Genomic DNA, 452665 nt, shown 5'->3' with positions numbered 1-452665 from the left:
GGTCAGCTCAAGCGCGGTGACAAGTTGCCCACCGAGTCGGCGATCATGGAGGCCCATGGCGTCAGCCGGACCGTGGTACGCGAAGCCATTTCCCGCTTGCAGGCCGCCGGCCAGGTGGAAACCCGCCACGGCATTGGCACCTTTGTGCTCGACACGCCGAGCCCGAGCGGCTTCAGGATCGATCCGGCGACCGTGGTGACCTTGCGCGATGTGCTGGCGATCCTGGAACTGCGCATCAGCCTGGAAGTGGAGTCGGCCGGGCTGGCCGCGCAGCGGCGCAGCATCGAGCAACTGGCGGCGATGCGGGCGGCGCTGGATGCCCTCAATGAAAGTGCGGCCCACGACAGCGATGCGGTGGCCTCGGATTTCCAGTTCCACCTGCAGATTGCCCTGGCCACGGGCAACCGCTATTTCACCGATATCATGACCCACCTGGGAACCAGCATCATTCCGCGCACCCGCCTGAATTCGGCACGCCTGGCTCACGACGATCAGCAGCACTACATGAGCCGCCTGAGCCGCGAGCATGAAGAAATCTATGAAGCCATTGCCCGCCAGGATTCGGACGCGGCCCGGGCGGCCATGCGTCTGCACCTGACCAACAGCCGCGAACGGCTGCGCCATGCCCATGAAGAGGCAGAGGCGCAGCGCGGGTAATGCGGTTGGGGCGGTCATTGCGTCGCCCTTGGGTTCTTATCGCGAGCAAGCTCGCTCCTACAGGGAGGGGAGGTGACCCTGTAGGAGCGAGCTTGCCCGCGATGCTTTTAGCGGTTTTTGAGAATCGAGCGATCCACCCTCACGGCCAGTTGCCCGGCGCCGGGTTTGGCATTGAAGGTCACATGCCCTTGCTGGTCGACGGTTGCCCGCGCGACGGGAGCGCCGTTGACCAGCAGTTCCAGGGGCGCGCCCTGCAGGGATTGGCCCGAGGCCAGTTCTAGAGTCAGATTGATAGCCATGTCGATGTCCTTATCAGGCATTGCGGTCGATGTAAGTGGTGGCGGTCTTGTCGATCGAGGCAATCAGCTCCGGCGAGCCACCGCGGAACTGGCGGAAAATGTTGCGCCCGCTGGAACCGCCGCTGGTGTCCACCGGCACATTCAGGGTCGGCTGGAAGCGCTCGCTCAGTTCAGCGTAGGCGGACCACGGGCCGATGTACGATTCGTTCAAACCGTTGGTGTAGCTGAAGGCATAACGCACGGCATTGCCGGGCAGCCAGTTGGGCTCGCTGGGTGTCTGGCTCTGCCAGCCATCGGTCTGGATGCTCGGGGCAAGCGTCGGTGCTTCCAGGTAGCCCGCCGGCTTGTTGGGCTTGTAGTCCTTGAGCAGTAGGTAGGTGCTCCAGCCCCACCAGTTGTCGATGGTCTTGGTGTCGTTCAGGTTGTTCACGTCGCTGCGTCGCAGCACCTTGTCGCCCTGCATCACGAACAGCGGTGAAAAGTTGCCGCTCTTCGCCGCGTTCAGGTCCGGCAACAGCTTCAGCGCGGTGAAGTTACCGGGCGTCGGGGCCGTGCCGCTGAGGTAGCTTTCGAAGATTTCGTCCGCCGAGCGTTGCACGGCCAACTTGACCTGCTTGCGGTTGTTGCTGTCGAGGGTGTCGAAATAACGCTTGTCGCCATAGGCATGCCAACGGTCGCCCTGGGCGTTGCTGACGTTGAGGCCGAACTTGCTGTCCTCGTCGTGCATGAAGCGGGTGATCAGCGAACCGAGATCGCTCGGCGTGACCACCGCCGCCAGTTGCTTGCGCGGTACCCGTACATGGCCGGCGGAGAACAGGTCGGTGAGGAAGTGATCGGCGAAGGCGTTCATGGCGTAGGCCAGTTCCAGCTGCTTCTCGTCGGCGTTCTTGTGCGCCACTACCGCCTGCTGCAGGGCCGCGGTGTGCCCGGCGATATAGGCCAGCAGCGCCCACTCGCCGAAATGGTCGGCATTGTTGGCCGCCAGCTTCAGGTAGCGGCCCAGGGGGAACAGCGCCGAGGCGAAGCTGCCGCCGCCGGTGATCTTGTTCCACTCTTCGGACAACGTATCTCCCAGGGCGTCATAGGCCTCGTGAGGTTGCCTGCCGTCCTTGAGCGCCTGGTTGGCGGCGGCGATTTCCTTCTGCATTACCGCGAGAATCTGTTTCGCCTCGTCCTTGGCCGCCGGCAACACGGCGAGGGAGTTGAACGCGGCGGTAAAACGCTGCAAACGATCCACCGGCGTCGCGCCTTCGCAGATCGGCTGGTCGGGGATGCCATAGAAATCGCCACCCAGCGCCACCACTTGGCCGTAGGTCAGGGCCAGGCCATTGGGCAGGTGCAATTCGACCTGCCAGGCTGGAACGCCAGGGGCGTCCTTGACGAAACGCAGCAGGGTGGCATCGCCGATGGCGGTGTGCTCGCCACCCTCGAAACGCAGCTGGGGCAGGGCCTTGAGGTTTTTGCCCGGTGCCGCGGGGAGGAGCCCGGGCTGGTGATACTTGATGGTGTGATGACCGTCGGCGATCAGCACCAGGTGGTCGCCATCACCGGAAATGGCAATGCCGCGTTCGCTGAAAAGGCTGTCCAGATCGGCGACGACCTGGCTTTTGTGCTGCAGCTGTTCCCGCTGCTGAGTGTGTAGACCTGACATTTCTAGCTCCTTGATATGTCGTAGGTATTTCAAGAAATTAACTGTATGTATATACAGTTGTTTGCGAGCATAAAGCAAAATCCTGACTCGTCAAGCAGGTATTTTTTGCCGCGTATTTTGGCGATGGCTGACGAATTGCTGTTGACGATTGTTTTTTAAGTTGTACGATGACTTACAACTTCGGCCAAGGCTGATGTGTTTTTCATCACAATGTGCGTCCCAGGGTGTTCGAATAATGAATCCACAAGAACTGAAGTCCATCCTCTCCTCCGGCCTGCTGTCTTTCCCGGTGACCGATTTCAACGCCCAGGGCGATTTCCATCGCGCGGGCTATATCAAGCGCCTGGAATGGCTGGCCCCATACGGCGCCTCGGCGCTGTTCGCGGCAGGCGGCACCGGTGAGTTTTTCTCCCTGGCGGCCAGCGAATATTCGGAAATCATCAAGACTGCGGTCGACACCTGCGCCAGCAGCGTGCCGATCCTGGCCGGCGTCGGCGGCTCGACCCGCCAAGCCATCGAATACGCCCAGGAGGCCGAGCGCCTGGGTGCCAAGGGCCTGTTGCTGCTGCCGCACTACCTGACCGAAGCCAGTCAGGATGGGGTCGCGGCTCATGTGGAAGCGGTGTGCAAATCGGTGAAAATCGGTGTGGTGGTCTACAACCGCAACGTCTGCCGCCTGACCGCGCCACTGCTGGAGCGCCTGGCCGAGCGCTGCCCGAACCTGATCGGCTACAAGGACGGCCTGGGCGATATCGAGCTGATGGTGTCGATCCGTCGCCGCCTCGGCGATCGCTTCAGCTACCTGGGCGGCCTGCCGACCGCCGAAGTCTACGCCGCGGCCTACAAGGCCCTCGGCGTGCCGGTGTACTCCTCGGCGGTGTTCAACTTCATCCCGAAAACCGCGATGGATTTCTACCACGCCATTGCCCGGGAAGATCACGCCACGGTCGGCAAGATCATCGACGACTTCTTCCTGCCTTACCTGGATATCCGCAACCGCAAGGCCGGTTATGCGGTGAGCATCGTCAAGGCCGGAGCCCGCATCGTCGGCCATGACGCAGGCCCGGTGCGGGCGCCGTTGACCGACCTGTTGCCGGAAGAATATGCAGCGCTGGCGGCGTTGATCGACGCCCAGGGCGCGCAGTAATCCATCCCCGGGGCCGCTGAGCAATCAGCGGCCTTTTGCGTAAGGCTTTTGTGTAAGGAGAGGGCGCGTGGCAGAGGTAAAACGCTTCGATAACTACATTGGTGGCCAATGGCTTGCCGGTGCCGACTACTCGACCAATATCAACCCGTCCGAGTTGTCCGATGTCATTGGCGAATACGCCAAGGCCGACCTGGCTCAGGTGCATGCCGCGATCGATGCGGCGCGCGATGCATTCCCGGCCTGGTCGACTTCCGGTATCCAGGCGCGCAGCGATGCCCTGGACAAGGTCGGCAGCGAGATCCTCGCCCGCCGCGAAGAGCTCGGCACCCTGTTGGCCCGGGAGGAGGGCAAGACCCTGCCCGAAGCCATCGGCGAGGTGACCCGCGCCGGCAACATCTTCAAGTTCTTTGCCGGCGAATGCCTGCGCCTGTCAGGGGATTACCTGCCGTCGGTGCGTCCGGGCGTCAACGTCGAAGTGACCCGCGAAGCCCTGGGCGTGGTCGGCCTGATCACCCCGTGGAACTTCCCGATCGCCATCCCGGCGTGGAAGATCGCCCCGGCCCTGGCCTACGGCAACTGCGTGGTGCTCAAGCCCGCCGAGCTGGTGCCGGGCTGTGCCTGGGCCCTGGCGGAAATCATCTCCCGCGCGGGCTTCCCGGCCGGGGTGTTCAACCTGGTGATGGGCAGCGGCCGGCTGGTCGGCGATGCCCTGGTCAACAGCCCGAAAGTCGACGGCATCAGCTTCACCGGTTCCGTGGGCGTGGGCCGGCAGATCGCCGTCAGCTGCGTCTCGCGCCAGGCCAAGGTGCAACTGGAGATGGGCGGCAAGAACCCGCAGATCATCCTCGACGATGCCGACCTCAAGCAGGCGGTGGAGCTGGCGGTACAGAGTGCCTTCTATTCCACCGGGCAACGTTGCACCGCTTCCAGCCGGCTGATCGTCACCGCGGGCATCCACGACCGGTTCGTCGCGGCGATGGCCGAACGCATGGGTTCGATCAAGGTCGGCCACGCGCTGCGGGCCGGCACCGACATCGGTCCGGTGGTGTCCCAGGCGCAGCTCGAACAGGACTTGAAATACATCGATATCGGCCAGTCCGAAGGGGCGCGGCTGGTCAGCGGCGGCGGCCTGGTGACTTGCGATACCGAGGGGTATTTCCTCGCGCCGACGCTGTTTGCCGACAGCCAGGCTTCGATGCGCATCAGCCGCGAAGAGATCTTCGGCCCGGTGGCCAACGTGGTACGGGTGGCTGATTACGAGGCGGCGCTGGCCATGGCCAACGACACCGAGTTCGGCCTGTCGGCGGGCATCGCCACCACGTCGCTGAAATACGCCAACCACTTCAAGCGCCATTCCCAGGCCGGGATGGTCATGGTCAACCTGCCGACGGCCGGCGTCGATTACCACGTACCTTTTGGTGGTCGCAAAGGTTCATCCTATGGTTCCCGCGAGCAAGGTCGCTACGCGCAGGAGTTCTACACCGTGGTGAAGACTTCCTACATCGGATCCTAAGCCCCGCTGTACCCCCGCCGGCCTTTGCCTGAGGCCCGGCGGGGGCGATGAAACGCATGTTTTACCCGCATAAAAATAACTAGTGGGAGTACATCCATATGCAAGCGACCAAGCCGACTCGCGTCCGCTACCTGATCCTGTTCATGCTGTTCCTGGTGACCACGATCAACTATGCCGACCGCGCCACCATCGCCATCGCGGGCTCCAGCCTGCAAAAAGACCTCGGCATCGACGCCGTCACCCTCGGTTATATCTTCTCCGCATTCGGTTGGGCTTATGTAGCGGGGCAGATCCCCGGCGGCTGGCTGCTCGACCGTTTCGGCTCGAAAAAAATCTATGCCCTGAGCATCTTCACCTGGTCGCTGTTCACCGTGCTGCAGGGTTATGTCGGTGAGTTCGGCGTTTCCACCGCGGTGGTGGCGCTGTTCATGCTGCGCTTCCTGGTGGGGCTGGCCGAGGCACCGTCCTTCCCCGGTAACGCGCGGATTGTCGCGGCCTGGTTCCCCACCGCCGAGCGCGGTACGGCTTCGGCGATCTTCAACTCGGCGCAGTATTTCGCCACGGTGCTGTTCGCCCCGCTGATGGGCTGGATCGTCTATCACTTCGGCTGGCAGCACGTGTTCATCGTGATGGGCGCGATCGGCATCGTCTTCTCGCTGGTCTGGCTCAAGGTGATCTACAGCCCACGCCAGCACCCGCTGATCAACGAGGCCGAGTTCAAACACATCGCCGACAATGGCGGCATGGTCGACATGGACCAGGACGGCAAAGGCAAACGCAGCGACGGCCCGAAATGGGACTACCTGCGCCAGTTGCTGACCAATCGCATGATGCTTGGCGTGTACCTGGGCCAGTACTGCATCAACGGCATCACTTACTTCTTCCTGACCTGGTTCCCGGTGTACCTGGTGCAGGAGCGTGGCATGACCATTCTCAAGGCCGGTTTCATCGCCTCCTTGCCGGCCATCTGCGGCTTTATCGGTGGGGTGCTTGGCGGGGTGATTTCCGACTACCTGCTGCGCAAGGGGCATTCTTTGACCTTCGCCCGCAAGGCGCCGATCATCGCCGGCCTGCTGGTCTCCAGCAGCATCGTGGCCTGCAACTATGTGGACATCGAATGGATGGTGGTGGGTTTCATGGCCCTGGCGTTCTTCGGCAAAGGCGTGGGCGCGCTCGGCTGGGCGGTGGTGTCCGACACTTCGCCGAAGCAGATCGCCGGCTTGAGCGGCGGCCTGTTCAACACCTTCGGCAACCTGGCGTCGATCACCACGCCGATCGTCATCGGCTACATCATCAGCTCCACCGGCTCGTTCAAATGGGCGTTGGTGTTCGTCGGCTGCAACGCGCTGCTGGCAGTGTTCAGCTATCTGGTGATCGTCGGCCCGATCAAGCGCGTGGTGCTCAAGGAACCACCAAGCAACGGCCCCCAGCTGACCCAACTTTCCCAAGCGCATTCCTGAAGGGGCGGCGTCATGCAGTTGATTGAACATTCCGATTCGCCGCGCTACATCCGCCTGCACGAGCGGGACAACGTGGTGGTTGTGGTCAATGACCAGGGCGTACCGGCAGGCACGGCGTTCGCCGACGGCCTGGTGACCCTGGACTTCGTCCCCCAGAGCCATAAGGTGGCGCTGGAGGATATCTCCGAAGGTGGCCCGGTGATCCGCTACGGCCAGACCATCGGTTATGCCTTGCAGCCGATCCTGCGCGGCAGCTGGGTCAGGGAAGAGCAGTTGCGCATGCCCAGCGCGCCGCCGCTGGACAGCCTGCCGCTGTCCACCGAAGTGCCGGCGGCCCAGGCGCCCCTGGAAGGTTTCACCTTCGAGGGTTATCGCAATGCCGACGGCACGGTCGGCACGCGCAACATACTGGGGATCACCACCACCGTGCAATGCGTGACCGGGGTGCTCGATCATGCGGTCAAGCGCATCAAGGACGAACTGCTGCCCAGGTATCCCCATGTCGACGATGTGGTGGCGCTGACCCACAGTTATGGCTGCGGCGTGGCGATCACCGCCACCGATGCCTATATCCCGATCCGCACCGTGCGCAACCTGGCGCGTAACCCGAACCTGGGGGGCGAAGCCCTGGTGATCAGCCTGGGCTGCGAGAAGTTGCAGGCCGGGCAGGTAATGCACGAAGGCGACAGCTCGGTGGACCTCAGCGAGCCCTGGCTGTACCGCCTGCAGGACTCCAGCCACGGTTTTACCGAGATGATCGAGCAGATCATGCAGCTGGCCGAGGTGCGTTTGCAGAAGCTCGATCAGCGGCGCCGGGAAACCGTGCCGGCCTCGGAACTGGTCCTTGGTATGCAATGTGGTGGCAGTGATGCCTTTTCCGGGATTACCGCCAACCCGGCCCTGGGCTATGCCTCGGACCTGTTGCTGCGGGCCGGCGCGACAGTGATGTTTTCCGAAGTCACCGAGGTGCGCGATGCCATCTACCTGCTGACTTCCCGCGCCGAATCCATAGAAGTGGCCCGGGAGCTGGTGCGCGAGATGGACTGGTACGACCGCTACCTGGCCAAGGGCGAGGCCGACCGCAGCGCCAATACCACGCCGGGCAACAAGAAGGGCGGGTTGTCGAACATCGTCGAGAAGTCCCTGGGGTCCATCGTCAAGTCCGGCAGCAGCGCGATCAATGGCGTGCTGGGGCCGGGCGAGCGCTTTACCCGCAAGGGCCTGATCTTCTGCGCGACGCCGGCCAGCGATTTTGTCTGCGGCACCTTGCAGCTGGCGGCGGGGATGAACCTGCATGTGTTCACCACCGGGCGTGGCACGCCTTACGGGCTGGCGATGGCGCCGGTGGTCAAGGTCTCGACCCGCTCCGAACTGGCCCAGCGCTGGCCGGACCTGATCGACATCGATGCCGGGCGCATCGCCACCGGGCGGGCGAGTATCGAAGAGCTGGGCTGGGAGCTGTTCCACTTCTACCTGGACGTGGCCAGTGGCAAGCGGCAGACCTGGGCCGAACGGCACAAGCTGCACAACGACATCACCCTGTTCAATCCGGCGCCGATTACCTGAGCCGTAATGGTTGCTGCAGGAGGCGATATCCAGCGTGGCTGAGTACGCCAGCGCCCCTTCGGGTCGATCGCAGCCTGCGGCAGCGGCTACCCGGATTGCGACCTGCCAATCAACCGAGCCCGACACAAACCCTGTAGCCGCTGCCGCAGGCTGCGATCGACCGCGGAGCGGGCGTGGCTTTTGATGGCCGCGAACGCCTGCGGCCCGATGGATCAGCTTGCGGTTAGGGCAAATCCATCGGGCTTAAGCGCGCGGGCTGGCTTATCATTAGCCGCCTAACGACAGGTTCAAGGTTGACCCGGCATGCTGGCCATTTTTCTCGAAACGCTGAATATCACCGCGCCGGTATTCGCCATGTTGTTTCTCGGTGTGCTGCTCAAGCGCATCGGCTGGATCAACGACGGTTTTATCCACACAGCGTCGGCCCTGGTGTTCAACGTCACCATGCCGGCGCTGCTGTTTCTCGGGATTCTGCATGCCGACCTGCATTCGGCGCTCAAGCCCGGGCTGCTGATCTATTTCGCCGTGGCCACCCTGGCCAGCTTTGCCTTCGCCTGGGGCTGGGCGATCTGGCGCTGCCCGCGGGAAGACCGCGGCATCTACACCCAGGGCGCCTTTCGCGGCAACAACGGGGTCATCGGCCTGGCGCTCGCGGCCAGCATGTATGGCGACTACGGGATTTCCCTCGGGGCGATTCTCGCGGCGCTGGTGATCCTGTTCTACAACACCCTGTCGACCATCGTCCTGGCGGTGTACAGCCCGGTGATCAAGTCCGATCCATGGAGCATCTGCAAAAGCGTGGTCAGTAACCCGTTGATCATCAGCGTCCTGGCGGCAGCACCTTTCGCCGTGTTCCAGATCGGCCTGCCGACCTGGCTGGAGACGTCTGGCCAGTACCTGGCGCAGATGACCCTGCCGCTGGCCTTGATCTGCATTGGCGGCACCTTGTCCCTGGCGGCGCTGCGCGAGAGTGGCGACCTGGCCTTGAGTTCGAGCCTGGTGAAAATGGTCGGCCTGCCGATCCTCGCCACCCTGGGGGCCTGGCTCTGCGGATTCCGCGGGGCGGAACTGGGGATTCTGTTCCTGTATTTCGGCAGCCCGACCGCGGCGGCGAGTTTTGTCATGGCCCGGGCGGCCAATGGCAATCATCAACTGGCGGCGGCAATCATCGTCATCACCACGTTGATGGCGGCGGTGACCACCAATATCGGGATCTTTCTGCTGCAGTGGGGCGGGTGGATCTAGTGCTCTTGTAGGAGCGGCCGGTCGATGCTCGATTGCCCGCAATAGCGGTGTGTCAGGCAGGTCGCTATCGCGGGCAAGCCTCGCTACAGATCACTCGGGCTTCTGGTAAGTGTCGATCACTTCCTGGGCGGCGCGGAACGCGTCGATCGCCGCCGGTACGCCGGCATACACCGCGCAATGCAGCAGCGCCTCGCGAATCTCTTCCACTGTGCAGCCGTTATTCAGGGCGCCGCGGACATGGCCTTTGAGCTCCTGCGGGCACTTGAGCGCGGTCAGGGCGGCGAGGGTGATCAGGCTGCGGGTTTTCAGCGGCAGGCCTTCGCGGTTCCAGACACTGCCCCAGGCGTGTTCGTTGACGAAGTCCTGCAGCGGCTGGCTGAACTCGGTGGCATTGCCCAGGGCGCGATCGACGAAGGCATCGCCCATCACCTGGCGGCGCATCTGTACGCCCTGCTTTTTATTCTCGGTCATTGCGCTTCCCCTTTTTTATGTTGGCGGCGCCAGGCCCGCAGCGAACTGAACAGCAGGAACGCCACCAGCACTGGCAGGACGAAAAACAGCATCAAGTCTTCCAGCTTGCCGGCCAGCGGCATGCCGGTGGTGAAGGACACCACGTGCAGCCCGTAGGCCAGGTACAGGCCGAGAAACAGCAGGCCTTCGGCGCGGGTGACCCGATAACCCGAATAGAACACCGGCAGGCACAGCACCGCGACACCGAGCATTACCGGCAGGTCGAAGTCCACGGCATTGGGCGATACCGACAAGGGCGTCGGCGCCACCAGGGCGGTGAAACCCAGGACCCCCAGCAGATTGAACAGGTTGCTGCCGATGACGTTGCCCACGGCAATGGCGCGTTGGCCACGCAAGGCCGCGATCAGCGAGGTGGCCAGGGCCGGCAGGGTGGTGCCGACGGCGACTATGGTCAGGCCGATGATGCGCTCGGACAGCCCCAGGTCGGTGGCGACTTCCACCGCCGCCTCGACCAGCAGATGGCCGGCGAACACCAGCAGGAGCAGGCCGCCGATCATCCACAGCAGGCTGCTCAGCCAGTGCGCGCGGGGTGCGTCGGAACCTTGCTGGGACTGTGGGCGCGCCGAGTGCCGCGACTGGCGCAGCAACAGTCCCAGGTAGAGGATCAGGGTCGCCAGCAGGATCAGGCCGTCGAGGGGCGTCAGTTCTTCGTTGTAGGCCAGGGTGAACACCAGCAGGCTGGCGAGGATCATCAGCGGGATATCCAGCCGCACCAGCTGGCGCGATACCCGCAGCGGAATGATCAGGGCGGACAGGCCGAGGGTCACCAGGATGTTGAAGATGCCGCTGCCGATCACGCTGCCGACGGCGATATCGGTGTTTTCCGCCAGGGTGGCTTGCAGGCTGACGGCCATCTGCGGGGCGCTGCTGCCGAAGGCGACGATGCTCAGGCCGATGATCAGCGCTCGTACGCGCAGGCGGGCGGCGAGGCGGACCGCGCCGCGTACCAGCAATTCGGCGCCGGCGACCAACAGGACCAGGCCGCTGAACAATTGAAGGACGCTGAGCAGCGGTAAATCGGTTAATCCGAAAATGATCAGGGCTCCGTGGGTCAGTCGCTGATGGCTTGCACGCGCACCTTGGCGGTGCCGCTTCTGATCATACCCAACTGTTGCGCGGCGGCACGCGACAAATCGATCAGGCGGCCACGGGTATGCGGGCCACGGTCGTTGATCCGGACCACGACGCTCTTGTCGTTATTGAGGTTGGTGACTTTGACCCGGGTGCCGAACGGCAGCTCGCGGTGCGCGGCGGTCATGCCGTGCTGGTTGAAGGGCTCGCCGCTGGCGGTGCGTTTGCCATGGTGCTTGGCGCCGTAATAAGAGGCGACGCCGGTCTTGTCGTAACCCCGCGGATCGATGACATGGCTGGCGCAGCCGGCCAGGAGAAAGAGCAGCGAACAGGCAGCCAGTAGCGACTTCATAAAAGGGAGCCCTAAATGCAGAGACAGGAGCGGACTTGCTGGCGATAGCGTTGTGTCTGAGACAACGTATCGCCAGCAAGTTCGCTCCTGCACAGGGCGGTGCACTATCGAATGCCCGCCATCCACGCCGCCATCAGCCTTCGAGTTTGCTTTTCAGCAGTTCGTTGACCTGTTGCGGGTTGGCCTTGCCTTTGGAAGCCTTCATCGCCTGGCCGACGAAGAAGCCGAACATCTTGCCGCGCTTGGCCTCATCGGCGGCCCGATACTGTTCGACCTGCTCGGCGTTGGCCGCCAGCATTTCGTCCAGCACGGCGGAGATGGCGCCGGTGTCGGTGACCTGCTTGAGGCCGCGCTTGTCGATGATTTCGTCGGCGTTGCCTTCGCCATTGGCCATGGCTTCGAACACGGTCTTGGCGATCTTGCCGGAGATGGTGTTGTCCTTGATGCGCAGCAGCATGCCGCCCAGTTGCTCGGCCGAGACCGGTGCCTCGTCGATTTCCAGGCCCTGCTTGTTCAGCAGGCTGCCCAACTCGACCATGACCCAGTTGGCGGCGAGCTTGGCATCACCGGCGATGCTCGCGACTTTCTCGAAGTAGTCCGCCTGTTCGCGGCTGGTGGCCAGCACGCTGGCATCGTAGACCGACAGGCCGAACTGCTCCTGGAAGCGCTCGCGTTTCTGCGGTGGCAGCTCGGGCAGGGTGGCGCGTACCTGGTCGAGGAACGAATCCTCGATGACCACTGGCAGCAGGTCCGGGTCGGGGAAGTAACGGTAGTCGTTGGCTTCTTCCTTGCTGCGCATCGGACGGGTCTCGTCCTTGTTCGGGTCGTACAGGCGGGTCTGCTGGATCACCTTGCCACCGTCCTCGATCAGTTCGATCTGACGCTGGACTTCCGAGTTGATGGCTTTTTCGATGAAGCGGAACGAGTTGACGTTCTTGATCTCGCAGCGAGTGCCGAACTCGGCCTGGCCTTTGGGGCGTACCGAGACGTTGCAGTCGCAACGCAGGGAGCCTTCGGCCATGTTGCCGTCGCAGATCCCCAGGTAACGCACCAGGGCGTGGATCGACTTGACGTAGGCCACGGCTTCCTTGGCGCTGCGCATGTCCGGCTCGGAAACGATTTCCAGCAGCGGGGTGCCGGCGCGGTTCAGGTCGATGCCGCTGGCGCCGTTGAACTCTTCGTGCAGGCTCTTGCCGGCGTCTTCTTCCAGGTGCGCGCGGGTGATGCCGACGCGTTTGACCGTGCCGTCTTCCAGCGGGATGTCCAGGTGGCCCTTGCCGACGATCGGCAGTTCCATCTGGCTGATCTGATAGCCCTTGGGCAGGTCGGGGTAGAAGTAGTTCTTGCGGGCGAACACGTTGTGCTGGCCGATCTCGGCGTCGATGGCCAGGCCGAACATGACCGCCATGCGCACTGCTTCCTGGTTCAGTACTGGCAGTACGCCAGGCATGCCCAGGTCCACCAGGCTGGCCTGGGTGTTGGGCTCGGCACCGAAGGCGGTGGAGCTACCGGAGAAAATCTTCGATTTGGTGGTGAGCTGGGTGTGAATCTCCAGCCCGATCACGACTTCCCATTGCATGTGTTTCTCCTCAGAAGCCGGTTGGTGTGCGGGTGTGCCAGTCAGTGTGCAACTGATACTGGTGGGCAACGTTCAACAGACGGCCTTCCTGGAAATACGGGGCGAGCAGCTGCACGCCGACCGGCAAGCCGTCGACGAAGCCGGCGGGCATGGACAAGCCCGGCAGACCCGCGAGGTTGGCGGTGATGGTGTAAACGTCTTCCAGATACGCAGCGACCGGGTCGCTGCTCTTGTCGCCGATTTTCCAGGCCGGGTTCGGCGTGGTCGGACCAAGGATGATGTCGACTTCATTAAAGGCAGCCATGAAGTCGTTCTTGATCAGGCGACGGATCTTCTGTGCCTTCAGGTAGTAGGCGTCGTAGTAACCGGCCGACAGGGCATAGGCACCGACCATGATCCGGCGCTGCACTTCGCTGCCGAAACCTTCGCCACGGGAGCGCTTGTACAGGTCTTCCAGGTTTGCCGGATTCTCGCAGCGGTAGCCGAAGCGCACGCCGTCGAAACGCGACAGGTTGGAGGAGGCTTCCGCCGGCGCGATCACGTAGTACGCCGGGATGGCGTGCTGCATGTTCGGCAGGCTGATTTCCTTAATCACGGCGCCAAGCTTTTCCAGCTCCTTGACGCTGTTGTGGATCAGCTCGGCGATGCGCGGGTCGAGGCCGGCGCTGAAGTATTCCTTGGGTACGCCGACGCGCAGGCCCTGCAGCGAGCCGTTGAGGCTGGCGCTGAAGTCCGGCACCGGTTCGTCGATGCTGGTGGAGTCCTGCGGGTCGAAGCCGGCCATGCCTTGCAGCAGGATCGCGCAGTCCTCGGCGGTGCGCGCCAGCGGGCCGCCCTGATCGAGGCTGGAGGCGTAGGCGATCATGCCCCAGCGCGAAACGCGACCGTAGGTCGGTTTCAGGCCGGTGAGGTTGGTCAATGCAGCCGGCTGGCGGATCGAGCCGCCGGTGTCGGTGCCGGTGGCGGCAGGCAGCAGGCGCGCAGCAACCGCGGCCGCCGAACCGCCGGACGAGCCGCCCGGAACGCGTTCCAGGTTCCACGGGTTTTTCGCCGCGCCGTAATAGCTGGTCTCGTTGCCCGAGCCCATGGCGAATTCGTCCATGTTGGTCTTGCCCAGGGTCACGGTCCCGGCGGCGGCCAGCTTGGCGACCACGGTGGCGTCGTAGGGCGCCTTGAAATTGTCGAGCATCTTCGAACCGCAGCTGGTGCGGATGCCCTGGGTGCAGAACAGGTCCTTGTGGGCGATCGGCGCGCCGAGCAGGGCGCCGCTCTCACCGTTCGCGCGACGGGCGTCAGCGGCCTTGGCCTGCTGCAGCGCGAGATCGTCGGTGAGGCTGATGAAGCTGTTGAGCTGCGGGTCGAGCTGGGCGATACGCGCCAGCAGGGTCTTGGTCAGCTCTTCGGAGGAAAACTTCTTGTCGGCGAGTCCGCGGGCGATCTCGGCCAGGGTCATGTGATGCATTGCAGGCTCTTTCCCTTTAGTCGATGACTTTCGGAACCAGGTACAGGCCGTTTTCGACCGCTGGTGCGATGGACTGATAGGCCTCGCGATGATTGGACTCGGTCACAACGTCTGCGCGCAGGCGCTGGCTGGCTTCCAGCGGGTGGGCCAGGGGCTCGATACCGTCGGTATCGACTGCCTGCATTGCATCCACCAGCCCGAGAATGCTGTTCAGGTCGGAGGTGATGTGTGGAAGATCGGCTTCATTGAGGCCAAGGCTGGCCAGATGAGCGATTTTTTCCACGTCGGAGCGTTCAAGCGCCATGGGATTCTCCAGTGGAAAACAGAACGGATCTCGTCCGTGTGTTAGATTGTCGGAACACTACCGCATTTCTACGGTCATAAGGCCGCGATTGTGGGGGTTGGTGCACAGAAAAGCGGCCAATTTAACATATTGGCGCCTTGCCCAAAATCCCTGTCGTTGTTAGAGTTTGCCGCACTTTTTTACCCACGCGTTGCCTAGGGTCCCTTTCCCATGTTCAAGAAACTGCGTGGCATGTTTTCCAGCGATCTTTCCATTGACCTGGGCACTGCCAACACCCTTATTTACGTGCGCGAGCGCGGTATTGTCCTGAATGAACCATCGGTTGTGGCCATTCGGACCCACGGTAATCAGAAAAGTGTCGTGGCTGTCGGTACCGAAGCCAAGCGCATGCTCGGTCGTACTCCAGGCAACATTGCTGCCATTCGTCCGATGAAGGACGGCGTGATCGCCGACTTCAGTGTCTGCGAAAAGATGCTGCAATACTTTATCAACAAGGTTCACGAAAACAGTTTTCTGCAGCCCAGCCCTCGTGTGCTGATCTGCGTTCCATGCAAGTCCACCCAGGTCGAGCGTCGTGCCATCCGTGAATCGGCCCTCGGTGCCGGTGCCCGGGAAGTGTTCCTGATCGAAGAGCCGATGGCGGCCGCGATCGGTGCCGGCCTGCCGGTCGAAGAAGCCCGCGGTTCGATGGTCGTGGATATCGGTGGCGGTACCACCGAGATTGCCCTGATCTCCCTGAACGGTGTGGTTTACGCCGAATCCGTACGTGTCGGCGGCGACCGTTTCGACGAAGCGATCATTACCTACGTGCGTCGCAACTACGGCAGCCTGATCGGCGAATCCACCGCCGAGCGCATCAAGCAGGAAATCGGTACTGCCTACCCGGGCGGCGAAGTCCGTGAAGTCGACGTTCGTGGCCGTAACCTGGCCGAAGGCGTGCCACGCGCATTCACCCTGAACTCCAACGAAGTGCTGGAAGCTCTGCAAGAGTCCCTGGCAACCATCGTTCAGGCCGTGAAAAGCGCGCTGGAGCAATCGCCTCCGGAACTGGCTTCGGACATCGCCGAACGCGGTCTGGTGCTGACCGGTGGTGGCGCCCTGCTGCGTGACCTGGACAAGTTGCTGGCCCAGGAAACCGGTCTGCCGGTGATCGTCGCCGAAGACCCGCTGACCTGCGTAGCCCGCGGCGGTGGCCGTGCATTGGAAATGATGGACAAACACACCATGGACCTGCTCTCCAGCGAATAATCGCGCCGGGTGCATCCATGTGTTCCGCTCGCAGGCAGCACTTTGCAGTGCTGCCTGTTGGCGTTTATCTTCTGTCATTCTGCTCCAGGCCGGTTTGAAGCCGTATGAATAAAGAGAACATTTGCCTGGGAGGAGCGGCTTATTAAACCGCTTTTCGCCAAAGGCCCCTCATTGGGCGTACGCCTGTTGGTGCTGGTCGTGCTATCGGTCGCGCTGATGGTGGTCGATGCCCGCTTCACACTGCTCAAGCCAGTGCGTAGCCAAATGTCGCTGGTGCTGATGCAGTCCTACTGGATCACCGACCTGCCACAACGGCTATGGCAGGGTGTGGCCAGCCAGTTTGGCAGCCGCACCGAACTGGTCGCCGAAAACGAAAAACTCAAGACCGAAAACCTGTTGCTCCAGGGCCGCATGCAAAAGCTCGCCGCCTTGACCGAGCAGAACGTTCGCCTGCGCGAGTTGCTCAACTCCTCCGCGCTGGTCAACGAGAAGGTCGAAGTGGCCGAGCTGATCGGCATGGACCCCAACCCTTTCACCCATCGCATCATCATCAACAAGGGTGAGCGCGACGGCGTGGTGCTCGGGCAACCGGTGCTCGATGCCCGCGGCCTGATGGGGCAGGTGGTCGAGCTGATGCCTTATACCTCCCGCGTGCTGCTGCTCACCGACACCACCCACAGCATTCCTGTCCAGGTGAATCGCAACGGTCTGCGGGCGATTGCCAGCGGTACCGGTAATCCGGAACGCCTTGAGCTGCGTCATGTGGCCGACACCGCGGACATCAAGGAAGGCGACCTGCTGGTCAGCTCCGGCCTGGGTCAGCGTTTCCCGGCGGGTTACCCGGTGGCGACGGTCAAGGAAGTGATCCATGACTCCGGCCAGCCGTTTGCCATAGTGCGCGCCGTGCCGACGGCCGCCTTGAACCGCAGCCGTTACCTGTTGCTGGTGTTCAGCGATAACCGTACCGCCGAAGAGCGTGCCAACGATGCCGCCCAGGCTCAGGAAGCGCAGGACCAGCAGGGCGGCACCGCCACGCCGGTGGTTCCGGCGACCGTGCCCAAGCCTGTCGTGCCCGTGACGCCGGCCACCGCGACCGTTCCTGCCGCACCGGCAACTGCACCCGCGACGCCAGCCGCTACGACGCCGGTCAAGCCCGTTGCCCATCCGGCTCCGGTCAAGCCCGCCGCCACCAGACCCGCCGCGCCCAAGCCGCCTGCAGCGGCCCCGGCCTCCACGGGAGGAAGAGAATAATGTCCCGAAACGGCTGGATGGTCTGGCTGACCTTCGCCATCGGCATGCTGCTCAGCGTGTCGCCTTTGCCACAGTTCATGGAAATTCTGCGTCCGCTCTGGCTGGCCTTGCTGCTGGCGTTCTGGGCCCTGGCCCTGCCGCACAAGGTCGGCATGGTCACGGCCTGGTGCCTGGGGCTGGCCGAGGATGTGCTGTACGGCACATTGCTGGGGCAGAACGCACTGATCCTGACCCTGATCACCTTCCTGGTGCTGTCGTTGCAACAGCGCTTGCGCATGTTCCCGATGTGGCAGCAAAGCCTGGTGATCCTGGTGATCTTCGGCCTGGCGCAACTGGTCCAGCTGTGGCTCAGCGCCTTGACCGGCAACCGTCAACCGACCCTTGCACTGGTGCTGCCGGCATTGGTCAGTGCCTTGCTCTGGCCTTGGGTCAGCTTCGGTTTGCGCGGGTTGCGCCGACGTTTCAAAATCAACTGATTCGGTCAGGCATTTGCCCGTACCTCGACAGGGAGATGTCTTGATGAAATCGCTTTACCTCGCCTCAGGCTCGCCGCGTCGACGGGAACTGCTCACGCAGATCGGCGTGCCTTTTACCGCCATCAGCGCGGATATCGATGAAACTCCTCTCCCCGATGAAAACCCTGCGGCCTATGTCGAGCGCCTGGCGCGCGACAAGGCGGCGGCCGGGTATGCGCTGATCGCCGATGGCCAGTCTGCGGCCTGTGTCCTGGGCGCCGACACCGCGGTGGTCCTTGATGGGCGGATCCTGGGCAAACCGCTGGACCAGGCCGATGCGCAGTCGATGCTCATGGCCCTGTCGGATCGCGAACATGAAGTGCTGACCGCCATTGCCGTGCTCGATGGCCAGCGCTGCGAGTCGCGGGTGGTCCGCAGTCTGGTGCGCTTCCGGGCGATCGGCGATGACGAGGCGGCCCGCTACTGGGCCAGCGGCGAGCCCCGCGACAAGGCTGGCGGCTATGGCATCCAGGGGCTTGCGGCGGTATTCGTGGCAGGGCTCAATGGCAGTTATTCCGCTGTCGTCGGCTTGCCGGTATGCGAAACCGCAGAACTACTTGGCCATTTCGGCATACCCTGTTGGCAAAACCTTGCAGTGCGCTAAGCGCCGTACCTACCGATGCGGCCATCCATAGTGAATATGCCTGAACGAGACCCTGCCATGAGTGAAGAGATTCTGATCAACATCACGCCGATGGAGTCGCGCGTGGCGGTGGTCGAAAACGGTGTGCTGCAAGAAGTCCATGTCGAGCGGACCCAGCGTCGCGGGATTGTCGGCAATATCTATAAAGGCAAGGTGGTCCGGGTTCTGCCCGGCATGCAGGCGGCGTTCGTCGATATCGGCCTGGATCGCGCGGCATTCATTCATGCCTCGGAAATCTCCCTGCGCGAAGGGCCGGCGGTGGAAAGCATCGGCGCCCTGGTCCATGAGGGGCAGAGCCTGGTGGTGCAGGTGACCAAGGACCCGATCGGTTCCAAGGGCGCACGCCTGACCACCCAGCTGTCGATCCCTTCGCGCTACCTGGTGTACATGCCGCGCACCGCCCATGTCGGCATCTCTTTGAAGATCGAGGACGAAGCCGAGCGCGAGCGCCTGAAACAGGTGGTCAGCGATTGCGTGGCCCAGGAAGGCATCAAGGAAGCCGGTGGTTTCATCCTGCGTACCGCCGCCGAGGGCGCGGGCGCCGACGAAATCATGATGGACATCCGTTACCTGCGCCGCTTGTGGGATCAGATCGGCGCGCAGATCAAGACCATCGGCGCCCCCAGTGTCATTTACGAAGACCTGGGCCTGGCCCTGCGTACCCTGCGTGACCTGGTCAGCCCGAAGATCGAGAAGATCCGCATCGATTCCCGGGAAACCTTCCAGAAAACCACGCAGTTCGTCGCCGAACTGATGCCGGAAATCGCCGATCGCCTGGAACACTATCCGGGCGAGCGGCCGATCTTCGACTTGTATGGCGTCGAAGACGAAATCCAGAAAGCCCTGGAACGCAAAGTACCGCTCAAGTCCGGCGGTTACCTGGTGGTCGACCCGGCGGAAGCCATGAGCACCATCGACGTCAACACCGGGGCTTTCGTCGGTCACCGCAACCTCGAAGAAACCATCTTCAAGACCAATCTCGAAGCGGCGACCGCCATTGCCCGCCAGCTGCGCCTGCGCAATCTGGGCGGGATCATCATCATCGACTTCATCGACATGGAAGATGAAGAACACCAGCGCCAGGTGCTGCGCACCCTGGAGAAACAGCTGGAGCGCGATCACGCCAAGACCAACATCATCGGCATCACCGAGTTGGGCCTGGTGCAGATGACCCGCAAGCGTACCCGGGAAAGTCTTGAGCAGGTGCTGTGCGAGCCCTGCAGCAGCTGCCAGGGCCGCGGCAAGCTGAAAACCCCGGAAACCATCTGCTACGAAATCTTCCGGGAAATCCTGCGTGAGGCGCGGGCCTATCAGGCCGAAGGTTATCGGGTCCTGGCGAACCAGAAAGTGGTCGACCGGCTGCTCGACGAAGAGTCGGGCAACGTCGCGGAGCTGGAGGCCTTTATCGGCCGGACCATCCGTTTTCAGGTTGAAACCATGTATTCCCAGGAACAATACGACGTGGTGCTGCTCTGAGTCCGCGTACCCTACATTTACCGGATACAGCTGGCCCCGGTTTTCACATGACTCTTGCCACGGGGGCCAACTGACATGGAGCGTCTGATGCGCTTTCTCGCTGCTCTGACCCGCTGGGGGCTGGGGCTTTGTGCGTTACTGCTGGTGCTGACGGCCTTGTACGTCAGCCTGGGTCGGGAGCTGACCCCGCTGGTGGCTGAATATCGGGCCGAGGTTCAGGCCAAGGCTCAGGAAGCCTTGGGCATGCCGGTGCAGATCGGTCGGCTGGAAGGCAGCTGGAGCGGTTTCTCGCCCATCCTGCTGGCCCACGATGTGACAGTCGGCGAGGGCGCCAACGCCTTGCGCCTAGATCAGGTGCGGGTGGCGCCCGACCTGCCCGGCAGTGCCCTGGCGCGCCAACTGCGGGTCAAACACCTTGAATTCAGCGGCCTCAACCTGAGCCTGAAGGAAGGTCAGGATGGGCGCTGGGCGCTCGAAGGCCTGCCGGTGCAGGATAACCAGCCTCTCGACCCCGAGCAGTTGCTCAACCGCATGCAGATGCTCAGTGAGCTGTCGGTGATCGACAGCCAGGTGACCCTGCAACCGCTCGATCATCCCGCGATTGCCTTGACCTACGTCGGCCTCAATCTGCGTGTTGGCCCCAGCCGTCAACGCCTGGATGCGCGCCTGACCCTGCCGGACGGTCAGCCTCTGGCTGTCAGCTTGCGCACGCGAGTCCGCGCCAGCGCCTGGCGCGAAGGGCAGGCCGACGCCTACCTGAGCTTGCCGCAAAGCGACTGGGCGAAATGGCTGCCGCCGCGCGTGACCCAACAGTGGACGTTCTCCGAACTCAAGGCCGGTGGCGAGTTCTGGCTCAGTTGGGGCGATGGCCTGCTGCAGAGCATGGTCGCACGCCTGAACGCGCCGCAGGTCAGCGGGGCCTATGACGGGCGCAAACCGGTCACCGTGAAGAACCTGGCGCTCAATGCCTATTTCCAGCGCAACGAGCAGGGCCTCAGCGTCGCCTTCGACTCGCTGGCCATGAACATCGGCGAGACGCGCTGGGAGTCCCGCCTGCACCTGCAACAGACCGGTACCGTCAACAGTGCCGAAGAACTCTGGCACTTGCAGGCCGACCGCCTCGACCTGACGCCGATCACGCCGGTCCTGGATGCCTGGGCGCCGTTGCCGGAAAAGGTCGCGACCATCATCGACAACCTCAAGGTCACCGGCGCGCTGCGCAACATCCTGTTCGACTTCCGGCCGCAGGTCAGCGGCGATCAGCGCCTGAGTTTTGCCGCCAACCTGGAGCAGGTCGGGTTCAACGCCTATCGCGGCGCGCCGGCGGCCCGTAACGTCAGCGGCAGCATCAGCGGCGACCTTGGGCAGGGCGAGCTGCGCATGGACAGCAAGGACTTTGCCTTGCACCTGGACCCGATCTTCGCCAAGCCCTGGCAGTACCTGCAGGCCAATGCCCGGCTGACCTGGAAGCTCGACCAGCAGGGTTTCACCCTGATCGCGCCGTACCTCAAGGTCCTGGGCGAGGAGGGCAAGATTGCCGGCGACTTCCTGATCCGCCTGCATTTCGATCACACCCAGGAAGACTATATGGACCTGCGGGTCGGGCTGGTCGATGGCGACGGTCGTTATACCGCCAAGTACCTGCCCAAGGTGCTCAGCCCGGCCCTGGACGAATGGCTGCGCACGGCAATCCTCAAGGGCGCGGTGGATGAAGGTTTCTTCCAGTACCAGGGTTCGCTGAACCATGGCGCAGCCGACACCGCGCGCAGCATCAGCCTGTTCTTCAAGGTGCACGATGCCGAGCTGGCCTTCCAGCCGGGCTGGCCGCACATCGGCAAGGTCAGCGGCGATGTGTTCATCGAAGACAGCGGTGTGCGCATCCTGGCCAGCCAGGGGCAGTTGCTCGATACCCAGGTGAAGGATGTCTACGTCAATATTCCCCATGTGCCCGCCGGGCAAAGCACCCACATGTTTATCGACGGCGAGTTCGCCGGCGGCCTGGGCGATGGCTTGAAGATCCTTCAGGAAGCGCCGATCGGCACGGGCCCGACCTTTGCCGGCTGGCAGGGCGATGGCGACCTGCAGGGCAAGTTGAAGCTGGATATCCCGCTGGTCAAGGGCGAAGAACCGAAGGTGCTGGTGGACTTCAAGACCAACAAGGCACGGCTCAAGTTGAGCGAACCGGAGCTGGAATTGAGCCAGCTCAAGGGCGATTTCCGCTTCGACAGCAGCAAGGGGCTGAGCGGCCAGGGCATCAGCGCCCAGGCCTTCGAGCGCCCGGTGACCGCACAGATTTTTGCCGACGGCCGCCCTGGCAAGCTCGATACCCGGGTCGTCGCCAAGGGCCTGGTGTCGGTCAAGAAGCTCACGGAGTGGCTGAAATACAACCAGCCGCTGCCGGTTTCCGGTGACATTCCCTACCAGCTGCAGCTCAACCTCGATGGCGCGGACAGCCAACTGATGGTCAGCTCCAGCCTCAAGGGGGTTGCCGTCGACTTGCCTGCGCCTTTCGGCATGACGGCCAGCCAGGGACGTGACAGCGTATTGCGCATGACCTTGCAGGGCGCCGAGCGGCGTTACTGGTTCGATTACGGCGATCTGGCCAACTTTACTTTCGCCGCGCCGAGCGGAAATTTTGCCGATGGCCGTGGCGAGTTGTTCCTCGGCGAAGGCGATGCCGTGTTGCCGGGGGGCAAGGGCTTGCGGGTGCGCGGTGTGCTATCGGAACTGGATGTGGAGCCGTGGAAGGCGCTGGTCGATCGGTATGCCGGGCAGGACGCAGGCGGTAGCGCCAAGCAACTGCTCAGTGGCGCCGACTTCAGGGTCGGCAAGCTCAGCGGTTTCGGCACCACCCTGGACGAGGCCCGTGTGCAGTTGACGCGCAAGCCGTCCTCCTGGGCCCTGCAGCTCGACAGCCAGCAAGCCAAGGGCAACGTGGCGATTCCTGATGCCAAGGCGGCGCCGATGGCGATCAATCTGCAGTATGTGCGCCTACCGGCCGCCGATCCGACGGCGCAGGCCGACGAAAACGCGCCGGACCCTCTGGCTTCGGTCGACCCGAAGAAAGTCCCGGCGCTGGATCTCTCGATCAAACAGCTGTACCAGGGCAACGACCTGATCGGCGCCTGGTCGCTGAAAGTGCGCCCGACCGCCAAGGGCATGGCTTTCAACAGCCTCGACCTGGGCCTCAAGGGCATGGTCCTGCAAGGCTCCGGCGGCTGGGAAGGCGAACCCGGCGCGGCCACCAGCTGGTACAAGGGCCGCCTGGGCGGCAAGAACCTGGCGGACGTGCTCAAGGGCTGGGGCTTTGCGCCGACCGTGACCAGCGAAGAGTTCCATATGGATGTGGACGGGCGCTGGCCCGGGTCGCCGGCCTGGGTCGGGCTCAAGCGGTTCTCGGGCAGTCTGGATGCGACCCTGCGCAAAGGCCAGTTCGTGGAAGTCGAAGGCGGGGCGCAGGCCTTGCGGGTATTCGGCCTGCTGAACTTCAATTCCATCGGCCGGCGCTTGCGCCTGGACTTCTCCGACCTGTTCGGCAAGGGCCTGAGCTACGACCGGGTCAAGGGTTTGCTGGTGGCCAGCAACGGTGTCTACGTGACCCGTGAGCCCATCACCCTGACCGGGCCGTCGAGCAACCTGGAGCTCAATGGCACCCTGGACCTGGTGGCCGACCAGGTGGATTCGAAGCTGCTGGTGACGCTGCCCGTGACCAACAACCTGCCGATCGCCGCGCTGATTGTCGGTGCGCCGGCGGTCGGCGGGGCGCTGTTCCTGATCGACAAGCTGATCGGCGACCGGGTGTCGCGCTTCGCCAGCGTCCAGTACAGCGTCAAGGGACCCTGGAAGGACCCGAAAATCACCTTCGACAAACCTTTTTGAAAAACCGCGGCCCGGGCCTATGGAGTAGCATGGCCACATATCCAACCTGGAGTGCGCCATGTCCCTTGCGGTGATTCAAATGGTCAGCCAGAGCGACGTTCTGGCCAATCTACAGCAGGCGCGCCAACTGCTGGAGCAGGCCGCTGCCGGCGGTGCGCGCCTGGCCGTGCTGCCGGAGAACTTCGCCGCCATGGGGCGCCGCGATGCGGCGGCCATCGGTCGGGCCGAGGCCCGGGGCGAAGGCCCGATCCTGCCCTGGTTGAAACAGGCCGCCCGCGACCTCAAGTTATGGATAGTCGCCGGTACCTTGCCGCTGCCTCCGGTGGACCAACCGGAGACCAAGGCCCGGGCCTGCTCGCTGCTGATCGACGAGCACGGCGAGCAAGTGGCGCGCTACGACAAGCTGCATCTGTTCGACGTGGACGTGGCCGACAATCGCGGCCGTTACCGGGAGTCGGATGACTATGCTCATGGAGAACAGGTGGTGGTGGCGGATACGCCGGTGGGCCGGGTTGGCCTGACCGTGTGCTACGACCTGCGTTTCCCCGAGCTGTACAGCGAATTGCGAGCCGCCGGGGCGGAGCTGATCAGCGCTCCTTCGGCGTTCACCGCCGTGACCGGCGCGGCGCATTGGGACGTATTGATCCGCGCCCGTGCCATCGAAACCCAGTGCTACCTGCTGGCGGCGGCGCAAGGCGGCATTCATCCGGGACCCCGGGAGACCTTCGGCCATGCGGCCATCGTCGACCCCTGGGGCCGGGTGCTGGCGCAGCAGGATCAAGGCGAGGCCGTGCTGCTGGCCGAGCGCGACAGCAGCGAACAGGCGTCCATCCGGGCGCGCATGCCGGTGGCCAGTCACCGGCGCTTTTTCTCGCAAGGCGCGCAGCGACTTGCTTAAGAACGACGAATTTAAGGCGTAAAGCATATGAGCGGGTTGTTATCTTCAGTCAGTGAACACCTTCTGGCGCCCGGTGGCGTGACCCTGGAAAGCCTGCAGGGCGTGCTCGGCGATCTGGCCGGCCCGGGTATCGATGCCGCCGACCTGTATTTCCAGGGGCAGATTTCCGAGTCCTGGTCGCTGGAAGACGGCATCGTCAAGGAAGGCAGCTTCAATCTGGACCAGGGCGTTGGCGTGCGGGCGCAATCGGGTGAGAAAACCGGTTTTGCCTACAGCAATGCCATCACCCTTGAAGCGCTCGGCCTGGCTGCCCGGGCCGCGCGCTCGATTTCCCGCGCCGGGCAGAACGGTACCGTGCAGGCCTTTACCACCCAGGACGTGGCCCAGCTGTATGCGCCGGACAACCCCCTGGAAGTCATCAGTCGCGCGGAAAAGGTCGAGCTGCTCAAGCGAGTCGACGCCGCGACCCGTGCTCTCGATCCACGTATCCAGCAGGTCAGCGTCAGCATGGCCGGGGTCTGGGAGCGCATCCTCGTGGCCTCCACCGATGGCGGCCTGGCGGCGGATGTGCGGCCTTTGGTGCGCTTCAACGTCAGCGTGATCGTCGAGCAGAACGGCCGCCGCGAGCGTGGCGGTCATGGCGGCGGCGGGCGTACCGACTACCGTTATTTCCTCAGTGAAGACCGCGCCATGGGGTACGCCCGTGAGGCATTGCGCCAGGCCCTGGTCAACCTGGAAGCCATCCCCGCGCCAGCCGGTACCTTGCCGGTGGTACTGGGTTCGGGCTGGTCCGGCGTGCTGTTGCACGAAGCGGTAGGTCACGGCCTGGAAGGCGATTTCAACCGCAAGGGCAGCTCGGCCTACAGCGGCCGCATGGGCGAAATGGTGGCCTCGAAACTCTGCACCATCGTCGACGACGGCACCCTGGCCGGGCGGCGCGGCTCGCTGAGCATCGACGACGAAGGCACCCCGACCGAGTGCACCACCCTGATCGAGAACGGTGTGCTCAAGGGCTACATGCAGGACAAACTCAATGCCCGCCTGATGGGCGTGGCCCGCACCGGCAACGGTCGTCGCGAGTCTTATGCGCACCTGCCGATGCCGCGCATGACCAACACCTACATGCTGGGTGGCGAAAGCGATCCGGCGGAAATCATCGCCTCGGTGAAAAAGGGCATCTATTGCGCCAACCTGGGCGGTGGTCAGGTGGACATCACCAGTGGCAAGTTCGTGTTCTCCACCAGTGAGGCGTATCTGATCGAAGACGGCAAGATCACCGCCCCGGTCAAGGGCGCGACCCTGATCGGCAACGGGCCGGAAGCCATGAGCCGGGTGTCGATGGTCGGTAACGACCTGGCGCTGGACAGTGGTGTGGGGACCTGTGGCAAGGATGGGCAGTCGGTGCCGGTGGGTGTTGGCCAGCCGACCTTGAAGATCGATGCGATCACCGTGGGTGGCACGGGCGCTTAAGAAGTGAAGCGGCGGGTGAGTTGCCGGGCAACCCACCCGAGTCGAGGCTCAGCGCAGGCCGCGTTGAGTCTCGTCCAGCTCGCGGATGTATTTGAAGATTTTACGGCTGGAGGCAGGCGGCTTGTTATGGGCCACCTCATGCTGGGCCTGACGGATCAGGGAGCGCAGCTGCTGACGATCCGCTTCTGGATAGTCGGTGACGAACTTTTCCAGGACCGCGTCATCGCCCGCGATCAAGCGATCGCGCCAGCGCTCCAGGCCATGGAAACGTTCGTTGTACTGGCGAGTCGAGGCGTCGAGTTGGTCCAGCAGCACCAGGATCGCGCTGGTGTCCTGATCGCGCATCAGCTTGCCGATGAATTGCAGGTGGCGTTTGCGCGCGATATGGGCGACATGCTTGGGCGCATCCGCCAGGGCCCGGCGCAGAGCGTCGGTCAACGGCAGTTTGTTCAGCAAGTCGGGCTTGAGTGTTGTAAGGCGCTCGCCGAGGTCAACCAGAGCATGCAGCTCGCGTTTGACCTGGGATTTGCTTTTCTCCCCATCGAGGGAGTCGTCGTAAGAATCAACCATGGTGGCAGTCCGCAAAGAAACGCCGCCATGATAACCAGTCGGGGGCCGCTTGTCCGGCCCGGTCGCTCGAAGGCCTTAACCGAAAGCAGAATTTGAGTGGAGAAAACCATGAGTGCAGCACAAAGCGTCGGCCCGCAGGCTTTGCCGGCACTGCAGGAACAAGTCGAGCAGATCATCGCCGAGGCCAAGCGCCAGGGCGCCAGTGCCTGCGAAGTGGCGGTTTCTCTGGAGCAGGGCCTGTCGACTTCGGTTCGCCAGCGGGAAGTGGAAACCGTCGAGTTCAATCGCGACCAGGGTTTTGGTATCACGTTGTATGTCGGCCAGCGCAAAGGCTCGGCCAGCACCTCGGCCAGTGGTCCCGAGGCGATTCGCGAAACCGTTGCCGCGGCCCTGGCCATCGCCAAGCACACCTCGGAAGACGAAAGCTCGGGGTTGGCTGATGCTGCCCTGATGGCCCGGGACGTGCCGGACTTCGACCTGTTCCATGCCTGGGACATTACCCCGGAGCAGGCCATCGAACAGGCGCTGGCCTGTGAAGCCGCGGCCTTTGCCGCCGACAGCCGGATCAAGAACGCTGACGGCACCACCCTGAGCACCCACCAGGGCTGCCGCGTGTATGGCAACAGCCACGGTTTTATCGGCGGTTATGCGTCGACTCGGCACAGCTTGAGTTGTGTGATGATCGCCGAGGCCGACGGCCAGATGCAGCGTGACTACTGGTATGACGTCAATCGCCAGGGCCATCTGTTGACGGACCCGGTGACCATCGGCCAGCGCGCCGCGCAACGTGCCGCGAGCCGCCTGGGAGCGCGCCCGGTGCCGACCTGCGAAGTGCCGGTGCTGTTTTCCGCGGAACTGGCCGGCGGCCTGTTCGGCAGCTTCCTGGGGGCGATTTCCGGCGGCAACCTGTACCGCAAGTCGTCCTTCCTCGAGGGCGCACTGGGGCAACGGCTATTCCCCGAATGGCTGACCATCGATGAGCGCCCGCACTTGATGCGCGCCCTGGGCAGCTCGGCCTTCGACGGCGATGGCCTGGCCACTTACGCCAAGCCTTTCGTCGAGAACGGCGAACTGGTGTCCTACGTGTTGGGGACTTATTCCGGGCGCAAGCTCGGCCTGCCCAGCACCGCCAACGCTGGTGGCGTGCACAACCTGTTCGTGACTCATGGCGAGGAAGACCAGGCGGCCTTGCTGCGTCGCATGGGCCGAGGCCTGCTGGTCACCGAGTTGATGGGCCACGGCTTGAACATGGTCACCGGCGATTATTCCCGGGGGGCGGCCGGCTTCTGGGTCGAAAATGGCGAAATCCAGTTCGCTGTCCAGGAAGTCACCATTGCCGGCAACATGCGCGACATGTTCAAGCAGATCATCGCCGTCGGTAACGATCTGGAGCTGCGCAGCAACATTCGCACCGGTTCGGTATTGATCGAACGCATGACGGTCGCTGGCAGCTAAGCTGCGACGACATCAACCAAAGCGCGCGTCCTGTCCGGGGCGCGCGCTTTTTTATTGCCCGGGTTTTCTTTGTTTATCAATCGCCCTGTCTGTAGGAGCGAGCTTGCTCGCGATAGCGTTTTGCCTGGCACGCAGCCGATCGCGAGCAAGCTCGCTCCTACAAAGGGGAGGGGGATCGCGGTCTTGTTTTGATTCTCAATATCATATAATAATAAATCTCATTATCGAATGAGCCCAGGTCATGAGTTCTGCCTTGCACGAGCAGCCTTACCTCGAAAGCTGGCGCTGGATGAGCCGCCAGATCCGTTGTGCCCTCGATCCGGACGAGCCGCGCCTGATCGAGCATTACCTGGCCGAAGGGCGCTATCTGGCGTGTTGCACCGCCACCTCGCCCTGGCTGATCGCTGAAACCTCATTCCGCCTGCTGCTCGATACTGCCACCGATACCGCGCTGCCCTGGCATTGGCGCAGCCAGTGCCTGGACCAGGCCTGGCGCCCGTTGCGTGACCTGGAACGCCTGTCTTTCTGCAAGTGCCGGCTCAAGCGCTGGCAAAGCCATGCCTGGCAACTGGCGACTTGCTCGTTGCTGCCATCCATTCCCCTTATCGAACTGGTGCAAGGATTTCCCGATGAGTAATACCCGTATCGAACGCGACAGCATGGGCGAACTGCATGTTCCGGAGCAGGCGCTGTATGGCGCGCAAACCCAGCGCGCGGTGGATAACTTTCCCATCAGCCACCAGCGCATGCCGGCGCAGTTCATCCGTGCGCTGATCCTGGCCAAGGCGGCCGCGGCCAAGGCCAACGTCGAGCTCAAGCAACTGAGCGAATCCCAGGGCAAGGCCATAGTCGACGCTGCCCAGGGCCTGCTGGAAGGCGACTTCATGCAGCATTTCCCGGTGGATATCTTCCAGACCGGGTCCGGCACCAGTTCCAACATGAACGCCAACGAAGTCATTGCCACCCTGGCCAGCCGCTTGCTCGGCGAACCGGTCAACCCCAACGACCATGTGAACTGCGGGCAGAGCAGCAACGACATCATCCCGACCACCATCCACGTCAGCGCCGCGCTGGGCTTGCACGAACAACTGCTGCCGGCGCTGGTGCATCTGGTGCACGTCATCGAGCGCAAGGCGGTCGAGGTCCATCCCTTCATCAAGACCGGCCGCACTCACTTGATGGACGCGATGCCGGTGCGTATGAGCCAGGTGCTGGAAGGCTGGGCGCAGCAGCTCAAGGCCAATATCGGTCATCTTCAGGATCTGCTGCCGGGCCTGCAATCCCTGGCGCAGGGTGGCACGGCCGTGGGCACCGGGATCAACGCTCACCCGCAGTTCGCCGCGGGTTTCAGCCGGCAGCTGAGCAGCCTGACCCAGGTGCAGTTCACCCCAGGCAAGAACCTGTTCGCCCTGATCGGCTCCCAGGACACCGCGGTGGCGGTCTCGGGCCAGCTCAAGGCCATCGCGGTCACCTTGATGAAGATCGCCAACGACCTGCGCTGGATGAACTCCGGGCCGCTGGCCGGCCTCGGCGAAATCGAACTGGAAGGATTGCAGCCGGGATCTTCGATCATGCCCGGCAAGGTCAACCCGGTGATTCCGGAGGCCACGGCGATGGTGGCGGCTCAGGTGATCGGTAACGACATGACCATCACGGTGGCCGGGCAGTCGGGCAACTTCGAGTTGAACGTCATGCTGCCGATCATCGCCCAGAACCTGTTGAGCAGCATCGAGTTGCTGGCCAATTCCAGCCGCCTGTTGGCGGACAAGGCGATTGCCAGCTTCAAGGTCAACGAGCCCAAGCTCAAGGAGGCGCTGTCGCGCAACCCGATCCTGGTCACGGCGCTCAACCCGATCATCGGTTACCAGAAGGCCGCTGAAATCGCCAAGACCGCCTACAAGCAGGGGCGCCCGGTGATCGACGTCGCTCTTGAACACACTGATCTGTCACGCAGCCAGCTGGAGATTCTGCTCGACCCGGAAAAACTCACCGCGGGCGGCGTGTAAATCCCGACATCGCTTTGGAGGTTCACCATGGAGCACTGGAAACGCACGATCGAAAGGGCAAACCGTTTCTTCATGCAGGGCGACCTGGTGGATGCCCGCGAGTATTACTTGCAGGCCCTGGCCCTGGCGCAGGTGTTGTTCGAGCGCTGGAGCGATGCCGACGAAGCGGTGGCGGCCTGTGTCATCTCCCATCACAACCTGGCGGACCTGCACCTGCGCCTGAACCAGCCGGAGGAGAGCGCGGAGTACCTCTGCGCCATCCATCAGCGGTTGTTGCAGACCATGCAGGACAGCCGCCTGGCGCCAGCGCTGCGAGAAGCCGCGCTGCGCCAGAGCAGCAAGACTTACGTCGAGTTGCTCAACTTCATCAGTGAGCACGGTGAATACCCCCGTACGCATCGCCTGCTGGAGAGCAATGTCGCGCAATCGACTGCCGGCACCGCGACCCCGAATGCCCCTCATTACGGAGCACATTGATATGACCTTTACCTTGCCTGCATTGCCCTACGCCTACGACGCTCTGGAACCGCACATCGATGCGCAGACCATGGAGATTCACTACACCAAGCATCACCAGACCTACATCAACAACCTCAACGCGGCCGTGGAAGGCACCGAATGGGCCGATTGGTCAGTGGAGAAACTGGTGGCCGGGGTCCAGCAACTGCCGGAGAAACTGCGCGCAGCGGTGATCAACCAGGGCGGTGGCCATGCCAACCATTCGTTGTTCTGGGCGGTGATGGCGCCGAGCGGCGGAGGCAAGCCGAACGGTGTGCTGGGCCAGGCGATCGACGAGCAGCTGGGCGGTTTCGAGAGTTTCAAGGAGGCCTTCACCAAGGCCGCGCTCACGCGTTTCGGCAGCGGTTGGGCCTGGCTCAGCGTGACCCCGCAAAAGACCCTGGTCGTCGAGAGCAGCGGCAACCAGGACAGCCCGTTGATGAACGGCAATACCCCGATTCTCGGCCTGGACGTGTGGGAGCACGCCTATTACCTGCGTTACCAGAACCGGCGGCCGGAATACATCAATGCGTTCTACAACGTGATCAATTGGCCTGAAGTAGCCCAGCGCTACCAGGCCGCACTGGTTTGAGCCCCCTCCTATAAAAAGACCTAAGGCTGACTATGGGCACTGAAACACTGACGATCGGCAGCGGGCGGATGTTTCGTTACGCATTCGGTTCGCTGTTGCTGTTGGCGGGTACTGCATTGCTGGTTGCCCAGGGCTTGTCCTGGCTGGACCTGGAGCCGCGCTTGCTGCGTGCATTGCAGGGTGGGGCGGTCTGTGCCCTGGGAACCGCGCTGGGGGCAGTGCCAGTGTTGGTCATTCGCAAGATGCCGCTGGCGCTGAGTGACACCCTGTTGGGATTCGGCGCCGGGGTGATGCTGGCGGCTACGGCCTTTTCGTTGATCGTGCCCGGGATCGCCGCGGCGGAAAAAATCGGACTGTCGCCCTGGGCTTCGAGCGGCCTGATCAGCTTCGGCATCATGCTCGGTGCCTTGGGGTTGTTTCTGGTGGACCGCAAAGTCTCGGGGGGCAGCCCGGAGAAACTGGTGGGCACCCTTGAGCATCCGGTTATCCCGCCGCGAATCTGGCTGTTTGTGTTTGCCATCATCGCCCACAACATTCCCGAAGGAATGGCCGTGGGCGTTTCCGCGGGTGGCGGCATGCCGGAGGCTGATAGCCTGGCCATGGGCATTGCCTTGCAGGATGTGCCGGAAGGCCTGGTGATTGCCCTGGTGCTGGCTGGCGCCGGCATGTCCAGGGTCAAGGCGTTCCTGATCGGTGCCGCTTCAGGCCTGGTGGAACCGGTGTTCGCGTTGCTTTGTGCGTGGCTGGTGAGCCTGGCCGAGATGCTGTTGCCGCTCGGGCTGGCGTTGGCGGCGGGGGCGATGCTGCTGGTGGTGACCCACGAAGTGATTCCCGAATCCCGACGCAACGGTCATGAGAAGCTGGCCAGCCTGGGCTTGTGTGTCGGCTTTTGCCTGATGATGGTCATGGATACGGCACTCGCTTGAGTGCCTTTCGGCAGGTTTGCCCTGCCGACCTTACTCGCCTTCGTCGAAGAAGTTGTTGATCAGTGCCACCAGCGCTTCCAGCGCCTCCTGCTCCTGTTCGCCTTCGGTCTTCAGATGAATCCTGGTGCCCTTGCCGGCGGCCAGCATCATCATTGCCATGATGCTCTTGCCGTCGACCATCGACTCCGGCGTTCTCCCTGCGCGGATCTGGCAAGGAAACTGACCGGCCACGCCGACGAACTTTGCAGAGGCACGGGCATGCAGGCCCAGTTTGTTGATGATTTCAATTTCCAGAGCAGGCATCGCGGGGTAGATCCTTTCAGCTAAGGTCGCGGTGGCGAACCTGGACGTTCTTCAGGGACTTCTGCAGGACTTGGCCCAAGCGTTCGGTCAGGTAGACCGAGCGATGGTGGCCGCCCGTGCAGCCAATGGCAATAGTGACGTAGGCGCGGTTGCTGGCGGCGAAACGGGGCAACCATTTCAGCAGGTAGCTAGAGATGTCCTGGAACATTTCCTCGACGTCCGGCTGGGCGGCCAGGTATTCGGCAACCGGCTGGTCGAGCCCGGACTGGGCGCGCAACTCGGGTTTCCAGTACGGGTTGGGCAGGCAGCGCACATCGAACACCAGGTCGGCATCGACCGGCATGCCACGCTTGAATCCGAAAGACTCCACCAGAAAGGCGGTGCCCGGCTCCGGTTGGTTCAACAGGCGCAACTTGATGGTATCGCGCAGTTGATACAGGTTCAGGTTGGTGGTGTTGACCTTGAGATCGGCCAGGTCGGCGATCGGTCCCAGCAGGTGGCTTTCGTCCTGGATCGCCTCGGCCAGCGAGCGATTGTTGCTGCTCAAGGGGTGGCGGCGGCGGGTTTCGGAAAAGCGCTTGAGCAGGGTTTCTTCGTCAGCGTCCAGGTACACCACATCGCACTGAATATGCCGGCTGCGGACTTCTTCGAGCAGTTCGGGGAAGCGCGACAGGTGGCTGGGCAGGTTGCGGGCGTCGATCGACACGGCGACCAGTGGCTGTGTCAGTTCGGTATGGATCAGCGCCCGCTCGGCCAGTTCGGGCAACAGCCCGGCCGGCAGGTTGTCGATGCAGTAATAACCATTGTCCTCGAGTACATCGAGGGCGGTGCTTTTACCTGAGCCGGACCGGCCGCTGACGATGATCAAGCGCATGATTACTGACCGTTCTGTTCGTCCAGGACAACCTTGTACAAGGCTTCGTTGCTGGTGGCGCTGCGCAGCTTGTCGCGCACTTCTTTGCGGTCCAGCATGCTGGCAATCTGCCGGAGCAGTTCCAGGTGCGCATCGGTGGCGGCTTCCGGGACCAGCAGTACGAACAGCAGGTCGACCGGTGCGCCGTCGATGGCGTCGAAATCGATGGGAGCGTCCAGGTGCATCAGGGCACTGATGGGCGACTCACAGCCTTTGAGGCGGCAGTGTGGGATGGCAATGCCGTTGCCAAAACCGGTAGAGCCCAGTTTTTCACGGGCAATCAGGCTTTCGAAGACATCTTGCATCTCCAGATCGGGCACTTCGCGGCTGATCAGGTTGGCAATTTGTTCGAGGGCGCGTTTTTTACTGCCGCCCGGCACGTTCACCAGGGAACGGCCGGGGGTCAGGATGCTTTCAAGTCGGATCATGGGAGGGGAGTGTTAGCGACCCGTGCCTTGGAGAAGGTGGAGTTGCTTTTCCTTATGCTTTTTCAGTTGGCGGTCAAGCTTGTCCGTGAGCAAGTCGATTGCGGCATACATGTCGTCATGTTCTGCATTGGCGACGACTTCCCCACCATGGATGTGCAGCGTGGCCTCGATTTTCTGCTTCAGTTTTTCGACGGCCAGCGTTACCTGCACATTGGTAATCTTGTCAAAGTGCCGCTCAAGTCGGTCGAGTTTTTCGCCGATGTAAGCGCGCAGAGGTTCGGTCACTTCCAGTTGGTGTCCACTGATGTTGACTTGCATACAGCTTCTCCTTCGTTGCCAGTGCATAAAGCGGCAGGTCGATTGACCTGCCACTGGAACGCTGTGGCGAGCCCGGCGGCTACATCAACCGCTTCCGTTCGCTGGAAGGCGCGATCCCCAGGGATTCACGGTACTTGGCGACGGTACGGCGGGCTACCTGAATGCCTTGTGCCTCCAGTAAACCAGCGATCTTGCTGTCACTCAACGGCTTTTTCTGATTTTCCGCGGCGACCAGTTTTTTGATGATCGCGCGGATCGCCGTGGACGAGCATTCACCGCCTTCGGAGGTACTTACGTGGCTGGAGAAAAAGTATTTCAGTTCATAAATGCCCCGTGGGGTATGCATGAATTTTTGCGTGGTCACCCGTGAAATCGTCGACTCGTGCATGCCGACTGCTTCGGCGATGTCATGCAGGACCAGCGGTTTCATCGCCTCATCGCCGTACTCGAGGAAGCCGCGCTGATGCTCGACGATCTGGGTGGCGACTTTCATCAGGGTTTCGTTACGGCTCTGCAGGCTCTTGATAAACCAGCGGGCTTCTTGCAACTGGTTGCGCATGAAGGTGTTGTCGGCGCTGGTGTCGGCGCGCCGCACGAAGCCGGCGTACTGTGGGTTGACGCGCAGGCGCGGCACGGACTCCTGGTTCAGCTCCACCAGCCAGCGTTCGTTGTCCTTGCGCACTATGACGTCGGGGACCACGTATTCGGCTTCGGTGGACTCGATTTGCGAGCCCGGCCGTGGGTTGAGGCTCTGTACCAGTTCGATGACTTGGCGCAGTTCGTCTTCCTTGAGCTTCATGCGCCGCATCAGCTGGCTGTAGTCGCGGCTGCCGAGCAGGTCGATGAAGTCGCTGACCAGGCGCTTGGCTTCAGTCAGCCAAGGGGTCTTGGCAGGCAGTTGGCGCAGTTGCAGCAGCAGGCACTCACCCAGGTTGCGGGCGCCGATGCCGGCGGGCTCGAATTGCTGGATACGGTGCAGGACGGCCTCGATTTCGTCGAGTTCGATGTCCAGTTCCGGATCGAAGGCTTCGAGAATTTCCTCGAGGGTTTCGTCCAGATAGCCCTGATTGTTGATGCAGTCGATCAGGGTCACGGCGATCAGGCGATCGGTATCGGACATGGGCGCCAGGTTCAACTGCCAGAGCAGATGGCTCTGCAGGCTTTCGCCGGCCGAGGTGCGGGTGGTGAAATCCCACTCGTCGTCATCGTTGCTGGGCAGGCTGCTGGCGCTGGTCTGGTAGACGTCTTCCCAGGCGGTGTCGACCGGCAGGTCGTTGGGAATGCGTTCGTTCCATTCGCCGTCCTCGAGGTTGTCCACCGTCGGGGCGGTTTCCTGGTAGGAGGGTTCCTGGATATCGGTATTGGGTTTCTGCTCGGCGTTGTCGGCCAGCGGATCGGTGTTATCGAAGTCGTCGCCTTCTTCCTGGCGCTCGAGCATCGGGTTGGACTCCAGGGCCTCCTGGATTTCCTGTTGCAGGTCCAGGGTCGACAATTGGAGCAGGCGGATGGCCTGTTGCAGCTGCGGTGTCATCGTCAGCTGCTGGCCCATTCTGAGGACTAGCGATGGTTTCATGGCAGGGGCTTAACACCTTATTCGCCGGCGCACATGCGCCATCCACTACAGGGCGCGTGAGCGCCAAACATAAGCAAATTATATGCCTGAAACTGAAGTGTTTGCCTAGAGCGCTGTAACAATAAAAACGGCAGGGTTTTATTGGGGCGGGCGCTCTGGCGACCAGCCAAACACCTCAGGGCTTACAGGCGGAACTCATGGCCCAGGTAAACTTCCTTGACCAGCTCGTTGGCGAGGATGGTTTCGGCGTCGCCTTCGGCGATCAGTTGACCGTCGTTGACGATGTAGGCGGTTTCGCAGATATCCAGGGTTTCACGGACGTTGTGGTCGGTGATGAGCACGCCGATACCCTTGGCCTTCAGGTGATGAATGATCTGCTTGATGTCGCCTACCGAGATCGGGTCCACGCCGGCGAAGGGCTCGTCGAGCAGGATGAACTTGGGGGCGGTGGCCAGGGCGCGAGCGATTTCCACGCGGCGACGTTCACCGCCGGAGAGGCTCATACCCAGGTTGTCGCGAATGTGGTTGATGTGGAACTCCTGCAGCAGGCTTTCCAGCTCCTGGCGACGGCCGGCCTTGTCGAGCTCCTTGCGGGTCTCGAGGATGGCCATGATGTTGTCGGCCACCGAAAGCTTGCGGAAGATCGAGGCTTCCTGCGGCAGGTAGCCGATCCCGGCACGGGCGCGGCCGTGCATCGGCTGGTGGCTGACATCCAGGTCGTCGATCAGGATGCGACCCTGATCGGCCTGGACCAGACCGACGATCATGTAGAAGCAGGTGGTCTTGCCGGCGCCGTTGGGGCCGAGCAGGCCGACGATCTGGCCGCTGTCGATGGACAGGCTGACGTCACGCACGACCTGGCGGCTCTTGTAGCTCTTGGCCAGGTGCTGAGCTTTCAGAGTTGCCATTACTGGGCCTTTTGCTCGTCAGTTTTCTTTTTCGGCTGGATGACCATGTCGATCCGTGGGCGCGACTCGGTGACCTTGCTGCCGGTGGCGCGACCGGCGCTGGCCAGCTTCTTGTTGGTGTCGTAGACGATTTTCTCGCCCTGGGTGATGTTGCCGTCCTTGTCGACGACTTTGGCGCGGTCGATCAGTACGACGCGGTTCTGCGCGGCGTGGTACTGGATGGTCACACCGTAGCCCTGGACCGGCTTGGTGTCGCCCTGGGTTTGAATCTGCTCGAAGTAGGCCAGGTTGCCCACCGAGGTCACCACGTCGATATCACCGGTCTGGGTACGGGTGATGGTCACGGTATTGCCGGTGACCTTCATCGAGCCCTGGGTGATGATCACGTCGCCCCTGTAGGTGGCTACGCCATTCTTGTCGTCCAGTTGAGCGTCGTCGGCCTGGATGCGGATTGGTTGCTGGCTATCGTTCGGCAGAGCCCAGGCGCTCACGCTTCCCAGTGCTGCGCCCAGACCGAGCAAAATAGGGAGGGTTTTAACGAGCCTCATACTGTCCTCTTACGTTCGATAGCAGGTTCATCCTGCCGTCTTTCAAATACGCTTTCATTCCCTTGCCAGTCGTCACGCCGCCGGCGCCGTCGATTCTAACGTCTTGATCGGTCTGCGCATATTGCTTCTGCGGGAATACTGTCATGCGGGTCGTGGTGATCAGCAGGTTGCGATTTTTCTCGTCGGTGCGCGAAACCCGTACCGAATCGATCAACTCGACCTCGGTGCCGTCCGGGTTGACTTCGCCGCGCTCGCTCTGGACATGCCAAGGGAAGGCGGTGCCGCGATACATCTGCAGGTCCGGCTTGGTCAGCAGAGTTACCTCGGTGGCCTTGAGGTGCTCGACCTTGTCGGAAGTCATTTCGTACTGCAGCTTGCCGTCGGGCAGGTACTGCACGCTACGGGCGTTGATGGCGTAGTAGTCGATGGCGCTTTCGTCGACCTGCGCGACCGGCTTGTCGAGGAAGCGTTCCGGGCTGATGTTCCAGTACCCCACCGCCAGGAACAGCACGGTGATGATGCCGAAGATCAGTATGTTGCGAATCTTTTTGCTCAGCATGGGAGGCTCTATAAGTAGGCGGCGTGGGCTGCTTCAAGGCTGCCTTGGGCGCGCAGGATCAACTCGCAGAACTCGCGGGCGGCACCTTCACCGCCACGGGCCTGGGTGACGCCATGGGCGTGTTCACGGACAAAACTGGCGGCATTGGCGACGGCCATGCCCAGGCCGACCCGGCGGATCACTGGCAGGTCGGGCAAGTCGTCGCCCAGGTAGGCGACCTGCTCATAGCTTAGGCCCAGTTGGGCAAGAAGCCCGTCCAGCACCACCAGTTTGTCTTCGCGACCCTGAAACAGATGGGGAATCCCCAGGTTTTTCGCCCGACGCTCGACCACCGGCGTCTTGCGGCCGCTGATGATCGCCGTCTGCACGCCCGTGGCCATCAGCATCTTGATGCCCTGGCCGTCGAGGGTGTTGAAGGTCTTGAATTCGCTGCCGTCTTCGAGGAAGTACAGGCGACCGTCGGTCAGTACGCCGTCGACGTCGAATACCGCCAGCTTGATGTTCTTGCCGCGTTGCAGCAGATCCGTGCTCATTACATGACTCCCGCGCGCAGCAGGTCGGACAGGTTGAAGGCGCCGGTCGGGCGATCGTCCTTGTCCACTACGACCAGTGCGTTGATTCGATTGTCCTCCATGATCTTCAGGGCTTCGGCCGCGAGCATTTCGGCGCGGGCGGTCTTGCCGTGAACGGTCATGACTTCATCGATAGTGGTGTGGTGGATGTCGATGGTGCGATCCAGGGTGCGGCGCAGGTCGCCATCGGTGAAGACCCCCGCCAGACGCCCGTCGGCCTCGACAATGACGGTCATGCCCAGGCCCTTGCGGGTCATTTCCATCAAGGCGTCCTTGAGCAGCGTGCCACGCTGGACCTGCGGCAGTTGCTCGCCGGCATGCATGACGTTCTCGACTTTCAGCAGCAGGCGCCGGCCCAGCGCGCCGCCCGGATGGGAGAAGGCGAAGTCTTCGGCGGTAAAGCCGCGGGCTTCCAGCAGCGCAACGGCCAGGGCGTCGCCCATGACCAGGGCGGCGGTGGTCGAGGAGGTCGGAGCCAGGTTCAGCGGGCAGGCCTCTTGCTCGACCTGGACGTTGAGGTTGACCTCGGCGGCCTTGGCCAGCGCCGAATCAGGGTTGCCGGTGATACTGATCAGCTGGATGCCCAGGCGCTTGATCAGCGGCAACAGGGTCACGATTTCATTGGTCGAGCCGGAGTTGGACAGGGCCAGGATCACGTCGTCCCGGGTAATCATGCCCATGTCGCCATGGCTGGCTTCGGCCGGATGGACAAAAAACGCAGTGGTGCCGGTGCTGGCCAGGGTGGCGGCGATCTTGTTGCCGATGTGCCCGGACTTGCCCATGCCGACCACTACTACGCGGCCTTTGCTGGCCAGAATCATCTCGCAAGCGCGTACGAAATCTGCGTCGATATGTGGCAGCAAGCCTTGTACGGCTTCTATCTCGAGGCGGATGGTGCGTTGTGCCGATTGAATCAGGTCGCTGGATTGGCTCATGTCAGAAATCGTATAGCCTGATGAAAAGGCGGCGATTATAGCGGTAATGATCGATTCCCTCACGCAAGTTCGTCAGCCTTTGTCCTTCTATAGGCAGGAATTGTCCTGTAAAGCCTGTTTTAGGCTGTCGTGATCCTGAATGCGGATGGCTTCGGCCTTGGGGGCTCCGTATCAGCAGTGATATAGTTCGCCGCCAGTTCGGCCTGCCCTGGGTGCATGTACTCCCGGCAGGGAGCCAAGCGTCCGAGTGAGAGGCTGCATCGCAAGGAGTTTAGATGAGTGCCGATAACGCCTACGCGGTCGAGCTGAAGGGACTGTCCTTCAAGCGCGGTGCGCGCAGCATCTTCAATAATGTCGATATCCGTATTCCGCGGGGCAAGGTCACCGGCATCATGGGGCCTTCCGGTTGCGGCAAGACCACGCTCCTGCGGTTGATGGGCGCGCAATTGCGTCCCAGCAGCGGTGAAGTCTGGGTCAATGGCCAGAACCTGCCCAAATTGTCGCGCGGCGATCTGTTCGACGCCCGCAAGCAGATGGGCGTGCTGTTCCAGAGCGGCGCGCTGTTCACCGATCTCGATGTGTTCGAGAACGTCGCCTTTCCGCTGCGCGTTCATACCCAGCTGCCGGATGAAATGATCCGCGATATCGTCCTGCTCAAGTTGCAGGCGGTCGGGTTGCGCGGAGCCATCGACTTGATGCCCGACGAGCTGTCCGGTGGCATGAAGCGTCGCGTGGCCCTGGCCCGGGCCATCGCCCTGGACCCGCAGATCCTCATGTACGACGAGCCGTTCGTAGGCCAGGACCCCATTGCCATGGGTGTGCTGGTACGCCTGATCCGTCTGCTCAACGACGCGCTGGGTATCACCAGCATCGTGGTTTCCCATGACCTGGCGGAAACCGCGAGCATCGCCGACTACATCTATGTGGTGGGCGATGGCCAGGTGCTGGGGCAGGGCACGCCCGACGAGCTGATGGATTCCGATAACCCGCGGATCCGCCAGTTCATGAAAGGCGACCCCGATGGTCCGGTACCCTTTCACTTTCCAGCGCCGGACTACCGCGCAGATCTTCTGGGGAAGCGCTGATGCGCAAAGTATCTTTATTGGAGCGAATTCGTCTATTCGGCCACTCGGGCATCGACGTTCTCGCGGTGCTCGGGCGTTCGAGCCTGATGCTGTTTCATGTGTTGTTCGGCCGCGGCAGTATCGGCGGCGGCTTCGGCCTGCTGGTCAAGCAGCTGCATTCGGTGGGCGTGATGTCCCTGGTGATTATCGTGGTCTCCGGGATATTCATCGGCATGGTACTGGCGCTGCAGGGCTTCAATATCCTGTCCAGCTACGGTTCGGAGCAAGCGGTGGGGCAGATGGTGGCCCTGACCTTGTTGCGTGAGTTGGGGCCGGTGGTCACGGCATTGCTCTTCGCCGGCCGGGCCGGTTCGGCGCTGACCGCGGAAATCGGCAACATGAAAGCCACCGAGCAGCTCTCCAGCCTGGAGATGATCGGTGTCGACCCGCTCAAATACATTATCGCGCCACGGCTGTGGGCCGGTTTCATTTCCCTGCCGTTGCTGGCGATCATTTTCAGCGTGGTGGGCATCTGGGGCGGTTCGTGGGTGGCCGTCGACTGGCTGGGAGTCTATGAAGGTTCCTACTGGTCGAACATGCAAAACAGCGTGACGTTCAGCGATGACGTGCTCAATGGCATCATCAAGAGCATCGTTTTCGCCTTTGTCGTGACCTGGATCGCCGTATTCCAAGGCTATGACTGCGAGCCCACTTCAGAGGGGATCAGTCGTGCCACTACCAAGACCGTTGTGTACGCCTCGTTGGCCGTACTCGGCCTGGACTTTATTCTGACCGCCTTGATGTTTGGAGATTTCTGATGCAAAACCGCACCCTGGAAATCGGTGTCGGCCTTTTCCTGCTGGCTGGCATCCTGGCTTTGCTGTTGCTTGCCTTGCGGGTCAGTGGCTTGTCCCCGACCTCGAGCACCGATACTTATAAACTTTACGCATATTTCGACAATATCGCCGGTTTGACGGTCAGAGCTAAAGTGACCATGGCCGGTGTGACCATCGGCAAGGTCACGGCTATCGATCTGGACCGCGACAGTTTCACCGGTCGGGTCACGCTGCAGTTGGAAAAACGCGTAGATAACCTGCCGACCGACTCCACTGCATCTATCCTGACCGCTGGGTTGCTCGGCGAGAAATACATTGGTATCAGCGTCGGCGGCGAAGACACGTTGCTCAAGGATGGCGGGACCATCCACGACACCCAGTCTTCACTGGTGCTTGAGGACCTGATCGGTAAATTCCTGCTCAATACCGTTAGCAAAGACGCCAAATGAGGATTTTTTCATGATCTCTACCTTGCGACGTAGCCTGTTGGTATTACTGGCGGCGTTGCCGTTGATGGCTCACGCCGTGGCGGCGCCTTCCGCGCATGATCTGGTACAGGACACCACCAACCGTCTGCTGGCCGACCTGGCCGCCAACAAAGAAAAGTACAAGCAGGACCCGCAGGACTTTTATGCGGCGCTGAACAGCATCGTGGGGCCGGTCGTGGATGCCGAAGGCATTTCCAAGAGCATCATGACGGTCAAGTACTCGCGTAAAGCCACGCCGGAACAGATGCGCACCTTTGAAGAGAACTTCAAGAAGGGCCTGTTCCAGTTCTATGGCAACGCCTTGCTGGAGTACAACAACCAGGGCATCGTCGTTGACCCTGCCAGGGACGAGTCGGGTGACCGTACCAGCGTCGGCATGACGGTCAAGGGCAGCAACGGTGCGATCTATCCTGTGTCGTACACGCTGGAGAAGATCAGCGGTGAGTGGAAACTGCGCAACGTAATCATCAACGGCATCAATATCGGCAAGCTGTTCCGCGATCAGTTCGCCGATGCCATGCAGCGCAACGGCAATGACCTGGACAAGACCATCAACAACTGGGCTGGCGAAGTGGCCAAGGCCAAGGAATCGACCGAAAACTCTCCAGAGAAGGTCGTGAAATGAGTGAGTCGGCCGTCCGTCTGGGTGAAGCCGGCGAACTGCTGATCAGCGGTGTGCTGGACTATCGTTCCGGCCCGGGCCTGCGCAAGCAGGGGCAGGCCCTGATCGCCTCCAGCACCGCGGCGGCGCTGGTGCTCGACTGTTCGGCGGTGGAGAAGTCCAGCAGCGTCGGCTTGTCGTTGTTGCTGGCCTTCATGCGCGACGCCGCGGCAGCCGGCAAGGCCGTCAGCATCCGTGCGTTACCTGAAGACATGCGCGAAATCGCCGAGGTTTCCGGTTTGACCGAGCTGCTGGCGCAGCCTTAGTAACCATCGACAAGCAAGCCCCCCGTCAGAGTCCTGCTATGCGGGGTTCGCAGGCGCGGGGCTTTTTTGTATGATGTCCGACCCGCGCGCACAGGGCGCCGATTGAGGTTGAGCATGCAGGCCAACGAAGTGAAGAGCTTCCTTGAAGGAAAGCTGTCCGAGACTCTTTCATCCGTTCAGGTAGAAGTTGAGGGCGAAGGCTGCAACTTTCAGCTGAATGTGATCAGTGACGAACTGGTGGCCTTGAGTCCGGTCAAGCGTCAGCAGAGCATCTATGCCCATTTGAACCCGTGGATCGCCGATGGCAGCATCCATGCGGTCACTATGAAATTTTTCAGCAGCGCGGCTTGGGCCGAGCGCACCTGAGCCCAAGGGCGTCGAGATTCTTATGGATAAATTGATTATTACCGGCGGCGTTCGTCTTGATGGCGAAATCCGCATTTCCGGGGCAAAGAACTCTGCCCTGCCGATTCTGGCTGCAACCCTGCTGTGCGATGGCCCGGTCACGGTCGCCAACCTGCCGCACCTGCACGACATCACCACCATGATCGAGCTGTTCGGTCGCATGGGCATTGAGCCTGTGATTGACGAAAAGCTCAGCGTCGAAATCGACCCACGCACCATCAAGACCCTGGTCGCGCCGTATGAACTGGTCAAGACCATGCGTGCCTCGATCCTGGTGCTGGGCCCGATGGTTGCCCGTTTCGGTGAAGCCGAAGTCGCGCTGCCTGGCGGTTGCGCCATCGGTTCGCGTCCGGTCGACCTGCACATCCGCGGCCTGGAAGCCATGGGCGCGGTGATCGACGTCGAAGGCGGCTACATCAAGGCCAAGGCGCCTGAAGGCGGCCTGCGCGGCGCGCACTTCTTCTTCGATACCGTGAGTGTGACCGGTACCGAGAACATCATGATGGCAGCGGCCCTGGCCAAGGGCCGCAGCGTGCTGCAGAACGCCGCCCGCGAACCGGAAGTGGTCGACCTGGCGAACTTCCTCAACGCCATGGGCGCCAAGGTTTCCGGCGCCGGTACCGACACCATCACCATCGACGGTGTCGAGCGCCTGCACTCGGCGACCTACAAGGTCATGCCGGACCGTATCGAGACCGGCACCTACCTGGTCGCCGCCGCCGTGACTGGCGGTCGCGTGAAGGTCAAGGACACCGATCCGACCATCCTCGAAGCTGTCCTGGAGAAACTCAAGGAATCCGGCGCCGAAGTCACCACCGGCGAGGACTGGATCGAGCTGAACATGCACGGCAAGCGTCCGAAGGCGGTCAACGTGCGTACCGCGCCGTACCCGGCGTTCCCGACCGACATGCAGGCCCAGTTCATCTCCCTCAACGCCATTGCCGAAGGCACTGGCGCGGTGATCGAGACCATCTTCGAAAACCGCTTCATGCACGTTTACGAACTGCACCGCATGGGCGCGAAGATCCAGGTCGAAGGCAACACCGCCATCGTCACCGGCACCGAAATCCTCAAGGGTGCTCCAGTGATGGCCACCGACCTGCGGGCTTCGGCCAGCCTGGTGATCTCGGCCCTGATGGCCGAAGGCGACACCCTGATCGATCGCATCTACCACATCGACCGTGGTTACGAGTGCATCGAAGAGAAGCTGCAGATGCTCGGCGCCAAGATCCGCCGCGTACCGGGCTAGTTTGCGTGATGGGCACAGGGACGTGCCCCAAGGTTTCGTTCCAAGTCGAGCCTGTGTTCAGGCTCGATGCGTGTCTGGCGCCATTTGCGACCGGGCATGAGTATCCTGATAAGGACTTACGTTTCCCATGTTGACCATCGCACTGTCCAAGGGCCGCATCCTTGATGACACCTTGCCGCTTCTGGCTGAAGCCGGCATCGTGCCCACCGAGAATCCGGACAAGAGCCGCAAGCTGATCATCCCCACGACCCAGGCCGACGTGCGCTTGCTGATCGTGCGTGCCACCGACGTGCCGACCTATGTCGAACATGGTGCCGCCGACCTCGGCGTTGCCGGCAAAGATGTGCTGATGGAATACGGCGGCCAGGGCCTGTACGAGCCACTGGACCTGCAGATCGCCCAGTGCAAGCTGATGACCGCCGGTGCCATCGGCGCGGTCGAGCCCAAGGGCCGCCTGCGCGTCGCCACCAAGTTCGTCAACGTTGCCAAGCGCTACTACGCCGAGCAGGGCCGTCAGGTCGACATCATCAAGCTGTACGGCTCGATGGAGCTGGCGCCGCTGATCGGCCTGGCGGACAAGATCATCGACGTGGTCGACACCGGCAACACCCTGCGGGCCAACGGCCTGGAGCCCCAGGAGCTGATTTCCATGATCAGTTCCCGTCTGGTGGTCAACAAGGCGTCCATGAAAATGCAGCACGCCCGCATCCAGGCACTGATCGACACCCTGCGCAAAGCAGTGGAGTCGCGACATCGCGGTTGATTCACTTGCGCGGCGCCAGCCGCGCCCGTCTATCCGTGTCATAGCCAATTTTCTCAGGTGCCCGCGCGAATGGACTGGTAGCTTAGGGTGCCTGAGCATTAGCCATTCAATGAGGCCCTCGCTATGACCGCTCCCACTGCAATTCGCCGACTCAACGCTGCTGACCCGGATTTCGCGCATCATCTGGATCATCTGCTGAGCTGGGAAAGTGTGTCTGACGACTCGGTCAATCAGCGGGTGCTGGACATCATCAAGGCGGTGCGCGAGCGCGGCGACGCGGCGCTGGTGGAGTTCACCCAGCGTTTCGACGGCCTGCAAGTGGCATCCATGGCCGACCTAATCCTGCCGCGCGAGCGCCTGGAACTGGCCCTGACCCGGATCACCGTGGCCCAGCGCGAAGCCCTGGAAAAAGCCGCGGCGCGGGTGCGCAGCTACCACGAAAAACAGAAGCAGGACTCCTGGAGCTACACCGAGGCCGACGGCACGGTGCTGGGCCAGAAGGTCACGCCGCTGGACCGCGCCGGCCTGTATGTGCCGGGTGGCAAGGCGTCTTATCCCTCCTCGGTGTTGATGAATGCCATCCCGGCCAAGGTGGCGGGCGTCACCGAAGTGGTGATGGTGGTGCCGACCCCGCGTGGCGAGGTCAACGAGCTGGTGCTGGCCGCGGCCTGCATCGCCGGCGTCGACCGGGTGTTCACCATCGGTGGCGCCCAGGCCGTTGCCGCCCTGGCCTACGGTACCGAGAGCGTGCCGCAGGTGGACAAGGTGGTCGGCCCGGGCAACATCTATGTGGCCACCGCCAAGCGTCACGTGTTCGGTCAGGTGGGCATCGATATGATCGCCGGCCCTTCGGAGATCCTGGTGGTGTGCGACGGCCAGACCGATCCGGACTGGATCGCCATGGACCTGTTCTCCCAGGCTGAGCATGACGAAGACGCCCAGGCGATCCTGGTCAGCCCGGACGCCGCGTTCCTCGATCAGGTCGCCGCCAGCATCGCCAAGCTGCTGCCGACCATGGAGCGCGCGGAAATCATCAATACCTCGATCAACGGCCGTGGCGCGCTGATCCAGGTGCGCGACATGCAGCAGGCCATCGACGTGGCCAACCGCATCGCTCCGGAGCACCTCGAGCTGTCCGTTGCCGATCCGCAGGCCTGGCTGCCACAGATCCGCCACGCTGGCGCGATCTTCATGGGCCGTCACACTTCCGAGGCCCTGGGCGACTACTGCGCGGGCCCGAACCACGTGTTGCCGACTTCCGGCACGGCGCGGTTCTCCTCGCCGCTGGGGGTGTATGACTTCCAGAAACGTTCGTCGATCATTTTCTGCTCGGAGCAGGGCGCTTCCGAACTGGGCAAGACTGCCTCGGTGCTGGCCCGTGGCGAGTCGCTGAGCGCCCACGCCCGCAGTGCGGAATACCGGATCATCGCTGACCAGGAACAGGGGCAATAAGCATGAGTAAATTCTGGAGTCCGTTCGTCAAGGACTTGGTGCCCTACGTGCCGGGCGAACAGCCGAAGCTGACCAAGCTGGTCAAGCTCAACACCAACGAAAACCCTTACGGCCCGTCGCCCAAGGCGCTGGCCGCGATGCAGGGCGAACTGAACGACAACCTGCGCCTGTACCCGGACCCCAACAGCGACCTGCTCAAGCAGGCGGTGGCCCGCTATTACGGGGTACAGAGCAATCAGGTGTTCCTCGGCAACGGTTCCGACGAAGTGCTGGCGCACATCTTCCACGGCTTGCTGCAGCACGAGCGGCCGCTGCTGTTCCCGGATATCAGCTACAGCTTCTATCCGGTGTATTGCGGCCTGTACGGCATCGACTTCGAGGCGGTGCCGCTGGATGAGCAGTTCCAGATCCGCCCAGCCGATTACGCCAGGCCGAACGGCGGGATCATCTTCCCCAACCCGAACGCGCCGACCGGTTGCCTGCTGGCCCTGGAGGCCGTCGAGCAGATCCTCAAGGCCAGCCCGGATTCGGTCGTGGTGGTGGACGAGGCGTACATCGACTTCGGCGGTGAAACCGCCATCAGCCTGGTGGATCGCTATCCGAACCTGCTGGTGACCCAGACCCTGTCCAAGTCCCGTTCGCTGGCTGGCCTGCGGGTCGGCCTGGCGGTGGGGCACCCGGACCTGATCGAAGCGCTGGAGCGGATCAAGAACAGCTTCAACTCCTACCCGCTGGATCGCCTGGCGATCGTCGGGGCCGCGGCGGCGTTCGACGATCGCGAGTACTTCGCCAAGACCTGCCAGCTGGTGATCGACAGCCGCGAGCAGGTGGTGACGCAGTTGCGCGCCAAGGGCTTTGAAGTGCTGCCGTCGGCCGCCAACTTCATCTTTGCCCGTCATCCACAACACGATGCGGCGGGCCTGGCGGCCAAGCTGCGGGAGCAGGGGGTGATTGTCCGGCACTTCAAGCAGGAGCGGATTGCCCAGTTCCTGCGGATCAGTATCGGCACGCCGGAGCAGAACCAGGCCCTGATCGACGGCCTGGGCGAGCTGTAAGCCCTATCGCGAGCCAGCTCGCTCCAAGAGGAGAGAGCTGGCTCGCGATGCCTTTACTCTTTTTCCTTGACCGGCGCCGGTGGCGGGCGCAGGCCGATTTCAGCGGTGAGCTTGAGCTCCTTGCCGTTGCGCATCACCTGGATGCTGACCTTGTCGCTGGGTTTGATCCGCGCCACTTGGTTCATCGAGCGACGGCCATCGCCGGCCGGTTCACCATCGATGCTGAGAATCACGTCACCCAACTGCATGCCGGCTTTTTGCGCCGGACCGTCGCGGAAAATCCCCGCCACCACGATGCCCGGGCGCCCGGACAAGCCGAACGATTCGGCCAGTTCCTGGGTCAGCGGCTGCACCTCGATACCCAGCCAGCCACGAATCACCTGGCCGTGCTCGATGATCGACTTCATCACCTCCATGGCCAGCTTGATCGGGATGGCGAAGCCAATGCCCTGGGAACCGCCGGACTTGGAGAAGATCGCCGTGTTGATCCCGGTCAGGTTACCGTTGGCATCCACCAGCGCGCCGCCGGAGTTGCCCGGGTTGATCGCCGCGTCGGTCTGGATGAAGTCTTCGTAGTTGTTCAGGCCCAGCTGATTGCGCCCGGTGGCGCTGATGATGCCCATGGTCACGGTCTGGCCGACCCCGAACGGGTTGCCGATGGCCAGGGTCACGTCGCCGATGCGGATGCTGTCGGAGCGTCCGACGGTGATCGAAGGCAGGTTCTTCAGATCGATCTTGAGGACCGCCAGGTCGGTTTCCGGATCGCTGCCGATCACATGGGCCAGGGTTTCACGACCGTCCTTGAGCGCCACCACAATCTGTTCGGCGCCGGCGGTCACGTGGTTGTTGGTCAGCAGATAACCTTCGGGGCTCATGATCACCCCGGAGCCCAGGCTCGATTCCATGCGCTGCTGCTTGGGCAGGTTGTCGCCGAAGAAGCGGCGGAACTGCGGGTCCTCGAACAACGGGTGCGCCGGTTTGTTGATGACCTTGGTGGTGTACAGGTTGACCACCGCCGGCGCGGCGATCGCCACGGCATCGGCATAGGACACCGGGCCTTGTCGAAGCGCCTTGGTTTGTGGGGCTTGCTGCAGGTTGACGTCCAGGCTGGGCAGGCCGACCCATTGCGGGTAGCGCTGAATTATCAGCAACGCGATAAGCACGCCGGCCAACAGTGGCCAGCCAAAAAAACGCAGAGCCTTGAGCATTGAGCAAGTCCTGAGAGGTTGCAGGCCGCCCGGGACGGCCCATAATGTCGCGCATTATACGAGGCCGCGCGCGCCTCTGAACGGGATATTTAGGAGTCTTTTATGGCTGTTGCCCTGAGCACTCTGGTAGAGGAAGCGGACCGCTACCTGGGCAGTTCGCGAATCGCCGATTACTGCCCCAATGGTCTGCAGGTCGAAGGCCGGCCACAGGTGATGCGCATCGTCAGCGGCGTCACGGCCAGCCAGGCGTTGCTCGATGCCGCGGTGGAGGCCAATGCCGATCTGGTGCTGGTGCATCACGGCTATTTCTGGAAAGGCGAGAACCCCTGCATCACCGGCATGAAGCAGCGCCGGCTGAAAACCCTGCTCAAGCACGATATCAGCCTGCTGGCTTATCACCTGCCGCTGGACCTGCACCCGGATGTCGGCAACAACGTGCAGCTGGCGCGGCAGCTGGATATCACCGTGGAAGGTCCGCTGGACCCGGACAACCTGAAGATCGTCGGGCTGGTCGGCTCCCTTGCCGAGCCCATGACCGCGCGGGACTTCGCGCGCAAGGTCCAGGAGGTGATGGGGCGCGAGCCACTGGTGGTCGAAGGCAGCAAGATGATCCGGCGTGTCGGCTGGTGCACCGGCGGCGGCCAGGGCTACATCGACCAGGCGGTGCTGGCCGGCGTCGATCTGTATCTGAGCGGCGAGGCCTCGGAGCAGACCTTCCACAGCGCCCGGGAAAATGACATCAGTTTCATCGCCGCCGGCCATCACGCCACCGAGCGTTACGGCGTGCAGGCGCTGGGGGACTACCTGGCCCGACGCTTCGCCCTCGAACACTTGTTCATCGACTGCCCGAACCCTATATAAAGCCTTGTCCTGTAGCCGCTGCCGCAGGCTGCGGCAAGGCCCGCAGGGCCTTCAAGAGCACGCCTGCTGCGCAGTCGATCGCAGCCTGCGGCAGCGGCTACAGAGAGGCGTAAACACAACAAACAGGCGGGTATATTCATATACCGTTTCGATCTAGCTGGCGTCCTGATTAGAAGAGGTCGCTGTGCTAGCATGCCCCGCTCGAACACGGCCCGCAGGCCGTCCATAAGAAAGCTTTCGTGAGTAGCCATGGTCGACAAACTGACGCATCTGAAACAGCTGGAGGCGGAAAGCATCCACATCATCCGCGAGGTGGCCGCCGAGTTCGACAACCCGGTGATGCTGTACTCCATCGGTAAAGACTCCGCCGTGATGCTGCACCTGGCGCGCAAGGCGTTCTTCCCGGGCAAGCTGCCGTTTCCGGTGATGCACGTCGACACCCAGTGGAAATTCCAGGAGATGTACAAGTTCCGCGATCGCATGGTCGAAGAGCTGGGCCTGGAACTGATCACCCACGTCAACCCGGAAGGCGTTGCGCAGGGCATCAACCCCTTCACCCACGGCAGTGCCAAGCACACCGACATCATGAAAACCGAGGGCCTCAAGCAGGCGCTGGACAAGTACGGTTTCGATGCGGCGTTCGGCGGTGCCCGGCGTGACGAAGAGAAATCCCGCGCCAAGGAGCGCGTGTATTCGTTCCGCGACAGCAAGCATCGCTGGGACCCGAAGAACCAGCGCCCCGAGCTGTGGAACGTCTACAACGGCAAGGTCAACAAGGGCGAGTCGATCCGCGTCTTCCCGCTGTCGAACTGGACCGAGCTGGACATCTGGCAATACATCTATCTGGAAGGCATCCCGATCGTGCCGCTGTACTTCGCCGCCGAGCGCGAAGTGATCGAGAAGAACGGCACCCTGATCATGATCGACGACGAGCGCATTCTCGAGCACCTCTCCGACGAGGAGAAGGCCCGCATCGTCAAGAAGAAGGTGCGTTTCCGTACCCTTGGCTGCTACCCGTTGACGGGCGCGGTGGAGTCCGAGGCCGAAAGCCTGACGGACATCATTCAGGAAATGCTCCTGACGCGAACTTCCGAGCGCCAGGGCCGGGTCATCGATCACGATGGCGCCGGTTCCATGGAAGACAAGAAACGTCAGGGCTACTTTTAAGCTTCGAGTTACAAGCGGCAAGCTGCAAGTTAAAGGCGGTATGCGTAATTTTGCAGCTTGGTGCTTGCAGCTGGTTGTTGCGAGCCGCTATCGAGTGACTCGCAATGGACTTCGAGAAACTGGTTGTTTGGCAGAGAAGCAGATGTTTAGCGGTGGGGATTTATAGAGAGCTTGCAGGATGTGGGGATTTTGGTTTCAAGGATCAAATTACCCGGTCTGCACTTTCGGTGCCTTCCAATATTGCAGAAGGCATGGAACGTCACAGCGCTAAAGAAAAAGTTTACTTTCTTTGGATCGCAAAGGCTTCTTGCGGGGAGCTACGTACCCAGATCCTCATTGGTCGTGACATTGCTTACATAGCCGGTCCACTGGCTGAAAACTGGATTACAGAAACTCGCGAGCTCTCAAAAATGCTCTGCGGCCTGATCAACAAAATTTCTGACTAGCTGTACGCCGACAAGCTTGCCGCTTGAAGCTTACAGCTTGGAGCTTGAATGCAATGAGCCATCAATCCGAATTGATCAGCGAGGACATCCTCGCCTACCTGGCCCAGCACGAACGCAAAGAACTGCTGCGCTTCTTGACCTGCGGCAACGTCGACGACGGCAAGAGCACCCTGATCGGGCGCCTGCTGCACGATTCGAAGATGATCTACGAAGACCATCTGGAAGCCATTACCCGCGACTCGAAAAAAGTCGGCACCACCGGCGACGATATCGACCTGGCGTTGCTGGTCGACGGCCTGCAGGCCGAGCGGGAGCAGGGCATCACCATCGATGTCGCCTACCGCTACTTCTCCACCGCCAAGCGCAAATTCATCATCGCCGACACCCCCGGCCATGAGCAGTACACCCGCAACATGGCCACTGGTGCTTCCACCTGTGACCTGGCGATCATCCTGGTGGATGCCCGTTACGGCGTGCAGACCCAGACCCGTCGCCACAGCTTCATCGCCTCCCTGCTGGGCATCAAGCACATAGTCGTGGCCATCAACAAGATGGACCTCAAGGACTTCGACCAGGGCGTGTTCGAGTCGATCAAGGCCGACTACCTGAAGTTCGCCGAAGGCCTGAAGATGAAGCCCACCAGCCTGCACTTCGTGCCGATGTCGGCCCTCAAGGGCGACAACGTGGTGAACAAGTCCGAGCGTTCGCCGTGGTACACCGGCCAGTCGCTGATGGAGATCCTCGAGACCGTGGAAGTGGCGGGCGACCGCAACTTCAGCGACCTGCGCTTCCCGGTGCAGTACGTGAACCGTCCGAACCTGAACTTCCGTGGTTTCGCCGGGACCCTGGCCAGCGGCATCGTGCACAAGGGCGACGAAGTCGTGGTGCTGCCATCGGGCAAGAGCAGCCGGGTGAAATCCATCGTCACCTTCGAAGGCGAGCTGGAGCATGCTGGCCCGGGCCAGGCCGTGACCCTGACCATGGAAGACGAGATCGACATCTCCCGTGGCGACCTGCTGGTGCATGCCGACAACGTACCGCCGGTGACCGACAGCTTTGAAGCCATGCTGGTCTGGATGGCCGAAGAGCCGATGCTGCCGGGCAAGAAATACGACATCAAGCGCGCCACCAGCTACGTGCCGGGCTCCATCGCCAGCATCGTCAACAGGGTCGACGTGAACACCCTTGAAGAAGGTCCGGCCAGCGCCCTGCAACTGAACGAGATCGGCAAGGTCAAGATCGCCCTCGACGCGCCGATTGCCCTCGACGGTTACGACAGCAACCGCACCACCGGTGCGTTCATCGTCATCGACCGCTTGACCAACGGTACTGTCGGCGCTGGCATGATCGTCGCCCAGCCTGTGGTGCATGGCAGCAGCACGCACCATGGCAAGCTGGCCCATGTCGCCACCGAGGAGCGTGCCCAGCGCTTCGGCCAGCAACCGGCCACCGTGCTGTTCAGCGGCCTGTCCGGCGCCGGCAAGAGCACCCTGGCCTACGCGGTCGAGCGCAAGCTGTTCGACCTGGGCCGCGCGGTGTTCGTCCTCGACGGCCAGAACCTGCGTCACGACCTGAACAAGGGCCTGCCCCAGGATCGCGCCGGGCGTACCGAGAACTGGCGGCGTGCCGCGCACGTGGCGCGCCAGTTCAACGAAGCCGGCCTGCTGACCCTGGCGGCGTTCGTTGCACCGAGTGCGGAAGGTCGTGAACAAGCCAGGGATCTGATCGGCAAGGAACGTCTGCTGACGGTCTACGTCCAGGCTTCGCCGGCGGCCTGCGCCGAGCGTGATCCGCAGGGCTTGTACGCCGCGGGCGGGGATAACATCCCGGGCGAGTCCTTCCCGTACGACGTGCCGCTGGATGCCGATCTGGTGATCGATACCCAGTCCGTGTCGCTGGAAGAGGGCGTCAAGCAAGTGCTGGAACTGCTGCGCAAGCGTGGCGCGATCTAAGCTTTAGCGGCCAATGAAAAGCCCGCCGTCGAGTGATCGACGGCGGGCTTTTTTGTGGCCTTGAAAAGCTATCGCGGGCGTTCCGTTATTTGCCCGGATATTCCCGATGCATCTGTTCCAGCAGCGCATCCTTGTTCTGCCACAGCTGGTTGATCCAGCCCTGGAACTCCAGGCGATACACGCCATCCTGGTCGTAGTTCTTGCCGATGAACTGCGGCGGGATCGGCAACTCCTCGAAATGCACCACCACCTCGTTGACCTTGCCGCACAGCAGGTCCCAATAACCCGGCTGGCCCGCCGGATAATGAATGGTGACGTTGACGATGGATTCCAGCTGCTCGCCCATGGCGTCCAGCACGAAGGCGATGCCGCCGGCCTTGGGCTTGAGCAGGTAGCGGAACGGCGAGGCCTGTTGCGCGTGCTTGGCCTGGGTGAAGCGTGTGCCCTCGACGAAGTTGAAGATGCCCACCGGGTTGTCGCGGAATTTCGCGCAGGTCTTGCGGGTGGTCTCCAGGTCCTTGCCCTTTTTCTCCGGGTGTTTTTCCAGGTAGGCCTTGGAGTAGCGCTTCATGAACGGGAAGCCCAGGGCCCACCAGGCCAGGCCGATCACCGGCACCCAGATCAGCTCCTGCTTGAGGAAGAACTTCAGCGGGCGGATACGCCGGTTGAGCACGTATTGCAGGACCATGATGTCGACCCAGCTCTGGTGGTTGCTGGTGATCAGGTACGAGTGCCGGTAGTCCAGGCTGTCGAGCCCGCTGAGGTGCCAGCGGGTGTGCCCGAGCAGGCTCATCCAGGCCTTGTTGTTGCTGATCCAGGCTTCATGGATGTGGCTCATCAGCCAGTCGGTGAAGCGCTGGGCCACCGGGAAGGGCAGCAGCAACTTGAAGATCGCCACCACGAACAGCGGGGTGCAGCAGACAATGGTGTTGAGCGCCAACAACAGCGAGGCGATCACGCCCCGCAGCGGTGCAGGTAGAAAATCCAATTTACACATCCAGGGGTCGGTTGGCGGCTTGAATCGCAGTCAGGGCGATGGTGTAGACGATGTCGTCGACCTGGGCGCCGCGCGGCAGGTCGTTCACCGGTTTGCGCAGGCCTTGCAGCATCGGCCCGAGGCTGACGCAGTCGGCGCTGCGCTGCACGGCCTTGTGGGTGGTGTTGCCGGTGTTCAGGTCGGGGAACACGAAGACCGTGGCCTTGCCCGCGACCAGGCTGTTGGGCGCCAGTTGCTGGGCCACAGCTTCGTTGGCCGCGGCATCGTATTGCAACGGGCCGTCGATCAGCAGCGAGCTCTGGGCTTCATGGGCCAGCAAGGTGGCTTCGCGGACTTTCTCCACTTCTTCGCCACTGGCCGATTCGCCGCTGGAATAGCTGATCATCGCCACCCGTGGGGTGATGCCGAACGCGGCCGCCGAGTCGGCGCTTTGCAGGGCGATCTCGGCCAGCTCGCTGGCGCTCGGGTGCGGGTTCATCACGCAGTCGCCGTAGACCAGCACCTGCTCGGGGAACAGCATGAAAAATACCGACGACACCAGGGTGCAGCCCGGCGCGGTCTTGATCAACTGCAGGGCCGGGCGGATGGTATTGGCGGTGGAGTGGATCAGGCCGGACACCAGGCCATCGACTTCGTCCAGGGCCAGCATCATGGTGCCGATCACCACCGGGTCTTCCAGTTGCTGTTCGGCCATCGGCGCGTTGAGGCTCTTGCTCTTGCGCAGCGCCACCATCGGTTCGACGTAACGCTCGCGGATCTGGTCCGGGTCGATGACTTCCAGGCCCGGCGGCAGCTCGATGCCCTGGGCCCGGGCGACCGCCTCGACATCCGCCGGCTTGGCCAGCAGCACGCAACGGGCGATGCCGCGCGCCTGGCAGATCGCCGCGGCCTGCACGGTCAGCGGCTCGCTGCCTTCGGGCAGGACGATGCGCTTGTTGGCTTCCTGGGCGCGCTGGATCAACTGGTAGCGGAACACCGCCGGCGACAGGCGCATTTCCCGCGGCGTGCCGCAGCGCTGGTGCAGCCACTTGGCGTCCAGGTGGCTGGCGACGAAGTCGGTGATGATCTCCGCGCGCTCGCGGTCGTCGATGGGGATTTCCTTGTTCAGGCCGTTCAACTGGTTGGCGGTGTCGTAGGAACCGGTGCTCACCGACAGCACCGGCAGGCCGGCATTCAAGGCGCCGCGGCACAGCTCCATGATCCGCGGGTCGGGCAGGGTGTCGCTGGTCAGCAGCAGCCCGGCCAGGGGCACGCCGTTGATCGCCGCCAGGCTCACGGCGAGGATGATGTCGTCGCGATCGCCGGGCGTCACTACCAATACGCCGGGCTTGAGCAGCTCCACGGTGTTACGCATGGTGCGCGCGCAGATGATGATCTTGGTCATGCGCCGGCTTTCGTAATCGCCGGCGTTGAGCACCTGGGCGCCCATCAGGTCGGCGACGTCGCGGGTGCGCGGTGCGTTCAGTTCCGGTTGGAAGGGGATACAGCCGAGCAGGCGGAAGTCGCCGCTGCGCAGCAGGGGCGAGTGCTCTTTCAGGCGGGCGGAAAAGGCTTCCATGCTTTCGTCGGTCCGCACCTTGTTGAGGATCACCCCCAGCACTTTCGGATCGCGCGGGCCACCGAACAGCTGCGCCTGCAACTCCACGCGACCGGACAGCTCGGTGAGCACTTCGTTTTCCGGGGCGGACACCAGGATCACCTCGGCATCCAGGCTTTTCGCCAGGTGCAGGTTGACCCGCGCGGCATAGCTGGCGCTGCGGGTCGGCACCATGCCTTCGACCACCAGCACGTCCTTGCCGACGGCCGCCTGCTGGTACAGGGTGATGATTTCTTCCAGCAGTTCGTCCAGCTGGCCGTCGCCGAGCATCCGTTCGACATGGGCCAGGCCCAGCGGCTGCGGCGGTTTCAGGCCATGGGTGCGGGCCACCAGCTCGGTCGAGCGTTCAGGGCCGGTATCGCCTGGGTGAGGCTGGGCAATGGGTTTGAAGAAGCCGACCTTGAGGCCGGCCCGTTCCAGAGTACGCACCAGCCCGAGGCTGATGGAGGTCAGACCCACACCAAAATCGGTGGGCGCGATAAAAAAAGTTTGCATGCGGATTCTCGACGGGTGCATGGCCACGGTGAGTCGCTTATGTTTACTGCTCTACCGGAAATTCAGGCGCCAAGGTTAGCGCTAACCGAGCCTTGTGCGCACCAACCGCAGGCAAAGGGCTGGCCTATTTTTTCCGCACGCTTGAGCGGATCCAGGATCCAGGCCCGGGATTGCCAGGGCGGCTGGTGGCGCAGGTGCTGGGTATGGCCGCAGGACAGCTCGACGACCCAGTGGCCGTCTTCATCCTGATGAAAGCCGACGATCGTCGAGCCAGGCGTCAGGTTCCGTTTGTCCGGGTTCCGTTCGCTTTCGGGCGATTGCTTCGCTAAACTTGGACGTTCTTCATTCTTATGCAAAAGGTCTCGCCCCATGCTGATCGCCGCCAACAAGGCTGTCTCCATCGACTATACCCTCACCAACGACGCTGGTGAGGTCATCGACAGCTCCGCCGGCGGCGCACCGCTGGTCTACCTGCATGGCGCAGGGAACATTATTCCAGGCCTGGAAAAGGCCCTGGAAGGCAAGAACGTCGGCGACGAGCTGAGCGTTGCCGTTGAGCCGGAAGATGCCTATGGCGAATACGCCGCCGAACTGGTCAGCACCCTGAGCCGCAGCATGTTCGAAGGCGTCGACGAACTGGAAGTGGGCATGCAGTTCCACGCTTCCGCTCCGGACGGCCAGATGCAGATCGTCACCATCCGCGACCTGGACGGCGACGACGTGACTGTCGACGGCAACCACCCGCTGGCCGGCCAGCGCCTGAACTTCAAGGTCAAGGTTGTCGACATCCGTGATGCCAGCCAGGAAGAAATCGCCCATGGTCACGTCCATGGCGAAGGTGGCCATCACCACTGATTTCTGCGCTAAGCTCAAATCTGACTGGAGAGGCGCCCGAGGGCGCCTTTTTAGTCGGCGGCTTTTATCGCCGGGCAACAGGCGGTACTGTCGAGTGGCTGTTTTCTGCAAGAACACGGGAATTTGGAGTTCGTCATGAGTGCTTTTCACGACCTTAAATTGAAAGCCCTGGATGGTCAGGAGCTACCGCTCGCGCCTTTCAAGGGGCACGTCGTGCTGGTGGTCAACGTCGCCTCCAAGTGTGGTCTGACACCACAATACGCGGCGCTGGAGAACCTCTACCAGCAATACAAAGGCCAGGGGTTCAGCGTGCTGGGCCTGCCGTGTAATCAGTTTGCCGGGCAGGAGCCGGGCTCCGAGCAGGAGATCCAGGAATTCTGCAGCCTCAACTACGGGGTGACCTTTCCGTTGAGCAGCAAGCTGGATGTCAACGGTCCGGAGCGCCATCAGTTGTACCGTCTGCTGGCGGGCGAAGGGGCGGAATTCCCGGGCGACATCACCTGGAATTTCGAGAAATTCCTGCTGGGCAAGGACGGCCGCGTCCTGGCGCGTTTCTCCCCACGCACCGCGCCCGACGATTCGACGGTCATCCAGGCCATCGAAAAAGCCTTGAGCTGAATCTGCACGCCGGGCCCCGCTGCCCGGCCGGTTTTACCGCGCGTTCGCGCACCTTCGCTTTCCTCCGCTTTGGCACCTTAATCACCCCGATCAATAGTGCTGGGCGTTGCCGGGAGTACGGAATATTATCGCCATCATAAGGCCGTCGGTGTACCCGCCCGACTTGCCATTTTCCGCGATTAAGACCGTCAGCCCTGGAGTACCGCATGCCCGTTCAAGCCTTGTTCAAACCCTTTCAGCTGGGTGCCCTGGAGCTGTCGACCCGGGTGGTGATGGCGCCGATGACCCGTTCGTTTTCCCCAGGTGGCGTGCCGAACTCGAAAGTCATCGAGTACTACCGTCGTCGCGCCGCGGCCGGGGTCGGCCTGATCATCACCGAAGGCACCACGGTCGGGCACAAGGCCTCCAACGGCTATCCGAACGTTCCGCGTTTTTATGGCGAAGCAGCCCTGGCCGGCTGGAAGAAGGTGGTGGACGCGGTGCACGCCGAAGGCGGCAAGATCGTTCCGCAGCTGTGGCATGTGGGCAATGTGCGCCGCCTGGGCACCGAGCCGGACGCCAGCGTGCCGGGTTACGGCCCGTCGGAGAAACTCAAGGACGGCCAGGTGGTGGTCCACGGCATGACCCAGGACGACATCGGCGAAGTGATCGCTGCTTTCGCCCAGGCCGCCAAGGATGCCCAGGACATCGGTATGGACGGCGTGGAGATCCACGGCGCCCACGGTTACCTGGTCGACCAGTTCTTCTGGGAGGGCAGCAACCAGCGTACCGACGAGTACGGTGGCGACCTGGCCCAGCGTTCGCGGTTTGCCATCGAGCTGATCCAGGCCGTGCGCGCCGCGGTGGGCCCTGGCTTCCCGATCATCTTCCGTTTTTCGCAGTGGAAGCAGCAGGACTACAGCGCCCGCCTGGTCCAAACCCCCGAGGCCTTGGGCGAGTTCCTCAAGCCGCTGGCGGACGCTGGCGTGGACATCTTCCACTGCTCCACCCGGCGTTTCTGGGAGCCGGAGTTCGAGGGTTCCGAGCTGAACCTGGCCGGCTGGACCCGCCAGCTCACCGGCAAGCCGACCATCACCGTGGGCAGCGTCGGCCTCGACGGCGAGTTCCTGCAGTTCATGGTCAACACCGACAAGGTGGCGCAGCCGGCGAGCCTGGAAAAGCTCCTGGAGCGTCTGAACAACGACGAATTCGACCTGGTAGCGGTAGGGCGCGCGTTGCTGGTGGACCCGGACTGGGCGCAGAAGGTGCGGGACGGTCGCGAGCAGGACATCCTGCCGTTCAGCCGTGAGGCGTTGATGACGCTGGTCTGAGCGCGGCCTCTGGAAACGCTATCGCGAGCAAGCTCGCTCCTGCAACGGGCACTGTCTAGGTAGGAGCGAGCTTGCTCGCGATGTTTTCAGGGCAACAATCGCCCCTCAGGCACCACCACTTCTTCCGTGCAAGCGCCGCGCAGCTGGCTTTCAAACTGCTCGATGATCGCCGCCCAGCCCTGGCGGCTGGCATGCTGGCGGGCATTGAGGCGCACCCGGCGCAAGGTTTCGGGATCTTCCAGCAGCCAGCTGGCGGCATCGCAGAACGCGCATTCGTCCCCGGGCATCGCCAGCACACCGTTGTAGCCATGGCGAATATGCTGGGCCGCCGCGGCCTGGTCGTAAGCCACCACGGCCAGCCCCGAGGCCAGGGCCTCCAGCACCACGTTGCCGAAGGTTTCGGTCAGGCTCGGGAACAGGAACAGATCTCCCGACGCATAGTGGCTGGCCAGCGCTTCGCCGCGTTGCGAGCCGCAGAACACGGCGTCCGGCAACTCCTTCTGCAGGACCGCGCGTTGCGGACCATCACCCACCACGATCAATTTCATGGACTGCTGTGGATAAGTGCTCTGTAGCTGGGCGAAGCAGCGTTTGAGCAGGCCCAGGTTTTTCTCCGGCGCCAGGCGGCCAACGTGAATCACCGCGATATCGTCGTTGCCCAGGCCCCAGCCTTGGCGCAGTTCGTTGAGGCGCTTGGCCGGGTGGAACAGCTGGCTGTCGACCCCGCGCGACAGCAGCGCCAGGCGTTCGAAGTTGCGCCGCTCCAGCTCCAGGCGCTGGCTGGCGCTGGGCACCAGGGTCAGCTTGGAGCGGTTGTGGAACCAGCGCAGGTAGTGGGTCAGCAGGCGCGTCAGCAAACCCAGGCCGTACTGGCTGGAGTACTGCTGGAAGTTGGTGTGGAAACCGCTGACCACGGAGATCCCCAGGCGCCGCGCCGCCCGCAGCGCGGACAGGCCCAGCGGGCCCTCGGTGGCGATGTACAGCACATCCGGGCGATGACGTTTCCAGCGCCGCAACAGCTTGTGCATCGACGACTGGCCCCACTGCAGCCCCGGATAACCCGGCAGTGGCCAGCCGCGGCACAGCAGCAGGCCGTCGTCGCTGATCCGGTTCTGATCGCTGCCCTGGCGCGGGCGGATCAGTTCCACCTGGTGTCCACGGGCGCGCAATCCATCGCACAGGCGGCCAAGGGTATTGGCCACGCCATTGATTTCCGGTGGGAAGGTTTCGGTGATCAGAGTGATATGCAGAGCTGTCGTCATGGCCTCAGTGTCAGCCGGGGCCATGTCGTCATTGTGACGTTGCGATGATGGATTTGTGACCCGCTCAGCGTTGCTGGGTCACCAGGCTTTCCGCGCCGCGCTCACGCACCCAGAACAGCGTCGCCCCGGCCACCGCCGCTGGCATCATCAAGATGTTGACCACCGGGATCAGCAGCACCAGATAGACGATCCCGCCAAAGCTCATGCTCTGCCAGCGCTTTTCCCGCAGCCAGGCGAGCATCTCGTTCCAGCCCAGCTTGTGGTTGTCCGCCGGGTAGTCGATGTACTGGATCGCCATCATCCATACGCCGAACAGCAGCCACAGCGGCGCGGCCACCAGGTTCACCACCGGAATGAAGGACAGGATGAACAGGCCGATGGCCCGCGGCAGGAAATAACCCAGCTTGCGCATTTCCCGGGCCAGGGTGCGCGGGATCATGGCCAGCAGTTCGGCCCAGCTGAAGGGCGGGAAATCGTCGGTGCCACGGACCACCACTTCGACTTTCTCCGCGAGAAACCCGTTGAAGGGCGCGGCAATCACGTTGGCCAGCATGGTGAAGGTGAAAAACACCATCAGCAGCACCAGCACCACGAACAGCGGCCAGAGGATGTAGCTGAGAAAGCTCAGCCAGTCCGGCAGGGACGGCATCAGGGTGTCGACCCACAGGCTGAACTGGTGGCCGGCGAAATAGATCAATCCGACGAACAGCACCAGGTTGATGGCCAGGGGCAAAAGGACGAACAGACGCAAGCCGGGGCTGAGCACCAGCTTGAGGCCTTCGCGCAGGTATTGCGGGCCGGAGAGAACGGGGGCGGGCATAAGGAGCTCCGTGCAAGGGGAAAACGCGCCGACCTTACCGGCTTTGCCCCACCGGCGAAAGCGCAGTCGTTAGGTCGACATCAACTGTAACAAAGGCGCCGGTAAATACACCGATACCAGATAGAGACCTCCTATGAGCTGGATTGTTAAACCGTATTTCCTTAATCTTCGCCCCCTCTATACGCTGCACCCATTATTTTTCGGACGGGCGAACCTGAAGCCTTCCCCAAGTGCTTTCGCCGTCCTTTTTTATTCCAGCCGGCAATCCGGCGTTCCGCGCCAGTGATCCGGGCCGGTCGATAGGAGTGAGTCATGTCTGATGTACGTCATTCGCGTGTGATTATTCTCGGTTCCGGCCCTGCCGGTTACAGCGCCGCGGTCTATGCTGCACGCGCCAACCTGAAGCCGCTGCTGATTACCGGCATGCAGGCCGGCGGTCAGCTGACCACCACCACCGAAGTCGACAACTGGCCGGGCGACGTCCACGGCCTGACCGGCCCGGCGCTGATGGAGCGCATGCGTGAACACGCCGAGCGTTTCGAGACCGAAATCGTCTTCGATCACATCAATGCCGTGGACTTCGCCGCCAAGCCATACACCCTGACCGGCGACAGCGCGACCTACACCTGCGACGCCCTGATCATCGCCACTGGCGCCAGCGCCCGTTACCTGGGCCTGCCTTCGGAAGAAGCGTTCATGGGCAAGGGCGTGTCGGCCTGCGCGACCTGCGACGGTTTCTTCTATCGCAACAAGCCAGTGGCGGTGGTCGGTGGTGGCAACACCGCTGTCGAAGAAGCCCTGTACCTGGCCAACATCGCCAGCAAGGTCACCCTGATCCACCGTCGCGATACCTTCCGCGCCGAGAAGATCCTGATCGACAAGCTCAATGCCCGGGTTGCCGAAGGCAAGATCGAGCTCAAGCTGAACGCCAACCTGGACGAAGTGCTGGGCGACAACATGGGTGTCACCGGCGCGCGCCTGAAGAACAACGACGGCAGCTTCGACGAAATCAAGGTCGACGGCGTGTTCATCGCCATCGGCCACACCCCGAACACTTCGCTGTTCGAAGGCCAGCTGGAGCTGAAGGACGGCTACTTGGTCGTGCAGGGCGGCCGTGAAGGCAACGCCACCGCCACCAGCATCGCGGGCATCTTCGCCGCCGGCGACGTGGCCGACCACGTGTACCGCCAGGCCATTACCTCGGCCGGCGCCGGCTGCATGGCCGCCCTGGACACCGAGCGTTACCTTGATGGCCTGCAGAACGCTTGATTCTCAGACCGTTGCAATGAAAAAACCGGCCCAGGCCGGTTTTTTTATGGATCATTGAAACTTGTAGCCGCTGCCGAGCAGCGCGAGGCTGCGAGCGATTTGGGCGGCAATCCGACGAAGCGGGCGCCACTTTTGAGGGCGCAGGAGGTCCTGCGACCAGCGTAGCCCGGACCATCGCAGCCTGCGGCAGCGGCTACAGGGTTTAGACTCAGGCCTTGCGGGTCAGTGGCTGCTGGGTGAACTTCACACCCGCCAGGCCATGGGCGATCAGCGCGCGGATATTGCCGTGGTCGCTGCCTTCAGGGGTGGCCAGTACCGAGCGGTAATGTTCGCCGAACGCCAGCAGTGCTTCTTCGTCGCTCAAGCCTTCCAGCAGGGCCAGGCCCAGGGTCTTGCACGAACCTTCGTTCTGCCCGGCGGCGTTTTCCACGCCACCGTTGTTGAAGGCCTGCGGCTGGTAGTCGTAGCCCGCGGCGATAAAGGCCAGGGTGTCGGCGAAGACATGCTCGCCGCTCTTGAGGCTGGCGCGCAGGGTGTTCAGGTCAGTCATGGGGTTTTCCTTTGGCGAACGCCGCTTGCTGCTCGGCGCTGGCTTCTTTCTGGTAGAGGTTCTTCCACTCGGCGTAGGGCATGCCATACACCACTTCACGGGCGTCATCGAGGCTGACCTCGATCTGGCGCTCTTCGGCCTCGGCCTTGTACCACTTGGACAGGCAGTTGCGGCAGAAGCCGGCGAGGTTCATCAGGTCGATGTTCTGCACGTCCTTGCGGCTGTCCAGGTGCGCGACCAGGCGGCGGAAGGCGGCGGCTTCGAGTTCCAGGCGTTGTTGCTCGGTCATGTTCGGCTCTGTGCGATCAAATGTGGCGCGGATGATATCAGCGGCTGGCCGCGAGGGTGATCGACACCGACTCGGCAAAACGCAGGGCGTGGGGTTTGTCGACTTCGACCTCGGCGTACAGCACCGATTCGTTGGCCATGATCAGATCGAGGATTTCCTGGGTCAGGCGCTCGAGCAGGGCAAAGCGGTTGCCCTCCACGTGGGCGATGATCGCCTTGGTGATGGTGCGGTAGTTCAGCGCATGGTCGATGTCGTTGTCGCGCACGGCTTCTTGCGCGGCATACAGGATGGTCAGGTTGATCAGCACATCCTGCTTGTTGAGGATCTCGTCTTCGTTGATTCCGATGAAGGTCCGCAGGCACAGGTCCTTGACCCGGATGCGAGCCATTCCTGGCTGAAGTTGTGGCATTGCTACTTGCTCCGTCCGATCAATTGCAGGAATTCCTGGCGCGTGGTGCTCGAATCGCGAAAGGCGCCGAGCATCACCGAAGTGTGCATGGTCGAGTTCTGCTTCTCGACTCCGCGCATCATCATGCACATGTGCTGGGCTTCGACGACCACCGCGACGCCGGCGGCCTGGGTTACCCGCTGCACCGCGTCGGCGATTTCCCGCGTGAGGTTTTCCTGGATCTGCAGGCGGCGGGCGAACATGTCGACGATCCGGGCGATCTTCGACAGGCCCAGCACCTTGCCGGTGGGAATATAAGCCACATGGGCCTTGCCGATGAAGGGCAGCAGGTGATGTTCGCACAGGGAATAGAGTTCGATGTCGGCGACTATGACCATTTCATCGTTGTCGGAGGCGAACAGCGCGCCATTGACCACCTCGTCCACCGACTGGCTGTAGCCATGACACAGGTACTGCATGGCCTTGGCCGCGCGTTGCGGGGTGTCGAGCAGGCCTTCGCGCTCGGGGTCTTCGCCGAGACCCTTGAGGATCTCGCGGTAGTGCTGGGGCAGGGAAAGCGTCATGCAACGTCCTCGCGGGAAGCCTTACTTGAGGTGCCGCCCGCCGTTGACGGTCAGGGTCGTGCCGGTGACATAAGGGTTGTCGAGCAGATAACGCAGGCTCTGGTAGACCACCTCGCAACCGGGTTCGATGCCCAGGGCGGACTTGGCCAGGGCCTTGGCGCGGTACGCCGCGTCGTCGTCGGGATTGAACATTAACAGAGCCGGGGCGATGCCGTTGACCTTGATCGTCGGGGCATATTTCGCCGCGAAGGACAGGGTCAGGCTGTCGAGGCCGGCCTTGGTGGCGCAATAGGCGATGTGCTTGCTGCTGCCGCGGCGCGTGACGTCGTCGCCGATGTGCACGATGTCGGCGGGGCTGGAGCGCCGCAGCAGGTCGGCGCAATGCAGGTTGATCAGGTAGGGCGCGAGCATGTGCACGCTGAACATGTCGGCGAAGGCCGCGCTTTCCTGGCCGGGCGTTTCCTCCAGCCATTGCGAGGCGTTGTGCACGATCGCCCGCAGGCTGTCGGTGTGCTCGTGCAATTGGCTGATGAAGGCCTGGATCCCGGCTTCGCTGGAGAAGTCAGCGAACAGGGCAATCGCGCCACGCTCGCGCAAGGCCTGCACGCCCGGGCGCTCGGTGCGATAGCTGATGATCACCCGGTGACCGTCTTCCAGCAGGCGCAATGCGCAATGCAGGCCGACACGCTGGCCGGCGCCGGTGATCAGGATCGGGGCAGGGGAAGTAGTCATGAACGGCTCGCGTCGCAGGTAGAGCAAAACTATACCAGCGCGGGGCGGGGTTCGCCCAAGCCGCTGCAGGAGCGTGCGGGCGGCAATCCGACTTGCCCGCGATGATGGCGCCGCGGTCTGTCTGGCAGACCGCGTTATCGTTCATCGCCGGCGAGCCGATTCCTACCGGTGGCTCTGCGGGGAGGGTGCTGTCGGCAGCGGACGGGCTGGCGTGCTGTTCAGCCACCCGGACAGCAGGCGGGTGGACAGCGGAATGAACCAGTAGACCATCAGCGGCGTCAGGGCCAGGGTGCTGACGAGCACCCGCGGCGCCAGGCTGAGTTCGCCCAGCAACGGGCTGAGGATGAAGTTGAAAATCAGCGACACCGGGAAGAACGCCAGCCAAATGGCCACCGCCTGCTTCCAGCGCGGAGGGCGCTGGCCGGCCGCGCCGAACCAGCCGTCGATGCCGCTGACCCGGTGTTCATGGGGATGGGCGAACAGGTCGCTGCCGCGGGCCAGCCAGGCGGTGCGCGAGGCGGAGTGCTCCCAGACGTGCAGGGTCTGCTCGTCGGCGAAGCGGAAGATGATCTGGAATTCGTCATCGTCGGGCGGCGGAGCGAGCACGCCGGAGCCGAGATAACCGGGGAAGTCGGTGGCCAATTGTTCGCCTTCGCGCAGCCAGGCGATCAGGTCCTGGTAACGGCCATCGGCGACACGCCGGGCGACCATCAGGGTGACGGGTGAGGTAGACATTATGTATCTCCGTAAAACCAATGCGCTGCCTGGGTAAGGCCGTACGCCGGACGCAGCACCGGGGTGTTGGGCTGCGTCTTGAAAGCAAGCAAGGATTATTCCTGATTGTGACAAATACACCAGAGGCAGCGGTCGCTTTGCCCTGTGTTGAAGAACTGTCACCGATGGGGAGTAGAATGGCCGTCACTTTATCCATCGGTGTTTTCTGCCCAGATGCCCGTTATTACTGAACTTTCCCGCCCGACACAGCCCCTCGACCAACCCTCGCAGGACGATCTGTTTCCAATCCGGGAAGTTTCACGGCTCACGGGGATCAACCCGGTGACCCTGCGGGCCTGGGAGCGTCGTTATGGATTGATCCAGCCGACGCGCACCGAGAGTGGGCACCGTTTGTATTCGATGCACGATGTCGAGACGGTCCGCGAGATCCTCGGCTGGATCGATCGAGGTGTCGCGGTCAGCAAGGTCGGCAAGATCCTCGCCAAGACCCGGGCCGCCCGCGAGGCGCCGCAAGCCATGCCGGGCGATAGCGCATCGGGCGATTACCGGCAGTGGCAGGGGCAACTCAAGCGGGCGGTCGGCGGCTTCGACGAGCCGCACCTGGAGCGGCTGTACGGCCAGATCTTCGCCAGCTATTCATTGTCGGTGGTGTTCCAGGACATCCTGATGCCGTTCTGGCGGCAGCTGGCGCAGCACCAGGAACCTTACGGCCACACCAGCGAATGGCTGTTCTTCGATCACTTCCTGCGTTCGCGGGTCTCCCAGCGCCTGCTGTTGCAGCGCGGCCAACCGCTGCGCCCGGTGCTGCTGGCGGCGCTTGCCGGGCAATGCCGGGAGCTGGAATTGCTGGTGGCGGCGCTGATGCTGGGCAGTGCCGAGTTGGAAGTCCGGGTGCTGGCGCTGGGGCAGCCGTTCGACGAGCTGACCCTGGTCTGCGAGAAGATCAAGCCCCAGGCGCTGGTGCTGTTTTCCAATCACGCGCCGGCGCTGGAGCTGCCTCGACGCTTGAACCGCCTGGCGTTGACCCTGGAGTGTCCGCTGATGCTGGCGGGAGATGTCGCCGAGCTGGCCCAGGACAGCCTGAGCGCTTCGCCGGTGGGCTGCCTGGGGAGTGACGGGCGTTTGATGATGCAGCGCCTGCGGCAGTTTCTCAGCGGTACGCTCGATACCTGAGCTGATACCCAGGCAGCCAAAAGCTGCGATTTCAGATATGCAGGTTGGGGTGTGCCAGGCGGTGCTGTTGCAGGATGAACTGGCGCAGGCGCTCGGTTTCATCCGTGTCGCTCTGGTTCAACCGATACGCATAGAAGCCGGCGTCGGTCTGGCGTTCGAGGCGGCCGCGCAGGGCGATGCGCTCGTAACCCGACGGGCTGAACCACTGGGCGAACTGCTTTGGCGCTTTGGCCCGGTTGCGGATTTCCAGCAACACGCTGTTGAACGACACCTCATGCACCCACAGCGCAGTGGGCTGCCCCTTGGCGTTTTCCAAGGCCACCGGCTCCGCCAGCGTCAGGCGCCAGGGGCGGACCCTCGGCCCGTCCTCGAAGATGCTCGGCACGCCCAGGCGCAGATGCAGCGCGTGGAACTCGTCTTCCACCAGGTGCAGGGGAAAGGTCATCTGCTGGTTTTCAAAGTGCGCCTGGATAGTCACTTGCTCATTGGCCGCCAGGCGGGTGAGCAGGTCGCGGATCTGTGAGCCTCCATTCACCAGCAGGCTCGAGTTCGCATCCCGCACGTTGAGTTGCGGGTTGTGCTGCATGGTCTGAATGAAGTCCAGTTCATCCTGGGTGAGGAGAGCGTCACGGCGCATGATGTTGCTCGAAGGAGAAGGTGACAAAATCATTGGTGATTAAGCGTACTGACAACTAATTCGACATCTTGTTAGAGCCGCTCGTCGCCTGGAAAGCGGCGAGTTCCGCGCGGGTTTCGGCCAGCTCCTTTTCCACCTGCGCCAGCCGTTGCTGGGCCTTGACCTGGACCGTCACATCTTTCTGCACCCCGACAAAATAGGTCAACTGGTCGCTTTCGTTGAACACCGGGGTGATCGACAGTTCGTTCCAGAAGTGGCTGCCGTCCTTGCGGTAGTTGCGCAGCACCTGGCGGCAGGGCTGGCCGCTATCCAAGGCCTGGCGAATCAGCGGGATTCCCGGTTGGTCACGGTCGCCCGACTGGAGAAAGCGGCAATCCTGGTAAAGCACCTCGTCGGCGCTGTAGCCGGTGAGCCGTTCGAACGCCGGGTTGACGTAGATGATGATGTTGTCTTCGCCTTCCTGTTCGGCCACGACAATCCCGTCGTTGGAGGCGTTGATCACCAGTTGCAGCAGATGGGCGTTGATCATCGGAGGCTTTCCGCAGTCGATCGGCAGGTGGCGGCAATTCTAAGACATGGCGCGAAGCTGTCCACTGGCCATGATGGGTAAATCGCGCTACAAGGCTGGATTTTTTCGCGCAACTGTTAATATCCCAGTCTTTTACTCAGCTTCAGGATCAGATTGATGAAAGTCGCCATCCTTTCCGGCTCGGTGTACGGCACGGCTGAAGAAGTCGCCCGGCACGCCGCCAAGCTCCTCAATGCCGCAGGTTTCGAGGCCTGGCACAACCCGCGCGCGACCCTGGCGGATGTCCAGGCGTTCGGCCCCGAGGCGTTCCTGGCCGTGACCTCGACCACCGGCATGGGCGAGTTGCCGGACAACCTGCTGCCGCTGTATTTGGCCATTCGCGATCAACTGCCGGCGGCCTGGCGCGGTTTGCCCGGCGCGGTGATCGGCCTGGGCGATTCGAGCTATGGCGACACCTTCTGTGGCGGTGGCGAGCAGATGCGCGAACTGTTCGCCGAGCTGGGCGTGCGTGAAGTGCTGGCAATGCTGCGCCTGGACGCCAGTGAAAGCGTGACCCCGGAAACCGACGCCGAGCCTTGGCTGGCCGAGTTGATCAGCGCTCTGCGCGGCTGACCGGCCGCTCGCGCAAAAGCGCCAGCCAGGCTTGCGCGGCCTTGGACAGATAGGCGCCCTGGCGCCAGATGAAGGCGATGTCCCAACGCAGGTAGTCGGGCGCTTGCAGCGTCAGGCGTACCACGCCGGGCCGCACCAGGCCGCGCGCCACCACGCTGGGCAACAGCACCACGCCTTGCCCGGCGGCCACCAGGGCGGCGAGAAAGTCCGCCTGGCCGCTGCGCCCACCTTCCTTCGGGGTGAACCCCACCTGCTGACAGGCCTGCAACAGCCGGTCGTTGAGCACGAAACTGCGCTGATAAAGCAGGAACGGCGTGTCCGCCAGTTCCTCCAGGCGCACCTGGGCCTTGATCGCCAGTGGATGATCGGCCGGTAGCAAGGCATCCAGCGGTTCGTCGCAGAAAGGCTGGTAGGCGAAGGTTGGATCCTTGGGTGTCAGGCTGCCGCCGATCTCCAGTTCGCCGTTGAGCACCGCCTGCTCGATATTCAGGCTGCCGCCTTCAAGCAGCTGCACGCTGATGTTCGGGTAGCGCCTGCGGTACTCGGCGAACAGGCCGGCGAACAGTGCGTCGCTGCCCAGCAGGGGCAGGCCCAGGCGCAATTCCCCGCGGGCCAACAGGCTCAGGTCGTCCAGCTCGCTGAGCAACTCATTGCGCAGGCGCAGCATGCCTTCGGCGCGTTGCAGCACCACGCTGCCGGCGGCGGTGAGATGAATGTGCGAGCCCTGGCGATCCAGCAATGGCGTGCCCAGGCTCTGTTCCAACTGGGCGATCTGCTTGCTCACCGCCGACTGGCTGATGTGCAGGGTCTTGGCGGCCTGGGTGAAGCCGCCCTGGTGAATCACTTCGACAAAGCTGCGCAGCTGTTTGAAATCCATGTTTTGGGTCCGTGCTCTTAATTCCATTCTGGAATGGCTTCCAGTCTAACAATTCGCTTCGGTGATGGCAGGCACTTGCCTAAAATGCAGGCCTGCGAGGACCGAATTCCATGAACGCTTCCACCTTGAAACACCTGGGTCGCCTGTTATCCGAACTGGCGGTGTTGCTGGCTATTTATCTGTTCGGCTGCCAGCTGGCCGGGTGGCTGGCGTGGCCGATTCCTGGCGGGGTGATCGGCCTGGCCCTGCTGTTGCTGGCGTTCGCCCTGGGCTGGGTCAAGCCGGCAGCGCTGCAAATGGGCGCGGGCCTGCTGATGGCCGAGATGCTGCTGTTCTTCATTCCGGCCCTGATGAGCCTGCTGGACTACGGCGGCCTGCTGCGCCAGGACGGCTGGCGGATCCTGCTGGTGATTGGCGTCAGTACGCTGATGGTGATGCTGGTCACCGCGTTCACGGTGGAGTGGGTGTGCCGCTGGAGAATGCGCCATGACGCTTGAGCCCATGCCGGTGTTCTGGCTGTTGCTGACGCTCGCGGCCTATCTGTTCAGCCGCTGGATCTACCGGCGCACCGGGCGCTACCTGCTGTCGCCGCTGATCCTGGTGCCGGCCCTGTTGCTGGCGATCGCTGTGCCGCTGCACACCGCCTATGCCGAATACGCCGCCAATACCCATTGGCTGATGCTGGTGCTGGGGCCGGTCACCGTGGCTTTCGCAGTGCCGATCTGGCAGCAGCGGCAGCTGTTGGTGCGGCATTGGTCGGCGTTGCTCCTGGGCATGCTGGCGGGCAGCGCGGCGTCTATCGCCAGCTCCTTCGGACTGGCGCGGGTGCTGGCCCTGGACAGCTCGGTGACTATGTCCCTGGTGCCGCGTTCGATCACCACGCCCTTCGCCATGCCGCTGGCCCATGACCTGGGCGGCGTGCCCGAACTGACGGCGGTGTTCGTGATGTTCACCGGGGTGTTCGGCGCCATGCTCGGCGGTGTCCTGCTCAAGTGGCTGCCGCTGCGCAGTGCCCTGGCTCGCGGTGCTTTGTTCGGGGTCGGCGCCCACGGCGCCGGGGTCAGCCGCGCCCATGAAGTCGGTGGCGAAGAGGGCTCGGTGGCTGGGTTGGTGATGGTCCTCACGGGCCTGCTGAACCTGTTCGCCGCCCCTTTATTGGCGTCGTTGCTTTGACGTTTGACCTGTGCCGATTGCAACTAAAATGACCACTGACCCGCTCGGTCAGTAAGCTGGCTGCCAAGGCAACTACCTGAACCCGAGGGGCTGACTAGACTGATCCCCACGTCCAAAAAATAATAAAAAACTGCCGTCACTGAGGTCCTTGCCGTGAGCCTATCCTCCGTTCAATCGACATCGAGTGTGAAAGACCAGGTCAGCGCCGCCGAATGGCAGACCCGCGTCGACCTGGCCGCCTGCTACCGCCTGGTGGCGATGCATGGCTGGGACGATCTGATCTTCACCCACATCTCCGCCAAGGTCCCAGGCACCGAAGATTTCCTGATCAACCCGTTCGGCCTGATGTTCCATGAGATCACCGCCTCCAGCCTGGTGAAGGTCGACCAGGCCGGCAACAAGCTGATGGACAGCCCCTACGAGATCAACCCCGCCGGCTACACCATCCACAGCGCCGTGCACGAAGTGCGGCACGATGTGGCCTGCGTGCTGCACACCCACACCGCGGCCGGGGTCGCGGTGTCTGCGCAGCAGCAGGGAGTGTTGCCCATCAGCCAGCAGTCGCTGTTCGTGCTGTCGAGCCTGGCCTATCACGCCTATGAGGGCGTGGCCCTGAACCACGAGGAAAAGGCCCGGCTGCAGGCCGACCTGGGCGACAGCAATTTCCTGATGCTGCGCAACCACGGCCTGCTGACCTGTGGCGGCACCATCGCCGACACCTTCCTGATGATGTTCACCTTCCAGCGCGCTTGCGAGATCCAGGTGCTGGCGCAGAACGGGGCGGCGCAACTGATCGCCATCGAGCCGCAGATTCTGGCCGGGGCCAAGGCGATGATCGCCGGGGTCACCAAAAGCGCTCAAGGCATGGGCGGCGCGCTGGCATGGCCGGCACTGTTGCGCAAACTCGATAAACAAGACGCGGGTTATAAACTCTGATGCCTATGGCCGAGATTCCTCTGTGTGTGTGGCGCAAGCGCGGACATAGCTTCGCGTTTCGCGGCCATGCCATTCGCTACTGGACCGCGGGGCAGGGCGAGCCACTGCTGCTGATCCATGGTTTTCCCACCGCCGCCTGGGACTGGCACTACCTGTGGCAACCCCTGGCGCAGCGCTATCGAGTGATCGCCTGCGACATGCTGGGGTTTGGCGATTCGGCCAAGCCGCGGGACCACGAGTACAGCCTGCTGGAACAGGCGGACCTGCAGCAGGCCTTGCTCGAGCACCTGGGGGTCGATGGCCCCGTGCATCTGCTGGCCCACGACTATGGCGACAGCGTCGCCCAGGAAATGCTCGCCCGACACTACGAAGAGCGTTGCAACATGGCCAGCTGTGTGTTCCTCAACGGCGGCCTGTTCCCGGAAACCCATCGCCCGGTGCTGACGCAGAAGCTGCTGCTCAGCCCGCTGGGCTGGATGCTCGGCCGCGTCTTCAGCCGTGAGGGCCTGGCCAAGAGTTTCAGCCAGATTTTCGGCCCGCAGACCCGGCCCAGCGAAAGCGTGCTGGATGACTTCTGGAGCCTGGTGGAGGCCAATAACGGCCCGCGGATCCTGCATAAATTGATCGGCTACATTCCCGAGCGCCGGGTGCAGCGCGATCGCTGGGTGAGTGCGATGCAGCGCGGCGAGGTGCCGCTACGGGTGATCGACGGCACGGTGGACCCGATTTCCGGGGCGCACATGGTCGAGCGTTACTGCCAGCTGATCCCTGCACCGGATACCGTGCTGCTGGCCGGGATCGGTCACTACCCGCAGACCGAGGCCCCGGGCCAGGTGCTCAAGCACTATCTGGCCTTCCGTGACAGCCTGGAGTTTCCACCGCGAAAACTGGCCTGCTCCTGAGACACCCGCTGTCCGCAGCTATCGCGATGCTGCGACCTTGGCCTGTGCACGCCAGGCGCCGATGCGCCCCGCGCCGTCGTTACCCCTCGATCATCCCCCTGCCTTATTGCGCACCATTCAGCTTCAGCCGTGTTTATTGTGACCGCCAGCCGCGTGCCTGACACTCGAAGCCATTGTCCGTCTGTTGTCCATCTGGCCTGTGGGAGTTCGGTATGAGTGAGTCTGTGCGCTTCGAGAATAAAGTCGTGATCGTCACCGGTGCCGGCGGCGGTCTGGGGCAGGCTCATGCATTGCTGTTCGCCCGGCACGGGGCGAAGGTCCTGGTCAACGACCTGGGCGGTTCGACCCAGGGCGAGGGCGCCAATGCCTCGGCGGCCGACCGGGTGGTGGCGCAGATTCGCGAAGCCGGCGGCATCGCCGAGGCCAACCACGATTCGGTGACCGACGGCGACAAGATCGTGCAGAACGCCCTGGATGCCTTCGGCCGGGTGGATGTGGTGGTGAACAACGCCGGCATCCTGCGCGACAAGACCTTCCACAAGATGGAAGACGCCGATTGGGACCTGGTGTACCGCGTCCACGTCGAAGGCGCCTACAAGGTGACCCGCGCCGCCTGGCCGCACATGCGCGAGCAGGGTTATGGCCGGGTGATCTTCACCGCGTCCACCTCCGGCATCTACGGCAATTTCGGCCAGTCCAACTACGGCATGGCCAAGCTCGGCCTCTATGGCCTGACCCGCACCCTGGCCATCGAAGGCCGCAAGAACAACATCCTGGTCAACGCCATCGCGCCAACCGGCGGCACGCGGATGACCGAAGGGCTGATCCCGCCGCAGGTGTTCGAGCAACTCAAGCCGGAGCTGGTCAGCCCGCTGGTGGTGTACCTGGGCAGCGAGAACTGCCAAGAGACCTCCGGCCTGTTCGAGGTCGGTGGCGGCTGGATGGGCAAGGTGCGCTGGGAGCGCAGCCTGGGCCTGGGCTTCGATCCGCGCGAAGGCTTCTCCCCGGAAGATGTCGCCGCCCACTGGCAGCAGATCTGCGACTTCGAGGGCGCGGCGCACCCCAAGGACAACATCGAAGCCTTGAGAGAGATGATGCAGAACCTGCAGAAATACGCGATCTGAAGCAGCGCCCGCCAACCCGAACAGCCGCGGCCTGCGCGGCTGTTTGCCTTATGCCTTCATCACTGCCTTCGGCCTGATCCTGGCGCCGTTAGCCCATCGCGTTTCCATTGTCACGGCGAGCAGACACCTTGAGCATCGACCTGGCTTTCTACCGGGCATAAAAAAGGCCGCTGCAAGGCAGCGGCCGAAGGAAGACGTTAGATCAAGGAGCAACAAATCAACGTCAGTGAACACCCGGTGAAGATCTGAATATCATTGCTTCAAACCTTCTGAATCCTCTTGCCCCCAAGGTGGTGTGATCACACCTCTGGGCGACTCTGCGTGGCTGTTTGCCGTGAGAGCGAGGCCAGAATAAGGGCTGGCTGCTCAATGAAAAATAGCGATTGTGGACAAGGACTGTTACAGCCTGGGCAACAGTGGTGCACGCCGCCCGGGCATGCCCCGCAAGGGCGCAATCCATCCACCTGATACCCGTCCATCCAGCCCGTCGATGCATCGCGCAAAGGCCCGGCTGGAGGGGGTATTCATCCTTTCGAGCGACAGCGCGAATACCTCCTTGGTGCGCTTATCGCTCCTGTGCGCCGGCAGTAGGGTGAGGCCTTCTGTCACTCACCGGGGAAGACGCATGACAAAAACAACAATGCGCGCCATCTTCACACCGCGGGCGCTGGCCGTCGCGGTGGCCTTGGGGGGCTGCGCCCAGGCGCAGGCCGTTTCATTCAACATCGGGGAGATCGAGGGGCAGTTCGATTCTTCGCTGTCCATCGGCGCCAGCTGGGGCATGCGCGATGCCGACAAGGACCTGGTGGGTGTGTCCAACGGCGGTCGCGGGCAGTCTTCCACCGGCGACGACGGGCGCCTGAACTTCAAGAAGGGCGAGACCTTTTCGAAGATCTTCAAGGGCATCCATGACCTTGAACTGAAGTACGGCGACACCGGCGTCTTCGTCCGCGGCAAATACTGGTACGACTTCGAACTCAAGGACGAAGACCGCGAGTTCAAGCCCATCAGCGACCACAACCGCAAGGAGGGCGCCAAGTCGTCCGGCGGGCAGATCCTCGATGCCTTCATCTATCACAACTACTCCATCGCCGACCTGCCGGGCACCGTGCGCGCCGGCAAGCAGGTGGTCAGCTGGGGTGAAAGCACCTTCATCGGCAACTCGATCAACAGCATCAACCCGATCGACGTCTCGGCGTTTCGCCGTCCGGGTGCCGAGATCAAGGAAGGCCTGATCCCGGTGAACATGCTGTTCGCTTCCCAGGGCCTGACCGACCAATTGACTGTGGAAGGTTTCTATCAGCTGGAGTGGGACCAGACCGTGGTCGACAACTGCGGCACCTTCTTCGGCAACGACGTGGTGGCGGACGGCTGCACCACTGGCTACACCGTCGGCAGCCCGGCGATCCGTCCGCTGCAACCGATTGCCGCAGCGTTCGGCCAGGGCTTCACCGTGGCCCCCGAAGGCGTGGTGATCGGCCGCGCCGGCGACCGCGATGCCCGCGACTCCGGGCAGTGGGGCACCGCCTTGCGCTGGCTGGGCGACGACACCGAGTACGGCCTGTACTTCATGAACTACCATGCGCGCACCCCGACGGTTGGCACCATCACCGCCGGGAGCAGCACCCTGGCGAGCATTCCGGGGATTGTCAGCACCGCCAACCGCATCGCCCCGGGCACCGGTTCGGCCCTGGCCCAGAGCGTGATGCTCGGTCGCGGCCAGTACTACCTCGAATATCCGGAAGACATCCGCCTGTACGGCGCCAGCTTCTCCACCACGCTGCCCACCGGCACCGCCTGGACCGGCGAGATCAGCTACCGGCCCAACGCCCCGGTGCAGATCAACACCAACGACCTGACCCTGGCCCTGGTCAACCCCATCGCCGGTGGCCTGGCGTCGCCGGTACGGACCTCGGCGGGGGCCGACAACACCGGTTACCGGCGCAAGGAAATCACCCAGGTCCAGAGCACCCTGACCCAGTTCTTCGATCAGGTGCTGGGCGCCGACCGCCTGACCCTGGTGGGCGAGGCGGCGATCGTGCATGTCGGTGGCCTGGAGTCGAAAAGCCAGCTGCGCTACGGCCGCGATTCGGTCTACGGCCAGTACGGTTTCGGCGGCGATACCGACGGTTTCGTCACGGCCACGTCCTGGGGTTATCGCGCCCGGGCGATCCTCGACTACAACAACCTGATCGCCGGGATCAACCTCAAGCCCAACTTGTCCTGGTCCCACGACGTCAACGGCTACGGGCCCAACGGCCTGTTCAACGAGGGCGCCAAGGCGGTGAGCCTCGGGGTCGATGCCGACTACCGCAACACCTACACCGCCAGCCTCAGTTACACCGACTTTTTCGGCGGTGACTACAACACCCTCAAAGACCGCGACTTCCTCGCGTTGAGCTTTGGCGTGAACTTCTGACCCGGCCTCAAGAAGGACAACTTTATGCGCAAGACGATTTTGCAATGCGGTGCCCTGGCCTTGACCCTGTTGGCGGTCAACGTGATGGCGGCGGTCACCCCGCAGGAAGCGGACAAGCTCGGCACTAGCCTGACCCCGCTCGGCGCGGAAAAGGTCGGCAATGCCGACGGCTCGATCCCGGCCTGGACCGGCGGTATCGGCAAGAACGCCGGGGCGGTGGATGCCAAGGGCTTCCTCGCCGACCCGTTCGCCAGCGAGAAGCCGCTGTTCACTATCACCGCGGCCACGGTCGACAAGTACAAGGACAAGCTGTCCGACGGCCAGGTGGCGATGTTCAAGCGCTACCCGCAAACCTACAAGATCCCGGTCTACCCGACCCACCGCACGGTCGGCCTGCCGGCGGACATCTACGAGTCGGCCAAGCGCAGCGCGCTGACCGTCACCTCGATCAACGAAGGCAACGGCCTGGCCAATTTCACCGGCAACCGCTACTACGCCTTCCCGATTCCGAAGACCGGCGTGGAAGTGCTGTGGAACCACGTCACCCGTTATCACGGCGGCAACCTGCGCCGGATCATCACCCAGGCCACGCCGCAGACCAACGGCAGCTACACGCCGATCCGCTTCGAGGAAGAGGTGGCGGTGCCGCAGCAGATCCCCGACCTGGACCCGGAGAAAGGCGCCAACGTGCTGACCTTCTTCAAGCAGGCGGTGACCGCTCCAGCGCGCTTGGCCGGTAACGTGCTGCTGGTGCACGAAACCCTCGACCAGGTGAAGGAACCGCGCCTGGCGTGGATCTACAACGCCGGCCAGCGCCGTGTGCGTCGCGCCCCGCAAGTGGCCTACGACGGGCCGGGCACCGCCGCCGACGGCCTGCGCACCTCGGACAACTTCGACATGTTCTCCGGCGCGCCGGACCGCTACGACTGGAAGCTGGTGGGCAAGAAGGAGATGTACATCCCCTACAACAGCTACAAGCTGGATTCGCCGAGCCTCAAGTACGACGACATCATCAAGGCCGGGCATATCAACCAGGACCTGACCCGCTACGAGCTGCACCGGGTCTGGGAAGTGGTCGGCACGCTCAAGCCGAGCGAGCGGCATATCTACGCCAAGCGCCACATGTACATCGACGAGGACAGCTGGCAGGTGGCGCTGGTGGACCACTACGACGGTCGCGGCCAGCTGTGGCGAGTGGCCGAAGGGCATGCGCAGTTCTATTACAACGCCCAGGTGCCGGCCTACACCCTCGAAGCGCTGTACGACATCATCGCCGGGCGCTACCTCGCCCTGGGGATGAAGAACGAAGAGAAGCACAGCTTCGAGTTCGGTTTCGCTGCCAAGGCCGCCGACTACACCCCGGCCGCCCTGCGCGCAACCGGCGTCCGGTAAGGCCCGGGATACAAACGATGGCAAAAGGCGACCGATCGGTCGCCTTTTTTATGGGCGCGGATCAGCGTGCTGAATACTTCTCAACAAGCACCGGCGACAAGGCTAGGGTGGGGGCACGCAGGCTAAAACTATAAAAAGGCACGCCGCCATGACCGCCATGACCCCCTGTCCTGGATTCCTGCCCCGTTTGTCGTCCCATCACCTGTCCCGCGGCCGTCTGAGTGACCCGCTCCTGGCATCGCCCGCCCGGGTGAAACTGCTTTGTGCGCCGGCCGGCAGCGGCAAGACGGCCCTGCTCGCCGAATGCCTGTTGCAGGCGCCGGCCGGGTGCCGGGTGTGCTGGTTGCCCCAGGCCGGGGCGGCGCAGACACCGCTGCAATTGTGCGGCGAGCTGGCGCGGGCGTTGGGCCTGGCCGCATCGGACGAGGCCGCCGTGCTGGACCATCTGGCGCAGGTGCAGACCCCGACCTGGCTGTTCCTCGATGATTACTGCCGGGTCGCCGCGCCGCCGCTGGACCTGCTGCTCGACCGCCTGCTGGCGATCAGCAACCCGGCGCTGACCTGGTGGCTGGGCGGGCGCCGCCGGCCGCAATGCAACTGGCCGCGGCTGCTGCTCGACGACCAGCTCTACGAATGCACGGGGCCCGAGCTGGCGTTCACCCAGGAGGACATCGAGCGACTGCTGCAACAATTGCCGCAGCCTTTGTCGATCCACACCGCCAGCCGGATTTTCCAGTGCAGTGCCGGCTGGTGCGCCGGGGTGCGCATCGCCCTGCTCGAAGGCAGCGAGCTGACGGCCGTGCCATGCCGGCAGGGGCGGCCCAACACTTTGCTGGAATACCTGGAGCATGAGCTGTTCAGCGTGTTGCCGGCGGAGCTGTCCGAGGTCTGGCATGTGCTGGCGCACCTGCCGCGCTTCAATGCCGCGTTGTGCGAGCACCTGTTCGGCGCCGGGGAGGGCGCCCGGTACCTGCGGACATTGCAGGAACTGGGCTGCTTCATCGAACCCTGGGAGGCTGCGCCGGAGTGGCTGCAAGTGTTCGCGCCCCTGGCCCGGCTGATGCGCGACGAGCCCTGGCCCGCGGGACGCTCCTGGCATCGTCGCGCCTGCCAGTGGTTCGCCGCACAGGAGGACTGGCAGGCGGCGTTCGAGCAGGCGTTGCTGGCGCAGGAATACGAAGTGGCGGTCAGCCTGTTGCAGCACTTCAGTTTCGAGCACCTGTTCGAGCAGCAGAATGTGGTGTTGCTGTTGCGCCTGCATGAGCAGCAGGGCGAGGAACTGCTGCTCGGCAGCCCGCAGTTGGTAGGGCTGTTGACGGCGGCCTTGCTGTTCGCCGGGCGTTTCGACCAGGCGCAACACTGCGTGGCGCAGATGGCGCGTTTTACGCCGCAGCCGACGGCCTCCGGGCAGCGGCAACTGGTGGCGCACTGGCAGGCGCAGCAGGGCTGGCTGCTGCATCTGCAAGGGTTGATGGAACCGGCGCGAATGCATTTTCTCGAGGCGCTGAGCGAACTGCCGGCCCATGCCTGGCCGACTCGCCTATTGTGCCTTTCGGGCCTGACCCAGCAGGCCTTGCTCCGGGGCGAACTGGACGTGGCGCAAATGCTCAACCGCGAGGCGCTGTGCCTGGCCAGGGCCCAGGATTCATTGCTGTTCGAAGCGCTGCTGGAACTGGACCATGCCCAACTGCTGGAGCACCGTGGGGCACCCCACAGGGCGCAGAGCCTGCTGGACGATGTGCAGCAATTGTTGAGTCGCCAGGCTTATCGGGTCGGCCCGCTGCTTGGTCGTATCGCCTTGCGCCAAGGGCGCCTGGCCTTGCGCCAGGGGCAGGCGGAACAGGCCGCCGGGCATTTCCAGATTGGGCTCGAACGCTGTCTGCTCAGCCATGACAAACGCGCGTTGTACGGGTTTCTCGGCCAGGCGTTCCTGGCCGCCAACCAGGGCGACTATGCCCACGCGTTTGTGCGCCTGCGCGATGCCGAGCGGCTGATGCAGCAACGGCAGATCCCGGACACGGTGTACCGCGCCGTGCTGCTGCAGGTCAGCAGCGTGTTCTGGTTGCAACAGGGGCGGCCGGAACTGGCCCGGGAGGCCTTGAGCCGGGTGCTGCGTCACTACCGCGGGCCCCAGGCGCGCCAGGCGCCACCGGCCACCCTGGAACTGATTCCGCGTATCGAGTACCTGCTGGTGCTGGCCGAGGTGTACCTGCAGCGCGCCGAGGCCCCGGTGGCAAGCTTGCAGCGCCTGCTCGAACAGGCCCGGCAACGGGGCATGCTGTGCCTGCAGACCGAGTTGCACCTGGCCCTGGCCGAGGTCGCTTTCCTGTTGGGGGACCGGGTGTTGTCCGCCCGTGCCTTGCAGGAGGGGCTGGAGCTCGGTGCCCGGTGCAACCTGCACCAGGCACTGCATGAATTGCGTCTGCGTCAGCCGCGGATGTTTGACGTCCAGCCGGTGGCCGAACCGGAAGCGCCTGTGCCGCTGCCGGCGGCAGGGGAGAGCCCGCTGAGCCAGCGGGAGCTGGAGGTGCTGCAACTGATCGCTCTGGGCAGCTCCAACCAGCAGATCGCCGAGCAATTGTTCATTTCCCTGCACACGGTGAAGACCCATGCGCGGCGCATTCACAGCAAGCTCGGGGTGGAGCGCCGCACCCAGGCCGTGGCCAAGGCCAAGGCGTTGGGATTGATGTAGTGGTCGGACAGCTATCAGGGCCGCCAACCTGACAACGCGGCCTCCCGCCAAACCGCGCAGCCCGCTTTGACGACGGCAGCGGCTACAGGGTTTGTAGCCGCTGGCGCAGCCTGCGATCGGTCGCGCAGCGGCCGCAACCCCTGGCGACGCGGTGTTTCATCAAATGGCATGGGTCTTTTTACGACGGCTACGCCGCCGATCGCAGCCTTCGGCAGCGGCTACAGGGTTGTGTAGCCGCTGGCGCAGCCTGCGATCGGGCGCGCAGCGGCCGCCAACCTGACGACTTGGTGTATCCGCGTCTAGGGCTGGTAACCCATGCGCCAGCTCACCGCCTGGGACGCGGCCAGCAGGCGTTGCGCCGCCGGGCCGTTTTCGTCGGCGTGGAACAGCGAGGTCGGGCCGACCACCGTCAGCACGGCGGCGACCTTGCCGGTGGCGTCGAACACCGGTGCTGACAAGGCATCCACGCCGGGCATCAGCAGGCCGTGCACATGGTGCAGGCCGCGCTGGCGGATCTGCTCGCACAGGGCGGCATAGGCCTGCTCGTCCGCCAGCGCATGGGGCGCGTGGGCCTTGAGTTCCTGCTCGCGCAAATCGACGGTTTCGCGATTCGGCAGGTAGGCGCCGAACACCAGCCCGGTGGACGAGCTGAGCAACGGCAGCACCGAACCCAGTTGGGTCACCACCGTCACCGCGCGCACGGCCGGTTCGATATGCACCACGGTCGCGCCCTGGTTGCCCCATACCGCGAGGAAGCAGGTTTCGTTCAATTCATCGCGCAGCTCGGCCAGGGGCAGGGCGGCGACCTTCAGTACATCCATGCTGCCCAGCGCCGCCATGCCCACCCGCAAGGCCTCGCGGCCCAGGCCATAGTGGTTGGTGGCGGTGTTCTGTTCGGCGAAACCACTGGCGATCAGCGCCTGCAGGTAACGGTGGACCTTGCTCGCCGGCATCTGCACATGTTCGGCCAGGCGCGACAGCGAGGTCGCCGGCGACAGCTCGGCCAGGGCCTTGAGAATGTCGGTGCCAACCTCGGCCGAGCGGACTTTCTGTTTACCGTTGCTGTCGCTGGTACTGCGCGGCTTTTCCATGGAGGCGGTGTGATCCCGGGACGAATGGGCGTCTTTATAGCTTGACGGTCAATACCAATCAAATTACGTTATCCGTAATTGGATTACGATAAAAATAACGCTGGCGTGCCGAGAGCTCTCCCCATGGAGTCGCAGGCCGCTGCCAACTCCACTTCCAGGAGGCTCCATGAACCTCGATTCCACGGCGTCCGGGCTTGCGTACCAGTCGGGCTTCGGCAACCAGTTTTCCAGCGAGGCCCTGCCAGGCGCCTTGCCCGTCGGTCAGAACTCCCCGCAAAAAGCCCCTTACGGCCTCTACACCGAACTCTTCTCCGGCACGGCCTTCACCATGGCCCGCAGCGAAGCGCGGCGCACCTGGATGTACCGTATCCAGCCATCGGCCAACCACCCGGCCTTCGTCAAGCTGGATCGCCAGCTGGCGGGCGGGCCGCTGGGCGAGATCACCCCCAACCGGCTGCGCTGGAACCCGCTGGAGATCCCCAGCGAGCCGACCGACTTCATCGACGGCCTGGTGAACATGGTCGCCAACTCGGCAGCACAGAAACCCGCCGGGATCAGCATCTACACCTACCGCGCCAACCGCTCCATGGAGCGGGTGTTCTTCAACGCCGACGGCGAGTTGCTGCTGGTGCCCGAACAGGGCCGCCTGCGCATCGCCACCGAGCTTGGGGTGCTGGAAGTCGAACCGCTGGAGATCGCGGTATTGCCTCGCGGCCTGAAGTTCCGCGTCGAACTGCTCGACCCGCAGGCGCGCGGCTATATAGCCGAAAACCACGGCGCGCCCCTGCGCCTGCCTGACCTGGGGCCGATCGGCAGCAACGGCCTGGCCAACCCGCGGGACTTCCTGACCCCGGTCGCCCATTACGAAGACCTCAAGCAGCCGACCACCCTGGTGCAGAAGTTCCTCGGCGAGCTGTGGGGCTGCGAGCTGGATCATTCGCCGCTGAACGTGGTGGCCTGGCACGGCAACAACGTGCCGTACAAATATGACCTGCGCCGTTTCAACACCCTCGGCACTGTCAGCTTCGATCACCCGGACCCGTCGATTTTCACCGTGCTGACCTCGCCCACCAGCGTGCACGGCCTGGCCAACCTGGACTTCGTGATCTTTCCGCCGCGCTGGATGGTGGCCGAGAACACCTTCCGTCCGCCGTGGTTCCATCGCAACCTGATGAACGAATACATGGGCCTGATCCAGGGCGCCTACGATGCCAAGGCCGAAGGCTTCGTGCCCGGCGGTGCTTCGCTGCATAGCTGCATGAGCGCCCACGGCCCGGATGGCGAAAGCTGCACCAAGGCCATCAACGCCGAGCTGCAACCAGCCAAGATCGACAACACCATGGCCTTCATGTTCGAGACCAGCCAGGTGCTGCGTCCGAGCCAGTTCGCCCTGCAGTGCCCGCAATTGCAGAACGACTACGATGCTTGCTGGGCCTCGCTGCCCGCCACCTTCAACCCGAATCGGAAATAACCCATGAATCAGCCAACTATCACCCGCAGCTGGGTTGCCTCCGCCAACGATCATGCCGACTTCCCGTTGCAGAACCTGCCGCTGGGGGTGTTCAGCCACAAGGGTTCGGCGCCACGCAGCGGCGTGGCCATCGGCGAGCACATCTTCGACCTGGAAGCGGCGCTCGACGCCGGGCTGTTCGAGGGCCCGGCCAAGGCCGCGGTGCAAGCCACCCGTGGCGGCCAGTTGAATGCCTTTTTCGAACTGGGCCGTCCGGCCCGCGTGGCCCTGCGCGAGCGCCTGCTGGAATTGCTCGGCGAAGGCAGCAGCCTGCGTGGCAAGGTCGAGGCCCAGGGGGCGAAACTGCTGCCCCTGGCCGCCGATTGCCAGATGCACCTACCGGCAAGGATCAATGACTACACCGACTTTTATGTCGGCATCGAGCATGCGCAGAACGTCGGCAAGCTGTTCCGCCCGGACAACCCGTTGCTGCCGAACTACAAGTACGTGCCGATCGGTTACCACGGCCGCGCTTCCACCATCCGTACCTCCGGTGCCGACGTACGCCGGCCCAAGGGCCAGACCCTGCCCGCCGGCCAGAGCGAGCCGACCTTCGGCCCATGCGCGCGGCTGGACTACGAACTGGAGCTGGGCATCTGGATCGGCCAGGGCAATGAGCTGGGCGAGCCGATCGCCATTGGCGACGCCGCCGAGCACATCGCCGGCTTCTGCCTGCTCAACGACTGGTCGGCGCGGGATATCCAGGCCTGGGAATACCAGCCGCTGGGCCCGTTCCTGTCGAAAAGCTTCATCACCAGCATCTCGCCCTGGGTGGTGACGGCCGAAGCCCTGGAGCCGTTCCGCCGTGCCCAGACGCCACGTCCCGAAGGCGACCCGCAGCCGCTGCCGTACCTGCTGGACAAGCGCGACCAGGCCGCCGGCGGTTTCGACATCGAGCTGGAAGTGCTGCTGCTCACTGACGCGATGCGCGAGCAAGGCCTGCCGGCTCATCGCCTGACCCTGAGCAACACCCAGTATATGTACTGGACCGTGGCGCAGATGGTCGCCCACCACAGCGTCAACGGCTGCCAGTTGCAGGCCGGCGACCTGTTCGGTTCGGGCACCCTGTCGGGCCCGCAAAGCAACCAGTTCGGCAGCCTGTTGGAAATCACCGAAGGCGGTAAGAAACCGATCGAACTGGCGTCCGGCGAAGTGCGTAAATTTCTTGAGGACGGTGATGAAATCATCCTGCGCGGCCGCTGCCGCCGCGAGGGTTTCGCCTCCATCGGTTTCGGCGAATGCCGCGGCAAAATCCTGCCTGCCCGTTAAGAAGAGGTGCGCGTCATGGAGCTCTATACCTACTACCGTTCGACCGCCTCCTACCGGGTGCGTATCGCGCTGGCGCTCAAGGGCCTGGACTACCAGGCGCTGCCGGTCAACCTGCTGGCGGCCGGCGGCGGTGCGAACCGCCAGCCGCAATACCTGCAGATCAACCCGCAAGGCCGCGTGCCGGCCTTGCGCACCGATGACGGCGAGCTGCTGATCCAGTCGCTGGCCATCGTCGAATACCTGGAAGAACGTTATCCACAGGTGCCGCTGCTCTCCAAGGAGCTGGCGGCCCGCGCCCACGAACGGGCGGTGGCGTTGCTGATCGGCTGCGATATCCATCCGCTGCACAACTCCAGCACGCAGAACCTGCTGCGCCAGTGGGGCTACGACGAGGCCCGGGTGCTGGAGTGGATCGGCCACTGGATCAGCAACGGCCTGGCGGCGGTCGAGCAGTTGATCGGCGAGCAGGGGTATTGTTTTGGCGAGCAACCGGGGCTGGCCGACACCTTCCTGATTCCCCAGCTGTACGCGGCCGAGCGCTTCAAGGTGCCATTGGACGCCTACCCGCGGATTCGCCGGGTCGCCGCCCTGGCCGCCGAACACCCAGCCTTCCAGAAAGCCCATCCGGCCAACCAGCCCGATACGCCTGCCTGACCTGTGTAGCCGCTGCCGCAGGCTGCGATAAGGCCGAAGGCCTTCAGCGGTCTGAAGATCCACGCCTCTTCGAGGCGATCGCAGCCTGCGGCAGCGGCTACAGGGGACAGGTCCGCGGGAGCAGTTTGCTCCCGCGCCTGAAGACGTACACAAGACCGATCCTTGCCGCCCAAGAGCAATGACGGTCTGCCGGCTCCCATAACCATAAAAAACAGCAGGTACCTTGCGATGCACAATCAGATTGCCAGCTTCCGGGCGGCCCTCGACGCCCGTCCGGTGTCGCGTTATCAGTGGTTGCTTCTTCTGCTCCTGGCCCTGTTGCTGGTCACCGATGGCTACGACGCCCAGGTGCTGGGTTATGTGGTGCCGGCCCTGGCCCAGGATTGGGGCCTGGAAAAGGCCGCGTTCGGTCCGGTGTTCAGTGCCAACCTGCTGGGCCTGACCCTGGGCTCGCTGGCGGTGACGCCGCTGGCGGACCGCTTTGGCGTGCGGCGGATTCTGCTGGCCTGCGTGCTGATCTACGCCAGCCTCACGGTGATGATGGTGTTCGCCGATTCGCTGAACAGCCTGATGGTCGCGCGTTTTATCTGTGGCATCGGCATGGGCGGGGCGATGCCCAGCGCCATGGCGTTGATGTCGGAATATTCGCCACCCCGCCTGCGCACCCTGATGGTGACCCTGGCCGCCTGCGGTTTCTCTTTCGGCGGCGCGGCCGGCGGTTTTGTCGCCGCGGGTTTCATCGACCGCTTCGGCTGGCAGGCGGTATTCCTCGCTGGCGGCGTCACGCCGTTGCTGCTGTTTCCCTTCCTGGCCTGGTTCCTCCCCGAATCGTTGCCGCGCCTGCTGCGCGATCAGCCGCCTTATGCGCGCCTGCGCAGGGTCACCGCGCGCATGCTGCCGGACTGGCAGCCACCGGCCGCTTCGGCCGCGCAGAACCAAGCCGGGCAGGGCAGCAAGCTCACGGTGATCGAGTTGTTCCGCCACGGTTATGCGCGCCCGACGCTGCTGATCTGGTCGACTTTTTTCGTCAGCCTGATCCTGCTGTATTTCATGATCAGCTGGTTGCCGTCGCTGCTGCTGGAAAGTGGCCTGGGATTGAACGAAGCGAACCTGGTGACCTCGATGTTCCTGTTCGCCGGCACCCTGGGGGCGATCTGCATGGCCTGGTTCGCCGACCGCCTGCAACGCAAGGTACGGCTGCTCTCGGCGGTGCTGGCCGGGGCGGCGCTGTGCACCCTGCTGTTGGGCCTGAACCACGATAATCCGCGCTACCTGGTGGCCTTCGTCTTCGCCGCCGGCTTCTGCATCATCGGCGGCCAACTGACCCTCAACGCCTTCGCCAGCAACTTCTACCCGGCCCATGTCCGCGCCACTGGCACCGGCTGGGCCCTGGGCGTCGGCCGCTTCGGCTCGATCCTCGGCCCGCTGTTCGGCAGCCTGCTGCTGGCGATGCACATCCCGGTGCAGCAGATCTTTTTCTTCTGCGCGATTCCGGCGGTGATTGCGGCGCTGCTGATCATCCAGGTGCGTTCGCCGTCCGAGGCGCCTTCGGCAGGCGCGGGGCCTGCCCCAGAACTGCAGGCGCCGCTCAAACCCTGAACGAGCGCGGGCTCAGCGTGCCAGATGCTTGATCATCGGCACGCAGGCCAGGGTCAGGCCACGGGGCGAATGGTACTGGGCAACCTGCTCGCCGACGAAGCCGCAGTGGCGATAGAAGTCTGCGGCGTTCAGGGTCGAGTCCAGGATCAGGTGCGGCAGGCCGGCCTGCTGTGCCAGCTGTTCGAGGTAGTCCATCATCTGCCGGCCGACCCCGCGGCCCATGTACGTCGGATCGACAAACACCGCATCGACCTGCCCCGACTCCAGGTCGAGCATGCCGCTGGCGGTGATCTGGTCGTCGATGACGGCTACGTATCCGGTCTTCTCCAGGACTTCGATGAAGTAGTCCCCCAGGCTGCCGGCGGTCCAGACCTGCAGGTCGGCGGCGGGGTAATGGCCGCTGCACTGGTGGTTGATGGCTTGGTTGCGAATGACGAAGACGCGTTGCGCGTCGTCGCCATGAGCTTTTCTGATCAGCATGCTGTGCCCATTCCCTAGTGTGAGCCGAGCATCCTGCCAGAGCCCGGGCGGGGCTGTCATGCCGCCGTGGCCTGGATCAGCAGCAACCCCCAGCCGGTCAGCAGCGTGTCGTCCGCCCGCAGCAAGGGTTGGGTGGCCGTGCGCAGTTCGCTCTTCATCAATGCGCGATTGGCGGGTGTCAGGCGATCCAGGTCGTAGGTTTCTGCCAACGAATCCCAGAGCTCCTCGAAGGTGGGCGTCCACTCAAGGTCCAGTTCCTCGAAGTGCAGCGAGGTGAAGCTGTGGCCCAACAGCGCCCGCCATCCACGCTGTGACTGAGTACGGGGATCCACCAGGGGCAGGGGACGGAGCTGGTCGCGTCGGGCGGCGGCGCGAAAGGCCTGCAGGTAGTGCTGGCCCGGCTCGCCCAACAGAAAGGCCCGGCCGACGATGGCCGAGAGTTGCCCGCCCTTGGCCAGGACCCGATGGATTTCCCCCAGCACCTGTTCGATATCGCTCATCAGCATCAGGGCCAGGTGCGAGACCACGGCATCGACGCTGCCGGTGGCCATCGACAGGCACTGGGCCCGCTCATTGAGCAGCACGCTGCGCTCCGCGAGGCGGGTGCGGGCCGCCTGCAGTTCGGTTGCGCTCATGTCCACCCCGGTCAACTGCGCATCGGGATACTCCCTGGCCAGCAGATCCAGCAGGAAACCATCGCCGCAACCCAGGTCCAGCACCCGTGCGCGAGGCTGAGCGGTGGCGAGCGTGGCTGCCAGCATCTCGTAGGATGAACCGCGCCCTGGCAGGCTCAGCCCGGAAAAAGCCGGCGGCGTGGTGCCGGGGCGACGTTGGTGAAAGTCCTGAAGAAAGCGTTCGGCGCTGTTCATGCTGTTCATCCTTGAAGCAAACGGAGGATTGTCGCCGGGCATTGTGGCATGGGAGGCAGAGCGCCCCATCAGTGCACGATGGTATTGGGCGGCAGGTGCCCCAGGCGTTCGGTCAGGCGCAGGCGCTGGATCGGGTCTTCGCTGAGCAGCAGGGCGTGCTCCAGGTCGAAGCGCTCGGCGTTGGGGCAGTCCAGGTGCTGGTAGAGGCTGGCGCGGGCCAGGTAGTCGGAGGCGCTGCCATTGCCCAGTTCCAGGACCCGCTCGGCATCGATCAGCGCATTGAGGTGGTCGTCGTGGCTCAGGTGCAACTGGCGCAGGTTGCGCGACAGGCGCTGGAGCATCTGCTGCGGGCTGGCCGTGGCCAGGTGCTCGGCGGCCAGCTTGATGTTCGGCCCGTACTGGCGCTCCAGCAGCTCACGGCAGTCGTTGGGGTACAGGCGGCGCCCGCCGCAAGGGTCGAGCAGGTGATCGGCACCGGGCACGCGCAATAGAAAGTGCCCGGGGAAGTTGACCCCGACCATGGGGATCTCCAGGCGCCGCGCCAGCTCCAGGGCGATCAGCCCCAGCGCCAGCGGTTGCCCGCGCCGGGTGTGCAGCACCTTGTCCAGCAGCGCCGCCTGCGGGCGCAGCGGCAGGAACTCGTCCTGCTGGAACCCCAGGTCGTTCATGCGCCGCAGCAGCGGCTGGCCCAGTTCGCTGACTGGCAGCAGCGGCAAGCCTGTGCTGACCCGTTGTTGCAGCTCCTTGAAGTCCTGCAGCAACTGCTCGGGCGCCACCTCTTTGTCGTGCTCGGCGGCGATCCACAGCGCCGCCTCGAAAAGGGCGGGCGGAGACTGTTGCAGGCAGGCGAAAAAAGCTTGACGCGGGTTCATCGAAATCTCCGGCGAATGCCTCGTTTTAGCCCCGTCGCGGGCGTTCGTCCAGTGCCGCACACATGCCGTAGCAGGTTATTTCCTAAAGCCCCGGAAAGGCGCCGGGCTTATTCCCGCGCGCTCCAGCAATTTTCATGCACAAGCCTATACTGGCGACTACAAGAAGTGATTCGGGAGCCCGACGATGTTCGCTCTCATGCAAAGCACTCGCCTTGAATCGCTGCACCTGAGCGTCGACCCGGCCACCGGGTTGAAGGCGGTGATTGCCATTCATAGCAGCCGCCTGGGGCCTGCCTTGGGAGGCTGTCGTTACCTTGCCTACCCCGACGACGAAAGTGCCGTGGTCGATGCCGTGCGCCTGGCCCAGGGCATGAGCTACAAGGCCGCCCTGGCCGGCTTGCCCCACGGTGGCGGCAAGGCAGTGATTATCCGTCCGCCACACGTCGAAAGCCGCGCCGCCTTGTTCGAAGCCTTCGGGCGCTGCGTCGAGCAACTCGATGGCCGCTACATCACCGCCATCGACAGCGGCACCTCGGTCGCCGACATGGACTGCATCGCCCAAACCACCCAGCACGTCACCAGCACCACCGCCTCCGGCGATCCGGCGCCGCATGCCGCCATGGGGGTGTTCGCCGGCATCCGCGCCACCGCCATGGCCCGCCTGGGCAGCGACAACCTCGAAGGCTTGCGGGTGGCGATCCAAGGCCTGGGCAATGTCGGCTTCGCCCTCGCCGAACAGCTGCATGCCGCGGGTGCCGAACTGCTGGTCAGCGATATCGATTCCGGCAAGGTGCAACTGGCCATGGAGCAACTGGGCGCCCATCCGATCGCCAACGAAGCCTTGCTCAGCACCCCGTGCGACATCCTCGCGCCCTGCGGGCTGGGCGGCGTGCTCAACAGCCACAGCGTGGCGCAACTGCGCTGCTCGGCGGTCGCCGGCTCGGCCAACAACCAGCTGACCAACCTGCAGGTCGCCGACCAGCTGGAAAACCGCGGCATCCTCTACGCGCCGGACTACGTGATCAACGCCGGCGGGCTGATCTACGTTTCGCTCAAGCATCGCGGTGAAGACCTGGCGACCATCACCGCCCACCTGTCGAAGATCAGACAGCGGCTCACCGAAGTCTTCGCTCACGCCCAGGCTGAAAAGCGCTCCCCGGCGCGGGTGGCCGACGACTTGGCGGAGCGCGTGCTGTACCGCTAGGCGCGAAGGCCTTACCCGGCATTTCGCCCTGTAGGCCCCGCGCCACAAGCACGGGGCGCAACAACTGCACGCTGACCCGGCGTGCCAGGAGCCATGTGATGCCGCACAAGGTTGCACTTCCCTATACCCGCTATTTGTCCCCGGACGGCCAGTTGCTCGGCGACCTGCCGGCCTGGGCCGACGACTTCAATCTGCTGACCCGGCTCTACCGGCAGATGGTCCTGACCCGCCTGTTCGACCAGAAAGCCGTGGCCCTGCAACGCACCGGACGCATCGGCACCTACGCGCCGACCCTCGGCCAGGAAGCCATTGGCGTGGCCATCGGCAGCCTGATGCGGCCCGAAGACGTGCTGGTGCCCTATTACCGCGACACTGCCGTGCAATTGATGCGCGGGGTGCGCATGGAGGAGATCCTGCTGTACTGGGGCGGCGACGAGCGCGGCAGCGATTTCGCCGACCCGGCGGTGGCCGAGGATTTCCCCATCTGCGTGCCGATCGCCACCCAGGCTCTGCATGCCTGCGGCGTGGCCAGCGCATTCAAGATCCGTGGCGAGCACCGGGTGGTGGTGACCACCTGTGGCGACGGCGCCACCAGCAAGGGCGACTTCCTCGAAGCCCTCAACGTGGCGGGCACCTGGCAGTTGCCGGTGGTGTTCGTGGTCAACAACAACCAGTGGGCGATCTCGGTGCCACGGCGCATCCAGTGCGGCGCGCCGACCCTGGCGCAGAAGGCCATCGGCGCCGGCTTCCACGGCGAGCAGGTCGATGGCAACGACATGCTCGCGGTGTACGACCGGGTGCAGGCGGCCCTGGAGCGTGCCCGGCATGGCAAGGGACCGGTGCTGCTGGAATGCCTGAGCTATCGCCTGGGCGACCACACCACCGCCGACGATGCCACGCGCTATCGGGCCGCGGATGAGGTCAAGCAGGCCTGGCTGGAAGAACCGGTCAAGCGCTTGCAACGCTTCATGGTCGGGGAGGGCGTCTGGGACGGAAACCGCGAGCAGGCGCTGATGGTGGAATGCCAGGCGCTGGTGCAGCGTGCTGTGGATAACTTCGAGGCGGCGGGTACCCAGGCCCCCGAGTCGGTACTGGACTACGTCTACGCACAGTGGCCGGCGGCCCTGGCCGAGCAGCGCGAGGTGTTCCTCGAACGGCTGGCGCGGCGTGCGGGAGGTGCGGACCATGAGTAACGGCACATTCAGCCTGCTGGAAGCGGTGAACCTGGCGCTGCACCGGGCCATGGCCGAGGACGAGAACGTGATTGTCCTGGGTGAGGACGTCGGCGTGAACGGCGGGGTGTTCCGCGCCACCCTGGGGCTGCGCGACAGTTTCGGTTTCAAGCGGGTCATCGACTCGCCGCTGGCGGAAACCATGCTCGGCGGGCTGGTCGTGGGCATGGCCGCCCAAGGCCTCAAGCCGGTGGTGGAAATCCAGTTCATGGGCTTTATCTACGCGACCATGGAGCACCTGGTGTCCCATGCCAGTCGCATGCGCAACCGCACCCGCGGACGCATCACCTGCCCGATGGTGTTGCGCACGCCCATGGGCGCGGGCATTCGCGCGCCGGAACATCACAGTGAAAGCACCGAAGCCTTGTTCGCCCATATTCCGGGGCTGCGGGTGCTGGTGCCGTCCTCGCCGGCGCGGGCCTATGGCCTGCTGCTGGCGGCCATCGACGACCCCGACCCGGTGCTGTTCCTCGAGCCGACCCGCCTCTACCGCATGAACCCGCAACCGCTGGTGGACGACGGCAAGCGCTTGCCGCTGGACAGTTGCTTCACCCTGCGCGAAGGCAGCGACATCACCCTGGTCAGCTGGGGCGCGAGCATCGTCGAGACCTTGCAGGCCGCCAGCGCGCTGGCCGAACAGGGCGTGTCGGCGGAGGTAATCGACGTCGCCAGCATCAAGCCGCTGGACCTCGACACCCTGGAAGCCTCGGTGCGCAAGACCGGGCGCTGCGTGATCGTGCACGAGGCGCCACGCACCTGCGGCGTCGGCGCGGAAATCGCCGCCAGCCTCTACGAGCGGGTGTTGCTGGAGTTGCAGGCGCCAATCCTGCGGGTCACCGCGCCGGACATTCCACCGCCGCTGTATCGCCTGGAGTCGCTGTACATCCCCGGCGTCGAAGACATTCTTCACGCCTGCGACAGCACCCTGAACTTCGCCTGAGGAGGCTGCGATGAAATATTTCAAACTGCCCGATCTGGGCGAAGGCCTGCAGGAAGCGGAGATTGTCGAATGGCACGTCAGGGCCGGCGATGCGGTCAAGGCCGATCAGTTGCTGGTGTCGGTGGAAACCGCCAAGGCCCTGGTGGACATTCCCGCGCCTTATGACGGCGTGGTGGCGAAAACCTATGGCGCGCCGGGCGACATCCTGCATGTCGGCGAACCCTTGCTCGGCTACGAAGGCGAGGCGGATGCCGGCACCGTGGTCGGGCGCCTCGAAGGTGGCGGGGCCAGCCAGGAAGACCGGTTTTTTGTCGGCGCCGCGCCCTCGACCCGCGAGCATATGGCGGTCCGCGCCACGCCGGCGGTGCGCCAACTGGCCCGGCAGCTGGGCGTGGACGTGAATGCCTTGAGCGGTTCGGCCAAGGACGGGCTGATCAGCCGCGGCGATGTGGAAAACGCCGCGCAGCAGGCGCGCGAGCGGTTCGGCGGCGACCGGCTGCGCGGGGTACGCCGGAGCATGGCGCTGAACATGGCCCGCTCCCACGCCGAGGTGGTGCCGGTGACGATTTACGGCGATGCCGACCTGCACCGCTGGGGCCAGGCCCGCGATCCGCTGATCCGCCTGGCCAAGGCGCTGGCGGCGGCCTGCGCGGTGGAGCCGGTGCTCAACAGCGCGTTCGATGGCAAGAGCCTGTCGATCAAGCAGCACCAGCACCTCGACCTGGGCATTGCCGTGGACACCCCCGATGGCCTGTTCGTGCCGGTGCTGCGCAATGTCGGCCAGCGCGACGCGGCGGACCTCAAGGCCGGGGTGACGCGCCTGCGCGCCGACGTGCAGGCACGCTCGATTCCGCCCCAGGAGATGATGGGCGCGACCCTGACCCTGTCCAACTTCGGCACCCTGTTTGGCCGTTACGCCAACCCGGTGGTGGTGCCACCGCAAGTGGCGATCCTCGCCGCCGGGGTGATCCGCGACGAACCGGTGGCCCTGAACGGCGCGGTGGTGGTGCATCCGCTGCTGCCGCTGTCCCTGACCTTCGATCATCGGGTGGTCACCGGCGGCGAGGCGGCGCGCTTCTTCAAGGCGCTGGTCGAGGCGCTGGAGCAACCTGAGCTTTAGTTTTCCACAGGCATGAAAAAGGCCCTGGGCGCAAACCCAGGGCCTGTTCAATTCGAGCCTGCTTACTTGGCGGCTTTGCTCGCCTTGGCGGGCTTGGCCGGTGCTGCGGGTTCAGCGGCTTCGGGCGCTGCCAGCGGAGCTTCTGGCTCGGCCGCCGCAACCGGCGCGCTGAGCAGTTCGGACAGGGCGTCCGGCTGGCTCTTGAAGGCCTTGGCGAACACATCGCGGTTCTTCGCCATGTAGATCCCGGCTTCTTCCACCTGCTGCTCGCTCAGGGACGGCACGGCTTTTTGCAACACTTGCGCCAGCAATTCAGCCAGTTCGAGCATTTTGTCATGACGGTCAGCTTCGGCTTTATCCATGAACAAGCGCTCCAGATCTCGGCTGCTGCGGTATACCACTTCGACGGCCATTCACCACCTCACATGCCTTCACGATAATGGGTATTTGCTACTACTGTATTTATATACAGGCGCGAAGAATAAGCGAATCCTTCTGCTTTGAATAGTGGCTTTTTAATCTAGTCGGGTTTCCGGGTTTGTCAGCCTTCCCCTGTAGGAGCGAGCTTGCTCGCGATCCGCGCAGCGGCCATTCAGCACCTTGTCTGAACAGACGCTATCGCCAGCAAGCTTGCTCCTACAGATTGCCGCCGGCCTGAACGTGCCTTGTCTGCATCAGCCACCATCTCACCCCCGACGCTGGCCTTTTTTCTGCATGCAGAACAACCGTCACGTCCAACCCGCATCATCCGGTCGAGTCGACCTAAGGAAAAACCATCGTGAAAATCAATTGGGCCGAGAAACTGCGGCAGAACGTCCATCAGCTGGCCGAGTCCCTGGGCAACCTGTTCGTCGAGACCTTTCACTACCTGGCGCTGTTCGCCATCGGCGCGGTGACGGCCTGGGCGGCGGTGATGGAGTTTCTCGGGATGCTCGAAGAAGGTCATATCAAGATCGATGACATTCTCCTGCTGTTCATCTACCTCGAACTGGGCGCCATGGTCGGCATCTACTTCAAGACCAACCACATGCCGGTGCGCTTCCTGATCTACGTGGCGATCACCGCGCTGACCCGCCTGCTGATCTCCAACGTGTCGCACCACAACCCGCCGGACCTGGGGATCATTTACCTGTGCGGCGGTATCCTGCTGCTGGCGTTCTCGATCCTGGTGGTGCGCTACGCCTCGTCGCAGTTCCCCTCGGTGAAAATCGAACACCCGCAACGCAAAGTCGGTGCGGGTTCCAGCGAGCACCCGGAAGTCGAGAAGGGCGAGCTTTAAATCGCCACGCTCAGGGGCGGCCGGCCCTTGGCGGCCGGCAGCGGCAGCTTGAAGCTGTCGCTGTTGGTCATGGCTTCGAGGATGGCCACGGCGCTATGGCCCTGCTCGATGGCGATGCCGAACTGAATGCTTTGCACCAGGCGCTTGAGCCGCTGCGGATCGTTGCGCTGCTCGGCGCTGATCATGCGCTTGGCTACGACCCGGCCGGCCTTGGACAGGGTCAGCATGATGCTGCCGTCCAGGCCCTGGATGCTCAGGTTGACCCGGTATTCCGGGGCGAAGGCATCGGTAATCAGTTGAAAGGGGTTATCCATGTGCGTCACCGCCTGATTGTATCGTGCAGTCATTGACCGGCCGGGATCGGGATTAGTTCGCATCTCCAGACCACTGGCAGGCCGTTCGCTGAGGTTTATTAACGTCCGTATTCCTCAGGTCTTGCAAAGCAAAGGGCATGCCGGGAAAAGCGCCGACCAATAAACCCGGGGGCGAAAAAAAACGGACCAAAAGGTCCGTTTTTCTTTGGCTACCCGTTTCAGGGCATGAACGAATAAATGATCGCTGACAGTGCGATCAGACCGATCAGCACCACGAACAGATTCGACAGCTGGCCCGAATACTGGCGCAGCGATGGCACCCGCCGGATCGCGTACATCGGCATCAGGAACAGCAGGCAGGCGATCACCGGTCCGCCCAGGGTTTCGATCATGCCGAGGATGCTCGGGTTGAAGGTGGCCACGGCCCAGCAGGTGAGGACCATGAACAGAGCGGTGCAACGCTCCAGCCAGCGCGACGACAGGCTCCGGCCGCGGCTGCGCAGGCTTTTCACGATCAGCCCCTGGAAACCTTCGCTGGCGCCGATGTAGTGGCCGAGGAAGGATTTGGTGATGGCCACCAGCGCGATCAGCGGCGCCGCATAGGCGATCACCGGCGTCTGGAAGTGGTTGGCCAGGTACGACAGGATCGAGATGTTCTGCGCCTTGGCCGCGGCCAGGTCGGCCGGCGACAGGGCCAGCACGCAGCTGAAGCAGAAGAACATCACCGTCAGCACCATCATGCCGTGGGCCACGGCGAGGATGCCGCTGCTCTTGCCTTCGGCCTGGGCGCCGTAGTGGCGCTTCTGGTCGACGGCAAAGGCCGAGATGATCGGCGAATGGTTGAACGAGAACACCATCACCGGGATCGCCAGCCACAGGGTCTTGAGGAATAGCGGCATGGACATGCCGTCATTGGCCGAGGCGAAGAAGGCGCCGTTCCAGTTCGGGATCAGGCTGAGGGCCAGCAGCAACAGCGCGGCGACAAAGGGATAGACCAGCACGCTCATGGCCCGCACGATCACGCCCTGGCCGCAGCGCACGATGGCCATCAGGCCGAGGATCAGCACCAGCGACAGGATCGCCCGTGGCGGCGGGGTCATGTGCAGCTGGTGCTCCATGAAGCTGCCCAGGGTGTTGGTCAACGCCACGCTGTACACCAGCAGGATCGGGAAGATGGCGAAGAAGTAGAGCAGGGTGATCAGCTTGCCGGCGCCGATGCCGAAGTGCTCTTCCACCACCTCGGTGATGTCGCCGGAGCGCCCGGACAGCACGAAGCGGGTCAGCCCGCGGTGGGCGAAGAAGGTCATCGGGAAGGCCAGCAGCGCCAGCACGATCAGCGGCCAGAAGCCGCCGACCCCGGCGTTGATCGGCAGGAACAGGGTGCCGGCGCCGATGGCGGTGCCGTACAGGCCGAGCATCCAGGTGGTGTCGTGCTTGCTCCAGCCCTGGCTGGCGGTCGTGGTGTCGCGGGCAGTTTCTACAGCGGGGTTTTCGGCAGCGGGTGTTCGTACATCGGTCATCGGTATCGCCTCGTTATTATTTTTGCTCGGGCTCACGTGGGGCGGACGGTCAGGCCGTTTGAAAACGTAGCGAGCGAAGGCAAGACAAGGCAAAAACAGGCGAGGAAGCGGAGTGTAGGGACCTACATGAGCATTCCGAGCCTGTTTTTAACGCAGTATTGCCGAGCGCAGTAGTTTTCATACGGCCTGGGGGAATGCTCCTCAGCACTCCACCCAGCTCACGGCCAGGCCGCCCCGTGAAGTTTCTTTGTATTTGTCGTGCATGTCGGCGCCGGTATCGCGCATGGTGCGGATCACCCGGTCCAGGGAAATGAAGTGTTTACCGTCGCCGCGCAGGGCCATCTGGGTGGCGTTGATCGCCTTCACCGCGGCAATTGCGTTGCGCTCGATGCAAGGCACCTGCACTAGGCCGCCGACCGGGTCGCAGGTCAGGCCGAGGTTATGTTCCAGGCCGATTTCGGCGGCGTTTTCCAGTTGCTCCGGCGTCGCCCCGAGCACCTCGGCCAGGCCGGCGGCGGCCATGGCGCAGGCGGAGCCCACCTCGCCCTGGCAGCCGACTTCGGCGCCGGAGATCGAGGCGTTTTTCTTGCAGAGGATGCCCACCGCGGCGGCAGCGAGGAAGAAGTCGACCACGTCGTCGTCCGACGCTTCGGGGTTGAACTTCATGTAGTAATGCAGCACCGCCGGGATGATCCCCGCCGCGCCGTTGGTCGGTGCGGTGACCATGCGCCCGCCGGCGGCGTTTTCCTCGTTCACCGCCAGGGCGAACAGGTTGACCCACTCCATGGCCGACAGGGTCGAGCTGATGACGTTGGGTTTGCCGATTTCCAGCAGGTTGCGATGCAGCTTGGCCGCGCGGCGCGGCACATCCAGGCCGCCGGGCAGGGTGCCTTCGTGGCGCAGGCCCTGCTCGACGCATTCGCGCATCACCGCCCAGATGTGCAGCAGGCCGCTGCGGATTTCGGCATCGCTGCGCCAGGCCCGTTCGTTGGCCATCATCAGTTCCGAGACCCGCAACTGGTGCCGTTGGCACAGGGCCAGGAGTTCCACCGCGCTGTTGAAGTCGTAGGGCAGTTCGACGCCGTTGGCCACCGGGGCGCCTTCGGCCACTTCGGCTTCCTCGACGATAAAACCGCCGCCCACCGAGTAGTAGGTCTGCCGCCATAGCAGGCCGTCCGCAGCGAAGGCCGACAGCGACATGGCATTGGGGTGGTAGGGCAGGCTCTCGTCGAGCAGCAGCAGGTCGCGGTGCCAGTCGAAGGCGATGGTCGAGCGGCCGCCGAGGCTCAGCTCGCCGCTTTCGCGCAGTTGCTGGATGCGCGGGCCGATGCTGCGCGGGTCGATGCTGTCGGGCCATTCGCCCATCAGGCCCATGACGCAGGCGCGGTCGGTGGCATGGCCGACGCCGGTGGCGGACAGCGAGCCGTACAGACGGATTTCCACCCGCTGCACCTGCTCCTGCAACCCTTGCTCGAACAGCCCCTGGGCGAAGGTCGCGGCGGCGCGCATCGGGCCGACGGTGTGGGAACTGGACGGGCCGATACCAACTTTGAAGAGATCGAAAACACTGATAGCCATGCTAAAGCCTTACAAGCAATGGAAGAGAAATCGCTGCCATTTTTTGTAGGCCGAGCGTCAGGTCGGCGATACTGCCTAGCTCGGTCAAGACTGACCAACGAATTTTCCTAAGACAGCCTTTAGCAGGACTAAACGATGAGTCGTCAGTTTCATGCCCAGACCTACGTCTGGCTGCATGTGTTTTCCTGTGCCGCGCGGCACTTGTCGTTCACCCGTTGCGCGGAAGAACTGCACATCACCCCGGGGGCGGTCAGCCAGCAGATCCGCCTGCTGGAAGAGCGGCTCGGCTTTCGCCTGTTTCACCGGCGCGCCCGTGGGGTGGAACTGAGCGCCGAGGGTCAGCGGCTGGCGATCACGGTGAACGAGGCCTATGGCAGCATCGACGCCGAATTGCGCCGGCTGGATGCCGGGATGATCAGCGGCACCTTGCGCCTGCGCTCGATCCCGTCGTTTCTCGGCAAATGGCTGACCCCGCGTTTGCCCCGGCTGCAGCAGCGTTTTCCGGACATTCAGTTGCGGCTGGTGGCCGAGGACAGCAGCGTGGCCTTGCATGAAGGCGATTTCGACCTGGCCATCGACCTCAACGACGGCAGCTATCCGGGGCTGTTATCCACAGCCCTGCTGGATGAACAGATTTTTCCGGTCTGTGCCCCGGGCCTGTTGCGCGGGCGGCCGCCGTTGCACGGCCCGGCGGACCTGGTGCATTTCCCGTTGCTGCATGACATCACCGCCTGGCGCGGCAGCTATGAATACGCGGAGTGGGAGTTCTATCTGAATGCCATCGGCTTCGAGGGTGCGGATGTGCGGCGTGGGCACACCTTCAATCGCAACCACCTGACCATCGAGGCGGCGATCGCCGGGATGGGGGTGGCGATTGCCCGGCGTACTCTGCTTAACGACGAACTGGAGCGCGGCACCCTGATCGTGCCGTTCGGCCTCGCGGTGCCCAATCACAAACGTTATGTGCTGCTGTATGCGCCGGGTGCGCTGAGCCATCCGGGCGTGCGCGCGGTGCACGACTGGCTGGTGGAGGAGGCGGGGATTTTTCGCAGCCAGCACCCTCTGGGAGAGGGGCAGTTATGAGTGAAAAAGGCCAGGGACAGAGGCGACCCAACTCCCGACATTAACAGCGCTTTTGCTCCTTGTCCGGCTTTATTTGCGAATAGATATTTATCTTTTTTAAGGGCTTGAATTGTTCCGCGCTCTGCCCAACTCTGTAACCAAGAGGCCGCAAAAAGTACGCCCTCAGGGGCACGCGGTTCCTCTCGCGAGCTAGCTGAAATAAGGGAAGAACTATGCAAATCCAGGTCAATAGCGATAACCATATTCAAAGCAGCATCCGACTGGAGGAGTGGGTACGTACTACCATTGAGAGCACGCTCGAACGCTACGAGGAGGACCTGACCCGAGTCGAGGTTCACCTGCGGGACGAGAACGGCGACAAGCCCGGTCCCCACGATTTGCGCTGCCAACTGGAGGCGCGGCCAAAAGGCCATCAACCGATTTCCGTGACCCACAAAGCCGAATCCCTGGAACTGGCCATCGAAGGAGCGGCCACCAAGCTGGAGAATTCCCTGGAACACCTGTTCGGCCGGTTGCGCAACAAGCGCGCCGCGGCAGCGCCAAGCGCCCGCGAAGGCCAGGCCGACGCCTTGCTTGAAGAGGAATTCCTGGAAAACGAACAGGCCGCGCTCAATAGCTGACGGCTGATTTCTCCACAGACAGGGCCTGCAATTGCAGGCCCTTTTTTGTGCGCCACGTTTCTGTAGGAGCGAGCGGCCGGCGATCCGGCTTGCCAGCGATGAAGGCGGCGCGGTGTGTCAGGCCGGACGCTATCGCGAGCAAGCTTCGCTCCTACTGCCAGGCGGTGGCTGTGGATCAGAACGCCACGGAGGTCTGTACGTACAGGGTCCGCGGTTCGCCCACGTACTTGCCTTTGTTGTTGTCGTCGAACGAACGGGTGAAGTACTGGTGGTTGAAGATGTTCTTCACCCCGACCGCCACGCTCAGGTCCGACAGTTGCGGGCCGAAGTCGTAGGCGGCGCGGCTGCTGAACAGCATGTAGCCGGGAATCCGCCCGGTGCTGCCGTCGGCGCTTTCGGCGGAGGTGTTGGCATTGTCGGCGAACTGGCTGCTCTGGTAGCTGCTGTCGAAGTTCAGCTTCCACGGGCCTTCGGTATAACCGATGCCGAGGGTGCCCTTGTGCTTGGACGAGAACGGTACGCGGTTGCCCTTGTTCGGCCCGTCTTCCCGAATGGTGGCGTCGACGTAGGCGTAGGTGGCGTACAGATCAAAACCGGCCAGCGCCGGGCTCAGGCCGTCCAGTGCGTAATTGATGCTGGTCTCGATGCCCTGGTGGCGGGTTTCGCCACGGGCGATCACCGAGTCGTTGGTCTGGTTGCTGTCGTACTGGTTGTCGAAGTTGATCAGGAACGCGCCGATTTCCGCTCGCAGGGCGCCGTCGTCATAGCGGGTGCCCAGTTCCCAGGTGCGGGCCTTCTCCGGTTTCACTTCACCGCTGCTCACGCGGTTGGGCATCTGGCTGTACTGCACGCTGCCGAACGAACCCTCGGTGTTGGCGTAGAGGTTCCAGCTGTCGGTCAAGTGGTACATCACGTTCAGCGCCGGCAGTGCGGTGTTGTAGTCGCCCTTGTATTTGACGTTGGTCAGGTTGTTGGTCTGCTGGGACTCGATCATCTCGTAGCGGATGCCCGGGGTGAGGGTCCACTTGCCGATGTCGATGCGGTCGTCGACGAAGAATGCATTGGCCTCGGTGCCGCCGCGGGTATCGCGGTCGTTGCGGCTGCTGGTGCTCGGCAGTTGCTGGTTGGCGCTGATCGGCGTGCGGTAGCGCAACTCGTGGCCGGCCTCGTTGACGTAGCGGTAGCCGATGCCCAGCTCATGGCTGGTCGGCCCCAGGTCGAAGCCCTGGGCGAAGCGGGTTTCGACGCCGCGCACCCAGTATTCGCGTGGCGACAGCGACAGGAAGCTGCCCTGGTCCAGGTAGCCGCTGCGCAGGGTCTTGGTGAAGAAGCTGTTGACGGTGAATTCGCGACGATCTTCCTGGTAGCGATAACCGAAGTTGATCAGCGTGCGGCGGCCCCAGAATTTGTCGTACGGGCGGGTCGACTGATAGGGATCGGCCTTGTAGTCGGCGACGTTCAGGCCGCCGGGCATGTCGGCCTCGCCCTCGTAGTACTGGGCCATGGCGTTGAAGCTGTTGGCGTCGTCGAGTTGGTAATGGCCCTTGAGGATCAGGTCGTCGATTTGCGTGTCGCTGTGTTCGCGCCAGTCGCCGCCACGGGTGCCGGAGTACAGCAGGGCGCCGCCCAGGCCGTTGTCGGCGGTGCCGCCGGCCAGCAGGTTGCCGGTGGTCTTGAAACCGTCGTGGCTGGAGGACGGGCTGGTCTCGGTCTGGAAGCCGCCCTTGACCGTGGGCGCATCGGGGATGGCGCGGGTCACGAAGTTGACGATGCCGCCGACGTTCTGCGGCCCGTAACGCACCGCGCCACCGCCACGCACCACATCCACCGCGTCCATGTTGCCCATGCTGACCGGGGCGAAGGACAGCTGCGGCTGGCCATAGGGCGCGAAGGGCACCGGAATGCCGTCCATCAGGACCGTGGAGCGCGAGGCCAGGCGCGGGTTGAGCCCGCGAATGCCGAAGTTCAGCGCCATGTCGTGGCTGCCGGTGCCGTTGTTTTCCGGGGCGTTGACCCCGGGGATGCGGTTGAGCACATCGCGGGCCTGGGTCGCGCCCTGGCGTTCGAATTCTTCGCGGCGGATCACGTCCCGCGCACCCGGGTGTTCGAAGACGTTGCTCTGCGCCGCGTCGCCCAGCCAGTCGCCGACCACGCTGGAGGCGCCCAGTTCCAGGGCCGCCGGTTCGCCTTCGGCGCTCACCGGTTGCAGGCTGAAGGCATTGTTGCCTTCGGCGCGGGCTTGCAGGCCGGTGCCCTTGAGCAAGGCATTCAGACCTTCTTCGGTGGTGTAGCGGCCTTCCAGGCCCTGGCTCTGCATGCCGCGGGTGACCTGGGAGCCGAAGGAAATCAGCACCCCGGCTTCACGGCCGAACTGGTTCAGGGCGTTTTCCAGCGACGCCGCCGCGATGTGGTAATCGCGCGTCGGGCCGTCGGCGGCGATGGCCAGCGGCAGGGCGGAAAAGCTCAGGCTGGCGCCCAGCAGCAACTGGCGCAGGGTACGGGCAAGGGGCGTAAGGCGAGTGGGGCGCTGGGGCATGGACATCGATCCTGAGAAGGTTGCAGTCAAGGGGGCTTTCCTTCTCTGTCACGCGAGTGCTGGAAAACGGCTCACACAAAATGAAAAAAAATCTGCGCGTCGGAAAAAACCTTGAATCGACGCTGATTTGTAGCCGCTGCCGCAGGCTGCGATCGGCCCCGAAGGGGACGTGCTCTTGAGGTCCTCGAAGGCCCTTCGGGCCTTATCGCAGCCTGCGGCAGCGGCTACAGGTTCAGGCGCGGGCCTCGACCGTGACCCAATAACGGGTGAAGCGCCGGACCTTCACCGGCAGGCTGATTTCCAGCAGGTCGAGGATCCGTTCGCTGTCGTCCAGTGGGTAACTGCCGGAGATCAGCAGGTCGGCGACCCGTGGATCGCAGTTGAGCTGGCCGCGACGGTAGCGGCCCAATTCGTCGAGGAAGTCCGCCAGGCGCATATGGGCGGCCACCAGCATGCCCTCGCTCCAGGCGCCGCTGCTGGCGTCCAGCGGCCGCGGGTTGTCCCAGGCGCTGCGGGTGAAGCTCAATTGTTGCCCCTTGCTTACCTGCAATGGCGCTGCCGAATAATCCGACGGGCTGAGGCTGACGTTGCCCTCGAACACCGCCAGCTGGGTGCGCTGGCTGAACTGGCGCAGGTTCAAGCGTGCGCCTTGCGGGCGCAGCAGGCCGTGGGTGCTCTGTATCAACAGCGGCCGGCTATCGGCCGCGACGGTCAGCAGGATCTCCCCGGCCAACAGCCGGATCAGCCGTTGCTGGCCATCGAAACTCACGTCCACCGCGCTGTCGGTATTGAGCTGCAGCTGGCTGCCATCGCTCAGTTGCAGCGTGCGCCGCTGGCCCACCGGGCTACGGTAGTCGGCCATCAGCGGGGTCAGCGGATTGTGTTCGCGCAAGCCCCAGGCCGCGGCGGAACCGGCGCCGAGGATCAGCAACAGCTTCAGCGCCTGGCGCCGGCTGGAGGATTTCGGCGCGTTGAGCGCGGCATGGGCCAGGGGCGAAGACAGGCCGCGCAGTCGCTGGTTGACCCGCTGGATATGTTCCCAGGCCCGTTGATGTTCGCTGTGGGCGTCGTGCCACTGCTGCCAGGCCAGTTGCTGGCGCGGGCTGAGCGGCCCCGCCTGCATTTCGAGCAGCCAGTGCACGGCCTGTTCGGCGACCTGGGCGCCGATGTCCGGTGGGCGGGGGAGTGCAGCGTTCACAGGGCGAAGTAGCAGCGCAGGGCTGCCTTATGCAGGTGGCGCTTGACCGTGGCGATGGAAATCCCCAGCTCGCGGGCGATCTCGCCGTGTTTCAGGCCATCGACCTGGGCCAGCAGGAACGCGCGTTTCACCAGGCGCGGCAAACCGTCGAGCAACTGGTCCAGCTCCATCAAGGTCTGCAGGATGATCGCCTTGTCCTCCTCGGACGGCGCCAGCAGTTCCGACATCTGCGCCAGCGTGTCGAGGTAGGCCCGTTCCAGGTCCTGGCGCCGGTAGTGGTTGCACAGCACCCGTTTGGCGATGGTGGTGAGGAACGCCCGTGGCTCGACGATCGACGGCGTTTCCCGGGCGCTGAGGACCCGCATGAAAGTGTCCTGGGCCAGGTCGGCGGCGCTGTCGGGGCAGCCGAGCCGACGCCGCAACCAGCCGTTCAGCCAGCTGTGATGGGCGTGATAGAGGACTTCGACGGTAGAGGAGTGAGCCAAGCCGAACGCTCCGGCAGCATGAAAATGCTTAAGAGAACAAGAATTGTTCGCATTGTAGTGGCCTGACATGGCATTGGGCAATCAACCCGGACCGACGGAAGAGCCCTCGGTGGATTGGTGTTTTTTGCACATGAGAATATTTATCATTAATATTGCGCCGACTTGAGCTCGCGTGAGGTATTTGCCAATGCCGGGCTGTCCTGGTTTCAAGGTCGAAACATGAAAAGCAAAGTTGCTGCGATCCCTTTTTCCTATCGTCTGGCCGTGATTTCGCGGGTGCTGGCCGCGGTGTTTGGCGGTTACCTGCTGGCGGCGCTGTCCAGCATTTGCCTGACCCTGCTGCTCCCTGTGTCCCGCGCTGATGCGGTATTCGGCGGCATGATGGCGTCCTTCCTGTTCTACCTGGTGGCGGTGCTCTGGTGCTTTGCCTGCCGCACGGTCTGGCAGGCCTGGTTCGGGCTGCTGCTGCCAGTGCTGGTGTTGGCGGCGATTTCTGCGTTGGCGTATTGGATGAATCTCTCATGAAGGAGGGATTTCGCCAGTCCATGGCCTGGTTGCACACTTGGGTCGGACTGGTATTCGGCTGGCTGCTGCTGGCGATTTTCCTGACCGGCACCCTGGCCTATTTCAAGGATGAAATCAGCCATTGGATGCAGCCCGAAGTGCCGTCGCGCTCGGTCAGCAACGAGACCAGCGTGATCCTCGCCCAGAGCTACTTGCAGCAGCACGCCCAGGGCGCCTCGCGCTGGTTCATCAACCTGCCCGATGCCCGCGAGCCGGTGTTGTCGGTGATGTGGCAATTTCCGGGCAAGCCCGGCGAGCGCGGCGCCTTCACCCAGAAACTGCTGGACCCGGCCACCGGCGCCGAGCTGCAGGTCCGCGATACCCGCGGCGGCGAATTCTTCTACCGCTTCCATTTCCAGTTGCAGATGCCCTATCCCTGGGGCCGCTGGCTGTCCACCGCGGCAGCCATGCTGATGTTCGTCGCCTTGATCAGCGGCATCATCATCCACAAGAAAATCTTCAAGGACTTCTTCACCTTCCGCCCTCGCAAGGGCCAGCGCTCCTGGCTCGACGGGCACAACGCGGTGGGTGTGCTGGTATTGCCGTTCCACCTGATGATCACCTACAGCAGCCTGGTGATCTTCATGTCGATGGTCATGCCGGCGAGCATCCTGGCCACCTACGGCGAAGACAGCCGGGCACTGTTCAATGAGGCGTTTCCCGCCACCAGCAACGCACCGGCCGCGGGCCGGCCGGCGCCGCTGGTGCAGCTCGAACCGCTGTTGCAGCAGGCCCGCGAGCAGTGGCCGGGCGGCCGCGTGGGGCGTATCACAGTGAATAATCCCGGGGATGCCAATGCCTCGGTGAATGTCATGCGCCACGGTGGCGACCAGGTGGTTCGCGATTTTGGCAGTGCGGTTTCGTTCGACGGCGTCAGTGGCAAGCTGCTGCAGGTTGCCCCGCCGCAGTCGCCGATCGTTGCTATCCGAGGCGGTTTCTATGGGCTGCACATGGGCCTCTTCGCCGGGCCGCTGCTGCGCTGGCTGTACTTTATCTGCGGCCTGGCCGCCACCGCGATGATCGGCACCGGGCTGGTGATCTGGCTCGGCAAGCGCCAGCTCAAGCATGCCAAGAGCGGCGTGACGCCCTTCGAGTTGCGGCTGGTGGAAGTGCTGAACATCGCCAGCATGTCCGGCCTGGTGCTGGCCGTCGCCGCCTTCTTCTGGGCCAACCGCCTATTGCCGGTGAGCTTCGCCGGGCGGGCGGACTGGGAAGTGAACAGCTTCTTTATCGTCTGGGGCCTGAGCCTGCTGCACGCCGCGCTACGTCGCGGGCGCAAGGCCTGGGTCGAGCAGTTGGGCGCGGCGGCGTTGCTGCTGGCCAGTGTGCCGCTGCTCGATGCGCTGACGGTGCCCGATGTGCTGGATGGTTTCCTGGTGCACGGCGACTGGGTCCGGGCCGGGTTCGACCTGACCTGTCTGGCGGCGGGGCTGTTCCTGGCCTGGGCGGCCTGGAAGATGTCGCGTCCTGCCGTCTATCCCTCTGCTGCCGTCCGCTCGCGACGGGCCGCCCTTGAAACCGAGGTGAACTGAATGCTCCTGGCGCTGCTGCTGTGTTACCCCGGTTTTGCCGGGTTGTGCCTGTCGATGGACCGTCACCACGCCGAACTCCTGGGCTACAAACCCACGGCCCGGCGCCGCAGTGGCCTGCGCCTCGGCGGCTGGTTGCTGCTGGCCGGCTCGCTGTGGGCGGCGATCGCGGCGGCCGGTTGGGCTTTCGGCCTGGTGCAGTGGTGCGCGGCCTTGATGCTCAGCGCCTTGTCGCTGGTGCTGTTGTTGCCCTATCAGCCGCGCCTGGCGCTGCTGGCGGCCGGGCTGGGGTTGCTGGTCAGTCCGCTGGCCGCGTTGGCGCAATGAGCGCTGCGCAACGTCCGGCCTGAGGTGTCGGCTGCGATTGTTCGTTGACACGTGCCCCTCGCCAATCGTTATCTGGGCGCCCGCCACAGCCGCAAGGCTGTCGGCGGTGGGTTCGAGGTCATCAAGGAAATACCTTTCTCATGGGTTCAGTACATCGTTTTTACACTCGCGGGCTGGGGTTGTTCCTGGCCTTGTCGCTGGCGGCTTGCGCCAGCCATCCCGGCGCCCGGTACGCCGCCAACCTGGATCAGGTCCTGGCCGACCCGGCGCTCCAGGGCGCCACGGTATCGCTGATGGTGCGCGACGCCGAGAGCGGTGCGGCCTTGTATCAGCACAACCCCGACAGCCGCCTGATCCCGGCTTCGAGCCTCAAGCTGCTGACCACCGCCGCCGCGCTGGACGTCCTCGGCCCCGACTACCGTTTCGCCACCGAGGTGCTGGGCGACGGCGCGCAACAGGGCGAACGGCTGCAGGGCAATCTCTACCTGCGCGGCTCCGGCGATCCGAGCATGCAGCTCGCGGACTACCGTGAGCTGGCGGCGGCGGTGGCGCGTACCGGCATTCGTCAGGTCGCGGGTGACCTGGTGCTCGACGACACCGCCTTCGATGACCAGCGGCTCGGTGTCGACTGGGCCAGCGACGATGAAAGCCTGTATTACGCGGCGCAGATTTCCGCGCTCAATATCTCCCCAAACGACGACTTCGACGCCGGCAGCGTACTGGTTGCGGTAACCGCACCGACGGTGCCGGGAGCGCCGCTGGCGGTTCGCGTCAGCCCGGAAAACCGGCTGATGGGCCTGCGTAACCAGGGGCGGGTCGGGGCGGCGGACAGCCTGCAGGTCGGCCGTGAGCATGGCAGCAATCTGCTGCTGGTCAGCGGCGCCTTGCCGCCGGGGCAGTCGCGGCGCAACTGGGTCAGCGTGTGGGAGCCGACCCGCCTGGTGGCGGACGTGTTCCAGCAGGCCCTGGCCGAGCAGGGCGTGACGGTGCAGGGCCAGGTGCGCCTCGGCCAGCCCACGGCACCCGCCGCCCGGGTGCTGGCCAGCCACTCGTCGATGCCGCTGGCGGGCCTGATCACACCCTTGCTCAAGCTGTCGAACAACAACATGTCCGAAGTGCTGCTCAAGGCCATGGGCCGCAAGACCGCCAATGCCGGCACCGCCGCTGCCGGGGTGGCGGCCATCGAGGCTTTCCTGCGACGTCAGGGCCTGAGCCCGCAGGGGCTGGTGCAGGTGGACGGTTCCGGGCTGTCGCGGCGCAACCAGATTTCCAGCCAGAGCCTCAGCGAGCTGTTGCTGGTGGCGCGCAAGCAGCCCTGGTTCGCCACCTGGTACGCGGCGCTGCCGGTGGCCGGCGATGCCCAGCGCATGACCGGCGGCACCCTGCGTTATCGCCTGCAAGGCACCGGGGCTGTGGATAACCTGCACGCCAAGACCGGCTCGATGCAGGGCGTGTCGTCGCTGTCCGGTTACTTGCGCGCGGCCGATGGCCGCCGGTTGGTGCTGGTGATGCTGTCGAACAACTACCGCGCCGACGGCGCGCAGATCAAGGCCCTGGAAGACCGAGTGACGCAGGTGCTGCTGCAATAAGGCTGGGGCCGGGTTTGCCTGACACATCGCCATCGCGAGCAAGCTTCGCTCCTACAGAAGCAGCGTTCATTTTCTGTAGGAGAAGCTTGCTCGCGATAAAGGCGACGCGGTGTAACTGACGGTTGCGCTCAGCCGAGAAACGCCTGGCGATATTCCCCGGGCGTGCCGCCCAGGGCTTGGCGAAAACGGTTGGTGAAGTGGCTGGCGCTGGCGAAGCCGCAGGCCAGGGCAATCTCGCCCAGGGGCAGGCGGGTGCCGCGCAACAGGTCGCGGGCATGCTTCAGGCGTCGCGCCAGCAGGTATTGATGGGGCGGCAGGCCGAAGCTTGCGCGGAACATCCGCGCGAAGTGGTATTCCGACAAGGCGCAGCGCGCGGCCAGTTGCCCCAGGCTGATCGGTTCGGCCAACTGGCTGTCGATGTATTCCACCAGTTGCCGACGCTGATGCGCCGCCAGCCCACCCTTGAGGCGCAGGCCCTGGCGCTGGCCGACCTGGGTCAGCAGGGCGTGGCTGAGCATCTCGTGGGCCAGGCTGCTGGTCAGCAGGCGCTCGCCGGGTTCGTCCCAGTTCATCCGGATCAGTTGCCGAAAGCGCCTGGCCTGCTGCGGGTCGTCGAGGAAGGTGGTTTCCTGCAATTGCAGCTCGCGGGGTTCGCGGTCCAGCAGGGTCACGCAGCCCAGGGCGAATTGCTCAGGGCTGAAATACAGGTGGGCCAGGCGGATCCCGCCGTTGATCACCCAGGCTGACTGGTGCTCGGCGGGCAGGATGCACAGCTTGTCCGGGCCGCCCTTGGTCCCCGGCTGGCCGCGGCGAAAGGTCCCGGTGCCGCCGGCGATGTAGCACGACAAGGTGTGATGGCTCGGCGCTTCGTAGTCCTGGGCGTCGTGATGGTTGCTCCACAAGGCTGCGGCCAGGCCGTCACCGAGCTCGGCGCTGTGCTCCAGGCGAGCATTGGGCGAGCGGTTCAGGGCTTGAAAGACTTGCAGGGTTTCCAGTGCGGGCATGGCGGTCAGGTCTGAAATTGAACGGCATTCTGTAGCCGCTGCCGATAGGCTGCGATAAGGCCGAAGGCCTTCAGCGATCTCAAGAGCACGTCTCCTGCGGAGCCGATCGCAGCCTGTCGGCAGCGGCTACACGATGTTTTGCATCCTACTCCGTGGGCGGTGCGCTGCCAGCCCGGCAACCGACAAAAGCGCAAGTTTATGCAAGCGCCCGGGCACGCGATGGCCTGAGACTGGGTTGCCCTGCACAGGAGTCCCGCGCCATGAACCTCTCGCTTTATCTGCTCACCGTCCTGATCTGGGGCACCACCTGGATCGCCCTCAAGTGGCAGCTGGGGGTGGTGGCGATTCCGGTGTCCATCGTCTATCGCTTCGCCCTGGCGGCCCTGGTGCTGTTCGTCATGTTGCTGCTCAGCCGCAAGCTGCAGGCGATGAACCGCCGCGGACACCTGATCTGCCTGGCCCAGGGGCTGTGCCTGTTCTGTATCAACTTCATGTGTTTCCTGCACGCCAGCCAGTGGATTCCCAGCGGCCTGGTGGCGGTGGTGTTTTCCACGGCGACCCTGTGGAACGCCCTGAATGCCCGGGTGTTCTTTGCCCAGAAGATCGCCCGCAACGTGCTGCTGGGCGGGGCGTTGGGGCTGCTGGGGCTGGGCCTGCTGTTCTGGCCGGAGCTGGCCGGCCATAGCGCCAGCCCGCAAACCCTGCTCGGCCTGGGGCTGGCGCTGTTGGGCACCCTGTGTTTCTCGGCGGGCAACATGCTGTCCAGCCTGCAACAGAAAGCCGGCCTCAGGCCGCTGACCACCAACGCCTGGGGCATGGCCTATGGCGCGGCGATGCTGGCGGGCTATTGCCTGGTCAAGGGCATCCCTTTCGATATGGAGTGGAACGCGCGCTACATCGGCTCCTTGCTGTATCTGGTGATCCCGGGTTCGGTGATCGGCTTCACCGCCTACCTGACCCTGGTCGGCCGCATGGGCCCGGAGCGGGCGGCCTACTGCACCGTGCTGTTCCCGGTGGTGGCGCTGAATGTCTCGGCCTTCGCCGAAGGTTACCAGTGGACCGCCCCGGCGCTGGCCGGGCTGGTCCTGGTGATGCTGGGCAACGTGCTGGTGTTCCGCAAGCCCAGACTTGTGCCTGCACCTGCATCCGGATTTGAATCTGTAGCCGCTGCCGAGCCTGCGAGGCTGCGAACGGCGGCGCAGCCGTCGCAAAACCAGGCGACCTGATTCTGCAGGTCTATCGCTGAAGGTCCTGCGGACCTTTTCGCAGCCTCGCAGGCTCGGCAGCGGCTACAGGGGGGCAGGCGGCCACAGGTGGTGATAGGCAGTGGTATCAGCCTTTCCACACCTGCGGGTTGACCAGGTCCTGCGGGCGTTCGCCGAGCAGGGCGCTGCGCAGGTTGGCCAGGGCGCGGTTGGCCATGGCGTCGCGGGTTTCATGGGTGGCCGAGCCGATGTGCGGCAGGGTCACGGCGTTTTTCAGCTGGAACAGCGGCGACTCGGCCAGCGGCTCCTTCTCGTAGACGTCCAGGCCGGCGCCGCGAATCGTGCCGTTCTGCAGGGCTTCGATCAGCGCCGGCTCATCCACCACCGGGCCGCGGGAGATGTTTACCAGGATCGCGCTTGGCTTCATCAGCGCCAGTTCGCGGTGGCTGATCAGGTGCCGGGTCTTTTCGCTCAACGGCACCACCAGGCAGACGAAATCCGCTTCGGCCAGCAATTGCTCGAGGCTGCGGAACTGCGCGCCCAGCTCCTGTTCCAACGCGGCCTTGCGGCTGTTGCCGCTGTAGATCACCGGCATATTGAAGCCCAGGCGACCGCGTCGGGCGATGGCCGCGCCGATGTTACCCATGCCGACAATCCCCAGGGTCTTGCCATGCACATCGCAACCGAACAGCGGCGCGCCGACGCTGGCCTGCCATTGCCCGGCCTTGGTCCAGGCGTCCAGTTCGGCGACGCGCCGGGCGCTGCTCATCAGCAGGGCGAAGGCCAGGTCGGCGGTGCTTTCGGTGAGCACGTCCGGGGTGTTGGTGAGCATGATCCCGCGTTCGTTGAAGTAGGCCAGGTCATAGTTGTCGTAGCCCACCGAGACGCTGGAGATCACTTCCAGCCGGCTGGCGTTTTCCAGCTGCGCACGGCCCAGCTTGCGACCGACGCCGATCAGGCCGTGGGCGTGGGGCAGGGCTTCGTTGAATTGCGCGCCGATATCGCCCAGCTTGGGGTTGGGCACTATCACCTCGAAGTCCTGGCGCAGGCGCTCGATCATGTCTGGGGTGATGCGGCTGAAGGCAAGTACGGTCTTTTTCATCGCGGGAAAGCTCGTCAGGCAGAGGAGAATGCCAAGCAAGCTAACATTCTCGACGGGCTTTTTGTAGCGGCTGCGGCAGGCCGTGGGGGCGAGAAGGTTCTGGGAATGTAGCCGCTGCCGAAGGCTGCGATCGGCTCCTCAGGAGACGTGCTCTTGAGATCGCCGAAGGCCTTCGGCCTTATCGCAGCCTGCGGCAGCGGCTACAGGGATGGGGGAAGCATGACAAAGCCCCGAAGGGCTTGGCTCATGGGGCCAGGCGCACGCCGCTGAGGCCGCCGCTCAGTTCATAGGCCGTCAGCTCCGCCTGATGGGCGGCGAGAATCTCCGGCAGGGTGTTGCGCAGGTACTCGACCCAGGTCTTGATCTTGGCGTCCAGGTACTGGCGCGACGGGTAGATGGCGTACAGGTTCAGTTCCTGGGAGCGGTACTTGGGCATGACCCGTACCAGGGTGCCGTTACGCAGGCCTTCGATGGCCGCGTACACCGGCAACACGCCCAGGCCCATGCCGCTGGTGATCGCGGTTTTCAGCGCGTCGGCGGAGTTCACCAGGAACGGCGAGCCGTTGAGGGTGACCCCTTCCTGGCCCTCGGGGCCGTCGAACAGCCATTTGTCCAGGGCGATCACCGGGCTCACCAGGCGCAGGCAGGCATGGTTCGACAGGTCGCTGGGGCTGTTCGGGCAGCCATTGGCTTTCACGTAGGCCGGCGAGGCGCAGACGATGCTGTAGGTGATGCCCAGGCGCTGGGAGACGAAACCCGAGTCCGGCAGCTCGCTGGCCAGCACGATGGACACGTCGTAACCCTCGTCCAGCAGGTCCGGCACGCGGTTGGCCAGGGTCAGGTCGAAGGTCACGTCCGGGTGCGACTTGCGGTACCGGGCGATGGCGTCGATCACATAGTGCTGGCCGATGCCGGTCATGGTGTGCACTTTCAACTGCCCGGACGGCCGCGCGTGGGCATCGCTGGCCTCGGCCTCGGCTTCTTCGACGTAGGCCAGGATCTGCTCGCAGCGCAGCAGGTAGCGCTTGCCGGCCTCCGTGAGCGCGATGCGGCGAGTGGTGCGGTTGAGCAAGCGGGTTTGCAGATGGGCCTCCAGATTGGAGACCGCGCGCGAGACATTCGCCGTGGTGGTGTCGAGCTGGACGGCGGCGGCGGTGAAGCTGCCGGCTTCGGCGACACAGCTGAAGGCACGCATGTTTTGCAAAGTGTCCATGGGGTGCTCTCTGGGGAGATGGCAAATTGTGACACGAAGTAACAGATTGTTGGCTATTGCACCAAGGGATTATCGCGCGAACGGTAATAAAGATTCACAGGAATCCCAGCTTATCGCCGTAAAGCCCGCCGCCTAGAATTGCGCCGATCTGTAGGGGCCGGCTGCCGGAGCCCGTGCGATGCGGTGGGTCAGTGACACCGTCTCGCGAGCAAGCTCGCTCCTACAGGGATCCGCCTTCTCCCTATTTCAGGAATTCGCAGCAGTGCCGCGTCGCATCAGCAGAGAGCTGAAGACTCTCAGTGTTTGGGCTTTATCGTTAGCAATCAGCGGCTGCATCGGAACCGGGGGCATTGCCCCACAGGGCAAGGCACTACCGGCCAATACACTGGCCACCGACGAGGCGATCCAGAGCGCCGCGCGTGACGCCCGCTGGCCCGCCGCCCAATGGTGGCAGGCCTATGGCGATGCGCAGCTGAACCACTGGGTGAGCCTGGCCGTGCAGGGCAGCCCGAGCATGGCCATGGCCGCCGCCCGGGTGCGCCAGGCGCGTGCCATGGCCGGCATCGCCGAGTCGGCCGAGTCGCTGCAGATCAAGGGCGACGCCACCCTCAAGCGCCACAACTGGCCCACCGATCAGTTCTATGGCCCGGGCGAACTGGCCAACAGCACCACCTGGGACAACAACGCTGCGCTCGGCTTCAGCTACGCCCTCGACCTCTGGGGCCGGGAAAGCAATGCCAGCGAGCGTGCCGTGGACCTGGCGCACATGAGCGCCGCTGAGGCGCGCCTGGCCCAGCTGGAACTGCAGAACAATGTCGTGCGCGCCTATATCCAGCTGTCGCTGCAATACGCCCAGCGCGACATCGTCCTCGCCACCCTGAAGCAGCAGGAACAGATTCTCGAACTGGCGCAAAAGCGCCTGGCCGGCGGCATCGGCACCCACTTCGAAGTCAGCCAGGCGCAGACTCCGCTGCCGGAAACCCATCGCCAGCTGGACGCCCTGGACGAAGAAATCGCCCTGGGCCGCAACCAGATCGCCGCCCTGGCCGGCAAGGGGCCGGGGGCGGGCGCGCAGTTGCAACGGCCGAGCCTGTCCCTGGCCGCGCCGCTGAAACTGCCGTCGGCCCTGCCCGCCGAACTGCTTGGCCAGCGCCCGGACGTGGTCGCCAGCCGCTGGCAGGTGGCGGCCCAGGCCCGCGGCATCGATGTCGCCCACGCCGGCTTCTACCCCAACGTCGACCTGGTGGGCAGCCTCGGCTACATGGCCACCGGCGGCGGGGCGCTGGAGTTCCTCACCGGCAAGAAGCTCAACTACAACGTCGGCCCGGCCATCAGCCTGCCGATCTTCGACGGCGGCCGCCTGCGCGCCGAGCTGGGCGAGGCCGCGGCCGGTTATGACATCGCCGTGGCCCATTACAACCAGACCCTGGTCAACGCCCTGAAGAACATCTCCGACCAGTTGATCCGCCGCGAGTCCATGGACAAGCAGGCCGAGTTCGCCGCCGAGTCGGTGGCGTCGGCGCAGAAGACCTACGACATCGCCATGGTCGCCTTCCAGCGCGGCCTCACCGACTACCTCAATGTGCTCAATGCCCAGGGCATGCTGTTCCACCAGCAGCAGATCCAGCAGCAGGTCCAGGCCGCGCGCCTGAGCGCCCATGCCGAGCTGGTGACGGCCCTGGGCGGCGGCCTGGAGGCGGGGCGCGATGTGCCCGAGGACAGCCGGACCCAACCGAGCAAGACCCCGGCGGCGCTGGCTGTCTTTGACCATTAAAAGCTGACCATTAAAAGCTGACCATTAAAAGCCGACCACCAAGTGCTGATCACTGAGTAAGATCCGATGACTCCCTTGCCTGCTCCCTTGCGCTGGCTGTACTCCCTTGAATGGCGCCGGGGTTTCTTCGACTGGGCACGCAGCGACGGCGTGACCTGGGTCTATATCTTCAAGGTCCTGGCCGCCGCGTTCCTCACCCTGTGGCTGGCCATGCGCCTGGAGCTGCCGCAACCGCGCACGGCGATGATCACTGTGTTCATCGTCATGCAGCCGCAGAGCGGCCAGGTGTTCGCCAAGAGCTTCTATCGGTTTCTCGGCACCCTGGCCGGGTCGGCGGTGATGGTGGCGTTGATCGCCCTGTTCGCCCAGAACACCGAACTGTTCCTCGGTTCGCTGGCGATCTGGGTCGGCATCTGCTCGGCCGGCGCCGCGCGTTATCGCAACTTCCGCGCCTACGGCTTCGTGCTGGCCGGCTACACCGCGGCAATGGTCGGCTTGCCGGCCCTGGCCCATCCGGACGGGGCCTTTATGGCGGCGGTATGGCGGGTGCTGGAAATCTCCCTGGGGATTCTCTGCTCGACCCTGGTCAGCGCCGCGATCCTGCCGCAGACCGCCAGCGCGGCGATGCGCAACGCCTTGTACCAGCGCTTCGGGGTGTTCGCCCTGTTCGTCACCGACGGTTTGCGCGGCCGCAGCCAGCGCGACGCGTTCGAGAGCGGCAACGTGCGTTTCATCGCCGAGGCGGTGGGCCTGGAAGGCCTGCGCAGCGTCACCGTCTTCGAAGACCCGCACATGCGTCGGCGCAACGGTCGCCTGAGCCGTTTGAACAGCGAGTTCATGGGCATCACCACCCGTTTCAACGCCCTGCACCAGTTGCTCGAACGCTTGCGCAACAGTGCCGCCGAGTATGTGCTGGCGGCGACCAAACCGGGGTTGCAGGACCTCGCCGAACTGCTGGACGGTTTCTCCGGCCGCGCCCTGACCAGCCCCGATGCCGCGCGCCTGGCCGAGCAACTGGCGAGCTACAAGGCCGAGTTGCCGGCGCGGGTGCGCAGCATGCGCGCGCTGTTCCAGGAGCACGAGCCGAGCGATGCCGAGCAGCTGGATTTCCACACCGCCTATGAGCTGCTCTATCGCTTCGTCGACGAGCTGCACAGCTATGCCCAGACCCACGCGTCCCTGGCCGAACACAGCCATGAACGCGAGCGCTGGGACGAGCCCTTCACCCCGCAGACCAACTGGCTGGCCTCGGCCGCCTCGGGCATCCGTGCTTCGTTCATCCTGATCGTGCTCGGCAGCTACTGGGTCGCCACCGCCTGGCCCAGCGGCGCCACCATGACCCTGATCGCGGCGGCCACCGTCGGCCTCTCGGCCGCTACGCCGAACCCGAAACGCATGGCCTTCCAGATGGCCTGCGGCACCTTGATCGGGGCCGTGGTCGGCTTCGTCGAGATGTTCTTCGTGTTCCCCTGGATCGACGGTTTTCCACTGCTGTGCGTGATGCTGGCGCCGGTGATCGTGCTCGGTTCGTTCCTCGCTTCACGCCCGCAGTACGCCGGGGTCGGCCTGGGGCTGCTGATTTTCTTCAGCACCGGTTCGGTGCCGGACAACCTGACCGTCTACAACCCCTACGCCTTCATCAACGACTACATTGCCATGGTCATGGGCATGCTGGTCTGCGCCGCCGCCGGGGCGATCATCCTGCCGCCCAACAGCCGCTGGCTGTGGCGCCGCCTGGAGCAGGACCTGCGCGGCCAGGTGGTGTACGCCATCAGCGGCAAGCTCAAGGGCCTGGCGTCGAGCTTCGAAAGCCGCACCCGCGACCTGCTGCACCAGGCCTATGGCCTGGCGGCGGGGCAGCCACAGGTGCAGCGCGAGCTGCTGCGCTGGATGTTCGTGGTGCTGGAGGTGGGCCACGCCATCATCGAGCTGCGCAAGGAGCAGGCGATCCTCCCGGTGCACCCGGCCTACGCCGAATCCCAGCCGTGGCGCCAGGCGATCCGGGTCATGGGCCGTTCGCTGGTGCGGCTGTTCCTGCAACCGGGCCAGAGCAACCTTGCGCGCGCGCTGGTCGCGGTCGATCACGCGATCGGCCGGGTCCAGGCCAGCGACGAACCCTTCGCCCCGCACTTCGATACTTCGGTCTTGCGCCGGGTGAAGAGCTACCTGCACTTCATCCGCAGCTCATTGCTCGACCCGCAATCGCCGCTGGCCGCCTATGCCGCGCCGCCAGCCGTACAGGCCCCGCCCCAAGGACTTGAACATGCCTCGTGAAATCGCCTTCCACGGCGTGTACATGCCGACCATGACCCTGATGTTCTTCATTGCCGCGGCCCTGGCCTGGGCCCTGGACCGCTTCATCTCGGGTTATGACCTGTACCGTTTTTTCTGGCACCCGGCGCTGCTGCGCCTGAGCCTGTTCTGTTGTCTGTTCGGCGCCATGGCGCTGACTGTCTACCGTTGAGAGTCCTTTGATGAAAAAGTTTTTCAGCCTGCTCGCGACCCTGCTGGTGCTGGCCCTGGCCCTGTGGATCGGCCGCACCCTGTGGGTGCATTACATGAACACGCCGTGGACCCGCGACGGCCGGGTGCGCGCCGACATCATCAACGTCGCCGCCGACGTCACCGGCGAAGTGGTGGACGTGCCGGTGCGCGACAACCAACTGGTGAAAAAGGGCGACCTGCTGATGCAGATCGACCCCGAGCACTACCAGATCGCGGTCAAGCAGGCGCAGTCGCTGGTGGCTTCGAGAAAGGCCACCTGGGAGATGCGCAAGGTCAACGCCCACCGCCGCGCCGACCTGGACAACCTGGTGATCTCCAAGGAGAACCGCGACGACGCCAGCAACATCGCCGACTCGGCCCTGGCCGACTACCAGCAGGCCCAGGCGCAACTGGAGGCCGCCGAGCTCAACCTCAAGCGTACCCAGGTGCGCGCCGCGGTCGATGGCTACGTGACCAACCTCAACGTGCACCGCGGCGATTACGCGCGCATCGGCGAGCCGAAGATGGCGGTGGTCGACATGAACTCGTTCTGGGTCTACGGCTTCTTCGAGGAAACCAAGCTGCCCCATGTGCGTGTCGGCGATAAGGCCGAGATGCAACTGATGAGCGGCGAGGTGCTCAAGGGCCATGTGGAGAGTATTTCCCGCGGCATCTACGACCGCGACAACCCGGAAAGCCGCGAGCTCATCGCCGACGTCAACCCGACCTTCAACTGGGTGCGCCTGGCCCAGCGCGTGCCGGTGCGCATCCATATCGACGAAGTGCCGGAAGGCGTGCTGCTGGCGGCGGGGATTACCTGCACGGTGGTGGTGAAGGAGGGTGGGGAGTAACCCGCTTCATACAGGTCTTTGTGGCGAAGGCAAGGCTGTGGCGAGCAGGCAAGCTCCTCGCCACAGGCCTGGTTAGCGGTAGGTTTTGTTGACGATCGACAGCGCCTGCTCGATGGTTTCGGCGACGGACAGTTCGTCGTCTTTCATCACCGCGACGATTTTCTTGTCCTGCGCGATGTCTACGCCGGGCTTTTTCAGTTGAGCCTGGCGATTCACCACGATGTAGCTCAGGACATGGCCACGCCCCTTGACGAACGGCAGGTCGATGGCCTTGAACATGCTTTGCTTGACGTAGTTGTAACGCTCGGTGGACGACAGGCCCTTGAAGGTGTCCGGGTAGTCCTGATAGATCTCGGCAGAGTAACGGCCGACGTCTTCTTCCCGCGCTTCGGCGTACAGGGCTTGTTTGCTGGTGACCTGGCCGGTGAGTTGGGTGTAGCGCTGGTCACCGTCGGCGATCTGTGCGGCGCTCATCCTGGCTTTCAAGGCATCGGCTGCGCTGGTGTCATCGGCCTTGGCCATGATTCGGGTCCAGGCATAGGCGGCGCTCAGGTTGCCTTGTTCCTCGTACTTTTCGATCAGGTCCTTTTGCGCTTCGGGGTAGCCGTGCCGGGCCGAGCGCTCCAGCCAGCGCAGGGCCAGGGCCGTGTCCTGTTTGGCGCTGGTATTGCCGTAGTTGTAGGCCTGGTACAGGCCGTATTCGGCGCACCAGTCGTTCTGCAGCGCCGAGTAAGCCATGTAGTTGAAGGATTCGGTATTGCGCTGTTCATCGGTTTTGCTTTCATCCTGACCGGCAATCATCGACAGGTAGCAGAACGCGCGAGGGTGTTTCGGCGCGGCCAGCACCATGCAGGTTTTCGCAGCATCGAGCTCCTGGTTTTCGTACAGCAGGAAGCCGACGCCGAACAGAATGTCGCTGTCCATTTGAGCATTGCACTGTTCGTTGCTGGCAACAGTTGGCAATACGTTTTGCAGGGTCAACTTGGGCAGTGTGTCGTTGAGGGACGATTCTTTATCGGCGGTTTTATCGGATGCGGTAGTACAGCCGGCCAGCAACACAACCAATGCCATTGGCAGCACGTTGAACAGTTTCAATGGATATTCCCTGATCTGCGATTGAATGGAGAGGCGCATGGAATGAAGCAGGGACAGGACGGGAGAGGAGGGAGCTTGAGCAGTTCCGTGCTTTCAGTGTCGATGCCAGCGATTCCATGCTGTGTTGAGCGCAAGCGCTCAAGAGGCGCGCATTCTACTGGGATTGCGAGGGGGCACAACCGAAACCGCAGCATCTGTTTGGCCACGGCAAAGGGCTCTTGGGCCTTGCGCACGCGACGCCTCGGCGGCGCTTCAAAAGAAGTAGCGCCAGCCTCTCAAGCTATTGCTTGCGCTTGGCCAGGATGGTTTTGGCCTTGGCCACGGTGTCTTCCACGCTCAGATCATCGTCGATCAGCAAGGCATGTAGCGCCGGGTCCTGCCACAGGTCCACGGCCGGTCCGGTGCTTTGCACAAGGCGGGAAATCAAGGCGTAGGCCATCAGTTGGCCGCGCGTGTGGAACTTCGGGTAGAGGTCCTGCATGTCCACCAACTGGGCCACGAAAGCACGCCGTTGCATAGAGGACATGCCCTCGAACACCTCCGGGTGGCTGTAGTAAAGATCCCCTGAGCTTAGGGCGATGATGTCCTTGCGCAGCGCCTGCTCAATATCCTTTTCGGGGGTGAGTTGGCTGAGCAGCTGGGTGTAGTGCTGCTCGCCCTCGGCCATTTGCCGAGGGCTCATTTTGCGCTTCACTGCCTCGATTGTTTTTGCCTCATTCAGGACCCTGGCCCAGGCATAGGCCACCGGGAAATTGTCCTGTTCGCTGCTCCAACGCACCATGTCCTGTTGCGACTCCTGGTCGCCGTGCCGAGCGGCGCGCTCAAGCCAGCCCATGGCCAATTCCTTGTTCGGTGGGTGGCCCAGCTTGCCAATGCTGTAGATGTCGTACAGGCCTGCTTCCGCGCAGGATTCATTGTGCTTGGCGGCGTAGGCGATATAGTCGAAGGCTTCGCTTTTGTCATAGTCGTTTTGCCTGGCGCCGACAATGCTGCCCAGGATGCACAAGCTCGTGGTGTAGCGGGGGGCGGCCATGATCAGGCAGCTGCGGGCCATTTTTATTTCCTTGCTCGCCAGCAAGGTACGGCCTGCGCCATACAGCACCTCGTCCTCATTGATCAGTCGGATGCCGAGGCCGAGCAGCAATTCGCTGTCCATCTCCGGCGTGCAGTACTGGTTGGCCTCGACCTTGGGCAGGATCTGCTCGAGGCTCAAGTCCGGCAGGGAATTATTGAGCTTTTCGTCCGGTGACGAGGCATTGCAGCCCAGCAGCAGAGTGAAGATAGCCAAGGGCAGCAGGCTACGAGATTTCAATGGAGAGTCCCTGAGGTTCAATCGTAAAAGGGAGGACGCCAAGAGGGCATGAGCAGGGGGCGGGGTGCAGCCGTTCCGTGCTTGAGGTGCCGCTTCCTTGCGATTGGAGTGCGGGCATTCTACGGGCATCGGCGCGGCATACAACGGTGTCATGCGCGTGATGGCCGGCGTTGAATGCGCAGAGCCTGGCGCTTAATCCGAAACGCTTCATCAGCACCTTTTCCAGCAGCCCCAAGGGCTCAAGGTCGCGCATTCTACTGGGATTGCCTGGGTGAACAACCTGACCCTGACCCCGCCCCCTTGTAGGAGTTGGCACCTACAAGACAGCGGCCATGTATAAGGCCCCTGTAGGCGCGGCCGACGGTGTTCCCGCTGTTACAGGGCGGCCTGGCCGAGGATCACGTCGGCTTTCTTCACGGCATCCGCCACTTCCAGTTCTTTATCGCTGAGTAGCTGCACAATCTGCGGGTTCTGCAGCACATCGACGCCGGCCTGCTTCAACTGGGCCTGCCGCGCGATGATCACATAAGCGTACAGCTGGCCACGGGTGCTGAACTCGGGACGGGCGCTCACCGTGGCCACGGCCTGCTCCATGAGGGCATGACGCTCGGCCACCGACAGGCCCTTGAAGGTCTCGGGGTATTCCATATGGATGTTCGCCGAGTACACCGCGATGTTTTCCTCGCGGGCTTCCTTGCGCACCGCGTCCTTGCTGGTGACGTGCTTGCCCAGTTGCTCGAAACCTTGTTCGCCTTCGCTGAGTTGTTGCGGGTTCATCCGTTGTTTCAAGGCGTCGATCTGTGCGCTGTCATCCAGGACCCTGGCCCAGCTGTAGGCCAGCGGCAGATTGTTCTTGTTGCTGTGCAGGCGCACCAGGGTCTGTTGCGCGTCCGCGTCGCCATGGCGCGCGGAACGCTCCAGCCAGCGCAGGCCCAGGTCGCTGTCCGGGGTCTGCCCGCGCATGCCGTAGGTGAAGTTCTGGAACATGCCGAACTCGGCACAGGAGTCATTCTTCAGCGCGGAATAGGCCATGTAGCCGAAGGCTTCGCGGTCGCGCTCGGCGCTGTCCTTGCTGCTGTCCTGTTCCGCGATGCTCGCCAGGTAGCACAGGGCCCGGTCGTGGGTGGGCGCGGCCATGATCAGGCAGCTGCGCGCCTGCTCGGGTTTGTCGTCGTTGTACAGCTGGTAGCCGATGCCATACAGCAGATCGCTGTCCAGCTTGGGGTTGCAGTACTCGTTGGCGACGGCTGGCGGCAACAGCTCCTTGAGGCTGAGCTGGGGCAGGGTGGCGTTCAGCTCCTCGTCTGGCGACGGTGTGCAGCCGATAAGCGCGGTGGCCAGTACCAGCGGCAGCAAGTGTTGAGGTTTCAATGGATATTCCCTGATCGACGATTGAGTGACGGCGAGCATGGAAAGGAGAGGGGGAGTTTCAGCGGTTCGCCAGCGATCCATGCGGCCTGATCGAGGCTGTGGGAGCCTCGAGTGCGCGCATTCTACTGGGATTGGGAGAGGGTACAACCTAGGCGACTAAAAGACGTTTTCTGGAACCCGTGGGAAGCGGCCGGGCGACGTTCCGCGGCCGGTGATCGGCCGTTACAGTTTTGCGCCCAGGCCAAAACGCTTCATCAGCGCCTTCTCCAGCAAACCCTTGGGCAACAGACTGGCCATCAAGGGCAAGGCCCGGCTGCCATTACCGATCCGAACCAGGCGTGGCGGTTTGTCCTGCTGCACGGCCCTGAGCAGCCTGGCGGCAAATTCGCTGGCGGGCGTCGGGTGGTCCTGGGAGGCCCTGGCCCGTGCGCGGATGCCTTCGCGCAACGGCCACCAGGGCGATCGTTCGGTCAACAGCTGTTCGGCTTCGTGCCCGGCATTCTTGGCAAAGCTCGAAGCAATGGCGCCGGGCTGGACCTCCATCACCCGGATGCCGAACGGCGCCAGCTCCATGCGCAGCGCATCGCTCAAGGCATGCACCGCCGCCTTGGAGGCGCAGTAGGCACCGGCAAAAGGCGTCACCAGGACGCCCGACACACTGCCGATATTCACCACCAGCCCGCGGCTGCGGCGCAGCACCGGGAACATGGCCCGGGTCACGCCGACCAGGGCGAACACATTGGTTTCGAACTGCCGCTGTATGGCTTCGACACCGCCATCGAGCAGCGGGCCCATGGCGCCGTAGCCGGCGTTGTTGATCAGCAGGTCGAGGCCGCCATATTGCTGGTTGATGCGTTCGCCCAGGGCAGTGAGCGTCGGGCCGTCGTTGACGTCCAGTTGCACCGCGTCAAAACCCGCGGCTCGCAGCATGGCCACGTCCTCGGCCCTGCGGGCGGTGGGCAGGACGGTGAAACCGGCGGCCTTGAAAGCATCCGCCAGGGCGCGGCCGATGCCGCTGGAACAACCGGTGATCAGCGCAACGGGCATGGCGCGGTCCTTGTACAAAAAGAGGGAAGGGGGGAATCAGTCGGAGAAACTGCCCTGCAAGCGTTCGGCGCGAAACTCCAGGGTTTGCGGGCGGTAGCCGGGGCGCAGCGGCGGCAGGGGCAGGCAGTCTTCCCAGTTGGCGCCGGCCTGCAACTCGCCGGGGCCGCGATAACGCGGGGCGCTGTACTGGTTGTCGGCCAGGTTCACGGTGTCGCCCGGGGCGTAGGCGGCGACGCGCCAGCGCAGTTCGGTCAGCGGCACATCGTTGCCGTTGTTCATCTTCAGCAGCAGCGGGCGATCCGCCGGGCAATGCTCGGGGGCATAGCTGATGCGCAATTCCAGGCGCGCCAGTTGCTGGGCTTCGCGGTTGTCCAGCCAGACCACCCAGACCGCCACCAGGCCCAGGCCGACAGCGGCGGCCATGGACACCGGCAAGGCCTTGGCGGGGTAACGGACCAGCAGGATCAGCCAGGTGATAACCAGCAGAACGCCGATGAACATGAGGAGAACCTCGGGGGAAATAGAGCAGTCATCCTACCTAAGCGTAGGTGGGATTGGCCATGGTTGTGGTGGGCTGCGGCTGCTTCTGTAGGAGCGGCCGGTCGACGCTCGATTGCCCGCGATGGCGGTGGTGATGTTGGACGGAGTACATATCCGTTTCTGCGGTCACGACTGCTGGCGGTTCCGCCCTTACGGCGGGTCACTTTTTTTCAAACGCCGGAATGCCGGCCCAGCAAAAAGTAACCAAAAAACGCTTGCCCCTGCGTACGGCCTTCGCTGCGCTCAGGTTCCCTCGCTCCGGCGTCCATCAGGGGGCATCGACTCCGGTCGGCTTCGCTTCGACCTCCATACGATGTCCTCGACTACGTCGAGGGGCGCTGCGCGCCTGTCCCCTGATGAACACCTCCACTCGGCCTCCCGATGGGGCGGGTGGATCAAGATCAAAAGCCAAAGCTGCGCCATGCGCGACCTACCGGTCGACGCTAACTCCTGTAGCCGCTGCCGAGCCTGCGAGGCTGCGATCGACCCCGAAGGGGGCGCAGGGATTTTGAAACCGCTGGAGGACCTTCGGTCCTATCGCAGCCTCGCAGGCTCGGCAGCGGCTACAGGGATTGAGGTGCTCGTCAGCTCAAGTACTGGCTGCCACGAATACGCCGGCCAAGCACGTCCAGCAGGTCGCAACCGTCACGCAACAAGATGGCGCTGGCATGGGCGATTTGCGTGAGGTCTGTGGCATCGGCGTCGCGAGTGTCCATGTGGCTCAGGCTTTCCATCAGCTGGGTCACTGCGAGGATGCGGTAGGCGGCGCTGGCATGGAGTTCGTCCAAGGGCGCGCGGGTGTCGATGAACAGGGTGGGGGTGGAGGATTCGTTACTGGTGAGGGCGATGCGGTCGGTCATGGAAGGCTCCAAAAGAAAACAGAGTTGAAAAAACTGCGTTCCTGAGAAAACAACCGAGCCGTCAAACCCGATCACGAATGAGTCGTGACAGGCGCGAGGATAGGGAGCGATGAATAGGTGGTCAACTCGATATTTGTAGCGTGACGCTACCATCTGTAGCCGCTGCCGAAGGCTGCGATCGACCGCGAAGCGGGCGCCGGATTTTGAGACCGCAGGAGGACCTCCGGTCTTATCGCAGCCTCGAGGGCTCGGCAGCGGCTACAGGGATTTGGGGAAGCTCTAGCCAGTGAGCTTCAACAGCTCATACATAATCGTGGACCAGACGAAGAGAACACCATCCAGCCTGTTTTGTATGCTCAGAAGGCGTTTGAACCGGGGTGGAAAGTTGTGTACATCTTCCGCCGAAAGTAACCCTCTACGTAACCCGGGAGTGGGGCAGAACATCATTCCTCGTACGTTGGCGAACATCAGAAAATGCTCGAACCATCCACGATATTGAAGCTTTTCAGTCCATCGATAGAAGTATTTACTCCGCTGTAGGGCCTCCAACATTTCCCTCAGATGGCGTCGGCTCAGATAGTAGCTGTACGCGAGACTTACAGCGCATAACAGAATCGGACATGCCAAAAGTCCAAAAGCGAGCCAGGAACTCCAGAATTGTTGTTCTGCCATCTGTCAGTGCTTAGTCAGTTTCAACAGCGCATACATGATCGAACCCCAGACCAGAAGCACAACATCCATCCAGTTTCTGATGGTCAGCAGACGTTGCAGATGGGGAGGGAAGTTGTCTATGTCTTCCGAGGAAAGAAAGCCTCTGCGAACCGCAGGGCCGGGCCAAAGCATCGATCCTCGAACGGCGGCGAGCATTACAAAATGCGTGAACCATCCCTCGTGGAGAAGGCTGTCGGTCCAGCGATAAAAGTGCTGGCTTCGCCGTAGGGCCTCCAGCATCTCTTTAAGGTAGCGGCGGCTCAGGTAGTAGCTGAGCGAGAGGTTTATTACGGCCAGCAGAAATGGACATAACAAAAGGATGAGGGCGAGCCAGGAATGCCAGAACTGTTGTCCTGTCATGGCGATGTCAGTTCGCAAAAATCTTGTGCATGCATAAATGCTTTCCATGGACAGTTGGGAAGGTGCACTGATCAGTGGTCGCAGATGAGTGACTACAGCTTTATCAGCAGGTACACAAACGCCCCCCACACGATAATCACGCCATCGAGCACGTTCTGTGTTTTTAAAAGGCGCTTGTACTGCGGCGGAAAGTTGCGCACATCGTCTGGGGAAATTATTCCCCTGCGTATTCCCGGCCCAGGCCAGAACATCATACCTCTGAGTTTCGCGAACATCAGATAGCGAGGATGCCATCCCAGATGAGGTAGGTAGGTTGTCCAGCCTGCGAAATAGTTACTCCCCTTTAGCGCCCCCAGCATCCCGTCGAGGTAGCGTCGACTCATGTAGTAGCTGAAGAGGAGACTGATGAGGGCAAGCAGAAGCAAGCCTCCAGTCAGAATCAGGATTATCAGGGGAGGGAATTTATAGATCATTGGACGTCCATTTCATAAAGCACTTCTCCAAAGACTTTTCCTGTAGCGCCACCTGCTGTTGAGCCTACCCATGAGCTGGTACCTACGATTAGCGCTGCACAGATAACCCCACCGACTCCGGTAGACGCTCCGATTGCCGCACAGATGGAAGTACTGGCGTACCCGACATAAGCTCCCAGGCTTCCTCCCATTGTTGAACCTGTGAAGTTGCCCGTTTCAGTAAACATAACCTTCCTGCAACTCTCATCCCCCGCCCCCGCCTGACAAACCTCCTGAACCTTCAACACCGACGAAACCCCACCCAGCGCAATCCCTACATACCCACCCATCTGCATGTACTTCGCCGCGCGGCTGACCGATTTTACGTGGACGACATAGCCCGGTATCTGCCCGGGCCCACCGGCCTTGTCCCATTGATGGACCAGGCTGCGGCTGGAGAGGCCGAGGGCGGTTTTCAGCTTGGGGGGTGGTCGCCCAGGGTGGTGTAGCCGCGCAGGCGGGTGGAGTTCAGCAGTTGGGCGTCCAGTTGCCTGAGCAATTGCTGGCGCCGGGCGAAGAACTCGGGGGATTTGAGGTGGCCGTGTTGGCGGTAGTTGTCTTGATGCAGACGTTCCATGTCTTGCAGGGTCTCGCGCAGTTTGTCCAGGTGTTTGCCCATCGTCGCGGTGCCGATGCCCAGCCAGGTCGAGGCCTGGCCGGTAAAGCCGGCGATCTCGGCCTGATGGCGGACCATAAAGTCGGCTTCGTCGGGCGTCAGCGGTTCGAGGGCGATCTTAACCTGTTCGGCGGCCTGCATGAGTTGCGCTTCCTCGTAGGTGCAGGCGTGGTTGGCGGGGTCGCTGAGCACGATCAGGCTGCCGGCTTTCACCGTATCGCCAAGGCCTGGATTGAGGGCCAGGTATTTGGCCAGGACGTCGGATGAGGGGCTGTCGAACAGGCGGCGCTGCAACTCGCTCAACGGCATGCTCCGGGGAACGATGTAGAAGCCGGGAGCGACCGGTGCCGGGGGCTGGACTTGTGGTGGTTTCACCGGAGCGTCAAGGCCTTGAGGCGTGGTCAGTATCGAGGTGTTCTTTGTACGTGCGCCCGGCAGCGGTGGATTCGGGTTGGCAGGGCGCAGCACGCGAGGCATCGGGGTCGGTTCGCCACGGGAGTCGGTGGTGTATTTGTTGCCGGAAGGTTGCTCAGCCATCGCTGTTTTCGCTGTGTGTTCTAGCCTCGCGAAACACTAATGAGCGGTATGGATGGAGTCGTTGAGAGCTATCTGAAACGCCCTGCGGTGTTTTCGAAATGTCGGGTAGGAATTGGTGAAACGACTGTAGCCGCTGCCGCAGGCTGCGATCGACCGCGAAGCGGGCGCAGGGTCATGAGATCGCTGAAGGCCTTCGGCCTTATCGCAGCCTGCGGCAGCGGCTACAGGAGGTCCTCGTTCAGGCGCGCGGACATAAAAAATCCCCCGCCCAACCAGCTGCGGATAGGGGACGCAGTCGGTCGGACGGGGGGCAAGGACTTGCTGGCAACGACTCCCTGCTTTTACTTGCAGCTTGCCGCTTGAAACTTGTCGCTGTGATTACTGGGCGATGGTTTTCACCGAGATACCGCGTTCCACCGGGGTGGAGCGGCCGTAGATGTCTTCGAAACGTTCGATGTCGTCTTCGCCCAGGTAGCTGCCCGATTGCACTTCGATGATCTCCAGCGGGATCTTGCCCGGGTTGCGCAGGCGGTGCACCGAGGCGATCGGGATGTAGGTGGACTGGTTTTCGGTGAGCAGGAACACGTTCTCGTCGCAGGTGACTTCGGCGGTGCCGCTGACCACGATCCAGTGTTCGGCGCGGTGGTGGTGCATCTGCAGGGACAGGCACGCGCCCGGCTTGACCGAGATGTGCTTGACCTGGAAGCGCCCGCCCATGTCCACCGAGTCGTAGGAGCCCCACGGACGGTAGACCTCGCAGTGGTTCTGGGTTTCGCTGCGGCCCTGTTCGTTGAGGGTGTTGACCATCTGTTTGACGCCTTGGACCTTGTCCTTGTGGGCGATCATCATGGCGTCCTTGGTTTCCACGACCACGATGTTTTCCAGGCCGATCACCGACACCAGCTTGCCGTTGCCGTGGATCATGCAGTTGCGGCTGTCCTGGATCACCACGTCGCCCTTGCTGACGTTGCCGTTGGCGTCCTTTTCATGCACGTCCCACAGCGACGACCAGCAGCCCACGTCGCTCCAGCCGGCGCTCAGCGGCACCACGCAGGCGCGCTGGGTCTTTTCCATCACCGCGTAGTCGATGGAGTTGTCCGGGCAGCAGGCGAAGGTGGCCGGGTCGACGTCCACGGTGTCGGCGTCCTGGGCGCTGCGTTCCAGGGTCAGCAGGCAGGTGTCGTAGATGTCCGGGTCGTGCTTTTTCAGCTCTTCGAGGAAGCGGCTGGCGCGGAACAGGAACATGCCGCTGTTCCAGAAGTAGCCACCGGCCTCGACGAACTCGGCGGCACGCTTGACGTCGGGTTTCTCGACGAAGTGCGAGACGCGGCTCACGCCTTCCGGCAGCAGCGCATCGTTGGTCGACTTGATGTAGCCATAACCGGTTTCCGGCTTGGTCGCCGGCACGCCGAACAGCACCATCTCGCCACGCTCGGCGGCCACGGTGGCCAGGGCCAGGGCGCGTTGCAGGGCTTTCTGGTCTTCCAGCACGTGGTCGGCCGGCAGCACCAGCATCAGCTCGTCGCGACCTTCGTTGACCAGCATCATCGCGGTCAGGGCCACGGCCGGCGCGGTGTTGCGGCCGAACGGCTCCATCAGGATGCGCTGGGCTTCGAGTTTGCGCGCCGCCAGCTGCTCGTTGACGATGAAGCGGTGGTCCTTGTTGCAGACCACGATCGGCGTGTCCATGCCTTCGAACACCAGGCGCTCGAGGGTTTGCTGGAACAAGGTGTGTTCGCCGGTCAGGGCGAGGAACTGTTTAGGGAATTGCTTACGCGAAAGCGGCCAAAGACGTGAGCCACTACCACCTGACAAGATCACCGGAATCATGTTGTTACTCCTTCAAAAATCGTTTGGGTTAGAGCTACTGCGTTCTGTCGTTTCACTCTCTTGTTTTTGTTGCTTGCCGGGCGGTGTATGCCGATCCCTGTAGCCGCTGCCGTCAGGCTGCGAACGATCGCGAAGCGGTCGTGACTCAGGCGCTACGGTCTTGCTGAAAGACCGCGTGAGCCGTTTTCACGATTGCTGCGCAACCGATCGCAGGCTCCGCCAGCGGCTACAGAAATGGCCTTCACCTGCCCGATCGATTCATCAGCGGGTCGAGACCGGGCGCTTGACCCAGACTGGCGACAGGCTGCTGCCATTGCCGGTGACGTAGAGCACCGCGGCTTCGCCGCGCTCCAGGGCGACCGGCTTGAGGTCGCTGACTTTTTTCTCGCCCTCGTACAGCGCGAAGCTGACTTTCACCGGGTTGATTTCACGTTCGCCACGGCCCTTGGCGGCCACCGACTGGACCACGTCGGTCTTGCCGTCGGCGGTCTTCAGGGTCAGGGCCTTGTCGCTCAGGTTCTGCACCCGGACCAGGGACTTCTGCTTGTTCTTGAACGGCGGTTCTTCGATCAGTTGCGGCTGGCCGCTGGCGTTGTTGACCAGGGTGTAATAGTGGTCGGCGGCGAGTTTCACCGGCACGCTCTGGCTGCCGACCTTGGCGGTGTAGTCGCCGCCGGGCATGAAGCTGAAGTCACTGCTGGCCAGCGGCGCGACGTCGCTGAGGCTGGTGCTGCCGACGGTGGCGCTGACTTCCTGGTTGCTGGCGTTGTAGATACGCACGAAGGACGAGCCTTTGGGCGCGGTCGGGCCGTACAGCGCGGCGTCGCCACCGGCGAAGGCGGGCAGGGACAGGACGCTCATGCCGGCAGCCAGTGTGATTGCCTTGGCGAGACGACGCGGAGTGATAGTGAAAGTCATGGGTGTCACCTCTCTTTCAGTTTTGCGCCCGATCGGGCGTCTCGGATTTGTTGAGTGCAGCTACGTTCTGTTGGCGGGCGCCGGCTTGTTTGAGCTCTGCGACCCACTGCGGGTCGGCGTCGCCGATTTCGTTATTGACCGGCAGATATCGTTCGGGGAACTCCCAGATCAGCACCTGGGGCGGGCTGTTCTTGAAGGCATCGCTTTTCAGGTAGCTGAGCATCGGCAACACCGGGCCGTGGCCGTCTTCGGCGTAGCTGACCACGTCGCTGTGCAGGGCTTGCTTGAGCGCGCCGACGAAGTTCCAGTTCGGGTTGGCGCTGTAGCTGGTACCCACCAGGGCCACCGGCACTTCGTTGTCGGCGAACAACGCGTCGTCGGCGGCCGGCTGATCGTCGGCGGCACGGGTCACGCGTTTTTGCAGCGGCTCCTTGGCCGGCATCAGGTTCTCGAACAGCGGGTCCAGGGGCAGGAACAGGCGCAGGTCGCCCTTGTGCACCACGGTTTGCTCGGCTTCGGTGACGAAACGTTGCGGCTGGCCCATCAGTGGTGCCTTGTCGGCGATCGCCTTGGCCAACTGGTTGGCGGCGATTTCGGCGCCGGCCGGGGTCCAGTGGGTGTCGGTGCGCAGGAACACTTGCTGGCCGTTCTGCTTGGCCTGTTGCAGCGGGCCCAGCAGGTCGGGGGCGAGGATCTTGTCGGCCGCCACCCGGGCGTGGAAGTCCTGGTAGAGGTTGGCGTGGATGCTGGCCGGCTGGACGTCGCCCAGGTGTTCCGGGTACAGGCGCACCTTGGCCGGCACGATCGCCATCACCAGTTTCACGCCTTTCTCTTTCAGGGCCTGGCGCACGCCTTCGACCAGCGCGTAGTTGCCTTGCAGGTTGAGTTCTTCGTTGACGATCGGGTGGAACTCTTCATCGCTGTACAGCCACTGGTCGCGGCCGAGCACCACGCCCGGACGACCTTCGTTGAACAGCTTGAAGTCCAGGGCCGCCCACAGGTTGGTGCCCAGGCGCTTGATCGGGAACTCGTCGTCGTAGTGGGTTTCCACGGCCTTGGCCCAGCGACCGTTGAGCACGGTGGCGTCGTTGCTGGTGCTGAAGCCGAAGAAGCTGCGCACCGACCACAGGCCCAGGACCATCAGGGTCACTAGGAACAGGGCGATATAGAAGACGCGTAATGAGCGGGTCATGGTCAGATCCCTCAGAACTGGAAGTAAAGGAACGGCGAGAAGCTTTGCGCCGAGAGTTTGAGAATCGAAGCGATGAACAGCAGCAGCACCAGGGCGCGCATCACGTAACGCGGCCAGTCGGCGACCCAGTAGGCCGGCTGGACCTGGGCTTCGACGCCCACGGTGTAGCCCGGCTGGTGGATGCTGCCTGGCTTGTCCCCCGGTACGGCCTTGATCAGGCCCGGCTGGGCGGTGGCCGGACCGTCGGCCTCGGTGTTGATTTCGGGCTTGCTCTTGACCGGCGTCGGGTTGCGATACAGGTCACGCAGGCCGAAGAACGCCAGGGTGGCGTAGGCCACGACCAGGGTCGCCACTTGCAGGCCGGTGAGGCTGGCGCGGTTGAGTTCCGACAGCGACCAGTCGCCGAAGCTGAACATGGCACCGTACATGCGCCCGGCGACATGCAGGTTCTCGGCGCGGAAGATCACCCAGCCCATCACCACCAGCAGGAAGGTCAGCGCCCAGCGGATCGGGTTCAGGCTGCGCGGCGAAGTGTTGATGCCGAGCATCTTCTCGATCGCCAGCCACATGCCGTGCCAGGCGCCCCAGACCACGTAGGTGATGTTCGCGCCGTGCCACAGGCCACCGAGCAGCATGGTCAGGAACAGGTTGCGATAGGTCATCAGCGTGCCTTTGCGGTTGCCGCCCAGGGTGATGTACAGGTAGTCGCGCAGCCAGGTGGACAGGCTGATGTGCCAGCGCCGCCAGAACTCGGTGATCGACTGGCTGATGTAGGGCTGCTTGAAGTTTTCCATGAAGCGAAAACCCATCATCAAGCCCAGGCCGATGGCCATGTCGCTGTAGCCGGAGAAGTCGAAGTACAGCTGCGCGGTGTAGGCCAGGGCGCCCAGCCAGGCGTCGCCCGTGGTCGGGTTCTGCAGGGCGAAGCAATGGTCGGCGACCACCGCCAGGGTGTCGGCGATGAACACTTTCTTGATGAAACCCTGCATGAAGCGCGTGCAGCCTTCGGAGAACTTGTCCAGGGTGTGGGTGCGGTTGTTGAACTGGTCGGCCAGGTCGCGGAAACGCAGCACGGGGCCGGCGATCAGGTGCGGGAAGATCGCCACGAACGCCGCGAAGTCGATCAGGTTGCGGGTGGCCGGGGTGTCGCCGCGGTAGACGTCGATGATGTAGCTGATGGACTCGAAGATGTAGAACGAGATACCGATCGGCAACAGCACGTGGGTCAGGATGAACGGCTCCAGACCGAACGAGGTCATGATCGCGTTGATGCTGTCCACGCCGAAGTTGGCGTACTTGAAGTAGCCGAGGATGCACAGGTCGACCGCCACGCCGAGCAGCAGCCAGCGCTGGGCCGGTTTGGTGCGTACACCGGCGGCGCCGACTTTCAGGCCGATCCAGTAGTTCCACAGGGTGACGCCGGCGAACAGCGCCAGGAAGTCCACCCGCCACCAGGCATAGAACACGTAGCTGGCGATCAGCAGCAGCAGGTTGCGATAGCGTTGCCCGCTCAGGTAGTACAAGCCGAGAAAGATCGGCAAGAACAGGAACAGGAACACATTGGATGAGAAAACCATCCCGATCTCTCCATGTTTGACCAACAGTAAAGGGCCAGAGCCCCCCCAAACCCCCCCGTGAAAAACCGGGGGCGGCGTATTGCATTCACATCATTCCCTGTAGCCGCTGCCGTAGGCTGCGATAAGGCCCGAAGGGCCTTCCCTCGGCCTCAAAAGCACGACCGCTTCGCAGTAGATCGCAGCCTTCGGCAGCGGCTACAGGTGTCGCTTACGAGCCTTTGTTGCCCTTCTCATGCGAGGGGTCGTAGACCTTGGTCAGGTCGCCACCCAGGCGGAAGGTCTTGAACGGTTGCATCTTGTGCTTGCGTTCCAGTACATCCGGGGCACAGGTGTAGAGGCTGCAGAAGGGTTCGAGCCAGGCGAATTTCGAGTCGACCTTGAGGTCGGTCATGTCCTGTTCCTTGCCGTTCTTTTCCTCGAACTCGTCCGGGTCTTTCACCCCGGCCAGCACCCGCTCGCCCAGGCGTTTCAGGGCGCCGTTGTTTTCCTGGCGCAGGTCGACGCCGTTGACCTGGGCGAAGCTGGCGATCATCGCCAGCGGCGGCAGGGCGTAGTTGTGATAGGCCAGGGCGCGTTGCTGGCGCTTGAGTTCGTTGGGCAGGAAGCCGTCGGCGTCGACCTGATTGGCGCCGACCTTGTATTCCTTCACCGCCCAGTCGAACAGGTCGCGGCGGTTGGTCGCCACGGCGGTGGCCATCACCGACCAGGCGGCCCAGTACGAGTGGTTGTTGGTCTGCTCCAGCGGCAGGTTGTCCCAGTCGCTGACCACCTGGTCGGCCATCTTGCTGAACCAGGCCTCGATCTGCTGCGCCTGCTGCTGGTGGGTGTCCAGCGGATGGGAGTCGGAGAACTTCAGGCGCAGGTAGGCCGAAGCCATGCTGCCCAGGGCCCATTTGCGCATGGACTTGCCGGTGTGGTTGAAGTCCTTGGACATCAACGCATCGGCCTGGGCCCAGGCGCTCAGCCAGCTCAGGGTGCAGTCCAGTTGTTCCGGACGGCCGTCGCGCATGAACTGCATCACCCGCTTGCTGGTGCCGCGCTCGATCTTGGTGATGTCGGCGGTGCTGTCGCGAAAGGCCTTTTCCGATTGCACGTTGAGGGTCGCGCGAGCCTTGTCCGACCCTTCGTACTTGCTGCGAAATTGCAGCGAGCCGGTGTAAGGCGCGGGCATGGCGTCGCAGCCTTCGCTGTGGTCGCCGCTCTTGAATTTATCCACCGGCGCGTAATAACCCTGGGGTGGGCGCAGTGGGGCCGCGGCCTGGGTCAGGCCTGCGAACATCGCCAGGCTCAACAGGCTCGGTGCCAGTAACTGTTTCAGCGTTTTGCTTTGCATAGGAACCTCATTGCCCGATTTGCGCGGTGCGTTGACCGGCGTCCGGGAATACGTTGCGTTTGCAAATTTTCGCTTCGACTTTCTGTGCCGCGGCGCCGGCTTCCGGACCCTGGACTTCGACCGCCAGCAGGTTTTGCGAGGCCCAGTCTTCGTCGGTGCGCAGTTCAAAGGCGAAACGCCCGTCGGTGTCGGATGTTTCCGGTTTGTCGATCTTGATGTCCTCGTGGCGCCCGTTCATGTACCAGAGGGTGGCTTGCAGGGTTTTCACCGAGGTGTCGGCGAAGCGGATATCGACCTGGTGGCTGCTGTTGCGCAGGTCCATGTTCTTGCTGTTGACCATCAGCTCGTTCTTGCCGGGCTTGAGGGTGGCGCTGGCGCTCATTTGCGCCGGCTTGCCTTCGCAGCCGTTGTCGAGCAGGGCCATCATCTGCCGGTAGATGGTTTCCTGGTCCAGGCGGTACAGCGGCGAGAATTCCCAGATCAGGATCTTCGGTGGCTTGGTCTGGAACTCCTCGCTGCCCAGGTACTGCAGCATGGAGCCTTCGAAGCCACCGCCGGGGAAGGCGACGTTGAGAATGTCGGCGCCGATCTCTTCCTGCAGGAAGCCGGCGAAGTTGTAGTTCTTGCCGCTGTGGCTGGTGCCCACCAGGGTGATTTCCGGGTTGCCGGAATCGCCGAACAGGTCGCCGTCGCCGGCTTCGCCCTTGGGTTCGGTGGTGAACTGGTCCATGTACTGGATCGCGTAGCTGGTGCCGCAGAGCTGGCCGGCCATGTTGTGCAGGGTGCCGGTCTTGCCCATGCGCCCGGACTTGTGGGTCTCGAACTCACGCTTGGGAATGTCGGCGAAGGCCGGCAACTGCTTGACCTTCTGCGCCACGATCTTCGCCGTGCGCTGGGCGCCGTACGGAGTCCAGTGCTGATCGCCGCGGAAGTAGAAGTCGTGGGCCGGCAGGGTCTCCGGCAGTTGCTCGTTGGTCAGCGGCGACAGGTCCGGCACCACGTAGCCCATCTGGGCGAAACGGCCGAGCATGCCCTGGTAGTTTTTCAGGGCCTTGTCGTAGTCGAAGCTGGCCTTCTCCTGTGGGTTGAGCTTGTTGCGGTTCACCAGGCCACGGGTCGGCTGGTAGACCAGCACCAGCTCCACGCCCTTGCTCTTGAAGGCGTCGTGCAGCTGTTGCAGGCGGCGATAACCTTCCGGCGTGGTGTTGAATTCGGTGCGCAGGTCTTCCTGGGTACGGAACAGCCAGTCGCCCTGGGCTTGCACCAGGGTGGTGAAGTTCTGCTGGTAGCGGGTGGTGTAGTTCTTCGCGTCATGGGCCGCCGGGCACAGGTTGCAGCAGGGCTCGGCGGTGAACTTCGGTGCCTGGGTTTCATCGGCGCGAGCGCTGTTACTGGCGGCGAGAATGCCCGCGGTCAATGCCGAGAGGCTCAAGAGTTTGATCAGGTGTGGGCGCATGACAGTCATCCTCAATCGCGCATTTCGGTCTGGCGTTCGACAGGGTCGATCAGCACGGCTTTCTGCTGGCGCACCAGCAGGTCAAGAATTTCGTCCTGGCGCTCGCCGAGGATCCCCGAGAAGCTGATGCCGCTGCTCTTGGTCGGGGCGAGCATGGACACACGGTACAGCTCGACGCTCAACGGCGAGTCGATGGACATCGGGCCGCTGCCATTGGCGGCCAGCTCGCCGCCGACCACGATCAGCGACACCTGGGCGTCGAACGGGTCGAGCTTGATGTCGCGGTCGGTGTCGGAGAGGTCCTTGATGTGGCCGTAGACGCCGGTCAGGCCGTTGGCCATGGCGACGTTCTCGTACAGGCGGATGTTCACGCTGTTGCGAATGCGGATGCCATGGCGCCGGTTGCTGATCACCTTGTTGCCCCACAGCAGGTTGTCGGCACTCTCGTAGAGGGTGATGCCGTCGGTGTGGTTGCGGTAGATCTCGTTGTCGGCGATCAGGTTGTTCACGCTGTTACGGTCGATCACCAGGCCCGAAAGTTTGTTCTCGTAGCTGCGGTTGTTGAAGATGAAGCTGTCGTTCACTTCCCGGGAAATGATGATCCCGTGCTTCTTCTTGGTCCCGTAGACGGTGTTGTCGGCGATGATCAGCCGGTGCGAACGGTCGTGGGGGTCGATGCCGTAGACGATGTTGTCCTTGTAGGTGTTGCCCTTGACCACGAAGTCGCGGGTCTCGTAGCAGTAGAAGCCGTACCACATGTCCGAGAACTCCGAGCCGATGATCCAGCCGGTGGGTTCGGGGCGCTTGAGCACCTTGGCCATGTTCGGCGTGTACTGGGAAATACTCACGCCGTAGGACTTACTGTTGGCGTAGCCGAAGCTGGCCATCTTGCTGTTGACGATGTAGGTCTCGGTGCCGCCCCAGGCCAGCAGGAACGGACGGAACTCCTTGGGCGAGTTGAAGGTCGCGGGGCCGTTGTCCTTCTCGCGCCAGCCGGTGACCTTGGTGTCGCGCACGAACAGCTGGCCGTCGTTGACCAGGAACGAACCGCCTTCCTGGGACAGGCGCAGTTCCTGGGTCTGCTGGTCGATTTCCAGGATGCCCTTGCGCCCGACCACGATCGGCAGCCGCGCCAGGTACACACCCGGCGAGGTTTCGCTGATGTACTGCTTGGGCAGCTTCTTCGCCAGCTCCTTGAGGTTGACGTAACCGTTGTCGATGAAGATCGCCTGGGGGATGCCGTGCTGGCGCACCACCCATTCGGCCATCTTGTTGTCACCGCCGATAAAGTCCTTCAGCGCGTCTTCCTGCATCATGCGGCGCACGCTGATCTTGCCAGGCTTGCTGCGCACGATCTTCGCCGCCGCCGCTTCGGCGGTGTAGCCGGAGAGGTCGGGCAGGGCCGGCTTGGCCAGGTTCAGCGGCGCGGTGGGCGCGCTGCTGACGGTGTAGGTCTTGGCCTGTTGCAGCTCCTTGGCCACGGTCGGCTGCTTGCCGGGCGTGGCGGCCGGGGCCGGTTCGACGTTGGCGAAGGCGGCGCTGCTGGCCAGCAGCATGGCGCCGGCCAACAGGCTGATCGAGCCTCTGATCGCTGGGCTGTTCATCGGGCTGTTCATCTCAGGCACTCCCTTGGCGGCTCGCATCAGAAGCGCCAGATCACGTCGACAAAGGCGCGGTGCATGTACGAGTCGACGTTCTTGCCATAGGCATCGCCCGGCTTGAACACGCCGCCACGAAAGCGCACCAGCGCCGAAGGCTCGTCGATCGACTGGCTGAGCGCGGCCGGCAGCAGGCCTTGCTTGAAGTACTTGGTGACCACCAGGTCCACTTCCTGGCCAAGGTCTTTCTCGCCATCGCGCAGCGGCAGGGACGAGCTGGAGAGCAGGGCGCCGGTGGCGTCGTCGTAGTTGTTTTCCACGGCGTTGATACCGTTGCTGCCCACCGGCTTGTTGCCGTCCACGCGCCAGAACTTGTGGTAGATCAGGCTGGCGTCGTATTCGTCGGCGAGCATCCAGGAACCGAACAGGGTGGCGGTCTGCATGTTGTTCATTTCGCCGCGGAAGGCTTCGCCGAAACGGTGCACCCGCGAGCGGGTCCCGGTGTAGTTCGAGCGGTTGCTTTCCAGGCCGTTCTGTTCGTAGTCGCCGCTGGCGCGGGCGTAGGCCGCGCCGACCTGCCATTTCGGGTCCAGGCGCAGGCGCACGCCGAGGTCGGTGGCCCAGCCGTTGAGGTTCTCGCCGCTCTTGGCCTGGGCCGGGCGGGTGCCGTCGGCGTTCAGCGCGTTGACCTTGTCGCGGTCGCCGCTCATGCCGGTGATGCTTGCCCAGTAGTTGACGGTGTTGGTGTTGCGCCAGTTGTAGGCGTCGCTGTTGGCTTCCAGGCCGAGCCAGGTCAGGTCGCCGTTCTGGCGCTTGTCCAGGGAGTCGGTGGCTTCGCCCGGAACCGGGTAGTCGAGCTTGCCGTCGTCGTGGCTGTGATGGGCGCGCACGCCAGCCCAATGCCCCGGGGTCCACTGGTAGGCCACATCGCCGTAGACGTGCAGGCGATCCTTGTCTTCCGGCGCCAGCTCCTTGAGGTCGGTGCGGTATTCGCTGAAGCGCTCGGCGATGCCGACGTTGGCGCGCAGCAGGGTGGTGTCGAAGGTCCAGTTCAGGGCTTCGATGTTGGTGTCGCGCCATTGGCCGTCGTCGTTGCGCAGGCGCTGGCGACCGAACTTCAACTGCTCGCCCGGGTAGGGGGTGAGGCCGCTGTAGCCGATCCAGAACTCGCGCATCGCCAGGTAGTTCTTCTTGCTCTTGCGGTCGCTGTTGTTGCTGCTTTCGGTGCTGGCGCCGTCGGACTGCTGCAGGGTGTCGGTCTCGATGATATCGGTGGAGGTCACCGCCTGGCCCATGGCGTAGGCGCTCCAGTTGCCGCTTTCGCCGTACACCCAGGGGCGCAGGTCGAGGCCGACGCCATTGACGTCGCCGCCGCCCAAGGTGCCGAGGTCACGGTCGTCTTCGGACTGGCCGGTGATCTTCACTTCCAGGCCGAAGTTCTTGGTGTCGGTGACGGCCGCCAGCGTCGGGTTGGACCAGAGCAGGGCAAAACCCAGGGCCACACCCAGCTTCGACAGGCTGAACAGTTTTCCCGTAGCCGCTGCCGCAGGCTGCGATTGGCTGCGCAGCAGCCGCAAAACCTGCGCACGCGGTGCCACTGACAGATCTCGGTCGCCCGGTTGGCGAGCGCTACGCGCTCGATCGCAGCCTGCGGCAGCGGCTACAGGATTGGCGTGGCTGGATGGAGTGAACTTCATAGGGATTCCTCACCGTCTTCTTCCTGCAGCGCGTGCAGTTCCAACGTGTTCTGGCTCAAGGCGCCACGTACGGCCTGCTCCTGTTGCAGCAGGCGTTGGGCCTCGGCGCGTTGGCCTGGCGGCAGTTGGGCTTCGAGTTGTTGCGCAAGCTCGTTGGCTTGCGGGGTGTCCTGGGTCTTGGCCAGCTGGCTGAAGACATAGGCGTTGAGCGGGTCGGGCTTGGTGCCCTTGCCCTGGGAGAACAGTTGGGCAATGGCGAAGTCGGCGCTGTTCTGGCCGTTGCGCGCGGCGGTCAGCAGGTGGTCCAGGGCCTTTTGCGGATAGACCTGGCCCAGGTAGCCGCGGCGGTAGATCTGGCCGAGGTAGTAATCGGCGGCGACTTCCTTGCCCTGGGCCTTCTTGAAGTGCTCTTCGGCGACCTTGGCGTCGGCCGGGACCATCTTGCCTTCGTAGTAGAGCTTGCCCAGCAGCAGTTCGGCGCGGGGCTGGTCGGCGGCGCGACCGTTGTCCAGGTACTGCATCATCTTGTCGACATCGCCCAGTTCAGGGAAGTCGTAGAGCAGTTGCGCCAGGGTGACCCAGGAGGCCGGGTAGCCGGGAGCGATCGGCTCCAGCAGCGCCTGCGCGGTTTTCTCGTCGGTCTTGCCCAGGCTGGCGTCGCCCAGCACCCGGGCCACGCTGTCGACCCGTTGCGCGCTGATGACGCCGCGGGCGTGGCCGGCCTGCAGCTGTTTGAGCAGCTCGGCCTGTTGCTCCGGCTGGCCGCGTTTCTGGTACACGGTGGCCAGTTCGACGTAGCAGATATCGGTGACGTTCAGCGCCGCCTTGCAGATGGTTTCCACCTCGGCCAGGTGCTGGTCGTAGGTGCCCTGGGTGCGGTACAGCAGCACCTGGGCCAGGCCGGCTTCCGGGTAGCCGGCGCTGCGCCATTGGCTGATCTGCTGCTGGGCGTTGACCTTGGGGAAGCTCTGCGGATATTGCAGGTAGAGCATCGCCAGCGGGATCAGGGTGTTGCCTTCACCATTGGCGAAGGCCTTTTTCAACAGGCCTTCGGCTTCGTGATGCTCGGCTTCGGTGGAGCCGGGCTTGGCCACCAGCAGGCGACCCAGGCGCGCCTGGGCCCGCGGCGAAGTGTCGGCCGCGGCGCGGTAGGTCGCCTCGGCTTGCTTGATCTTCGCCGGGTCGCGGGTTTCCATCTGGATATCGGCCAGGCCGACCTGGGCGTCGCTGTAACCCAGGTCCGCCAGCTGCCGGTAGTTCTGCTCCGCGAGCACGGTGTCGCCGCGCTTCAGGGCTTCGTTGGCCAGGCGCTGGTCGGGCAGGCCGGCGCAACCGGCCAGGGCCATGGCGGTCACCAGAGGCAACAGCAATGCCGAACCCTGTAGCCGCTGCCGCAGGCTGCGATCGGCCGCGTAGCGGACGGGTTCCGGACGGCGCGCTGTGTTCGCCAGACCGCATTCATCCCCTTCACGAGTGCGTTGCACTCGATCGCAGCCTGCGGCAGCGGCTACAGGGGCCGTTTTCGTCATCGGGAGTGGGGTATGAATAGTCATGGTTAGAGACCGGCAGCCATGGCTTTGTCGATCAGCCAGTTCACGGACGGGCCGCGGTCGCTGCTGACTTCCACCGGGCGGCCGGCGAAGGTGCTGCTCAGCGGGGCGTCGGGCTTGATCTGTACGCGAATGTCCGAGGACAGGTCGCTGCCGTTGAGGCTGGTGCTGCTGACGATGGTGCCGCTGCGTACGTCGTCTTCGCCGGCGATCTGGAAGCTGACCTTGGTGCCCGGACGCACGTCGGCGAACTGGCGGTAGGAGAAGCGCGCTTCGACGTTGGCCTGGCTGTTGCGCGGCACCAGCTGGAAGATCACGTCGCCCTTGCTGGCGTACTGGCCGTCGGCAACCATCTGCTGGGCCACGGTGCAGTCGCAGGGCGAGGTCAGGGTGCCGGTCATCTGCTTGCCGAACAGTTCCTCGACCTTGGCCGGCTGCAGCTGGTCTTCGTTCAGGTGGCCCTTGAGCACGTCGAGCATGCTGGTGCTGAAGGTCGCCAGCGGGGCGCCCTTGGCAGCCACGCCGTCGGCCTGGATCAGGCTCTGCACGGTGCCGTCGCGCGGCATGGTGACGTTCATTCCCGGCGCGCTGACCAGGCCGGCCTGGGCGTGGCTGACGAAGTACATGCCGTACACCGACTTGAGGATGAAGCCGAAGGCCGCCAGGCCGACGACGAAGATCCCGGCGCTGAAGGTCACCGCGCGCAGGCGGCCCAGGGCGCTCATGCCGTGACCGGCGTCCTTGTTCTTGCGCGCCTTGGTGAAGTTGTCGCGCTGCAGGGTGGCGAGCACGTCGCCCATGGTCACGATGTCGCCGGCCAGGTGCGAGGTGATCAGCTGGCGCAGGGTCGAGATGTCCTGGGGCTCGAGGTTCTGGAACTGGCAGCCGACCCGGCCGCTCTGGCGATCCACGGAGCGCACCTGCAACTCCACGTCCATGGCCAGCCCGAGGTTGTCGATGACGAACTGCAGGCGACCCTTGTGCACGTCGCCGACCTTGATCGGCAGCTGCCCGCAGTTGAAGCTCAGGCCGCCGGCCGAGAGGTCGATGACCCGCGCTTCGACCGGGGTCCGGTCGGGGCCGAAGAAGCGCAGCTTGGCCGGGATCTTGACCCGGGCGTGTTGGCGTTGGGCTTCGGATTCATGCACTACGTTGACGTTCACGGCGGTGTTCATAAGGGCGATTTCCTAGTTAATTCAGGCAAGGCGGGTCAGACCATCAGCAGCAGCGCGGCGACGAAAATGCTGCCGGCGGAGAAGGTCATGGTCCGAGACGACCAGGTGTTGAACCAACGTTGAAAGCTGGCTAGGTCACGGGACAGAGCAGTCGGTTGGCGGGTCCAGGACTGTTGGTCGAGGCGGAAGAACACGTAGATCTTCACCAGGGCCCCGACGATCTGGTTGTAATAGAGGATCAAAGGGTAGGCCGGGCCGATCCGGTGCCCCGAACAGGACAGCAGCAGGGTCAGCAGCAGGCGGGTGATACCGATCCACAGCAGGTACACCAGGATGAAGGCGGTGCCGTACTTGAAGCTGGCGATCAGGGCCACGGTCAGGCCGAGCAGGGAGGTCCACATCGACACGCGCTGGTCGAACAGCACCACGCTGGTGAACAGCCCCAGGCGCTTGAGGCCCAGGCCCAGGGCCCGGGAGTTCTGCCGCAGGTTGTTGCCGTACCAGCGGAACATCAGCTTGCGGCTGGCCTTGATGAAACTCTTCTCCGGCGGGTGCTCCACGGTGTTGATCGCCGCATCGGGCACGTAGAAGGTGTCGTAGCCCAGGCGCATCAGGCTGAACCAGCTGGACTTGTCGTCGCCGGTGAGGAACTTGAAGCGGCCCAGGCGCCAGTGTTGCAGCGAGTCGCTTTCCACGTCGGCGATGAAGTCCGGGTTGGTGACCACGCTGGCGCGGAACACGGACATGCGTCCGGTCATGGTCAGCACGCGCTTGGACAGGGCCATGGAGCACATGTTGATGTGACGCTGGGCGAAGCGCAGCTTGTGCCACTCGCTCATGATGTAGCCGCCGCGCACTTCGCAGAACTCGTTGGTGGTCAGGCCGCCGACGTTGCCGAACAGCTGGAACCAGGGCACGGTCTTGCGCACCACGCCTTCGCCGAGCACGGTGTCGCCGTCGATCACCGCTACCACGGCGCGGTCGTCCGGCAGGTGGCGGGAGATGGCGCGGAAACCGAAGGCCAGGCCGTCGCGCTTGCCGGTGCCGGGGATGCGCACGAAGTCGAGCTTGACGTGGGCCGGCGGGTTCATGCGGGCCCAGAGGCTTTTCACCAGCAGCTCGTCGGACATTTCCACGATCGAGCAGACCACGGTGGTAGGGAAGCCGCAGTCGATGGCTTCACGGATCACCGAGCCATAGACCTGGGCGGTGGTCAGGGCGTCGATCCGGAAGCTGGTGACCATCAGGTACACGTGGGACGGATCGGCGGCCTTGCCCAGCTTGCGGACCTTGCGGCGCAGGTGCGGGTAGACCACGTAGAGAAACAGCATGCCGCGCACGAAATGCGTGGCACCCATCGAGTAGCGCCAGATACCCACGGCGCCAATCAGGAAGATGAAGTCCTTCGATTCGGAGTCGAATGTGGACGCGGGCAACGCCAGGGCGAGGCCCATCAGTAAACTCAAGAAAAACAGCCAACCTGCGGCCTGAAGTAGGCCGTGCTTTAGCCTGTGCATAATCTGCATCCGTCTCGATCTCGGGCGAGCCTGTGGGGTGGCCCGATGGGGTTAAGGCAGGCAAAAAAGCCAAAGGGGGCACATTCCTGTAGTCGTTGCCGGAGGCTGCGATAGGTCCGCAGGACCTCCGGCGGTTGCAGGTACGTCGCGACCCTTCGGGTTCGATCGCAGCCTGCGGCAGCGGCTACAGGAACGGGGGACTGCCCCCGATACCGCTGGTTACCAGCAGATACCTTCGGTCCGGCCACTCGCGCTGGTGGCCTTGGACATGAACCCGACCAGGTCGATGACCTGCTTGCCATGCGGCACGTCTTCGGCCAGGGCGCGGAACTTCTCGTCGCGGTTGCCGAGGATGATCACGTCGGAGTTGTCGATCACCGAGTCGAAGTCCGCGTTGAGCAGGGACGAGACGTGGGGGATCTTGGACTCGATGTAGTCCTTGTTGGCGCCGTGGACGCGGGCGTACTCGACGTTGCTGTCGTAGATGCTCAGGTCGAAGCCTTTGCCGATCAGCATTTCCGCCAGCTCCACCAGCGGGCTTTCGCGCAGATCGTCGGTACCGGCCTTGAAGCTCAGGCCGAGCAGGGCGACTTTGCGCTTGTCGTGGCTGGAGACGATGTCGAAGGCGTTCTGCACCTGGGACTCGTTACTGCGCATCAGCGAGTTGAGCAGCGGCGCTTCGACGTCCAGGGAACCGGCGCGGAAGGTCAGGGCGCGCACGTCCTTGGGCAGGCAGGAACCGCCGAAGGCGAAGCCCGGGCGCATGTAGTACTGGGACAGGTTGAGGGTCTTGTCCTGGCAAACCACGTCCATCACTTCACGGCCATCGACGCCGACGGCCTTGGCGATGTTGCCGATCTCGTTGGCGAAGGTGACCTTGGTGGCGTGCCACACGTTGCAGGTGTACTTGATCATCTCGGCGACAGCGATGTCCTTGCGGATGATCGGTGCGTCGAGTTCTTCGTACAGCGATTGCAGGACGTCGCCCGAGGCCTTGTCGAATTCGCCGATCACGGTCATCGGTGGGAAGTCGTAGTCCTTGATCGCGGTGCTTTCACGCAGGAACTCAGGGTTGACCGCGACGCCGAAGTCGACGCCGGCCTTCTTGCCGGAGCAGTCTTCGAGGATCGGGATCACCACGTTGGCGACAGTGCCCGGCAGTACGGTACTGCGCACCACGATGGTGTGGCGGGAGGTCTTGTCACGCAGGACGAAACCGATTTCGCGGCATACCGCCTCGATGTAGTTGAGTTCCAGGTCGCCGTTCTTCTTGCTTGGCGTGCCGACACAGATCATCGACAAGTCGGTGTCGCGAATCGCCTCGGCGAAGTTGGTGGTTCCGCGCAGACGACCGGTTTGAATACCTTGCGCCAGAAGTTCACCCAGACCCGGTTCAACGATCGGCGATTTACCGGCGTTGATCATATCGATCTTGTCCTTGGCAACATCGACGCCAACGACCTCATGGCCCCGTGCAGACAGGCAACCGGCACATACTGCACCGACGTAACCCAAACCAAATATGCTGATGCGCATCGCATTTACCTCTGTGTTATTCACGCCATTAGATGGCCGGAGTTAATGTTTGCCAGCTTTAATTGCGCACTCGGAAGTTCAACGAACAGGCGTTGAGATATCCAGTGCAGGCAGACTAAGTTCCGAGTGTCTAAATAAGTGCACTCAAGTTGTGCGCAACTTGGCCTTGTTGTAGGGGCTGCCCTTAAATGTTGCCGTCCTTCCTGCTGGAAGGCAGCTCCGAGGTTGGCGATAATCCTGATTTATAGGAGCAGGCCCATGATAATCAGGTAGTTACACGCTCCCGGAAGCGTTTTAAGGCGGGCTATGCCATGGCCTTGTAGGGGATAGTAATGGTGCATTATCTCCTGTGTATTGACCCTAAGTTCGAGTTCCTGAGCAGTAGGTCAGGATAATATGACAACTTCGCTACTGTCGTTGGATTCCATGTAAGTCATCTCCTACAAACTCGTTGAGAATCGTTACCGGTGGTATGAGCGGTGGTTCAGGACATAGTTCCAGACCGCTGATCCTGTTTTCTGAAATTTCTTGAAATATTGCAAAAGATGGCACTGCTTTCATATTGATAGCACTTACCATTTCAGCCTTTAGTTATGGGGAGTTAAAGCGCGGGGATATTTTTATGCCACTACCGATAAAAAATTTGTGTGCCACTACTGAAAAAAATGACCTCTGTCGAGTGAAACAAAAGTTATAAATTCAGAAGAAAATATTTTGGCGCCAATTGTTTGGCGTTTTGGTGGGAGTCAAAGAGGAAAGTGACCGCTCGTCGACGCACTCGTTTGCGCGAAACCAGTGCATCGACCGCGTGCGTTATTCCGGTGCGTGATCGCGCAGGAAAACCAGATTATCGGGTTTCGACTGTTCGGCGCTGTAGCGGTAACCCTGGACATCGAACTGCTTGAGGGCCGCCGGGTCGTTGATGCGTTCTTCTATGACGAAGCGGCTCATCATGCCCCGGGCCTTCTTGGCGTAGAAACTGATGATCTTGTACTGGCCGTTCTTCAGGTCCTTGAACTCGGTATTGATGATCCGGGCGTTCAGGGCCGTGCGCTTGACCGCCGAGAAGTATTCGTTGGAAGCCAGGTTGAGCAGCAGGTCGTCGCCCTGTTCGGCCAGGGCTTCGTTGAGCCATTCGCTGATGCGCGTGCCCCAGAAGGCGTACAGGTCCTTGCCGCGGGCGTTGGCCAGCTTGGTGCCCATTTCCAGGCGATAGGGCTGCATCAGGTCCAGCGGGCGCAGCAGGCCGTACAGGCCGGAAAGCATGCGCAGATGCTGCTGGGCGTAGTCGAAATCGGCTTCGCTCAGGGTTTCGGCATTCAGGCCGGTGTACACGTCGCCCTTGAACGCCAGCAACGCCTGCTTGGCATTGGCCGGGGTGAAGGCCGGGGTCCAGCTGCCGAAGCGCGCGGCGTTGAGGCCGCCGATCTTGTCGGAGACGTGCATCAGTTCGCTGATTTGCGCCGGGCTCAGTTCGCGCAATTGCAGGATCAGTTCCTGGGAGTGATCGAGGTACTGCGGCTGGGTGAAGCGTTGAGTGACGGGCGGGGTCTCGAAATCGAGGGTCTTGGCGGGTGAAATCACCATCAGCATGAAGTCGTCTCCTGTAAGCGTCGGGGGATTCTAGGGGCTTGGGCGCTTTGACTCCACCTATGAAGGCAATAGGGGGGGGCCGCCGGTCGTCCGTCGATCGGCGATGGCCTGCTGCAGGGAGGCGCGTGTCCGCTCTCTATAAAGGGAAGGGGAGTGGCCTAGGCAATAGGGCCGGGAGGCCGGTATCGGCTATAGTGCCGCGCGGGTTTTGTTATGGAGACATCCCTTTGCGCAGCGCGTTTTTTCTTTCGATCTGGCTGTTGAGTTTCGGCGCCCTGGCGGCGCCGAACGAGGTGGCGACCCTGGATCGCAGCACCTGGCCGGAACAACTCAGTAACCCAACCCTGTTCGACGTGGCGTCGCGGGCGGAGATCCTCACCTTCGCCCGCGCCCTGCTGGACAGCGAGGCCTGGGATGAAGCTTCGTTGAAGCAGCGCCTGGGCCTGCGGATCATCAACATGGCGTCGATCGATGCCGTCCGCCAGCGGCTCTGGCGGCAATTGCTGAGCAACTACAACTTCGCCCAGCAGAGCTGCGACCAGGACGCTTCCTTCTGTTTCCTGGTGGAAGACATGGACTCCCTGCGCGAGCAGGCCGGCAAGTTCCAGTTGGGCGACGACTCCTATTACGCCCGCTGGGCCGAGCCGAGCCGGACCTTCCATGAACAGTATCTGGACGAGCTGCTGCGCAAGGCCGCGCTGTTTCCCCAGACCGCCAGCGAGATCGAGCGTTTTGGCGACTACGAGCGCAATGGCGACGAGCTCAATGACCGGCTGTTTTTGCTGACCTTCGACAGCGCCGCCAATCTCGCCCCGGACAACACCCCGTGGCTGACCGAATACCTGCGCAAGTCGAACATGAACGGCACCTTCTTCGTGCTTGGCAGCGAGTTGCAGAGCCGCCTGGAGCAGCGTTCGGTGGCCAGCCTGCAGGCCCTGTATTCGCAGCAGTGCGTGGGCGTGCAGGGCTGGGAGTATCGTTCCCACAGCCATTGGCAGGACTGGCAGGACTCGATCGAGCGCAGCGTCGAACTGGCCAAGGGCAAGCTGCCGGAAAACTACGTGCCGCTGTTTCGCCCGCCCTACGGCCAGCGCCGGGCGGATGCGCAGGCCTTCTTTAATGCACAGGGTTTGCAGGTGGCGCTGTGGGACATCGACCCGCAGGACGGCGCCGGCAAGCTCAAGGGCGAGCAGAGCGGCCAGCGGGTGTTGACCCTGATGCTGTTGTGGCGACACGGGGTGATCAATTTCAACGCCCGGCAGGACGCGGTGAAGACGGCATTGCCCTGGTTGCTGACGCAGACGGCGCAGAGCGGAATCGGTTGGGAGGATTGTCAGGACGCGTTTCGCTAGAAACGACGAAAGGTCCGTATTTACGGGGGGAGAGGAGGTTTTTGCCGATTTTGGCCAGGATTTCGAGGCAGGCGGACTTCCGACTTTAACGGTGCTTGGGCAGCGCGCCAAGGGCTATTCGTCACTCTGCAAAATAAACTTAAAAAAAGCGTCAAAGTGCTTTTTCCTGTCACAGGTTTTGGAGTATTACGAAGTCAGACCGCCGAAACCTGCAACACAGGTGGCGTCTCCCAAGACTCCTTTTGTGTGCACTTCACTCGAACCCCTGCGGGTGAATTCGACGGTCAATTCGAGGCGTAGCACCGCCATGGTATTGCGTCGACTGGCCCCCACATAAGGTGACCGAGTATGGATGACCACGGACGTAGCCCTTCCTCCAACCAGCCAATCCTTTATGTACTCGATACCAATGTATTGATTCACGATCCAAACGCCCTGCTGAACTTCGAAGAACACCATGTGGCGATCCCGATGATCGTCCTGGAGGAACTCGACAAGCTCAAGAGCGGCCATCACAGCGTTGCAGCGGAATGCCGCCAGGCCATTCGCCTGATCGACAAGACCCTGGGTGAGGCCTCGCCTGAAGACGTCGAGCTGGGTGTGCCTATCCAGCGTGGCAAGAGCGGCCCCAAAGGCCTGCTGTCGATCCTCATGAGCAAGCGCTCCGAGCCCAACAGCCTGCTGCCGGAAAACCTCAACGACAACATCATCATCAACCAGTTGATCGACCTGCACGCGCGCGACAAGGAGCTGCGCGTGGTGCTGGTGACCAAAGACATCAACATGCGCCTCAAGGCGCGCGCCTGCGGGATCGCCGCCGAGGACTACAGCACCGACCAGCTGGTCGACGACGTGGCCTTGCTGCCCAATGGCTTCCACAACATGACCGGTTCCTTCTGGGACCGCGTGAGCAAGGTGGAAACCCGCCAGGATCACGGCCGCACCTGGCACCAGGTGCAACTCACCGACAACCTGCCGGCGGTGCACATCAACGAGTTCATCATCGACGAACAGGGTTTTGTCGGCTGGATCAAGGAGATTCGCGCCGATGTGCTGCTGATTCTCGACCTGCATCAGGAACCCCTGTTGCACCAGGAAGCCTGGGGCCTGAAACCGCGCGACATCTATCAAGGCCTGGCGCTGTTCGCCCTGCTCGATCCGGACATCCATCTGGTCAACCTGTCCGGGGCTGCCGGTTCAGGCAAGACCATCCTGGCCCTGGCCGCGGCCATCGAGCAGACCATGGTCAGCAAGCGTTATCGGCGCATCATCGCCACCCGCAGCGTGCAGGGGCTGGACCAGGAGATCGGCTTCCTGCCGGGCACCGAAGCGGAAAAGATGGAGCCCTGGCTCGGCGCCATCACCGACAACCTCGAAGCCCTTCACATGGATGACGAAAGCACCCATGGCAGCGTCGACTACATCCTCAGCAAGGTGCCGCTGCAGTTCAAATCCCTCAACTACATTCGTGGCCGCAGCTTCCAGCAGAGCCTGATCCTGATCGACGAATGCCAGAACCTCACCCCGCACCAGATGAAAACCATCATCACCCGTGCCGGCGCCGGTTCCAAAGTGGTGTGCCTGGGCAACCTGGCGCAGATCGATACCCCTTACCTGTCCGCGACCAGCTCCGGGCTGACCTACCTCACTGAACGCTTCAAGGACTTCCCCAACGGGGTGCACATCACCCTGCAAGGGGTTCCACGCTCGATTCTGGCCGAATACGCCGAGTCCCATCTGTAACCCTCGCCAGACGGGCGGCCGCGAGGCCGCCCGTTTTTTTGTGCCTGGATGAAACTTCTGTAGCTGCTGCCGCAGGCTGCGATCGGCTGCGCAGCAGACGTCAGAGGACTTGTTGCGTTTCACCGGTAACCCTGGGGGAAGTCCGGATCACGTCCGCTACGCGGCCGATCGCAGGCTGCGCCAGCGGCTACAAGGATCGCGTAATCAAGCGTGCGGAAATTTGACCCTCGGGTTTACAATCGCCTTTCCTGATCAGGAGTAAGGCTGTGCTGACTCATCTCGATTCCCAAGGTCGCGCCAATATGGTCGACGTCACCGACAAAGCCGTGACGTCCCGCGAAGCCACGGCCGAAGCCCGGGTGCGCATGCTCCCGCAAACCCTGCAAATGATCGTCAGCGGCGGTCACCCCAAGGGTGATGTGTTCGCCGTGGCGCGCATCGCCGGCATCCAGGCGGCGAAAAAGACCAGCGATCTGATTCCCCTGTGCCACCCGCTGATGCTCACCAGCGTCAAGGTCGAGCTCAGCGCCGAAGGCGAGGACAGCGTGCGCATCGTTGCCCGCTGCAAGCTGGCCGGGCAGACCGGGGTGGAAATGGAAGCCCTGACCGCCGCCAGCGTCGCCGCGCTGACCATCTATGACATGTGCAAGGCCGTGGACCGCGGCATGACCATCGAAGGCGTGCGCCTGCTGGAGAAACTGGGCGGCAAGAGCGGTCATTACCAGGCGGATGAACAATGAACCTGACCGTGAAGTTTTTCGCCCGCTATCGCGAGGCGCTGGGCGTGGATTCGCTGCGGGTCGCCGGCGATTTCGCCACGGTCGACGATGTGCGCGCCCTGCTGGCCCAACGCGAGGGCGCCGAGGTGCTCAGCGAGCAGAACCTGATGTGCGCCCGCAACGAAGACCTGTGCCAGCTCGACGAGCCAGTGAGCGACGGCGACGAAGTGGCGTTTTTTCCTACCGTGACCGGGGGCTGACATGGCGATTCGTGTGCAATCGGGCGCCTTCGATCCGGGGGCGGAAGTCAACGCGATGCATGCGGCGAATGTCGGCGTCGGCGCGGTGGTGAGCTTTGTCGGCTACGTGCGTGATTTCAACGATGGCCTGGAGGTGGCGGGGATGTTTCTCGAGCATTACCCGGGCATGACCGAAAAGGCCCTCGGCAAGATCGCCGCCGAGGCCGAACAGCGCTGGCCGCTGCTCAAGCTGGAAGTGCTGCATCGCATCGGCGCGCTGGAGCCGGGCGAGCCGATCGTTTTCGTCGGCGCCGCCAGCGCCCACCGCCAGGCGGCGTTCGACGCCTGTGCCTTTGTCATGGACTACCTGAAAACCCGCGCACCGTTCTGGAAAAAGGAAACCACCGCCGACGGGCCGCGCTGGGTGGAAGGTCGCGACAGCGATCACGCGGCGGCGGATCGTTGGAAAGAATGATTGCCTGATCCCTCTGTATTGACCGCAAGTCCGCCATCGCGGGCAAGCCTCGCTCCTACAGAAGCACCAGGTATCTGTAGGAGCGGCCAGTCGACGCTCGATTGCCCGCGATAGGGCCCTCGACTACGCCCTCCATTTCCCTGTTTTTTCCCATTTCTGCCTCTCGACCAAAGGCCGGCTGACCCGCGTCCGCGCCGTTGACGAAATATACGTAAAAGTCCAGTATGGATTTACAAGTACAAACAAGGCTTCACCGTTTCACTCCTTTCTTCTGTCTTGCCAAACCAACAACAACCCGCGAGAGAACGAACATGAAGAAACTCCCCCTCATCAGTGGCCTGGCCCTGAGCCTGTTGGCGTGCAGCAGCCTGTTCGCCGCCGAGAAAACCCTGCGCATCGGCATCGAGGCGGCTTATCCGCCGTTCGCCTCGAAAACCGACAAGGGCGAGATCGTCGGTTTCGACTACGACATCGGCAATGCCCTGTGCGCGCAGATGCAGGTCAAGTGCCTATGGGTCGAGGGTGAATTCGACGGCCTGATTCCCTCCTTGAAAGTGAAGAAGATCGACATGGCGCTGTCGTCGATGACCATCAACGAAGACCGCAAGAAATCGGTCGACTTCACCCACAAGTACTACTTCACTTCCTCGCGGCTGGTGATGAAGGAAGGCGCCACGGTCGATGACCAGTACGCCAGCCTCAAGGGCAAGAACGTCGGTGTGCAACGGGCGACCACCACCGACCGCTACGCCACCGAGGTGTTCGAGCCCAAGGGCATCAACGTCAAGCGCTACAGCAACAACGAAGAGATCTACATGGACCTGGCGGCCGGGCGCCTCGATGCGATTTTCGCGGACACCATCCCGCTGAATGATTTCCTGTCGATGCCGCGTGGCAAGGGCTATGCGTTTGTCGGGCCAGAGCTGAAGGATCCGAAATACGTGGGTGAGGGCGCGGGGATCGCGGTGCGCAAGGGTAATACCGAGCTGGTCAGCCAGTTGAATAGCGCCATCGATGGCATTCGCGCCAGTGGCGAATATCAGAAGATTTCCGAGAAGTACTTCAAGTCCGACATCTACGGCGACTGATGTCGCGTGGCGTTCGTGAGGACGTCATCGCGGGCAAGCCTCGCTCCTGTGGTTTTGTCGGAGCGAGGCTTGCCCGCGATGCTTTTAGAGGCTGTCAGCCCTTCAATTCCTTCAAGTGCTTGTACACCGTCGCCCGCCCCATGTTCAGCACGTTGGCCACATAGTTGGCGGCGCTTTTGCCCTTGAACGCGCCTTCGGCGTGCAGCGCCAGCACCAGTTCGCGCTTGTGTTCGCGGGTCAGCAGGTTCAGGCCCAGCTGCCGTTCGCGCAGCCAGTTGTGCAGGAAGGTGTTGATGCGCTCCTGCCAGTCATCGCGAAACAGCGAGTCCGGTTGCGGGATCAGTTTGCTCGGCGAGAGGAACAGGTCCAGCGCCGCCTTGGCATTCTCGAACAGCGAAATATTCAGGTTGATGCACAGCACCGCCAGCGGCTGGCCGCTGCCGTCGCGTAGCACGCTACTGAGACTGCGGATCTTCTGGCCGTCCCAGTTGAGCTTTTCGTAGGGGCCGATATTCCGCTCATTGGCGTCCTCGCCGAGCATGTCTTCGAGGGCGGAGTCGTCGCCCACTTCGCGCTTGGAGATGTTGTTGGCGATGTAGTCGATCTTCTGCGTGCGCAGATCGTGGATAACCACCTCGGCATGGGGGAAGAACAGCGTGGCGATGGCATCGGCGATCGCCCGGAAGTTATCCAGGACAGGGTCCTGCGCGGGTGAGGTCATGGGTGGTTCTCCAGGCGGTGTCAGCGCCCCGCGAGGCAGGGCGCTGCGAGTGTGCCGCAATCGTTGGGGCGCGTCACCTGAGCGGGGTCAGCCGAGGCGGGCGGGGGAGAGCATGGCGGCGTCCAGGCCAAAGCGCGCCAGCTGTTCCGGCAAGGCTTCGCCACGCACCAGGGCGGCGCTGGCCTGGCCCATGGCCGGCGAGGTCTGGATGCCGTAGCCGCCTTGCGCGGCGACCCAGAACAGGCCCGGTACCTGGGGGTCGAAGCCGGCCAGCAGGTCGCCGTCGCTGACGAAACTGCGCAGGCCGGCCCAGGTCCGGGTCGGGCGGCGAATGGTCAGGGTGGTGGCCTCTTCGATCTGGTAGATGCCCATGGCGATGTCCAGCTCTTCCGGCTGTACATCGTGGGGCTCCACCGGGTCGGCGTTGGCCGGCGAGCCGAGGAACATGCCGGCGTCGGGCTTCATGTAGAAGGATTCGTCGAGGCTCACCAGCATCGGCCAGTGGTGGATATCGACGCCTTCGGGGCCGGCGAAGATAAAGGCTGCGCGGCGTTTCGGCTGCAGGCCCAGGGGCCGGGCGCCGGCCATGGCGCCGACCTGGTCGGCCCAGGCGCCGGCGGCGTTGATCAGGATGGGCGCGCTGAAGGTCTGGCCGGCGGTCCGTACCTGCCATTGGCCTTGTTCGTCGCGGCTCAGCCCCAGCACTTCACAGTCGGTACGCACCTCGCCCTGGTTGCGCCGGATGCCGCGCAGGTAACCCTGGTGCAGGGCGTCGGTGTCGATGTCGCTGGCGCTTGGGTCGTAGAGGGCGCCGTGGACCTTCTCGCGACGCAGGATCGGCAGGCGCGCGCAGGCTTCGTCGGCGCTCAGCAGCTGCATCTCCGGCACCGTGGCCTTGGCGCTCAGGTACTGGTTGTTCAGCTCGCTGGGGTCGCCAGTGAAGTCCACGGTCATTTCGCCGCGCGGGGTCAGCAACGGGTGCTCGCAGAACCCTTGCGGCGGAGCATCGAAAAAGTCCCGGCTGGCCAGGGTCAGGGCGCGTACCTGGGGCGTGCCATAGGCGGCGGTATAGAGCGCCGCGGAGCGCCCGGTGGAGTGGTAGGCCGGATGCGATTCGCGTTCCAGCACCAGCACCCGGCCATGGCGCGACAGCCAGTAGCCGGTGGAGGCACCGGCAATGCCGCCGCCGATGATGATGAAGTCTGCCTGGGTCATTCGTGCCTCCGGAAAAAGAGTCAATGCAAATCCCTGTAGGAGCGAGCTTGCTCGCGATGAGGTCGCCAACGACACCGCGTAGTGTTCAGTCTTTTATCGCGAGCAAGCTCGCTCCTACAGGTTCGTTCATGCGTTGCGTTGCAGGTGATAGAGCGCATTGGCCAGGGCGATGTCTTCCAGGCCCAGGCCGATGGAGCGGAAGAACACGTGGCGCCCCGGCTCCGGTCGTTGCGCCAGGTCGCTGAGCAGTTCGGGCAGGTCGCCGAGAATCGCCGCCTTGTCCCAGCCATGCCGTTCGCCGGCGATCAGCATCTCGCCGGCCGAGCCGGGGGTGGTCTGACGATAGTCGCAATACACCTGCATGTCCTTCAGTGCAGCGGGCGGCACTTCGTGGGCCCGTGGCGCGTTGGTGCTGATGGAGGTGATCAGCGCCGGCTTGCGCAAGGTGCGCGGGTCGATCACCGGGCCGGCGGAGGAGGTGCAGAGCATGATGACGTCGGCGTCCTCCAGGGCATCATCGAGCTGGCTGGCGACCTGCAGGCGCGGGTCGAGGGCCTTCAGGCGCGCGATGTCCTCGGCGGATTTGCCGGCCAGGCCAGGGGAGTACAGGCGGATGGATTGCCACTCGCGCAGGGCTTGCACGTAATGCAGGTGGGCCTGGGCCACCGGGCCGCTGCCAATGATCGCCAGGTGCCTGGCGTCGGCCGGCGCCAGGGCATCGACGGCCACGGCGGTGGTGGCCGCGGTGCGCGCGGTGGTCAGTTCGCCAGCGTCGCAGAGCAGCAGCGGCTGGCCGCTGTCCATGGACATCAGCAGGGTCCAGGCGGTGACCAGCGGACCTTCGGCGCGGACGATATAGGGCGAGGTCTTGACCCCGTAGACCCGCTCTTCGGCCAGCACGCCCAGGTAGTTGATGAAGTCCCCGGCGCCCTGGGGAAACTCCACCAGCTGTTGCGCCGGTTGCACGGCAAGCCCGGCGGCCAGGTCGTGGAACAGCTTGCGCAAAACCTGCGGCACGTCGACCTGCGCCAGCAACTGGCGGGCTTGAGGCTGGGTCATCACGGACGGCGCGCTGGACATGCGGGTACTCCATAAAAATAAACTAATTTGTCTATTATGGACTTTTAGTTTTGGTGGGCAATATCCAGGCGAAAAAAAACGCAGCCTGTGATCGGGCTGCGTTTTTTGTACGGAAGGTTCCATTGGAACCTCCCTTCGTTCACTCGCGATCAGGCTTTCGGGCGTGCTTGCGCTCCACGGGGCGCAGCAGCTCGGTCGGCGGCATTTCGCAGCTGATCTTGCGACCCAGCAGCGCCTCGATCGACGGCAACTGATAGGAATCGTCCTCGCCGGCGAAGCTGATGGACACGCCGTCGGCGCCCGCCCGGCCTGTACGGCCGATACGGTGCACGTAGTCGTCCGGCACTTCCGGCAGGGTGAAGTTGATCACGTGGCTGATGCCGTCGATGTGGATGCCACGACCGGCGACATCGGTGGCCACCAGTACGCGGATCTTGCCTTCGCGGAAGCCTTCCAGGGTCTTGATGCGCTTGTGCTGCGGCACGTCGCCGGACAGCTGGGCGGCGTTCACGCCGTCGCGTACCAGGCGTTCCTCGATGCGCCGCACTTCATCCTTGCGGTTGGCGAAGACCATGACCCGTTCCCAGCCGTTGTCGTTGACCAGGTTGTACAGCAGCTTGTACTTGTCGGCGCCGGCCACTGCGTAGATGTGCTGTTCGACGTTGGCGTTGGCCACGTTCTCGGCCTCGATTTCGACGATCGCCGGGTCGGTGGTCCACTGCTTGGCCAGGTTCATCACGTCGTCGGTGAAGGTGGCGGAGAACAGCAGGGTCTGGCGTTCGCTTTTCGGCGGGGTCTGGCGAATGATCTGGCGTACCTGGGGGATGAAGCCCATGTCGAGCATGCGGTCGGCTTCGTCCAGCACCATCACTTCGACCATGTCCAGGTGCACGTCGCCGCGCTGGTTGAAGTCCAGCAGGCGGCCCGGGGTGGCGACCAGAATGTCGCAATGGCGGGCTTCGAGGTGCTTGAGCTGTTTGTCGAAGTCCATGCCACCGACAAAGGTCATCACATTGAGGCCGGTGTATTTGGTCAGGCTGGCCGCATCCTTGGCGATCTGTACCACCAGTTCGCGGGTCGGCGCGATGATCAGCGCCCGCGGCTCGCCCATGTAGCGCTCTTTCGGCGGAGGGGTCTGCAGCAGCTGGGTGATGATCGAGATCAGGAACGCGGCGGTCTTGCCGGTACCGGTCTGGGCGCGGCCGATGGCGTCTTTGCCGGCCAGGGTGAACCCCAGTACCTGCGCCTGGATCGGCGTGCAGTAGGGGAACCCCAGGTCGTGGATCGCGTGCATCAGTTCCGGCGCGAGTTTGAAGTCGTGGAAACGGGTCTTGCCTTCCTGCGGTTCGACGACGAAGTCTTCCAGTTTCCAGGTGCTCACCGGTGGTTTCGGCGCGCGTGGGCGGCGCGGCTGTTCGGCCTTGGGCTTGTCGCTGCGCGGCGCGGTCTGGGCCACTGGGGCGGCTGGGGCCACCGGCTCTTGCCTGGCCACGGGGGCGGGCGCGGTCCGTTCCGGCTGATGGCCGTCGGTACGGCTGCTGTGGCTGGAGGAAGAGGGGCTGGAGCCTGGCGCGAGCTGCTCAGCCTCGCTTTTACCGAAGATTTTCTTGAGTGCTTTGAGCACGGTCATCTCATCAATTGGTTAAGGAATGTACGCCGGGCAGTGTAATGCAAGAATCGGGCGCGGCGTAGTGGATTGCTCAACGGGCTACCTAACTTATCGATTCAGCGCAAACGCTCGCCGAGCCAGGCGCCGATATCGCGAATTTCTTCGGGTAACACTTCGTGGCCCATTGGGTATTCCTGCCATGTCACGGTGACACCATGGTGTTTCAGGTACTCGTAGGCGGTGCGGCCCATGGCGTTCTGCACCACTTCGTCGTACTGGCCGTGCAGGCACAGGGTCGGAATCCGCTGCTGGCTGGCCGACAGTTCGAGTTCATCGCTGAAGGTCGGGGCATAGGTGGAGAGGGCAAGCACGCCACCCAGCGGGCCCTGCCATTTAAGGAAGGCGGTGTGCAGGACGACCGCGCCACCCTGGGAAAAACCGGCGAGGAAAATCCGCGAAGGGTCTATTCCGCTGGCGCGCTGTTCTTCGATCAGGTCGGTCAGGCGTTTTGCCGACTCGTCCAGCTGTTCGCGGTTGATCGCGCGCGCCGGGCTCATGGCCAGAATGTCGTACCAGCTGGGCATGGCATAACCGCCATTGATGGTCACGGCGCGGGTCGGTGCCTGGGGCAGGACGAAGCGGGTGGTCAACAGGCTTTCCTGCAGCGCTTCGGCCACCGGCAGGAAGTCGTAGCGATCGGCGCCCAGGCCATGGAGCCAGATCACACAGGCATCGACGGGCTTGCTGGGCTGAAGAATCAAGGGCTCGGTCATGGTTGCTCCAAATATGTGCGCACGCGCCCAAGCGGTGCGTGATCGAGGTGCGCGGTCGGTTGATCAGTTAAGAAGATGTCGCAAGGCTGCAAGTTTTGCTCTTGACCCCGGGCTGAGCCGCTTTAGCCGGCACTCTGGTACGGGCTTTGCTATAGCCGTTGCGTGAAGTGATTGCGTTCACCCTGCCGGTAACACTATCAGGCTACTGGCGGGTGTGGGATAGCAAAGATCCGATGATGGACGTTCGCCAGTGGCCGCTACGGGCTTCGCGAACATGCAAGGGCTACAGCCCGTTCGGTCGCTTGGTGAGTATGGGTTTTCTCTTAAATGGATTTTCTCCTACTAGACTCATAGCTAAAGTCCTACGCCGCTTGACCCCATAAAAAGCCAACACGGGTCAACAGTGCCTCATAAGGGTGCGGCAGGACTCAAGCTCCGACACAACAAGAGCAAAACTGGAGGTTTGAATGAAGATGTTGAAATCCACCCTGGCTGTGGTCACGGCCGCCTCGGTACTGGGCATGAGCGGCTTCGCGCAGGCGGGTGCGACCCTGGATGCGGTGCAGAAAAAAGGCTTTGTGCAGTGCGGTGTGAGCGACGGTCTGCCGGGCTTCTCGGTACCGGACGCCACCGGCAAGATCCTCGGCATCGACGCCGACATCTGCCGCGCCGTGGCCGCCGCGGTATTCGGCGACGCGACCAAAGTGAAATTCAGCCAGTTGAACGCCAAGGAGCGTTTCACCGCGCTGCAATCGGGCGAAATCGACATCCTGTCGCGCAACACCACCATGACCAGTTCCCGCGACGCGGGCATGGGCCTGAAATTCCCGGGCTTCATCACCTACTACGACGGCATCGGTTTCCTGGTGAACAACAAGCTGGGCGTCAAGAGCGCCAAGGAACTGGACGGCGCGACCATCTGCATCCAGGCCGGCACCACCACCGAGCTGAACGTGTCCGACTACTTCCGCGGCAACGGCCTGAAATACACCCCGATCACCTTCGACACCTCCGATGAAAGCGCCAAGTCGCTGGAGTCCGGTCGTTGCGACGTACTGACCTCCGACAAGTCCCAGCTGTTCGCCCAGCGCAGCAAGCTGGCTTCGCCGAAGGACTATGTGGTTCTGCCGGAAACCATTTCCAAGGAACCGCTGGGCCCGGTCGTGCGTAACGGCGACGACGAGTGGCTGGCCATCATCCGCTGGACGGGTTACGCCATGCTCAACGCCGAAGAGGCCGGCATCACCTCGAAGAACGTCGAGGCCGAAGCCAAGTCCACCAAGAACCCGGATGTTGCGCGTCTGCTGGGTGCCGACGGCGAATACGGCAAGGACCTGAAACTGCCGAAGGACTGGGTGGTACAGATCGTCAAGCAAGTCGGCAACTACGGCGAAGTGTTCGAGAAGAACCTCGGCAAGAGCACTCCGCTGGAGATCGATCGCGGCCTGAACGCGCTGTGGAACAACGGCGGCATTCAATACGCACCACCAGTGCGCTGATGGTTCTATCGCCCGGCGGGCCAACCGCCGGGTGATGTTCTTGTTCCATTATTTCCGGGGCACTTCATGCAAAACTCAATCGGCGCACCTAAGCAGAGGCTCAGTCTCAGCGATCCACGAGTGCGTGCGTGGCTATTCCAGATCATTACCGTGGTGGCCGTGATCTCGCTTGGCTGGTACTTGTTCGATAACACGCAAACCAACCTTCAGCACCGGGGTATTACCTCCGGCTTCGACTTTCTCGAGCGCAGCGCCGGCTTCGGCATCGCTCAGCACCTGATCTCCTACACCGAAGCGGACAGCTATGCCCGGGTGTTCGTGATCGGCCTGCTCAACACCCTGCTGGTGACGTTCATCGGTGTGATCCTGGCGACCATCCTCGGTTTCATCATCGGTGTGGCGCGCCTGTCGCAGAACTGGATCATCAGCAAACTGGCGACCGTGTATGTGGAAGTGTTCCGCAACATTCCGCCGCTGCTGCAAATCCTGTTCTGGTATTTCGCGGTGTTCCTGACCATGCCGGGGCCGCGCAACAGCCACAACTTCGGCGACACCTTCTTCGTCAGCAGCCGGGGCCTGAACATGCCGGCGGCCCTGGTGGCCGACGGCTTCTGGCCGTTCGTGATCAGCCTGGTGATAGCCATCGTTGCCATCGTGCTGATGTGCCGCTGGGCCAACAAGCGCTTCGAAGAAACCGGCGTACCGTTCCACAAGTTCTGGACCGGCCTGGCGCTGTTCCTGGTGATTCCGGCACTGTGCATGCTGGTGTTCGGCGCCCCTGTGCACTGGGAAATGCCCGAGCTCAAGGGCTTCAACTTCGTCGGCGGCTGGGTGCTGATCCCGGAACTGCTGGCCCTGACCCTGGCCCTGACCGTCTACACCGCGGCATTCATCGCCGAGATCGTCCGTTCGGGGATCAAGTCGGTGAGCCACGGCCAGACCGAGGCGGCCCGTTCCCTCGGCCTGCGCAACGGCCCGACCCTGCGCAAGGTGATCATTCCGCAGGCGCTGCGGGTGATCATTCCGCCACTGACCAGCCAATACCTGAACCTGGCGAAGAACTCGTCCCTGGCGGCGGGTATCGGTTATCCGGAAATGGTTTCGCTGTTCGCCGGTACCGTGCTCAACCAGACCGGCCAGGCCATCGAAGTCATTGCCATCACCATGAGCGTGTACCTGGCGATCAGCATCAGCATTTCCCTGCTGATGAACTGGTACAACAAGCGCATTGCGCTGATCGAGCGGTGAGGAAACGCGCATGAGCACTCATACTTTCAAACCCGACATGCCACCACCGAGCAGCAGCATCGGGATCGTGGCGTGGATGCGGGCACACATGTTCTCCAGTTGGATCAACACCCTGCTGACCCTGTTTGCCTTCTACCTGATCTACCTGGTGGTGCCGCCGATCCTCAGCTGGGCGATTTTCGACGCCAACTGGGTGGGCACCACCCGTGCCGACTGCACCAAGGAGGGCGCCTGCTGGGTGTTCATCCAGCAGCGCTTCGGCCAGTTCATGTACGGCTATTACCCGGCGGATTTGCGCTGGCGCGTGGACCTGACCGTGTGGCTGGCGGTGATTGGCGTGGCGCCCTTGTTCATCGCCCGGGTTCCGCACAAGGCCATTTATGGCCTGAGCTTCCTGGTGCTGTACCCGATCATTGCCTACTTCCTGCTGCATGGCGGCCTGTTTGGCATGGCCAACGTCGCCACCAGCCAGTGGGGCGGCCTGATGCTGACCCTGGTGATCGCCACCGTCGGCATCGCCGGCGCCTTGCCGCTGGGCATCGTGCTGGCCTTGGGGCGACGCTCGAACATGCCGGCGATTCGTGTGGTCTGCGTGACCTTCATCGAGTTCTGGCGTGGCGTGCCGTTGATCACCGTGCTGTTCATGTCCTCGGTGATGCTGCCGCTGTTCCTGCCCGAAGGCATGAACTTCGACAAGCTGCTGCGGGCGCTGATCGGGGTGATCCTGTTCCAGTCGGCCTACATCGCCGAAGTGGTGCGCGGCGGGTTGCAGGCGATTCCCAAGGGGCAGTACGAAGCGGCCGCGGCCATGGGCCTGGGCTACTGGCGCAGCATGGGCCTGGTGATCCTGCCGCAAGCCCTGAAGCTGGTGATCCCCGGCATCGTCAATACCTTCATCGCCCTGTTCAAGGACACCAGCCTGGTGATCATCATCGGCCTGTTCGACCTGCTCAACAGCGTGAAACAAGCCGCCGCCGACCCGAAATGGCTGGGCATGGCCACCGAAGGCTATGTCTTCGCGGCCCTGGTGTTCTGGATTTTCTGTTTTGGTATGTCCCGCTACTCCATGCATCTGGAGCGTAAGTTGGACACAGGCCACAAGCGTTAGGAGTATCTCCATGAGTGAAGCGATCAAAAAGCCTGTGAGCCCTGAAGGCATTATTCAGATGCAGGGCGTGAACAAGTGGTACGGCCAGTTCCACGTGCTCAAGGACATCAACCTCAACGTCAAGCAGGGCGAGCGCATCGTCCTGTGCGGGCCTTCGGGCTCGGGCAAGTCCACCACCATCCGCTGCCTGAACCGCCTGGAAGAACACCAGCAGGGCCGCATCGTGGTCGATGGCGTGGAGCTGACCAACGACCTCAAGCAGATCGAGGCGATCCGCCGTGAAGTCGGCATGGTGTTCCAGCACTTCAACCTGTTCCCGCACCTGACCATCCTGCAGAACTGCACACTGGCGCCGATGTGGGTACGCAAGATGCCCAAGCGCAAGGCCGAGGAAATCGCCATGCATTACCTGGAGCGCGTACGCATTCCGGAGCAGGCGAACAAGTACCCGGGCCAACTCTCCGGCGGTCAGCAGCAGCGCGTGGCGATTGCCCGGGCGCTGTGCATGAAGCCGAAGATCATGCTGTTCGACGAGCCGACGTCGGCCCTCGACCCGGAAATGGTGAAAGAGGTTCTGGACACCATGATCGGCCTGGCCGAAGACGGCATGACCATGCTCTGCGTGACCCACGAAATGGGCTTCGCGCGCACCGTGGCCAACCGGGTGATCTTTATGGACAAGGGTGAAATCGTCGAACAGGCCGCGCCGAACGACTTCTTCGACAACCCGCAGAACGAGCGGACCAAGCTGTTCCTGAGCCAGATCCTGCACTGATCCAGGTACCGTCTTGAAATGAACCCGGCCTGGCGCCGGGTTTATTTTTGCCTGGGATTTCACGACGTCGCGACGCGTGCCTGGTGCGGATCGTCGTCGGCCGCGGGCGCTTGTTGTTCGCTGAGGGCATGCACGTCGGCCATCAGTTGCGGATGACGATCGAGCAGGCGCATCAACATGAACAGCGGCTGGGGCGGGGCGACCTCGCCGCGTTCGTAGCGGGAGAAGGCGTTGTGCCCGCCGCCGGAGAGCAGCTTTACCGCATCCTTCTGCGAGAGGTGCAGCTTGCGGCGGATGCGTTTCATCTCGCTGGCCATGAACTGCCGGCAATCTTCCAGCAATTGATCGCCGGCGCTGGCGTAGCGTTCGGCGCTGGCGGCGTCGAACTCGATTTCTGCGCAGGCCTGGCATTCCCAGCCGGCCAGGCCATGAACCTGACGCACCATGTGCTTGTAATCGATCAGCTCGCTGCGGTTCTCGAACGGCTGCATGCCGGCCGGGGCACCGCAGCTGACGCATTGTCTTTGTTTCATGGGTGTTTCTCCTTGAAGGAGATCACTGGGGGACCGCCGCCGGGGCGGTAAGTAACTTTGATGTACAGCTCCACGGAATCGATGTGCGTGTAATACACGTCCTGCCAGATTCGATGATCGAGATAGCTGGTCATCGACTTGTAGAGCATTTTCCCCTGCAGCCCGGCAATCACCTGCTGCATGTCCCGGCAGGTCAGGCCGAGGTGCCGGCCGCTGACCAGGGCGGTTCGGGTAAAGGCGGCTGCCCCGAGACGGGCGACATCCGCCTTGATCACCGACAGGTCGTAATGAGGTGTGTGCTTTTCCATAAGACACCTGGAGTCGAGATGAAATTACCCTTAAAGGGTTTTTTTAGCAATCGGATTTCCTTTCCGCTTGCTACATGCATGCATCGGCTTTGTTGTTCACCCACGCGAAGCTGACTAATATGCCAAAAAAATTCATCCGATGATTGGATGAAAAGGCGACGGCATATGACAGACACTTCTCCTTTGATTAAACGTTCCCTGGTCGATCAGGCCCTGGAACAGCTGCGCCAACGCATCAATGACGGTGTATGGAGCATCGGCCAGCGCCTGCCGACCGAACCGGAGCTGGCGGCGGAGCTCGGCATCAGCCGCAATACCGTGCGCGAAGCCATGCGGGTCCTGGCGTTTTCCGGCCTGGTGGAGATTCGCCAGGGCGACGGTAGTTACCTGCGTGCGGTGGTCGATCCGCTGGACACCCTCAAGGCCCTGTCCCAGTGCTCCCTGGAGCAGGCGCGCGAAACCCGGCAGATCATCGAGACCGAAGCCATCGGCCTGGCGGCCCTGCGGCGTACCGACCAGGACTTGCTGGCGTTGCGCGAAGCCCTGGCTCTCAGCGGCGATCACTATCACGGGGATCTGGAGAGCTATATCGCCTGCGACCTGGTGTTTCACGGGCGCCTGGTGGATGCCGCGCATAACCCCACCCTCAGCGAGCTGTACCGCTATTTCTCCAGCGTGGTCGGCGCGCAACTGCGCCAGACCCTGAACATCCATCCTCGGCGCCAGGCGGTGTTCGATCTGCACATCGACCTGCTGGACGCCGTCGAGCAGCGCGACCCGGAGCGGGCCAAGACCATTTCGCGGCAGCTGATCAATGAACCTTGAGACCGAGAGCACCATGTCCAGCCATCAGGCCAATAACCCGCCACCTATCGCTGTCCCTCGACGCGAGGCTGAGCTCGAAGAGTTGTTGATCGATGCCGAAGTCGACGATGCCGAGGTCCAGCAGGGCCATCCGGCCCCAAGTCGCCCGTGGCTGTTGCTGCTGGGGCTGATCCTGGTGGCGCTGAATTTGCGTCCGGCACTGTCGAGCATGGCGCCGCTGCTCAGCGAGGTGTCGCGCAGCCTCGGGCTGTCGGCGGCCCAGGCCGGCCTGCTGACCACCTTACCGGTGCTGTGCCTGGGCCTGTTCGCCCCTCTGGCCCCGGTGCTGGCGCGGCGCTTCGGCGCCGAGCGCGTGGTGCTTGGCATCCTGCTGACGCTGGCGAGCGGGATCATCCTGCGCAGTTCCCTGGGGGATGTCGGGCTGTTCGCCGGCAGCATCCTCGGTGGCGCCAGCATCGGTGTGATCGGGGTGTTGCTGCCGGGTATCGTCAAGCGCGATTTCGCCAAACACGCGGGCACCATGACCGGCGTCTACACCATGGCCCTGTGCCTGGGCGCGGCGATGGCCGCGGGGGCGACCGTGCCCTTGAGCCAACACTTCGATAACAGCTGGGCGCTGGGCCTCGGCTTCTGGGTGCTGCCGGCGCTGGTAGCGGCGCTGTTCTGGCTGCCCCAGGTCGGCAAGCGGCAGGGCGCGCACCATGTGGCCTATCGGGTGCGCGGTTTGCTGCGCGACCCGCTGGCCTGGCAAGTGACGCTGTACATGGGCCTGCAATCCTCGCTGGCCTACATCGTGTTTGGTTGGTTGCCGTCGATCCTTATCGGTCGCGGCCTGAGCCCGACCCAGGCGGGGCTGGTGCTGTCCGGCTCGGTGATCGTCCAGCTCGCCAGTTCGCTGGCCGCGCCCTGGCTGGCAACGCGGGGCAAGGATCAGCGCCTGGCGATCGTAGTCGTAATGCTGCTGACCCTCGGCGGCCTGTTCGGCTGCCTGTATGCCCCGCTCGATGGCCTGTGGGGCTGGGCGATCCTGCTGGGCGTGGGGCAGGGCGGGACCTTTAGCCTGGCGCTGACCCTGATCGTCCTGCGCTCGAGGGACGCCCATGTGGCTGCCAATCTGTCGAGCATGGCCCAGGGCTTTGGCTACACCCTGGCCTCCATGGGGCCGTTCGCGGTCGGCCTGGTGCACGACTGGACTGGCGGCTGGACGGCCCTGGGCTGGATTTTCGCGGTGATCGGCCTGGGGGCCATAATCGCCGGCCTGGGGGCCGGGCGCTCGCTCTACGTGCAGGTCGAAAGCGAAAAAATCTGAGCCAACCCACTGTCGGTATTTGCGCGGCGAATGCCGATAGTGTTTCCCGGGTTTGCAGACTATCGTGCAGGCATCTTTCCCTGAGTCGGAGCCTGTTTCATGAGTGATGCCCACCGCGCCTTGATCACTGAGTTCTATAGCGCCTTCCAGCGCCTGGATGCCGAGGCCATGGCCGCCTGCTACACCGAGGATGTGCTGTTCAGTGATCCGGCGTTCGGCGAACTGCGCGGCCGCGATGTCGCTGACATGTGGCGCATGCTCACCACCCGGGCCAAGGACTTCTCCCTGGTCTTCGACAATGTCCGCGCCGACCAGCGCAGCGGCGAGGCCCATTGGGTGGCGACGTACCTGTTCAGCCAGACCGGCAATACCGTGGTCAACGATATCCAGGCGCGTTTCGTGTTCCGTGACGGCAAGATCTGTGAGCACCACGATCATTTCAATATGTGGCGCTGGGCCCGCCAGGCCCTGGGTACCAAGGGTTTGATCCTCGGCTGGACCCCGTTGCTGAAAAACGCCGTGCGCGCCCAGGCCCGCAAAGGCCTGAACGCCTTCCAGGCCGGCCGCTGAATCTTCGCCTCTGGTAAGATCGCGGCTTGTTATCCACAGGCCGCGATCACCTTGACCCGCCCCAGCCCATCTTCCGTCAGCGACTCCGAGCCTGTACCTGTGGTGAGCAAACCCTGGTTTGTCTACCTGGTGCGTGCTGCCAACGGCGCCCTGTACTGCGGCATCAGCGACGACCCGGTCAAGCGTTTCGCCAAGCACCAGAGCGGCAAGGGCGCACGCTTCTTCCTCTCCAGCCCGGCCGTCGCGCTGGTCTACACCGAAGCTTGTCGCGACAAGAGCGAGGCCCTGCGCCAGGAACGGCTGATCAAGAAACTCCGGAAAAGCGCCAAGGAATGCCTGGTGGCCAGTTGGGATCTGGCTACCTGATCCTGTCAGAGTCGGAGGGGCTCAACCCTGAAGCCAGCGCAGCAGGGCTTTCAGATTGTTCAGAACCGGGTTGTTACTTTGTAGTGCTTGGCTCCAATCGATGGTGATCGCCGCTAGGGCCACTTGAAGAAGAGCCAGGCCGCCGACGATCCAAGAGTAGAAACGATTGAACTTCAGGTTTTCAAATTGCACCTGATCGTTGCTGAGCGACTTTCGTTGCGCGATGCGTTTTTTCAGTAACTCGACTTTCTCAGTCAGGCTTTGCAGTTCATTTTCTGCTTCGGTTCGGAAGGCCCGATAATGGTACTGTTCGGCGAGTCGAGTTATAGCCTCTATTTTTTCCTCGATGCGCCCAATTTCTATACTTGCTTGTAGTAAAGAGCCTAGGCTTTCAGAAGTGTTCTGGGTAATGGTTGAAAGGACAGGATTTACCGCATCTCGACACTGAACGTATTTGTGTTCAATCTCCCTTGTGAGTGAAAGATACAGGTGGGAGCTTAAGTGGTCTGTTAGGTTGTAAGTGTCATCTATGTTGTCGACAAAAAAAGCGTTCATTTTTAATTTGTTGGACCAGAGATCATAGATGTAACAGGCGTCGCTTGTGGTGTCTTTATAGTAACTGCAGCCAACTCCTGATGAGCTGATCAGGGCATAGTGATCTTGCTCGTTGGTAATGTCGTAGGAGTCAATGTAGTGAACATCTATCCCACTCTTGAGTTGGCCCGTGGTGATCTTGATTCGTGCGCCTGTCTTGATGTCCAGGGGAGCGAGTAGTTTCTCGACGATTTGATGGGCGTCATCTACGAGAACACCGATCCCTTCGATCAAATGTTCATGTATATAGTCGATTGAGCGACTAATACGAAAGTTTTTTGAAAAGGGATTTATTGTTCTAAATTGGAAGTACTCTACTCGGTCGAGAATGTCTACTTTACATAGTCTTTTTTTAGAATCGGGCGTGAAGGAGAAATCGAAAGATAAATAATTGACACTGTTAGTCAGTTGGATAAGCGTTATAGTGCAATCCCTGAACGCATCAGGTCTTACCGATATTCGGTCTACATGAAAGCGATAGGTGTCGTTGAATGGGATATAGGTGGAGTATTTAATTGGAAAGTCTGGCGCTTCAGTATGGGGGGTTGAAGTCTCAGGATCATTTTTATCATGCAGGAATTCTTTTTTTTGAATCCATTCGATAAGGGCTGTCAATTCGGTAGGCGTGATGGGGTAGATGACATTTATTGAGCTCCACCGGCCATTTCCATCAAGAATACCAGCGCTTTGGTAAGAGACCGCATCCGAAACTTGAAAAAATAGGTTACCCAAATATGGACTGAAGTGATTTCTGAATGTGCGGGTGAAAAGCCTCGGGAACTTATTAACGCAGAAAAAGAGAAAACGGGTGTAGTACACGAGTATGGGTTTCATGTTCTTAATGGCCAAAGGCTGGATTCCCTATCATGCTCAGGCGGCTGGTCTGGTGAAGTGCGGTGCCCGATCAGTGTCGGTGATGGATGATGATCGGACAGGGTATATAGGCTGCCCTGTCTTTGCACGCTAAGCTGGTTCTTCCTACTTATCCGGTGGACCCCAGCATGTCAGAGTTGATTCTGCATCATTACCCGACCTCGCCTTTCGCGGAAAAAGCCCGCCTGTTGCTAGGCTTCAAGGGATTGTCCTGGCGCTCGGTGAAGATCTCGCCGGTGATGCCCAAACCCGATCTCACCGCCCTCACGGGTGGTTATCGCAAGACTCCGGTGTTGCAGGTCGGTGCCGATATCTATTGCGACACGGCGCTGATCGCCCGGCGGCTGGAGCAGGAAAAGGCCTCGCCGGCACTGTTTCCCGAAGGCCGGGAAATGGTCAGCGCGACCTTCGCGGCCTGGGCCGATTCGGTGGTGTTCCAGCATACGGTGAGCCTGGTATTCCAGCCGGAGTCGGCGGCCGTGCGTTTCGGCCATTTGCCGCCGGAAGCGATCAAGGCCTTCATGACCGACCGCGCCGGGCTGTTCAGCGGCGGCAGTTCCACCCGCGTGCCGCTGGAGTTGGCCAAGCATCAATGGCCGACGCTCATGGCGCGCCTGGAGCAGCAGTTGCAGCGTGAGGAGGGCGACTTCCTGTTCGGTGAGCCGTCGATTGCCGACTTCGCCATGGCCCACCCCCTGTGGTTCCTCAAGGGGACGCCGGTGACTGCGCCGCTGGTGGACGCCTATCCGGCGGTGTCGGCGTGGCTGGCCCGGGTACTGGGGTTCGGTCATGGTGCTTCGAGTGTCATGACTTCCGAAGAGGCACTCGAAGTGGCGCGCAGGGCTACACCGGCAGCCTTGCCGGATGAAGCCTTCATTGACCCGAACGGTTTCCAGGCTGGCCAGCAGGTGCGGATCGCGGCGACCGACTATGGCGTCGATCCGGTGGAGGGGGAGTTGCTGTTTGCCGGGCGCGAGGAGTTGATCCTGCGCCGCGAAGACCCACGCGGCGGATTGGTGCATGTGCACTTCCCGCGTCTCGGGTTCCGTATCGAGGCGCTGTAAGCCTGAGAGTCTATCGTGGGCCAGCTCGCTCTTACAGCCTGTAGGGGCGAGCTGGTCCGTGATGAAGGCTTAGCGCTGCAACGCCGCCATGATCTGGTCCGGGTCGTAGTTGCGGATCAGCGTGCCATTCACATCGAGGATCGGAATCCCTCGTCCACCCAGGGCTTCATAAGCCTTGCGCGCCTCGGCATCCTTCTCGATATCGAACTCGCGAAAGGCAATGCCCTTCTGATCGAGAAAGCGCCGGGTGGCCTTGCAGTAGCCACACCAGTCGGTGGCGTAGAGCACCACCCGGGCATTGGCCCGGACCTGTTCCGAGGCGGCCTGCGAGGGGGAGAACAGGCGCTCGATCTTGCCCCAGTTCTGGTACGCCACGACCACCAGCAGGATCAGCAGGAATTTCTTCAGCACGCCCTGCAGCATCAGTTGCGACGCTTGAGCTGATCGGTCAGTTGGGTCGGCAGGCCCTTGATGATCAGGGTCCCGGCTTCTTCGTCATACTCGATCTTCGAGCCCAGCAGGTGCGCCTCGAAGCTGATGGACAGGCCTTCGGCGCGGCCGGTGAAGCGGCGGAACTGGTTGAGGGTGCGCTTGTCCGCCGGGATTTCCGGCGACAGGCCGTAGTCCTTGTTGCGGATGTGATCGTAGAACGCCTTGGGGCGGTCCTCGTCGATCAGCTCCGAGAGTTCTTCCAGGCCCACGGGTTCGCCGAGCTTGGCCTGGCTGCTGGCGTAGTCCACCAGGGCCTTGGTCTTTTCCCGGGCGGATTCTTCCGGCAGGTCTTCGCTTTCGACGAAGTCGCTGAATGCCTTGAGCAGGGTACGGGTCTCGCCCGGGCCGTCGACGCCTTCCTGGCAGCCGATAAAGTCACGGAAGTACTCCGAGACTTTCTTGCCGTTCTTGCCCTTGATGAACGAGATGTACTGTTTCGACTGTTTGTTGTTCTGCCACTCGGAGACGTTGATCCGCGCGGCCAGGTGCAACTGGCCCAGGTCCAGGTGGCGGGACGGGGTCACGTCCAGCTCGTCGGTCACCGCCACGCCTTCGCTGTGGTGCAGCAGGGCGATGGCCAGGTAGTCGGTCATGCCTTGCTGGTAGTGGGCGAACAGCACGTGGCCGCCGACCGACAGGTTGGATTCTTCCATCAGCTTTTGCAGGTGCTCGACCGCGACGCGGCTGAAGGCGGTGAAGTCCTGGCCGCCATCGAGGTATTCCTTCAGCCAGCCGCTGAAGGGAAAAGCGCCGGACTCCGGGTGGAACAGACCCCAGGCTTTGCCCTGTTTGGCGTTATAGCTTTCGTTGAGATCGGCGAGCATGTTCTCGATGGCCGCGGATTCAGCCAGTTCGGAATCGCGGGCGTGCAGAACTGCGGGTGTGCCGTCGGGTTTTTTGTCGATCAGGTGGACGATGCAATGGCGGATCGGCATGGGCTTCTCGGCTGGTTGGCGGGAGAGGGCGTGACTCCCCGAAAAAGTGCCCAGTGTACCGCACCCGCTGGTTTTGGCGCTGTTTGAAGGGGGTGGAAGGCGGCCTGGGTCAAGCTTATGCATTTTTTTACGGATTTAGAGCAATAAAGCTGACCAAATGGCTAGGTAGAGGCGGATATTTCCCCGTCTCTGTGCTAGTTTTGCCCCGTCTTACGCGATGTCTCGGCGTTAAGCGTGCATTCAGCATTTGTCAGGTCGAACCAAACCCTGATTTCGGTATCTATAACCCCGATCTTTCGTGGTTGTGACCGGGGTGCCAGATCCACAAGATCTGGCTCGATGGCTGACACTGCACTCTGCAATCCAAATGAATTTGATAGGGAAGGAACACCACAATGGCTATTACTAAAGACCAACTGATCGCTGATATCGCTGAAGCTATCGACGCGCCGAAAACCACCGCGCGTAACGCTCTGGACCAACTGGCCCAGATCGTTGCTGATCAATTGGAAAATGGCGGCGAAATCACTCTGCCAGGTATCGGCAAACTGAAAGTGACCGAGCGTCCTGCCCGTACTGGCCGTAACCCATCGACTGGCGCTGCCATCGAAATCGCTGCCAAGAAAGTTATCAAGCTGGTTGTGGCTAAAGGCCTGACCGACTCGATCAACAAGTAAGACTGCAGTAAGACCGTGCCTCGGAACACTTCCAGGCACGGTTTTCAGGCTCTAAGGCCGCAACGATTTACGCAAGGTAAATCGCCGTTTTGCCCCTCGTATCTATCCCTTTTGAACCCAACGCTCCTGGCGCCAGGCCTGTTGCTGTGCCCTGTCCTTGAAGGTCCAGGCGACGAAGCGGCTCTGTTTTTGCCCCTGTGACATCTCCACTACCTGGCTCTCCAGCGCCCCGGCTTTTTTCAGCGCGGCCTGAATCGCCGGCAGGTTCGAGGCTTTCGACACCAGGGTGCTGAACCACAACACCTGTTGCGCCACCTGGGCGCTTTCGCCGATCAACTGGGTCACGAAGCGCGCTTCGCCACCTTCGCACCACAACTCCGCCGCCTGGCCGCCAAAGTTCAGCACCGGCAGCTTGCGCTTGGGATCGGCCTTGCCCAGCGCTCGCCACTTGCGCTGGCTGCCGCGCGTGGCTTCTTCCAGGGAGGCATGGAAGGGCGGATTGCACAGGGTCAGGTCGAAGCGTTCGTCGCTCTCCAGCAGCCCCAGCAGGATCTGCTTGCGGTTGCTCTGCTGGCGCAGGCCGATGGCCTTGTTCAGGCCGTTGGCCTGGACGATCGCCTTGGCGGCGGCGAGGGCCGTGGTGTCGATGTCGGAACCGAGAAATTGCCAGCGGTAATCGCAGTGGCCGATCAGTGGGTAGATGCAGTTGGCGCCGACCCCGATGTCCAGCACCCGCACCGCCGCGCCGCGGGGAATTACGCCTTCGTTACGCTCGGCCAGCAGGTCGGCCAGGCAATGCACATAGTCGGCACGACCGGGGACTGGGGGGCAGAGGAAGTCAGCCGGAATATCCCAATGGGCGATGCCGTAGAACGCCTTGAGCAATGCCCGGTTGAACACCCGCACCGCCGCCGGATTGGCGAAGCCGATGCTCTCCTTGCCGTAGGGATTGATGATCACGAAAGCCCCCAGCTCCGGGGTGCTCTTGATCAACTGTGGAAAGTCATAGCGGCCTTGATGGCGATTGCGCGGGTGCAGGCTGGCCTTTTCCCGTGGTGCGACGGCCTTGGCCGGAGCTGCAGGTTGAGGCTTGGTGCGCGGAGCTTTGGGAGGGCGGGGGGCAGTCATGGGCGAAATCGGTTCGGGTATGGCTCTAGATGGCGCGCATTGTCCCATATCTGCCCAGGCCGCGTGGCCTCTGTAGGTGCGAGGCTTGCCCGCGAAGCGTTATTCCTGGCACGCCGCGTTACCTTTATCGCCAGCAAGCTGCGCTCCTACAGAAGTGCCAAGCCTGTCGGTCGGGCACAAAAAAGGGAGCCCCTTTGCAGGGCTCCCTTTTTTTACCGCTCGAATCGCCGTTACAGGCTGGAGATCCGTGCGTGCTGCTCGGCCAGCTTGCCCAGGGCCTGTTCGGCCTCGGCCAGTTTGGCGCGTTCCTTGTCGATGACTTCGGCCGGGGCCTTGTCGACGAAGGCGGCGTTGGACAGCTTGCCGCCGACCCGCTGGACTTCGCCTTGCAGACGCTGGATTTCCTTGTCCAGGCGCGCCAGTTCGGCACCCTTGTCGATCAGCCCGGCCATCGGCACCAGCACTTCCATCTCGCCGACCAGGGCGGTGGCGGACAGCGGTGCTTCGTCGCCGGCCTTCAGCACGGTGATCGATTCGAGTTTGGCCAGCTTCTTCAGCAGGGTCTCGTTTTCGCTCAGGCGACGCTGGTCTTCGGTGTTGACGTTCTTCAGGAACAACGCCAGTGGCTTGCCCGGGCCGATGTTCATTTCGGCACGGATGTTACGGGTGCCGAGCATCAGGCCCTTGAGCCATTCGATGTCGTCTTCGGCGGCCTGGTCGATGCGTGCTTCATTGGCCACCGGCCAAGGCTGCAGCATGATGGTCTTGCCCTGGATGCCGGCCAGCGGCGCCAGGCGCTGCCAGATTTCTTCGGTGATGAACGGCATGAACGGATGGGCCAGGCGCAGCGCCACTTCCAGTACGCGCACCAGGGTGCGGCGGGTGCCGCGCTGGCGTTCGACCGGCGCGTTTTCGTCCCACAGCACTGGCTTGGACAATTCCAGGTACCAGTCGCAGTACTGGTTCCAGATGAACTCGTACAGCGCCTGGGCTGCCAGGTCGAAGCGGAACTGGTCCAGCTGGCGGGTCACTTCGGCTTCGGTGCGCTGCAGCTGGGAGATGATCCAGCGATCGGCCAGCGACAGCTCGTAGGCTTCGCCGTTCTGACCGCAGTCCTCGCCCTTGTCCAGCACGTAGCGCGCGGCGTTCCAGATCTTGTTGCAGAAGTTGCGATAACCTTCGACGCGGCCCATGTCGAACTTGATGTCGCGGCCGGTGGACGCCAGCGAGCAGAAGGTGAAGCGCAGGGCGTCGGTGCCGTAGCTGGCGATGCCGTCGGCGAACTCCTGGCGGGTCTGCTTCTCGATCTTCTTCGCCAGTTGTGGCTGCATCATGCCGGTGGTGCGTTTCTGCACCAGGGCTTCGAGCTCGATGCCATCGATGATGTCCAGCGGGTCAAGGACGTTGCCCTTGGACTTGGACATCTTCTGGCCCTGGCCGTCGCGTACCAGGCCGTGTACGTACACGGTCTTGAACGGAACCTGCGGCGTGCCGTCTTCGTTCTTCACCAGGTGCATGGTGAGCATGATCATCCGGGCGACCCAGAAGAAAATGATGTCGAAACCGGTCACCAGCACGTCAGTCGGGTGGAAGGTCTTGAGGAACTCGGTCTGCTCCGGCCAGCCCAGGGTGGAGAAGGTCCACAGGCCCGAACTGAACCAGGTGTCGAGGACGTCGTTGTCCTGTTGCAGTGCAACCTCAGGCCCGAGGTTGTGCTTGGCGCGCACCTCGGCTTCGTCGCGGCCTACATAGACCTTGCCCGACTCGTCGTACCAGGCCGGGATGCGGTGACCCCACCACAGCTGGCGGCTGATGCACCAGTCCTGGATATCGCGCATCCAGGAGAAGTACATGTTTTCGTACTGTTTTGGCACGAAGGCGATGCGGCCGTCTTCCACGGCGGCAATGGCCGGCTCGGCCAGCGGCTTGGTGGAGACGTACCACTGGTCGGTCAGCCACGGCTCGATGATGGTGCCGGAGCGGTCGCCTTTCGGTACTTTCAGGGCGTGGTCGTCGACGCTGACCAGCAGGCCGGCGGCGTCGAACGCGGCGACGATTTCCTTGCGCGCCTGGAAACGGTTGAGACCGGCGAACTCGGCCGGGATCTTGCCGTCGATGCTTTCGTTCAGCGTGCCGTCCAGGTTGAACACCTGGGCGGCCGGCAGCACTTCGGCGTTCTTGTCGAAGATGTTCAGCAGCGGCAGGTTGTGGCGCTTGCCGACTTCATAGTCGTTGAAATCGTGGGCCGGGGTGATCTTCACGCAGCCGGTGCCGAATTCAGGGTCGCAGTAGTCATCGCCGATGATCGGGATGCGACGACCTACCAGCGGCAGCTCGACGAACTTGCCGATCAGCGCCTGGTAGCGTTCGTCGTTCGGGTTAACGGCCACGGCGGAGTCGCCGAGCATGGTTTCCGGGCGGGTGGTGGCAACGATCAGGTAGTCCAGGCCTTCAGCGGTCTTGGCGCCGTCGGCCAGCGGGTAGCGCAGGTTCCACAGCGAGCCTTTCTCGTCGTGGTTTTCCACTTCGAGGTCGGAGATCGCGGTGTGCAGCTTGGTGTCCCAGTTGACCAGACGCTTGCCGCGGTAGATCAGGCCATCTTCGTGCAGGCGCACGAAGGCTTCTTTAACCGCTTCGGAGAGGCCGTCGTCCATGGTGAAGCGCTCGCGGCTCCAGTCGACGGACGAGCCCAGGCGGCGGATCTGACGGCTGATGTTGCCGCCGGACTGATCCTTCCACTCCCAGACTTTCTCGAGGAATTTTTCCCGGCCCAGATCGTGACGATTCTGGCCCTGGGCTTCGATCTGACGCTCCACCAGCATCTGGGTGGCGATACCGGCGTGGTCGGTACCTGGCTGCCACAGGGTGTTGCGGCCCTGCATGCGGCGGAAGCGGATCAAGGCGTCCATGATCGCGTTGTTGAAGCCATGGCCCATGTGCAGGCTGCCAGTGACGTTTGGTGGCGGAATCATGATGGTGTACGAGTCGCCCGCGCCTTGCGGGGCGAAGTAATTCTCTGACTCCCAGGTCTGGTACCAGGAAGTTTCAATGGCGTGCGGCTGGTAGGTCTTATCCATGCGCGGCGGGACCCTATTGGCATTTATTCAGGAAAAGCCGGGAAGTATAGCGGGGATGAGCCGATGCGCGTAGAGCAGGCTGACGGCGGGAGGGCGAAAGTTGCCCAATGAACGGGGTTTTTGCTTGCCGCCAGGACGTTACCGCGGGCAAGCCTCGCGCCTACAGACGCTGGGTGGCCTGTAGCTGCGAGGTTTGTCCGCGGAATACGGCAGGGGATCAGGCGTCGTACTGGCTCAGCAAACGATCCATTCGCGCGTCGAGGCGGCGCTTGATCTCGGTTTCGATGTGCGGGGCGAAGTCGTCGATCACGTCTTGCATGATCAGTTGCGCGGCGGCGCGCAGTTCGCTGTCCAGGTGCAGCAGGGCATCCTGGCTCTTGGGTGCTGGCGCGGGTTTCGGTGTCGGTGCCGGTGTAGGGGCTGGCGCGGCAACTACGGGGGCGGGTTGCGGTTCGACCACCGGAGCGGGAGCCGGTTGTGGTTCTGCCGGCGCCTCTTCGTGGGTTTCGACGGCAGGCTTGCCGCCGACCATATCGAACAGCAGCGGAATCTGCACTTCGCCGTCGACGGTCTCGGTCAGCAGCGGAGGTTGCAGGTCGTCATCGCCGAGCAGTTGGCGGATGGACTCGAGGTCATCCAGCAGGTGCGCGGACTTTTGCAGCGGTTTGGGAGTGTCCATCGATGGCTCAGAGTCGCTGTAAACGGTGATCTTGCAGAGGATAGCCCTGTTCGCGGTAGAAACGGAAACTCTCGCGAGCGGCCTGGCGAATAGTCGGGTCTTCCACCACCACTTCGGCGATGCGGGCGAAACGCTGGGCAAATGCCGGGACTTTCAGGTCCAGGTTGATCAACAGGTCATGGTGCTCGCCGGGGTCTTCGCCCAGGCCGAGAACGATCAGGCCATCCGGTTCGCTTTCGGCGGGACCATGGGGCACGAAGGTTTCGCCCTTGAAGCGCCACAGCCGGGCATCGAGCTCATCGCGCTGGGCCGCGTCGCTGCAATGCAGGTAGATGCGGTGCCCCATGCGCCAGGCCTTGTCGGTGAGCTTGCAGGCGAAGTCCAGGCGCGCCGAAGGATCCGCGCTGGGAAGGATATAGAAGTCGACTTTGGTCATTGCGGTTCCTGAACCCGGGAGTGCGCCGCGTGTGGGCGGCGCACCCCGAGGTCATAGGTTTCAGGCTTTGGCACGGTCCAGCAGGTACTGGGTCAGCAGGGGAACCGGACGGCCAGTGGCGCCCTTGTCCTTGCCGCCGCTGGTCCAGGCGGTACCGGCGATATCCAGGTGCGCCCAGTTGTACTGCTTGGTGAAGCGCGACAGGAAGCAGGCAGCGGTAATGGTCCCGGCTTTCGGCCCGCCGATGTTGGCGATGTCGGCGAACGGGCTGTCCAGCTGTTCCTGGTACTCGTCGAACAGCGGCAGCTGCCAGGCACGGTCGTCAGCCTGAACGCCGGCGCTCAGCAACTGGCCGATCAGTTCGTCGTTGTTGCCCAGGAGGCCCGAGGTGTGGGAACCGAGGGCGACCACGCAGGCACCGGTCAGGGTGGCGATATCGATCACCGCCTGTGGCTTGAAGCGCTCGGCGTAGGTCAGGGCATCGCACAGCACCAGGCGGCCTTCGGCGTCGGTGTTGAGGATTTCCACGGTCTGGCCGCTCATGGTGGTGACGATGTCGCCCGGACGCGAAGCGGTGCCGCTCGGCATGTTCTCGGCGCAGGCCAGGATGCACACCAGGTTGATCGGCAGCTTGAGTTCCAGCACGGCGCGCAGGGTGCCGAACACGCTGGCGGCGCCACCCATGTCGTACTTCATTTCATCCATGCCGGCGCCAGGCTTGAGGCTGATGCCGCCGGTGTCGAAGGTGATGCCCTTGCCGACCAGGGTGTACGGCTTCTCGGACTTCTTGCCGCCGTTGTATTGCATGACGATCAGGCGCGGCGGCTGGGCGCTGCCCTGGCCCACGGCATAGAACGAGCCCATGCCCAGGTCCTTGATCTTCTTCTCGTCGAAGACTTCGACTTTCAGGGCCTTGAATTCCTTGCCCAGGGCCTTGGCCTGTTCGCCGAGGAAGGTCGGGTGGCAGATGTTCGGCGGCAGGTTGCCCAGGTTGCGGGTGAATGCCATGCCGTTGGCGATCGCCTTGGCGTGGGCCACGGCGCGCTCGACTTCGGCCTGCGCGGCCTTGATGGTCAGCAGGGTGATTTTCTTCAGGGCGCGCGGTTCGGCTTTCTGGCTCTTGAACTGGTCGAAGCTGTATTCGCCGTCCACCAGGGTTTCCGCCAGCAGGCGGGTCTTGCCATAGCTGTCGCGGCCCTTGACCACCACTTCGTCCAGCGCCAGTGCGGCATCGCTGCCACCCAGGCCCTTGAGGGTATTGAGGATGCCACTGACGATCTTGCGGAACGGGCGGTCGCCCAGTTCGGCGTCCTTGCCGGTACCGACCAGCAGGACACGTTCGGCCTTCAGGTTCGGCAGGGCGTGCAACAGCAGGCTCTGGCCGACCTTGCCGTCCAGGTCGCCGCGCTTGAGTACCGCGCCGATGGCGCCGCCACTGAGCTCGTCGAGTTGTTTGGCAACGCTGCCGAGCTTGCGGCCTTCGCCGACGGCGACCACCAGGGTGGCGGTCTTCAACGTTTCCGGGCTAACGCTTTTTACAACCAGTTCCATGTCCGGGTCCCTGAATTAATGGTCAAAGAGCGCAGGGCCAATGCCGTGCGCCAGGCTTGTCATGTATGCAGCTTTTATAAGGAAGAGGCGTCGGCAGCGGCCAACGACAGGGCCGCCAGTTTGAACCCGGGCGGTCGAGGCTGACAACCCTCCCATGAGCGAACTTCGCCGCTTTAGAGGCCTGCGTGAGCATGCGCAGTGACAGGCGCATGCAATCACAGGATAATGCGCCATCTTTTTCGGCGGCTCGGCTTCACGGGCCGTGTTTGCTTGTTTGGCCGCCTTAGCCTGACAACCCTGGAGTGTCTGGTTTGATCGTCTTCCGTTATCTATCCCGCGAAGTGTTGCTGACCCTGAGCGCCGTGAGCGCTGTACTGCTGGTCATCATCATGAGCGGACGTTTCGTCAAATACCTCGCGCAAGCGGCCTCGGGCGCACTGGACCCGGGTTCGCTGTTCCTGATCATGGGCTTTCGCCTGCCGGGCTTTTTGCAACTGATCCTGCCGCTGGGGTTGTTCCTCGGCATTCTCCTGGCCTACGGCCGGCTGTACCTCGAAAGCGAAATGACTGTGCTGTCGGCCACTGGCATGAGCCAGCAGCGCCTGCTGGGCATGACCATGATCCCGGCCGCGCTGGTGGCCCTGCTGGTGGCGTGGCTGAGCCTGAGCCTGGCGCCGCAGGGGGCCAATCAGTTCCAGTTGCTACTGAACAAGCAGGACGCCATGACCGAGTTCGACACCCTGGTGCCGGGCCGCTTCCAGGCGCTCAACGACGGTACCCGGGTGACCTATACCGAACACTTGTCCGATGACCGGGCCAACCTGGGCGGCGTGTTCATCTCGGAAAAACGCCTGAGCCAGGACAAGAAGGACCAGGGCATCTCGGTGCTGGTGGCAGAGAAGGGGCATCAGGACATTCGTCCGGACGGCAATCGCTACCTGATCCTCGAAAACGGCTATCGCTACGACGGTAACCCGGGCCAGGCCGATTACCGGATCATCAAGTACGACACCTACGGCGTGTTGCTGGCCAAGCCGGACGTCAGTGAAGAAGTTACCGATCGCGACGCCATGCCGACCCGCGATCTGATCGGCAACCCGGACCTGCGCGCCCATGCCGAGCTGCAATGGCGTATTTCCCTGCCGCTTCTGGTGTTTGTCGTGACCTTGATGGCGGTGCCGCTGTCCCGGGTCAACCCGCGCCAGGGCCGCTTCCTCAAACTGTTGCCGGCGATTCTTCTTTATATGGCTTACCTGACCATCCTGATCGCGGCCCGTGGCTCGCTGGAAAAAGGCAAGCTGCCGCAGGCCCTGGGTCTGTGGTGGGTACACGGACTGTTTCTATTGATTGGCCTCGGGTTGCTGTACTGGGAACCCTTGCGTCTGAAACTGGCGAGCCGCCGCAGCATGAAGGAGGTGGCTCGTGGTTAAGCTCGATCGCTACATCGGTAACAGTGTCCTGCTGGCCATCCTGGCGGTACTGGGGATCATTCTCGGCCTGGCGTCGCTGTTCGCCTTCATCGACGAGATGGGCAGCGTCAGTGACAACTACACCGTGATGGATGTGTTGAGTTTCGTGGTCATGACGGCGCCTCGCCGGCTCTACGAAATGCTGCCGATGGCGGCCCTGATCGGCTGCCTGATCGGCCTGGGCAGCCTGGCCAGCAACAGCGAGCTGACCATCATGCGCGCCGCTGGCGTGTCTATCGGTCGGATCGTCTGGGCGGTGATGAAGCCGATGCTGTTCCTGATGCTGGCCGGTGTGCTGATCGGCGAGTACGTCGCTCCCGCCACGGAAAGCCAGGCGCAGGCCAGTCGTGCGCTGGCCCAGGGTTCGGGCGACGCGCAAAGTTCCAAGCGCGGCCTGTGGCACCGCCAGGGTGAGGAGTTCATCCACATCAACGCCGTGCAACCCAACGGCCTGCTGTATGGCGTGACCCGTTATCACTTCGACGATCAGCGGCACATGCTGTCCTCGAGCTTCGCTCGCCAGGCCCGTTTCGAAGAGAACTACTGGCAGCTGAGCGACGTCACCACCACCTATTTCCGCGAAGGCCACACCGAAGTCATCAACACCCCTCAGGAACGCTGGGACGTGGCCTTGAGCCCGCAACTGCTGAGCACTGTGGTGATGGCGCCGGAGTCCCTGTCGATCAGCGGTCTGTGGGGCTATATCCACTACCTGGCCGATCAGGGCCTGAACAACGGTCGCTACTGGCTGGCGTTCTGGGTCAAGGTGCTGCAACCGCTGGTCACCGCGGCCCTGGTATTGATGGCGATCTCGTTCATTTTCGGTCCGTTGCGTTCGGTGACGCTTGGTCAGCGGGTGTTCACCGGCGTGCTGGTGGGGTTCACCTTCCGCATTGCCCAGGACCTGCTCGGGCCGTCGAGCCTGGTATTCGGCTTCTCGCCGCTGTTCGCGGTGCTGGTTCCCGCCGGGATCTGTGCCCTGGCCGGGTTCTGGCTGATGCGCCGGGCCGGCTGACCGGCGCCAATGACGCCACGCGCAAGAGCAACGCCCCTGTCGAAAGACCGGGGCGTTTTGCGTTTATGCACCACTGACAGGCGAACGTGACGCTTGCGTCGTCTATCAGGTACAATTCCCGGCTATTTTTCGGCGGGCTATGCCTGCAGCCTTTTTGAGTGTTGATCCGTGAGTGATTTGAGTCATATCCGCAATTTCTCCATCATCGCCCACATTGACCATGGCAAGTCGACTCTGGCCGATCGCTTCATCCAGATGTGCGGCGGCCTGGCCGAGCGCGAAATGGAAGCCCAGGTTCTGGACTCCATGGACCTTGAGCGTGAACGCGGGATCACCATCAAGGCCCACAGCGTTACCCTCTATTACAAAGCCCGCGACGGCATCACCTACCAGCTGAACTTCATCGACACCCCGGGCCACGTGGACTTCACCTATGAAGTCAGCCGGTCGCTGGCCGCCTGTGAAGGCGCCTTGCTGGTGGTCGACGCTGGCCAGGGCGTGGAAGCGCAGTCGGTCGCCAACTGCTACACCGCCATCGAGCAGGGCCTGGAGGTCATGCCGGTGTTGAACAAGATCGACCTGCCGCAGGCCGATCCGGACCGGGTCAAGGAAGAGATCGAGAAGATCATCGGTATCGATGCCACCGACGCCGTGACCTGCAGCGCCAAGACCGGCCTGGGTGTCGACGAGGTGCTGGAGCGCCTGGTCACCACCATTCCCGCGCCGACCGGCAACATCGAAGATCCGCTGCAAGCGTTGATCATTGACTCCTGGTTCGACAACTACCTGGGCGTCGTGTCCCTGGTTCGCGTGCGCCATGGCCGCGTGAAGAAGGGCGACAAGATCCTGGTGAAATCCACCGGCAAGATCCACCTGGTGGACAGCGTCGGTGTATTCAACCCGAAACACACCGCCACCACCGACCTGAAGGCCGGTGAAGTAGGCTTTATCATCGCCGGTATCAAGGACATTCACGGTGCGCCGGTAGGTGACACCCTGACCCTGAGCTCGACCCCCGACGTCGAAGTGCTGCCTGGCTTCAAGCGCATTCAGCCGCAGGTCTACGCCGGCCTGTTCCCGGTCAGCTCCGACGACTTCGAAGACTTCCGCGAAGCCCTGCAAAAGCTCACGCTGAACGACTCGTCGCTGCAATACACCCCGGAAAGCTCCGACGCACTGGGCTTCGGCTTCCGTTGCGGCTTCCTCGGCATGCTGCACATGGAAATCATCCAGGAGCGCCTGGAGCGCGAATACGACCTGGACCTGATCACCACGGCGCCGACGGTGATTTTCGAGTTGCAACTGAAGAATGGTGAGACGATCTACGTCGATAACCCGTCGAAGTTGCCGGATCTGTCGTCCATCGAAGATATGCGCGAGCCGATCGTGCGGGCCAATATCCTGGTGCCGCAGGAGCACCTGGGTAACGTCATTACCCTGTGCATCGAGAAGCGCGGCGTGCAGCACGACATGCTGTTCCTTGGCAGCCAGGTCCAGGTGACCTACGACCTGCCGATGAACGAAGTGGTCCTGGACTTCTTCGACCGCCTCAAATCCACCAGTCGTGGCTATGCTTCGCTGGATTATCATTTCGATCGCTACCAATCGGCTAATCTGGTCAAGCTGGATGTGCTGATCAACGGTGAGAAGGTCGATGCCCTGGCATTGATCGTGCACCGTGACAACGCGCACTACAAAGGGCGTGCGTTGACCGAAAAGATGAAGGAACTGATTCCTCGGCAGATGTTCGACGTGGCAATCCAGGCCGCCATTGGTGGGCAGATTGTGGCGCGGACAACCGTCAAGGCGCTCAGAAAGAACGTACTGGCCAAATGCTACGGTGGTGACGTTAGCCGTAAGCGCAAGCTGTTGGAAAAGCAGAAGGCCGGTAAGAAACGCATGAAGCAAGTGGGTAACGTGGAGATTCCACAAGAAGCCTTCCTTGCTGTGCTCAGGTTGGATAGTTAGGTCCTATGTCACTAAATTTCCCGCTGTTGCTGGTCATCGCCGTCGCCGTCTGCGGTCTGTTGGCGTTGCTCGATCTGGTCTTTCTGGCGCCGCGTCGGCGTGCCGCCATTACCAACTATCAGGGCAGCGTCAGCCAGCCGGATGGACTGGTCATCGAGAAACTGAACAAGGAGCCGATGCTGGTCGAGTACGGCAAATCGTTCTTTCCGGTGCTGTTCATCGTGCTGGTGCTGCGTTCGTTTCTGGTGGAACCGTTTCAGATTCCTTCGGGATCGATGAAACCGACCCTGGATGTGGGCGACTTCATCCTGGTGAACAAGTTTTCTTACGGGATCCGCCTGCCGGTGATCGACAAGAAAATCATCGAGGTCGGTGATCCGCAGCGCGGCGATGTGATGGTGTTCCGCTACCCGAGCGATCCGAACGTCAACTACATCAAGCGTGTGGTCGGCCTGCCGGGCGACGAAGTGCGCTACACCAGCGACAAGCGCCTGCTGGTCAACGGCCAGTCGGTCGCCGAGCAACTGGTCGGCTCCGAGCCGGGTACCCTGGGCAGCGCGGAGCTCTACAAGGAAAAACTCGGCGCCGCCGAGCACCTGATCCGCAAGGAAATGAGCCGCTACCGGGCCACCCCGGATCGTCAATGGACCGTGCCTGCCGGGCACTACTTCATGATGGGCGACAACCGCGACAACTCGAACGACAGCCGCTACTGGGATGACCCAAGCATTCCCAAGGACCTGCTGGGCATGGTTCCCGACAAGAATATCGTCGGCAAGGCCTTCGCAGTCTGGATGAGCTGGCCCGAACCGAAACTCAGCCACCTGCCGAATTTCTCGCGGGTTGGCCTGATCAAGTAATCAAACACGGCGCTGTTGAACACAGCGCCGAATGCTTTTCTGGATCTTGTAGAACACTGGCCCGCCAGGTTCGGCAGCCTCCCAGGCGTCACCAGAAGCAGCAGTCAACGATATTCAGGATGTGGATTTGAACACAGCGTTAATTGCCACAGGCACCTCGTGCCTTGTCTCCAAGGTGGTGAAATTCAACCACGAACTCAGCGTGGGTAAACCGTGAGCGTTTCTTTGAGCCGTCTCGAGCGTCAGCTCGGTTACACCTTCAAGGACCAGGAACTGATGGTCCTGGCCCTCACTCACCGCAGTTTTGCCGGGCGCAACAACGAACGCCTGGAATTCCTCGGTGATGCCATTCTCAACTTCGTCGCCGGCGAAGCGCTGTTCGAGCGTTTTCCCCAGGCTCGCGAAGGCCAGCTGTCGCGTCTGCGCGCGCGCCTGGTGAAGGGTGAAACCCTGGCCGTACTGGCCCGTGGTTTCGATCTGGGCGAATACCTGCGCCTGGGCTCCGGTGAGTTGAAAAGCGGCGGCTTCCGTCGTGAGTCGATCCTCGCCGATGCCCTGGAAGCGCTGATTGGTGCGATCTACCTGGATGCCGGCATGGAGGTCGCGCGCGAGCGCGTGCTGTCCTGGCTGACGTCCGAGTTCGACAGCCTGACGCTGGTCGACACCAACAAGGACCCCAAGACCCGCCTGCAGGAATTCCTGCAGTCGCGTGCCTGTGAACTGCCCCGCTACGAAGTGGTGGATATCCAGGGTGAGCCCCATTGCCGGACGTTCTTCGTCGAATGTGAAATCACCCTACTGAACGAAAAAAGCCGAGGTCAGGGCGTGAGCCGTCGCATTGCCGAACAGGTAGCGGCCGCCGCAGCACTGATTGCCCTGGGCGTGGAGAATGGCCATGACTGATACAACCGCAACACGCTGTGGCTATGTTGCCATCGTCGGCCGTCCGAACGTGGGCAAGTCCACGCTGCTGAACCATATCCTGGGGCAGAAGCTGGCCATCACCTCGCGTAAGCCGCAGACCACTCGGCACAACATGCTCGGCATCAAGACCGAAGGCGCCATCCAGGCGATCTACGTCGACACCCCGGGCATGCACAAAAGCAACGAGAAGGCCCTGAACCGCTACATGAACAAGACCGCCTCGGCGGCCTTGAAAGACGTCGACGTGGTGATTTTCGTCGTCGACCGCACCAAGTGGACCGATGAAGACCAGTTGGTGCTGGAGCGTGTGCAGTACGTGCAGGGCCCAGTGATCCTGGCGATCAACAAGACTGACCGCATCGAGGACAAGGCCGAGCTGATGCCGCACCTGACCTGGTTGCAGGAGCAATTGCCGAATGCCGAGATCGTCCCGGTATCGGCCCAGCAAGGCCACAACCTGGAAGCCCTGGAAGGCCTGATCGCCAAGCACCTGCCGGAAAACGATCACTTCTTCCCGGAAGACCAGATCACTGACCGCAGCAGCCGTTTCCTCGCCGCCGAACTGGTGCGCGAGAAGATCATGCGCCAGCTGGGTGCCGAGCTGCCGTACCAGATCACCGTGGAAATCGAAGAGTTCAAGCAGCAGGGCAAGACCCTGCACATTCATGCCTTGATCCTCGTCGAACGCGACGGCCAGAAGAAAATCATCATTGGCGACAAGGGTGAGCGCATCAAGCGCATCGGCATGGAAGCGCGCAAGGACATGGAGCTGCTGTTCGACTCCAAGGTCATGCTCAACCTGTGGGTCAAGGTCAAAGGCGGTTGGTCCGACGACGAGCGCGCCCTGCGTTCGCTGGGCTACGGCGACCTGTAATCCTGCCCCGTCGCCGGCGCCTCGTTCCTGCAACGTGTAGGGAGCGAGCCGCTGGCGATAAAGGTTCAACGAACCTTCCCGTGGACCTGTCACTTTCTCAAGCCTTGAGATCCCCCCGACACCTATGTCCAGTAACGCTCCCATCGGCCAGCCCGCTTATGTCCTGCACAGTCGGGCCTATCGCGAGAGCAGTGCATTGGTGGACTTCCTCACGCCCCAGGGGCGGCTGCGCGCGGTGTTGCGCGGCGCGCGGGGCAAGGCCGGGACCCTGGCGCGGCCGTTCGTGCCGCTGGAAGTCGAATTTCGTGGGCGCGGCGAGCTGAAAAACGTCGGGCGCATGGAAAGCGCGGGAACCTCCACCTGGCTCAACGGCGAAGCGCTGTTCAGTGGTCTTTACCTCAATGAGCTGCTGATTCGCCTGCTGCCCGCCGAAGACCCGCATCCGGCGATCTTCGAGCACTATGCGGCAACCTTGCTGGCTTTGGCCGAGGGCAGGGCCCTTGAGCCCTTGCTGCGCGCGTTCGAATGGCGCTTGCTGGACGACCTGGGCTATGGCTTCGCCCTGGACATGGATATCCACGGCGCGCCGATTGAGGCGCAGGGCATGTACCGCCTGCAGGTGGACGCCGGCCTGGAGCAGGTTCACCTGTTGCAACCAGGCCTGTTCAACGGCACCGAGCTGCTGGCCATGGCGCAAGCCGACTGGAGCGCCCCCGGCGCGCTGGCGGCGGCCAAGCGCCTGATGCGCCAGGCACTGGCGGTACACCTGGGCGGTCGGCCCTTGGTCAGTCGCGAATTGTTTCGCAAGCCCTAGTCGTCCCATTGCGCCAATACGCTCGAATCCTGCCTGGCTTGCTCGTGCGACCGAAAGCCGGCAGTTATTTTCGCGGGCGGACACTATATGCTGTGCACCGAATCTCTAACTCCTCAGGAGCGCTTCCGTGACCACCAGCAATCGCATTCTTCTTGGCGTGAATATCGACCACGTAGCCACCCTGCGTCAGGCCCGGGGCACCCGTTACCCTGATCCGGTCAAGGCGGCGCTGGACGCGGAAGAGGCGGGGGCCGATGGCATCACCGTGCACCTGCGCGAGGACCGCCGGCACATCCAGGAGCGCGACGTGCTGCTGCTCAAGGACGTGTTGCAAACCCGCATGAACTTCGAGATGGGCGTCACCGAGGAAATGATGGCGTTCGCCGAGCGCATCCGTCCGGCGCACATCTGCCTGGTTCCGGAAACCCGCCAGGAGCTGACCACCGAAGGCGGCCTGGATGTCGTCGGGCAGGAAGCGCGGATCAAGGCGGCGGTAGAACGGCTGTCGAAGATCGGCGCCGAAGTGTCGCTGTTCATCGACGCCGATGAGCGGCAGATCGCTGCCTCTCGCCGCGTGGGCGCGCCTGCCATCGAGCTGCACACCGGGCGTTATGCCGATGCCGAAACGCCGAGCGAGGTGGCCGAGGAGCTGCGGCGCGTGGCCGACGGCGTGGCTTTCGGCCTGGGCCAGGGCCTGATCGTCAATGCCGGCCACGGCCTGCATTACCACAACGTCGAAGCGGTCGCGGCGATCAAGGGCATCAATGAGTTGAACATCGGCCATGCGCTGGTGGCCCATGCGCTGTTCGTCGGCTTCAAAGGCGCAGTGGCGGAGATGAAGGCGCTGATCCTGGCGGCGGCCAAGGCCTGACTCTGTTGCCGCTGCCGAAGGCTGCGACAAGCTCCGAAGGAGCTTCGGCGTTCTTGGAATCGCCACGACCTCCGGTCGATCGCAGCCTGCGGCAGCGGCTACAGATGGTTTAAAGCGGCGGGGTTTCCTGGGTCGGCTTGGTCTTGTCCACGCCTGGCACGTGCAGGTTGCCCTCGGCCACCTGGTCGCCTTCCAGCTGCGGCTGCGTGACCCAGGTCAGGATGTCGTAGTAGCGACGGATGTTGGCGACAAAATGCACCGGCTCGCCGCCCCGGGCGTAGCCATAGCGGGTCTTGCTGTACCACTGCTTCTGCGAGAGACGCGGTAGCATCTTCTTCACGTCCAGCCACTTGTTCGGGTTCAGCCCTTCCTTTTGCGCCAGCTTGCGGGCGTCGTCCAGGTGGCCGCTGCCGACGTTATAGGCGGCGAGGGCGAACCAGGTGCGGTCCGGCTCTTCGATCTTGTCGTCCAGCTGATCCTTCATGTACGCCAGGTACTTGGCGCCGCCCTGGATGCTTTGCTTGGCGTCCAGGCGGTTGGACACGCCCATGGCCTGGGCGGTGTTCTGGGTCAGCATCATCAGGCCGCGTACGCCGGTCTTGGAGGTAACGCTCGGTTGCCACAAGGATTCCTGGTAGCCGATGGCCGCCAGCAGGCGCCAGTCGACCTTTTCTTCCTTGGCCGAGGCCTTGAAGTGCTTCTCGTATTTGGGCAGGCGCTGCTGCAGGTGCTGGGCAAAGGTGTAGGCGCCGACATAACCCAGGACATCCACATGCCCGTAATAACGGTCCTTCAGGCGTTGCAGGGTGCCGTTCTTCTGCACCTTGTCGAGGAAGTCGTTGATTTCGTTGAGCAGGCTGTTGTCTTCGCCGGCGGCCACGGCCCAGCTCTGGTTGCGGGCATCGCCAAGGTCGAAGGCCACGCGGATATTGGCGAAATACACCTGGTTCATCGCCACTTCGTTGGAATCCACCAGGGTCAGGTCGATCTGCCCCTCGTCGACCATGCGCAGCAGGTCGACCACTTCGACCTCGTCGGACTCTTCGTATTGAATGCCGGGGTATTTCAGCTTGAGTTCGGCCAGTTGCTCGGCGTGGGTGCTGCCCTTGAGCACCATGATCTTCTTGCCGACCAGGTCGCCCGCATCGGTGGGGCGGGACTGGCCGTTGCGGTAGATAATCTGCGGGGTGACTTCCAGATAGGTGTGGGAAAACCGGACTTGCTGCTTGCGTTTCTCGCTGCTGACCAGGCCGGCAGCAGCCAGCACCGGGCCGTTAGGTTTACCCAGCTGGTCGAAGAGGTCGTCGAGGTTGTCCGCGGTTTCGATCTTCAGCGTCACCCCCAGGTCGTCGGCGAAACGTTTCACCAGCTCGTATTCGAAGCCGGTTTCACCGTTGCGATCCTGAAAGTAGGTGGCCGGGCTGTTACGGGTGACCACCCGCAGCACGCCATCCTCCTTTACTCGCTCGAGCGTGCTGGGTTTCTCAACGCAGGCACTGAGCATCAGGAAGAGTCCGGTTGCGATGAGCCATCGGGCACAGCGCGGACGTAAAGCCATAGGGGAAAACATCTGCGCAGTATACGCAAAGGACAACAACCGCCATATCTCGACAGCGAAGGGCTTGTCTGCTAGAGGTTCCAGCCCCCGGCCAGAGCCCTCGGGAATGGGCCTTCGCGGCCCGTGGAGAGGGGTGAAATAACCCTGCTGAATGGTCCTGACGAGCCTTTGTCACAGGGGGCTGCGCGCGGGCCGACGTCTGGCCGCGCTCGGGCGTGCCGTTTCGGGTGCCGTCGCGGGCGGTTTAGGCTAGAATGCACGGCCTCAAAGCACACCCCCTTCCCGAGGCTGTCCCGAAGATGTTGATCCTGCGCGGCGCTCCTGCCCTTTCTGCCTTTCGCCACAGCAAACTCCTTGAGCAACTGAGCCAGAAGGTTCCAGCTGTCAGTGGCCTGTATGCTGAATTCGCTCACTTCGCCGAAGTTACCGGCGTCCTGACCGGCGACGAACAGCAGGTGCTTGCGCGCCTTCTGAAGTACGGCCCAAGCGTACCGGTGCAAGAACCTACCGGTCGTCTGTTCCTGGTGCTGCCGCGTTTCGGCACCATCTCGCCCTGGTCGAGCAAGGCCAGCGATATCGCCCGCAACTGTGGCCTGAGCAAGATCCAGCGCCTGGAGCGCGGCATTGCCTTCTACGTGGCCGGTGAATTCAGCGACGCGCAAGCGCAGTTGATCGCCGATACTCTGCACGACCGCATGACCCAGATCGTGCTGGGCAACCTGGAGCAGGCTGCCGGCCTGTTCAGCCATGCCACGCCGAAGCCGCTGACCGCCATCGATATCCTCGGTGGTGGCCGCGCCGCGCTGGAACAGGCCAACACCGAACTGGGCCTGGCCCTGGCCGAAGACGAAATCGATTACCTGGTCAACGCCTTCCAGGGCCTCAAGCGCAACCCGCATGACATCGAACTGATGATGTTCGCCCAGGCCAACTCCGAGCACTGCCGTCACAAGATCTTCAACGCCAGTTGGGACATCGACGGCCAGAGCCAGGAAAAAAGCCTGTTCGGCATGATCAAGAACACCTATCAGATGCACAACGAAGGTGTGCTGTCGGCTTACAAGGACAACGCCTCGGTGATCGTCGGCAATGTCGCCGGCCGTTTCTTCCCGAACCCTGAAACCCGCCAGTACGGCGCGGTGCAGGAGCCGGTGCACATCCTGATGAAGGTCGAGACTCACAACCACCCGACCGCCATCGCCCCGTTCCCGGGCGCATCCACCGGTTCCGGTGGCGAGATCCGCGATGAAGGTGCAACCGGGCGTGGCGCCAAGCCAAAGGCCGGCCTGACCGGTTTCACCGTATCCAACCTGCAGATCCCGGGCTTCGAACAGCCGTGGGAAGTGCCGTACGGCAAGCCTGAGCGCATTGTCACCGCGCTGGACATCATGATCGAAGGCCCGCTGGGCGGCGCCGCGTTCAACAACGAATTCGGTCGTCCGGCCCTGACCGGCTACTTCCGTACCTTCGAACAGTCGATCGCCACCCCGCACGGTGACGAGGTTCGTGGTTACCACAAGCCGATCATGCTGGCCGGCGGCATGGGCAACATCCGCGAAGAGCATGTCAAGAAAGGCGAGATCGTCGTCGGCTCCAAGCTGATCGTCCTCGGTGGCCCGGCGATGCTCATCGGCCTGGGTGGCGGCGCCGCTTCCTCCATGGCCACCGGCACCAGCTCGGCGGATCTGGACTTCGCTTCCGTTCAGCGTGAAAACCCGGAAATGGAGCGTCGTTGCCAGGAAGTCATCGACCGTTGCTGGCAGCTGGGCGACAAGAACCCGATCAGCTTCATCCACGACGTCGGCGCGGGCGGTCTGTCCAACGCCTTCCCGGAACTGGTCAACGACGGCGACCGCGGTGGCCGTTTCGAACTGCGCAACATTCCAAACGACGAGCCGGGCATGGCCCCGCACGAAATCTGGAGCAACGAATCCCAGGAACGCTACGTTCTGGCCGTCGGCCCGGCCGACTTCGAGCGCTTCCAGGCCATCTGCGAACGGGAGCGTTGCCCGTTTGCCGTCGTCGGTGAAGCCACCGCCGAACCGCATCTGACTGTCACGGACAGCCACTTCGGCAACAGCCCGGTGGACATGCCACTGGAAGTGCTGCTAGGCAAGGCGCCGCGCATGCACCGTTCGGTGGTTCGCGAAGCCGAGCTGGGCGACGATTTCGACCCGTCGAACCTCGACATCGGCGAAAGCATCGAGCGCGTCCTGCATCACCCGGCCGTCGCGAGCAAAAGCTTCCTGATCACCATCGGCGACCGCACCATCACCGGCCTGGTGGCCCGTGACCAAATGGTCGGCCCATGGCAGGTTCCGGTGGCCGACGTGGCCGTCACCGCCACCAGTTTCGACGTCTACACCGGTGAAGCCATGGCCATGGGCGAGCGTACTCCGCTGGCGCTGCTGGACGCCCCGGCGTCGGGCCGCATGGCCATCGGCGAAACCCTGACCAACATCGCCGCGTCGCGCATCAACAAGATCTCCGACATCAAACTGTCGGCGAACTGGATGTCCGCCGCTGGCCACCCGGGCGAAGACGCACGGCTGTACGACACCGTGAAAGCGGTTGGCATGGAGCTGTGCCCTGAGCTGGGCATCACCATTCCGGTGGGCAAGGACTCGATGTCCATGGCCACGCGCTGGAACGACAACGGCGAAGAAAAAACCGTGACCTCGCCGATGTCGCTGATCGTGACCGGTTTCGCGCCTGTGGCGGACATCCGCCAGACCCTGACCCCGCAACTGCGCATGGACAAGGGCACCACCGATCTGGTCCTGATCGACCTCGGGCGTGGCCAGAACCGCATGGGCGCCTCGATCCTCGCCCAGGTGCATGGCAAGCTCGGCAAGCAGGCCCCGGACGTCGATGACGCCGAAGACCTGAAAGCCTTCTTCGCGGTGATCCAGGGCCTCAACGCCGACGGTCACTTGCTGGCTTACCACGACCGTTCCGACGGTGGTCTGCTGACCAGCGTGGTGGAGATGGCCTTCGCCGGTCACTGCGGCCTGAACCTGAACCTCGACGCCCTGGCCGAAACCTCGGCCGAGATCGCCGCCATCCTGTTCAACGAAGAACTGGGTGCGGTGATCCAGGTGCGCCAGGACGCGACCCCGGATGTGCTGGCGCAGTTCAGCGCCGCCGGCCTGGGCGACTGCGTGGCGGTGATCGGCCAGCCGGTCAACAACGGCCATATCAACATCAGCTTCAACGGCGAGAATATCTTCGCCGGCGAGCGTCGCCTGTTGCAGCGCCAGTGGGCTGAAACCAGCTACCAGATCCAGCGCCTGCGGGACAACGCCGACTGCGCCGAGCAGGAATTCGACGTCCTGCTGGAAGAAGACAACCCGGGCCTGAGCGTCAAGCTGAGCTTCGACGTCAACCAGGACATCGCCGCGCCTTACATCAAGAAAGGCGTGCGTCCCCAGGTTGCCGTGCTGCGCGAGCAGGGCGTCAACGGCCAGGTGGAAATGGCCGCGGCGTTCGACCGTGCCGGCTTCAACGCGATCGACGTGCACATGAGCGACATCCTCGCCGGTCGCGTCGACCTGAACGACTTCAAGGGCATGGTCGCCTGCGGCGGCTTCTCCTACGGCGACGTACTCGGCGCCGGCGAGGGCTGGGCCAAGTCGGCACTGTTCAACAGCCGTGCCCGCGACGCCTTCCAGGGCTTCTTCGAGCGTAACGACACCTTCACCCTCGGCGTGTGCAACGGTTGCCAGATGATGTCCAACCTGCACGAGCTGATCCCGGGCAGCGAGTTCTGGCCGCACTTCGTGCGCAACCGCTCCGAGCAGTTCGAGGCCCGTGTGGCGATGGTCCAGGTCCAGGAGTCGAACTCGATCTTCCTGCAGGGCATGGCCGGTTCGCGTATGCCGATCGCCATCGCCCACGGCGAAGGCCATGCGGAATTCGAAAGCGCAGAAGCGCTGCTCGAAGCCGACCTGTCCGGTTGCGTGGCCCTGCGCTTCGTCGACAACCACGGCAAGGTCACCGAAAGCTACCCGGCCAACCCGAACGGCTCGCCGCGCGGGATCACCGGCCTGACCAGCCGCGACGGTCGCGTCACCATCATGATGCCGCACCCTGAGCGGGTATTCCGTGCCGTGCAGAACTCCTGGCGTCCGGAAGAGTGGAACGAAGATGCGGCGTGGATGCGCATGTTCCGTAACGCTCGCGTGTGGGTGAACTAAGGCCCGTGTACAAGCTCAGCTTTTTCGTCCCGCCCAGCCACGTGGATGTGGTCAAGAACGCCGTATTCGCCGCCGGTGGCGGACGGATCGGCGCTTACGACCAGTGTGCGTGGCAGGTGCTGGGCCAGGGCCAGTTTCGCCCGTTGGACGGCAGCCAGCCGTTTCTCGGGCAGACCGGCCTGGTCGAGCAGGTGCAGGAATGGAAAGTCGAGCTGGTGGTGGCCGACGAGTTGATCCGTAGCGTGGTGATGGCCCTCAAGCAGAGCCATCCCTACGAGACACCGGCTTATGAAGTCTGGCGTCTGGAAGACTTCTAAGGCCCCGCCCATGAAAAAGCCCGCTGAACCGGTAACGGTCAGCGGGCTTTTTTGTGCCTGCTCTCCGGCAGGAGAGGGTCAGACCTTGACGCTGACCTCGCTGCGGTTGATCAGGCTATCCAGCGCCTGGCCCAGGCTCGCGGCCTTTTCCCCGATCAGCAGGTGCCAGACACCATCGTCGAGCTGGCTGGAACCCTGGCAGCCGAGGTTCTTCAGCTGGCATTCCGACAGCGCCTTGTTGTCGCCCAGTTGCACCCGCAGGCGGGTCATGGCCACGCAGTCCAGTTGCAGCACATTGTCGCTGCCACCGAAGGCATCCAGCCATTTCACGGCTTCCTGGGGCGCAATGCTCACCGCTGGCGGTGTTTCGAAGGCCGCGGCGGCAGGGCCTGGCTGTTCCAGTGGCTTGCCGCCGCTGGGCATGGCCAGGCGGATTTCATCGGCGATGCTGTCGGCCAGCGGGCCGACCACCACCTGCAGGCTGCCGCCCTTGCCGGGACGCACCACGGCCATGGCGCCCAGGGCCTTGAGGTCGCTGTCCGACGCCTTGCTGCGGTCGGCCAGTTCCAGGCGCAGGCGGGTGGTGCAGGCGCCGACGGTTATCAGGTTGTCCGCACCGCCCAGGGCCTGGATATAGGCACCGGCCCGCTGATTGTTGGTCATGGCGGCTTTTTCGGTGCCCGGGGTGTCTTCGCGGCCCGGGGTTTTCAGGTTGAAGCGTTTGATGCAGAAGTCGAACACCAGGTAGTAGATCACCGCGTACAGCAGGCCTACCGGGAACACCAGCCAGCCGTTGGTGGAGCGACCCCAGCCAAGGGCCATGTCGATGGCGCCGCCGGAAAAGGTGAAGCCCAAGTGGATGTTCAACAGGTTGGTCAGGGCCATGGACAGGCCGGTCAGCAGCGCGTGCACCAGGTACAGCATGGGGGCGAGGAACATGAAGGCGAATTCGATCGGCTCGGTGACCCCGGTGAGGAACGAGGTCAGGGCCATCGACAGGAAAATCCCGCCCATCACCTTGCGCCGCTCCGGCAGCGCATTGCGGTACATGGCCAGGCACGCCGCCGGCAGGCCGAACAGCATCATCGGGAACATGCCGGTCATGAACTGGCCGCCCTTGGGGTCGCCGGCGAAGTAGCGGGTCAGGTCGCCGGTGACCACGGCGCCGGTGGCCGGGTCGGTGAAGCTGCCGAAAATGAACCAGGCCATGTTGTTCAGGATGTGGTGCAGGCCGGTGATGATCAGCAGGCGGTTGAACACGCCGAAAACGAAGGCACCGAGGCTGCCGCTTTCCATCAGCAACTGGCCGAAGCTGTTGATGCCGTGCTGGATCGGCGGCCAGATCAGGCCGAACACCACCCCCAGGCCGACGGCGCTGAAACCGGTGACAATCGGCACGAAGCGCCGCCCGCCGAAGAACGCCAGGTATTCCGGCAGCTTGATGTCCTTGAAGCGGTTGTACAGGGCTCCGGCCAGCAGGCCGCTGATGATCCCGGCGAGCATGCCCATGTTGATGCTGGCATCGAGCACCTTGAGGGTCGCGACCATCACCAGGTAGCCGATGGCCCCGGCCAGGCCGGCGGTGCCGTTGTTGTCCTTGGCGAAGCCCACGGCGATGCCGATGGCGAAGATCAGCGCCAGGTTGGCGAAGATGGTCTGGCCGGCATCGTGGATGATCGCGATGTTCAGCAGGTCGGTGTCGCCCAGGCGCAGCAGCAGGCCGGCGATCGGCAGGATCGCGATCGGCAGCATCAGGGCGCGGCCCAGGCGCTGCAGGCCTTCGATGAATAATTGGTACATGGCGTGTCTCCCGGTGTTCTTGTTATTCAGCTCAGGGGCCAGTGTTGGTGGCAGGCATGACGCACCGCCGAGGCACTGCTCAGGTTTAGCAGGTCATGGCTGAGGCGTCGGCATTGCGCAGCATCCAGTTGGCGGACCCGCTCCTTGATTTCGCCCACTTGTGGCGGGCTCACCGACAGCTCGCTGACCCCCAGGCCGATCAGCACCGGCGTCGCCAGCGGGTCGGAGGCCAGTGCGCCGCACACGCCGACCCAGCGCCCATGCCTGGCCGCGCCGGCGCAGGTCTGGGCGATCAACCGCAGCAGCGCCGGGTGCAGCGCATCGACCCGCGCGGCCAGGCCGGCATGGTCACGGTCCATGGCCAGGGTGTATTGCGACAGATCGTTGGTGCCGATGGAGAGGAAGTCGGCGTATTCGGCCAGTTGCTCGGCGAGCAGGGCGGCGGCCGGGACTTCGATCATCACCCCCAGCTCCGGGCGCTGGCCGATTCCCAGCTCGGCGCACAGGCAATCGATGCGTTCGCGGATATGCAGCAGTTCGTCGAGCTCGCTGACCATCGGCAGCAGGATGCGGCAGCGTTGCAGCGGGCTGACCTGCAGCAGGGCCCGCAGTTGCTGGTCGAGCAGTTCCGGGCGGGCCTGGGCCAGGCGGATGCCGCGCAGGCCCAGCACCGGGTTGGCTTCCACCGGCAGCGGCAGGTAGTCCAGTTGCTTGTCGCCGCCGACGTCTATGGTGCGGATGATCACCGACTTGTCGCCCATGGCGTCGAGCACGGCCTGATAAGCCTGGCGCTGCTCCTGTTCGTCGGGGGCGGTATGCCGGTCGACAAACAGAAACTCGGTACGCAGCAGGCCGACGCCATCGGCACCGTTGGCATGGGCGTTCCGGGCTTCCTGGCTGGAGGCGACATTGGCGGCGACTTCGATCGCCTGGCCGTCGAGGGTCCTGGCCGGCAGTTGGGCCTGTTGCTGTTGTTGCTCGCGCCGCTGCTGGCGGAGCAGATGGCTCTGCCGGACCTGTTCGACGCGCACGCTGTCCGGCGTCAGTTCCAGGCGCCCGTGATCGGCGTTCAGCACCACTTGCTGGCCTTGCGGCACATCGAGAAGCTCCGAGCCCAGGGCCACCAGGCAGGGCAGGCCCTTGCCGCGTGCCAGGATCGCCACGTGGGAGGTGGCGCCGCCGGCCGCCATGCACAGGCCGGCGGCGCCTTGCTCGCTCAGTTGCAGCAGGTCGGACGGGGTCAGTTCGTGGGCCGCGACTATGGCGCCGGCCGGCAACTGGTAATGCCAGGCCTCGCCGAGCAGGGCGCGCAGGACCCGCTGTTGCAGGTCGCGCAGGTCGTTGGCGCGTTCGGCGAGCAGGGCATTGCCCAGTTGCAGCAGGATCTCGCACTGTTCGCCGATGGCGTCGCTCCAGGCGTGGGTGGCGGCGCGTCCCTGGCCGATGCTCTGGCGGGCGGCGTCCAGCAGCGCCGGGTCTTCGAGCAGGGCCAGATGGGCGGCGAAGATCGCTTCTTCCTGGTTGTCCTTGCGTTGCCGGGCGTGGTCCAGGGTGCCGCGAATGTCGCTGCGAACCTTGTCCAGGGCCAGGTCCAGCGCCTGCAGTTGCTCCTGTGGCGGGTGACCGCCGCTGTCTTCCGGCAGGGTCATGGCGGTCAGCTGAAACAGCGGCCCGCAGACCAGCCCGGGGGCGGCGCAAACGCCCTGGATCACCCCGGCTTCGGCGGGGCGCTGGGGCGCGACGGCCTTCACCGCTGGCGCCGCGGTATGGCCGTCTTCGGCCAGCGGGGTGGCGAGGGCGTCCAGCAGCGCCAGCAGGGCGGCCTTGCAGTCCTTGCCCTGGCAACTGACCCGCACCTCGTCCTGCTCGCCGACCCCCAGCCCCATCAGGCTGACCAGGCTGTCGCAGGACGCCGACTTGCCGTTGAAATGCAGGTGCGCCTTGCTGCTGAAACCCTGGGCGGTCTGGCGTATCAGCGCGGCCGGCCGGGCGTGCAGGCCGCCGCGATGATTGACCCGGGTCTGGCCTTCCACCGCGTCGGTCGAGGTGTCGCCCGTTTCCGCCTGGGCCGTATTGGCCGCGCGTGGAACGATGTGCAGCAGCGGTTCGCCGACTTTCACCGATTTCAGGGTGATGGGCAGGGTCTGGAAGTGTTCGCCGTTGGTCAGGATCATCAGGCTGATCAGGCTTTTGCTGTTGCGCGCGACCTGGTCGAGATCGAAGCGCAGCAGGGCCTGGCCGCTGCTCACCCGGGCGCCTTCCTGCACCAGCATGGAGAAACCCTCGCCTTGCAGCTGGACGGTGTCCAGGCCGAGGTGCAGCAGCAATTCCGCGCCATTGTCGGCGCGCAGGGTCACCGCGTGGCCGGTGCGGGCGGCATGCACCACCACGCCGGCGCAGGGGGCGTGCAGGGTGTTGTTCAGCGGGTCGATGGCGATCCCGTCGCCCATGGCGCCGCTGGAAAACACCAGGTCGGGCACCCTTGCGAGGGTGAGCACCGGGCCGCTCAAGGGAGCGCCGAGCGTCAGGTCTTTATTGTTGTTGTGCATGGCGCAGTACTCATCCGTTGAAGGAAAGGCTCAGTGGGTGCGGGTCACTTTGCTCAGGTGCCGTGGCTGGTCCGGGTCCATGCCCCGGGCCTCGGCAAGGCTTGCTGCCATGCCGTAGAAACTCTGGATCGCCAGGATCGGATCGAGGACCGGGTGTTCGGCCCGGCCCAGGGTCAGGTCGCGTTCGACGATGTCGTCCGGTGCCGCCAGCAGCACCCGGGCGCCACGCTGGCGCATGTCGGCGGCAAGGCTGATCAGGCCGGCTTGCTCCGCTCCCCGTGGGGCGAACACCAGCAGCGGGTAGTTATCGCCGATCAGCGCCATCGGGCCGTGGCGAACTTCCGCGCTGCTGAAGGCTTCGGCCTGGATCGCCGAGGTTTCCTTGAGTTTCAGCGCCGCTTCCTGGGCGATGGCGAAACCGGCGCCACGGCCGATCACCATCAACCGTTGGCTATCGCGCAAGGCCTCGACGGCCGGGCTCCAGTCCTGGGTCGCGGCTTCGCGCAGCCCCTGGGGCAGGGCGAGGCCGGCTTCCAGCAACTGCGCGTCCTGTTTCCAGTGGGCGATCAGGCGGGCGCTGGCGCTGAGGGTGGCGATAAAGCTCTTGGTCGCCGCCACGCTGCGTTCGGCGCCGGCGTGCAGCGGCAGGCAGAACTCGCTGGCGGCTTCCAGCGGGGTGTCCTGAGCGTTGACCATGGCCACGCTCAAGGCCCCGCGTTTGCGCAGCAGGCGCATGCTGTTGACCAGGTCGGGGCTCTGCCCGGACTGGGAAAAGGCGAACGCCGCCTGGCCGCTGACCCGCAGCGGCGCCTGTTGCATGGTCACCACCGACATCGGCAGGGACGCGACCGGGAAACCCAGCTGCTGCATGGTCAGGTAGGCGAAATAGCTGGCGGCATGGTCGGAGCTGCCGCGGGCGACGGTCATCACCACTTGCGGCGGCTGGCGGTTCAGGCGCCCGGCGACTTCGATCAGTTGCGGGTCCAGGTGCTGCAATTGGCCTTCGACGGCCGTGGCGGCGGACAGCGCCTCTTCAAGCATTTTTGAAGTCAATGTCTTCTCCTTCGACCATCACGGCGGTCAGTGTGAGTGAGCGGTCCAGGCACACGCAGTCGGCCCAGCTGCCGACCTGCAAGCGCCCGCGTTCGGCCAGGCCGAGATAATCGGCGGGAAACTGTGACAAGCGTTGCGACGCCTCGGCCAGAGGCAGGCCGATCTTCACCAGGTTGCGCAAGGCCTGGTCCATGGTCAGGGTGCTGCCGGCCAGGGTGCCGTCCGGCAGGCGCACGCCGCCCAGGCATTTGGTCACGGTGTGGCTGCCGAGCTTGTATTCGCCGTCCGGCATGCCGGCCGCCGCGGTGGAGTCGGTGACGCAGTACAGGCAGGGGATCGAGCGCAGGGCCACGCGCATGGCGCCGGGGTGCACGTGCAGCAGGTCGGGGATCAGTTCCGCGTACTGGGCGTGGGCCAGGGCGGCGCCGACTATGCCCGGCTCACGGTGATGCAGCGGGCTCATGGCGTTGTACAGGTGGGTGAAGCTGGTGGCCCCGGCGTCGAGCGCGGCCACGCCTTCCTCGTAGCTGCCCAGGGTGTGGCCGATCTGCATGCGGATGCCGCGGGCGCTGAGGGCGCGGATCAGCGCGTCATGGCCGGCGATTTCCGGGGCGATGGTGATCACCCGGATCGGCGCCAGGCGCAGGTAGGCCTCGACTTCGGCCATCAGCGCGGTATGGGCGAAATTGGGCTGGGCACCGAGCTTGCCCGGGTTGATGTACGGGCCTTCCAGGTGCACGCCCAGTACCCGGGCGCTGCCGCTGGGGCGCTGTTCGCAGTATTCGCCGATGGCGCCGAGGACCCGGGTGATCTCCTCGGTCGGCGCGGTCATGGTGGTGGCCAGCAGCGAGGTGGTGCCAAAACGTACGTGGGTGCGGGTGATGGTCTCGAACGCCGGGGCGCCTTCCATGATGTCCTTGCCGCCGCCGCCGTGCACATGCAGGTCAATGAAGCCCGGCAGCAGGTAGGGCAGGTCGTTGTCTGCCGGGTCGCAGGGGCTGCCTTCGATGCCGGTGACCTTGCCGTCCCGGTGGTTCAGGTGGCCGCGAATCCAGCCTTGCGGGGTGAGGATGTTGTGTTCGGACATGGGCAGCTCTCTGGGACGGGTTCTTGGCGACTCGGCGGCCTGGCTCGGCGGCCTGGTTTAGCGACGTAGCTCGGCGACGAAGTCGTAGTAGTCGTTGCGGCAATAGGTGTCGGTGACTTCGATCGGGGTGTTGTCCTCGAGGTAGCCGACGCGGGTCATCAGCAGCATCGCGGTGCCGGGGGCGATGCCCACCAGGGCGGCGAACTCGGCGGAGGCGTTGATCGCCTGGATATGCTGCAGGGCGCGGACCACCGGGCGGCCGATGCCATCGAGGTAGGCGTAGAGCGAGTCGCCGATGGCGTCCGGCTGGGCAATGATCGTGGCCGGCAGGGTGCTCATTTCGATCGCCATCACCGTGTCGTCGGCTTTGCGCAGGCGCTTGAGGCGCGCCACCTTGTCGTTCGGCGACAGGCCGAGGCGGATCAGTTCTTCGTGGGTCGGCGTGGTGATTTCCCGCTCCAGCCATTGGGAGCCGGGCACGAAGCCCTTGAGGCGGAGCATTTCGCTGAAGCCCGACAGCCGCAACAGCGGTTGTTCCAGGCGTGGGGTAATGAAGGTGCCGGAGCCCTGGCTGCGGCGGATCAGGCCTTGTTCGAACAGCACTTCCAGGGCCTTGCGCGCGGTGACGCGGGAGATATTGAGCATCTCGCTCAGGTTACGTTCCGAGGGCAGGGCCTGTTCGGCTTTCCACTGGCCGGCATGGATCGCGGCTTCAAGGTTGCGCGCCAGTTGCAGGTACAGCGGGGTCGGCTGGGTATCGTCAGGGCGCAGGGCCAGGATGTGGTTCATCTGTCGAGATTCCGATGCGTTATTGGTTTGTTGTCGCCCGGTAATGTGGCAAAAACTAATACCACTTAAATACCATGTCAACGCCAGTAGTGTGACGATAACGCACGAAAACAGGCACCTTATGGGCGTTGGTGGAGATGGTTTGGGTAAGTGGTATTAAGGCGGTCTGGCCGTGAATGCGAAAATCGCAGGGGCGGCGGTTTTTCGAGCGGGAATTGGTATTCACCTTTCGAAGCCGGCGCGGCCTGCGATTTTTTTTGTAACTGAGGTGTTTTAGCGGCGTTTCAGCGAGGAATCAGGGGCGGATTTCGATCATCGTGCCGTCCGGGACCAGGCCCCAGACTTCGCGCATGTCGACGTTGCGCATGGCGATGCAGCCGTCGGTCCAGTCCAGGGTATGGAAGTACTGCTCGGGGTAGTCTTCGCTGTCCGGAGTGCCGTGGATCATGATCATGCCGCCGGGCTCCACGCCCTCGCGGCGTGAGCGGGCGGAATCGCTGATGTTCGGGTAGGAGATATGCATGGCCAGGTTGAAGCGGTCGCTGGTCTTGCGCCAGTCCAGCCAGTAGAAGCCTTCCGGAGTGCGCTTGTCGCCTTCCATGAGCTTCGGCCCCTTGGGTCGTTTACCCAGGGAAATGCGGTAGGTCTTGATGGGTTTGCCGTCGTTGATCAGTTGCAACTGATGGGCCGACTTGAGGACCAGGACTTTTTCGATGACCTTGCCGTTCAGGGTATCCGTCGCGGAGGCGTGGGAGACCGCGATAACCGAGCAGCAGAAAAGAGCGAGCAACCAGCGCATGAAACGATATCCCTAAGAGTACACAGGTGCCGCGTACGTTTTGTTGTTTAAGTGAGGGCAGGCTGAGCCAGGGGCGGAATGGACTCGGAACGCACGGGGTAGTCCTCGTTCCGCCGGTCAGCGAAGAAACATTCTAAGGTACGCCCGACTGTGCGAAAAGCCAGCTCGGACCAGGGGATGTCGGCTTCTTCGAAAAGCCGGACTTCCAGGCTCTCTTCGCCAGCGGCGAAATCCAGGTCCGCCAGTTCGGCGCGGAAGAAGACATGCACCTGGCTGATATGCGGGACGTCGATCAGGGTATAGATGCTCAGGTTGCGGACCCGGGCGCAGGCCTCCTCGAACGTCTCGCGAATCGCCGCCTGTTCGACCGTCTCGCCGTTCTCCATGAAACCGGCCGGCAGCGTCCAGTAACCACGACGCGGCTCGATCGCGCGCCGGCACAGCAGCACCTGGGTACCCCAAGTCGGCAGGCAGCCGGCGACTATGTTCGGGTTCTGGTAATGGATGGTCTGGCAGTTGTCGCAGACAAAACGCAGGCGCGAATCGCCTTCGGGAATGCGCTGGGTGACCGGGTGACCGCACTGGCTGCAGAATTTCATGCTGGGTATCCGAAAAGGCTGCGCCTATCTTGGCGTGCACGGGGCTTTGTCGGCAAGTTGTCGTTACGCGACATGGCGTGGATCGGGGCTTGGGCGGTCGGTTTGTTTGGTGCATGATGCAAGGTAGTCGACAGATCGAGAAGACTCATGCTGGACGAGCTACTGCACCGGGTAAGCAACCATACGCCGCGACCGCTGGAGACGGATCGACGTTTCCCCGAGGCCGCCGTGCTGGTGCCCATTACCCGCAGTGACGAGCCTGAGCTGGTGCTGACCCTGCGCGCCAAAGGATTGTCCACCCACGGCGGCGAAGTGGCGTTCCCCGGCGGCCGCCGCGACCCGGAAGACCCCGACCTGGTTTTTACCGCCCTGCGCGAAGCCGAAGAGGAAATCGGCCTGCCCCCGGGGCTGGTGGAAGTGATCGGCCCCCTGAGCCCGCTGATTTCCCTGCACGGGATCAAGGTCACGCCCTATGTCGGGGTGATTCCCGATTACGTCGAATACCTGGCCAATGACGCCGAGATCGCCGCGGTGTTCAGCGTGCCGCTGGAGTTTTTCCGCCAGGACCCGCGCGAGCATACTCACCGCATCGATTATCAGGGCCGCAGCTGGTACGTGCCGAGCTACCGCTTTGGCGAGTACAAGATCTGGGGCCTGACGGCGATCATGATCGTCGAGCTGATCAACCTGCTGTATGACGCCCAGATCAGCCTGCACCAGCCGCCCAAAAGCTTTATCAATATTTGAAGCCATCGCTCGTATGGCCTGAACCCTGCTGTATACGTGAACCTGCCTGGCCTTGAGGACAATAGATATGAAATACCGCCTGGGCGACGCCCGTGTCGAAACCCACCCGCAAAGCTGGGTCGCACCCAATGCCACGCTGGTGGGCAAGGTCAAGCTGGAGGAGGGGGCCAACGTCTGGTTCAACGCGGTGCTGCGTGGCGACAACGAGCTGATCCTGATCGGCAGGAACAGCAACGTGCAGGACGGCACGGTGATGCATACCGACATGGGCTTTCCGCTGACCATCGGCACCGGCGTGACCATTGGCCACAACGCCATGCTGCATGGCTGCACCGTCGGCGACTACAGCCTGATCGGCATCAACGCGGTGATTCTCAACGGCGCGAAGATCGGCAAGAACTGCATCATTGGCGCCAACTCGCTGATCGGCGAAGGCAAGGAGATCCCCGACGGTTCGCTGGTGATGGGCTCGCCGGGCAAGGTGGTCCGTGAACTGACCGAGCAGCAGAAGAAGATGCTCGAAGCCAGCGCCGCGCACTATGTGCATAATTCCCAGCGTTACGCCCGCGATCTGGCCGAGCAAGAACAATGAACGAACCCGAAAAACCTGTCCGTTCGCCCTGCGTGAGCATCTGCGCGCTGGACGATGACGATATCTGCACCGGTTGCCAGCGCACGGTGAGCGAGATCACCCGCTGGAGCCGCATGGACAACGCCGAGCGCCGCGAGGTGCTGGCGCTGTGTCATGAGCGCGCCAAGTCCAGCGGGGTGCTGTGGATGATCGGCACCCAGTCCGGCTAGACGGCTATCTCGGGCCAGCTCCCGTCTGGCCCATCCCACCCGCCTGAAGTACCCTGTGCGCCTTACTGACAGGTACTTTTCGCCCCATGCTCTTCCTGATCGCCTATATCGGCAGTGTCGTGCTGATCAACTACGCTTTTTCTACCGCTCCGCACCTGGACATCATCTGGTCGGCCTGGGGCGGGCTGGTGTTCGTCCTGCGGGACATGGTGCAAACCCGCTTCGGTCATGGCGCGCTCGTCGCCATGCTGGTGGCGCTGGTGCTGTCCTACGTGACCTCCGACCCGGCCATCGCCCTGGCCAGCGCCACGGCGTTCGCGGTCTCCGAGTGCATCGATTGGCTGGTGTTCAGCATCACCAAGCGCCCACTGCACGACCGCCTGTGGATAAGTTCAGCGTTGAGCATTCCCCTGGACACCTTTATCTTTTTCGGCCTGATCGACGCGCTGACCCCGGGCGTGATCCTCACCGCGCTGGGTTCTAAGTTCGCCGGCGTGACCGTGGTCTGGCTGGCCATGGCCTGGCGTTTGCGCAAGGCGGCGTGCGCCGGCTGAGGCCAAAGCGCGCGGTTCATGTAAAATGCCGCGCTTTCTTCCCCATGGGCCGCCCGCCTGGTGCGCGACCCTCGATGATCCGCTCCTTTTTGAGGACCTTCAGATGACCCGTATCGGAACTCCATTGTCGCCAACCGCGACCCGCGTTTTGCTGTGTGGCTGTGGTGAGTTGGGCAAGGAAGTGGTGATCGAGCTGCAACGCCTGGGCGTTGAGGTGATTGCCGTGGATCGCTACGCCAATGCGCCGGCCATGCAGGTCGCCCATCGCAGCCATGTGATCAACATGCTCGACGGCGCCGCGCTGCGCGCAGTGATCGAGGCGGAGAAGCCGCACTTCATCGTGCCGGAGATCGAAGCCATCGCCACCGCCACCCTGGTGGAGCTGGAGTCTGAAGGGTTCACCGTGATCCCGACCGCCCGGGCTGCCCAGTTGACCATGAACCGTGAAGGCATCCGTCGCCTGGCCGCCGAAGAGCTGGACCTGCCGACTTCGCCTTACCACTTCGCCGACACCTTCGAAGACTACCGCAAGGCGGTGGACGACTTGGGCTTCCCTTGCGTGGTCAAGCCGGTGATGAGTTCCTCGGGCAAGGGCCAGAGCCTGCTGCGCAGCGTCGACGACGTGCAGAAGGCCTGGGACTACGCCCAGGAAGGCGGGCGTGCCGGCAAGGGCCGGGTGATCATCGAAGGTTTCATCGATTTCGATTACGAAATCACCCTGCTGACCGTGCGCCATGTCGGCGGCACCACCTTCTGCGCGCCGGTCGGCCACCGTCAGGAGAAGGGCGATTATCAGGAGTCCTGGCAGCCCCAGGCCATGAGCCCGAAAGCCCTGGCCGAGTCCGAGCGCGTGGCCAAGGCCGTGACCGAGGCCCTGGGAGGCCGTGGCCTGTTCGGCGTCGAGCTGTTCGTCAAGGGCGATCAGGTCTGGTTCAGCGAAGTCTCGCCGCGTCCCCATGATACCGGCCTGGTGACCCTGATTTCCCAGGACCTGTCGCAGTTCGCCCTGCATGCGCGGGCGATTCTCGGCCTGCCGATCCCGTTGATCCGTCAGTTCGGCCCGTCGGCTTCGGCGGTGATCCTGGTGGAAGGCCAGTCGACCCAGACCGCTTTCGCCAACCTGGGCGCGGCACTGAGCGAGCCGGATACAGCCCTGCGCCTGTTCGGCAAGCCTGAAGTCAACGGTCAGCGCCGCATGGGCGTGGCCCTGGCGCGCGACGAGTCGATCGAGGCCGCGCGGGCCAAGGCGACCCGCGCTTCCCAGGCGGTCGTTGTAGAACTGTAAAAAGCATCGCGGGCAAGTCGGATCGCCGCCCGCTCGCTCCTACAAGGGTTGCGCTGAACCTGTAGGAGCGAGCTTGCTCGCGAAGCATTCTTTCAGGCGACCTGGTCCAGGTCGTTATTGCGCGTTTCCTTCAGGCACAGCACAGCGATCAGGCTGAGCACCGCTGCCGCCGACACATACCCGCCAACCCAACTCAATCCCCCCATCGCCACCAGCTTCTGGGCGAAGAACGGTGCCGCCGAGGCGCCGACGATGCCGCCCAGGTTATAGGCCGCCGATGCGCCGGTATAACGCACGTGGGTCGGGAACAGCTCGGGCAGCAGGGCGCCCATCGGGGCGAAGGTCACGCCCATCAGGAACAGCTCGATGCACAGGAACAGCGCCACGCCCCAGGTCGAGCCCTGGGTCAGCAGCGGTTCCATGGTGAAGCCGGAGAGAATCGCCAGCAGGCCGCCGATGATCAGCACCGGCTTGCGTCCATAGCGGTCGCTGGCCCAGGCCGACAGCGGCGTGGCCGCGGCCATGAACAGCACCGCGAAGCACAGCAGGCCGAGGAAGGTTTCGCGGCTGTAGCCGAGGGTCGCGACGCCGTAGCTCAGCGAGAACACCGTCGAGATATAAAACAGCGCGTAGCACACCACCATCGCCGCAGCGCCCAGCAGCACCGGCAGCCAGTACTGGCTGAACAGCTCGACCAGCGGCATCTTGACCCGCTCCTGGCGGGCGATGGCGTTGGCGAATACCGGGGTTTCATGCAGCTTCAGGCGCACATACAGGCCGACCAGCACAAGGGCGGCGCTGAGCAGGAACGGGATCCGCCAGCCCCAGGAGCGGAACTGTTCGTCGCTCAGGCTCATGGCCAGGGTCAGGAACAGGCCGTTGGCCGCGAGAAAACCGATCGATGGTCCCAACTGCGGGAACATGCCGAACCAGGCGCGTTTGCCTTTGGGCGCGTTTTCCGTGGCGAGCAGCGCGGCGCCGCCCCATTCGCCGCCCAGCCCCAGGCCCTGGCCGAAGCGCAGCAGGCACAGCAGGATCGGCGCCCAGGCGCCAATGCTGTCATAGCCGGGCAGTACGCCGATCAGCGTGGTGCACACGCCCATCAGCAGCAGCGATGCCACCAGGGTCGACTTGCGGCCGATCCGGTCGCCGAAGTGGCCGAACAGCGCCGAGCCCAGGGGGCGGGCGAGGAAGGCAATGCCGAAGGTCAGGAATGCCGAGAGCATCTGGGCGGTGCCGGACGTCTGCGGGAAGAATACCGGGCCGATCACCAGTGCGGCGGCGGTGGCGTACACGTAGAAGTCGTAGAACTCGATGGCGGTGCCGATAAAGCTGGCGGTGGCCACGCGGCTGGCGGAGTTGGTCGGCTGGGCAGGCACGGAGGCGCTGTAAGTGGTGCTGGTCGTCATGCGGTTATCCCTGACAGTCATGTGCTCCATGGGAGCGAATTATTATGGTCGAACACCCAGGGATGTGGGTTTGGCGCAGGCGCGGCTCGGGGGTGGGAGCGGGCGCCGGACGGAAACGGGCGGAGTAGGGCAGAAGCCGCTGGGTGCGGGTAGCACGCGGGTTCTGCGGGGCTTGGGTAAGCGGATCGATTATAGGAAGGCCCCTAACGATCAAACAAGCGGGACTTGCTGCCCTGTAGCCGCTAGCGCAGCCTGCGTTCGACGGCGCAGCCGGCGCAAAGTCTGCCTGCGCGGTGTGTCAGGCAGAAGGTGGATGCAGGGTTTGCGACCGCTTCGCGGTCGATCGCAGCCTCGCGGGCTCGGCAGCGGCTACAGGGCGGGTGCGGTGAGCGGTTTGGTGTGCCAGATCAGCACGCGACTGACCCGGTTGTCCTCGGTTTCGAGGATTTCCAGGCGGTAGCGGCCGATCTTCAGGCAAACGGCGCTGTCGGGAATGGTCTCCAGCGCTTCGGTGACCAGGCCGTTGAGGGTTTTCGGGCCGTCGCAGGGCAGGTGCCAGCCCAGGCTCTTGTTCAGCTCGCGAATCGAGGCGGCGCCTTCGATCACGAAACGTCCGTCGGCCTGGGGATGGATATGCGGGTTGTCGAGGCTGTGTTCGCTTTCGAATTCGCCGACGATTTCTTCGAGGATGTCTTCCAGGGTGACGATGCCCAGCACTTCGCCGTACTCGTCCACCACCATGCCCAGGCGGCGCTGCTGCTTGTGGAAATTCAGCAGTTGCAGCTGCAGCGGGGTGCTTTCCGGCACGAAGTAAGGTTCGTGGCAGGCCGCCAGCAGCGCCTCCTGGGTCAGGCTGGCATCCGCCAGCAGGTGACGGATCTGGCGGGTGTTGAGGACCGCCTCGACCTGGTTGATATCGCTGTGGAACACCGGCAGGCGGGTGCGCTTGGACAGGCGCAGCTGCTCGATGATGTCGGCGATGGGGTCGTCGAGGTTGATCCCGTCGACCTCGCTGCGCGGCACCAGGATGTCATTGACGGTGATGTTGTCCAGGGCATGGATGCCCGACACCGGGTGCGGACGGCCGTTGGCATGTTCTTCGGCGCCGTCCGGGTCAGCGGCCTGCTCGTCTTCGCTCTGCCTGACGGCGCCGGCCTTGCGGGTAAAGGGGCGCAGCAACAGCTGGCTGATGCTGTCGAGCAGCCAGGCCGCGGGGTAGATGATCTTCAGCGGCACGCCCAGCAGGGTATTGCCCAGGCTGAGGATCGCATCCGGATAACGGGTGGCCAGGGTGCGCGGGAGGTAGTCGGCGAGTACCAGCAACACGCTGGTGGCGAGCAGGCAGGCCAGCCAGGGGCCGTTTTCCGCCCACTGCAGGAGCGCCAGCAAGGTACTGATGATGACCGCCAGCACCCGGCACAGGGTGTTGCAGAGAATCAGGCTGTCGCGCGGGAAGCTCAGGCGCGCCAGCGGTTTGTCGCCGGAGCGCGAAGCGGTGCGCAGGGTCAGCAGGTGTTGCTGGGCGGCTTCGATGGCGGTGAACAGCCCCGACCACAGCACCAGCAAGGCCAGGACCACGAGCATCGGCTCTATGGGCAGGTTGTCCATTATCGCCGCTCGTCAGATATGCAGGATGTATTCACGGACCAGCTTGCTGCCGAAGTACGCCAGCATCAGCAGGCAGAAGCCGGCCAGGGTCCAGCGAATCGCCTTGTGTCCGCGCCAGCCGAGGCGGTTGCGGCCCCACAGCAGCACGCTGAACACCACCCAGGCCAGGCAGGCCAGCAGGGTCTTGTGCACCAGGTGCTGGGCGAACAGGTTCTCGACGAACAGCCAGCCGGAGATCAGCGACAGCGAAAGCAGGGTCCAGCCGGCCCAGAGAAAGCCGAACAGCAGGCTTTCCATGGTCTGCAGCGGCGGAAAGTTCTTGATCAGCCCGGATGGGTGCTTGTGCTTGAGCTGGTGGTCCTGCACCAGCAGCAACAGGGCCTGGAACACGGCGATGGTGAACATGCCGTAGGCGAGGATCGACAGCAGGATATGGGCGAGGATGCCTGGCTCTTCGTCGATCACCGGCACCGTGCCGGTGGGCACGAACTGCGCCAGCAGCACGGTCAGCGCCCCCAGGGGAAACAGCAGGACCAGCAGGTTCTCCACCGGAATGCGCGAGCAGGCCAGCAGGGTCAGGGCAATCACCGCGGCGGCGATCAGGCTGGCGGCGCTGAAGAAGTCCAGGCCCAGGCCCACGGGCGTCATCAGGTGGGTCAGGAGGCTGGCGCTGTGGGCAAGCAGGGCAAGGATGCCGAGCGAGACCAGCAGGCGCTTGTTCGTCTTGGCGGCTTGAGCCAGACGAGTGCCTTGATAGAGGGTCGCAGCGGCATAGAGACAGGCGGCGGCGAGGGTGGTTAGCAAGCTGGGTGACAAGGGGAGCATAAATCCTGTTAGGCAAGCCCGAAAGTCGTTGAGTTTGGCATAGAACCGCCATCACACGAAAGACCGTGCAACCAGACGGCGGCTGTGCGTCGCACGCAGTCTTCGCTATAATCCGCGACCTGCCCACGGAGCACCTCTTTATATAGGGGCCCCGAGCCGCCATTACCTCGGTCTACTTAGGGCCTGAAAGGATCGCGCATGTTTGAAAACCTAACCGACCGTCTCTCGCAGACGCTGCGCCATGTCACCGGCAAGGCCAAGCTGACCGAGGACAACATCAAAGACACCTTGCGCGAAGTGCGCATGGCGTTGCTCGAAGCCGACGTCGCCCTGCCGGTGGTCAAGGATTTCGTCAACTCGGTGAAGGAACGTGCGGTCGGCACTGAAGTGTCGCGCAGCCTGACCCCGGGCCAGGCGTTCGTGAAGATCGTCCAGGCCGAACTCGAAAGCCTGATGGGCGCGGCCAACGAAGATTTGAACCTGAGCGCCGTGCCGCCTGCCGTCGTGCTGATGGCCGGTTTGCAGGGCGCCGGCAAGACCACCACCGCCGGCAAGCTCGCGCGCTTCCTTAAAGAGCGCAAGAAGAAGAGCGTGATGGTGGTTTCGGCCGACGTTTACCGTCCGGCGGCAATCAAGCAGCTCGAAACCCTGGCCAATGACATTGGCGTAACCTTCTTCCCGTCCGACCTGAGCCAGAAGCCGGTCGCGATCGCCGAAGCGGCTATTAAAGAAGCCAAGCTCAAGTTCATCGACGTGGTCATCGTCGACACCGCCGGTCGTCTGCACATCGACGCCGACATGATGGATGAGATCCAGGCGTTGCATGCGGCGGTCAAGCCGGTGGAAACCCTGTTCGTGGTCGACGCCATGACCGGCCAGGACGCCGCCAACACGGCCAAGGCCTTTGGCGACGCACTGCCGCTGACCGGCGTGATCCTGACCAAGGTCGACGGCGATGCCCGTGGCGGTGCCGCGCTGTCGGTACGTGCGATCACCGGCAAGCCGATCAAGTTCATCGGTATGGGCGAGAAGAGCGAAGCGCTCGAACCGTTCCACCCTGAGCGTATCGCTTCGCGCATCCTCGGCATGGGCGACGTGCTCAGCCTGATCGAGCAGGCCGAACAGACCCTCGACAAGGAAAAAGCCGACAAGCTGGCGAAAAAGCTGAAAAAAGGCAAAGGCTTCGACCTCGAAGACTTCCGCGACCAGCTGCAACAGATGAAGAACATGGGCGGCCTCGGTGGCCTGATGGACAAGCTGCCGAATATCGGTGGCGTGAACCTGGCGCAAATGGGCAATGCCCAGGGCGCGGCCGAGAAGCAGTTCAAGCAGATGGAAGCCATCATCAACTCCATGACCCCGGCCGAGCGCCGCGACCCCGAGCTGATCAGCGGTTCGCGCAAGCGTCGGATCGCCATGGGTTCCGGCACCCAGGTGCAGGACATCGGTCGCTTGATCAAGCAGCACAAGCAGATGCAGAAGATGATGAAGAAATTCTCCGCCAAGGGCGGGATGGCGAAAATGATGCGCGGCATGGGCGGAATGTTGCCCGGCGGCGGCATGCCGAAGATCTGAAGAATCCGCGCCGGCAGCCATGCCGGCGTTTCCCGCGGGGACGCGGGACCTCCAGCAAACCCGCGCTTGGCGGGAGCTGACTTGCCGTTGTTGCCAACGGCCCTATAGCAAATCTGGATGGCAGCCGGTAGGCGCCGGAAAAAGTCATTTGCAAAAGTCCGGATATTCCTTAGAATATGCGGCCTTTCGGGCACCCATGCCCGCTGTGCATTTAGATTTGCAGCACCGACTACAGGAACGATGTTCACATGCTAACAATCCGTCTTGCCCTTGGCGGCTCCAAAAAGCGCCCGTTTTACCACTTGACCGTGACCGACAGCCGTAACCCACGCGACGGTTCGCACAAAGAACAAGTTGGCTTCTTCAACCCGATCGCTCGTGGTCAAGAAGTCCGCCTGTCCGTGAACCAAGAGCGCGTAGCCTACTGGCTGAGCGTTGGTGCACAACCGTCTGAGCGCGTTGCTCAGCTGTTGAAGGAATCGGCTAAGGCTGCAGCCTGAACCCTATGAACGCGACGCCTGCTCCTGCTGATGATTTGATCGTTATCGGCAAAATCTACTCTGTTCACGGCGTTCGCGGCGAAGTGAAGGTTTATTCCTTTACTGATCCGATTAAAAACCTGTTGGATTACAAAACCTGGACGCTCAAGCGCGAAGGTAGCGTGAAACAGGTTGAGCTGGTCAGCGGACGGGGGAATGAAAAATTCCTGGTCGCAAAGCTCAAGGGTCTCGATGATCGTGAAGAAGCGCGTCTTCTGGCCGGTTATGAGATCTGCGTGCCGCGCAACCTGTTCCCTGAACTGACCGACGGCGAGTACTACTGGTACCAGCTGCAAGGTCTCAAGGTCATCGACACTCACGGACAACTGTTCGGGAAGATCGATCACCTGCTGGAGACCGGCTCGAACGATGTAATGGTGGTCAAGCCTTGCGCTGGCAGCCTGGATGATCGCGAACGCCTGTTGCCCTATACCGAGCAATGCGTGTTGGCCGTCGACCTGGCAGCGGGCGAGATGAAGGTGGATTGGGACGCGGACTTCTGAACGTGGCTAGCCTGCGCGTAGAAGTGATCAGTTTGTTTCCCGAGATGTTTTCCGCCATCAGCGACTACGGCATAACCAGCCGCGCGGTGAAACAGGGGCTCTTGCAGCTGACCTGTTGGAATCCGCGAGACTACACCACGGATCGACATCACACTGTGGACGATCGCCCATTTGGCGGTGGCCCGGGCATGGTGATGAAGATCAAGCCCCTGGAAGATGCTCTGGTTCAGGCCAGGCAGGCAGCCGGGGAGGGCGCGAAGGTGATTTACCTGTCGCCCCAAGGCCGCAAACTGACTCAGTCGGCGGTACGCGAGTTGGCGAATGAGGATGCATTGATCCTGATTGCCGGTCGTTATGAAGGCATTGACGAGCGTTTTATTGATGCTCATGTCGATGAAGAGTGGTCGATTGGCGACTATGTACTCTCCGGTGGCGAGCTGCCGGCGATGGTCCTGATTGATGCGGTTACGCGACTGCTGCCCGGAGCTTTAGGGCATGCGGATTCCGCGGAGGAAGATTCCTTCACGGATGGTCTGCTGGATTGCCCGCACTACACCCGACCGGAGGTGTATGCGGATCAGCGTGTTCCCGACGTGTTGCTGAGTGGCAACCACGCACACATCCGGCGTTGGCGTTTACAGCAGTCCCTTGGTCGGACCTATGAACGACGCGCCGATCTTCTGGAAAGCCGCTCGCTTTCTGGAGAAGAGAAGAAGCTGCTCGAGGAATACATCCGCGAGCGGGACGATAGTTAACAACGTATCGATGGTAGATCCGACGATTTACCTTAGGAGCACAGCATGACCAACAAAATCATTCTTGCACTCGAAGCAGAGCAGATGACCAAAGAGATCCCAGCCTTTGCCCCGGGCGACACCATTGTCGTTCAGGTGAAAGTGAAGGAAGGCGATCGTTCCCGTCTGCAAGCGTTCGAAGGCGTTGTAATCGCCAAGCGTAACCGCGGCGTGAACAGTGCATTCACCGTTCGTAAAATCTCCAACGGTGTTGGCGTAGAGCGTACTTTCCAGACTTACAGCCCGCAAATCGACAGCATGGCTGTCAAGCGTCGCGGTGACGTACGTAAAGCCAAGCTGTACTACCTGCGCGACCTGTCGGGTAAAGCAGCTCGCATCAAGGAAAAACTGGTTTAAGTCCAGCTTCCGATGCAGAAAAAAGCAGCCTACGGGCTGCTTTTTTGTTGCCCGTCATTTAATCCCCGAAATGTGTTTCAGGCAGTAGAACCATGAGCCCCCGCGAGCAAGAGATCCAACGCCGGACCGAGCTGTCGGTGACCCGCGTGACCAAGGCGGTATTCCCGTCGACCACCAACCACCACAACACCCTGTTCGGCGGCACCGCGCTGGCCTGGATGGACGAAGTGTCGTTCATCGCCGCGACCCGTTTCTGCCGGTTGCCGCTGGTGACCGTGTCCACCGACCGTATCGACTTCAATCACCCGATTGCCGCCGGCTCCATCGTCGAGCTGGTGGGACGGGTGGTAAAGGTCGGCAATACCAGCCTCAAGGTCGAGGTTGAAGTGTTCGTCGAGAGCATGAGCTGCGATGGGCGAGAGAAGGCCATCCATGGCCTGTTCAGCTTTGTCGCCATCGATGATGACAAACGCCCGGTACCGGTGCTGCCGGGGTTTGTCGACTGATGGATTGATCAAAAGCAAGCTCGCGGTTACAGGCGCGAGCTTGCCGGCGATATGTTTCAGCCCGCCGCCGTATCCTTCTGAATCAACGCCACCAGGGTCCAGCCCGCGGAGGGCTTGAGGGCGCTGCCTGGCGTTACCACATGCACCCAGCCGCTGTTGTCGCGAGCGAACAGCAGAGTCGCCCGCTCACCATGCAGCGCCTGGTAATCCTCCCAGCCAAAACCTTCGGTCAGGTTGGTGCTGTACAGCTCCGCACCCTGTCCCAGCAAGCTGGCCAGTTTGCTGTAGGACAGCGCCTCGCTACCCAGCAGGTGCCCGCGATGTTCATGGCTGGCCCGGTGCTTGTCGGTGCGCCGGCTTTCCTGGCTGTTGGCCAGGCCGAACAGGCGCTGATGGCCGAAGTCGTGGCGAAAACGCATGGAGGCCAAGGTGTTCAATTCGCCGGAAGGCGACAGCGCCAGCAGATGGCCAAGCCCCACCAGGTCCAGATGGGCATCGGCATGTTGCGATGCCGGGTTGCCGAAATAGGTCGGCAGGCCGTCCATGCGCGCGGCACGGATGTTTTCCCAACTCGAATCGGTCAGCAGAACGCGGCTGCCCAGTTGTTGCAGGGCCTTGCCGATGGCTCGCGCCGGAGCGTTCGCGCCGACGATCAGGAAGCCGCTTGGCGCCGGTTCCGCGACCTTCAGCAGGCGGGCCAGCGGCCGCGCGGTGGCGCTTTGCAGCACCACGGTGCCGATGATCACGGCAAAGGTCAGCGGCACCAGCAGCAGCGCCCCTTCGTGACCGGCCTGGTCCAGGCGAATGGCGAAGATCGCCGAGACCGCCGCGGCAACGATGCCCCGAGGCGCGATCCAGGCCAGCAGGGCCCGCTCGCGCCAGCTCAGGTTCGAGCCAGCGGTGGACAGCAGTACGTTCAACGGTCGGGCGATGAACTGGATCACCAGCAGCAGAATCAACACCAGCGGCCCCAGGGCGATCAGGGCATGCAGGTCCAGGCGCGCCGCCAGCAGGATGAACAGCCCGGAAATCAGCAGCACGCTGAGGTTTTCCTTGAAGTGCAGGATGTGCCGGACGTCGACGTCCTTCATGTTGGCCATCCACATGCCCATCAGGGTCACGGCCAGCAGGCCGGATTCATGCATCACCTGGTTGGCGCCGATGAAGATGCCCAGCACCGCTGCCAGCGTGGCCAGGTTGTGCAGGTATTCCGGCAGCCACTGGCGGCGCATGATGGTGCCCAGCACCCAGCCGCCGACGATGCCGAACAGGCTGCCGCAGAGGATCACCCCGCCGAAGGTCATCAGGCTGTGCTGCAGGCCCTGGCCCTCGGCGCTGGCGATGATGAAGCTGTAGACCACCACCGCCAGCAGGGCACCGATCGGGTCGATGACGATGCCTTCCCAGCGTAGGATGTTGGCGATCGACGCCTTGGGCCGCACCACCCGCAGCATGGGCACGATCACGGTGGGCCCGGTGACCAGGGTCAGGGTGCCGAACAGCAGCGCCAGCAGCCAGTCGAAGCCCAGCAGCCAGTGCGTGGCCAGGGTGATCACTGCCCAGGTCGAAAGGGCGCCGATGGTCACCAGCCGGTGCACCACCTTGCCGATCTCGCGCCACTCCGACAGGTGCAGGGTCAGGCTGCCTTCAAACAGGATCAAGGCCACCGCCAGCGACACCAGTGGCATCAGCAGCGGGCCGAACAGTTCCTGCGGGTCGAGCCAGCCCAGGACCGGGCCGGCGAGAATGCCGCTCAACAGCAGGAACAGAATGGCCGGCAGTTTCAGGCGCCAGGCCAGCCATTGGCAGCCCACTGCCGCCACGCCTATGCCGCCAAAGGCCAACAGAATCTGTTGTTCGTTCATTGAAGCTCCCTGTTCCTTGAAATAGCGGGCTATGAAAGACTAGCGACCCTCTGCACAGTTCACTATTTATTTGCGCCCGGCCTCAAGGCCGCGCCTTTCGAGTATTTATGCCTGCCATCGACCATCCCCTGATAGACCGTTTCCTCGATGCGCTATGGCTGGAAAAAGGCCTTTCGGACAACACCCGAGAGGCCTATCGCAGCGACCTGGCGTTGTTCAACGGTTGGCTGCAAGAGAAGGGGCTGGAGCTGAAAGAGGCCGGCCGCGAGCTGATTCTCGATCACCTCGCCTGGCGGGTGGAGCAGGCCTACAAGCCACGCTCGACCGCGCGTTTTCTCTCCGGGGTGCGCGGCTTCTATCGTTACCTGCTGCGGGAAAAACTGATCGCCGTGGACCCCACGCTGCAAGTCGACATGCCGCAGCTGGGGCGGCCGTTGCCCAAGTCCCTGTCGGAGGCCGATGTCGAGGCCCTGCTGGCCGCTCCCGACCTCAGCGAGGCTATCGGCCAGCGCGATCGCGCCATGCTTGAAGTCCTGTATGCCTGTGGCCTGCGGGTGACCGAGCTGATCAGCCTGACCCTGGAGCAGGTCAACCTGCGCCAGGGCGTGTTGCGGGTGATGGGCAAGGGCAGCAAGGAGCGCCTGGTGCCGATGGGCGAGGAAGCGATTGTCTGGGTCGAGCGCTACATGCGCGATGCCCGGGGCGAACTGCTCGGCGGGCGGCCCAGCGATGTGCTGTTCCCCAGCCAGCGTGGCGAGCAGATGACCCGGCAGACCTTCTGGCACCGGATCAAGCATCAGGCCAAGGTCGCCGGGATCGGTAAGTCGCTGTCGCCGCACACCTTGCGGCACGCCTTCGCCACCCATCTGCTCAACCACGGTGCCGACCTGCGGGTGGTGCAGATGCTGCTTGGCCATAGCGATCTGTCGACCACCCAGATCTACACCCATGTCGCCCGGGCCCGTTTGCAGGACCTGCATGCCAAGCACCATCCTCGAGGCTGAGTGAGGCATCGGTCACGGCTCCGCGCCGATCGGCAAATGACCGGCTTGGCTCAGCGGGAGCCCGCCAGGCGGGCCTTATGTGGTAGGCTTTGCCGGTTTACAAAGTGGGCCGTTATGACCCGGTGTTCCAGTACGGGCGTTCTGACCGTCCCATTTGTCCGCCTTCAGGAGTTCCCAATGCGCGTGACCCAGATAATTGCCGCCGCAGCCATTGCGTTGGCCAGTACCTTTGTTATGGCCGATGACGCCGCCGAAAAAGCGATTCGTAAAAGCCTCCAGGGCCTGCAGCTCGAAGTCCCGGTAGAAAGCATCAGCGCCAGCCCGCTGCCCGGTGTCTATGAAGTCAAGCTCAAGGGCAGCCGCGTGCTGTACGCCAGCGCCGACGGCCAGTTCGTGATGCAGGGCTACCTGTTCCAGCTCAAGGACGGCAAGCCGGTCAACCTGACCGAAAAGACCGAGCGCCTGGGCGTGGCCAAGCTGATCAACGCCATTCCGGTCGCTGAAACCGTGGTCTACCCGGCCATCGGCGAAACCAAGACCCACATCACCGTCTTCACCGACACCACCTGCCCGTACTGCCACAAGCTGCACGCCGAAGTGCCCGAGCTGAACAAGATGGGCGTGGAAGTGCGTTATGTCGCCTTCCCGCGCCAGGGCCTGGGTTCGCCGGGCGACGAGCAGTTGCAGGCGGTCTGGTGCTCGGCCGACAAGAAAGCGGCCATGGACAAGATGGTCGATGGCAAGGAAATCAAGGCCGCCAAGTGCGCCAACCCGGTTTCCAAGCAATTCGCCCTGGGCCAGTCGATCGGGGTGAACGGCACGCCGGCCATCGTTTTGGCTGACGGCCAAGTGATTCCGGGCTACCAGCCTGCGCCACAAGTCGCCAAACTGGCGCTGGGCGCGAAATAATCCTGCGTCGTCGAGCCTTTGACGATCATGACGCGGCGGTTGTGGCCGACGCGTCATTAATAGAGAGCCGTGTGGTTTGCGGCTGTTTTCCACGGCCGACCTAGTGTCGGCCGTTTCATGGGGAGTTCAGAGTGAATCCGGTCAAAGTGGGCATCTGTGGGCTGGGTACCGTCGGTGGCGGTACCTTCAATGTACTTCAGCGTAACGCCGAGGAAATTGCTCGTCGTGCCGGGCGTGGAATCGAAGTGGCACAAATTGCCATGCGCACGCCAAAGCCTCAGTTCCAAACGACCGGTATTGCGATTACCAACGATGTGTTCGAAGTGGCCACGAACCCTGAGATCGACATCGTCATAGAGCTGATGGGCGGCTATACCGTTGCCCGCGAGCTGGTACTCAAGGCCATCGAGCATGGTAAACATGTGGTCACCGCCAACAAGGCGCTTATCGCCGTACACGGTAACGAAATTTTCGCCAAGGCCCGTGAGAAGGGCGTGATCGTGGCGTTCGAGGCCGCCGTGGCGGGTGGTATTCCGGTCATCAAGGCGATCCGCGAAGGCCTGTCGGCCAACCGTATCAACTGGGTGGCCGGGATCATCAACGGCACTGGCAACTTCATCCTCACCGAAATGCGCGAGAAGGGTCGCACCTTCGAAGACGTGCTGGTCGAGGCCCAGGCCCTGGGTTACGCCGAAGCCGACCCGACCTTCGACGTCGAAGGCATCGACGCCGCGCACAAGCTGACCATCCTGGCGTCCATCGCCTTTGGTATCCCGCTGCAGTTCGACAAGGCCTACACCGAAGGCATCACCAAGCTGACCACCGCCGACGTGAACTACGCCGAGGCCCTGGGCTATCGCATCAAGCACCTGGGCGTGGCCCGCCGCACCGATGCCGGCATCGAGCTGCGCGTGCACCCGACGCTGATCCCGGCCGATCGCCTGATCGCCAACGTCAATGGTGTGTTCAACGCGGTGATGGTCAATGGCGACGCCGTCGGCTCCACCCTGTACTACGGCGCCGGCGCCGGCATGGAGCCGACCGCTTCGTCGGTGATCGCCGACCTGGTGGACGTGGTTCGCGCCATGACCAGCGACCCGGAAAACCGTGTGCCGCACCTGGCCTTCCAGCCGGACTCGCTGTCGGCGCACCCGATCCTGCCGATCGAGGCCTGCGAAAGCGCCTACTATCTGCGGATCCAGGCCAAGGATCATCCGGGCGTACTGGCCCAGGTGGCGAGCATCCTGTCCGAGCGCGGCATCAACATCGAGTCGATCATGCAGAAAGAGGTCGAAGAACACGACGGCCTGGTGCCGATGATCCTGCTGACCCACCGTGTGGTGGAACAGCGCATCAACGATGCGATCACCGCGCTGGAAGCCCTGCAGGGCGTGGTCGGTCCGGTCGTGCGGATCCGTGTCGAACATCTGAATTAATTCAGCGGCAAGCGCCAAGCCGCAAGCTGCAAGTAAAAGCCGATTCGCTTTGACTTGTCGCCTGTCACTTGAAGCTTGCAGCTCCACACCAAAGGTTTGCTTATATGCGTTACATCAGCACCCGCGGCCAGGCACCGGCCCTGAATTTCGAAGACGTCCTGCTGGCCGGTCTGGCGAGCGACGGCGGTCTGTACGTACCGGAAAACCTGCCACGTTTCACCCAGGAGGAAATCGCTTCCTGGGCCGGCCTGCCGTATCACGAGCTGGCGTTCCGGGTGATGCGCCCGTTCGTCACCGGCAGCATTCCGGATGCCGACTTCAAGAAAATCCTTGAGGAAACCTACGGCGCTTTCTCCCACAACGCCATCGCCCCGCTGCGCCAGCTCAACGGCAACGAGTGGGTCCTGGAGCTGTTCCACGGCCCGACCCTGGCGTTCAAGGACTTCGCCCTGCAACTGCTGGGTCGCCTGCTGGACTACGTGCTGGAGAAGCGCGGCGAGCGCGTGGTGATCATCGGCGCCACTTCCGGTGATACCGGTTCGGCCGCCATCGAAGGCTGCAAGCGTTGCGACAATGTCGATATCTTCATCCTGCACCCGCACAACCGTGTGTCCGAAGTGCAGCGCCGGCAGATGACCACCATCTTCGGCGAGAACATTCACAACATCGCCATCGAAGGCAACTTCGACGACTGCCAGGAAATGGTCAAGGCCAGCTTCGCCGACCAGGGCTTCCTCAAGGGCACCCGCCTGGTGGCGGTGAACTCGATCAACTGGGCGCGGATCATGGCCCAGATCGTCTACTACTTCCACGCAGCCCTGCAGCTGGGCGGCCCGGCGCGTTCGGTGGCGTTCTCGGTGCCGACCGGCAACTTCGGCGATATCTTCGCCGGTTACCTGGCGCGCAACATGGGCCTGCCGATCAACCAGCTGATCGTCGCCACCAACCGCAACGACATCCTGCACCGCTTCATGAGCGGCAACCAGTACGTCAAGGAAACCCTGCACGCCACCCTGTCGCCGTCGATGGACATCATGGTCTCGTCGAACTTCGAGCGCCTGCTGTTCGACCTGCACGGTCGCAACGGTGCCGCGCTGGCTCAGCTGATGGACTCCTTCAAGCAGGGTGGCGGTTTCAGCGTCGAGCAGGAGCGCTGGACTGAAGCGCGCAAGCTGTTCGACTCCCTGGCCGTGGACGACGCCCAGACCTGCGAGACCATCGCCGAAGTCTTCGCCCAGACTGGCGAAGTGCTCGACCCGCACACCGCGATCGGCGTGAAGGCTGCCCGTGAGTGCCGTCGCAGCCTGGACATCCCGATGGTGGTGCTGGGTACCGCGCATCCGGTGAAGTTCCCGGAAGCGGTGGAGCAGGCCGGGATCGGCAAGGCCCTGGAATTGCCAGCGCACCTGTCCGATCTGTTCGAGCGCGAAGAACGTTGCACTGTCCTGGCCAACGACCTGAAGGCCGTCCAGGCCTTTGTCAGCCAGCACGGCAATCGCGGCAAACCGCTCTGATCGACTGACATCGATCGTCAACAAGGCCCGTCTCTGACGGGCCTTGTCTTTTTTACACAGGCTGTTTATCGCGGCGTGCCTTCAATGACGGAGCTCAAGGACAGGGCTCAAGGACAGGGCGGCGACGCGTCGAGGATCATTCACAGGATGCTTATGTTGCTGCGCCCGGTTTTGTGCACATTGATGGTTTTGGCGACGCTGGCCCTGGCCCCGTGCCTGATGGCGGCGCAGAACCTGCCCTTCAAGCTGGTGCCGGCCTTCGTCGAACTGGAGCCGCTCACCCTGGCCCCGGTCGAACGGCAATGGCTGGCGGGCCGTGGCACCTTGAAGGTGGGCATTTCGATCGATGACTACCAGCCGATCGACATCACGCGCGACCGCAATCGTTACCAGGGCATCAGCGCCGACTACCTGAGCCTGGTCGGCGAACGCCTGGGCGTGTCCCTGGAAGTCCTGGGGTTCTCTGAGCGTGAACAGGCGGTCGAGGCGTTGCGCACGGGGGCGATCGACATCCTGACCAGCGCCAACGGCTACGAGCGTGGCGCCGCGGGGCTGCATTTTTCCAGTGACTACATGCCCGACCGCGCGGTGGTGGTGGTGCGCCGGGACGAGGCGGAAATTCCCGAAGACCTGGCCGGCAAGAAAGTGGTGCTGCTGGAGGGGTATGCGGACGCGAAGGTCGCCCACGCCGCCTATCCCCACAGCCAGATCATTCTCTCGCCCAATCTGTACAGCGGCCTGGAAGCGCTGAAGCAGGGGGATGTCGATGCCTTTATCGGCAATGAGGTGATCGTCCGTGCCTACAAGGCGCTGCGCCCTTACCTGGGGTTGCAGATCCGCACCGAAAGCCGGCTGCCGCCGATCGGCTTTGCCTTCGCCACGCGCCAGAGCGACCCGTTGTTGAGCCGCCTGATCGAGCGAGCGCTGGAGAGCATCGACGACTCCACGGATCGGGAGATCCTGGCCCGCTGGACCACCGGGCTGGGCGCCAGCACCAGCGACGAGCGGATCAAGTTGAGCAAGTCGGAGCGCGCCTGGCTGCTCGAACATCAGCATGTGGTGGTGGCTTCCCAACAGTACCCACCCTATGTGTTCAAGGACAAGGACGGTCAGTGGACCGGGCTGAACATCGACCTGCTCAACCGCATCTCGAGAATGACCGGCCTGCAGTTCATCCAGGAGGAAAGCTTTTCCACGACCCATACCCTGGACCTGCTGCTCAAGGGCCGGGCCCAGATGAACACCACCTTGTCGGCCAATGACGAGCGCTGCGGCTTCCTCGACTTCACCCACCCCTTTGGCGGTTCGGCCTGGGTGTTCGTGGTCCGCGCCGAGGACATCCAGCTCAACACCTTCAGCCAGTTGGCGGGCAGGGTGCTGGCGCTGCCGGCCAAGCATGCGCTGGAGAGCTACGTCCGGCAGAACTACCCGAAGGTCCGCCTGCGTTCGGTTGCTACCTATCAAGAGGCGCGGGCCCTGGTGGCCAATGGCGAGGCCGACGCGACCATCCAGAATGAAGTCGAAGTGCAGGGTTATCCGGCGAACGGGCTGCGCATCGGCCGCAGCGTCGAAGGCAAGTGGTCGGCCGACGAGTTGTCGGTGCGCCGGGACCAGCCCGAGCTGCTGAGCATTCTGAACAAGGCCCTGGAGGCCTTCCCGGTGGCCGAGCTCAGCGCCATCCGCCAGAAGTGGCTGGGGGTGACGCCGGTGCCGGTGCCCATGTGGCAGCGGGTGCCGGTGTGGATCTACTGGGTCACCTTCACCGCCATCCTGTTCGGCCTGCTGTCCCTGGCCTGGAACACCCGGCTCAAGGGGCAGATCCGCCAGCGCCTGCAAGCCGAGCAACGCCTCAACGACCAGCTGGCGTTCAAGCGCGCCTTGCTCGACGGTATCCCCAACCCGATCTTCGTCCGCAACCTGGCCGGGCGCCTGATCACCTGCAACAAAAGCTATGAAATCCAGACCGGCATGCGTCTGGAACAGATCAAGGGGCTGTGCCTGACCGAGCTGGATGTCTTGCCCGAGGCCACGGCCCGGCAGTTGCACCGCGAGTTCCTGGAGCTGCTGGAGTCGCAGGAGTCGGTGTTCGTCGACCGTCAGATCGAGTCCAGAAGGGGCCCGGTGCATGTCTATCAATGGACAGTGCCGTTCTACAGCGCCCAGGGTGAATTGCAGGGGTTGCTGGGGGGCTGGATCGATATCACCGAGCGCAAGCGCCTGGAGGAAGAGCTGCTGCAAGCGCGTCGCGCGGCGGATCAGGCGAACTACGCCAAGAGCGCCTTTCTCTCGACCATGAGCCACGAAATACGCACGCCGATGAATGCGATCATCGGTTTGCTGGAACTGGAAAAGGAACAGGCGCGCCTGCGCGGCATGCCGTTTTCCGATGCGCTGCGCGTGGCCTACCAATCGGCGCAGGAGCTGGTCGGCCTGATGGGCGACAACCTCGACCTGGCCAAGATCGAGGCCGGGCACATGCAGCTGGCGCCACAGACCGTGGCCCTGCGAGGCTTCTTCGAAGACATACAGCAATTGTTCGAGGTCACCGCGCGCAACAAGGGGCTGCACCTGACGCTGGCCTTCGACAAGGCGGCGGACGGCTTCTACTGGCTCGACCCGCTGCGCCTGCGCCAGGTGCTGCACAACCTGCTGAGCAATGCCCTGAAGTTCACCCAGGCCGGCGAGGTGCGGGTGTCCGTGGAGCGCCAGGCCGATGAACATGGCGCCGACCGTTTGTGCATCAGCGTGGCCGACACCGGGTCGGGCATCAGCCCCGAGAAGCAGGCGAGCCTGTTCGATCCGTTCATTCAGGCCCATCTGCCGACGACGCCGGAGCAGGGCGGCACCGGCCTGGGCCTGAGCATCTGCAAGCAACTGGTGGAGCTGATGGGCGGGCGCATTCTGCTGCAAAGCCAACCCGGCATGGGAACCACCGTGACCCTTGAGCTTTACCCGGAACAGGTGGTCGAGGATTTCAGCCAGTCGCCCCAGGTGACCCGCGAGCGCCCGCAGAGCCGTCGCATGTCGGTGCTGGTGGTGGACGACGTGCGCGCCAATCGCATGGTGCTCAGCCAGCAACTGATGTTCCTCGGGCACAAGGTGGTGGCGCTCGACAGCGCCGAGGCGGCGCTGGCGCGCTGGCAGGGCGAGGCGTTCGACCTGGTGATGACCGACTGCCACATGCCGGGCATGAGCGGTTATCAGCTGAGCGAAGCAATACGGCAGATCGAGGCGCGGGAAGGGCGTGACGCCTGCCCGCTGATCGGTTGCACGGCCAATGCCTTCGAGGATGAGCAGCAACGCTGCGAGCAGGCCGGCATGGATGAACTGCTGGTCAAGCCGGTGACCCTGGACCGGCTGGCGCAGATGCTTGCGCGCTTCTTGCCGCCGCCGTCCTTCGACATCCAGACCTTGCGCAGCATGACCCAGGCCGACGAGCCGATCCTGCAACGCATGCTACGCGAGCTGTGGAGCAACCTGGGGCAGGAGCAGGCGGCCCTGGAATCGGCGGTGCTGGAGCAGGACTGGGCGCGTATCGGCGCCTCCACGCACCGCCTCAAAGGGGTGTGCTGCCTGATCGATGCGCTGCCGCTGGCCCAGGTCTGCATCGACCTGGAGGCCGTTGCCCGGGCTCGCTCGACGGCGGTGCTGGCGGAGCACTGGCTGCGCCTGAAGGAGGCCATCGGCTGCTTGCGCAGCGATATCGAGCCATACCTGGGTAGCGATTAAGACTTGTCTTATGGGGCGGCCTGCCCGCTGCGATTAACGTACCGGTCCGCTGCGGATTCTCGCCGCTCTCGCCGTATCGGAGGTCGTTCCATGCACAGGTTGAAAGTGCTCGTTCTTGAAGACAATTCGTTCCAGTTGATGGCCCTGCACCAGATGCTCAACGCCAATGGCGTGTTCAACGTGTTGAATGCCGAAAGCGTTGCCGCCGCCCGGCAATCCCTGGAGAGCAAGGGGCCGGTGGATATCGCCATCTGCGATCTGTACCTGGAGCAGGCCGATGGCCTGGAGCTGATTCGTTACCTGGCAGAGCAGCAACGGACGAAGGCGCTGATCATTCTCAGCGACGCGCAAGCGGATGTCCGCGAAGGCGCCGCGGCCATGGCCCGGCAGCAGGGCCTGAATGTGCTGGGCTGTCTGCCCAAGCCGGCCTCGGTCACCCTGCTCAATGAACTGCTGGGCCTGTACCAGCAATGTTTCGAGCCTGGGCCGCAAGACTTGTCGCTGGCCCAGGTGCGCGAAACCCTGGCCCTGGATGTGTTCCAGCCGGAGGTGCCGACCGCCGAGGAAGGGCAGGCGGCGGTGCTGCGCCATGGGGTTGCGCACTTCCAGCCGGTGGTCAGCCAGGACGGCGAGGTCCTGGGCGTCGAGGCGCTGGCGCGCTGGCAGCACCCGGAACACGGCTTGATGCTGCCCGCCGAGTTCCTTCCAGTGATTGAGTTCGCCGGCCTGGAGGAGGCCTTCACCTGGCTCATGCTGGAGCAGGCCCTGCAACTGTCGGCCGGGGTGCGCCTGGTCATGGGCCGCTCGCTGGCGATCTCGGTGAATATCCCGGTGGGCATGCTGGAACTGCCGAACTTCGCGCGCCAGCTGGAAACCCTGCTGCGGCGTTTTGAAGTGCCGGCACGCCTGCTGACCCTGGAAATCGTCGAGACCACCGACCTGGAAACCGATATCGCCCATGTGGAGGCCCTGCTGCGCCTGCGCATGATCGGCTGCAAGCTGTCGATTGGCGACTTCGGCACCGGCGGCACCAGCCTGCAGCGCCTGTTGGAATTGCCGTTCACCGAGCTGAAGATCCCGCCGGCCTTCGTCTGCGGCCTGGCTGACGATGAGCGCAAGGCGGCCGTGGTGGCCGGCGCCATGAGCATGGCCCGGCGCATGTCGCTGGGCGTGGTGCTGGCGGGTATCGAGAGCGCCGCCGACTACCAGGCGGCCAAGAAGCTGGGGCAGGCGCGCCTGCAAGGCTGTTTCATCGCCGAGCCCATGAGCGCCGTCGCCGTGCGCCAGTGGATCGCCCGGCGCTTGCATGACGACCTCGACGAATAGGCCGGCTGAGCCGGGCTCAGGCGAGCCCGTGTTCCTGCACGTAGATGTACAGCGCCGCGGCGCTGGACAGGCCGAGCTTGCGCATGGCGCTGACCTTCTGGGTGCTGACGGTCTTTTTGCTGCGGCTGAGCTTCGCGGCGATTTCCCCGACCGTCAGCCCGGCCGCCAGCAGGCGGATGACTTCGAGCTCGCGGGGCGACAGCTGTTCCCCGGACAACAAGCGATCCGGCCCGACCTCGCCCGCCAGGCTGAGAAGTTGCTGGATGGCCTGGGCGACAAACACTTTGTCGCGGCGCACATGGCTGATCGCCGCCGGCAGCTCGTCGGCCAGGCTGGCCTTGCTCAGCAGGCCCGAGACGCCCAGGTCGAGAATCGAACGGAACAGCCCGGCATTGTTGAGCATGGTTACCACCACGATCGGCAGCTGGGGATGATGCCGGCGCAGTTGCTCGATCAGGCGCAGGCCATCGTTCTGCTGTTCGCCCGGCATCATGAAGTCGGTGACCAGTACGTCGCAGGGACAGCTTTGCAGCAGCTCGCCGAGGGCGGTCGGGGAGCTGGCTTCGCCGACGATCTCCAGGTTGTCGTCGCGCTCCAGGACGGCCCGCAGGCCGATGAGGAAAATCGGGTGATCGTCGGCCAGGACGATCCGCAGTTTTTTATTGGACGTTTGATTCAAGACTCGCTCCGCTGAGAAGGCAGCATTTCGGACAGGCCCTGCAACCGGGCAACCGTCATCGCTGCGCCGCCGGGCTTTGCCAACCGCTCGAGGAGAGGCCCCCATGGCCACACCCCCACCTGCCAGAAAGACCTGCGCCAGGCCTGAAAATCCGCTTCGGGAGCAGGTCGCGATGCCGGTCCGGATCGATCCTCGGCGCTATTCCTGCCAACAGGCGGTATTGCGCTACAAGAAAGTCGAGGCGCTGATCGATCAGCCGGCACCGTCGCGTTCGTTTCTGGTTTGAGTGCCGATTCTAGTCTGATCCGGGCTGTTTTTTATCTGTCATGTTTTGCGGGCATGCTGGATCGACTCAGGTCGGCAACCGCCAGCGGTTGCGAACTTTCTTCTCTGGGCGATGGTCACTTGAATGCCAGAAAGCTACCGGCATTCGTGTATTCGAGCCTTAATTCCAGCTATTGAGTGGTGATCGAGATGGAAAGTATCAGCCTATTGTTGGGTGAAGCTTTGAGCCCGTATCAGGTAACTCTGACCCCGCGCGCGCAGGGGGAATGCCTGGTGACCCTGAAGAATGCCTTGGGGGCCATCGTGGTCGAGCGCGAGTTCAGCCAGGCCCAATTGACCGACAAGCGCCAGTTGACCGATGTCGTCGACGGTCTGCATCGCGACGTATTGATCGCCGAAGGTCGCCTGGAACCCTGTGTCATCGCGGCCTTGCGCAATGTGGCCAGGGAGAAGGCGTTCGACAGCGCGCGCTGATTGGAAATTTTCGGGAACCTTCGCTTCAGTCCATCAGTCAGACCCTTGGCAACAGGATCGAGCATTGTGCTCCGGTGCTTGTCGCTTGTTGCACGGGTCTGGTTTCAGACCACGTTTAACCCCGAGTTGTCTCCCCACTGCTCGGGGTTTCTTTTTGCCCGGATTTTTTAGCGCTGCGGCGCGTCGTGGAAAAACGCCAGGGCATCGCTGCGGTATTGCTCGCGCAGCGACGGTTCCAGCCACTGGGCATAAAGCTCCAGCAAGGTGTCCAGGCGCAGTTCGAGCAGCGCGCGGTTGATGCGCTCCACCGCCTGCCGACCCTGCGCTGTGTTCGAGCAGCCGACATTCACCGATTGATACCTGGGCATGTCCTGGATCGGGTAGAAGGCCAGCTCTCTCGGGTCGATCCCTTGCTGTTGCGCCTGGAAGCGAATCTCCGGCTGGTAGCCGATCAGGGCTTTGAGGCGTCCGTGCCTTTGCATCTGCAGCAGGTTGCCGATGGCGCTGTTGCCGTAGTGGGCCATCAGGGCTCCGGGCGGCGCCTGTGCGAGCAGGCTGTCGATCGGCTCGCCATAACTGCGCTCGGCCACCACGCCAACGTTGTGCGGGGCGCTGGCCAGGAGCGCGCGCAAGTCGATCTGGCCATCGTGGATAAACGGCTGCAGGCTGTCACTGTCCTGGCGACGCACCGCCAGGCCGTTGCTGAATACGCGAAAACTGGTGATGGAAAACGCGATCCACTGCGCCCGCTGCAGGTTGAACATCAGTGCCGGATCGCAAACGAAGGGTTGCTCCCGGAGCATCTGCATGCCACGGGCGCGGTTGACGTGCACGACCTGATGGTCGTACTCCGGCAGGCTGGCCATCAGCACAGGCAAGGCCTGATCGATTACCCCACGGCCTTTTTGCGGACCTTCGAAAATCGTCGTTGGCGGCAGGTCGCGCAACACCCAGATCAGCGTGTCCCGGGCCTGGCTGGCCGGTGACCAGGCGCCGAGCGCCAGCAGCATCGACAACAGGCGTATGCCACGAATCATTCGCCTGCTACGGCATGGGGTCATCAGGCTGCTGATCCTTGTCGGTAAAAGGCATCGTTTTTCAAAACTAGATCGCGCCGTTGTCACGCAGGCTTTTGATCTGCTGCTCGTCGTAGCCCAGGGCGCCCAGCACCTGGGCATTGTGCTCGCCGAGCGCGGGGCCGACCCATTCGGACGAGCCCGGAGTGTCCGAGAGTTTCGGCACGATGCCGGGCATCTTGAATGCCTTGCCGTCCGGCAGCTTGGCCTGGAGGAACATTTCCCGGGCGAGAAACTGCGGATCGCTGAACATGTCCTCGGCGCTGAAGATGCGGCTGGCGGGGACTTCTGCCTGGTTCAGCAATTCGAGCACGCGCTCCAGCGCCAGCGAGTTGACCCAGCGATCGATGACCCCGTACAGCTCGTCGCGCCGGCTGTCGCGGCCGTCGTTGCTGGCCAGGGCCGGGTCGTTGGCCAGGTCGTCGCGGCCGATCACTTGCATGAAGCGCTTGAAGATCGCATCGCCGTTGGCGCCGATCTGCACATGCTTGCCATCGGCGCTGGTGTGAATGGAGGAGGGCGTGATGCCGGGCATGATGTTGCCGGTGCGTTCGCGGATGAAGCCGAAGACATCGAACTCCGGGACCATGCTTTCCATCATGGCGAAGATCGCTTCGTACAACGCCACGTCCACCACCTGGCCCTGGCCGCCGTTGACCTCGCGGTGCCGCAGGGCCATCAGCGCGCCGATCACGCCCCACAGGGCGGCAATCGAGTCGCCGATGGAAATGCCGGTGCGCACCGGCGGACGGTCCTCGAAACCGGTGATGTAGCGCAGCCCGCCCATGGACTCGCCGACCGCGCCGAAACCGGGCTGGTCCTTCATCGGCCCGGTCTGGCCGAAGCCGGACAGGCGCACCATCACCAGCTTGGGATTGAGCGCATGCAGGGTGTCCCAGCCCAGGCCGAGTTTTTCCAGGACCCCGGGGCGAAAGTTCTCGATCAGGATGTCGGCCTCGGCCAACAGCTTCTTCAGCACCTCCAGGCCGTCCGGGTGCTTGAGGTTCAGGGTCAGGGACTTTTTGTTGCGCGCCTGGACGAACCACCAAAGGGACGTGCCTTCATACAGCTTGCGCCACTTGCGCAGCGGGTCGCCGCCGTCCGGCGATTCGACCTTGACCACCTCGGCGCCGAATTCGGCGCAGATGCGCGAGGCGAACGGGCCGGCGATCAGGGTGCCGAGTTCGACGACTTTCAGGCCGGCAAGGGGTTTGGCGGTAAGCGGCATGGAAGATCCTTGTAGGACAAAGATTGGACGGTAGAGCGTTTTAACATAGCCCGGCGCTCCCTCGCCAAAGGATGATGGTGCGCGATTCGTGGATTGGCTCGTGCATCGGTTAGACTTGCCGCCTTTCCTCGTATCAAGAAGCCCCGTCCATGGCCCAGCCGTCTACCACCTACAAGTTTGAATTGAACCTGACTGACCTCGATCGCGGGGTGTACGAAAGCGTCAAGCAAACCATCGCCCGCCATCCGTCGGAAACCGAAGAGCGCATGACCGTGCGTCTGCTGGCCTACGCCCTTTGGTACAACGAACACCTGTCGTTCGGTCGTGGCCTGTCGGAAGTGGATGAGCCGGCGCTGTGGGAAAAAAGCCTGGACGACCGCGTGCTGCACTGGATCGAAGTCGGCCAGCCGGACGCCGAGCGCCTGACCTGGTGTTCGCGCCGTACCGAGCGCACCAGCCTGCTGGCCTACGGCAGCCTGCGCGTGTGGCAGACCCGCGTAGTGGACGCGGTGAAGAACCTGAAGAACCTCAATATCGCCGGCGTGCCCCAGGACGTCCTGGAAGTCCTGGCCAAGGACATGCCGCGCGTTATCAAGTGGGACGTGATGATCAGCGAAGGCACGATCTTCGTCACCGACGATCGCGGCCAGCACGAAGTCCAGCTGGAATGGCTGCTGGGCGAACGCTGAGTTCGCCACGCCGCGTTGTTTCGCCGTATCCCCCGTATCGAAGAGAAGCTTCTGTCACCCCATGCGTATCGAACCTCGTGAGTTGCCCGCCACCCTGCCGTTTCTCGGTGATCTGCCGCCGTTGCTGACCCGCCTGTACGCCGCCCGTGGCGTGCAGTCCGAGGCCGAGCTGGACAAGAGCCTGGCGCGGCTGATCCCGTTCCAGCAGCTCAAGGGCATCGAGGCCGCGGTGGACCTGCTGGTGACGGCGTTGGAGCAGCGCGAACGCATCCTGATCGTCGGCGACTTCGACGCCGACGGCGCCACCGCCAGTACCGTGGGCATGCTCGGCCTGCGCCTGCTGGGCGCGGCCCATGTCGATTACCTGGTGCCGAACCGTTTCGAATACGGCTACGGCCTGACCCCGGAAATCGTCGCGGTGGCCCTGGAGCGCAAGCCCCAACTGCTGATCACCGTGGACAACGGCATCTCCAGTGTCGAGGGCGTGGCGGCGGCCAAGGCGGCCGGGCTGAAAGTGCTGGTCACCGACCACCACTTGCCGGGCCACGAGTTGCCGGCGGCCGATGCCATCGTCAACCCGAACCAGCCCGGCTGCGAGTTCCCGAGCAAGGCGCTGGCCGGGGTCGGGGTGATCTTCTATGTGCTGATGGCGCTGCGCGCCCGCCTGCGCAGCCTTGGCTGGTACGAAGCCAAGCCACAGCCGAACATCGGTGAATTGCTGGATCTGGTGGCGCTGGGTAGCGTGGCCGACGTGGTGCCGCTGGACGCCAACAACCGTATCCTGGTGCACCAGGGGCTGGAGCGGATTCGCGCCGGGCGCGCGCGACCGGGGATCAAGGCGATCCTCGAAGTGGCCAAGCGCGAGGCGTCGCGCATCACCTCCACCGACCTGGGCTTCATCCTTGGCCCACGGTTGAATGCCGCCGGTCGCCTGGACGATATGAGCCTGGGCATCGAATGCCTGCTCAGCCATGACATGGCCTTGGCGCGGGAAATGGCCAGCCAGCTGGACGAGTTGAACCAGGACCGCAAATCCATCGAGCAGGGTATGCAGCGCGAAGCCCTGGCCCAGCTCAAGGACTTGCCGGTGGAGTCGATGCCGTTCGGCCTGTGCCTGTTCGAGCCCGACTGGCACCAGGGAGTGATCGGGATTCTCGCTTCGCGGCTGAAGGAGCGTTACCACCGGCCGACCATCGCTTTTGCCGACGCCGGCGAAGGCATGCTCAAGGGTTCGGCGCGTTCGGTGCCGGGCTTTCATATCCGCGATGCCCTGGACGCGGTGGCGGCCAAACATCCGGACCTGATCAGCAAGTTCGGCGGTCACGCTATGGCCGCCGGACTGTCGCTGCCGGAGCAGAATTTCCCGGCCTTCGCCGAGGCCTTCGATACCGAGGTGCGCCGCCAACTGCGCGAGGAAGACCTGACCGGGCGCCTGCTGTCGGACGGCACCCTGGCGGTGGAAGAGTTCCACCTCGAACTGGCCCGCGCCCTGCGCCATGCCGGGCCCTGGGGCCAGCACTTTCCCGAGCCGTTGTTCCATGGCGTGTTCCAGCTGGTGGAGCAGCGCGTGGTCGGCGAGCGCCACCTCAAGGTGGTGCTGCGCAGCGAATGCGGCTCGGTGAAGCTCGATGGCATTGCCTTTGGCATCGACCGCGATATCTGGCCGAACCCGACCATCCGCTGGGTGGAGCTGGCCTACAAGCTGGACCTCAACGAGTTCCGCGGCCAGGAAACGGTGCAGCTGATGATCGCCCATATCGAACCGCGTTAAGACTGCTGACGCTATCGCGAGCAAGCTCGCTCCTACAGGGATTGTGTTGCTTCTGCAGGAGCGAGCGTGCTCGCGAAAAAACGCCAGGCCACCGTTACCTTCCTCGGCAAAATGTGTCGGAACCCTGCTGGTCGCGCCGTTGTCGACTAGGCTCTAAACACTGCTTGATTGGCCTTGTGACGTTTTGTCCTTTTTCTCCCGCGGGGGCGGGCGCTGTTCCTTTCCAGTCACTCGTCGACTTTTCAAACAGAACCCTGGAGCCTGACCACTGATCGAGAGGTGCCCCATGAGTCTGCTGCTTGAGCCCTATACCCTTCGTCAATTGACCTTACTCAACCGCATCGCGGTATCGCCCATGTGCCAGTACTCCAGCGTAGATGGACTGGCCAATGACTGGCACCTGGTGCACCTCGGCAGTCGTGCCGTGGGCGGCGCCGGACTGATTTTCACCGAGGCCACGGCGGTCACCGCCGACGGGCGCATCACCGCCCAGGACCTCGGCCTGTGGAACGACGAACAGATCGCACCCTTGCAACGCATCACCCGGTTCATCACCGCCCAGGGCGCGGTCGCCGGTATCCAGCTGGCCCACGCCGGACGCAAGGCCAGCACCCATCGGCCATGGCTGGGCAAGCATGGCAGCGTCAAGCCCGAGGAGGGCGGCTGGGTCCCGGTTGGCCCTTCGCCGATTGCCTTCGACCCGCAGCACACGCCGCCGACCCAGCTCGACGAAGGGCAGATCGCCGCGATCGTCCAGGCCTTCGTCGATTCGGCCAAACGCGCCCTGGTCGCCGGTTTCAAGGTGGTCGAAGTGCATGCCGCCCATGGCTACCTGCTGCATCAATTCCTCTCGCCCCTGAGCAATCAGCGTCGCGACCAGTACGGTGGCTCCTTCGATAACCGCATTCGCCTGGTCCTGCAGGTGTGTGAGGCGGTGCGGGCGGTCTGGCCGGAAGAATTGCCGCTGTTTGTCCGGGTGTCGGCCACCGACTGGGTGGAGGACGGCTGGAATCCGGACGAAACCGTCGAGCTGGCCTGCCGCCTGAAAGCACTGGGGGTGGACCTGATCGATGTCTCGTCGGGCGGCACCGCGGTCAATGCCGAAATCCCCACCGGCCCGGGCTACCAGACCCGCTTCGCCGAACGGGTGCGCAAGGAGTCGGGGATCGCCACCGGCACCGTGGGCATGATCACCGAGCCGGCCCAGGCCGAGCATATTCTGCGCACCTGTCAGGCCGACATCATCTTCCTCGCCCGGGAGCTGCTGCGCGACCCATACTGGCCGCTGCATGCCGACGACGACCTGAGCGGGCACAAGGCGATCTGGCCGGCGCAGTACCAGCGCGCGACCCATCGCGACCAACCGATTCACGAGTCGGATCTGCGCGAGTGAGCTGCGCGGAGGCACAAAAAAAACCGGCCTGTGAGGGCCGGTTTTTTTATGCCGTGTCGTATCACCGTAACCTGTAGCCGCTGCCGCAGGCTGCGATCGACCGGGAACCGGTCGCAAATCAGGCGACGCGGATCGACTGAAGAGCCTGGGTCCGCTGCGCGGCCCATCGCAGCCTACGGCAGCGGCTACAGATGGTGCTGCCTCAGCTGTACTTGCGCTTGTCCGGCGCCGGCGGGAAGTACTGGTACAGCCAGGTTTCGCTCAGGGTGCGATCGTTGCTGCGGATGAACAGCCGCAGTTCCACCGGGTCGACGCTGTCGTTGGTCGGGTACCAGTCGAAGAGCACGCGATAACCCTGGATCTCGTCCAGCTTCAGCACGTGGAAATCCTTGACCTGACCATTCGACGCGGTAACCACCGGCTCGATGCCGGTGCCCTCCGGCAGCCGCTCCAGCCCGCCGCCGTTGAAGTCCACGGCGAAGCGCCGGGCCCAGACCGGCGGATAATGCTCGCCCGGCGCCCAGCCTTCGACGAAGCCGCCCATGCCCGAACGGGTGGCGTTGACCCGCGCCAGCGGCGTGCCCACCGGTGGCAGGGCGCTCCAGTACAGCTTGTAGCCGTAGTTCAGCGAGTCCCCGGCGGCCAGTGGTGTTTTCGGGGTCCAGAAGGCCACGATATTGTCCAGGGTCTCGCCGGTGGTGGGGATCTCCAGCAGGTCGACCGAGCCTTCGCCCCAGGCGGTGGTCGGCTCGACCCACAGGCTCGGGCGCCGGCTGTACCAGTCCACGGTGTCCTGGTAGTTGGCGAACTCGTGGTCGGTCTGCACCAGGCCGAAACCCTTCGGGTCCTTGTCGGCGAAGGCGTTGAACTGCAGGGTCGCCGGGTTGTTCAGCGGGCGGCAGATCCACTCGCCGTTGCCGCGCCACATGGCCAGGCGGTCCGAGTCGTGGATCTGCGGATGGATGGTGTCGCACATGCGCCGCTCATGGGTGCCGCAGCTGAACATGCTGGTCATCGGCGCGATGCCCAGTTGTTCGATGGCGGTGCGGGCGTTGACGTGCGCATCGACGTCCATCACCACGCGCTCGGCCTGGCAGTCGATGTCGAAGCGGTAGGCGCCGGTGGCGCTGGGCGAATCGAGCAGGGCATAGACCACGAAACGGGTGCTGTCCTTGTCCGGGGTCTCGAACCAGAACTGGGTGAAGTCGGGGAATTCTTCGCGCTTCTTGGCGTAGGTGTCGATCGCCAGGCCACGGGCCGAGAGGCCGTACTGGCCGGTCTTGTCCACCGCGCGGAAATAGCTGGCGCCGAGGAAGGACACCACATCGTGCCTGTCCAGTTCCGGGGCCTTGAACAGCTTGAAGCCGGCAAAACCCAGGTCGCCCTTGAGCTGCGCGGTGTCGACGCTGGTGTTCTGGTAGTTGAACAGCGACGGGCGGAAATGCACTTCCCGCGCCTGCCGGGTCTTGGCGTCGACGCTGTGCATGCGCACCGGCTGCTTGAAGCCCATGCCGACGTGGAAGAACTGCACGTCCAGCTGGCCGTTCAGCTCCTTCCACAGCGAGTGGTTGCCGTCGTACCGGATCGCGTTGAAGTTCTGCGGGGTCATGGTCGCCAGGGTCGGCGGCAGCACCTGCTTGGTGTCCACGTAGGGCTTGCCGGCCAACTGCTTGGCCCGGGCCTTGAGAATCTCGAAATCGAAGGCCTGCGCCTCGCCGTCGGCGGCGCCCGCCCAGGCCCGGGAGGCCAGCAGACCCGTGGCCGACAGGCCGGTGTAGGCGGCCAGCGCCATGGATGCTTTCAGAAGATGCCTGCGATGCATAAGTGAACCTTGTCAGGAGATCCCGAGCCCTTCCTGGCTGTGCTGGATCGGAAATGGAGGTTCGGTCATGCCTTCGGCCAAACACAACGGACTTTTAACAGCGGGCGGATAGAATAATCGGTTCGCCCGAGGCAAAAAATGCCCCGCGTGTATCGATACGTAAAACCACGGACGGCTTCAGGAAAACCAAGATGCTCAATGAACGCCCTTTGACCCCGCAAGACATCCCGCTGTTCAAACTGATTGACCGTGCAGAGCTGATCGAGGCGTTCTACCGCCTGCAGGACGGGCAACTGCTGGGTTATCCCCAGCGCGAGGTGGTGACCGGCTGGCCGCCCGGCGAAGCCGAGCATGACGCGCGTGTCTTGCAGGCGTGTGAACAGCGCGGCGGCTGGCTGTATGGGGTGTTCGACGAACACCGGCTGGTGGCCGCGGCGGTGGTCGATTGCCTGGTGATCCACAACGCCGGCCTGCGGTTGCGGCAGCTGAAGTTCCTGCATGTCAGCCAGGCGTATCGCGGGCGCGGCCTGGGCCAACGGTTGTTCGGCCTGGCCGCCGAGCAGGCACGGCGCATGGGCGGCGAGGGGCTGTATGTCTCGGCCACGCCGTCGCGCAACACCGTGGATTTCTACCGCCGCCTGGGCTGCGAGCTGTTGGCGGCCCCCGATCCAGAGCTGTATCGCCTGGAGCCCGAGGATATTCATCTGTACCTCAGGCTGGCCTGATCTTCAGCGGGTTTTGCGCCAGGTCGGCCAGGCGAGGAGGGTTCCGGCCCGCATTTGGCAAGTCTCATCCGCAGAAATAATCACTCGGCAGGACGCAAGGCATGTGGTGGACCTTCCGTTTCAAGCACCTGGTGGATCGCGGGGTGGGCCTTGAGGCTGGCAAAGTAGCGATCCAGCTGGCGCCATTGTCCGAGGTCGATGGCCAGCCGCCGAGCCCAGGTCAGCAGGGTGAACAGATAGGCGTCCAGTGCTGAAAAACCGTCGCCCAGCACATGTTCCCGGCCAGCGAGGTGTTGATCGATGAACGCCAGCCGCGGGCTCACCCGCTCCCGGGTCTGTTGTTGGCCGGCCTCGGTGCGGGCCAGGAAGTTGGCGCTGACGCCGCCGTGACGTTCCGGGGTGATGAAGTTTTTCTGTACCTCCATGGCCAGGAAGCTCAGCCATTGCAGGGCTTCGTAGCGAGCGAAGCTGCCGACGGCTGGCAGCAGCGCCTGTTCAGGCACGGTATCGGCAATGTACTGCAGGATGACGCTGCACTCGGTCAGTCGCTGGCCGTTCTCCAGTTGCAGCACCGGTACGTAGGATTTGGGATTGATCAGGTTGAAGTCACCACCTGCCCAGCGCTTGTTCATGAGGTCGACCTTTTCCAGGGTAAAGCCGAACCCGCTGACCTGAAGCAGAATATGCGGAGCGAGCGAACTGGCTCCAGGGGCATAAAACAGAATCATCGAAGTGTTTCTCCTTCAGCAATCGCTGGCCGATGTAGCCGCGGTAGACGTCACGATACGATGGCGCTATCAAGGAAAAAACGCGTGCTTGCGCACACCAAGGCTGCGAATATGCACCCATGACCGATTGGCAGGATCTACATCACTTCATCGTCGTTGCTCGGCTGGGTTCCCTGACCGCCGCCGCGAATGCCTTGCGCGTCGATCACGCAACGGTAGGGCGACGGGTGTCCAGTCTTGAAGCGAGCCTGGGACTCAAACTGCTTGAGCGCTTGCCACGTTCGTCGCGTTTGACCGAAGCCGGGGTAGCGTTGGCGGCCATTGCTCAGCCTATGGAGAGGCTGGTCGACGAGGTCGATCGTTATGCCCGAGGGGCCGTGGGGCTGTCCGGTACGGTCAGCGTCAGCACCCTGGCATTGCTGGCCAGCATGTTGCTGGTACCCAGCCTGCCGGCGCTGCGTGCCGCCCATCCGGATCTGAAAATCGTGCTGGATACGACCTCCAGTGTGGCTTCGCTGGAGCGCGGAGAGGCAGACATCGCCATCGGCTACGTACGCCCCGATGAAGCGGGGCGCGTCGTGCGTCGGGTCGGTCAGGTCCAGTTCGGGTTTTATGCCAGTCCTGCCTATGCCTCGGCGCCGCCGGCCGACTGGGGATTCATCGGCTTTGCCGAGTCGCTGGAACATATCCCGCAGCACCGTTGGTTGGTGGATTTCGCTGCCCGGCGCCCGATCGTTCTGCGTAGCAATGACGTCAACACCCAGCAGGCGGCTGCGCGGGCCGCTGTTGGGGTCGCGTTGTTGCCCTGTTTTGCCGCCAGCCCCGACTCCGGGTTGGTCCGGGTAGCGCCACTGCGTGCTGGCGATGCTCGCGAGCTATGGCTTTCGGTGCATGCCGATGTCCGTCGCTCAGCGGCCGTGCGGCGGGTGATGGACCATCTGATCGAGGTATTGGCGCGTGGTCTGGAGTAGGCGGGGCGGGTTTCGAAACGGGCTTATGGGCTGTTATCGAGCGCAATGCCGTAGCGATTGGCCAGGAGAAAGGCCAGTACCGCCAGCGAGTGGGCGAAGAGGGCCGTGAGCACGCGGAGCCACTCATCCCGAGTGAATCCGTTGTGATTCATGGGCCGCTCCCCGCCGATGGTATGAACTGCGGCACGGCATACAGCACCAGCACGCAACCCAGCCACAGGCCCAGCCAGCGATAGTGGGCAGGCATGTCGCAGGCGTGCCAGCCTTTGGCGGCGGCATACACCAGGGTGATCTGGATCAGCACCAGGGACAGGACCCCGGTGGGAACCGCCACCGCCGAGACAAAGGGCGCGGCGACGGCGCGGGTCAATACCAGGCCCAGTTGCAGGGCGGCGAACGGCAGCACCAACCAGACGGCCACTTGCAGCATCAGGCTGACGATTCGGGAGTGATGAGGCATGGGCGCATCCTGGCTGCCGGAAAAGTTTCCGCGCCGCGGGCGGGGAAGCCAGGCGCTTTGTGGCGGCGGATGGTGCCGCAACTTGATCGGCTTGGCCAGACCTCGTTCAATAGCCGCCTTTCAAGGAGATCGGGCAAATGAATTGCGGTTTTTCGGCGTGCGCGCGATGAAGTACAAGAAGACCTTGGCGGTCGTGGGGGGCCTGCTGGGAGCCTGTGTACTGGTGTTCGCCAGTGCGCTCTACACAGTGCTCGAACGCGACCCCTATTCGACGACCAGCCCCTCCGGTCGTTACCTGTTGCAGCATGCCTCGGCCGGGGGGCTGCTGGTGCCTTTCGGCGGCAAGGGCTATCTGCAGATCATCGACCTTGAGGACCCGGATCGGGTCTACCGCACGCCCTTGATCCGGGACTGGACGCTGGACCTGCGGATGTATGAGGACGACAACAGCATCAGCATTTTTGGCCTGGAGTTCATCAAGGCCACCAAGACCTACATCATTCAGTGGCCGGATTGGCAACACCATTGGCTCGACTGGTTCATCAGCAACACGCCCTACGAGTTTTGCCAGGAAACCGACGGCAACTGTTTCTAGCAGGGCGTGCTGCCCGGGGTCAGTGCTTGAACATCACATGGCGCCCGACGGTGTAGTCCTCCAGCCCATACATGGACATGTCCTTGCCGTAGCCGGAGAGTTTCTGCCCGCCGTGGGGCATTTCGCTGACCAGCATGAAGTGGGTGTTGACCCAGGTGCAGCCATATTGCAGGCGCGCCGAGAGGCGATGGGCGCGGCCGACATCGGCGGTCCACACCGAAGAGGCCAGGCCGTAGTCCGAGTCGTTGGCCCAGCCCAGGACCTGGGCCTCGTCGGTGAAGCGGGTGACCGAGACCACCGGTCCGAACACTTCGCGGCGGACGATTTCGTCGTCCTGCTGGGCGTCGGCCAGCACCGTCGGTTCGAAGAAGAAGCCGTTGCCGTCCACCGCCTTGCCGCCGGTGACCAGGCGGATGTGCGGCTGGGCGATGGCGCGCTCGACGAACCCGGCCACGCGGTCGCGGTGCTGGGCGCTGATCAGTGGGCCCAGTTCGGTGTCCGGGTCGCCCTGCAGACCGTACTTGATGCTGGCGACCGCCGCGCCGAGCTTCTCGACGAAGCGTTCGTAGATGCCCTCCTGGGCATAGATGCGGCAGGCGGCGGTGCAGTCCTGGCCGGCGTTGTAGAAGCCGAAGGTGCGGATGCCCTCCACGGCGGCGTCGATGTCGGCGTCGTCGAAGATGATCACCGGTGCCTTGCCGCCCAGTTCCATGTGCAGGCGTTTGACGCTGTCGGCGGTGCTGGAAATGATATGCGAGCCGGTGGCGATGGAGCCGGTGAGCGACACCATGCGCACTTTCGGATGGGTCACCAGCGGCTGGCCCACGGTGGCGCCACGGCCGAAAACCAGGTTCAGCACCCCGGCGGGAAAGATCGCCGTCGCCAGTTCGGCCAGGCGCAGGGCGGTCAGCGGGGTCTGCTCCGAGGGCTTGAGCACCACGGTATTGCCGGCGGCCAGGGCCGGGGCGATTTTCCAGGCGACCATCATCAGCGGGTAGTTCCACGGCGCGATGGAGGCGATCACCCCCACCGGGTCGCGACGGATCATCGAGGTGTGGCCCGGCAGGTATTCGCCGCCGGCCGAACCGCTGAGGCAACGGCTGGCGCCGGCGAAGAAGCGGAACACGTCGGCAATCGCCGGGATCTCGTCGTTCAAGGCCGCGCTCAGCGGCTTGCCGCAGTTGTCCGACTCCAGCCGGGCCAGTTCCTCGCCGTGGGCTTCGATGCTGTCGGCCAGCTTGAGCAACAGCAGCGAGCGTTCTTTCGGCACGGTTTGCGACCAGCTTTCGAAAGCGCTGTCGGCGGCGCGCACCGCGGCATCGACCTGGGCTTCGCTGGCCTCGTTGATTTCCACCAGCACCTTGCCCAGCGCGGGGTTGAATACCGCCTGGGCAGGGCCTTCGCCGGTGACCAGTTGGCCGTTGATCAAGAGTTTGGTTTGCATGGCTGTTCTCCTGAAATATCTGTTGGATGTTCTGCGATCTGTAGCCGTTGCCGCAGGCTGCGATAAGGCCGAAGGCCTTCAGCGAACCGGAGGGCGCCACGACCCTGCGGCAGCGGCTACAGGGTTATTTGCCGCCGCTGCCCGCCACGCTCTCGCCGCCGCGGGTCAGGTAATAGGCGCCGAGGATCGGCAGCATGGTCACCAGCATCACCAGCATGGCGACGACGTTGGTCACCGGTACGTCCCGCGGCCGGCTGAGCTGGTTGAGCAGCCACAGCGGCAGGGTGCGTTCATGGCCGGCGGTGAAGGTGGTGACGATGATTTCGTCGAACGACAGGGCGAACGCCAGCATGCCGCCGGCCAGCAACGCGGAGCCGAGGTTCGGCAGGATGATGTAGCGGAAGGTCTGCCAGCCGTCGGCGCCCAGGTCCATCGAGGCTTCGATCAGGCTGTGGGAGGTGCGGCGCAGGCGGGCGATCACGTTGTTGTAGACAATCACCACGCAGAAGGTCGCGTGGCCGACGATGATGGTGAACATCCCCGGCTCGATCCCCAATGTCTTGAAGGTCGCCAGCAGGGCGATGCCGGTGATGATCCCCGGCAGGGCGATGGGCAGGATCAGCATCAGCGAAATGCCCTGTTTGCCGAAGAAGTCCCGCCGGTACAGCGCCGCCGAGGCCAGGGTGCCGAGGACCATGGCGATCAGGGTGGCGATGGCGGCGATCTGCAACGACAGCTTGATGGCTTCGAGCACGTCGGGGCGGGCGAAGGCCACGCTGAACCACTTCAGGGTGAAGCCCTGGGGCGGAAAGCTGAAGGCCGCGTCTTCGGTGTTGAAGGCGTAGAGGAAGATGATCAGGATCGGGAAATGCAGGAACAGCAGCCCGCCCCACGCGGCAAGGCGCAGGCCCAGCGAGGCTGGTTCTCCATGCTTGGCTGAGTCAGAGCGCATCGAAGGCCCCCAGGCGTTTGACGATGGACAGGTAAATGGCGATCAGCACGATCGGCACCAGGGTGAAGGCCGCGGCCATCGGCATGTTGCCGATCGCCCCTTGCTGGGCGTAGACCATGCTGCCGACGAAGTAGCCGGGCGGGCCCACCAGCTGCGGCACGATGAAGTCGCCCAGGGTCAGGGAGAAGGTGAAGATCGAGCCGGCGGCGATGCCCGGCACCGACAGCGGCAGGATCACCTGCATGAAGGTCTGGCGCGGCTTGGCGCCGAGGTCGGCGGAGGCTTGCAGCAAGGACGGCGGCAGGCGTTCCAGGGAGGCCTGGATCGGCAGGATCATGAACGGCAGCCAGATGTAGACGAACACCATGAAGCGCCCCAGGTGCGAGGTCGACAGGGTGCTGCCGCCGACCCCGGGAATCCCCAGGATGAACTGCAACAGCGGCTCCAGCCCCAGGTGCTGGACGAACCACTGCGCCACGCCGCCCTTGGCCAGCAGCAGGGTCCAGGCGTAAGCCTTGACGATGTAGCTGGCCCACATCGGCAGCATCACCGCGATGTAGAAGAACGCCTTGGTCTTGCCGCTGGTGTAGCGCGCCATGTAGTAGGCGATGGGGAAGGCGACCACGGCGCTGGCGAGCGAGACGGCGATGGCCATGCTCAGGGTGCGCAGGATGATGTCGAAGTTCGACGGCTGGAACAGCGCGGCGAAGTTGGCCAGGGTCAGGTCCGGGGTGACCGCCATGGTGAAGTCGTCGAAGGTGTAGAAGCCCTGCCAGAGCAGGATCAGCAAGGAGCCCAGGTAAATCGCGCCGAACCAGAGCAGCGGCGGCACCAGCAGCAGCGCCAGGTACAGGTTCGGCCGCCGGTACAGCAGGTTGGAAAAGCGCCGCAGCGGCGAGCCGCCGGGGCTTTGGGAAGTGATCGCCAGGGTGCTCATGTCACACCCCGCTCGCCAGGGTATCGGCCAGCGGGATCATCGCTGCGCGGGCCCAGCGCGCGCTGAGGCGTTGCCCGGTCTGGTGCTGGGCGCCGCTGTCCAGCCATTGGTCGTTGGCCCGGCTGATGCTGAGGGTCTGGCCGTTGTCCAGTTGCAGCTCGTAGCGGGTGGCGCTGCCCTGGTACTGGATATCGTGCAGCAGGCCGCTGACTTCGATCTCGTGGCTGGACAGCGGGCCTTCGGCGAAACGCACATGTTCCGGGCGGATCGAGAAGGGTCGCTGGCTGCCGCTCAGGCGTTCGGCCAGCTCGCCGCGAATCACGTTGGAGGTGCCGACGAACTCGGCGACGAAGGTGGTGGCCGGCTTCATGTACAGGTTGCGCGGGCTGTCGACCTGCTCGATGCGGCCCTTGTTGAACACCGCCACGCGGTCGGACATCGACAGGGCTTCGGTCTGGTCGTGGGTGACGAAAATGAAGGTGATGCCGAGCTGGCGTTGGAGTTTCTTCAGTTCGCCCTGCATCTGTTCGCGCAGCTTCAGGTCCAGCGCCCCCAGGGGTTCGTCCAGCAGCAGGACCCGCGGCCGATTGACCAGCGCCCGGGCCAGGGCCACGCGCTGGCGCTGGCCGCCGGACAGCTGCACCGGCTTGCGCTCGCCGTAGCCTTGCAGGGCGACCATGGCCAGGGCTTCTTCTGCGCGCTTGAGACGTTCGGCCTTGGCGACGCCTTTGACTTTCAGGCCGTAGGCCACGTTGTCGCGCACATTCATATGGGGAAACAGCGCGTAATCCTGGAACACGGTGTTGACGTCGCGCTGGTAGGGCGGCAACCCGGTGGCTTCGGCCCCGTGGATGTGGATCGAGCCGGCGCTCGGCTGTTCGAAACCGGCGATCAGGCGCAGGCAGGTGGTCTTGCCCGAACCGGAAGGGCCGAGCATGGAAAAGAACTCGCCGTCCTGGATATCGATGGACACCCGGTCGACGGCCTTCACCTCGCCGAACTGCCGGGAAACGTTGGTGAACTGGACTGCAAGCGTCATGGTGCGGTGCTCCGGGAAAGCGCGCTGTCGAAATAAGCGGGATCAGGTCTGGCGGCGTAGGCCGCTCCTGCTGGAGCCGGCCCGACGCAGGAACCTGTAGCCGCTGCCGCAGGCTGCGATCGCCCCGCAGGGGCGCGGCGATCTTGAGGGGGCAGAAGGTCCTGCGGACCTTGCGCAGCCTGCGGCAGCGACTACAGGGAACTCACCTGCCGCCCATGATTGCGATGTAATCCTGGGTCCAGCGGCTGTACGGCACGAACTTGCCGCCCTCGGCCTGCGGGGTTTTCCAGAAGGCGATCTTGTCGAACTGGTCGAAGCCGTTGGTCTTGCAGCTCTCGGCGCCCAGCAGTTGGCTTTCCTGGCAGGCCGCCGGCACGGCTGGCAGCGAGCCGAACCAGGCGGCGACATCGCCCTGGACCTTCGGCGTGAGCGACCAGTCCATCCACTTGTAGGCACAGTTGGGGTGCTTGGCCTCGCTGTGCAACATGGTGGTGTCGGCCCAGCCGGTGGCCCCTTCCTTGGGAATGGTCGAGGCGATTGGCTGTTTCTCGTTGATCAGGCCGTTGACCTGATACGGCCAGGAGCTGGCGGCGACTACGCCTTCGTTCTTGAAGTCGCTCATCTGTACCGTGGTGTCGTGCCAGTAGCGGTGGATCAGCGGCTGCTGGGCGCGCAGCAGGTCGAGCACCGCCTTGTACTGGGCTTCGGTCAGTTCGTAGGGGTTCTGGATCCCCAGTTCCGGTTTCGCGCTCTTGAGGTACAGCGCGGCATCGGCGATGTAGATCGGCCCGTCATAGGCCTGCACGCGGCCCTTGTTGGGCTTGCCGTCCGGCAGGTTCTGCGCGTCGAACAGCACGCTCCAGCTGGTCGGTGCCTGCTTGAAGACGGTGGTGTTGTACATCAGCACGTTCGGGCCCCACTGGTAGGGCGTGCCGTAGGTCTGCTTGTCGACCACGTACCAGGGTGCGTCCTTGAGGCGCGGGTCGAGGTTTTTCCAGTTGGGAATCAGCGCGGTGTTGATTGGCTGCACGCGCTTGCCGACGATCAGCCGCAGGGAGGCGTCGCCGGACGCGGTGACCAGGTCGTAGCCGCCCTTGGCCATCAGGCTGACCATCTCGTCGGAGGTGCCCGCGGTCTTGACGTTGACCTTGCAACCGGTCTCCTTCTCGAAGCCGGTGACCCAGTCGTAGTTCTTGTCGCTCTCGCCACGTTCGATGTAGCCGGGCCAGGCCACGATATCCAGCTGGCCTTCGCCGGCACCGACGGCCTTGAGCGGTTCGGCGGCCTGGAGGCTGGCGCTGGCCAGCAGGGCGGTGGTGATTGCACTGAGCAGTGCGGTCTTGTGCACGAACATGGGGAAACCCTCTTCTTCAAATTATGGTCGGGGCAGTTGTGAACGTGGTGGAGCGCGCCCTAAGGGCTTGTTATCAGCTTAGTGCCGTTATTCCAGGTCATTGCCGTGGCGGGCCATGATGTGGCGCACCACGCTGTAGTCCTGCAGCGAATCGCTGGACAGGTCCTTGCCGTAGCCGGAGCGTTTCAAGCCGCCGTGGGGCATTTCGCTGGCCAGCATGAAATGGCTGTTGATCCAGGTGCAGCCGTATTGCAGGCGTGCCGCCACCTGCATGGCCTTGTCCAGGTTCTGGGTCCAGACCGACGAGGCCAGGCCGTATTCCGAGTCGTTGGCCCAGTCCACCGCCTGCGCCAGCTCGTCGAAGCGGGTGACGGTGACCACCGGGCCGAATACTTCGCGCTGGACGATTTCATCCTGCTGTCGGCAGCCGGCCAGCAGGGTCGGCTGGTAATAGAAGCCGGCGCCCGAATGCACCGCCGCGCCGGTCACCCGTTCGATATGCGGCTGGCCCAGGGCGCGTTCGACGAAGCTGGCCACGCGGTCGCGCTGGCGAGTGCTGATCAGCGGGCCGATCTCGTTGTCGGCATCGCGCTTGCCGGCGAACCGCAGGCTGCTCACGGCGGCGCCCAGTTCGGCCACCAGACGGTCATGGATCCCACCCTGGGCATAGATCCGGCAGGCCGCGGTGCAGTCCTGCCCGGCGTTGTAATAGCCGTAGCTGCGCACGCCCTCGACCACGGCCTGCAGGTCGGCGTCGTTGCAGACGATCACCGGGGCCTTGCCGCCCAGTTCCAGGTGCGTGCGCTTCAGGGTTTTCGAGGCGGCCTGGAGGATCTTCTGCCCGGTGACGATATCGCCGGTCAGCGACACCATGCGCACTTTGGGGTGGCTGACCAGGTGGCTGCCGACGCCTTCGCCACCGCCGCAGACAATGTTCAGCACGCCGCGCGGCAGCAGTTCGGCCAGGGTCGGCGCCAGGGCCAGGATCGACAGCGGGGTATGCTCCGACGGCTTGAACACCAGGGTATTGCCGGCGGCCAGGGCCGGGGCGATCTTCCAGGCGGCCATCATGATCGGGTAGTTCCACGGCGCAATGGACGCCACCACGCCGATAGGGTCGCGCCGCACCATGCTGGTGTAGCCCGGCAGGTACTCGCCGGCGAGCTGGCCGGTCTGGCAGCGCACGGCGCCGGCAAAAAAACGGAACACGTCGACGGTGGCGCCCAGATCGTCCTGGCGCGCCAGGTGCAGCGGCTTGCCGCAGTTCAGCGATTCCAGGCGGGCCAGGTGGTCGGCCTGCTTTTCCACGGCATCGGCAATCGCCAGGAGGATGTTCGAGCGTTGCTGGGGCGTGGTGCGCGACCAGTCGGTAAAGGCGCGGTGGGCGGCGAGGATCGCGCCTTCCACCTGTTCGCTGCTGGCCTCGGCGATCCGGGTCAGCACTTCGCCGGTGGCCGGGTTGAGGATAGGTTCGACAAGCCCCTGGCCGGCGACCAATTCGCCATCGATCAACAAAGCGGTGGACAACGGAGTCTGCGCGCCAGCCATTTTCCGGGTTCTCTTTTCTGGTATGGCCATGGTGCTCTCCAGTGACGGAGGCCCGGCCCTCTCTGGACGGATGATCAGAGACTAGTGGCGGGGCCGGTGCTCGACAAATACCAAATACTGAATGCAGCGTTCGATTAAATAGATGGCTTGCGCCCGCCGTGGGGTTGTTCACGAGCCACGGTCAGGAACGGGTCGACCAGCGCCGGGCGCGCTGTGCCCCGGCGCCAGGCCAGGCCGACATCGAGGGTCTGGCTGAGGTCGGCGATGGGTCGGGCCTCGATGATGTCGCCCTCCAGCGACCAGGGGCGATAGGTCATGTCCGGCTGGATCGACACCCCAAGCCCGGCCGCTACCAGGCTGCGTACCGCTTCGGTGGAGGCGGTGCGCAAGCTGATGCGCGGTTGCAGGCCGGCGCCGGACCACAGGCGCTGGGCATTGCGGTCCATTTCATCGACGTTGAGCTGGATCAGCGGCTCGCGAGCGACATCCGCCAGGCTGATGCTGTCGTGTTCCAGTAGCGGGTGCTGGGCGGGCAGCCACAGGCGGTGGGGGGAGTGGGTCAGCACTTCGGTCTGCAGGGCGTGGCGGTCCTCGAGATTGGAGAGGATCAACACCCCGATGTCGATCTCGCCGCTGACCAGCAAGTGCTCGATGTAGGGACGCTCATCCTCCATCACGCGGATTTCCACATTGGGGTAGGCGCGCTGGAAACGCGTGAGCAAGTCCGCCAGGTAGTAACCGGCGACCAGGCTGGTCACGCCGACGATCAACTGGCCAGCCACCTGGTCGGTGCTCTGTTGCAGGCTGCGCTTGGCGTTGTCGACGGTGGCCAGGATCAGGTGCGCCTGGCGCAGGAACTGGTGGCCCTGGTGAGTCAGGGTCATACCCTTGGCATGGCGGTTGAACAGGCTGACGCCGATTTCCTGTTCGAGCTGCTGGATCGCCAGGGTCAGGGTCGACTGGGAAATGAACACCGCCTGGGCGGCGGACGAGATCGAGCCGGTCTCGGCCACGGCGATGAAGTGACGGATCTGGCGCAAGGTCATCATGGGCATCACCGGTCAGGCGGTTTTATCGATTTTTTCGAGTGTATATCTTTTTAATCGAAGGGCTGCCCAGGCATGCGAGCGAGCCTGGCGAAGCAACATCTGGAAGCACACTCGAGCCCAGGCGCGGGGCACTTCGATCTAGGCTGATGGCCTTATTGATTCGATCAACTCAAGTTGCTGGAGGTTTGGATGAACACCCGTGGATTGCTCGATCAATTGCTCAAGTCTGGCCAGGACCTGTTGCAGAACAAGGCCGGGGCGCAGCAGAACAAGGTATCCGCTGCCGACAAGGGCGCGCTGGGCGGGTTGCTCGGTGGCGGTTCCGGCGGGCTCGGCAGCCTGTTGTCCGGCGCTGGCGGCGGGGCGTTGGCGGCCGGCGCCATGGGCCTGCTGCTGGGCAATAAAAAAGCCCGCAAATTCGGCGGCAAGGCGCTGACCTATGGCGGCCTGGCGGCGCTGGGCGTGATCGCCTACAAGGCCTACGGCAACTGGCAGGCGCAGCAGGCCGGCGCGCCGCAAAGCGAGCCGCAGACCCTCGACCGCTTGCCTGCGCAACAGGTCGAACAGCACAGCCAGGCGATCCTCAAGGCGCTGGTGGCCGCGGCCAAGGCCGATGGCCATATCGACGAGCGCGAGCGCGCCCTGATCGAAGGTGAGTTCACCCGGCTGGACAACGATCAGGAACTGCAGCACTGGCTGCACGCCGAACTCAACAAACCCTTGGACCCGGCGGATGTGGCGCGTGCTGCCGGCACCCCGGAAATGGCCGCCGAAATGTACGTCGCCAGCGTGATGCTGGTGGACGAGGAAAACTTCATGGAAAAGGCCTATCTGGATGAGCTGGCGCGTCAACTCAAGCTGGAGCCGGGGTTGAAACTCGAACTGGAAAAACAGGTGCGCCAGGCCAATCTATGACGCCAATCGGGCGTGCGCTGGAGAAAGCTTCGCACGCCCTCTTTGATGGCTGAAATACCCTCTGCTTATGCCGGATCATCACTGGCGGCACTCGAGTCATCTGGCGGAAAGTAGCCCTCCAGAGCGGACCCTGCCTTTCGCTCTGAGTGAGACGTGGTGCGCAATACGCTGATAAATGATGGCACGCCCTCGGCTATACTCCCCACCATTTGAATGGCCCCGAGGACTGACTGTGAAGAACTGGACGTTGCGCCAACGCATTTTGGCGAGCTTTGCGGTGATTATCACCATCATGCTGCTGATGGTCATAGCCTCGTACTCCCGTTTGTTGAAGATCGAGGCCGGCGAAGACCGCATGCGCTCCGATGCCATTCCCGGGGTCTATTTCAGTTCGATGGTCCGCGGCGCCTGGGTCGACAGCTACCTGCACACCCAGGAAATCATTGGCTTGAAGGAAGGCCAGGGCATCAGTTCCCAGGATGCGGCGGACTTCAAGAACTTCGAGCAGCGCCTGCAGCAACACCTGAGCAGCTATAAAAACACCATCACCACCCGCCAGGACCAGAGCGAATTCGAGGCGTTCGAGAAACAGCACCAGGAATTCATCAAGATCCAGGCCGCCGTCCTCGACCTGCATGTGCAAAACAAGGAAGACGAGGCGGTGCGCCTGTTCAATGAACAGCTGACCCCGACCTGGGTGGCTGGCCGGATAAAGCTCAACGACATCATCGACGAGAACAAAGGGGTCGCCGATTCGGCCGCCTCGCAGATCGACGATGCGGTGGCCGCGGCCAAAGTCACCATGGGCGTTTCCCTGCTGGTGGCGGTGCTGGCGGCGGGCCTGTGCGGCCTGTTGCTGATGCGCGCGATCATGGCGCCGATGAACCGTATCGTGAAAATCCTCGACGTCATGCGCACGGGCGATCTGACCAGCCGCCTGAACCTGGAGCGCAAGGACGAATTCGGCGCCGTGGAAACCGGCTTCAACGACATGATGACCGAGCTCAACTCCCTGGTGTCCCAGGCGCAGCGCTCCTCGGTCCAGGTCACCACCTCGGTCACCGAGATCGCCGCCACCTCCAAGCAGCAACAGGCGACCGCCACCGAGACCGCGGCGACCACCACCGAAATCGGCGCTACTTCCCGAGAGATCGCCGCGACTTCCCGGGACTTGGTGCGCACCATGACCGAAGTCTCCACCGCCGCCGACCAGGCGTCGGTGCTGGCCGGTTCCGGCCAGCAAGGCCTGGCGCGCATGGAAGAAACCATGCATTCGGTGATGGGCGCGGCCGACCTGGTCAACGCCAAGCTGGCGATCCTCAATGAGAAGGCCGGCAACATCAACCAGGTGGTGGTGACCATCGTCAAGGTCGCCGACCAGACCAACCTGCTGTCGCTCAACGCCGCGATCGAAGCCGAGAAAGCCGGCGAGTACGGGCGCGGCTTTTCCGTGGTGGCCACTGAAGTGCGGCGCCTGGCGGACCAGACCGCGGTCGCCACCTACGATATCGAGCAAATGGTCCGGGAGATCCAGTCGGCGGTATCGGCCGGGGTCATGGGCATGGACAAGTTCTCCGAAGAAGTGCGCCGCGGCATGGCCGAGGTGCAGCAGGTCGGCGAGCAGTTGTCGCAGATCATCCACCAGGTCCAGGCCCTGGCGCCGCGGGTGTTGATGGTCAACGAGGGCATGCAGGCCCAGGCCACCGGTGCCGAGCAGATCAACCACGCCCTGGTGCAACTGGGCGATGCCAGCAGCCAGACCGTCGAGTCGCTGCGCCAGGCCAGTTTCGCCATCGATGAACTGAGCCAGGTGGCGGTGGGGCTGCGCAGCGGCGTCTCGCGTTTCAAAGTCTGATGAACGAGCTCGCAGCGAAAGGCGGCGCGGGGACGGCGACGAAAGACACGCTGTTCCTGGTGTTCCGCATCGGCACCGAACGTTACGCCTTGCAGGCCATCGAGGTGGTCGAGGTATTGCCGCGCCTGCAACTCAAGCCGATTCCCCGGGCGCCGTCCTGGGTGGCCGGAGTCTTCGCCCATCGCGGCGCGGTGGTGCCGGTGCTCGACCTGAGTGCCCTGACCTTTGGCCAGCCGGCGCAGGAGCGCACCAGCACCCGCCTGGTGCTGGTGCATTACCGCCCGCAGGCGGCGCAGCCCGCGCAGTTGCTGGGGCTGATCCTCGAGCAGGCCACTGACACCCTGCGTTGCAACCCGCAGGACTTCAAGGCCTACGGCCTGGATAACCGCAATGCGCCGTACCTGGGCCCGGTCTACGAAGACACCCAGGGCCTGCTGCAATGGGTGCGTGTCGACGATCTGCTGGATGCCGAGGTGCGTGCGCTGCTGTTTCCCTCGCCGCCGCTGGATCCGGCGTTGCTCGGGGAGCCGTCATGAGCAGCGACCAGCGATTTTTCGATTTTCTCAAGGAGCGCATCGGCCTCGATGTGGCTTCGGTGGGCCCGGCGATCATCGAGCGCGCGGTGCGCCAGCGCAGCATCGCCCAGCAGGCGCTCAGCGCCGACCATTACTGGCAGACCCTGCAAGGCTCGCGGGATGAACAGCAGGCCCTGATCGAAGCGGTGATCGTTCCGGAAACCTGGTTTTTCCGTTACCCGGAATCCTTTACGACCCTGGCCAAACTCGCGCGCTCGCGGCTTGCCGAACTCAAGGGCATGCGCGCCTTGCGCATCCTCAGCCTGCCGTGTTCCACCGGCGAGGAGCCGTACTCGATTGCCATGGCCCTGTTCGATGCCGGGCTCGCTCCCCATCAATTCAAGGTCGATGGCTTCGATGTCAGCCCGCTGTCGGTCGAGCGGGCCAGGCTGGCGGTGTACGGCAAGAACTCCTTTCGTGGCCAGCACAGCGATTTTCGCGAACGGCATTTCACCGCCGAAGATGAGCGCTACAGCCTCAGCGAGCGGGTGCGCGAGCAGGTGCGCCTGCAGGTCGGCAACCTGCTGGACCCGACCTTGCTGGCCAATGAGCCGCCCTACGATTTTGTCTTCTGTCGCAACCTGCTGATCTATTTCGATCAGCCGACCCAGCGCCAGGTGTTCGAAGTGCTCAAGCGCCTGACGCATGTCGATGGCGTGCTGTTCATCGGCCCGGCCGAAGGCAGCCTGCTGGGCCGCCTGGGCATGCGCTCGATCGGCATTGCCCAGTCCTTTGCTTTCAGCCGGCATAACGAACCCGAGCCCACGCCGGCACCGGCCTTCGTACCGAGCGCATTGCCAGCGCGCCAGCCGGTGCGCGGTATCGCGCCGCCCGTGCGCAGCCGGCCGTTTTCCAGTGCGGTGGCGAGCCCGCGCCCTGCGCCGACCAGGCCGGCCAGCGATGCCACGACGTTGCTGGCGAGCATCGCGGCCCTGGCCAACGAAGGCAAAAGCGCCGAGGCCCGGGTGGCTTGCGAGCATTACCTGGACACCCACGAGCCGGTGGCGCAGGTGTTCTATTGGCTGGGGCTGCTCAGCGACGTGGCGGGCAGCGCCCTGGAAGCCCAGGGTTTCTATCGCAAGGCCCTGTACCTGGATCCGCAGCACGCCGAAGCGCTGGCGCACCTGGCCGCCTTGCTGGCTTCCCAGGGAGACGTCGCCGGTGCCCGTCGATTGCAGGAGCGCGCGGCCCGCAGCGGCCGTGCAGCAGACAGTGAGCGTAAATCATGAGCGGCTCTGTTTCGTTGAACGTGACCCACGAAGATGCGCAGGCCATCGACGATTGCTGGAACCGTATCGGTATCCACGGCGACAAGAGTTGCCCGTTGCTGGCCGGGCATGTGCATTGCCGCAATTGCTCGGTGTATTCCGCTGCGGCCACCCGCCTGCTCGACCGCTATGCGTTGCAGCAGGAGCGCCATGAGCAAGCGGTCGCGGCCGATACGGATGTCGTCACCCGTTCGTTACTGATGTTCCGCCTGGGCGAGGAATGGCTGGGCATTGCCACCCGTTGCCTGGTGGAAGTGGCGCCGCTGCAGCCGATCCATTCCTTGCCGCACCAGCGCTCGCGGGCCTTGCTGGGCGTGGCGAATGTGCGTGGTGCGCTGGTGGCGTGCCTGTCGTTGGTGGAGTTGCTGGGGCTGGACACCACCAGCACGGTCGTGTCGGGGGCGCGGGTGATTCCGCGGATGTTGATCATCGCCGCCCAGGGCGGCCCGGTGGTGGTGCCGGTGGACGAGGTGGAGGGCATCCATGCCATCGACGAGCGCACCCTGGACGCCGCCGCGGTTTCCGGCCAGCAGGCCAGTGCCAAGTACACCCGTGGCGTCCTGCAATGGAAGGGCCGCAGCCTGCGTTGGCTGGATGAAGAGCAGTTGCTGTCCGCCGTGACCCGGAGCCTGACATGACCCCCGATCAAATGCGCGACGCCTCGCTGCTCGAACTCTTCAGCCTGGAAGCCGAAGCCCAGACCCAGGTACTCAGTGCCGGCCTGCTGGCGCTGGAGCGCAATCCGACCCAGGCCGACCAGCTGGAAGCCTGCATGCGCGCCGCCCACTCGCTCAAGGGCGCGGCGCGGATCGTCGGGGTCGACGCCGGGGTCAGCGTGGCCCATGTGATGGAAGATTGCCTGGTCAGCGCCCAGGAAGGGCGGCTGTACCTGCGTCCCGAACATATCGATGCGTTGCTGCAGGGCACCGATTTCCTGATGCGTATCGCCACGCCGGGCAGCGAGGTCAGTGAGCAGGACATTGCCGCCTACGTGGCGCTCATGGAGCAGTTGGTCGGCTCGCCGGGCGCGGCGCCTGCGGGCGTTGTCCTGCCCCGGATCGAGCCGAACCTGCCGCCCATGGCCGAGCTGCAAATGCAGGCTCCGCAGGTCGAACCGGAACCACGGGTTCCGCCGTTCGAGATGCCGCAGGAGGTATTGCAGGAAACGCTGCAAGAGACAGCCGCGGCGATTACGCACAAGGGCAAGAAGCTCGCCGAGGGGGGCGAACGGGTGTTGCGGGTCACGGCCGAACGCCTGAACAGCCTACTCGACCTGTCGAGCAAATCGCTGGTGGAAACCCAGCGCCTGAAGCCGTACCTGGCGGCCCTGCAGCGCCTCAAGCGCCTGCAGAGCAACGGCCTGCGCGCTTTGGAAAACCTCAATGGGCATCTCAAGGAGCAGGTGCTGGGCCTGGAGGCCCTAGAAGCCCTGGAAGATGCGCGACGCCTGCTGGCGGAGTCCCAGCAGGTGCTGACGGAGAAAACCGCCGAGCTGGATGAATTCGGCTGGCAGGCCAGCCAGCGTGCCCAGGTGCTCTACGACACCGCGCTGGCCTGTCGCATGCGGCCGTTCGCCGATGTGCTGGTGGGCCAGGTGCGGATGGTTCGCGACCTGGGGCGCAGCCTGGGCAAGCAGGTTCGCCTGGAGGTCGAGGGCGAGAAGACCCAGGTCGATCGCGATGTGCTGGAAAAACTCGAGGCGCCGCTGACCCACCTGCTGCGCAACGCGGTCGATCACGGCATCGAAACGCCCGAACAGCGGCTGCTGGCGGGCAAGCCGGCCGAGGGCCTGATTCGCCTGCGCGCTTCCCACCAGGCCGGGCTGCTGGTGCTGGAGCTGAGCGATGACGGCAATGGCGTCGACCTGGAACGGGTGCGCCAGAGCATCGTCGAGCGCCAGTTGTCCCCCGCCGAGACCGCTGCCCAGCTGAGCGAAGAAGAGCTGCTGACCTTCCTGTTCCTGCCGGGTTTCAGCCTGCGGGACAAGGTCACCGAGGTCTCCGGGCGCGGTGTCGGCCTGGACGCGGTGCAACACATGGTGCGCCAGTTGCGCGGCGCGGTGCAGTTGGAGCAGGTGGCGGGGCAGGGCAGTCGTTTCCACCTCGAAGTGCCGCTGACCCTGTCGGTGGTGCGCAGCCTGGTGGTGGAGGTCGGCGAAGAGGCCTATGCCTTCCCGCTGGCGCATATCGAACGCATGTGCGATCTGGAGCCCGACGACATTGTCCAGCTGGAAGGGCGCCAGCATTTCTGGCACGAAGGCCGCCACGTCGGCCTGGTCGCGGCCAGCCAGTTGCTGCAACGCCCGGCGGGGCAGAACAACGAATCCACGCTCAAGGTCGTGGTGATTCGCGAGCGCGACGCGGTCTATGGCGTGGCGGTCGAGCGTTTCATCGGCGAGCGGACCCTGGTGGTGCTGCCGCTGGACGACCGCCTGGGCAAGGTCCAGGACATTTCCGCCGGAGCCTTGCTCGATGACGGCTCCGTGGTGCTGATCGTCGACGTCGAGGACATGCTGCGTTCGGTGGACAAGCTGCTCAATACCGGCCGCCTGGAACGCATCGCCCGGCACAACCGCCATCAGGCCGAGACGGCGCGCAAGCGCATCCTGGTGGTCGACGACTCGCTCACCGTGCGTGAGCTGCAACGCAAGCTTTTACTCAACCGTGGTTATGACGTAGCGGTCGCCGTCGACGGCATGGATGGCTGGAACGCCTTGCGTTCGGAAGACTTCGACCTGCTGATCACTGATATCGATATGCCCCGAATGGATGGGATTGAATTGGTCACACTCCTGCGCCGTGACAATCGCCTGCAGTCGTTGCCGGTGATGGTGGTTTCCTACAAGGATCGCGAAGAGGACCGGCGCCGTGGACTGGATGCCGGGGCCGACTATTATCTAGCCAAAGCCAGTTTCCATGATGACGCCCTGCTGGATGCGGTGGTGGAACTGATTGGAGGAGCGCGGGCATGAAAATCGCGATCGTCAATGACATGCCCATGGCCGTGGAGGCCCTGCGCCGGGCCCTGGCCTTCGAACCCGCGCACGAAGTGGTGTGGGTCGCGACCAATGGCGCCGAGGCGGTCGAGTACTGCGCCCAGCTGACGCCCGACCTGATCCTGATGGACCTGATCATGCCGGTGATGGACGGCGTGGAGGCGACCCGCCGGATCATGGCCGAAACCCCTTGCGCTATCGTGATCGTCACGGTGGACCGCCAGCAGAACGTGCATCGGGTGTTCGAGGCCATGGGGCATGGCGCGCTGGACGTGGTCGATACACCGGCCCTGGGGGCCGGCAATGCGCAGGAAGCGGCGGCGCCTTTACTGCGCAAGATCCTCAATATCGGCTGGCTGATCGGCCAGCAGCGCGGCAACCGCGTGCGTTCGGTACCGGTGCCGATGCGCACCATGGCGCAACGCCAGGGCCTGGTGGCGATCGGTTCGTCCGCCGGTGGGCCGGCGGCGCTGGAAGTGTTGCTCAAGGGGCTGCCCGCCCATTTCCCGGCCGCCATCGTGTTGGTGCAGCATGTCGACCAGGTGTTCGCCGCGGGCATGGCCGAATGGCTCAGCAGCGCCTCCGGGCTCAAGGTGCGCCTGGCCCGCGAAGGCGAGCCACCGCAGAGCGGTACGGTGCTGCTGGCGGGGACCAACCACCATATCCGGCTGTTGAAGAACGGCACCCTGGCCTACACCGCCGAGCCGGTAAACGAGATCTATCGGCCATCGATCGATGTGTTTTTTGAAAGTGTCGCCAATTACTGGAGCGGCGATGCGGTCGGCGTACTGCTGACCGGCATGGGTCGCGACGGCGCCCAGGGCCTGAAACTGATGCGCGACCAGGGTTACCTGACCATCGCCCAGGACCAGAATAGTAGTGCGGTGTATGGCATGCCCAAGGCGGCCGCTGCCATCGACGCTGCCGTAGAGATTCGCCCACTGGACAAGATCGCTCCACGATTGCTGGAGATATTTGCCAAATGACCGACAAACGCAGCTGTCCTGGCCAGGTAGCAACTCAGGTGACAACCCATGAATGATTTACAGCTCGACGATTTTAAAACCGATGAAAATGCTGCGATGGTGCTGCTGGTCGACGACCAGGCAATGATCGGTGAGGCTGTGCGGCGTGGGTTGGCGAATGAAGAAAACATCGACTTCCACTTTTGTGCCGACCCGCACCAGGCCATTGCCCAGGCGATCCGCATCAAGCCGACGGTGATCCTGCAGGACCTGGTGATGCCGGGCCTGGACGGGTTGACGCTGGTGCGCGAGTACCGCAACCACCCGGCGACCCAGAACATTCCGATCATCGTGCTTTCGACCAAGGAAGACCCGCTGATCAAGAGTGCGGCCTTCGCCGCCGGGGCCAACGATTACCTGGTCAAGCTGCCGGACAATATCGAACTGGTGGCCCGCATTCGCTACCACTCGCGTTCCTACATGACCCTGTTGCAGCGGGACGCGGCCTATCGCGCGTTGCGGGTCAGCCAGCAGCAGCTGCTCGATACCAACCTGGTGCTGCAGCGCCTGATGAACTCCGATGGCCTGACCGGCCTGTCCAACCGCCGGCATTTCGACGAGTACCTGGAGCTGGAATGGCGCCGGGCAATGCGCGACCAGACCCAGTTGTCGCTGCTGATGATCGATGTCGATTACTTCAAGTCCTACAACGACAACTTCGGTCATCTGGAAGGCGATGAAGCCCTGCGCAAGGTGGCGACGGCGATCCGCGAAGCCAGCAGCCGACCGTCGGATCTGCCGGCGCGTTATGGCGGGGAGGAGTTTGCCCTGGTGCTGCCGAACACCTCGCCCGGCGGGGCGCGGCTGGTGGCCGAGAAACTGCGCCAGACCGTGGCCGCGCTGAAGATTCCGCATATCGCGCCGACCGAAGGGGCGAGCCTGACCATCAGCATCGGTCTGTCCACCATGACGCCGCAGCCGAGCACCAGTTGCCGGCAATTGATCTCGGCCGCCGACAAAGGCCTGTATCTGGCCAAGCACAATGGTCGCAATCAGGTGGGGATCGAGTGAAAAAAACCGCCACCGCGGGGGCCTAAAGCCGCCAGGCGGGCTGCCGCACCAGCTTGATTACGTTATACTCGCCGGCTTTCAAAAGTTCGCCAACGAGTGCTGCCTGCCATGGAAATCAACCCGATCCTTAACACTATCAAGGACCTGTCCGAGCGCTCCGAAACTATTCGGGGGTATCTTTGACTACGATCAAAAGCATGAGCGTCTGACCGAGGTCAACCGCGAGCTTGAAGATCCGAACGTCTGGAACAAGCCTGAATACGCCCAGGAACTGGGGCGCGAGCGCTCCGCGCTGGCACAGATCGTCGAGACCCTGGACGAATTGTCCGGTGGCCTGGCCGATTGCCGCGATCTGCTGGACATGGCCGTCGAAGAGAACGACGAAGGCGCGGTAGGCGATGTGGTCGCCGAACTGACCCGTCTCGACGAGGCCCTGGCCAAGCTGGAATTCCGTCGCATGTTCAGCGGCGAAATGGACATGAACAACGCCTACCTGGACATCCAGGCCGGCTCCGGCGGCACTGAAGCCCAGGACTGGGCCAACATCCTGCTGCGCATGTACCTGCGCTGGGCCTCCAAGCGTGGCTTCGACGCCACCATCATGGAACTGTCCGAAGGCGAAGTCGCCGGGATCAAGGGCGCCACTGTGCACATCAAGGGCGAGTACGCCTTTGGCTGGCTGCGCACCGAGATCGGCGTGCACCGCCTGGTGCGCAAGAGCCCGTTCGACTCCGGCGCCCGCCGCCACACCTCGTTCTCGGCCGTATTCGTCTCGCCCGAGATCGACGACAAGGTGGAAATCGAGATCAACCCGGCGGACCTGCGCATCGACACCTATCGTTCCTCCGGTGCCGGTGGCCAGCACGTAAACACCACCGACTCGGCCGTGCGTATCACCCACGTACCGACCAACACCGTGGTCAGCTGCCAGAACGAACGTTCCCAGCACGCCAACAAGGACACCGCCATGAAGATGCTGCGGGCCAAGTTGTACGAGCAGGAAATGCAGAAGCGCAACGCCGCTTCCCAGGCGCTGGAAGACACCAAGTCCGACATCGGCTGGGGTCACCAGATCCGCTCCTACGTGCTCGATGCCTCGCGGATCAAGGATCTGCGTACCAACATCGAACGCAGTGACTGCGACAAGGTGCTCGACGGCGATATCGACGAATACCTGGTGGCCAGCCTGAAATCGGGGCTGTAAGCCGCGACACCCATGCCGCGGGCACGGCGCGCTTCTGTAGGAGCGAGGCTGGCCCGCGATCCCTTGCCACAGGCAAGGGGCAACGTACCTGTGATGGAAAATTTAAAGACATGAGCGACCTACAACTCGACCAGGCCCTGCAACAGGAAGAAAACACCCTGATCGCCCTGCGCAAGGAAAAGCTTGCTGCCGAGCGCGCCAAGGGCAATGCCTTCCCGAACGACTTCCGCCGCGACAACTACTGCAACGACCTGCAGAAGCAATACGCGGACAAGACCAAGGAAGAGCTGGCCGAGGCTGCAATCCCGGTCAAGGTTGCCGGTCGCATCATGCTCAACCGTGGCTCGTTCATGGTGATCCAGGACATGACCGGGCGGATCCAGGTCTACGTCAACCGCAAGACCCTGCCGGAAGAAACCCTGGACGCGGTCAAGACCTGGGACCTGGGCGACATCATCGCCGCCGAAGGCACCCTGGCCCGTTCCGGCAAGGGCGACCTGTACGTCGAGATGACCCAGGTACGCCTGCTGACCAAGTCGCTGCGTCCGCTGCCGGACAAGCACCACGGCCTGACCGATACCGAGCAGCGCTATCGCCAGCGCTATGTCGACCTGATCGTCAACGAAGACGTACGCGAAACCTTCCGCGTGCGTTCGCAAGTCATCGCCCATATCCGCAGCTTCCTGATGAAGCGTGACTTCCTGGAAGTGGAAACGCCGATGCTGCAGACCATTCCCGGCGGTGCGGCGGCCAAGCCGTTCGAGACCCACCACAACGCCCTGGACATGGAAATGTTCCTGCGTATCGCCCCGGAGCTGTACCTCAAGCGCCTGGTGGTCGGTGGCTTCGAGAAAGTGTTCGAGATCAACCGCAACTTCCGCAACGAAGGCGTTTCGACCCGGCACAACCCTGAATTCACCATGTTGGAGTTCTACCAGGCCTACGCCGACTACGAAGACAACATGGACCTGACCGAAGAACTGTTCCGCGAACTGGCGCAGCTGGTCCTGGGCAGCACCGACGTGCCGTACGGCGACAAGGTGTTCCACTTCGGCGAGCCGTTCGCCCGCCTGTCGGTGTTCGACTCGATCCTCAAGTACAACCCTGAGCTGACCTTTGAGGACCTGAACGACATCGACAAGGCTCGCGCCATCGCCAAGAAGGCCGGCGCCAAGGTCCTCGGCTTCGAAGGCCTGGGCAAGCTGCAGGTGATGATTTTCGAAGAACTGGTCGAGCACAAGCTGGAGCAGCCGCACTTCATCACCCAGTACCCGTTCGAAGTCTCGCCGCTGGCCCGTCGCAACGACGAGAACCCGAACGTGACCGACCGTTTCGAGCTGTTCATCGGTGGCCGCGAAATCGCCAACGCCTACTCCGAGTTGAACGACGCGGAAGACCAGGCCGAGCGTTTCATGGCCCAGGTGGCCGACAAGGACGCCGGTGACGACGAAGCCATGCACTACGATGCCGACTTCGTTCGTGCCCTGGAGTACGGCATGCCGCCGACCGCCGGTGAAGGTATCGGCATCGACCGCCTGGTGATGCTGCTGACCAACTCCCCGTCGATCCGCGACGTGATCCTGTTCCCGCACATGCGGCCGCAAGCGTAAATATGTTGAATAAAAAGCCGCCGCTAACAGGCGGCTTTTTATTGTCTGTGTGGCACTGACGTACTGCTTTTTTCATTTTTTATGTGAGAGGAATACCTGTCGTGAACCGTGCAATTGCTCAAGAAGGTGCAGCTGGCATCGCCACTGCGGTCGCTGAAAGTGTTCAGTACCAGGGTCGCAAGGCCAGCCGACAGGGCAGTGAGCAACGTCGCCAGGATATTCTCGACGCGGCCATGCGCATCGTCGTGCGCGATGGCGTGCGCGCCGTGCGCCATCGCGCGGTCGCCGCCGAAGCCGGTGTGCCGCTGTCGGCCACTACCTACTACTTCAAGGATATCGATGACCTGCTCACCGATACCTTTGCCCAATACGTCGAGCGCAGCGCCGCCTTCATGGCCAAGCTGTGGGCCAACAACGAGGGCTTGCTGCGGGAGATGGTCGCCTATGGCGACGGCAGCCCGGAGTCCCGCGCGCAACTGGCCGATGACATTGCGCGCCTGACCGCCGATTACGTGCAGCGCCAACTGCACAACCGCCGCGAGCATCTGATGGCCGAGCAGGCGTTTCGCCAGGAGGCGCTGCTCAACCCGCGCCTGGCGCTGCTGGTACGTTCCCACCAGCAGATCCTGCTGCAGGGCACCTGCCAGTTTTTCCAGGTATTGGGTTCCCGCGAGCCGCAACAGGATGCCAAAGTGTTGACGTCTATAATCGGACGGATGGAATATCAGGGCCTGCTCAACGGGGCAGAGCCGCTGGCCGACGAGGACATGCTGGGTATTCTGACCCGGTACATGCACCTGGTATTGGCCTCGGTGTGATCCGCCCGCCCGAACGCAGGCTGCGCTAGCGGCTACGGGGCGACTGCTGATAGGGAGTGTTGAATGAAAGCCTGGCGCGTTGTGATCGCCTTGTCGTTCCTGCTGCTCAGTGGCTGCCTGGTGTCCTTCAAGGAACCCTTGCCGGCCGATCAGGCGGCGCCCGCGGCGTTGCTCGGTAAATGGACCAGCAAGAATGCCTGGGGCGAACCGCTCACCCTGCAACTGAGCCGCATCGGCAACAACCGCTACAAGGCCGTCACTTCCATCAAGGCCAAGCCGCAGCAGCACGATACTTACGAGTTCACCGTTTCCCGCCACGGCAGCCGCTGGTATCTCTCGGCGGCGGTGCCCCAGGCGCTCGGTGGGCACTTCACCATCGCCGGTTTCGAGTTGACCGACGAACACGAGCTGGTGCTCTACCAGCTCGATCTCGAGCAGATCAATCAGGCCCGCGGGCAGAATGCCCTGCGGGGCGAACCGTTCGACACCAAGGACGGCGAGGGCGTGCTGATCGACAGCGCGCTGCCACAGGTTTTCGCCTATCTGGACGATCCCGCCAACTCCGACGTGTTCGTCGAGGCGGCGCGCTTCCAGCGGGCAGGCAAGTAAACGCAGTACAGACGTTTTAACGGGAGTTTTGGGGTGGACGATTACCAGCAGACGATACGCACCTTGTCCGATCGCATTGTGCTGGCACAGACGCCGATCCGCGTACTGGATGCGGTGAAGTGGGATGACAACATCCGCAAAGGTTTCCTCAAGGCCAATGGCAAGGAAATGCCGGCGGTGGACCGCGCCTATTACGAAGGCCGGCCGCTGTCTTTCGACTCCAGCGCGGTGAAGCTGGAGTTCCAGAACATCGAGCGTGACATCACCCGGCAACTGGGCCAGTTCAACCCGGTGGGGCAGATCATGCGGCGCATGTGCAAGGAGTACCGCATGGTGGTGCGGATGCTCGAGGCCCGTGGCACCGAGGACTTCGGGCTGATATCCCAGGAGCTCTACGGCGCGGCCTCCGACGCCTTTCATGCCGGCGACCCGACCCTGGCCGACCTGGGCCTGATGCTCTCGGATTACCTGAACAATATCGACGGCCGTGGCGATCTCAAGGACGAACCCAAGACCCTGAGCGCCAAGGAAGCGGTGAACCTGCTGCAAAGCCGGCTGAACAAGGTGTTCGGCGAGGCCGAGGAAACCATCCGGGTCTTCGAGTCCGATGGCATCGTTGCCGACGCGGCGGCCGGCGCCGACTACATCAAGATCCGCGCCGACGCGTTGTTCAACGATCGCGATGTGCGCGCCCTGGAAGTCCACGAAGGCCTGGTCCACGTGGGCACTACCCTCAACGGCCTGAACCAGCCGATCTGCACCTTCCTGTCCAAGGGCCCGCCCTCGTCGACCGTGACCCAGGAAGGCCTGGCGATCCTGATGGAGATCATTACCTTCGCCTCCTACCCGAGCCGTCTGCGCAAGCTGACCAACCGCACTCGCGCCATTCACATGGTGGAGGAGGGCGCGGACTTCATGCAGGTGTTCGCGTTCTTTCGCGAGCAGGGTTTCGAAATGGCCGAAAGTTATGGCAATGCCAGCCGGGTGTTCCGCGGTTCGGTGCCGACGGGCCTGCCATTCACTAAAGACTTGTCCTATCTCAAGGGCTTCATCATGGTTTACAACTACATTCAGTTGGCCGTGCGCAAGGGCAAGCTCGAGCAGATACCGTTGCTGTTCTGCGGCAAGACCACCCTGGAGGACATGCGGACCCTGCGCCAGTTGGTCGACGAAGGCCTGGTGGTGCCGCCCAAGTATCTGCCGGACCAGTTCCGCGACATGAACGCGCTGTCGGCCTGGATGTGCTTCTCCAACTTCCTCAATCACCTGAGCCTGGACCGGATCGAGGCGGATTACTCGAACATCCTGTAACCCCCTCTGTGTAGGAGCGAGCTTGCTCGCGATGGCGATGTGCCTGACACCACGTATCGCGAGCAAGCTCGCTCCTGCAGGGGGCGTTTTTCACTCTCGGCATAAGGCTTCAAACGGATGCGAGTCCTCAGCATTGTCTGCCTGCTGCTGACCCTGAGCGGTTGCAGCTCGCTGCTGTTCTATCCCGAGCGCGGTTTGCCGTTCACCCCGGACAAGGCCCGGCTCGACTACCGCGACGTCACCCTGACCGCCGCCGACGGTACGCGCTTGCACGGCTGGTGGCTGCCGGCCAAGGCCGGGGTGCCGGTCAAGGGCACGGTGCTGCACCTGCACGGCAATGGCGGCAACCTGTCCGGGCACCTCGGCGGCAGTTGGTGGTTGCCGGAGCAGGGCTATCAGGTGCTGCTGGTGGACTACCGTGGCTACGGGGTGTCGCAAGGCAAACCGAGCCTGCCGGCGATCTACCAGGACGTCGACGCGGCCTTCCAATGGCTGGACCGGGCGCCCGAGGTCCAGGGCAAGCCGCTGATCGTCCTGGGCCAGAGCCTGGGCGGCGCGCTGGCCATCCACTATCTGGTGGAGCAGCATCCGGAACGCCAGCGCCAGCTCAAGGCCATTGTCTTCGACGGGGTACCGGCCAGTTACCGCGAGGTGGGCCGTTTTGCCCTCAGTACGTCCTGGATGACCTGGCCGTTCCAGGTGCCGCTGTCGTGGCTGGTGCCCGATGGCGACAGTGCGATCAAGGCCATGGCGCGCCTGGATGGCGTGCCCAAGCTGATCTACCACAGCATCGACGATTCCCTCGTACCGCTTTCCAACGGCATCCGTCTGTATCAAGCTGCGCCCCCGCCCAGGGTGCTGCAGCTGACCCGAGGCGGTCATGTGCAGACCTTCGCCGACCCGGTCTGGCGCCAGGTGATGTTGCGTTACCTTGAGGATCCGCAGCATTTCAACGGCCTGCGCCGCCTGGGGGAAATCCCCAATTACCCCACACCTTTGAATCCAGTCGTAGAACCTCCAGAGAGTCCGCAATGAGCGAAGAACGTAACGCCATCCCCCTGATCATCACCGGTATCTGCAGCATCCTCGGCACCGTGGCGTGCCTGTGGTACTACGGCTACCTGCATTTCGCCAAGCCGGAGGATGCGTTGCTGCTCAACGATTTCACCATGCTCAAGACCGTGCCCGGCGAGGACTACAAGGTATCCCTGGAGCCGGCGGCCGAAGTGGCGCAATGCATCGATGGCGTGCTGGTGCTGTTCGACACCGAGCAGAAGGGGTTGACGGGCGTGCTGATCAACAACAAGAAGCGCGCCGTGCGCTGCATGGGCCAGGAAACCCCGAAGCTGGAGCAGTGACCGAAAGGCTTGCCAGCGCAAGTCGCGATCCGGTTGCCGGATAAAAAAGCCCCGCCGATCAAGGCGGGGCTTTTTATTGGGTGCGCGGTTTATCGCGCGGGGCCGGGCTTAGTTGGCGCTGATGGCCGAACGTGGCGCGACCGGCTGGTTGTCGTTGGAAATGGTCACTTCCACGCGACGGTTCATGGCGCGTCCGGAAACACTGCCGTTGTCGGCAACCGGGTATTCCTTGCCATAACCCTGGGCGACGACGCGTGCCGGATCGACACCCATCTTGATCAGGGCGACCTGTACCGAAGTGGCGCGGCGCTCGGACAGCGACTGGTTGTAAGCCGCGCTGCCGGTGCTGTCGGTGTAGCCTTCGACAATCACCTTGCGGTCAGGGTTGTCGCGCAGGAACTGCGCCAGCTTGTTGATGTTGACCAGGCCGCTGGATTTCAGGTCGGCCTTGTTGGTGGCGAACAGTACGTCACCGAAGGTCACCAGGGTACCGCGGTCGGTCTGCTTGGCGTTGAGGCTCGATTGCAGTTGCTTGATCTGCGCGTCACGGGCATCCAGAAGCGCCTTGGCGCGCTGGTCGCCGGCGTCCTTGAGCTGAGTTTCCGCGGTGCGCAGGGCGATGGTCTGCTTGGCCACTTCAATCCGCTGGTTGGTCAGGTAGGCCAGTTGGTCGACCTTCTTTTCGTCCTCCTTGTTCAGGTAGGCCTTGTCGGCCTTGTCCAGCCATTCGCTGGCGTCCTTGGTCTCCAGGGCCGCCACCTTGGTGGCCTGCGGATTGGCCTGCAGGGCGGAGTAGTTGGTCCGGGCGTTTTCCAGGTTGGCGTTAGGCGGAGTGGAGCATGCCGCCAGCGCTACGCTCAGGGCCAACAGGGCAGGGATCATCAGTTGTTTACGCATAATGGTTTCGTCCTTTTATCGATTGCGAATACGTGGGAATCGGCGCTCGCGGCTCATTGCACGCTGCGCATGCCTTCCTGACGTAGTTCCTGAACGCCTTTCTGAGAGTCCTTCAATGCCTGTTCGGCCTTGGCTGCCTGAGCCTTGCGCTCGGCGACGCGGGCGTCCCATTCGGCCTGCTCGGCCAGACGCCGGGCTTCGTCGTAGTTCTTGTCGTGCATGGCGAGCTCGGCTTGCTTGAGCTTGTCCTGAGCCGATTTCATTTCCACCGCGGCAAATTCGGTACCGCCTGCGCTGACTGCGCTGTTGACCGCAGATTGCGTCACCGCGTATTGCTCGCTTGGCGGATTACCGGCGCAACCGGCCAGGACCAGGCTGCTACCGAGAGCCAGCGCGGCCAGTTTCAGCCCGCGCAGAGAGGTTGACGAGGATTTGGCAGTGCTGATCTTCATGGTCTTCAACTCCATTGGATAACTCCTGAAAAACATCAAAATCCATCCCGGTTCCGACGCCGTAACGCTGAGTGACAAGGCTGAGGGCGTTGAAAATGAAACGGCCGTTCCAGTGATGGTTATTGGCTGTGACCCGAGGCTTTTTTGAATAGTTCAGAGAAGATGGCTTATTGCCCGGAAATTTCCTGACTGTGTGGACAAGGCTCTAAATAAGGAACTTTTGTCGTGCGCAGGGGTACTCCTGACCCGATCCGGGGTCAGGAATAACGCTCTTATCGGTGAGAAATGCGGGCGTGGATCAGTGTTTCTGCTCGTCTGCCTGAGCCGACAGATCATGCAGATAACGCCGCGACAGGGCGAGAAAACGCGGGGTAGGACCGATGTCTTCGTAGAGTGGATCGCCTTCTTCGTCGGTGGCGACCACATGCTGGCCCTGGACATAAGGGAAGCTGGTTTCGAGTTCCTCCAGGGCGGCCCCGATCAGTTCGCCGAGCAGTTCCTCGGTCCGGCGCTTGGGGTACATCTCGGAAATCGCCGCCAGGCGTGCGGCGGCTTCGACATCCAGATAGATCGTGTAGCCGGTCTGGGTCAGGCGACCCTTGGCGTTTTCTTCCCAGTGTTGCGCGAGCTCACGGATTTTCATGGCAACCTCAATGAACACCTGCTTGTGGCAGGGCTTGGTGAGTGACCGGCCTGTGCCGGCGCTAAGCCGTTGTGCGGCTTACTCTTGAGACTAGCTCCATCGTGCAAGGTTTAAAGGCGCTTCGTCGTGCACCGGCCTTGCCCGCAGCTGTTCGCGTCAAGACCGCCCTTGCTAATAGCCATGTGCTGGCGGCACTCTTGGGGCTTACCAGGAGCCCCAAGTCCGCTGGAGAACAGGTAGATGACCGATATTGATGCGCGCTTGCGCGAAGATGTTCACCTGCTGGGTGAGCTGTTGGGCAACACCATTCGTGAACAGTATGGCGAGGGTTTCCTCGACAAGATCGAACAGATTCGCAAGGGTGCCAAGGCCGACCGGCGCGGTTCGCTGGATGCCGAACTCAGCGCCAGCCTCAACCAGCTCAGCGAGGATGAACTGCTGCCGGTGGCGCGGGCGTTCAACCAGTTCCTCAACCTGGCCAACATCGCCGAGCAGTACCAGTTGATTCACCGTCGCGAGGAGTCGCAGCCGGCACCGTTCGAGTCGCGGGTGCTGCCGGAACTGCTGGCGCGCCTGCGGGCCGAAGGCCATGGCGCCGAGGCGCTGGCCCGGCAGTTGGGACGGCTGGAGATCGAGCTGGTGCTGACCGCCCACCCCACCGAAGTCGCCCGCCGCACGCTGATCCAGAAATACGATGCCATCGCCGCGCAGTTGGCCGCCCAGGACCATCGCGACCTCACTTCGGCCGAGCGCGCGCAGATCCAGACACGCTTGCAGCGGCTGATCGCCGAGGCCTGGCACACCGAAGAAATCCGCCGTACCCGGCCGACCCCGGTGGACGAAGCCAAGTGGGGCTTCGCGGTGATCGAGCATTCGCTGTGGCAGGCCATCCCCAACTATTTACGCAAGGCCGACCAGGCCCTGCATGCGGCCACCGGCATGCATTTGCCGCTGGAGGCGGCGCCGATCCGCTTCGCTTCGTGGATGGGCGGCGACCGTGACGGCAACCCCAATGTCACCGCGGCGGTGACCCGCGAGGTGCTGTTGCTGGCGCGCTGGATGGCCGCCGACCTGTACCTGCGCGATGTCGATCAACTGGCGGCCGACCTGTCCATGCAGCAAGCCAACGCGGCGCTGCGGACCCTGGCCGGCGACAGCGCCGAGCCGTATCGCGCGGTGCTCAAGCAATTGCGCGAGCGCCTGCGGGCCACCCGCAACTGGGCCCAGGCCTCGTTGAGCGGTAGCGTGCCGGCCACTGCCCAGGTGCTGCAGAACAACCGCGAGCTGCTGGACCCGCTGGAACTCTGCTATCAGTCCCTGCATGAGTGCGGCATGGGGGTGATCGCCGACGGTCCGTTGCTCGACTGCCTGCGACGCGCAGTGACCTTCGGCCTGTTCCTGGTACGCCTGGACGTGCGCCAGGACTCCTCGCGGCACACCGCGGCAATGACCGAAATCACCGATTACCTGGGGCTAGGCCGCTACGGCGACTGGAGCGAGCAAGAGCGCATCGATTTCCTGATGCGTGAACTGGGCAGTCGTCGTCCATTGTTGCCTGGTTACTTCAAGCCGTCGGCCGACACCGCCGAAGTGCTGGCGACCTGCCGGGAAATCGCAGCGGCCCCGGCGGCTTCGCTGGGTTCCTATGTGATCTCCATGGCCGGCGCGGCATCCGATGTACTCGCCGTGCAACTGCTGCTCAAGGAAGCAGGCGTGCTGCGACCGATGCGCGTGGTGCCGCTGTTCGAAACCCTGGCCGACCTGGACAACGCCGGCCCGGTGATCGAGCAGTTGCTGCTTCTGCCAGGCTATCGTTCGCGCCTGCAGGGCCCGCAGGAAGTGATGATCGGTTATTCCGACTCGGCCAAGGATGCCGGCACTACCGCTGCCGCCTGGGCGCAGTACCGGGCTCAGGAAAAACTGGTGGATATCTGCCGCGAGCAACAGGTCGAGCTGCTGCTGTTCCATGGCCGCGGTGGCACCGTGGGGCGTGGCGGCGGCCCGGCCCATGCGGCGATCCTGTCACAACCGCCGGGATCGGTGGCGGGGCGCTTCCGTACCACCGAGCAAGGGGAAATGATTCGTTTCAAATTCGGCCTGCCGGACATCGCCGAGCAGAACCTCAATCTCTACCTGGCGGCGGTGCTGGAGGCGACCTTGCTGCCGCCGCCCCTGCCGCAGCCAGCCTGGCGCGACCTGATGGACGAACTGGCCGACGATGGGGTGAAGGCCTATCGCGCGGTAGTGCGGGAGAACCCGCAGTTCGTCGAGTATTTCCGCCAGTCCACGCCGGAGCAGGAACTGGGGCGCCTGCCATTGGGTAGCCGGCCGGCCAAGCGGCGCGCCGGCGGCATCGAAAGCCTGCGGGCCATCCCGTGGATTTTCGGCTGGACCCAGACCCGCCTGATGCTGCCGGCCTGGCTGGGCTGGGAAACCGCCCTGAGCAAGGCCCTGGAGCGCGGGGAGGGCGAGTTGCTGGGGCAGATGCGCGAACAGTGGCCGTTTTTCCGCACGCGCATCGACATGCTGGAGATGGTGCTGGCCAAGGCCGACGCGGATATAGCCCGTTCCTACGACGAACGATTGGTCGAACCGGCGCTGCTGTCATTGGGTGCGCATTTACGCGACTTATTGTCGCAGGCGTGTTCGGTGGTCTTGGGGCTGACCGGTCAGTCGCAGTTACTGGCACATAGCCCCGACACCCTGGAGTTCATTCGCCTGCGCAATACCTACCTGGACCCGCTGCATCTATTGCAAGCCGAACTGCTGGCCCGTTCGCGGCGCCAGGACGGCGCCCAGGACAGCCCGGTGGAACAGGCGCTGCTGGTGTCTGTGGCGGGGATTGCCGCCGGTTTGCGCAATACCGGCTAAGGTAATTGCCGGGGTTTTCAGTGGCTTGGCACGGTACTTCGAGCGCTGGCCCGAGAGGGCTGGCGACCGTCGCCAGGCGACACTTTGTTATGGGGTTGCGACCAGCAATACCCTGTCGCCAGGGCATAAAGGCGGCGGGTTGCTCCGACTTTCGGCTGCTTGTGTGCGCTGTGTCGGCTGTGTATCTTGATCAGCCTTTGGCCGTTTGGGCGGCCACTATCCCATTTCCGAGATTGGCCCCACGAGGCGAATCCGAGCGTTTCTAAATAAAAAATTGAGGAGCACATCGATGCGCGTAATTCTGCTGGGAGCTCCCGGGGCCGGTAAAGGTACTCAGGCAAAGTTCATCACCGAAAAATTCGGCATTCCGCAAATCTCCACCGGCGACATGCTGCGCGCAGCGGTCAAGGCCGGCACCGAGCTGGGCCTGAAGGCCAAGAGCGTGATGGACGCCGGTGGTCTGGTCTCCGATGACCTGATCATCAACCTGGTCAAGGAACGCATCAGCCAGGCCGATTGCGCCAAGGGTTTCCTGTTCGACGGCTTCCCACGCACCATTCCTCAGGCCGAAGCGCTGGTCAAAGCTGGCGTCGAGCTGGACAACGTGGTCGAGATCGCCGTCGACGACGAAGAGATCGTCCAGCGTATCGCCGGTCGCCGTGTGCATGAGGCCTCGGGCCGCGTTTACCACACTGTCTACAATCCGCCGAAAATCGCCGGTAAAGACGACATCACCGGTGAAGACCTGGTCCAGCGTAAAGACGACACCGAAGAAACCGTGCGTCATCGCCTGTCGGTCTACCACTCCCAGACCAAGCCGCTGGTGGAGTTCTACCAGAGCCTGGCCGCCAGCCAGGGCAAGCCGAAGTACAGCCACATCGCGGGCGTCGGTTCGGTCGAGTCGATCACCGGCAAGGTGCTCGAAGCGCTGAGCTGATCAGTCGTACCGGCTTGATCTTCAACGGCCCGCTTGCGGGCCGTTGCTGTTTATAATGCGTCACTTTTTTCAACTCCCTCTGCCTTATGGAAACATCGATGAGCACCTTGCTGGCCCTGGACACCGCGACTGAAGCCTGCTCGGTTGCCTTGCTGCACGACGGCAAGGTGACGAGCCACTACGAGGTGATCCCGCGCCTGCATGCACAGAAGCTGCTGCCGATGATCCAGAAACTGCTGGCCGATGCCGGCACCAGCCTGCAGGCCGTCGATGCCATTGCCTTCGGTCGCGGGCCTGGGGCCTTTACCGGTGTGCGGATCGCCATCGGCGTGGTCCAGGGCCTGGCCTTCGCCCTGGAACGCCCGGTGCTGCCGGTGTCGAACCTGGCGGTGCTGGCGCAGCGCGCATTGCGCGAATACGGCGCGACCCAGGTGGCCGCCGCCATCGATGCGCGAATGGATGAGGTCTACTGGGGCTGCTACCGCGAAGTGGCCGGCGAGATGCGCCTGGCAGGGGCCGAAGCGGTGCTGCCGCCGGAAGCCGCTGCGTTGCCGGCGGACGCCAGCGGCGACTGGTTCGGCGCGGGCACCGGCTGGGGCTACGCCGAGCGTATCGGGGTCAATCTCAGCGGCCAGGACGCGGGCATGCTGCCCCACGCCGAAGATTTGCTGACTCTGGCGCGCTTTGCCTGGGAACGCGGCGAGGCGATCCCGGCGGACGAGGCGCAACCGGTGTACCTGCGGGACAAAGTGGCGACGCCAAAAGCGCGCTGACAGGCCGCTGCAGAGCTGTTCGCCACCACGAGCCCGCGTGGCGAGCGTGTCAATCGTCAGGTTTTCGTGCCAGTTTCCGGTGGCTTTTAAACCTTTTGCATTTTCTGTGTTCTAGTTATCACTCGGCATTTGCGTAGTCGGCGAGGTGCCGCTAAATTGCCATCATCGATATCGAGCATGTGATTATGCGCATAGACGGCATTTCCTCTCAGTCCTACCCCATCAAGCGCAAGCCTCGCAAAGGCAGCGTGCTGCTGGACGACTCCCTCGAGGACGCAGATGCCGTCGAAGTCCAGCCCGAGACTTCAGCCCAGGCGCGCTCCCAGGCTTCCGCCGGGCGCACCAGCAACCTGCCCGCCCGTCCGCAGGACATGATCTTCCACCGCGCCATGAAAAGAAGCGTGGCCAACGCCCTGGCCAGCTACCTGACCACCGCCGGTTTCGTCGATTGGGATATGGAAGTGGTGGGTCTCGACCTGCACATCTGATGTTGCTGCCTTATTACCTCGGTTGTCCTTCCTGGAGCGAAAACGCCTGGCGTGAGTACCTGTACCCGGAAAGCGCGCGGCCGACGGACTTTCTCGGCCTGTATTGCCAGGTCTTCAATGCCGTGGAAGGCAATACCACCTTCTATGCGCGCCCCGCCGAGGCCACGGTGCAGCGCTGGGCGCAGACCATGCCCGAACATTTCCGCTTCACCGCCAAGTTTCCCGGCGATATCAGCCATGGCGGCGACCTGCGCGAACAATTGGGCGCGGCCGAGAGCTTCCTGCAGTTGCTCAGCCCGCTGGGCGAACGTGTTTCGCCGCTGTGGCTGCAATTGCCTGCGAGCTTCACACCGCAGCGCCTGGCGGAACTGGCGGGCTTTATCGACGGCCTGGAGCGGCCGTTGGCGGTGGAAGTCCGGCATCGGGACTTCTTCGCCAAGGGCGATGCCGAGCGCATGCTCAACCGCCTGCTGCTGGATCGTGGCGTGGAGCGCATCTGCCTCGACCCGCGCGCCTTGTTCAGTTGCACCTCCAGCGAGCCGTCGGTGCTCCATGCGCAATCGAAGAAACCCAAGGTACCGCCGCGCCCGGCCGCCTTCACTCAGTTTCCCCAGGTGCGCTTTATCGGTCATCCGGAGCTTGAGGCCAACGACCCGTTCCTGGTGCCCTGGATCGACAAGGTCGCCGGCTGGATCGAGGAAGGGCGAACCCCCTACATCTTCCTGCACACCGCCGATAACCGCCTGGCCGCCGAGCTGGCGCGGCGTTTTCACGCGCGCCTGATGGAGCGCCTGCCTGGATTGCCGGCCTTGCCTGAGCTATACAGAGAGCCCGCCGCGGAGCAACTCGGCTTGCTCTGAGCGGGATCATTTCCCTGCCCAGGAGTCCGCCAATGGATGCGCAAACCCTTCGTGCCCAAACCTTCAAGGCCCTGCATGAGCGTGATCGGGCTTTCGTGATTCCCAACCCCTGGGACGCGGGCTCCGCCAAGATGCTGGCCAGCCTCGGCTTCGAGGCCCTGGCGACCACCAGCGCCGGTTTCGCTTTTTCTCTGGGGCGCCCCGACGCTGAAGGTGCCTTGTCCCTGGAGGACACCCTGGGCAACGTTCGCGCCATAGTCGGCGCCAGCAGCCTGCCGGTGGCGGTGGACCTGGAGAACGGTTTTTCCGACAGCCCCGAAGGCTGTGCCAGGACCCTGCGCCAAGCGGCCGCCTGCGGGGCGGTGGGCGGCTCCATCGAAGACGCCACGGGCCGGGCCGATGATCCGATCTATGACTTCAAGCTGGCGGTCGAGCGTATCGAGGCGTCGGTCGCCGCAGTGCGGCAATTGCCTTTTCCCTTTGTGCTCACGGCACGGGCGGAAAACCTGCTGCATGGCCGGCAGGACCTGCCGGACACCCTTCGCCGCCTGCAAGCCTATGCCGAGGCCGGCGCCGATGTGCTGTATGCGCCTGGATTGCGCTCGGCCGAGGAAATCATCGCCGTGGTCCGCGCGGTGGCGCCCAAACCGGTCAACGTGCTGATGTCGGGTGGCCTGAAATTGACCCTGGCGCAACTGAGCGAGCTGGGGGTGAAGCGGATCAGCGTCGGTTCGGCCCTGGCGCGGGCCGCCTATGGCGCCTTCTATCAGGCGGCGCAGGAAATCCGCGACCACGGCAGCTTCGACTTTGCCGACCAGGCGTTGCCGTTCGGGCAGATCAATCGGTTGTTCAAGGGCTGAGCGGCCGGGTTGCCGCTGGGCGCCATTGCCGGTAGTGCATCTGTCGCTGAAACCGGCTTGAGGTCAGGCGGCGATCCGCAGGTTCTGCAGGATCAGCGGACGCGCCCAGCCGGTATCGAAGTCGAACTGCTTCTGTTGCTCGATGAGCTCTTGCGGCGGGAAGGGCGGGAAGGGTTTGTCCAGCAGGTCCAGTTCGAGTTCGGCGATCGGCAGGTGCAACGGTCGCGGTTGCGGCGCCGGGCCCGGCTCGGGCATGGGTTGGTCGGCATTGAGGACGATGGGGCGCACCCAGCCGCTTTCGAAGTCTTGCTGGTGTTGCTGGGCGGCGATTTCTTCCGGCGGGAACGGCGGAAACGGTTTGTCCAGCAGCTCGGTCTCGAACTCGGCGATCGGTAGGAACAACGGTTCCGGTGGACGGATCTCGGTGTCCTGGACGTCGCAATGACGCTGGGTAACGATTTGCGCCAGCAGGTCGCTGCCGCCATGGGGTTCGGTCGGGCCGTCCACGGCCACCGGAGAATTGTCGTCAGTGACCTTCGCGCCATCGCTGCGTTGCTCGGCCAGCGCCTGGGCAAAAAAATCCTGCCACAGATGGCTGACGCCGCTCAGTGCCTGGGAATTTTTTAGGCCGTAATCGCCGTGGGGCGATATGACGCCAATGGATAGGCTTCGAATGTCTGACATTTCTCTCGGGTCGACGCTCAGCTCTGGCAAAATGCCGGATAGTTCTTTTATCGGCAGCTTTTGCCGATCATTAATTTTTTGAGCGTGTTTTCAGATGAGTGAGCAACCAGCGGCCTGCCGCATCAAAGTCGAGGCCTTGGCCGATGCATTCCAGCCGCAGGCCGCGCACTGGGCCGAGCGACTGGGGCTGCCATTGCAGATCGACGAGGCGGAGTTCGCCCTGCAGGTCGGCGAGCAGGGCTTGCAGCTGCAGCAGCTCGGCGCCGACGCGCCAGGGCCGGTGCGGGTGGACTTTGTCGAGGGTGGCGCGGCGCACCGGCGGCTGTATGGCGGCGGTAGCGGGCAGATGATCGCCAAGGCGGTGGGCATCGCCCAGGGCGTGCGTCCGCGGATCCTGGATGCCACGGCGGGGCTGGGAAAGGATGCGTTCGTCCTGGCCAGCCTCGGCTGCGAGATGAGCCTGATCGAACGCCAGCCCTTGATCGGCGCCTTGCTGGAAGATGGCCTGGCCCGGGCGGGAGAGGATTTCGAGGTGGCGCCGATCGTGGCGCGCATGCACCTGCTCAAGGGCAACTCGATCGAGGTCATGCGCAACTGGGAGGGCGAGCCGCCCCAGGTGATCTACCTGGACCCGATGTTCCCGCATCGGGAAAAGACCGCGCTGGTGAAAAAGGAAATGCGCCTGTTCCGCCCGCTGGTCGGGGACGACCCGGACGCCCCGGCGCTGCTGGAGGCCGCCCTGGCCCTGGCCAGCCATCGGGTGGTGGTCAAGCGCCCGCGCAAGGCGCCGTGCATCGCAGGCCCCAAGCCGAGCCATGCGCTGGATGGCAAATCCAGCCGTTACGATATCTATCCGAAGAAGGCGCTCAAGGCCTGATCTTTATCGGGCCTTTCGGCTGTCTATAGCGAGCAGGGACCGGGCGTCCCGCTCGCTCCGTTGTCACAACCTCAGGCCGACTCCGGCCGATACGCGCGCATGAACAACCCCACCACTTCCCGCACATGCTCCTCGGCGGCTTCGTCGCTCAGCGGCTCGCCGCAGCCGTAGAGCAGGCGAAAGTTCGCCGTGCCCTTGAGCAGGCAGAAGAAATGCTCGGCGGCGTTGCGCGGCTTGTCGATGCGCAGGGCGCCGCTCTGGTCGATTCTGGTCAGCAGCCGCTCCATGCCTTGCACCATGCGTTGTGGCCCGGCCTCGAAGAAGATCTGCGAGAGCTTCGGGTCCTGGCTGCCCAGGGCCATGATCAGGCGATGCAGGTTCAGGGATTCTTCGCTGTTGATCAGCAGGTGAAAGCCCCGGCCAATGTTCAGCAACACGCTTTCGATCGGCATGCCGGCCGGCAGCTCGAAGATCAGCGTCGGCAACTGCTCCTCGCACTTGGCCACTACCGCGGCGGAGAACAGGGTCTCCTTGTCGTTGAAATGGCTGTACACCGTCAGCTTGGAAACACCGGCTTCGGCGGCTACCGCGTCCATGCTGGTGTTGGCGTAGCCATTTCTCAGGAACAGCGTTTTCGCGGCTTCGAGGATGGCCTGGCGTTTTGCCAGGTCCTTGGGGCGGCCGGGGCCGTTTGAGGTGGAAAGATTGTCGGACATTCTTCGCTTTAATACTGGACTGGTGAGTTTGCTATTAATAACATACCCGCCAGTATAATTATTCGAAGCACCCTTAGCGAAAGGTCCCCCACCATGTTCCGCTATGCCTTATCCCTCGCGTTGCCCGTCAGCCTGGCCGTTCTGCTGTCCGCGTGCGGACATGAAGAACCGGCGCAAACCACCGTTCGCCCGGCCATGGTGGTGCAGCCAGAGCCCGCGGCGCAGGCCATGGACAGCTATCCCGGCGAGGTCCGCGCGCGTTACGAACCGGACCTGGCGTTCCGGATTGGGGGCAAGGTCAGCCGACGACTGGTCGATGAGGGGCAACGGGTGAAAGCCGACCAGCCATTGGCCGAGCTCGACCCGCAGGACGTGCGGCTGCAACTGGAGGCCACCCGGGCCCAGGTGGCGGCGGCCGAAGCCAACCTGAACCTGGTGCGCTCCGAGCGCGACCGCTACAAGACCCTGATGGATCGGCAACTGGTCAGCCGGTCCCAGTACGACAACGCCGAGAACCTGTATCGCTCGGGCCTGGCCCGGCTCAAGCAGATCAAGGCCGAGTTCGACGTGGCCAGCAACCAGGCCGGTTACGCCGTGCTGCGCGCGCCCCAGGATGGCGTCGTGGCCCGGCGCACGGTCGAGGTCGGCCAGGTGGTCGCCGCCGGCCAGACCGTCTTTACCCTGGCTACCGACGGCGAGCGGGAAGTGCTGATCAGCCTGCCGGAGCAGGGTTTCGGCCGTTTCCGCATCGGCCAGCCGGTGTCGGTGGAGTTGTGGAGCCAGCCCGACCAGCGTTTCGCCGGGCAGATCCGCGAGCTGTCGCCGGCCGCCGACCCACGCTCCCGTACCTTCGCCGCCCGCATCGCCTTTACTGCCGGCAAGGTCCCGGCCGAGCTGGGGCAGAGCGCCCGAGTGTTTATCCAGGCCGCGGCCAGTGTGCCGTTGTCGGTGCCGCTGTCGGCGGTGACTGCGGAGAACGGTGCCGCCTATGTCTGGCGGGTCGACGCCAACAACACCCTGAAAAAGACCCCGGTGCGCCTTGGCGCCTTCGGCGAAAAGAGCGTGCCGGTTCTCGAAGGCCTCGGGGTCAGCGACTGGGTAGTGGCGGCGGGTGTGCATGTGCTCCATGAGGGGCAGCAGGTGCGCCCGGTGGATCGCTCCAACCGCGTGGTCAATCTGGCGGCCAAGGAGTAATCCCCGATGGGTTTCAATCTTTCCGAATGGGCGTTGCGCAACCGCCAGATCGTGCTGTTCCTGATGCTGTTGCTGGCCATTGTCGGGGCGTTGTCCTACACCAAGCTGGGCCAGAGCGAAGACCCGCCCTTCACCTTCAAGGCCATGGTGATCCGCACCAACTGGCCGGGCGCCACGGCCCAGGAGGTTTCCCGGCAGGTCACCGAACGCATCGAAAAGAAACTGATGGAAACCGGCGAGTACGAGCGCATCGTCTCGTTTTCCCGCCCGGGCGAGTCCCAGGTGACCTTCATGGCGCGCGACTCGATGCACTCGAACCAGATCCCCGAGCTCTGGTATCAGTTGCGCAAGAAGATCAGCGATATCCGCCATACCCTGCCGCCGGGTATCCAGGGCCCGTTCTTCAACGATGAGTTCGGCACCACCTTCGGCAATATCTATGCGCTGACCGGCGACGGTTTCGACTACGCGGTGCTCAAGGATTACGCCGACCGCATCCAGATCCAGCTGCAGCGGGTCAAGGACGTGGGCAAGGTCGACCTGCTGGGCTTGCAGGACGAGAAGGTCTGGATCGAGCTGTCGAACGTCAAGCTGGCGACCCTCGGCCTGCCGCTGGCGGCGGTGCAGCAGGCCCTGGAGGAGCAGAACGCGGTGTCCACCGCCGGCTTCTTCGAGACCAGCAGCGAGCGCCTGCAATTGCGGGTGTCCGGTAATTTCCAGAGCGTCGAGCAGATCAGCAACTTCCCGATCCGGGTGGCCGACCGCACCTTCCGTATCGGCGATGTGGCGGATGTGCGTCGCGGCTTCAACGATCCACCGGCGCCGCGCATGCGTTTCATGGGCCAGGACGCAATCGGCCTGGCCGTGGCGATGAAGGACGGCGGCGACATCCTGGTGCTGGGCAAGGCGCTGGAACTGGAGTTCGCCCGGATCCAGAAAAACCTCCCCGCCGGCATGGAACTGCGCAAGGTCTCCGACCAGCCGGCCGCGGTGAAGACCGGCGTCGGCGAGTTCGTCCAGGTGTTGGTGGAAGCCCTGGCGATCGTGTTGCTGGTGAGCTTCTTTTCCCTTGGCGTGCGCACCGGCATGGTAGTGGCCCTGGCGATTCCGCTGGTGCTGGCGATGACCTTCGCCACCATGTATTACCTGGGGATCGGCCTGCACAAGATCTCCCTCGGCGCGCTGGTGCTGGCGCTGGGCCTGCTGGTGGACGACGCGATCATCGCGGTGGAGATGATGGCGATCAAGATGGAGCAGGGCTACGACCGGCTCAAGGCCGCCAGCTACGCCTGGACCAGCACCGCGTTCCCGATGCTCACCGGTACCCTGATCACTGCCGCGGGTTTCCTGCCGATCGCCACGGCGCAGTCCGGCACCGGCGAATACACCCGTTCGATCTTCCAGGTGGTGACCATCGCCTTGTTGGCCTCTTGGATCGCCGCGGTGGTGTTCGTGCCCTACCTGGGCGAGAAGCTGCTGCCGGACCTGGCCAAGCTGCACGCGGCCAAGCACGGCAGCGCCGACGGCCAGCCCGATCCGTACGGCACGCCGTTCTATCAGCGGGTGCGGCGGATGGTGGAATGGTGCGTGCGCCGGCGCAAGACCGTGATTGCCCTGACCGTGCTGCTGTTCATTGCCTCGGTGATGCTGTTTCGTTTCGTGCCGCAGCAGTTCTTCCCGGCTTCCGGGCGCCTGGAGCTGATGGTCGACCTGAAGCTGGCCGAGGGCGCGTCCCTGAGCAACACCGCCGAGCAGGTCAAGCGCCTGGAGGCGCTGCTCAAGGATCACGCCGGCATCGATAACTATGTGGCTTACGTCGGCACCGGTTCGCCGCGTTTCTACCTGCCCCTGGACCAGCAACTGCCGGCGGCGAGTTTTGCCCAGTTCGTGGTGCTGGCCAAGACCATCGAGGAGCGGGAAAGCCTGCGCAGCTGGCTGATCGAAACCCTCGACGAACAGTTCCCGGCCCTGCGTTCGCGAGTCACCCGCCTGGAGAACGGCCCGCCCGTGGGCTATCCGGTGCAGTTCCGCGTCACCGGCGAGCACATCGAAGAAGTGCGGGCCCTGGCGCGCAAGGTGGCGGCCAAGGTGCGCGAGAACCCCCACGTGGTCAACGTGCACCTGGATTGGGAAGAACCGAGTAAGGTGGTCTACCTCAACATCGATCAGGACCGTGCGCGGGCCCTGGGCGTGAGCACGGCCAACCTGGCGAAATTCCTGCAAAGCTCGCTGACCGGTTCCAGCGTCAGCCAGTACCGCGAAGACAACGAGTTGATCGAGATCCTGCTGCGCGGGACCTTGCATGAACGCACCGAGCTGTCGCTGTTGCCGAGCCTGGCTGTGCCCACCGACAACGGCAAGAGCGTGGCGCTGTCGCAGGTCGCGACCCTGGAGTACGGCTTCGAGGAAGGCATCATCTGGCACCGCAACCGCCTGCCGAACGTCACCGTGCGGGCCGACATCTATGGCAAGGAACAGCCGGCGACCCTGGTGCAGCAGATCCTGCCGACCCTGGAGCCGATCCGCGCCGAACTGCCGGACGGTTACCTGCTGGACGTCGGCGGCACCGTGGAAGACTCGGCGCGCGGGCAGAACTCGGTGAAGGCCGGCGTGCCGCTGTTCATCGTGGTGGTGCTGACCCTGCTGATGCTGCAACTGCGCAGCTTCTCGCGCACGGCGATGGTGTTCCTCACCGCGCCGCTGGGGCTGATCGGCGTGACCCTGTTCCTGATGGTGTTCCGTCAGCCGTTCGGCTTCGTGGCGATGCTCGGAACCATCGCGCTGTCGGGGATGATCATGCGCAACTCGGTGATCCTGGTGGATCAGATCGAGCAGGACATCGCTGCCGGGCTCACGCCGTGGCAGGCGATCATCGAGGCGACGGTCAGGCGTTTCCGGCCGATCGTGCTGACCGCGCTGGCGGCGGTGCTGGCGATGATCCCGCTGTCACGCAGCGTGTTCTTCGGGCCGATGGCGGTGGCGATCATGGGCGGGCTGATTGTCGCGACGGCTCTGACCCTGCTGTTCTTGCCGGCGTTGTACGCGGCGTGGTTCCGGGTCAGGAAAACCTGATGCGCCCTTTGTAGGAGCGAGCTTGCTCGCGATCCGCGCAGCGGCCATTCACGGTGATGACGCAGCGGACGCTATCGCGAGCAATCGAGCGTCGACCGGCTGCTCCTACAGGGGATTGGGTGGCTTCAGAGGGTACCGAAGACTTTTTTCGCCAGGCTGGTGGCCGCTGCCGCCGGGTTCTCGCGAATGGTCGCTTCCTGCTTGCCGATCATCTCGAACAGGCCGTTGAGCGCCTGTTCGGTCACGTAGCTTTCGATATTCGCGTTCTTCGCATCCAGCACGCCGAAGGTGGCGGCCTGGCCGGCGAAGGCGTTGTACTGCTTGGCCAGGCCCACCTGGTCGGTGGCCTGTTTGACGATCGGCAGGAACTTCACGCGGATCTGTTCGCGGCTGGTCTTGCTCAGGTACTGGGTGGCGGAATCCTTGCCACCGCTGAGAATGCCCTTGGCGTCCTCCACGCTCATCTTCTTCACGGCATCCACCAGCAGCGCCTGGGCCTGCGGCACGGCGGCCTCGGCGGCCTTGTTCATGCTGGTCTCGAGTTCCTCGACCTGGGCGCCCATGCCGAACTGCTTCATTTTCTTCGCCACTTTGCCGAGGTTGCCCGGCAGTTCGATGCGCACGTCCGGGTTGTTGCTGAAACCGCCGGCGGTGCCCAGTTGTTTGACCGCGACCTGGGCTCCCTGGGTCAGGGCGTCCTTGAGGCCGCCGGTGGCGTCTTGCTGCGACAGGTCGCCGAGGGACAGCGCCAGGGCACTGGCACAGATCAGCAGGCCGGCGCACAGGCTGGTGAAGCGAAGGGAAGAACGGAGCATGGCAGCTTCCTTGTTCGAGAAAAGGGATTAGCGAACCGCGTCGACGCGGACTTTCAGCGGTTGCGGATCGCTGCCGTCGAGTTTCACCCCGTTGTGCTCGGTGGTGACGAACAGCAGTTTGCCAGCCACTTCGATCCGCGCGCTGACCGAATAACGGTGCCCGGGTTTGACCTGGGCCGGGTCGTAGCTGAGGTGGAAGGGCAGCGGCACCTGGCCTTTGACCGGGCCCTTCTGTTCGGCCAGCAGCACCGCGGGGGCGTCGGCCAGCGACACGTCCTGCAGGCTGACGCTCAGGGTGGCGGCTGGCGGCAGGGCGATGCGTTGCAGGTAGAAGACTTCGCCATCGAGGCTGGCTTTGCTGGCAGGTTGCATGCTGTTACAGGCCCCGAGCAGGGTGGTAAGGGCGAGCAGGGTGAGCTTTTTCATGGTGGATCTCCGTATCGAGGGGCGCCAGAAACCGCCTGGCGCCGATAAGAATCTAGTCGTTTTGCTGCGGTGCGGCGACCTGCTCGGCGGCATCTTCGCTGCGATGCAGGGCCACCTGGCGGATCGACAGGCGAATCTCCGCCGGCAGCACGCGCTTGGCCGCGCCTTCGGCCAGTTCGCCGAGCAGTTCGTGGTAGCTCAGCTTGCCGGCCTCGTCGCGGCGCAGCACGTCCTGCTCCAGCAAGGTCTGGATGAAGTGGCGGAACAGGCTCTTGTCGAAGAACTCCGGGGCATTCAGGCCATGCAGGATCGACAGGCGCTGGGCCATGACCGTGCACAGGTCTTCCAGCTCTTCGGCGCTGATGCTGCGCTGGCCGCTGTTGAGCAGCAGCGAGATGGCCATGTAGAAGCGCTGCAGGGTCTGGGCGATGCTCTTGGACAACAGGGTCAGCAGCACGAAATGCCGCGAACTCGGGGCCGGGCGCAGGTACAGCTCCTTCTCGAAGCGCAGCAGGCCTTGCTCGACGAAGGCCTCCAGCCATTGGTCGATCACCCCGTCCAGCTCGTCCAGGGACCAACGGATGAACAGCTCCGACTGCAGGTAGGGGTACAGCGCCCGGGTGTAGCGCAGGATCTGTTCGCGGCTCATGCGCGACGAGCTCTGGAAGAAGCTCGCCAGCAACGCCGGCAGGGCGAAGATGTGCAGCACGTTGTTGCGGTAGTAGGTCATCAGGACGGCGTTCTGCTCGTCCAGGTAGAGGATCTTGCCCAGGGCATCGCTCTGCTCGGACAGCAGGTCCATGTCCTTCACGTGCTCGATCAAGGCTCGGCCATCGCCTTCCGGCAGGGTGGTGTGGGGCGAGTAGGGAACCTTGCGCAGCAGCGCCAGGTACAGGTCCAGGACCCGGGCCATGGCGCGGTCGTCGAGGGCCAGGCGGCTGGTGGACAGCAGCGCCAGGGCCACCAGGTTGACCGGATTGATCGCCGCCGCCTCGTTCAAATGCTGGGCGACTTTTTCACCCAGGCGGTTGGTGGTTTCGTTGAGCCAGGCCGGCTTGAACTGCGGGCCCAGCTCCTGGGCGCGCCAGCCCGGCTGTTCCTGGTCGAGGAACTCGGCCAGCTTGATCGGCTCGCCGAAGTTCACCGCCACCTGGCCGAAACGCTGCTTGAGGGCGCCGATGACCTTGAAGATGTCGAAGATCGACTCTTTCTTCTTGCTCGCCCCGCGCAGCTCGCCCAGGTAGGTGCGGCCTTCCAGCACGCGCTCGTAGCCGATGTACACCGGCACGAAGACGATCGGCATGCGCGAGGAGCGCAGGAAGCTGCGCAGGGTGATGGCCAGCATCCCGGTTTTCGGTTGCAGCATGCGCCCGGTGCGCGAGCGTCCGCCCTCGACGAAGTACTCCACCGGGAAACCCTTGGTGAACAGGGTGTGCAGGTATTCGTTGAACACCGAGGTGTAGAGCGGGTTGCCCTTGAAGGTGCGGCGCATGAAGAACGCTCCACCCCTGCGCAGCAGGCTGCCGATCACCGGCATGTTCAGGTTGATCCCGGCGGCGATGTGCGGCGGGGTCAGGCCGTTGCGGAACAGCAGGTAGGACAGCAGCAGGTAGTCGATGTGGCTGCGGTGGCAGGGCACGTAGATCACTTCGTGGCCCGGGGCGACTTTCTGCACGCTTTCGATGTGGTTGACCTTGATCCCGTCGTAGATCTTGTTCCAGAACCAGCTCAGCACCACTTCGAGGAAGCGGATCGCGGTGAAGGTGTAGTCCGAGGCGATCTCGTTGCCATAACGCAGGGCCACGGCCTTGGCCTTTTCCGGGGAGATCTTTTCCCGTTCGGCTTCGTCGAGGATCGCCTGCTTGACCAGTGGCTGGTTCAGCAGGCCCTTGACCAGGTTGCGGCGGTGGGAAATGTCCGGGCCGATCACCGCGGCCTTCAGGTTGCGAAAGTGCACCCGCAGGATGCGCTGGGCCATGCGCACGGTGCGCTCGTGGCCCTTGTTGTGCTCGATCAGTTCGCGCAGGTGGATCGGCGCGGAGAATTGCACCCGGGTCTTGCGACCCAGGATCATGATACTCAGCAGCCGGCGCAGACGCCCGGTGACTGCCCAGCTGTCGGCGAACAGCAGTTTCCACGGGCTCGATTCGCTGTCCGGCGACTGGCCCCAGAACACGCTGACCGGAATGATCTGCGCGTCTTCGGCGGCATTCTGGCTCAGGGCGCTGACCAGGCGGGTCAGGGTCGGTGGCGCGCCGCGCTTGTCCTGGCGGCCTAGCCAGTCCGGGGCCGGGGTCAGGTAGAAGAACGCGGCGGGTTCCAGCAGGTTACCCACCGAGACCGGCAGCACCGGGCGCGGCAACCCGGCCTTGGTGCACTCGGTATCGACCACGGCAAGGTCGGTGAGCGAAGGGTTTTGCAGGACGTAGAACACCGGACGACTGCGGTCGAGGTTGAGGGTGAAGGACGACTGGTTGATCGTCTCCGAGCGAACCCAGAGGTACAACAGTCGACGCAAGGTGCCAAACACAAGACGGCGGAACGGGGAACGGGTCATACGGCTTCTGCTTTAGTGGAAAAAACCGAGCAGTTGCTCGGGGCGGCTAGTGTGCCGGATTCACCGAAAATCGGCAAAAAAGCGGCAAACAAGATTGAGTTGAGAGTTTTTCTGCCTGTCATATACTCGCCCGACTGACGCCTGGGCATGCGGGGCCCATCAATAGAAACCCAGGTCCAGGCGAAAGTTCTCACGGCTTCGTTTCAGTAAGCCGACTGATAATAAAAAGACGGAGGATGGATTGATGGCAACTCGCGAGACCGGCAGCGTGAAGTGGTTCAACGACGCCAAGGGCTACGGCTTCATTCAGCGTGAAGGTGGTGCCGATGTATTTGTCCACTACCGTGCTATTCGTGGTGAAGGCCACCGCTCGCTGACCGAAGGGCAGCAAGTTGAATACGCCGTGGTAGAGGGGCAGAAGGGTTTGCAGGCAGAGGATGTAGTCGGCTTGTAAGCGCTGTGCCTTGTAGGAGCGAGGCGTGCTCGCGATAGCGTTAACGCTAGCGCGGGCAAGCCTCGCTCCTACAGTAATCAGAGTCAGGCGGTACGCCAGGTAATCTCTTCTTCCCCGTCGGCGCTGATGCGAATCCAGCGGTCGGCCGATTCCTCACCTTCTTCCTCGACCCAGCTGCCCGGTGCGCAGCGCACTTCGACGTTCAGCGCGGCGAAGGCGGCGCGGGCGCAGGCGATGTCGTCGTCCCACGGCGTCTGGTCGCTTTCCAGGTACAGGCTGTTCCATTTGCCCACGGCTTTCGGCAGCCAGGTCACAGGCACGCTACCCGCCTTGCATTTGTAGGTCTGGCCTTTCTGCACCCAGTCGCTGCACGGGCCCAGAGCCGCGCCGAGCCAGGCGGCGATGGCCTTGTGGTCGACGTCGGCGTCTTTCAGGTAAATCTCGATATCCGGTTGGCGCATGGATGTCCTCACTGCGGGTCTGAAAAATCCATTCGCGGATTTATTTGGCCTCGAGTCGCTGCTCGAGGCCGTGGATTAATGGGTTATTGCAGCACGAAGTAATCGTAGCGCATCGACACGCTGACCTCGAAGGGCTCGGCCTGCTCGATCACGCTGGCGCGGCGTTCGGCACTGGCGCGCCAGCCGTGGGGCGTCATGGCCAGCAGGTTGGCGCGATCCTGCGGATTGCTCAGCGTCAGCTTGAAGTCCAGGGTTTCACTGTGTTGCAGCGCCATGCCCGCGGGCACCAGCGCCAGGTGTTTGTCGTCGGTGTATTCGCGGACCTCGTCGTACAGGCGCTCGCGCAATTCCATCAGGTGGCCGCTGGTCGGTCCGACCTTCATCAGGCCGCCGCCAGGGCTGAGCAGGCGCTTGGCTTCCTGCCAGTCCAGCGGGCTGAAGACACTGGCGAGAAACTGGCAACTGGCGTCGGCCAGGGGCACCCGGGCCATGCTGGCGATCAACCAGGTCAGCTGCGGGGCACGGCGACAGGCGCGCTTGACCGCTTCCCGGGAGATGTCCAGGGCATAGCCGTCCGCCTGGGGCAGGGCTTCGGCGATCTGAGCGGTGTAGTAACCCTCGCCGCAACCGATATCGACCCAGCGCTGCGGGGCGCGCTCGGCGGCCAGTTCGGCCAGGCGCCTGGCCACCGGGGCGTAATGACCGGCATTGAGAAAGTCGCGGCGGGCTTCGACCATGGCCTGGTTGTCGCCCGGGTCGCGGCTGTTCTTGTGCTGCACCGGCAGCAGGTTCAGGTAACCCTGGCGGGCGCGGTCGAAGCGGTGCCCGGCCGGGCACACGACACCGTTGTCGACGGCGCTCAGGGGCGCCGCGCAGATAGGGCAGGCAAGCATCAGGCGAGCAACTTGATCAGGGTCTGGTAGTAGATTTCGGTCAGTACGTCGAGGTCGCTGGCCAGCACGCGCTCGTTGACCTGGTGGATGGTGGCGTTGACCGGGCCCAGCTCGACCACCTGGGTGCCGAGGGTGGCGATGAAGCGCCCGTCGGAGGTGCCGCCGCTGGTAGAGGCCTTGGTCTCGCGGCCGGTGACGTCCTTGATACTGGCTGACACCGCGTCGAGCAGGGCGCCCGGTTCGGTGAGGAACGGCAGGCCCGACAGCGCCCACTCCACATGCCAGTCCAGGCCGTGCTTGTCGAGGATGGTGGCCACGCGCTGCTGCAGGCCTTCGACCGTGGATTCGGTGGAGAAGCGGAAGTTGAACACTGCCACCAGCTCGCCGGGGATCACGTTGGTCGCGCCGGTACCGGAATTCAGGTTGGAAATCTGGAAGCTGGTGGGCGGGAAGAAGGCATTGCCGTCGTCCCAATGCTCCGCGGCCAGTTCGGCCAGGGCCGGGGCCGCCAGGTGGATCGGGTTCTTGGCCAGGTGCGGGTAGGCCACGTGGCCCTGCACGCCGCGCACCGTGAGTTTGGCGCCGAGGGAGCCGCGACGGCCGTTCTTGACCACGTCACCGACCAGGCTGGTGCTCGACGGCTCGCCGACGATGCACCAGTCCAGGCGCTCCCTGCGCGCCGCCAGGCGCTCGACCACCGCCTTGGTGCCGTGGTGGGCCGGGCCTTCTTCGTCGCTGGTGATCAGGAAGGCCACCGAGCCTTTGTGCTCCGGGTAGTCGGCGACAAAACGCTCGGCCGCCACCAGCATCGCCGCGAGGCTGCCTTTCATGTCCGCCGCGCCGCGCCCGCAGAGCATGCCGTGCTCGTCGATCAACGCGTCGAACGGGTCGTTCTGCCAGGCCTGGACCGGGCCGGTGGGCACCACGTCGGTATGGCCGGCGAAACACAGCACCGGGCCTTCGTGCTTGCCATGGCTGGCCCAGAAGTTATCCACATCCTCGATGCGCATCGGCTCCAGCTTGAAGCCGGCATCGCCCAGGCGCTGCATCATCAGCTTCTGGCAGTCGGCGTCGACCGGCGTCACCGACGGGCGGCGGATCAGGTCACAGGCGAGTTGCAGGGTCGGCGAAAGGTCGGCGTGGGCCGTCATGGGGAAACTCCGGTGCAAGGCGTTATGTGTAGGCGCGAGGCTTGCCCGCGATGGAAAACCTGAGGTGTCTCAGGCAAACCGCGTCGTGGCTATCGCGGGCAAGCCTCGCGCCTACGGTAATGGGGCAAGGCGCGCAAAATGGCGGATATCTTAAAGCAAAACGGCGGCCAGAGGCCGCCGTTTAGTGCTTTGCCGCGATTTATGCAGCCGCCACCGGCGCGCTTTCGGCAAGCGGTTTTGGCAGCGACGACAGGAAGGCCATGACCAGTGCCGCCACATACGGCAGCGACTGCACCAGCAGCATGGTCACCCAGAAGCGCATGTCGTTGCTCGGCAGGCCGCCCTGTACCAGGTAGATGCCCAGCGCCGCGCCCCACAACAGCAGCATGATGAACAGCTCTTCCCGGGCTTCCGAGATCGCCACCCAGAAGCCGTGGTTGTCGGCGTTCTTCGGTGTGCGGAAGAACGGAATGCTACTGGTGAAGAAGCCGTACAGCACCGCTTTGGCGATGGTGTGGGACAACGCCAGGCCCGCCACGGCCGCGCAGAACGCGTCCTTGAGGTTGACCCCGACCGCCCGGCGGTAGAGGAAGATGATCTTGCCGACCTTGAACACGAACAGCGCCAGGGGCGGGATCGCGAAGATCAGCAACGGCGGATCGACGCGCTGCGGCACGATGATCATCGCCGCCGACCAGAGCAGGGCGCCGAGGGTGAAGAAGATGTTCATGCCGTCCGCCACCCACGGCAGCCAGCCCGCGAGGAAGTGGTAGCGCTGGCCACGGGTCAGCTCGGTGTCCTTGCCGCGCAGCAGGCTGGCGGTATGGCGCTTGATGATCTGGATCGCCCCATAGGCCCAGCGGAAACGCTGTTTCTTGAAGTCGATGAAGGTATCCGGCATCAGGCCCTTGCCGTAGCTTTCGTGGTAATACGCCGCCGACAGGCCTTTCTCGAACACCCGCAGGCCCAGCTCGGCGTCTTCGCAGATGCACCAGTCGGCCCAGCCCAGTTCTTCCAGGACCGAACGGCGGGTCATGGTCATGGTGCCGTGCTGGATGATCGCGTCACGGTCGTTGCGGGTGACCATGCCGATATGGAAGAAGCCCTTGTATTCCGCGTAGCAGAGCTTCTTGAAGGTGCTTTCGTTCTGGTCGCGGTAATCCTGCGGCGATTGCACCACGGCGATTTTCGGGTCGGCGAAGTGCGGCACCATGTGCTTGAGCCAGTTGCGATCGACGCAGTAGTCCGAGTCGATCACCGCGATCACTTCGGCGTCCTTGGCGGTGTGCGGGATCAGGTAGTTCAGCGCGCCGCCCTTGAAACCGGCCAGCGGTGCGACGTGGAAGAACTTGAAGCGCGGGCCGAGGGTTTCGCAATAGGCCTGCACCGGCTCCCAGACCGCCGGATCCTTGGTGTTGTTGTCGATGATCAGGACTTCGAAGTCCGGGTAATCGAGGTTGGCCAGGGCATTGAGGGTCTGTTTGACCATTTCCGGCGGCTCGTTGTAGCACGGCACATGGATCGAGACTTTCGGCCGGTAGTTGGAGTCGCCTTCGACCGGCAGGAACTCGCGCCGGCGCTTGTGCACCCAGACCGCCTCGGCCAGTTCATGGGCCTCGGTGAGCAACACGATGAACACCCCGAGCGCACCCAGGGCGAGCAGGAAGCCCACCGTCAGGCTGAACCAGGTGCTGTATTGCTGGCTGTAGTCGTAGCCGATCCACACCAGCACCGAGCCGCAGAGGAAGGCGATGAAGGTCAGGAAGGTCCGCCCGCGCTGGCGCAGGGCCGAGCCGTCGATCATCAGCAGGGTCAGGGACAGCAGCGCCAGGACCACCGAGCCGATGGCCAGCACGCGCCATTGCGGGATCGCCACCACCGGGCCTTCGAAGTTGAATTTCTGCTGGCGCGCGGCGTTGAACACGCCCCAGTAGGCGCCTACCGAGCCTTCGTCGCTGGCCTTCCACGGCTGGTCGAAGGCTTCGATCACGAAGTAGTTGTAGCCCTGGCGATTGAGCTTGTTGACCAGGTTACGCAGGTAGATCGCCTGGTCCGCCGGGCTGGCGTCGGCGCCGCCACGCATGCGGCCGTTGCTCGGCCAGCCCACCTCGGACAGCAGCAGCGGTTTTTTCGGGAACATTTGTTTCAGGTCGCGGGCGCGGTCGAGGACGAACTGCCCGGCCTTGTCCATTGGGATGGACTCCCAGTAGGGCAGGACGTGGGCGGCGATCAGGTCGGCGTGCTGGGCCAGTTCCGGGTGTTCTTTCCAGACGTGCCACTGCTCGGAAGTGGTGACCGGCACCTTGACGGCAGCGCGCACGCGATCGAGCAGGACGCTCAACTGGTCGGCGGTGATTTCCTTGCGGAAGATTGCTTCGTTACCGACCACCACGCGCACCACGCTGCGCGAGTTGTTGGCGATGTCGATGGCGCGGGTGATTTCACGCTCGTTGCGCTCCAGGTCCGGGCTGATCCAGATCCCGAGGGTCACGCGCAGGCCGAACTCTTCCGCCAGCTTGGGGATGTTCTCCAGCGTGCCGTCGACCGAGTAGGTCCGAATGTTGTCGGTCAGCTTGCTCATGATCTCCAGGTCGCGACGCATTTCGTCGTCGGTCGGGAACTGGTCTTTCTGCGGGAACTGGCCCAGCTGGAAAGGCGAGTAGGAAAAGCCGGAGATTTGTGCAGGCCAATTGGGGGCGGAAACCGGGCGGTTGACCAGTGCCCAGAAGCCGGTGAACAGGGCGGCGATTGCCAGAACCACCACCAGATTGAGTCCAAATTTACGCGATGACATAGCTATTTCGGGTTCCAAAGGGTGTGGAACGGGGGAACGGTCGGCATGCGCCAAGCGGCGCGCATCCTACACTGGCCTTCGGCTGAGCGTACAGCGCACAGGGGAAAGCCGCAGGTTGGGCAATTCAACTTGATTTAAGTTCTCGGCGACGAAATTTTCAGATTGTTCCCTCATTAAAGCAGCCCCGACTGCCATTCATAGGGCAAAGATGCTCTTGGCGGGCATCGGCCCTATAATGCGCGCCGGTTTTTGGGGTAATGGTCATGAGTACAGAAGATCCGCGGTTTGCTGGCGTCGCCCGGTTGTATGGCATCGAGGGGCTGGAACGCTTGCGCGCCGCCCATGTGGCGATCGTCGGGGTCGGCGGGGTCGGCTCCTGGGCGGCGGAAGCCATAGCCCGTTGCGGCGTGGGCGAGATCTCGCTGTTCGACCTGGACGACGTCTGTGTCAGCAACAGCAATCGGCAGTTGCATGCCCTGGACAGCACGGTTGGCAAAGCCAAGGTCGAGGTCATGGCCGAGCGCCTGCGCGGGATCAATCCGGCCTGCACCGTGCATGCGGTGGCGGACTTCGTCACCCGTGAGACCATGGCCGAATACATCACGCCGAACATCGATTGCGTGATCGACTGCATCGACAGCGTCAACGCCAAGGCGGCACTGATCGCCTGGTGCAAGCGGCGCAAGATCCAGATCATCACCACCGGCGGCGCGGGCGGGCAGATCGACCCGACACTGATCCAGGTCTGCGACCTGAACCGCACCTTCAACGACCCGCTGGCCTCGAAAGTGCGCTCGACCCTGCGTCGCGACTACGGTTTTTCCCGCACCGTGACCCGCCACTACAGCGTGCCTTGCGTGTTTTCCACCGAGCAGCTGCGCTACCCGAAACCGGACGGCAGCATCTGCCTGCAGAAGAGCTTTGTCGGCGATGGCGTGAAGCTCGACTGCGCCGGCGGTTTTGGCGCGGTGATGATGGTCACCGCGACCTTCGGCATGGTTGCGGCGACCAAGGCGGTGGACAAGCTGGTGGCTGGCGTGCGGCGCCCGGCGGACAGAATCAAACCCATCTGACGCAATAGATTCCTGTAGCCGCTGCCGCAGGCTGCGATAAGGCCCGAAGGGGCTTCCGGGGGCCTCAAGAGCACGTCTCCTGCGGAGCCGATCGCAGTCTGCGGCAGCGGCTACACAGGTCCGTGTCTTATCCAGGCTCAGCGGTTGTGTCGACCAGCGTCAGCGCGTGCCAGCCAGCTCGTGCATCCGCTGCAATACCGCGTTCAGCCCATTGCTGCGCGACGGCGACAGCTGGCGCGACAGGCCCAGTTGATTGAACCAGTCCGGCAAGTCCACCCGTTGCAGTTCCTCGGTGGACAAACCGTTGACCCGCGCCAGCAGCAGGGCCACCAGGCCACGGATCAGGCGTGCATCGCTGCTGGCGGCGAACTGCCAGTGACCGTCCTGCAAGGTGCCCACCAGCCAGACCTGGCTTTCACAACCATGCACCCGATTGGCCTCGACCTTGTCGGCGTCGCTCAGCGGCGCCAGGCGTTCGCCCCATTGCATCAGCAAGCGCGCGCGCTGTTCCCAGCCGGGAGCGCCCTGAAAGCTGTCGAGGGCCGCCAGGGCCTCGGCGGGCAGGCTCATCGCAACAGCTCCAGTGCCTGATCGAGGGCCTCGAAGAAGCGTTCCAGGTCCTCGGAGTCGTTATACAGCGCCAGGGATACGCGGATCGCCCCGGCCAGGCCGAAGCTTTTCAGCAGTGGCATGGCGCAGTGATGTCCGGCACGCACGGCGATGCCCTGTTCGGTCAGCAGGTGAGCCAGGTCGGCGTTGTGCACGCCATCGACCACGAAGCTGACCAGCGCCAGCTGCGGCTTGCCCAGCAGGCGCAGGCCTTTGCGGGCCAGCAGGCCGTGCAGCAGGTAGTCGTGCAGCGCGGCTTCATGGGCGCTGACGGCGTCCTGGTCGAGGCCGCTGAGGTAATCCAGGGTCGCGCCCAGACCAATCACGCTGGCGATCGGCGGCGTACCCGCTTCGAAACCCAGCGGGGCGGGGCGGAAGCTGGCGTGCTGGTATTCGGCCTGCTGGACCATCTCGCCACCAAACTGCCAGTGACGCAGGCCTTGCAGCGCCTCGGTGCGTCCGTACAGCACACCGACGCCGTCCGGGCCGTAGAGCTTGTGGCTGGAGAATACATAGAAGTCACAGCCCAGCGCCTGCACATCGTGGCGGCCGTGGACCACGCCCTGGGCGCCGTCGACCACGGTCAGGGCGGCGTGCGCCTTGGCCAGGGCCAGCAACTGCGGCAGGGGCTGCCAGGCACCGAGCACGTTGGACAGCTGGCTGACGGCCAGCAGCCGGGTGCGCGGGCCGATCAGGCGGGCCGCGGCGTCGAGATCGATCAGGCCGTCATCGTCCAGCGGCAGAACCACCAGGTTGAGGCCGCGACGGTGCGCCAGTTGCTGCCAGGGCAGCAGGTTGGCGTGATGCTCCAGGGCGCTGATGACGATTTCGTCGCCCGGGTTGAATTGATGTTCCAGGCCATAGGCCAGGAGGTTCAGCGCGGAGGTCGCGCCGTGGGTAAAGATGATCTGCCCGCTGTCACCGCTGTTCAGCCACTGCGCCACCTTGTGCCGGCTGTTCTCGAACGCCTGGGTGGCGTGAGCGCCAGGCAGGTGCTGCGCGCGATGCACATTGGCCGCGCCATTGGCGTAGTAGTGCGCCAGGGCGTCCAGCAGGGCTTGGGGTTTTTGCGTGGTGGCGGCGTTGTCCAGGTAGGTCTGGTCCTGCCGTTGCAGGGCGGCGATGGCCGGGAAGTCGGCACGCCAGGGAGAAGGAATCATCATGCTATCGGGCCCTGGTGAACATGGGCGGGTATACGCCGGACCTGTAACCGGTAGGAGCGAGGCTGCCCGCCAAGGGGCCCTCGAGGCAGCCCAAAGTTTCGCGGGCAAGCCTCGCTCCTGCAGGTAGAGGGGCGTGACGCTTAGTTGTGAGCGTGCAGCGCTGCGTTCAGTTCGATGGCCGATTTGTGGGTCTTGCACTCCACGGCACCGGTCTCCGAATTGCGACGGAACAGCAGGTCAGGCTGGCCGGCCAGCTCACGGGCCTTGACCACCTTGACCAGCTGGTTGTTCTCGTCCAGCAGCGCCACCTTGGTCCCGGCGGTCACATACAGGCCCGATTCCACGGTGTTGCGGTCGCCCAGCGGGATACCGATACCGGCGTTGGCGCCGATCAGGCAGCCTTCGCCGACCTTGATCACGATATTGCCGCCGCCCGACAGGGTGCCCATGGTCGAGCAACCGCCGCCCAGGTCCGAACCCTTGCCGACGAACACGCCAGCGGACACCCGGCCTTCGATCATGCCCGGGCCTTCGGTGCCAGCGTTGAAGTTGACGAAACCTTCGTGCATCACGGTGGTGCCTTCGCCCACATAGGCGCCCAGGCGGATACGCGCGGCGTCAGCGATACGCACGCCAGCCGGTACCACGTAGTCGGTCATTTTCGGGAACTTGTCCACCGAGAACACTTCCAGCAGCTCGCCACGCAGGCGGGCTTCCAGTTGACGCTCGGCCAGTTCGCCGAGGTCGACCGCGCCCTGGTTGGTCCAGGCCACGTTCGGCAGCAGCGGGAAGATTCCGGCCAGGTTCAGGCCGTGCGGCTTGACCAGGCGGTGGGACAGCAGGTGCAGCTTCAGGTAGGCCTCCGGGGTGGAGGTCAACTGGGTGTCTTCGGCCAGCAGGGTGGCGACCAGCGGCTTGTGGCTCTCGGCCAGGCGGGTCAGCAGCGCGGCCTGGGTGGCGTCGATGCTCTTCAGGGCGTCGGCCAGCTCTGCGGCCTGGGCGGTGGTGAAGGTGATGGCCTGGTTGCCTTCGCTGTAACCCAGCACCGGGGCGATGGCGGCAACGATTTCCGCGGACGGCTTGAGCAGGGGCGCGGCGTAAAACACTTCCAGCCACGCGCCTTGACGGTTTTGAGTGCCGACACCAAAGGCCAGGCTGAACAGGGTAGTGGACATGCTGTTACCTCTTACAAAATTGAGCGGGCAGGCGTTATTTGATTTCTGCCGCGTAGATATCGGGCTTGAAGCCAATCAGGGTTCGGTCGCCGAGATCGAGCACCGGGCGCTTGATCATCGAAGGTTGCGCGAGCATCAGTTCGATCGCTTTCGTCTGGTCGAGATCGGCTTTGCGTTCGTCATCGAGTTTGCGAAAGGTCGTGCCCGCACGGTTCAGCACCACCTGCCAACCGTGCTCGTTGCACCACTGGACCAGGTGTTCGCGGTCGATTCCGGCCGCTTTGTAGTCATGGAAGTCATAGCTGACAGCGTGTTCATCGAGCCAGGTGCGCGCCTTTTTCATGGTGTCGCAGGCTTTGATGCCGAAAAGGTGCAACGTTTTGCTTGAAGCGGTCAAGGAATTGCCCCCTTTTGAGATGCTGGAGTTAAAGGTCACGGATTATGCCACGCCCGCGCCGGTTCGGCGTCGGCGAAGGCCCGGCTTTGTAGCTTTGTGTGACAGCGGCATGGGCCGCTTGCGACTTTTGTGCAGCGGCGAGGCCCCAGCTTAAGCGGCTAATATGGCACTTCGACGGTAACCTGTTGCCTGAAGTCCGCTGCTGATCGATTGGGAAAACCGCTTTATGCAAACCGCCTATACCGTCCTTATCCTGCTGATGCTGGTGAGTTTCTCGCGCTTGGTCGGACGGGTAATTCCGTTGCCGTTGCCGCTGCTGCAGATCGCCGCCGGAGCCTTGCTGGCCTGGCCCACCCTGGGGCTGCACGTGGCCCTGGACCCGGAATTGTTTCTGTTCCTGTTCCTGCCGCCGCTGCTGTTCTCCGATGGCTGGCGCATGCCCAAGCGTGAGCTGTGGCGCCTGCGCGGGCCGATTCTGACCCTGGCCGTGGGCCTGGTGCTGTTCACCGTGGTGGGGGCCGGTTATTTCATTCACTGGTTGCTGCCGACCATTCCCTTGCCGGTGGCCTTCGCCCTGGCGGCGGTGCTGTCGCCGACCGACGCCGTGGCGGTCTCGGCGATTTCCCAGAACCGCCTGCCGACGCCCTTGATGCACATGTTGCAGGGCGAGGCGCTGATGAACGACGCCTCCGGCCTGGTGACCTTCAAGTTCGCCCTGGCGGCGGCCGTGACCGGGGTGTTTTCCCTGGCCAATGCCAGCCTGACCTTTGTCCTGGTGGCCGTCGGCGGCCTGGCGGTCGGCGTGGCCCTGAGCTGGCTGGTGGGGCGCTTGCGGGCCTGGATGATCGCCCGCGGCTGGGACGACCCGGCGACCCATGTGGTGTTCATGCTGTTGCTGCCGTTCGCCGCCTACGTGCTGGCCGAGCGCCTGGGAGCCTCGGGCATCCTCTCGGCGGTGGCGGCGGGGATGATGCAGAGCTGGCTCGATCTGTTGCCCCGGCAGACCAGCACCCGCTTGCTCAACCGCAGTGTCTGGTCGTTGCTGGAGTTCGCCTTCAACGGCCTGATCTTTCTGCTGTTGGGCCTGCAACTGCCGGACATCATCAAGGCCGTGGTCAGCCACGAAACCACCTTGTGGCCGACCCTGTTCTATCGCTGCCTGGATGTGGGCGCGATCTTCCTGGTATTGCTGGTGCTGCGGTTCATCTGGGTGCAAAGCATCTGGCGCCTTTCCGGCCTGTTGCGCCGCTGGCGCGGCAAGGGGGAGCTGACCCTGGTTCCGACCGCGCGCTCCTGCTGGTTGCTGACGGTGGGCGGGGTACGCGGGGCGGTGACCCTGGCGGGCGTCATGTCGGTGCCGCTGTTGCTGGGCGCGGGCGAGGCTTTTCCCGAGCGCGACCTGCTGATCTTCATTGCCGCCGGGGTGATCCTGTTGTCGCTGGTGGCCGCCTGTATCGCCTTGCCGCTATTGCTGCGGGGCATCCAGAAGAGTCCTGACGAGAAGCGGCATGCCGAAGTGCGTGACGCCTGGCGCAAAACCGCCGAGGCGGCGATCCATGCCCTGGAGGCCGAGGAAGTGGCCGATGGAGCCAACTCGCCGGATGCGGCCCAGGCGGCGCTGGCCACCGAGCTCAAGGGGCGGCTGATGTCGGAGTATCGCCATCAACTGGAGGTGTTCAACGATTCCGCCGAAGCCCAGGCGCTGGCGTTTCAGATGGACTTGCTGGAGCGCAAGTTGCGTTTGAAGGCGCTGCGGGCGCAGCGGCTGGAGTTGTATCGGTTGAGCCGTCAGCACCAGATCGGTGACGACGTGCTACGCGAGATATTGGGCGAGCTGGACCTCAGCGAGGCCAATCTGGGGCAGGTGAAATAGCACCTGCCTTCCTGTAGGAGCAGGGGGACGCCCAGTCCTTGCCCGCGATGAACGATAACGCAGTGTTTCAGCTGTACGGCGTTATCTCTATCGCGGACAAGCCTCGCTTCTACAGGGGCGTGAGTTATTTACGGCGCTGAACGAAATCGCGGATCCGCTCGGCGGCCTCCACGCATTCGGCCAATGGCGCCACCAGGGCCATGCGCACCCGACCGGCTCCCGGGTTGCTGCCGTCGACGTCGCGTGACAGGTAGGAGCCCGGCACCACGGTCACATGTTCCTGTTCGTACAGGTCGCGGCAGAACGCCGTGTCGTCGCCCGCCACGTTCGGCCACAGGTAGAAGCTGCCGTCCGGGCGTTGCACGTCGAGTACCGGTGCCAGGATCTCCAGCACCGCATCGAACTTCTCGCGATACAGCGCGCGGTTGGCGCGCACATGCACTTCGTCGTTCCAGGCGGCGATGCTGGCCAGCTGGGTCTGAACCGGCATGGCGCAGCCATGGTAGGTGCGGTACAGCAGGAAGCCCTTGAGGATCTCCGCGTCGCCGGCGACGAAGCCGGAGCGCAGGCCCGGCAGGTTGGAGCGCTTGGACAGGCTGTGGAACACCACGCAACGCTTGAAGTCCTGGCGTCCCAGCTCGGCGCAGGCACTGAGCAGGCCGGGTGGCGGGGTCTGTTCGTCGAAGTACAGCTCGCTGTAGCACTCGTCGGCGGCGATCACGAAATCGTACTGGTCGGCCAGGGCGATGAGTTTCTTCAGGGTTTCGATCGGGATCAGCGCGCCGGTCGGGTTGCCCGGCGAGCACAGGAACAGGATCTGGCAACGCTGCCAGATCTCGGCCGGTACCGCGTCGAAATCCGGATTGAAGCCGTTTTCATCCAGGCACGGCAGGTAGTGCGGCTTGGCGCCGGCGAGGAAGGCCGCGCCTTCGTAGATCTGATAGAAGGGGTTCGGGCTGACCACCAGTGCGTCGTCGCCACGGTTGACCACGGTCTGGGTGAAGGCGAACAGCGCCTCGCGGGTGCCGTTGACCGGCAACACGTTGCGTGCCGGGTCGATCCAGCCATCGGGCACGCCAAAACGCCGTTCGCACCAACTGGCGATGGCTTCGCGCAGGGCTGGAAGACCCAGGGTCGTTGGATATACGGCCATCTGGTCGAGGTTATTGGCCAGGGCCTCGGCGACAAAGCTCGGCGAGCGGTGCTTGGGTTCGCCGATGGACAGCGCGATAGGGCGCTTGGCGGGGTTGGGCTGGACGCCGCCGAGCAGGGCGCGGAGTTTCTCGAACGGGTAGGGCTGCAGCTGGTTCAGAGCGTTGTTCATCGGTGCGGTGTCTCACTCAAAGCGGGTCGTGGCGCGTGGTCAGAAGTTCAGGCGCGTCAAGGCGGTAGGCGGTTCGTGGCTGACGCTCAGTTGTTCGACGATGGCGTCCTGCAGTCGGCTGCACAGCTGGGGATCGGACAGTTGCTGGTTGTGCGCGTCGGTAATGAAGAACACGTCTTCCACGCGCTCGCCCAGGGTCGCGATCTTGGCGTTTTGCAGCGACAGGTCGAACTCCAGGAAGATCTTGCCGATGCGCGCCAGCAGGCCGGGGCGATCGGGAGCGCTCAGTTCGAGCACGGTGACCGGGCGCTGGGCATCGTTGTGGATAGTCACTTGCGGCGGGAAGGCGAAGTGCTTGAGCTGACGCGGTACTCGACGCTGGATGATGGTCGGGTAGTCGTCAGGATTGCGCAGGGCCTCGGTAAGGCCGTCGCGGATCTGTTTGACGCGTTGCGGGTTGTTGCCGATCGAGCCGCCGTCGTTGTCGAGCACGATATAGGTGTCGAGGGTGAACTGGCTGCTCGAGGTGATGATCCGGGCGTCATGGATGTTCAGGTTCAACTGGTCCATTGCGGCCACGGTCACGGCGAAGAAATCGTGCTGGTCCGGGGCGTAGATGAAGATCTGCGTGCCACCCTCGAATTCGCGCTGGGTGGTTTCCTTGATCAGCACCAGCGGGCCGCCGTCGGCCGGCTGCTGAAGGATCGCATCGCTGTGCCAGGCCACATCGCCGGCGGTGTGGCGCAGGAAATAGTCGTCACCCAGTTGCGCCCAGAGCTGCTCGACGTCGTCCGGATCGGTGCCGGCGCGGACCAGGATGTCCAGGGCCGCGCTTTGCGTCTGGCGGATCTGCTCTTCGCGGTCCACCGGGTTTTCCAGGCCGCGGCGCAGGGCGCGCTTGGTCTCGGTGTAGAGCTGGCGCAACAGGCTGGCGCGCCATGAGTTCCAAAGCGTCGGGTTGGTCGCGTTGATGTCGGACACCGTCAGCACGTAGAGATAGTCCAGGCGGGTCTGGTCGACCACGACCTGGGCGAAATCATGGATGACCTGCGGGTCGGACAGGTCCTTGCGCTGGGCGGTGGTCGACATCACCAGATGGTTCTGCACCAGCCAGACGATCAGGCGCGTGTCCCACAGCGGCAACTGGTGGCGGATGCAGAAGGCTTCCGCGTCCACGGCGCCGATATCCGAGTGGTCACCGTGCCGGCCCTTGCCGATGTCATGGTAGAGCCCGGCGAGGTAGATCAGCTCGGGCTTGGGCAGCTTGGCCATGAGCTTGCTGGCCAGCGGGAATTTCTCCGAAACCTGGGTGTACTGCAGTTTGCGCAGGTGCTTGATCAGGTTCAGGGTGTGGGCGTCGACCGTATAGATGTGGAACAGGTCGTGCTGCATCTGCCCGACGATATGGCCGAACTCCGGCAGATAACGCCCGAGAATGCCGTAGCGATTCATCCGCCGCAGGTTGCGGTGGATGCCGATCTCGCACTTGAACAGCTCGATGAACAGGCTGGTATTGCGAATGTCGTGGCGGAAATCGTCGTCGATCAGGTGGCGATTTTCGCGCAGCAGGCGAATGGTGTCGGCGCGTACGCCCTTGATCTCCGGGTGCTGGGCCATGAGCACGAAGATTTCCAGCATGGCGAACGGCGTACGGCGGAACACGTTGGCGTTGATCGCCTCGATGTAGCCGTCGTGCAGCTGGAAGCGCGAGTTGATCGGCTGCGGCGGCGCTTCGTCTTCCGGGGCGAGGATGACTTCCTCGAAATGCTGGATGATCAGGTCGCTGAGCTGGGCGATGCTCATCACCACCCGGTAGTACTGCTGCATGAAGCTTTCGATGGCCTGCTTGGCATCGTTGCCCTCGAACCCCAGCAGCTTGGCGATCGAGCGCTGGTGATCGAACAGCAGGCGGTCTTCGGCACGCCCGGCGAGCATGTGCAGGGCGTAGCGGACTTTCCACAGGAACTCCTGGGACGAAGCCAGCAGCGCGTTTTCGCTTTCCACCAGGAAGCCTTCGCCGGCCAGGGCCCGCAGGTTCAGCGTGCCGTACTGGCGACGGGCGACCCAGAGGATGGTCTGGATGTCTCGCAGGCCGCCGGGCGAGCCTTTGACGTTGGGTTCCAGGTTGTATTCGGTGTCGTTGTACTTGTGGTGCCGGGCTTTCTGTTCGGCGCGCTTGGCCAGGAAGAAGTCCTTGCTCGGCCACATGTGCGCCGTGCTGGTGACGTCGAGCATGCGCTGGCGCAGGCGTTCGGGGCCGCAGATGGTGCGGCTTTCCATCAGGTTGGTAACCACCGTCAGGTCGGCGCGGGCCTCTTCGGCGCATTCCTCCACCGAGCGCACGCTTTGCCCGACTTCCAGGCCGATGTCCCAGAGCAGGGTCAGGAAGCGTTCGATGGAATCGCGGAAAATCTCGTGGTCGGCGCTGTCCAGCAGGATCAGCAGGTCGATGTCCGAGTAAGGGTGCAGCTCGCCGCGACCGTAGCCGCCGACCGCCACCAGGGCGATGTCGGCGTCGTCGCTCCAGTCGAACTGGTCCCAGGCTTTTTGCAGGATGTTATCGACGAACCAGGCGCGGTCCTCGATGAGCCGGCGGATATCCCGTCCGCTGCGAAAGCGCTCGTCGAGCACTTCGCGTGCCTGACGAATGGCTTTCTTGAAGGCAGCGATAGGGCTTGCCTTCAGGGCCAGTTCCGCCTGGAACTGGCCGCGGTCGAACAATTCGGGATCCACCTGCGGCATCGATTGGCTTTCCTTTCTATCTATAGGTCAGGGCGCAGCTGCGTGGATCAGGCCGAGACGCGCGCGATGGTGTCATCGCTGCGCAGGGTGAAGATCTCGTAGCCGGTCTCGGTCACCAGCAGGGTGTGTTCCCACTGCGCGGAGAGCTTGCGGTCCTTGGTGATCGCGGTCCAGCCGTCGCCCAGTACCTTGGTGTCGGCCTTGCCCTGGTTGATCATCGGCTCGATGGTGAAGGTCATGCCGGCTTTCAGTTCCATGCCGGTGCCGGCGCGGCCGTAGTGCAGGATCTGCGGCTCTTCGTGGAACACCTTGCCGATACCGTGGCCGCAGAACTCGCGGACCACCGAGAAACCGTTCTTTTCAGCGTGCTTCTGGATGACTTCGCCAATGTCGCCCAGGCGGCAGCCCGGCTTCACCAGTTCGATGGCCTTGTACATGCATTCCTGGGTGATCTGCGACAGGCGCTCGGCCCAGACCGGCACGGTGCCGACGTGGAACATGCGGCTGGTATCGCCGTGGTAGCCGTCCTTGATGACGGTGACGTCGATGTTCAGGGTGTCGCCATCCTTCAGCGGCTTCTCGTTCGGGATGCCGTGGCACACCACGTGGTTGATCGAGGTGCAGATGGACTTGGGGAAACCCTTGTAATTCAACGGCGCGGGAATCGCATGCTGCACATTGACGATGTAGTCGTGGCAGATGCGGTCCAGCTCTTCGGTGGTCACGCCGGGTTTGACATGCTCGGCAATCATTTCCAGCACTTCGGCGGCCAGTTTGCCGGCGACACGCATTTTTGCGATGTCCTCGGGAGTTTTGAGGGTGACGGTCATACAGGCTCTCTTGACGCTCAGTGGCGCGGATAAACACGGAATGGCTTGAAAACGGTGTATCGAAGGCAGATCCCGTTGTGGGGTCGCCGTGCTTTCAAAAGCCTCAAAGGTGCGATTCTAACAGAGCCCCGGGGCAAATCTGAGGCTCTGTGCGTCGCTTCTTTCTATAACAGTGGAGCATTCTGGCCCGATTCCAAAGGGGGAGCAAAAAAGCGCTCCGGGGGAGATGAGAATCCGGGTTCCGTTTTTACCCTTCTTGTGGTATAAAATGCGCCGCTTTCCGGGGATGCCCCGAAAAGCCTAAACCCACACACGTGTCGACACGATGACCTGGGTGCCCTCAGCACAAGCTGTTGGTTGGTCATTGGGATACGTGGAGGCCTAACCCGACTTATTAAGGAACTATCATGTCCCAAGTCAACATGCGCGATATGCTGAAGGCCGGTGTGCACTTCGGTCACCAAACCCGTTACTGGAATCCGAAAATGGGCAAGTACATTTTCGGCGCGCGTAACAAGATTCACATCATCAACCTTGAAAAAACCCTGCCAATGTTCAACGAAGCTCTGACTTTCGTAGAGCGTCTGGCCCAGGGCAAAAACAAGATTCTGTTCGTCGGCACCAAGCGTTCCGCTGGCAAGATCGTTGCTGAAGAAGCAGCACGTTGCGGTTCGCCGTACGTCGATCACCGCTGGTTGGGCGGCATGCTGACCAACTACAAGACCATCCGTGCTTCCATCAAGCGTCTGCGTGACCTGGAAGTTCAGTCGGAAGACGGCACCTTCGCCAAGCTGACCAAGAAAGAGGCGCTGATGCGCACTCGCGATCTGGAAAAGCTGGATCGTAGCCTGGGTGGTATCAAGGACATGGGCGGTCTGCCTGACGCACTGTTCGTGATCGACGTTGACCACGAGCGCATCGCGATCACCGAAGCCAACAAGCTGGGCATCCCGGTCATCGGCGTTGTCGATACCAACAGCAGCCCGGAAGGCGTTGACTACATCATCCCAGGCAACGATGACGCCATTCGCGCCATCCAGCTGTACATGGGTTCGATGGCTGATGCCGTGATCCGTGGCCGCAACAACGTTGCTGGCGGCACCGAAGTATTCGCTGAAGACGCTCCAGCGCCGGCAGCTGAAGCCTGAGTAACTGACGCTTAGCGTTTACTCAGTACGCAAAAAGGGGGCTAGGCCCCCTTTTTGCCACCTCGAAAATCATTTACCGATGGCGCCCCTGCAGTTCTTGTCATGTGTGGCGGCTATCAAGGGTTTTCGAGAGCGCAGCTCAAGAATTGATCGCCCGTTGAGTCGGGTGGAATGGTTGAAAACCTATCCAAGAGGAATTTGAAAATGGCAGAGATTACTGCAGCGTTGGTTAAAGAACTGCGCGAGCGTACCGGCGAAGGCATGATGGACTGCAAGAAAGCCTTGACCAAGGCTGGCGGCGACATCGAGAAAGCCATTGATGACATGCGTGCTTCGGGCGCCATCAAGGCTGCCAAGAAAGCAGGCAACATCGCTGCTGAAGGCGCCATCGCCATCAAGGACGACGGTAAAGCCGCCGTTCTGCTGGAAGTCAACTCGCAGACCGACTTCCTGGCTCTGCAGGACGACTTCAAGGCATTCGTTGCTGCCAGCGTGGAAAAAGCTTTCGCTGACAAGCTGACCGATGCCGCTCCGCTGATCGAAGCTCAAGAAGCCGATCGTCTGGTCCTGGTTGGCAAGACTGGCGAGAACGTCAACATCCGTCGTCTGGCTCGCGTTGAAGGTGACGTGGTCGGTACTTACCTGCACGGTAACAAGATCGGTGTTGCGGTTGTCCTGAAAGGCGGTTCCGTGGAACTGGCCAAGGACATCGCCATGCACGTGGCTGCAAGCAACCCTGAGTTCCTGCTTCCATCGCAAGTTTCCGCTGAAGCCATCGAGCGCGAAAAAGCCGTGTTCCTGCAGCTGAACGAAGACAAGATGAAAGGCAAGCCAGCCGAAATCGTTGAAAAAATGATCGGTGGTCGTATCAGCAAGTTCTTGGCCGAAGCCAGCCTGGTTGAGCAAGCTTTCGTCAAGGATCCAGAAATCACCGTAGGTGCCCTGGCCAAGAAAGGCGGCGCAGAAATCGTTTCGTTCACCCGCTTCGCGGTAGGTGAAGGCATCGAGAAGAAAGAAGACAACTTCGCTGAAGAAGTTGCCGCACAGCTGGCTGCTGCCAAGCAACAGTAAGACGGTTTTTCAACTGTCGCCCGAAAGAGGCTGCCCGCTCACGCGCGCAGCCTCTTTTCAAATGGGGTAACCAATTTATTGGGTTGCCTTCGGAACCGGTTTACAAAGTCGTGTTCTGATGGCGCTGTGACAGCGTCAAGCTAGAGTGAACGCAGGCTGCAAACAGCTTGCAGAGAATTTTTAAAATACGCCGCAGGAGAGATTCGCAATGGCTCAGCAGGGCAGTGGTTATCAAGCTCGCTATAAACGCATTCTACTCAAGCTTAGCGGCGAGGCCCTGATGGGCTCGGAAGAGTTCGGGATCGACCCTAAGGTGCTCGATCGCATGGCGCTGGAAGTCGGCCAGCTGGTGGGCATCGGTGTTCAGGTCGGCCTGGTCATCGGTGGTGGCAACCTGTTCCGTGGCGCGGCGCTCAGCGCGGCAGGCATGGATCGGGTAACAGGCGACCACATGGGCATGCTGGCCACTGTGATGAACGGCCTGGCCATGCGCGACGCGCTGGAACGTGCGAATATCTCGGCGATCGTCATGTCGGCCATTTCCATGGTGGGTGTGACCGATCACTACGACCGTCGCAAGGCGATGCGCCATCTGAACTCCAAGGAAGTGGTGATCTTCGCTGCCGGTACCGGCAACCCGTTCTTCACGACCGACTCCGCAGCATGCTTGCGGGCGATCGAGATCGATGCCGACGTAGTGCTCAAGGCAACCAAGGTTGACGGTGTGTACACCGCAGACCCATTCAAAGACCCGCATGCCGAGAAGTTCGATCATCTGACCTACGATGAAGTACTGGATCGCAAGCTGGGTGTCATGGATCTGACGGCGATCTGCCTGTGCCGCGACCATAAGATGCCGTTGCGCGTATTCAACATGAACAAGCCCGGCGCCCTGCTGAACATCGTGCATGGCGGCGCTGAAGGAACCCTGATCGAGGAAGGCGAACAATGATCAACGAAATCAAGAAAGACGCTCAAGAGCGCATGAAGAAGTCCCTGGAGTCGCTGGCTCACGCGTTTGGCCAGATCCGCACCGGCAAGGCGCACCCGAGCATCCTGGGTGGCGTGATGGTGCCTTACTATGGCACTGACACCCCATTGAGCGGTGTGGCCAACGTTACTGTGAAAGACTCTCAGACCCTGCAGGTGGTGCCATTCGAGCGCAACATGCTTGGGGCAATCGACAAGGCCATCGGCAGTGCTGGCCTGAACCTCAATCCGACCAATCTTGGCGAGCTGTTGCTGATCAAAATGGCGCCGCTGACTGAAGAAACCCGCAAAGGCTTCACCAAGCAGGCGCGTGCTGCTGCTGAAGATGCCCGGGTCGCTGTGCGCAATATTCGTCGCGATGCCTTGGGTGATCTGAAGAAGCTGTCCAAGGACAAGGAAATCAGTGAAGACGAAGAGCGTCGCGCCGGTGCTGAGATCGACAAGCTGATCAAAGAGTTCGAGGCTCAGATCGCTAAGGCAACTGACGAAAAAGAAAAGGACCTGATGGCCGTATAAGGGTCGGGCTTTAAATGGACAAGACCAAGCAGAGTGCGCCGTCCTCGGTGCCGCGCCATGTCGCGATCATCATGGATGGCAACAATCGCTGGGCGAAAAAACGCTTCATGCCCGGCGTCGCCGGGCACAAGGCGGGTGTGGATGCCGTGCGGGCAGTGATCGAGGTCTGTGCCGAAGCCAAGGTCGAGGTGCTGACCCTGTTTGCCTTCTCCAGTGAAAACTGGCAGCGGCCGGCCGATGAGGTCAGTGCCTTGATGGACCTGTTCTTCAAGGCATTGCGTCGCGAGGCCAAGCGCCTCAACGAAAACAACATCAGCCTGCGCATCATTGGCGATCGTTCGCGTTTCCATCCTGAGTTACAGGCGGCAATGCGCGAGGCAGAGGCGATGACTGCGGGTAGTGACCGCTTCATTTTGCAGATCGCTGCCAACTATGGCGGTCAGTGGGATATCGCCCAGGCCGCTCAGCGCCTGGCGCGGGAAGTTCAGGCGGGGCACCTGCGTCCTGAGGACATTACCCCTGAGTTGTTGCAAACCTGCCTGGCGACTGGCGACCTGCCATTGCCGGACCTGTGCATTCGTACGGGTGGTGAGCACCGCATCAGCAATTTCCTGCTCTGGCAGCTGGCTTATGCCGAGCTGTACTTCTCCGACCTGTTCTGGCCGGACTTCAAACACGATGCCATGCGCGCTGCGCTGGCCGATTACGCTTCTCGCCAGCGCCGCTTCGGTAAAACGAGCGAGCAGGTCGAAGCTGGAGCCCGGGTTTAATGCTCAAACAACGAATCATTACTGCGCTGATCCTGCTGCCGATCGCCTTGTGCGGTTTTTTCCTGCTCGAAGGTTCCGCCTTCGCCCTGTTTATCGGGCTGGTGGTGACCCTCGGGGCTTGGGAATGGGCGCGCCTGGCGGGTTTCGAGGCTCAGTCGACCCGTATTGCCTATGCAGTAGTGGTCGCTGCGCTGTTGTTCCTGATGCAGCTGTTGCCAGGTATCGCGCCTTGGGTGCTGGGTGCTGCGGTGCTCTGGTGGGGGCTGGCGACTTTCCTGGTGCTCACCTATCCGCGTACCCGTGAGCATTGGGCCGGTGCCGCGGCCAAGCTGGTGATCGGTCTGCTGATTCTGCTGCCGGCCTGGCAAGGCCTGGTCTTCATCAAGCAGCAGCCTTTGGGTAACTGGTTGATCATGGCGGTGATGGTGCTGGTCTGGGGTGCTGATATCGGCGCCTACTTCTCCGGCAAGGCGTTCGGCAAGCGCAAGTTGGCGCCGCAGGTCAGCCCGGGCAAGAGCTGGGAGGGAGTGTACGGTGGCCTGTTGCTGAGCCTGGTGATCACTGCGGTGGTCGGTCTGGTTGCGGGCTGGTCCGTCGGGCAGATCATCCTCGGCTTGCTCGGAGCGGCTATCGTGGTGTTCATCTCGGTGGTCGGCGACTTGACCGAAAGCATGTTCAAGCGCCAGGCCGGGATCAAGGACAGCAGTAACTTGCTGCCGGGGCATGGTGGGGTGCTTGATCGTATCGACAGCCTGACCGCGGCCATTCCGGTATTCGCCGTGCTGTTGTGGATGGCTGCATTGTGAGTCGCCCACAGCAGATTACGGTTCTCGGAGCCACCGGCTCTATCGGCCTCAGTACGCTGGATGTCATTGCCCGTCATCCCGAGCGTTATCAGGTCTTCGCCTTGAGCGGTTTCAGTCGTCTGGCTGAGTTGCTGGCGCTGTGCATCCGTCACGCTCCCCGTTTTGCCGTCGTCCCGCATATCGCTGCCGCGCGCAGCTTGCAGGAAGACTTGCGCAATGCCGGTTCGTGCACCCGTGTACTGGTGGGCGAGGAGGGGTTGTGTGAAGTGGCGTCCGACCCTGAAGTCGACGCGGTCATGGCGGCTATCGTCGGTGCAGCGGGCTTGCGTCCGACCCTGGCTGCCGTCGAGGCCGGCAAGAAAATTCTCCTGGCCAATAAAGAAGCACTGGTCATGTCCGGCGCGCTGTTTATGCAGGCGGTGGGCAAGAGTGGTTCGGTATTGCTGCCTATCGACAGTGAACACAACGCCATCTTCCAGTGCATGCCCACGGACTTTTCCCGTGGGTTGAGCAATGTGGGGGTGCGGCGTATTTTGCTGACCGCATCCGGTGGCCCGTTCCGCCAAACTCCGCTGGCCGAACTGGAGCAGGTAACGCCCGAGCAGGCGTGTGCTCACCCTAACTGGTCCATGGGGCGCAAGATTTCCGTCGATTCGGCCAGCATGATGAACAAAGGCCTCGAGTTGATCGAGGCGTGCTGGTTGTTTGATGCCAAGCCTGCCCAGGTCGAGGTGGTGATTCATCCACAAAGCGTGATTCATTCGCTGGTCGACTATGTGGACGGTTCGGTGCTGGCCCAATTGGGCAACCCGGATATGCGCACGCCGATCGCCAATGCCCTGGCTTGGCCGGAGCGGATCGACTCCGGCGTGCCGCCCCTGGATCTGTTCGCCGTGGCACGCCTGGATTTCCAGGCGCCTGATGAAGAGCGGTTCCCTTGCTTGCGTTTGGCGCGCCAGGCCGCGGAAGCTGGCAACAGCGCTCCGGCCATGTTGAATGCGGCCAACGAGGTGGCTGTTGCCGCGTTTCTCGAACGGCGCATCCGCTACCCCGAGATCGCGAGTATCATCGAAGAAGTTTTAAGCCTCGAGCCGGTTGTTGCAGTTGATGAACTGAGCGCCGTGTTCGCGGCGGACGCCAAAGCCCGTGCCCTGGCTGAGCAGTGGCTGGGTCGCAACGGCCGGTAAGGATTGCGACAAGCCTGAGCGTATCGGCACTGGATAGGATTGCGGAGAAAGTAGATGAGCGCGCTCTATATGATTGTCGGCACCCTGATCGCCCTGGGTGTGCTGGTCACCTTCCATGAATTCGGTCACTTCTGGGTGGCGCGTCGTTGCGGCGTCAAGGTTCTGCGTTTCTCCGTGGGCTTCGGCATGCCGCTGCTGTGTTGGCATGACCGGCAGGGTACCGAGTTTGTGATTGCCGCCATTCCGCTGGGCGGCTACGTGAAGATGCTCGACGAGCGCGAAGGTGAAGTGCCTGTCGATCAGCTTGATCAGTCGTTCAATCGCAAGTCGGTGCGCCAGCGTATCGCTATCGTTGCTGCCGGTCCTGTCGCCAACTTCCTGCTGGCGCTGGTGTTCTTCTGGGGGCTGGCGATGCTCGGTACCGAGCAGGTGCGTCCGGTCATCGGCAGTGTCGAGGCTGGAAGCATTGCCGCCAAGGCAGGCCTGAGTTCCGGCCAGGAAATTGTTGCAATCGATGGCGAACCCACCGTGGGGTGGTCGGCGGTCAACCTGCAGCTGGTTCGGCGTCTGGGCGAAAGCGGCACCTTGCAGTTGTTGGTTCGCGAGCAGGGTTCGACTGCCGATTCGCCTCGCGAGCTGCTGCTCGACAACTGGCTCAAGGGGACCGATGAGCCGGATCCTATTCGTTCCCTGGGGATTCGCCCCTGGCGTCCGGAGCTCGCCCCCGTTCTGGCCGAGCTCGACCCGAAAGGCCCGGCCCAGGCGGCTGGCCTGAAAACCGGCGATCGTTTGCTGGCGCTGGATGGTCAGCCGCTGACCGATTGGCAGCAGGTCGTCGACTGGGTGCGTGTACGTCCTGATACCAAAATTGTGCTGCGCGTCGAGCGTGATGGTGCTCAAATCGACGTCCCGGTGACCTTGGCCGCGCGCGGTAAAGAGAAAGTTGCCAGTGGTTATCTGGGGGCTGGGGTGAAGGCAGTCGACTGGCCGCCGGAAATGCTTCGCGAGGTCAGTTATGGTCCGCTGGCTGCGATTGGTGAAGGTGCCCGGCGTACCTGGACCATGAGCGTGCTGACCCTCGACTCACTGAAGAAAATGTTGTTCGGCGAGCTCTCGGTAAAAAACTTGAGTGGACCGATAACCATTGCTAAAGTGGCGGGCGCTTCTGCCCAGTCGGGCGTTGCTGATTTCTTGAATTTCCTTGCTTATCTGAGTATTAGCCTAGGGGTTCTGAACTTGCTGCCCATTCCTGTACTGGATGGGGGGCATCTGTTGTTTTATCTGATCGAGTGGGCGCGTGGTCGTCCCTTGTCGGATCGGGTGCAAGGTTGGGGGATACAGATCGGTATCAGCTTGGTGGTCGGGGTGATGTTGCTTGCCTTGGTCAACGATCTGGGTCGTCTGTAACGCTTCGCTGAATTGCGAATCTGCCGCATTTTGCGGCAGTTTCTTTATTGCCAGTTGGAATAAGAAAGGACTTCATGAAACGTCTGCTGCTAACTGCGGTTCTCTCCGTATTGATGATCGCCGAAGTTCACGCCGAGTCCTTCACTATCTCCGATATCCGCGTCAACGGCCTCCAGCGGGTCTCCGCGGGTAGCGTCTTTGGGGCCTTGCCGCTGAACGTCGGTGAGCAGGCGGACGATCGTCGTCTGGTGGAATCCACTCGTGCGCTGTTCAAAACCGGCTTCTTTCAAGATATCCAGCTGGGCCGCGATGGCAATGTCCTGGTCATCACGGTAGTCGAGCGTCCATCCGTCGCCAGTATCGAAATCGAAGGCAACAAGGCGATTTCCACTGAAGACTTGATGAAAGGCCTCAAGCAATCCGGTCTCGCGGAAGGCGAAATCTTCCAGCGTGCGACCCTTGAGGGTGTGCGTAACGAACTGCAGCGCCAGTATGTCGCCCAGGGCCGTTACTCGGCCACCGTCGATACCGAAGTGGTGCCGCAGCCGCGCAACCGTGTGGCGTTGAAGGTCAATATCAACGAAGGCACCGTCGCTGCCATCCAGCACATCAACGTCGTGGGCAACACCGTATTCCCGGACGAAGACCTGGTCGAACTGTTCGAACTCAAAACCACCAACTGGCTGTCGTTCTTCAAGAACGACGACAAGTATGCGCGTGAAAAACTCTCCGGTGACCTGGAGCGCCTGCGTTCCTACTACCTGGACCGTGGCTATATCAACATGGATATCGCTTCGACCCAGGTTTCGATCACCCCGGACAAGAAGCATGTCTACATCACTGTGAACGTCAACGAAGGCGAGAAGTACAGCGTTCGTGACGTGAAGCTCAGCGGTGACCTGAAAGTGCCTGAAGACCAGGTCAAGTCGCTGCTGCTGGTCGAGAAGGGCCAGGTGTTCTCGCGTAAATTGATGACCACCACTTCCGAGCTGATCACCCGCCGCCTGGGCAACGAGGGTTACACCTTCGCCAACGTCAACGGTGTTCCGCAGCCGCACGACGAAGACCACACGGTCGATATCACGTTCGTGGTCGATCCGGGCAAGCGTGCCTATGTGAACCGCATCAACTTCCGCGGCAACACCAAGTCCGAGGACGAAGTGCTGCGTCGCGAAATGCGTCAGATGGAAGGTGGCTGGGCTTCGACTTACCTGATCGACCAGTCCAAGACCCGTCTGGAGCGTCTGGGCTTCTTCAAGGAAGTCAACGTCGAAACCCCGGCCGTGCCAGGTGTCGACGACCAGGTAGACGTCAACTACGCAGTAGAAGAGCAGGCTTCCGGTTCGATCACCGCCAGCGTCGGTTTCGCCCAGAGCGCCGGTCTGATCCTCGGTGGTTCGATCACCCAGAACAACTTCCTGGGTACCGGTAACAAGGTCAGCATCGGCCTGACTCGCAGCGAATACCAAAGCCGTTACAACTTCGGCTATGTCGACCCCTACTGGACTGCCGATGGTGTGAGCCTGGGTTACAACGCGTTCTATCGCACCACTGACTACGACGACCTCGATGTCGACGTGGCGAGCTATGCGGTAGACAGCCTGGGTGCCGGCGTCAGCGTTGGCTACCCGATCAGCGAGACTTCGCGTCTGACCTTCGGCCTGACCGCGCAACAAGACAAGATCAAGACCGGTCGTTATACCGTCGATGAAATCTTCGACTTCGTGAATCGCGAAGGCGACAACTACCTGAACTTCAAGGCTTCGGCCGGCTGGTCCGAGTCGACCCTGAACAAAGGTGTCCTGGCGACCCGTGGTCATTCCCAAAGCCTGGTGCTGGAAGCCACTACTCCAGGTAGCGACCTGTCGTTCTTCAAGCTCGACTACCGCGGCCAGTTGTTCCAGCCGCTGACCGATACCTACACCATGCGCCTGCACACCGAGCTGGGTTATGGCGACGGTTATGGTTCGACCGACGGCTTGCCGTTCTATGAAAACTACTATGCTGGTGGTTTCAACTCGGTTCGTGGTTTCAAGGACAGCACCTTGGGTCCTCGCAGTACTCCGAGTCGTGGTGCGCTTGAGACCGGTAACTCTGGTACTTCGCGTGATCCCGATCAGGATCCGCTGCCATTCGGTGGCAACGTGCTGATTCAGGGCGGTGTCGAGGTGCTGTTCCCGATGCCGTTCGTCAAGGACCAACGCTCTCTTCGTACCTCCGTCTTCTGGGACGTGGGTAATGTGTTCGACTCCAAATGCGAGCAGGTCAGAAACCCTAGTGGTTTGCGTTCCGATACGCAGTGTAATGACGTCAGCCTGAGCAATCTGGCCAGTTCCGTGGGTGTCGGCGTGACGTGGGTAACCGCTCTGGGGCCGCTGAGTTTTGCTCTTGCAATGCCGGTCAAGAAACCTGACAACGCTGAAACCCAGGTGTTCCAATTCTCCCTCGGTCAGACTTTCTAAGAGTCCGACCCAAGATAACGACAATGGATTTTGTAGGAGTGCATCGTGCGTAAGTTGACTCAATTGGTTCTCCTGGCGACTGTCCTGGTAGCAGGCCCGGCCTTCGCCGACATGAAAATCGCCGTGCTGAACTATCAGATGGCACTGCTGGAATCCGATGCTGCGAAGAAATACGCAGTGGACGCCGAGAAGAAATTCGGTCCGCAGTTGAACAAGCTGAAAACCCTGGAAAGCAGTGCCAAGGGCATCCAGGATCGTCTGGTTGCCGGTGGCGACAAGATGCAGCAAGGCGAGCGTGAGCGTCTGGAACTCGAATTCAAGCAGAAAGCCCGTGACTTCCAGTTCCAGTCCAAGGAACTGAACGAAGCCAAGGCCGTTGCCGATCGTGAAATGCTCAAGCAACTGAAGCCGAAACTCGACAGCGCCGTGGAAGAAGTCATCAAGAAAGGTGGTTTTGACCTGGTGTTCGAGCGTGGCGCAGTGATTGATGTCAAACCTCAGTACGACATCACTCGCCAGGTTATCGAGCGCATGAATCAGCTGAAGTAACCCATGACAGCGACTATAAAGCTCGGCCAGCTGGCCGAGTTCCTCGGAGCCACCCTGCGTGGCTCCGCAGAGAAAGAAATCACTGGGCTAGCCACCTTGCAGGAGGCTGGCCCAGCTCAGTTGAGCTTTTTGGCAAATCCCCAATACCGTAAGTATCTGACTGACAGCCAGGCGGGTGCCGTGCTGCTGAAGGCGGCGGATGCCGAAGGTTATGCCGGTGATGCCCTGGTCGTGGCCGATCCCTACCTGTCGTACGCGCGGATTTCCCACCTGTTCGATCCCAAGCCCAAGGCGCCGGCCGGCATTCATCCGACCGCGGTCATTGCCGAGGATGCTGTGGTCGACGCAACGGCCAGTGTTGGCGCGTTTGCGGTCGTCGAGAGCGGCGCGCAAATCGCCGCGGGCGTCACGATCGGTGCTCATTGTTTTATCGGTGCTCGTTGCCAGATCGGCGAGGGCGGTTGGCTGGCTCCACGCGTGACGCTTTATCACGATGTGCGTATCGGCAAGCGTGTGGTCATTCAGTCTGGTGCGGTACTGGGCGGCGAAGGTTTCGGTTTCGCCAACGAGAAGGGCATCTGGCAGAAGATCGCGCAGATTGGCGGTGTCACCATTGGCGATGATGTCGAGATCGGCGTGAATACCGCTATCGATCGCGGAGCGCTGGCCGATACCGTCATCGGCAATGGCGTGAAGCTGGATAACCAGATTCAGATCGCCCACAACGTCCAGGTCGGTGATCACACCGCCATGGCAGCCTGTGTCGGTATTTCCGGCAGCACCCGGATCGGCAAGCACTGCATGCTCGCCGGCGGTGTCGGGCTGGTTGGCCACATCGATATTTGCGACAACGTTTTCCTGACCGGGATGACCATGGTGACCCACTCGATTACCGAGCCGGGTGCCTACTCTTCCGGTACAGCCATGCAGCCTGCTGCCGAGTGGCGCAAAAGCGCGGCACGCATCCGTCAGCTCGATGATCTCGCGCGACGCCTGCGACAACTGGAAAAGCGCGTTGGGGAAGTGACCCCCGACGGTAAAGCTTCATCAGATGGCTGATACCATTTCCATATCAAGTGTGCACAGCCGTTAGACTGCCTCCTTGATTTGCTAGAGGAGTGTGCGTTAGTCGCACGCTCCCAATCTTTACTACAGGCTTCCCCCCGAAATGATGGACATCAACGAGATTCGCGAATACCTGCCTCACCGTTACCCGTTCCTGTTGGTGGACCGGGTAGTGGACCTGGATGTTGAGGGCAAGTGCATTCGTGCCTACAAGAATGTCAGCATCAACGAACCTTTCTTCAATGGTCACTTCCCTGCGCATCCAATCATGCCGGGCGTGCTGATCATCGAAGCCATGGCTCAGGCTGCGGGCATTCTTGGTTTCAAGATGCTGGACGTGAAGCCGGCCGATGGCACCCTCTATTACTTCGTCGGTTCCGACAAGCTGCGCTTCCGCCAGCCGGTGCTGCCGGGTGACCAGTTGATCCTGGAAGCCAAGTTCATCAGTTGCAAGCGCCAGATCTGGAAATTCGAATGCCAGGCTTCGGTCGACGGCAAGCCAGTCTGCTCCGCTGAAATCATCTGTGCGGAACGCAAACTATGAGTTTGATTGACCCTCGCGCAATCATCGATCCGACGGCCATTCTGGCCGACGACGTTGAGGTTGGCCCGTGGTCGATCGTTGGCGCCGGTGTGGAAATCGGCGAGGGTACGGTGATCGGGCCTCATGTGGTTCTCAAAGGCCCGACCCGGATCGGTAAGCACAATCGTATCTACCAGTTCTCCTCGGTAGGCGAAGACACTCCCGATCTGAAGTACAAAGGCGAGGAAACCCGCCTGGTGATTGGTGACCACAATGTCATTCGTGAAGGCGTGACCATTCATCGCGGCACTGTCCAGGATCGTTCCGAGACTACTCTTGGCGATCATAACCTGGTCATGGCGTACGCCCATATCGGTCACGACAGCGTGATCGGCAACCATTGCATCCTGGTCAACAATACGGCGTTGGCCGGCCATGTGCATGTGGACGACTGGGCGATCCTGTCCGGCTTCACCCTGGTTCACCAGTACTGCCATATCGGTGCCCACAGCTTTTCCGGCATGGGTACGGCGATCGGCAAGGATGTTCCGGCCTTTGTCACAGTGTTCGGCAACCCGGCCGAGGCACGCAGCATGAACTTCGAGGGCATGCGTCGTCGTGGTTTCAGCGAAGACGCGATTCACGCCCTGCGTCGAGCCTATAAAGTGGTGTATCGCCAAGGCTTGACCGTCGATCAGGCGCTCGTCGAGTTGGCTGAAGCTGCTGCACAATTTCCCGAAGTCGCGGTATTTCGTGACTCGATCCAGTCTTCGACCCGCGGCATCACCCGTTAATCATGAGCAAACTGCGTATTGCGCTGGTGGCTGGCGAAGCTTCCGGCGACATTCTTGGCGCCGGTTTGATGCGCGCGCTCAAGGTCCAGCATCCCGCCGTTGAATTTATCGGTGTCGGAGGCCCGCTGATGCAGGCCGAAGGGCTGACCTCTTACTTCCCGATGGAGCGCCTGGCGGTCATGGGGCTAGTGGAAGTCCTGGGGCGCTTGCGCGAACTGCTGGCCCGGCGCAAGAAACTGGTTCAGACCTTGATCGCCGAGAAACCGGACGTGTTTATCGGCATCGATGCCCCCGATTTCAACCTCAACATCGAACTCAAGTTGCGTCAGGCCGGTATCAAGACCGTGCACTACGTCAGTCCTTCGGTCTGGGCCTGGCGGCAAAAGCGCGTGCTGAAGATCCGCGAAGGTTGCGACCTGATGCTGACGCTGTTCCCGTTCGAAGCCAAATTCTATGAAGAGAAGGGCGTGCCGGTGCGGTTCGTCGGGCACTCCCTGGCTGATGCCATTCCATTGGAAGCCGATCGGGCTGCGGCTCGCACTGAGTTGGGCCTGCCAGACGGTCCGCTGGTGGCCCTGATGCCGGGCAGCCGTGGCGGCGAAGTCGGGCGCCTGGGAGCATTGTTCCTCGACGCGGCACAGCGCCTGCGCGCTTTGCGTCCTGGGGTGCGTTTCGTCATGCCCTGCGCGAGCCCCGAGCGACGCACTCAGTTGGAGGAGCTGCTGGCCGGTCGCGACCTGCCGCTGACCCTGCTCAACGGTCAGTCGCATCAGGCGCTGGCGGCTTGCGACGCGGTATTGATCGCTTCCGGCACCGCGACCCTTGAGGCGCTGCTGTACAAGCGCCCGATGGTCGTTGCCTATCGCCTGGCGCCGCTGACCTTCTGGATTCTCAAGCGTATGGTCAAGAGCCCTTATATTTCCCTGCCGAACCTGCTGGCCCAACGCCTGCTGGTTCCCGAGCTGCTGCAGGACGACGCCACTGCAGAGGCCCTGGCCCAGACCCTGTCGCCCTTGATCGAAGACGGCCAGGAGCAGACCCGCGGTTTTGACGAGATCCATCGCACCTTGCGCCGGGATGCCTCCAACCAGGCGGCTGAAGCGGTGTTGAGCCTGATTGGCAAACCGGTATGAGTAACGAAAAGATGCAGATGGGACTGGATTTCTCGCTGGTGGCCGATGCCGAAGACCTGGTGGCCGGTGTCGACGAAGTAGGGCGCGGCCCCTTGTGCGGCGCAGTGGTCACGGCTGCGGTCATCCTCGATCCGAGTCGGCCGATTCTCGGCCTGAACGACTCGAAGAAGCTCACCGAGGCCCGTCGCGAAAAACTCTACGACGAGATTTGCGAGAAAGCCTTGAGCTGGTGCATTGCCCGCGCCGAAGTCGAGGAAATCGACGAGTTGAATATCCTGCATGCCACCATGCTGGCCATGCAGCGCGCGGTAGAAGGACTGAGCGTGACCCCGAAACTGGCGATGATCGACGGTAATCGTTGCCCGAAACTGTCGATGCCTGCCGAAGCCGTGGTCCAGGGTGATAGCAAGGTGCCTGCGATCGCCGCGGCGTCGATTCTGGCCAAGGTCAGCCGGGATCGCGAGATGGCGGCGTTCGAGCTGATCTACCCCGGTTATGGCATCGGCGGACACAAGGGCTATCCGACGCCCGTTCATCTGGAAGCGCTGGCCCGACTGGGGCCGACGCCGATTCACCGGCGCTCGTTCGCGCCGGTACGCCAAGCCTACGAAGCCCGTGAGAACGTGGGCGAGATTCAGTCCTGAGGCTGATGTTTTAGCGAAGGCCCGGTACAATCCGGGCCTTGTTGTTTTCGCGCTTTCTTACAGGATCACTATGCCGGCTTCATTCGTTCATCTACGCCTGCACACTGAATATTCCCTGGTTGACGGTCTGGTGCGGATCAAACCGCTGGTCAAGACGTTGGCCGGCATGGGCATGCCCGCGGTGGCGGTTACCGACCAGAACAACATGTGTTCCCTGGTCAAGTTCTACAAGGCGGCCATGGGCACCGGGATCAAGCCGATCTGTGGCGCCGACTTGTGGCTGTCGAACAAGGATCCCGAGAATCCACTGAGCCGCATCAGCCTGCTGGTGATGAATGCCGTGGGCTATCGCAACCTGACCGAGCTGATTTCCCGCGGCTTCATCGATGGCCAGCGTAATGGCCAGATCATCATTGAGCGCGAGTGGGTGGCCGAGGCCGCCGAAGGCCTGATCATGCTCTCGGCCGCGAAAGAGGGTGAGATCGGTATTGCCCTGCTCGCTGGCGACTTGCAAGAGGCGGAAATCCTGGCGCGCGAGTGGATGGCGGTGTTCCCGGACCGCTTCTATCTGGAAGTCCAGCGTACCAACCGTCCCAACGACGAAGAGCAATTGCACGCTGCGGTGGCCCTGGCGGACAAGATCGGCGCGCCGCTGGTGGCGACCAACGATGTGCGGTTCATCAAGCGCGAAGACTTCGAGGCCCATGAAACCCGGGTCTGCATCGGTGAAGGCCGTGCCCTCGACGACCCGCGCCGTTCGAAGAACTACAGCGACCAACAGTACCTGAAAAGCGCCGAGGAAATGGCCGAACTGTTCAGCGACCTGCCCGAGGCCCTGGAAAACACGGTCGAGATCGCCAAGCGCTGCAATATCGAAGTGAAGCTGGGCAAGCACTTCTTGCCTGACTATCCGATTCCCGATGGCATGACCATCGACGAGTATTTCCGCAAGGTGTCGTTCGACGGGTTGGAGGAGCGCCTCAGCGTGCTGCTGCCCAAGGACACCACCCAAGACTATGAAGCCAAGCGCCAGGTGTATGTCGACCGGCTGAATTTCGAGCTGGATATCATCATCCAGATGGGGTTCCCCGGTTACTTCCTGATCGTTATGGACTTTATCCAGTGGGCCAAGAGCAACGGCGTGCCGGTAGGTCCTGGCCGGGGGTCGGGTGCCGGCTCCCTGGTGGCCTACGTGCAGAAGATCACCGACCTCGACCCGCTGGCCTACGACCTGCTGTTCGAACGTTTCCTCAACCCGGAACGGGTCTCCATGCCCGACTTCGACGTCGACTTCTGCATGGACGGTCGTGACCGGGTTATCGACTACGTGGCCGAGAAGTATGGCCGTAACGCCGTAAGCCAGATCATCACCTTCGGTTCCATGGCCGCGAAGGCGGTGGTGCGTGACGTGGCGCGGGTGCAGGGCAAGTCTTACGGCCTGGCTGACCGTTTGTCGAAGATGATTCCCTTCGAAGTCGGCATGACCCTGGAAAAAGCCTACGAGCAGGAAGAAATCCTGCGTGACTTCATCAAGGTCGATGAAGAAGCGGCGGAAATCTGGGAGATGGCGCGCAAGCTCGAGGGCGTGGTGCGTAACGTCGGCAAGCACGCCGGTGGCGTGGTTATCGCCCCGACCAAGCTGACTGACTTCTCGCCGATCTACTGCGACGAAGCCGGCGACGGCCTGGTAACCCAGTTCGACAAGGACGACGTCGAGGCCGCCGGCCTGGTGAAGTTCGACTTCCTCGGCCTGCGGACCCTGACCATCATCAAGTGGGCGATGGAGACCATCAACCGCGAGCAGGTCAAAAAGAACCTGCCCGACGTCAACATCGACTTCATCCCGCTGGACGACAAGAAGACTTACGAGCTGTTGCAGAAGGCCGAGACCACTGCGGTGTTCCAGCTCGAATCCCGAGGCATGAAAGAGCTGATCAAAAAGCTCAAGCCCGACTGTCTGGAAGACCTGATCGCACTGGTAGCGCTGTTCCGTCCTGGTCCGTTGCAATCGGGCATGGTGGACGACTTCATCAACCGTAAGCACGGTCGCGCCGAACTGGCCTATCCGCATCCGGACTACCAGTACGAGGGCCTGCGGCCGGTACTGGCGCCGACCTACGGCATCATCCTGTATCAGGAACAGGTGATGCAGATTGCCCAGGTGATGGCGGGCTATACCCTTGGCGGGGCCGACATGCTGCGTCGTGCCATGGGTAAGAAAAAACCCGAGGAGATGGCCAAGCAACGCGGCGGCTTCATCGAAGGTTGCGCCAACAACGGTATCGATGCCGACCTGGCGGGCAACATCTTCGACCTGGTGGAAAAGTTCGCCGGCTACGGTTTCAACAAGTCCCACTCGGCCGCCTACGGCCTGGTGTCCTACCAGACTGCATGGCTCAAGACGCATCACCCGGCGCCTTTCATGGCCGCGGTACTGTCCGCGGATATGCACAACACCGACAAGGTGGTGGTGCTGATCGAAGAAGTGCGCAGTATGAAGCTGCGCCTCGATGCTCCGGATGTGAACAGTTCCGACTTCAAGTTCACCGTTAATAACGACGGCCGCATCGTCTATGGCCTGGGAGCGATCAAGGGCGTGGGCGAGGGGCCGGTGGAGGCGATCGTCGAGGCCCGTGCCGAAGGTGGCCCGTTCAAGGACCTGTTCGACTTCTGCAGCCGGGTCGACCTCAAGCGCATCAACAAACGTACCCTCGATGCATTGATCCGTAGTGGTGCCCTGGACCGCCTGGGGCCTTACTTCCACGACGAAATCAAGGCTTATCAGGCCAACATCGACCGCAACCGCGCGGTGCTGTTGTCGGCCCTGGAGGAAGCGGTCAAGGCGGCCGAGCAGACCGCGCGTACCGCCGACAGTGGCCACGCCGACCTGTTCGGCGGGGTCTTCGTCGAAGAAGATGCGGATGTCTACGCCAATCATCGCAAGGCCAAGGAACTGACCCTCAAGGAGCGCCTGAAAGGGGAGAAAGATACCCTCGGCCTGTACCTGACCGGGCACCCGATCGACGAATACGAAGGTGAGATCCGCCGTTTTGCCCGCCAGCGCATCGTCGACCTGAAGCCGGCGCGCGATACCCAGACCGTCGCGGGCATGATCATTGCCCTGCGGGTCATGAAGAACAAAAAGGGCGACAAGATGGGGTTCATTACCCTTGACGATCGTTCGGGGCGGATCGAGGCTTCGCTGTTCGCCGAGGCCTTCCATTCGGCCCAGTCCCTGCTGCAGACCGACGCGATGGTGGTGGTCGAGGGCGAAGTCAGCAACGACGACTTCTCCGGCGGCCTGCGCCTGCGGGTCAAGCGGGTGATGAGCATGGAAGATGCGCGTACCAACCTGGCGGAAAGCCTGCGCCTGAAGGTGCACACCGAAGCCCTCAAGGGCGATCAGCTACGCTGGCTGGGGGAGTTGTGCAAACGCCATCGCGGCGCTTGCCCGATCTCCATGGAATACACCAAGGAGGACGCCAAGGCCTTGCTGCAGTTCGGCGAAGCCTGGCGGATCGATCCGGCGGATGCCTTGATTCAAGCCCTGCGTGACCAGTTCGGGCGAGACAACGTCTTCCTCCAATACCGTTGACGGTCTGGCGCCATAAAAGTGCGCCGATCTCGACCCGAATTTTTAATCTCGACCTGAACGCGCCTCTCCCTTAAGGTAGGGCGCGAATAGACAACCGGCCGGCCCAAGCTCTCTTGGACGTCGACCCAAGACGGACGCCTATGAACCCGAATTTTCTTGATTTCGAACAGCCGATCGCCGACCTGCAAGCCAAGATCGAAGAGTTGCGCTTGGTCGGTAATGACAATTCGCTGAATATCGGCGATGAGATCTCCCGCCTGCAAGACAAGAGCAGCACTCTGACCGAGGACATCTTCGGCAAGCTGACCAGCTGGCAGATCGCACGCCTGGCGCGTCATCCGCGTCGTCCGTACACCCTGGACTACATCGAGCACATCTTCACCGAGTTCGACGAACTGCATGGCGATCGTCACTTCTCCGACGACGCCGCGATCGTCGGCGGCGTTGCCCGCCTGGACGACCTGCCGGTCATGATCATCGGTCACCAGAAAGGCCGTGAAGTGCGCGAGAAGGTCCGCCGCAACTTCGGTATGCCGCGCCCTGAAGGCTATCGCAAGGCCTGCCGCCTGATGGAAATGGCCGAGCGCTTCAAGATGCCGATCCTGACCTTCATCGACACCCCGGGCGCCTACCCGGGCATCGACGCCGAAGAGCGCAACCAGAGCGAGGCCATTGCCTGGAACCTGCGGGTCATGGCGCGCCTGAAAACCCCGATCATCGCCACTGTGATCGGTGAAGGTGGTTCTGGCGGTGCGCTGGCCATTGGTGTCTGCGATCAGCTGAATATGCTGCAGTACTCCACTTACGCGGTAATTTCGCCGGAAGGCTGCGCCTCGATCCTGTGGAAAACCGCCGAGAAAGCACCGGATGCCGCCGAAGCCATGGGCATCACCGCCGAGCGCCTGAAAGGCCTTGGCATTGTCGACAAGGTCATTGGCGAGCCACTGGGTGGCGCGCATCGTGATCCGGTTGCCGCTGCCGCGCTGATCCGCGCCGAGCTGACTTCACAGCTGGCGATGCTCAAGAAGATGGATAACGACACCCTGCTGGCGCGTCGTTACGATCGCCTGATGAGCTACGGTCTCTGATAGATCGACGCTCCTTGTAGGGGCGGGCTTGCTCGCGAAATGGGCGCCTCGGCCATTCAGGTCGAGGCTTTTCAGGCACTGCGAGCACGCTCGGTCTCTACTCAGGATCCGCTCCATTCATGAGCCCATTCGATACAGCCCTCACGCAAAAACTGCTGCAACGCCTCCTGCCCTGGCTGGATCGATCGGCCTGGCGCATCGCATTCTCTGGTGGCCTCGATTCCACCGTCCTGCTGCACCTGCTTGCCCAACTCAAGCAGCGACACAGACTTCCCCCTTTGACCGCCATACACGTGCATCACGGCCTCCAGGCTGCGGCTGACGCCTGGCCGGAGCATTGTCGGGCCCAGTGCGAGGCTTTGGCTGTGCCGTTGCAGGTGGTGGCGGTGCAGGTGCAACCAGGAGCCAGTCTCGAGCGCGCGGCGCGGGAAGCGCGTTATGCCGTGTTCGAAGAAATAACCGGCAGCAATGAGTTGCTGCTGACGGCCCAGCACCGCGACGATCAGGCGGAAACCCTGTTATTCCGTCTGCTGCGCGGAGCCGGAGTCAGGGGGCTGTCGGCCATGCCGGCGTCGCGTGCGTTGGGGCAGGGGCATTTGCTGCGGCCTTTGCTCGACGTCTCCCGCGACGAACTGGAGCGCTACGCTCGGGAACACCAGCTGCACTGGATCGACGACCCCTCCAACCAGGACCGGCAGTTCTCCCGCAATTACCTGCGCCATCAGGTATTCCCATTGCTGACCGCCCGCTGGCCACAAGCTGCCAGCAGCATGGCGCGCAGCGCGGCGCATTTGCGCGAGGCGCGGGAGTTGCTGGATGAGCTGGCCATTATCGATCTGCAAGAGGCGGTCAAGGGCGCCGAGTTCGAGTGGCTGGGATTACCGTCCCTGGCGCTGGCGCCTTTGCTCGGCTTGTCGCAGGCGCGCCAGCGCAATGCCCTGAGTCACTGGCTGAGCCGGTTCACGCCGCTGCCGGACAGCGATCACTGGGCGGGCTGGCAGACGCTGCGCGATGCCGCGGGCGACAGCCGTTCGGTATGGCGGCTGGGGCAGGGCGAGTTGCAGCGGGCGGCAGGGCGCGTCTGGTGGTTGTCGGATAGCTGGCTGCGGCCCGTACTGTCTGCACCGAGTTGGGTCGATACCGCTGCGCCTCTGCCGTTGCCGGGTAATGGTCGGTTGCAACTCATCGGTAGCGCGCCGCAAGGGCCTTTGCAAGTGCGTTACCGTCAGGGGGGCGAGGTGATGCAACTGCCAGGACGCGGCCACCGCGACCTCAAGCGTCTGCTCAATGAGGCAGGTCTGCCGGCCTTCGTCCGTGGCAGATTGCCGCTGCTGTATCGAGGCGAAGAATTGCTCGCGGTGGCGAACCTGCCAGGTCTTGACGCAAATGCCCATGAAGGTTGGCAATTGCATTGGCAGCCGCCTTCGAGCGATCAAGGTTTGAGCTGAAAGTCCCTTTCCGGTAGACTACGCTCCCTTCTTGATACAACTTCTGTGGATTCGCCTGAATTGCAGGAGTTGCCGATTACCAAGCAGTCTTTGCTGGGCGATTCCAAAAAATGTGTAGCGAGCAACGTACCGGTGTTTTCTCTTCCGGTCTGTCCCAACGCGGCGGTTTTTTTGAAAGGTGCACTGTGATTAATGCAGGTGATCGGGGGCTTCGGCCTTCCTTCGCTTTCCCCGGCGGCTCGGACCGCTTTAACGCAGACTTCTAGGGTTTTTCATGACGCGCTACATATTCGTCACGGGCGGTGTTGTTTCTTCATTGGGGAAAGGCATTGCCTCGGCTTCATTGGCGGCCATCCTGGAGGCGCGGGGACTTAAGGTCACCATGCTCAAGCTGGACCCGTACATCAACGTCGACCCGGGCACCATGAGCCCGTTCCAGCACGGTGAAGTGTTCGTCACCCACGACGGCGCCGAGACCGACCTGGACCTGGGCCACTACGAGCGGTTCATCCGCACGACCATGACCCAGAACAACAACTTCACCACCGGTCGTGTCTACGAGCACGTGCTGCGCAAAGAGCGCCGGGGTGACTACCTGGGCGCCACCATCCAGGTGATTCCGCACATCACCGACGAGATCAAGCGTCGCATCATCAAGGGCGCCGGCGATGCCGACGTGGCCCTGGTGGAGATCGGCGGCACCGTGGGTGACATCGAGTCGCAACCGTTCCTCGAGGCCATCCGCCAGCTGCGTGTCGAAGTCGGTTCCAAGCGCGCGATGCTGATGCACCTGACCCTGGTTCCGTACATCGCTACCGCTGGCGAGACCAAGACCAAGCCAACCCAGCACTCGGTGAAAGAGCTGCGTTCCATCGGCCTGCAGCCTGACGTGCTGATCTGCCGCTCCGACCATCCGGTGGATGTGTCCTCGCGTCGCAAGATCGCGCTGTTCACCAACGTTGAAGAGCGCGCGGTGATCTCCCTGGAAGACGTCGACACCATCTACAAGATCCCGGCCGTGCTGCACGCACAGGGTCTGGACGATTTCGTCGTCGAGCGTTTCGGCCTGCAATGCAACGGTGCCGATCTGTCCGAGTGGGAAAAGGTGGTCGACGCCAAGCTCAACCCCGAGCACGAAGTCACCATCGCCATGGTCGGCAAGTACATGGAGTTGCTGGACGCCTACAAGTCGCTGATCGAAGCGATGAGTCACGCCGGCATCACCAACCGTACCAAGGTCAACCTGCGCTATATCGATTCCGAAGACATCGAGAACCAGGGCACCGCGCTGCTTGAAGGCGTCGATGCGATCCTGGTTCCAGGCGGCTTCGGTCTGCGTGGCGTGGAAGGCAAGATCACCGCCGTCCAGTACGCTCGCGAAAACAAGGTGCCGTACCTGGGTATCTGCCTGGGCATGCAAGTGGCCGTGATCGAGTTCGCTCGTAACGTCATGGGCTGGAAAGACGCCAACTCCACCGAGTTCGATCGCGCCAGCGGTCACCCGGTCGTCGGCCTGATCACCGAGTGGGCAGATGCCACCGGCGCCGTCGAAACCCGTACCGAGACCTCCGACCTGGGCGGCACCATGCGTCTCGGCGCTCAGGAGTGCCTGCTCGAAGCTGGCTCCAAGGTGCACGATTGCTACGCCAAGGACGTGATCGTCGAGCGTCACCGTCATCGCTACGAAGTGAACAACAACCTGCTGCCGCAGCTGATCGACGCCGGTCTGAAGATTTCCGGTCGTTCCGGCGATGGCGCGCTGGTTGAAGTGGTCGAGGCGCAGGATCATCCATGGTTCGTCGCCTGCCAGTTCCACCCTGAGTTCACCTCGACCCCACGTGACGGCCATCCGCTATTCAGTGGCTTCGTCAAGGCCGCTTTGGCTCAACACCAGAAGAAGGCGTAACCCCGATGGCACAGAAGATCATCCGCGTCGGCGACATCGAGATTGCCAACGACAAACCCATGGTGCTGTTCGGCGGCATGAACGTGCTGGAAAGCCGTGACATGGCCATGCAGGTCTGCGAAGAGTACGTGAAGGTCACCGAGAAGCTCGGTATCCCTTACGTGTTCAAGGCCAGTTTCGACAAGGCCAACCGGTCTTCTGTGACCTCTTATCGTGGTCCTGGCCTGGAAGAGGGCATGCGCATCTTCCAGGACATCAAGCAAGCCTTCGGCGTGCCGATCATCACCGACGTCCACGAGCCCTACCAGGCCGAGGTCGTCGCCGAGGTCTGCGACATCATTCAGCTGCCGGCCTTCCTGTCGCGCCAGACCGATCTGGTGGTCGCGATGGCCAAGACCGGTGCGGTGATCAACATCAAGAAAGCCCAGTTCCTCGCGCCCCAGGAAATGAAACACATCCTGAGCAAATGCGAGGAAGCGGGTAACGATCAGTTGATCCTCTGCGAGCGTGGTTCGAGCTTCGGCTACAACAACCTGGTGGTCGACATGCTCGGCTTCGGCATCATGAAGCAGTTCGAATACCCGGTGTTCTTCGATGTGACCCACGCGCTGCAAATGCCCGGCGGTCGTTCAGACTCGGCTGGCGGTCGCCGTGCCCAGGTCACCGACCTGGCCAAGGCCGGCATGAGCCAGTCCCTGGCCGGCCTGTTCCTGGAAGCCCACCCGGACCCGGACAACGCCAAATGCGACGGTCCATGCGCCCTGCGCCTGGACAAGCTCGAACCTTTCCTGGCCCAGCTCAAGGCCCTGGACGAACTGGTTAAGAGTTTTCCGACGGTAGAGACCGCGTAAACCCGATTTCTCCGGTAAAGTACCGCACGATTAATCGCTCAGGCCTGCGGGCCTGAGCCTTATCGTCCGCAAGTCTGCCCCCTGTTCCCTGCTTGCCGACGGTAAAGAGATTCCCTTCAGCTGCGTCGTTTTCGTCAACTTTGGAGTGTTTACAACAATGGCAAAAATCGTCGACATCAAAGGTCGTGAAGTTCTCGACTCCCGTGGCAACCCCACCGTCGAAGCGGACGTGCTTCTCGATAACGGCATCATCGGCAGCGCCTGCGCGCCGTCCGGTGCCTCCACCGGCTCGCGTGAAGCGCTGGAGCTGCGTGATGGCGACAAGAGCCGTTACCTGGGCAAGGGCGTACTGAAGGCCGTAGCCAACATCAATGGTCCGATCCGCGACCTGCTGCTGGGTAAAGACCCAAGCGACCAGAAAGCCCTCGATCAGGCGATGATCAAGCTGGACGGTACCGACAACAAGGCAACCCTGGGCGCCAACGCGATCCTCGCCGTTTCCCTGGCCGCGGCCAAGGCAGCAGCACAGGACCAGGACCTGCCGCTGTACGCGCACATCGCCAACCTGAACGGTACTCCGGGTGTCTACTCGATGCCGGTGCCGATGATGAACATCATCAACGGTGGCGAGCACGCCGATAACAACGTCGACATCCAGGAATTCATGGTGCAGCCGGTTGGCGCCAAGTCCTTCTCCGAAGGCCTGCGCATGGGCACCGAGATTTTCCATCACCTCAAAGCTGTGCTGAAGGCCCGTGGCCTGAGCACTGCCGTGGGTGACGAAGGTGGTTTCGCGCCGAACCTGGCTTCCAACGAAGACGCGCTGAAAGTGATCTCCGAAGCCGTGGCCAACGCCGGTTACAAGCTGGGCACCGACGTGACCCTGGCTCTGGACTGCGCGGCCAGCGAGTTTTTCGAAGACGGCAAGTACAACCTGTCCGGCGAAGGCCAGGTGTTCACTGCTGAAGGTTTCGCCGACTACCTCAAGGGCCTGACCGAGCGTTACCCGATCATCTCCATCGAAGACGGTCTGGACGAGTCCGACTGGGCTGGCTGGAAGATCCTCACCGACAAGATCGGCGAGAAGACCCAACTGGTGGGCGACGACCTGTTCGTGACCAACACCAAGATCCTGAAAGAAGGCATCGACAAGAAGATCGCCAACTCGATCCTGATCAAGTTCAACCAGATCGGCACCCTGACCGAAACCCTGGAAGCCATCCAGATGGCCAAGGCTGCCGGTTACACCGCAGTGATTTCGCACCGTTCCGGCGAAACCGAAGATTCGACCATTGCCGACCTGGCCGTGGGCACCTCGGCTGGCCAGATCAAGACCGGTTCGCTGTGCCGTTCCGACCGCGTGTCCAAGTACAACCAATTGCTGCGTATCGAAGAGCAATTGAATGGCAAAGCCAAGTACAACGGCCGCAGCGAGTTTCGCGGTTAAGCGGTAGATGGTGCAAAGACACCGGATTGGGTCAGAAAAATCGCATCAGCGAGATTTTTGCCACTAATCTGATGCCTTAAGAGCACAAGCCTGGTTCTTCCAGGCTTCGTGCTGTCAGTAGGTTCGAAGTTGTTGGCATGGCTGTCTTTTTTCACTGGATACCCGATATTCGATGCGCAGTCCCAATTGGTTGTTCCTCGTCTTGCTCTTGCTGCTGGCTGGCCTGCAGTACCGCCTCTGGGTGGGGAATGGCAGCTTGGCGCAGGTAACCGACCTGACTCAGCAAATTGCCGATCAGCGCGCTGAAAACGAGCGCCTGCTGGAGCGCAATCGTGTACTCGACGCGGAAGTCATGGAATTGAAGAAAGGCATGGAGACCGTGGAAGAGCGGGCTCGTCATGAACTGGGCATGGTCAAGGAGGGTGAAACCCTCTACCAGTTGGCCCAATGATCCAGTCGCTGCCGGCCTTCTGGGCCGTGATTCCTGCCGCGGGCGTCGGTGCCCGTATGGCCGCGGACCGTCCCAAGCAATACTTGCAACTGGGCGGGCGCACTATTCTCGAACACAGCCTCGGCTGTTTCCTCGACCATCCTTGCCTGAAGGGGGTGGTGGTCAGCCTGGCGCTTGACGATCCTTACTGGCCGACCCTGGCCTGTGCCCACGACCCGCGGATCCAGCGGGTCGAAGGTGGCGCGGAGCGTTCCGGATCGGTCCTCAATGCCTTGCTCCATCTGCATGCCCAGGGCGCTGCGGATGAAGACTGGGTGTTGGTTCACGATGCCGCACGGCCGAACCTGTCCCGTGATGACCTGGACAAGCTGCTGAGCGAACTGGCGGATGATCCTGTGGGCGGCCTGCTCGCGGTGCCGGCTCGTGACACCCTGAAGCGGATCGACAAGCACGGACGGGTGCTGGAAACCGTGGACCGCAGCCTGATCTGGCAAGCCTATACGCCGCAGATGTTCCGTCTTGGCGCCTTGCATCGCGCCCTGGCCGACAGCCTGGTGGCGGATGTGGCGATTACCGATGAAGCGTCGGCGATGGAATGGGCCGGCCAGGCGCCACGCCTGATCGAAGGGCGTTCGGACAACCTCAAGGTGACCCGTCCGGAAGACCTGGAGTGGCTGCGCCAGCGTTGGGCCAATCGCCGCTGAGCTTAGCTTTTCGCGGGCCCCTGTAGCCGCTGCCGCAGGCTGCGAACGGCCCGGAACGGGACGCGTTTTTTGTAGTCGTCATGTACTTCAAGCCGATCGCAGCCTGCCGCAGCGGCTACGGATCAATCCTTGTACTCCGGCCGTTTGGCCAACCCCTCCTTGAGATAGTCCACCAGCTTGCGCACCTTGGGCGACAGATGCCGTTGTTGCGGATACAGCGCCCATACCGCGGTATTCGGCGGCTGATGCGCCTCGAGCAGGGAAATCAGGGTGCCCTGATGCAAATGTTCCAGCACGTAATAATCTGGTAGCTGGCAGAGGCCAACCCCCTGTAGCGCTGCATCCAGCACGGCCTGCCCGCTGTTGCAGCGCCAGTTGCCTTGCACCCGCTGGGAGAACTCGCGGCCGTCCTGCTCCAGTTGCCAGATGTCCGAGCTGCCAATCAGGCAGTTGTGCCGACTCAACTCCGACAGGCTGTGGGGGCGGCCGTAGCGTTCCAGGTAGGACGGCGAGGCGCAGAGGTACATGCGGCGTGGCGCCAGGCGGGTCGCCACCAGTCGTGAGTCTTGCAGGCGACCGAGGCGAATGGCCAGGTCCAGGCCCTCATGCACCAGGTCCAGGGGGCGATTGCTCAGTTCGATATCCACTCGCAGTTGCGGGTAAAGCCCCATGAAACTGGTGACCAGCGGCACGATAAAACGCTCGCCGTAGGCCACTGCGCAGGTCATGCGCAGCATGCCCTTGGGCTCGCTGGTCAGGTCGCCGACGGCGCGCAACGCTTCTTCGCGCCCGTCCTGCAGGCGCTGGCAATGCTGCAAGAAAGTCTGCCCGGCCTCGGTCAGGGTCACTCGGCGGGTACTGCGATACAGCAGGCGGGTCTGCAGCCGTTCTTCCAGGCGGACGATCTGCCGGCTGATATGGGAAGACGACACTCCGAGGCGCTCCGCGGCGGCAGTGAACTGGCTGCACTCGGCCACGGCGACGAATTCGTCGATGCCTTCCCAGCGGTTCTCGTTCATGGTGATTATCCCTGTACAGCAATAATGTTTTGCTTTTGTCCGGATTATTCATCGTCAGGCGCTGTTTTACACTCCCTGTCTCGTTTTTATTCGCTGGAGACCCAGGATGATCAAGTCACGCGCTGCCGTTGCCTTCGAGGCCAAGAAACCCCTTGAGATCGTTGAAGTCGATGTCGCCATGCCCAAGGCCGGCGAGGTGTTGTTGCGGGTCGTCGCTTCCGGCGTGTGCCACACCGACGCCTACACCCTGTCCGGGGCCGATCCGGAAGGTATCTTCCCGTCGATCCTCGGTCACGAAGGCGGCGCCGTGGTCGAGGCCATCGGCGAGGGCGTGACCTCGGTGGCCGTGGGCGATCACGTGATCCCGCTGTACACCCCGGAATGCGGCAAGTGCAAATTCTGCCTGTCGGGCAAGACCAACCTGTGCCAGGCGATCCGCGCTACCCAGGGCAAGGGCCTGATGCCGGACGGCACCACCCGTTTCTCCTATAAAGGCCAGCCGATTTTCCACTACATGGGCACCTCGACCTTTTCCGAGTACACCGTGTTGCCGGAAATCTCGGTGGCCAAGATCCCTAAAGAAGCGCCTCTGGAAAAAGTCTGCCTGCTGGGTTGCGGCGTCACCACCGGGATCGGCGCGGTGATCAATACCGCCAAGGTCAAGGCTGGCGACACCGTGGCGATCTTCGGCCTGGGCGGCATCGGCCTGTCGGCGGTGATCGGCGCCGTGAAAGCCAAGGCTGGCCGGATTATCGCCATCGACATCAACCCGGCCAAGTTCGAGATCGCCAAACAGCTGGGCGCCACCGATTGCGTGAACCCGAAAGACTTCGACCGGCCGATCCAGGAGGTCATCGTCGACATGACCGACGGCGGCGTGGACTTCTCCTTCGAGTGCATCGGCAACGTGCAACTGATGCGTGCCGCATTGGAATGCTGCCACAAGGGCTGGGGTGAGTCGGTGATCATCGGCGTGGCCGGTGCCGGCCAGGAAATCTCTACCCGTCCGTTCCAGCTGGTTACCGGACGCGTCTGGCGCGGTTCGGCGTTCGGTGGCGTGCGTGGCCGCTCCGAGTTGCCAAGCTATGTGGAAATGGCCCAGAGCGGCGAAATCCCGTTGGATACCTTCATCACCCACACCATGGGGCTGGAGGACATCAACAAGGCCTTCGACCTGATGCATGAAGGCAAGAGCATCCGTACCGTCATTCATTTCTAAGGAGCAGTGGCAAGCTGCAAGCCGGAAGCTGCAAGAGCGATCACCGCCAACTTGCAGCTTGAAGCTTGAAGCCTGCGGCTGAAATGCCCATGAGTCTGGAAAACCTGTCCTGCCAGAAAAGCTTCGGCGGCTGGCACAAACGCTACAAGCATCATTCCGAGGTGCTGGGCTGCGACATGGTGTTCGCCGTGTACCTGCCGCCGCAGGCGGAGCAGGGCGGCAAGCTGCCGGTGCTGTACTGGTTGTCCGGCCTGACCTGCACCGATGAGAACTTTATGCAAAAGGCCGGTGCCCAGCGTCTGGCCGCCGAGCTGGGGTTGATCATTGTCGCGCCGGATACCAGCCCGCGCGGCCCTGGCGTGCCGGGCGACCCGGATGGCGCCTGGGACTTCGGCCTGGGGGCCGGATTCTATCTGAATGCCACCCAGCAGCCCTGGGCCGAGCATTACCGCATGCATGACTATGTAGTGCAGGAGTTGCCGGCATTGGTCGAGGCGCATTTCCCGGCCTCGGACAAGCGCGGCATCAGCGGGCACTCCATGGGCGGCCACGGTGCTCTGGTCTGCGCGTTGCGCAATCCGGGGCGCTACCAGTCGGTGTCGGCCTTCGCACCGATCAGCAACCCGATGGATTGCCCATGGGGGCAGAAAGCCTTTTCCCGTTACCTGGGCGAAGAGCGCTCCCGTTGGCGCGAATGGGATGCCAGCGTGCTGATCCAGGAAGCCAGCGAAAAGTTGCCGTTGTTGGTGGACCAAGGCGATCGTGACGATTTCCTGGCCAATCAGCTCAAGCCCGAAGTGCTGCAACAGGCGGCGAAAGCTGCGGGTCATCCGCTGACGTTGCGCCTGCAACCCGGCTACGACCACAGCTATTTCTTCATCGCCAGCTTCATCGGCGACCACCTGCAGCATCATGCGCGCGCTCTGAGCGGCTAATGTCCGCCAAAGCAGGTAGAATCACGCCCTGACTCAATCAGGGCGTTTTTTTATGCGTATTGGCCACGGCTACGATGTGCACCGTTTCGCTGAAGGCGATTTCATCACTCTGGGCGGCGTGCGTATTGCACACAGCTTCGGGCTGCTCGCCCACTCCGACGGCGACGTGCTGTTGCATGCTCTGAGCGATGCCTTGCTGGGTGCTGCCGCACTGGGCGACATCGGCAAACATTTCCCGGACACCGATCCGCAGTTCAAGGGCGCCGACAGCCGTGCGCTGTTGCGTCATGTCGTCGCACTGATCCATGCCAAGGGCTGGAAGGTCGGCAACGTCGATAACACCATCGTGGCCCAGGCGCCGAAGATGGCCCCCCATATTGAAACGATGCGCGCGCTGATTGCCGCGGATCTGCAAGTCGAGTTGGATCAAGTGAACGTCAAGGCCACCACCACCGAAAAGCTCGGCTTCGTCGGGCGCGAAGAAGGCATCGCCGTGCATTCCGTTGCCTTGTTGCTGCGCGCATGAACGAACTGCAACTGTTGGGCCCGCGGGCCTATGGCGAAGCCCTGGGTAGCGCGGTACTGAAGGCCACCGCCGAAGACTTCCAGGTCGACGAAGTCCTGGACATTCCCCTGACCGGCGAAGGCGAACACCTGTGGTTATGGGTGGAAAAGCGCGGCTTGAACACCGAAGAAGCGGCACGGCGGATTGCCAAGGCCGCGGGTGTGCCGTTGCGCACTGTCAGCTATGCCGGCTTGAAGGATCGCCAGGCGCTGACCCGGCAGTGGTTCAGTGTGCAGTTGCCCGGCAAGGCGGATCCCGATCTGTCGGCGGCTGAAAACGACACGCTGAAGATCCTCAAGCTGACCCGCCACAAGCGCAAGCTGCAACGCGGCGCCCATGCGGCCAACGGCTTTACCCTGCGCCTGACCGAATTGAAGGCAGACAAGGCGGGAATCGAAGAGCGCCTGCAATCGATCGCCAAACACGGCATCCCCAATTATTTCGGCGGCCAGCGTTTTGGCCATAACGGCGGTAACCTGGTCGATGCCCGCGATTGGGCCGCCCGCAAGGCCTTGCCGGAGCAGCGCAATGTACGTTCGCGGCTGCTTTCCACCGCGCGCAGCTATCTGTTCAACCGGGTGCTGGCGGCGCGCGTGGCCGATGGCAGCTGGCAGCGGGCCCAGGTCGGCGACCTGCTGGCCTTCACCGACAGCCGCAGTTTTTTCCCGGCCGGCGAAGCCGAATGCAGCGATCCGCGCCTGGCCATCCTCGACTTGCACCCGACCGGCCCGCAGTGGGGCGAAGGCGAATCGCCTGCCGCCGGGGCGACCCAACTGCTGGAGCAGCAGGTGGCCGCCGACGAAGCGGATCTGCGCGATTGGTTGATTAAAGCCGGAATGAGCCACGAACGTCGCATCCTGCGGCTGCCCATTGGCGGGTTGACGTGGCATTATCCCGAGCCTGACATTCTGCAACTGGAATTCGTCCTGCCGGCCGGATGCTTCGCCACCGTATTGGTGCGTGAACTCGTCGATCTGGTGCCGGTGGGGCAGACGGACAGCCCATGCGTATTCTGATTTCTAACGACGATGGTGTAACAGCACCCGGTCTCGCCGCGCTTCATGCTGCGCTGGCGGATTACGCCGAGTGCGTGGTGATCGCCCCGGACCAGGACAAAAGCGGCGCCAGCAGCTCGCTGACGCTGGACCGGCCGTTGCACCCGCACACCTTGAGTAACGGTTTCATCAGTATCAATGGCACCCCCACCGATTGCGTGCACCTGGGCCTCAACGGGCTGCTGGAACGCGATCCGGACATGGTCGTGTCCGGAATCAACCTCGGGGCTAACCTGGGTGACGACGTGCTGTATTCCGGCACCGTCGCCGCGGCCCTGGAAGGGCGTTTCCTGAACCTGCCGGCGTTTGCCTTTTCGTTCGTCTCGCGTCAGGTGGATAACCTGCCGACGGCTGCCTATTTCGCCCGCAAACTGGTCGAGGCCCACGGGCAGCTGGATCTGCCACCACGTACCGTGCTGAACGTGAACATTCCCAATCTGCCGATCGATCACATTCGTGGCATTCAGTTGACTCGCCTGGGCCATCGCGCCCGTGCGGCGGCGCCGATGAAGACGGTCGACCCGCGCGGCAAGGCCGGTTATTGGATCGCCGCGGCGGGGGACGCCGAGGACGGCGGCCCGGGTACGGACTTCCACGCCATCATGCAGGGCTATGTGTCGATCACGCCGTTGCAGCTCGATCGCACCTTCAATGATGCTTTCAGAAGTCTTGATGGCTGGCTGGAGGGGCTGCGCTGATGGCTCGCGAGCAGGACGATTTGTTGCGTCGCGGTATCGGGATGACTTCCCAGCGTACTCGCGAACGCCTGATCCAGCGTCTTTACGATGAAGGCCTGTCCAACGCCCAGGTACTGGAAGTCATTCGGCGTACACCGCGGCATCTGTTCGTCGACGAGGCCCTGGCACATCGCGCCTATGAAGACACGGCCCTGCCGATCGGGCACAACCAGACGATCTCGCAGCCTTATATGGTGGCGCGCATGAGCGAGTTGCTGCTGGCGGCTGGCCCGTTGGACAAGGTACTGGAGATCGGCACCGGGTCGGGTTACCAGACGGCGGTATTGTCGCAATTGGTGGAGCGGGTGTTCTCGGTCGAGCGCATCAAGGTGTTGCAGGATCGGGCCAAGGAGCGTCTGGTCGAGCTGAACCTGCGCAACGTGGTATTCCGCTGGGGCGACGGTTGGGAAGGCTGGCCGGCGCTGGCGCCGTACAACGGGATTATCGTGACGGCGGTCGCCACCGACATCCCCCAGGCCCTGCTGGACCAATTGGCGCCCGGTGGCCGGATGGTGATTCCAGTCGGTGCCGGCGAAGTGCAGCAACTGATGCTGGTCATTCGTGAGGAGCAGGGGTTTTCACGGCAGGTTCTCGGCTCGGTTCGCTTCGTTCCCTTGCTCAACGGGCCATTGGCCTGAGCATTTGTTTGGAGCGGGTGAATTCTGTTTGATCGGCTTGGTCTTACAGCTTGATCAATCGGTTAAGTAACCTTGAACCCTGATCGATAGGCTGGTGCCTGCCGATTTCGCTTTGCCGGGAATAAAGCGTGGGCAGCCGGTTATACTTGCGACATTTCATGCCTGAGCCAGGCACTATTTATCTTCAACCACCACAAAGGGAGCGGCGGGTGAGTCTCACAGTCATTGCGCAGCGTATGGGTACAACAAGCTTTCAGCGACTGGTGATTGGCCTTGTCTTGAGTTCTCTGTTGGTCGGCTGTTCGAGCAATAAGTCGAGCAGCGCCCGGGTCGTCGATCGCACCAGCGCGGTACCGCAGCGCCCGACGGTGACCACGGGGCAATACACGGTTCGTCGCGGCGACACCCTGTTCTCCATCGCCTTCCGTTATGGCTGGGACTACAAGGCCCTGGCCGCGCGCAACAATATTGCCGAGCCGTACACTATTCATCCAGGGCAGACCATCCGCTTCGACGGCCGCTCGGGTTCGGCCCCGACAGCCGTGGTTACAAAGTCGGCTTCCAGTGCATCTTCTTCAAGTAAAACCACGGTAATTCGTCGTCCGGCAGGGGCCGCGCCAACGATTGCGAGCCAGCCCGCGCCGGCTCCATTACCGCCTGCAGGCCCCGCGCCAAAGGGCTGGGGCTGGCCTGCGAACGGTATTCTGATTGGAAAATTCTCTTCAAACGGTAGTTTGAATAAAGGCATTGATATCGCCGGGGATTTGGGACAGCCTGTTTTAGCTGCGTCTGATGGGACGGTGGTTTACGCCGGGAGTGGCTTAAGGGGCTACGGCGAACTCGTCATCATCAAACACAGCGATACCTACGTCAGTGCTTACGGCCACAGCCGTAGGCTGTTGGTTCGGGAGGGGCAGCAGGTCAAAGTCGGACAGACAATTGCCGAAATGGGATCAACTGGTACAGACCGGGTGAAACTGCACTTTGAGATTCGCCGACAAGGTAAACCTGTAGATCCGCTGCAATTCCTGCCACGTCGTTGATCCGTTACCAAGCCTGTTCCGTCACGTAGAGGGAACAGGTTCCAGCGTTGCCAAGGATAAAGGCGTCGCTTGAGCCTGAGGTCGAACTCACCAAAGGACTATAACAATGGCTCTCAGTAAAGAAGTGCCGGAGTTTGACATCGACGATGAAGTTCTCCTTATGGAGACGGATATCGCCACTGATTCGATGTCGAATGAGGGATCTGCTGTACCTTCAGTTCGTGCCAAATCCAAACACTCCGCTTCATTGAAACAACACAAGTACATTGATTACACGCGAGCGCTCGACGCGACGCAGCTGTATCTCAATGAAATCGGCTTTTCCCCATTGCTCTCTCCGGAAGAAGAAGTTCATTTTGCGCGTCTGTCGCAAAGTGGCGATCCGGCCGGGCGCAAGCGCATGATTGAAAGCAACCTGCGTCTGGTGGTGAAAATCGCCCGGCGTTATGTCAATCGTGGGCTTTCGCTGCTGGACCTGATCGAAGAGGGCAACCTCGGTCTGATCCGGGCGGTGGAGAAGTTCGATCCGGAGCGCGGTTTCCGCTTCTCGACCTATGCCACCTGGTGGATCCGTCAAACCATCGAACGGGCAATCATGAACCAGACCCGGACTATCCGGCTGCCGATTCATGTGGTCAAAGAGCTCAACGTCTACCTGCGGGCAGCTCGGGAGCTGACACAGAAACTCGACCATGAACCCTCCCCTGAAGAAATCGCCAACCTGCTGGAGAAACCGGTAGGTGAGGTCAAGCGCATGCTGGGCTTGAACGAGCGGGTTTCTTCAGTCGACGTCTCGCTGGGTCCGGATTCGGATAAAACCCTGCTGGACACCCTCACCGACGATCGTCCTACCGATCCGTGCGAGCTGCTGCAGGATGACGACCTGTCGCAAAGCATCGATCAGTGGCTTTCTGAATTGACCGACAAGCAGCGTGAAGTGGTGGTTCGCCGCTTCGGCTTGCGCGGCCACGAGAGCAGCACCCTGGAAGATGTGGGCCTGGAGATCGGGCTTACCCGAGAGCGGGTACGTCAGATCCAGGTCGAAGGTCTCAAGCGTCTGCGTGAGATCCTCGAGAAGAACGGCCTCTCCAGCGAGTCCCTGTTCCAGTAACGGCACGAGCAGTCCTGCCGTGAAAAGCCCCGACACGTTCGGGGCTTTTTATTGGGTAATCGATAGGAGTCAGATGAAATATGCAGGCGCATGTTCAATAGCTGAACGAGCATGTAAGTAAAGGCTGACTCTTTCGTAAGTGTTCGGTTTTTATGCGGTATGAAAGTTGTCTGTTTGATCTGAGGTTTTTAGTTATCTTTTTGATTAACAAGAACTTATTTTAATGATTAGAGCAGTGTTCGACACGTTTTCTACCTGTCAGTGCCATTGCTCTGTCATGGAAACTCTCTAATATCAGCCCTGTGTCGACGGATAGACACAGCCATCAAGGATGATGGTCAGGACATCGCAGGATGCGATTCATCAGGACGATGAAAAGGAACACAGGGACTAGGGAAAAAAGGTGGGCGGGTCATACCGCCCCTTTTTTTTGCCTGCGTAAAAGTGAATCCGGAACAGCAAAAAGGCCCGCAACGGGCCTTTTTGGGGAACGCGAGGTAATCAGCGTTCGAGATCTTTGATCTTGCCTTTGACGCCATCCCACTCTTCGGCATCGGGCAGGGAATCTTTCTTTTCAGTGATGTTGGGCCAGATCTCGGCCAGCTCAACGTTCAACTGAATGAATTCCTGCATCTCTTCTGGAACTTCGTCCTCGGAGAAGATCGCTACAGCGGGGCATTCAGGCTCGCACAGCGCGCAATCAATGCACTCATCCGGGTGAATCACCAGGAAGTTCGGGCCTTCGTAAAAGCAGTCCACCGGACAGACTTCTACGCAGTCGGTGTACTTGCACTTGATGCAGTTGTCGGTGACGACGAAGGTCATTTCTAATTCTCTCCTCAGGCGGCGGCAGCGGAGCCCCTTCAGGACGGGGTCGCCAGGTTCGGGAGCGATAGTCTGCGGACCAGGCTAATAGTCCGCAGCATCCCAAACCGCGCGAGATTCTAACAGCTTGAAAGCATCAGCGTTAGATGCGTGTCTTCAATGTATAGAGCATTTCCAGTGCCTTGCGCGGGGTCATGTCGTCCAGATCGAGCTTGGCCAGGTCATCGAGGACCGGGTGCGGCAGGCTGGCGAACATGTCGCTTTGCTGCGGGACCGAAGGCTTGCCCGCTACCGGAGACGGTGCTTCATGGGGCAGGCTGGTGGTCTCCAGGCGACTCAGGTGCTCGCGGGCACGGACGATCACATCGCTCGGAACCCCCGCCAGCTGGGCCACGGCCAGGCCATAGCTCTGGCTGGCAGGGCCTGGCAGCACATGGTGCAGGAACACGATGCGTTCGTTGTGCTCGGTGGCATTGAGGTGCACATTGGCCACCAGCGGTTCGTTTTCCGGTAGGACGGTGAGCTCGAAGTAGTGGGTGGCGAACAGGGTGTACGCCCGCAGCTGGGCGAGACGTTCTGCCGCAGCCCAGGCCAGGGACAGACCATCGAAGGTACTGGTGCCGCGACCCACTTCGTCCATCAGCACCAGGCTGCGTTCGGTGGCGTTATGCAGGATGTTGGCGGTTTCGCTCATTTCCACCATGAAGGTGGAACGACCGCCGGCCAGGTCATCGCTGGAGCCGATCCGGGTAAAGATCCGGTCTACCAGGGACAGCTCGCAGCTCGCTGCCGGCACGAAGCTGCCGATATGGGCCAGCAGCACGATCAGCGCGGTTTGCCGCATATAAGTGGATTTACCACCCATGTTCGGACCGGTGATTACCAGCATCCGGGTCTGATCGTCCAGGCTCAGGTCGTTGGCCACGAACGGCGTGGTCAGGACCTGCTCGACCACCGGGTGGCGACCCTGGGTGATGCGCATGCATGGCTCGCTGACGAAGCGCGGGCAATTGAGGTCGAGATTCAGCGCTCGCTCGGCCAGGTTGCTCAGCACGTCCAGCTCAGCCAGTGCCCCCGCGGTGTCCTGCAGCGGCGGCAGGTGACCGATCAGGGTCTCCAGCAAGGCTTCGTAGAGCATCTTCTCGCGGGCCAGGGCGCGGCTCTTGGCGGACAGCGCCTTATCCTCGAAGGCCTTGAGCTCCGGGGTGATGAAGCGTTCGGCGCCCTTGAGGGTCTGGCGGCGGATGTAGTCCGCCGGGGCCTGTTCCGCCTGTTTGCTTGGCAATTCGATGAAGTAGCCGTGAATCCGGTTGTAGCCAACTTTCAGATTGGCCAGGCCGGTACGGGCCTTTTCCCGGGCTTCCAGGTCGATGAGGAACTGGCCAGCGTTTTCGCTCAGCGATTGCAGCTCGTCCAGCTCGGCGTCGTAACCGGTCTTCAGCACGCCGCCATCGCGGATCACCGCCGGCGGGTTGTCGATGATGGCTTTCTCCAGCAGCGCGGCCAGTTCCGGGTAAGTGCTGGTGGTCACGGCCAGTTGGCTCAGGTGCTCGGCCTCGAGCTCGGTCATCGCCACTTGCAGTTCCGGCAGCGCTGCCAGGGCGTCGCGCAGGCGCGCCAGGTCGCGGGGGCGGGCGTTGCGCAGGCCGATACGGGCGAGGATCCGCTCGATGTCGCCGATCTCCTTGAGCTGCGGTTGCAGCCTTTCGAAGCGGTAACCGTCCAGCAGGCAGCCAATCGAGGTCTGCCGCGCCTGTAGGACCTTCAAGTCACGCAGCGGGCGGTTCAGCCAGCGGGTCAGCAGGCGGCTGCCCATGGCGGTCTGGCAACGGTCGACCACCGATTGCAGGGTGTTGTCGCGGCCGCCGGCGAGGTTGGTGTCCAGCTCCAGGTTGCGCCGGCTGGCGCCGTCGAGCACCACAGTGTCGTCCAGGCGTTCGTGGCGCAGGCTGCGCAGGTGGGGCAGGGCGGTGCGCTGGGTTTCCTTGGCATAGCTCAGCAGGCAGCCGGCGGCGCCGATGGCCAGGGTCAGGTTCTCGCAGCCGAAACCCTTGAGGTCCTGGGTGGAGAACTGCTGGCACAGGCTCTTGTGGGCCGAGTCGCGTTCGAAGTCCCAGGGCGCGCGACGGCGCACGCCACGGCGTTTTTCCGCCGGCAGGCCTTGTGGCCAGTCGTCCGGGATCAGCAGTTCCACCGGGTTGATGCGTTCCAGCTCGGCCAGCAGGTTTTCCCAGCCCTTGATTTCCAAGACCGTGAAATTGCCGCTGGTGATGTCCAGCACCGCAAGGCCGAACAGGCGCTCGTCGCCCAGCACCGCCGCGATCAAGTTATCTCGGCGCTCATCGAGCAGGGCCTCGTCGCTGACGGTCCCCGGGGTGATGATCCGCACCACCTGGCGCTCCACCGGGCCCTTGCTGGTGGCCGGATCGCCGACCTGTTCACAGATCACCACCGACTCGCCGAGCTTCACCAGCTTGGCCAGGTAACCTTCGGCGGCGTGATAAGGAATCCCGCACATCGGAATCGCCTGGCCAGCCGACTGCCCGCGCGCGGTCAGGGTGATGTCCAGCAACTTGGCGGCCTTCTTCGCGTCTTCATAGAAGATTTCGTAGAAGTCGCCCATGCGATAGAACATCAGCTGGTCGGGGTGCTGGTTCTTGAGGCGCCAGTACTGCTGCATCATCGGCGTGTGGGAGGACAGATCGGTGAGCGCTTTATTCATCGGGTCGTCAGGTTGATTCGTTGAAAGGGTGGGCAAAAGCAGAGGGCATGGGCCCGGCTTTTCGCGATGGGCGCAAGGTTACCATGGGCGGTCCGACCTTCGCAGGGATGAACCCTGCAGGATTTTGGGTGTTTTATGCATGAGTATGCATTTTAGCATTTGCCGTCGGCGAAAATAACCCGCAATATGCGCATTATGCAAAAGCGCAACGTTTCTACCGTCTTAAGAGAGCTGCTCGATCGCGATGGCATTTCCCCCACGGAACTCCATCGGCGTACCGGCGTGCCTCAATCCACCCTTTCGCGGATCCTCAGCGGCAAGATTGTCGATCCTTCGGACAAACACATCTCGCGGATCGCCGAGTACTTCCTGGTGAGCACCGATCAACTGCGCGGGCGCGCGGCTGTCGCCTCTGCCCGGTCGGCCGATCCGCATTCGGAACTCAAGGACATAAGTCTGTGGGACGACGATACCCCCGTCGATGACGACGAGGTGTCGGTCCCCTTTCTTCGCGAGGTTGAATTGGCTGCGGGATCAGGAAGATTCGTCATCGAGGAAAGCGAGCGCTCCAGCCTGCGCTTCGGCAAGCGCAGCCTGCGGCACAATGGCGTGCAGTTCGACCAGGCCAAATGCGTGACGGTCCGCGGCAACAGCATGCTGCCGGTGCTGCGCGATGGCGCCACGGTGGGGGTCAATGCCGGCAAGTGCGGTATCGGCGACATCATCGACGGCGACCTGTATGCCATCAACCACAACGGTCAGCTGCGGGTGAAGCAGCTCTATCGCCTGCCTTCCGGCATTCGCCTGCGTAGCTTCAACCGCGACGAACATCCGGATGAGGACTACAGCTTCCAGGAAATGCAGGAAGAGCAGATCGTCATCCTCGGTCACGTCTTCTGGTGGGGCATGTACGCCCGTTAACCGCAGCCCATAACGCCAAAGCCCGCCATCGAGCGGGCTTTTTTGTGCCTGTGGAAAACCCTTCACGCCTTTATTTATGCGGTGTTCATGCGCAGGCGCATTTGTCGTGCATAAATAAATGCATTTGTGCATTGACTGTATATGCATACATGCATATTATTCGTTCCAAGCCGCCCGACAGCGGCGAGCAACACCGCTCTTTAGTGGCAAAAGCAAAGGCAGCGATGAACCGGCCTCGACGGTTCAGAGGGTTGGCAACTGACCCGGGTGTGCAGCGTAAAGCACCGTGAACAGTTATCCGGCGGGCAGGGACCGCGGTCGGAGGAACAATTTGAATGGATCCGTACCGCGCCAGTAGCGCCGAACGATCAGGTCCCCTTGAAACTGGACCGCATTACTGAAAAGCCCGGGCGACCGGGCTTTTTGGAATGCCTACCTACCGTGGGCCATGCCGGGATATGCACCGTTGATACACAAGCCAATTGAATACCAGGCCAGCGCATTGGCCTTTTCCACTCAGGAGGAGTGACATGACAAACGAGCAACAAGCGTTGCTGGACATGCCCATCTGGCTTGTCATCGTCCTTGCCCTGGTGGGTGGGGTGTCCGGCGAAATGTGGCGCGCCGACAAGGAGGGCGCCCGCGGCTGGTTGCTGCTGCGGCGCCTGGCCCTGCGCTCCGGGGCCTGCGTGATTTGCGGGGTCTCGACCATCATGCTGCTGTACGCCGCCGGCGTATCGATCTGGACCGCCGGCGCCTTCGGTTGCCTGACCGCCATGGCGGGCGCCGATGTGGCCATCGGGCTCTACGAGCGCTGGGCGGCCAAGCGGCTCGGTGTGTGTGAGGTGCCGCCCAAGGATCCCCGTTCGGACGCCTGAACAACTGCCGCAAGCATTCGTTCATTCATTAAGTCGACCCTGCCGCCTTATCCACGTGGATATCTACCCGCCTGACGCAGGACGCGTACTCGTATTGAACGGCACTCAATCAACCCTCCCGGCCGGGAGGTGCCAGATACGGCCCAGCGTCGTACACCCATACGTTTCAAAGAGAGGCAAAACCATGATCCCAATCGACTACAACAGCTACCGCACCCTCGCGCCCTACAACAAGCGGGTGCGTTTCCTGGTGCTGCATTACACGGCGCTGAACTTCGAGGCATCGGTCAAGGCGCTGACCACTGGCGCGGCGAGTGCCCATTACCTGATCCCGGCGGTACAGGATCCGACGTATCAGGCCGCGGGCTTCCAGGAACAACGAATTTTCAACCTGGTGGCCGAAGAAGACCGCGCCTGGCATGCCGGTGTCAGTGACTGGGCCGGTCGCAGCGGCTTGAACGACACCTCCATCGGCATTGAGATCGTCAATGAGGCCACCGATGTCAATGGCGTCTTCACCTTCCCGGACTACGAACGCTCCCAGGTCGAGGCGCTCAAGCAGCTGGCCCTGAATATTCTCCAGCGTTATCCGGACCTGTCGCCGAAAAACGTGGTGGGCCACTCCGATATCGCGGTGGGCCGCAAATCCGATCCGGGCCCCAAGCTGCCCTGGAAAGAGCTCTACAAAGCCGGCATTGGCGCCTGGTACGACGAGCCGACCAAGAAGAAATACGTCCAGCAATTCCGCGCCGCGGGACTGCCCGAGCGTGCCGAAGTGCTCAAGGCTTTCGCCACCTACGGCTATGGCGTGCCGGCCCAGGCAACGGACGACTTCTTCCAGTCGCTGGTACGGGCGTTCCAGATGCACTTCAGGCCGAAGAACTACACCGGGAAACTGGACGTGGAAACCTGCGCGATTCTTTATGCGCTGAACGAGAAGTACGCCTGATTCGATCAAGGCGAACCGCTCGCAGGGCAGGGGGCTCCATCGAAGGTGATGCCGGACCTCAGCGAAGTCTCGTGAGCCATCCGTTGCATCACCCATTCCGTTCCTGACGTCGCTCGCCGACCTGGCGATCAAGAATCCTGCCCAAACCGGCATTCGCTGTTCCCCCCATCTCGCGCGACATCCGCAGCGCTCCTGCGCAACTTCAACCCCTGATATCTGAACAGGAGGCCTCTCTATGCCTGTAGTCATCGACAAGCCGTCGCAGCTGTTTTTCGCCATTGCCGAGACCCTGCGAGGGGCGGGCCTTGGCCTAAAGGTTGGCAGTCACCAGGATTTCGATGGTCTGCTCGACCAGGCCTGGGTGCTGATAGCGATCGAGCGCGATGCCCCGGGCATGCGTAGCCAGGAAGGGCGTATCGCCCATGTCCTGACGATCTCGCTGCAAGCCGTGGCGGCTGTGGGGGCCGAGCGGTCCGGGTTCGAGGCCTGCGATCTCGCGAGCGTGCTGAAGGACCTGGCCACGGGTAACCGCTGGGGCCTGCCGGCAGCGCAATGCGACCTGCCGATGAACCTCGAGGGCCTGCCCTCGACCCTGATTCGCGGCGAGCAGCAATACGCCGCCTGGACGCTGTCGTTCACCCAGACGCTGTACCTCGGGCAGCCCTTGCTGGACGACCCGACCGGCATACCGAAGTTCGCCCGCACCTGGGAAGTCTCGAACATCGACGACCCCGACCAATACCAAGCACTGGAGGGTTGAGCCATGTTTGACGAGCTGCTGCGCATGCAGTTGGGCCCGATCATCGAGCGCCTGGCCGAAATGGAAACCGAACTCGATGACTTGCACCGACGGGCGGAAAACCATTGCCGTATCGGTGTGTGCCAGGCGGTCGATGCGGCCAGCAACACCTGCCGGGTCAGCCACGGAGAGCTGCTGACCCCGGCGATCCGCTTCTTCAACCCCAGCGCCGGCGCGCAAAGCGAGTCGCGCATTCCCTCCGTGGGCGAGCAGTGCCTGCTGTTCAACTACGGTGGCGGCGACGGCGGCGCGCAGTCGGTGGCGCTGTTTGGCCTCAACTGCGACCGCTTTCCACCGGTGTCGACCCTGGCCGCGCTGACCCGCCGCCAATACGCCGATGGCACCCAAAGCAGTTATGACGATGCCGGTCATGTCTTGAGCTGGAGCAATGGCCCGACCGCGCTCACCGCCTCCCGCGAGGCGGTCGAGTTGAGCATCGGTCCCGCCCGGCTGGCGATGCGGCCCGAGGCGATCGAGCTGCGGCTGGGCGCGGTCGGCATCTTGCTCGACAGCGCCGGCATCCACTTCAGCGGCCCCTTGGTGGAACACCAGGGCCGCGTTATCAGCCCTTGATTAAGAGGCTTCCCATGATTGGAGTCGATAGAAACACCGGCGCCGCGGTCGATGACTGGCTGCAGTTCGTGCAGCGCGCGACCCGCGCCCTGACCACGCCGCTGGGCACGCGGCAGAAGCGCCCGTTGTACGGCTCGCTGATTCCCGACCTGCTGGGCCAGAACCTCGGCGATGACTTGCTGATCCTCGCCCAGAGCCATGCGGCGCAGGCGTTCTATAACGAGCAGAACGGCATCGGCGATTTCGAGCCGCAGGTCATAGTCGCCAGCCGGCGCGGCGCCGGGTTGCTGTTGCGCTTCGCCGGCACCTGGAAAAACCGCCAACAGACGTTCGAGGTCGTGACATGAGCATGCTGATACCCGGTGAACACCAGTTGGCCGAGCCGGCCATTGTCACCGTCGAAGAGTTCGAGCCACTGCTCGCCGAGTTCAAGACCTTCGTCGTCGATTACGTGGCCCAGCGTTCCCCCGCCAATGCGCAGAAACTTCAGGCCAGCCTGGCCAACGAAAGCGAGCTGCTGACCCTGGCGCTGGAAGCCTTCTGCCTGCGCCTGCAAACCCATGAGCGCAAGTACAACGCCCGCATCAAGCAGATGCTGGCCTGGTGGGCCACCGGCAGCAATCTCGATGCACGCCTGGCGGACATGGGCCTGGAGCGGCAGTTGCTCGACCCGGGCGATCCGGCGGCCTTTCCGCCGGTGCCCGCGGTCTATGAAAGCGACCAAGACGCTCGTCTGCGCTACTACCTGGCGCCCCACGCGCCGGCCGCCGGTTCGCGCATGCAGTACCGCCGCGAAGTCTTCACCCTCGGCGAGCGGCCGACGGTGAAGGTGGACTCCACCGAGGCGGGCGTGGTGACCGTCACCTACACCTTCGACCCGGACGGTTTCGCCGCTCAGGTCAAGGATGGCAACGGGCGCCGTACCGCGCCGGGCGAAGTCCAGGTCACGGTGCTCTCGCGGGAAGGCGACGGCACGCCGTCCGAGGACCTGCTCGAAGGCGTGCGCAAACACTTTGCGCGACCGGATGTTAAGCCGGAAACGGATCGGGTGACGGTGCAGGCGGCACAGATCAAACCCTACAAGATCCGCGTGGTGGCCAAGATCAACCCGGGGCCCGATTCCGGACTGACCCAGCTCGCTACGCAGCAGCAATTGCAGGCGTACGCCGACAGCTGTCATCGCCTGGAAGGGCGGGTGGATCCGAGCTGGATCGATTACACGCTGCATACGGCAGGAGCGGTACAGCTGGAGATTCTCGAGCCGGTGCAACCGATCGTGACCACGGCTTTCCAGGCGCCGTATTGCACGGAGGTTGAAGTGGAGGTGCGTACCCTATGAGTGACGACACTGTTCGCTTGAGCCTGCTGCCGGCCAACAGCTCAGCGCTGGAAAAGGCCCTCGATCTCGGTTTCGCCCGCTTGCTCGAACGTGTGGACCCGCCTTTTCCCGAACTGATGAGTCCTGCCCGGACCCCTGCGGACTTCTTGCCCTACCTGGCGGCGGACCGCGGGGTCAGCGAATGGGACGCGCAAGCCAGCGAAGCCGAAAAACGCTTGACCGTTTCGCTGTCCTGGCAGATCCAGCGGCAGGCTGGGACCAACAAGGCATTGAGTCATGCCGTCGAGTCCCTGGGCTTCATGCCCAACATCGCGGCCTGGTACGAGCAGCGACCGCAGGGGCATCCCTATACCTTCGATGTGCAGGCAATCATTGTCCGCGACTGGTCCAGCGGTGATCACAATCGCTTGATACGCCGCATCAACGCCGCCAAGAGCGAGCGCGACGAAGGCACCATCACCATCGTTCATCAAACCACAGGCGGGGTACGGCTGGCGGCGGGGGCCGATCCCGGTTTGAGCATCGGCGACGACAGCCAGCCAGGGGCCTTGCCCGAAGTGAAGCTGCGCGGCTCGCTGACCATGAGCGGCGGCATGGATACAGCGCTGAGCGATGGCGAACTCTGTCTTGACGGAGCACTGCCTGAATTCGAGCTCGGCGCTCGCCTTAACAGTGCCGGGGTCCCCCAGCACTACACCATTAACGACTACGACCTCAGGGCGCAGCTATGACAGACGACATTACGCGCTTGGTTCGCTTCACTTCCGCCGGTCTGGATGAAGTGTTGACGGCAAAGAACCAAGGCTTGAAAGGTGAGATCACCCACATCGGCGCCGGTACCGGCCGCTACAACCCGAACGGCACGGAAACAGCCCTGCGCGACGAGCGCCAGCGAGTGGCGATCGTGGACTACGAGGACCTGGGCGACCGGCAACTCAGAATGGCCGCGTTGTTTGATGGCGAGGATGAGTATGAAATTGGCGAGTTCGGCTTTTATCTCGCGAGTGGGACCTTGTTGGCGGTGTATTCCATTGCCGGAAAGTTACTAACTTACAAAGCAGCGGCGGCGCGGGTGCTGCAGAAGTTCACGTTGGATATTTCGCCATTGCCGGCGGATAGCGTGACGATTGTTGTAGGTAATGAAAACCTCAACGTATTGTTGGCTGAAGAAGTCGCCCTCTTGGCGGCGGCCTCCATTGATAATATGTCCCGTCATGTTGACTTGATGTGGCGCGTGAGGTCGCTGGAAGCCAAATAGCGATGACATGTTTATTTGGCGTGTGTTTTTCATAAGTGCGCGGCGTGCTTTTACGTGAGCGTTTTTAATATAAATTTTGGTCTGTGGGGCATATATGGGAATTGAGACGACCATTACGAAAGTAGTGGATGCATGCAACAAACTGACAGATACGGTTACCAATCAAATCGGTAAGATCGATGCACGAGTGGATACCGCATTCAATCAGTTCACCAGCTGGCGTAATAGTGTCCAGGCAAAGGATATCAATGGTCGGGCGTCTTATACGCAAGTGATTGACCTGACAGGGCTGTCGACAAATATTTTTTATCCTGTCTGGTGGCGTATGCCGGGCAACGAGGAGGGGATATCTGAAATTGTGATTTCTCGGAACTTCAGTCGAGACACCGAGAAAAACCCGTTTAATAACAACTTCGAACCTCATGTGGCGGGTTTGAATCTGCAAATGGAAGGGTGTGGAATCCCTTGGAATGGTGATGCAAACTTTTTGACCATGAAGCGCATCTCGCAAACTTATCGAGAAACTGTTCGCCGCGTGGAGTTTGGCATGCTGAGTATTGCCAGGCCTGTTACCGGGGTTAAGCCTATGTGGAACGGCACTGTTTCCGGGGCCTTGACCAATTCTCCACAGGAGTCCGGATGCTATTTGCGCGGGGGGCTTTCTTATGCCGTGACCAAGAGTTTTGCAAATCCCGTGAGCTATAGCCGTGTTGAAACTGAAGTGAAGATCAGTGAGTCGGTCATGCCAGAGTATGAAATTTCCTGGTATGTAAAGCCGTACGCAATCAGTGCTAAAGAGCTGAATGAGACTTACCCGGAAAACAGAATGGCTTACACCATTGACAACGATAAACGCTACGCAGCCAAGAGCGCTTAAATATGACTGGTTATATCAATAAGCTCGTAACCGCTTCGGGTGAAACCCTGATCAATGTGCCGGCAGACCGGCCCACACTGGTCGCGCTTGGATTCAGTGAGCTGCGTGCCGACGAGATCTGCCTGGAGGCGGAGCGCGCAACAATCCTGGAAAACGTGATTATGGCCCGACGAGCTCTCTATACCACTGAAGCGGATCCCCTATTCCTCGAGTGGCAATACGACGAGACCCCTGAAAAGGAAAAAGCCTGGCGCGACAAGGTTGCTCAAATCAAGGCGCTCTATCCGCTGCCTGATCGTACTTAACCTCGCACCGCGCAAGCGTTTTTTTATCCTGCGAAAGCCCCTTCAATGGGGCTTCTGTATTTTTGCGTCTGGAGAAACTCATACATGTCCATCCGCCAAACCTACACCGTCCTCGTGCCGTTCCCCACCGGTGGCGGCCACTGGTCGAAGGTCGACCAACAGCTCGACCTGCTCGACGTAGAGGCCAGTGCCTTGCGTGCCGCCGGTCGCCTGGAACTGACCAGCGTCCTCGCGGCGCGCCAATCGGCCGAAGCGGCCACCCCATCCACCGCGGCCAAAAAGGCCGCTGCCAAGAAGGCTGAATAACCATGGCTGAGGTCCTGAACTTCGAGCACAACGGCATTACCGTCAATGCCACCGAATCCCCCGAGGCCATGGGTGGCCTAGGTGACAACGTCATCGGTCTGGTCGGCACCGCGCCGAAGGCTGACCCGCTGATTCCGCGCAATGCGCCGTTTCGCATCAACAGCTTCACCACCCAGGCCCTGCTGGACCCGACCGGCGCTGAGTCGGGCACCCTGTTCCAGGCGGTGTACCAGATCCTCAAAGTGGTCAAGGTCCCGGTCTATGTGGTGATCGTCGAAGAGGGCGCGACCCCGGCCGACACCGTCAACAACGTGATCGGCGGCGTCGATGCCACCACCGGCCGCAAGCTCGGCCTGGCTGCCCTGGGCAGTGTCCCGGAAGACCTGACCATCATCGGCGCGCCGGGCTTCACCGGCACCAAGGCGGTGGCCGGTGAGTTCGCTGCCTTCGGCAAGCGCATCAAGGCCCGTGTGGTGCTCGACGGCAAGGACGCCTCGGTCGCCGACCAGGTGACTTACAGCAAGGAACTGGGCGGTGCGGACCTGGGTTTCGACCGTTGCCTGGTGGTGCACAACATGCCGGCCGTGTACTCCAAGGCGGCGAAGAAGAACGTGTTCCTGGCGCCGTCGAGCCTGGCCATCGCCGCTCTGGCCAAGGTCAAGCAGTGGGAGAGCCCGGGCAACCAGGTGACCTTCGCCGAAGACGTCTCGCGGACCGTGGAATACAACATCCTCGACACCTCGACCGAGGGCGACCTGCTCAACCGCTACGGCGTCAGCTACTACGCCCGCACCGTGCTCGGCGGCTTCTCGCTGCTGGGTAACCGCTCCATCACCGGCAAGTTCATCAGCTATGTCGGCCTGGAAGACGCCATCAGCCGCAAGCTGGTCAAGGCCGGGCAGAAAGCCATGGCCAAGAACCTGACCAAGTCCTTCATGGACCAGGAGGTCAAGCGCATCAACGACTGGCTGCAGACCCTGGTCGCCGACGAAACCATCCCGGGCGGCAGCGTGTACCTGCACCCCGAGCTGAACAGCGTCGAGAAGTACAAGAACGGTACCTGGTACGTGGTCATCGACTACGGCCGCTACGCGCCGAACGAGCACATGGTGTATCAGCTCAACGCCCGCGATGAAATCATCGAGCAGTTCCTGGAGGATGTTCTCTAATGTTTACCAACCGCGTAAGACAGGCCATCGCGGCCACCCTGCAAGGCCTGCCGTTGTCGGCGACCGTGGAAGAGTTCACCCCGCCGAAGATCGAATTCGACATGGAAGAGATGCGCGGCGGGCGCTTCATCGGCGAAGAAATGGCCAAGGGCGGCAAGGCACTGACGGCCACCCTCAAGCTGCAGGGCCTGGGGCCGGAAATCATGCTGGCGCTGGGCGTGAAGCTGGGTGACGACATCCTGCTCAATGTCCGCGAGGCGGGCCAGGATCAGGATGGCAAGACCTGGTTCACCTACCACACCGTGGGCGGCAAGCTGAAATCCCTGGCCGAAACGGCCATGAAGATGAATGAAAAACCCACCACCACCCTGGAACTCGCCTGCCGTACTTACAACCGCATCGAGAACGGCGTGCCGGTGATCGACATCGACGTGCGCACCCAAAAGTTCGTGCTCAGCGGCGTCGACATTCTCGGCGACGCCCGTCGCGCGGTGCTGATGCCGTAACCCCCCTGGCAACACCCTTTGCAATACCCCCTGCAACACTCTTGTAGGAGCGAGCTTGCTCGCGATGGCAATGCAACAGCCACATCACAGTCGTCGCTCAATCCCCAATCGCGAGCAACTCGCTGCTACCCCCTTTATCAAGGAATTCATTCATGTCCTGGACGCCTCCGCTCCATGTCCTGTTGTGCCCGATCACCGCCGACGATGAGTCGCAGATCGCGCAGATTCAGCTCAAACCATTGTTTTATGCCGCGCAAAAAGAGGCCCTGGCCCGCGCCGGCGATGATGAGGACGATCAGTTCTTCGAGCTGGCGAAGCTGGCCACCGGGTTGTCGGCCAATGAGCTCGACCAGCTCAAGCGGCCGGACTACGTGAGCATCGCGCAGTACGTCCATGACATGTCGACACGCCCGGCTGCGTACTTCCTCCAGCAGGGCGCCGAGTCTGAAACGGCCAGCGACACCCCTGGCGACGCCTCGGCGCAGGGCGACCTGGACCAGGTGAACCTGCTGTTGCCATTTGAAGTGGCGGGCCAGCGCCTGACGTCCCTGACCCTGGAAATGCCCGCGTTGCGAGCGACCAAGGTGATGAAGAAGCTCAAGACCACCAAGGAGCGCGCCGAATTCATCACCGCGCATTGCACCGGCCTGATGCTGCCCGACCTGGCGCTGCTCAGCGTGCCTGACTGGACGCAGCTGCAAGAGCGCATCGACGATTTTTTAAACAAACCGGCGGCCTTCTTTCGGAGCGCGACATCGAAGTGATTCTCGATGTGGTGCCGCTCATTTACTCGGTAAGTGAGGCGGAAATCCTGGAGTGGGACGCTGGCAAGGCCTTGCGCCGCTACGACATCGCGATCACTCGCCTTGGCGTGAAAGAGGAGTAGAGCGAAATGGCGAACAATCAGTTTTCGCTCAAGAACGCCACCGTGCAACAGCACGGGCTGGCGCCCGTCGGCGTCATGCAGCCAGGCGCCCCCGTGGCGAGCCTGGCGGATGCCGGCCTGTCATCCGGCAGCTTTATCCTGGCCCTGAATGCCGCCAGCGTGGACATTCGCCTGCTGACCACGGCCATCGACTCGTTGAAGTTGACGCTGTCGTCGCAACGTTCGTTGCCGCTGGCATTCGCCGGCAGCGCCAAGCCCGAGGCTAAAGCCCCCGACAAGGCCGCTAGTGGGCTTCAAGCGCCTGACCTGTTCAAGTCGGCGATGGCGATGGATGCGGCGCTGGCCGATCTGGGGAGGGTGGTTTACCTCCCTGGCAATGAGCGCGATGAACTCGCGCAAGATAATTACCGCATGGCCAGTTATCGAGGGGTCGCCGCGGGTGGAACCACGGCCGTCGACCTGGCGAAGCTCGAATACGCCGCGGCCAAGGCCGGGATCGACAACGACAAGGGCGCCTCTGCACGGCAAACCCTGACGACATTCGCCGGTGATGCCGCGCTTACGGCAACCGCGTTCAAGATGCCTCCCAAGGATACCGGGGACATGATGGCCGGCTGGCGCACCTCGATGAAGCTCGATCGCACCCAGGCGCTCGATCTGGCGGATGCGATCAACCACCTCGGCAAGCGACCAGGAGATGCAGAGGCGGCCGACATCGGGACGATCCTGCAACGGCATGGCGCTGCCGCCACGACGGCGGGGCTTGCCCCGGAGCAGGCGGCGGCACTGACGACGGCCTTGCTCAACACCGGCACGCAAAAGGCCGATGCGGGAGCCGCGCTGAAAGGCATCACTGCCGTGCTGGGCAAGGGCGAACCGAAGTCCCAGGCACAGCAAGCGGCCTTGCAACGGTTGAATATCGACCCGCTGAAGCTGGAGGGGGCGGGCGCCCTGACCGACCTGCTCAAGGCGCTGCAAGCGCCCGATTTGTCGAGCCGGGAGCGCTCCACGCTGGCCGGCGCGCTGTTCGGTGGCGCGGATGAAGCAGCGTTGCGCCTGTCGCAACAGCTGCCTGAAGTTCAAAAGGCATTGGCGCAGGTCGCCGACAAGCAGCAGTACGCCACCTCGGAGCTGGGCGACAAGGGCTCGGTACGCCAGTCCGCATCGGCCCAGGCGAATACCTTCGACGCCCGCTTGAACCGGATGAACACCGCGTTCGGTTCCGCTCTCGCGCCGGTGGCGGAAGGGGCGATGGTGCCTATCGGTGGGGTGGTCGATGGCTTGAGCAGCCTGGCTACGGAGTTTCCGAAGATCGCTGCCGGCCTGGCCTTGGCGGGGGCCGCCATCGCACCGGTGGTGGGCCGCCTGCTCAAGTCGGTGCTGGACGAAGTCTTTACCCAGGTGGCGAAAAAGCTGTTGAGCCTGGCGGCTCCGAGCCTGCCGTCGAGTATTGGCAAGTTGTTCGGCGAGGGCGGGGCCTGCTGTGGTGGCCCTTCGGGCGGCGGTGAAAGCCGCGGCCAGAACAGACAAGAGCGAAGGCGACAGGAGAGGCAAGCAAAGAAAGAGCAGCAAAAGAAACAAGCCAATACGGCAAAACCCGCCCCCAAAAACACCTCTGCAACTGCGCCACGCGCCGGGCTGATGTCGCGCATTGGCCGTGGGTTGAGAGGCAGTTTCGCCGTCGTGCGTTCCGTGTCCGGCCGGGTGGCCAGCCGGCCGCTCAACCTGCTCAGGGCCGGCCTGAATGTGTTCAGGGGTGTGCGTAACCGCGACCCCGGGGCCATTGGTTCCGGCTTGGGCACCTTGGGGGGCTCCTGGGCCGGAGGTGCATCCGGTGCCGCGCTGGGCGCAGCCCTGGGCAGCGTCGTGCCGATCCTCGGCACGGCTGTCGGCGGGTTGGTCGGCGGCGCCATTGGCGGATGGCTGGGAGGCGAGGCGCTCGGTCAGCTCGGCGGCGAGGCGGGGAACCGCCTGAAGTCTCCGGATGAAGTGAGCAAGAACCTGGTGGCCAATTCGGCTTCCAGCCAGCAGGTCACTTTCGCCCCGGTCGTCAATATCTATGGCCAGGATCAGGCCACCTCCAGGCAACTGGTGGACATGGTGATCCAGCAAATGCAGATGCAGGTCATGCCCCTGATGATGAGCAACCCGCTCGCGGTACGGCGCGACGCGGCCCTGACCGATGGAGTGATGTGATGCGACAGCAGATGGCATTGGGTAATTTCATTTTTGGCCTGTCCGCCGGGTTCGCCTACGAGCGGCTTGAGCGCAAGACGGACGGCGGCTGGGCCAGTATCGACATCGTCACCAGCAAGCCGAAGTCGCAGCAGGTGGGGCAGAAGCTGGAAACGCTGCAGATCAGTGGTAAGTCGATGTACGCCACGGGCATGGCGCGCCTGGACCAGCTGCGCGAGTTGCAGGCCGCCCGTGTGCCCTTGCCGCTGGTGGACGGTATCGGCCGCAACTGGGGGCGCTGGCGCGTCAACCTGGTGACGGAGGTGCAGACCTCCATCATCGATGACGGCACGGCGCTGGTGATCAACTGGACCATCAACCTCGAGGAATTCGTCAATGCGTAGGGTTCGAAGTATTGCCGGCGATTCGGTCAACCTGCTGCTCTACCGCGAGGTGGGACGTTGCGACGATGCAGTCGAGGAAGCGCTCTGGCGCCTCAATCCGCTGCTGGCCGAGAAGGGCCCGGTGCTGCCGGCGGGTGTCTGGGTGATCGTGCCCGAGATCGAGTCGCGGCCGGTAGCTGCAATGCCCGTCTCGGCCTGGGACTAAGGAGGCGCCATGACCCTGGGATTCACCCCGAGTATTGAGCTCTACGGCGCCAATGCCGCGCGCTTCAACGAACGACTGATCAGCTGGACGCACATCGACGCCGCGGGCATCGAGTCCGACCAGCTCTCGCTGACCCTCGATATCGAAGGCCTGGAAGGGCTCCCCGAGCTGGGCGGGAAGGTCGGCCTGCGGGTGGGCTATCTGGAGTCGGGGCTGGTGGATCGTGGCGAGTTCGTCATCACCCGCCGCACGCCCAACCTGTTTCCGCCACGCCTGACTCTGGTGGCCACGGCCGCCCCCTTCAAGGTGGCGGATACGACCGGCTTCAAGCAGCGCCGCTCCGCCAGCCATGGCCCCACGACCCTCGGCGCGCTGTTTCGCCAGCTGACCTCGCGCCACGGTTTTTCACCGCGAGTGGCGCCTGAACTGGACTCGATCCCGATCCCGCATGTCGATCAGTGCAACGAGACCGACATGGGCTTTCTGACGCGTATTGCCCGCCCGCACGATGCCGTCACCAAACCGTTCAACGAGATGTATGTGCTGGCGCTGCGCGGGCAGGCGAAGTCGCTCTCCGGAAAGATCCTTTCGCCGGTGCGTTTGAGCGTGACCCGGGATAACCGCCCGGGAGATACGGCATTCATCTCGGCCAGCATCGATGAAAACGGCCGGGCCAAGCACAAGGGCTGCAAGGCCACCTGGTGGGATTCGGCGGCCGGCAAGGAGCGTGTGGTCAGCCTGGGGCAGGCTCCTTTCCAGGTCCTGCGCCAGCGTTACCCGGCAGAGGGCGAGGCCCGCGGCGCAGCCCAGGGCGCCATGCGCCGCATCGAGCGCGAAGCGATCAAGTTGAAGATCGACTGCCCCGGTGATCCGGCGCTGTCGGCCGAGGGGCTGGTGTCGCTGGACAACAGCTGGCCGGGGTTCATGCAGGGCACCTGGTCGATCGACAAGGTGACTGCCAGCGGCAATCGCGAAAAAAATTATCGCTGCCTGATCGAGGCCACCTGCCTGGAGCAACAGCCCTAGTTACCGGGCCTTGCCCGGCTGTTCTGATCTTGCGCGCCGTTGTTTCCACGACTCCATCCTGTTGCCCGGGTGCCCGCTGCCTGGGCGATCGCTTGTGGCCGCGCCTGAAGGTTTCCCATTCACCCCGTTGTGGAGCTTCTTCATGAAGATCACTCCGATCCTCACGCAACTGCGCGATCACTGCCCCGGCCTGGCCAATCAGGTGGCCGTCGGCGTCGATCTCGCGCTGCTGCAAAGCAATACCGCGTTGCCCACCCCCAGTGCCCATGTGACGCCGATCGCCGATCTGGCCAGCCCGAGCACCGGGCAGAACGTTACCCGCCAGGCCATTCGCGACCGCTTGGCGATCACCCTGGTGCTGGACGCCAGCGACGGCCGGCAGGCCCTGGAGCAACTCGAAAGCCTGCGTGCCGAGTTGTGGCGGGCGCTGGTGGGGTTCAAGCCGGGCGCGGACTACAACCCGATCGAATACGACGGCGGCGAGCTGGTTTCGCTCAGCGCCACGCGGTTGTTCTATCAGCTGCGCTTTTTCGCCGAGTTCCAGCTGGGACGCAACCTGGCCAGCCAGCCGGCGGAAACCTGGCGCGAGCGTGAACTGGACGGCCTGCCGTCCTTTACCGGGGTCACGGTGCGGGTCGATGCCATCGATCCGGCGGACCCCAACCTGCAACACCCGGGGCCCGACGGGCGCCTGGAACTGACTTTCTCTGGAGACGTAACGCAATGAGCAAACGCATCACTGTGCTGCCGGCCGCGGGCCGCGCCGTGCCGGACCCCGAAGCCGGCGACCTGCTGCCGCTGGAAGGCCGTGAAGTCGACGACAACGCCTGGTGGCGCCGGCGTCTGGCCGATGGCGATATCACCCTCAAGGCCGCGAAGGCGGCCAAACCACAAGGAGCCAAATAATGGCGATCGGATTCAGCAATATTCCGGCGGACATTCGTGTGCCGCTGTTCTACGCCGAGATGGACAATTCGGCGGCCAATAGCGCGTCTTCGGCGATGCGCCGACTGATCGTGGCCCAGGTCAACGACAACGTCGCGCCGGCCGAAACCGGCAAGCTGGTGCTGGTGTCCAGCGTCGCGCTGGCCAAGAGTATCGGCGGTCAGGGCTCGATGCTCGCCTCCATGTACGAGACCTGGCGCAAGACCGATCCGATTGGTGAAATCTGGTGCCTGCCGCTGCACAACGTCGAAGGCAGCGTGGCCAAGGCCGAGCTGAAGTTCACCGGCACCGCCAGCGCCAGCGGCGTGCTCAACCTGTATGTCGGTGGTGTGCGGGTTCAGGCCGCCATCGTCAACGCCGCCACCGCGGCTCAGGCCGCCAGCGCGCTGGCGCTGAAAATCAATGCCGCCGCCGACCTGCCAGTGAGCGCCGAGGCGGTCGAAGGCACCCTGACCCTGACCGCCAAATGGACCGGCGACAGCGCGAACGACATCAGCCTGCAGCTCAACCGCCTGGGCAAGAGCAATGGCGAAGAAACCCCGGCCGGCTTGAGCGTGACGGTCGGCAAAATGGCCGGCGGCGCCGGCGTGCCGGATCAGGTTGCCGCACTGGCGGCCCTGGGCGATGAACCTTTCGAGTTCATCTGCATGCCGTGGACCGACACCGCGACCCTCAACGCCTGGCAAGCCGTCATGGACGACAGCACCGGTCGCTGGTCCTGGGCCAAGCAACTGTTCGGTCACGTCTACAGCGCCAAGCGCGGCACCGTCGGCACCCTGGTGGCGGCAGGGCAAGCCCGCAACGACCAGCACATCACCATCCAGGCCCTGGAGCCAGGCGTACCGCAGCCGTTCTGGGTGCAGGCCGCGGCACTGGCCGCGCGCACCTCGGTGTTCATCTCCGCCGATGCCAGCCGTCCGACCCAGAGCGGCAGCCTGCCGGGTGTCGATCCGGCGCCGGCCAGCGAGCGTTTCACCCTGACCGAGCGTCAATCGCTGCTCAGCTACGGCATCGCCACCGCCTACTACGAAGGCGGCTATGTGCGCATCCAGCGTTCGATCACCACCTACCAGAAGAACGCCTACGGCCAGGCCGACAACTCCTACCTGGACAGCGAAACCATGCACCAGTCGGCCTTTATCGTGCGCCGCCTGCAAAGCGTGATCACCAGCAAGTACGGGCGCCACAAACTGGCCGCCGACGGTACCCGCTTCGGTGCCGGCCAGCCGATCGTGACCCCGAGCACCATTCGCGGCGAGCTGATCGCCCAGTACGCCAAGCTCGAACTGGAAGGCCACGTGGAGAACGCCGAGCTGTTCGCCGAGCACCTGATCGTCGAGCGCGACAGCCAGGACCCGAGCCGGGTCAACGTGCTGTTCCCGCCGGACTACATCAACGGCCTGCGTGTGTTCGCGCTGCTCAACCAATTCCGTCTGCAGTACGACGCGGCGGCCTAAGCCGAGCCTCTTTCACTGCGCTTTTCCAGCCCGCCTGGTGCGGGCTCATTTTTTGGGAGAAACACCATGGGTCAACTGATTGCGGGCACCTGCTACGTCAAAGTGGACGGCGCTCAACTGACCATCAACGGCGGCTGCGAAGCACCGCTGATGTCCGTGAAACGGGAAACCATCGTGCCGGGTTTCTACAAGGAAACCGACATTGCCCCGTCCTTCAAGGTCACGGCGCTGCACACCCCGGACTTCCCGCTCAAGCAGCTGGTGGCCGGTTCCGACATGACCGTCACCTGCGAGTTCAGCAACGGCAAGGTCTACGTCCTGGCCGGCGCCTACCTGGTGGAAGAGCCGGTTTCCAAGGGTGACGACGCGAGCATCGAACTGAAGTTCGAAGGCATCAAGGGGACCTGGCAATGAGCGATAGCGTAAAGCTGCGTGTGGCCATTGAAGCCCACGGCGAACCGCTGACCGAACTGACCCTGCGCCGCCCGACGGTGCAGGAGGTGCGGGCGATCAAGGCGCTGCCGTACAAGATCGACAAGAGCGAAGAAGTCAGCCTCGACATGGACGTCGCGGCCAAGTACATCGCGGTCTGTGCCGGCATTCCTCCGTCCTCGGTCAACCAGCTCGACCTGGCCGACCTCAACGCCCTGAGCTGGGCGGTCGCGAGTTTTTTCATGAGTGCGGCATCGGAGCCATCAGCGACCTGATCGCGGTTGCCTATGACCTGGCCTGGTTCTGGAAGGTTGACCCCGAACAGATGATGGCCAGGCCACTGGATGTGCTCCGGGAGTCCCTGGAGCACGCGCAACGGATCAATGCGATGCAGCAGGTGCAGTGATGGTGAACATCAATCAAAGCTTGAATCAGACGAGCATCAAACAGCGCCTGAGCGTGACCAACGTGCAGACCACGGTGAACATGCTGGTGGTCATGCAAGGCATGCAGAAACTGGACGCCGAGCTGGGAGAGGTGCGTTCGAAAGTCAGCCGCTTCAAGAAAAGCATCGAAGACAGCGGCCTGGGCGGGCTGGATTTTTCCGGCCTGATCAAGGGCGGTGGCCTGGCCGCGCCTTTCGTGGCGGGGGTCAACTCCGCCATCGAATTCGAGAACCAGGCGGCGCGGGCCAAGCTGGTGGCGCAGGGCATCGAACCGCCCAAGGATGTGCTGGGCGAGACGGGCACTAACCTGAAGGCATTCAGCGACAGCGTCGACGACATCTCGCAAAAGTTCGGCAGCGCGCTGCTGCCGGCGGTCAACTCGGTAGTGACCGCCGTGCAACCGCTGCTGGGCTTTGTGGCCAAGGTCATTGAAAGCAACCCGCAGCTGGTCCAGGGCCTCGCCGCCGGCGCCTTGGCCTTCACCGCGATCCGCGGCGCCATGACCCTGGCCTCGTCCGCCGTGACCCTGTTCAGCAGCGGCCTGCTGGCCTCGCCCATCGGCCTGATCGCCCTGGGAATCGCGGTGGCGGCGGGCCTGATCGTGGCCAACTGGGAGCCGCTGTCGGCGTTTTTTGTCACCCTCTGGGCAAGCATCAAGGACGCCGCCGCGCAACTGATGGTGGGGTTGAAGACGGTCTTCGGCTGGACCCCGCTGGGAATGGTGATCGCCAATTGGGGATCGATCACCGGCTTTTTTGCCGGCCTCTGGGAACAGCTCAAGACGATGGCCGCGTCCGTGGTCGACTTCTTCAAGCAGGTGTTTTCCTGGACGCCGCTGGGGCTGGTGATTGAAAACTGGACGCCGCTGAGCGGCCTGTTTTCCGCGTTGTGGGAGTTGCTCAAGGCGCTGTCCGTTCCGGCGATGGACTTCCTCAAAGGCCTGTTCGCCTGGACACCGCTGGGGATGGTGATCAACAACTGGGGCGCGATCAGCGGTTTCTTCGCCTCGCTCTGGGCCGGCCTGCAAGGTCCGGCGCAGCGGGTCAAGGCCTTCTTCATCGGGCTGTTCGACAGCTCGCCACTGGGGATGGTGATCAACAACTGGGGCGCGATCAGCGCTTACTTCGCTTCGCTCTGGGCCGGCCTGCAAGGTCCGGCGCAACAGGTGAAGGACTTCTTCGTCATGTTGTTCGACACCTCGCCACTGGGGATGGTGATCAATAACTGGGGCACGATCAGTACCTACTTCGACGCCATCTGGGCAACCCTGAAAAGCGCGGCGCAGGTCATCAAGGACTTTTTTGTCACCCTGTTCGAGTGGTCGCCCGTGGGGCAGATCATCGCCAACTGGCAGCCCATCAGCGATGTGTTCGCGGCCCTCTGGGAGGTGTTGAAAGCCCTGGCGGCGCCGGCCATCGAATTCATGCGCGGTATGTTCGAGTGGTCGCCCCTGGGGCAGATCATCAAGAACTGGGAGCCGATCACCGAGTGGTTCAGTGGCCTGTGGCAACGGCTGCAGGCGGTGATCGCACCGATCAGGGAACTGTTCGACGGTGGTTTCGCCGGTTTCGTCGCCCGCGTCACCGGCAAGGTGGAAAACCTCACCGAGGCGCAGCGGCAAACCAATGCCGAAGGCAAAGGCGCGCTGGCGCCGGCGTTCTTCGGTGGCGGCCAGCCGGCGCCGGGTTCTTCGGCGCTTTCCGCCGGCCTGCCGCAAAGCTCCACCTCGCTGTTGCAGCAGAGCGCGGCCAACAACCGCACGCAATTGCAGGGCGGGCTGACGGTGAGCTTCGAAAACGCCCCGGCGGGCCTGCGTACCAGCGCGCCGCAAATCAACCAACCCGGCGTGGCGCTGTCGTCGCGTGTCGGCTACCGCTCACTTTCGCTAGGAGGTTCCAATGAGCTGGCGTGATCGTTTGTTGCCGGCGTCGTTTCGTGGCGTCGGGTTTTGGGTCGACCAGGCGAAAACCCCGGTCGGCCACAAGGGCCAGTTGCACGAGTACCCGCAGCGTGACCTGCCGTTCTACGAGAGCCTGGGGCGGCAGGCGCGGACCCACGACCTGACGGCGTTCATCGTCGGCGCCGATTGCCTGGAGCAGCGCGACAAGCTGCTCCAGGCGCTGGAGCAGGGCAGCGGTGAACTGGTGCACCCGTGGCTGGGGCGCTTGCAGGTCAAGGTCGGCGAATGCGAGATGACCCAGAGCCGCCAGGACGGCGGCCTGGTGACCTTCACCCTGAAGTTCTACCCCGACCAGCCGTTGCAGTTCCCCAGCGCCACGGTCAACACCCGCCAGCTGTTGCTGGTGTCGGCCGACAGCCTTATCGGCTCGGCGGTGCGCCGCTTCGAGGAGGCCATGACTCTGGTCAAGGCCGCGCGCATCGGCATCGCCGACCTGCGCAACAGCCTCAAGGAGGTCTACCAGACCATCGAGCAGGAGCTCAAGCCGCTGATCGACACCTACCGCGATCTCAACCTGCTGGTGCGGGCGATCAAGGACCTGCCCAAGGAAGTGAGTGCCGAGTTCAAGGGCTTGCTGGGGGACATCAAGGACCTCAAGGACTATGCGCGCAACGGTTACCGCGGCGTGCTGGCCAATGTCTCGCAGCAGGTCGAGGCGGTGAAGAAGATCGACACGCCGAAACTCACCACTGGCAAGGACACCACCGCCGCGGCGCAAGCCATGGCCGACCTGGTGCAGGACGCCGTGCTGGTGCGGATTGCCCAGGCCGTGGCCTCGCTGCCGGTGGCAACCCCGGCGGTCAAGCTGAGCGGCACGCCGTCGCTGGCCAAGCAGGCGATCCAGCCGGTGACCCGCGCGGAAGTGCCGGTGGCCGACGAGGTGCTGGCGCTGCGCAACGCGATCAACGAGGCGATCTGGCAGGCCGCGGAAAAAGCCGACGCCCTGCATTACGAGGTGCTCAACGGCCTGCGCCAGCTGGTCTACGGCCACCTCACTGCGGTGGCCTCGTCCGGCGTGCGGCTGGTGGTGAAGAACCCGATGCAGAGCCTGCCGACGGTGGTGCTTGCCTATCGGCTGTTTGGCGATGCCACCCGGGCGGCCGAAGTGCAGCAGCGCAACGGCGTGGCCCATCCCGGCTTCCTGCCGCCGACCAACGTCAAAGTCGCGGGGGAGTGAGCCATGGGCAACTTCGATAACCGGGTGCTGTTGACGGTGGACGGCCAGGATTACGGCGGCTGGAAAAGCGTGGAAATCAGCGCCGATCTGGAGCGGCAGTTTCGCACCTTCAAGCTCGACGTGACCTGGCAATGGCCGGGCCAGACCCTGGACCAGCGCATCCGTCCCGGCGCCAAGTGCCAGGTGCGCATCGGCGCCGACCTGTTGCTCAGCGGCCATGTGTTCAAGGCGCCGATCAGCTATGACGGTCGGCAGATCGGCTTGAGCATCGAGGGCAGTTCCCTGACCCAGGACCTGGTGGATTGCGCGGCGATCAACCAGCCCGGCCAATGGCGCGAGCAGAGCCTGCTGAAAATCGTCCAGGCCCTGGCCGCGTCCTACGGCGTCGGGGTGGTCAGCGAGATCGCGGAAACCACGCGGTTGAGCAGCCACAGCATCGTGCCCGGGGAAACCGTGTTCCAGTCCATCGACCGCCTGCTGACCTTGTTCCGGGTGTTCTCCACCGACGACGCCGAAGGCCGGGTGCTGTTGGCCCGGCCGGGCAGCGGCGGGCGTGCGGTGGATGTGCTGGAGTTGGGCAAGAACATCCTCTCGGCCAGCGCGCCGATGGACTTCAGCCAGGTGTTTTCCGAGTACCGGGTGATCGGCCAGCACAAGGGCAACGACCAGAAAAGCGGCGCCGCGGTCAGCGAAGTGTCGGGCGTGGCCAGCGACGCCACGGCCAAGCGCAAGCGGGTCACGGTGATCAACGAACCGGCCCAGCTGACCCAGGAGCTGGCCCAGCAACGGGCCGACTGGGAAAGCGCCATTCGCACCGGCAAGGCCCTGACCAGCACCTACAAGGTGCAGGGCTGGCGCCAGAGCAACGGCGAGCTGTGGCGCCACAACACCCTGGTGCGGGTGATCGACCCGGTGCTGGGTTTCGACCAGGACCTGCTGATTTCCAAGGTCACCTACTCGCTCTCCGAGCAGGGCTCGATCACCACCCTGCAGGTGGCGCCGCCCCATACCTTCGACGCCAGTCCGGTGCCGCCGAAAGCCTAAAACCCCCCGGTAGTGTAGGAGCGAGCTTGCTCGCGATGGGGGCGACACGGTGTGCCTGTAAGGCCGCTATCGCGAGCAAGCTCGCTCCTGCACAGGGGCAAGGAAAAAACCATGAGCCTACTGACACGCCTGTTGGCGCGCGGCACCGTCGTGCTCGCCAACTCGGCCAACAAACTGCAATCGCTGCAAATGCGCCTGACCGCCGGCGAAGTGAACGACGACATGGAGCACTTCGAACCCTACGGCTTCACCAGCAACCCGCTGGCCGGCGCCGAAGGCATCGCCACCTTTCTCGGCGGCGATCGCTCCCATGCCATCGTGCTGGTGGTCGCCGACCGCCGTTTTCGCCTCAAGGCCCTGGCCCCCGGCGAAGTGGCGATCTACACCGACGAAGGCGACAAGATTCATTTCAAGCGTGGGCGGATCATCGACATCGAGACCGCCACCCTCAATATCCGCGCCAGCAGCGCGGTGCATATCGACACCCCGACCCTGACCCAGACCGGCAAGATCGTCTCTCAGGGCGACCAGGTTGCTGGCGGCATCAGCCAGATCCAGCACGTGCATGGCGGCGTGCAGTCGGGTAGCGGGCAGACCGGCGCGCCGGCGGGAGGCCAATGATGTTTATCAGCCAAGACCTGCACCGCGCACTGACCCGTGCCGTGCTGATCAGCCTGTTCACCTGGCGTCGCACGGCGGACGACGACCCGCTGGACGACGAGGAGCGCTTCGGCTGGTGGGGCGACAGCTTTCCCACCGTGGCCGACGACCGCATCGGCTCGCGGCTGTGGCTGCTACGGCGGGTCAAGCTGACCCGCCAGACCCAGCTCGACGCCGAGTTCTATGCCCGCGAAGCCCTGCAATGGCTGATCGACGATGGCCATTGCAGCGCGGTCGAGATCATCAGCGAACGTCTCGACGACCAGCGCCTGAACCTGCGCACGACGCTGGTCCTGGCCAACGGTGAACGCCTGGACATCAACCCCGATAACAGTTGGCAGGTGACCTATGCCCTTTGATACCCCTTCGCTGCCGGTGCTGATCAAGCGCACCCAAAGCGACCTGGCCAGCGATGCGCTGCGCCAGTCCGATGCGCAAGTGCTGGCCCGTACCCTCGGTGGCGCCGCCTATGGCCTCTACGGCTACCTGGACTGGATCGCCGATCAGATCCTGCCGGACAAGGCCGACGAGTCGACCCTGGAACGCATCGCCGCGCTGCGCCTCAACCAGCCGCGTAAGGCCGCCCAGGCGGCCAGCGGTTCGGTGATCTTCACGGCGGCGGCAGGCGCGGTGCTGGACGTCGATACCTTGCTGCAGGCCAGTGACGGCCGCACCTACAAAGTCACCGCCGCCCGCACCACCAGCGCCGGCAGCAACAGCACCACCGTCCAGGCCCTCGACGCCGGCACCCTGGGCAATGCCGAGGCCGGCCTGAACCTGATTCCGGTGCAACCGATCCAGGGCATCGGCAATACCTTCACCGTGCTCGCCCCCGGCCTGAGCGGCGGCGTCGCCGCGGAAAGCCTGGAATCGCTGCGCGCCCGGGTGATCCGCTCCTACCGCATCATCCCCCACGGCGGCTCGGCCCAGGACTATGAGACCTGGGCGCTGGAGTGCCCGGGGATTACTCGGGCGTGGTGCCGTGGCAGCTACCTGGGGCCGGGCACCGTGGGCCTGTTCGTGATGCGCGACGACGATGCGCAACCGATCCCGAATGCCGAGCAACTGGCGGAGGTAAAGGCTTACATCGAACCGTTGCGTCCGGTGACGGCCGAGTTGCATGTGCTGGCGCCGCAGCAGTCGCCCGTGACCTACAGCCTGCGCTTGTCGCCGGACACCAGTGCGGTGCGCGCGGCGGTCGAGGCCCAGTTGCGCGATCTGCACAACCGCGAGGCCGGCCTGGGCGACACCTTGCTGATCAGCCATATCCGCGAGGCCATCAGCAGTGCCGCCGGCGAGAACGATCACCGGCTCAGCGCGCCGGCCGCGGATGTTCCCGCCGCCAGTAACCAGTTGCTGACGTTCGGAGGTTGCGTATGGCTGGAGTAAGAACCGCCGCGCAATACCAGAGCCAGCTGCGCAGCCTGCTGCCCAGCGGCCCGGCCTGGGACCCGGAGCGGGTGCCGGAACTCGAGGAGGTGCTCGAAGGCGTGTCCCAGGAACTGGCCCGCCTCGACGCCCGCGCCGCCGACCTGCTCAACGAAATGGACCCGGCCGGTGCCAGCGAACTGGTACCGGACTGGGAGCGGGTGATGAACCTGCCCGACCCCTGCCTGGGCCCGACCCCGCTGTTCGACGACCGCCGCCTGGCGGTGCGCCGGCGGCTGCTGGCCGTCGGCAGCCAGGCGCTCGCCTACTACATCGAGATCGCCCGTAGCCAGGGTTATCCGAACGCCACCATCACCGAGCACGAAGCCCCGCGCATGGGCCGCGCACGTTTTGGTGACGCGCATTTCGGCACCTGGCAGGCGCAATTCATGTGGACGCTCAACACCGGTGGACGACTACTCCTGGGCCGGCGCTTTGGCGCGAGTTACTGGGGCGAGCGTTTCGGCATGAACCCGGGCTCGGCCCTGGAATGCCAGATCCACCGCAGCGCACCGGCCCATACGCGGGTGCATATCAATTATGACTAGGGGATAGACCGATGGATTATCCGAAGAGTGTGCCCAGTGCCGGGTTGGTCAATGGCAGGTTCGTCGATGAGAACCCGCTGACCGGCACCCCGGGATCGCTGATTCCGGCGGACTGGGGCAATGGGGTGACCCAGGAACTGCTGGCCGTGATCACGGCGGCCGACCTGACGCCCAGCGAGGCGAACCTGACGCAGCTGTTGAGCGCGATTCGCAGCATCAGCCGCAAGAGCGCGGGGCTCGGCATTCAGCGCTTCACCGCCAATGGCAGCTTCACCGTGCCGGAGGGCGTGACGAAGATCTGGCTGAGTGGGTGTGCGGGAGGAGGCGGTGGCGGCGCCTGCCCGGGAGGCACGAGTGTGACGTCTTCCGGTGGCGGTGGAGGCGGTGCCGGGCAGCCGGTTATCCGCTTTCCTGTCACCGTGACGCCGGGGCAGGTCATTCCCGTGGTGATCGGGGCGGCTGGGGTGGGTGCCAGCGCGGCGGTTCTCGCCACCGGTGGTGGTAACACGCTGGTCGGCTCGGCGGGGGCGATTTTGTCGCTGTCTGGCGGGAGTGGAGGAGGGTCTGGGGTCAATCTTTCTGGCTATGTCCCTGGCGCTAAGGGTGGGGCGGGTTTTCCGGAGGGCGGAGATGCGACGGATGTCTCGTCCAATACCGTTGCCGGTGTGGGTGGGGCCGGGGCCAGCGGACCATTCGGGGCTGGTGGCGGTATCCCCAGGTCAGGCACGACCTCTGGGGGACCGGGAAAGCCCGCTTACGGTTATGGCGCGGGTGGCAGCGGCGCGGGAGGCTATTACATCGCGGGTACCGGACTTGCCCAGCCTGGCGGCAATGGCGTGCCCGGTTTCATGCTGATCGAGTGGTGAAAACATGAGCAAACAGATTCTTTATTGCGTGACCTCGGGAACAGTCATCGATTGGCAGGACCTAGATCAATTCGCCTATGCCGCGCCTGCGCCGACCATGAAGGTACTACCGGTCACTGCCGAACAATGGAAGCGCAAAGACGCTCTGCACTATGTGCTGGAAGGCGAACTGACCCGGGTCGATGTTCCCCCACCCTCCGCGGCTCACTACTGGGACGGTAGCCAGTGGTCGCTGGACTCCCAGCAGGCCGCGGCAGCCGCGGAGCAAGAGGCGGAACAACTGTGCCAGCGAGTGGATGCAGAGGCTGACACCGCCCGGCAGATGATCAGTGGCGATCCGCTCAAGGCCGCGGAGTATGCCCAGGCCGCCAGCGACGCCCAGGCGTTCAAGGAGGCCGGCTACCCGAAAAAGGCGGTGCCTCTCGCGGTAAGCGCCTGGGTGGTGAAAGGCCGTACCGCCAGGGAAGCGGCCGACCAGATTCTCGACAAGGCCGCCGAGCTCAACAGCAAGCTGCTCGCACTTCGCACGCTGCGCTTGCAGGCAAAAGAGCGCATCCGGGCTCAGGCCAGCAAGGGCAAGCAGGAGGCTGCGAAAGACGCCTGCGAGGCAGCGATCGAGGCGATTCGCAAGGTTGCCAGCGACTGATCAGGTCTCTGTCGGGCCTGTCTTTCGTAAACATGCTATGGCGCTCACTGCAAAGTGGGCGGCTTTTCGCACATAGCTCCCTGAGCAAGGGAGATCGCAGGGCAATGATATGGATTATCCAAAAAGTATCCCCAGCGTCGGGCTGGTCAATGGCTGGTTTGTCGATGAGAACCCTCTTCTCGGAACGCCAGGTTCCTTGATTCCCGCTGCCTGGGGCAACGGGGTGACGCAAGAAATCCTCAATGTCATCAAGGCTGCCGGCCTGGCGCCGGACGAAGCGAAAAACGACCAGTTGGCGCTGGCGATTGCCGCACTGGTCGACTTCACCAAACTGAAGAACACCCCAACCACCTTGAGTGGATATGGCATCACTGATGCCGGTGGGCGTCTGTTGGCGGTGAAGCAGTTCGACACCGTTGGCGTCACAGTCTATCGCCCCAACCCCAAGGCCAGGCGGATTCGGGTCCGCCTGGTCGGTGCGGGAGGCTCAGGTGCCGGTTGTCCGCCGGTAGCGGCCACTTATCAAAGCCTGGGCGGTGGCGGAGGGGCTGGTGCCTATGCGGAGAGTCTTTACGACGTGACTCCGGAAATGCTGGCGGGTGTTCCCGTCACATTGGGCGCCGGTGGGGCCGCTCGAACCAGTGCGGGGGCCGCAGGAGGCGCAGCGTCGTTTGGCAGCTTCATGAGCGCCGCAGGGGGAGGAGGGGGGCAGATTCTAACCTTCGTGTCGAACACCCCTGGATTTGTCCAGGGCGGTATGGGGGGCCAAGTCGTAACGGGTGGCAACCTGGCCAATGCGCGCGGTGCAACGGGCGGTTATGCGATGAGTAATCCCAATTGGGGCCTGCTTTCCGGATGGGGGGCTGCCAGTCCATTCGATGGCGGCGGCCCCTTCAACGGGGTGAATGGCAATGGCAATGCGGGACAACGAGGTTCCGGCGGCAGCGGCAGCTGCTCGAGCAATCCATCTGCTTCATATGTGAGTGGCGCCGGCGGCAATGCCTTTTGTGAAATCTGGGAGTACGAATAATGGCCCTCTATGCACGAGTCGAAGACGACGTTGTCGTCGAGCTGATCGAGACCGGCAGCTTCATGATTTCTCAGCTGTTTGCCGCGGATTTTCTCAGTTCGATGGTCGCTGTCCCTGAGGGTGTCGAGGTTGAGCTGGGGAAGCCGATCCACCTTGCCGAACAGGTTGCGCCGCTTTCCCCCGTGGTGGACGTGGCGGCAGCAGTGGCGTTTGCTTCCGAAGTACGGGGCAAGGCGACTGACGAGGATGCTCCGGACCAGGCGCGCAAATGGCGCCAGTCCGTGTTGACGGACAGCCAATGGCTGGTAACCCGCCATCGGGATGAACAGGAGCTGGGACGGGGCACGACGCTGACGGCGAAACAGTATCTGGAGTTGCTCGAGTATCGCCAGGCACTGCGCGATTGGCCCGCCTCCGATAGCTTTCCCGAAATGACCGCCCGTCCGCCGATTCCAGAGTGGTCAGTGAGTTTTTTTCAGATAGCTGATTGATCGAGTGCTGCGTTTATTTCAAATAGATCAGCAGCGTATTTATCTGCATCGCGCTCATCACGCCCGCTTCAAGCGGGCTTTTTTTGGCGCGCAGTTGGCCGCTGTATGGCCCTGGTCCGCAGGTGGGCCAACAGAATTTATTATCAGGAGTAAGACCTTGGATTATCCAAAGAGTGTGCCCAGTGTAGGGCTGGTGAATGGAAGGTTTGTTGATGAAGAGCCATTGGCCGGCACGCCAGGCTCGCTTATTCCGGCAAGTTGGGGGAATAGCGTTACCCAGGAAATTCTCGGTGTAGTTCAGGCGGCGGGCATGACGCCGGACGAGGGGGCGAATGATCAACTGCTGGGTGCATTACGCAGTTCAACACTCTTTTCTACACCTCCTCGTTTTGACGTGAGTCGGTCGGTCGCTACTCCAGAGTTTGTACAGCGCGCGCTGGGTAATTACTCCAGCGCTCGAGGAATATCGGAAAGCACGCAACTGACCATTGCCGATGTCGGTTGCTCCATCGGCCTGGGTGGGACTACCGCCTTTACCGTCACCCTGCCGGATGTCTCGACTGTTCCAGATGGCGCGACGATCAGCTTGCATTGTCGTAGTAGCGCGCAAGTGACCGTGGCTAGCAAGAGCGGTGCGCAGATCAGTCCACAAGGAAACTATCTGAACTCCATCGTGATGAGCAGTGGTGAAAGTGCGAATCTGGTCCGGGAGTGGGGAGTCTGGACCGTTTATGGTACGGCTAGCCTCAAGTACTCCGCGTTGTATGGGGCTCAGCTTTCGACCGCGGGTTATCAGAAATATCCGAGCGGCTTGATTGAGCAATGGGTGTTAGGTGGGTCTGACGCCAATGGCGTTATGTCCCTGTCATTACCCATGAAGTTTCCCAATGCAATATTGGGAGGTATTGCTGACGAAGGCTATCCCGCAGGTTGGGGCGGTGCGAATGTTACGGTCTGGTCGTTTGATTTGAGTTCATCAAATACTTCAACAGCTGTCGCCCGTGTCAGATCGGTCGAAGTTGGGACCATTAGAGTGGCCGCGGGTATAACCGGGCGCATAGTTGTGTGGGGGCGATAACCATGAAGATTTATTTCTTTGCGAAAACCCTCGGTTTCGATGTTGTCGCCTCTGCGAACGAGGCCCCGCCAGAAGGCGCAGTGGAAATCAGCCAGGCTGAATATGCCGAACTCTTTGCCGGGCAGGGCGTGGGCAAGCGGATTGTGGCCAATGACAACGGTGCGCCCATTCTTGTCGACCCTGCCGGTCCCTCGCCTGAACAATTAGTTTCAATTGAGCGCGCCTGGCGTGACTCGGAGTTGCTCAAGACCGATGCGCTGGTCGCCAGACATCGTGATGAGCTGGAGTCTCAAGCCGCCACCACCTTGTCCGATGCCGACTACAACGCCCTGCAAGCCTATCGCTGCGATTTGCGCAGCTGGCCAAAGTCCCGAAAGTTTCCTGCCGTAACAGATCGCCCCGTGCTGCGAATGACTTCCGGCACTACAGGAGCGACGGTGAAAAGAAAGAGGGTGAGAAAGCCGGTGCAGATGACCGAGTCCGTTTGAGTTTATCGACTCTGTATTGGGCTTTGCCGAATGCTGAAGTTTTTTATGTTTAATTTGTATGAGGGCTAGACAGTGGACTACCCAAAGAGTGTACCGAGTGCCGGTTTGGTAAACGGAAAGTTTGTCGATGAAAATCCCCTCACGGGTATGCCAGGGTCTTTGATTCCGGCTGATTGGGGGAATGCTGTTACACAGGAAGTTCTGGAGGTTATTCGAGCAGCAGGGGATACGCCGAATGAGTCTGACAATTCGCAACTGAAAGCGGCGATTTCTGCTTTGATTTCAAAGAAACAAAGTGAAAATCTGGCTACTCAGGAAGAGGCGGAAGCCGGAATCAATACTGCCAAAACCATGTCGCCATTACGCGTGTTTCAGGCTATTGCCAAGAAGTTGGTCCAGGCATCGGAGTCTATCGCAGGTATTGTCAAAGTGGCTTCGCAGGCGGAAGTCAATGCCGGTGCAAGTGACACTTCTGTCGTGACTCCTAAAAAGCTTCGATTGGGCTTTCTGATAAGAATGGGGGCTTCCGGGTACATTGTTTTTCCTTCATGGATGGGCGGCCTGATCATTCAATGGATCACGGGGAGTGCAAGTCAGACTGCCAATAATAGCTACGGAGAGTACAACCCTTGGCCTCTGGCATTTCCCACTGCGCGTTTTCTTGCAGTTGCCACTCATGAAGGGACAGCTTCTGGAACCTTTCTAACGGTCTGCAATCCTCCGGGAGCAAGCAGTCTTACCGGGATTAATGTACGTTGCCCCGATTGGCCGTCGCAAACTATCGCCGCCCGGGTTATTGGCATAGGGTATTGAATATGTATTACTTTTCTCCTGAAACTTTCGGTTTCTATAACTCAGAACTGCACGGGAAAAATATTCCAGTAGACGCCTTCGTGATCAGTGATAAAGACTATGAATCACTGGTAATTGAGGCACTGTCTGGTACTGTTTTATCCCTGAATAGCAAAGGTTTTCCCGAGCGTATTTCCTCGGCATCCCAAAATACTCCTGAGGTTGAAAGGGCCTGGCGTAACAAGATTTTGGAGTCGACTCAGTGGCTGGTTATTCGTGACAACGAAGAGCTGGAAATGGGCGAAGGGACGACGCTGAATACCGAGCAGTTCAAGGAGCTTCTGGCTTATAGGCAGGCGTTGCGGGACTGGCCTTCAGCTGTCGACTTTCCTGATGTTGAATATCGACCTGTCGAGCCAGCCTGGCTTGAAAGTGTTCTCCAGGAGCACAAATGACCCTGTTTGTTCCGAACGTCCTCGACGCAGAGGAGGTAGAGTGAAATGCCTGTCACCCTTGAAATGATTCAACGCATCATGCCCAACGCCCGCTCCCAAGCGGGCGTTTTTGTTTCTGCGCTTAACACCGCCATGCTGAACCGCCATATCAACACGCCTAAACGTATGGCCGCCTTTCTCGCGCAGGTCGGTCATGAGTCGGGGCAGTTGCGTTATGTGCGGGAGCTGGGCAATGACCAGTACCTGAGCAAATACGACACCGGCAGCCTGGCGGCCCGTCTGGGCAATACCCCGGAGGCCGATGGCGACGGCCAGAAATACCGTGGCCGGGGTCTGATCCAGGTCACCGGTCGCGACAATTACCGGCAATGCAGCCTCGGATTGTTCGGTGACGAGCGTTTGCTGGCGTTGCCGCAATTGCTGGAACAGCCGCAGTGGGCCGCCGAGTCGGCTGCCTGGTTCTGGCAGCAGAACGGTCTTAACGAACTGGCCGACCGCGACCAGTTCAACAGCATCACCCGTCGTATCAACGGCGGCTTGAACGGGCTGGAGGGCCGCCTGCAACTCTGGGCGCGGGCGCGGGAGGTGTTATGCCAGCCTTCGGCCTGATGCCGCTGTCTTACCGGGCAATGGCTGTCGTCGTGCTGCTGGCCGTGGTGGCCGGCATCGCGGGGACGCTGGCCTGGCAGGTTCAGGAGTGGCGTTTTGGTCGGCAACTGGCGGAGCAGGCCAGGCTGCACGGCGAAGCGCTGAATCAGTTGAACCTGGCGGCCGCTGCCCGGCAGCGGGACGAGCAGGACAAACGCCTGGCCCTGGAGCAACAGCTGCAAGCCAGCGACCAAACCCATTACCGAGCCTTGAGCGATGCCCAACGTGATCAAGGTCGCCTGCGCGACCGTCTTGCCACTGCTGATCTGCGCCTGTCAGTCCTCCTCGACGCCCATGACCGCGCCGCCGGCTGCACAGTGCCTGCCACCCCCGCCGCCGGCGGCCTGGTTCATGGAGCCCCGCGAGCCCGACTTGACCCGGCGCATGCTCAACGAATTATCGGCATCACCGATGCCGGCGACCGGGGACTGATCGCCCTGCAGGCGTGCCAGGCCTACGTCAGGGCGTTGAACCGCTAAACATTTTGATCCGCTCCGTGCCTTGCAAGCGCGTATCGCTCGTGTACGGTAAGACCTCTGCCAACCCGATCAGGAGAGGACCGTGAACGAAATCACCCAGCTTGCCGCTGAACTTGGCAGGCGCCTGCAGATTCTGAACACCCACGTCACCACGGCCGAATCCTGTACCGGTGGCGGGATTGCCGAGGCCATCACCCGCATTCCCGGGAGTTCGGCCTGGTTCGAAGCGGGTTATGTGACCTACTCCAATCGGCAGAAGACCCAACAGCTGGCGGTGCCGGAAGCGCTGTTCGCTTCCGTCGGCGCGGTCAGCCGCGAGGTGGTCGAGGCGATGGTGCGGGGTGCGCAGGGCAAAAGCAGAGCGCGTTTTGCCGTGGCGGTCAGCGGCGTGGCCGGCCCGGATGGCGGTTCGCCGCAGAAGCCGGTGGGCACCGTATGGCTGGCCTGGGGCGTGGGAGAGGCGGTAACGGCCGAGTGCCGACACTTTGCCGGGAATCGGGACGATGTCCGCCGACAAACGGTGAAGGCCGCGCTAGAGGGCTTGCTGCAACATGCCGCGGCAGAAATCTCAAAACAGGGGTAGGCGATCCACGAACGCTGTGGAATAATACTGGCTACTTATACAGGTGTTGGCCGTCAGGCCTTATTGATTACGTGAGGACTTTAATGGACGACAACAAGAAGAAAGCCTTGGCTGCGGCCCTGGGTCAGATCGAACGTCAATTCGGCAAGGGTGCCGTAATGCGTATGGGCGATCACGACCGCCAGGCGATCCCGGCCATTTCCACTGGCTCTCTGGGTCTGGACATCGCACTCGGCATCGGCGGCCTGCCAAAGGGCCGTATTGTTGAAATCTACGGTCCGGAATCGTCCGGTAAAACCACCCTGACCCTGTCCGTGATTGCCCAGGCACAGAAGATGGGCGCCACTTGCGCCTTCGTCGACGCCGAGCATGCACTGGACCCGGAATACGCCGGCAAGCTGGGGGTCAACGTTGACGACCTGCTGGTTTCCCAGCCGGACACCGGTGAACAGGCACTGGAAATCACCGATATGCTGGTGCGCTCCAATGCCATCGACGTGATCGTGATCGACTCCGTGGCGGCACTGGTGCCCAAGGCCGAGATCGAAGGTGAGATGGGTGACATGCACGTGGGCCTGCAGGCCCGCCTGATGTCCCAGGCGCTGCGCAAGATCACCGGCAACATCAAGAACGCCAACTGCCTGGTGATCTTCATCAACCAGATCCGTATGAAAATCGGCGTGATGTTCGGCAGCCCGGAAACCACCACCGGTGGTAACGCGCTGAAGTTCTACGCTTCGGTTCGTCTGGATATCCGTCGTACTGGCGCGGTGAAGGAAGGTGACGAAGTCGTCGGTAGCGAAACCCGGGTCAAGATCGTCAAGAACAAGGTGGCTCCACCGTTCCGCCAGGCTGAATTCCAGATCCTGTACGGCAAGGGTATCTACCTGAACGGCGAGATCATCGATCTGGGCGTGCTGCATGGTTTCCTCGAGAAGTCCGGTGCCTGGTACAGCTACCAGGGCAACAAGATCGGTCAGGGCAAGGCCAACTCGGCCAAGTTCCTGCAGGACAACCCGGAAATCGGTAACGCCCTCGAGAAACAGATTCGCGACAAGCTGCTGGCTCCGACCGCTGATGTCAAAGCTTCGCCGGTCAACGAGACTATCGATGACATGGCCGACGCGGATATCTGATCGATCTGATGACCGCCGTACTCGATACCCTCGTCGCGGTGCGGCGAACCGCAATGGACCTGCTCGCGCGACGCGAGCACGGTCGAGTCGAGCTGACGCGTAAACTGCGTCAGCGCGGCGCCTCTCCCGAGATGATCGAAACAGCCCTTGACCGTTTGACGGAAGAGGGGCTGCTATCCGAATCCCGCTACCTCGAAAGTTTCGTTTCCTATCGTGCCCGTTCCGGCTACGGTCCCATGCGTATTCGCGAAGAACTCAGCCAGCGCGGTTTGCAGCGTGCCGATATCGAACTCGCCTTGCGTGAGAGCGGCATCGACTGGCAAGCACAACTGGAGGATGTCTGGCGGCGCAAGTTTGCCGGGCATTTCCCGATAGATGCCAAGGAGCGTGCCAAACAAGGCCGCTTTCTGGGGTATCGGGGATATTCGATGGACATGATCGGCCGCTTGCTGAGCGGCCGAAGGGTGGACGATTGACCTGTAGGGCCCGCGAGTCGAATGCGCGGGCCTCTGCTTTTGGGCTCAAGTGACCTTGATCGGTTCTCTCGTGCGTTGTTGCGCCTTGGCCTGATTCACCGCCCAGTTTTCCGGCAGGTTGATGAAGTCGATCAGTTCGCGCAGGCGGCCATTGTCGCGGGCGTTGAAGGTGAACGACAGGCGTGCCAGATGGCTGAACTCCGGTTCGTTGTGCTCCTCGACATTGTAGGCATGTTGATGGAAGCGATCGCTCAGGCACAGGTCGGCGAAAGCCGTCTGCATCTGCTCGAGCGCCGGTTCGCTGAGCTTGTGATTCATGCGAATGACAAACTGATGTTTCAGCCAGCGGCTGGAGTGGAAGTTGCTGTAGAACTGGTTGATTTCTTCGACCGCCTCCTCGGTGTTGTGCGCCAGGCGCATCAGCTTCATGTCGGTTGGCAGGATGTAGCGGTTGTTCTCGAGCTGGTTGTGGATAAAATCCAGCGCCCCTTGCCAGAAGGTTCCTCCCGGGACATCCAGCAGCACCACCGGTACCAACGGGCTCTTGCCGGTCTGGATCAGGGTCAGTACTTCCAGCGCCTCATCAAGCGTGCCAAAGCCACCCGGGCATAACACCAGGGCATCGGCTTCCTTGACGAAGAACAGCTTGCGGGTAAAGAAGAAGTGGAAGGACAGCAGGTTCTCCGTGCCGTCCACCGTCGGGTTCGCATGCTGCTCGAAGGGCAGGGTGATGTTGAACCCCAGGCTGTGATCGCGACCGGCACCTTCGTGGGCCGCGGCCATGATGCCGCCACCGGCACCCGTGATGACCATCAGGTCGGAGCGGGCCAGGGCCGCGCCGAGTTCTCGTGCCAGGCCATACAGCGGGTGTTCGATCGGGGTGCGCGCGGAGCCAAATACCGTCACCTTGCGTCGCCCCTTGAACTGTTCCAGCACGCGGAAAGCATGTTCCAGTTCGCGCAGGGCCTGCAGGGTGATTTTTGCGTTCCAGCGGTTGAGATCGTCCTGGGCCATGCGCAGGACGGTGAGAATCATGTCGCGATAAAGAGGAATGTTGGGGCTGTTGGGAGCGATCAGGTTGAGTTGTTCTTCGACCTTGCTGAGGTCGATACCGTTGCTCTGAAAATGACGACTGAGGAGGTCATTCGGTTCGTAAGGCATTCAACTTCTCCTTCTGCACAGAACCTTTGACACGAACGAAGCATTCGTTGGTATCACGACACTGCATGTGTCGCTGTCAGCCCGGCTTTGGCGGCTGATTCGCCAGGGTGGAAAAACCCTGACGTGGCCAGCGGGCCATCCATACAGGTTCTGCTATTCCTTGATTTAGAAAGCATGTGCACTGCAAGACGCGCTTGGGCGGCCTCCGGATCCACCCAGGAAAATTCAGCATGAACACTTTGAAATCTAGACCTTCATGATGATTCGCGCTGACTTGATCATGGGCCTCGAAAGTCGGGGCTGGCAATCACTTATTAGCGGTGGCGTGCAGCGTATTCACCGCCTGTCTGAACGCATGTCGACCGGTGGAGGCTCTGATTTACTAAGTTACAGCGCTAGCAAGACAGCTTGGCGTCAAAGGGCAGGATGCACAGGTCGGGGTTTTCGCGCAGGTAATGGCGAGTGGGGCACGGAGGCTGGTCATGCACAAAGTCGTACTGGAAATAGATGCGCAGCTGTATCAACTGCTGAAGTCAGCGGCAGACGCCAATCATCTGACTCTTGAAGAGGAATGCCGACGCCGGCTTGAAGGTGGGGAACGCCGTTCGAGCTATTTGCAGGCCCTGTTGGCGGAGCTGCGGGCCGATGATCAACAGCGGCACGCAGCGGGACACTGAATTACTTTTTCTTCTTCGTCGGGGCCGGGCAGTCCGACTCCTGGAAGCGTGCCGAGGCGACCGGGCGGTTGGTGCGGTTCTCGGTGAATTCGTAGCGCATGATCGCGCCCTTGGCCATCAGCTTGCGGTAGTTCGGGTCACGGCAAACGCTGGCGCCCAGTTGCAGGTAGACCGCCTTGGGGTTGGCGCGCATTTTTTCCGCGTGTTCGGCCTGGACGCTGAGGTGGTTGATCAGCTCCTTGCCTTCGACGGTATAACCCTGGTCGAGGATGTTCTCGTTGACTTCCCGAGGCGTGCCGACGTTACTTTCCTCGGCGGTTTTCTGCAGGGTCTTGTTCAGTTCGAAGTCTTGCAGCGATGCAGCCTGAGCACTGAACGGCAAGGCCAGCAGAAGGGCGGCGGTGGGAACGATAAAGCGCAACATGAAACTCTCCTGGTTCAGTGACTGATGCTTCGACCAGTCACGCGACTGTGCGTTCAGTGGCGGCAAATTATAGGGGAGCGAGGGTAGGCGGTACAGGTTTGAGCAGAGAGCTCTGATAAACTTGTGCGAATTTTCAGCTTTCCGAGTTCTTTTCGTGTCGATTCCTCCTTTCTGCCAGGGCGGCTTCTAATGAGTCATGCTGTATCCCGCCTGCGTGCTCAACGTCTGGCGCGTGCCGTCAGACCTTTTACCGCCCGGGGTTCCCGGGCGGAGCGCTGTGCGGGCTGTCGGGTGATTCCCAGCCATTGCATGTGCGCCTGGCGCCCCAAGGTTTCTGCGCAGTCGGCGATGTGCCTGATCATGCATGACGTCGAACCCATGAAGCCGAGCAATACCGGCTGGCTGATCGCCGATGTCATAGAAGACACCATGGCGTTCCCCTGGTCGCGAACAGAAGTCGACCCACAATTGCTGGCCTTGCTGGCCGATCCCCAGTGGCAGCCTTATGTGGTGTTCCCCGGAGAGTTCGTCGCGCCACAGCGGGTGGTGAACGAAGTCCGCCTGGAGGCGGGCAAGCGCCCGTTGTTTATCCTGCTGGATGCGACCTGGAGCGAAGCGCGCAAGATGTTTCGCAAAAGCCCTTATCTTGAGCATTTGCCGGTATTGAGCCTGGAGCCCGAGCAGTTGTCGCGCTACAAGCTGCGGCGTTCCAAGCGCGATGACCATTTCTGTACCGCGGAGGTTGCGGCGCTGTGCCTGGAGTTGGCCGCGGACCGGCAGGCCGGCGAAGTGCTGGATGCTTATCTGGATGTGTTCAGCACCCATTATCTGTCGGCCAAGTTCCAGCTTGAGATCGATCCCGATGATGAGACGCACACGCGCCTCAAGCCTTTTCTGTAAGACCTGAGGCAAGGGACTGGAATTTTTTGGCCAGAGCTGTGCCACCAGCATCCCGCTCAGCATCGAGGCGCAGCCGCGCGGGCGTGGCTTTGCATGATGGCACTGTTATTAGTTAGCAAGCTAAGATGCCGCACAGCCCGAAGCTTGACCACCCCGGCTTCGCTGGGCATGCTTGGCGCCGATTAGGGCGCGACCGATCTTTGAAACGCCGCATTTCCGGGCTCTTGGCGTTGATCGTGCTCTTTGGGTGCAGCATTCTGGCTGACACCTGTGTTGCCTTGGCGAGGACCGAATGCATCGGTGCTCCCATAAAAAACAGGATCATTTGAAAAATGGCCACATACGAAATCCTGATTGCCGATGACCACCCTCTCTTTCGTAGCGCACTGCATCAAGCGGTGACCCTGGGCCTCGGCCCGGATGTCCGTCTGGTGGAAGTGGCGAGCATTGCCGAGCTGGAAGCCCGCCTGACCGAAAAGGCCGATTGGGACCTGGTGCTGCTGGACCTGAACATGCCGGGCGCTTACGGCTTTTCCGGCCTGGTGCTGTTGCGTGGTCAGTACCCGCAGATTCCGGTGGTGATGGTGTCGGCACAGGAAGAAGCATCAGTGATGGTGCGTTCACGCGAATTTGGCGCCAGCGGTTTTATTCCCAAGTCCAGTTCTCTCGAAGTCATTCAACAGGCCGTGCGCAGCGTGCTCGACGGCGATGTCTGGTGGCCGCCACAGGCCTTCGAAGAGGTCAGCGTCTCCGCCGAGGCCAAGGCGGCCAGCGAAGGCCTGGCGAGCCTGACGCCACAACAGTTCCGTGTGCTGACCATGGTCTGCGAGGGGTTGCTGAACAAACAGATCGCTTATGAGCTGAGCGTTTCGGAAGCCACCATCAAGGCCCATGTGACGGCAATCTTTCGTAAGCTGGGGGTGCGGACCCGCACTCAGGCGGCGCTGCTCCTGCAACAACTTGAGTCAATTTCCAGCCAGTAACTGGCTCTTTCTTCACGCTTTTTTGACTTTTGTTGAACTAGCTTTCCCATTCCTTATTGTTCTAGTTGCCTATTTATGTCGCCTTTCAAAGGTCAAACCGGTCTTAAACGCATCCTCAATGCCTCGGGATACTCCTTCGATGGCCTGCGGGCCGCCTTCACCGGCGAAGCTGCGTTTCGTCAGCTGGTGCTGCTCAACGTGATTCTGATCCCCGTGTCTTTCCTGCTGAATGTCAGCCGGGTCGAGCGGGCGTTGCTGATAGCTGTCTGCTTGCTGGCGCTGATTGTCGAACTGCTCAATTCGGCGGTCGAGGCGGCGATCGACCGCATCTCCCTGGATCGACATCCACTGTCGAAAAATGCCAAGGACATGGGCAGCGCCGCGCAACTCGTGGCCTTGAGCATGATTAGCGTGGTCTGGGCAGTGATCCTTATCTAAGGAATGCTCGGCAGCACGATCTCGTCGCTGCGCTGCACCCCGGCGGTAAAGGCGCGGCAGAGCTCAAGGAACTCGCGCATGGCCGAGGTCTGATATTTCTGTTTGTGCCAGATGAAGTAGAACTGCCGGGCCAGGTCCAGGTCCGGCGTCTCTACCGGCACCAGGCTGCCACGCCGGAAGGCGTCGCGCAGCGCCAGCCTGGAAATGCAACCAATCCCCAATCCCGACTCCACCGCGCGCTTGATCGCTTCGGTGTGTTCCAGTTCGAGCCGGATATTCAGCGCGCTGCGGTGATGACGCATGGCCTGGTCGAAGGTCAGGCGCGTGCCCGAGCCTTGTTCGCGCAGGATCCAGGCTTCGTGGGTCAGTTCCTCCATGCTCGCATGGCCGCGTTTGGCCAAGGGGTGCTGCGGGGCGCAGAACACTACCAGCTCATCCTCGACCCAGGTTTGTACTTCGATGTCCGGGTGGCTGCAGTCGCCTTCGATTAGACCCAGGTCAATTTCGTAGTGGGCGACCTGTTGCACGATATGCGCAGTGTTCTGCACATGCAGTTTGACCTGGCTCTCCGGGTGGACCTGCATGAAGCTGCCGATCAACAGGGTCGCCAGGTAATTGCCGATGGTCAGGGTCGCGCCCACCGACAACGAGCCGAAGCCGGATTTGCCGTTGAGCAGGTCTTCGATCTCCTTGGCCTGGTCCAGCAACGCCACCGCCTGGGGCAGCAGCTGTTTGCCCAGGGCGTTGAGGCTCAGGCGCTTGCCGGCGCGATCGAACAACTGGCAACTGGATTGCCGTTCCAGTTCGGTAATCGAAGTGCTTGCCGCGGATTGGGAAAGGGCCAGCAGGCCGGCAGCACGAGAAACGCTCTCTTGCTGGGCGACGGCGACGAATACTTGCAGTTGACGGAGAGTAAATCGCATATCGATATAACCGATAACCCTTATCTTAATAATCCAGTTAACAGATATTGTCGCCGCCATTAGAATGCTGTGCAATTGCGTTCGGCTCGCTTGTCGCAGAGCAGGCGCCGACAACTTTCCAGGAGTCCCCCGTACATGAGCAACATGAACCACGAGCGTGTCCTCAGTGTTCATCACTGGAACGACACTCTGTTCAGCTTCAAGTGCACCCGCGATCCGGGCCTGCGCTTCGAGAACGGTCAGTTCGTGATGATCGGCCTGCAACAGCCCAACGGCCGCCCGCTTATGCGCGCTTACTCGATTGCCAGCCCGAACTGGGAAGAGCATCTCGAGTTCTTCAGCATCAAGGTTCCCGATGGCCCGCTGACTTCCCAGCTGCAGCATTTGAAGGAAGGCGACGAGATCATCATCAGCAAGAAGCCTACCGGTACCCTGGTACTGGACGACCTGAAGCCTGGCAAGCACCTGTACCTGCTCAGCACCGGCACCGGTCTGGCGCCGTTCATGAGTGTCATCCAGGATCCGGAAACCTACGAGCGTTTCGAGAAAGTGATCCTGTGCCACGGCGTGCGTTACGTCAACGAAGTCGCCTACCGCGAGTTCATCACCGAGCACCTGCCGCAGAACGAGTTCTTCGGCGAAGCGCTGCGTGAAAAACTGATCTACTACCCGACCGTGACCCGCGAGCCGTTCGAGAACGAAGGCCGCCTGACCGACCTGATGCGCAGCGGCAAGCTGTTCAGCGACATCGGCCTGCCGCCGATCAACCCGCAGGACGACCGCGCCATGCTGTGCGGCAGCCCGAGCATGCTCGACGAGACCAGCGAAGTGCTCAACAGCTTCGGCCTGACCGTTTCGCCACGCATGCGCGAGCCGGGTGACTACCTGATCGAGCGCGCCTTCGTCGAGAAGTAAGCGACTCGCAGCACAGAAAAAAGCCCGCGTTGCCTGAGAAGGCAGCGCGGGCTTTTTCGTTTCCGGTTGCCGGTCAGCGCGCGGGGACCACTTCCAGGACCTGGATCAGGCCCGGCTGCGGGTAGTGCCAGCGTACGTCCAGATCCCAGAACTGCGCGCCGTATTCCCGTTCCGGGGTGGGCATCTGGTAGGCCGGGCGTGGGTCCTGGGCCAAACATTGTTCGATCAGCTCCACCAGCGGCTCCTGCAGGCGGTGAGCGTGCGTATGAGCCTGTTGCAGGGCGTTGTCGCTCCACTGCACCGGTATCAGCGCCGGCGCCGCGCTGGCGATGCTGTTGCTCGCGCTGTCGATGATGTCGGCGTAAGGCACGTAGGGCTTGATATCGAGAATCGGCGTGCCGTCCAGCAGGTCGATGCCGGAGATCCACAGGCGATTGGCCTCGACCTTGTCCAGCTTGACCACCGACTGGCCAATGCCGTTGGGCCGGTGGGTGGCGCGGGTGGCGAAGACCCCCATGGACTTGTTGCCGCCCAGGCGCGGCGGGCGGACCTTGAGCCGCGGTTTGTCTTCCAGTGCCTGGTGAAACAGGAACAGCAGCCAGACGTGGCTGACCTGTTCCAGGCCCTGCACCGCGTCGCCCTGGTCGAAGGGCGCCACCAGCTCCAGCACGCCACGGGCCGCCGGGGCCAGTTGCGGCTGGCGCGGGATGGCGAACTTCTCCTTGAAGCAGGAACGCACGAAGCCGATGGGGGAAACGCTGTAGGTCATTTTGCAAGCCTCAAGTTGCAAGCTTCGAGCTACAAGCTTTGAACTTGCAGCTTGTAGCTTTCTTAAGCCCTGACGCGCAGGGTCAGGCCCTTGAGGAAGTTGCGCAGCAACTGGTCGCCGCACGGGCGGTAGTTGGTGTGGCCGAACTTGCGGAACAGCGCGCTCAGCTCGGGCTTGGACACTGGGAAATCGGCGGCCTTGAGGATGGCGTGCATGTCGTCTTCCTTCAGCTCGAAGGCGACCCGCAGCTTCTTCAGGATGATGTTGTTGGTCACCGGCAGTTCGATCGGCAGCGGCGGACGGCTTTCGTCCTTGCCACGCTTGAAGATCACCAGGCCATCGAGGAAGTGCGCCATGACCTCGTCCGGGCAATGCACGAAACCTTCTTCCTCGTCTTTTTTCAGGTAGCCGACGATGTCGTCCAGGCTCACGTCAAAGCCGGTGAGCTTGATGATCTCGACGACCTTCTTGTCGCTGATGTCGAGCATGTAGCGCACGCTGCGCAGTACATCGTTATGAATCATGTCTACAGTCCTGGTCTGTTCACGTTGAGCGCCGCATGTACGCGCGGCGTCTGAATGGGTGTCGGCCTAGAATTTCTCTTTGGCGGACAGGTAGCGCCATTGACCGACCGGCACCTTGCCGATGGAAACCCCACCGATACGGATGCGGCGAATGGCGACCACTTTCAGGCCTACCGCTTCGCAGAGCTGGGCGATCACGCCCGGTTGCGGGTTCTTCATGGCGAAGCGCAGGCGGTTTTCGTTCTGCCAGCTGGCCTTGACCGGCGGTAGTTCGCGGCCCTTGTAAGTCAGGCCGTGGTTCAGGCGGTTGAGACCGTGGGCGACCATCTCGCCTTCCACCTCGACCACGTACTCCTGCTCGATCTTGGCCGCATCGGCGGTCAGCTTGCGCAGGATCTTCCAGTCCTGGGTGAACACCAGCAGGCCGCTGGCGTTGGCTTGCAGGTCGGCGCTGGCGGTCAGGCGCAGGAAGTGGCCCTTGAGCGGCCGTTTGCCGAAGCGGTGTTCCTCGGACAGGCTGGCGGCGCTCAGCGACTGCATGGCGCTGTCGACGTCCTGGCCGGCCGGTACGTTCAGCAGCAGGGTCACCGGCTCTGGCGCGGTGGCCTTGGCCTGCGGGTCGAGCTCGACTTTCTGGGTGTCGACCTTGAACTGCGGCTCGTCGATGACCTCGCCATCCACGGTGACCCAGCCGCCCTCGATGAACAGCTCAGCCTCCCGGCGGGAGCAGCCGACGAGTTCGATGAGGCGTTTGGAGAGACGAATCGGGTCAGTCATGACAGGGGCCGTAGCAAAAGGGGGCAGGCATTGTACCTGCCCGGCGCCGGTTAATCGCGGGTCCATTTGCCCGCTGTGGCTTTTAGCCGCGCAGCGCCTGCTGCTGGGGCTGTTTCAAACGCATGTGCAGCAGCGGATAGGGCTGGCCCATGCCGTCGTGCTCGGAGCGACCGATGACCTCGAAGCCCTGCTTGAAGTAGAAGCCCAGGGCTTGCGGGTTCTGCTCGTTGACGTCCAGCTCGTCGGCGTTCAGGTGTTCGATGGCGTACCTGAGCAATTGCTTGCCCAGGCCCTGGCCGCGATGGGCGGGATCGATGAAGAGCATCTCGATCTTGCCGGCGGCGACCCCGGCGAAGCCGGTGATGTGCTGGCGCTGGTCCCGGGTGCAGATCAGCATCACCGCATCCAGATAACGGTTCAGCACCAGGTTTCTCAGCAGTTCGATGTAGCTGTCCGGCAGGAAGTCGTGGGTGGCGCGCACCGAGGCCTCCCAGACCCGGGTCAGTTCCGGGTAGTCGCTGTGTTTCGGGGTGTGGATGACCGAATGATGGCGCATGCCGCCTGCTCCTGTGTGGTGACGCATCCGTGGTCCTGAGCAAACGATAGACCTAAAAAAGCCCCGCATCTCGCGAAGAGAGCGGGGCTTTGCGGTTTTTTACGCCTTACAGGACTTCGGCCCACAGGTCGTATTCGTCGGCGTCGGTCACCCGACACCAGACCTTGTCGCCCGGCTTCAGGTCGCCGGCACCGTCGATGAATACGTTGCCGTCGATTTCCGGGGCGTCGAAGAAGCAGCGGCCCACGGCGCCCTGTTCGTCGACTTCATCGATCAGCACTTCGATTTCCTTGCCGATGCGCTGTTGCAGGCGCGCCGAGCTGATGGCCTGCTGGTGCGCCATGAAGCGTTCCCAGCGGTCCTGCTTGACCTCGTCCGGGACCACTTCCAGGTCCAGGTCGTTGGCCGGCGCGCCTTCCACCGGCGAGTACTGGAAGCAGCCGACGCGGTCGAGCTGGGCTTCGGTCAGCCAGTCGAGCAGGTATTGGAAGTCTTCTTCGGTTTCGCCGGGGAAGCCGACGATGAAGGTCGAGCGGATGATCAGCTCGGGGCAGATCTGGCGCCAGTTCTTGATCCGGGCCAGGGTCTTGTCTTCGAAGGCCGGGCGTTTCATGGCCTTGAGCACTTTCGGGCTGGCGTGCTGGAACGGGATGTCCAGGTACGGCAGGATCTTGCCGGCGGCCATCAGCGGAATCAGCTCGTCGACATGCGGGTACGGGTAGACGTAGTGCAGGCGGACCCAGACGCCCAGGGTGCTGAGGGCCTCGCAGAGCTCGGTCATGCGGGTTTTCACCGGCGCGCCGTTCCAGAAACCGGTGCGGTACTTGACGTCGACGCCATAGGCGCTGGTGTCCTGGGAGATCACCAGCAGTTCCTTGACCCCGGACTTGACCAGGCGCTGGGCCTCGTCCAGTACATCGCCCACCGGGCGGCTGACCAGCTTGCCGCGCATCGACGGGATGATGCAGAAGCTGCAGCTGTGGTTGCAGCCTTCGGAAATCTTCAGGTACGCGTAGTGGCGCGGAGTCAGCTTGATGCCTTGTGGCGGCACCAGGTCGATCAGCGGGTTGTGGTCCTGTTTCGGCGGCACCACTTCGTGCACCGCGCTGACCACTTGCTCGTACTGCTGCGGGCCGGTCACGGCCAGCACGCTCGGATGCACGTCGCGGATATTGCCTTCTTCCACGCCCATGCAGCCGGTGACGATGACCTTGCCGTTTTCCTTGATGGCTTCGCCGATCACTTCCAGGGATTCGGCCTTGGCCGAGTCGATGAAACCGCAGGTGTTGACCACCACGACATCGGCGTCCTGGTAGGTGGACACCACGTCATAACCTTCCATACGCAGTTGCGTGAGGATGCGCTCGGAATCGACCAGCGCTTTCGGGCAACCCAGGGAAACGAAGCCGACCTTGGGGTTGGCTGGCGCGGTAGGGGTGGACATGTCTAACCTCGGTATAGGTGTCGGGACGCTCGGCGATCTGGATAAAACCGCTGGCGACGAACGGGCGCTAGGGGCGCCTCTGATCAAAAAGTGCGCAATTCTAGCGATGGCCGACGCACTTGACCAGCTTTATGCAGGGAAATACGACGAGTGCTGCGCTATGCTTCGCGCCGTTGCGCCCAGGTGAATTCTTATAGTCAACAGAACGTCTGTAACTGTAAGTAAAAGGGCGCATGCTGCATTGGCATTCACGAGAGTCTTGCAAGCTTGGCGTTGTCTTGAATGTCATGCCTTTTATAAGAAGCCCCGATCTGGGTAGTAGGAGTGGTGGATGGGTCAGGCAAGTAGTCAGGCGGTAGGCGGCGAGCATTCCAGGGCCAGGCCCCTGGGGATGCTGGTGGCGGCGGTCGGGGTGGTTTATGGCGACATCGGGACCAGCCCGCTTTATACCTTGAAGGAGGTATTCGCGGGGCATTACGGGGTTCCGGTCAACCACGACGGTGTATTCGGCATCCTTGCATTGATCTTCTGGTCGCTGATCTGGGTGGTCTCGATCAAGTACGTGTTGTTCATCCTGCGGGCCGACAACCAGGGCGAGGGCGGCATCATGGCCTTGACCGCCCTGGCCCGGCGGGCGTCGACGCCCTATCCGAGGCTGCGGGTGGTCCTGGTCATCCTGGGCCTGATCGGTGCGGCCTTGTTCTACGGCGACAGCATGATCACCCCGGCGATTTCCGTATTGTCGGCGGTGGAGGGGCTGGAGATTGCCTTCGACGGGCTCGAGCACTGGGTCGTCCCGATGGCGCTGATCGTGCTGGTGGCGCTGTTTCTGATCCAGAAACACGGTACCGATCGCATCGGCAAGCTGTTCGGACCGGTAATGGTCCTGTGGTTCGTGACCCTGGGCGGGCTGGGGATCTACGGCATCGCCCAGCATCCGGAAGTGCTGCAGGCGCTGAACCCGGTCTGGGGCGTGCGGTTCTTCATCGTGCATCCGGGCATGGGCGTGGCCATTCTCGGCGCGGTAGTGCTGGCATTGACCGGTGCCGAAGCGCTGTACGCCGACATGGGCCACTTCGGGCGCAAGCCGATCGCCCGCGCCTGGTTCGCCCTGGTGCTGCCGGCGCTGGTACTCAACTATTTCGGCCAGGGCGCCTTGCTCCTGGAGAACCCGGAAGCGGCGCGTAACCCGTTCTATCTGCTGGCGCCGAGCTGGGCCCTGATCCCGCTGGTGGTCCTGGCGACCCTGGCTACCGTGATCGCCTCCCAGGCGGTGATCTCCGGCGCGTTCTCCCTGACCCGCCAGGCGATCCAGTTGGGTTATATCCCGCGCATGTACATCCAGCACACCTCCAGCGCGGAGCAGGGGCAGATCTACATCGGCGCGGTGAACTGGGCGCTGATGGTCGGGGTGATCCTCCTGGTACTGGGCTTCGAGTCTTCCGGCGCACTGGCTTCGGCCTACGGCGTGGCGGTGACCGGGACCATGCTGATCACCAGCATCCTGGTGTCGGCGGTGATGCTGTTGCTGTGGAAATGGTCGCCGGTGCTGACGGTGCCGATCCTGCTGGGCTTCCTGCTGGTCGACGGGCTGTTCTTCGCCGCCAACGTGCCGAAAATCTTCCAGGGCGGTGCTTTCCCGGTATTGGCGGGGATTGTGCTGTTCGCCCTGATGACCACCTGGAAACGCGGCAAGGAACTGTTGATGGACCGCCTCGGCGAGGGCGCGTTGCCGCTGCCGATCTTTATCAACAGCATCCGTGTGCAGCCGCCGCATCGGGTCCAGGGCACCGCGGTGTTCCTCACTGCGCGCTCCGACGCCGTGCCCCATGCGCTGTTGCACAACCTGCTGCATAACCAGGTGCTGCACGAGCAAGTGGTGCTGCTGACCGTGGTCTATGAAGATATCCCGCGGGTGCCGACCCAGCGTCGCTTCGAGGTGGATTCCTATGGCGAAGGCTTCTTCCGGGTGATCCTGCACTTCGGTTTCACCGACGAGCCGGACGTGCCTGAAGCGCTGAAGCTGTGCCATCTGGACGAGCTGGACTTCAGCCCGATGCGCACCACCTACTTCCTCAGCCGCGAGACGGTCATCACCTCCAAGATTGTCGGCATGGCGCGCTGGCGCGAGACGCTGTTCGCCTTCATGCTCAAGAACGCCAACGGCAACCTGCGCTTCTTCAAGCTGCCGGTGAACCGAGTGATCGAATTGGGTACGCAGATCGAGATGTAAGCGGGCGCGACAGCAGAAGCCCTCGTCACCTTAGCGGTGACGGGGGCTTTTTTGTTGGGGGATGGTTCTCTCGCCGCTGCCTGCCGGGGTGGGTTGGCTGATGCTCCTGAGTGCCTTTGAACTCACTGCAAGCGCGTTTCCAAGGGCATGAAAAAGCCCCCGGTGCCGGTTGGCAGCGGGGGCCTTGTCTGGGCATCAGATCACTCTTCGGCGACCTTGTCCTTGCCCTGGCGTTTCTCGATGACGTTGACCAGGCGCTGGGCCAGGGCCGGGTAGTTTTCGTCGAAGTGATGGCCGCCCGGCAGTTTCATGGCTTCGCCGACGGCGGTCTTGTCGGTGCAACCGCTTTCGTCGACTTCTTCCTCGCCGTAGATGCACACCACCTTGGCCGCTGGCAGCTTGGCCATTTCCGGGCCGGTGGCGGCTTCCTTGCCGGCGTTGCCCAGCCAGCCTTCGACTTCGATCTCGAAGCTGCCGGTGCGGGCGAAGGCCAGCAGGATAATGGCGTCGACCCGCTGCTGCTCGGCTTCCGGCAGGCGGTTGTAGATGGCCGGCAACACGTCGGCGCCGAACGAATAGCCGGTCAGCACGAAGCGCTTGGTGCCCCATTTCTGCCGGTAGTGCTGCATCAGTTCGGTCAGGTCGGTGGCGCTCTGTTCCGGGGTCTTGTGCTGCCAGTAGTAGCGCAGGGTGTCGATGCCAACCACCGGGTAGCCGATCTTGGCCATCTCGCCGGCCACGTCACGGTCCAGGTCGCGCCAGCCGCCGTCACCGGAGAGGAACAGGGTCACGGTGTCCTTGGCCTGGCCGGCCGGCACTTCGACCACCGGGATGTTCAGGCCGCCGTTGTCCGAACCCACCAGCAGCTTGCGCAGCTCGTTGTTCAGCACCTGGGGCAGGTGAATGTCGTAGTCGCTGATGCTGGTGCTGGCATTGGGGGTGTCACGCACGAAGCCGGCGCTTTCGTCATCCGGGTTGTCGTTCCAGGCCACCAGCCAGTGGCCGTGGGCCAGGGTCCTGGGCAACGGGTCGGTGCAGCCCGGGGCCGGGTTGATGGTAAAGCCCACCGACACGGCCTGGGCCTTGTCGTCGTTCTGGGTGGCGATCCAGCGCCAGGCCAGGGCGGCGCCAGGGCCGATGCCGCTGACCAGGGTCGCCGGGCCCGCGAGTTGGCCGAGGGCGGTCTGCAGGGCTTGTTCCTGCAGCTTGCAGTCGTCCTTGGGCAGGATCACCTGGACGATCTGCGCCGCGCCGCCGCGGCTCAGGGCCAGGAGTTGGGTATCGGTCAGGGCTTCGTCGGCGAGGACGGCCACGGCGACCCGGGCCTTGGCCTGGGCGGCCGGGGTGACCCGGGTCAGGGTCGAGCCATCGGTCTGGGCCAGGTGTTCCAGGGTCGGTTGTGGTGCCGGACGATTCCAGTACCAGTAGCCGCCTCCCGCTATCAGGGCAAACACCACCAGAGTGGCTAATACATACCGCCAGGAGCGTTGAATCATCAGCGTTTCACCAATCCAGTCAGGCCGCCCGCAATCAGGGCGGCGGTATCGGCCAGTGCCACCAGCGGATCCAGTCCGGCGGGCACGGCCATGTAACGAGGTTCCCAGTCAGGCTGGAATTTGTCTTTGAAACGGCGCAACCCTTGGAAGTTGTACAGCTGCTCACCCCGACGGAAAACCATCGATCCAAGGCGCTGGGTCAGTGGCGCGCCACGCCGGGGTTGCAGACCCGACAACGGCACCATGCCCAGACTGAAGCGGGCATACCCATGGTTTTTATAATGCTGGATCAGGCCGACCATCATGAATTCCATGGTCAGCTTGGGAGCCTCCGGGTGGGCGCGCATCAGGTCGAGGCTGGCCAGGTCATGGCTGTAGGTCTCGAGCAGGTTGGCGAAGGCCACCGGACGTCCTTCAAAACGGATGATCGCGATACGGAAATGCTTGAGGTAGTCCTCGCTGAAACGCCCGAGGGAGAAACCTTTTTCGCGGACATTCTTGCCGGTCAGCCAGGCATCGGAAATGACTTTCAGCTCGTCCATCGGCGCCTGCCCGGCCTCATGGATTTCCAGCGACAGACCGTCGCGGGTACCGCGGTTCCAGGTGTAGCGCAGGTCCTTCATCTCCTTGCCCTTGGCTTCGAGATCAAAGCGGTTCAGGTCGACCCGGGCTTCTTCGCCAAGCTTGATCGCGGTCAGGCCGATGTCCATGTAGTACGGCAGGTTTTCCGCGCGCACTTGATAGAACACCGGACGCGCATGGTGGACGTCGCACAGGTCGCGGAACTGCCAGATCATCTCGGCCCGTTGCTGGGTCGGCCCGATCGGGTCGTACAGCGCCACCAGGCTGCGGCCGCGCCGGGCATACATGAGGAAGGCGTCGTCGTTGGGATGGAACAGCAGGGCCTTGTCGCCGGTCAGGGACAGGCCGCCGTCGGGCTGGGAAGAGGCCATGAGGATCTTCGCCGCGCGGTCCAGCTCCTCGCCATTGGGCAGGTGAATCACCGGGCGCGCGGTGCGCAGCAGCCAGGTCAGGGACACCACCACCAGCAGCACCGCGGCGCCCAGCAGCGAGCGCAGGCCCCGTGGGGCATCGGCGTCGAGGGTGAACTGCCACCACAGCTGATGGCTGTAGGGCACGTCCTGATAGGCGAACAGCAGCAGCCAGATCGATGCGCCCAGCACACAGACGCTGGCCACCAGGTACAGCGGCGAGAACGGCAGTTCGGTGAGGCGACTCGGCCGGTAGAAGGAGCGTCGGAAGACTGCCAGCAGGCTGGCGGTCAGGGTCATCAGGCTGGCTTCTTCCCAGTCGAAACCCTTGAGCAGCGAGAGCACGGCACCGACGAGCAGCAGGATGGTGGTCAATATCCAGGCTGCGGACAGGCGCCGGCGCAGACCCTGGGCCAGCAGCAGACAAAGCACTCCGACCAGGCTGGCGCCGAAGTGCGAGGCATCCACCAGGCGGTGCGGGATCAGAAAACCGATGTGTTGCAGGCGGGTGTCGATTTCCGGAGTCACGCCGGAAAACAGCAGCACCACGCCGGACAGGAACACCAGCACCGCGAGGATCGGTGCGGCCAGGCCCGAGGCCACCCGCAGCGATTGACGGGTCTGGAACAGGCGCTGGGCTTCATTGATCAGCAGCAGGACGCAGGCCACCAGCATCGGCAGGATCACGTAGATCAGCCGGTACAGCAGCAGGGCGGCGGCCAGTGGCGCCGCACCGAGCTTGTCGGCGAAGGCGGCCAGCAGAATCGCTTCGAACACCCCGACGCCGCCGGGTACATGGCTGAGCACGCCGGCCGCCAGGGCCAGCAGGTAGACCAGCAGGAAGGCGCCGAAGGGCGGTGCTTCGGGCAGCAGCAGATACAGCACGGTGGCTGCGGCGGCGACGTCGAGGGCGGTGATCAGCAGTTGCAGGAGCGTCAGGCGACGTCCAGGCAGGCGCAGGGTGCGGCGCCCGGCCTTGACCAGCAGGTTGTCCGGCAATGGCTGTTCGGGCAGGCGGCGCCGGTAGATACCGATGGCCAGGATCGCGCAGAGCAGCAGTACGGCGCCGGCAATGCTGGCCAGCAGGCCTTCGGAGAGGCGCAGGGCGGCGGAGGCGGCGGGCAGGTTGCTCAGGGTCGCCAGGGCTGCGAGCGGTGGCAGGGCACAACCCAGGGACAAGCTGGCGAACAGCGTCATATGGGCGACGTCGCCGGCACCCACGCCATGCCGGGCATAGAGGCGGTAACGCACCGAGCCGCCGGAGAGCAGCGACAGGCCGATGGCGTTGCCGATGGCAAAGGCGGTAAAGCCCCCGAGGGCCAGGGTGCGCGCCGGCAGGTTCACCCCGGCGTAGCGGCTGGCGGACCATTCGTAGCCGAGCAGGATGACGAAACCGACCACGGTCGCGGCCAAGGCGCCGAGCAGGGCCGGCTTGGGCACGTCGAGGATCGAATCATGCAGGGCATACAGATCCAGCTCGCTGAGCAGGTGACGACAGGCAATCAGGGCGATGCCGAACAGCAGCAGGGTCACCACCATGCCGATCGGCTGGCGGTATTTGCTCAATAGCTCCAGCCAGCGCAAGCGGGTGGCCGCAACCGGTTGGTTCGCTGTAACGGTATCGGTGTCTTGTGAGTCAGACGAGTTGGCGCGCATCAATCACCTCGTGGATTGTGCGCGACAGGATGGGGGTATCCAGCCAAGTTACCAATCCCTGCAGAAAAAATAGTTTCAAATATTAACGCGTCTCACCATGGCCCTGCGAGCCCGGACGGCCAGCGTTTTCAAGTGGCTGCCTGGCAATGAGCATAGCGGGTTGGAAAGAGTGGGGAAGGTGACTGACGGTTCACGGGAGGTTGCCAGGTCATTGTTGCGAAAAGATTTTTTCGACAGATACAAAAAAGGCCACTCTTTCGAGTGGCCTTTTTTGTTGTTTGGTTGCGGGAGCCGGATTTGAACCGACGACCTTCGGGTTATGAGCCCGACGAGCTACCAGGCTGCTCCATCCCGCGTCTGTGTGGCGGCATTCTACAGACGAATGCTGGAGTGTCAACCGTTAATGGTCCATTGAGTCAAATAAGTGTTGAGTGACTCGCAAAGCGGGTTAAGTCCCGGTACTGCAAAGGGTTTTGTTTTGCGCGACAACAAAACGAGCGCGCACAAAAAAGGCCACTCTTTCGAGTAGCCTTTTTTGATGTTTGGTTGCGGGAGCCGGATTTGAACCGACGACCTTCGGGTTATGAGCCCGACGAGCTACCAGACTGCTCCATCCCGCGTCTGTGTGGCGGCATTCTACAGAGGATCGCCGGCCTGTCAACCGATTAACCGAAAAAAACTGTTTTCGTTCAATTGCTTAGCGTGAAAATGCAGCCCCTGGATCGGCCCTGAAGGCATGCTGCATAAGGCTTTCAGCTCTATTGAGGGGCTTTGACCGATTGAGAAAATAAATTCATCTTCCGATTTTTCTGGTGGCAGGCAGGAGAAATCAAACTACTGGTGCTATATACAGTTCTCGGTGAGATACTGTCGCCCTGTCTTGTGATCGATCTCTTGCTTCCATGAACTCTGCCTTTATATGACGCAGCGCAAAATCATCCACATCGACTGCGATTGCTTCTACGCCGCCATCGAAATGCGCGACGACCCGCAATTGGCCGGCAGGCCGATGGCGGTGGGCGGCTCGGCGGAGCGACGTGGGGTGATCGCCACCTGCAACTATGAGGCCCGCGCTTTTGGCGTGCGTTCGGCCATGTCCTCGCGGCATGCGCTGACGCTGTGCCCCGACCTGCTGATCGTCAAGCCGCGCATGGAGGCCTACCGGGAAGCGTCGAAAGAGATCCATACGATCTTTCGCGACTACACCGACCTGATCGAGCCTTTATCCCTGGATGAGGCCTACCTGGATGTTTCCGACAGCCCCAACTTCGCCGGCAGCGCCACGCGAATCGCCCAGGACATTCGTCGCCGGGTCTCCAACCAGCTGCATATCACGGTGTCGGCCGGGGTGGCGCCGAACAAGTTCCTGGCCAAGATCGCCAGCGACTGGAAAAAGCCCAACGGCCTGTTCGTGATCACCCCGGACCAGGTCGAGGACTTCGTTTCGGCCTTGCCGGTCAACAAGCTGCATGGCGTGGGCAAGGTCACGGCCGACAAGCTGGGACGCCTGGGCATCGTCAGCTGCGAGGCATTGCGCGAATGGGGCAAGCTGGCGCTGGTGCGCGAGTTCGGCAGTTTTGGCGAGCGGTTGTGGAACCTCGCCCGGGGCATCGATGAGCGGCCGGTGCAGAACGACAGTCGCCGGCAGTCCATCAGCGTGGAAAACACCTACGACGTCGATCTGCCCGATCTGCAGAGCTGCCTGGATAAACTCCCGGAGCTGATGCAGACCCTGGCCGGCCGGATCGAACGAATCGACAGCAGCTACCGTCCGGGCAAGCCCTTCGTCAAAGTGAAGTTTCACGATTTCACCCAGACCACGCTCGAACAGGCGGGGGCAGGGCGGGACCTGGAGAGTTACCGGCAGCTCTTGACCCAGGCGTTCAAGCGCGGGGACAGGCCGGTGCGGCTATTGGGGATTGGTGTGCGTTTGCAGGATCTGCGTGGCGGGCATGAGCAGCTGGAGTTGTTCAGTCGTTCCTGAAACAGCATCGCGAGCCAGCCCACCCCCGCAGTGCGGAAACAGGCTGGCTCGCGATGGTTATCCGGTCAGTGGGCGCCGGGATCGGCGACCAGGCGGCCGGCGTTCTTGGTCAGCGACTTGAGAAATTCGCTTTGCAGTTCCGGATCGTTGCGGGTCAGCTCGATCAGGCTCTGTTCCAGTTCGCTGGCTTCTTCTTCCAGGCCCAGTTCGGAGAGACGCTTGACCCGGTGCACCCACTGGCTCACTTCGTCATCTTCGAGGTCGTCGTAGATCAGGTTGTGCGCTTCCAGCAGCTTGCCACGCAGGGTGTTGCTGATGGCCAGCGACGAATCGGAATGCACGTCGTCCTGGGCATCCGCGACGCTGATCTGCAGCTTGCCGATGTGGTTCAGGTCCTGTTCGGAAAACGGGCTGTCCAACAGGTTCAGGCGCAGTACGCCGTTGCGGTCGGTGCTCAGCTCGTGGGTTTCCTTGCCGGCCTTGACCTGCACCGGGCGTTCGCTCCAGGGCAGGCTCGAATACTCCACGCGCTTGTCGCGCTGGACTTCATCGATCCCCGCCAGGTTCTGCTGCGCCCGGCCGTGGGACTGCACGTTCATGAACGGGTTGAGCCCGGCCACGCCGTAGCTGATCCAGTCCTTGGTGACGCTGTCCGGCAGGTTGCCCAGGGCAAACACATTGACCACGTTGGCGCCGACACCCGCGACCACGGCCACCGCGCCCAGCGGGATCTCGTAGATCTCCCGCCAGGGTTGATAGGGCGTATAGCGATCGTAGCGACGCGTGACTTCGAACTCGGTGACTTCGAAGGTCTTCTGCTCGTGGATGCGTACCCGGCGTTGCGGCAGCTCAAGCACCTTAGGCTCACCGACATCGATCTGCAGGCTGTGATCGAGCAATTTGCGCTCGACACGTTCCTCGTGCTCGCTGCGTTGCGACATCTGGTTGGCACAGCCGCTGAGCAACAGGGCGCCGCACAAGGCGGCGCCACCGAGGCTTAAGGTGTTTCGCTTGAACATGACTTCTCTATCTGGTTTCAGCGACGGATACGGGCTTGGAGGAAGGACAGCACGTCAGCCACCGGCAGCGCTTGCGCCTCGGCTTCGGTACGGCTCTTGTATTCCAGGTTGCCTTCGGCGAGGCCGCGGTCGCTGACCACGATCCGGTGTGGAATGCCGATCAGCTCCATGTCCGCGAACTTGATGCCCGGGCTGGTCTTCTTGTCGCGGTCGTCCAGCAGCACTTCGAAGCCGGCGGCGGTGAGTTGCGCGTACAGCTTGTCGGTGGCTTCGCGAACCTGCTCGGTTTCATAGCGCAGCGGTACCAGGGCGATCTGGAACGGGGCCAGGGTGTCGCTCCAGATGATGCCGTTCTCGTCGTTGTTCTGCTCGATGGCCGCGGCCACCACGCGGGAAACGCCGATGCCGTAGCAGCCCATTTCCAGGGTGACTGGCTTGCCGTTCTCGCCCAGCACTTCGCACTTCATCGCCTTGCTGTACTTGTTGCCCAGCTGGAAGATGTGCCCGACTTCGATGCCGCGCTTGATTTCCAGGGTGCCCTTGCCGTCCGGGCTTGGGTCGCCGGAGACGACGTTGCGCAGGTCGGCGACGGTCGGGACCGGCATGTCGCGTTCCCAGTTGAAGCCGAAATAGTGCTTGTCGTCGATGTTCGCGCCGATACCGAAGTCGCTCATCAGGGCCACCGAGCGGTCGACGATGATTGGCAGCGGCAGGTTCAGCGGGCCCAGGGAGCCGGCGCCGGCGCCGATGGCGTCACGCAGTTCGGCTTCCGAAGCCATGACCAGCGGGCTGGCGACGCCAGGCTGGTTGGCGGCCTTGATTTCGTTCAGCTCGTGGTCGCCACGGATGATCAGGGCGATCAGCTTGCCGGCTTCCTCGGCGTGCACCACCAGGGTCTTGACGGTCTTTTCGATCGGCAGGTTGTAGCCTTCCACCAGCTGCGCGATGGTTTTCGCGTCAGGGGTGTCGACCAGGCGCAGTTCTTCGCTCGGTGCCGGGCGCGAGGTTTCTCGTGGCACGGCTTCGGCTTTCTCGATGTTCGCCGCGTAGTCGGAGCCGTTGCTGAAAACGATGTCGTCTTCGCCAGACTCGGCCAGTACGTGGAATTCGTGGGAGCCGGCGCCGCCGATGGAGCCGTTGTCGGCTTCGACCGGACGGAACTTCAGGCCCAGGCGGGTGAACACGTTGCAGTAGGCCTGGTGCATGCGGTCGTAGGTGACCTGCAGCGATGCCTGGTCGGCGTGGAAGGAGTAGGCGTCCTTCATGATGAACTCGCGACCGCGCATCAGGCCGAAGCGTGGGCGGATTTCATCGCGGAATTTGGTCTGGATCTGGTACAGGTTGATCGGCAGTTGCTTGTAGCTGCTCAGTTCGTTGCGGGCCAGATCGGTGATCACTTCTTCGTGGGTCGGGCCGGCGCAGAAGTCGCGACCATGGCGATCCTTGAAGCGCAGCAGTTCAGGGCCGTACTCCTCCCAGCGACCGGATTCCTGCCACAGTTCAGCCGGCTGCGTGCTCGGCATCAACACTTCAAGCGAGCCGGCGGCGTTCATTTCTTCACGAACGATGGCTTCGACCTTGCGCATCACCCGCAGGCCCATCGGGAGCCAGGTGTACAGGCCCGAGGCCAGTTTGCGGATCATGCCGGCGCGCAGCATCAGCTGATGGCTGATCACGACCGCATCGGAAGGCGTTTCTTTCTGTGTGGCGAGCAAAAATTGACTGGTGCGCATGGTAGGCCGTTGTCGGTTGCTGAAGACTAGAAATGACGAAGCATTGTACGGGCGAGAACCGTTGGCGTACAGGATTGCGGCCGGGGGAGGTCGGGGCGCCGGATGAATGCTGGCGTGCCCCGGGGTTTCCTAGGGTTCTTCGCTGGCAGCAGCTGCGGGGGGAGTGGCCGGCGGTGTGGCTTCGGGCGCTTGCGGCGGTTCGGCGCGGCGGCTTTCCTGGAACCAGTGCAAGGCGATCAGGACCAGGGTCGGCACGCCGAGCAGGGCGGTGATCAGGAAGAAGTCGTGATAGCCGAACTTCTCCACCATGACCCCCGAATAACCGCCGATCAGGCGCGGCAACAGCAGCATGATCGAGCTGAGCAGGGCGTACTGGGTCGCCGAGAACTTCAGGTTGGTCAGGCTCGACAGATAGGCGACGAAGGCCGAGGTGGCCAGGCCCGAGCTGAAGTTGTCCAGGGAAATGGTCACCACCAGCATCTGCAGGTTGGGGCCCATGTCGGCCAGCATCAGGAACAGCAGGTTGGTCCCGGCCGAGGCGGCGCCGCCGATGAACAGAATCGGCAGGATGCCGAAGCGCACAATCAGCAGGCCGCCCATGCCGGCGCCGACCAGGGTCATGATCAGGCCGAAAATCTTGCTGACACTGGCGATCTGGTCCTTGGTGAAGCCCTGGTCGATATAGAACACGTTGGCCATCACGCCCATCACCGTGTCCGACATCCGATAGGTGGCGATCAGGCCCAGCAGCAGCAGGGCTTGCCAGCGGTAGCGCAGGATGAAGTCGTTGACGGGGGTCAGCACCGGGGCCAGGCCGCGGCGGCCCATGGCCGACAGGCACAGCGAAGTCAGGATGATGTAGAGAATGGCGCGCAGGAACGCCCGGTCTTCCAGCAGCAGGTCCAGCAGGCTGGCGCCTTCGAACAGCACGCTGGCGAAGTCGGTGTTGTACAGCTGGGTGAACATCGCCGGCACGGACACCAGCAGCACGATCAGCACGAACACCGACACCAGCTGGTGCACGAAACTGTAGCGCCCGGCCGACAGCTGGGTACGCAGCGGCACCGGCGGCTCGCGCATGAACAGGGTGGTCAGCAGGGCCGGGATCATCAGCACGCCGAACAGCACGTAGGTGCCGGTCCAGGCCGCGTGTTTATAGCTGAAACCGGTGGAGCCGAAACCTTCGGCGAAGAACAGGGCGCCAGCGGTGGCCAGCAGGGCGGCGACGCGGTAGCCGGACATATAGGCGGCGGCCAGGGCGGCCTGGCGGCTGTCTTCGGCGATTTCCAGGCGGTAGGCGTCTACCGCGATGTCCTGGGTGGCAGAGGCGAAGGCGACGATAACGGCAATGGCGATCAGCCAGGACAGGTGCTTTTGCGGATCGCAGAACCCCATGCCGATCAGCCCGAGCAGCACCAGCGATTGCGACAGGACCAGCCAGGAGCGGCGGCGCCCGAGCTTGCCCAGCAGGGGCAGGCGCCATTGGTCGAGCAAGGGCGACCAGACCCATTTGAAGGCGTAGGCCAGACCGATCAGGCTGGCGTAGCCAATGGTTTCGCGAGCCACACCGGCTTCGCGCAACCAGACTGAAAGTGTCGAAAACACCAGCATGTAGGGCAGGCCGGCGGCGAAACCAAGCAGCAACAGCACGAGCGTCGAGGGGCTGGCATAGGCGGCGAGCGCGGCGCGCCAGGTTTTACGGGGCATGGGCTGGAGTCTGCCTCAAGAATTACGGAAACAAAGCGCGCACTCTAACCGCTGTGCTCTACCGGACGCCAGCCATGGCGCCGAATATCCACACGATTGTTCAGGATCGAGACACCTTCCATACGCAGTCGCGCCCGCTGTTCGTCGCCCGAAGCGCTGCCTACGGGCAGGCTGATGCGTCCGCCCGCACCCAGTACGCGGTGCCAGGGCAGGGTGGTGTCGGCGGGCAACTGGCTGAGGGTACGTCCCACCCAGCGCGCCGCGCGACCCAGGCCCGCCATTTCCGCCAGTTGCCCATAGCTGACTACCTTGCCTTCCGGGACTTGGGCCAGGGTCAGGTAGAGCGCCGTGCGTCGGATTTCGGCGGGGCTTTGGTCGGCGTCGAGCGGTTCGATCACGTTCGGGTTTCCTGATGCAGGCCTGTAAACCGTCTGTAGGACAAAGGGTTTATTAACAGTTGAGAATTGAACTCACTATAGATAGTCGAGTCAGTCCCTACCTGAGGTTTTATTCATGTGGATAATGCCGGTTTTTTTCGCGAACTCGAGCCCTGTATCTGTTTATGTTGTCCAGAACCCTGCTGTGCCTTGCCGTTTTCAGTACTGCCACGCCTTTGCTCGCCGATACCGTCTGGTTGAAGAACGGTGACCGTCTGAGCGGCAAGATCAAAGTGTTCGACGGTGGCAAGTTATTGATCCAGACCGAGTATGCCGGGGCCATCCCGATCGACTGGAAGCAGGTCAAGACGCTGGAGAGCGATCAGGAACTGCTGGTCAAGCAGGATGCCTACACCGGCGAGAAGGCCAAGTCCCTGCACGCGGCGGAAGACGGCAAGGTCACCCTGGCCAATGGCGAGGCGCCGAAGACTGTCGAGCTGGCGAGCATCCAGCAGATCATGAAGCCCAAGCCGGTGGTCGAGGATCTGGTGTGGAAGGGCAATGTCGACATGGCGCTGGATTATCAGCGGGCGGAAAAGGACACCGACGACTACGACATCGACTTCAAGACCTCGGCGCGCCACGGCAAATGGCGGCACACGGCGGAAGGCGAGTACAACCGCGAATTCCAGAACGATGTGGTCACCACCGACAACTGGCGCGGCGAATACGCACTGGATCGCTTCCTTACCGATAAATGGTTCTGGCAAGGGCGGTTGAACTACAAGCGTGACAAGGTCGAGGTCCTGGCTCGTCAGCGCGTGGTGGGTACCGGTCCGGGTTACCAGTTCTGGGATAACGAATTGGGTGCGTTCTCCCTGGGGTCGCTGCTCAACCGCACCGACTACGAGTACAAGGATGGCGGCAAGGACAACTTCTATTCCCTGGCCATGAAGTGGGACTACAACCGTTACCTGATTGGCAAGCGGGTCGAGCTGTTTACCAATGGCGAGGTGGGGCGGCCGCTGTCCAATATTGCCGATTACGCTCTGGATGCCGAGATCGGCCTGCGCTACAAGGTCACGGAATGGGCGTCGCTCAACCTCAAGGCCGAACGGGACATCATCAGTGGCACCAAGGACAGCGATCTCAACAAGACCCGTTACACCGCGGGGTTTGGCGTCGCCTGGTAAGCTTGCAGGCCTTGAAATGAAGAAGTCCCGCGGTTTGCACCCGCGGGACTTTTTGTTTGGCTGCGGGAAGAGGGCTGTCTCAATAGCGCTGCGTTATGTCAGCCTCAACTGCATGCATCTTGACGGGTGCCCGTCTGGTACTGGCATTCGCTCTGCAGACTGCCGTCCTCGTTCCAGAGGCGCATCCAGCCATGCTCTTTGCCATCCAGGTAATCGGTAGATGATTCCATCTGACCGCTCTCGTACCAGGTGACGGCGGGGCCTTCGAGTTTCGCGTCCTTGTAGACCTTATGCTCCTTGAGCTGGCCGTTGTCGTACCAGGCCTTGAAGTCGCCCTGCTCGCGGTGCTGTTCATCCCATTGCCACTGAAGCGTCTGCACGCCCTGTTCGTTCCAGAGGGCATAACTGCGCTGGGTGCCGTGTTCGTCGTTGAACTGTTTCTGTTTTACCTTGCCGTTGGGGTGGTACTGGATTTGCCACCCCACGGGCTGGTTGTCCACGTAATCGACGGTGCTTTCCAGTGTGCCGTCAGGGTAATAGGACGGGCTGGGGCCGACTTTCTTGCCGGCAACGAACTGTCCGCTGTCTTTGATCTTGCCATCCGGGTAATAGCTGGTGATCGGGCCGTCCGGCAGATTCGCCCGGTAGGTGATGCGCCCGACCCGCTTGCCGTTCTCGTCGTACTCCAGGTATTCGCCGTCGACGCGTTTGCCCTGGCGCCAGTTGTAGGACTCGGCGACTTTGCCATTGTCGTGGTAGGTGCTCTGCCAGCCCTCAAGGAGGCCATCCCGATAGTTCGAGCGTTTAACCACGACACCGCTCTCGGAGTAGGTCAGCGCCTCTCCCTGGCGTTTGCCATTGAGGTCATAGGCAGCGCTGTGGCGGACCTGTCCGTCCGGATAGTAGGTTTTCGAGGCATGAACGGCCTTGCCCGAAACGAAGTCCTCGGCGCTGACGAAATAGTCCCGGCGCAGGGTGCCTGATTCGACGTAGAAGATTTTCGCGTTCCAGGCTTTTTGCCGCTTGTCGTAGCTCATCGGCATCGTCAGGAAGTACGAGGCCTGGCCTTGGCCCGTCGGCGCATAGCGCTCGTCGAGGTAGAGCTTGCCGTCGACCAGAGATGCAGTCAGCCCGCCGCATTCCTGGGCGGTGCAGGGCCGGACCTTTTCGAAAAAGGCTCGTTTTCCGTCGCAGTCCGAGAGGGTCAGCAGGAGTGGGGTCTGGTCATCGATCAGTTGCTGGATTTCTTCCAGGACCTGGCCGAACGACTCAGCGGGGATGCCTGAGGATTCGGGGGTGAGGTAAACCTCGTTGCTGCCGCAACGATGGGCGCTGGAAAGCTCCAGCAGTACCGCGCGTCGCAACTCGGGTTGTTGTTGCGAGTCCTTGGCAATGTAGCTGGCGCCGCTGTCCATGCCGACGATGATCGTTGGATGGTCGGGGCGAGGTGTGGCGTTGAGTGCGAGAGGGAGGGCGAGTGTGAGCACCGCTGCGCTCAACAACTTCCGGTGTCTGAACGGCATCCTGCAGTTTCCATATGATTGTCCGAGGGGGCGGATCATATAGCCTGGGTGCCATTAAGCAAAAACATCCGGGCACAAAAAAGCCCCGCTTTGAGGGCGGGGCTTTTTACTGTTTCAGTACAAGTTAGATAACTTGAACTTCTTCAGCTTGCATGCCTTTCTGACCGCGGGTAGCGATGAAAGAAACCTGTTGGCCTTCTTTCAGGCTTTTGAAGCCGTCGGATTGGATAGCTTTGAAGTGTACGAACAGGTCGTCACCGGATTGTGGAGTGATGAAGCCGAAGCCTTTTTCATCGTTGAACCACTTAACGGTACCGGTTTGGCGATTAGACATGGTGTATCTCCTTGGACAAAGTTAACTGCGACTCAGGAAAAGCCCTGGCCGAGACTGAGTGCAAAGAGCAGGAAAAATTCTTGGAGATGGTTGGATCGAAATTCAACATCGTGTAGAGATTCTCAGTGACACAAGCAGCACAGTGGCGCCACCTTAACCCTTTTTCCGGAACCTGCCAATGTTCTTTGCGATGGATTCGCGCTTTTAGTGACTGGCGGTGCCGTACATACCTTCCAGCCCGCAAGTATTGCGGCTTTCAGCGAGAAAAGCCGCCCAGACTTTGAACCCGCAGGCGCACCCCGGTAAGATGCCGGACAGAATTTTTCCACCTCGCTATTTCAGGACACCCGCCATGAGCATCAAATCGGACAAGTGGATTCGCCGCATGGCGCAAGAGCACGGCATGATCGAGCCTTTCGTGGAGCGCCAGATGCGCGGCGAAGGCGCGGAGCGGCTGATTTCCTTCGGTGTGTCGAGCTACGGCTACGATGTGCGTTGCGCCGATGAGTTCAAGGTGTTCACCAATATCAATTCGGCCACCGTCGATCCGAAAAACTTCGACGCCGGCAGCTTCGTCGACATCAAGAGCGACGTGTGCATCATTCCGCCGAACTCCTTCGCCCTGGCCCGCACCGTCGAGTACTTCCGTATTCCGCGCAACGTGCTGACCATCTGCCTGGGTAAAAGCACCTACGCCCGTTGCGGCATCATCGTCAACGTCACCCCCCTCGAGCCTGAGTGGGAAGGTCATGTGACCCTGGAATTCTCCAACACCACCACCTTGCCGGCGAAGATCTACGCCAACGAAGGCGTGGCGCAGATGCTGTTCCTGGAGTCCGACGAAGAGTGCGAAGTGTCCTACAAGGACCGTGGCGGCAAATACCAGGGCCAGCGTGGCGTGACCCTGCCGCGTACCTGAGTCGTTCATCTGACAAATAGCGGGAATTCCTCAGCGGGCAGATACTCTAACCAGAGGACTGCCCCGGTTTGCGCACAGTGGACCGTGCTTAGCTCAGGAGTGCCTCATGAAGATCGATCCGCTTATAAGCGCCACACTTGCCAGACTTGAGCCCAATCAGGTCGGCGTTCTGGCCTGGTCATTGCTGGCGCACCCCAGCGCGGCAGGCGGCATTCCCGGTCAACCCGACCCGGACACCCCACAACCCGCCGAGCCGACCGAACCTGGCGAACCAACCTTGCCGGACGAACCGCCTCCCGCTCCTGTGGCCTGATTGACGCCCACCCATAAAAAAGGCCAGCCCGCCGGACTCCACCGGCGGGCTGGCCTTTGTCCATAGAGGCGCCTGGCTTACTTCAGGTTACCGCTGAGGAACTGCTGCAAGCGCTCGCTCTTCGGATTGCCCAGCACCTCTTCCGGCGCGCCTTCCTCTTCCACCAGGCCCTTGTGCAGGAACAGCACCTGGCTCGACACCTTGCGGGCGAAGCTCATTTCATGGGTGACCATGATCATGGTCCGGCCTTCCTCGGCCAGGCCCTGGATCACCTTGAGCACTTCACCCACCAGTTCCGGGTCGAGGGCCGAGGTGGGTTCGTCGAACAGCATCACCTCCGGCTCCATCGCCAGAGCCCGGGCAATTGCCACCCGCTGTTGCTGGCCACCGGAGAGAAAGGCCGGGTACTGGTCGGCCACACGGGGGAGCAGGCCGACCTTGTCCAGGTAGCGCCGGGCGCGGTCTTCGGCGTCCTTCTTGCTGATCCCCAGCACCCGGCGCGGCGCCATGGTGATGTTCTCCAGCACCGTCATGTGGCTCCACAGGTTGAAATGCTGGAACACCATGGCCAGGCGGGTGCGAATCCGTTGCAGCTCGTCGGCGTCGGCCACGTGCATGCCATGGCGGTCCTTGACCATGCGGATCGGCTGGCCGTCCAGGCTCATGGCGCCGTCGTCCGGGGTTTCCAGGAAGTTGATGCAGCGCAGAAAGGTACTTTTGCCCGAGCCGCTGGCGCCGATCAAGCTGATGACGTCGCCGGTCTTTGCCTTGAGCGAAACACCTTTGAGCACTTCATTGTCGCCATAGCATTTATGCAGGCCTTCAATGGTCAGTTTGTACATGGGGCATGCATCCTCAAGGCGAAAGTAGGTAGCCGCTGCGATAGGCTTCGCGGCCGGCGACATGGGCGATCACCATGCCGGCGGTGGCCATGCGGCGCAGCGAGCGGGCGTAGAGCAGGCCGGCGCAGCTGCAATGAATGGGGGTGACGCGATCGTTGATCGGGTCGATGACTTCGGCCACCTGTTGCCCGGCTTCCAGGTATTCCCCGGGCAGGGCGGTGAACACCAGCAGGCCGCCCACGGGCGTGGCCACCGGTTCCACGCCGGCCAGCGGTGTGGCCGGGTAGGGCAACTCGGGCATGGGCGGAGCCTCGCCGGCGATAGCGCCGAAATGGCTCAGATAATCCAGTATGGCCTGGCAATCCAGGCTGGCCAGGCCATGGTTGACGTCGCCCTGGCCGCGCAGCTCGACGGTGACCGAGAAGCTGCCGTGGGGAATGGCGAAGCGCTCGCCGAAACGCTGCTGCAATTGCCACCAGAGCAGGGTGAAGCATTCGTCGAACGACTGGCCGCCGGAATCGGTGGCCAACAGGCTGGCCTCCGAACCGATATAACGGGCCAGCGGTTCGACCTGCGGCCAGGCCTCGGGCGTGGTGTACAGATGGGCCACGGCTTCGAAATCGCAATGCAGGTCCAGCACCATGTCCGCGTCGCAGGCCAGGCGCTGCAGGGCCAGGCGCTGGGACTGCAACTGGGTGCCGGCGGTCTGCCGCGCCAGGGCGCTGCGCAGGCTGGCGCGGATGATTTCACGGTTATGCCGCGGATCGTCGCCCAGTTGGCCTTCGATGTCGTTGCCGACCTCTTCGCCGAGGTCGAGGAACCAGCGATTGAAGTTCTGCCCGCTTTCCAGCTCGTAGCGGCCCAGTGGCACGTCCATCAGCACCTGTTCCAGGCCGGCCGGGTTGGCCACTGGCACCAGGACGATTTCGCTGCGCAGGCGGCCCTGGGCCTCCAGTTCCGCCAGGCGTGCCTTGAGGTGCCAGGCCACGAGCATGCCCGGCAGTTCATCGGCGTGCAGCGACGACTGGATGTAGACCTTGCCTTCGGCCCGCTCGGGGCCGAAGTGAAAGCTGTGGATCTGGCGCGAGGTCCCCGGCAGCGGGGCGAGCAGATCATGAGTCTGTTGGCGCATGGATGATGATTTGCCTTGTTCTAGTGAGTCGGCCCGAGGAAGGCCAGCCAGCGGCGTTCTGCGAGGCGGAACAGGCCGACCAGGGCGAAGGTCACGGTGAGGTAGATCAGCGCGGCGATGCCGAAGGACTCGAAGGTCATGAAGGTCGCCGAGTTGGCGTCGCGAGCGACTTTCAGCACATCCGGGATGGTTGCGGTGAAGGCCACGGTGGTCGAGTGCAGCATCAGGATCACTTCGTTGCTGTAGTAGGGCAGCGAGCGGCGCAGGGCCGACGGCATGATCACGTAGGCGTACAGCTTCCAGCCGCTGAGGCCGTAGGCCTTGGCCGCCTCGACCTCGCCGTGGGCCATGCTGCGGATCGCCCCGGCGAAAATCTCCGTGGTGTAGGCACAGGTGTTCAGGGCGAAGGCGAGGATGGTGCAGTTCATCGCGTCGCGAAAGAACGCGTCGAGCACGGGCTGGGCGCGGATCGCGGCGATGCTGTAGATCCCGGTGTAGCAGATCAGCAGCTGGATATAGAGCGGCGTGCCGCGAAACAGGTAGGTGTAGAACTGCACCGGCCAGCGTAGGTAGAGCTTGGGCGAGACCCGGGCGATGGACAGCGGGATCGACACCAGGAAACCGATGAAGATCGAGGCGCTGAGCAGCCACATGGTCATGGCCAGGCCGGTGATGTTGTAGCCGTCGCTGTAGAGGAAGGGTCTCCAGTATTCCTGCAGGAGCTCGATCATCGCACCGCCTCCCGCGAGCCCGCGGCATAACGGCGTTCGAGCCAGCGCAGGACGATGTTGGAGGCGCTGGTAATGACCAGGTAGATCAAGGCTGCCAGCACCAGGAAGTAGAACAGCTGATAGGTGCTCTTGCCGGCATCCTGGGCCGCCTTGACCAGGTCGGCCAGGCCGATGATCGACACCAGCGCGGTGGCCTTGAGCATCACCATCCAGTTATTGCCGATACCCGGCAGGGCAAAACGCATCATCTGCGGAAACACCACGAAGCGAAAACGCTGGCCACGCTTGAGGCCGTAGGCGGTGGCGGCTTCTATCTGCCCGCGCGGCACGGCGAGGATGGCGCCACGGAAGGTTTCGGTGAAGTACGCCCCATAAATGAAGCCCAGGGTGATGACCCCGGCGCTGAACGGGTCGATCTCGATGTATTCCCATTCCATGAAGTTGGTGAAGGTGGTCAGCCAGGTTTGCAGGCTGTAGAAAATCAGCAGCATCAGCACCAGGTCCGGTACGCCGCGGATCAGCGTGGTGTAGAGCTGGGCGGGCAGGCGCAGCAGGCCCAGCCGCGAGAGTTTGGCGCTGGCGCCGAGCAGGCCGAGCAGGACACTGAGTAACAGCGACAATACCGAGAGTTTGATGGTCATCCAGGTGCCTTCCAGCAACAATGGACCGAACCCCTTGAGGCTGAAGGCGGAAAGCCCAAGGGTTTGCAGAAGTTCTTCGAACATAAATCAGAGACCTGTGGCGATAAAAAAGGCGCCCATCGAGGATGGGCGCCAGGACCTTATTTACCGCTGTAGAGATTCAGATCGCCAAAGTGCTTTTTCTGAATGGTGGCGTAGGTGCCATCGTCGTGTAACGCTTTGATACCTTTATTCAGAAGGTCCTTGAGCTCTTTGTTACCTTTGGAGATACCGATAGCTGTCTTGGCCGGCAGCAGCGGGCTGTCCACTGGCTTGCTCACTTCGTAGTCGGCGCCTTGTGGCGACTTCAGGAAGCCCAGCTCGGCTTGCAGCATGTCCTGGATCGAAGCATCGAGACGCCCGGAGATCAGGTCGGCATACACCTGGTCCTGGTTCTGGTAGGCCTGGGTTTTCACTCCGGCCTTGTCCAGTACGGCCTTGGCGTAGGCTTCCTGGATGGTGCCCTGCTCGTAGCCGACAGTCTTGCCCTTGAGCGAGGCGGTGTCTTCGGTCAGGCCGGAACCTTTCTTGAACACGAAGGAGGTCGGGCCGGAGAACAGTTCGTTGGAGAAGTCGATGACTTTCTCGCGGGCCGGGGTGACGGTCATGGATGAGATCACGCCGTCGAATTTATTGGCTTTGAGGCCCGGGATCATGCCGTCGAAGTCGCTTTCGACCCATTTGCACTTGACCTTCAGTTCGGCACAGATGGCATTGCCCAGATCGATGTCGAAGCCGACCAGGCTGCCATCGGCGGCCTTGGATTCAAAAGGTGCGTAGGACGGGTCAACGCCGAAGCGCAGTTCCTTGTATTCCTTGGCCAGCGCGGAACCGGCGGCCATGCAGAGAGCCAGTGCAGAAAGGGTCAGCAATGCTTTTTTCATTATTCAATCCCTAAAAACCAATATGAGCGCTTGTGGCGCATTAGTACTGTTACTGCAAAGCGTCAGACTCAATGAAAGTAGCAATTTCCGAACCAGAGTCCCGAACAAGTGTTTTAAAAGGTGGTGCGAGAGTCTGCCGTGGGTCGGTAGCGCCCCAAAAAAGAGCGTGCGCAAGGCCTTGCATCAATAGGGCGCGTGGGCGATTTCGGGCAGGAAAGGGCGCGGCTGCCGAGAGCGTGGCAGGGTGGGATCAGCGAGGGGGTTGAGGCGTTACCGGGCGCCAGCCCGCCCCTTGTGCAGAGGGGCGGGCTGGCCGGTGTTACTTGCCTGGCGCCAGGGTCAGGCGGGTCTTGCCGTAGAGGCGGTCGAAGTTTTGCGGTTGCAGCGGCAGGCTCAGGTACTGGCCCTTGAGCCAGGCGTCGATGCCGTTCAGGTAGTTCGGGCTGGCCGGGTTGCCGGACTGGCCGCTGCTGTTCATCACGCTCAGCGGTTCGCTCTGGCCGAAATCGACGATCAGCCGTAGCGCCGGAGCCTGGGTCACATTGAAGTCCTGGCCCCAGCGGTACGGCGAACTGTTCAGGGTGCTGTGATCGCCACCGGCCTGCAATGGCCCGCGAATCACCTGGCCACTGGCGTTCTTCCAGCTGTAGCTGTGCAGCTTGCCCCATTGCCAGGCCCGGCGGTCGCCACCCAGCTGGCTTTCACCGGCGCTGATGGCGGCGGCCAGGCTGCGGGCGAGGATCGCCGGCTTGTCTTCTTTCTGCGGGGTGCGGCTGTCATCCCAGAACGGGCTGTCTTCCTGGCCCAGCAGGTGGTCGGCCTGGGCCGAGTAGGACAGCGCGCCGTTGGCCACCAGGGCTTTCCAGGCCGGGCTGGACTCCGGGCCCAGTTTGTCGAGGAAGATCTGCCGGGCGCTTTCCTGCAGGAACAGCTCATAGATCGCCGCATCGGCCGACACCGGGCTGAGTTTGCCGTCGAACGCCATCAGGCGGCTGTAGGCCTCGCGGGCCTTGCTGCGGTCTGCTTCGGGCAGGGCGTCGATGGCTTTCTTCAGGGGCTGCGCCATGCCGGGGGCTTCGAACATCTTCTTCAGCTTGGCGGCGAAGGGAGTGGTCTGGTCGTACTGCATGGCGATCATGCTGCGCCCGTCGTGCTTGCCGCTGCCGGCCAGCTCGGCCAGGCGTTCGCCACGCTCGGGGTAGTACCAGGAGTTGGACAGCTGCATGCCATAACCGTGGGGGATGATCCGCTGGTTGGCGGTGCCCAGCCAGCCCTGGGCCGGGTCCTGGTCATAGGGGTGGAGCATCGGGTCGGCATAACCGTCCCAGTCGTAGCGGCCTTCCCAGCCCGGCGATGGCAGCAGGCCTTCGCCTTCACGGCGGTTGGGGAAGCGGCCGGTGACCTGCCAGCCGATATGGCTGGCATCGGCGAACAGCATGTTCAGGCCGATGGCGCGGATCTCGCGGCTGGCGTCGGAAGCCCGCTCCACGTTTTGCGCCCGCGTCAGGTCGAAGAACGCATCCAGGCTCTTGTCGTCCGCAAGGTTCGGCTGTTGCAGGGCCAGGCCGTAGCCGGCGTTGAGGTTGCTCGAGCTGTTGAGCAGGGCGCCATGACGGGTTTCATAGACCGCCTCGCGAATCGGCCGCTGGCCTTTGACGAAATAGGTTTCGTTGCGCACCACGGCCGGCAGCCATTTGCCGTTGGCTTCGTAATACAGCGCATTGCCCTGGCGCTTGAGTTTTTCCAGGAACAGGTCCTGGTTGTCGCCGGCGACCGAGGTCATGCTCCAGGCCACCTGGCCGTTGAAGCCCTGGACGATCATCGGCAGGCCGGCGATCGAAGCGCCCGCGGCCTGGTACTTGGGCGCGCGGATCTGCACCAGGTTCCACGCCGGCGAATGGCTGTCGGCGGCCAGCAGGCTTCTGCCGCTGCGGCTGCGCTGTGGCGCGATGGCCCAGTTGCTGGCGCCGGCCACGCTCAACGGATTGAGTTCGCCGAGCTTGCCGGCGGCGCTGCTGATTTCACTCAGGCCCGGGACATTCAGGTTGAGACCCTTGAGTTTGTCGCTCTCGGCCAGCGGCAGCGCTTCGTCCGGGTAGCTTGGGGTCAGCCAGGCGAGCTTGTCGGCGCCGACTTTCTGCGCCAGCACCAGGGCGTTGATTTCTTCCGGCAGGTTGGCCGACTGGCTGAAGTTCAACAGGCAGAAAATCAGCGCCGAATCTTCCGGCTTCCAGTATTCGGGCTTGTAGCCGGTGGCGGCCAGGTCCGGCGGCAGCTTGTCGCGGTAGCGGAACAGGTAGGCGTTGACCCCGCGGGCGTAAACCTCGAAGAAGCGCTTGATCCGTGGGGACGAGGCCTTGTACAGCTCGCCGGCACTGTTCTTCAGGTTGACCGCGCGCATGTAGCGGTCGACGTCCAGCGCATCGGCGCCGGACATCTCGGCCAGCCGGCCCTGGGCCAGCAGGCGCAGGGTCACCATCTGGTTGATCCGGTCGCTGGCGTGCACGTAACCCAGGGCGAACAACGCATCGTGGAAGGTGTTGCTTTCGATCAGCGGCATGCCCATGGCATTGCGCCGCACCGAAACGTTCTGGGCCAGGCCCTTGAGCGGTTGCACGCCGGAGGTCGGCGGCAGGCTGTCCTGGGTGTTCCATGACTGGCAACCGGCCAGGCTGAGAACGCCGGCCACTGCCGCGGCAACGCCGAACCGGGGAAGAAAATGTGAGAAGGCTGGCGAGGCCATGGCAAAGCTCCTGCGGGGGGGTAGCGTCGATAAAGGCGCTACGTTAGTGAGCAGGCGAGTGCCGCGCAAGCGGGGGCCGAGAGTATTTCTGCGTTGCCGGATAAATAGCCCGCGCCGGCCGCCCGGTGGCTGCCCGAAGCGGAGCAGTCACCGGGGTTTTCCGGCCGGCGACGGGCTGTCGGGCCTCAGGATTTGGGTGGGTTGATCCGGGCGGCGATGGCGTAGGCGCGCGCGGTCGCCGGGCGATCGAGGATGCGGTTGAACCAGCGGTGCAGGTTGGGGAAGTCTTCCAGGTTCTGGCTTTGCCACTTGTGGGACACAATCCACGGATAAATCGCCATGTCGGCAATGCTGTATTCGCTGCCAGCGACGAAATCCCGGTCCGCCAGGCGTCGGTCCAGCACCCCGTACAACCGCGCGGTTTCATCGACGTAGCGTTTGATCGCGTAGGGGATCTTCTCCGGGGCGAACTGGCTGAAATGGTGATTCTGCCCGGCCATCGGCCCCAGGCCGCCCATCTGCCAGAACAGCCACTGCTGGGCTTCCTGGCGGCCACGCAGGTCCTTGGGCAGGAACTGCCCGGTCTTTTCCGCCAGGTACAGCAGAATCGCCCCGGACTCGAACAGCGACAGCGGGGCGCCGCCGTCGGCCGGCTGATGGTCGACGATGGCGGGGATCCGGTTGTTCGGCGCGATCTTCAGGAACTCGGGCTTGAACTGCTCGCCCTGGCCAATGTTGACCGGGTGCACGCTGTAGGGCAGGCCGGTTTCCTCGAGGAACAGGGAAATCTTGTGGCCGTTGGGGGTGGTCCAGTAATACAGATCGATCATGGCGCTCTCCAGGTAAACGAAGGACATTCTGCTACGGACAGCAAACAGTGGTATTCGGTGGTCCGGTCTACGTTCGACGGCTTGCCTGTGGGGAGAGGTGATGTTGAAGTGCGTGGAATTCAATGACCCAACGTGAGAAAAGTCAGCATGGAGCTTCAGACCAATGCGGCGCTGATCCTGATCGATCAGCAACAGGGCATCCTGCATCCCCGGCTCGGGCGACGTAACAACCCCGAGGCCGAGGAACGCATCGCCGAGTTGCTGGCTTACTGGCGCCAGACGGCGCGGCCGTTGATCCATGTGCAGCACCTGTCCCGCAGCGAGCAGTCGGTGTTCTGGCCGGGGCAGTCGGGAGTGGAGTTTCAGCAGCGGTTCATGCCGCTGGGCGCTGAGGCGGTGATCCAGAAGCAAGTGCCGGATGCCTTCTGCGCCACGACCCTGGAGGCCGATTTACGCAAGGCCGGGATAGGCCAGCTGGTGATCGTCGGCGTGGCGACCCACAACTCGGTGGAGTCGACGGCGCGGACCGCCGGCAACCTGGGGTTCGATACCTGGGTGGTGGAGGATGCCTGCTACACCTTCGACAAGGCCGACTTTTTCGGCCAGGCCCACAGCGCCGAGGAGGTGCATGCCATGTCGCTGGGCAATCTGCATGGCGAGTATGCGACGGTGACCACGACCCAGCAGATCCTTCATTCGCCCTTGTAGGAGCGAGCTTGCTCGCGATCAGAACATCTTGGCACCGCAAGGTCCGAGGTGCCTGCATCGCGAGCAAGCTTCGCTCCTACAGAAGATAAAGGCAGGGCGTTACGCCATCAGGCGCCGTGGCACTTCTTGAATTTCTTGCTGCTGCCACATGGGCAAGGGTCGTTGCGGCCGACATCTTTCAAGGCGTTGCGCACCGGCTCCTGGTGAGCATGGTTGCAATGCGGACCGTGAACATGGCCATGGTCGTGATCGTGATCGTGGTGGTCATGATCGTGGTTGCAGTCAGGGCCATGGACATGGGGTTGCTGGGTCATCGAGGTTGCTCCGGAATAAAATCGGCGGGAATTATCTCGCCTTTGCGCGCCAGGTGCACGTCATGGCCGATGAATAATCCGGTTTCCAGCAAACCGTCCAGACGATAGGGGATCGGTTGCTGCGGTTCCTTCAGCCATTTCACCACCTGGCGTATCTGCGGCCACAGGTTGGTGCGCACGGGGACCTGGAAGTAGGCGCTGTGCTTGGGGCCGATGGTGAACCAGTGTTCATGCTCACCCTCCGCCAGCAACACGTCGCCGAGATGAACCCGGTATTCCAGGGCGCGGACGGTCAGGTCGGCATCGTTGGGGTTGTCGACCCGAAAGTGTAAGAGCAGGCGCTGCTCCAGCAAATTAGCCTTGATCACCTCGACCTTGACCAGGTGCACCTGCGGGTCGAGGGTGTCGTCGACGAACCACGAGGCACAGCCCGAAAGCGCCAGCGCCGTGAGCAGTCCGAGGGTCCGTAGTGCGCGCAGCTGAACGACCATGGGGGGTTACTCCGTTTGAACTCCCAGTCTAGGCTCTGTACGAAAAGTGGCTGCGCTCGGCCATGCTGCGTTAAAAACAGGCTCGGAATGCTCATGTAGGCCCCTACACTCCGCTTCCTCGCCTGTTTTTGCCTTGCCTGACCTTCGCTCGCCGACTTTTCGTACAGACCCATGGCAACCATGGAGCGCACGCGAGGACAGGCTCAGGGGCGGGTATTCAGCTGGCGAAGTAGCTGGCGCAGCACTTCTTGAATTTCTGCCCGCTGGCGCAGGGGCAGGCGTCGTTGCGGCCGGCCTTGAGTTGCACGGTCGGGTCGATGAAATACCAGTGCCCACTGTTCTGCACGAAGGATGAGCGTTCGCGATGGCTGTGTTCGCCGTGGCTGTCGTGCCAGCGCGCGGTGAAGGTGACGAAGGCGTGTTCTGGTTGGCCGCCGAAGACTTCCGAGCTTTCGACTTCCAGGCCCAGCCAGGTGCTTTGCGCGCTCCAGTCGCCGATGGACTGGCGGTCCAGGCCGCTCTGTTGCGCCGGCAGCGTGGTGGCCACCAGATAATCCACCAGGCCCAGCACGTAGGCGCTGTAGCGCGAGCGCATCAGGGCCTCGGCGCAGGGCGCGGGGTGGCCGGCGTGGTAGTGGCCGCAGCAGGCATCCAGCAGGTTGCCGCTGCCGCAGGGACAAATAGAGGTACTCATTGCATTACCACCAGTACTTTCCGAAGTTTTCCGGATTCGCCCAGAACCTGGAATTGAGCCAGTCGGGCACTTGTTTGTATTCAAGCAGATCGTAGGTGAACAGGGTCAGGACCTGTTCGTCGCGCTGGAAACGTTCGCTGGCCTGCAGGGCCAGGGAGAAAAAGTCGGTTTCCTGCCAGCCGCAGGCGTTCAGGTCGGCCAGTACCGCGATGCGGCTGGCGTTGAGGTTGCGGATGCCGCCGAGCAGGTTCAGGCCGTCGCGCTTGGGCAGATGCTCCAGGCAGTCGACCGCCAGCGCCAGGTCGAAACGGCGCGCCGCCAGTTCCGCCGGCAAGGGGCCGGGCGCGGTCTGGGCAATGACGGTTTCGGGGTGTGCCTGGCGAAACGCCTCCAGGGCCGGAAACCCGCTGGCGCCGATCAGCAGCAGCTGTTGCGGGGCGTAGCGATCGAGCAGGGCGGCCAGGGCCTGCTGGGGCGTGCGCGAAGAAATACCTGCGGTCATCGAAGTTCCTCACTCTTTGAGTGGCAAAGACTAGCCTGCCCGGACCCGCGGGCCTAGAGCCGTTTTGTCTGAAATGACAGCCGATCCTGGGTAAAACCAGGGGCAAAGCCCGCCGGCCTGATGCTGGCGGAGATTTAAAGCCAGGTCTTTACTCCCCCAATCGGTTCTAAGCCGATTCCCTCAGGAGATAACTAGATGAGCATAGTTCGGACAGCATTACCCTTGGTTCTGCTAACCAGTGTGTTGACTGGTTGCGCAGGTTTGCAGAAAACCGACTGGCCGACCTGCGCCGCTGTCGGGGGTGTCGGTGGGGCCGCGTTGGGCGCGATTGAAAGCTCGTCCTGGGCAGGCTACGGCGCCTTGCTGGGGGCTGGTGTCGCGGCCGGTTATTGCTGGGTGCACGGTGATGGCGACGAAGACGGCGATGGCGTGCCGGACAGTCGCGACAAGTGCCCAGGCACGCCTAAAGGCGTGCAGGTGGACGCCAACGGTTGCCCGCCAGAGCCTGTGGCGGTGGTCGAGGAAGCGGTGGTGGTCAAGGAAGAGACCATTGTCATCCGTGATGTGCACTTCGAGTTCGATTCGGCCAGGCTGACCGCTGCCGACAAGGCCAAGCTCGACACCATCGCCACGCGCCTGAAGCAGGAAGCGCCAAGTGCGCAACTGCGGGTGACCGGGCACACCGACAGCGTGGGCAGCGATGCCTACAACCAGCGCCTCTCGGAAAAGCGCGCGCGCTCGGTGACCGAGTACCTGATCAGCGCGGGCGTACCCCGCAGCAGTTTCGTTTCGGTCGTCGGTGCCGGCGAGAGCCAGCCGGTCGCGGATAACAAGACCGCCGACGGCCGGGCGATGAACCGTCGCACGGAAATCAAAATCAACCGCTGATTGCCCGGCGTGATTGCCTGGCATGGGCGGCTTGTGCAGCCGCCCATGCGGGTCTTTACTCCTGTGTGACCGGTATGGGCCGGTGACACAGGAGCATTCATGATGAGTCTTCTCTCGCGAGCCGCCTTACCGGTTCTACTGCTCGGCAGCCTGCTCACAGGCTGTGCTACCCACAGCGACGGCACTGCCCCCCTCAACCAGCGTACGTGGCCAGTCTGCAGCCTGCTCGGCGGCCTGGTGGGCGGCGGCCTGGGCGCCATTGAAAGCGGTGGCTGGGCCGCGGGTGGCGCGGCACTCGGCCTGGTGACCGGCGGCTTGATCTGCTACGCCCAGGATGGTGACAAGGACGATGACGGCGTGTTCGACCGCCGTGACCGTTGCCCGGACACCCCGGCCAATACCCCGGTCGACAACCGCGGCTGCCCGCTGCCGCAATACCCGGCCGCACCGGCAGCCGAGCCGGCGGCGCAATCTGAGGTGATCACCCTCAGCGATCAGGGCGATGTGCTGTTTGCCTTCGACTCGGCGCAGCTGACCCCCGAAGCCCAAAACCAGCTGCAAGGGCTGCTGGCCAAGCTGCAGGGCGCCGACGTGCAGAGCATCAAGGTCATTGGTCACACCGACAGCCAGGGGACGGATGAATACAACCAGAAACTCTCCGAACGCCGCGCCAGCAGCGTCGTTGCCTTCCTCCTGAACCAGGGCCTGACGCCGGACAAACTGACCAGCCAGGGCAAGGGCGAGAGCGAGCCGGTCGCCGATAATGACACCGAAGAAGGGCGGGCGCAGAACCGCCGGGTGGAGCTGCATATTCAGCGTTGAGCACCAGGCGCCAGGGCGGCTTGGCAGGGGGCGGCGGGAGAATTTTCGCCGCCCTCTGGCTTATCCCTCGCCGAAGTCGTTACTGTGCGCGCAAAGAAAAATTCGCAAAGGGGGGCATATGAAGGTGTTTTGGGGGCTGGGCAAGCTGTTGACGCTGCTGTTCTGGTTGCTGGTGCTATTTAATCTGGTCAGCCCGCTGATCAATCCGATTCATCTGTTGCTCAATCTGGCAGGCAGCCTGTTGCTGCTGACCCACCTGATGGAGCTGCTGCTGTTCAACGGCAGCCTCAAGGGCCGTGCCCACCCTTGGCGCGATCGCCTGCAGATTCTCCTGACCGGCATTTTCCACCTGCAGACCTTCAAGGCGGCGAAGCCCGCGGAGGTCGGCCATGCGTAAGCTCTGCCTGCTCGCGGTACTGTGCAGCCCGCAGGTTTTGGCCCAGGTGGTGACAGTCGAGACCCACTCCCTGATGCGCCTGCCCAACACCACCAGCAGCCTGCAACTGGAGCGCCTGGAAGTGGCCGACTACGGCACCTTGCTGATTCCGTCCACGGTCACCGAGGTCAAGGTCGGCGAGTTGCGTCTGGGGCGCGAGGCGCGGATCGCTATCGTTCCGGCTGAACAAAGCCTGCAACTGGACATCGACCATGCCGATCTGGAGGCCGGCAGCCAGATCACCTCTCGCGGGGCTCCGGGGACCTATGAGAAGGCGGCCAAGCCCGGACGCAACCTGACGCTGCGCATCACCTCGCTGCAGGCCGGGGAGCTCTCGGTGGATGCGCGCGGTGGCACCGGCGCGCCGGGTTATGTCGGCCTCGATGGCGCCAACGGCGAGGAGCCGGGTTGCACCTGGGGCCAGGCCGGGCGTGGCGCCGATGGCGACAATGGCGGTGATGGCCAGCCGGGGGCGGCGGGCGCCCAGGTGCGGGTCGAGCTGCCGCGGGATTACCCGGCGGAGCAGATCAAGGTCTTAGTCGAGGGTGGGGCCGGCGGTGTGGCCGGTGCGGGCGGCAAACCCGGGGCCGGGGGCAAGTCCAAAGGCTGCTTCGTCTATCGCGCCGACGGTGGCAAGAGCGGCCGTCCTGGGGCCGAAGGCCATGCAGGGCCGGCAGGCCCCGCGGGTTCGGTAACCGTGCAACGCCTGTAGGCGGTCTTCGAACAAGCGCTGCTGACTCTGACGCTATCGCGGGCAAGCCTCGCTCCTACACGATTGTGCTGTCTGTAGGCGCGAGGCTGGCCCGCGATGCTTTTTCCGGTATCGGCTTTTAGAACATCGGCCGGGCCGCCGCCACCGCCACCAGCAACAGACCAATGATCAGATTGATCCCCACCAATTTCCGAATATTGCCCAGGGTCGTGGCCCCCGTCGGCCAGTCCTCGGCCGCCACCGCCTGACGCAGCGCTGGCAGCTGCAACGACTGGATCCGGATAAACAGCGCGGTCATCACCACATACAGGCCCATCATCACCTGCACATAACGCGGTGCGGTCTCGAAGCCGCTGAAACGCAGGTGGATCAGGCCGACGCCGCTGATCGGCAACAGCACCACCGCGATCCAGACCCAGACGAAAAACCGTGGGAACACTTCTGCCCACAGCTTCAATCGCGCCGGCCCTTCAAGGGCCGCCACCGCCGCGGGGCGCAGCACCATCCAGGCGAAAAACATGCCGCCGACCCAGACCAGGGCGGCCAGGACATGCAGGGTGTAGGCAAGGGCAAAGGCTGTCATTCGGGTACTCCGTTCTGCGCGGGATGAATTAGCGGGGTATGATAGCGGCCGATCCGAACCACTGAAAATTTATCCAGCGTTTCTCGCGCCCGAAGAACCATGATCAGCAACGAACTCAAAACCACGATCCAGGGCGCCTACTCGCGTTTTCTCGAAGCCAAGAGCCTGAAACCGCGTTACGGCCAGCGCCTGATGATCGCCGAAGTGGCCAAGGTCCTGGGCGATGTCGATACCGACGACGAAGGCCGGCGCTCTGGCGACCCGGCCGTGGTGGCCGTGGAGGCGGGCACCGGTACCGGCAAGACCGTGGCCTACAGCCTGGCCGCGATCCCGACCGCCAAGGCCGCCGGCAAGCGCCTGGTAATCGCCACCGCCACCGTCGCCCTGCAGGAGCAGATCGTCTACAAGGACCTGCCCGACCTGATGCGCAACAGCGGGCTGAACTTCACCTTCTCCCTGGCCAAGGGCCGTGGCCGCTACATGTGCCTGTCCAAGCTCGACATGCTGCTGCAGGAAGGCCACGCGCAAACCGCCACCGCCCAGCTGTTCGAAGAAGAAGGCTTCAAGATCGAGGTCGACGAGGCCAGCCAGAAGCTGTTTACCAGCATGATCGAGAAGCTCGCCGGCAATAAATGGGACGGTGACCGCGACAGCTGGCCCACCGCTCTGGAAGACGCCGACTGGGCGCGCCTGACCACCGACCATAGCCAGTGCACCAACCGCCATTGCCCGAACTTCGGCCAGTGCGCCTTCTACAAGGCCCGCGAAGGCATGGGCAAGGTCGACGTGATCGTCACCAACCACGACATGGTCCTGGCCGACCTGGCCCTGGGCGGCGGCGCGGTGTTGCCGGACCCGCGCGACACCCTCTATGTGTTCGACGAAGGCCACCACCTGCCGGACAAGGCCATCGGCCACTTCGCCCATTACACTCGCCTGCGCTCCACCGCCGACTGGCTGGAGCAGACCGCCAAGAACCTCACCAAGCTGCTGGCCCAGCACCCGTTGCCGGGCGATCTGGGCAAGCTGATCGAGCAGGTGCCGGAGCTGGCGCGGGAGATCAAGACCCAGCAGCAGTTCATGTTCACCGCCTGCGAACAACTGGCCGACTTCAAGACCGGCGAAGACATGGAGGGCCGCGAGCGGCCGCGCCACCGTTTTGTCGGCGGGCTGATCCCCGACCATATGCGCGAAATGGGCATCGAGCTGAAAAAAGGCTTCTCGCGCCTGACCGACCTGTTCACCCGCCTGACCGACCTGCTCAAGGAAGGCATGGACGGCGAGGTCAATATCGGCATCGCCAGCAACCAGGCCGAAGAGTGGTACCCGCTGTTCGGCAGCCTGCTGTCGCGCGCCTCGGGCAACTGGGAACTGTGGACCGCCTTCACCACCGAAGACCCGGAAGACAACCCGCCGATGGCACGCTGGCTGACCCTGGCGGAAAGCGGCTCGCTGTTCGACATCGAGGTCAACGCCAGCCCGATCCTTGCCGCGGAGATGCTCCGTCGCAACCTGTGGAACGTGGCCTATGGCGCGCTCGTGACCTCCGCCACCCTGACTGCCCTGGGCAGCTTCGATCGCTTCCGCATGCGTGCCGGGCTGCCGAAAAAAGCCGTGACGGCGGTGGTGCCCAGCCCCTTCCATCACGCCGACGCCGGGGTGCTGCGGGTTCCCGACCTGCGCGCCGACCCACGGGATGCTCCGGCCCACACCGCGGCGATCATCCGCGACCTGCCGGAGCTGGTGGAGGGCTCGCGGGGCACCCTGGTGCTGTTCTCGTCGCGCAAGCAGATGCAAGACGTGTTCGACGGCCTCGATCGCGACTGGCGCAAGCAGGTGTTCATTCAAGGCAACCTGTCGAAACAGGAAACACTGAACAAGCACAAGGCGCGGGTCGATGGCGGCGATTCCAGCGTGCTGTTCGGCCTGGCCAGTTTTGCCGAGGGTGTGGACCTGCCCGGCGCCTACTGCGAGCACGTGGTGATCGCCAAGATCCCGTTCTCGGTGCCGGACGATCCGGTGGAAGCCGCGTTGGCCGAGTGGATCGAAGCCAGGGGCGGCAACCCGTTCATGGAAATCTCGGTGCCGGACGCCTCGCTCAAGCTGGTCCAGGCCTGCGGTCGCCTGCTGCGTACCGAACAGGACCGCGGCACCATCACCCTGCTGGATCGGCGCCTGGTCACCCAGCGTTATGGCAAGGCTATTCTCAATGCGTTGCCGCCGTTCCGCCGGGAAATTTCCTGAGCGCGGCCGGCCTGTGGGCCGGTCGCGTTGTCCATTGCATATCCCTCTGATTGCACACAGGCCGCTCATCGGCCGTTAAGGAGCACCAGGTCCCTATGATTCGCCGTTCGTTACCCGCTGTCTTTGCTCTGCTGTTCGCCACGCCGCTGCTCGCCGCGCCCGCGGGGCAACAGACGCTGTTCAACTTTGTCCGGCCTGCCGATGTGGTGCAGGTGGCGACAGTGGATGCCAGCCTGCCGCAAGCCAACGCGGAGCAGACAGCCGAGGGCGAAGTGCTGCGCCGGGTGACCTTCAATCCGGCGATTCAACCCAGCCTGCGCCTGACCCCGCAGACCGGTGCCTGGGATTGGTCGCAGTCCGGGGTCATGAGCCTGCGGATCCAGAGCGCGATGAACTGGGCCCTGACCCTGTACGTGAAGATCCAGAGCAATGACGGCAAGACCCTGGTCAGTCGCATCGACCTGCCGGCCGGCCCGGCACAGACCCTGCTGGTGCCGCTGGTTGCCAGTTCGCCGCTGAGCCAAGGCATGAAGGCCGGTCCGCCGATGCCGATGATCTTCGAAGGCCAGCGCGTGCTGCTGGCCAGCAGCGAAGGCGAGCTGGACCGCAGCCAGGTGGTCTCGGTGACCTTGTCCATGGATCAACCGAAAGCCGCCCAGAGCATCCTGCTCGAACGTTTTGGCGTGCAGGACGGCGAGGCGGTGGTCAAGGCGGCCTACGGTGGTCTGGTGGATGCCTACGGCCAGTCGACCCGCGCCAAATGGCCGGAAAAGATCGCCAGCGACGAGCAGCTCAAGGCCGCTGCGAACAAGGAACAACAGCAATTGAAAACCTGGCTGGCCGAACGCGAACGCGCCTCCCTGGACACCTTCGGTGGCTGGAGCAACGGGCCAGCCTTCAAGGCCAGTGGTTTCTTCCGTACCGAGAAGCGCGATGGCCGCTGGTATCTGGTGACGCCCCAGGGGCATCCGTTCTATTCCCTGGGGGTCAATGCGGTCGCGGCGGACAACAGCCAGACCTACGTCGCCGGTCGTGAGTGGATGTTCACGACACTGCCCAACGTCGGCGAGCCGCTGGCCGGTTATTACGGCGAAGGCGACAACCGCGGCGGCAATGGCGCCGACCAGGGCCGCGCCTACAACGTCGGTCGCTGGTACGACTTCTATGGCGCCAACCTGCAGCGCACCTACGGCGTGCCTTGCACCCCGGGCGAAACCAAGGCCGGCGTGGCGGATGCCGCCAAGGCTGACGCCCAAGAGGCCCAGGCCGGGCCGGGCACCGAGCCGCCAGCCGCGGCAGCTTGCCCTGCTGCGGCCCTGGACCAGAAGCGCTGGGCCAGCCACACCCTGGATCGCCTGCAAGCCTGGGGTTTCAATACCATCGGCAACTGGAGCGCGCCGGCGTTGGGCCTGAATGACCGCGTGCCCTACACCTTGCCGCTGTCGATCGTCGGCGACTATGCAAGCATCAGCACCGGCACCGACTGGTGGGGTGGCATGCCCGATCCGTTCGATCCGCGTTTTGCCATGGCCACCGAGCGCGCCGTGGCCATTGCCGCCCGCGATCACCGCGACGATCCCTGGCTGATCGGCTACTTCGCCGACAACGAACTGGCCTGGGCCGGCCCCGGCGATGACCCCAAGTCGCGTTATGCCCTGGCATACGGCACGTTGCGCATGACCACCGACGTGCCGGCCAAGCGTGCGTTCCTCAAGCAACTGCGCGACAAGTACCGTAACCAGGAGGGCCTGTCGAAGGCCTGGGGCATCAACCTGACCGCCTGGGAACTGATGGAGGACCCGGGGTTCGAGCCGCCTTTGCCTAGCCCGGAACATCCGGAGATCGAAGCCGACTTCAAGTACTTCCAGAAGGTCTTTGCCGACACCTACTTCAAGACCATCTCCGATTCGCTGAAGTGGCACGCGCCGAACCACCTGTTGCTGGGCGGACGCTTCGCCATCAGCACCCCCGAGGCCGTGGCGTCCTGCGCCCAGTATTGCGATGTGTTGAGTTTCAACATGTACACCCTCAAGCCACAGGACGGTTACGACTTTGCCCGGCTGAACACGCTGGACAAGCCGGTCCTGATCACCGAGTTCAACTTCGGCTCCCGGGATCGCGGCCCATTCTGGGGTGGCGTGACCGAGCTGGTACGGGAGGAGGATCGCGGCCCGGCCTATGCCCAATTCCTCAAGCAGGCGTTGAGCGAGCCGTCGATTGTCGGCGTGCACTGGTTCCAGTACCTCGATCAACCGGTCACCGGCCGCCTGCTGGACGGCGAGAACGGCCATTTCGGCCTGGTGGGCATCACCGATGTGCCGTTCCAGGGGTTTGTCGACAGCGTGCGCAAGAGCAACCTGCAGGCCCTTGAGCAGTTGGGCAAGGAAGCCGGGAAGGCCAAGGCAGAGGCCGACAAGACCGCGGGTCATGCCGATGGTGGCAAGCCGGGCCATGATGGCAAGGGCGCAGGGCAGGGCGGCGGCCATGCGGGTGGGCATTCGGCGAATGGCCATTGATCGCTGAGCCAGGCCTTTAGGGTACGGCTTCCCTCGCGCGGGCCGGTCCGCCTCTACACTCACGTAGGGGCTGGCCGGCCCGCGCTGCGTTCAATGTCCGTCGATTTCTGAACAATTCTTCCGGTGGATCGCCACCGGGCTCGCTTCTGTTCCCAAAACCCTCAAGGGCTGGAACAATGCGCACCACTTTGTAGAGCATGGTCTGGGGGAGTCACGGGTGCAGATTCAGGGTCATTACGAGCTTAAGTTCGAGGCGGTGCGCGAAGCCTTCGCGGCACTCTTCGATGATCCCCAGGAGCGCGGCGCGGCGTTGTGCATTCAGATCGGCGGGGAAACCGTGCTCGACCTCTGGGCCGGCACCGCCGATAAGGACGGCAGCGAGGCCTGGCACAGCGATACCATCGCCAACCTGTTTTCCTGCACCAAGACCTTTACCGCGGTCACCGCCCTGCAACTGGTGGCCGAAGGCAAGTTGCAGTTGGACGCGCCGGTTGCCCGGTATTGGCCTGAATTCGCCGCGGCCGGCAAGGAAGCGATCACCCTGCGTCAGTTGCTCTGCCATCAGGCCGGGCTGCCGGCCTTGCGTGAGCTGCTGGCGCCGGAAGCACTCTACGACTGGCAAACCATGGTCGATGCCCTCGCGGCGGAGGCTCCTTGGTGGACACCGGGTGAAGGTCATGGTTATGCGGCCATTACCTATGGCTGGCTGGTGGGTGAGCTGCTGCGGCGGGCTGACGGGCGTGGTCCCGGCGAGTCCATCGTGGCACGGGTCGCCAGGCCGCTGGGGCTGGATTTCCATGTCGGCCTGGCGGACGAGGAGTTTTACCGCGTGGCGCACATCGCCCGGGGCAAGGGCAATGTCGGCGACGCGGCCGCGCAGCGCCTGCTGCAAGTGACCATGCGCGAACCCACGGCCATGACCACCCGGGCGTTCACCAACCCGCCGTCGATCATGACCAGTACCAACAAGCCGGAATGGCGGCGCATGCAACAGCCAGCGGCCAATGGCCATGGCAATGCCCGCAGCCTGGCCGGGTTCTACAGCGGCCTGCTCGATGGCAGCCTGCTGGAAGCGGACATGCTCGAAGAGCTGACACGCGAACACAGCGTCGGCATGGACAAGACCCTGTTGACCCAGACCCGTTTCGGCCTGGGTTGCATGCTTGATCAGCCGCAGGTGGCCAACGCGACCTTCGGTCTCGGCCCACGCGCCTTCGGCCATCCGGGAGCAGGTGGCTCCATCGGTTTTGCCGATCCTGAGTACGATGTGGCCTTCGGTTTTGTCACCAATACCCTGGGTCCGTACGTGCTGATGGATCCAAGAGCGCAGAAGTTAGTGAGGGTTCTGTCGGATTGTCTGTAAAAAAGTTGCTGTCAGGATTTTTTTTGCCTAAACATGAGTAAAAGCATCAGCAAGGAACCCTGTGGCTTTTATACTTTCAAAGCGTCTGTTTGTACGGTTCGTAGAGACCGTAATTTTTGATCTCATTTTGTGGATATCCCATGTCGTCGAACAAGTCTTTAGCCTTGGCTCTTTGCCTCACTGTCACCGGTTGTGCACAAACTCCACAAAATGACGTAGAAGGTGGGCATTGGTGGTCTTTCGGTTCCGATAAGACCGCCAGCAAGGAAGCGGTGCAACCGGCAGCAAAAGCAGCTGCCAACGAGGTTTCCGCGGCCAAGTCCGCCGCCACATCCACCGCCAAGTCCGCGACCGCTCCTGCCGCAGCCAAGGTCGAAACCGCAACCGCTTCCGTCGCTGCTCCGGCCGCCAAGGCCGAGACCACCAACTGGTGGTGGCCGTTCCCTTCCAAGGACACGAGCAAAGACGCAGTCAAAGAGCCAGTAGCCGACGCCAAAGCCAAGGCGGATGCCGCGACCGCGGCTCCGAAGGTCGCCAAGACCGAGACCGGCAACTGGTGGTGGCCGTTCAATCAGCAGCCCAAGTCTCCGACCAAGGCAGATGTGAAAGACATCCCGATGCCGGATCCAAAAATCACCCAGGCCTGGCTGGACGACTACGAGCCGCGCTTGCGTGAAGCCATCAAGGACAGCCGCCTGCAACTGGAGCGTCGCGAGAACACCCTGGTGGTGATCGCCCCGGTCGACGGTTCGTTCAATCCGGATCGCCCGGCCATGTTGCTGCCGGTCACCCTGAGCCCGTTCACCCGCGTGGCCAAGGCCGTGGGTACCGACGCCAAGACTTCCGTGCTGGTACTGGGCCATGCCGACACCACCGGTGCCGCGGCGGTCAACCAGAAGCTGAGCCGTGACCGTGCGCAGTCCGTCGCCGCGATTTTCAGCCTCACTGGCCTGAAGCGCGATCGCCTGATGCTGCGTGGCATGGGTTCGGTGATGCCTCGTGCGGCCAACGACAGCGCCGAAGGGCGTGCGCTGAACCGTCGCGTGGAAATCATCGTCACCCAGCGCAGCACCATGCTGGCCCTGCTGAGCAAGTACAACCAGCCGACTCCGTCCGAGGCTGAACTGGTTGCCGTACAGGATGTGAAACCAGTCGTTCCTGCTGCCTCCTCGAAGAAAGCCGTCGCGAAGAAAGCCGCTCCGGCGAAAAAAGCCCCAGCCAAGAAGCCTGTAGCGAAGAAAGAAACCGCCAAGAAAACCACCACTGCCAAGGCTCCGGCCAAGGCCGCGACCGAACAGGCGAAGAACTGATTCATCAGGCATCGGGCAAAAGGAACCTGCAATGACCCAGGGACTGGCGGACATGCGCCGCGACTACACCCGTGACGGACTGACCGAAGCCCAGGCTCCGGTCGAGCCCTTCACGCTGTTTCACCAGTGGTTCGCACAGGCGGTGAAAACCGAGCAGCCGCCGGTCGAGGCCAATGCCATGACCCTGGCGACCGTTGACGAAGAGGGGCGCCCCCATTGCCGCATCCTGCTGCTCAAGGGGCTGGATGCGCAGGGGTTCACCTTTTTCACCAACTACGACAGCGCCAAGGGGCAGCAACTGGCCGCACGGCCTTTTGCCGCCATGACCTTCTTCTGGCCGGCCCTGGAGCGTCAGGTGCGTATCGAGGGGCGGGTGGTCAAGGTCACCGCCGAGGAGTCCGATGCCTACTTCCAGGTCCGCCCGCTGGGCAGCCGCCTGGGCGCCTGGGCATCGCCGCAGAGCCAGGTGATCGCCGATCGTCAGGAGCTGGAAGCCTTGCTCAAGAACACCGAGGAGCGCTTCAGCGATACCCAGCCCCATTGCCCCGAGCACTGGGGTGGTTATCGCCTGTTACCGGAGCGCATCGAGTTCTGGCAAGGGCGCGCCAGCCGTTTGCACGATCGCTTGAACTACCGCCTGCAAGGTGCCGACTGGGTGCGTGAGCGCCTGGCCCCCTGAACCAGGAATCAGGTCATTCGCCGGGATAACCGGCCGCGGCGGCTTCTAGCCACTGTGGCAGGTCCCGGCGTTTTACTTTCTGGCGATGGGCTTTCGCCAGCTGTTGCAGCATGAAGGATTTCTTCTTCTCGTCCCCACCGGCCAGCGACAGCGCCAGGTCCCGGTCCATCCAGCGCTTGATCCGTACATACAGCCACCAATGGAAGTACAGGCCGGCAAGGGTGGTCACGACAATGATGAAGTAATCCATGGAAAATCCTTTGGCCGGTGGCGCAACTCGGGAAATAAGCGCTACCGTGTGAAGAGTTTTTATATTCAAGCAGTCTGTACTGCTGCTGAATGGAACACATTTTATCCGGGCGACGCCGTGACAGGCGTCAAGCTGCGGAGTTTAATGATTATCTGTCCTTTGGAGTTGATCCTATGCGTAAGTCTGTTTTGCTGGTTGCTTCCTTTTCCACGATGGCCATGTTGCTCACCGGTTGCCAATCCAATCTGTCCGGTGACTCTTACTCCCGTGACGAGGCGCGTCGCGTACAGACCGTTCGCATGGGCACTATCGAATCCCTGCGTCCGGTGAAAATCGAAGGCACCAAGACCCCGATCGGCGGCCTCGCCGGCGCAGCGGTCGGCGGCGTTGGCGGCAGCGCCATCGGCGGCGGCAAAGGCAGCATCGTGGCGGCGGTCATCGGTGCGGTGGCAGGCGGCCTGATCGGTTCCGCCACCGAGGAAGGCCTGACCCGTACCCAGGGCGTGGAAATCACCGTGCGTGAAGACGACGGCAGCATGCGTGCCTATGTACAACAAGTTGAACAAAACGAAGTGTTCCGCGTTGGCGAGCGCGTACGCATCATGAGCGTCAACGGCACCAGCCGTGTCGCCCACTAAGCGTTAACCGCGACAAAACAAAACCCCGGCCAGGCAACTGGTCGGGGTTTTGTGTTTTCAGCCCTGGCAACGCCGGCGGTTATGCCGGCAGTTGTGGGTTCTTGCGGCTGGCCGCGGCCGTCACCGCGTAGCCGATCAGGGCGGCGAAGAGCGAGCCGGTGAGGATGCCCATGCGGTCCATGCCGGCGTATTCGCTGCTGCCGGGCACAAAGGCCAGGGAACCCACGAACAGGCTCATGGTGAAGCCGATCCCGCAGAGAATCGCCACGCCCAGCACCTGGCCCCAGTTGGCGCCGGCGGGGAGGGCGGCCAGCCCCATCTTCACCGCCAGCCAGGTCAGGCCGAATACGCCGACGGTCTTGCCCAGCAGCAGGCCGATGGCGATGCCCATGGGCACATAGTGGGTGAAGCTTTCCACGGTGATGCCCTGCAGCGACAGGCCGGCATTGGCGAAGGCGAACAGCGGCAGGATGCCGTAGGCGACCCACGGATGCAGCGCATGTTCCAGGCTCAGCAGCGGCGAAGGCTCGGCATTGCGGGTGCGCAGCGGGATGCAGAACGCCAGGGTCACGCCGGCCAGGGTCGCGTGGACGCCACTCTTGAGCACGCAGACCCAGAGGATCAGGCCGATGATCAGGTACGGCCCGAGCTTGACCACCCCCAGGCGGTTCATCGCCACCAGCGCCACCAGGCAGGCAGCCGCGAGTACCAGCGACAGGGTCGACAGGGCGCCGGAGTAGAAAATCGCGATGACGATGATGGCCCCCAGGTCGTCGATGATCGCCAGCGTCATCAGGAACAGCTTCAGCGACACCGGAACCCGCTTGCCCAGCAGGGCCAGCACGCCGAGGGCGAAGGCGATGTCGGTGGCCATGGGGATCGCCCAGCCGCTGAGCGCCGGCGGGTTGTCCTTGTTGAGGAACCAGTAGATCAGCGCCGGCACCACCATGCCGCCGATGGCGGCGGCGCCCGGCAGGACGATCTGCGAAGGCTTGGACAGGTGGCCGTCGAGGACCTCGCGCTTGACCTCCAGGCCGATCAGCAGGAAGAACATGGCCATCAGGCCGTCATTGATCCACAGCAGCAGCGGCTTGGCGATTTTCAGGGCGCCGATCTGGGCGACCACGGGTGTGTCCAGCAGGCCGTTGTACAGCCAGGACAGCGGTGAGTTGTTGATGATCAGGGCAAGCACGGCAGCGGCAATCAATAACAGACCGCTGGCAGCTTCCAACTGAAAGAAACGCGTGAAAGTGCTACGCAGAGGCAAGGTCGCTCTCCATCAGAAAACTAAAAAGGTGGCACACCCTAACCCGTACTGTTAGTTGTTAAAACAAAAGTTATATTCTTTTTTGTTATATACAGCAGGGCAGCGGTCTGCTGGAAAACCAGCCTAGCAGTTGTGTATCCAATTGATTCAAAACTGTACCTGTGAGCGACCGGGGATGTTTCCTAACATGTCCGGCCCCAGCCCTACGGGCCGGGGACTTTTGCCTGTTGCAGCGCCCGATTTTCCTTGTGCCTGGATCGCCTATGCTGGGTGCACTTCATCTTTCTGCGTCCATGTGGCGTTCGAGCCAACGAGAAAACACCATGAGCGACAACCGTCAGTGGGCCCGCGAGGCCATCCGGATCATCGAAGCCGACTTCCAGCGCAGCGCCGACACCCACCTGATCCCCTTGCCTCTGCCGGGCCTGCCGGGCATCGAGCTGTATTTCAAGGACGAGTCCAGCCATCCCACCGGCAGCCTCAAGCATCGCCTGGCGCGTTCGTTGTTCCTTTATGCGCTGTGTAACGGCTGGCTCAAGCCCGGGGCGCCGGTGATCGAGGCATCCAGTGGTTCGACGGCGATTTCCGAGGCCTATTTCGCGCGCCTGCTGGGCTTGCCGTTCATTGCGGTGATGCCGGCCACCACGTCCCAGGAAAAGATCGCGCAGATCGCCTTCTACGGCGGCAAGAGCCATCTGGTGCAGGACCCGACGCAGATCTACGCCGAGTCGGAGCGCCTGGCCCTGGAGGGCGGCGGGCATTTCATGGACCAGTTCACCTACGCCGAGCGCGCCACCGATTGGCGGGCGAACAACAACATCGCCGAGTCGATCTTCCAGCAGCTGCGCTTCGAGCGTTACCCGGAGCCCAAATGGCTGATCTCCAGCCCGGGCACCGGCGGCACCACCGCCACCCTGGGGCGTTATGTGCGGTATCGCCAGCATTGCACCCGGGTACTCTGCGCCGACGCCGAGCGTTCGGTGTTCTTCGATTACTACCAGAGCGGTGATGCCAGCCTGCGCCTGGATTGCGGTTCGCGCATCGAAGGGATCGGCCGGCCACGGGTCGAGGCGTCGTTCCTGCCCAAGGTGATCGATGCGATGGTCAAGGTGCCGGATGCCCTGTCGCTGGCGGCCATGCATTACCTGGCGCAGCGCCTGGGGCGGCGGGTGGGCGGTTCCAGCGGTACCAACCTGATCGGCGCGCTGATGGCGGCGCAGCAGATGAAACAGGCCGGGGAGAGTGGCTCGATCGTCGCCATCCTGTGTGACGGTGGCGAGCGTTATGCGACCACCTATTACGATCAGGACTGGCTAACCGCTCAGGGTTACCAGCTGACGGCCTTGATCGAGGCGGTGGCGGCGAGTGTGGAGCGTGGCGAGGCGTTGCCGGCCAGCGTATTGCGCGCCGGCATCTGAGCGTGCAAGCCCGCCCTTGTAGGAGCGAGCTTGCTCGCGAAAAACGTCAAGACAACGCGGTGTGTCAGACGCTCCGCGTTATCGTTGGCCTCCATCGCGAGCAAGCTCGCTCCTACAGAGGGGCTCTACCCCTGGAGGCTTACGCCTCGATCCCGAGGATATTGCGCGCCACCGCTTCGGCGATGCGGATCCCGTCGACACCCGCCGACAGAATGCCGCCGGCATAACCGGCGCCTTCACCGGCCGGGTACAGGCCTTTCACGTTCAGGCTCTGCATCGATTCGTCGCGGGTAATGCGCAGCGGCGACGAGGTGCGGGTCTCGATCCCGGTCAGCACCGCGTCGTGCAGGGAGTAACCCTTGATCTGCCGCTCGAAGGCCGGCAGCGCTTCGCGGATCGCCTCGATGGCGAAGTCCGGCAGGGCCAGGGCCAGGTCACCCAGGGCGACGCCCGGCTTGTAGGACGGCTCGACGCTGCCCAGGGCGGTGGACGGCTTGCCGGCGATAAAGTCGCCGACCAGTTGCGCCGGGGCTTCGTAGTTGCTGCCGCCGAGCACAAAGGCGTGGGATTCCAGGCGTTCCTGCAGCTCGATACCAGCCAGCGGGCCGCCCGGGTAATCCACTTCCGGGGTGATGCCGACCACGATGCCGGAGTTGGCGTTGCGCTCGTTACGCGAGTATTGGCTCATGCCGTTGGTGACCACGCGGTTCGGCTCGGAGGTCGCCGCCACCACGGTGCCGCCCGGGCACATGCAGAAGCTGTAGACCGAACGGCCGTTCTTCGCGTGGTGCACCAGCTTGTAGTCGGCGGCGCCGAGTTTCGGGTGACCGGCGTACTTGCCCAGGCGTGCGCTGTCGATCAGCGACTGCGGGTGTTCGATGCGGAAACCCACGGAGAACGGCTTGGCCTCCATGTACACGCCACGGCCGTGGAGCATGCGGAAGGTGTCGCGGGCGCTGTGGCCGAGGGCCAGGATCACGTGTTTCGAGTGAATCTGTTCGCCGCTGTTGAGCTCGACGCCGACCAGCTGGCCGTCTTCGATCAGCACGTCGGTCACCCGTTGCTCGAAGCGCACCTCACCGCCCAGGGCGATGATCTGCTGGCGCATGTTCTCGACCACGCCGGTCAGGCGGAAGGTGCCGATGTGCGGCTTGCTGACGTAGAGGATCTCTTCCGGCGCGCCGGCCTTGACGAACTCGTGCAGGACCTTGCGGCCGTGGTGTTTCGGGTCCTTGATCTGGCTGTACAGCTTGCCGTCGGAGAAGGTCCCCGCGCCGCCTTCGCCGAACTGCACGTTGGATTCCGGGTTGAGCACGCTTTTGCGCCACAGGCCCCAGGTGTCCTTGGTGCGCTGGCGCACTTCCTTGCCGCGCTCGAGGATGATCGGCTTGAAACCCATCTGCGCCAGCAGCAGGCCGGCGAAAATCCCGCAGGGGCCGAAACCCACCACGATCGGGCGCTGCGCCAGGTCGGCGGGCGCCTGGCCGACGACCTTGTAGCTGACATCCGGCGCCGGGTTGACGTTACGGTCGTCGGCGAACTTGTGCAGCAGCCTGGCCTCGTCGCGCACGTTCAGATCGAGGGTATAGATGAAGCACAGCTCGGACGACTTCTTGCGCGCGTCGTAGCTACGCTTGAACAGGGTGAAGTCGAGCAGGTCCTCGCTGGCGATGCCCAGGCGCTGCAGGATGGCAGGGCGCAGGTCTTCATCGGGATGGTCGATCGGCAGCTTGAGTTCGGTGATTCGTAACATGACAGGGTCCGGTTCGCGGGACGCACCAATGCGTCAGGGCGGTTTTACAAACCGGCGATTATAAGCCGCAAAGTCCGGACCCCGTGAGGTTAAAACGGTTGCCCGTCGCCTCAGTCGCTGCGCGAGCCGCCGAAATAGGCGCAACCGCGCTGGACCTGGCCATCGACCCGCAGTTCCGCGGTCAGGTGCTGCACGCTGCCGGTCTTGCTGTCCACGCAGCGCTGCGGCGCGACCCAGAGTTCGACGTGGCGGTTGTTGGCTTCGCTGCTGAGGTTGAAACGGCCGTCGCCCAGTTGCTCTTCCAGGTAGGGCAGGGCCAGCGCCGGCTGGCCGGCGCGTTCGATGCGCATGCCCTTGGCGCTGACGTCGACGTTCCAGTCCGGGGCCTTGCCACTGGCCCGCAGGATCAGGCGCGGGAAGTCGGGATCGCTGCAGGCGTCGTTCGAGCGTTCGACGCGGTACAGCTGGCTCAGCGCCACTTCACTGTCGGCGCCGCCGGACTTGCTCGGGGAGAAATGCCCACGCAGGTCGGCGAACAGCGTGCCCTGCTGGTCGGCCAGGCTGGCAGCTTCCTGGAGGATGCTGGTACCGCCGTTGTCCTTGACCACATAACGCTGCTCGCCAACGCAGGGCTTGAACAGCAACTGGCCGTCGGCGGCGGTCAGCGTGCCCTGCATGCGGGTCTGGCCGGCCTGGGACTGCGTCCGGGACTGGCCATCGAACACCGACAGCATCTGGCAACCGGCAAACAGGGGGAGCAGGGCAATACAAACAAGGGAACGGGCGGCACGCATCGTCGGGTCTCCAATCAAGTGCCGCCACGTTACGCAGCCTGACCGTTCATCACAACCCTGGATCCATTTACGTCTCTGTAGGAAGGCGCTGCGGTGTGCCGGGTGCAGCGCTATCGCGAGCAAGCTTCGCTCCTGCAGAGGCGTGGGTCAGCCGACGATAAAGGTCTGGCCAGTCTGCAGGCCTTCCACGCTCTTGGCGTAGGCCAACGCCACGTCGGCGCCGGGAACCGGTTTGTAGCCACGGAAGTACGGAGCGTAGCTGTCCATGGCTTCTTCCAGCACGGTCGGGCTTACCGAGTTCACCCGCAGGCCACGTGGCAGTTCGATGGCGGCGGCGCGGACGAAGCCGTCGATGGCGCCGTTGACCAGGGCCGCCGAGGCGCCGCTGCGGATCGGGTCGCGGTTGAGGATGCCGGAGGTGAAGGTGAACGAGGCGCCGTCGTTGGCGAACTCGCGGCCGATCAGCAGCAGGTTGACCTGGCCCATCAGCTTGTCTTGCAGGCCCAGGGCGAAGTGCTGGGCGCTCATCTCGCCCAGCGGCGCGAAGCTGACATTGCCTGCGGCGCAGATCAGTGCGTCGAACCGGCCGGTTTGCTCGAAGAGCGCGCGGATCGAGGCGCTGTCGCTGATATCCACCTGGAAGTCACCGCTAGTGCGGCCTATGCGGATGATTTCGTGACGTTGCGACAGCTCTTTGTCGACGGCTGAACCAATGGTGCCGCTGGCGCCGATCAGAAGGATTTTCATGGGGCGGTTCCTCGCGTGGGTTGAACGAGGTTGCAGTCTAGTGCTGGTTTTTCCTGGTGATTAGCGCGCTAATAGGCAACCTTTGGTTTTCAAATGGAAACAATCCATGAGCGAGATGGATGACCTGGCGGCATTCGCCGTGCTGATCGAGGCCGGCAGTTTTACCCTGGCCGCCCAGCAACTGGGGTGCAGCAAGGGGCAATTGTCCAAGCGCATCAGCGCCCTGGAGGCGCAGTTCGCGGTGGTGCTGTTGCAGCGCACCACACGCCGCTTGAGCCTGACCGCGGCGGGCGCCGCCTTGTTGCCCCAGGCCCAGGCGCTGCTGGTCCAGGTCGAGCGGGCGCGTCAGGCGCTGGCGCGGCTCAAGGACGACATGGCCGGGCCGGTGCGGCTGACGGTGCCGGTGTCCCTGGGCGAGACCTTCTTCGAAGGCCTGTTGCTGGAGTTTTCCCGGCAGTACCCCGAGGTGCAGATCGAGCTGGAGCTGAACAACAATTATCGCGATCTGTCCCGGGACGGTTTCGACCTGGCGATCCGTTCGGAAGTGGCCAATGACCAACGACTGGTGGCCAGGCCGCTGCTGGCCTGGCACGAGATGACCTGCGCCAGCCCGGCTTACCTGGAACAGTATGGCGAGCCACAGGCGCCCAGGGACCTGGCCGAGCATCGCTGCCTGCTCAACAGCCATTACAGCGGCCGTGAGGAGTGGCTCTATCACCAGCAGCACGAACTGTTTCGGGTACGGGTTTCGGGACCTTTCGCCAGCAATCACTACAACCTGCTGAAAAAGGCCGCGCTGGTGGGGGCGGGGATCGCCCGGCTACCGTCCTACCTGCTGCAGGCGGAACTGGCCGACGGGCGTTTGCGCGGGCTGCTGCGCGATTACCAGACCCGCAGCATGCCGATGTACCTGGTGCATCCGTATCAGGGCGGGTTGCCCAAGCGCACCCAGGTCCTGGCCGATTACCTGATCGGCTGGTTCAAGCGCAGCGGCGAAGCGCTGGATCGCCTTTGACCTGACGGTTTGCGCCTCCTGTAGCCGCTGCCGCAGGCTGCGATAAGGCCGAAGGCCTTCAGCGATCTCAAGACCTTGCGTCCCCTTCGGGGCCGATCGCAGCCTGCGGCAGCGGCAGCGGCAGCGGCTACAGCGCTACAGCGGCGGCTCAGCGATAGCGGCGGGCGATCAGGTGGTCGATGGAGAGCTTGCCGGGGCCGCGGGCCATCAGGTACAGCAGCACCGCCGCCCAGGTGCCGTGTGTCGGGTAGGCGTCGGGGTAGACGAACAGCTGGATGGTCAGGGTCATGCCCAGCAGCGCCAGGGCCGAGAAGCGCGTGGCGAAACCGACCAGGAGCAGCAGTGGGAACAGATGCTCGGCGAATGCCGCCAGGTGCGCGGCCAGTTCGGGGGAGAGCAGCGGTACCTGGTACTCGCTCTGGAACAGCGGAATGGTCGAGTCGGCCAGGCGCGGCATGCCGAGCTCGAACGTCCCGGAGAACAGGTCGATGGCCAGGCCCTCGATTTTGGTCTGGCCGGATTTCCAGAACACCGCGGCAATGGAGAAGCGCGCGAGAAAGGCGATCAGGCTGTGGGGAATACGCTCCAGCAGCTGGATGAGTCGGTTCAGCCCATGGCTGAGCGGGTGGTGATTGGTGCAGTGGGTGTGCATGTTCAGACCTCGGAATGGGGGGACAGGCGAGTGATGGCGCCGCGACCGATCAGCAGCGCCAGGGCCTGGCTCGGCTCGAACGCCGGATCGACAGCCAAGGCATTGGCCGCGGCGACTTGCAGCGGCTGTGAGTGGTGCAGGCTGTGGATGAAGCGGGCGCTCCCGGCATCGATGGCGAACACCTCGACCTCCAGGTCATGACGCAGCACCAGGGCGCTTTGTCCTTGCTGCAAGTCAATCGCCTGCCAGTCGCCATCGCCCTGGTGGGCGGCCCATACATCGACCACCGGATAGGGCGAGTTCAGCAGGCCGAGCGAGGGGTGCAGTTCCAGGCGCAATTGCCCCAGGGTTTGCGGCTCGGCCATGGCCGTTGCGAGCTGCGCCAGTGGCACCGGGCAGGCGTCGGCGGCGTGGTAGGCGGTGACCCGCAGGCGCTCCAGGCGCGCGACATCGGCCAGGTAAGGCACGCCGGCGGCGGGAGGGAAACCGCCGATGAAGTCGGCGAAGTCATGGCCATAGTCGCTAAGCACGGCACTGGTGGGCGGGAAGCGCCTGACGTAGAGCGTGGCCATGGCCCGGAAGAACTCATCGCCCACCAGTTGCGCCACCACCGGATAGGCATCGGCCAGGGCGTTGATCAACGAGCTCTGCACATTGTTGCGGTACACCGCAAAGCGGCTGGCCGGGTCGGCGCCGTTGCCGCAGTACAGGTCCGCAGGGCAGGGCTGCTCGGAGTCGAACAGGGCGCTGGCGAAGCTGGCTTGGGTGTTCATGGCAGCCTCCTGGCGCATTGCAGCAGCTCATCCGCCTGGCGCGCTTCGGCCTGCAGCACGGAAAACGCCGGCACCTGGTTGTCGCGCTCGATCAGGGTCGCGGTCGGTCCGATCCGTTCCAGCAGCCGCAGGTAAAGCGCCCATACGGCGTTATCGATTGGTGCGCCGTGATCGTCGATCAACAGCCGGTCGCCCAGGCTGTCGGTGTCTTCGGCAAACCCGGCCAGGTGGATCTCGCCCACCGCGTGCAGCGGCAGGGCATCGATATAGGCCAGCGGGTCGCGCCGGTGGTTGATGCACGACACGTAGACATTGTTCACGTCCAGCAACAGGCCGCAGCCGGTGCGGCGTATCACCTCGCGGATGAATTCGGCCTCGTCCATGCTCGACTGGCGAAACTCCAGGTAGGTCGCCGGGTTCTCCAGCAGCATGGGGCGGCGCAGGGTGACCTGCACCTGGTCGATGTGTTCGCAGACGCGGTCCAGCGTCGGCCGGTCATAGGCCAGGGGCAGCAGGTCATTGAGAAACACCGGGCCATGGCTGGACCAGGCCAGGTGTTCGGAAAAGGACTGGGGTTGATAACGCTCGATCAGCGCGGCCAGGCGCTTGAGGTGCTGTTGGTCCAGCGGACCTTCGGCACCGATCGACAGGCCGACGCCATGCAGCGACAGCGGATACTGCTCGCGGATCAGCCCCAGGTAGTGATGGAACGGCCCGCCAGCGACCATGTAGTTTTCCGCATGGACTTCAAAGAAGCCGATATCGGGCTGTTCCTTCAGGACCTGGCGAAAGTGCTCGGTCTTGAGCCCCAGCCCGGCGCGTTGCGGCAGGCTGGAGACGGTCGCCTGAGTGGCGGGATGCAGGGGGAGTGGTACGGCCATGTTCATCATCGACACTCAGGCAGGTTGCTTACGACTTGGCTTTGTAGGCTTGCAGCTGGCCGAAACCGGTAGGCGAGGTGCTGCTGGCGGTTTTCTCGCAGGTGCCTTTAGGAACCAGCTTCCAGGCGTTGGCCTGGTGGTCGACCTTGGCGGTACCGGCACAGGTGGTGCCCGCGCCTGCCGCGCAATCGTTCTTGCCCTTCATGGCGACGCCAAAGCATTTCTCCATGTTGTCGGCGGCCTGGGCGGTGGTCGGCAGCGCGGCGATGCTCAAGGCAGAACCGAGGGCCAGGGCCAGGGCGGCGGCGGACAGGGTGCGAGTGGTAGCGGTCATGGTGTTTCTCCAGAAAAGGTAGTGGTGTAGGCAGGCATTCGTGCCTGCTTACCCCTCTAGAGAAAGGTCGCTGGGGTTTGTTACAGCCCAGGCGAAAAAAATCCAGTTGTAGCCGCTGCCGCAGGCTGCGATCGACGGCGAAGCCGGCGCAATCACTGGCAGCGCGGTGTACCGAGCCTTCCGAGTTGGTCAGCCTGTGCGGGGCATTGCCCCGATCGCAGCCTGCGGCAGCGGCTACAGGAGGGGAGATTTCCAGGCGAAAAAAAACGGCCCCGCAGGGCCGTTCCTTTTTTGCCGCAGGTGCTCAGCCGCCCAGATAGGCTTCGCGCACCTTGGGGTCGGTCAGCAGGGCTTCGCCGGTGCCTTGCATCACCACCCGGCCGTTTTCCAGTACATAGGCACGGTCGGCGATCTTCAGCGCCTGGTTGGCGTTCTGTTCCACCAGGAACACCGTCACGCCGTCACGGCGCAGCTGTTCGATGATGTCGAAGATCTGCTGGATGATGATCGGCGCCAGGCCCAGGGACGGTTCGTCGAGCAGCAACAGCTTGGGCTTGCTCATCAGCGCGCGGCCGATGGCGAGCATCTGCTGCTCGCCGCCGGACATGGTGCCGCCGCGCTGGTTGAAGCGTTCCTTGAGACGCGGGAACAGGCCCAGGACCTTGTCCATCTGCTCCTGGTAATCGCCCTTGTCGGTGAAGAACCCGCCCATGGCCAGGTTCTCCTCCACGGTCAGGCGGGCGAACACCCGACGACCTTCCGGCACCACGGCAATGCTCTTGCGCATGATCTGCGCCGAGGTCTGCCCCACCAGCTCTTCACCCAGGTAACGGATGCTGCCGCTGTGGGCCTGCGGCGAACCGCAGAGGGTCATCAGCAGGGTGGATTTACCGGCGCCGTTGGCACCGATCAAGGTGACGATCTCGCCCTGGCGGATCTCGACGTTGACGCTGTGCAGCGCCTGGATCTTGCCGTAGAAGGTGGAAACGTTTTCGAACTGCAGCATTTACGCTTCCCCCAGGTAGGCTTTGATCACTTCAGGATTGTCGCGGATCTGTTCCGGCGTGCCGTCGGCCAGGGGCGTGCCCTGGTTGATCACGACGATGTGGTCGGAAATGCTCATGACCAGCTTCATGTCGTGTTCGATCAGCAGCACCGTGGCGTTGTGCTCTTCGCGCAGCACGCCGATCAGCGCCTTGAGGTCTTCGGTTTCCCGCGGGTTGAGGCCGGCGGCCGGTTCGTCGAGCATGAGGATCCGCGGACGGGTCATCATGCAGCGGGCGATTTCCAGGCGCCGCTGCTGACCGTAGGCCAGGGTGCCGGCGGGACGGTTGGCGAACTCCTTGAGGTTGACCTTTTCCAGCCAGTACTCGGCGTATTCCATGGCCTCGCGCTCGCTCTTGCGGAACGCCGGGGTCTTGAAGAGGCCGGCCAGGAAGTTGGTGTTCAGGTGACGGTGCTGGGCGATCAACAGGTTCTCGACCGCGGTCATGTCCTTGAACAGCCGCACGTTCTGGAAGGTGCGCACCACACCCTTGAGGGCGATCTTGTGCCCGGGCAGGCCCTGGATCGGCTCGCCGTCGAGCAGGATGCTGCCGGCGGTGGGTTGGTAGAAACCGGTCAGGCAGTTGAACACCGTGGTCTTGCCGGCGCCGTTCGGGCCGATCATCGATACCACTTGTTTCTCTTTGACGGTCAGGGCCACGCCGTTGACCGCCAGCAGGCCGCCAAAGCGCATGCTCAGGCCCGTTACTTTGAGGATCTCACGGCTCATTTGCGCAACTCCATGTGTGGGCGTTGCATGGGCAGCAGGCCTTGAGGACGCCAGATCATCATCAGCACCATCATGGCGCCGAACATCAACATGCGGTATTCGCTGAATTCGCGCATCAGTTCAGGCAGCAGGATCATCACGGTGGCCGCCAGGACCACGCCCAGCTGCGAGCCCATGCCGCCCAGCACGACGATGGCGAGGATGGTCGCGGACTCGATGAAGGTGAAGGACTCCGGCGTCACCAGGCCCTGGCGCGCGGCGAAGAAGCTACCGGCGAAACCGGCGAAGCAGGCACCCAGGGTGAAGGCCGACAGCTTGATCACGGTCGGGTTCAGGCCCAGTGCGCGGCAGGCGATTTCGTCTTCGCGCAGGGCTTCCCAGGCACGCCCCAGGGGCATGCGCAGCAAGCGGTTGATGACGAACAGGGCGAACAGCGCCAGCAACAGCGCGACCAGGTAGAGGAAGATCACCTTGTTGATCGAGTTGTATTCGATGCCGAAGTATTCGTGGAAGGTCTGCAGGCCCTCGGCGGCCCGGCGTTCGAAGGACAGGCCGAAGAACGTCGGTTTATCGATGTTGCTGATACCGTTCGGACCACCGGTGAGGTCGGTCAGGTTACGCAGGAACAAGCGGATGATCTCGCCGAAGCCCAGGGTCACGATCGCCAGGTAGTCACCGCGCAGGCGCAATACCGGGAAGCCCAGCAGGAAGCCGAAAGTGGCCGCCATCAGGCCGGCGATAGGCAGGCAGATCCAGAAGCTCAAGCCGTAGTAGTGCGACAGCAGCGCGTAGCTGTAGGCGCCCACGGCGTAGAAGCCGACGTACCCCAGGTCCAGCAGGCCGGCCAGGCCGACCACGATGTTCAGGCCCAGGCCGAGCATTACGTAGATCAGCACCAGGGTGGCGATGTCCACCGCGCCGCGGGAGCCGAAGAACGGCCAGACCAGCGCACCGATGATCAACGCAATGATGATCCAGCGCTGGGTGGTCGGCAGGGTCAGGAAGTTACTGGCCTTGGCCGGGATCACCGGCATATTGGGCGAGGACTTCCAGGCCGCGCTGATCTGCTGGTCGAACAGCACCCGCAGGAACATCAGCACCGAACACGCGGCGATGATCATCAGGGTGGTGGGGCTGGTGCCATGGACTTCCAGGTTGATGCCGACGATGGTCAGTTTCAAACCGAGTATCGGGTAGGCGACGGCCCACACCAGCAAGGCGCTGAAGAACGCCTGTCGAAGATTCCTAGTCATACTTTCTCAACCTCCGGACGGCCCAGCAGGCCGGTTGGCCGGAACAACAACACCAGAACCAGCAGGCCGAACGCCACGACGTCCTTGTACTGGTCGCCGAAGATATCGGCACCGAAGGCTTCCGCCACCCCAAGTACCAGGCCGCCCAGCATGGCGCCCGGAATGCTGCCGATGCCGCCCAGTACCGCGGCGGTGAAGGCCTTGAGACCGACCAGGAAGCCGGCGTTGGGGTTGATCACGCCGTATTGCATGCTCAGCAGCACGGCCGCGATCGCCGCCAGCGCGGCACCGATCACGAAGGTCAGGGCGATGATGTTGTTGGTGTTGATACCCAGCAGGTTGGCCATCTTGATGTCCTCGGCGCAGGCACGGCAGGCGCGGCCCAGGCGGGAACGGGAGATGAACAGGGTCAGGCCGAGCATGGCGATCAGGGTCACCACGAACACCACGATTTGCATGTAGGAGATCAGCACTTCATGTGCGCCACCTGGCCCGATGGAGAAGTTGCCCGGGATCAGGTTGGGGATGGATTTGTCCTTGGAGTCTTGCGCCAGCAGAACCGTGTTCTGCAGGAAGATCGACATGCCGATGGCCGAGATCAGCGGGATCAGACGGTTGCTGCCGCGCAGGGGGCGGTAGGCGATCCGTTCGATGCTGTAGCCGTAGGCACTGGTAACGACGATGGTCGCGATGAAGGCCGCGGTCATCAAGAGCGGGACACTGTCGAGTCCCATCATGGTCAGGCCCGCGATGGCGATGAACGCCACATAGGAACCGATCATGTACACCTCGCCGTGGGCGAAGTTGATCATTCCAATGATGCCGTAAACCATCGTATAGCCGATGGCGATCAGGGCATACGTGCTGCCAACGGTGAGACCGTTAACCAGCTGTTGGAAAAAGTGATAGAGGTCAGGCATTACAGCGCTCCTAAAAACCTGATACGCATTTCACTGGTGGAGTCATTTTCCCGCCTGTGCCCCGTGGATCTGCATCCACTTCGGGTCAGGTTTTGCCAGCGAACCGCTGATGACGGTTTTGAGATTTTCAGGTGGGCGGGCTTCCGGATCACGGAAAACAGGCCCAATACGTTCGTAAAACAAAGCCCACGGCACGCCGTGGGCTTTATTGGCAGTCAGTCAGACAGGGCCTTATTGAGGCGAGACTTCGGTTTTAGGTTTGCCGAAGTGCCACTCGTAGACCACGAACTTGAAGTCTTTCAGGTCGCCCTTGGTGTCGAAGCTCAGATCGCCGGTCGGGGTCTTGAATGTACCGGCGTGGATGGCTTCGGCCACTTTGGTGGCGTCTTCGGACTTGGCGGCCTTGATGCCTTCGGCAATCACTTGGACAGCCGAGTAGGAAGGGAACACGAACGGACCGCTCGGGTCTTCTTTCTTGGCCTTGAAGGCATCTGCCAGGGCCACGTTGGCCGGATCCTGGTCGAAGGATTTCGGCAGGGTCACCAGCAGGCCTTCGGAAGCGTCCTTGGCGATCTGCGAAATGGAGTCGTTACCCACGCCTTCCGGACCCATGAACTTGGCTTTCAGGCCTTTTTCCTGGGCTTGGCGCAGGATCAGGCCCAGCTCCGGGTGGTAGCCGCCGTAGTAGACGAAGTCGACGTTGGCTTGCTTGAGCTTGGCGATCATCGAGGAGAAGTCTTTGTCGCCGGCGTTGATGCCTTCGAACACGGCAACCTTGGTGCCTTTCTTCTCGAGGGTCTGCTTCACAGCGGTGGCGATGCCTTCACCGTATTGCTGCTTGTCGTGCAGCACGGCAACGATTTTCGGCTTCACGTGGTCGGCGATGTAGTTGCCGGCGGCAGGGCCCTGGGCGCTGTCCAGGCCGATGGTGCGGAACACCATCTTGTAACCACGGGTGGTGATGTCCGGGCTGGTGGCGGCGGGGGTGATCATGACTACGCCTTCGTCTTCGTAGATGTCCGAAGCCGGTTGAGTGGAGCTGGAGCACAGGTGACCGATCACGAACTTGACGCCGTCGTTGACGACTTTGTTGGCTACGGCGACGGCTTGTTTCGGATCGCAGGCATCATCGTATTCGACGGCCTGGAGCTGCTTGCCATCGACGCCGCCCTTGGCGTTGATTTGTTCGATGGCCATTTTGGCGCCACTGAACTGCATGTCGCCGTACTGGGCTACAGGGCCGGTCTTGGGGCCGGCGATGCCGATCTTGATGGTGTCAGCTGCGAACGAATGGCTGGCGACTCCGGCCAGAACCATAGCGGCAAACAGTTTGGAAATCTGCTTAGTAGCCTTATTCATAGTGCTCCACTCTTACTGTTGTAATTTTTATAGTCCTGGCGCCGTAGCAGCAGAACCGGGTCAGATATCTCTTGGATATCCCCGGAAAATGCCCCCGGCAACTGTACCGGTACAGTGTAGAGCGCCGATTGTTAGCCTGGGAAGCTGGCGCCAGGGGGCAAAATCAGGGGGTGTCGCTTTATTGAAAGAAAAAGACAGAATCGCGGCGGGGTTTTGACCGTATTCAGCGAGCAATCCCTGGCTCTCCTGCACTTCTCTATCGTTGACGCAATTGCAACCGGGTTTGTCTGCCAGAGCACCGACGTTATCATTGCGCCGATTTCTTTTCGGGACAGGCCCATGACTCAAGAACCTAGCACCCTCTATGCCAAGCTGCTTGGTGAAACCGCATCCATTACCTGGAAGGAGCTGGAACCGTTCTTCGCCAAGGGTGCCCTATTGTGGGTCGACGCCAGCCTGGATTTGATCGAGGCAGCCGAGGCCATGGCCGAGAACCAGGCCGAGAAAGTCTCTGCCTGGCTGGCCGCCGAGAAGGTGGGCAAGGTGTCTGCGACGCGGGCGCTGGATCTGGTGGAGCGCGATCCGCTGCTGTGGGCGGTGGTGGTTTCGCCGTGGATTCTGGTCCAGGAAAGGGCGCAGGGCGAGGGTTGAGCACCAAAAGGGTGCCTGGTTTTTCCGGTTGAAAGTGTGTAGCCGAGTAACCGCGATCAGGATGATGGCAAGTTGCCCGTAGAGAAAGGCCCCACCCGTTTCAGGCTGACGGTGACGTAAGCGGAATGGGAACAGTTTGCAAGGCAGCCCGAGGGCTGCCTGATTGTTTCAGGGGATTAACATCACTTCCCTGTAAACGCCATTTCCCCTGTAGGAGCGAAGCTTGCTCGCGATGGCGTCCAGCCAGTCGACATCGCTTCAGCTCGATGCAGCTGATCGCGAGCAATCGAGCGTCGACCCGCTGTTCCTACAGGTGAGGGGGGCAGCTGTTAGTAAGCCGTCCTGCCCGTATGGTTGTTCAGCGAGATGACCTTGGTCTTGCCGATGCGGTGGCGGTAGATCTCGCGCAGGTACTTGATGGCCTTCTTCACGCAATCGCGGGACAGGCGGATGTCGTTGATCGAGACGAACTTGTCCTTGTCGTTGATCAGCTCGCGGTACTTCTTCTCATACATCGGCTTGATCGCGTACCAGTTGGTATCGAGGATCTTCGCCGGGTTCTCGAACTCGTTGAGCAACTCGTCGATGCGGCTTTCATCGAATGCCTCGCTGACGATGAAGTCGAGGATCGAGTTGTCCAGGGTCTCGTCGAAGCGGTACGGGTTGCGGGCGAAGCAACGCTTGATAAAGGCCACGATCAGGGTCAGGAAGTCGTCCGACAGGCACGGGCTCTTGGCGATCAGGGTGGTCAGCGAGAGGTTGGCCGAGGCGCCGATCACCAGGGCGTAACGCTTGAGGGTGGTATTGGGGAACAGGCTGTTGAGGTGGGTCTTGAGCCGGTTCAGGTCCATGTACGACAGTTTGTAGTCCTTGGGCAGGGAGACGATCGACACCACCGACGAGCAGTTCTTGAAGAAGTGCAGGTCGTGCAGGGCGGCGGCGTCGTAACCGGAAGCCTTGTATTGCTCCAGCGCCGCGCGATAACGCTTGGACTCGATCGGCAGCAGGCTGATGCCTTCGATGGCCTGGGTCACCTTGTTGAAGTGCGGCAGGTCGATGGAGCGGAAGAACAGGTCGTCGATGTTCAGGCGCTGCGGCTCTTTCTCGAACACCTTGAACTTGTCGCCGCTCGGCACCGGGGTTTCCGGGACCACGGACTCGGCGTAGGCGATCGCCACCGGGCCGGCCAGGCTCATGAACAGGTCGTTGGCATCCAGGCGGATGGTCTCGCCGATGTCGATGCCGGCGCGGCGGAAGTAGTTCTGGTCGTAGTCGGTGGTCACCGCCTGGGCGGTGAGGATGTTGAAGATCTGCTGGGAGATGTACTGGTTGGCGTGCTTCTCCATGGCGTTGACGTCGATGTTCTGGATGTTGCCGTCATCGCTCTCTTCGGCATAACGCATGATGTCGTTAGAGATCAGCATCATCGCGTTCCATGGGCGGATGCGCCCCATGACGCTAGCTTCGCTGCTGTCTTCGTTATCGAAGTTGTAGGAGAAGTCCCATTCTTCCGACAGGTATTTGCACAGCAAGCGTCCGGCGTTGATGTGCAACGCTTCGGACATTTCGCTGCGGTGATCGGAGATGTTCGGCAGTACGCAGATACCGCTGGTGAAGATCGGCTCGAAGACGAAGGAGTGGCCGCTCTTGCTGTCGTGCTCGTCGATTGGCTTGGTGTCGAACGTCTTGTTCATGTACGAGTACTGCTGGGCCAGGCCGAACTCCGAGGCCATGCCCGAACCGGTACCGCCGCCGGCGCTGAAGATCGAGAAGTACAGGCGCGACTGGTTGGCCTTGATGCCGCAGGAGTCGATCAGGTACGAGTGGATCATTTTCCAGTCGGGGCTGGAGAAACGCTGCGTGTCCTTGTTGAGGATGATCTTGGCCAGGTACTGGCCGAGGATCGGCGCGTTGCCGGCGCCGCCGGCATGGACTTCCGAGAGGTCCATGATCTTCATTTTGCTGTAGTCGCGGATGAAGCCGCTTTTTTCGCCCTTGCGCGAGAAGCGGATGCGCCCGGCGATGTCCTTGTCCAGGTCGCCCAGCATCACCAGCGGCTCGACCAGGAACACCGGCTTGCTGGCCTTGCTCTGGCCCAGGCGCAGGTTGTGGCGGATCCACTGGGCGGGGCTGTAGCCCTTGTCGGCATAGGCCTTGTCGTCGGTGTTGAATTCGTTGAGGTAGAACTTGCGGGCGTTGTACACCAGCTCCGCCACATCCAGGGCGATGTTCGACCCGCAGCGGCCCAGGCCGATCAGGCAGACCGAGGGAAACTCCTGCTCGCGGCGCGCCTCGAGTTCGTCTTCCAGGTGCGGCGCGCGGGGAAATACCGAGTCGCGCAGGCCGTCGAGGTTGTCGAGGATGCGGTCGGTGTTGGTTTCGGTGAAGTAGAGGTACTGCTGGGGCGCCTGCGGGCGCGAGCTGGACAATGGCTTCGAATCTGAAAAGCTCTGGCTGCCCGGGGTCAGCGTCAGTTCGGATACTGCGTTGGCAGAATTGTTTTTAGAAGTCATTGTGCGCCGTGTGTCTGGACTGGTCGGCTCGGTGACGAGATATCAAAGAGCCATCAAGTGGGATCTCGCGACTTTACAGCGCGATATTGGCCCCAGCGATAGGGATAAGTCTGATTGGCGCTAGGGGGAATCCTTTCCTAAGCCCAGATAAATCGGCCAGTTTTTGGTGATCTTTAATCAAAAGGAGGCAAGATGATGGCAACGTTACCCACCCTCGGGTTCGCCGGTATTGGCCTGATGGGCTTGCCCATGTGTCGCCGTCTGCTGGCGGCGGGTTATCCCCTGGTGGTATGGAACCGCAACCGGGAAAAATGCGCACCGCTGCTGGAGGCGGGCGCGCAACTGGCCGAGACTCCGGCCCAGCTGTGCGAGTCCGCGGACCTGGTGCTGCTGTGCCTGGCCAATACCGAGGTGGTGCGCGAGGTGGTGTTCGGTGCCGAGGGTATCGCCCAGGGAGCCCGGGCCGACCAACTGCTGGTGGACCTTTCCAGCCTGGAGCCGACCGCCACCCGGGAAATGGCCGCGCAACTGGCGAGCAGCACCGGCATGGGCTGGGTCGATGCCCCGGTGTCCGGCGGCACGCCCGGTGCCGAGGCCGGCAGCCTGGCAATCATGGTCGGCGGCGAGGCGGCGGATATCGAGCGGGTGCGCCCGGTCCTGCTCAATCTGGGGCAACGGGTGACTCATATGGGCGGCGTCGGCGCCGGCCAGGTGACCAAGGCCTGCAACCAGATGATCGTCGCCTGCAATGCCCTGGTGATCGCCGAAGTGGTGGCGCTGGCCGAGCGTTCCGGGGTCGATGCGTCATTGCTGGCCGAGGCGCTGGCCGGTGGTTTCGCCGATTCCAGGCCGTTGCAGATTCTCGCCCCGCAGATGGCCGAAAGCCGCTTCGAACCGATCAAATGGCATGTGCGCACCCTGCTCAAGGATCTGGACGGGGCGGTGAAGTTCTCCCGCGAGCAGGGCTCGGCCACGCCGATCAGCGGATTGGCTGCACAACTGATGCGCCTGCATGGCGGCCAGGGCTATCTGGAGCAGGATCCCGCGACCCTGATCCGCCTGTATCGCGAACCGACGTCAGAGGGCTGACCGCGGCGACGGCGGGCAGCATGCGCTGCTCGATCTCGTCGATCACCCCGGGCAACTCTTCCAGGGGCAGCGCCCGGCTGAGCAGGTAACCCTGGATGAAGTCGCAGCCGTATTGGGCGAGGAACTCGTACTGCTGCATGCTCTCGACGCCTTCGGTCACCACCTGCAGGTGCAGGGTATGGGCCATGACGATGATCGCCTGGACGATTTCCTTGTCCTGGGTCGACTGGGGCACGTCCTGGATGAACGAGCGGTCGATCTTCAGGGTGTTGAGCGGCAGGCGCTTGAGGTAGGCGAGGGACGAATAACCGGTGCCGAAGTCGTCGATCGACAGTGACACCCCGAGATTGCGGATCTGCCGCAACAGGGCCACGGTGCTGTCGATGTTGCCCATCAGGGCGTTTTCCGTAACTTCCAGTTCCAGGCGCTGGGGCGCGACACCGGCGTTGCTCAGGGCGTTGGCGATCTCCTCGGCCAACTCCTCCCGCGCCAGATTCAGGGCCGAGCAGTTCACCGCGATTTTCAGCTCGGCGAAGCCGTGGCGGGACAGGGCGGCCAGATCCTCGCAGGCCTTGCGCAGGACCCAGTTGTCCAGTTCGGCAATCAGCCCGTTGGCTTCGGCGATCCCGATGAAACGATCCGGGGCCAGCAGCCCGTGCAACGGATGCCGCCAGCGCACCAGCGCTTCGAGCTTGCTGACCTTGCGGCTACCCAGGTCGTAGATGGGTTGGTAATACAGGGTTAATCCGGCTTCGTTGCGCAGGGCGTTGCGCAATTCTTCCTCCAGTTGCAGTTCCAGGCTCGCCCGGGTCTTCAGGTTGGTGCTGAAGAAATGCAGGCTGTTGCGACCGCTGCCCTTGGATTGATAGAGCGCCAGGTCGGCATGCTTGAGCAGTTCTTCGCAGGTTGTGCCATCGTCGGGGAAGACGCTGATGCCGATGCTGGTGGTCATCACCATGCGCCTTCCTGCCAGCTCGATGGGCTCCTTCATCTTGTTCATGATGCGTTGCGCCATGTGCTGGGCTTCGTCGCGGTGGCTCAAGCTCATGAGGATGCAGAACTCGTCTCCACCGAAACGCGCCACCACGTCTTCATGGCTGCGGGTGGAGCTTTTGATATGGCCGGCAATCACCTTCAACAGTTCGTCGCCGGCATCGTGGCCGAGGCTGTCGTTGATCCGCTTGAAGTGATCGATGTCGAGGAACATCACCGCCAGCATGCCGCTCTGCACGGTCTTTTCGATGAGCTTTTCGGCGAACAACTGATTGAAGCCACGACGATTGATCAGGTTGGTCAGGGCGTCGTAATGCGCCACCTGTTGCAGCGCCACCCGGGCCTGGTCCAGTTGGCTCAGCAGGGTGTTGACCCGGCGCAGGTCCTGTTCCTTGTGCTGGAGTTTCTTGTCCGCCAGGGCCGCGCTGATGCTGCTGCCGATGATCAGCAGGGCGATGACGGCGATGGTCAGGCCCAGTTGCAAGGGGTTGTCGTCCACCGCTATCGAAGGCGTGCCCGCCACTGGCATCACCAGTTTCAGCGCCCACATGCCGGTGAAATGCATGGCGACTATGCCGCCCCCCAGCAGCAGGCTGGCCGCGTATTTGAGCAACTGGTGGAGCACACCGCTGCCATTGCTCAGGTAGCGGGACAGCAGCAAGGCGACCAGGCTCGCGCTGATGGCGATGGCAATCGACAGGCCGAAGAGGTCGGGTTGGTAGTAGGCCGTGGCTTGTGAGCGCATCGCCGCCATGCCGACATAATGCATGACACAGATGCCCAGGCCGATCCAGATCGACGCCAGCAGGTAGCGCCACAGTTGCAGCTGGGTATGGCTGAGGGTCTTCATCGCCAGCCAGGATGCAATCACCGCGATCAGCAGCGACAGCAGGGTCATCGGCAGGTCGTAATGGGTTTCGATGGGGATTTGCAGTGCCAGCATGCCAATGAAATGCATGGCCCAGATGCCGCCGGCGAGGCAGAAGGCGCCGATCCAGCGCCAGCGTTGCTGGGCAGCTGCCAGGTCGACGTGGCGCACCCGTTCGGCCATGTCCAGGGTGGCGAAGCTGCCAGCGCAGGCCACCAGATAGGCGAGGATCACCAGCACGGGGTTGTGGCTGCAGGTGAGTAATACCTGCCCGCCTTCGGGGAGCTCGGTAAAAAAATGCAGACCAAGCCATTCCATCGCAGGCCCCGTTTCTTGAGTCATCCAGGGCCAGCCCTGATGGCTGACCAATGGGAGTGAGTATAGGAAGCCGAGGCAAGGCCGGGAGCGATGGTGGCAGATTGACTTAAATGATTTTGGAATTCACTCCATAGCCAATCGAGCTAAGCGCTCTGTTCGAAGTACAGCGTCGGCTCCAGGGGCGTGAGCCCGAATGCCGCGCGCGCGGCGTCGCAATCGACGTTCTGTTGGCCATTTTCCCAGGACGCCTCGAACTCGCGGCAGGTGCTGGAACGCTGGTGATAGATCGAACAGCTGACTTCCTTGCCGACCTCACCGGTTAGCGCGGTGCAGCGGGTCGGCTTGCAATCGGTACCGAGCATGGCGACCCGGCTGGGGCTGATGGACGCCACCAGATCGTCGGGGACCGTACCGCCGGAAGAGGCGCATTCACCCCAGAAAAAAGACACACGAAAGTGTGAACAGCAGGCACCGCAATTCAGACACGGACTGGCTTCGGACATGGGCGTATTCAAAGGGGGAGGAGGTTGATGAGGGGGGCAGCAAGGCCGCTATTCTAGGCTTCGCAACGGCCTTGGGAAGGGGGCGCGCAAGGTATTTTTCAGGCCCTGCGCAAGCCCTTGAAAAATCGGGCTTTAGCCCCGGTATCCGGGGGCTTGCGGCGGTTTCGGCGGGGGGCGATGGCGTTGTTCGGGCGGCCGCCGAGCGCGGTCGACGACCTGTGCTTCGGATTGCCTGATATCAGCCTTACGAATCATTACAGACAACCGAGGCGGGGCTGACTAGATTGCAAGTTCCAGGCTCGGTTGCGTCTGGCCGAATAACAATAAAGAGACCGACCCATGCAGAACTCGACCCAAGCGGCGAATGCCTGGCGCATTCTGTTCCTGTTGTTCCTGGCTAACCTGTTCAACTTCTTCGATCGCACCATTCCGGCCATCATCATCGAACCGATCCGTATGGAGTGGCACTTGAGCGACTTCCAGATCGGCATCATCGGCACCGCTTTCACCATCGTCTACGCCATTGCCGGCCTGCCCCTGGGGCGCATGGCCGATACCGGCTCGCGCAGCAAGCTCATGGGCTGGGGCCTGGCGGTATGGAGCGGGCTGACCGCGGTCAACGGCCTGGTGGGCAGTTTCTGGAGTTTCCTCGTCGTGCGCATGGGCGTCGGCATCGGCGAGGCCAGCTATGCGCCGGCGGCCAACTCGCTGATCGGCGACCTGTTCCCGGCCCACCGCCGGTCCCGGGCCATGGGCATCTTCATGCTCGGCCTGCCCCTGGGCCTGTTGTTGGCGTTCTTCACCATCGGCGCCATGGTCAAGGCCTTCGACAGCTGGCGTGCGCCGTTCTTTATCGCCGCGGTGCCGGGGCTGTTGCTGGCGGTGTTCATGTTCTTTATCAAGGAGCCCAAGCGTGGGGCGGCGGAAGCCGTCAAGGTCTCCCAGGAGCGCGTCGACCGGCCGATCCGCCGGGTGCTGGCGATTCCGACCTTTCTCTGGCTGGTGCTGGCCGGGCTGAGCTTCAACTTCGCCTCCTACGCCTGCAACTCGTTCCTGGTGCCGATGCTGCAGCGTTACTTCCTGATGCCCTTGCAGGAGGCCGCGGTGGCGACCGGGGTGATAGTCGGGGTGACCGGCCTGTTCGGCCTGACCCTGGGTGGCTGGGTCGCCGACAAGATTCACCTGCGTATCGCCAATGGCCGGTTGCTGTTCGCCGCCTTCAGCATGTTGATCTCGACCCTGTGCACCGCCTGGGCCCTGCATGCCGGGCGCATCGAGATCGGGGTGTTCGTCGCGGTGTTCAGTGTCGGCTGGCTGTTCACCTACAACTACTATACCTGCGTTTACACGGCGATTCAGGATGTGGTCGAACCACGTCTGCGGGCCACGGCCATGGCGCTGTTCTTTGCCGGCCTGTATCTGCTAGGCGGAGGCCTGGGGCCGGTGGTGGTGGGGGCGCTGTCCGATCACTTCGCCCATGCGGCGATGTACGCCGCCGGAGCCGGGCAGATGACCGAGGCGTTCAAGGCGGTCGGCCTGCATGACGCCATGTACCTGATCCCGGTGGCGTTGCTGTTGACCATGCTGTTCCTGTTCCTGGCCTCGCGCTGCTTCGTGCGTGATGCGCAGCGGATGAAGGACGGGTTGGTACCGGGCGAGCCGGCGGGGGCGGCGGTGACCGCCTGATCGCCCAGGCTCCTACAGAAGTAGATAAAAAAAGGCCCGCAGTGTGCGGGCCTTTTCATTTACCGGCAGAGCAGGGGGATCAGCCCGCCACCAGCACCCGGATCGCTTCCAGGCGCAGCGCGGCTTTCTCAAGCATGGCCAGGCCTTGTTCGCGTTGTTGGCGCAGGGCCACCAGCTCGCTGTCGCGCACGGTCGGGTTGACCGCCTGCAACGCGGTCAGGCGCGCCAGCTCTTCGTCGGTGTCGGCGGCCAGGCGACGTTGCGCCTCGGCCACGCGTTCGGCGTGACGCGGGGCGATCTTCGCTTCGCCGGCGTTGATCTTCGGCGTCAACTGGTCGCGCTGGGCCTGGATGAACTTGTTGGCGCTGGCTTTGGGCACGCTTTCCAACTGGTCGTTGAGGGTCTCGAAGGCGACCCGTGCCGACAAGTCGTTGCCGTTGGCGTCCAGCAGGCAGCGCAGAGCGGCCGGAGGCAGGTAGCGGCCCAGCTGCAGCGAGCGCGGTGCCACCACTTCACTGACGTACAGCAGTTCCAGCAACACGGTGCCGGGTTTCAGCGCCTTGTTCTTGATCAGCGCCACGGCGGTGTTGCCCATGGAACCGGACAGCACCAGGTCCATGCCGCCTTGTACCATCGGGTGCTCCCAGGTGATGAACTGCATGTCTTCGCGAGACAGCGCCTGGTTGCGGTCGTAGGTGATGGTCACGCCTTCGTCGTCGCCCAGCGGGAAGCTGGCGTCGAGCATTTTTTCGCTCGGCTTGAGGATCAGCGCGTTGTCCGAATGGTCTTCGCTGTCGATGCCGAAGGCGTCGAACAGGGTTTCCATGTAGATCGGCAGGGCGAATTGGTCGTCCTGCTCGAGGATCGCTTCCACCAGTGCATCGCCTTCGCCCGCGCCGCCGGAGTTGAGCTCCAGCAGACGGTCGCGACCGGTGTGCAGCTCGGCTTCCAGGCGCTCGCGCTCGGTGCGCGCCTCGTCGATCAGCGCTTGCCACTCGCCGTCGTCGGCTTCTTCCAGCAGCGGCAGCAGGCGCGGGCCGAACTGATGCTGCAGGGCGTTGCCAGTCGGGCAGGTATTGAGGAAGGCGTTCAGCGCTTCGTGGTACCACTGGAACAGGCGCTCTTGCGGGCTGGTTTCCAGGTACGGCACATGCAGCTCGATCACGTGTTTCTGGCCGATCCGGTCGAGACGGCCGATCCGCTGTTCCAGCAGGTCCGGGTGCGATGGTAGATCGAACAGCACCAGATGGTGGGCGAACTGGAAGTTGCGACCTTCACTGCCGATTTCCGAGCAGATCAGCACCTGGGCGCCGAACTCTTCGTCGGCGAAGTAGGCGGCGGCGCGGTCGCGCTCGAGGATGTTCATGCCTTCGTGGAATACCGTGGCCGGGATACCGGAGCGCACGCGCAGGGCGTCTTCCAGGTCCATGGCGGTTTCCGCGTGGGCGCAGATCACCAGGACCTTGGTGCGCTTGAGCATTTTCAGCTGGTCGATCAGCCACTCGACGCGCGGGTCGAATTTCCACCAGCGTTCTTCTTCGCTGGCGTCCGGCTGGGCCTGGAAGCTGACTTCCGGGTACAGCTCGGCGTGCTCGCCCAGCGGCAGTTCCAGGTACTCGTCCGGGCATGGCAGCGGGTACGGGTGCAGCTTGCGCTCGGGGAAGCCTTGCACCGCGGCGCGGGTGTTGCGGAACAGCACGCGGCCGGTGCCGTGGCGGTCCAGCAACTCGCGCACCAGGCGCGCGCTGGCTTCAGTGTCGCCGTCGTTGACGGCGGCGAGCAGGGCTTCGCCTTCGTTGCCGAGGAAATTGTGGATGGTCTTGTGCGCTTCTGGCGACAGGCGCCCTTTATCCAGCAACTCCTGCACGGCTTCGGCCACCGGGCGATAGTTTTCGCTCTCGGCACGGAAGGCGGCCAGGTCGTGGAAGCGGTTCGGGTCGAGCAGGCGCAGACGGGCGAAGTGGCTGTCCTGGCCCAGTTGTTCCGGGGTGGCGGTGAGCAGCAGGACACCGGGGATCACCTCGGCCAGCTGTTCCACCAGCGCGTATTCTGGGCTGACCTGATCTTCGTGCCACACCAGGTGGTGCGCTTCGTCGACCACCATCAGGTCCCAGCCGGCGGCGAACAGCGCGTCCTGGGCCTTCTCGTCGTCCACCAGCCATTCCAGGGCCACCAGGGCGAGCTGGGTGTCTTCGAAGGGGTTGGCGGCATCGCTTTCGATAAAACGTTCTTCGTCGAACAGCGCGACCTGCAGGTTGAAGCGCCGGCGCATTTCCACCAGCCACTGGTGCTGCAGGTTCTCCGGGACCAGGATCAGCACGCGGCTGGCGCGGCCCGACAGCAGCTGGCGGTGGATTACCAGGCCGGCTTCGATGGTCTTGCCCAGGCCCACTTCGTCCGCCAGCAGAACCCGCGGCGCGATACGGTCGGCGACTTCACGGGCAATGTGCAGCTGGTGGGCGATAGGCTGGGCGCGTACGCCACCCAGGCCCCACAGCGACGATTGCAGCTGGCGGCTGGTGTGTTCCAGGGTGTGGTAGCGCAGGGAGAACCAGGCCAGCGGGTCGATCTGCCCGGCGAACAGACGGTCGCTGGCCAGGCGGAACTGGATGAAGTTCGAGAGTTGGGTTTCCGGCAGGGTGACGACTTCGTTCTGCCCGTTGAGGCCGTGGTAGACCAGCAGGCCGTCGACGTCGTCGACTTCGCGCACGGTCATTTTCCAGCCTTCGAAGTGGGTGATGGTGTCACCCGGGGAAAACCTCACGCGAGTGAGGGGCGCATTCCGTAGCGCATACTGGCGAGTGTCGCCAGTGGCCGGATAGAGCACGGTCAGCAAGCGGCCGTCCTGTGCCAGAACGGTGCCTAGACCTAGCTCGGCTTCGCTGTCACTAATCCAGCGTTGCCCCGGTTGATACTGCTGCGCCATGCTGCCTGACTCCCGCCTTGAAAAAGCCGACTATGTTAACGGATCGGCGGCCTCAGGCCAAAGAACTCTAACAAAAACAACTACGCTGGAAGGTAGCGTATCGGGCGCATTTGTCGGGGCTCGGGGCACTATCGGGTGACGACTGGGTCACAAGTTTGCGACCGATGGCTCAAGTCGCCCCCGCAGCAGCCGACAGCCTGCCGACAGGAGACCAATAATATGCTGCCCCCGATGCTGCCCTTGAGTGCCGTGCCCGTGACCTCCCAGCAGGATCCGATCCGGCCGCGTCCGGATATCCCGCCGGTGGTACCGGTGCAACAGAGTTCCAACGAAAGCACCATCGACCTGCAAAAGCGCGATGCCGAACAGTCGGCGCTACTGCTGCGCGAAGAACAGCAGCGCCAGCAGCAAAGGCACAAACGCCAGCGCGAAGCCGAGGCTGCGGACGACCCCGAACTGCACCTGGCCGTGCCCGGGGACGAGTTGAATGCCGACAACACCGTGCCGGTGGCGCCGTTGATCGAGGATGCGCCACGCCAGGGGCTGTGGGTCGACGTCGAGGTCTAGATGCTGTTTCTTGATGCCTGCGCCAGTGGTGCGCAAGGGATTACAGGGTGCACTTCGCGCGATGCTGGTCAAACGGCGGACCCCCTTTAATTGCGCTCAATATCCGCCGATCACTGGTCAGGCGCCGCGTCACGCCGCATTATTGGCAAACCCGCAAGGGCCGCAGCCGCGCTATCGCTATATAGAGGCTCCGGTCGACATAGACCTGAACGATGCAAGCCAACGCCATGAGCCAAGACGACAACCTGATCGACCTGAACGCCGAACGTGCCAAGCGTGTGCATGACTTGAAGGAAAAGCGCCTGAACGAAGTGCGCCAGGCATTCGAGCAGGCAATGCCTTTGGGCAAGCCGAAGAAGAAACCGAAAAAGCCGAAAAAGCGCTGAACCGGGCGCGATCTGTTGATGTAAGTCAGTTATTTCCCCTCCCTGTCGTCCTGTCTGGGTCGACCATTGACCCCGGTCAATTTTCCCCGCCGCCTCTTTGGTTAACTTAGCCCCATCGCAACAGGGCAAGAGCAGGAGGCCAGTCATGTTTTTCGACAATGTGGTGATCGCCGGAGTGCTGACTGTCGGCCTCATGGTTCTGTTTTTCGCCGGGTTTGGATTTTTCATCTGGAAAGATGCGCATAAACGCAAAAAACCTTAAGTCTTTCCGGTAACGAGCACGCAAGGCATTTTGGGCAACTTCGGTTGCCCTTTTTTTTGCCTGTGTGTTTTGTGGCAAAGCCCTCATTTATTTCAGGCACAAAAAAAGGTGCGACCCGAGGGGCGCACCTTTTTTGTCGCGAACTGAACGAATCAGGTCCCGAGGGCTTTCGAGGCCAGCCAGAACAGACCGGCCGACAGCGCCACGGTTGCCGGCAGGGTCAGCACCCAGGCCAGCAGGATGGTGCGCACGGTGCCGCTTTGCAGGCCGCTTTTGTTGGCGACCATGGTTCCCGCCACGCCCGAAGACAGTACGTGGGTGGTCGATACCGGCAGGCTGAAGATATTAGCCATGCCGATCAGGCCGGCGGCGGTGATCTGCGCCGACATGCCCTGGGCATAGGTCATGCCTTGCTTGCCGATCTTCTCGCCGATGGTCTGTACCACGCGTTTCCAGCCGATCATGGTCCCCAGGCCAAGGGCCAGGGCCACGGCCAGGATCACCCAGAACGGCGCGTACTCGGTGGTGGCGGTCAAGTCTTTGCGCAACTTGTCCAGGTCAGCCTTTTCACGGGCGGCGAGGTGCGGCAGCTTGCCTACTTTCTTCGCGGTGTCGTCCAGACAGAGCAGGTAGCGACGCACTTCGATACGGCTTTCGGCCGGCAGCGAGTGATAGTCGGCGACACCCTTGAGGGTGCCCAACAGCGCGGCGATGGTCGGTTCGGTCTGCTGCGGGTTGCAGCGGAACTTGCCTGGCAGGTCGTCTTTCACGCTTTTGCCCAGGGCCAGGAACTCGCCCAGAGAGTCCTCGTTACGCTGATAGAACTGGCTCAGGTGCAGGGTGGCGTCGCGGGTACGTTCGATCTGGTAGGTGGTGCTGTTCAGGTCGAGCACGAACTGCGCGGGCACGATACCGATCAGTACCAGCATGATCAGGCCGATGCCTTTCTGGCCGTCGTTGGAACCGTGCACGAAGCTCACGGCCATGGCCGAGATCACCAGCACCAGGCGATTCCAGAAGGGCGGGTGTTTCTTGTCGTCGACCTTGCGACGTTGTTCCGGGGTCTTGTGCATCTTCGAGATCGGGCGCCACCACTTCAGGCCGATCAGCACCAGGGCGGCAATCAGGAAGCCGGCCATGGGCGAGAACACCAGGGAAGCACCGATATCGATCGCCTTCTGCCAGTTCACGCCATCGCCCAGCGGGATGTCGTTGAGCAGGGCATTGGCCAGGCCGACACCGAGGATCGAACCGATCAGGGTGTGGGAGCTGGAGGCGGGAATACCAAAGTACCAGGTGCCCAGGTTCCAGGTGATGGCCGCGGCCAGCAACGAGAAGACCATGGCCAGGCCGTGGCCGGTGTTGACATTGATCAGCAGCTCGACCGGCAGCAGATGGACGATGGCATAGGCCACGCCGACACCGCCCAGCAGCACGCCGAGGAAATTGAATACACCGGAAAAGAATACGGCCAGGTGCGGCGGCATGGCTTTGGTGTAGATAACAGTGGCAACCGCATTTGCGGTGTCATGAAAGCCGTTGATGAACTCGTAGGCGAGGACAAAAGCCAGGGCGAGCAAGAGGCTCACAAGCACCCAAGCATCCAGTCCGCTGAATAAATCGATCATGAAGGTTTTCTGACCCGGTCATAAGGGGGCGCGATTATGCCAGAAAACCCTGGTAATCGATGCACTAGGTGCTGATTGGTAACATTCTTCAACGAAAAAGCCGGAGGCAGGCCAATGGCCATGCCTTTTTTCGGGGCATGGGCAAGCCATTGATTTTACTGGAGCTCATCCTCAAGGTCAGGGGCGAAACGTTGAGCCAAATGTCTCAAACGCTTGTATGAAATTTCAGTTTCATGACGTTTTTTGAGCCCTTGGGGGCCATTCGCTGCCACACGGCGGATGCCAGGCCGACCTTACGATCGACCTTTATCTGCAAGGGCATCGAGCCGTGCGAAAGTTTCAGGCGAACAGCGTCACGGCTGGTCTGCCTTGAGCTCTTTTTCCATCTTTTGCAGTTCTTGGGTGAAGGCCTGGTCGAGCACGCTGGCGCGCTTGCGCCAGGGTTTGCGTTCCGGTTCAGGCTGGGCGGCGTAGGTGGTGACTTCGCCTCCGTAAACTTCCTTGTAACGTTGTTCCTGGCGCTCAAGTTCCGCGCGCAGTTCGTCTTTCGTCACAGTGTTACCTAACTGAGTTGAGATTATCCCGATGATACGCATTGCCTAGATCGGGTTTATCAAACCGCTTCGTACTCGGCTCGATTAAAGGAGCCAGAATTGCGATGGGGCTCGCCAAACCGCTTCTTGTTGCATGCGGCCACGCCACCGGACAAGAACAGCTGTCGTAGCAACAGTTACTTTTTTGCAGCGCATTGGCCGGGCATATTGAGATGAGCGTCAAGCGCTTGCTGCAGGAGGCATCATTTACTGTACGCAACCTGATGATGCTGCCGAACGCAGAAAAGCGTCGGTGATCACTTTGCTCATTATAGCGGCGGCCATGAATAACTCTATCGGCAATAAGTTAAAAATCATCAACTTGATATCAGGGTTTTGTTACACGAAAGTTTTAATCCGGATGACGAGAGCAGTTCTGTAACAAGGCCTGACAAGTTGCCTGGACTAATGCGGAAGAAATGAGAGTTTTATTGGCGGCGAAAAAGCGGCACATCCCATGGCAGGCATTTATCGCGATGGATTGCGATTATCGGTCGATGGTTCGATAATCGCCCAATGTTGGCCGTGCAGGCTTGTGCATCCTCTCCAGTACGGCTTGTAATAAGCCGGACTTCCGTCGCAGAGAACCTGAAATGAACGATCAATTGCGTAATTCCTTCGCTTCCGCCGCGCCGCCGATTGTCGCTTCGCCGGCCAAGCGGATTCAGGCGCTGACAGGTGATCCGGATTTCATGACCTCTCTGGCTCGCGGCCTGGCAGTGGTCCAGGCCTTTCAGGAACGCAAGCGCCATCTGACCATCGCCCAGATCAGCCACCGTACGGAGATTCCCCGTGCCGCCGTGCGCCGCTGCCTGCATACCTTGATCAAGCTCGGTTACGCCACCACCGATGGCCGCACCTATTCGTTGCTGCCCAAGGTGCTGACGCTGGGGCATGCCTATCTGTCTTCCACACCGCTGGCGGTGTCGGCCCAGCCTTACCTGGACCGCATGAGCGAGCAACTGCACGAAGCCTGCAACATGGCCACCCTGGAAGGCGACGACATTCTGTACATCGCCCGTTCGGCCACCACCCAGCGCCTGATCTCGGTCGATCTCTCGGTGGGTGGGCGCCTGCCGGCCTACTGCACATCCATGGGCCGGATTCTGCTGGCGGCGCTGGATGACGCCTCGTTGCGCGAATACCTCGACCATGCCGACCTGCAAGCCAAGACCAGCCGTACTTTGCACACGCCGCAGGCGTTGCTCGAATGCCTGCAACAGGTCCGGCAGCAGGGCTGGTGCATCGTCGATCAGGAACTGGAACAAGGCCTGCGCTCCATCGCCGTACCGGTGTACGACGCTTCGGGCCAGGTCCTGGCCGCGCTCAACGTGAGTACCCATGCCGGCCGCGTCAGCCGCGCCGAGCTGGAGCAGCGCTTCTTGCCGGGCCTGCTCAGCGCCAGTCGCGACCTCAGCGCCCAATTGTTCGCTTGAGGGCTGTCTGCTTAAGCTGTTCGATAAACGCACAGATACGCGCTTGCTGAATTGACGCTCTTTCCCTTGCCTCATTAATGTCGCGGCAGCGTCATCCGGCCACTGGAGCACTGCCTCTCCAATGGCCGCATGGCGACCCCATAATAATGAAGAGGCCAGCCCCCATGAGCATCGCCCGCGCGCCCAGCCGCGCCCCTCTATCCTGCCTTCGCCTGCCGACGGCCTGATCCCGCAAGACCCTTTTCGATCTGAACCGACCAGCTCTGGCTGGCACCTGTGCGCCTGCGTTTTTCGCGTGGAATAAAAATAATGAACCAGCCTCAATCCGCTGTAGGGAACTGCCTCGATGTGCAGTCCTTTATCAATGCCCAGCCGCTGTCGCGCTATCAGTGGCGGGTGGTGATCCTGTGTTTCCTGATTGTCTTCCTCGATGGCCTCGATACCGCGGCCATGGGCTTTATTGCGCCGGCGCTGTCCCAGGATTGGGGCATCGACCGCGCCAGCCTCGGCCCGGTGATGAGCGCGGCGCTGATCGGCATGGTCTTCGGGGCGCTGGGCTCCGGCCCGCTGGCTGACCGCTTCGGGCGCAAAGTGGTGCTGGTGGGGGCGGTGCTGCTGTTCGGTGCCTTCAGCCTGGCGTCGGCCTACAGCAGCAATGTCGACCAGTTGCTGGTGCTGCGTTTCCTGACCGGCCTGGGCCTGGGCGCCGGCATGCCGAATGCCACCACGCTGCTTTCCGAATACACCCCCGAGCGCCACAAGTCGTTGCTGGTGACCAGCATGTTCTGTGGTTTCAACCTGGGCATGGCCGGCGGCGGTTTCATTTCCGCCAAGCTGATTCCGGCGTTCGGCTGGCACAGCCTGTTGCTGATCGGCGGGATTTTGCCGTTGATCCTGGCAGTGGTGCTGCTGGTCTGGCTGCCGGAGTCGGCGCGTTACCTGGTGGTGCGCAATCGTGGCACCGACAAGGTGCGCAAGGCCCTGGCGCCGATCGAGCCGGGCACGGTCGGCCAGGCCGCGAGCTTCAGCGTGCCGGAGCAGAAGACCGTGAAAGCGCGCAACGTGTTTGCGGTGATTTTCTCTGGGACCTACAGCGTCGGTACCTTGCTGTTGTGGCTGACCTATTTCATGGGGCTGGTGATCGTGTACCTGCTGACCAGCTGGCTG

At 62.8% G+C, this 452665-nt stretch carries 433 protein-coding genes, 2 tRNA genes and 1 pseudogene (2 of these 436 running past the window's edge); 252 read left to right on the top strand and 184 right to left on the bottom strand.

The annotated features are described in order from the left end of the window. Positions 1-657: the 3' portion of a FadR/GntR family transcriptional regulator gene (locus tag BMY68_RS20990; RefSeq protein ID WP_085529829.1), read on the top strand. It extends 93 nt beyond the left edge of the window; only the last 657 of its 750 coding nucleotides appear in the window; the start codon falls outside the window, past its left edge; it ends in the stop codon at positions 655-657. A gap of 107 nt (positions 658-764) precedes the next feature. On the opposite strand, the gene BMY68_RS20985 is transcribed toward BMY68_RS20990, so the two are convergent. Beyond that, positions 765-956 carry a hypothetical protein gene (locus BMY68_RS20985; RefSeq protein WP_009042169.1) on the bottom strand — a complete coding sequence of 64 codons (192 nt, stop codon included), beginning with the start codon at positions 954-956 and terminating at the stop codon, positions 765-767. A gap of 13 nt (positions 957-969) precedes the next feature. Further along, positions 970-2607 carry a phospholipase gene (locus BMY68_RS20980; protein WP_085529830.1) on the bottom strand — a complete coding sequence of 546 codons (1638 nt, stop codon included), beginning with the start codon at positions 2605-2607 and terminating at the stop codon, positions 970-972. Between the two features lie 235 nt (positions 2608-2842). Between BMY68_RS20980 and kdgD the strand changes: the two genes are divergently transcribed. The 5 genes from kdgD to BMY68_RS20955 all read left to right on the top strand — a co-directional run bounded on the left by kdgD (position 2843) and on the right by BMY68_RS20955 (position 9538). Next, positions 2843-3754, top strand: coding sequence for a 5-dehydro-4-deoxyglucarate dehydratase (kdgD, locus tag BMY68_RS20975; protein WP_009042171.1), 912 nt, complete (start codon positions 2843-2845; stop codon positions 3752-3754). Positions 3755-3821: 67 nt separating this feature from the next. Next, complete coding sequence (locus BMY68_RS20970; protein WP_085529831.1) at positions 3822-5267, top strand: aldehyde dehydrogenase family protein; 1446 nt, start codon at positions 3822-3824, stop codon at positions 5265-5267. A 98-nt stretch (positions 5268-5365) separates the two neighbouring features. Beyond that, positions 5366-6727 carry an MFS transporter gene (locus tag BMY68_RS20965; protein WP_009042173.1) on the top strand — a complete coding sequence of 454 codons (1362 nt, stop codon included), beginning with the start codon at positions 5366-5368 and terminating at the stop codon, positions 6725-6727. A gap of 12 nt (positions 6728-6739) precedes the next feature. Further along, the gene (garD, locus tag BMY68_RS20960; protein ID WP_085529832.1) at positions 6740-8293 is read left to right on the top strand and encodes a galactarate dehydratase; all 1554 of its coding nucleotides are present in this window, start codon (positions 6740-6742) and stop codon (positions 8291-8293) included. A gap of 303 nt (positions 8294-8596) precedes the next feature. Further along, complete coding sequence (locus tag BMY68_RS20955; protein ID WP_009042175.1) at positions 8597-9538, top strand: AEC family transporter; 942 nt, start codon at positions 8597-8599, stop codon at positions 9536-9538. A 90-nt stretch (positions 9539-9628) separates the two neighbouring features. Here the strand turns inward: BMY68_RS20955 and BMY68_RS20950 are convergent, their stop codons facing one another. From BMY68_RS20950 to gatC, 6 genes are all read right to left on the bottom strand, one after another. Beyond that, positions 9629-10009 carry a carboxymuconolactone decarboxylase family protein gene (locus BMY68_RS20950; RefSeq protein WP_085529833.1) on the bottom strand — a complete coding sequence of 127 codons (381 nt, stop codon included), beginning with the start codon at positions 10007-10009 and terminating at the stop codon, positions 9629-9631. Next, a complete protein-coding gene (locus tag BMY68_RS20945) occupies positions 10006-11079 on the bottom strand; it encodes a calcium/sodium antiporter (RefSeq protein ID WP_275668601.1) in 1074 nt (357 codons plus the stop codon). The genes BMY68_RS20950 and BMY68_RS20945 overlap by 4 nt, the downstream gene beginning before the upstream one ends. A 41-nt stretch (positions 11080-11120) precedes the next feature. Beyond that, on the bottom strand, positions 11121-11492 hold the full coding sequence (locus BMY68_RS20940; RefSeq protein WP_009046986.1) for a septal ring lytic transglycosylase RlpA family protein: 372 nt from the start codon (positions 11490-11492) through the stop codon (positions 11121-11123). 133 nt (positions 11493-11625) lie between these two features. Continuing rightward, positions 11626-13071, bottom strand: coding sequence for an Asp-tRNA(Asn)/Glu-tRNA(Gln) amidotransferase subunit GatB (gene gatB / locus BMY68_RS20935; RefSeq protein ID WP_085529835.1), 1446 nt, complete (start codon positions 13069-13071; stop codon positions 11626-11628). Between the two features lie 10 nt (positions 13072-13081). After that, on the bottom strand, positions 13082-14533 hold the full coding sequence (gene gatA / locus BMY68_RS20930; RefSeq protein ID WP_085529836.1) for an Asp-tRNA(Asn)/Glu-tRNA(Gln) amidotransferase subunit GatA: 1452 nt from the start codon (positions 14531-14533) through the stop codon (positions 13082-13084). Between the two features lie 16 nt (positions 14534-14549). After that, entirely contained in the window at positions 14550-14837 is a 288-nt protein-coding gene (gene gatC / locus BMY68_RS20925; protein WP_009042181.1) for an Asp-tRNA(Asn)/Glu-tRNA(Gln) amidotransferase subunit GatC, read from the bottom strand. A 210-nt stretch (positions 14838-15047) separates the two neighbouring features. Here gatC and mreB point away from each other — a divergent pair, with 210 nt between their 5' ends. From mreB to tldD, 8 genes are all read left to right on the top strand, one after another. Then, positions 15048-16085: a rod shape-determining protein MreB gene (gene mreB / locus BMY68_RS20920; RefSeq protein ID WP_002555108.1), complete on the top strand. Its 1038-nt coding sequence runs from the start codon at positions 15048-15050 to the stop codon at positions 16083-16085. 141 nt (positions 16086-16226) lie between these two features. Continuing rightward, a complete protein-coding gene (gene mreC, locus BMY68_RS20915; protein WP_085529837.1) occupies positions 16227-17336 on the top strand; it encodes a rod shape-determining protein MreC in 1110 nt (369 codons plus the stop codon). After that, positions 17336-17812, top strand: coding sequence for a rod shape-determining protein MreD (mreD, locus tag BMY68_RS20910; protein WP_009042183.1), 477 nt, complete (start codon positions 17336-17338; stop codon positions 17810-17812). The genes mreC and mreD overlap by 1 nt, the downstream gene beginning before the upstream one ends. Before the next feature lie 43 nt (positions 17813-17855). Next, entirely contained in the window at positions 17856-18455 is a 600-nt protein-coding gene (locus tag BMY68_RS20905; protein WP_085529838.1) for a Maf family protein, read from the top strand. Between the two features lie 57 nt (positions 18456-18512). Next, positions 18513-19970 carry a ribonuclease G gene (gene rng / locus BMY68_RS20900; protein ID WP_007929907.1) on the top strand — a complete coding sequence of 486 codons (1458 nt, stop codon included), beginning with the start codon at positions 18513-18515 and terminating at the stop codon, positions 19968-19970. A gap of 75 nt (positions 19971-20045) precedes the next feature. Further along, positions 20046-23849, top strand: a complete 3804-nt coding sequence (locus BMY68_RS20895) for a YhdP family protein (RefSeq protein WP_085529839.1) — start codon at positions 20046-20048, stop codon at positions 23847-23849. A 58-nt stretch (positions 23850-23907) separates the two neighbouring features. Further along, the gene (locus tag BMY68_RS20890; RefSeq protein WP_009042186.1) at positions 23908-24747 is read left to right on the top strand and encodes a carbon-nitrogen hydrolase family protein; all 840 of its coding nucleotides are present in this window, start codon (positions 23908-23910) and stop codon (positions 24745-24747) included. Positions 24748-24774: 27 nt separating this feature from the next. Beyond that, positions 24775-26217 (top strand): metalloprotease TldD, encoded by a 1443-nt coding sequence (gene tldD, locus BMY68_RS20885; RefSeq protein WP_007929903.1) that lies wholly within the window; start codon positions 24775-24777, stop codon positions 26215-26217. Between the two features lie 48 nt (positions 26218-26265). Here the strand turns inward: tldD and yjgA are convergent, their stop codons facing one another. Continuing rightward, on the bottom strand, positions 26266-26787 hold the full coding sequence (yjgA, locus tag BMY68_RS20880; RefSeq protein WP_025806420.1) for a ribosome biogenesis factor YjgA: 522 nt from the start codon (positions 26785-26787) through the stop codon (positions 26266-26268). Positions 26788-26895: 108 nt separating this feature from the next. On the opposite strand from yjgA, the gene pmbA reads away from it, so the two are divergent. The 6 genes from pmbA (at position 26896) to BMY68_RS20850 (ending at position 32264) form a co-directional block, all read left to right on the top strand. Then, a complete protein-coding gene (gene pmbA / locus BMY68_RS20875) occupies positions 26896-28242 on the top strand; it encodes a metalloprotease PmbA (RefSeq protein WP_007929896.1) in 1347 nt (448 codons plus the stop codon). 241 nt (positions 28243-28483) lie between these two features. Further along, a complete protein-coding gene (locus tag BMY68_RS20870) occupies positions 28484-28879 on the top strand; it encodes a hypothetical protein (protein WP_007929895.1) in 396 nt (131 codons plus the stop codon). After that, on the top strand, positions 28872-30248 hold the full coding sequence (locus tag BMY68_RS20865; protein WP_085529840.1) for a class II fumarate hydratase: 1377 nt from the start codon (positions 28872-28874) through the stop codon (positions 30246-30248). Before BMY68_RS20870 ends, BMY68_RS20865 begins: the two co-directional genes overlap by 8 nt. A 27-nt stretch (positions 30249-30275) precedes the next feature. After that, entirely contained in the window at positions 30276-30725 is a 450-nt protein-coding gene (locus tag BMY68_RS20860; protein ID WP_007929886.1) for a hypothetical protein, read from the top strand. 1 nt (position 30726) lies between these two features. Then, complete coding sequence (locus BMY68_RS20855; RefSeq protein WP_085529841.1) at positions 30727-31338, top strand: superoxide dismutase; 612 nt, start codon at positions 30727-30729, stop codon at positions 31336-31338. Positions 31339-31370: 32 nt separating this feature from the next. Further along, positions 31371-32264 carry a ZIP family metal transporter gene (locus tag BMY68_RS20850; RefSeq protein WP_062823662.1) on the top strand — a complete coding sequence of 298 codons (894 nt, stop codon included), beginning with the start codon at positions 31371-31373 and terminating at the stop codon, positions 32262-32264. Between the two features lie 30 nt (positions 32265-32294). Here the strand turns inward: BMY68_RS20850 and BMY68_RS20845 are convergent, their stop codons facing one another. The 10 genes from BMY68_RS20845 to BMY68_RS20800 form a co-directional block, all read right to left on the bottom strand. Further along, a complete protein-coding gene (locus BMY68_RS20845) occupies positions 32295-32567 on the bottom strand; it encodes an HPr family phosphocarrier protein (protein WP_007929877.1) in 273 nt (90 codons plus the stop codon). Between the two features lie 16 nt (positions 32568-32583). Further along, positions 32584-33441 carry an RNase adapter RapZ gene (rapZ, locus tag BMY68_RS20840; protein WP_009042193.1) on the bottom strand — a complete coding sequence of 286 codons (858 nt, stop codon included), beginning with the start codon at positions 33439-33441 and terminating at the stop codon, positions 32584-32586. Between the two features lie 2 nt (positions 33442-33443). Beyond that, positions 33444-33908 (bottom strand): PTS IIA-like nitrogen regulatory protein PtsN, encoded by a 465-nt coding sequence (gene ptsN, locus BMY68_RS20835; RefSeq protein ID WP_007929873.1) that lies wholly within the window; start codon positions 33906-33908, stop codon positions 33444-33446. Positions 33909-33920: 12 nt separating this feature from the next. Continuing rightward, a complete protein-coding gene (gene raiA, locus BMY68_RS20830; RefSeq protein WP_007929872.1) occupies positions 33921-34226 on the bottom strand; it encodes a ribosome hibernation-promoting factor, HPF/YfiA family in 306 nt (101 codons plus the stop codon). A gap of 79 nt (positions 34227-34305) precedes the next feature. Next, the gene (locus tag BMY68_RS20825; RefSeq protein ID WP_009042194.1) at positions 34306-35799 is read right to left on the bottom strand and encodes an RNA polymerase factor sigma-54; all 1494 of its coding nucleotides are present in this window, start codon (positions 35797-35799) and stop codon (positions 34306-34308) included. Between the two features lie 182 nt (positions 35800-35981). Next, the gene (gene lptB / locus BMY68_RS20820; protein WP_007929870.1) at positions 35982-36707 is read right to left on the bottom strand and encodes an LPS export ABC transporter ATP-binding protein; all 726 of its coding nucleotides are present in this window, start codon (positions 36705-36707) and stop codon (positions 35982-35984) included. Further along, positions 36707-37255, bottom strand: coding sequence for a lipopolysaccharide transport periplasmic protein LptA (gene lptA / locus BMY68_RS20815; RefSeq protein ID WP_009042195.1), 549 nt, complete (start codon positions 37253-37255; stop codon positions 36707-36709). The genes lptB and lptA overlap by 1 nt, the downstream gene beginning before the upstream one ends. Next, the gene (gene lptC / locus BMY68_RS20810) at positions 37242-37814 is read right to left on the bottom strand and encodes an LPS export ABC transporter periplasmic protein LptC (protein ID WP_007929868.1); all 573 of its coding nucleotides are present in this window, start codon (positions 37812-37814) and stop codon (positions 37242-37244) included. Before lptC ends, lptA begins: the two co-directional genes overlap by 14 nt. Before the next feature lie 8 nt (positions 37815-37822). After that, positions 37823-38347: a KdsC family phosphatase gene (locus BMY68_RS20805; protein ID WP_007929867.1), complete on the bottom strand. Its 525-nt coding sequence runs from the start codon at positions 38345-38347 to the stop codon at positions 37823-37825. Then, a complete protein-coding gene (locus tag BMY68_RS20800) occupies positions 38347-39321 on the bottom strand; it encodes a KpsF/GutQ family sugar-phosphate isomerase (protein ID WP_009042196.1) in 975 nt (324 codons plus the stop codon). Before BMY68_RS20800 ends, BMY68_RS20805 begins: the two co-directional genes overlap by 1 nt. A gap of 275 nt (positions 39322-39596) precedes the next feature. On the opposite strand from BMY68_RS20800, the gene BMY68_RS20795 reads away from it, so the two are divergent. From BMY68_RS20795 to hisC, 10 genes are all read left to right on the top strand, one after another. After that, entirely contained in the window at positions 39597-40406 is an 810-nt protein-coding gene (locus BMY68_RS20795) for an ATP-binding cassette domain-containing protein (protein ID WP_009042197.1), read from the top strand. After that, positions 40406-41203, top strand: a complete 798-nt coding sequence (mlaE, locus tag BMY68_RS20790; protein WP_007929864.1) for a lipid asymmetry maintenance ABC transporter permease subunit MlaE — start codon at positions 40406-40408, stop codon at positions 41201-41203. The genes BMY68_RS20795 and mlaE overlap by 1 nt, the downstream gene beginning before the upstream one ends. Further along, positions 41203-41670, top strand: a complete 468-nt coding sequence (mlaD, locus tag BMY68_RS20785) for an outer membrane lipid asymmetry maintenance protein MlaD (RefSeq protein WP_007929863.1) — start codon at positions 41203-41205, stop codon at positions 41668-41670. The genes mlaE and mlaD overlap by 1 nt, the downstream gene beginning before the upstream one ends. A gap of 10 nt (positions 41671-41680) precedes the next feature. Then, the gene (locus tag BMY68_RS20780) at positions 41681-42334 is read left to right on the top strand and encodes an MlaC/ttg2D family ABC transporter substrate-binding protein (protein WP_009042198.1); all 654 of its coding nucleotides are present in this window, start codon (positions 41681-41683) and stop codon (positions 42332-42334) included. Beyond that, positions 42331-42636, top strand: coding sequence for an STAS domain-containing protein (locus BMY68_RS20775; protein ID WP_007929861.1), 306 nt, complete (start codon positions 42331-42333; stop codon positions 42634-42636). The genes BMY68_RS20780 and BMY68_RS20775 overlap by 4 nt, the downstream gene beginning before the upstream one ends. Before the next feature lie 114 nt (positions 42637-42750). Beyond that, on the top strand, positions 42751-43002 hold the full coding sequence (locus tag BMY68_RS20770) for a BolA family protein (protein ID WP_007929860.1): 252 nt from the start codon (positions 42751-42753) through the stop codon (positions 43000-43002). A 22-nt stretch (positions 43003-43024) separates the two neighbouring features. Next, positions 43025-44290, top strand: a complete 1266-nt coding sequence (gene murA, locus BMY68_RS20765; RefSeq protein WP_007929859.1) for a UDP-N-acetylglucosamine 1-carboxyvinyltransferase — start codon at positions 43025-43027, stop codon at positions 44288-44290. Between the two features lie 127 nt (positions 44291-44417). Further along, positions 44418-45053, top strand: coding sequence for an ATP phosphoribosyltransferase (gene hisG / locus BMY68_RS20760; RefSeq protein ID WP_007929858.1), 636 nt, complete (start codon positions 44418-44420; stop codon positions 45051-45053). Positions 45054-45176: 123 nt separating this feature from the next. After that, a complete protein-coding gene (hisD, locus tag BMY68_RS20755) occupies positions 45177-46505 on the top strand; it encodes a histidinol dehydrogenase (protein WP_038582062.1) in 1329 nt (442 codons plus the stop codon). A gap of 2 nt (positions 46506-46507) precedes the next feature. Continuing rightward, a complete protein-coding gene (gene hisC / locus BMY68_RS20750) occupies positions 46508-47560 on the top strand; it encodes a histidinol-phosphate transaminase (RefSeq protein WP_085529842.1) in 1053 nt (350 codons plus the stop codon). Positions 47561-47613: 53 nt separating this feature from the next. On the opposite strand, the gene algW is transcribed toward hisC, so the two are convergent. Continuing rightward, positions 47614-48768: a Do family serine endopeptidase AlgW gene (algW, locus tag BMY68_RS20745; RefSeq protein ID WP_007929855.1), complete on the bottom strand. Its 1155-nt coding sequence runs from the start codon at positions 48766-48768 to the stop codon at positions 47614-47616. Between the two features lie 102 nt (positions 48769-48870). Here algW and BMY68_RS20740 point away from each other — a divergent pair, with 102 nt between their 5' ends. The 4 genes from BMY68_RS20740 to cysN all read left to right on the top strand — a co-directional run bounded on the left by BMY68_RS20740 (position 48871) and on the right by cysN (position 53194). Further along, on the top strand, positions 48871-49629 hold the full coding sequence (locus BMY68_RS20740) for a Nif3-like dinuclear metal center hexameric protein (RefSeq protein WP_009042201.1): 759 nt from the start codon (positions 48871-48873) through the stop codon (positions 49627-49629). Positions 49630-49878: 249 nt separating this feature from the next. Next, a complete protein-coding gene (gene cysD, locus BMY68_RS20730; protein ID WP_007929849.1) occupies positions 49879-50796 on the top strand; it encodes a sulfate adenylyltransferase subunit CysD in 918 nt (305 codons plus the stop codon). Positions 50797-50900: 104 nt separating this feature from the next. Continuing rightward, positions 50901-51242 (top strand): four helix bundle protein, encoded by a 342-nt coding sequence (locus BMY68_RS20725; RefSeq protein WP_080577926.1) that lies wholly within the window; start codon positions 50901-50903, stop codon positions 51240-51242. 53 nt (positions 51243-51295) lie between these two features. Continuing rightward, entirely contained in the window at positions 51296-53194 is a 1899-nt protein-coding gene (gene cysN / locus BMY68_RS20720) for a sulfate adenylyltransferase subunit CysN (RefSeq protein ID WP_053259659.1), read from the top strand. Between the two features lie 85 nt (positions 53195-53279). On the opposite strand, the gene BMY68_RS20715 is transcribed toward cysN, so the two are convergent. The 3 genes from BMY68_RS20715 to BMY68_RS20705 all read right to left on the bottom strand — a co-directional run bounded on the left by BMY68_RS20715 (position 53280) and on the right by BMY68_RS20705 (position 56684). Beyond that, entirely contained in the window at positions 53280-54191 is a 912-nt protein-coding gene (locus tag BMY68_RS20715) for an acyltransferase (protein WP_085529844.1), read from the bottom strand. Then, positions 54184-56283: a phosphate acetyltransferase gene (pta, locus tag BMY68_RS20710; RefSeq protein WP_009042204.1), complete on the bottom strand. Its 2100-nt coding sequence runs from the start codon at positions 56281-56283 to the stop codon at positions 54184-54186. Before pta ends, BMY68_RS20715 begins: the two co-directional genes overlap by 8 nt. A gap of 62 nt (positions 56284-56345) precedes the next feature. Next, a complete protein-coding gene (locus BMY68_RS20705) occupies positions 56346-56684 on the bottom strand; it encodes a DUF3565 domain-containing protein (protein WP_081002212.1) in 339 nt (112 codons plus the stop codon). On the opposite strand from BMY68_RS20705, the gene BMY68_RS20700 reads away from it, so the two are divergent. The 3 genes from BMY68_RS20700 to BMY68_RS20690 all read left to right on the top strand — a co-directional run bounded on the left by BMY68_RS20700 (position 56653) and on the right by BMY68_RS20690 (position 59066). Continuing rightward, positions 56653-57138 carry an FKBP-type peptidyl-prolyl cis-trans isomerase gene (locus BMY68_RS20700; protein WP_007929845.1) on the top strand — a complete coding sequence of 162 codons (486 nt, stop codon included), beginning with the start codon at positions 56653-56655 and terminating at the stop codon, positions 57136-57138. The genes BMY68_RS20705 and BMY68_RS20700 overlap by 32 nt on opposite strands. Positions 57139-57273: 135 nt before the next feature. Continuing rightward, entirely contained in the window at positions 57274-57756 is a 483-nt protein-coding gene (locus tag BMY68_RS20695; RefSeq protein WP_009042206.1) for a glutathione peroxidase, read from the top strand. Positions 57757-57962: 206 nt separating this feature from the next. After that, positions 57963-59066: an NADH:flavin oxidoreductase gene (locus BMY68_RS20690; protein WP_085529845.1), complete on the top strand. Its 1104-nt coding sequence runs from the start codon at positions 57963-57965 to the stop codon at positions 59064-59066. An 86-nt stretch (positions 59067-59152) separates the two neighbouring features. On the opposite strand, the gene BMY68_RS20685 is transcribed toward BMY68_RS20690, so the two are convergent. Continuing rightward, positions 59153-60352, bottom strand: a complete 1200-nt coding sequence (locus BMY68_RS20685) for a glycosyltransferase family 4 protein (protein WP_085529846.1) — start codon at positions 60350-60352, stop codon at positions 59153-59155. Between the two features lie 40 nt (positions 60353-60392). After that, positions 60393-61148 carry a sulfate transporter CysZ gene (gene cysZ / locus BMY68_RS20680; protein WP_053259664.1) on the bottom strand — a complete coding sequence of 252 codons (756 nt, stop codon included), beginning with the start codon at positions 61146-61148 and terminating at the stop codon, positions 60393-60395. Between the two features lie 312 nt (positions 61149-61460). Between cysZ and trxB the strand changes: the two genes are divergently transcribed. Then, a complete protein-coding gene (gene trxB, locus BMY68_RS20670) occupies positions 61461-62417 on the top strand; it encodes a thioredoxin-disulfide reductase (RefSeq protein WP_009042210.1) in 957 nt (318 codons plus the stop codon). Between the two features lie 208 nt (positions 62418-62625). Here trxB and BMY68_RS20665 read toward each other — a convergent pair whose 3' ends face one another. The 6 genes from BMY68_RS20665 to BMY68_RS20640 all read right to left on the bottom strand — a co-directional run bounded on the left by BMY68_RS20665 (position 62626) and on the right by BMY68_RS20640 (position 65695). Beyond that, positions 62626-62967 carry a HopJ type III effector protein gene (locus BMY68_RS20665; RefSeq protein ID WP_085529847.1) on the bottom strand — a complete coding sequence of 114 codons (342 nt, stop codon included), beginning with the start codon at positions 62965-62967 and terminating at the stop codon, positions 62626-62628. Then, positions 62960-63256: a DUF1244 domain-containing protein gene (locus BMY68_RS20660; protein ID WP_085529848.1), complete on the bottom strand. Its 297-nt coding sequence runs from the start codon at positions 63254-63256 to the stop codon at positions 62960-62962. The genes BMY68_RS20665 and BMY68_RS20660 overlap by 8 nt, the downstream gene beginning before the upstream one ends. A 37-nt stretch (positions 63257-63293) precedes the next feature. Next, on the bottom strand, positions 63294-63665 hold the full coding sequence (gene folX / locus BMY68_RS20655; RefSeq protein ID WP_007929829.1) for a dihydroneopterin triphosphate 2'-epimerase: 372 nt from the start codon (positions 63663-63665) through the stop codon (positions 63294-63296). A 2-nt stretch (positions 63666-63667) separates the two neighbouring features. Further along, positions 63668-64228, bottom strand: a complete 561-nt coding sequence (folE, locus tag BMY68_RS20650) for a GTP cyclohydrolase I FolE (RefSeq protein WP_007929828.1) — start codon at positions 64226-64228, stop codon at positions 63668-63670. A gap of 21 nt (positions 64229-64249) precedes the next feature. Further along, positions 64250-64960: a dihydromonapterin reductase gene (gene folM / locus BMY68_RS20645; RefSeq protein WP_007929827.1), complete on the bottom strand. Its 711-nt coding sequence runs from the start codon at positions 64958-64960 to the stop codon at positions 64250-64252. A 162-nt stretch (positions 64961-65122) separates the two neighbouring features. Then, the gene (locus tag BMY68_RS20640; RefSeq protein WP_009042214.1) at positions 65123-65695 is read right to left on the bottom strand and encodes an antibiotic biosynthesis monooxygenase; all 573 of its coding nucleotides are present in this window, start codon (positions 65693-65695) and stop codon (positions 65123-65125) included. Between the two features lie 213 nt (positions 65696-65908). On the opposite strand from BMY68_RS20640, the gene BMY68_RS20635 reads away from it, so the two are divergent. Next, on the top strand, positions 65909-66868 hold the full coding sequence (locus BMY68_RS20635; RefSeq protein ID WP_085529849.1) for a MerR family transcriptional regulator: 960 nt from the start codon (positions 65909-65911) through the stop codon (positions 66866-66868). Positions 66869-66899: 31 nt separating this feature from the next. On the opposite strand, the gene BMY68_RS20630 is transcribed toward BMY68_RS20635, so the two are convergent. Beyond that, positions 66900-67505: a hypothetical protein gene (locus tag BMY68_RS20630; protein ID WP_085529850.1), complete on the bottom strand. Its 606-nt coding sequence runs from the start codon at positions 67503-67505 to the stop codon at positions 66900-66902. Between the two features lie 55 nt (positions 67506-67560). Further along, positions 67561-68034, bottom strand: coding sequence for a PAS domain-containing protein (locus BMY68_RS20625; RefSeq protein WP_085529851.1), 474 nt, complete (start codon positions 68032-68034; stop codon positions 67561-67563). Positions 68035-68190: 156 nt separating this feature from the next. On the opposite strand from BMY68_RS20625, the gene BMY68_RS20620 reads away from it, so the two are divergent. Beyond that, the gene (locus tag BMY68_RS20620; RefSeq protein WP_009042218.1) at positions 68191-68646 is read left to right on the top strand and encodes a flavodoxin; all 456 of its coding nucleotides are present in this window, start codon (positions 68191-68193) and stop codon (positions 68644-68646) included. Here the strand turns inward: BMY68_RS20620 and BMY68_RS20615 are convergent. Next, a complete protein-coding gene (locus tag BMY68_RS20615; RefSeq protein WP_007929807.1) occupies positions 68627-69523 on the bottom strand; it encodes a LysR family transcriptional regulator in 897 nt (298 codons plus the stop codon). The two genes, BMY68_RS20620 and BMY68_RS20615, sit on opposite strands and share 20 nt — an antisense overlap. 110 nt (positions 69524-69633) lie before the next feature. Between BMY68_RS20615 and BMY68_RS20610 the strand changes: the two genes are divergently transcribed. From BMY68_RS20610 to BMY68_RS20575, 8 genes are all read left to right on the top strand, one after another. Then, on the top strand, positions 69634-70020 hold the full coding sequence (locus tag BMY68_RS20610; protein ID WP_007929806.1) for a CidA/LrgA family protein: 387 nt from the start codon (positions 69634-69636) through the stop codon (positions 70018-70020). Continuing rightward, the gene (locus BMY68_RS20605) at positions 70010-70696 is read left to right on the top strand and encodes an LrgB family protein (RefSeq protein ID WP_085529852.1); all 687 of its coding nucleotides are present in this window, start codon (positions 70010-70012) and stop codon (positions 70694-70696) included. The genes BMY68_RS20610 and BMY68_RS20605 overlap by 11 nt, the downstream gene beginning before the upstream one ends. Positions 70697-70849: 153 nt before the next feature. Continuing rightward, positions 70850-71632, top strand: coding sequence for a class II aldolase/adducin family protein (locus BMY68_RS20600; RefSeq protein WP_085529853.1), 783 nt, complete (start codon positions 70850-70852; stop codon positions 71630-71632). After that, positions 71632-72534: an alpha/beta fold hydrolase gene (locus tag BMY68_RS20595; protein WP_085529854.1), complete on the top strand. Its 903-nt coding sequence runs from the start codon at positions 71632-71634 to the stop codon at positions 72532-72534. Before BMY68_RS20600 ends, BMY68_RS20595 begins: the two co-directional genes overlap by 1 nt. 212 nt (positions 72535-72746) lie before the next feature. Continuing rightward, positions 72747-73658, top strand: coding sequence for an SDR family oxidoreductase (locus BMY68_RS20590; RefSeq protein WP_085529855.1), 912 nt, complete (start codon positions 72747-72749; stop codon positions 73656-73658). Between the two features lie 625 nt (positions 73659-74283). Continuing rightward, positions 74284-76077 (top strand): DUF1302 domain-containing protein, encoded by a 1794-nt coding sequence (locus tag BMY68_RS20585; protein WP_009042224.1) that lies wholly within the window; start codon positions 74284-74286, stop codon positions 76075-76077. Positions 76078-76101: 24 nt separating this feature from the next. Continuing rightward, positions 76102-77469: a DUF1329 domain-containing protein gene (locus tag BMY68_RS20580; protein WP_085529856.1), complete on the top strand. Its 1368-nt coding sequence runs from the start codon at positions 76102-76104 to the stop codon at positions 77467-77469. A 148-nt stretch (positions 77470-77617) separates the two neighbouring features. Further along, a complete protein-coding gene (locus BMY68_RS20575; RefSeq protein ID WP_085529857.1) occupies positions 77618-80161 on the top strand; it encodes a LuxR C-terminal-related transcriptional regulator in 2544 nt (847 codons plus the stop codon). A 299-nt stretch (positions 80162-80460) separates the two neighbouring features. Here BMY68_RS20575 and BMY68_RS20570 read toward each other — a convergent pair whose 3' ends face one another. After that, positions 80461-81252: an IclR family transcriptional regulator gene (locus BMY68_RS20570; RefSeq protein ID WP_007930806.1), complete on the bottom strand. Its 792-nt coding sequence runs from the start codon at positions 81250-81252 to the stop codon at positions 80461-80463. 166 nt (positions 81253-81418) lie between these two features. Between BMY68_RS20570 and hmgA the strand changes: the two genes are divergently transcribed. The 4 genes from hmgA (at position 81419) to BMY68_RS20550 (ending at position 86284) form a co-directional block, all read left to right on the top strand. After that, positions 81419-82723: a homogentisate 1,2-dioxygenase gene (gene hmgA / locus BMY68_RS20565; RefSeq protein WP_085529858.1), complete on the top strand. Its 1305-nt coding sequence runs from the start codon at positions 81419-81421 to the stop codon at positions 82721-82723. A gap of 3 nt (positions 82724-82726) precedes the next feature. Next, the gene (gene fahA, locus BMY68_RS20560; RefSeq protein ID WP_085529859.1) at positions 82727-84031 is read left to right on the top strand and encodes a fumarylacetoacetase; all 1305 of its coding nucleotides are present in this window, start codon (positions 82727-82729) and stop codon (positions 84029-84031) included. Positions 84032-84046: 15 nt separating this feature from the next. Next, on the top strand, positions 84047-84685 hold the full coding sequence (gene maiA / locus BMY68_RS20555) for a maleylacetoacetate isomerase (protein ID WP_009042230.1): 639 nt from the start codon (positions 84047-84049) through the stop codon (positions 84683-84685). A 228-nt stretch (positions 84686-84913) separates the two neighbouring features. Then, on the top strand, positions 84914-86284 hold the full coding sequence (locus BMY68_RS20550) for an MFS transporter (protein ID WP_085529860.1): 1371 nt from the start codon (positions 84914-84916) through the stop codon (positions 86282-86284). Between the two features lie 12 nt (positions 86285-86296). On the opposite strand, the gene BMY68_RS20545 is transcribed toward BMY68_RS20550, so the two are convergent. The 3 genes from BMY68_RS20545 to BMY68_RS20535 form a co-directional block, all read right to left on the bottom strand. Beyond that, positions 86297-86764 carry a GNAT family N-acetyltransferase gene (locus tag BMY68_RS20545; RefSeq protein ID WP_085529861.1) on the bottom strand — a complete coding sequence of 156 codons (468 nt, stop codon included), beginning with the start codon at positions 86762-86764 and terminating at the stop codon, positions 86297-86299. A gap of 56 nt (positions 86765-86820) precedes the next feature. Then, positions 86821-87633 carry a class I SAM-dependent methyltransferase gene (locus BMY68_RS20540; RefSeq protein ID WP_175534855.1) on the bottom strand — a complete coding sequence of 271 codons (813 nt, stop codon included), beginning with the start codon at positions 87631-87633 and terminating at the stop codon, positions 86821-86823. Between the two features lie 68 nt (positions 87634-87701). Continuing rightward, positions 87702-88505, bottom strand: coding sequence for a SirB1 family protein (locus BMY68_RS20535; protein ID WP_062823633.1), 804 nt, complete (start codon positions 88503-88505; stop codon positions 87702-87704). 184 nt (positions 88506-88689) lie between these two features. On the opposite strand from BMY68_RS20535, the gene BMY68_RS20530 reads away from it, so the two are divergent. The 4 genes from BMY68_RS20530 to BMY68_RS20515 all read left to right on the top strand — a co-directional run bounded on the left by BMY68_RS20530 (position 88690) and on the right by BMY68_RS20515 (position 93001). Then, entirely contained in the window at positions 88690-89709 is a 1020-nt protein-coding gene (locus BMY68_RS20530) for a Leu/Phe/Val dehydrogenase (RefSeq protein ID WP_085529863.1), read from the top strand. Between the two features lie 95 nt (positions 89710-89804). Further along, positions 89805-90902: a pyruvate dehydrogenase (acetyl-transferring) E1 component subunit alpha gene (gene pdhA, locus BMY68_RS20525; protein ID WP_175534854.1), complete on the top strand. Its 1098-nt coding sequence runs from the start codon at positions 89805-89807 to the stop codon at positions 90900-90902. Further along, the gene (locus tag BMY68_RS20520; protein WP_009042235.1) at positions 90895-91881 is read left to right on the top strand and encodes an alpha-ketoacid dehydrogenase subunit beta; all 987 of its coding nucleotides are present in this window, start codon (positions 90895-90897) and stop codon (positions 91879-91881) included. Before pdhA ends, BMY68_RS20520 begins: the two co-directional genes overlap by 8 nt. Positions 91882-91891: 10 nt before the next feature. Then, complete coding sequence (locus BMY68_RS20515; RefSeq protein ID WP_009042236.1) at positions 91892-93001, top strand: dihydrolipoamide acetyltransferase family protein; 1110 nt, start codon at positions 91892-91894, stop codon at positions 92999-93001. A 173-nt stretch (positions 93002-93174) separates the two neighbouring features. On the opposite strand, the pseudogene BMY68_RS20510 reads toward BMY68_RS20515, so the two are convergent. Further along, positions 93175-93414 (bottom strand): annotated as a pseudogene (locus tag BMY68_RS20510) (YebG family protein); the annotation flags it as partial. 365 nt (positions 93415-93779) lie between these two features. Between BMY68_RS20510 and BMY68_RS20505 the strand changes: the two are divergent. Then, on the top strand, positions 93780-94280 hold the full coding sequence (locus BMY68_RS20505) for a phosphate-starvation-inducible protein PsiE (RefSeq protein ID WP_009042237.1): 501 nt from the start codon (positions 93780-93782) through the stop codon (positions 94278-94280). On the opposite strand, the gene BMY68_RS20500 is transcribed toward BMY68_RS20505, so the two are convergent. The 3 genes from BMY68_RS20500 to BMY68_RS20490 all read right to left on the bottom strand — a co-directional run bounded on the left by BMY68_RS20500 (position 94277) and on the right by BMY68_RS20490 (position 97692). Next, on the bottom strand, positions 94277-94594 hold the full coding sequence (locus BMY68_RS20500; protein ID WP_007932393.1) for a DUF3509 domain-containing protein: 318 nt from the start codon (positions 94592-94594) through the stop codon (positions 94277-94279). The genes BMY68_RS20505 and BMY68_RS20500 overlap by 4 nt on opposite strands. Positions 94595-94812: 218 nt before the next feature. Further along, a complete protein-coding gene (locus tag BMY68_RS20495) occupies positions 94813-96114 on the bottom strand; it encodes a serine/threonine transporter (RefSeq protein ID WP_053259686.1) in 1302 nt (433 codons plus the stop codon). A 201-nt stretch (positions 96115-96315) separates the two neighbouring features. Then, complete coding sequence (locus BMY68_RS20490; protein WP_085529865.1) at positions 96316-97692, bottom strand: L-serine ammonia-lyase; 1377 nt, start codon at positions 97690-97692, stop codon at positions 96316-96318. A 135-nt stretch (positions 97693-97827) separates the two neighbouring features. Here BMY68_RS20490 and BMY68_RS20485 point away from each other — a divergent pair, with 135 nt between their 5' ends. Then, positions 97828-98775 (top strand): LysR substrate-binding domain-containing protein, encoded by a 948-nt coding sequence (locus tag BMY68_RS20485; protein WP_023969654.1) that lies wholly within the window; start codon positions 97828-97830, stop codon positions 98773-98775. A gap of 212 nt (positions 98776-98987) precedes the next feature. Next, positions 98988-99395 (top strand): HPF/RaiA family ribosome-associated protein, encoded by a 408-nt coding sequence (locus BMY68_RS20480; RefSeq protein ID WP_007932409.1) that lies wholly within the window; start codon positions 98988-98990, stop codon positions 99393-99395. A gap of 175 nt (positions 99396-99570) precedes the next feature. Here the strand turns inward: BMY68_RS20480 and fecA are convergent, their stop codons facing one another. The 3 genes from fecA to BMY68_RS20465 form a co-directional block, all read right to left on the bottom strand. Next, positions 99571-101931 carry a TonB-dependent Fe(3+) dicitrate receptor FecA gene (gene fecA / locus BMY68_RS20475; RefSeq protein ID WP_085529866.1) on the bottom strand — a complete coding sequence of 787 codons (2361 nt, stop codon included), beginning with the start codon at positions 101929-101931 and terminating at the stop codon, positions 99571-99573. 232 nt (positions 101932-102163) lie between these two features. Continuing rightward, on the bottom strand, positions 102164-103129 hold the full coding sequence (locus tag BMY68_RS20470) for a FecR domain-containing protein (RefSeq protein WP_085529867.1): 966 nt from the start codon (positions 103127-103129) through the stop codon (positions 102164-102166). Further along, on the bottom strand, positions 103126-103614 hold the full coding sequence (locus BMY68_RS20465) for a sigma-70 family RNA polymerase sigma factor (RefSeq protein ID WP_085529868.1): 489 nt from the start codon (positions 103612-103614) through the stop codon (positions 103126-103128). The genes BMY68_RS20470 and BMY68_RS20465 overlap by 4 nt, the downstream gene beginning before the upstream one ends. Positions 103615-103833: 219 nt before the next feature. On the opposite strand from BMY68_RS20465, the gene BMY68_RS20460 reads away from it, so the two are divergent. The 4 genes from BMY68_RS20460 to dacB all read left to right on the top strand — a co-directional run bounded on the left by BMY68_RS20460 (position 103834) and on the right by dacB (position 107623). Next, the gene (locus BMY68_RS20460) at positions 103834-104139 is read left to right on the top strand and encodes a DUF3649 domain-containing protein (protein WP_085530492.1); all 306 of its coding nucleotides are present in this window, start codon (positions 103834-103836) and stop codon (positions 104137-104139) included. Further along, complete coding sequence (locus tag BMY68_RS20455) at positions 104136-105710, top strand: PepSY-associated TM helix domain-containing protein (protein WP_085529869.1); 1575 nt, start codon at positions 104136-104138, stop codon at positions 105708-105710. The genes BMY68_RS20460 and BMY68_RS20455 overlap by 4 nt, the downstream gene beginning before the upstream one ends. Next, complete coding sequence (locus tag BMY68_RS20450; protein WP_007929380.1) at positions 105711-106034, top strand: DUF3325 domain-containing protein; 324 nt, start codon at positions 105711-105713, stop codon at positions 106032-106034. A 140-nt stretch (positions 106035-106174) separates the two neighbouring features. Next, on the top strand, positions 106175-107623 hold the full coding sequence (gene dacB, locus BMY68_RS20445; protein ID WP_085529870.1) for a D-alanyl-D-alanine carboxypeptidase/D-alanyl-D-alanine endopeptidase: 1449 nt from the start codon (positions 106175-106177) through the stop codon (positions 107621-107623). A gap of 128 nt (positions 107624-107751) precedes the next feature. Here dacB and BMY68_RS20440 read toward each other — a convergent pair whose 3' ends face one another. Next, positions 107752-108627 (bottom strand): helix-turn-helix domain-containing protein, encoded by an 876-nt coding sequence (locus BMY68_RS20440; RefSeq protein WP_009042248.1) that lies wholly within the window; start codon positions 108625-108627, stop codon positions 107752-107754. Positions 108628-108887: 260 nt separating this feature from the next. On the opposite strand from BMY68_RS20440, the gene BMY68_RS20435 reads away from it, so the two are divergent. Then, complete coding sequence (locus BMY68_RS20435; protein WP_085529871.1) at positions 108888-109853, top strand: DMT family transporter; 966 nt, start codon at positions 108888-108890, stop codon at positions 109851-109853. Between the two features lie 106 nt (positions 109854-109959). Here the strand turns inward: BMY68_RS20435 and BMY68_RS20430 are convergent, their stop codons facing one another. Both BMY68_RS20430 and BMY68_RS20425 read right to left on the bottom strand, forming a co-directional pair. Beyond that, positions 109960-110934 (bottom strand): 2-hydroxyacid dehydrogenase, encoded by a 975-nt coding sequence (locus tag BMY68_RS20430; protein WP_085529872.1) that lies wholly within the window; start codon positions 110932-110934, stop codon positions 109960-109962. A gap of 244 nt (positions 110935-111178) precedes the next feature. Beyond that, positions 111179-112147 carry a LysR family transcriptional regulator gene (locus BMY68_RS20425; RefSeq protein ID WP_009042251.1) on the bottom strand — a complete coding sequence of 323 codons (969 nt, stop codon included), beginning with the start codon at positions 112145-112147 and terminating at the stop codon, positions 111179-111181. Positions 112148-112409: 262 nt separating this feature from the next. Here BMY68_RS20425 and BMY68_RS20420 point away from each other — a divergent pair, with 262 nt between their 5' ends. From BMY68_RS20420 to BMY68_RS20405, 4 genes are all read left to right on the top strand, one after another. Further along, the gene (locus tag BMY68_RS20420; protein ID WP_062823622.1) at positions 112410-113921 is read left to right on the top strand and encodes an efflux transporter outer membrane subunit; all 1512 of its coding nucleotides are present in this window, start codon (positions 112410-112412) and stop codon (positions 113919-113921) included. 66 nt (positions 113922-113987) lie between these two features. Continuing rightward, the gene (locus BMY68_RS20415) at positions 113988-116195 is read left to right on the top strand and encodes an FUSC family protein (RefSeq protein ID WP_085529873.1); all 2208 of its coding nucleotides are present in this window, start codon (positions 113988-113990) and stop codon (positions 116193-116195) included. Further along, positions 116185-116385, top strand: coding sequence for a DUF1656 domain-containing protein (locus tag BMY68_RS20410; RefSeq protein WP_007930063.1), 201 nt, complete (start codon positions 116185-116187; stop codon positions 116383-116385). The genes BMY68_RS20415 and BMY68_RS20410 overlap by 11 nt, the downstream gene beginning before the upstream one ends. Before the next feature lie 10 nt (positions 116386-116395). Further along, the gene (locus BMY68_RS20405; protein ID WP_085529874.1) at positions 116396-117256 is read left to right on the top strand and encodes an efflux RND transporter periplasmic adaptor subunit; all 861 of its coding nucleotides are present in this window, start codon (positions 116396-116398) and stop codon (positions 117254-117256) included. A gap of 72 nt (positions 117257-117328) precedes the next feature. Here the strand turns inward: BMY68_RS20405 and BMY68_RS20400 are convergent, their stop codons facing one another. From BMY68_RS20400 to yaaA, 23 genes are all read right to left on the bottom strand, one after another. Next, the gene (locus BMY68_RS20400; RefSeq protein ID WP_239694112.1) at positions 117329-118351 is read right to left on the bottom strand and encodes an SEL1-like repeat protein; all 1023 of its coding nucleotides are present in this window, start codon (positions 118349-118351) and stop codon (positions 117329-117331) included. Positions 118352-118631: 280 nt separating this feature from the next. Further along, positions 118632-119663, bottom strand: a complete 1032-nt coding sequence (locus BMY68_RS20395) for an SEL1-like repeat protein (protein WP_085529876.1) — start codon at positions 119661-119663, stop codon at positions 118632-118634. A 375-nt stretch (positions 119664-120038) separates the two neighbouring features. Continuing rightward, entirely contained in the window at positions 120039-121034 is a 996-nt protein-coding gene (locus BMY68_RS20390) for an SEL1-like repeat protein (protein WP_239694111.1), read from the bottom strand. A gap of 222 nt (positions 121035-121256) precedes the next feature. Then, positions 121257-122081 (bottom strand): SDR family oxidoreductase, encoded by an 825-nt coding sequence (locus BMY68_RS20385; RefSeq protein ID WP_085529878.1) that lies wholly within the window; start codon positions 122079-122081, stop codon positions 121257-121259. Between the two features lie 36 nt (positions 122082-122117). Next, positions 122118-122582 carry a hypothetical protein gene (locus BMY68_RS20380; RefSeq protein ID WP_009042259.1) on the bottom strand — a complete coding sequence of 155 codons (465 nt, stop codon included), beginning with the start codon at positions 122580-122582 and terminating at the stop codon, positions 122118-122120. 623 nt (positions 122583-123205) lie between these two features. Continuing rightward, entirely contained in the window at positions 123206-123481 is a 276-nt protein-coding gene (locus BMY68_RS20375; protein ID WP_009042260.1) for a hypothetical protein, read from the bottom strand. 279 nt (positions 123482-123760) lie between these two features. Further along, on the bottom strand, positions 123761-124153 hold the full coding sequence (locus BMY68_RS30155; protein ID WP_062823616.1) for a hypothetical protein: 393 nt from the start codon (positions 124151-124153) through the stop codon (positions 123761-123763). A gap of 3 nt (positions 124154-124156) precedes the next feature. Beyond that, positions 124157-124552: a hypothetical protein gene (locus BMY68_RS20365; protein WP_085530493.1), complete on the bottom strand. Its 396-nt coding sequence runs from the start codon at positions 124550-124552 to the stop codon at positions 124157-124159. Between the two features lie 92 nt (positions 124553-124644). Beyond that, a complete protein-coding gene (locus BMY68_RS20360) occupies positions 124645-125025 on the bottom strand; it encodes a hypothetical protein (RefSeq protein WP_062823615.1) in 381 nt (126 codons plus the stop codon). Between the two features lie 454 nt (positions 125026-125479). Next, positions 125480-126217, bottom strand: a complete 738-nt coding sequence (locus BMY68_RS30150) for a hypothetical protein (protein ID WP_239694110.1) — start codon at positions 126215-126217, stop codon at positions 125480-125482. Between the two features lie 378 nt (positions 126218-126595). After that, a complete protein-coding gene (locus BMY68_RS20345; RefSeq protein ID WP_009042265.1) occupies positions 126596-128047 on the bottom strand; it encodes a mannose-1-phosphate guanylyltransferase/mannose-6-phosphate isomerase in 1452 nt (483 codons plus the stop codon). A gap of 261 nt (positions 128048-128308) precedes the next feature. After that, positions 128309-128965 (bottom strand): alginate O-acetyltransferase AlgF, encoded by a 657-nt coding sequence (locus BMY68_RS20340; RefSeq protein WP_053259711.1) that lies wholly within the window; start codon positions 128963-128965, stop codon positions 128309-128311. A gap of 16 nt (positions 128966-128981) precedes the next feature. Further along, positions 128982-130157: an alginate O-acetyltransferase gene (locus tag BMY68_RS20335; protein ID WP_009042267.1), complete on the bottom strand. Its 1176-nt coding sequence runs from the start codon at positions 130155-130157 to the stop codon at positions 128982-128984. 11 nt (positions 130158-130168) lie between these two features. After that, positions 130169-131734, bottom strand: coding sequence for an MBOAT family O-acyltransferase (locus BMY68_RS20330; protein WP_009042268.1), 1566 nt, complete (start codon positions 131732-131734; stop codon positions 130169-130171). A gap of 208 nt (positions 131735-131942) precedes the next feature. Then, positions 131943-133067: a mannuronate-specific alginate lyase gene (locus BMY68_RS20325; protein ID WP_085529880.1), complete on the bottom strand. Its 1125-nt coding sequence runs from the start codon at positions 133065-133067 to the stop codon at positions 131943-131945. 7 nt (positions 133068-133074) lie between these two features. Then, positions 133075-134523 (bottom strand): alginate O-acetyltransferase, encoded by a 1449-nt coding sequence (locus BMY68_RS20320; protein WP_007932828.1) that lies wholly within the window; start codon positions 134521-134523, stop codon positions 133075-133077. Between the two features lie 11 nt (positions 134524-134534). Beyond that, positions 134535-136139 (bottom strand): mannuronan 5-epimerase AlgG, encoded by a 1605-nt coding sequence (gene algG, locus BMY68_RS20315; RefSeq protein ID WP_085529881.1) that lies wholly within the window; start codon positions 136137-136139, stop codon positions 134535-134537. Between the two features lie 26 nt (positions 136140-136165). After that, the gene (locus tag BMY68_RS20310) at positions 136166-137818 is read right to left on the bottom strand and encodes an alginate export family protein (RefSeq protein WP_239694109.1); all 1653 of its coding nucleotides are present in this window, start codon (positions 137816-137818) and stop codon (positions 136166-136168) included. Further along, positions 137815-139347, bottom strand: a complete 1533-nt coding sequence (gene algK, locus BMY68_RS20305; protein WP_062823611.1) for an alginate biosynthesis TPR repeat lipoprotein AlgK — start codon at positions 139345-139347, stop codon at positions 137815-137817. The genes BMY68_RS20310 and algK overlap by 4 nt, the downstream gene beginning before the upstream one ends. Positions 139348-139373: 26 nt before the next feature. Continuing rightward, entirely contained in the window at positions 139374-140543 is a 1170-nt protein-coding gene (locus tag BMY68_RS20300) for an alginate biosynthesis protein Alg44 (RefSeq protein WP_085529882.1), read from the bottom strand. A gap of 35 nt (positions 140544-140578) precedes the next feature. Next, positions 140579-142063, bottom strand: a complete 1485-nt coding sequence (gene alg8, locus BMY68_RS20295; RefSeq protein ID WP_172833405.1) for a mannuronan synthase — start codon at positions 142061-142063, stop codon at positions 140579-140581. Between the two features lie 216 nt (positions 142064-142279). Beyond that, positions 142280-143596, bottom strand: a complete 1317-nt coding sequence (locus BMY68_RS20290; protein ID WP_009042275.1) for a nucleotide sugar dehydrogenase — start codon at positions 143594-143596, stop codon at positions 142280-142282. An 813-nt stretch (positions 143597-144409) separates the two neighbouring features. Further along, the gene (gene yaaA, locus BMY68_RS20285) at positions 144410-145189 is read right to left on the bottom strand and encodes a peroxide stress protein YaaA (protein WP_009047094.1); all 780 of its coding nucleotides are present in this window, start codon (positions 145187-145189) and stop codon (positions 144410-144412) included. Positions 145190-145416: 227 nt separating this feature from the next. Here yaaA and BMY68_RS20280 point away from each other — a divergent pair, with 227 nt between their 5' ends. The 6 genes from BMY68_RS20280 to BMY68_RS20255 all read left to right on the top strand — a co-directional run bounded on the left by BMY68_RS20280 (position 145417) and on the right by BMY68_RS20255 (position 150805). After that, positions 145417-146541: a polysaccharide deacetylase family protein gene (locus BMY68_RS20280; protein ID WP_085529883.1), complete on the top strand. Its 1125-nt coding sequence runs from the start codon at positions 145417-145419 to the stop codon at positions 146539-146541. Positions 146542-146889: 348 nt separating this feature from the next. After that, positions 146890-148284 carry a PhoH family protein gene (locus BMY68_RS20275; protein ID WP_007929389.1) on the top strand — a complete coding sequence of 465 codons (1395 nt, stop codon included), beginning with the start codon at positions 146890-146892 and terminating at the stop codon, positions 148282-148284. 266 nt (positions 148285-148550) lie between these two features. Next, on the top strand, positions 148551-149024 hold the full coding sequence (gene moaC / locus BMY68_RS20270; RefSeq protein WP_009047097.1) for a cyclic pyranopterin monophosphate synthase MoaC: 474 nt from the start codon (positions 148551-148553) through the stop codon (positions 149022-149024). Further along, positions 149021-149263 (top strand): molybdopterin converting factor subunit 1, encoded by a 243-nt coding sequence (gene moaD, locus BMY68_RS20265; RefSeq protein WP_007932097.1) that lies wholly within the window; start codon positions 149021-149023, stop codon positions 149261-149263. The genes moaC and moaD overlap by 4 nt, the downstream gene beginning before the upstream one ends. 1 nt (position 149264) lies before the next feature. After that, entirely contained in the window at positions 149265-149717 is a 453-nt protein-coding gene (gene moaE / locus BMY68_RS20260) for a molybdopterin synthase catalytic subunit MoaE (protein WP_009042279.1), read from the top strand. Positions 149718-150028: 311 nt separating this feature from the next. Then, entirely contained in the window at positions 150029-150805 is a 777-nt protein-coding gene (locus tag BMY68_RS20255) for an ABC transporter substrate-binding protein (RefSeq protein WP_009042280.1), read from the top strand. A 94-nt stretch (positions 150806-150899) separates the two neighbouring features. Here BMY68_RS20255 and BMY68_RS20250 read toward each other — a convergent pair whose 3' ends face one another. The 5 genes from BMY68_RS20250 to BMY68_RS20230 form a co-directional block, all read right to left on the bottom strand. Then, on the bottom strand, positions 150900-151526 hold the full coding sequence (locus BMY68_RS20250; RefSeq protein ID WP_009042281.1) for a helix-turn-helix transcriptional regulator: 627 nt from the start codon (positions 151524-151526) through the stop codon (positions 150900-150902). Between the two features lie 87 nt (positions 151527-151613). After that, complete coding sequence (locus tag BMY68_RS20245) at positions 151614-152741, bottom strand: NAD(P)/FAD-dependent oxidoreductase (protein ID WP_085529884.1); 1128 nt, start codon at positions 152739-152741, stop codon at positions 151614-151616. A 126-nt stretch (positions 152742-152867) separates the two neighbouring features. After that, positions 152868-153821, bottom strand: coding sequence for an ornithine cyclodeaminase family protein (locus tag BMY68_RS20240; RefSeq protein WP_085529885.1), 954 nt, complete (start codon positions 153819-153821; stop codon positions 152868-152870). Positions 153822-153960: 139 nt separating this feature from the next. Beyond that, entirely contained in the window at positions 153961-155451 is a 1491-nt protein-coding gene (gene rhlB / locus BMY68_RS20235; protein ID WP_085529886.1) for an ATP-dependent RNA helicase RhlB, read from the bottom strand. A 95-nt stretch (positions 155452-155546) separates the two neighbouring features. Then, entirely contained in the window at positions 155547-156203 is a 657-nt protein-coding gene (locus tag BMY68_RS20230; RefSeq protein ID WP_007932106.1) for an alpha/beta hydrolase, read from the bottom strand. Between the two features lie 467 nt (positions 156204-156670). Between BMY68_RS20230 and BMY68_RS20225 the strand changes: the two genes are divergently transcribed. From BMY68_RS20225 to BMY68_RS20210, 4 genes are all read left to right on the top strand, one after another. Then, a complete protein-coding gene (locus tag BMY68_RS20225; RefSeq protein ID WP_085529887.1) occupies positions 156671-157702 on the top strand; it encodes an amino acid ABC transporter substrate-binding protein in 1032 nt (343 codons plus the stop codon). A 66-nt stretch (positions 157703-157768) separates the two neighbouring features. Further along, positions 157769-158950: an amino acid ABC transporter permease gene (locus tag BMY68_RS20220; protein WP_062823604.1), complete on the top strand. Its 1182-nt coding sequence runs from the start codon at positions 157769-157771 to the stop codon at positions 158948-158950. A 10-nt stretch (positions 158951-158960) separates the two neighbouring features. Further along, positions 158961-160058, top strand: coding sequence for an amino acid ABC transporter permease (locus BMY68_RS20215; protein ID WP_007932114.1), 1098 nt, complete (start codon positions 158961-158963; stop codon positions 160056-160058). Between the two features lie 10 nt (positions 160059-160068). Further along, on the top strand, positions 160069-160833 hold the full coding sequence (locus BMY68_RS20210; RefSeq protein ID WP_007932116.1) for an amino acid ABC transporter ATP-binding protein: 765 nt from the start codon (positions 160069-160071) through the stop codon (positions 160831-160833). Positions 160834-160892: 59 nt separating this feature from the next. Here BMY68_RS20210 and BMY68_RS20205 read toward each other — a convergent pair whose 3' ends face one another. Further along, on the bottom strand, positions 160893-161366 hold the full coding sequence (locus BMY68_RS20205; RefSeq protein ID WP_085529888.1) for a type II toxin-antitoxin system MqsA family antitoxin: 474 nt from the start codon (positions 161364-161366) through the stop codon (positions 160893-160895). After that, positions 161363-161674: a type II toxin-antitoxin system MqsR family toxin gene (locus BMY68_RS20200; RefSeq protein ID WP_009042289.1), complete on the bottom strand. Its 312-nt coding sequence runs from the start codon at positions 161672-161674 to the stop codon at positions 161363-161365. Before BMY68_RS20200 ends, BMY68_RS20205 begins: the two co-directional genes overlap by 4 nt. Positions 161675-161839: 165 nt before the next feature. On the opposite strand from BMY68_RS20200, the gene BMY68_RS20195 reads away from it, so the two are divergent. The 4 genes from BMY68_RS20195 to BMY68_RS20180 all read left to right on the top strand — a co-directional run bounded on the left by BMY68_RS20195 (position 161840) and on the right by BMY68_RS20180 (position 164744). Further along, on the top strand, positions 161840-162499 hold the full coding sequence (locus BMY68_RS20195) for a FadR/GntR family transcriptional regulator (RefSeq protein WP_085529889.1): 660 nt from the start codon (positions 161840-161842) through the stop codon (positions 162497-162499). Beyond that, on the top strand, positions 162489-163808 hold the full coding sequence (locus BMY68_RS20190; protein WP_085529890.1) for a CynX/NimT family MFS transporter: 1320 nt from the start codon (positions 162489-162491) through the stop codon (positions 163806-163808). Before BMY68_RS20195 ends, BMY68_RS20190 begins: the two co-directional genes overlap by 11 nt. Positions 163809-163907: 99 nt before the next feature. Continuing rightward, positions 163908-164378: a nuclear transport factor 2 family protein gene (locus tag BMY68_RS20185; RefSeq protein WP_085529891.1), complete on the top strand. Its 471-nt coding sequence runs from the start codon at positions 163908-163910 to the stop codon at positions 164376-164378. A gap of 51 nt (positions 164379-164429) precedes the next feature. Next, entirely contained in the window at positions 164430-164744 is a 315-nt protein-coding gene (locus tag BMY68_RS20180; protein ID WP_085529892.1) for a GIY-YIG nuclease family protein, read from the top strand. Between the two features lie 21 nt (positions 164745-164765). Here BMY68_RS20180 and BMY68_RS20175 read toward each other — a convergent pair whose 3' ends face one another. Next, positions 164766-166187 (bottom strand): hypothetical protein, encoded by a 1422-nt coding sequence (locus BMY68_RS20175; RefSeq protein ID WP_085529893.1) that lies wholly within the window; start codon positions 166185-166187, stop codon positions 164766-164768. Positions 166188-166339: 152 nt separating this feature from the next. Between BMY68_RS20175 and BMY68_RS20170 the strand changes: the two genes are divergently transcribed. Then, positions 166340-167275 (top strand): glutathione S-transferase family protein, encoded by a 936-nt coding sequence (locus BMY68_RS20170; RefSeq protein WP_085529894.1) that lies wholly within the window; start codon positions 166340-166342, stop codon positions 167273-167275. Positions 167276-167344: 69 nt separating this feature from the next. On the opposite strand, the gene BMY68_RS20165 is transcribed toward BMY68_RS20170, so the two are convergent. Together BMY68_RS20165 and yejK are read right to left on the bottom strand one after the other, a co-directional pair. Beyond that, positions 167345-167698: a glutaredoxin family protein gene (locus BMY68_RS20165; protein ID WP_085529895.1), complete on the bottom strand. Its 354-nt coding sequence runs from the start codon at positions 167696-167698 to the stop codon at positions 167345-167347. Then, complete coding sequence (gene yejK, locus BMY68_RS20160; RefSeq protein WP_007932136.1) at positions 167698-168702, bottom strand: nucleoid-associated protein YejK; 1005 nt, start codon at positions 168700-168702, stop codon at positions 167698-167700. Before yejK ends, BMY68_RS20165 begins: the two co-directional genes overlap by 1 nt. Positions 168703-169097: 395 nt before the next feature. On the opposite strand from yejK, the gene BMY68_RS20155 reads away from it, so the two are divergent. Next, entirely contained in the window at positions 169098-169379 is a 282-nt protein-coding gene (locus tag BMY68_RS20155) for an HU family DNA-binding protein (RefSeq protein ID WP_007932138.1), read from the top strand. A gap of 102 nt (positions 169380-169481) precedes the next feature. Here BMY68_RS20155 and rlmF read toward each other — a convergent pair whose 3' ends face one another. From rlmF to BMY68_RS20130, 5 genes are all read right to left on the bottom strand, one after another. Next, positions 169482-170507: a 23S rRNA (adenine(1618)-N(6))-methyltransferase RlmF gene (gene rlmF / locus BMY68_RS20150; RefSeq protein ID WP_085529896.1), complete on the bottom strand. Its 1026-nt coding sequence runs from the start codon at positions 170505-170507 to the stop codon at positions 169482-169484. Between the two features lie 230 nt (positions 170508-170737). Further along, complete coding sequence (locus BMY68_RS20145) at positions 170738-173584, bottom strand: valine--tRNA ligase (protein WP_085529897.1); 2847 nt, start codon at positions 173582-173584, stop codon at positions 170738-170740. A 217-nt stretch (positions 173585-173801) separates the two neighbouring features. After that, positions 173802-174263 (bottom strand): hypothetical protein, encoded by a 462-nt coding sequence (locus BMY68_RS20140; protein WP_009042300.1) that lies wholly within the window; start codon positions 174261-174263, stop codon positions 173802-173804. A gap of 7 nt (positions 174264-174270) precedes the next feature. Then, positions 174271-174699, bottom strand: a complete 429-nt coding sequence (locus tag BMY68_RS20135; RefSeq protein ID WP_085529898.1) for a DNA polymerase III subunit chi — start codon at positions 174697-174699, stop codon at positions 174271-174273. Positions 174700-174759: 60 nt separating this feature from the next. After that, positions 174760-176250, bottom strand: coding sequence for a leucyl aminopeptidase (locus tag BMY68_RS20130; RefSeq protein ID WP_085529899.1), 1491 nt, complete (start codon positions 176248-176250; stop codon positions 174760-174762). A gap of 311 nt (positions 176251-176561) precedes the next feature. On the opposite strand from BMY68_RS20130, the gene lptF reads away from it, so the two are divergent. From lptF to pdxJ, 8 genes are all read left to right on the top strand, one after another. Beyond that, positions 176562-177680 carry an LPS export ABC transporter permease LptF gene (lptF, locus tag BMY68_RS20125; RefSeq protein WP_085529900.1) on the top strand — a complete coding sequence of 373 codons (1119 nt, stop codon included), beginning with the start codon at positions 176562-176564 and terminating at the stop codon, positions 177678-177680. Beyond that, positions 177673-178734: an LPS export ABC transporter permease LptG gene (gene lptG / locus BMY68_RS20120; protein ID WP_009042304.1), complete on the top strand. Its 1062-nt coding sequence runs from the start codon at positions 177673-177675 to the stop codon at positions 178732-178734. The genes lptF and lptG overlap by 8 nt, the downstream gene beginning before the upstream one ends. Before the next feature lie 168 nt (positions 178735-178902). Then, positions 178903-180702 carry a translation elongation factor 4 gene (gene lepA, locus BMY68_RS20115; protein ID WP_009042305.1) on the top strand — a complete coding sequence of 600 codons (1800 nt, stop codon included), beginning with the start codon at positions 178903-178905 and terminating at the stop codon, positions 180700-180702. 5 nt (positions 180703-180707) lie between these two features. Then, entirely contained in the window at positions 180708-181562 is an 855-nt protein-coding gene (gene lepB, locus BMY68_RS20110) for a signal peptidase I (RefSeq protein WP_007932153.1), read from the top strand. Positions 181563-181775: 213 nt separating this feature from the next. After that, the gene (rnc, locus tag BMY68_RS20105) at positions 181776-182465 is read left to right on the top strand and encodes a ribonuclease III (protein ID WP_009042306.1); all 690 of its coding nucleotides are present in this window, start codon (positions 181776-181778) and stop codon (positions 182463-182465) included. Then, complete coding sequence (gene era, locus BMY68_RS20100) at positions 182458-183360, top strand: GTPase Era (RefSeq protein WP_007932155.1); 903 nt, start codon at positions 182458-182460, stop codon at positions 183358-183360. Before rnc ends, era begins: the two co-directional genes overlap by 8 nt. Before the next feature lie 124 nt (positions 183361-183484). Beyond that, positions 183485-184174, top strand: a complete 690-nt coding sequence (gene recO / locus BMY68_RS20095; protein ID WP_007932161.1) for a DNA repair protein RecO — start codon at positions 183485-183487, stop codon at positions 184172-184174. A gap of 127 nt (positions 184175-184301) precedes the next feature. After that, positions 184302-185045, top strand: a complete 744-nt coding sequence (gene pdxJ / locus BMY68_RS20090) for a pyridoxine 5'-phosphate synthase (protein WP_085529901.1) — start codon at positions 184302-184304, stop codon at positions 185043-185045. Positions 185046-185154: 109 nt separating this feature from the next. Here pdxJ and mltF read toward each other — a convergent pair whose 3' ends face one another. After that, a complete protein-coding gene (gene mltF, locus BMY68_RS20085; protein WP_009042308.1) occupies positions 185155-186615 on the bottom strand; it encodes a membrane-bound lytic murein transglycosylase MltF in 1461 nt (486 codons plus the stop codon). Between the two features lie 287 nt (positions 186616-186902). Here mltF and purL point away from each other — a divergent pair, with 287 nt between their 5' ends. Further along, positions 186903-190799, top strand: a complete 3897-nt coding sequence (gene purL, locus BMY68_RS20080; RefSeq protein WP_085529902.1) for a phosphoribosylformylglycinamidine synthase — start codon at positions 186903-186905, stop codon at positions 190797-190799. Between the two features lie 5 nt (positions 190800-190804). Then, on the top strand, positions 190805-191116 hold the full coding sequence (locus BMY68_RS20075) for a YqfO family protein (RefSeq protein WP_007927731.1): 312 nt from the start codon (positions 190805-190807) through the stop codon (positions 191114-191116). A 78-nt stretch (positions 191117-191194) separates the two neighbouring features. On the opposite strand, the gene nagE is transcribed toward BMY68_RS20075, so the two are convergent. The 7 genes from nagE to BMY68_RS20040 all read right to left on the bottom strand — a co-directional run bounded on the left by nagE (position 191195) and on the right by BMY68_RS20040 (position 199792). Next, positions 191195-192916, bottom strand: a complete 1722-nt coding sequence (nagE, locus tag BMY68_RS20070) for an N-acetylglucosamine-specific PTS transporter subunit IIBC (protein WP_085529903.1) — start codon at positions 192914-192916, stop codon at positions 191195-191197. A gap of 26 nt (positions 192917-192942) precedes the next feature. Beyond that, positions 192943-195465 carry a phosphoenolpyruvate--protein phosphotransferase gene (gene ptsP, locus BMY68_RS20065; RefSeq protein WP_085529904.1) on the bottom strand — a complete coding sequence of 841 codons (2523 nt, stop codon included), beginning with the start codon at positions 195463-195465 and terminating at the stop codon, positions 192943-192945. Between the two features lie 30 nt (positions 195466-195495). Further along, positions 195496-196518 carry an SIS domain-containing protein gene (locus BMY68_RS20060; protein WP_092160514.1) on the bottom strand — a complete coding sequence of 341 codons (1023 nt, stop codon included), beginning with the start codon at positions 196516-196518 and terminating at the stop codon, positions 195496-195498. Beyond that, complete coding sequence (nagA, locus tag BMY68_RS20055; protein ID WP_038581899.1) at positions 196499-197605, bottom strand: N-acetylglucosamine-6-phosphate deacetylase; 1107 nt, start codon at positions 197603-197605, stop codon at positions 196499-196501. Before nagA ends, BMY68_RS20060 begins: the two co-directional genes overlap by 20 nt. 57 nt (positions 197606-197662) lie before the next feature. Next, positions 197663-198394, bottom strand: coding sequence for a GntR family transcriptional regulator (locus BMY68_RS20050; RefSeq protein ID WP_085529906.1), 732 nt, complete (start codon positions 198392-198394; stop codon positions 197663-197665). A gap of 295 nt (positions 198395-198689) precedes the next feature. Beyond that, entirely contained in the window at positions 198690-199193 is a 504-nt protein-coding gene (locus tag BMY68_RS20045) for a L,D-transpeptidase family protein (RefSeq protein WP_009042315.1), read from the bottom strand. Between the two features lie 47 nt (positions 199194-199240). Next, positions 199241-199792, bottom strand: a complete 552-nt coding sequence (locus BMY68_RS20040; RefSeq protein WP_085529907.1) for an NUDIX hydrolase — start codon at positions 199790-199792, stop codon at positions 199241-199243. Between the two features lie 147 nt (positions 199793-199939). On the opposite strand from BMY68_RS20040, the gene BMY68_RS20035 reads away from it, so the two are divergent. The 5 genes from BMY68_RS20035 (at position 199940) to purT (ending at position 203179) form a co-directional block, all read left to right on the top strand. Beyond that, on the top strand, positions 199940-200539 hold the full coding sequence (locus tag BMY68_RS20035) for a CoA pyrophosphatase (protein ID WP_007927715.1): 600 nt from the start codon (positions 199940-199942) through the stop codon (positions 200537-200539). 67 nt (positions 200540-200606) lie between these two features. After that, on the top strand, positions 200607-201131 hold the full coding sequence (locus BMY68_RS20030; RefSeq protein ID WP_007927713.1) for a gamma carbonic anhydrase family protein: 525 nt from the start codon (positions 200607-200609) through the stop codon (positions 201129-201131). After that, the gene (locus BMY68_RS20025) at positions 201128-201340 is read left to right on the top strand and encodes a DUF1289 domain-containing protein (protein ID WP_085529908.1); all 213 of its coding nucleotides are present in this window, start codon (positions 201128-201130) and stop codon (positions 201338-201340) included. Before BMY68_RS20030 ends, BMY68_RS20025 begins: the two co-directional genes overlap by 4 nt. Positions 201341-201426: 86 nt before the next feature. After that, complete coding sequence (locus BMY68_RS20020) at positions 201427-201894, top strand: VUT family protein (RefSeq protein WP_009042319.1); 468 nt, start codon at positions 201427-201429, stop codon at positions 201892-201894. Between the two features lie 103 nt (positions 201895-201997). Beyond that, entirely contained in the window at positions 201998-203179 is a 1182-nt protein-coding gene (gene purT / locus BMY68_RS20015; RefSeq protein WP_009047140.1) for a formate-dependent phosphoribosylglycinamide formyltransferase, read from the top strand. A gap of 92 nt (positions 203180-203271) precedes the next feature. Here the strand turns inward: purT and BMY68_RS20010 are convergent, their stop codons facing one another. The 3 genes from BMY68_RS20010 to ccsA all read right to left on the bottom strand — a co-directional run bounded on the left by BMY68_RS20010 (position 203272) and on the right by ccsA (position 207021). After that, the gene (locus BMY68_RS20010) at positions 203272-204588 is read right to left on the bottom strand and encodes an MFS transporter (protein ID WP_062823578.1); all 1317 of its coding nucleotides are present in this window, start codon (positions 204586-204588) and stop codon (positions 203272-203274) included. Between the two features lie 369 nt (positions 204589-204957). Further along, on the bottom strand, positions 204958-206196 hold the full coding sequence (locus BMY68_RS20005; RefSeq protein WP_085529909.1) for a transporter associated domain-containing protein: 1239 nt from the start codon (positions 206194-206196) through the stop codon (positions 204958-204960). Positions 206197-206208: 12 nt separating this feature from the next. Beyond that, positions 206209-207021 (bottom strand): cytochrome C assembly family protein, encoded by an 813-nt coding sequence (ccsA, locus tag BMY68_RS20000; protein WP_007927682.1) that lies wholly within the window; start codon positions 207019-207021, stop codon positions 206209-206211. A gap of 198 nt (positions 207022-207219) precedes the next feature. On the opposite strand from ccsA, the gene ffh reads away from it, so the two are divergent. The 6 genes from ffh to BMY68_RS19970 all read left to right on the top strand — a co-directional run bounded on the left by ffh (position 207220) and on the right by BMY68_RS19970 (position 211295). Beyond that, a complete protein-coding gene (ffh, locus tag BMY68_RS19995) occupies positions 207220-208596 on the top strand; it encodes a signal recognition particle protein (protein ID WP_007927681.1) in 1377 nt (458 codons plus the stop codon). 248 nt (positions 208597-208844) lie between these two features. Beyond that, the gene (rpsP, locus tag BMY68_RS19990) at positions 208845-209096 is read left to right on the top strand and encodes a 30S ribosomal protein S16 (protein ID WP_007927680.1); all 252 of its coding nucleotides are present in this window, start codon (positions 208845-208847) and stop codon (positions 209094-209096) included. A 5-nt stretch (positions 209097-209101) separates the two neighbouring features. Further along, positions 209102-209638 carry a ribosome maturation factor RimM gene (gene rimM, locus BMY68_RS19985; protein WP_007927679.1) on the top strand — a complete coding sequence of 179 codons (537 nt, stop codon included), beginning with the start codon at positions 209102-209104 and terminating at the stop codon, positions 209636-209638. Positions 209639-209640: 2 nt separating this feature from the next. Continuing rightward, positions 209641-210393 carry a tRNA (guanosine(37)-N1)-methyltransferase TrmD gene (gene trmD, locus BMY68_RS19980; RefSeq protein ID WP_009042322.1) on the top strand — a complete coding sequence of 251 codons (753 nt, stop codon included), beginning with the start codon at positions 209641-209643 and terminating at the stop codon, positions 210391-210393. Between the two features lie 45 nt (positions 210394-210438). Continuing rightward, on the top strand, positions 210439-210789 hold the full coding sequence (gene rplS / locus BMY68_RS19975; RefSeq protein ID WP_007927677.1) for a 50S ribosomal protein L19: 351 nt from the start codon (positions 210439-210441) through the stop codon (positions 210787-210789). 92 nt (positions 210790-210881) lie between these two features. Continuing rightward, the gene (locus BMY68_RS19970) at positions 210882-211295 is read left to right on the top strand and encodes an acyl-CoA thioesterase (RefSeq protein ID WP_007927676.1); all 414 of its coding nucleotides are present in this window, start codon (positions 210882-210884) and stop codon (positions 211293-211295) included. A 56-nt stretch (positions 211296-211351) separates the two neighbouring features. On the opposite strand, the gene BMY68_RS19965 is transcribed toward BMY68_RS19970, so the two are convergent. Then, on the bottom strand, positions 211352-213160 hold the full coding sequence (locus BMY68_RS19965; protein WP_085529910.1) for a cation:proton antiporter: 1809 nt from the start codon (positions 213158-213160) through the stop codon (positions 211352-211354). A gap of 107 nt (positions 213161-213267) precedes the next feature. On the opposite strand from BMY68_RS19965, the gene xerD reads away from it, so the two are divergent. The 6 genes from xerD to BMY68_RS19935 all read left to right on the top strand — a co-directional run bounded on the left by xerD (position 213268) and on the right by BMY68_RS19935 (position 223078). Beyond that, complete coding sequence (gene xerD / locus BMY68_RS19960; RefSeq protein WP_085529911.1) at positions 213268-214164, top strand: site-specific tyrosine recombinase XerD; 897 nt, start codon at positions 213268-213270, stop codon at positions 214162-214164. A 177-nt stretch (positions 214165-214341) separates the two neighbouring features. Continuing rightward, entirely contained in the window at positions 214342-215073 is a 732-nt protein-coding gene (locus tag BMY68_RS19955) for a thioredoxin fold domain-containing protein (protein WP_007927673.1), read from the top strand. Positions 215074-215204: 131 nt separating this feature from the next. Continuing rightward, complete coding sequence (locus BMY68_RS19950) at positions 215205-216509, top strand: homoserine dehydrogenase (protein ID WP_007927672.1); 1305 nt, start codon at positions 215205-215207, stop codon at positions 216507-216509. A gap of 104 nt (positions 216510-216613) precedes the next feature. Beyond that, positions 216614-218023, top strand: a complete 1410-nt coding sequence (gene thrC, locus BMY68_RS19945; protein WP_062823574.1) for a threonine synthase — start codon at positions 216614-216616, stop codon at positions 218021-218023. A 183-nt stretch (positions 218024-218206) separates the two neighbouring features. Then, a complete protein-coding gene (locus BMY68_RS19940; RefSeq protein WP_239694108.1) occupies positions 218207-221752 on the top strand; it encodes a transporter substrate-binding domain-containing protein in 3546 nt (1181 codons plus the stop codon). 90 nt (positions 221753-221842) lie between these two features. After that, positions 221843-223078 (top strand): EAL domain-containing response regulator, encoded by a 1236-nt coding sequence (locus tag BMY68_RS19935; RefSeq protein WP_085529913.1) that lies wholly within the window; start codon positions 221843-221845, stop codon positions 223076-223078. 16 nt (positions 223079-223094) lie between these two features. On the opposite strand, the gene BMY68_RS19930 is transcribed toward BMY68_RS19935, so the two are convergent. Then, complete coding sequence (locus BMY68_RS19930) at positions 223095-223757, bottom strand: response regulator (RefSeq protein ID WP_007923029.1); 663 nt, start codon at positions 223755-223757, stop codon at positions 223095-223097. 103 nt (positions 223758-223860) lie between these two features. Between BMY68_RS19930 and BMY68_RS29665 the strand changes: the two genes are divergently transcribed. Then, the gene (locus BMY68_RS29665; RefSeq protein ID WP_139214894.1) at positions 223861-224043 is read left to right on the top strand and encodes a hypothetical protein; all 183 of its coding nucleotides are present in this window, start codon (positions 223861-223863) and stop codon (positions 224041-224043) included. 188 nt (positions 224044-224231) lie between these two features. Continuing rightward, positions 224232-224516: a DUF3509 domain-containing protein gene (locus tag BMY68_RS19925; RefSeq protein WP_007923026.1), complete on the top strand. Its 285-nt coding sequence runs from the start codon at positions 224232-224234 to the stop codon at positions 224514-224516. Positions 224517-224683: 167 nt separating this feature from the next. Here the strand turns inward: BMY68_RS19925 and BMY68_RS19920 are convergent, their stop codons facing one another. Together BMY68_RS19920 and BMY68_RS19915 are read right to left on the bottom strand one after the other, a co-directional pair. After that, positions 224684-225526 carry a TIGR02285 family protein gene (locus BMY68_RS19920; RefSeq protein WP_085530495.1) on the bottom strand — a complete coding sequence of 281 codons (843 nt, stop codon included), beginning with the start codon at positions 225524-225526 and terminating at the stop codon, positions 224684-224686. A 94-nt stretch (positions 225527-225620) separates the two neighbouring features. Further along, entirely contained in the window at positions 225621-226820 is a 1200-nt protein-coding gene (locus tag BMY68_RS19915) for a CaiB/BaiF CoA transferase family protein (RefSeq protein WP_085529914.1), read from the bottom strand. A 149-nt stretch (positions 226821-226969) separates the two neighbouring features. Between BMY68_RS19915 and BMY68_RS19910 the strand changes: the two genes are divergently transcribed. The 3 genes from BMY68_RS19910 (at position 226970) to BMY68_RS19900 (ending at position 230673) form a co-directional block, all read left to right on the top strand. Beyond that, on the top strand, positions 226970-227509 hold the full coding sequence (locus tag BMY68_RS19910) for a YaeQ family protein (protein ID WP_007923023.1): 540 nt from the start codon (positions 226970-226972) through the stop codon (positions 227507-227509). Between the two features lie 61 nt (positions 227510-227570). Next, positions 227571-229280 carry a single-stranded-DNA-specific exonuclease RecJ gene (recJ, locus tag BMY68_RS19905; RefSeq protein WP_009042332.1) on the top strand — a complete coding sequence of 570 codons (1710 nt, stop codon included), beginning with the start codon at positions 227571-227573 and terminating at the stop codon, positions 229278-229280. A gap of 286 nt (positions 229281-229566) precedes the next feature. Beyond that, positions 229567-230673 carry an NADH:flavin oxidoreductase/NADH oxidase gene (locus tag BMY68_RS19900; protein ID WP_009042333.1) on the top strand — a complete coding sequence of 369 codons (1107 nt, stop codon included), beginning with the start codon at positions 229567-229569 and terminating at the stop codon, positions 230671-230673. 202 nt (positions 230674-230875) lie between these two features. On the opposite strand, the gene BMY68_RS19895 is transcribed toward BMY68_RS19900, so the two are convergent. Next, a complete protein-coding gene (locus BMY68_RS19895; protein WP_009042334.1) occupies positions 230876-232495 on the bottom strand; it encodes a glucan biosynthesis protein D in 1620 nt (539 codons plus the stop codon). A 191-nt stretch (positions 232496-232686) separates the two neighbouring features. On the opposite strand from BMY68_RS19895, the gene BMY68_RS19890 reads away from it, so the two are divergent. Beyond that, on the top strand, positions 232687-233220 hold the full coding sequence (locus BMY68_RS19890; RefSeq protein WP_085529915.1) for a GNAT family N-acetyltransferase: 534 nt from the start codon (positions 232687-232689) through the stop codon (positions 233218-233220). Positions 233221-233300: 80 nt separating this feature from the next. On the opposite strand, the gene BMY68_RS19885 is transcribed toward BMY68_RS19890, so the two are convergent. Further along, positions 233301-233948 (bottom strand): glutathione S-transferase C-terminal domain-containing protein, encoded by a 648-nt coding sequence (locus tag BMY68_RS19885; RefSeq protein WP_085529916.1) that lies wholly within the window; start codon positions 233946-233948, stop codon positions 233301-233303. 119 nt (positions 233949-234067) lie between these two features. Here BMY68_RS19885 and BMY68_RS19880 point away from each other — a divergent pair, with 119 nt between their 5' ends. Beyond that, entirely contained in the window at positions 234068-234919 is an 852-nt protein-coding gene (locus tag BMY68_RS19880) for a LysR family transcriptional regulator (protein WP_085529917.1), read from the top strand. 23 nt (positions 234920-234942) lie between these two features. Here the strand turns inward: BMY68_RS19880 and BMY68_RS30290 are convergent, their stop codons facing one another. Both BMY68_RS30290 and BMY68_RS19875 read right to left on the bottom strand, forming a co-directional pair. Continuing rightward, entirely contained in the window at positions 234943-235071 is a 129-nt protein-coding gene (locus BMY68_RS30290) for a hypothetical protein (protein ID WP_275668598.1), read from the bottom strand. Continuing rightward, complete coding sequence (locus BMY68_RS19875; protein WP_085529918.1) at positions 235068-235379, bottom strand: hypothetical protein; 312 nt, start codon at positions 235377-235379, stop codon at positions 235068-235070. Before BMY68_RS19875 ends, BMY68_RS30290 begins: the two co-directional genes overlap by 4 nt. On the opposite strand from BMY68_RS19875, the gene BMY68_RS19870 reads away from it, so the two are divergent. Then, positions 235378-235974: a hypothetical protein gene (locus tag BMY68_RS19870; protein WP_239694107.1), complete on the top strand. Its 597-nt coding sequence runs from the start codon at positions 235378-235380 to the stop codon at positions 235972-235974. The two genes, BMY68_RS19875 and BMY68_RS19870, sit on opposite strands and share 2 nt — an antisense overlap. Positions 235975-235993: 19 nt before the next feature. Here BMY68_RS19870 and BMY68_RS19865 read toward each other — a convergent pair whose 3' ends face one another. The 7 genes from BMY68_RS19865 to BMY68_RS19835 form a co-directional block, all read right to left on the bottom strand. Beyond that, positions 235994-237418 (bottom strand): gamma-aminobutyraldehyde dehydrogenase, encoded by a 1425-nt coding sequence (locus BMY68_RS19865; protein ID WP_085529920.1) that lies wholly within the window; start codon positions 237416-237418, stop codon positions 235994-235996. A 124-nt stretch (positions 237419-237542) separates the two neighbouring features. After that, positions 237543-238370, bottom strand: a complete 828-nt coding sequence (locus BMY68_RS19860) for an ABC transporter permease (RefSeq protein WP_007928000.1) — start codon at positions 238368-238370, stop codon at positions 237543-237545. Further along, entirely contained in the window at positions 238360-239307 is a 948-nt protein-coding gene (locus BMY68_RS19855; protein ID WP_009042342.1) for an ABC transporter permease, read from the bottom strand. The genes BMY68_RS19860 and BMY68_RS19855 overlap by 11 nt, the downstream gene beginning before the upstream one ends. A gap of 1 nt (position 239308) precedes the next feature. Next, positions 239309-240346: an ABC transporter ATP-binding protein gene (locus BMY68_RS19850; RefSeq protein ID WP_085529921.1), complete on the bottom strand. Its 1038-nt coding sequence runs from the start codon at positions 240344-240346 to the stop codon at positions 239309-239311. Between the two features lie 202 nt (positions 240347-240548). Continuing rightward, a complete protein-coding gene (ydcS, locus tag BMY68_RS19845; RefSeq protein ID WP_085529922.1) occupies positions 240549-241700 on the bottom strand; it encodes a putative ABC transporter substrate-binding protein YdcS in 1152 nt (383 codons plus the stop codon). 87 nt (positions 241701-241787) lie between these two features. Next, the gene (locus BMY68_RS19840; protein ID WP_085529923.1) at positions 241788-243278 is read right to left on the bottom strand and encodes a gamma-aminobutyraldehyde dehydrogenase; all 1491 of its coding nucleotides are present in this window, start codon (positions 243276-243278) and stop codon (positions 241788-241790) included. Positions 243279-243382: 104 nt separating this feature from the next. Next, positions 243383-244297 carry a LysR family transcriptional regulator gene (locus BMY68_RS19835; protein WP_085529924.1) on the bottom strand — a complete coding sequence of 305 codons (915 nt, stop codon included), beginning with the start codon at positions 244295-244297 and terminating at the stop codon, positions 243383-243385. Between the two features lie 189 nt (positions 244298-244486). On the opposite strand from BMY68_RS19835, the gene BMY68_RS19830 reads away from it, so the two are divergent. From BMY68_RS19830 to BMY68_RS19760, 15 genes are all read left to right on the top strand, one after another. Further along, the gene (locus BMY68_RS19830) at positions 244487-245212 is read left to right on the top strand and encodes a tellurite resistance TerB family protein (protein WP_085529925.1); all 726 of its coding nucleotides are present in this window, start codon (positions 244487-244489) and stop codon (positions 245210-245212) included. A 232-nt stretch (positions 245213-245444) separates the two neighbouring features. After that, positions 245445-247067, top strand: coding sequence for a methyl-accepting chemotaxis protein (locus BMY68_RS19825; RefSeq protein WP_007927988.1), 1623 nt, complete (start codon positions 245445-245447; stop codon positions 247065-247067). Beyond that, on the top strand, positions 247067-247603 hold the full coding sequence (locus tag BMY68_RS19820; protein ID WP_085529926.1) for a chemotaxis protein CheW: 537 nt from the start codon (positions 247067-247069) through the stop codon (positions 247601-247603). Before BMY68_RS19825 ends, BMY68_RS19820 begins: the two co-directional genes overlap by 1 nt. After that, positions 247600-248871, top strand: a complete 1272-nt coding sequence (locus tag BMY68_RS19815; RefSeq protein WP_085529927.1) for a CheR family methyltransferase — start codon at positions 247600-247602, stop codon at positions 248869-248871. Before BMY68_RS19820 ends, BMY68_RS19815 begins: the two co-directional genes overlap by 4 nt. Then, positions 248868-249548: a chemotaxis protein CheW gene (locus BMY68_RS19810; RefSeq protein ID WP_062823561.1), complete on the top strand. Its 681-nt coding sequence runs from the start codon at positions 248868-248870 to the stop codon at positions 249546-249548. The genes BMY68_RS19815 and BMY68_RS19810 overlap by 4 nt, the downstream gene beginning before the upstream one ends. Beyond that, positions 249545-251881 (top strand): hybrid sensor histidine kinase/response regulator, encoded by a 2337-nt coding sequence (locus BMY68_RS19805; RefSeq protein ID WP_085529928.1) that lies wholly within the window; start codon positions 249545-249547, stop codon positions 251879-251881. The genes BMY68_RS19810 and BMY68_RS19805 overlap by 4 nt, the downstream gene beginning before the upstream one ends. Further along, positions 251878-252891 (top strand): chemotaxis response regulator protein-glutamate methylesterase, encoded by a 1014-nt coding sequence (locus BMY68_RS19800; RefSeq protein WP_085529929.1) that lies wholly within the window; start codon positions 251878-251880, stop codon positions 252889-252891. The genes BMY68_RS19805 and BMY68_RS19800 overlap by 4 nt, the downstream gene beginning before the upstream one ends. A 48-nt stretch (positions 252892-252939) precedes the next feature. Next, the gene (locus BMY68_RS19795) at positions 252940-253941 is read left to right on the top strand and encodes a response regulator (protein ID WP_007927977.1); all 1002 of its coding nucleotides are present in this window, start codon (positions 252940-252942) and stop codon (positions 253939-253941) included. A gap of 108 nt (positions 253942-254049) precedes the next feature. Then, a protein-coding gene (prfB, locus tag BMY68_RS19790) for a peptide chain release factor 2 (protein WP_114759940.1) occupies positions 254050-255145 on the top strand; the annotation gives its coding sequence in 2 pieces (ribosomal slippage) (positions 254050-254121 and positions 254123-255145; 1095 coding nt in all). Positions 255146-255255: 110 nt separating this feature from the next. Continuing rightward, complete coding sequence (gene lysS / locus BMY68_RS19785) at positions 255256-256755, top strand: lysine--tRNA ligase (RefSeq protein ID WP_007927975.1); 1500 nt, start codon at positions 255256-255258, stop codon at positions 256753-256755. A gap of 101 nt (positions 256756-256856) precedes the next feature. Next, positions 256857-257573, top strand: a complete 717-nt coding sequence (locus BMY68_RS19780) for a TetR/AcrR family transcriptional regulator (RefSeq protein ID WP_009042355.1) — start codon at positions 256857-256859, stop codon at positions 257571-257573. 63 nt (positions 257574-257636) lie between these two features. After that, positions 257637-258182, top strand: coding sequence for a hypothetical protein (locus BMY68_RS19775; protein ID WP_085529930.1), 546 nt, complete (start codon positions 257637-257639; stop codon positions 258180-258182). Between the two features lie 33 nt (positions 258183-258215). Continuing rightward, positions 258216-259493, top strand: a complete 1278-nt coding sequence (locus BMY68_RS19770; RefSeq protein ID WP_009042357.1) for a flavohemoglobin expression-modulating QEGLA motif protein — start codon at positions 258216-258218, stop codon at positions 259491-259493. 117 nt (positions 259494-259610) lie between these two features. Next, positions 259611-260528 (top strand): alpha/beta hydrolase, encoded by a 918-nt coding sequence (locus BMY68_RS19765; protein WP_007927967.1) that lies wholly within the window; start codon positions 259611-259613, stop codon positions 260526-260528. Then, a complete protein-coding gene (locus BMY68_RS19760) occupies positions 260525-260851 on the top strand; it encodes a PA3694 family proteiin (RefSeq protein WP_009042358.1) in 327 nt (108 codons plus the stop codon). Before BMY68_RS19765 ends, BMY68_RS19760 begins: the two co-directional genes overlap by 4 nt. 108 nt (positions 260852-260959) lie before the next feature. On the opposite strand, the gene BMY68_RS19755 is transcribed toward BMY68_RS19760, so the two are convergent. From BMY68_RS19755 to BMY68_RS19745, 3 genes are all read right to left on the bottom strand, one after another. After that, positions 260960-261748: a lipotoxin F family OmpA-related lipoprotein LptF gene (locus BMY68_RS19755; protein ID WP_009042359.1), complete on the bottom strand. Its 789-nt coding sequence runs from the start codon at positions 261746-261748 to the stop codon at positions 260960-260962. A gap of 53 nt (positions 261749-261801) precedes the next feature. After that, positions 261802-262215: a DUF4398 domain-containing protein gene (locus BMY68_RS19750; protein ID WP_007927961.1), complete on the bottom strand. Its 414-nt coding sequence runs from the start codon at positions 262213-262215 to the stop codon at positions 261802-261804. Between the two features lie 283 nt (positions 262216-262498). Then, positions 262499-262843, bottom strand: a complete 345-nt coding sequence (locus BMY68_RS19745; protein ID WP_007927959.1) for a hypothetical protein — start codon at positions 262841-262843, stop codon at positions 262499-262501. 240 nt (positions 262844-263083) lie between these two features. Between BMY68_RS19745 and ppc the strand changes: the two genes are divergently transcribed. From ppc to BMY68_RS19715, 6 genes are all read left to right on the top strand, one after another. Then, positions 263084-265714, top strand: coding sequence for a phosphoenolpyruvate carboxylase (gene ppc, locus BMY68_RS19740; protein ID WP_085529931.1), 2631 nt, complete (start codon positions 263084-263086; stop codon positions 265712-265714). A 289-nt stretch (positions 265715-266003) separates the two neighbouring features. Further along, on the top strand, positions 266004-266651 hold the full coding sequence (gene adk / locus BMY68_RS19735; protein ID WP_007927955.1) for an adenylate kinase: 648 nt from the start codon (positions 266004-266006) through the stop codon (positions 266649-266651). Between the two features lie 98 nt (positions 266652-266749). Further along, complete coding sequence (gene tsaB, locus BMY68_RS19730) at positions 266750-267424, top strand: tRNA (adenosine(37)-N6)-threonylcarbamoyltransferase complex dimerization subunit type 1 TsaB (RefSeq protein ID WP_085529932.1); 675 nt, start codon at positions 266750-266752, stop codon at positions 267422-267424. Positions 267425-267609: 185 nt separating this feature from the next. Further along, a complete protein-coding gene (locus BMY68_RS19725; RefSeq protein WP_053259778.1) occupies positions 267610-267912 on the top strand; it encodes a hypothetical protein in 303 nt (100 codons plus the stop codon). Beyond that, positions 267912-268772 carry a DUF72 domain-containing protein gene (locus tag BMY68_RS19720; RefSeq protein ID WP_009042363.1) on the top strand — a complete coding sequence of 287 codons (861 nt, stop codon included), beginning with the start codon at positions 267912-267914 and terminating at the stop codon, positions 268770-268772. The genes BMY68_RS19725 and BMY68_RS19720 overlap by 1 nt, the downstream gene beginning before the upstream one ends. A gap of 32 nt (positions 268773-268804) precedes the next feature. Further along, entirely contained in the window at positions 268805-269632 is an 828-nt protein-coding gene (locus BMY68_RS19715; RefSeq protein ID WP_062823552.1) for an isocitrate lyase/PEP mutase family protein, read from the top strand. 63 nt (positions 269633-269695) lie between these two features. On the opposite strand, the gene BMY68_RS19710 is transcribed toward BMY68_RS19715, so the two are convergent. Further along, positions 269696-270316 carry an energy transducer TonB gene (locus BMY68_RS19710; RefSeq protein WP_175534853.1) on the bottom strand — a complete coding sequence of 207 codons (621 nt, stop codon included), beginning with the start codon at positions 270314-270316 and terminating at the stop codon, positions 269696-269698. 94 nt (positions 270317-270410) lie between these two features. Between BMY68_RS19710 and BMY68_RS19705 the strand changes: the two genes are divergently transcribed. Further along, positions 270411-271193 (top strand): class I SAM-dependent methyltransferase, encoded by a 783-nt coding sequence (locus BMY68_RS19705; RefSeq protein ID WP_028681752.1) that lies wholly within the window; start codon positions 270411-270413, stop codon positions 271191-271193. A 71-nt stretch (positions 271194-271264) separates the two neighbouring features. On the opposite strand, the gene BMY68_RS19700 is transcribed toward BMY68_RS19705, so the two are convergent. Further along, positions 271265-271909: a TetR/AcrR family transcriptional regulator gene (locus tag BMY68_RS19700; protein WP_085529934.1), complete on the bottom strand. Its 645-nt coding sequence runs from the start codon at positions 271907-271909 to the stop codon at positions 271265-271267. A 93-nt stretch (positions 271910-272002) separates the two neighbouring features. Between BMY68_RS19700 and BMY68_RS19695 the strand changes: the two genes are divergently transcribed. Next, on the top strand, positions 272003-273103 hold the full coding sequence (locus BMY68_RS19695) for an efflux RND transporter periplasmic adaptor subunit (protein WP_009042368.1): 1101 nt from the start codon (positions 272003-272005) through the stop codon (positions 273101-273103). A 6-nt stretch (positions 273104-273109) separates the two neighbouring features. Next, positions 273110-276175 (top strand): efflux RND transporter permease subunit, encoded by a 3066-nt coding sequence (locus BMY68_RS19690; protein WP_085529935.1) that lies wholly within the window; start codon positions 273110-273112, stop codon positions 276173-276175. Between the two features lie 125 nt (positions 276176-276300). Here BMY68_RS19690 and BMY68_RS19685 read toward each other — a convergent pair whose 3' ends face one another. From BMY68_RS19685 to plsB, 3 genes are read right to left on the bottom strand one after another with little or no spacing between them, the layout of a single operon-like run. After that, positions 276301-276990: a DUF4197 domain-containing protein gene (locus BMY68_RS19685; RefSeq protein ID WP_053259785.1), complete on the bottom strand. Its 690-nt coding sequence runs from the start codon at positions 276988-276990 to the stop codon at positions 276301-276303. A gap of 27 nt (positions 276991-277017) precedes the next feature. After that, positions 277018-277416 (bottom strand): YbaY family lipoprotein, encoded by a 399-nt coding sequence (locus tag BMY68_RS19680; RefSeq protein ID WP_085529936.1) that lies wholly within the window; start codon positions 277414-277416, stop codon positions 277018-277020. A gap of 52 nt (positions 277417-277468) precedes the next feature. Then, positions 277469-279973 (bottom strand): glycerol-3-phosphate 1-O-acyltransferase PlsB, encoded by a 2505-nt coding sequence (plsB, locus tag BMY68_RS19675; RefSeq protein WP_085529937.1) that lies wholly within the window; start codon positions 279971-279973, stop codon positions 277469-277471. Positions 279974-280217: 244 nt separating this feature from the next. On the opposite strand from plsB, the gene BMY68_RS19670 reads away from it, so the two are divergent. Continuing rightward, the gene (locus BMY68_RS19670; protein WP_007927922.1) at positions 280218-280427 is read left to right on the top strand and encodes a cold-shock protein; all 210 of its coding nucleotides are present in this window, start codon (positions 280218-280220) and stop codon (positions 280425-280427) included. An 83-nt stretch (positions 280428-280510) separates the two neighbouring features. Here BMY68_RS19670 and BMY68_RS19665 read toward each other — a convergent pair whose 3' ends face one another. The 4 genes from BMY68_RS19665 to BMY68_RS19650 form a co-directional block, all read right to left on the bottom strand. Beyond that, positions 280511-280888: a hypothetical protein gene (locus BMY68_RS19665; RefSeq protein ID WP_007927921.1), complete on the bottom strand. Its 378-nt coding sequence runs from the start codon at positions 280886-280888 to the stop codon at positions 280511-280513. An 83-nt stretch (positions 280889-280971) separates the two neighbouring features. Beyond that, a complete protein-coding gene (locus BMY68_RS19660) occupies positions 280972-281781 on the bottom strand; it encodes a putative RNA methyltransferase (RefSeq protein WP_007927919.1) in 810 nt (269 codons plus the stop codon). Next, a complete protein-coding gene (dapE, locus tag BMY68_RS19655; RefSeq protein ID WP_085529938.1) occupies positions 281781-282932 on the bottom strand; it encodes a succinyl-diaminopimelate desuccinylase in 1152 nt (383 codons plus the stop codon). The genes BMY68_RS19660 and dapE overlap by 1 nt, the downstream gene beginning before the upstream one ends. Before the next feature lie 199 nt (positions 282933-283131). Beyond that, positions 283132-285726, bottom strand: coding sequence for a glycosyltransferase (locus BMY68_RS19650; protein WP_085529939.1), 2595 nt, complete (start codon positions 285724-285726; stop codon positions 283132-283134). A gap of 263 nt (positions 285727-285989) precedes the next feature. Here BMY68_RS19650 and tcdA point away from each other — a divergent pair, with 263 nt between their 5' ends. Next, complete coding sequence (gene tcdA / locus BMY68_RS19645) at positions 285990-286799, top strand: tRNA cyclic N6-threonylcarbamoyladenosine(37) synthase TcdA (RefSeq protein ID WP_162805200.1); 810 nt, start codon at positions 285990-285992, stop codon at positions 286797-286799. A gap of 159 nt (positions 286800-286958) precedes the next feature. On the opposite strand, the gene BMY68_RS19640 is transcribed toward tcdA, so the two are convergent. The 4 genes from BMY68_RS19640 to BMY68_RS19625 form a co-directional block, all read right to left on the bottom strand. Continuing rightward, positions 286959-287369: a SufE family protein gene (locus tag BMY68_RS19640; protein ID WP_085529941.1), complete on the bottom strand. Its 411-nt coding sequence runs from the start codon at positions 287367-287369 to the stop codon at positions 286959-286961. After that, complete coding sequence (locus BMY68_RS19635) at positions 287366-288571, bottom strand: aminotransferase class V-fold PLP-dependent enzyme (protein WP_085529942.1); 1206 nt, start codon at positions 288569-288571, stop codon at positions 287366-287368. Before BMY68_RS19635 ends, BMY68_RS19640 begins: the two co-directional genes overlap by 4 nt. 140 nt (positions 288572-288711) lie before the next feature. Continuing rightward, complete coding sequence (dapD, locus tag BMY68_RS19630; protein WP_085529943.1) at positions 288712-289746, bottom strand: 2,3,4,5-tetrahydropyridine-2,6-dicarboxylate N-succinyltransferase; 1035 nt, start codon at positions 289744-289746, stop codon at positions 288712-288714. Positions 289747-289780: 34 nt separating this feature from the next. After that, positions 289781-290143, bottom strand: coding sequence for an ArsC family reductase (locus tag BMY68_RS19625; protein WP_085529944.1), 363 nt, complete (start codon positions 290141-290143; stop codon positions 289781-289783). A 226-nt stretch (positions 290144-290369) separates the two neighbouring features. On the opposite strand from BMY68_RS19625, the gene BMY68_RS19620 reads away from it, so the two are divergent. Further along, the gene (locus BMY68_RS19620; protein ID WP_085529945.1) at positions 290370-292016 is read left to right on the top strand and encodes a Na+/H+ antiporter; all 1647 of its coding nucleotides are present in this window, start codon (positions 290370-290372) and stop codon (positions 292014-292016) included. Between the two features lie 124 nt (positions 292017-292140). On the opposite strand, the gene dapC is transcribed toward BMY68_RS19620, so the two are convergent. The 3 genes from dapC to map are packed head-to-tail and all read right to left on the bottom strand — an operon-like array spanning position 292141 to position 296912. Further along, positions 292141-293340, bottom strand: coding sequence for a succinyldiaminopimelate transaminase (gene dapC, locus BMY68_RS19615; RefSeq protein WP_085529946.1), 1200 nt, complete (start codon positions 293338-293340; stop codon positions 292141-292143). A 39-nt stretch (positions 293341-293379) separates the two neighbouring features. Beyond that, positions 293380-296082: a [protein-PII] uridylyltransferase gene (locus tag BMY68_RS19610; RefSeq protein ID WP_053259793.1), complete on the bottom strand. Its 2703-nt coding sequence runs from the start codon at positions 296080-296082 to the stop codon at positions 293380-293382. Between the two features lie 47 nt (positions 296083-296129). Next, the gene (map, locus tag BMY68_RS19605) at positions 296130-296912 is read right to left on the bottom strand and encodes a type I methionyl aminopeptidase (protein ID WP_009042382.1); all 783 of its coding nucleotides are present in this window, start codon (positions 296910-296912) and stop codon (positions 296130-296132) included. A gap of 407 nt (positions 296913-297319) precedes the next feature. On the opposite strand from map, the gene rpsB reads away from it, so the two are divergent. From rpsB to ispD, 23 genes are all read left to right on the top strand, one after another. Then, the gene (rpsB, locus tag BMY68_RS19600; RefSeq protein WP_007924078.1) at positions 297320-298060 is read left to right on the top strand and encodes a 30S ribosomal protein S2; all 741 of its coding nucleotides are present in this window, start codon (positions 297320-297322) and stop codon (positions 298058-298060) included. Between the two features lie 204 nt (positions 298061-298264). Further along, entirely contained in the window at positions 298265-299131 is an 867-nt protein-coding gene (tsf, locus tag BMY68_RS19595; protein ID WP_009042383.1) for a translation elongation factor Ts, read from the top strand. 208 nt (positions 299132-299339) lie between these two features. Further along, entirely contained in the window at positions 299340-300083 is a 744-nt protein-coding gene (pyrH, locus tag BMY68_RS19590; protein WP_007924076.1) for a UMP kinase, read from the top strand. Continuing rightward, positions 300080-300637 (top strand): ribosome recycling factor, encoded by a 558-nt coding sequence (gene frr, locus BMY68_RS19585; protein ID WP_085529947.1) that lies wholly within the window; start codon positions 300080-300082, stop codon positions 300635-300637. The genes pyrH and frr overlap by 4 nt, the downstream gene beginning before the upstream one ends. Before the next feature lie 14 nt (positions 300638-300651). Further along, a complete protein-coding gene (gene uppS, locus BMY68_RS19580) occupies positions 300652-301407 on the top strand; it encodes a polyprenyl diphosphate synthase (protein WP_007924072.1) in 756 nt (251 codons plus the stop codon). After that, positions 301407-302213, top strand: coding sequence for a phosphatidate cytidylyltransferase (locus BMY68_RS19575; protein ID WP_009042384.1), 807 nt, complete (start codon positions 301407-301409; stop codon positions 302211-302213). The genes uppS and BMY68_RS19575 overlap by 1 nt, the downstream gene beginning before the upstream one ends. Next, complete coding sequence (gene ispC / locus BMY68_RS19570; RefSeq protein ID WP_085529948.1) at positions 302210-303400, top strand: 1-deoxy-D-xylulose-5-phosphate reductoisomerase; 1191 nt, start codon at positions 302210-302212, stop codon at positions 303398-303400. Before BMY68_RS19575 ends, ispC begins: the two co-directional genes overlap by 4 nt. Positions 303401-303454: 54 nt before the next feature. After that, a complete protein-coding gene (gene rseP, locus BMY68_RS19565) occupies positions 303455-304807 on the top strand; it encodes a sigma E protease regulator RseP (protein WP_085529949.1) in 1353 nt (450 codons plus the stop codon). A gap of 74 nt (positions 304808-304881) precedes the next feature. Further along, positions 304882-307269, top strand: a complete 2388-nt coding sequence (bamA, locus tag BMY68_RS19560) for an outer membrane protein assembly factor BamA (protein ID WP_085529950.1) — start codon at positions 304882-304884, stop codon at positions 307267-307269. Between the two features lie 45 nt (positions 307270-307314). Further along, the gene (locus tag BMY68_RS19555; RefSeq protein WP_007924063.1) at positions 307315-307818 is read left to right on the top strand and encodes an OmpH/Skp family outer membrane protein; all 504 of its coding nucleotides are present in this window, start codon (positions 307315-307317) and stop codon (positions 307816-307818) included. Between the two features lie 3 nt (positions 307819-307821). After that, positions 307822-308877, top strand: coding sequence for a UDP-3-O-(3-hydroxymyristoyl)glucosamine N-acyltransferase (gene lpxD / locus BMY68_RS19550; protein ID WP_085529951.1), 1056 nt, complete (start codon positions 307822-307824; stop codon positions 308875-308877). 109 nt (positions 308878-308986) lie between these two features. Beyond that, on the top strand, positions 308987-309427 hold the full coding sequence (gene fabZ, locus BMY68_RS19545; protein WP_007924058.1) for a 3-hydroxyacyl-ACP dehydratase FabZ: 441 nt from the start codon (positions 308987-308989) through the stop codon (positions 309425-309427). Next, positions 309424-310200 carry an acyl-ACP--UDP-N-acetylglucosamine O-acyltransferase gene (gene lpxA, locus BMY68_RS19540; RefSeq protein ID WP_007924057.1) on the top strand — a complete coding sequence of 259 codons (777 nt, stop codon included), beginning with the start codon at positions 309424-309426 and terminating at the stop codon, positions 310198-310200. Before fabZ ends, lpxA begins: the two co-directional genes overlap by 4 nt. Further along, positions 310200-311333, top strand: coding sequence for a lipid-A-disaccharide synthase (gene lpxB / locus BMY68_RS19535; RefSeq protein ID WP_175534863.1), 1134 nt, complete (start codon positions 310200-310202; stop codon positions 311331-311333). Before lpxA ends, lpxB begins: the two co-directional genes overlap by 1 nt. Before the next feature lie 11 nt (positions 311334-311344). Continuing rightward, positions 311345-311977 carry a ribonuclease HII gene (gene rnhB / locus BMY68_RS19530; protein WP_007924054.1) on the top strand — a complete coding sequence of 211 codons (633 nt, stop codon included), beginning with the start codon at positions 311345-311347 and terminating at the stop codon, positions 311975-311977. Between the two features lie 70 nt (positions 311978-312047). Then, positions 312048-315572, top strand: a complete 3525-nt coding sequence (gene dnaE, locus BMY68_RS19525) for a DNA polymerase III subunit alpha (RefSeq protein ID WP_085529953.1) — start codon at positions 312048-312050, stop codon at positions 315570-315572. A 140-nt stretch (positions 315573-315712) separates the two neighbouring features. Continuing rightward, on the top strand, positions 315713-316660 hold the full coding sequence (accA, locus tag BMY68_RS19520) for an acetyl-CoA carboxylase carboxyl transferase subunit alpha (protein WP_085529954.1): 948 nt from the start codon (positions 315713-315715) through the stop codon (positions 316658-316660). A gap of 119 nt (positions 316661-316779) precedes the next feature. After that, positions 316780-318108, top strand: coding sequence for a tRNA lysidine(34) synthetase TilS (gene tilS / locus BMY68_RS19515; RefSeq protein WP_085529955.1), 1329 nt, complete (start codon positions 316780-316782; stop codon positions 318106-318108). A 274-nt stretch (positions 318109-318382) separates the two neighbouring features. Then, positions 318383-320014: a CTP synthase gene (locus BMY68_RS19510; RefSeq protein WP_085529956.1), complete on the top strand. Its 1632-nt coding sequence runs from the start codon at positions 318383-318385 to the stop codon at positions 320012-320014. Between the two features lie 5 nt (positions 320015-320019). Continuing rightward, positions 320020-320865: a 3-deoxy-8-phosphooctulonate synthase gene (gene kdsA, locus BMY68_RS19505; RefSeq protein WP_085529957.1), complete on the top strand. Its 846-nt coding sequence runs from the start codon at positions 320020-320022 to the stop codon at positions 320863-320865. Between the two features lie 157 nt (positions 320866-321022). After that, positions 321023-322312 (top strand): phosphopyruvate hydratase, encoded by a 1290-nt coding sequence (gene eno / locus BMY68_RS19500; protein WP_009042397.1) that lies wholly within the window; start codon positions 321023-321025, stop codon positions 322310-322312. A 172-nt stretch (positions 322313-322484) separates the two neighbouring features. Continuing rightward, positions 322485-322763 carry a cell division protein FtsB gene (ftsB, locus tag BMY68_RS19495; protein WP_007924039.1) on the top strand — a complete coding sequence of 93 codons (279 nt, stop codon included), beginning with the start codon at positions 322485-322487 and terminating at the stop codon, positions 322761-322763. Beyond that, positions 322760-323467 (top strand): 2-C-methyl-D-erythritol 4-phosphate cytidylyltransferase, encoded by a 708-nt coding sequence (gene ispD / locus BMY68_RS19490; protein WP_085529958.1) that lies wholly within the window; start codon positions 322760-322762, stop codon positions 323465-323467. The genes ftsB and ispD overlap by 4 nt, the downstream gene beginning before the upstream one ends. 122 nt (positions 323468-323589) lie before the next feature. Here the strand turns inward: ispD and BMY68_RS19485 are convergent, their stop codons facing one another. Beyond that, on the bottom strand, positions 323590-324486 hold the full coding sequence (locus BMY68_RS19485; RefSeq protein ID WP_009047227.1) for a LysR substrate-binding domain-containing protein: 897 nt from the start codon (positions 324484-324486) through the stop codon (positions 323590-323592). A 106-nt stretch (positions 324487-324592) separates the two neighbouring features. Here BMY68_RS19485 and BMY68_RS19480 point away from each other — a divergent pair, with 106 nt between their 5' ends. The 8 genes from BMY68_RS19480 (at position 324593) to rpoS (ending at position 331789) form a co-directional block, all read left to right on the top strand. Further along, positions 324593-325705, top strand: a complete 1113-nt coding sequence (locus BMY68_RS19480) for an S-(hydroxymethyl)glutathione dehydrogenase/class III alcohol dehydrogenase (RefSeq protein ID WP_007924035.1) — start codon at positions 324593-324595, stop codon at positions 325703-325705. An 83-nt stretch (positions 325706-325788) separates the two neighbouring features. Further along, positions 325789-326640, top strand: coding sequence for an S-formylglutathione hydrolase (gene fghA, locus BMY68_RS19475; RefSeq protein WP_162094495.1), 852 nt, complete (start codon positions 325789-325791; stop codon positions 326638-326640). Between the two features lie 52 nt (positions 326641-326692). Beyond that, positions 326693-327166 (top strand): 2-C-methyl-D-erythritol 2,4-cyclodiphosphate synthase, encoded by a 474-nt coding sequence (gene ispF, locus BMY68_RS19470; RefSeq protein WP_007924033.1) that lies wholly within the window; start codon positions 326693-326695, stop codon positions 327164-327166. Then, positions 327163-328221, top strand: a complete 1059-nt coding sequence (truD, locus tag BMY68_RS19465; RefSeq protein ID WP_085529959.1) for a tRNA pseudouridine(13) synthase TruD — start codon at positions 327163-327165, stop codon at positions 328219-328221. Before ispF ends, truD begins: the two co-directional genes overlap by 4 nt. Continuing rightward, complete coding sequence (surE, locus tag BMY68_RS19460; RefSeq protein WP_009042402.1) at positions 328209-328958, top strand: 5'/3'-nucleotidase SurE; 750 nt, start codon at positions 328209-328211, stop codon at positions 328956-328958. Before truD ends, surE begins: the two co-directional genes overlap by 13 nt. Positions 328959-328999: 41 nt before the next feature. Further along, positions 329000-329635 carry a protein-L-isoaspartate(D-aspartate) O-methyltransferase gene (locus tag BMY68_RS19455; RefSeq protein WP_172963011.1) on the top strand — a complete coding sequence of 212 codons (636 nt, stop codon included), beginning with the start codon at positions 329000-329002 and terminating at the stop codon, positions 329633-329635. A gap of 209 nt (positions 329636-329844) precedes the next feature. Further along, positions 329845-330678, top strand: a complete 834-nt coding sequence (locus tag BMY68_RS19450) for a peptidoglycan DD-metalloendopeptidase family protein (RefSeq protein ID WP_007924027.1) — start codon at positions 329845-329847, stop codon at positions 330676-330678. A 106-nt stretch (positions 330679-330784) separates the two neighbouring features. After that, complete coding sequence (gene rpoS, locus BMY68_RS19445; protein ID WP_007924026.1) at positions 330785-331789, top strand: RNA polymerase sigma factor RpoS; 1005 nt, start codon at positions 330785-330787, stop codon at positions 331787-331789. A 501-nt stretch (positions 331790-332290) separates the two neighbouring features. Here rpoS and fdxA read toward each other — a convergent pair. Both fdxA and mutS read right to left on the bottom strand, forming a co-directional pair. Further along, positions 332291-332614 carry a ferredoxin FdxA gene (gene fdxA, locus BMY68_RS19440; protein WP_007924025.1) on the bottom strand — a complete coding sequence of 108 codons (324 nt, stop codon included), beginning with the start codon at positions 332612-332614 and terminating at the stop codon, positions 332291-332293. A 142-nt stretch (positions 332615-332756) separates the two neighbouring features. Next, complete coding sequence (gene mutS, locus BMY68_RS19435) at positions 332757-335336, bottom strand: DNA mismatch repair protein MutS (RefSeq protein ID WP_009042404.1); 2580 nt, start codon at positions 335334-335336, stop codon at positions 332757-332759. A 186-nt stretch (positions 335337-335522) separates the two neighbouring features. Here mutS and BMY68_RS19430 point away from each other — a divergent pair, with 186 nt between their 5' ends. The 44 genes from BMY68_RS19430 (at position 335523) to recX (ending at position 369177) form a co-directional block, all read left to right on the top strand. After that, positions 335523-336257: a LexA family transcriptional regulator gene (locus BMY68_RS19430; protein ID WP_175534852.1), complete on the top strand. Its 735-nt coding sequence runs from the start codon at positions 335523-335525 to the stop codon at positions 336255-336257. A 530-nt stretch (positions 336258-336787) separates the two neighbouring features. Next, positions 336788-337135 (top strand): phage holin family protein, encoded by a 348-nt coding sequence (locus BMY68_RS19425; protein WP_007924020.1) that lies wholly within the window; start codon positions 336788-336790, stop codon positions 337133-337135. A 184-nt stretch (positions 337136-337319) separates the two neighbouring features. Next, entirely contained in the window at positions 337320-338084 is a 765-nt protein-coding gene (locus BMY68_RS19420; protein WP_085529960.1) for an N-acetylmuramoyl-L-alanine amidase, read from the top strand. 235 nt (positions 338085-338319) lie between these two features. Then, positions 338320-338844, top strand: a complete 525-nt coding sequence (locus BMY68_RS19415) for a hypothetical protein (RefSeq protein ID WP_085529961.1) — start codon at positions 338320-338322, stop codon at positions 338842-338844. Positions 338845-338847: 3 nt separating this feature from the next. After that, positions 338848-339456 (top strand): phage baseplate assembly protein V, encoded by a 609-nt coding sequence (locus BMY68_RS19410; RefSeq protein WP_007924013.1) that lies wholly within the window; start codon positions 338848-338850, stop codon positions 339454-339456. A 14-nt stretch (positions 339457-339470) separates the two neighbouring features. Beyond that, on the top strand, positions 339471-339803 hold the full coding sequence (locus tag BMY68_RS19405) for a phage baseplate protein (protein WP_007924012.1): 333 nt from the start codon (positions 339471-339473) through the stop codon (positions 339801-339803). Further along, positions 339800-340795: a baseplate J/gp47 family protein gene (locus tag BMY68_RS19400; RefSeq protein ID WP_053259812.1), complete on the top strand. Its 996-nt coding sequence runs from the start codon at positions 339800-339802 to the stop codon at positions 340793-340795. The genes BMY68_RS19405 and BMY68_RS19400 overlap by 4 nt, the downstream gene beginning before the upstream one ends. Continuing rightward, positions 340792-341526: a phage tail protein I gene (locus BMY68_RS19395; protein WP_085529962.1), complete on the top strand. Its 735-nt coding sequence runs from the start codon at positions 340792-340794 to the stop codon at positions 341524-341526. Before BMY68_RS19400 ends, BMY68_RS19395 begins: the two co-directional genes overlap by 4 nt. Next, positions 341523-342053, top strand: coding sequence for a phage tail protein (locus tag BMY68_RS19390; protein ID WP_085529963.1), 531 nt, complete (start codon positions 341523-341525; stop codon positions 342051-342053). The genes BMY68_RS19395 and BMY68_RS19390 overlap by 4 nt, the downstream gene beginning before the upstream one ends. A 94-nt stretch (positions 342054-342147) precedes the next feature. Further along, complete coding sequence (locus BMY68_RS19385; protein ID WP_085529964.1) at positions 342148-342930, top strand: phage tail protein; 783 nt, start codon at positions 342148-342150, stop codon at positions 342928-342930. 2 nt (positions 342931-342932) lie between these two features. Then, positions 342933-343235: a hypothetical protein gene (locus tag BMY68_RS19380; RefSeq protein ID WP_085529965.1), complete on the top strand. Its 303-nt coding sequence runs from the start codon at positions 342933-342935 to the stop codon at positions 343233-343235. An 84-nt stretch (positions 343236-343319) separates the two neighbouring features. After that, positions 343320-343541, top strand: coding sequence for a hypothetical protein (locus BMY68_RS19375; RefSeq protein ID WP_085529966.1), 222 nt, complete (start codon positions 343320-343322; stop codon positions 343539-343541). Between the two features lie 2 nt (positions 343542-343543). Beyond that, positions 343544-344710 (top strand): phage tail sheath protein, encoded by a 1167-nt coding sequence (locus BMY68_RS19370; protein ID WP_007924004.1) that lies wholly within the window; start codon positions 343544-343546, stop codon positions 344708-344710. Beyond that, positions 344710-345216 carry a phage major tail tube protein gene (locus BMY68_RS19365; RefSeq protein WP_085529967.1) on the top strand — a complete coding sequence of 169 codons (507 nt, stop codon included), beginning with the start codon at positions 344710-344712 and terminating at the stop codon, positions 345214-345216. The genes BMY68_RS19370 and BMY68_RS19365 overlap by 1 nt, the downstream gene beginning before the upstream one ends. 152 nt (positions 345217-345368) lie before the next feature. Beyond that, a complete protein-coding gene (locus BMY68_RS19360) occupies positions 345369-345980 on the top strand; it encodes a phage tail assembly protein (RefSeq protein WP_085529968.1) in 612 nt (203 codons plus the stop codon). A gap of 128 nt (positions 345981-346108) precedes the next feature. Next, entirely contained in the window at positions 346109-348298 is a 2190-nt protein-coding gene (locus BMY68_RS19355; protein WP_085529969.1) for a phage tail tape measure protein, read from the top strand. Beyond that, positions 348298-348681, top strand: a complete 384-nt coding sequence (locus tag BMY68_RS19350) for a phage tail protein (protein WP_009042419.1) — start codon at positions 348298-348300, stop codon at positions 348679-348681. The genes BMY68_RS19355 and BMY68_RS19350 overlap by 1 nt, the downstream gene beginning before the upstream one ends. Then, on the top strand, positions 348674-348886 hold the full coding sequence (locus BMY68_RS19345) for a tail protein X (protein ID WP_085529970.1): 213 nt from the start codon (positions 348674-348676) through the stop codon (positions 348884-348886). The genes BMY68_RS19350 and BMY68_RS19345 overlap by 8 nt, the downstream gene beginning before the upstream one ends. Positions 348887-348895: 9 nt before the next feature. Then, positions 348896-349912 (top strand): phage tail protein, encoded by a 1017-nt coding sequence (locus BMY68_RS19340; protein ID WP_053259821.1) that lies wholly within the window; start codon positions 348896-348898, stop codon positions 349910-349912. 142 nt (positions 349913-350054) lie between these two features. Further along, positions 350055-350639: a phage tail terminator protein gene (locus BMY68_RS19335; protein WP_007923983.1), complete on the top strand. Its 585-nt coding sequence runs from the start codon at positions 350055-350057 to the stop codon at positions 350637-350639. Then, on the top strand, positions 350636-350818 hold the full coding sequence (locus tag BMY68_RS19330; protein WP_007923975.1) for a DUF2635 domain-containing protein: 183 nt from the start codon (positions 350636-350638) through the stop codon (positions 350816-350818). Before BMY68_RS19335 ends, BMY68_RS19330 begins: the two co-directional genes overlap by 4 nt. Then, on the top strand, positions 350818-352314 hold the full coding sequence (locus BMY68_RS19325; RefSeq protein ID WP_009042423.1) for a phage tail sheath subtilisin-like domain-containing protein: 1497 nt from the start codon (positions 350818-350820) through the stop codon (positions 352312-352314). The genes BMY68_RS19330 and BMY68_RS19325 overlap by 1 nt, the downstream gene beginning before the upstream one ends. A 66-nt stretch (positions 352315-352380) precedes the next feature. Beyond that, complete coding sequence (locus tag BMY68_RS19320) at positions 352381-352728, top strand: phage tail tube protein (protein WP_007923973.1); 348 nt, start codon at positions 352381-352383, stop codon at positions 352726-352728. Next, the gene (locus BMY68_RS19315; RefSeq protein ID WP_007923972.1) at positions 352725-353021 is read left to right on the top strand and encodes a phage tail assembly protein; all 297 of its coding nucleotides are present in this window, start codon (positions 352725-352727) and stop codon (positions 353019-353021) included. Before BMY68_RS19320 ends, BMY68_RS19315 begins: the two co-directional genes overlap by 4 nt. A 130-nt stretch (positions 353022-353151) precedes the next feature. Next, the gene (locus BMY68_RS19310; protein ID WP_085529971.1) at positions 353152-355104 is read left to right on the top strand and encodes a phage tail tape measure protein; all 1953 of its coding nucleotides are present in this window, start codon (positions 353152-353154) and stop codon (positions 355102-355104) included. Then, entirely contained in the window at positions 355091-356329 is a 1239-nt protein-coding gene (locus tag BMY68_RS19305; RefSeq protein ID WP_009042425.1) for a DNA circularization protein, read from the top strand. Before BMY68_RS19310 ends, BMY68_RS19305 begins: the two co-directional genes overlap by 14 nt. 3 nt (positions 356330-356332) lie before the next feature. Further along, positions 356333-357373: a phage baseplate assembly protein gene (locus BMY68_RS19300; protein ID WP_009042426.1), complete on the top strand. Its 1041-nt coding sequence runs from the start codon at positions 356333-356335 to the stop codon at positions 357371-357373. Positions 357374-357484: 111 nt separating this feature from the next. Beyond that, positions 357485-357994, top strand: a complete 510-nt coding sequence (locus BMY68_RS19295; RefSeq protein ID WP_009042427.1) for a phage baseplate assembly protein V — start codon at positions 357485-357487, stop codon at positions 357992-357994. After that, complete coding sequence (locus BMY68_RS19290; protein ID WP_085529972.1) at positions 357994-358392, top strand: phage GP46 family protein; 399 nt, start codon at positions 357994-357996, stop codon at positions 358390-358392. Before BMY68_RS19295 ends, BMY68_RS19290 begins: the two co-directional genes overlap by 1 nt. Next, positions 358382-359422, top strand: a complete 1041-nt coding sequence (locus BMY68_RS19285; RefSeq protein ID WP_085529973.1) for a baseplate J/gp47 family protein — start codon at positions 358382-358384, stop codon at positions 359420-359422. Before BMY68_RS19290 ends, BMY68_RS19285 begins: the two co-directional genes overlap by 11 nt. Continuing rightward, a complete protein-coding gene (locus BMY68_RS19280) occupies positions 359410-360009 on the top strand; it encodes a YmfQ family protein (protein WP_062823510.1) in 600 nt (199 codons plus the stop codon). Before BMY68_RS19285 ends, BMY68_RS19280 begins: the two co-directional genes overlap by 13 nt. A gap of 11 nt (positions 360010-360020) precedes the next feature. Beyond that, complete coding sequence (locus BMY68_RS19275; RefSeq protein ID WP_085529974.1) at positions 360021-360875, top strand: glycine-rich domain-containing protein; 855 nt, start codon at positions 360021-360023, stop codon at positions 360873-360875. A gap of 4 nt (positions 360876-360879) precedes the next feature. Then, positions 360880-361521 (top strand): hypothetical protein, encoded by a 642-nt coding sequence (locus BMY68_RS19270; protein ID WP_085529975.1) that lies wholly within the window; start codon positions 360880-360882, stop codon positions 361519-361521. A 109-nt stretch (positions 361522-361630) separates the two neighbouring features. Next, on the top strand, positions 361631-362551 hold the full coding sequence (locus tag BMY68_RS19265; RefSeq protein WP_085529976.1) for a glycine-rich domain-containing protein: 921 nt from the start codon (positions 361631-361633) through the stop codon (positions 362549-362551). Further along, a complete protein-coding gene (locus BMY68_RS19260) occupies positions 362551-363042 on the top strand; it encodes a tail fiber assembly protein (protein WP_062823507.1) in 492 nt (163 codons plus the stop codon). The genes BMY68_RS19265 and BMY68_RS19260 overlap by 1 nt, the downstream gene beginning before the upstream one ends. Positions 363043-363199: 157 nt before the next feature. Then, positions 363200-364120, top strand: a complete 921-nt coding sequence (locus BMY68_RS19255) for a gp53-like domain-containing protein (RefSeq protein ID WP_085529977.1) — start codon at positions 363200-363202, stop codon at positions 364118-364120. A gap of 2 nt (positions 364121-364122) precedes the next feature. Then, a complete protein-coding gene (locus BMY68_RS19250) occupies positions 364123-364608 on the top strand; it encodes a tail fiber assembly protein (protein WP_139214893.1) in 486 nt (161 codons plus the stop codon). Between the two features lie 72 nt (positions 364609-364680). After that, positions 364681-365421: a gp53-like domain-containing protein gene (locus BMY68_RS19245; RefSeq protein WP_085529978.1), complete on the top strand. Its 741-nt coding sequence runs from the start codon at positions 364681-364683 to the stop codon at positions 365419-365421. Between the two features lie 2 nt (positions 365422-365423). After that, positions 365424-365855, top strand: a complete 432-nt coding sequence (locus tag BMY68_RS19240) for a phage tail assembly chaperone (protein ID WP_085529979.1) — start codon at positions 365424-365426, stop codon at positions 365853-365855. Positions 365856-365900: 45 nt separating this feature from the next. Further along, complete coding sequence (locus BMY68_RS19235; RefSeq protein WP_085529980.1) at positions 365901-366464, top strand: glycoside hydrolase family 19 protein; 564 nt, start codon at positions 365901-365903, stop codon at positions 366462-366464. Then, positions 366446-366982: a lysis system spanin subunit gene (locus tag BMY68_RS19230; protein ID WP_009042438.1), complete on the top strand. Its 537-nt coding sequence runs from the start codon at positions 366446-366448 to the stop codon at positions 366980-366982. The genes BMY68_RS19235 and BMY68_RS19230 overlap by 19 nt, the downstream gene beginning before the upstream one ends. Before the next feature lie 82 nt (positions 366983-367064). Beyond that, a complete protein-coding gene (locus BMY68_RS19225) occupies positions 367065-367565 on the top strand; it encodes a CinA family protein (RefSeq protein WP_007923943.1) in 501 nt (166 codons plus the stop codon). An 83-nt stretch (positions 367566-367648) separates the two neighbouring features. Further along, positions 367649-368701: a recombinase RecA gene (gene recA, locus BMY68_RS19220; RefSeq protein WP_007923942.1), complete on the top strand. Its 1053-nt coding sequence runs from the start codon at positions 367649-367651 to the stop codon at positions 368699-368701. Between the two features lie 8 nt (positions 368702-368709). Next, complete coding sequence (gene recX, locus BMY68_RS19215; RefSeq protein WP_007923941.1) at positions 368710-369177, top strand: recombination regulator RecX; 468 nt, start codon at positions 368710-368712, stop codon at positions 369175-369177. Positions 369178-369222: 45 nt separating this feature from the next. Here the strand turns inward: recX and BMY68_RS19210 are convergent, their stop codons facing one another. Continuing rightward, a complete protein-coding gene (locus BMY68_RS19210; RefSeq protein WP_062823502.1) occupies positions 369223-370338 on the bottom strand; it encodes an LOG family protein in 1116 nt (371 codons plus the stop codon). Positions 370339-370820: 482 nt separating this feature from the next. Here BMY68_RS19210 and BMY68_RS19205 point away from each other — a divergent pair, with 482 nt between their 5' ends. Further along, on the top strand, positions 370821-371015 hold the full coding sequence (locus BMY68_RS19205; protein ID WP_007923939.1) for a hypothetical protein: 195 nt from the start codon (positions 370821-370823) through the stop codon (positions 371013-371015). A gap of 1 nt (position 371016) precedes the next feature. Here the strand turns inward: BMY68_RS19205 and BMY68_RS19200 are convergent, their stop codons facing one another. Next, positions 371017-371439, bottom strand: a complete 423-nt coding sequence (locus BMY68_RS19200; protein ID WP_009042441.1) for a PA3611 family quorum-sensing-regulated virulence factor — start codon at positions 371437-371439, stop codon at positions 371017-371019. 189 nt (positions 371440-371628) lie between these two features. Between BMY68_RS19200 and BMY68_RS19195 the strand changes: the two genes are divergently transcribed. The 3 genes from BMY68_RS19195 to BMY68_RS19185 all read left to right on the top strand — a co-directional run bounded on the left by BMY68_RS19195 (position 371629) and on the right by BMY68_RS19185 (position 373760). Then, positions 371629-372339: a tRNA-uridine aminocarboxypropyltransferase gene (locus BMY68_RS19195; RefSeq protein ID WP_009042442.1), complete on the top strand. Its 711-nt coding sequence runs from the start codon at positions 371629-371631 to the stop codon at positions 372337-372339. 332 nt (positions 372340-372671) lie between these two features. Next, entirely contained in the window at positions 372672-373322 is a 651-nt protein-coding gene (gene erdR, locus BMY68_RS19190; RefSeq protein WP_007923933.1) for a response regulator transcription factor ErdR, read from the top strand. 75 nt (positions 373323-373397) lie between these two features. After that, on the top strand, positions 373398-373760 hold the full coding sequence (locus BMY68_RS19185; RefSeq protein WP_009042443.1) for a diacylglycerol kinase: 363 nt from the start codon (positions 373398-373400) through the stop codon (positions 373758-373760). Here BMY68_RS19185 and BMY68_RS19180 read toward each other — a convergent pair. After that, complete coding sequence (locus BMY68_RS19180) at positions 373757-374683, bottom strand: LysR family transcriptional regulator (RefSeq protein ID WP_007923931.1); 927 nt, start codon at positions 374681-374683, stop codon at positions 373757-373759. The genes BMY68_RS19185 and BMY68_RS19180 overlap by 4 nt on opposite strands. 135 nt (positions 374684-374818) lie before the next feature. Here BMY68_RS19180 and fpr point away from each other — a divergent pair, with 135 nt between their 5' ends. After that, on the top strand, positions 374819-375598 hold the full coding sequence (fpr, locus tag BMY68_RS19175; RefSeq protein WP_007923929.1) for a ferredoxin-NADP reductase: 780 nt from the start codon (positions 374819-374821) through the stop codon (positions 375596-375598). Between the two features lie 73 nt (positions 375599-375671). Here the strand turns inward: fpr and tsaA are convergent, their stop codons facing one another. From tsaA to rimO, 5 genes are all read right to left on the bottom strand, one after another. Further along, positions 375672-376367 (bottom strand): tRNA (N6-threonylcarbamoyladenosine(37)-N6)-methyltransferase TrmO, encoded by a 696-nt coding sequence (gene tsaA / locus BMY68_RS19170; RefSeq protein WP_085529981.1) that lies wholly within the window; start codon positions 376365-376367, stop codon positions 375672-375674. 62 nt (positions 376368-376429) lie between these two features. Further along, positions 376430-376891, bottom strand: a complete 462-nt coding sequence (locus tag BMY68_RS19165) for a YehS family protein (RefSeq protein WP_007923927.1) — start codon at positions 376889-376891, stop codon at positions 376430-376432. A gap of 66 nt (positions 376892-376957) precedes the next feature. After that, on the bottom strand, positions 376958-377668 hold the full coding sequence (locus BMY68_RS19160) for an rRNA pseudouridine synthase (protein WP_025806691.1): 711 nt from the start codon (positions 377666-377668) through the stop codon (positions 376958-376960). An 82-nt stretch (positions 377669-377750) separates the two neighbouring features. Further along, positions 377751-378224, bottom strand: a complete 474-nt coding sequence (locus BMY68_RS19155; protein WP_085529982.1) for a GNAT family N-acetyltransferase — start codon at positions 378222-378224, stop codon at positions 377751-377753. Positions 378225-378330: 106 nt separating this feature from the next. Further along, positions 378331-379668, bottom strand: coding sequence for a 30S ribosomal protein S12 methylthiotransferase RimO (gene rimO, locus BMY68_RS19150; protein WP_007923924.1), 1338 nt, complete (start codon positions 379666-379668; stop codon positions 378331-378333). 331 nt (positions 379669-379999) lie between these two features. Here rimO and BMY68_RS19140 point away from each other — a divergent pair, with 331 nt between their 5' ends. Next, positions 380000-381901 (top strand): potassium transporter Kup, encoded by a 1902-nt coding sequence (locus tag BMY68_RS19140; protein ID WP_009042448.1) that lies wholly within the window; start codon positions 380000-380002, stop codon positions 381899-381901. Between the two features lie 200 nt (positions 381902-382101). On the opposite strand, the gene BMY68_RS19135 is transcribed toward BMY68_RS19140, so the two are convergent. The 4 genes from BMY68_RS19135 to BMY68_RS19120 form a co-directional block, all read right to left on the bottom strand. After that, entirely contained in the window at positions 382102-383397 is a 1296-nt protein-coding gene (locus tag BMY68_RS19135; protein WP_085529984.1) for a virulence factor family protein, read from the bottom strand. Beyond that, positions 383397-386045 carry a bifunctional lysylphosphatidylglycerol flippase/synthetase MprF gene (gene mprF, locus BMY68_RS19130; protein WP_085529985.1) on the bottom strand — a complete coding sequence of 883 codons (2649 nt, stop codon included), beginning with the start codon at positions 386043-386045 and terminating at the stop codon, positions 383397-383399. The genes BMY68_RS19135 and mprF overlap by 1 nt, the downstream gene beginning before the upstream one ends. A gap of 279 nt (positions 386046-386324) precedes the next feature. Next, a tRNA-Met gene (locus tag BMY68_RS19125) sits at positions 386325-386401 on the bottom strand. A gap of 187 nt (positions 386402-386588) precedes the next feature. After that, a tRNA-Met gene (locus BMY68_RS19120) sits at positions 386589-386665 on the bottom strand. A 299-nt stretch (positions 386666-386964) separates the two neighbouring features. Between BMY68_RS19120 and dinB the strand changes: the two genes are divergently transcribed. Then, positions 386965-388029, top strand: a complete 1065-nt coding sequence (gene dinB / locus BMY68_RS19115) for a DNA polymerase IV (RefSeq protein WP_085529986.1) — start codon at positions 386965-386967, stop codon at positions 388027-388029. A 65-nt stretch (positions 388030-388094) separates the two neighbouring features. On the opposite strand, the gene BMY68_RS19110 is transcribed toward dinB, so the two are convergent. From BMY68_RS19110 to BMY68_RS19095, 4 genes are all read right to left on the bottom strand, one after another. Then, positions 388095-389048 (bottom strand): hypothetical protein, encoded by a 954-nt coding sequence (locus BMY68_RS19110; RefSeq protein ID WP_085529987.1) that lies wholly within the window; start codon positions 389046-389048, stop codon positions 388095-388097. A gap of 17 nt (positions 389049-389065) precedes the next feature. Continuing rightward, a complete protein-coding gene (locus BMY68_RS19105; protein ID WP_085529988.1) occupies positions 389066-390781 on the bottom strand; it encodes a proline--tRNA ligase in 1716 nt (571 codons plus the stop codon). A 129-nt stretch (positions 390782-390910) separates the two neighbouring features. After that, complete coding sequence (locus BMY68_RS19100) at positions 390911-392488, bottom strand: AmpG family muropeptide MFS transporter (RefSeq protein WP_062823492.1); 1578 nt, start codon at positions 392486-392488, stop codon at positions 390911-390913. Between the two features lie 44 nt (positions 392489-392532). Continuing rightward, a complete protein-coding gene (locus BMY68_RS19095; protein WP_009042455.1) occupies positions 392533-392886 on the bottom strand; it encodes an MGMT family protein in 354 nt (117 codons plus the stop codon). 164 nt (positions 392887-393050) lie between these two features. Between BMY68_RS19095 and BMY68_RS19090 the strand changes: the two genes are divergently transcribed. Further along, on the top strand, positions 393051-394058 hold the full coding sequence (locus tag BMY68_RS19090) for a DUF481 domain-containing protein (protein ID WP_009042456.1): 1008 nt from the start codon (positions 393051-393053) through the stop codon (positions 394056-394058). Positions 394059-394162: 104 nt separating this feature from the next. On the opposite strand, the gene BMY68_RS19085 is transcribed toward BMY68_RS19090, so the two are convergent. Then, on the bottom strand, positions 394163-395545 hold the full coding sequence (locus BMY68_RS19085; protein ID WP_239694106.1) for a toxin-antitoxin system YwqK family antitoxin: 1383 nt from the start codon (positions 395543-395545) through the stop codon (positions 394163-394165). 160 nt (positions 395546-395705) lie between these two features. After that, complete coding sequence (locus tag BMY68_RS19080; protein ID WP_002554837.1) at positions 395706-395915, bottom strand: cold-shock protein; 210 nt, start codon at positions 395913-395915, stop codon at positions 395706-395708. 352 nt (positions 395916-396267) lie between these two features. Between BMY68_RS19080 and dcd the strand changes: the two genes are divergently transcribed. Together dcd and BMY68_RS19070 are read left to right on the top strand one after the other, a co-directional pair. After that, positions 396268-396834, top strand: a complete 567-nt coding sequence (dcd, locus tag BMY68_RS19075) for a dCTP deaminase (protein ID WP_007923906.1) — start codon at positions 396268-396270, stop codon at positions 396832-396834. Positions 396835-396940: 106 nt separating this feature from the next. After that, positions 396941-397147: a hypothetical protein gene (locus BMY68_RS19070; RefSeq protein WP_007923905.1), complete on the top strand. Its 207-nt coding sequence runs from the start codon at positions 396941-396943 to the stop codon at positions 397145-397147. Positions 397148-397224: 77 nt separating this feature from the next. On the opposite strand, the gene BMY68_RS19065 is transcribed toward BMY68_RS19070, so the two are convergent. The 7 genes from BMY68_RS19065 to BMY68_RS19035 all read right to left on the bottom strand — a co-directional run bounded on the left by BMY68_RS19065 (position 397225) and on the right by BMY68_RS19035 (position 404989). Beyond that, entirely contained in the window at positions 397225-397989 is a 765-nt protein-coding gene (locus BMY68_RS19065) for an ABC transporter ATP-binding protein (RefSeq protein WP_009042458.1), read from the bottom strand. Between the two features lie 13 nt (positions 397990-398002). Beyond that, positions 398003-399121, bottom strand: coding sequence for a succinylglutamate desuccinylase/aspartoacylase family protein (locus BMY68_RS19060; protein WP_085529990.1), 1119 nt, complete (start codon positions 399119-399121; stop codon positions 398003-398005). A 20-nt stretch (positions 399122-399141) separates the two neighbouring features. Next, positions 399142-399852: an ABC transporter permease gene (locus tag BMY68_RS19055; protein WP_009042460.1), complete on the bottom strand. Its 711-nt coding sequence runs from the start codon at positions 399850-399852 to the stop codon at positions 399142-399144. Then, positions 399849-400577, bottom strand: a complete 729-nt coding sequence (locus BMY68_RS19050) for an ABC transporter permease (protein ID WP_009042461.1) — start codon at positions 400575-400577, stop codon at positions 399849-399851. The genes BMY68_RS19055 and BMY68_RS19050 overlap by 4 nt, the downstream gene beginning before the upstream one ends. Positions 400578-400633: 56 nt before the next feature. Continuing rightward, a complete protein-coding gene (locus BMY68_RS19045; RefSeq protein ID WP_009042462.1) occupies positions 400634-401416 on the bottom strand; it encodes a transporter substrate-binding domain-containing protein in 783 nt (260 codons plus the stop codon). Positions 401417-401735: 319 nt separating this feature from the next. Beyond that, complete coding sequence (locus BMY68_RS19040) at positions 401736-404159, bottom strand: penicillin acylase family protein (protein ID WP_085529991.1); 2424 nt, start codon at positions 404157-404159, stop codon at positions 401736-401738. 185 nt (positions 404160-404344) lie between these two features. Continuing rightward, entirely contained in the window at positions 404345-404989 is a 645-nt protein-coding gene (locus BMY68_RS19035) for a glutathione binding-like protein (RefSeq protein WP_085529992.1), read from the bottom strand. 147 nt (positions 404990-405136) lie between these two features. Here BMY68_RS19035 and BMY68_RS19030 point away from each other — a divergent pair, with 147 nt between their 5' ends. Further along, a complete protein-coding gene (locus BMY68_RS19030) occupies positions 405137-405697 on the top strand; it encodes a cysteine hydrolase family protein (protein ID WP_053259847.1) in 561 nt (186 codons plus the stop codon). Positions 405698-405804: 107 nt separating this feature from the next. On the opposite strand, the gene BMY68_RS19025 is transcribed toward BMY68_RS19030, so the two are convergent. The 4 genes from BMY68_RS19025 to BMY68_RS19010 all read right to left on the bottom strand — a co-directional run bounded on the left by BMY68_RS19025 (position 405805) and on the right by BMY68_RS19010 (position 407698). Then, the gene (locus BMY68_RS19025) at positions 405805-406011 is read right to left on the bottom strand and encodes an SEC-C metal-binding domain-containing protein (protein ID WP_016965285.1); all 207 of its coding nucleotides are present in this window, start codon (positions 406009-406011) and stop codon (positions 405805-405807) included. After that, positions 406008-406502: an LEA/WHy family protein gene (locus tag BMY68_RS19020; protein WP_085529993.1), complete on the bottom strand. Its 495-nt coding sequence runs from the start codon at positions 406500-406502 to the stop codon at positions 406008-406010. Before BMY68_RS19020 ends, BMY68_RS19025 begins: the two co-directional genes overlap by 4 nt. Positions 406503-406719: 217 nt before the next feature. Then, complete coding sequence (locus BMY68_RS19015) at positions 406720-407196, bottom strand: YchJ family protein (RefSeq protein WP_009042467.1); 477 nt, start codon at positions 407194-407196, stop codon at positions 406720-406722. Between the two features lie 4 nt (positions 407197-407200). Continuing rightward, positions 407201-407698 (bottom strand): DUF6231 family protein, encoded by a 498-nt coding sequence (locus BMY68_RS19010; RefSeq protein WP_007923053.1) that lies wholly within the window; start codon positions 407696-407698, stop codon positions 407201-407203. A 195-nt stretch (positions 407699-407893) separates the two neighbouring features. Between BMY68_RS19010 and BMY68_RS19005 the strand changes: the two genes are divergently transcribed. The 4 genes from BMY68_RS19005 (at position 407894) to BMY68_RS18990 (ending at position 410556) form a co-directional block, all read left to right on the top strand. Beyond that, positions 407894-408586 carry a PA1041 family peptidoglycan-binding anchor lipoprotein gene (locus BMY68_RS19005; RefSeq protein WP_007923054.1) on the top strand — a complete coding sequence of 231 codons (693 nt, stop codon included), beginning with the start codon at positions 407894-407896 and terminating at the stop codon, positions 408584-408586. A 102-nt stretch (positions 408587-408688) separates the two neighbouring features. Then, the gene (locus BMY68_RS19000; RefSeq protein ID WP_085529994.1) at positions 408689-409408 is read left to right on the top strand and encodes a PA1041 family peptidoglycan-binding anchor lipoprotein; all 720 of its coding nucleotides are present in this window, start codon (positions 408689-408691) and stop codon (positions 409406-409408) included. A gap of 118 nt (positions 409409-409526) precedes the next feature. Further along, entirely contained in the window at positions 409527-409805 is a 279-nt protein-coding gene (locus tag BMY68_RS18995; protein ID WP_085529995.1) for a DUF1145 domain-containing protein, read from the top strand. Continuing rightward, a complete protein-coding gene (locus BMY68_RS18990; RefSeq protein WP_085529996.1) occupies positions 409798-410556 on the top strand; it encodes a collagen pro alpha-chain precursor in 759 nt (252 codons plus the stop codon). Before BMY68_RS18995 ends, BMY68_RS18990 begins: the two co-directional genes overlap by 8 nt. 118 nt (positions 410557-410674) lie before the next feature. On the opposite strand, the gene BMY68_RS18985 is transcribed toward BMY68_RS18990, so the two are convergent. After that, on the bottom strand, positions 410675-411139 hold the full coding sequence (locus tag BMY68_RS18985) for a CopD family protein (RefSeq protein ID WP_085529997.1): 465 nt from the start codon (positions 411137-411139) through the stop codon (positions 410675-410677). Between the two features lie 99 nt (positions 411140-411238). Here BMY68_RS18985 and dinG point away from each other — a divergent pair, with 99 nt between their 5' ends. The 5 genes from dinG (at position 411239) to pdxH (ending at position 419251) form a co-directional block, all read left to right on the top strand. Further along, positions 411239-413383: an ATP-dependent DNA helicase DinG gene (gene dinG / locus BMY68_RS18980; protein ID WP_062823481.1), complete on the top strand. Its 2145-nt coding sequence runs from the start codon at positions 411239-411241 to the stop codon at positions 413381-413383. A 95-nt stretch (positions 413384-413478) separates the two neighbouring features. Beyond that, complete coding sequence (locus tag BMY68_RS18975; RefSeq protein ID WP_085529998.1) at positions 413479-415899, top strand: beta-galactosidase; 2421 nt, start codon at positions 413479-413481, stop codon at positions 415897-415899. Positions 415900-416116: 217 nt separating this feature from the next. Further along, positions 416117-417262 carry an EstA family serine hydrolase gene (locus BMY68_RS18970; protein WP_007923077.1) on the top strand — a complete coding sequence of 382 codons (1146 nt, stop codon included), beginning with the start codon at positions 416117-416119 and terminating at the stop codon, positions 417260-417262. A 140-nt stretch (positions 417263-417402) separates the two neighbouring features. Then, positions 417403-418572 carry an OmpA family protein gene (locus tag BMY68_RS18965; RefSeq protein WP_085529999.1) on the top strand — a complete coding sequence of 390 codons (1170 nt, stop codon included), beginning with the start codon at positions 417403-417405 and terminating at the stop codon, positions 418570-418572. A 31-nt stretch (positions 418573-418603) separates the two neighbouring features. Next, complete coding sequence (gene pdxH / locus BMY68_RS18960; protein WP_009047373.1) at positions 418604-419251, top strand: pyridoxamine 5'-phosphate oxidase; 648 nt, start codon at positions 418604-418606, stop codon at positions 419249-419251. Positions 419252-419264: 13 nt separating this feature from the next. On the opposite strand, the gene BMY68_RS18955 is transcribed toward pdxH, so the two are convergent. Next, on the bottom strand, positions 419265-419501 hold the full coding sequence (locus BMY68_RS18955) for a hypothetical protein (RefSeq protein WP_085530000.1): 237 nt from the start codon (positions 419499-419501) through the stop codon (positions 419265-419267). A 173-nt stretch (positions 419502-419674) separates the two neighbouring features. Between BMY68_RS18955 and BMY68_RS18950 the strand changes: the two genes are divergently transcribed. Further along, positions 419675-420139 (top strand): outer membrane lipoprotein, encoded by a 465-nt coding sequence (locus tag BMY68_RS18950; RefSeq protein WP_007923357.1) that lies wholly within the window; start codon positions 419675-419677, stop codon positions 420137-420139. Between the two features lie 79 nt (positions 420140-420218). Here BMY68_RS18950 and nhaA read toward each other — a convergent pair whose 3' ends face one another. Next, positions 420219-421406, bottom strand: coding sequence for a Na+/H+ antiporter NhaA (gene nhaA / locus BMY68_RS18945; RefSeq protein ID WP_009042476.1), 1188 nt, complete (start codon positions 421404-421406; stop codon positions 420219-420221). Between the two features lie 323 nt (positions 421407-421729). Here nhaA and BMY68_RS18940 point away from each other — a divergent pair, with 323 nt between their 5' ends. Beyond that, positions 421730-422824 carry a PLP-dependent cysteine synthase family protein gene (locus BMY68_RS18940; RefSeq protein WP_085530001.1) on the top strand — a complete coding sequence of 365 codons (1095 nt, stop codon included), beginning with the start codon at positions 421730-421732 and terminating at the stop codon, positions 422822-422824. A gap of 139 nt (positions 422825-422963) precedes the next feature. Here the strand turns inward: BMY68_RS18940 and BMY68_RS18930 are convergent, their stop codons facing one another. The 3 genes from BMY68_RS18930 to BMY68_RS18920 all read right to left on the bottom strand — a co-directional run bounded on the left by BMY68_RS18930 (position 422964) and on the right by BMY68_RS18920 (position 426118). Next, the gene (locus BMY68_RS18930) at positions 422964-424577 is read right to left on the bottom strand and encodes an NAD(P)/FAD-dependent oxidoreductase (RefSeq protein ID WP_009042478.1); all 1614 of its coding nucleotides are present in this window, start codon (positions 424575-424577) and stop codon (positions 422964-422966) included. Positions 424578-424687: 110 nt separating this feature from the next. Further along, entirely contained in the window at positions 424688-425371 is a 684-nt protein-coding gene (locus tag BMY68_RS18925; protein WP_009042479.1) for a COG3650 family protein, read from the bottom strand. Between the two features lie 147 nt (positions 425372-425518). Further along, positions 425519-426118, bottom strand: a complete 600-nt coding sequence (locus BMY68_RS18920; protein ID WP_085530003.1) for a short chain dehydrogenase — start codon at positions 426116-426118, stop codon at positions 425519-425521. 106 nt (positions 426119-426224) lie between these two features. Here BMY68_RS18920 and BMY68_RS18915 point away from each other — a divergent pair, with 106 nt between their 5' ends. Continuing rightward, on the top strand, positions 426225-427133 hold the full coding sequence (locus BMY68_RS18915) for a LysR family transcriptional regulator (protein ID WP_085530004.1): 909 nt from the start codon (positions 426225-426227) through the stop codon (positions 427131-427133). A 148-nt stretch (positions 427134-427281) separates the two neighbouring features. Here the strand turns inward: BMY68_RS18915 and BMY68_RS18910 are convergent, their stop codons facing one another. The 9 genes from BMY68_RS18910 to BMY68_RS18870 form a co-directional block, all read right to left on the bottom strand. After that, positions 427282-427785, bottom strand: a complete 504-nt coding sequence (locus tag BMY68_RS18910) for a DoxX family protein (RefSeq protein WP_085530005.1) — start codon at positions 427783-427785, stop codon at positions 427282-427284. A 2-nt stretch (positions 427786-427787) separates the two neighbouring features. Continuing rightward, the gene (locus BMY68_RS18905) at positions 427788-428558 is read right to left on the bottom strand and encodes an HvfC/BufC N-terminal domain-containing protein (RefSeq protein WP_085530006.1); all 771 of its coding nucleotides are present in this window, start codon (positions 428556-428558) and stop codon (positions 427788-427790) included. Continuing rightward, on the bottom strand, positions 428555-429439 hold the full coding sequence (locus BMY68_RS18900; protein WP_239694105.1) for an MNIO family bufferin maturase: 885 nt from the start codon (positions 429437-429439) through the stop codon (positions 428555-428557). The genes BMY68_RS18905 and BMY68_RS18900 overlap by 4 nt, the downstream gene beginning before the upstream one ends. A gap of 28 nt (positions 429440-429467) precedes the next feature. Beyond that, the gene (locus BMY68_RS18895) at positions 429468-429773 is read right to left on the bottom strand and encodes a BufA1 family periplasmic bufferin-type metallophore (RefSeq protein ID WP_009042485.1); all 306 of its coding nucleotides are present in this window, start codon (positions 429771-429773) and stop codon (positions 429468-429470) included. A gap of 304 nt (positions 429774-430077) precedes the next feature. After that, a complete protein-coding gene (locus BMY68_RS18890) occupies positions 430078-430779 on the bottom strand; it encodes an ABC transporter ATP-binding protein (RefSeq protein ID WP_007926621.1) in 702 nt (233 codons plus the stop codon). Then, positions 430780-431547, bottom strand: a complete 768-nt coding sequence (livG, locus tag BMY68_RS18885; protein ID WP_007926620.1) for a high-affinity branched-chain amino acid ABC transporter ATP-binding protein LivG — start codon at positions 431545-431547, stop codon at positions 430780-430782. Further along, positions 431544-432800 (bottom strand): high-affinity branched-chain amino acid ABC transporter permease LivM, encoded by a 1257-nt coding sequence (locus BMY68_RS18880; protein WP_062823470.1) that lies wholly within the window; start codon positions 432798-432800, stop codon positions 431544-431546. The genes livG and BMY68_RS18880 overlap by 4 nt, the downstream gene beginning before the upstream one ends. After that, positions 432797-433720: a high-affinity branched-chain amino acid ABC transporter permease LivH gene (gene livH / locus BMY68_RS18875; RefSeq protein WP_007926616.1), complete on the bottom strand. Its 924-nt coding sequence runs from the start codon at positions 433718-433720 to the stop codon at positions 432797-432799. Before livH ends, BMY68_RS18880 begins: the two co-directional genes overlap by 4 nt. Positions 433721-433951: 231 nt before the next feature. Beyond that, complete coding sequence (locus BMY68_RS18870; protein WP_007926614.1) at positions 433952-435079, bottom strand: branched-chain amino acid ABC transporter substrate-binding protein; 1128 nt, start codon at positions 435077-435079, stop codon at positions 433952-433954. Positions 435080-435418: 339 nt separating this feature from the next. Here BMY68_RS18870 and BMY68_RS18865 point away from each other — a divergent pair, with 339 nt between their 5' ends. Beyond that, complete coding sequence (locus BMY68_RS18865) at positions 435419-435730, top strand: DUF2288 domain-containing protein (protein ID WP_009042488.1); 312 nt, start codon at positions 435419-435421, stop codon at positions 435728-435730. Positions 435731-436059: 329 nt separating this feature from the next. Here BMY68_RS18865 and BMY68_RS18860 read toward each other — a convergent pair whose 3' ends face one another. After that, a complete protein-coding gene (locus BMY68_RS18860) occupies positions 436060-438243 on the bottom strand; it encodes a hypothetical protein (protein WP_007926612.1) in 2184 nt (727 codons plus the stop codon). A 192-nt stretch (positions 438244-438435) separates the two neighbouring features. Between BMY68_RS18860 and BMY68_RS18855 the strand changes: the two genes are divergently transcribed. Then, positions 438436-439332 (top strand): NAD(P)-dependent oxidoreductase, encoded by an 897-nt coding sequence (locus BMY68_RS18855; protein WP_085530008.1) that lies wholly within the window; start codon positions 438436-438438, stop codon positions 439330-439332. On the opposite strand, the gene BMY68_RS18850 is transcribed toward BMY68_RS18855, so the two are convergent. After that, positions 439223-441511: a putative bifunctional diguanylate cyclase/phosphodiesterase gene (locus BMY68_RS18850; protein WP_085530009.1), complete on the bottom strand. Its 2289-nt coding sequence runs from the start codon at positions 441509-441511 to the stop codon at positions 439223-439225. The genes BMY68_RS18855 and BMY68_RS18850 overlap by 110 nt on opposite strands. Positions 441512-441654: 143 nt before the next feature. Beyond that, positions 441655-442014, bottom strand: coding sequence for a YkgJ family cysteine cluster protein (locus BMY68_RS18845; RefSeq protein WP_085530010.1), 360 nt, complete (start codon positions 442012-442014; stop codon positions 441655-441657). 339 nt (positions 442015-442353) lie between these two features. On the opposite strand from BMY68_RS18845, the gene BMY68_RS18840 reads away from it, so the two are divergent. Further along, positions 442354-443700, top strand: a complete 1347-nt coding sequence (locus BMY68_RS18840; protein ID WP_085530011.1) for a spinster family MFS transporter — start codon at positions 442354-442356, stop codon at positions 443698-443700. 79 nt (positions 443701-443779) lie between these two features. On the opposite strand, the gene rapA is transcribed toward BMY68_RS18840, so the two are convergent. Next, positions 443780-446626 carry an RNA polymerase-associated protein RapA gene (gene rapA, locus BMY68_RS18835; RefSeq protein ID WP_085530012.1) on the bottom strand — a complete coding sequence of 949 codons (2847 nt, stop codon included), beginning with the start codon at positions 446624-446626 and terminating at the stop codon, positions 443780-443782. 219 nt (positions 446627-446845) lie between these two features. Here rapA and BMY68_RS18830 point away from each other — a divergent pair, with 219 nt between their 5' ends. The 3 genes from BMY68_RS18830 to ccoM all read left to right on the top strand — a co-directional run bounded on the left by BMY68_RS18830 (position 446846) and on the right by ccoM (position 447841). Beyond that, complete coding sequence (locus BMY68_RS18830) at positions 446846-447193, top strand: aspartate-semialdehyde dehydrogenase (protein WP_085530013.1); 348 nt, start codon at positions 446846-446848, stop codon at positions 447191-447193. 227 nt (positions 447194-447420) lie between these two features. Beyond that, positions 447421-447579, top strand: coding sequence for a hypothetical protein (locus BMY68_RS29915; protein WP_023968072.1), 159 nt, complete (start codon positions 447421-447423; stop codon positions 447577-447579). A 145-nt stretch (positions 447580-447724) separates the two neighbouring features. Continuing rightward, positions 447725-447841 (top strand): cytochrome c oxidase subunit CcoM, encoded by a 117-nt coding sequence (gene ccoM / locus BMY68_RS30320; RefSeq protein WP_007926603.1) that lies wholly within the window; start codon positions 447725-447727, stop codon positions 447839-447841. Between the two features lie 152 nt (positions 447842-447993). Here the strand turns inward: ccoM and BMY68_RS18820 are convergent, their stop codons facing one another. Both BMY68_RS18820 and BMY68_RS18815 read right to left on the bottom strand, forming a co-directional pair. Then, positions 447994-449469 (bottom strand): inorganic phosphate transporter, encoded by a 1476-nt coding sequence (locus BMY68_RS18820; RefSeq protein ID WP_009042494.1) that lies wholly within the window; start codon positions 449467-449469, stop codon positions 447994-447996. A gap of 353 nt (positions 449470-449822) precedes the next feature. Beyond that, positions 449823-450023: a hypothetical protein gene (locus tag BMY68_RS18815; protein WP_009042495.1), complete on the bottom strand. Its 201-nt coding sequence runs from the start codon at positions 450021-450023 to the stop codon at positions 449823-449825. A gap of 632 nt (positions 450024-450655) precedes the next feature. On the opposite strand from BMY68_RS18815, the gene pcaR reads away from it, so the two are divergent. Then, the gene (pcaR, locus tag BMY68_RS18810) at positions 450656-451498 is read left to right on the top strand and encodes a pca regulon transcriptional regulator PcaR (RefSeq protein WP_007926599.1); all 843 of its coding nucleotides are present in this window, start codon (positions 450656-450658) and stop codon (positions 451496-451498) included. A 309-nt stretch (positions 451499-451807) separates the two neighbouring features. Continuing rightward, a protein-coding gene (locus tag BMY68_RS18805) for a 4-hydroxybenzoate transporter PcaK (RefSeq protein ID WP_085530014.1) crosses the window boundary here: on the top strand, positions 451808-452665 show its 5' portion. 489 nt of this gene lie beyond the right edge of the window; 858 of the gene's 1347 nt are visible here — the first part of the coding sequence; the start codon lies at positions 451808-451810; the stop codon falls past the right edge of the window.

Source organism: Pseudomonas sp. NFACC41-3, assembly GCF_900109505.1.
Taxonomy (GTDB): Bacteria; Pseudomonadota; Gammaproteobacteria; order Pseudomonadales; family Pseudomonadaceae; genus Aquipseudomonas; species Aquipseudomonas chlororaphis.
This window is presented reverse-complemented; position numbering and strand designations above follow the sequence as displayed.

Coding starts and splice junctions, on each gene's coding strand:
- BMY68_RS20985 (WP_009042169.1), bottom strand. CDS start 956: ATGGCTATCAATCTGACTCTAGAACTGGCCTCGGGCCAATCCCTGCAG.
- BMY68_RS20980 (WP_085529830.1), bottom strand. CDS start 2,607: ATGTCAGGTCTACACACTCAGCAGCGGGAACAGCTGCAGCACAAAAGC.
- kdgD (WP_009042171.1), top strand. CDS start 2,843: ATGAATCCACAAGAACTGAAGTCCATCCTCTCCTCCGGCCTGCTGTCT.
- BMY68_RS20965 (WP_009042173.1), top strand. CDS start 5,366: ATGCAAGCGACCAAGCCGACTCGCGTCCGCTACCTGATCCTGTTCATG.
- garD (WP_085529832.1), top strand. CDS start 6,740: ATGCAGTTGATTGAACATTCCGATTCGCCGCGCTACATCCGCCTGCAC.
- BMY68_RS20955 (WP_009042175.1), top strand. CDS start 8,597: ATGCTGGCCATTTTTCTCGAAACGCTGAATATCACCGCGCCGGTATTC.
- BMY68_RS20950 (WP_085529833.1), bottom strand. CDS start 10,009: ATGACCGAGAATAAAAAGCAGGGCGTACAGATGCGCCGCCAGGTGATG.
- BMY68_RS20940 (WP_009046986.1), bottom strand. CDS start 11,492: ATGAAGTCGCTACTGGCTGCCTGTTCGCTGCTCTTTCTCCTGGCCGGC.
- gatB (WP_085529835.1), bottom strand. CDS start 13,071: ATGCAATGGGAAGTCGTGATCGGGCTGGAGATTCACACCCAGCTCACC.
- gatA (WP_085529836.1), bottom strand. CDS start 14,533: ATGCATCACATGACCCTGGCCGAGATCGCCCGCGGACTCGCCGACAAG.
- gatC (WP_009042181.1), bottom strand. CDS start 14,837: ATGGCGCTTGAACGCTCCGACGTGGAAAAAATCGCTCATCTGGCCAGC.
- mreB (WP_002555108.1), top strand. CDS start 15,048: ATGTTCAAGAAACTGCGTGGCATGTTTTCCAGCGATCTTTCCATTGAC.
- mreD (WP_009042183.1), top strand. CDS start 17,336: ATGTCCCGAAACGGCTGGATGGTCTGGCTGACCTTCGCCATCGGCATG.
- BMY68_RS20905 (WP_085529838.1), top strand. CDS start 17,856: ATGAAATCGCTTTACCTCGCCTCAGGCTCGCCGCGTCGACGGGAACTG.
- rng (WP_007929907.1), top strand. CDS start 18,513: ATGAGTGAAGAGATTCTGATCAACATCACGCCGATGGAGTCGCGCGTG.
- BMY68_RS20895 (WP_085529839.1), top strand. CDS start 20,046: ATGGAGCGTCTGATGCGCTTTCTCGCTGCTCTGACCCGCTGGGGGCTG.
- BMY68_RS20890 (WP_009042186.1), top strand. CDS start 23,908: ATGTCCCTTGCGGTGATTCAAATGGTCAGCCAGAGCGACGTTCTGGCC.
- tldD (WP_007929903.1), top strand. CDS start 24,775: ATGAGCGGGTTGTTATCTTCAGTCAGTGAACACCTTCTGGCGCCCGGT.
- yjgA (WP_025806420.1), bottom strand. CDS start 26,787: ATGGTTGATTCTTACGACGACTCCCTCGATGGGGAGAAAAGCAAATCC.
- pmbA (WP_007929896.1), top strand. CDS start 26,896: ATGAGTGCAGCACAAAGCGTCGGCCCGCAGGCTTTGCCGGCACTGCAG.
- BMY68_RS20870 (WP_007929895.1), top strand. CDS start 28,484: ATGAGTTCTGCCTTGCACGAGCAGCCTTACCTCGAAAGCTGGCGCTGG.
- BMY68_RS20865 (WP_085529840.1), top strand. CDS start 28,872: ATGAGTAATACCCGTATCGAACGCGACAGCATGGGCGAACTGCATGTT.
- BMY68_RS20860 (WP_007929886.1), top strand. CDS start 30,276: ATGGAGCACTGGAAACGCACGATCGAAAGGGCAAACCGTTTCTTCATG.
- BMY68_RS20855 (WP_085529841.1), top strand. CDS start 30,727: ATGACCTTTACCTTGCCTGCATTGCCCTACGCCTACGACGCTCTGGAA.
- BMY68_RS20850 (WP_062823662.1), top strand. CDS start 31,371: ATGGGCACTGAAACACTGACGATCGGCAGCGGGCGGATGTTTCGTTAC.
- BMY68_RS20845 (WP_007929877.1), bottom strand. CDS start 32,567: ATGCCTGCTCTGGAAATTGAAATCATCAACAAACTGGGCCTGCATGCC.
- rapZ (WP_009042193.1), bottom strand. CDS start 33,441: ATGCGCTTGATCATCGTCAGCGGCCGGTCCGGCTCAGGTAAAAGCACC.
- ptsN (WP_007929873.1), bottom strand. CDS start 33,908: ATGATCCGACTTGAAAGCATCCTGACCCCCGGCCGTTCCCTGGTGAAC.
- raiA (WP_007929872.1), bottom strand. CDS start 34,226: ATGCAAGTCAACATCAGTGGACACCAACTGGAAGTGACCGAACCTCTG.
- BMY68_RS20825 (WP_009042194.1), bottom strand. CDS start 35,799: ATGAAACCATCGCTAGTCCTCAGAATGGGCCAGCAGCTGACGATGACA.
- lptB (WP_007929870.1), bottom strand. CDS start 36,707: ATGGCAACTCTGAAAGCTCAGCACCTGGCCAAGAGCTACAAGAGCCGC.
- lptA (WP_009042195.1), bottom strand. CDS start 37,255: ATGAGGCTCGTTAAAACCCTCCCTATTTTGCTCGGTCTGGGCGCAGCA.
- lptC (WP_007929868.1), bottom strand. CDS start 37,814: ATGCTGAGCAAAAAGATTCGCAACATACTGATCTTCGGCATCATCACC.
- BMY68_RS20805 (WP_007929867.1), bottom strand. CDS start 38,347: ATGAGCACGGATCTGCTGCAACGCGGCAAGAACATCAAGCTGGCGGTA.
- BMY68_RS20800 (WP_009042196.1), bottom strand. CDS start 39,321: ATGAGCCAATCCAGCGACCTGATTCAATCGGCACAACGCACCATCCGC.
- BMY68_RS20795 (WP_009042197.1), top strand. CDS start 39,597: ATGAGTGCCGATAACGCCTACGCGGTCGAGCTGAAGGGACTGTCCTTC.
- mlaE (WP_007929864.1), top strand. CDS start 40,406: ATGCGCAAAGTATCTTTATTGGAGCGAATTCGTCTATTCGGCCACTCG.
- mlaD (WP_007929863.1), top strand. CDS start 41,203: ATGCAAAACCGCACCCTGGAAATCGGTGTCGGCCTTTTCCTGCTGGCT.
- BMY68_RS20780 (WP_009042198.1), top strand. CDS start 41,681: ATGATCTCTACCTTGCGACGTAGCCTGTTGGTATTACTGGCGGCGTTG.
- BMY68_RS20775 (WP_007929861.1), top strand. CDS start 42,331: ATGAGTGAGTCGGCCGTCCGTCTGGGTGAAGCCGGCGAACTGCTGATC.
- BMY68_RS20770 (WP_007929860.1), top strand. CDS start 42,751: ATGCAGGCCAACGAAGTGAAGAGCTTCCTTGAAGGAAAGCTGTCCGAG.
- murA (WP_007929859.1), top strand. CDS start 43,025: ATGGATAAATTGATTATTACCGGCGGCGTTCGTCTTGATGGCGAAATC.
- hisG (WP_007929858.1), top strand. CDS start 44,418: ATGTTGACCATCGCACTGTCCAAGGGCCGCATCCTTGATGACACCTTG.
- hisD (WP_038582062.1), top strand. CDS start 45,177: ATGACCGCTCCCACTGCAATTCGCCGACTCAACGCTGCTGACCCGGAT.
- hisC (WP_085529842.1), top strand. CDS start 46,508: ATGAGTAAATTCTGGAGTCCGTTCGTCAAGGACTTGGTGCCCTACGTG.
- algW (WP_007929855.1), bottom strand. CDS start 48,768: ATGCTCAAGGCTCTGCGTTTTTTTGGCTGGCCACTGTTGGCCGGCGTG.
- BMY68_RS20740 (WP_009042201.1), top strand. CDS start 48,871: ATGGCTGTTGCCCTGAGCACTCTGGTAGAGGAAGCGGACCGCTACCTG.
- cysD (WP_007929849.1), top strand. CDS start 49,879: ATGGTCGACAAACTGACGCATCTGAAACAGCTGGAGGCGGAAAGCATC.
- BMY68_RS20725 (WP_080577926.1), top strand. CDS start 50,901: ATGGACTTCGAGAAACTGGTTGTTTGGCAGAGAAGCAGATGTTTAGCG.
- cysN (WP_053259659.1), top strand. CDS start 51,296: ATGAGCCATCAATCCGAATTGATCAGCGAGGACATCCTCGCCTACCTG.
- BMY68_RS20715 (WP_085529844.1), bottom strand. CDS start 54,191: ATGTGTAAATTGGATTTTCTACCTGCACCGCTGCGGGGCGTGATCGCC.
- pta (WP_009042204.1), bottom strand. CDS start 56,283: ATGCAAACTTTTTTTATCGCGCCCACCGATTTTGGTGTGGGTCTGACC.
- BMY68_RS20700 (WP_007929845.1), top strand. CDS start 56,653: ATGCTGATCGCCGCCAACAAGGCTGTCTCCATCGACTATACCCTCACC.
- BMY68_RS20705 (WP_081002212.1), bottom strand. CDS start 56,684: ATGGAGACAGCCTTGTTGGCGGCGATCAGCATGGGGCGAGACCTTTTG.
- BMY68_RS20695 (WP_009042206.1), top strand. CDS start 57,274: ATGAGTGCTTTTCACGACCTTAAATTGAAAGCCCTGGATGGTCAGGAG.
- BMY68_RS20690 (WP_085529845.1), top strand. CDS start 57,963: ATGCCCGTTCAAGCCTTGTTCAAACCCTTTCAGCTGGGTGCCCTGGAG.
- BMY68_RS20685 (WP_085529846.1), bottom strand. CDS start 60,352: ATGGCCCCGGCTGACACTGAGGCCATGACGACAGCTCTGCATATCACT.
- cysZ (WP_053259664.1), bottom strand. CDS start 61,148: ATGCCCGCCCCCGTTCTCTCCGGCCCGCAATACCTGCGCGAAGGCCTC.
- trxB (WP_009042210.1), top strand. CDS start 61,461: ATGTCTGATGTACGTCATTCGCGTGTGATTATTCTCGGTTCCGGCCCT.
- BMY68_RS20665 (WP_085529847.1), bottom strand. CDS start 62,967: ATGACTGACCTGAACACCCTGCGCGCCAGCCTCAAGAGCGGCGAGCAT.
- BMY68_RS20660 (WP_085529848.1), bottom strand. CDS start 63,256: ATGACCGAGCAACAACGCCTGGAACTCGAAGCCGCCGCCTTCCGCCGC.
- folX (WP_007929829.1), bottom strand. CDS start 63,665: ATGCCACAACTTCAGCCAGGAATGGCTCGCATCCGGGTCAAGGACCTG.
- folE (WP_007929828.1), bottom strand. CDS start 64,228: ATGACGCTTTCCCTGCCCCAGCACTACCGCGAGATCCTCAAGGGTCTC.
- folM (WP_007929827.1), bottom strand. CDS start 64,960: ATGACTACTTCCCCTGCCCCGATCCTGATCACCGGCGCCGGCCAGCGT.
- BMY68_RS20640 (WP_009042214.1), bottom strand. CDS start 65,695: ATGTCTACCTCACCCGTCACCCTGATGGTCGCCCGGCGTGTCGCCGAT.
- BMY68_RS20635 (WP_085529849.1), top strand. CDS start 65,909: ATGCCCGTTATTACTGAACTTTCCCGCCCGACACAGCCCCTCGACCAA.
- BMY68_RS20630 (WP_085529850.1), bottom strand. CDS start 67,505: ATGCGCCGTGACGCTCTCCTCACCCAGGATGAACTGGACTTCATTCAG.
- BMY68_RS20625 (WP_085529851.1), bottom strand. CDS start 68,034: ATGATCAACGCCCATCTGCTGCAACTGGTGATCAACGCCTCCAACGAC.
- BMY68_RS20620 (WP_009042218.1), top strand. CDS start 68,191: ATGAAAGTCGCCATCCTTTCCGGCTCGGTGTACGGCACGGCTGAAGAA.
- BMY68_RS20615 (WP_007929807.1), bottom strand. CDS start 69,523: ATGGATTTCAAACAGCTGCGCAGCTTTGTCGAAGTGATTCACCAGGGC.
- BMY68_RS20610 (WP_007929806.1), top strand. CDS start 69,634: ATGAACGCTTCCACCTTGAAACACCTGGGTCGCCTGTTATCCGAACTG.
- BMY68_RS20605 (WP_085529852.1), top strand. CDS start 70,010: ATGACGCTTGAGCCCATGCCGGTGTTCTGGCTGTTGCTGACGCTCGCG.
- BMY68_RS20595 (WP_085529854.1), top strand. CDS start 71,632: ATGCCTATGGCCGAGATTCCTCTGTGTGTGTGGCGCAAGCGCGGACAT.
- BMY68_RS20590 (WP_085529855.1), top strand. CDS start 72,747: ATGAGTGAGTCTGTGCGCTTCGAGAATAAAGTCGTGATCGTCACCGGT.
- BMY68_RS20585 (WP_009042224.1), top strand. CDS start 74,284: ATGACAAAAACAACAATGCGCGCCATCTTCACACCGCGGGCGCTGGCC.
- BMY68_RS20580 (WP_085529856.1), top strand. CDS start 76,102: ATGCGCAAGACGATTTTGCAATGCGGTGCCCTGGCCTTGACCCTGTTG.
- BMY68_RS20575 (WP_085529857.1), top strand. CDS start 77,618: ATGACCGCCATGACCCCCTGTCCTGGATTCCTGCCCCGTTTGTCGTCC.
- BMY68_RS20570 (WP_007930806.1), bottom strand. CDS start 81,252: ATGGAAAAGCCGCGCAGTACCAGCGACAGCAACGGTAAACAGAAAGTC.
- hmgA (WP_085529858.1), top strand. CDS start 81,419: ATGAACCTCGATTCCACGGCGTCCGGGCTTGCGTACCAGTCGGGCTTC.
- fahA (WP_085529859.1), top strand. CDS start 82,727: ATGAATCAGCCAACTATCACCCGCAGCTGGGTTGCCTCCGCCAACGAT.
- maiA (WP_009042230.1), top strand. CDS start 84,047: ATGGAGCTCTATACCTACTACCGTTCGACCGCCTCCTACCGGGTGCGT.
- BMY68_RS20550 (WP_085529860.1), top strand. CDS start 84,914: ATGCACAATCAGATTGCCAGCTTCCGGGCGGCCCTCGACGCCCGTCCG.
- BMY68_RS20545 (WP_085529861.1), bottom strand. CDS start 86,764: ATGCTGATCAGAAAAGCTCATGGCGACGACGCGCAACGCGTCTTCGTC.
- BMY68_RS20540 (WP_175534855.1), bottom strand. CDS start 87,633: ATGAACAGCGCCGAACGCTTTCTTCAGGACTTTCACCAACGTCGCCCC.
- BMY68_RS20535 (WP_062823633.1), bottom strand. CDS start 88,505: ATGAACCCGCGTCAAGCTTTTTTCGCCTGCCTGCAACAGTCTCCGCCC.
- BMY68_RS20530 (WP_085529863.1), top strand. CDS start 88,690: ATGTTCGCTCTCATGCAAAGCACTCGCCTTGAATCGCTGCACCTGAGC.
- BMY68_RS20520 (WP_009042235.1), top strand. CDS start 90,895: ATGAGTAACGGCACATTCAGCCTGCTGGAAGCGGTGAACCTGGCGCTG.
- BMY68_RS20515 (WP_009042236.1), top strand. CDS start 91,892: ATGAAATATTTCAAACTGCCCGATCTGGGCGAAGGCCTGCAGGAAGCG.
- BMY68_RS20500 (WP_007932393.1), bottom strand. CDS start 94,594: ATGGATAACCCCTTTCAACTGATTACCGATGCCTTCGCCCCGGAATAC.
- BMY68_RS20495 (WP_053259686.1), bottom strand. CDS start 96,114: ATGACCGATGTACGAACACCCGCTGCCGAAAACCCCGCTGTAGAAACT.
- BMY68_RS20490 (WP_085529865.1), bottom strand. CDS start 97,692: ATGGCTATCAGTGTTTTCGATCTCTTCAAAGTTGGTATCGGCCCGTCC.
- BMY68_RS20485 (WP_023969654.1), top strand. CDS start 97,828: ATGAGTCGTCAGTTTCATGCCCAGACCTACGTCTGGCTGCATGTGTTT.
- BMY68_RS20480 (WP_007932409.1), top strand. CDS start 98,988: ATGCAAATCCAGGTCAATAGCGATAACCATATTCAAAGCAGCATCCGA.
- fecA (WP_085529866.1), bottom strand. CDS start 101,931: ATGCCCCAGCGCCCCACTCGCCTTACGCCCCTTGCCCGTACCCTGCGC.
- BMY68_RS20460 (WP_085530492.1), top strand. CDS start 103,834: ATGAAAAGCAAAGTTGCTGCGATCCCTTTTTCCTATCGTCTGGCCGTG.
- BMY68_RS20455 (WP_085529869.1), top strand. CDS start 104,136: ATGAAGGAGGGATTTCGCCAGTCCATGGCCTGGTTGCACACTTGGGTC.
- BMY68_RS20450 (WP_007929380.1), top strand. CDS start 105,711: ATGCTCCTGGCGCTGCTGCTGTGTTACCCCGGTTTTGCCGGGTTGTGC.
- dacB (WP_085529870.1), top strand. CDS start 106,175: ATGGGTTCAGTACATCGTTTTTACACTCGCGGGCTGGGGTTGTTCCTG.
- BMY68_RS20440 (WP_009042248.1), bottom strand. CDS start 108,627: ATGCCCGCACTGGAAACCCTGCAAGTCTTTCAAGCCCTGAACCGCTCG.
- BMY68_RS20435 (WP_085529871.1), top strand. CDS start 108,888: ATGAACCTCTCGCTTTATCTGCTCACCGTCCTGATCTGGGGCACCACC.
- BMY68_RS20430 (WP_085529872.1), bottom strand. CDS start 110,934: ATGAAAAAGACCGTACTTGCCTTCAGCCGCATCACCCCAGACATGATC.
- BMY68_RS20425 (WP_009042251.1), bottom strand. CDS start 112,147: ATGGACACTTTGCAAAACATGCGTGCCTTCAGCTGTGTCGCCGAAGCC.
- BMY68_RS20415 (WP_085529873.1), top strand. CDS start 113,988: ATGACTCCCTTGCCTGCTCCCTTGCGCTGGCTGTACTCCCTTGAATGG.
- BMY68_RS20410 (WP_007930063.1), top strand. CDS start 116,185: ATGCCTCGTGAAATCGCCTTCCACGGCGTGTACATGCCGACCATGACC.
- BMY68_RS20405 (WP_085529874.1), top strand. CDS start 116,396: ATGAAAAAGTTTTTCAGCCTGCTCGCGACCCTGCTGGTGCTGGCCCTG.
- BMY68_RS20385 (WP_085529878.1), bottom strand. CDS start 122,081: ATGCCCGTTGCGCTGATCACCGGTTGTTCCAGCGGCATCGGCCGCGCC.
- BMY68_RS20380 (WP_009042259.1), bottom strand. CDS start 122,582: ATGTTCATCGGCGTTCTGCTGGTTATCACCTGGCTGATCCTGCTGGTC.
- BMY68_RS20375 (WP_009042260.1), bottom strand. CDS start 123,481: ATGACCGACCGCATCGCCCTCACCAGTAACGAATCCTCCACCCCCACC.
- BMY68_RS30155 (WP_062823616.1), bottom strand. CDS start 124,153: ATGGCAGAACAACAATTCTGGAGTTCCTGGCTCGCTTTTGGACTTTTG.
- BMY68_RS20365 (WP_085530493.1), bottom strand. CDS start 124,552: ATGACAGGACAACAGTTCTGGCATTCCTGGCTCGCCCTCATCCTTTTG.
- BMY68_RS20360 (WP_062823615.1), bottom strand. CDS start 125,025: ATGATCTATAAATTCCCTCCCCTGATAATCCTGATTCTGACTGGAGGC.
- BMY68_RS30150 (WP_239694110.1), bottom strand. CDS start 126,217: ATGGCTGAGCAACCTTCCGGCAACAAATACACCACCGACTCCCGTGGC.
- BMY68_RS20345 (WP_009042265.1), bottom strand. CDS start 128,047: ATGATTCCGGTGATCTTGTCAGGTGGTAGTGGCTCACGTCTTTGGCCG.
- BMY68_RS20340 (WP_053259711.1), bottom strand. CDS start 128,965: ATGACTTTCACTATCACTCCGCGTCGTCTCGCCAAGGCAATCACACTG.
- BMY68_RS20335 (WP_009042267.1), bottom strand. CDS start 130,157: ATGACCCGCTCATTACGCGTCTTCTATATCGCCCTGTTCCTAGTGACC.
- BMY68_RS20330 (WP_009042268.1), bottom strand. CDS start 131,734: ATGGTTTTCTCATCCAATGTGTTCCTGTTCCTGTTCTTGCCGATCTTT.
- BMY68_RS20325 (WP_085529880.1), bottom strand. CDS start 133,067: ATGCAAAGCAAAACGCTGAAACAGTTACTGGCACCGAGCCTGTTGAGC.
- BMY68_RS20320 (WP_007932828.1), bottom strand. CDS start 134,523: ATGCGCCCACACCTGATCAAACTCTTGAGCCTCTCGGCATTGACCGCG.
- algG (WP_085529881.1), bottom strand. CDS start 136,139: ATGAACAGCCCGATGAACAGCCCAGCGATCAGAGGCTCGATCAGCCTG.
- BMY68_RS20310 (WP_239694109.1), bottom strand. CDS start 137,818: ATGAAGTTCACTCCATCCAGCCACGCCAATCCTGTAGCCGCTGCCGCA.
- algK (WP_062823611.1), bottom strand. CDS start 139,347: ATGACGAAAACGGCCCCTGTAGCCGCTGCCGCAGGCTGCGATCGAGTG.
- BMY68_RS20300 (WP_085529882.1), bottom strand. CDS start 140,543: ATGAACACCGCCGTGAACGTCAACGTAGTGCATGAATCCGAAGCCCAA.
- BMY68_RS20290 (WP_009042275.1), bottom strand. CDS start 143,596: ATGCGCATCAGCATATTTGGTTTGGGTTACGTCGGTGCAGTATGTGCC.
- yaaA (WP_009047094.1), bottom strand. CDS start 145,189: ATGCTGATGGTGATTTCACCCGCCAAGACCCTCGATTTCGAGACCCCG.
- BMY68_RS20275 (WP_007929389.1), top strand. CDS start 146,890: ATGGATGACCACGGACGTAGCCCTTCCTCCAACCAGCCAATCCTTTAT.
- moaD (WP_007932097.1), top strand. CDS start 149,021: ATGAACCTGACCGTGAAGTTTTTCGCCCGCTATCGCGAGGCGCTGGGC.
- moaE (WP_009042279.1), top strand. CDS start 149,265: ATGGCGATTCGTGTGCAATCGGGCGCCTTCGATCCGGGGGCGGAAGTC.
- BMY68_RS20255 (WP_009042280.1), top strand. CDS start 150,029: ATGAAGAAACTCCCCCTCATCAGTGGCCTGGCCCTGAGCCTGTTGGCG.
- BMY68_RS20250 (WP_009042281.1), bottom strand. CDS start 151,526: ATGACCTCACCCGCGCAGGACCCTGTCCTGGATAACTTCCGGGCGATC.
- BMY68_RS20245 (WP_085529884.1), bottom strand. CDS start 152,741: ATGACCCAGGCAGACTTCATCATCATCGGCGGCGGCATTGCCGGTGCC.
- BMY68_RS20240 (WP_085529885.1), bottom strand. CDS start 153,821: ATGTCCAGCGCGCCGTCCGTGATGACCCAGCCTCAAGCCCGCCAGTTG.
- rhlB (WP_085529886.1), bottom strand. CDS start 155,451: ATGACCGTGCTCAAAGCACTCAAGAAAATCTTCGGTAAAAGCGAGGCT.
- BMY68_RS20230 (WP_007932106.1), bottom strand. CDS start 156,203: ATGACCGAGCCCTTGATTCTTCAGCCCAGCAAGCCCGTCGATGCCTGT.
- BMY68_RS20225 (WP_085529887.1), top strand. CDS start 156,671: ATGAAGATGTTGAAATCCACCCTGGCTGTGGTCACGGCCGCCTCGGTA.
- BMY68_RS20220 (WP_062823604.1), top strand. CDS start 157,769: ATGCAAAACTCAATCGGCGCACCTAAGCAGAGGCTCAGTCTCAGCGAT.
- BMY68_RS20215 (WP_007932114.1), top strand. CDS start 158,961: ATGAGCACTCATACTTTCAAACCCGACATGCCACCACCGAGCAGCAGC.
- BMY68_RS20210 (WP_007932116.1), top strand. CDS start 160,069: ATGAGTGAAGCGATCAAAAAGCCTGTGAGCCCTGAAGGCATTATTCAG.
- BMY68_RS20205 (WP_085529888.1), bottom strand. CDS start 161,366: ATGAAACAAAGACAATGCGTCAGCTGCGGTGCCCCGGCCGGCATGCAG.
- BMY68_RS20200 (WP_009042289.1), bottom strand. CDS start 161,674: ATGGAAAAGCACACACCTCATTACGACCTGTCGGTGATCAAGGCGGAT.
- BMY68_RS20195 (WP_085529889.1), top strand. CDS start 161,840: ATGACAGACACTTCTCCTTTGATTAAACGTTCCCTGGTCGATCAGGCC.
- BMY68_RS20190 (WP_085529890.1), top strand. CDS start 162,489: ATGAACCTTGAGACCGAGAGCACCATGTCCAGCCATCAGGCCAATAAC.
- BMY68_RS20185 (WP_085529891.1), top strand. CDS start 163,908: ATGAGTGATGCCCACCGCGCCTTGATCACTGAGTTCTATAGCGCCTTC.
- BMY68_RS20170 (WP_085529894.1), top strand. CDS start 166,340: ATGTCAGAGTTGATTCTGCATCATTACCCGACCTCGCCTTTCGCGGAA.
- BMY68_RS20165 (WP_085529895.1), bottom strand. CDS start 167,698: ATGCTGCAGGGCGTGCTGAAGAAATTCCTGCTGATCCTGCTGGTGGTC.
- yejK (WP_007932136.1), bottom strand. CDS start 168,702: ATGCCGATCCGCCATTGCATCGTCCACCTGATCGACAAAAAACCCGAC.
- BMY68_RS20155 (WP_007932138.1), top strand. CDS start 169,098: ATGGCTATTACTAAAGACCAACTGATCGCTGATATCGCTGAAGCTATC.
- rlmF (WP_085529896.1), bottom strand. CDS start 170,507: ATGACTGCCCCCCGCCCTCCCAAAGCTCCGCGCACCAAGCCTCAACCT.
- BMY68_RS20145 (WP_085529897.1), bottom strand. CDS start 173,584: ATGGATAAGACCTACCAGCCGCACGCCATTGAAACTTCCTGGTACCAG.
- BMY68_RS20140 (WP_009042300.1), bottom strand. CDS start 174,263: ATGGACACTCCCAAACCGCTGCAAAAGTCCGCGCACCTGCTGGATGAC.
- BMY68_RS20135 (WP_085529898.1), bottom strand. CDS start 174,699: ATGACCAAAGTCGACTTCTATATCCTTCCCAGCGCGGATCCTTCGGCG.
- BMY68_RS20130 (WP_085529899.1), bottom strand. CDS start 176,250: ATGGAACTGGTTGTAAAAAGCGTTAGCCCGGAAACGTTGAAGACCGCC.
- lepB (WP_007932153.1), top strand. CDS start 180,708: ATGTCACTAAATTTCCCGCTGTTGCTGGTCATCGCCGTCGCCGTCTGC.
- era (WP_007932155.1), top strand. CDS start 182,458: ATGACTGATACAACCGCAACACGCTGTGGCTATGTTGCCATCGTCGGC.
- recO (WP_007932161.1), top strand. CDS start 183,485: ATGTCCAGTAACGCTCCCATCGGCCAGCCCGCTTATGTCCTGCACAGT.
- mltF (WP_009042308.1), bottom strand. CDS start 186,615: ATGTTTTCCCCTATGGCTTTACGTCCGCGCTGTGCCCGATGGCTCATC.
- purL (WP_085529902.1), top strand. CDS start 186,903: ATGTTGATCCTGCGCGGCGCTCCTGCCCTTTCTGCCTTTCGCCACAGC.
- nagE (WP_085529903.1), bottom strand. CDS start 192,916: ATGTACCAATTATTCATCGAAGGCCTGCAGCGCCTGGGCCGCGCCCTG.
- ptsP (WP_085529904.1), bottom strand. CDS start 195,465: ATGCACAACAACAATAAAGACCTGACGCTCGGCGCTCCCTTGAGCGGC.
- nagA (WP_038581899.1), bottom strand. CDS start 197,605: ATGTCCGAACACAACATCCTCACCCCGCAAGGCTGGATTCGCGGCCAC.
- BMY68_RS20050 (WP_085529906.1), bottom strand. CDS start 198,394: ATGAACCACATCCTGGCCCTGCGCCCTGACGATACCCAGCCGACCCCG.
- BMY68_RS20045 (WP_009042315.1), bottom strand. CDS start 199,193: ATGCGCTGGTTGCTCGCTCTTTTCTGCTGCTCGGTTATCGCGGTCTCC.
- BMY68_RS20040 (WP_085529907.1), bottom strand. CDS start 199,792: ATGAAATTCTGCAGCCAGTGCGGTCACCCGGTCACCCAGCGCATTCCC.
- BMY68_RS20035 (WP_007927715.1), top strand. CDS start 199,940: ATGCTGGACGAGCTACTGCACCGGGTAAGCAACCATACGCCGCGACCG.
- BMY68_RS20030 (WP_007927713.1), top strand. CDS start 200,607: ATGAAATACCGCCTGGGCGACGCCCGTGTCGAAACCCACCCGCAAAGC.
- BMY68_RS20025 (WP_085529908.1), top strand. CDS start 201,128: ATGAACGAACCCGAAAAACCTGTCCGTTCGCCCTGCGTGAGCATCTGC.
- BMY68_RS20020 (WP_009042319.1), top strand. CDS start 201,427: ATGCTCTTCCTGATCGCCTATATCGGCAGTGTCGTGCTGATCAACTAC.
- purT (WP_009047140.1), top strand. CDS start 201,998: ATGACCCGTATCGGAACTCCATTGTCGCCAACCGCGACCCGCGTTTTG.
- BMY68_RS20010 (WP_062823578.1), bottom strand. CDS start 204,588: ATGACGACCAGCACCACTTACAGCGCCTCCGTGCCTGCCCAGCCGACC.
- BMY68_RS20005 (WP_085529909.1), bottom strand. CDS start 206,196: ATGGACAACCTGCCCATAGAGCCGATGCTCGTGGTCCTGGCCTTGCTG.
- ccsA (WP_007927682.1), bottom strand. CDS start 207,021: ATGCTCCCCTTGTCACCCAGCTTGCTAACCACCCTCGCCGCCGCCTGT.
- ffh (WP_007927681.1), top strand. CDS start 207,220: ATGTTTGAAAACCTAACCGACCGTCTCTCGCAGACGCTGCGCCATGTC.
- rpsP (WP_007927680.1), top strand. CDS start 208,845: ATGCTAACAATCCGTCTTGCCCTTGGCGGCTCCAAAAAGCGCCCGTTT.
- rimM (WP_007927679.1), top strand. CDS start 209,102: ATGAACGCGACGCCTGCTCCTGCTGATGATTTGATCGTTATCGGCAAA.
- rplS (WP_007927677.1), top strand. CDS start 210,439: ATGACCAACAAAATCATTCTTGCACTCGAAGCAGAGCAGATGACCAAA.
- BMY68_RS19970 (WP_007927676.1), top strand. CDS start 210,882: ATGAGCCCCCGCGAGCAAGAGATCCAACGCCGGACCGAGCTGTCGGTG.
- BMY68_RS19965 (WP_085529910.1), bottom strand. CDS start 213,160: ATGAACGAACAACAGATTCTGTTGGCCTTTGGCGGCATAGGCGTGGCG.
- xerD (WP_085529911.1), top strand. CDS start 213,268: ATGCCTGCCATCGACCATCCCCTGATAGACCGTTTCCTCGATGCGCTA.
- BMY68_RS19955 (WP_007927673.1), top strand. CDS start 214,342: ATGCGCGTGACCCAGATAATTGCCGCCGCAGCCATTGCGTTGGCCAGT.
- thrC (WP_062823574.1), top strand. CDS start 216,614: ATGCGTTACATCAGCACCCGCGGCCAGGCACCGGCCCTGAATTTCGAA.
- BMY68_RS19940 (WP_239694108.1), top strand. CDS start 218,207: ATGGTTTTGGCGACGCTGGCCCTGGCCCCGTGCCTGATGGCGGCGCAG.
- BMY68_RS19935 (WP_085529913.1), top strand. CDS start 221,843: ATGCACAGGTTGAAAGTGCTCGTTCTTGAAGACAATTCGTTCCAGTTG.
- BMY68_RS29665 (WP_139214894.1), top strand. CDS start 223,861: ATGGCCACACCCCCACCTGCCAGAAAGACCTGCGCCAGGCCTGAAAAT.
- BMY68_RS19925 (WP_007923026.1), top strand. CDS start 224,232: ATGGAAAGTATCAGCCTATTGTTGGGTGAAGCTTTGAGCCCGTATCAG.
- BMY68_RS19920 (WP_085530495.1), bottom strand. CDS start 225,526: ATGCTGCTGGCGCTCGGCGCCTGGTCACCGGCCAGCCAGGCCCGGGAC.
- BMY68_RS19915 (WP_085529914.1), bottom strand. CDS start 226,820: ATGCCGCTTACCGCCAAACCCCTTGCCGGCCTGAAAGTCGTCGAACTC.
- BMY68_RS19910 (WP_007923023.1), top strand. CDS start 226,970: ATGGCCCAGCCGTCTACCACCTACAAGTTTGAATTGAACCTGACTGAC.
- recJ (WP_009042332.1), top strand. CDS start 227,571: ATGCGTATCGAACCTCGTGAGTTGCCCGCCACCCTGCCGTTTCTCGGT.
- BMY68_RS19900 (WP_009042333.1), top strand. CDS start 229,567: ATGAGTCTGCTGCTTGAGCCCTATACCCTTCGTCAATTGACCTTACTC.
- BMY68_RS19895 (WP_009042334.1), bottom strand. CDS start 232,495: ATGCATCGCAGGCATCTTCTGAAAGCATCCATGGCGCTGGCCGCCTAC.
- BMY68_RS19890 (WP_085529915.1), top strand. CDS start 232,687: ATGCTCAATGAACGCCCTTTGACCCCGCAAGACATCCCGCTGTTCAAA.
- BMY68_RS19885 (WP_085529916.1), bottom strand. CDS start 233,948: ATGATTCTGTTTTATGCCCCTGGAGCCAGTTCGCTCGCTCCGCATATT.
- BMY68_RS19880 (WP_085529917.1), top strand. CDS start 234,068: ATGACCGATTGGCAGGATCTACATCACTTCATCGTCGTTGCTCGGCTG.
- BMY68_RS30290 (WP_275668598.1), bottom strand. CDS start 235,071: ATGAATCACAACGGATTCACTCGGGATGAGTGGCTCCGCGTGCTCACG.
- BMY68_RS19870 (WP_239694107.1), top strand. CDS start 235,378: ATGGGCGCATCCTGGCTGCCGGAAAAGTTTCCGCGCCGCGGGCGGGGA.
- BMY68_RS19875 (WP_085529918.1), bottom strand. CDS start 235,379: ATGCCTCATCACTCCCGAATCGTCAGCCTGATGCTGCAAGTGGCCGTC.
- BMY68_RS19865 (WP_085529920.1), bottom strand. CDS start 237,418: ATGCAAACCAAACTCTTGATCAACGGCCAACTGGTCACCGGCGAAGGC.
- BMY68_RS19860 (WP_007928000.1), bottom strand. CDS start 238,370: ATGCGCTCTGACTCAGCCAAGCATGGAGAACCAGCCTCGCTGGGCCTG.
- BMY68_RS19855 (WP_009042342.1), bottom strand. CDS start 239,307: ATGAGCACCCTGGCGATCACTTCCCAAAGCCCCGGCGGCTCGCCGCTG.
- BMY68_RS19850 (WP_085529921.1), bottom strand. CDS start 240,346: ATGACGCTTGCAGTCCAGTTCACCAACGTTTCCCGGCAGTTCGGCGAG.
- ydcS (WP_085529922.1), bottom strand. CDS start 241,700: ATGTTCGTGCACAAGACCGCACTGCTCAGTGCAATCACCACCGCCCTG.
- BMY68_RS19840 (WP_085529923.1), bottom strand. CDS start 243,278: ATGGCCATACCAGAAAAGAGAACCCGGAAAATGGCTGGCGCGCAGACT.
- BMY68_RS19835 (WP_085529924.1), bottom strand. CDS start 244,297: ATGATGACCTTGCGCCAGATCCGTCACTTCATCGCCGTGGCCGAGACC.
- BMY68_RS19830 (WP_085529925.1), top strand. CDS start 244,487: ATGAACACCCGTGGATTGCTCGATCAATTGCTCAAGTCTGGCCAGGAC.
- BMY68_RS19820 (WP_085529926.1), top strand. CDS start 247,067: ATGAACGAGCTCGCAGCGAAAGGCGGCGCGGGGACGGCGACGAAAGAC.
- BMY68_RS19815 (WP_085529927.1), top strand. CDS start 247,600: ATGAGCAGCGACCAGCGATTTTTCGATTTTCTCAAGGAGCGCATCGGC.
- BMY68_RS19810 (WP_062823561.1), top strand. CDS start 248,868: ATGAGCGGCTCTGTTTCGTTGAACGTGACCCACGAAGATGCGCAGGCC.
- BMY68_RS19805 (WP_085529928.1), top strand. CDS start 249,545: ATGACCCCCGATCAAATGCGCGACGCCTCGCTGCTCGAACTCTTCAGC.
- BMY68_RS19800 (WP_085529929.1), top strand. CDS start 251,878: ATGAAAATCGCGATCGTCAATGACATGCCCATGGCCGTGGAGGCCCTG.
- BMY68_RS19795 (WP_007927977.1), top strand. CDS start 252,940: ATGAATGATTTACAGCTCGACGATTTTAAAACCGATGAAAATGCTGCG.
- lysS (WP_007927975.1), top strand. CDS start 255,256: ATGAGCGACCTACAACTCGACCAGGCCCTGCAACAGGAAGAAAACACC.
- BMY68_RS19775 (WP_085529930.1), top strand. CDS start 257,637: ATGAAAGCCTGGCGCGTTGTGATCGCCTTGTCGTTCCTGCTGCTCAGT.
- BMY68_RS19765 (WP_007927967.1), top strand. CDS start 259,611: ATGCGAGTCCTCAGCATTGTCTGCCTGCTGCTGACCCTGAGCGGTTGC.
- BMY68_RS19760 (WP_009042358.1), top strand. CDS start 260,525: ATGAGCGAAGAACGTAACGCCATCCCCCTGATCATCACCGGTATCTGC.
- BMY68_RS19755 (WP_009042359.1), bottom strand. CDS start 261,748: ATGCGTAAACAACTGATGATCCCTGCCCTGTTGGCCCTGAGCGTAGCG.
- BMY68_RS19750 (WP_007927961.1), bottom strand. CDS start 262,215: ATGGAGTTGAAGACCATGAAGATCAGCACTGCCAAATCCTCGTCAACC.
- BMY68_RS19745 (WP_007927959.1), bottom strand. CDS start 262,843: ATGAAAATCCGTGAGCTCGCGCAACACTGGGAAGAAAACGCCAAGGGT.
- ppc (WP_085529931.1), top strand. CDS start 263,084: ATGACCGATATTGATGCGCGCTTGCGCGAAGATGTTCACCTGCTGGGT.
- adk (WP_007927955.1), top strand. CDS start 266,004: ATGCGCGTAATTCTGCTGGGAGCTCCCGGGGCCGGTAAAGGTACTCAG.
- tsaB (WP_085529932.1), top strand. CDS start 266,750: ATGAGCACCTTGCTGGCCCTGGACACCGCGACTGAAGCCTGCTCGGTT.
- BMY68_RS19725 (WP_053259778.1), top strand. CDS start 267,610: ATGCGCATAGACGGCATTTCCTCTCAGTCCTACCCCATCAAGCGCAAG.
- BMY68_RS19720 (WP_009042363.1), top strand. CDS start 267,912: ATGTTGCTGCCTTATTACCTCGGTTGTCCTTCCTGGAGCGAAAACGCC.
- BMY68_RS19715 (WP_062823552.1), top strand. CDS start 268,805: ATGGATGCGCAAACCCTTCGTGCCCAAACCTTCAAGGCCCTGCATGAG.
- BMY68_RS19710 (WP_175534853.1), bottom strand. CDS start 270,316: ATGTCAGACATTCGAAGCCTATCCATTGGCGTCATATCGCCCCACGGC.
- BMY68_RS19705 (WP_028681752.1), top strand. CDS start 270,411: ATGAGTGAGCAACCAGCGGCCTGCCGCATCAAAGTCGAGGCCTTGGCC.
- BMY68_RS19700 (WP_085529934.1), bottom strand. CDS start 271,909: ATGTCCGACAATCTTTCCACCTCAAACGGCCCCGGCCGCCCCAAGGAC.
- BMY68_RS19695 (WP_009042368.1), top strand. CDS start 272,003: ATGTTCCGCTATGCCTTATCCCTCGCGTTGCCCGTCAGCCTGGCCGTT.
- BMY68_RS19690 (WP_085529935.1), top strand. CDS start 273,110: ATGGGTTTCAATCTTTCCGAATGGGCGTTGCGCAACCGCCAGATCGTG.
- BMY68_RS19685 (WP_053259785.1), bottom strand. CDS start 276,990: ATGCTCCGTTCTTCCCTTCGCTTCACCAGCCTGTGCGCCGGCCTGCTG.
- BMY68_RS19680 (WP_085529936.1), bottom strand. CDS start 277,416: ATGAAAAAGCTCACCCTGCTCGCCCTTACCACCCTGCTCGGGGCCTGT.
- plsB (WP_085529937.1), bottom strand. CDS start 279,973: ATGACCCGTTCCCCGTTCCGCCGTCTTGTGTTTGGCACCTTGCGTCGA.
- BMY68_RS19670 (WP_007927922.1), top strand. CDS start 280,218: ATGGCAACTCGCGAGACCGGCAGCGTGAAGTGGTTCAACGACGCCAAG.
- BMY68_RS19665 (WP_007927921.1), bottom strand. CDS start 280,888: ATGCGCCAACCGGATATCGAGATTTACCTGAAAGACGCCGACGTCGAC.
- BMY68_RS19660 (WP_007927919.1), bottom strand. CDS start 281,781: ATGCTTGCCTGCCCTATCTGCGCGGCGCCCCTGAGCGCCGTCGACAAC.
- dapE (WP_085529938.1), bottom strand. CDS start 282,932: ATGACGGCCCACGCCGACCTTTCGCCGACCCTGCAACTCGCCTGTGAC.
- BMY68_RS19650 (WP_085529939.1), bottom strand. CDS start 285,726: ATGTCATCGCGTAAATTTGGACTCAATCTGGTGGTGGTTCTGGCAATC.
- tcdA (WP_162805200.1), top strand. CDS start 285,990: ATGAGTACAGAAGATCCGCGGTTTGCTGGCGTCGCCCGGTTGTATGGC.
- BMY68_RS19640 (WP_085529941.1), bottom strand. CDS start 287,369: ATGAGCCTGCCCGCCGAGGCCCTGGCGGCCCTCGACAGCTTTCAGGGC.
- BMY68_RS19635 (WP_085529942.1), bottom strand. CDS start 288,571: ATGATGATTCCTTCTCCCTGGCGTGCCGACTTCCCGGCCATCGCCGCC.
- dapD (WP_085529943.1), bottom strand. CDS start 289,746: ATGTCCACTACCCTGTTCAGCCTGGCCTTTGGTGTCGGCACTCAAAAC.
- BMY68_RS19620 (WP_085529945.1), top strand. CDS start 290,370: ATGCAAACCGCCTATACCGTCCTTATCCTGCTGATGCTGGTGAGTTTC.
- dapC (WP_085529946.1), bottom strand. CDS start 293,340: ATGAACAACGCTCTGAACCAGCTGCAGCCCTACCCGTTCGAGAAACTC.
- BMY68_RS19610 (WP_053259793.1), bottom strand. CDS start 296,082: ATGCCGCAGGTGGATCCCGAATTGTTCGACCGCGGCCAGTTCCAGGCG.
- map (WP_009042382.1), bottom strand. CDS start 296,912: ATGACCGTCACCCTCAAAACTCCCGAGGACATCGCAAAAATGCGTGTC.
- rpsB (WP_007924078.1), top strand. CDS start 297,320: ATGTCCCAAGTCAACATGCGCGATATGCTGAAGGCCGGTGTGCACTTC.
- tsf (WP_009042383.1), top strand. CDS start 298,265: ATGGCAGAGATTACTGCAGCGTTGGTTAAAGAACTGCGCGAGCGTACC.
- pyrH (WP_007924076.1), top strand. CDS start 299,340: ATGGCTCAGCAGGGCAGTGGTTATCAAGCTCGCTATAAACGCATTCTA.
- frr (WP_085529947.1), top strand. CDS start 300,080: ATGATCAACGAAATCAAGAAAGACGCTCAAGAGCGCATGAAGAAGTCC.
- uppS (WP_007924072.1), top strand. CDS start 300,652: ATGGACAAGACCAAGCAGAGTGCGCCGTCCTCGGTGCCGCGCCATGTC.
- BMY68_RS19575 (WP_009042384.1), top strand. CDS start 301,407: ATGCTCAAACAACGAATCATTACTGCGCTGATCCTGCTGCCGATCGCC.
- rseP (WP_085529949.1), top strand. CDS start 303,455: ATGAGCGCGCTCTATATGATTGTCGGCACCCTGATCGCCCTGGGTGTG.
- bamA (WP_085529950.1), top strand. CDS start 304,882: ATGAAACGTCTGCTGCTAACTGCGGTTCTCTCCGTATTGATGATCGCC.
- lpxD (WP_085529951.1), top strand. CDS start 307,822: ATGACAGCGACTATAAAGCTCGGCCAGCTGGCCGAGTTCCTCGGAGCC.
- fabZ (WP_007924058.1), top strand. CDS start 308,987: ATGATGGACATCAACGAGATTCGCGAATACCTGCCTCACCGTTACCCG.
- lpxA (WP_007924057.1), top strand. CDS start 309,424: ATGAGTTTGATTGACCCTCGCGCAATCATCGATCCGACGGCCATTCTG.
- rnhB (WP_007924054.1), top strand. CDS start 311,345: ATGCAGATGGGACTGGATTTCTCGCTGGTGGCCGATGCCGAAGACCTG.
- dnaE (WP_085529953.1), top strand. CDS start 312,048: ATGCCGGCTTCATTCGTTCATCTACGCCTGCACACTGAATATTCCCTG.
- accA (WP_085529954.1), top strand. CDS start 315,713: ATGAACCCGAATTTTCTTGATTTCGAACAGCCGATCGCCGACCTGCAA.
- tilS (WP_085529955.1), top strand. CDS start 316,780: ATGAGCCCATTCGATACAGCCCTCACGCAAAAACTGCTGCAACGCCTC.
- BMY68_RS19510 (WP_085529956.1), top strand. CDS start 318,383: ATGACGCGCTACATATTCGTCACGGGCGGTGTTGTTTCTTCATTGGGG.
- kdsA (WP_085529957.1), top strand. CDS start 320,020: ATGGCACAGAAGATCATCCGCGTCGGCGACATCGAGATTGCCAACGAC.
- eno (WP_009042397.1), top strand. CDS start 321,023: ATGGCAAAAATCGTCGACATCAAAGGTCGTGAAGTTCTCGACTCCCGT.
- ftsB (WP_007924039.1), top strand. CDS start 322,485: ATGCGCAGTCCCAATTGGTTGTTCCTCGTCTTGCTCTTGCTGCTGGCT.
- ispD (WP_085529958.1), top strand. CDS start 322,760: ATGATCCAGTCGCTGCCGGCCTTCTGGGCCGTGATTCCTGCCGCGGGC.
- BMY68_RS19485 (WP_009047227.1), bottom strand. CDS start 324,486: ATGAACGAGAACCGCTGGGAAGGCATCGACGAATTCGTCGCCGTGGCC.
- BMY68_RS19480 (WP_007924035.1), top strand. CDS start 324,593: ATGATCAAGTCACGCGCTGCCGTTGCCTTCGAGGCCAAGAAACCCCTT.
- fghA (WP_162094495.1), top strand. CDS start 325,789: ATGCCCATGAGTCTGGAAAACCTGTCCTGCCAGAAAAGCTTCGGCGGC.
- ispF (WP_007924033.1), top strand. CDS start 326,693: ATGCGTATTGGCCACGGCTACGATGTGCACCGTTTCGCTGAAGGCGAT.
- truD (WP_085529959.1), top strand. CDS start 327,163: ATGAACGAACTGCAACTGTTGGGCCCGCGGGCCTATGGCGAAGCCCTG.
- surE (WP_009042402.1), top strand. CDS start 328,209: ATGCGTATTCTGATTTCTAACGACGATGGTGTAACAGCACCCGGTCTC.
- BMY68_RS19455 (WP_172963011.1), top strand. CDS start 329,000: ATGACTTCCCAGCGTACTCGCGAACGCCTGATCCAGCGTCTTTACGAT.
- rpoS (WP_007924026.1), top strand. CDS start 330,785: ATGGCTCTCAGTAAAGAAGTGCCGGAGTTTGACATCGACGATGAAGTT.
- fdxA (WP_007924025.1), bottom strand. CDS start 332,614: ATGACCTTCGTCGTCACCGACAACTGCATCAAGTGCAAGTACACCGAC.
- mutS (WP_009042404.1), bottom strand. CDS start 335,336: ATGAATAAAGCGCTCACCGATCTGTCCTCCCACACGCCGATGATGCAG.
- BMY68_RS19430 (WP_175534852.1), top strand. CDS start 335,523: ATGCGCATTATGCAAAAGCGCAACGTTTCTACCGTCTTAAGAGAGCTG.
- BMY68_RS19425 (WP_007924020.1), top strand. CDS start 336,788: ATGACAAACGAGCAACAAGCGTTGCTGGACATGCCCATCTGGCTTGTC.
- BMY68_RS19420 (WP_085529960.1), top strand. CDS start 337,320: ATGATCCCAATCGACTACAACAGCTACCGCACCCTCGCGCCCTACAAC.
- BMY68_RS19415 (WP_085529961.1), top strand. CDS start 338,320: ATGCCTGTAGTCATCGACAAGCCGTCGCAGCTGTTTTTCGCCATTGCC.
- BMY68_RS19410 (WP_007924013.1), top strand. CDS start 338,848: ATGTTTGACGAGCTGCTGCGCATGCAGTTGGGCCCGATCATCGAGCGC.
- BMY68_RS19405 (WP_007924012.1), top strand. CDS start 339,471: ATGATTGGAGTCGATAGAAACACCGGCGCCGCGGTCGATGACTGGCTG.
- BMY68_RS19400 (WP_053259812.1), top strand. CDS start 339,800: ATGAGCATGCTGATACCCGGTGAACACCAGTTGGCCGAGCCGGCCATT.
- BMY68_RS19395 (WP_085529962.1), top strand. CDS start 340,792: ATGAGTGACGACACTGTTCGCTTGAGCCTGCTGCCGGCCAACAGCTCA.
- BMY68_RS19390 (WP_085529963.1), top strand. CDS start 341,523: ATGACAGACGACATTACGCGCTTGGTTCGCTTCACTTCCGCCGGTCTG.
- BMY68_RS19385 (WP_085529964.1), top strand. CDS start 342,148: ATGGGAATTGAGACGACCATTACGAAAGTAGTGGATGCATGCAACAAA.
- BMY68_RS19380 (WP_085529965.1), top strand. CDS start 342,933: ATGACTGGTTATATCAATAAGCTCGTAACCGCTTCGGGTGAAACCCTG.
- BMY68_RS19375 (WP_085529966.1), top strand. CDS start 343,320: ATGTCCATCCGCCAAACCTACACCGTCCTCGTGCCGTTCCCCACCGGT.
- BMY68_RS19370 (WP_007924004.1), top strand. CDS start 343,544: ATGGCTGAGGTCCTGAACTTCGAGCACAACGGCATTACCGTCAATGCC.
- BMY68_RS19365 (WP_085529967.1), top strand. CDS start 344,710: ATGTTTACCAACCGCGTAAGACAGGCCATCGCGGCCACCCTGCAAGGC.
- BMY68_RS19360 (WP_085529968.1), top strand. CDS start 345,369: ATGTCCTGGACGCCTCCGCTCCATGTCCTGTTGTGCCCGATCACCGCC.
- BMY68_RS19355 (WP_085529969.1), top strand. CDS start 346,109: ATGGCGAACAATCAGTTTTCGCTCAAGAACGCCACCGTGCAACAGCAC.
- BMY68_RS19350 (WP_009042419.1), top strand. CDS start 348,298: ATGCGACAGCAGATGGCATTGGGTAATTTCATTTTTGGCCTGTCCGCC.
- BMY68_RS19345 (WP_085529970.1), top strand. CDS start 348,674: ATGCGTAGGGTTCGAAGTATTGCCGGCGATTCGGTCAACCTGCTGCTC.
- BMY68_RS19340 (WP_053259821.1), top strand. CDS start 348,896: ATGACCCTGGGATTCACCCCGAGTATTGAGCTCTACGGCGCCAATGCC.
- BMY68_RS19335 (WP_007923983.1), top strand. CDS start 350,055: ATGAAGATCACTCCGATCCTCACGCAACTGCGCGATCACTGCCCCGGC.
- BMY68_RS19330 (WP_007923975.1), top strand. CDS start 350,636: ATGAGCAAACGCATCACTGTGCTGCCGGCCGCGGGCCGCGCCGTGCCG.
- BMY68_RS19325 (WP_009042423.1), top strand. CDS start 350,818: ATGGCGATCGGATTCAGCAATATTCCGGCGGACATTCGTGTGCCGCTG.
- BMY68_RS19320 (WP_007923973.1), top strand. CDS start 352,381: ATGGGTCAACTGATTGCGGGCACCTGCTACGTCAAAGTGGACGGCGCT.
- BMY68_RS19315 (WP_007923972.1), top strand. CDS start 352,725: ATGAGCGATAGCGTAAAGCTGCGTGTGGCCATTGAAGCCCACGGCGAA.
- BMY68_RS19310 (WP_085529971.1), top strand. CDS start 353,152: ATGGTGAACATCAATCAAAGCTTGAATCAGACGAGCATCAAACAGCGC.
- BMY68_RS19305 (WP_009042425.1), top strand. CDS start 355,091: ATGAGCTGGCGTGATCGTTTGTTGCCGGCGTCGTTTCGTGGCGTCGGG.
- BMY68_RS19300 (WP_009042426.1), top strand. CDS start 356,333: ATGGGCAACTTCGATAACCGGGTGCTGTTGACGGTGGACGGCCAGGAT.
- BMY68_RS19295 (WP_009042427.1), top strand. CDS start 357,485: ATGAGCCTACTGACACGCCTGTTGGCGCGCGGCACCGTCGTGCTCGCC.
- BMY68_RS19290 (WP_085529972.1), top strand. CDS start 357,994: ATGTTTATCAGCCAAGACCTGCACCGCGCACTGACCCGTGCCGTGCTG.
- BMY68_RS19285 (WP_085529973.1), top strand. CDS start 358,382: ATGCCCTTTGATACCCCTTCGCTGCCGGTGCTGATCAAGCGCACCCAA.
- BMY68_RS19280 (WP_062823510.1), top strand. CDS start 359,410: ATGGCTGGAGTAAGAACCGCCGCGCAATACCAGAGCCAGCTGCGCAGC.
- BMY68_RS19275 (WP_085529974.1), top strand. CDS start 360,021: ATGGATTATCCGAAGAGTGTGCCCAGTGCCGGGTTGGTCAATGGCAGG.
- BMY68_RS19270 (WP_085529975.1), top strand. CDS start 360,880: ATGAGCAAACAGATTCTTTATTGCGTGACCTCGGGAACAGTCATCGAT.
- BMY68_RS19265 (WP_085529976.1), top strand. CDS start 361,631: ATGGATTATCCAAAAAGTATCCCCAGCGTCGGGCTGGTCAATGGCTGG.
- BMY68_RS19260 (WP_062823507.1), top strand. CDS start 362,551: ATGGCCCTCTATGCACGAGTCGAAGACGACGTTGTCGTCGAGCTGATC.
- BMY68_RS19250 (WP_139214893.1), top strand. CDS start 364,123: ATGAAGATTTATTTCTTTGCGAAAACCCTCGGTTTCGATGTTGTCGCC.
- BMY68_RS19240 (WP_085529979.1), top strand. CDS start 365,424: ATGTATTACTTTTCTCCTGAAACTTTCGGTTTCTATAACTCAGAACTG.
- BMY68_RS19235 (WP_085529980.1), top strand. CDS start 365,901: ATGCCTGTCACCCTTGAAATGATTCAACGCATCATGCCCAACGCCCGC.
- BMY68_RS19230 (WP_009042438.1), top strand. CDS start 366,446: ATGCCAGCCTTCGGCCTGATGCCGCTGTCTTACCGGGCAATGGCTGTC.
- recA (WP_007923942.1), top strand. CDS start 367,649: ATGGACGACAACAAGAAGAAAGCCTTGGCTGCGGCCCTGGGTCAGATC.
- recX (WP_007923941.1), top strand. CDS start 368,710: ATGACCGCCGTACTCGATACCCTCGTCGCGGTGCGGCGAACCGCAATG.
- BMY68_RS19210 (WP_062823502.1), bottom strand. CDS start 370,338: ATGCCTTACGAACCGAATGACCTCCTCAGTCGTCATTTTCAGAGCAAC.
- BMY68_RS19205 (WP_007923939.1), top strand. CDS start 370,821: ATGCACAAAGTCGTACTGGAAATAGATGCGCAGCTGTATCAACTGCTG.
- BMY68_RS19200 (WP_009042441.1), bottom strand. CDS start 371,439: ATGTTGCGCTTTATCGTTCCCACCGCCGCCCTTCTGCTGGCCTTGCCG.
- BMY68_RS19195 (WP_009042442.1), top strand. CDS start 371,629: ATGAGTCATGCTGTATCCCGCCTGCGTGCTCAACGTCTGGCGCGTGCC.
- erdR (WP_007923933.1), top strand. CDS start 372,672: ATGGCCACATACGAAATCCTGATTGCCGATGACCACCCTCTCTTTCGT.
- BMY68_RS19185 (WP_009042443.1), top strand. CDS start 373,398: ATGTCGCCTTTCAAAGGTCAAACCGGTCTTAAACGCATCCTCAATGCC.
- BMY68_RS19180 (WP_007923931.1), bottom strand. CDS start 374,683: ATGCGATTTACTCTCCGTCAACTGCAAGTATTCGTCGCCGTCGCCCAG.
- fpr (WP_007923929.1), top strand. CDS start 374,819: ATGAGCAACATGAACCACGAGCGTGTCCTCAGTGTTCATCACTGGAAC.
- tsaA (WP_085529981.1), bottom strand. CDS start 376,367: ATGACCTACAGCGTTTCCCCCATCGGCTTCGTGCGTTCCTGCTTCAAG.
- BMY68_RS19165 (WP_007923927.1), bottom strand. CDS start 376,891: ATGATTCATAACGATGTACTGCGCAGCGTGCGCTACATGCTCGACATC.
- BMY68_RS19160 (WP_025806691.1), bottom strand. CDS start 377,668: ATGACTGACCCGATTCGTCTCTCCAAACGCCTCATCGAACTCGTCGGC.
- BMY68_RS19155 (WP_085529982.1), bottom strand. CDS start 378,224: ATGCGCCATCATTCGGTCATCCACACCCCGAAACACAGCGACTACCCG.
- rimO (WP_007923924.1), bottom strand. CDS start 379,668: ATGTCCACCCCTACCGCGCCAGCCAACCCCAAGGTCGGCTTCGTTTCC.
- BMY68_RS19140 (WP_009042448.1), top strand. CDS start 380,000: ATGGGTCAGGCAAGTAGTCAGGCGGTAGGCGGCGAGCATTCCAGGGCC.
- BMY68_RS19135 (WP_085529984.1), bottom strand. CDS start 383,397: ATGATTCAACGCTCCTGGCGGTATGTATTAGCCACTCTGGTGGTGTTT.
- mprF (WP_085529985.1), bottom strand. CDS start 386,045: ATGCGCGCCAACTCGTCTGACTCACAAGACACCGATACCGTTACAGCG.
- dinB (WP_085529986.1), top strand. CDS start 386,965: ATGACGCAGCGCAAAATCATCCACATCGACTGCGATTGCTTCTACGCC.
- BMY68_RS19110 (WP_085529987.1), bottom strand. CDS start 389,048: ATGTTCAAGCGAAACACCTTAAGCCTCGGTGGCGCCGCCTTGTGCGGC.
- BMY68_RS19105 (WP_085529988.1), bottom strand. CDS start 390,781: ATGCGCACCAGTCAATTTTTGCTCGCCACACAGAAAGAAACGCCTTCC.
- BMY68_RS19100 (WP_062823492.1), bottom strand. CDS start 392,488: ATGCCCCGTAAAACCTGGCGCGCCGCGCTCGCCGCCTATGCCAGCCCC.
- BMY68_RS19090 (WP_009042456.1), top strand. CDS start 393,051: ATGTTGTCCAGAACCCTGCTGTGCCTTGCCGTTTTCAGTACTGCCACG.
- BMY68_RS19080 (WP_002554837.1), bottom strand. CDS start 395,915: ATGTCTAATCGCCAAACCGGTACCGTTAAGTGGTTCAACGATGAAAAA.
- dcd (WP_007923906.1), top strand. CDS start 396,268: ATGAGCATCAAATCGGACAAGTGGATTCGCCGCATGGCGCAAGAGCAC.
- BMY68_RS19070 (WP_007923905.1), top strand. CDS start 396,941: ATGAAGATCGATCCGCTTATAAGCGCCACACTTGCCAGACTTGAGCCC.
- BMY68_RS19065 (WP_009042458.1), bottom strand. CDS start 397,989: ATGTACAAACTGACCATTGAAGGCCTGCATAAATGCTATGGCGACAAT.
- BMY68_RS19060 (WP_085529990.1), bottom strand. CDS start 399,121: ATGCGCCAACAGACTCATGATCTGCTCGCCCCGCTGCCGGGGACCTCG.
- BMY68_RS19055 (WP_009042460.1), bottom strand. CDS start 399,852: ATGATCGAGCTCCTGCAGGAATACTGGAGACCCTTCCTCTACAGCGAC.
- BMY68_RS19050 (WP_009042461.1), bottom strand. CDS start 400,577: ATGTTCGAAGAACTTCTGCAAACCCTTGGGCTTTCCGCCTTCAGCCTC.
- BMY68_RS19045 (WP_009042462.1), bottom strand. CDS start 401,416: ATGAAAAAAGCATTGCTGACCCTTTCTGCACTGGCTCTCTGCATGGCC.
- BMY68_RS19040 (WP_085529991.1), bottom strand. CDS start 404,159: ATGGCCTCGCCAGCCTTCTCACATTTTCTTCCCCGGTTCGGCGTTGCC.
- BMY68_RS19035 (WP_085529992.1), bottom strand. CDS start 404,989: ATGATCGATCTGTATTACTGGACCACCCCCAACGGCCACAAGATTTCC.
- BMY68_RS19030 (WP_053259847.1), top strand. CDS start 405,137: ATGGAGCTTCAGACCAATGCGGCGCTGATCCTGATCGATCAGCAACAG.
- BMY68_RS19025 (WP_016965285.1), bottom strand. CDS start 406,011: ATGACCCAGCAACCCCATGTCCATGGCCCTGACTGCAACCACGATCAT.
- BMY68_RS19020 (WP_085529993.1), bottom strand. CDS start 406,502: ATGGTCGTTCAGCTGCGCGCACTACGGACCCTCGGACTGCTCACGGCG.
- BMY68_RS19015 (WP_009042467.1), bottom strand. CDS start 407,196: ATGAGTACCTCTATTTGTCCCTGCGGCAGCGGCAACCTGCTGGATGCC.
- BMY68_RS19010 (WP_007923053.1), bottom strand. CDS start 407,698: ATGACCGCAGGTATTTCTTCGCGCACGCCCCAGCAGGCCCTGGCCGCC.
- BMY68_RS19005 (WP_007923054.1), top strand. CDS start 407,894: ATGAGCATAGTTCGGACAGCATTACCCTTGGTTCTGCTAACCAGTGTG.
- BMY68_RS19000 (WP_085529994.1), top strand. CDS start 408,689: ATGAGTCTTCTCTCGCGAGCCGCCTTACCGGTTCTACTGCTCGGCAGC.
- BMY68_RS18995 (WP_085529995.1), top strand. CDS start 409,527: ATGAAGGTGTTTTGGGGGCTGGGCAAGCTGTTGACGCTGCTGTTCTGG.
- BMY68_RS18990 (WP_085529996.1), top strand. CDS start 409,798: ATGCGTAAGCTCTGCCTGCTCGCGGTACTGTGCAGCCCGCAGGTTTTG.
- BMY68_RS18985 (WP_085529997.1), bottom strand. CDS start 411,139: ATGACAGCCTTTGCCCTTGCCTACACCCTGCATGTCCTGGCCGCCCTG.
- dinG (WP_062823481.1), top strand. CDS start 411,239: ATGATCAGCAACGAACTCAAAACCACGATCCAGGGCGCCTACTCGCGT.
- BMY68_RS18975 (WP_085529998.1), top strand. CDS start 413,479: ATGATTCGCCGTTCGTTACCCGCTGTCTTTGCTCTGCTGTTCGCCACG.
- BMY68_RS18965 (WP_085529999.1), top strand. CDS start 417,403: ATGTCGTCGAACAAGTCTTTAGCCTTGGCTCTTTGCCTCACTGTCACC.
- pdxH (WP_009047373.1), top strand. CDS start 418,604: ATGACCCAGGGACTGGCGGACATGCGCCGCGACTACACCCGTGACGGA.
- BMY68_RS18955 (WP_085530000.1), bottom strand. CDS start 419,501: ATGGATTACTTCATCATTGTCGTGACCACCCTTGCCGGCCTGTACTTC.
- BMY68_RS18950 (WP_007923357.1), top strand. CDS start 419,675: ATGCGTAAGTCTGTTTTGCTGGTTGCTTCCTTTTCCACGATGGCCATG.
- BMY68_RS18940 (WP_085530001.1), top strand. CDS start 421,730: ATGAGCGACAACCGTCAGTGGGCCCGCGAGGCCATCCGGATCATCGAA.
- BMY68_RS18930 (WP_009042478.1), bottom strand. CDS start 424,577: ATGTTACGAATCACCGAACTCAAGCTGCCGATCGACCATCCCGATGAA.
- BMY68_RS18925 (WP_009042479.1), bottom strand. CDS start 425,371: ATGCGTGCCGCCCGTTCCCTTGTTTGTATTGCCCTGCTCCCCCTGTTT.
- BMY68_RS18920 (WP_085530003.1), bottom strand. CDS start 426,118: ATGAAAATCCTTCTGATCGGCGCCAGCGGCACCATTGGTTCAGCCGTC.
- BMY68_RS18915 (WP_085530004.1), top strand. CDS start 426,225: ATGAGCGAGATGGATGACCTGGCGGCATTCGCCGTGCTGATCGAGGCC.
- BMY68_RS18910 (WP_085530005.1), bottom strand. CDS start 427,785: ATGCACACCCACTGCACCAATCACCACCCGCTCAGCCATGGGCTGAAC.
- BMY68_RS18905 (WP_085530006.1), bottom strand. CDS start 428,558: ATGAACACCCAAGCCAGCTTCGCCAGCGCCCTGTTCGACTCCGAGCAG.
- BMY68_RS18900 (WP_239694105.1), bottom strand. CDS start 429,439: ATGGCCGTACCACTCCCCCTGCATCCCGCCACTCAGGCGACCGTCTCC.
- BMY68_RS18895 (WP_009042485.1), bottom strand. CDS start 429,773: ATGACCGCTACCACTCGCACCCTGTCCGCCGCCGCCCTGGCCCTGGCC.
- BMY68_RS18890 (WP_007926621.1), bottom strand. CDS start 430,779: ATGCTGCAGTTCGAAAACGTTTCCACCTTCTACGGCAAGATCCAGGCG.
- livG (WP_007926620.1), bottom strand. CDS start 431,547: ATGAGCCGTGAGATCCTCAAAGTAACGGGCCTGAGCATGCGCTTTGGC.
- BMY68_RS18880 (WP_062823470.1), bottom strand. CDS start 432,800: ATGACTAGGAATCTTCGACAGGCGTTCTTCAGCGCCTTGCTGGTGTGG.
- livH (WP_007926616.1), bottom strand. CDS start 433,720: ATGCCTGACCTCTATCACTTTTTCCAACAGCTGGTTAACGGTCTCACC.
- BMY68_RS18870 (WP_007926614.1), bottom strand. CDS start 435,079: ATGAATAAGGCTACTAAGCAGATTTCCAAACTGTTTGCCGCTATGGTT.
- BMY68_RS18865 (WP_009042488.1), top strand. CDS start 435,419: ATGACTCAAGAACCTAGCACCCTCTATGCCAAGCTGCTTGGTGAAACC.
- BMY68_RS18860 (WP_007926612.1), bottom strand. CDS start 438,243: ATGACTTCTAAAAACAATTCTGCCAACGCAGTATCCGAACTGACGCTG.
- BMY68_RS18855 (WP_085530008.1), top strand. CDS start 438,436: ATGATGGCAACGTTACCCACCCTCGGGTTCGCCGGTATTGGCCTGATG.
- BMY68_RS18850 (WP_085530009.1), bottom strand. CDS start 441,511: ATGGAATGGCTTGGTCTGCATTTTTTTACCGAGCTCCCCGAAGGCGGG.
- BMY68_RS18845 (WP_085530010.1), bottom strand. CDS start 442,014: ATGTCCGAAGCCAGTCCGTGTCTGAATTGCGGTGCCTGCTGTTCACAC.
- BMY68_RS18840 (WP_085530011.1), top strand. CDS start 442,354: ATGCAGAACTCGACCCAAGCGGCGAATGCCTGGCGCATTCTGTTCCTG.
- rapA (WP_085530012.1), bottom strand. CDS start 446,626: ATGGCGCAGCAGTATCAACCGGGGCAACGCTGGATTAGTGACAGCGAA.
- BMY68_RS18830 (WP_085530013.1), top strand. CDS start 446,846: ATGCTGCCCCCGATGCTGCCCTTGAGTGCCGTGCCCGTGACCTCCCAG.
- BMY68_RS29915 (WP_023968072.1), top strand. CDS start 447,421: ATGAGCCAAGACGACAACCTGATCGACCTGAACGCCGAACGTGCCAAG.
- ccoM (WP_007926603.1), top strand. CDS start 447,725: ATGTTTTTCGACAATGTGGTGATCGCCGGAGTGCTGACTGTCGGCCTC.
- BMY68_RS18820 (WP_009042494.1), bottom strand. CDS start 449,469: ATGATCGATTTATTCAGCGGACTGGATGCTTGGGTGCTTGTGAGCCTC.
- pcaR (WP_007926599.1), top strand. CDS start 450,656: ATGAACGATCAATTGCGTAATTCCTTCGCTTCCGCCGCGCCGCCGATT.